This is a genomic window from Sediminicoccus sp. BL-A-41-H5 (assembly GCF_050632405.1).
Classification (GTDB): domain Bacteria; phylum Pseudomonadota; class Alphaproteobacteria; order Acetobacterales; family Acetobacteraceae; genus Roseococcus.
This window is the reverse complement of the sequence record NZ_CP192601.1, coordinates 1,872,168-2,277,500: the sequence shown is the minus strand read 5'-3', so window position 1 is coordinate 2,277,500 and position 405,333 is coordinate 1,872,168. Positions and strand designations below refer to the sequence as shown.

The window sequence follows — 405,333 nt, the reverse complement described above, 5'->3', positions numbered from 1 at the left end:
CTAAGGTAGCGAAATTCCTTGTCGGGTAAGTTCCGACCTGCACGAATGGCGTAACGACCTCCCCACTGTCTCCGGCATGGGCTCAGCGAAATTGAATTCCCCGTGAAGATGCGGGGTACCCGCAGTTAGACGGAAAGACCCTATGAACCTTTACTGCAACTTCGCAGTGGCGCCAGGAAGGGACTGTGTAGGATAGGTGGGAGGCTTTGAAGCATGGGCGCTAGCTTGTGTGGAGCCAACCTTGAAATACCACCCTGTGCCTTTTTGGCGTCTAACCGAGCCTGGTTATCCCGGGCCGGGACCCTGCGTGGTGGGCAGTTTGACTGGGGCGGTCGCCTCCCAAATTGTAACGGAGGCGCGCGATGGTGGGCTCAAGCCGGTCGGACATCGGCTGTTGAGTGCAAAGGCATAAGCCCGCCTGACTGTGAGCGTGACAGCGCGAACAGAGACGAAAGTCGGCCTTAGTGATCCGGTGGTCCCTCGTGGACGGGCCATCGCTCAACGGATAAAAGGTACTCTAGGGATAACAGGCTGATCTCCCCCAAGAGTCCACATCGACGGGGAGGTTTGGCACCTCGATGTCGGCTCATCGCATCCCGGGGCTGGAGCAGGTCCCAAGGGTTCGGCTGTTCGCCGATTAAAGCGGTACGTGAGCTGGGTTTAGAACGTCGTGAGACAGTTCGGTCCCTATCTGCTGTGGGTGTTGGAGACTTGAGAGGATCTGTCCCTAGTACGAGAGGACCGGGATGGACATACCTCTGGTGCACCAGTTGTCACGCCAGTGGCACAGCTGGGTAGCTAAGTGTGGACGGGATAACCGCTGAAAGCATCTAAGCGGGAAACCCACCTCAAAACCAGGTCTCCCCGAGGGCCGTGATAGACCATCACGTTGATAGGTCGCCTGTGGAAGCGCAGTAATGCGTGCAGCTAAGCGATCCTAATAGCCCGATAGGCTCACTACTCCCCAATGCGGTTCGGACCACGTCCGAACACCGCACGCAGCACCAAACCCCACTTCACACACTCATCCCATTCCAACCAATCCCCATCACCACACGAACAGGTTTTCGGTTCGGTGGCCTGGTGCCTATCGCGGAGTTGAAACACCCGATCCCATCCCGAACTCGGCCGTGAAACACTCCAGCGCCCATGGTACTGCCGCTCAAGCGGCGGGAGAGTCGGTCAGCGCCAGGCCACCCAACCGAAAACCTTTTTTTATACCACCGTCACGCGGGGTGGAGCAGCCCGGTAGCTCGTCAGGCTCATAACCTGAAGGTCACAGGTTCAAATCCTGTCCCCGCATCCACTTTGACTGGACTCTCGAACGTTGCAGGAACGTCAGCCCGTCCAGCACGCAACAGCGCGCCAAGGTGGCCGAGCAACTCGATCCTGGGACCGGTCCCGTCCTCCCCACCAGGGTGGACCTCCACACGAGACACCAATTCACGCAGCGCCTCCCGGACCTCCGGCGAGGCGCTTTTTTGCATCTCAGCCCGAAGAGACGTGACCTTGGACCGATAGACCTCCGCGAGGTTCGGATGCAGGGAAGGGGTGGCGGATGCAGCCTCAGCGTCGACCAGAAGGCGCTCCAGCTCGGCCTTGCGCCCCGTAAGCGTGTCCAACCGCCCCTGAAGACCCGGGGCGCGCAGCCCATCAGCGATCGCGTCGATCAGACCGGAAAGCTTCCGCTCCACCGCGCCCAGCTCACGCTGAAGATTGGGCCGCTCGGACGACCGATCGACAGCCAGTCGGTTCCACTCTTGCGTGAACTCCTCTGCGAAAACAGCCACCAGGTCAGGACGCATGAGCTCACTGCCGAGCGCATCCAGGATCCTCCCCTCGAGCGCTCCACGACGCACGCTGCGCCGGTTGGTGCAGGGACCATGGGCAATGGCGACCCTGCACGCCAGGTAGTCCTTGCCGGATGCCTGCATCAGCGCTCCGCAGCCGCCACAAAAGACCCGGCCGGTCAGCAGGTGGAGAGGTCGCTTCTGTTCCCAGAAGCGACGGCGTGTTTGACCGTCATCAGATTCCTCGACCGCGGCGCGTTGCTTGGCGAGTCGAGCCTGCACCTTGTCCCAAAGACCCTGTTCCACAATCCGGAGCTCGGGCACCGTTTCCGTCACAACGAAGTCCTTGGAATTTGCGCGCGCCACCCGTTGGCCCGTCCCGGGATCCTTGACCCAGCGGCGCTGGTTCCACACCAGCTCACCGATATAAAGACGGTTCCGCAAAATGCCGGTATCCCGCAGGGCCTGGCCACGGATGGTGCCAACCTGCCAGATGCCACCCCGCGGATCGGCGGTTCCCTCCCGGTTCAAGGCAGCGGCGATGGACGTCGGCCCCTCACCGGCGGCGAAGCTCTCGAAAATCCGAATCACCACCGCCGCCTGCGCCGGATCGATCTCACGCAGGCCGCGCTCCAGCTCACCGCGGCGGTCCATGGGACCCCGGATCACTCGATAGCCGTAGCACAGGCCACCGCCTGAACGGCCGTCGCGAACACGTCCCTCCAGGCCGCGTCGCGTCTTGTCGGCCAGGTCCTTGAGATACAGAGCTCCCATGGTGCCTTTGAGGCCAACGTGCAGCTCGGAAATCTCACCCTCCGAGAGCGTGATGATCCGAACTCCCGCGAACTGGGCCGCCTTGTGGAATCCTGCCACGTGCTCCTGGTCACGAGGGAGCCGATCCAAGCTCTCTGCCAGGACCACATCCACACGGCCCAAGCGCATCGCCGACATCAGAGCCTGATAACCAGGGCGGAGCGTCGTCGAGCCCGACACGGCATAATCCGTGAAGGTCTCTGCGATCACCCACCTCTCACGCTCGGCGCCCGCACAACAGATCCGAACCTGATCCTCAATCGAGGCATCACGCTGGTTGTCCGTAGAAAAACGGCCATAGACGGCGGCGCGAAGTGGTGCGGCGCCCAGGCGCCTGAAGCGGTGGTCAAAGTGCTGTCCGCGCACGCCGCGCACCTGCGTGAGGTCGGCGGGTACCTTATCGTCCCATCCTCGCTCGGCCGGCATCTCAGCTTTGGCCATTACTGTGACCTTCAGGACATCGCGCACGCCGATATTCCTGCCATCGAAGAGGGCAGGGCAGCGGGTCGGTCGGGAACTCGATCGGATCGCGGCGTTGCGTGGCGCGCCTGGCATGATCGTCAGCGACGATAGGACGGAGCTGACCTCCAACGCCATGCTGCGCTGGCAAGCCAGGGCTGGGGTGCTGTGGCACGACATCGCGCCCGGCAAGCCGCAGCAGAACGGGTTCATGGAACGCTTCAACGGGCGGTTTCGCGATGAATGCCTGAACGAACACCTGTTCGGCAGACTGTCTGCCGCACGCCGGATCATCGAAGCCTGGAGGATCGACTACAACACGCAACGCCCGCACACGAGCCTGAACGGGCTCACCCCCAACGCCTTTGCAGCCCGCCCGCGCAGGGGCATGTAGAGAACAGACCCTGCCCATAAACGAGAACAACTTGGGGGCGGGGTCATACGTCAATTCCTGACAAATGCGGGGCGGTTCACCCGCCCGGTCGAAATAAGGGCCGCTCCATCCCTCGCTACCACCACAAGTGCAGCCGGAGGAAATCGATCAACCTTCGGCTGGCGATCCACCATAGCGGCCGTGGACCTACATCGAGCTTTGCAATCCCACTCATCCCGGGGCGCCACCATTCCGCGCTCGCTTCGCTCTGCGCACGCACGGGAAGCGTGTTTTCCCCGTTCTGCAGACTTGCGAGCGGAACGATACGTGTCACCCGGACGTTGAATGTCATGTCCGGCCGCCCGACAAAGGCGATCTCGCCGGACATCGCCTCGGAGATGAAAGCTATATCGGCCTCATTGACGTTGATCTCCGCGTAAAGCCCTTGCAGGGCTGCCACACGAAAGCCGGCCTCGCCCCGCCGCAGCGGTGCGCCGATCTGCCGGGGCAAGTCGCCCTCGATTACCATGCCTTCCAATGGCGAGCGCACGCTCGCGCTGGCGATGCGATAATCCGTCTGTGCCAGCCTCGCCCTTGCCTGCTCAACCTGCGCGAGGGCAATGCGCATGTCGGCCGCGGCGCCGGCCGCCTGTGCCTTCTGCGCTTCGCGTTCGTGCTGCGCCATGTCAGCCAGAAGCCCCGCGCGTTCAAGCTGCAGGTCCCGGGTCTTCATGACAAACAGGACCTGGCCCGCGGAGACCGGGTCACCGACACGCACGGCCACGCTCTCGATGAAGCCGTCGAATGGTGCGCCCACCTGCGCAAGGCGATCCGTACGCAGCACGAAGGGCGCAGTGATCCGGTGCGGCAGCGGCATCAGGGCCAGGACCGTCAATGCGACTCCCGCAAGCCCGGCCAGGAGGCCACGTCGGCCCCAGCCGGGTCGCAAGATCCCCAGCCCGCGCCCCATCTCATGCAGTATACGGATTGGCAGAAGGCGTTCGGCCGCGTGAAGCTGGGACAAGGGAACGAAGACCTGATCGGCCAGAAGCCGCAACAGCCAAAGATCCGCCGCCGTGACCGGACGCTCAGCGGGATGGATCAGCAGCGCGCCCCCGAAGTCATCTGTCCGGCCAAGCGGGATGAGCACGAGGCTGGTCGCGCCGCGGGCCTCGGCATAGGCGCTTGCGGCTTTCGTGACCGCGCCATCGCCGGGCTCGCCTGGCCAAAGGATCTCCCTCCCTTGCAGCATCGCTTCCTGCGCAGCCTCTTCGATGAGCCGGCTCAGTTCGGTCGAGCGCCCGATGGAGTCCATATGGCTCATCGCTGCCAGCCTCGGCCGCCCGCGGCGCATCCATGAGAGCGACACTTCCTCCGCCTCCAGGCGCGCGCAAATGTCGTCGACCAGGAGCTGCGCCGCAGCGGCGAAGCGACGCGCCGCCAGAATCCGGTCGACGCTTTCAATCAATCCAGCAAGCCGTTCCCTCTCCGCCTCGGCTGTCAGGATGTCGCGCCGCAGGATCGAGGCCTCGGCAAGAAGCTGCACCAAGGGCCCAGCCGTCGAGATGCAACGTTGCAGGTCGGGTGCGTCCAGCAGCAGAAGGGCTGCCAACCTGACCGAACCATTTGATGTGCTGATGGTAAGGCAGGCCAGCGCCCGCCCCGCGCCGGCGGGCCCGCCGCGAAGCAGATGCACGCCGTGGAGAACAGCCTGGTTTGCCGAGGCTTCAAGCAGCCCGGCTGGGAGCGAGAGAATATCGGCTGTGCCATCCACGCCGCCCACCACCCGCCATTCGCCCTGGCCGGCCGGTCGCTCGACCATCAAGGCGGATTGCGCACCAAAGAGGCTCCTGACAGTCGCGATGATGTCAGACCCGATGCCCGTCTCCGGCGCGGGCTTGGCGGCCTGACGAAGCAAGGTGGCGCCGGAGGCGGCGAAGGTGTTGCCGGCGGCCGCGGTTGTCATGAGAATCCCAGTCCTTCGAATTGCAGGTCACTCGTGAGTACGTTCCGGCGCATGGCGGTCCCAAGGCGCGCGGCCTGGCGCTGGGCAAGCCAGAGGAGGAGCCTGCCGACAGGGCCGCATAGCCAAGGAGGGCGCCCCGCCGCCCATTGCAGGAGGCGCTGGCCGCGGGGCGACAGGATCCGGCGAAACACCACATCCGTGGGTGCCAGGAAGCAACGCACCGATCCAGGATCGCCTTGGCGGGCGGCGCGTCCGGCCATCTGGCGGTCTATGCGCCGCAGGTCGTTGGCTTCGGCGATGATCACATGCAGCCCCCCTATGGCTGCGATGCCCGGGTCGAGGGCAATATCCGTGCCTCTGCCAGCCATGTTCGTGGCGACCGTGACGGACTTGGCGGCACCGGCGTTGGCGATGATGTCCGCCTCCTCGGAGGCATCCAGGGCGGTCAGGAGACGCGGTGTCACGCCCTGCTCGCGCAGCAGACGCGCCAGCGCTTCGGCGCCGTCCACGCTGCGTGTGCCGATCAGAACGGGGCGCCCCTGTTGCGCGACCTCCGACGCCTCCCGCGCGATGGCGGCGAATTTCTGTGCTTCATCTGCCATGAGCCTGGTCGGCAGGACGCGCCGGCGTGGTGGCCGATGCGTCGGGATGCGCAGCACCTGGAGGCCGTAGATGGACCAAAACTCTCCCGCTGCTTCCGCGGCCGTGCCGGTCAGCCCGGCCAGATGCGGAAAGAGCCTGAAGAAGCGCTGAAAGCTCCGTCGGCCCACCACCTCCGTCAGGGGGGAGGGTTCAACACCCTCGACCAGCTCCAAGGCCTGATGCAGCCCGTCCGAGAGGCTGCGTCCGACGGCGCGCCGTCCTGTCTGCTCGTCCAGCAGCGTGATCTTGCCGTCATCCAGGACATAATGGCGGCCCCTCTGCAAAAGGAGGCGCGCCGTGAGCGCTTGGCTCACGAGGTGACCTGCCCGAGCCGGTTCCGACCAGGGCGGAGCGAAGCGGCCTAAATCGCGGGCCAGCCGCGCATGCCCCGCATCGGTCAGTTCGGCCCGGCGCAGGCCTTGTTCCAGTCGCAGTTCGGGGCCCGGTTCGAAGCTCGCGCTGATCTCGACCGCGACGCGCATCGCAGCATCGAAGCCGGGGACATGGCGCTCCTGCGCAATGATGAGGGGGGTGACTGCTTCGTCGATCAGGAGGCTGTCCGCCTCATCCACGATGGCGGTGCCCAGGCCGCGAAGGGTTGGCCCAGCCGCATGAGTGCCGCCCAGCATTCGGAGCCCAAGTCCGGCGCGGGCGGGGGTGCGGCCCATCGAGATGGCGTCCCGCAAGAGGTCGGCGAGCATTTCCTTTGCCGTGGTATAGACCACATCCGCTGCGTAGGCCGCGCTGCGTGCCGGCGGAGGATCGGTATCGCGCACCGCGGCTACGGTGAGGCCGCAGGCTCGATAGAAGGCCGAGAAACTGGCGGCGTCGCGATCGGCCAGATAGACGTTTGCGGTCAGCACGTGGCAGGGGCGCCCCGTCCAGGCGGCGAGCGCGGCGGCGACGGCGGCCGTCAGGCTCTTGCCCTCGCCGGTCTGCATCTCGATGAGGAAGCCCAGTTGCGTCGCCATCGCACCGCGTAGCTGCACGGGATACGGGCGCATCCCCGTCGTTCGCGCCGCAACTTCGGCGAGCAGGGCGAGGGCGTCTGGCATGCTGCTGAGCGGGACCGTGCCTGCCCGCCTTATCCCTGCCCGGGCGGCCGCGACGCGACCGTCGAGCTCCACCTGCGTGAGAGTGCCGTGTTGCAGGGCGCGCGCGTGAATGCGCCTGCTGAGCGGACCCAGGGTGAGGGCAAGAAGACGGCGTGGATCGACCAGGCGCTCCGCCTTCCAGATCAAGGCGGCCAAACCCTCGGGGCGCGGCGGTTCAGGCGGGATCAGCGCCGACAGGCGCTCCAGGGGAACACTCAAAGTCGGTAGCGCCGCTGCAGGAATTGCCGGAGACCCTCGATCCAGCCCGTGAGCAGCGGCCGGTCGGGCAGGGTGATCCGCAGGCGGCAGGCACGGCCGTGGTGCAGCCAATGCGCATCCGCGCCGGAGATCCGCCCTTCCAGCCGGAAGACCGGTTCGGCGGCGGCCGTTCCGCCGGGATCATGGCCTAGAACGGCAATGCCGCCGCCGCCGGCTGAACCCAGGGCGGCGTTGGGCAGCCGCTCCACCGCGTGCGGCACGAGCCTCAGTTCGGTCGCCTGGAGGCGGTGGCCTGCCGTGCCACCGCAGCGCAGGCCGGCTTCCGCCAGCGTCGCGCGTGCAATCCGCGCGCTCTCCGTCTGGGGCACCAAAGCCACGACACGGAAGCCATCCGGTGGCAGCATCATGCCAAGCTCGGTGCCGCGCTCGATCCAGCCATGCATCCGCCCATGAATCTCCGGCGCCGCCCAGATGCCACCGGTGGGCGCGCGAATGGTCAGCGCCGCGATATCCGTTTCCGTCTGGTGCAGGAGCGCCTCCAGAGAGCGGCGCCGCTCTCGGATCGGCTCCAGATCAGCGCCACCATCGGTCAAGGCGCGGCGCTCCATCAGGGCATTTCGCGTCAGCTGCTGCCGCAGGCTCTGGCGTTCCAGCAACAGTTCCGGATCGGCGAGGCGGAGCAGCGGCGTTCCCGCGGGATGCGAGATATTGGGCTCGGCCAGGATCGCCTCAAGGCGCCCTCCCGAGGCTGCTGTGACCTCGCTCACGCTCCTGCCTTCGATGCCGGCGGGCAGCGTGCTCCAATCCGGCAGAGGTAGTAGCGCGATGAGCGCCAGCAACCCCGCCGCGGAGCCGCCCAGCCACCAAAGGCGGGTTCCGGATCGGCTGATGCCGGCGGAATTCGCGCGCTCACGCTGCAAAAACGTCAAGAATGGCACTAGCAGGCCGCCAGTGGCGAGGATCACCGCCGCGATGAAGCCCGCCCCGTAATACAAGTCTGCCAGGAACATGGTGATGCCGCCTATGGCGAAGAGCCGATAGGCCAAGGCCGCCGCACCATAGCAAGCGATGCCGCCATGCAGGGGATCCGCCTCGTCGGCTGCGAGGCGGCGGTGCTGGCCCATGATGTGACGGCGGAAGAATTCGGCCAGCGCGGCCGAGCCACGTGCTGAGAGGTTGGGCGTCTCCAGCAGATCCGAAAGCATGTAGTAGCCATCGAAGCGCATCAGCGGGTTGGCGTTGAAAAGCAGGGTGTAGGTAGCCGAAGTCAACATCAGACTGAAGGCCGCGTCGTTGAATGCACCCGGCGGTGTCTCCGCCCAGGCGATCGTGGCCAGTGCGCCGATGAAAAGGTCCATCGCCATGCCGGCCGAGCCCACGGCGATGCGTTGCGCCCGGCTTGCGAAGGCCCAGGCGGAACTCACATCGACGTAGGGCAGGGGGGCGAAGACAATCATCATGACGCCAAGTGTGTGAACCGGCCCTCCGAACCTTCTGCACATGCCCGCATGAGCCAACTCGTGCAGCGCCTTGCCGAGCAGGAACGCCAGGAACAGTGCAATCGGGTCGGGTGCGGCAAAGACCGAGGCGGAGGCGTCCTGCACACGGCCCCATTGGGACACCAGTGTTGTGAGCCCCGCCATGAGGACAACCACCCACAGGGCGAGGCCGAAGGGGCCAAAGATCAACCGCAAGAGAGGGGCCGCCCGACGCAGGGCGCGGTCGGGGTCAAGCAGGGGGATGGGCAGAAAAAAGATGGACTGCAGACGCTGCACCAACGGTTTTGAGTTCCGCTTCCGGCCACGCTCCGCGAGGCGCACGCTGTCATTGGGCGCTGCGAAGGTCAGCAGATTGCGCTGGTACAGGGTCGAGATCAGCGAGACGATCCGGGGCTGCGTGAGGCTCGCAGCTTCCCCGGATCGGTAGGCCTCCTCCCACGCTTCGCCGACGCTTCGGTCCGGACCGAGCCTCTTGAGGAAGCGCCAGGCCTGGGCTGGAACCCTGGCGTGTTCGTTGGTGAGCGGGTCGGACACCAGGTACCAGAGCTCACCTGCGATCCGCCGCGGCGTCGCTTGCAGACGGCGGCGCAAGGTGAGGCGCAATCCGCTGACATAAAGCCAGCGCTCACTGAACATGCGTGCTGGCCACGATATCCGGTACGCGGCGGGGTGGCGCTGGGTTCGTCTCTGCCACGGAGTTTGCCTTACTGCCGACTGCAATCAGGGGCCGGCCCGCATGTTCCACCTGCAGGAGGAAAAGCCAGGCGGCATCACGCAAATCCCGTCGCGTGCCCAGCGCTACCATCTACAATGAAATGGGGGATATATTTGAATAGATTGGCGTATTTACGAGTATAAAAGATAACATTGGAGCCTTTGATGTGCTTTGATCGTGAAAATTGAGAAATAAATACTGCTCTATAGTGGCTTTTTTCGTGGTCTTTGCTAGTGATGGGTGAGGGTTCAGTGCGATGTCTGCCCCGGAAAACCCCAAGATGAAGCGTGATACCGACATGCCCGATGGACATCGCGAGTCACCTCGCCGTCGCCTGATCAGCAATCTGATCGAGGTGCTGGAGCCGCGGATCCTCCTGGCTGGCGATGCTGCGCTGCTGGGCGCAGGAAGTGGTCCTGGCGGTGCGCCCATCGTCGATCAGGCTCCCGTAAGTCCGGGCGGTGCGACTGTCGCGTCGGGTTCTCTGTCGGGTGACCTCTCCGTCCTGTCGGGCGAGTTGGTGGGGCCCATCGATCCCAATGCTTCTGTGGTCACTGTCGAAAAGGGACAAACCCTCGTTGGTACGGGTGAGTACGCCGGCAGCCTGATCAATGAAGGTAATGTTGCGCCAGGCCATTCGCCGGGTCTGAACACGGTTGCCAGCTATACGCAGGTATCTGGTGCCACCCTGTCTATCGAAATTGCAGGAGCAGTCACAGCCGGTACTGATTATGATCAGCTAAACGTAACAGGACTTGCTAAACTGGATGGTTCGCTTTCGATCAGTTTTTTAGACGGATTTACCCCGACGGCCGGCCAGGTCTTCAATGTTTTGAACTACGGATCACGCTCCGGAAGCTTCAGTTCGATCGTCGGCAATGAGTTGCCGGCTGGGATTTTCCTGGATCCGGTCTATGGCCCCAACGGGCTGACTTTGACCGCGACTGCCATTCAGCAGGTCAATGGCTTGGAGTTCCAGTTTGGGGCCAGCGCGTCCGGCGAGGCGGCCGCGAGCGAGTTGAAGCGCATCCTCTCTACCTCTGACAGCAGCGGCACGGTGCTTGGCTCGGGCTGGGTCAAGGCGGGTGGCGTGCGGGTTGCTGGTGACTTCAGCGTCTCCGTAACCTGGGAGGCCGGTCAGGCGGTCGCGGATTTCTCGGTCACCAGTGGCATCGCGTCGCTCGTCGCATCACCCGCGCGGCCCCTGTTGACGGGGGTGACTGGCGCCCTGCGTTCCAACGGTCTGGACGTTGCGGCGAGCCTGTCAGGCACCGCGGGCTCTTCCGTATTGGCCGCCGGGTCGACGCTTACTAGCGCCAGCAATGCCTTCCGCCTGGAGCTCAACACATCCACGGCAGCGGTCAGCCTCAGCAGTGGCGGCAGCGCACGCTCCTTGGCAGCCGGCCTCCTCCCTACGCTCAGCGGCTCGGGCACGCTTGCAACCGGCGGCGCCATGCTGCTGGGTCCGCTGACTCTTGCCTACTCCGCCGACACGTCGAGTTGGGCAGGGAGCTACACGGATTCCAGCGGCTCCATCACACTTCCCGCCGGGCTCTCCCTCCACAATCTGACGAACACAAGCCTGTCCACGCCGGGCTTGGGCAGCTTCACCCTGACCGAGGGCGGCGGCACCTTTGACCTGAAGGGCGCCGCATCCGTGAGTGGCGTTTCGGGCCTGGGCATCTCCGGCACGATGACCGTGTCGCGCAATTCTGTCTCAGGCCTGGTGGAGGTCGCAGGAGATGCGGTCATCACGGCTGACAATCTGCCCAGCTTGAGCGCGAGCATCATCGCGTGGTCGGACGGAGGTATCCTGCACCTCGCCGGAACCGGTGTGACTGGCGATCTTGTGGACATCGGCGGTACGGTGCGTGGCGGCTTCGCCGCGGGCACGCTGGCCCTGAACATCATGTCCACGGGCTATGCCCTGCGCTCGGTCGGCACCTACACGAGCCCGATCATCACGGGCACTACGCAGGTTGCCACACTGGAGGCGAATACGACCGGCGCGGTTGTCTCCTCCAGCCGCAATATGACGGTAGGCGGCAGCACGGTCAGCTTGGCCTTCGACAGCGCCTCCAGGATTTCCCGCATCGCATTGGCCAGCGCGGATGTGACCTTCGACGCGGCCTTCATCAGCGCATTGAACACGTCTGCCAAGAATCTCGAGGCCGTGGCGCTCGGCTCGGTCGCTGTTTACTCGCAGGATGCCAACGGCAATTCCATCACCAGCGGTTCCCTGGACGGCGATGGCGTCGCCGCAACGCTCAATGCCCTCTCCGAGACCATCGATGGCTTCGGCGTCAGCATGGAGGGCCTGCTCCAGGTGAGCGACCTGCTGGCGCTCGGAACCTATATCCAGCGCTATCTGCGGCCCGCACTCGGCTATGCCGCCATCGCTGGCGACACTATCCCGCTCGGCGACGTCACGCCCAGCATGAGCGAACTGGTCGCCTATCTGGAAGCCAACTGGAAGCCCAGCGTCACAGGGATCAACGCTGACGCCCTGCGCCTGACGGTGGATAGCCGCGGCTATGCCCTGGATGTCCAGAGTGCGATCACGCGCGCGCAGCCCATGACGCTTCCCATCACCGCGGGTCTGAAAGAGATCGGCGTTGTGCTGGACAGCACGCCCAGCGTCACACTCGACATTCGCAGCGATGTGCGGCTGGGCTTCGGCCTGGGTTGGGCGGGCACCTCGGCGGCGTTGCGCGTAGACCAGTTCGACTACGCGATTTCGGGCAGTGGCTCAGCGTTACAGGCGACGGGGACCTATGGTGCCTTGGGCATCAGCGTCACGGGCGCGGCCGCGAACCTCAACCTGACAGGCAGGATCGGCGTCGCGGTTTCGACGCCGACCATCACCCCGGCGACGGACGCGTTGAGTGTCACCCTGCCTGTCACGGCCACCCTCGGCGGCACGCTGCTGACGAGCGGCCATTCCACGGCCATCCTGCTGTCCGGCAATCCCGTGAGCGGCAATGCCGTGAGCGCGACGTCGCAGGACTTCACGCCGCTGGCCGGCTTCCGGACCTTGACCGTGGCAGATGCCATCTCGGCCCTGTCCGGTGTGAAGACCGGTCTGATTCAGGCCGCCTCGGCGTCGGCTCTCAAGACCGCACTGCCCTATATCGACGCAACGATCGGCTCGGACGTGAACCTGTCGAGCACCTGGCAGGAAGGTGTGCTCGACCAGATCGACTTCCAGATGCCGCGCGAGGACCTGGTCCAGGGCAGCGGCGGGGAACTTTCGATCGAAAGCGTCACCACGACTGACGCCGCCACCAACAAAACCACAACCACGTCGTATAACTATTTCACCGTCAGCAGCTACGGCGTCGCCTCCTCCGACGGCACCACCAGCACACCCTTCTATGCAGGTCTTAGTGGCAAGGCGATCAGCATCTATGCCACGGTAGACGGCGTCACCAGCCTGGTGGCCACCTACAACATCGACGATGTGGTGCTGACCGGGAGCTTCGCTGGAAAGCGCCTGATCCTTACGGGCGATGTCACCGCGGCGACGGGCCTGACCTATGTCGTCCATGAACAGCGGGAGACGGTCCGGACGCTGCAGGATTGGATTGCAGCTGTTCAGGCCTCCGGCCTCGTGAATGGCAGCATCAGCTATGATGCGGCGACCAAGCAGCTGAACGTCCCGTTGAACATCGCGGCCAGGACCACCAGCGCCGATACCGCGATGAACCTGAACCTTGGGACCACCGAGGTTTCACTCACCACAACCGCCAAGGCTCTCGTTTCCACAACGACGTCCGGCACCGCAACCCAGGTGCTGAGCCTGGTCAGCGAGGCCCTGACCGGCACGGGCAGCGTGACCGAAGGGAGCGCAATCCTCACGACGTCCTCGCCGATCCTGACCACCGCCATGCATGGCGCGATGAAGGTGACCGGCTCAGGCATCACCACCAGCTCCATCCTCGCCGATTCTCCGCTCTGGGAGGTCGCCATCGGCGGCGAGGTCTATGTGATGAAGAGCCTCGACTGGCCCTACAAATACAGCGGTGCCGCCTGGTCCGTGACCGAGGCCGGGCAGCTTGCCGGCGGCAAGGACCTCGCGCTGCGACTCGTCGTGGATCTCGGGAGCCACAGCATCGGCGCCGATGTGCTGATGACAAACAACGAGTCGACCTATTGCTCCTCCCGCGAGGACTTCGTCGGTTGGCTGCTGAGCAAGATCAATTCAGCCGACTGGACCGTCAAAGACAGCAGTGACCCCACGCGGGTGGTCGGCAGCACGTATGAATTCAACGCCAAGCTGCCGATGCTCACGGTGGGCATCGAGAATGGCGCGATCGTGCTCTGGGGGCCGAACAACTTCTCCGTGAAGGAGGCGCTCTATCCGAAGCTGACGATCGCAAGTCCAACGGACGCGCAAATCGAAGCGGAGGCCTTGGCACAGTTGAACGCCGTGAGCGCCAGCACTGCGGCGACATCCGTCACGAACCGCACGATCACGCTGGATCGTGCCGTTGTGGCCAGTGCCACAGACTCTTCCTTCACCATGCGCAAAGCGGGCTCTGGTCTGAGCGCACTCAACATGACGGCAACGACGACCGTCGCGGCAGGTGATTTCTCCGTCACGGGCAATATGGGCTTCCTCGGCATCACCGCTGGTGGAGCAAACACCGATACCTCGTTGGCCGGCTCGGCCACCCTGACCATGGCGCTTGACCGCGGCGCAGCCGCGACCATCAATCCCTCAAGCTTCGTCTACGATGCAGGCAGCGGCACGGTTAGCGGGCTGACCCTCGGCAGGACCGGCCAGGCGGAGCTGCGTATCGGTGGGGTGGCGCTGGCCAGCGGATTCAGCGGCGCGAAGCCTTTCGCCGGCCTGACCCAGTTCGTGGGCTTCGCCCCCAATCTGGACGACCTCACCCCCAGCATCATCCAGCACGACATGGCGGTCCGGCCGGAACTCACCACGCTGTTGGCCGCCGATGCGACCCGCAGCGGGCAAAGGCTGACCGTCTTGCCGTCACTGGCCTCCGGGGACTGGTGGTATTCGGCGCTGAGCTACGCCGACATCGCGGCGGCCGTCTCCGCCGGTGCCAAAGCGATTGCCGATGCCCTGGTGGCCCAGCCCTTCTACAGCCAGCAATTGCCCGGCATCCCCTATAGTGTCGCGGGCGCGAGCCAGTTCGACAAGGCCATTCGCACGGATGCGGCGGAGGCTGTCGCCGCTGGCGCCGGCCTGATCTCCAGCGGCAGGCACACCATCCAGAACGCCGCGGCGCAGATCGCGACCGCATTCGGTCTGAGCACGGATGCGGTCTCCTTCTCGGCGGACAGCAACAGCCTGCGCGTCACCCTGCATCTCGATCAGTCGAAGACGGGCACCTACCTCTTCAACCTCGATGTCGCCACGCTGAAGAAGCTCGCGCCGACCTCCAATTTCGACGGCATGCTTGGCGTCGAGACGATGGTGGACAAGAGCGGGCAGACACCCGTCATGGCGTTCACGTCGTCTCTCGGCACCACGATCGACGTCTCGGTCGAGAAGCTGACAAACCTCACTGGCGTCGAGACCTATCTGCCGACCAATCAGGCGATGACGGTCTCGACGATAACGCCGGGCAGCACCGCCATGGCCTTCGCGGCCAACAGCGCGGTGGTCACCACCGCGATGTACAACGCGCTGGTGACATCTCTGCGGGCAGCGCTGCCAGCCGCTCTTGCCGCCGACCAGCGCCTCAGCGCGACGGTGCGCGGCCTCAAGCTCTCCTCCGAAGCCTCATCCACCATCGCGAGCGAGCGTCAGGCGGCCCTTCTGGGCCTCGCGTCGCGTCTCTCCACGAGCCTCGGCGGCGTCAAGGTCGATCTGACCGCGGGTGACCTCGCTACCGTCGACAGCCTTTCCGGCACCGCGGCCTTCTCGACGCTCCAGTTGCGCACGCCGCTGCGCGACGTCTCCGTGCAGGAGGATGGCACCTCGCTCATGAAGGCGAGCAGCCTGACGGGGACGAGCACGATGGCCTTCGGCGCAGGCAGCGCCGTCGTCACGGACGCGATGTACGATAGCCTGCTGAGCCAGATCTCCACCGCCGTCGGCGGTGGCCGGCCGGCCACCTCCAAGTTCACCGCGACGGTGCTCGGGCTGCGAACCAGCTCCGAAAGCGTGGCGCTCGCCGGGGACCGCCAGGCGGCGATCGTCGCGCTCGCCTCGCGCCTGGCCACGTCACTTGGGATCCAGGTCGAGCTCTTCGCCGGAGGCTATAGCGCGGTTACCGATGTTTCAGCAGCCAACTCGCTGACAAATCTGCGCGTGCTGACCCCCACGACCGCCGGGACAAACGCCCATCTCACGGCTACGGTCCGTGGGGATGAACTGAAGCTGGTCTTCAAGGCCGGCGGCATGGATTTCCACACCACCACGGGCTGGCTGGTGATGGATGGTGACGGTGACGTCGCCACGACGACTGACAAGGCGACCTTGTCAGTGGGCATCAATGCGACCTCCGGTAGCGTGTACAAGCCAGCGACTGACACGCTTGCGAATTTCACCACCGCAAGTGTCACCGGCAAGATGGCATTGTCGCTGCCGCTGATTGTGGATCTGTTGAGTGCCGGGACCAGCGCCAGCACCGCCACCTTCACCGTCGCCACGAACACCGGAAAGCTTGGCGCCTACTTCGCCGAGAAGGCGGGTGCCGAAGTCACGCGCAGCGTGCTGGACATCAGCGCACCGAACCTTGTCGACACCTATGCCGATCTCGGCGGCGACACCACGATTCTGGGCATCCTGAAGGACACGCAGAACTTCAAGGACAGCCTGCAATTCGGCCTGGATGCCATCGGCCTGCAACTCGCCGATTCCATCCCGACCGATGTTCCAATCCTGGGAGATACGGCGCTGGAGGCAGCCAACTGGTTCACCCAGTTGACCGCGCAGTTGATGGGCAAGCTGAACGCCGTGACGCCCGAGGGCGACGTCGTCCTGGCGATTCGAAATGCGCTTTATGCCGCCTTCGGTCCAACCGCCGGCACCACCTGGAATTCTCTCCAGGACACGTACAACGCGTCTGGCGCGGCGACGAAGGACTCCGCGGTCAACACCGACGATATCCTCGTCACCTGGCGCAAGGCGGATGGTACGCAGCTCAGCCGTTGGACCCCCGGCATGGCGGAGCCGACCAGCACTGCGGACGCCATCCAGTTCAATATGATGCTGAAGGGCACGCTTTACGTCGTTGGCAGCAAGCTCGGGCTGTCGCTCACCTCGGGCGACTTCAGCATGGATTTCCCGGTTGGAAACTATGTCGAGAAGAACGCTGCACCGCTCTATGACGCCAACGGAAACACCGTATCCAGCCACGCCAATGGCGGCTTCGCCATTGCGGTGGATTGGGCCTTCAATTTCGGCTTCGGCCTGAGCAAGACCACCGGCTTTTACATCGCTACCGCGCCCAAGACCGAAACCACGACCGGCGGCGTGACCACGGCGGACTACGCCCCCGAGGTAACCGCGGTCCTGACGGCCTATCTGGATGGTGGCATCACGCCAAATGCTGCCAGCAAGGTCGCCTTTGCCAGCGGCAGCGCGGTCGTGACGGACGCAATGTACAATGCGTTGCTCGCGCAGTTGCAGGCGGCACTTGGCACCAGCCTCGGTCCGGCTTCCGAATTGAGCGCTAGCGTGCGCGGCCTGCGTACCGCTGGCGAGACAGCGGCCATCGCCGCCGAGCGCCAGGCCGCGCTGATCGCGCTCGCGAGCCGGCTCTCGGCTTCCCTCGGTATCCTCGTTGAACTGACGGCGGGCGATTCCAATGTGGTCGTCGCCGATGTGGCGAACGAGAACGCTTTCACGAATATCGCCCTGCTGCACTCCAATGCGAGCGGGACCGACTTCAGCGCCTATGGGCCCTTCAATATCTTCCAGGGCTACTTCACGGACAACCGTGCGAAGGGCAAGGCGACCGCCAGCCACATCAAGCTCAGTATCGATGTGGACCTGGTCAGCGCCTATACGGGGACCGGCGCAGCCGCGACATCGACCAACCGCCTGGCGATCGACGCCCTTTATGGCGCGAATGGCGCCGATGTGTTCGCCACAAAAATTTCAGCGGATGTCGACATCGATCTGAAGGCCACCTTCTACCTCTACATGGGCAAGTCCCCCAATGATGACGGGTTCACCAAGACCAAAAAGGGCGAGTGGTATTCGCCAATCAAATCCTACGGGGATCTGAAAATATATTGGAGTCTGAATGGGGATCATGACTATGCCAACGGTATGCTTTACGTTGACGTAGAGAATTTCAAGGTCAGCGTGGGCGATATCGCCAAGATGCTGGCCGTCATCACCCTGCCGATCATGCTGGCGCTCGCGCCCATCGACGCCCTGCTCGCGCCGTTTCTCACCCCGATCAAAGGCCTTGGCTACCTGACGGGTACGCCCGACCCCAATCTGCTCGACCTCCTGAACATCATGCTGGCCATGAAGGGGCTGGACGAGATTCCGGTCTGGGCGCTCAAGATCATCCATCAGGCCTATATGTTCTGCGCCAATATTACCAAGCAGGCCTTCAACGAGAACGCCTTCTTCGAACTTGGCGACATGAAGAACCTTGCCGCCACGCCCTACAAGCAGCCATCGGTGAACCAGGCCGTCCCGGAGGTAGCAGCGGGCGTGCAGGTCCTCTCAGAGATGACCATGGGTTCGGGTGCCGATAGCGGCGGCGCAAAGCACCAGACGGGCCTGCAATTCACCTATCTCACCACGCTCGATGCGTGGTTTGCCATGCTGACAGGCGGGGACTTTACCCTGGTCACGCTGGATCTGCCGCCCATCGGCTATCCGTATATGGATCCGGTCTATGGCAAGATCGCCAGGGGCAGCATGGAGAGCGTGACCAAGAAAAAGCCCAAGGCCGAGGTAGAGGTTGAGCTGGCGCGCATTGTGGTCGGCCCCGTCATGCTGGTTCCGAGCCTCTTTGCTTCATTTTCTCTCGCGTTGGATCTGAGCTTTGGCTTTGACACTTCGGGCATCAACAAGGCCCGCAAGACCGGCAATCCAGCCTGGTTCATGGATGGCTTCTATATCGGTGACGTGACGCCAACGCAGATCGATGGCGCTGGCTCGCTCGTTCCTGGCAGCGGTGGTGAGGAGAAGGCCGAACTCACCTTGACGGTCGATTTCGGTGCCCGCGGTGCCATCGACTACGCGTTTATCCGCGCCGGCGTGGAAGCGATCCTCGAATTCAAGATCAATCTTGACCTGCATGATATCGGTACGCCGAAATTGGAGCTGGACCCAGTCACCAATAAAGTGATCGGCCAGCAGAGTATGGCCGCCGACACAAATACGACTGTTGGCGGACTCAATCTTTACAATAATATACCTGCCTATGAGACTGATGGCCGGATACATATGTCCGAAATGGCGACGATGGTCGAGTATGTCGCTGAAAACAATGCTCCCATTGTTAGCATGATTGCGCCATTTCTGGCCCTGTTCGACCTGAGCATTACGGTAAACTTGCTGCTGAAGCTGTTCGCCGACATCAAGAATCCGCTGACGAATGACTGGAACCGGATCTTCGATCTGACGGTTCTCGACGTCGCGCTCCTGAACATCCCTGTCTACACGGCACCAACCGTCGTGCCGGTGCTCGGTTCGGTCTCGGGTGGCGTGTTGACGCTGAACTCTGGCTCACGCGCGGATGACCGCCGCTGGCTCGACAAGGCCGATGACGGCGAAAGCTTCGAGATCTGGCAGGACGGCAGCAAGACCTGGGTGCTGTTCAACAACACGTGGCTGCAGAGCTTCACCGGCGTCACCAGCATCAAGGCTGACCTGGGGAAGGGTGACGATACCTTCGATGCCTCGCGCCTCACCTCCGGCAGCATCAGCCTGAACATCACGGGCGGCAGCGGCAACGACACGATCACGACGGGCGTGGGTGGCGGCACCATCGATGGCGAGTCCGGCAACGATATCCTTGATGCCAGTCGGGCGACTGTGGCCGTTACGTTGCGCGGCGGCAGCGGCAAGGACAAGCTGCTCGGTGGCAGCGGGAATGATACGCTGGAAGGCGGCACGGGTGACGACCGCATCCTGGGTTACGCAGGTGATGACCGTATCGATTCCGGGAGCGGCAACAACACGTTGCAGGGCGGCGCGGGAACGGACACCTATGCTGTGCCTGACGATTTCGGCGCCACTCAGATCATCGATTTCGAGGAGCTGAGCCACCTCGACTTCTCTGCCATGAAGAACGGGCTGACGCTGCGCGTCAGCGCCAACGGCGTCAGCGGCGCCGCCACGCGGATGATGGGCGATCAGACCGTCATCGACACGCTGCGCAGTGCCGGCCTCCAGGTCAGCACGATCAAGGTCGGCAGTGGGGCGGATACGCTCGTCGTCAGCGTCTTCCCCAACCGGACCGTCTCGATCATCGATGCGGGTGGGGATGACAATTACTACTTCGTGCTCGGCCGGGCTTCGGGAACACTGGCCACCGGCACCTTTGACATCAGCGACCCGCAGGGCAGCTTCGACGAAGTTCAGGTCGAGCAGACCCGCTCGGCCGACGTCCTGAAGCTGGGCACTGGAAGTGTCGCCAATGGACGCGAGGTGATCACCTACAATGCGCTGGTCGAGCGGCTGACGCTGCTGGGCAAGGCGGGCATCTACGCCGCCACGGGCATCACTTCCTTCGGCGGCAATGTCTCCTTCGCCGCGACCACATCAGGCGGCACGATTGATCTTGGCTCAACCGGCCTGCGCGTGGTCGCCAACCAGATCTTCCAGGGCGCGGAGATCCTGGCGGCGCATGTGATCTTCCAGTCGATCAAGGCCATTGACATCACGTACGACGTGACGGCGTTGACCAATGGCTATATCGACCTGGCCACCTTCGGCGGCACCAGCAACACGCCCGATATCTATCTCGACGCCGATCTCTACGTGGCCTCCGGCGGAACCAAGGCTGCTGATGGGAGCGGCTGGGTGCGCATGGAGGCCGCGCAGGGCAAGATCTCGGTCACCAATTCCCACGCCATCAAGGCCGCCGGCAGCCATCTGACCGTGGCCGCGCTGGGCGATATCGGCAGCATCCTTCAGCCGCTGATGACCACGGTGGCCAGCGCTTCGATCTACACCGAAGCCGGCGGCACCGGCAGCCTCTACATGGAGGAAGGTGACGACCTCACCCTGCGCAACGATGCCGTACTGCCGACGGTCGAGAACGCGGGCATCGTCATCACGGCCGCACAGCCAGGGCATTGGGAGACGGCGAACACCTGGGCCGCCTCTGTCACGAGCACCTGGAAGGACATCCTCTCCAACGCCGTCTTGCCTGGCGCGGTCTCCCTTGCTGGCAGCATGAACCTCACCCTGCGTGGGTCCGACAAGCGCCTTGAGGCGACCGCCGAGATCCACGCGGCTGGCGATATCCTGATCTCAGCGGATGACGTGGACCTGCATGCTGGGGTGGGAAGCCTCTCGGGTCCTGGCAACCTGACCATCTACGCCACCAATGATGGCCAGACCTATCTGATCGGCTCCGCAGCCGAGGCTGTGTCCGGCGCTGAGATGAACCGCGACTACTGGGACGAGATCAGCGGCACTGGCCGCGTGGGGAGCATGGCCTTTTCCTCGCGGGATCTGTCGGCGATTGGCACAAGCTTCGCCACAGTCACGCTCGGTCGCCTGAAGAGCACCATGATCGTGGGTGACGTGAAGGATTCTTCCGTCTCCAAGATGACGGCCACCGCCCGCTCCGCGGACTCGCAGGTCGCTGGCTTGCACAACACGACCACGCTGCGCGCTGACATCCTGAACATCAAGGGCGATGTCGAGGCCAACAGCGATACCCTGACGCTCAACGCACGCGTGCTGCAGGTCAATGCCAAGAACGTCCATGATCCGATGGGGCTGCCAGATTCCGGCGCTTCGGCACAGGTTCTCAACGTCAATGTCATCGACCAGGCGATCGTCAGTGGTTGGCTGATCGGTGAGACCGGTCTTGCGGTGAATGTGACCGCCAGTACGGGCGTCGAGGTGATTGATTCCGTGGCCTATGGCATTCTCAGCCTGGCCATCGACAGCAGCGGACTGCTCCGGGTGACGGATGCGGGCGGCACGTTGGACGTGAACGTCAGTGATGGTCTTGAAATCCGCGGCCAGGTCACACTGGACGCCGATGGGGCGTCCATGGCGCTCGAGGCCGGCGGACCGCTGCTGGTGGACCGACTGGGAACAATCTACGCTGAGGGATCAGGAATCAGCATCGCCCTGAGTTCGGCTGATGTGATGCAGGTTGCGGCTGGCGCGTCGATCAGCGCCGGCATCGAATACCTGACTGTGAACGGCGCCCCTGTTGCCACCAAGACCAGTGATCTCGCGACGATCAGCCTGGTCAGTGCAGGCGCGATGCGGCTTGACGGGGCAATCATTGCCAGCAGCGGCCTGACGGTCGCTGCGGGCGATGCGGTGCGCGCCGACCCCAATGCCAGCTATGGCGAGACTGAGAATCTGGCTGACCACCCGGCCTATGGCGTGTTCAATCAGGACGCCTATTTCAGCAATCTCGGTACCGAGCGGCTGACGGCCAGCTCCTTGCCCACGACCAGCGCCATGGGTCGTCTCGACACGGACCTGACGCTCCAGCTTCAGGTCGCGGTCGCTGAGGGCACGATTGCCGCGACCGTCCAACTGGCTGCGGCAGCCACCAGCAGCAATACCACCGTCAGCCAATTGGCCGCTCAGCTGAATGCGGCCCTGCTGGACGCAACCTGGTCATTCGTCGGCACGAGCGGCACGCATACCCTGCTGAGCAGTGAACTGCAGATCACGGTTCAGTCGGATGGCTACTTGGTCTTCGTCGGGCATTCCGAGTTTTCTCTGCTTAGCACGAGCACCGAGACCGCCCAGCTTGGCTTTGTGACAACGTCCGATCTGAGTTCCGTGGGCAATAGCGATCACTATCTGGCGAATTACACCGGCGGTTATGGTCTGCTTGTCGCGGGGACCCTGGGCGTGCTGGCGAATGGCGCCACGCTCGATCTGCATGCCGAGCGCGCGGTGATCATCCGCGCCAATCTCTCCACACCCGGCAGCGATTCCGAGATTCATCTGCGTTCGGCCGACCTCCTGTTCGCGGAGGGATATTTCAACGCCACGCAGGCCATCACCATGAAGGGTGGCTATGACGCAACCGGCGCCAGGGTGGCAACTGATGGTGTGGACGCCAACGGCAAGAGCGTGGCCTTCGGTGAGAGCAGTCGTTTCTGGACCACGGAAGTCAATGGCGGGATCACCATTCTCGCCAAGGGCGACCTGCTGGTCTCCAGCGAACTCCTGGCCGGCGGCACGGTCGGAGAGACGGGCGCGGTATGGACGGGCAACAACGCCTCCATCGACATTGATGCGGGCGGCAGCGTGGAAATACGTTCCGTCGTGCAGGCGAGCGGTGATATCGCTGTCTATGCGGGCCACACGGGTGCTGATCCTGCGCTGTTGACGACCTCCACGGCGAGCATTGCTGCTGCCGGTCTGGGCGCAGGCACGACCGGCAGCACCGTGACACTTGTCGCGGCGGGAGACATCGAGCTTGCCGGCCGCGTTCTCTCGGGCGGCACGCGCCAGCTCGTCGGCGGTTCACCCACCACGGTGTGGACCACGACCCACAGCACGCTGAACGACTCCTCCATCGTGATCGAAGCGGGGGGCAGCGTCACTCTGGGCAGTGTCGCGCTGGCCGCCAGCGGCAATGAAGTCGAAGTCGGCGTGACGATGGAGGCGGCGAACTCTGTTGAGATCTCAGGTGGCACGGATAGCGCTGGCTTGGGCGTCCGCCATTACGCGGCATCTTCCATCGCGGTGAATAACGCGGCCGGAACCATCACCGTCTCCGGTGAAGGGGATGTCCGTATCTCCGGCCTGCTCGTAGCCGGCGGCAGCATTGCCAATGTACTGGATTCGACCGGCGAGTATCTCGGCCGGAGCATCACCTATGGCGCTGGCGCTTCCCAGATCTTCATCACCTCTGGCGCGCAGGTGCGCATTGCGCAATCGGTGCATGCCGGACAGACCATCCAGATCACCGGCGGTGTGGACGATGTGGATGTCGACGACGTCTGGAGCGGCCGCTCCATCCTGCTGGAGGGCTCGGCAGACCTCAGCACCTCGCTGGATGGCAGCAGCATCTCGCTTTTGGCTGCGGGCCAGATCGACGTGCTTGCGCCAGGCGCGACCTACGAGCTGGTCGGATCGGGTTGGCCGGCGGCGGCTGACGGCGTGCTGGCGCAGGATGTCACGCTCAAGATTCAGGTGGATCATGTCACCCATGTCACTGAGGCCACCATCACGCTGACAGCGGCGGAGACACAAGCGTTTACCGCCACTTCAAGTCTGGTTGCTCTGCTGACCACGAAGCTTGCAGCGGCAAGCTGGAAGGTGGTCGAGCCCCGGCAGAGCGGCCGTGCGCTGAACTCCCCCCATACCTTTGATGCGGCCACGCCTGAAGTCGCCGTTGATCTGATTGAGGGTCACATTCGCTTCCGCGGCCCCTATGTGATCGCACTGCTCACCACCAGCACGAACGCGTCCTTGTTGGGCTTTGTGACGACCTCCAAGCTCATCTCGGAGGAGGCCTTCAGCATCACGGCAGCGGGAACCGGCGCCAGCGTCACCCTCGATGCCAGCCTGGCGGGAGCCCCCCTCGGGCAGTCGCGCAAGGTCTATGTTTCCGGCAAGATTTTGTCGGATAGCGCGATCAACATCACTGCCGGTACGGGTGGGCTCGAGGTCGCTGCCGCCGGTTCGCTTGATGTGCTGGATGGCAGCCTCGTTGTGGATGCGGGGACGGGTGGTTCCATCAGCGGCCGCCTCTCCGCCTCCGGCACCGGCCATGACGTGACCGTCAACGGCACGGGCGAATTGTCGCTTACGGCCATCATCGCCGCCGATGGTGATGTCACGGTGCATCTTCTGGAGGGCAGCGGCGACGGCCTGACGCTGGGTCCAGCCGCGCATCTCTACACCACCAATGGCGGCGCCATCACCATCTCCGCCGTGGGTAACATCGCATTGAAGAGCGAGATCGGTCCCGACAGCACGAATCTGTCCCGACTGACCGTGACGTCCACCCAAGGCAATGTGGCGCTTGATGCGACGACAGGGATCATCGACACCCAGGCGCCCATCAGCATCTCCGGGGCGAGCGTCGACATCAATGGCGTGATCGATGCACAAGGCGTGGATGCGGGCGGCGACAAGGCGCTTTCCGTTACCGCGACCAATGGCGCTGTGAACGTCTATGGGCAGATTTCCGCTTCTGCCGGTACGGCGCGGTTTGCCGCCAATGCGACTGGACCGACGAGCCCGGCCAGCGCGGGCATGTTCACTGTTGCGGTCGGATCCATCACGGCGGAGAGCGTGGTCGTGACGGCGGATGACATCCGCATCGGGACCAGCACGGATTCCGGTGCGGTCGAGGGCGTCTCCAGCGTCTCCCTGACCGCGATCGGTGATTTGTTCGTGGCGGGCGGTACCAGCGCCGCCATAGGCCGTGTCATTGCCTCGGGGATTGGTTCCAGCATCACGCTGGATGCCGGCAGCGTCGACATGCGGGGCGTGGCCCATGCGGGCGCGACCATCATCAGCGGCAATGTTGCTGCCGCCGGCAGCAGCGCGACACTGACGGTGCTAGGGGCCAATCTCTCGCTGGGCTTGGCCGATGGTGGCGCCGCAGCCAATGCCATCGGCGCTCAGCTTCGAGCGACAGGTGCTGTCGCGATCAACATGACCGGGAGCATCAAGACCGGATCAAGCAGCGACATCACCGTGGCCAATCAGGCTGGCGGAACGGGTCGAATCGACATCGATGGCGGCGGCAATGCCGTGCTCGATGGTATCGTCCAGACCTCCCGCGCGGCGGGCGTCATCGAGGCCGACGTCGGTGGCTTGCTGACGATAGATGGCGTGCTGAACGCGGGCGCCAACGTCGATCTGGCGGGCGGTACGGATACGGCGGCCAGCAGCACCGGCTTGCTGCTGTCCGAAAGTGCGAGCCTGGACGTCGCGGAGGATGGCAGCATCACCCTGACCGCGGTCGGGGATCTGCGTGTCGAGGGCGGGATAGGCCCAATCTATGACGACAACGGCATCAGCCGCGTCAAGCCCGCCACGGTCAGCCTGCACAGCGATGCGGATGTCTACGTGTCGAGCGATGTGAATGCGCGTGACGCTGTCATCGTGAGCGGCGACGACATCAATATCCTCGCCGGTGCAACCATGCGCAGCCGTGAGGATGCCGGCACGCTGAAGCTCAAGGCTTCGGAGAACCTGCTCGTTCAGGCTGATGGTGTACTGGCCGCACCGGCGCTGGCGGTGTTGACCGGCCGCCAAGTGAACCTCGACGGCGATATCACTTCGCCGGGCGAAGTGGTCCTGAATGCCGTCAATCTGCTCAGCGTGACGGGCAGCGCCACGGCAACCGGCGGCGCCCTGTCTGCCCGCGCCGGCGTCAGCCTTGGCTGGTCGGAGGGCAAGTTGGCTGGCGTGCTGACGCAGGCCGAACTCACGGGCGGCAGCGTCGATGTCACCGGCGGTGGCACATTGGCCGCGGGGGGCGTGCTGACCATCCTTGCGGGCGACGATGCGAGCTTGGCATCGGCTTCCAATCTCAACGCTGGGACGCGTGATCGCGTCGTCTACAGCATGACGCCCACGACGCTCTATCGTGACATCGTCACGGGCAGCACACGCACGGCGATGGGCACCCAGACCGTCACGGAGATCGTCTGGACCGACACGGTCGAGACGGTGCAGACCGGCACGGATAGCGTCCCCATTGGAACCAGCTACTACACTTTCGATGTGACCTTGACGCAGAGCGCCTATTACAACGGGAAGTCGGTTCGCGAGTACTTCATCGAAGGTATCGACTACTCCAATACGAATGTGACCTGGAGTGGCACGGCGGTTACCGACCGCCGGACGTTTGGCGAATTGACGGATTCGCAGAAAACCAGCGTGCTGAGCTACCTCGGCTACAAGCGCCTCTACGAATTGAGCTACGCCAACTATAAAAAGAACAGCACGATCGACGGCGTGACCACCTCCGTTGCCGCGACGCCGGCCTGGGCCACGCAGCCCGTGACGAAGTCGCTCTCCAGCCTGTCCGGCTGGGAGGGCATCTACATCCAGGCACCGAGCGGCGCGATGGATGACCTGCTGCGCGTGATTTCGCAGGGCAGTGCGACCGTCACGAATGAGACGGTGGGCCGGTACCAGGATACGGCGAAGGTCCGCTACACGCAGGACAGGACGACCACCACCGACAGCACCATGGGTGCGAACGGCGTTGCAATCGATGACTGGGATAACAGCCCGGCGCGATGGGCCGTCAGTTACAACAGCAACGGCAGCCGCAAATTCGAGGTCTATGACGGGCGCGTCGCGGCCGCCGCTGTTTCGCAGGCCAACACGCCGGTCTGGGTCAGCGATTCTTCCTACCGGGACAGTGTGGCGGATATCAACGGCACGAATGTCCGGGCGCAGGCGAGTTATCTGGATACGACACTGACGGTGGCTTCCAGGGTCCAGGTCAGCACCAGCAGCGTTCAGGCGGCGACCGACCCGCGGCTAAGCGCAAACTACGCCTGGGGTGAGTGGCAATACGGAAACGAAGAGCAAATTGGTGGGCCGCGCTCGAATGGGTGGGATAACTATGACTGGAGGACTACCAGCCAAACTGCAAACGAGTGGAAGCAATACAAGACCCGGCAGACCAAAGGTGGTGGCGTCGAAGGTAAATATCGCCGTTATGGCCAGGAGCGCATCGCTAATTGGGATTTCCAAAGCTGGAACTCGGGTACAGTCAACAGTACAAACATAAACTATGATTATAACTGGACGTCAAAGTGGGTAAATATAACAGACACGCGCTCGACCATGTCCTTCGCGGCGGTCTCCCAGTCGTCCGACGTGATGGGGACGCGCCCGATTTATGCGACCGTCACCAAGAAGGCCGCGACCACACAGACACATAGCGAGACCATCTGGGCGGATGTCACCAACATCACCAATACGGCGGAGACGGTCTACACGCGCGTCCAGGATACCCCGCCGCTCAGGGTGGGCTATGGCGAGTTTGGTGGGACCGCGCTGACGGGTTCCAGCATCGTCATCAATGCCGGTGGCCGGGTGAACCTGCAGGGCATCGCCACTGCCTCCCTCGGTTCGATTGCTGTCACGGCGGGCGGCAACCTGACCGTTGAGGGCAAGCTGCCGGAAGGCCGCGTGGCTGCGAACACGGATGCGGCGGTTTCGGTGCTGACAGCTGTGACCGGCCTGACACTGACCTCCGGAGGCTTGCTGACTGCCGGCAATGCCAGTTCCCTCGTGACCACAGGTCTGACGGGGAATGTTACGCTCAATTCCGACAACGACCTTCTTCAGTACGGCGCCATCACCACCGTGGGCGGCAATATCCTGCTCAATGCTGGCCAGGATGGGACTGGCGGCATCACCGGCTCGGTCGCTGCCGAATTGGTCGCGGGCGGCGTCGCGGGTGGGATCAGCCTGACAGCTGGGACCTCCTCCGGCAGCATCAATACTTTCGGCACCTTGATGAGCGCGGCCGGCCAGCTGGCGCTCACGGCAAGTTCCGGCTCCATCAGCGCGACGGGTGAGGCGCTGACCGCTGGCTCCATCGCCGGCCTGGCCGCAACAGGTTTCACGGCCACGGGCAGCGCGGCCACCGCCGAAATCTCGGTGACGGGAACAGGCGATATCGCCCTGATCGGCATGACGGCGATGACCGTGACCTCCGCCACAGCCGCCAATGGTGCTGTGACGTTGCGTGGGCGCGCCGCACTGACCACGGGCAGTGTCAGCGCCACGGGCGCCGTCACGCTCGGGATGGAGTCCAGTTCCGCCACACTGACAACCGGCAATGTCTCTGGCAGCACGATCACTGCCACCTCCGCTGGCGCCTTCAGCCAGACCACGAGCACGGTCTTTACCGCGACCGGCGTGACCATGGTGGTCAATGGCGGTGTCAATCTGACGATGAACGCCAGAGATCTCGATCTCATGGCCGTCGCGGAAGGCGATGTCGTGATCGGGAACACGGGCACGGAGAGCCTGACCCTGACGCGGGTGAAGGCGGCAGACGGAACGGTAGCGGTCACGACCGCGGGCGACCTCGCTGTGACCTCCGTTGCTGGCAGCAGTGCGGTGGGCGCTATCAGCCTCACGTCGAGTGCGGGCGCCATTACCAAGTCCGGCTCGAATGCGGTGCAGGTGAGCGGTCTCTCCGTCGCGCTGAATGCTGCAACGGGCATTGGTTCAAGCGTCGCGGCGCTCACGCTGGAAACGGCCGACATTTCTGCCACGACGACGGCGGGCGATCTCTACCTGGTGGCCGCGCCTGCCACAGGCACCACTTCCTCCGTCCTGGTGCGGCGAGCTGACGCCGATGCCGGCTCGGTGGATGTGAGGTCTGGTTCCGGGGTGAATCTGTCTGTCCGCCACGCCAGTGCCAGCGGTGCTTCGAGCGACCTCACGCTGTATGCCGGTGGCAATCTGGAACTCGTCTATGGAACGGGTTCGAGCTACGGGATCACGGCGGGCCGGAGCGCAACCTTCCACGCAGGTTCCATGTTGCTGCTGGGCAGTGCGGCCAATCCAGTGGTGCCCGACGCGGTGGACACGCTGACCTTCCATTCAGGCAACGCCTTCAGCCTGCCCTCGCGCACCTATGCGGCGAAGAATATCGTCATCGAATCCGACACGAGCGTGAAGATCGACAGCGATGTGACGATGGGCGGCGACAGCTTCTCCATCACCTCGGGCGGCTACATCTCGGTCACTGGCAAGATCCGTGACGCCAGCGGCGCCATGGTGAAGCAGCTGAACCTGACCACCGCGGGCAGCGTGGCCCAGACGGTGGAGACGCGGGATGCGCTGACCGGCGATCTCGTCTATCGGGGCGCGAGCGGCACGCTCTACCGCTATGATGGCGCCTTCTATCAGATCCAGCGCGGCGGCCTGTATCTGCGCAGCGGCATCGAGTTCACCGGCACGGGGGGGGCGTCCAGCAAGACGTTCCTGACCGACACCGCCGACGAAAACTACACGCAGATCTGGGATGTGAGCGGCAGCAGCGTCGGCTCCCAGATCCTGAGCAGCGATGCCCGGTACAACAGGATCGCCATTGGTGGTCTGGTGCGTGACTATGTGAGCAACAGCGACACCGCGAGCGCTGTGGTTACAACCCATCTGGAGTATCTGGGGGATGTGACGCTCGGCCTCGGCAGTCTTGCGCATCAAGAGGTGAATATCTCGGCAACGCTGGCGGGCGCGAAGGTCGAAGTCTCGACCAGCGGCAGCCTCAATCTCGACCTCATGGGGATCACGGCCGCCGCCGCCACGATTCTGACGGCGGGTGGCAGTGTGACGAATGCGGCTACAGGCCGCCCCGAGAAGGATCTGATCACCGACACGCTGACGATCACGTCCGGAAGCGGCATTGACCTTCGGGGAATTGCCAACACGCTGAGCATGACTGTCACCGGGAACGGCAACGCCAAGTTCCGCGATCTCGATACGGATGAGAGCAAGACATTCACGCTGAACACGGCCATCAGGGCGGGCGATGTCTATCTGTCCACCTCAGCGACGCTGCTGGTGGAAAGCGTCGTCCTCTCGACCGATGTCAGCGGCAACTCCGTCACGCTGCGCGGCAATGCCGGCGTGCTCATCGACTGGATCAGCGCTGGCTACCTTTATGGCGCTGTCGAGATCCTGACATCCAACTACATGTATGAGACGGGCTACAACAACGCGACGGGTGGTGACCTCGGGATCGACGTGACGGCCTACAGCTTCAACGCCAGTTCGCTCAACGACAGCAACACTCAGCATATGCTGGAGTTCTACACCAAGACTGCGCCCGTCAGTGGCGGTAGTATCGACAAGATCTTGGTGCTGAGCGGCAATCAGAATTTCGCCGGGGGCGATTTTGCGGGCCTTGTCGACATCACCGTGACGGGAAACCTCACGCTGGATGATGCGATTTCCGCGGGCTCCACCATCACATTGCGGGTCAGCGGCACCCTCACCATCACCAAGGCGCTGGATGCCTATGATGTGATCAGCATTACGGCGGGTAGCATCGTCTTCGCGAATGCCCTCGCTTTGGAAAGCAACGGCTTCGATGTCAGCCTGACTAGCACGGCCGGTGGCATCACCATGGCCGCCAACAGCTCGATCAACAGCGGCGGCGCCAACATCGCCATCGTCTCTGCGGGAAGCGCACTCGTGACCGGCCTTACGGGGGGCACGGTCGACATCACGACGACCAGCGGGTCGGTGAATGTTGCAACCGGCACCACCAGCGCCGCCGTTGTCGCAGACAACGTGAACATCACCTCGGCCGGAGGTATCGGGACCACTGTCGCCTTCCTGATCTCGACGCCAAACCTCGACAGTGTCGTGTCCAACGGCACGACCAATATCCGCATCGAGGAAAGCAGCACGGTCGGCAGTGTGAGCACGAATGGTGGGACGTTCAGCCTGGTCAGCACGGGCACGCTCGACCTGACGGCAGCGGTAAGCGCCGGCGCCACGATGATCGAGGCGGAGGGCGCCGATCTGACCATGGCGGCCAGCAGTTCGATCAATGCAGGCAACGCTTCGGTCAACTTGAAAGCGGCCGCAAACCTCACCTTCTCCGAGCTGACGGGCGGGGTTGTGGCGCTGATTTCCACCTCCGGCGATATCCTGCGCGAGAGTGCCGATGCAACGGTCGTGGCAAGCACTTCGCTCGCGGTGACGGCAAGTGGTGATGGCGGCACCAGCTCCGCACCGATCCTTGCGACCACTCCCATCCTGACAGCCGATGTCGGTGGGGAGTTCGCCATCGAACTCTCCGGCGCCACTTCAGCCGGGGCGCTCAGCATCGATGGTGCTACCATGATCGTTGCCGGTGGCACCTTTACCATGACGGCGGCAGTGACGGCCGCATCGCTGGATCTCACCACCACCACAGGCAGTGTCACCATGGGGGCTGCCGGCTCCATCGCCGCTGGCAGTGGCACGGTGATCATCGACTCCGCTGGTTCTGCCACGTTGCGCGCCGTGACGGGTGGCGCGGTCAGCGTCACCGCCGACGGTGCCATTACCGCGACCGGGGCGACGCGCGCCATCAATGCGGCGAGCCTGATGTTGGATTCCGGTGCCGCAATTGGCTCTGCGGCCAACGCGCTGTCGGTCGCCGCCGATGTCATCACCTCGGTCGTTGCGGTCGGCGATGTCCGCCTTGCCCTGGCAAGCGCAACGAGCCTGGGTGCGACAGATGCGGGCGGGATCATCGACATCGATGCCGCAGACAGCCTGTCCCTGACCGGCAACATAGACGGCACCGCCGTGGACATCACCACGACTGCCGGCAGCCTCACCATGGGGGCGGCCATGACACTGGTGGCCAATGGTGGTGCCGTCACACTGGGCAGCGCCATAAATCTGGGCATCTCCGCCGTGTCTGGCGGCAGCATCACGCTGAACAGCTCAGGCAACATCTTCCGCACCGCAAGCGACAGCGTCGTGAACGTCACCGGCACGCAGCTGAGCGGGACCGCAGTCGACGAGATCGGCTCCGAGGGTCTGGAGTTGCGGGTGGCTGTCGGGACCATCAGCAGCCTGACCTCCACCTCCGCCGGCATGGCCATCCAGGCCACCACGGACACTTCCGTCGGAACACTGCAAGCGGCCGATGTCATCCAGCTCTTGGGCGATGCATCGGTGACCCTGACAGGCGGCATCAGCGGCGTTGGCGTGACGGTCGTGACGTCCGGCGCCGGCGCTGCCGGAGCCTTCACGATGGGTTCCGGCACGAGCATCGCGGGTGGCACGGGAACGGTCAGCCTCGGTATCGGCGGCAACGCGACGCTGGCGAATGTCAGCGGCGATGTCATCACCGTCACGGCGGCGGACAATGTCCTGAAGGCGGGACCTGGCGTGCTGACCGCGATCAGCAGCCTGAGCGTCACCGCGACGGCGGGCGATCTCGGCACATCCTCCGCCAGCCTCTCGATTGTAGCGCCGGCGATATCCAGCGTCCTGGCGGGGGGTGATGCGTATCTCTCGGTCACGGGCAGCGCGACCCTGGGCACCGTGGACACGGGCGATGAGTTCAGACTGATTGCGACGGCCAGCCTCAGCCTCTCCGATGTGGTCAATTCCGATGGTGCGCAGAACATCACCGCCGGCAGCATTCTCTTCACCTCGGCCGGCACGATTGGCCAGGTGACGACGTCCAACGACGCGGTGACATTGAGCGCAACCAGCGGCGGCATCACCATGCTCGCCGACAATTCCCTCGATGCCGGCACCGCGACCGTGACCTTCGATGCCATCGGGGCCGTGACGCTGGCTGGCATCACTGCCGGCACAGCCGATATCACCTCGGGTTCCACCATTGCCACAGCGACGGGTGAGACATCCGCCGTCATCATCGCAACGCATGTGGCCCTTGATGCCGGCAGCAGCATCGGCAGCATAGCGACGCCCTTGCTGCTCACCGCAAGCTATATCGACAGCATCGATGCCGTGGGGCGGGCAGTCATCACCACCACCGGGGCCGTCTCGGTGGGGGCCGTCACCGCGGCGGGCGGCCAACTGACCCTGACCACTGGCGGTGGGTTGACCATGACGGCCGACTCTGCCGTGGGCAGCGCGCTGGTCACGGTGAACAACGGTGATCTGACCATGGGCGCCGGTGTCACGCTGAACGCCGGGGCCGGCAACATCACCTTCGTCTCAGGTGGCGATATCACGATCGGCGATATCGTGGGCGGCACGGTCGTGGTTACCGCGGTCGGCGGGATCCAGGGCGACCCCACGGTGTATCCTTTGGCGGATATCGATGCCGCCGTCTCGCTCAGCATGGAAGCCGGGGCTGATGTGGGCATGGTTGCGGCGCCCCTGCGAATCAAGACGCCCAGCCTGATCAAGCTCGATGTGCGAGGCGCCGCCTATATCGACGGCGAGGGCGCCGCCACGGTGGCCGCCGTGACGACGGATGGCGCCCTGGTCATGCGCCAAAGCGGCACGCTGACCTTCACTGACGCGGTGTCGGCTGCCTCCGCCAGCTTGACGACGACCTCCGCGGGCAGCGTCAACATGACGTCGGCCGCGACCTTCTCGACCGGCGCGGGTGCCATTCATGTCAGTGCGGCCGGCGGTGTTGCACTCCACGGGATGACGGGCGGCGCCATCGACATCACGGCACTGGGGGGCGCGATCACCAAGGTCGGCACCGGCCTTTCCGTGACCGCGACGACGCTGGCCCTCGCAGCCAGCGGCGCCATTGGTGCGTTGGGCACGCCCTTGGCCGTGTCGGCCCCAACCGTCACGCAAGTGACCGCCGGGGGCGCAACGCGCATCAGCGTGACCGGCCCGACCAGCCTGGGCGTGACCAGCGTGGCGGGTCTGATCGACCTGGCGGTCACGGGCCGCCTAGATATCGCGGGCTCTGTGACCTCCTCGACGGCGCAGAACATCGGCATCGCCGTCACTTCGGGCGCCATCGTCATGGCGGCTGGTACCGCCATCGATGCGGGAGCGACAGGCGATGTCACGCTGACCACGACAGGCAGCGGCAACATCTCCGTGACACGCGTGACCGGCGATGATCTGCGCGTCACCGGGGCCGGATCGCTGCTCTCGGTCACCTCGGATGGTACCGCCAACTTCACCGGGACCACCTTCGGCGCAACCCTGGCGGCCAAGGTCGGCGCCACGTCGGCTGCGCCGGTCACCGTGGACGTGGGAACGATCACGGCCGTTACAGCCCTGGCGGGAGCCATTTCGCTCAACAGCAAGTCCGCGGTCAGCATCGGGACGCTCGACGCCTCCGAGGCGATTTCGCTGGTCGCGCAAAAGGCGGTCACCCTGACCGGCGGCATCACGGGCGCGGGCGTGACCGTACAGACCACCGGCATCGGGACGAATGGCGATTTCACCATGGGTGCCGGTGTCCTGCTCGATGCGCGGCCAGGCGCGGCAGCCCTGCCAGGAAATGCGGTCATCACCACGACTGGCACGGCCAAGCTCGCCAATATCAAGGGCGGCGTCATCAGCGTGACTTCGGGCGCGGATGTGCTCGAAACCGACGCTACTTCCCTGATGACGGCAACCGGTAGTCTCGCCATTTCGGCCACAGGGGTGATCGGGACTTCGTTGGCGACGGTCTCCATCGTCGCGCCCAGCATCACGGCGCTGCAATCCGGCGGCAGAATGTTCGTCGATGTGACGGGCAACACGACGCTCGGTCGCCTTGCCGCCGGACTGCATGCCCAATTCTATGTGACCGGCAATGCCGGGGTGACGGGCGCTGTCAGCGGCGGTTTCGTTGACATGAAGTCCAGCGGCGGATCGCTGACCTTGCAGGACGGGTCGAGCCTGGTGGCGAGCACCCGCGCCTTGCTCTCGGCCTACGGAGATCTTGGCCTGTCGTCGGTGACTGCGCCGCTGGTGGATCTCATCAGCACCACCGGCAAGCTGACCGACACGACGGTGGCCGAGACCGCCAACGTGACCTCACCGGGCACCATGACTGTCGCGGTCAACGGTGCCCTGGGTGAGACTGGTCTCGGCGACCTGAATATCGACGTGCGTTACTGGAGCGGCAGTACGGTGGGCGGCGCTGCCTATTTCCAGACCGTGAACCGCATCGACATCACGGACCTGACGGTGCAGGGCTCGGTGAATGCCGAGGCGCGCGGCTCCGTCGGCTTGCTGGGCAGCGTCAACCTCGGCTCCCTCACGCTCAACATCGTGGGCAGTGCGACATCGCTCGGTGACCTGGTGTTCAACGCTGCCGCCCTGCTGAAGACCACGGGCGCCGTAGCTGTTTCCAACACTGGCAGCATGCTCATTGGCCGCATCGAGAGTACCGATATTGTCCTGAACTCCGGCAGCTTCATCAGGGACGTGCGCGTCGGGACAACCGCCAATCTGGTGGCGACCGGTTCCATCGCGATGGATGCCAGGGGGGATATCGGCAGCTCCATCGCCGGGACCAGCCTGGTGGTCACTGCGCCCAAGATCTTGCGCTCCAACTCGGGCGGCATCACCGACATCAATTCCACCGGCACCATGCAGGTGGACGGGATGACCTCCAGCGCCGCCCTCACCCTGACAGGAGATGCGGCACTGACGTTGGCTGGTCCCGTGCGCGGCACCAACGCGACGATCCGCACATTGAGCGGCAATCTGACGATGCTGGCAGCCGGCTCCGTGGATGCCGGCGTGGGCGTCGCGACCGTGACCGCCTTTGGTGATCTCATCGTCAGTCGTGTCGGTGGGGTCGGTGTGGCGCTTGTCGCGGGGGGCGCCCTGACCATGTCCTCCACGGCCACCGCCACAACCGGAACCGGTTGGGTTTCGCTGACCAGTTCCGGCGACATGCTGCTTGGCAAGCTTTCAGGCGGGACGGTCACACTGCGGAGTACGGCCGGCTCGATCCTGGACGGTACCGCGGATGAACTGGCCAATGTGAGCGGCACTTCGCTCTCGATCATCGCGGCAGGCACGCTGGGCGTGACTGGCGCGGGTGACATCGATGTCGCGCTCACCGGCGCGGTGACGGGCAGTTCGGGTGGTGCGGCGTGGCTGGATTCCACATCCGCGCTTTCCATCGGAACCTTCACCGCCGTCGGCGCGATGAGCGCCAGCACGACGGGCGCGATGTCCCTCACCGGCGCACTCTCCGCCGCGGGCATCACGCTCGCGGCTGGCGGCGCGCTCACCATGTCGGCCACTGCAACCATCGCCGCAGGCGCCACTGCCCTGAGCATGACAGCTGGCGGCAATGTCGTCCTGGGCACCATCTCAGGCGGGGCGGTGACCTTGCGCAGCACGGGCGGCTCGATCCTGGAAGCCACCACGACGGAATCGGCCAATGTGACGGCCGCTTCACTCTCGGTCATCGCGGCTGGCACGCTGGGTGCGGCTGCGGCCGGCGATCTTGATATCGCGGTCAGCGGGTCGGTGACCGGCAGTTCGGGTGGTGCGGCGTGGCTGGACTCTACCGCCGCGCTCTCCCTTGGTGGGTTCACTGCGAGCGGCGCGCTGACTGCCAGCACGACGGGGGCCATGTCCGTGACAGGCGCGCTCTCCGGGGCGGGCGTGACACTGACGGCCGGCGGTGTGTTGACCATGTCCGGCACCGCGACCATTGCGGCTGGTGTTTCTGCGTTGAGCATGACGGGGGCCGGCAATGTGACGCTGGGCCGCGTCAGCGGTGGAGTGGTGACCCTGCGCAGCACCACGGGCTCGATCCTGGACGGCACGGCGGATGAGTTGGCCAATGTGACCGGCACTTCGCTCTCCGCCACTGCGGCGGGCACGCTCGGTGCGGCGGGGTTGGATGATCTTGATGTCACCGTCAGCGGTGCAGTGACCGGCAGTTCGGGCGGCGCGGCCTGGCTGGACTCCACATCGGCGCTTTCCATCGGCGCATTCACTGCCACTGGCGCGGTGAATGCCACTACGACGGGGGCCATGTTGCTCACCGGCGCCCTGCGTGCCGGAAGTGGCGCAACCCTCACAGCGGGCGGCGCCCTCACGATGTCTTCCGCGGCGAGCATTGCAGCGGGCAGTTCCGCGCTGAGCCTGACCAGCCTTGGCGACATGACATTGGGGCGGATCACGGGCGGCGCCACCACCCTGCGCAGCACGGCGGGTTCCATCCTCGATGGAACCACCGACGAGTTGGCGAATGTCACTGCCGCCTCGTTGTCGATGACCGCCGCGGCGGCCATTGGTGGAGCGGCCGCGGCCGACCTCGAGCTTACCGTGACGGGTGCTGTCAGCGGCGGTTCGGGCGGTGCGACATGGCTTGCCTCGATCGGCGCACTCAACCTGGATGGCTTCACCGCGTCGGGCGCGCTTGCCGCCTCCGCGACGGGCGCCATGTCGCTCACGGGCGCGCTGTCAGGTGCCGGGGTTACGCTTGCGGCGAGCGGGGTGCTGACCATGTCTTCCGCGGCGACGCTCACTGCTGGAGCCGCGGCAATGTCCCTGACGGCAGGCGGCAACATGACGCTGGGCCGAATCACGGGCGGCGCTGTCGCGTTGCGGACGACAACTGGCTCCATCCTGGATGGGACAGCCGATGAACTGGCGAATGTCACTGCCACGTCACTCTCTCTGACTGCGGTGGCAGGGCTGGGGAGCACAGGCGACGGCGATCTTGACCTTGCGGTGGGGGGGGCTGTGACCGGCAGCGCAGGTGCGGCCGCGTGGCTCGACTCTGCGGGCGCCCTCTCTGTCGGAGCCTTCGCGGTGACCGGAGCACTCAGCGTCTCGACGGCGGGTCTCCTCTCGTTGACGGGTGCTGTGTCTGGCCGGGGAGGCGTGGTCATGACGGCTGGAGGCGCGCTGACCATGTCGTCAACGGCAACGCTCACGGCGGCGACGGCCGCCGTGTCGCTGACGGGCGCGGGGGACGTGACCTTGGGCAAAGTCACTGGTGGTGCGGTCGCTATCCGCAGCACCGGTGGCTCCATCCTGGATGGTACAGCGGATGAATTGGCGAATGTGACAGCCACCTCGCTGTCGCTGATTGCGGATGGCGCGCTTGGCACCATCGGCGGCGCCGGTGTCGCGGATATCGATGTGGCGGCGACGGGCGTGCTGACCGCCAGCGCCAAGGGGGCCGCCTGGCTGCAATCGGCCGGCGCCTTGTCGCTGGGGGCCTTTGTCATCGGCGGTGGGCTGGCCGTCACCACCGGAACAGCGATGACGCTGACCGGCGCAATCCTGGCGGCGGACGCTGTTCTGACCTCCGGGGCAGCGCTGACGATGGCTCCCGCCGGGACGCTGAACGCCGGCGCGGTGACCATGACGGCTGTAGGGAACATTACGCTCGGTAGGGTCGTGGGCGGGGCGGTGACGATCCGCAGCACCGGCGGGTCGATTCTGGATGGGACAGCGGACGAGCAGGCCAATGTCACCGCAACCACTCTCTCCCTTCTCGCCGCAGGCTCCTTGGGGGCGATCGGTGCGGGCGACCTTCAAATCGCCGTGACGGGTGCCGTGGTCGAGACCTTCGGTGCCCGCCAGATGAAATACGTCACCCGGCTGACTGTGTGACGGATATGAAACCCTACTCAGGAGATCAAAATTGAACGACGATATGCGCAAGGATGGCGGCCCCGTGGATGTCATCACTCCTGCAGCGGCACCCGCACAGGAGGCCCCGGACGGAACTCAGGTGCGTGTGCGCTTCGATGACACGCAGATGGCCAGCACCTACGCCAATGTGGCCAGCATCGCGACGACGGCCGACGAGATCATGGTTCTTTTCGGCACAAATCGCGGTTGGAGTGTCGCGGGGGGTGAGATCACGGTCGGCCTGACCAACCGCATCATTATGACACCTTCCACGGCTCGTAGCCTGCTGGACACGCTGACGCGCGTCCTCGAAGCGCGCGCCAAGTAAACATTCGACTCATGACCAGATTTCCGTCCAGCCGGAATTGGCGCAAAGCGAGGCAAGTGGCAGGCTTTCTGCTGCTTGCCGGTGCCTGGTCCAGCACCGCCCTCGCCGAAGCGACCTTGTCCTTGCGGAGCTTTGCCGACTCTGTGCTGCAGACAGATGAAACATTGCTGATGCGGCGCAGTGACGTGGGAATCGCGGCGGCTGATAGCCGGGCAGCACGCGGAGCTTTTGAGCCGGTTGGGTTCATCCTGGGCAGGCGCGATCGCAACTACACACAGAACACCGCGCAACAGCGGGATCAGCGGGCTGGCACGACGGTGTTCAATAGCCGCGTTACGGATTTCAGCGCAGGCGTCGCGACGCGCACGCAAACCGGGGCGGACATTGAAGTCGCATATCGACTCGATCGGTATCGGAACAATCTGCAACCATCGAGCCTCTATGGGCGCGAATACCGGTCCGTCCTGGGTGTCGCCATCACCCAGCCGCTATTGCGCGGCGCGGGGCGCGCGGTCAACACCGCGCCGATCGACATTGCCGAGCATGATCTGCGGATTGCCAACGAGTCGATGCGGCAGGCGCTTCTGCAGCGTCTCATGGAGGCCGTGGTTGCTTATCTCCTGGTGCAGGAAGCAACAGAGCGGGTCCGCTTGCTGCAATCCGGAGTCGAGGTGGCCGAGTCACTTCTGCGTAGTGCCGAACGCATGACGGAGGGCGGCATGCGCGGTTCGGGTGCAGTCGTTGAGGCGCAAGCATTTCGTGATGTTCGCCGCGTCCAACTCGGCCAGGCGCGTCAGGATCTGCTTGACGCGCGCACGGCCATGCGCAGCCTTCTGCTCGGGGAAGGAATTACGGGGTCCGCGCTACCCGCCGCCACATCGATTGGCCCGCTTGAGCCGCTTGTCGATGTGACGCTCCGGGTACCTCCGCAGGACCAGTTGCGGGAGACGGCTTTCAATCTCAGGCCAGAGGTCCGGATCGCGGCCATGCGGATCGCACGCGAAAGCCTTCGGGTGACGATTGCGCAGAACCAGCTCTTGCCACAGCTGAACGTGACCGCCCGTTATGATCTGGATGGCCTTGCCGATTCGGCTGGCAACTCCCTCGATCAGGCGACGCGAGGCCCCTACCATGTCTGGGGGGCTGGCATTGAATTGCGTGTCCCGCTGCAGGGCAATCAGCGTGCCCGTGCTGAGTTGGATGCTGTCCGGCTGCGGCAGGAGCAAATGGAACTGGCTGGCGTTGCCTCCCGGCGGCGCATTGCGAACGAAGTGGAGGCGACCCGTGACGCGGCGTTGTTGTCCATCACGCAGTTGGATGCCCAGCGGCGCCTTCTGCGGAGCCAGCAGGAGTTGTTGCGTTTCGCCCAGGCCCAGTCCGAGGGGGGACGACTTTCGAGTATCGAGCTATTGCGCCGTCGCCTGGACTTGTTCCAGGCCGAGGAGCAGTTGCTGTTGCGCCGGACTGCGGTCATACGGGCCAAGTACGCGCTCGCCTTCACGACTGGGAGGTTGGCGGCGGAGCTCCAACTGGAATGACAATTTCTCGCCTCCGAGGCGCATGCCTCACGCTGCTCCTCCTTTTCGCGGGCCACGCCGCGGCCGAGGAGCTTTGGATTCCGGGCTATACCCGCGCGGCCCTAGACCTCAACCTCGCCCTGCCGGTCAGCGGCCGAGTGGAGGCTCTGGCCGTGCGGGATGGTGACCGCGTCGAAGCCGGCGCCCCTCTCCTGAACCTCGACAATCGGCTGGAGACCATCGAGATGGAGCGCCGCCGCGCGCTTTGGCAAAGCAACGCGGAACTGAATGCCGCGATCGCGCGCCTTCCCATCCTGACCATGCAGCTTCGTTCTGCACGCTCCATCTTTTCGGCGAACGCTTCCATCAGCCGCGAGGAGGTGCAGGCCAAGGAGTTGGCGGTCATCGCTGCGACGAGTGACATTGAATTGCGCCGTGCCGCGAAAGAAGTCGAACGGCTGGATTACGAGGCCGCGCGTGAGGCTCTGGAACGGCGGACGCTGCGCGCGCCCATGGCCGGGCGTGTCGTGCGCATTCTCCGCTACCCCGGCGAGAGCGTGCAGGCGAATGAAAGCATTCTTAGGCTGGTCGACCTGGATCGGCTCCTCTTTGTCGGCGGTGTCGAGGAGCGCGTTGCCGGCAGGCTGCGCGTTGGTGCGCCGGGGTTCGTCATGATGGAGACGGAGCAGGGCGAGGAACTTCTGCAGGGGAATGTCATTCTGATTGCACCTGTCACTGATCCCGCGAGTGGCCTGGCCGAGGTGCGGGTCGAGATACAGAACCCTGACGGCCGGCTGCGTGCGGGCGCCCGTGCGCGCCTGCGCGTCCCTGTGCCGTGAAGTGGCAATCCGCCGGCTTCGGCAGACTGAACATCGTTTCCTGATGTTTGGTCCCGGGATTTGGTGGTGCATTCTTCTCAGCCGAATGGAAGGATGCGCTATGGCCCAGGTTCTCCATGGGAGCGCCACAACGACAGAGGCGATCCGTCGAGCGATACAGCATCGTCAAGCGAGCCTGAGGGCGCTGGCCAGGCGCTCCGGCATCAATCCCCAGACTGTTGCCAAATGGCGCGCCAGGACTTCCGTCAGCGACCGGCCGACAGGGCCGACATCACCGGTCCTCACCATCGAGTACCAGGCCATCATCGTCGCCTTCCGGCGCCATGCCCTGCTGGCGCCCGATGACTGCCTTTATGCGCTGCAGGCTACCATTCCACATCTCACCCGCTCCTCGCTGCACCGCTACCTGCAACGCCACGGCATCTCCCGCCTGCCCGACGTCGCGGGCGAGCCTTCGCCCAACTTCGCAGCGCCGAGGGCAAGCTCTACCTCTTCGTCCCCATCGACCGCACCTCGAAGTTCGCCTTCGTCGAGTTGCACCGCCAAGCCAAGCAGCGCACCGCTCGGCATCGAACACCGCCTCACAAAGCCCAAGCATCCTTGGACCAACGGGCAGGTCGAGCGGATGAACCGCACCATCAAGGACGCCACCGTCCGACGCTACCATGACAGCCGCCACGACGAGCGTCGCGGACACCTCGCGTTGCTCCTCGACGCCCATAACCTTGCCAGGCGGCTGAAGACCTTGAAGGGCCTCACACCCTACCAAACCATCAGTCGGTGGTGGGCCGCAGAACCGCACAGGTTCATCGCAAATCCGCGCTACGAAATGCTGGGACCAAACAGTCTCGTTCAGGCAATCATCCCGCAGGCGTCCGTTGAAGCTCTCGACGAACGCGTTCTGCGTCGGCTTCCCGGGGGCGATATAGTGCCACTCCACCTGCCGCTCCTGCGACCGGCGCAGGATCGAGGTCGAAGTCAGCTCAGTGCCGTTGTCGCTGACCACCGCCAGGGGCTTGCCGCGGAGCGCCACGATCGCGTCGAGCTCACGCGCCACCCTGGCACCCGACAGCGAAGTGTCGGCCACCAGCGCCAGGCATTCGCGCGTGAAGTCATCCACCACGCAAAGGATACGGAACCGCCGACCACAGCCCAACGCGTCGGACACGAAATCCAGTGACCAGCGTTGGTTCGGCCCCCGCGGCAGCACGATCGGCGCCCGAGTGCCCAGTGCCTGTTTCCGGCCACCACGGCGGCGCACCTTGAGCCCTGCCTCACGGTAGAGCCGCAACAGCTTCTTGTGGCTTGGCGCAAGGCCCTCGCGCGCCAGCAAATAGCCCAGACGCCGATACCCGAACCGCCGACGCTCGGCCGCCAGCTCTCGCAAGCGCTGTCGCAGGCCAGCATCGTCCGCCCGGCTCGGCTGATACTGCGCCACCCGTCGGGCAATGCCGATCAGCTCACACGCCCGGCGCTCGCTCAGCCCGTGGCACTCCCGGGCATGGGCGACCGCGCTCCGCTTCGCGCCGGGCGTCACCATTTTTTTGTCGAGATGTCCTTCAGAACCGCGATGTCCAGCATCGCCTCCGCCAGCAGCTTCTTCGGCTTGGCGTTGTTCGTCCGCTACGCGGCCTGACCCTCAAGCGTCCGAAGCCGCTTGGCCTCGGTCACCTCAAGGCAGTCAAACCTGGCCTTCCACTTGTAGAAAGTCACCCCGCTGATGCCGTGTCGGTGGCACACATCCGCCGTCGCCGCGCCGGCTTCCTGCTGCTTCCAAAACCCCAATGATCTGCTCGTCGCTGAACCTGCTGCGCTTCATCCGTCCGTCCCTTGCTGGATCAGACCCAACCGAAAATTGGCGCCAATTCAGGGGAGCCCGTCATGCCCATGACGCTTCAAAGGGAACAGGTCCGTAGTCAGTGACGGGTCTCGTGCGCGGCGCCAAGCCACAAGCGCGCGAGGACTCCCCCAGCGGGCTGCGGTCTGATCTCCAGCTGCCCGCCATGCAATTCTGCGATCCGCCGCACAATGCGCAATCCGAGCCCCGGGCGATCGGCGGCGTTCTGATCCAGCAGCCCCGCACCGCCGCATGCGCGATCGCTCCCGCCGTCGTCGATGACGGCGAGTTGGGCGCCGGGCCCGACGACGACCTGAATGGCTGCCCCCGGCCCCGCGTGCCGGATGGCGTTCTCGACAAGGTTCCGCAGGGCGTTCTCGATCAGTGTCGGGTGCCCCTGGACCGAGCCGCTGCCCTCGGTTTGGAGCGCGAGCTTCTTGCCCTTGCCGAAGGCCAGCGGGGCGAGGGCACCGACGACGTCCCCCGCGAGCGCGGCAAGGTCAACGGCGCTGGGGGCGTCGGGCGTCGTCTCGAGCCGGGCCAGCGCCGTGAGCTGCTCCACCAGCCGGTTCAGTGCCTCGAGATCGGCCTCGACCCGGCGCGCGCGCGGATCGGCGATGTTCTCGAGCTCCAGGCGCGCGATTGTCAGCGGCGTCCTGACCTCGTGCGAGATCGCCGCAGCGAAGATCTTCTGGCTCCGCATCGCCTCGGTCTGTTTGGCAAAGGCGTCCCGGACGGCATGGATCAGCAGCGCAACCTCGCGCGGCAGGTCACGCGTGGAGATGCTGTCGGCGGCGGCCGGGCCCAGTCGGAGGATGCGGTCCCCGGCCTCCGTGACGGGCCAAAGCGCGCGCCTGATTGGCATGATCACCGCGAGAAAGATCAACACGGTTGCGCCGACCGGTATGACGAGATCATCGAGCAGCGCGTTCCGCAGCACGCGCCGGGCCACGCCCTCTGTATCGCCGAGGATCGCGAGGTCGACTTGCAGCGGCTGCGGACCATGTTCGGTGATCTTCCCGCCCACCAACCGGAATGATGAATCGGGAGACTGTCCTCCCAGCCAGAAGGTCGTGCGCGCGTCTTGCACCTGCGGGAACGTCCCGTCGCACTCCGATGAACAGCTCACGAACAGCGTCGCTCCGTCGAGAGTCCGCACGCGGGCGAGGTAGCCGCTGTTCGCGTCCCGGTAGCGCGACATCGCCAGAGGGAGATCATAGACCAGATCGCCATCCGACATCCGAACGCCCTGTCCGAGAGCCTCAGCCTCATGCTCGACGACCAGCCGCCCGACCATGTCAGTGTGCACTGCATGGTGGCGGATGGTGAGGAGACTGTCGGCCGCCGCCGCCAGCAAGGCAAAGACGACGATTCGGGTCCCTACAACATTGATGAGCGACTGCGCCCGCCGCGTCACGGCAAGCATTCGGTCAGCAGGTAGCCGACCCCGCGGACGGTCTCGAGGGACGTGCCCGTGTCACATCCCTCGAGCTTTCGGCGCAGGCGCGACACGGTCAGTTCAACAGCGTTGCTCGAGAACTCCTCGCCGAACTCTGAAAGGCTATGCTCGAGCCGGCGCTTCGCGACGACGCGCCCTGCCTCCCTCATCAACGCCTCCAGCACGCTCTTCTCACGGGTCGTCAGGCCGAGGTCCTGGCCGTCGCAGGTAACCCTGCCCTGTGCGCTGTCGAATGCGAGCCGGCCGAGGGTCATCACCGGCATCACCGCTAATGGCGAGCGGCGCAGGAGTGCCCGGCAGCGAGCGAGCAACTCGGCCGCGTTGAACGGCTTGACGAGATAGTCGTCGGCGCCGCTGTCCAGCCCGGCGACGCGGTCCTCCAGGGCGCCGCGCGCGGTCAGGACAAGGACGGGCGCCTTGGTCCCGAGAAGACTGATGCTCCGCACCAGGTCGAGGCCATCCCCATCCGGCAGCCCGAGATCGACGAGGTAAAGATCATAGGGCGTGGTTGCGATGACCTCGCGCGCGTCGGCAGCCGTGTCGACAGCGTCGATGTTCCACCCCGCCGCATGCACCGCATCCGACAAGAGTTGACGCAGACGGGCTGCATCCTCGACCAAAAGAAACCTCATGAAGCCAGTTTACGAGTGATCTGGCTCACGGGGTTAGCTGTCGTCGGCTCGAGATTTGGTGATTTTGTCGGCTATGCTGCCGGCCGAGGACGCCATGTGATGACCGCCAAGGATCCAGACGGCGACCAGTGCTTTATCATCGCGGCCCCGCCAAGCGCCTCGGAGTTTGTGTCGGTCGCCCGAACCAGAGATCGTGTGCGGCAACGGCCCGGGGAACCTGCACCGCGTGGTTGAACAGAGGCCCGCTCAAGAGCCGCGTGATACCAACTGCATCATCGCTCGACCTGCTGATCCAGCAGGCGACCTGCAGCGATCCGAAGCGTCCCGCTTCTTCGGAGGGGCGCTTCCTGGCCCCACAGCTGCCGGTGAAGTTGGCGAGCGTGCCTGTGGACTGCCGACCCGCGAGAGAGCGATCCTGCCGTTCTGCCGGACCCGCTCGACGACATTCAGTTCGGCGCTCTCAGGCAGGAGGTCCAGCAAGCTGACGCTCCGCAGCACGCCGGATCGCTGGCCGAGTGCCCGCGCACATGGAGTATGCGTGCAGGCGCCGCGCCAAGTTCCAAGCCGCCAACTCGATCGGCCACACCAAAGGCGAGACCAGGCACTTGATGTAGTGCCCTGTCAGGACATGCAGCGAGGATGCGTCGGATCAAGGCGCAGGCGGAGCCTGTATCATCGCCGCCTCCCGGGTCATCACCAACCCCTGTAGACGAGCAGGCGAGGTCGAGACCCTCTTGGCCCTATCTCACGGCGGTGACCACCCGTCATCCAGCGGACAACTCACGCATCCGGCGGCGGAATGCACCCTCGGACTGTCGCGACGACGCGGGGCGGACGCATGAGCGCGCGACGCCACTTCGGCCGGTCGGCATGGGGAACGTCGCCCGCTGGACGCACCGCATTCGGCCATACGGTTCGCCGCCGTCACCAGACTTGGCTCCACAGGGCGCACATCGACAATGGCCGGCGGGCGTGTGCTGGCCCGGATGTTACGGCCAATGGCCTCGTAGTTCTGAAAGGCTTGCTCGTCGCGCACCACAATCCACCCGGGCGCGCCATCGGACGGGCACTCGGCCCGCCGCCGCACCAGATCTGACACGGGTGCGCTGGGATCATGCAGCAGGCGCGCAATATGGGCGCAACCCACGCTCTGGCTCAGGCTCTCTGTCGAAGCGACGGGTTGTATGGTCTGCCCGCCTCCCCTGACAAAGACAGCACTGCGCTCACCCGGGCTGCAAGCGACAAGACCCGCGGCCAGGGCAAGCAGCATGATCCGCACCACTGTCCGTCTCCTTCGTCCGCCGGCCAGGGAAGCGGGAAGGGCTCGCCCTCCCCGCCCCGCCATCAGCAGACTCCGGGACGGGCGCGGCGCTCAGCCGCCGAGGCGGTGTCGCACCAATCGGGGCGCGCTCGCACGAACGTCGCCCCGGGAGCAGCGGAGACGTTGGAGGCAGGCGGCGCCGGCGGGTTTGGCATGATGGTGTTGGCCGGACGGTCCGCCGCGCAGGGCACGCCAGCCACGGCCATCGAGGCACGAATCTCGCTGTTGTGACAGAGCACTTCGGCGGCTGCGCGCGCCAGACCCATCTGCGCGAGCAAGGCGGCATTCGCACGCCGCGTGCAGTCGCGATCCTCGACGCCTGCGCCGAGCGCCATGCCGAAGCCCATCACGGACATCGCGCCGGAGACGGAGACGACGCAAGGGTTGGACGAGAAGATATTCGGCGCAGTGACAGGCGCCACCGTGGTCACGCGACTCACGGTGTCCTGTCGCTCCGGGTTCCCACTGAAGTAATAGGTCGGCGCCGCAATGGCAGCCGCCGAGGCGCCGGCTTCAGAGCCGGACTGCGTCCCCGATTGCACGGTCGTTTGCGCGGATGCGTTGGCGCCAAACCCCAAGGTCAGAACAGCACCGCAGAGATAGAGAGTAAGACGAGTCATCAGACTTTTTCCTGTACAGACGGGCATGTGAGGAGGGAGCCGCCTCCCTCGCTCACACCAACGGCGACGGCAGGCCTGGTTGAACGGGCCGCCGAACTACCGCCTAGCGGGTCCCAAACGGGGCAAGCTGGATCATGCCCGTGAGGCCCAGCGTGCCGGTCGTACCGGCCAGGCCGGCGCCAGTCGTGCCAGCGACGAAAGAGTTGAGCCCGCCGAGGTTCGACGAGCCAAAGCCACCCGAGCTGGCGGAGAACGACGTCTGAGCGTTGCCGCCAAACTGCATCGTGCCGGGGTTGATAAATCCGGTCACCGCCGAGGTGGCGTTGCCCAGGGTTTCGGAAGACACCTGAGACGCCGACATCGAGCCCATGCGGTCACCGATCGTCCCGCCAGCCACCAGCGAGGACCCGTTAACCCAGGCGCCACCGGCCTGGAACCCTTCAAAGCTGCCCCCCAACATGCCGGTCAGGCCGAGCAAACCCGCCGCGCCAAAATTCCCGTGGGAGCTGTTGTCGTCAGCTGAGGCCGGCGCGGCGCTCAGCGCCAGAAGCGGCAAAGTGGCCAGAAGCATTTTTTTCATCGTTTACAGCCTTTTCCGATTGCAGACCGCGCAATGAACACTTTCATCCACCGAGCCCGCGACGAAATAACGAATATTAATTTACCCTAAAATATTCAAGATACTTTCCTTCGAGTTTTGCCGCGTTCACTTCAGGCAAGGATATTTTTGGAGAGGGATTAATATAAAGGCGCTTTTGTGTGGTTTCGCCGTTCTAATTCCGGGTGACGCAAGCGGCTCGTCACCAGATATGGCCCCCGACCGCTTTCGCCGGAGGGATCAAGCCCGCACCATCAACGCTGGACACGGCTGAGTGCGCGCTCGCTCCCCCTTTCCTGCGCTCCGGTTGGAGTCGACCCGGTTTCGTGGACACCCCGAAGCTTGAGATGGAGGTGTTCGAGATGCCGAAGTTCAAAGTGCCTTACCCACCGGAGTTCCGGAGGCAGATGGTGGAGTTGGTCCGATCAGGACGAACACCCGAGGAGCTTTCCAGGGAGATCGAGCCGACGGCGCAGTCGATCTGGAACTGTGTTCGTCAGGCCCAGCGCGACGGTGGGGCTCGCAAGGAGGGCGGCGTGACCAGTCCCGAGCGGGAGGAACTGACGAAGCTCCGCCGTGAGAACCACCGCCTGCGTCAAGAGCGCGACATCTTGGTAAAGGTGGCGGCCGGCGGACATATACGTCCGACCGCGCGGGAGGAAGCCCTGAACGGGTCCTCGAATTCATGAACGCGCACCCAAGCCGAATTCCCCATTGCAACCATGGCGCGCGTGCTGGGCGTCTCGATCTCCGGCTTCTACGCGTGGCGCAGCCGCCCGGCTTCGGCCCCTGCCACGAGCGACGCGGCGCTGCTACGCCGGATCCGCACGATCCATGCCGCCTCGCACGGCACGTAAGGCGCGCTACGCGTGCATGCCGAGCTCTAGGCTGAGGGCACGGCCGTGGCCGGCAAGCGGGTGGCGCGGCTGATGCGCGGCGCCGGGCAGCGCGGCATCTCTCGGCGCCGCTTCCCGGCGACCACGCAGCGGGAGCCCAGCCATCGGCGTGCCAACGATCTCGTCGGCCGTGACTTTCGCGCGGTGGTGCCGAACCGGCCCTGGGTGGCCGACATCACCTGTGTGCTGACCGCGGCGAGATTCCTGTTCCTCGCCGTCGTTCTCGACGTCTGGTCGCGCCCTTCGGCGCGGCGCTCGGGCCGATGGCGCGCTCGCGCCTCAGCGTCGGTTGGGCGATGGCGACGGATCTGCGCACGCGCCTGATGCTCGATGCACTCGACATGGCCGTGACGACGAGGAAGCCACGTCGACGTGGTGCATCACTCTGGCCAGGCCAGCCAATACACGTCAGTTGCCTTCGGCTTGAGATGCAAAGAGGCGGGCGTGCGCCCCTCGACCGGCTCGGCTGGCGATGCGTAGGACAACGCCATGGCAGAGGCGTTCTTCGCCACCCTCGAGTGCGAACCGCTGGATCGGCGTGGCTTCCGCTCCCAGGCAGAGGCTCGAATGGCGGTGTTCGCCTTCACCGAGGGCTTCTACAATCCGACCAAGCGACACTCGGCCCTGGGCTATCTCTCACCCATCGAATACGAAGCCAGAGCCATGCCGGAAGGCAACTGATCCCTACACCCTCACCGTCAGCGGAAGCGGGGCAACTTGATCCGCGACCGGGAAACTGGGTCGCTTTCGGATGGACTTCTCTGCTGAGATTTCCCTGGCTGGGACGAGCGGAGAGCGGTGAAGGCATCGAGGTTTACGGAGGCGCAGAAGGCATTCGTGCTGAAGCAGGGCGCCGAGGGTCTTCCGGTGGCGGAGGTTTGCCGCAAGGTGGGCATCAGCCAGGCGACCTAATTCAACTGGAAGAAGAAGTAAGGCGGCCTGCTGCCGGCTTAGATGCGCCGGCTGAAGCAGCTTGAGGATGAGAACTCGAAACTGAAGAAGATCGTGGCCGATCTGACGCTGGATCGGGAGATGCTGCAGGACGTCATCCGCCGAAAAATCTGAGGCCTGTTCGCAAGCGCAAGCTGGTCGACGGCATGCGGGTGGGCTGGGGCATGTCGATCAGGCGGGCCTGCCGGGCACTGTCCTTCGATACGTCCATGTACCACGACAAGTCGCGTCGACACGGGCAGGCCGGTTTGGAGGAGCGGATCAATGCGATCTGCGAGACGCGTGTCCGATACGGCTATCGGCGCGTGCATCTGTTGCTGCGACGTGAGGGCTGGATGATCAACCAGAAGCGAACTCGCAGGATCACCAATGAGTTGGGCCTGCAACTGCGGCACAAGGCGCCGAAGCGCAGGGTGAAGGCGAAGCTGCGGGATGACCTTTGTGATGCTGTGGCGCCGAATGAAACCTGGGCGATGGACTTCGTGCACGATCAGCTGGCGACGGGAGCGCGGCTGCGCGTGCTGACGGTGGTCGATATCTTCTCGCGCTATGCGGCGGTGATCGACCCACGGTTCAGCTACAGGGGCGAGGATGTGGTGCAGACGCTGGAGCGTATCTGCGCGACGGTGGGCTATCCGAAGACGATCCGCGTGGATCAGGGAACGGAATTCGTGTCTCGTGATGGCGATCTATGGGCCTACGCGCACGAGGTCACGCTGGATTTCTCGCGGCCGGGCAAGCCAACGGACAATGCCGATATCGAGGCCTTCAACGGCCGGTTCCGTGCGGAGTGCCTGAGCACCCACTGGTTCCTGACTCTTGCCGATGCCCGCGAGAAGATGGAGGCTTGGCGTCGATACTACAACGAGGAGAGACCGCACGACGCGATCGGCGATAAGGTCCGCTGTGAGCAGCAAAATCCCGATGGCGCAACCAGCCCGCCGTCGTGACCAGGCCGGAAAACTCCAACTTCCGGCGGTCCAAACTTTGGTCGCGGATCAAACTTCAACTTCCAATGGCACGCGGAAACTCCACCCGGACCACTCGATGGAGGCGGGCCGATCGGAGATCATTAAGCCAATCAATCGACAAGAGTACGAAAAAGGACCTATAAATACGCAATAAATTATCTCGCTTTCCCGCTATCACGCAGATTGTGTGTTTTGTGACGGGAATATCTGGGAAATGCCTGCCGTAGCGTCAGTAAAAAGCCTATTAGCTTGTGATCAGTCTTCGAAAGATGAAAGCGCAATCCGCTTGATCCATGCTGAGGAAACGGCAATCGCCACCATGCCTCGCGGATCAATCGAGTATTTTGTGAATGACGATCCGATTGGCTATTCGATCAAACACTACGGTGGGTGGGCCGAGGCAGAAATTCGCCTGCTGAATGCCCTGGTCCGTGAAGGTGATGTTGTTGTCGATGCAGGTGCAAACATCGGCACCCACACGCTTGCCCTGGCCCGCCGAGTTGGCGTGACAGGCAGGGTCATCGCATTCGAACCGCAGGCAAAAGTATTTGAGCTGCTCAAGCGCAATTTGGCATCCAATGGCATACTTCACGGCGAGGCGATTCACGCCGCTCTCGGCAGCGAGCCGGGTGAAGTGGCTTTCGACGAGCCGTCCTACGGTGCTCACACCAACATCGGAGCAGTCTGCATGCGTGCCGCGACAGGCAGCGGAGAGGGCAGGCTGGTCCGGATGGAGACAATCGACGGCCGCGAACTCGAAGCTTGTCGACTTCTCAAGATCGACGCGGAGGGTATGGGCGCCGCGGTGATTGCTGGCGGAGTGGACACGATTAAACGGGCGCGCCCCGTGGTCTTCGTGGAATGTGATAGTGACGGGGAAGCGGCGGATATCCTCGCCGCCATGCCGCGTGATGGCTATGTCTTATTCGTCGTACGCACCGCGGCCTTCGATGAGCAGAATCACAAACGCAACCAGGATAATGTCTTCGGCCTCGCGCACGAGACCGGACTGCTCTTCCTTCCAGAGGTGGACGCGATGGCGCCACCGACAGATCTTCCTGGTGTCACCCTCATCCGCTGTCATACGCTTGACGATGTTGCGGAGGCGCTGCGCACCACACCGCGTTACGGCGACCGCACGAGCCACGATCGTGACCCTTTGGCCCTGCGGAAGGCGCTCGAAGACCTCGAGGCGCAGAACCGTGACGACATCGCCCGCCTGAGCTTCCGCATTGCCTCCCTTGAGTGGCAGCTGAGGCAAGCAGAATACGGAACCACACCGTCCGTCGCGTTGCTCGAGGAACGGATCCGGGCCATGGAGGGCTCTACGTCTTGGCGGATCACTGCGCCTGTCCGCGCTCTGAAACTGTTGCTGAACCGCAGGCGCCGATGACCGAAGCCATCACCGATAATGATATCGCGCTCGTTGCAGCGAGCGGCCTGTTTGACGCGAACTACTACACCACTCAGGTGGGTATGCTCTTCCATGGGCATGAGGCGGCCATTCGCCATTACCTCACTACAGGCTGGCTGGACTTCGCCGACCCTGGGCCGGCGTTCTCGACAAGTCATTACCTGGCAGATAACCGGGACGTCCTGGATGCGGCCACCAACCCGCTGTTGCACTTTATTCGCTCGGGGAAAGCTGAAGGGCGGCCTGGCACCCGCTGGAACCGTCGCCGCGCGTTGTCGCTACGCCGTTTGGCGGCTCCGCTAGCCCCGACGGAAGCGGAATGGGCAGCTCTGGGACGCCCTTCCACTGACGTGCCAGTCGTTGATGTCATCGTCCCCGTCTACAAGGGGTATGCTGAAACGCTTCGAACACTCCATTCCGTGCTCGCCGCGCCACAGCGGACTGCGTACCGGCTGGTTGTCATCGATGACTGCTCGCCTGAGCTTGCATTGTCCGAGGCGCTTGGAGCACTTGCTGAGCGAGGCTTGATCGAGCTTTACAAGAACGAGCAGAACCTGGGTTTTGTCGCCACCTGCAACCGTGGCATGTCTTTGCGCTCAGATCGGGATGTCGTGCTGCTCAACGCAGACACCGAGGTCCATAACGACTGGCTCGACCGACTTAGGGCCGCCGTACTCCGCGACCTCCGTATCGGTACGGCGACGCCGCTTTCGAATAACGCCGAGATCTGCAGCTATCCTCGCTTCGTGCGCGACAACTGGGCGCAGCTAGAACTGGACGGCGCCACGCTCGACCGCTTAGCTGCCCAAGCAAACGCTGGCTGGACCTGCGACGTACCAACAGGGGTGGGCTTCTGTATGTATGTCCGACGGTCCTGCCTCGATGACGTAGGTCTGCTGGACAGCGAGACCTTTGGTCGCGGTTATGGCGAAGAGAATGACTTTTGCTGCCGTGCATCTGCCCGCGGATGGCGCAATATCCTTGCTGCCGATATCTTCGTGCGCCATCACGGTGGCACTTCCTTTGGCGCGGAAAAGACGAATCGGATCCAGGATGCGATGCGGCAACTCGTCGAGATCCATCCCTGGTACCCCAGTGCCGTCGAGGAGTTTATCAAGGCCGACCCGGTCAAGCCTGCGCGTCGGGCTCTCGATGTGGCGCGGCTCAAGCGGCGCTCTGCCGGTGGCGCGATACTCTTCGTGCTACACGGCCTGGGCGGTGGAACAGAGCAACATGCGCTAGAGATGGCGGCACTGCTGGAAGCTGATGGCACCCCGGTATTCTTTTCGCGGCCAGACGACCGGACCGGCACGCTGTACATCGAAGATCCAGAGACCCTGGAGACACCCAACCTGACCGGCTTCCGCTTCGACGTTGATCTTGACGATTATGCAGCGACGATCAGTGCGCTTGGGGTACGCCTCCTTCACATACACAATATGGCCGCCATGCATCCAAATGCGGCAGACTTCTTTCGCCATGCAGCGCGCCTCGCCGGCATCCCATACGTTGTCACTCTGCACGACTACGGCGCGATCTGCCCGCGCGTTTCGCTTGTCGATCAAAGCGGTGTCTATTGCGGCGAGCCGGAGATCCATATTTGCCGGCGTTGTATTGAGCGCGACGGCTCGATCAACGGGAGGCCTGACATTGCCTCGTGGCGAGCGTCACATGACGCTCTCATCCGGGACGCGCGCCGCGTTTTCGTGCCTAACTCTGACGTAGCGCGGCGGATGCGGCGTCACATGCCTGGCATTCAGTACTTGGTGCGTCCGCACCCGGAAATGCAAGCGCCGTCAGTCGTTACCCGCGTAAACAGCCTCCAGGGGAAGGGAGGCTTGCGCCGGGTTGCCCTACTCGGCGCGATCGGTCCGCATAAGGGTTCGCACCTTTTGGAGCGCGCGGCGGAGTATGTGCGGGCCGAATGCCTGCCAATCCAGTTCGTCGTGGTGGGCTATACGGACCGGGACGCGGCACTGCGCGCCTGCGGTGTCGAGATCACCGGCCCTTATGTGCCTGAGGCCGCAGCGACCATGCTAGCCGATGCCAGCGCGGACTTAGCGTGGCTTCCGGCGGTCGTGCCCGAGACGTTTTCTTACACCCTCACGACGATATTGCGCCAGCGTGTCTTTCCGGTGGTGTTTGACTTTGGGGCGCCAGCTGAGCGGTTGCGTCGCCTTGGTTGGGGTGCGCGCTTGCCGATGGAGTTGATGCTCGATCCTGTAGCATGCGCGCGCGCGTTGCTTGGCGTATCGATCACTCCGCCCCCAATGCTAGAAGAGCCTTATATCGCCTATCCGCACCCACTTCGCAGCTACTACGAAATCGACTCACTCAATGACCATGAAGGTGTGGTCTCGGCAAGCGCTGGTGCGGGTTTGCGTTGAAACCCCTCAGTTCAGCCGCCCTGCGTCCCTTGTATCTTCGTTGACCTTGCTCCCGAATTCTGGGTCGCCCTGAGCTGGAGGGTTCCAGTTCAGGTTTGGTGCTGGGAGACGGAGGGCTTGCGATGAAGCAGTCGAAGTTCACGGATGCGCAGATCGCGTTCGGGTTGCGTCGGGCGGAGGAGGGGACGGCGATCGTGGAAGTCTGCCGCAAGAAGTACGGCGGGCTGAAGGCTTCTGAGATGCGGCGACTGAAGCGGTTCGAGGAGGAGAAGGGCAAGCTGAGGAAGCTTATGGCAGACCTCTGCTTGGATCTGGCGATGCTGCAGGATGTTCTGGCAAGAAAGCTCTGCAGCTTACGCGGCGACGCCGGTTGGTGGATGACGTCCGAAGCGGGTGGAAGGTCTCGACAGGTCGGGCCTGCGCGGTGATCCGGATGGAGCCACCGCCGTACTATTGCCGGTGGCACTGATCGGTCGGATCAAGGAGATCGCCGCGACGCGCGTGCGGTACGGCTGCCGCCGGATCCACGTACTGGTGCGGCGTGAGGGGTGGGCGGTGAACGCAAAGCGGATTTGCCGGCTGTACCGGGAGCTTGGCCTGCAGCTACGCAACAAGGTGCCGAAGCGGCGGGTCAAGGCGAAGCTTCGCGATGACCGGCGACCGCTGGAACGGGCCAATGAGACATGGGTGATGGACTTCGTGCACGACCAGTTGGCGACGGGGCGGAAGATCCGTGTGCTGACGATCGTGGACACCTTCACGCGCTAAGCGCCGGCGATGGAGCCGCGGTTCGGCTATCGGGCGGGAGACGTCGTCGACGTGGTCGAACGCGCCCGGCATGGGCATGCATACCCGCGGGCGATCCGCGTCGACCAGGGCAGCGAGTTCGTGTCACGCGAGTTGGATCTCTGGGCGTACCAGCACGGCGTGACGCTCGACTTTTCGCGACCAGGCAAGCCCACGGACAACGCGCTCATCGAGACGCTGAACGGGAAGTACCGGGCGGAGTGCCTGAACGGGCACTGGTTCATGAGCCTCGACGACGCGCGGGCGAAGTACGCGGCCTGGCGCAGAAACTACAATGAGGTTCGCCCGTACAGCGGGATCGGCAATAAGCCGCCGGCGAGCCTGGTCAAATCGGTCAGCGGTACACGGCCCACGCCGACCGAATAGCGCTGAAAGACGCCTGCCAGGGCGGTCCAAGGATGGGAGCAGGGGGGAAAGGAGGCGGCGAACCGACCAAGTGAAAGGCACCCACGACCGGCGCGAGGCGAGCTTGGGAGAATGGGAGCGGCGCGGTCTAACCGCCACCGGGACGACCCGAGAATAACGCCCGACCTGGGTGCTGGGCGGGGCAGATGCCGCGCGGTCGACATCAAACCAACACCGGCGTGGTGACCTTCAAGACGGCGCCGAACTTCGAGGCGCCCGCCGATGCCGGCGCCGACAATGTCTACAACATCACCGTCACCGCCTCCGATGGCACGCTCTCCAGCGCAGCCCAGCCTGTTGCCATCACCGTCACCAACGTAAAGGGACCGAGCGTCACCTCCGGCGCGACGGCGAGCTTCGCGGAAAACGCCAGCGGCACGGTCTATACCGCCACTGGGACCGACCCGGAGAATAACGCCCTGACCTGGGTGCTGGGCGGGGCAGATGCCGCGCGGTTCGACATCAATACCAACACCGGCGTGGTGACCTTCAAGACGGCGCCGAACTTCGAGGCGCCCGCCGATGCCGGCGCCGACAATGTCTACAACATCACCGTCACCGCCTCCGATGGCACGCTCTCCAGCGCAGCCCAGCCTGTTGCCATCACCGTCACCAACGTCAATGAGGGACCGAGCGTCACCTCCGGCGCGACGGCGAGCTTCGCGGAAAACGCCAGCGGCACGGTCTATACCGCCACTGGGACCGACCCGGAGAATAACGCCCTGACCTGGGTGCTGGGCGGGGCAGATGCCGCGCGGTTCGACATCAATACCAACACCGGCGTGGTGACCTTCAAGACGGCGCCGAACTTCGAGGCGCCCGCCGATGCCGGCGCCGACAATGTCTACAACATCACCGTCACCGCCTCCGATGGCACGCTCTCCAGCGCAGCCCAGCCTGTTGCCATCACCGTCACCAACGTCAATGAGGGACCGAGCGTCACCTCCGGCGCGACGGCGAGCTTCGCGGAGAATGGCAGCGGTACGGTCTACACCGCCACTGGCACCGACCCTGAGAACAGCGCCCTGACCTGGGCGCTGGGCGGAGCAGATGCCGCGCGGTTCGACATCAATACCAACACCGGCGTGGTGACCTTCAAGACGGCGCCAAACTTCGAGGCGCCCGCCGATGTCGGCGCCGACAATGTCTACAACATCACCGTCACCGCCTCGGATGGCACGCTTTCCAGCGCAGCCCAGCCTGTTGCCATCACCGTTACCAATGTGAATGAGGGACCGAGCGTCACCTCCGGCGCGACGGCGAGCTTCGCGGAGAATGGCAGCGGCACGGTCTACACCGCCACCGGGACCGACCCGGAGAACAGCGCCCTGACCTGGGCGCTGGGCGGAGCAGATGCCGCGCGGTTCGACATCAATACCAACACCGGCGTGGTGACCTTCAAGACGGCGCCGAACTTCGAGGCGCCCGCCGATGCCGGCGCCGACAATGTCTACAACATCACTGTCACCGCCTCCGATGGCAGCAACTCCAGCGCGGCGCAGGCCGTCGCCATCACCGTCACCAACGTCAATGAGGGACCCAGCGTCACCTCCGGCGCGACGGCGAGCTTCGCGGAAAACGCCAGCGGCACGGTCTACACCGCCACCGGGACAGACCCGGAGAACAGCGCCCTGACCTGGGTGCTGGGCGGGGCGGATGCCGCGCGGTTCGACATCAATACCAACACCGGCGTGGTGACCTTCAAGACGGCGCCGAACTTCGAGGCGCCCGCCGATGCCGGCGCTGACAATGTCTACAACATCACCGTCACCGCCTCCGACGGCACGCTTTCCAGCGCGGCCCAGCCTGTTGCCATCACCGTCACCAATGTGAATGAGGGGCCGAGCGTCACCTCCGGCGCGACGGCGAGCTTCGCGGAGAATGCCAGCGGCACGGTCTACACCGCCACCGGGACGGACCCTGAGAGCAACGCCCTGACCTGGGTGCTGGGCGGGGCAGATGCCGCGCGGTTCGACATCAATGCGAACACCGGCGTGGTGACCTTCAAGACGGCGCCGAACTTCGAAGCCCCGGCCGATGCCGGCGCTGACAATGTCTACAACATCACTGTCACCGCCTCCGATGGCAGCAACTCCAGCGCGGCCCAGCCTGTCGCGATCACCGTCACCAATGTGAATGAGGGACCGACCGTCACCTCCGGCGCGACGGCGAACTTCGCTGAGAATGGCTTGGGGATCGTCTACACCGCCACCGGCACGGATCCCGATGCCGGCACCAGCCTCACCTGGGCGCTCGGCGGCACAGACGCGGGCCTGTTCAACATCAACGCCGCGAGTGGTGCCGTGACCTTCAAGGCCGCACCGAACTTTGATGCGCCCGCCGATGCCGGCGCGAACAACGTCTATGACATCACCGTCACCGCCTCGGACGGCTCGCTGTTCAGCACCCCCCGGGCCGTCGCCATCACCGTTACCAACGCCAACGAGGACATATTCGTAGGTCCGATGGCCCTGCGTTCCGATGGTTTTGGTGCCGGCGGAAGCGCGGGTGGTTGGACGAGTGCAGATCGCTTCCCGCGCCAGCTTGCCGACGTGAACGGCGACGGTCGTGCCGACATCGTGGGGTTCGGCGACGCCGGCGTCTGGGTGGCGCTGGCAGACGGATCGGGCGGCTTCGGTCAGATGGCGCTGCGTTTCGATGGGTTTGGCGCTGGCGCAAGTGCGGGCGGCTGGGCGAGCGACGATCGCTTCCCACGCCAGCTCGCCGATGTGAACGGCGATGGTCGTGCCGACATCGTGGGGTTCGGCGACGCCGGCGTCTGGGTGGCGTTGGCTGACGGATCGGGCGGCTTCGATCCGATGGCGCTGCGTTTCAATGGGTTTGGCGCTGGCGCAAGTGCGGGCGGCTGGGCGAGCGATGATCGCTTCCCACGCCAGCTCGCCGATGTGAACGGCGATGGTCGTGCCGACATCGTGGGTTTCGGCGACGCGGGCGTCTGGGTGGCGCTGGCTGACGGGTCAGGCGGTTTCGATCCGATGGCGCTGCGTTTCAATGGGTTTGGCGCTGGCGCAAGTGCGGGCGGCTGGGCGAGCGACGATCGCTTCCCGCGCCAGCTCGCCGATGTGAACGGCGATGGTCGTGCCGACATCGTGGGCTTCGGCGACGCGGGCGTCTGGGTGGCGCTGGCTGACGGGTCAGGCGGTTTCGATCCGATGGCGCTGCGTTTCAATGGGTTTGGCGCTGGCGCAAGTGCCGGTGGCTGGACGAGCGACGACCGCTTTCCGCGCCAGCTTGCCGATATGAACGGCGATGGTCGTGCCGACATCGTGGGGTTCGGCGAAGCGGGCGTCTGGGTGGCGTTGGCAGACGGATCGGGCGGCTTCGATCCGATGGCGCTGCGGTCCGATGGGTTTGGTGCCGGCGGAAGCGCGGGTGGCTGGACAAGCGCCGATCGCTTCCCGCGCCAGCTTGCCGATGTGAACGGCGATGGTCGTGCCGACATCGTGGGGTTCGGCGAAGCGGGCGTCTGGGTGGCGCTCGTCGACAATATCTGGATCTGACAGCGCTCAGGCACCAGCGCTGCATCTTCGCCGGGTCGCGACGACCGGACCGCCTGCGCACAGCAGGCGGTCGGTGAAGGCGGTCATGGCATCGACCGGCATCCGAGCTCCGCCTGCTGAACCGGCTCGACGCCTGGCGCTGCATCTCGTTGGCCTGCCGAGTCTGGCAGTTCTCGCGCCCTGGCGCCTTTGACCTTGCTCCCGAATTCTGGGTCGCCCTGAGCTGGAGGGTTCCAGTTCAGGTTTGGTGCTGGGAGATGGAGGGCTTGCGATGAAGCAGTCGAAGTTCGCGGATGCGCAGATCGCGTTCGTGTTGCGTCGGGCGGAGGAGGGGACGGCGATCGTGGAAGTCTGCCGCAAGAAGTACGGCGGGCTGAAGGCTTCTGAGATGCTGCGACTGAAGCGGTTCGAGGAGGAGAAGGGCAAGCTGAGGAAGCTTATGGCAGACCTCTGCTTGGATCTGGCGATGCTGCAGGATGTTCTGGCAAGAAAGCTCTGAAGCCTACGCGGCGACGCCGGTTGGTGGATGACGTCCGAAGCGGGTGGAAGGTCTCGACAGGTCGGGCCTGCGCGGTGATCCGGATGGAGCCACCGCCGTACTATTGCCGGTGGCACTGATCGGTCGGATCAAGGAGATCGCCGCGACGCGCGTGCGGTACGGCTACCGCCGGATCCACGTACTGGTGCGGCGTGAGGGGTGGGCGGTGAACGCAAAGCGGATTTGCCGGCTGTACCGGGAGCTTGGCCTGCAGCTACGCAACAAGGTGCCGAAGCGGCGGGTCAAGGCGAAGCTTCGCGATGACCGGCGACCGCTGGAACGGGCCAATGAGACATGGGTGATGGACTTCGTGCACGACCAGTTGGCGACGGGGCGGAAGATCCGTGTGCTGACGATCGTGGACACCTTCACGCGCTAAGCGCCGGCGATGGAGCCGCGGTTCGGCTATCGGGCGGGAGACGTCGTCGACGTGGTCGAACGCGCCCGGCATGGGCATGCACGAGAACGGTTGGGGGCAGGGCCAACCGTGCCACCAATTCCATGGGCTGGACATTCAGCGCGAGACCGCTGGTGTCGTCGTGGCGACGGGGCGGGAGAAACGGGCAAAAGCTTCGGCGCGCGGACCGATGAACGCCACCTGGCCCTCCTTTAGGATCATGATCTTGTCGACATGATTCAGGATCGAGGGCTTGTGGGTGATGATGACAGCCGTGCGCTTCATCTCCCGCAGGTGCAGGAGTGCCTGGATGAGATGCCCTTCGCCCACCTCGTCCAGGTTGGAATTGGGCTCATCGAAGATGCAGAGCGCGGGCACGCGGTACAGCGCACGAGCAAGACCGACCCGCTGGCGCTGCCCTCCGCTGAGCCGGTTGCCGCTTTCGCCGATGGGTGTGTCATAGCCCTGCGGAAAGGAGAGGATGAGATCGTGAATTCCTGCCCGCTGCGCGGCCTCCACAACTGCCTGGGAGTCCACGACGCCCAGGCGCGCAATGTTCTCCGCCACGGTCCCGTCGAACAGATCCACGTCCTGCGGCAGGTAGCCGATATGGGGACCGAGGTCACTGCGCGACCACTGTGATAGCTCGGCGCCGTCAATCCTGACAGTACCGGCCTGCGTCTGCCAGACCCCGGTGATCACGCGTGCCAAGGTGCTCTTGCCCGAGCCGCTCGCGCCAAGGATGCCGAGCGCCTCCCCTGGTTGGAGATCAAATCCCACGCCCTTGAGCACGGGTGTCGTGCCTCCTGGCGGGGCAGCGACAATGCCTGCGAGGCTGAGTTGGCCCTTCGGAGCCGGAAGCGGCATGCGCTGCGGTTCCTCGCCCGCCTTGTCCAATAACGCGCTCAGCCGCCGCCAGGCGAGTTGCGAGGCGACGACCTGGCTCCAGCTGCCAATGAGCGCTTCAATCGGCGCGAGCGATTTGGCGCCGATGATCGAGGCCGCAATCATCAGGCCCGGCGAGATCTTGCCCTCGATGGCCAGCAAGGCGCCGGCCCCCAGCAAGAGCGACTGGAGGGCGATGCGTACGACCTTGGTCGCATTGCTCAGGATGCCGGCCCAGTCGCTGGCACCCGACTGCAGGCGCAGCGCCTCGTTGTGGCGCGTCATCCACCGCTGCTTGATGACCTCGAGCATTCCCATGGCGGTCATGGCATCGCCGTTGCGCAGGCTGGTCTCGGCGAAATTGGCGGCGGCCGAGCTGTAGCGGTTGGTCTCCGCAAGTCTGCGGCGGGAGGTCCACTCGCTTGCGACAGCGAGGCTCACGAGGATCACGCCGCCACTGAGCGCCAGCACACCCAGGAGCGGGTGCACCAGAAACAGCAGCAGCAGGAACACTGGCGACCAGGGCAGGTCGAAGAAGGCAAATAACCCAGGCCCCGCAACGAAATGGCGCAGCGTCGCCACGTCATTGAGCGGCTGCGTGCGCGCCCCGCCCTGGGAGCGCACATGGTCGCGAAACACGGCATCGAAGGTCACGGGACTCAACAAGCCATCAAGCCGCGCGCTGACCCTGACCAGGATTCGGGATCGCACCACCTCGAGCAGCCCCATCGCGGCGAAGGCTCCGAAGGCGATGCCCGTGAGGGCGGCCAGCGTCGCTTCGGAGCGGCTGTTCAAGACGCGGTCATACACCTGCATCATGTAAAGCGGCGGCACGAGCATGAGCAGGTTGATCGCCCCCGAGAACACGATGGCGAACAGCAGGGGCGGGCGGCAGCGCTTGAAGACGTCGCGCAGGAGGGGTGCGCCGCGGGCGGCACCAGGCGTGGAGGGGAGGGAGGCGGAAGTTGTCACAGGATGCCTCGGGAGAAATGAGTGCGTGCGCTGGCGTATCGGGCGCGACGGAAAGCAAAACGGGCCTGCATGGCGGCGCTAACGCTCGCGCATCGCGCGCCGAATGGCGTCGAGCAGCGGATCGAGCAGGTAGCGTCCGGCGGTGCGCTGGCCCGTGGCAATGCTGACCTCGGCCGGCATGCCCGCCACCAGGCGCCGCTCGGCAATCTTCTCGAGGCTCTGCTCGTCGGGGCGCAGACGCACCTTGAAGAAGGCCAGCCCGCTGCGCTCATCGATCAACCGGTCCGCCGAAACCTGGATGACGTGGCCGGTCAGCGTGGGGAGGGTGCGCTGCGGCAGGGCGGGAAAGCGGATCAGCGCCACCTGGCCCTCATGCACCACCTCGACGTCCTGCACCGCGATCTGCGCCTCGATCACCAGACTGTCCTCATGCGGGACGATCTGCATCAGCGTGCGCCCCGGCACGACCACGCCGCCCGGTGTGAAGACGGTGGAACCCACGACGACGCCGCTCGCCGGTGCGCGGATCTCAAGATGGCTGACAATGTCCTGGCTGGCGATCAGGCGCTCCTGCAACTCCCGCACCGTGTTCTGCGTATCTTGCAGGAGCTTCGCCACCTCCTCCTTGAAGCTGTATTCAAGCTGAAGAATCTGAAGCTCCGCCTCGCCGATCTGCTGCTGCGTGCGGGCTACGGTGGAGAGGTACTCGCCCTGCTCGCCCTGCAGTCGCGCGAGGTCGCGTGACAGCGCAAGCGCCCGCGTCCTCGGAGCATAACCCTGACGGAGGAGCGTATTCACACCGTTCAGCTCGTCCTGCAGGAAGTTGATCTGTCGAAGGCGAGCGCGCTCCTGCGCCGTGAAGCCCGTGATCTGCGAGCGAAGCTGCTGAATGCGCTGCCGAAGCACCGCCACCTGCCCGCGCAGGGAGGAGCGCCTGGCATGCAGGATGCCGGTCTGTCCGCGAATGAGATCCGCTATGGAGGCATCGGAGCGCGCGCGCTCGCGGATTTCCTCGTCCAGCTCCAGATCAGAGCTTTCCGTGAGTTCGGCCCGCAGGCGCGCCAGCAGGACCATGTGGGCGTCCAGCTGCCCGCGCACGATTTGCAGAGCCGCCACGGCGCGAACCGGATCGAGCGAGATCAGGACATCTCCCTCCGCAACTTCCGCACCGTCACGCACATGAATCTGGCGCACGATGCCGCCTTCAAGATGCGCCACATCGCGGCGGCTCGACTCGACGACGAGGACGCCGGCCCCCATGACGGCGCTGTTCAGCGGCGCGAAGGCGGCCCAGCCACCAAACCCGACCACCAGGATGGCAAGGGTCACGATCCCCACCAGGATGGGTCCCCGCGCATCTGTGGGCGCCATGGGGGGGAGGGGCGAGGCCGCTGCCCCCACCATCACGCCCGCTCGGGACTTAGCCACGGGGGATTGAACGCCCACCGCCATACTCATCGGATTTCCGTTCGCTTCACGCCAACACCTGATTGTGCCCGGCCCTCGTTGCCCGCATCCGGAGGCTCAGCGATCGGCCCACGCTGAACGCCGATCAAGCACCCCTAGGCGAAGCCCTGTGCACGAAGCGAATAAGATGAGGACTACGGAGGCGGCAACGGCCATGCGGCGAGATTTTATTTCATATTTGGCGAGTTTTACTTCGTCTCGCCGGCGAGGCAGGTGTTTGCTTGCGTGTACTGCCTGCAGCGGGCCGCTTTGCCGGGCGGGCGTTGGCCGGAACGGTGGGGCGGCATGAGGGTATCATTTCCCCGCATGCCGTCGAGTTCGCCCCGGCGTGCGGGGAAGCCAGTCGTGTCGTGCTCGACCGCCAGGCGACGACGTCGCAACTCGTCGGGGCGCACGGCGGCTCAACGTGATTTTCACCCCGCCCGCGTGACGGATCGTGCGGGCGTCCGGACGATCCTTGGCGCCATTCGCTTGTGCGGGGCCAGGCTGAAGCCCGTGTGTGGCGCGCGGGCTGCGACCTCACGAAACTGGTGAACAAGCCCGTCTTGCCTGGCGTGGTGGTTGGAATTGCTGGCCGCTCCGACAGGGCGGTGGGCATCGAGGCGATGGCCGGCGTCGCCAGTGGCGCGCTGCAGGGCGGTTCCATCGCGCTTCGGTGGCTCTCAAGGGGCCTCTGAACAGCCGAGGTGGCCCTCCCCGGGCTGCCATCAGGTGGCGTTGTCGAGGCGGCAAGAGGCTCGGCCTCACGCCAGGCAGGTGCCGCAAGCCTGATGTCGATCAGGGCGGAGCGCCTCGCGATCCCCGCATGGCCCGTGGACAGGCTTCACCGAGGCGTGTTCGTGCTGGCGTGGCGCGACGCTCCTCATCCTTCGCGATGGCGAAGGCTCGATCAGGACTGTGTTCGCGCGCGCAGAGACCGGATGGCGCCCGCCATTTGAGCCGGTCGAGCGGATTTCGGGCTTCACTGGCGCCCACCTGAGATCCGCCGCATCTCGCCAATAGCCTACCTTACGCCGATCTGAAGCAATATGGCGCGCCGATATCGTTCAAAATCTGACTTGATGGCCTTGAACCGCATTTAATATCGGCCAAACCTGATTGAAATGCAATTAAGCGATCAAACAAGCGCAAAGCTCGCATCAAAAGGCATATCGAATACATAACAGGACAAAATAATGCGATTTGCACGCCAATATTGAATTCCAAACTTCAATACTGTCGGCTACCTGTCAGCGATGATCGCGTTCTATATCGAGCGCGGAAGCCAAGAAGATTCGGAAAAGCAAAGCAATGCCGACACTCAGTCTCGCCGATATTCGGTTCCTTCTCGCCCGCTCCCGGGGCGAGTGGCTCCCTGAGGAGTTGAACGGGCTTGCGCCGCTTGGCCCGACGGGCATTCGCGATGTGCAGGGCGTCGGCAACAACACGCTGGATGCCGCTGCGCCGGGCTTCTGGTTCGGCGCTGCCGACACCCTGTTCACGCGCGATACCTTCAACCGGCTGGTTGAGCCTTCGACGAAGAACGACATCATCTCGGCGCCCTTCGCGAATTCCCCGCGCGGTGCGACCAGCGTCGTGACCATCGGCGACACGACCACCGTCGGTGGCAAAATCGCTGATGCGCTCAACCCGCGCAACATCAGCAACCTGATCGCGGACAGCAGCGCGCCGGTCGGCTTCCAGAGCCTCGACCCGGCTGACCCGAACTACGCCCTCAAGCTTGAACTGAGCCTGCAGGACAACCCGGTGGGGCGGATCTCGCCGGTCTCGGGCGCCATCAATCCGCTCGCCTACAGCAACTGGATGAGCCAGTTCGGGCAGTTCTTCGACCATGGCCTCGACTTCGTGTCGAAGGGCAAGGATGGCCGGGTCTCGATCGAACTCCTGCCGAGCGATGGCCTGTATACGGCTGGCCGGGCGACCACGATCGCCGCCTCGCGCAACAACACCACCAACGTCACCATCGGCGAGGGTTCGACCGACGCCTTGCTGAGCAAGCTGGGCATCCTGGCGGACCAGGGCAAGGCGAGCTGGGCGATCAAGTCGACACTGACCACGCCGGACGCTGGCGCTGTCGTCGATGGCCTCACCTACGCCTATGTCGGCACGCTCGTCCTGAACAACACCCTGATCGAGATCCAGGCCCTCGACGAGGCGGATCTGGTGGCCCAGATCAACGCCTTCACGCCGACGACGGGCGTGGTCGCATCGGCCGCGCCCTTCCCCGCGATCGGCAACCTGGTGCCGGCGGGCTCCTTCAACTTCATGCTGACGCCGGCGCGTGCGGAGAGCTTCAACCAGATCTCGCCGTTCATCGACCTCAGCCAGACCTACGGCTCCGATAAGAGCAAGACCTTCTTCCTGCGCGAATACCAGACGCTCAATGCCGGCCAGACGATCCACGACGTGACGACCGGCCGCCTGGTCAATGCGGGCGCCACCGTCAATGGTGAAGTTGCATCGGGCATTGCGAATTGGGCCCAGATCAAGGCGAACGCGGCCAAGGTCGGGATCACCCTGCATGACGCCGACATCACGGCCGTCCCCATGCTCGCGATCGACCAGTTCGGTCAGCTGATTCTCAGCGCCGATGGCCGGCCGCAGCTGGTGGCTCTGGACAAGGTCACGGGCGAGACCGTCTACGTCACCGACACCACGGTGGCCGAGGGCCTCGTGCTGATGACGACGCAGCATGCCTTCCTGAATGACATGGGAGTTCGGCTGCCTGCCCTCACGGATACGACGGTCTGGGCTGGGCGCGACCTGATCGGCCCCACCAAGGCCGCGCTGGAGGCGCATTACGTCGCGGGTGACGGGCGCCTCAACGAGAATATCGGCCTCACCGCCGTCCAGGAAATGTTCGCCAACGAACACAACCGCGTCCTGACCGATTTGAAGGCGGTGTACGGCTTCACGGGCGACCAGCCGGCCGGTGGCTGGGCCTGGACGGATCCCCTGACGGGCGTGGCCACCAAGGTCACCGCCGAGGAGCTGTTCCAGCAGGCGAAGCTGTTCAACGAGATGACCTACCAGCATCTCGTCTTCGATCAGTTCGTGCGGAAGCTGAGCCCGAACATCGCGGGTTTCGCCGGCGTGGACCCGCTGATCGACGCGCGCATCTCCTCTGAATTCGCCAATGCCGTGTACCGCCTGGGCCATTCGATGCTGCCCGAGACGGTCGGCATGCGGAAAGTCAGCGGTGCGGAAAACATCAGCACGGTCGCGAATTCCGACGTCGTCACCGTGACGATGACGAATCATGGCCTTGCGACGGGGGCCAGCATCACCCTGTCCAGCGTGGACAATAACATCGGGGGGCTCTCGGCAGGCCTGCTGAACGGGACCTTCACCAACATCACCAGGATCGATGCGAACCGGTTCAGCATCACCGTCAACGGGACAGCCACCGCTACCGCGACGGGCGTGACCACGGACAAGGTTCAGATCGACATCAACAAGGGGTTGATCGAGGCCTTCCTGAGCCCGACCTCCTACATCCCGGGCTCCAGCGCCGCCCTGATCACGGATGGCAGCACCGCCCAGGTCGGCAACCGGATCGACGAGAAGGTCACGGATGCCCTCCGTGACAATCTGCTCGGCCAGCCGCTGGATCTGGCCACGCTGAACATCGTGCGTGGCCGGGATGCGGGCCTGCCGACGCTGAATGAAATGCGCGCCTCGATCCAGACGGTGGCGCCGCTCGCGCTGCAGGCGACGCTGAACCCCTACACCAGCTGGACCGGCTTCCGGGACAACCTGAAGGGCAGCCCGCTCGACCAGGCGGCGACGGTCAAGAATTTCATGATGGCCTATGCCAGCGATGACATTCTGACGAAGTTCGCGAGCACCAAGACGCTCACCCAGTGGTACGCCCTCCGTGAGTCTGTCGATGCCGTCGACCAGGCCCTGTATATGGCCACGCTCAAGAACGCGACCGAGGCGGCCTATGCCGACACGGCCTGGATGAGCACCACCGGCAACCGCGACTTCAACCGCATCGACGCCTGGATGGGTGGCCTCGCCGAGCGGGAGGTCCTGGGCGGCATGCTCGGGTCCACCTTTGACGCGGTCTTCGCCATGCAGATGATGAAGCTGCAGAATGGCGACCACTTCTATTACCTGGGCCGCGTGCCGGCGACCGAGTTCTTCATCGAGAACATGGAAGGCGTGATGTTGGCCGACATTGTGATGCGCTCGACCGGCGCCACAAATGTCTATGCCGATATCTTCTCGGTGGCCGACAAGTATGTGCAGATGGCCGACGTCGCGGGGCAGCCCGGCTTCGCCAGCCTCGATGACCTGCAGGCCGCGGTCACCGAACAACAGGTCTTTGATGCCACTGGTGAGATCATCACGGCCTCGATCGGCCGCGCCGGTTACGTCAACGGGGTCTTCTATGGCAATCCCGGTGACTATGTGGATGCCCGCAATGTGCTGAACCCGAACGGCGTCGGCAATGCCAGCGAGCGGATCACCGGCACGGCTGGCAATGATACCGTCTTCGGCCTTGGCGGCAATGACGACATCCGCGGCGCGGGCGGGGCCGACTCGCTCGTTGGCGGCGCCGGCGTCGACTTCCTGTATGGCGATGGCGGCAACGATACGCTCGACGGCGGGATCGACAACGACTTCATGTATGGCGGCGCGGGTAACGACAGCATGCTGGGCGGCCTCGGCATCGATGTGATGTTCGGCAATGACGGCAATGACATCATGTTCGGCGGCGCCGAGGCCGATGTCATGCAGGGCGGCGCCGGCGACGATGTCATGTATGGCGGCGACGGCGTCGTCGACCTGAACGGTGTCCTCGATCCGGATGTGCCGCTCACCGCGGCCCTGCTGGATGATGGCCTGAATGGCGGCGCGGGTAACGACACCCTGTATGGTGGCGGCGGCTGGGATAATCTCGCAGGCGCCAGCGGCCATGACATGCTGGTTCCCGGCGCAGGTGGCCTGGTGATCGGTGGGCGCGAGGTGATGAATGGCGGCGAAGGCGATGATATCTACATCATCCAGGACAGCCTGGCCTTCGTTCACCATGACATCGCCGATAACGGCCTGACCCAGCTGCAACTGGTCAACAAGGGCGCTGGTTTCCGCGTGGGGAATGGCCTTGGCATCGACGAGGTCCGCTTCACCCAGACCGTCGCGGACTCCATCATCCTGGGCGGCACCAATGCGCTCGGCATCGTCTCGGCCTTCAGCGGCATCGAGCGTGTGGTGATCGGCACCGGGACGGCGAACGCGGCCGACCGCACCGGCACGGCGGCCATCAACATCGACGCCTCGCTGGCTGTTCCTGGCCTGAATGTCGGCCTGGAAATGCTCGGCAATGCCGGTGCCAACATCTTTGTCGGCACGGCCTTTAATGACACGCTCGATGGTGGCGCCGGTATCGACATCCTCGAGGGCGGCCTCGGCAACGACACATATATCATTGACGTGGCGACCGACACCGTGGTCGAGGGGCTGCTCGGGGCGGGCACGGACACCGTCATCGTGAACGGTGCCTTCAACTACACGCTCGCGGCCGATCTCGAGAACCTGACGCTGCGCAGCACGGCCCTTGAAGGGACCGGCAACGCCCAAAGCAACATCATTCTCGGCAATGCCAGCAACAACATTCTGCTCGGCCTTGGCGGCAATGACTCGATCGATGGTGGAGCCGGTGCCGATCGCATCAATGGCGGCGCTGGCGTCGATAGACTGACGGGCGGTGCCGGCAACGACACCTTCGTATTCGGAAGCGTCGCGGAGATCGGCAACAACGCCGCGTTCCGGGAAACCATCACCGACTTCGCCGCCGGGGATGTCCTCGACTTCACCGCGATCGACGCCAATACCGGGGTCGCGGGCACGCAGGGCTTTACGCTGGTGCAGGGCGCTGCGCTGGCGCAGACCGCGGCCGGGGCTGGTCAGCTCCGCTACGCCAATGGTGTGCTGCAGGGCTTCGTCAACGCCGACACGATTGCGGATTTCAGCATCAACCTGACGGGAGCGCCGACCCTGACCGGCAGCAGTTTCATTCAGAGAATGTCAGTTGCAGGGCCGGTGGCGCCAGTGGCCGAAGGCAGCACCGGTGTGTCGCAGCATGTGTTCACCGTTTCGGTTCCGACTGCGGTGGGGACCAACACCACCGTCAACTGGGCCGTGACCGGCAGTGGGGCCAATGCGGCCAACGCGGCCGACTTCCAGGGTGGGGTGTTGCCCACGGGGACGCTGACGATCCAGGCTGGCCAGAGCAGCGGCACCATTACCATCTCGGTGGTGGGTGACACGACCGTCGAGGCCAACGAGACCTTCACGCTCACCCTGTCCAACCCCTCGACCGGGATTGTGCTCGGAACCGCGACGGCGACTTCGACCATCCTGAATGATGATGTCGCTGGCTTGCTCCTGAACGGAACGGCCGCCGCCAACGCGCTGAGCGGTGGGGCAGGCAATGATACCATCAACGGCCTGGCCGGGAACGACTTGTTGTCCGGGCTTGGCGGTGCCGATCAGCTGTTCGGTGGCGATGGCAATGACAATCTGGATGGCGGCGCCGGCAATGATACGCTGGACGGCGGGGCCGGGGTCGACTTCCTGACCGGCGGCGCCGATGCCGACGTCTTCGCCTTTGGCGCTGCGATCGCGGAGATCGGCCTCGCGGCTGGTTCGCGTGACACCATCACCGACTTCGTGTCCGGCATCGGACAGGATCGACCTGAGCTTGATCGATGCCGACGCGAATGTTGCGGGGAACCAGGCGTTCACCTTTGTGAACGGTGCTTTCACCGGGCTCGGTCAGGTTCGCTTCGTGAACCAGAACGGCGTGCGGACGCTGGAAGGCAACACGACCGGAAACAACAATGCCGATTTCGCGATCTTGATCGGCAATGTGGCCACGGTCCTGGGCACCGACATCATCCTGTGACCCCCGTGAGGTCGGCCGGACGTTCCGGCCGACCTCAACGAATGGCAACGGCGGCGCGCACGCCGCCGTTGCGACTGCCCCGCCATGAATTCGGTAAACGGTTCTTCGCGATGTGACTGGCTTAACGTCCGGCCTTTGCTCCGGATGTGTTGACGTAGGCTGTGGGGGCCGCCCGGCGGCAGCTACCATCCCCCCCTATCCGCGTGGCTCTGGTCTCGCCTGAGTCCGCCGCGCCCTGGCGTGTCACGCCGATGTGGCGAATCAAGCACCAATGAGACTGCCCGCTATAGGGAAACACGCCCTGCGGCACTCCTTCCCGGCATCCGTCCGGTCTGACGGCAGGGACGATCGGCCGATGGTCTGACCGCGGCGAGTTCCGCCTGCTGCTTCTCCCGTCACCCGCGTGCCGCCGCACCAATTCTGGTTGGCCCGGGCCAGCCGTGACTCAAGCGCATGAGCGTCTTCGGCTTGGTGCGTATGGCGTCGCTCCCGGTGCAACCCCGCACCGGCTGACGCGCCGTCCGGGCACATGGGGACACTTGATCGCGTTCGCATCCCAGCGGCGCTGCGCCTCGAACGGCTTCGGGATCTTTGGCATGAATGGCAAGCCGCTGCGCGTTGCATCTTCCATGCACATCCAAGACCGCGAGATGATGGCCTGGGTCACTGGGTCATGCGCGACGATGAACAGCGCCGGTTGGGTGCCCCCCGGGCATCCCACCAGGCGCAGTGGCCAACTGACAATGCTTCGCCCGCCACCGCCGGTGACTGCATCGCGCCCCTGGAGCCGATAAAACCCGTTGCCACCGTTGCGCCAGCCAGGGGCCCCAACAGCGATGCCGTGGGCGAGGCCAAAGGGTGGGCCTGGATGTTTGGTCCTGGCATTTCGTGGTGCGGATTTGCGATGAACCTGTGCGCTTCGGTGGCCCAGCACCGACAGCTGGCTTCGTCGGGTGTGAGGCCCTTCAAGGTCTTCAGCCGCCTGGCGAAGTTATAGGCGTCGAGGAACAGCGCGAGGTGGCCGCGAAGCTCGTCGTGGCTGCTGCAGTGGTAGCGCCGGACGGTGGCGTCCTTGAGGGTCCGGTTCATCCGCTCGACCTGCCCATTTGTCCAGGGATGGTGGGGCTTGGTCAGCCGGTGCTCGATGCGGTGCTCGGCGCAGGCCAGTTCGAAGCCGTGCGCGCGGAAGATCTCACCCCGATCCATTGCCTCGCGGATGAGCGACGCGGCGGAGGCCTCGTTGCCGGGGGTGGTGAATTGCTGGCCGTTGTCCGCGAGCACGGTGTGGATCCGGTAGCGGACCGCGGCGAGAAGTGGTCGGAGTAAGTCGGAAGCGACGCGGACGGTGGCGCGCTCGTGCTACTGGGCGACGACGAACTTCGAGGTGCGGTCGATGGCGACGAAGAGATGGAGCTTGTCCTGTTCTGTCCGGACCTCGGCGATGTCGATGTGGAAGAAGCCGATCGGGTAGGCCTTGAAGCGTTTGCGGACGGGCTTGTCGCCGCCGGTCTCGGGCAGGCGCGAGATGCCGTGGCGCTGGAGGCAGTGGCTCAGAGACAGCGGTGCAGCGCTGAGCGCGTCAGTTGCGGGATGGTGGGCTGGTGGGCGTAGAGGCAGTCATCCAGCGGCAGCAGGGTGTGTCGGCGGAACGCGACGATGACAGCTTCCTGCTCGGCCGAGAGGGTTGTGGGGCGTGGCTCGGCGGGGCCGGTGCGCCGGTCAGCTACGTGCTGCCTGGCGCGCCACTTGGCGACGGTCTTGGGGTTCACGCCGTGGCGCCGAGCCAGTTGCCTCAGGCTCGCTTGACTATGCTGGATCGCGACGGACAGCCTCTGTCGTGCGGGCGCAGCCGTGAAGAACCTGGCCCATAGCGCATCCCTCCATGCCGGCGAGCAGACTGCATCATCAAAGCCTGGGACCAAACACCTAGGCCGCGGAAAGTCGCATGAAGACCAGAGGCGATATTTGAATACGAAAAAACATGAAACGACAAAAAAATAGCCGAAACAGACGATATGTCCGATAGATCGACAAGTGTCTACGGCCCATTCCTGTATGTGTCGCGCGGTCACGCCTAATCCTGTGCTCCTGGGATTCTGGAAGAGCGGTGGGTCTGATGCTTGCCAAATTGGTTACCATATTGCGTCCGCGCGATGAAATGACATTAATTATTTGCGGTTTTCTGTCTCTCGGGTGCATCGTGGCCGCTGCTGGCGGTGCTGTGGCCAATGAGCTTGGCGGGAACACATCGTGGCAATTTCGTACGCCAGCCGATCGCCAAGTGTCGCTTGGCACCGTGGATTTGATCAATCGGTACCGTGGCAATTATTTCCAGCAGTGGAATAACAGCTATACCTACAACACGTACAACTCGACCTCCTCAGTGGTGAATGGGGATCAGACCAATTGCAGCTTGAACTCAAGCGCGATCGGTAATTCCGGAAGCACGTCAGGTTACGCCTCGACTTCCTCGCCGAGCATTCTCAGCAACCCCTCCACTGGTGCGACGGCGGCAGGCAACCAGACGAGCGGCTCAAGTGCCGGTGGCCTCGGGACCATGACCGCTCCGCTGAATTCGGTTCAGGACAGTTATGGCAGCCCGGTCGGGGCCGCCGTGACGGGTACCGTATCGAGCGCCGGTGTCGGCCAGCTCAACTCAGGCAGTTCATCGAGTTCGCAAATCCTGAACTCCACCCAGAACGCGACGAGCAGCCCCTCGGTGTCGAATGTCTCCGGCAGCTCAGCCTGTGCCGGTGTTGGCGTGCGCCGCTCCAGCAGCAGGTCGCGGTGAAGACCTTAGCAATCCGATGATTCGCCAAAATGCGCGACTTGCCCGTGGCGCGGCCTTGTTCGCGCTCGGTCTTTCCCTGGCCGGTTGTGCCAGCCAGTCGCTGCGCATGCAGGGGCCTGAATCGGCCCCCATCGTTCGTGGCCCTGCCATTACCGACAACAGTACCCTGCTAGAGCCGATGTACGCCTGTTACCGCGACGCCTTGCGCGGGGCGCGCCGATTCCCGGGGGCTGATCCCGGGCCGATGTCCATCTCGGTGGGCGAAGTGCGCGACTACACCGGGAAGTCGAGCATCAATGAAGGCGCTGCCCTGACCCAGGGGGGCACCCTTATGGTCATGTCCGCGCTGGGCCGGTTGGCCCCTGCGGTTCGGATTCATGAACGCTTCGACCCTCGCGTAGGCGAGCTTGAGCTGATCTATGCCGATCGCCGTCAGTTGGGGGACGGGCGGGCCTATGGCGTCCCCGGTCCCGCAGGGCAGATGCAGCGCGTGCCGTGGCTGCCCTATGCGGGCGGCACCATCATGCGGTCGCGCTACTTCATCGTGGGCGGCATCACCGAGCTGAACTGGAATGTGCAGTCCGGCGGTGTCGAGGGCCTCGTCAACGGAGTGGGGCCCGCGGCGCGCGTCTTCACGGCCAGCATCGCGGCTGATCTGCGCATCGTCGATACCAGCAGCCTGGTCGTGCTGCGCACCGTTTCCCTGCAGAAGCAGGTGACAGGCCATGAAGTCGGGATCAACATCTTTCGCTTCTTCGGCAGCCGCTTGTTCGACATCAGCGCTGGCCTGCGCAACCAAGAGCCGATCCAGCTCGCGGTCCGCGCGACGCTGGAGATCGGCGTGCTCGAGCTCCTCGCCTCGGTCAGCGGCGTGTCCTTCCAGCCTTGCGCCGCTTCCGCCGTGGCGGCTGGCATCCTGAGCAGTGGCTACGATGTGGAGACGGTCCGGACGCACGAACCCTCGCCCCAACCGCCGTTTCGGCCGCAGCCCCTGCCGCTGGAAGTGCCCATGAGTGCGCCCCCGCCCAGCCCTCCGGCCGCTGCGCCCAGTGTTCCGCGCGTCGTCAACCGAGGCCGGGGCAATGGCCCCAGCCCCGCCCCGGGCGCGCGCCCGGATGCGGCGATGCGCCCGGCCATCCCTGGCTTCCTCCAGGGGCCGCAATTGCTGCCGCCTCCGGGGTCGCTCAGCCTGCAGCCGGGCGGCATTCGCCCGCCCACGGTCGCCCCCGCTGATGTCTTTCCCGACCCCCAGCGGCGATCCTGCGGCGGGGCTGCGGGACAGGGCGGGCCCGATTGCCCGCCGCCCACGCCACTTGGCGATGGGCCAGCCTCCAACACGAGCGACCCGCCGCCGCCTCCGCGGCCTGTCCGGACGCTCGGTGAAAACGCGGCTCCGCCGGGCGCTTCGCCCAGCGGGACCGCCAGCCTCGCCCCCTTGGGCGAGGCGCCCAATCCGCCCGGAAGCGCGTCACGTTTCAGACAGATGTTTGCGAACCTACCGATGCTCCCGGGATCAGCTTCCCCCCGATGAATGACTTGAGCCTGTCACCCACCACCAACCCATCCATGCGATCAAGGACTATCCGCCCCATGAGCTACAAGCATACGCTCCTCGCCGGGACCTCGATCCTGGCCCTGGTACTCGGCAGCACGGCGCCTGCTGGCGCCCAGAGCTTCGTCTTCGGCAACAGCAGCGCGACTGTCACCGCGACGATCGGTTCCGCCGCGACCGGCACCTCGGCGGGCCTTTCCTCGCAGGTCAACAACGACATCAGCTTGAGCAGCTCGCTGGACTCCAACCAGATCATCACGGGCACCGGTTCGACCACCGTTGGCGGCTCCTCGGCCATGTCGAGCAATGTGATGAGCGCGACGGCGATCGCGAATCAGTTGTCGAACAACACGGGCAACACCTATGTGATCGACCCGAGCTACACGCCCCCGGGCGGGGTCGCCACGCTCGGCACCTCGCAGCTGAACTACAACTCGAACGCGACCACCAACACGGCACGTCTGGGCAATCTCGGCGCGACGGGCAATGCCATCGCCTTCACCGCCAATGATGCCTATGGCGCGCCTGTCGCCCTGAACAGCAACAGCTTCGCGGCACGCGTGAACGGCAACCTTGCGCTCTCCAACCTCTCTGGCGCGGTTCCCCTTGGCGGCTTCTCGACCGGCACCGCCAGCGTCGTGGCATCCGGCGTCAGTGCGGCTCTGGCGCCTGTCGGCACGGATATCATCGTCACTGCACCGGTTTCGCTCTCGAATGTGCAGCAGAACATCGCGGATGCGGGTACGGCCACTCTCCTTGAGGCATCGACTGCCAACACGGCTGTCAGCGCTCTCTTCGCGGGGGCAGCGGGCTTCAACGGGGGGGCGGTGGCGGTGTCCTCCAATGCCGTGACCGCGGCCGCGGCTGGCAACAGCGCAACCGTGGGCCTTGACCTCTCCTCCGCGATCAACCCCGCACTGGGTGGCGGCGTTTCCGTGTTCAGTGCGCAGGGCAACAACGCGGCTTCGGCCAGCACGCTGACCGTCGAGGCGACGAACACCAATACGACGCTGCGCGTGATGGGTCAGGATAGCGCCGGGACGCTGACGCAGATCAGCGGCTCCACCGCCACCCTGGCCGGCAATACGGTCAGCAGCCGTGCGTCGCTGAACGACATCACCTCGCAGACGCTGAACACTTCGGCCACGCTGGCTGCCGGCGGCTCTGCGGGCGGCACGCTCGCTTCGCAGCTGTTCAGCCCGAGCAGCACGTTGCTCACTCCCGGTACCAGCGCTACGACGACAACGATCAACGTCGCCGCCGACTACCTCAATGTTGCCGCCCAGAACAACATCGGTGACACCGCAGGTTCGGTGATCGGCACGGCCACGGTGACCAATTCCGTCATCGGGTTCTTCGGGGGCGTCGCCAATGGCGCGGTGACGGTTCAGGGCAATGCCATCTCGGGCACGGTCCAGGGCAATGTCGCCGCCGTCTCCACGGTGATGCCGCTGGTCTCCGGTGCGGCCAGCAGCGTGACCGGCCTGATGCAGAGCAATGTCAATGCGGCGCTGACCTCCACGGTGGAAGGCGCGCAGATCCGTATCAGCGACAGCTCCGCCCTGTTGTTTGGCAGCAGCGGCACCAGCACGCAGAACCTGGATGTCAGTTCGGCGACCGGCTCTTTTGTAGCGACGGCCGCGGGCAGTGGTTCGACCTTCACCAGCGCCACGCTGAACATCGGCTCCGCGGATACGGCGGCGCTGGGCAACAGCATCCGTGCCACCGCCTTCGGCAACAGCGGCTCGGCCTCGGCCAATCTCGGGCAGACGACCGCGATCGGCAACATCCAGGTCACCGCGTTCGGCTCGACGGGCTCTTCCGCCAGCGCGCCCACCGGTACGCAAATCGAGTCGACGGCGCCCACCTCCGTCATCGTGGCCCAGCAAAATCTGAACGTCGCCGCGACCGCGCAGGTGACGCATTCGGCGGCCAGTGCCGCCAACGGGCTGTTCCAGATCGATGCCTACCAAGGCCTGACGGATGGCGCCGCGACGATTGGCAACAACGCGCTGCGTTCGACGGCGGTAGGCAATTTCGGCGAGGCTTCGGCCACGATCGCCGGCGCCAGCAGCAACACCCTCGCCGGCGGCGTCGCCGTCGGCACCTTCCAGGGGAATGCCGGCAGCTCTGTGAGTGCCTTCCTCGGTGCCAATGTCACCACCACCGTGTCGGGCTCGACCTCTACGACAAGCCTGTCCGGCCCTGTGGCCAGCATTGGCATCGCGGATGGTCTCGCCACATCGGGCTTGGTCAATTCGACGGCGCAGGTGGTGAACAACAGCTTCGCCGCCATCGCCGTGGGCAACTCCGCCATCGGCGCGCTGACCATCCCGGCGGGGACCGTCCTGGGAGGCACGGTTGACACGCTCACGCCGCAATACACCAACACTTCCGGTGCAACGGGCACGTTGACCGGCAGCTATGTCGTTGGCAATGCGCAGGTGAATACGGGCACGTCGGTTGTGGCGACCACCCTCGACGCCACGACCTACACCACGGCGATGGCCTCTACCTCTTCGATCCCGAGCTTCCCCTTGGCCGATGTGGCCTTGACCATGGCCACATCCGGCAACCTCTCCAGCCGCATGAATGTGGGCGCGACGAACTTCACCAACGCCAGCGGCCTGGTGACCGGCAACACCGTCTCCACCACGGGCGTCGCCAATGAGTACAGCGCATCGGTCTCCGGCCCGGTGACAGCGGCCGGTTCCGGCTCCGGCACCACGGCGTCCTATACGGCGCTTTCGCTGGGCAATACCCAGAGCAACACGGCCAATTCGACGGTGACCTCGGCCAATATCGGCAATGCCTTCGTCGTCTCCACCGCCGCCAACGCCACGGCCGCCACGGACGGCGTTTCCACCAATGCGGGTGGCATCAGTGTGAACAGCGTGCTCAGCGTGGCGGGCAATACCGCCTCTGCTGTTGCAACAGGCAACTCCTCACGCCTTGGCGTCACGGGGATTGCGACCTCCGGCTCCGGCACTGATACCTTCGCCGCGACCCTGACCGCAACGGCTGGCGCAACCCAGGCCAGCACGGCCCCGGTTGCGATCAGCAATAACCAGACCAACAGCTACGTTTCCACCGCGACCGATACCCCGGCCATTCTCGCAAGCTCCGTCATGCAGAATTTCGGGGTGAACTTCGGTAATATTTCGACGACCACAGGCAGCACGCTGCAGGTCAACACCAACGCCATGACGGCGACCGCGACGGCGAACACCGCCGATCTCACCGCCACCCTGGCGACCGGGCCGAGCTATCTGGGCGGCATTGGCCTGAACAACATGCAGGGCAATGTCGGCGCGGTGAACACCGTGACCAGTGGGTCCACCACCACGACTTCGAACACCTCCGTTCAGGCGGTTGCCGGCTTCGGCTTCTTCAATGTCGGAACCGGCGTGAGTTCGAGCAGCGGGACGAGCTCCACGATCAGCTATGTCAGCAGCAGCACGGTCTCCGTCTCTGGCAACCGCATGGTTGCCACCGCGACCCAGAACGCGGCCACGCTTTCGGTCACGGCGGCGGCCAGCACCTTGGTGCAGGGGCCGGGGCTGAGCGGCACGTCGCAGGCATCTGCCGGCGCAGCCGGAGCGGCGTCGGCTGACGCCGCCGCCGGTATCGCGGCCGTCAATGTCCAGACCATCGATACGATGGATAGCCGGGCGCTTGCGCGTTTTGGCTTCTTCACGGCCACGGCGGATGCCATCAACTCGACCGTGGCTGTGAACTCGAACGTGGTTGGCTCGATCGCGCGCGGCAATACGGCCGAGACGACGCTCAGCGTGCCGCGGAATGACGGAACGATCGAGGCGTTCAATGCGCAATCCGTATCGGCCGGCAATATCGTTGCGCAATCCTCTGACGTCTTCATGACTGCTTCGACCAATGGCCCGGCCGCGACGACGGTCAATACGCCGGTCTCGGTCAGTTCCAATCTGATCTCGGCGGCCAGCACGGTGAACAACTACGCCGCCACCATGTCCGGCCTTGGCCAGTCTGGTGCGCTTACGCCCACGCAGGCTGATGGCTCCGTCACCACTGCCGTCACGCGTAACGCAGGAACACTGACGCTGGGCAGTTCCCAGATGATCTCCGGCGGAAGGAATGAGGCTGCCGCCGGATCCGTTGACCTGGGGATCTACCTCGCCAATTCGGCGACGACCTCCAGCCCGCTCTCGGTGAATTCGAACACGGTCTCCGCGACGGCGAATGGCAACGTCTCGGCCCAGAGCATCCTGGCGAGTGGTGCCGGTGCGGGTGACAGCCAGGGCGGCATGGGCAACTACTCGGCCCAGGGCTTCGGTCTCTCCACTTCCACCGCGACCAACACCGCGGTTCTTGCCACGGTCAGCACCGTGAATATCGCGGCGCAGGTCACTTGGCAGACGAGCGACTCCACCGCGACCGGTACCATGACCGGCTCGCCCGTCTCGGTGAGCAGCAACTCCGTGTCGGCCACGGCCACGGCCAATACGGCGACGCTCTCCACCGCGTTCAACGGCTCGGTTCGCTCGGCGGGCACCGGTTCGGCCAGCACGGCCTCCAGCGCGAGCGGGAACGTGACGGCTGACTATGCGCTGGCCAGTGTCCAGTCGATGACGGGGAGCGGGGCTTTCGGCAGCTCGCCTACGACAACGCGCGCTGTTGCGGATGTCAGCAGCGTGTCTATTGGCGCGACCCTTGCCAACTCGTCGACCACCGCGAGCCCGCTGAACATCAGCAGCAACAACGTCACGGCCACGGCCAATGGCAATGTCTCGGCGCTGTCGATGATCGGCAATGTCGCGGGCGCCGCTGTCCCCGGCGGTAGCGCCATCCTTGGCAAGCAGGAGATGGACACCAGCCTGGTCTCAGCCACGAACACCGGCACCCTCGTCCGCGGTGTCATGGATGGCAGCGTTACGACAGCCGCCTACATGCTCACCAACTCGCCGGTCACGATCGGCGGCAACATGGTGGGCGCTTCGGCCACGGGCAACAGTGCCAGCCTGAACTCGGGCTTTGCATCCTCGGTGCGCTACAACGGGACCAGCACGGGCAGCGCGTCTTCGACGGCTATGGCCGGTGCTTCCACCGCCAATGGCGACTACGTGCTGCTCAACACGCAGCGCGCCAGCAACTCCACGGTGGCCGCTTCCACCATGGGCGCGACGATCAGCTACGCGGGTGCCGCGACCAACGGGCCCGTCAATGTGCAGGGCAATACCGTCTTCGCCACGGCCTTCGGGAACTCGGCGACGATGGCGCTCTCCGGCGCGCAGGCGGGTGGCTCGATGCAGTCGACCAATTACCAGCAGACCAACGGCACCACGGTGTCCGCGTCGATCTCGGGCACGACGATCGGGGCCAATATGGCCAGCGCCGCTTCGAGCAATGCCCCGGTTAACGTGAACGGCAACGTCCTCCGTGCGGTTGCGGTCGGAAACTCGGCGACCAACGCGATCGGTCGCTGATCCGGTACGGCTGAACGGCGGTGGCCCGGATGGGCCACCGCCAATCCTCCTTCTTTACGGCCTGCTTCTCCAGGCCTTGCCTCGCTGTCTCATTGTCACCGGAGACCTTGATCATGCTTCGTCCCCATCGTTCGGCCAAGCTTCTTGCTCTCGCCCTCTTGCTGGCAAATTCCGTCGGCATTGCTTCCGCGGCTGACCGCGCTGGCGAATATTCGGTTCGCGGTGCCGGTGCGCAGCGTTGCGAGGCGTATGTGCTCGCGGTCAATGAGAACAGGCCCGAACTCGGCGCCTATATCGGCTATATCGACGGCCATCTGACCGCAACGAGCCGACTGACAACGGGCGTCTTCGACGTCAGCCCATTCATTCTGCCTGGCCCCTTCGCGGCGATCGTGGCCAATATCTGCCGCCAGGCGCCAAGCCAGTTGTTTGAAGTCGCTGTGCGCGGGGGCATCGAGGCGCTGGTGCGCGTGCGTGTCGCCGCGGCATCGCCGATCGTCGAGATGACCGTCGACGACAACCGCATGAGCTTGCGCGTGGAAACGCTGCGCGCGGTGCAGGCGCGGTTGCGCGCCCTCAATCTGTTGCGCGAGCAGCCGGATGGACGTTTCGGCGCCTCCACGCAGGAGGCGCTGCGGCGCTATCAGACGGCCAATCGCCTGCCTGTCACGGGTCTGCCTGACCCCGACACGATCATCGCCCTTCTCGTGAGGCAGTAATGCTTCGCGCCAAGGTGCTGGCTTACGCAGCATTGATGTCGATTCTTTCGATGATGCCGGTCTCCGCCGCGGATGTTGCCCTGGGGGATCAGGCCTGGTCGCTCGGCTGTCCGGCCAGCGGCCTGGCGTCGGTGGCCCAGGTCGAAGGCCGGCCGGACGCGACCTTCAGCCGGGTCTATCGCGGTACGGCCAGTGCGGATGGCACCATCTGCCTGGTCGAGATGAACGGCCGCGCGGTGCGGATGGTTCGCCAGGTCATGCGGGAGGGCAGCAGCCTGGCGGACGTCATGCAGGACCGGTTGATCGGCATGTTTCCAGCGCGACCGGGCAGGGAGATCAGTGTGACTGCGTTCCTGCAGGTGGATGGTGTGTCTCCGCCTGTGCAGCAGCAGTTCATGAACAGCTACCGGTATGCCGGACAGCAGTTGCTCATGGTGGGCGGCCGCCAGCGGCGAGTGGCGCTGCTTGTTCACCGGGAGGAGGGCCGCACGAACAGTTATGCGGCGGAATCGCACTACTACTTCGATGTGGATTCGCATGAGTTGCTCCGCTTTGACTATCGCCCGGAGCGTGGCGCGCGGCGCCCGATTTTCAGTTGGCATGTGATGGGGTTGCGGCAATGATGGATTCAGCAATGCAGCGTCTTGCACTCGCCCCGCTGGCGATGGCCGTGTGCGTCACGCTGCCCCTTGGGCAGGCCCTGGCGCAGGCGCGGCCCCAGGGTCAATGGCCGGTTCATGGTGGGACAGCGCCCACGTCCTTCTTCGCAAACGGCTACGCGCAGCCCTTTACTGCCTCGTCGTCGATCGGCATGTCAGGTGTCTCAGTGACGGTCTCGCCGCAGGGGGGTGTCGGCGTGAACATCGTCAACCTCGGCGCATCGCAGAGCCTTGCGGGCTTCGGGCGGGGCTATGCCCCACCTGGCGTTATGGCCGGGCTTACGGGCGTGCCCGGGTTTTCCGGCGGCAGCCTGTTCAGTGCGCTGGGAATGAGTGGCTTGAGCGTGCAGGTCGGTGGTGGCGCTCCCGGTCCTGGCGGTGTGTCCATCAATATTGCGAATATCGCTTTGAACAACAGCTTCTTCTTCGGCGGCGCGCTAGCGCGCGGTCACTATCAGCCCCGTGGCCACTACCATGGTGCCCGGCCCCCGCGGCCGTCGCAGCCCGATGGCGGTAATGGTGGCGGAGGCGATGGCGGCGGCGGCGGCGGGGATGGCGGCGGCGATGGGGGCGGTGGCTACTGAACCTCGCACCCCATGGGACAAGGGTGAGTAGTGCCCCCGCTGCTGCGTCCCTGAGTCGCGGGCGCGCATGGCCTGGGGATGCCGAAGACGGAGCCCGCCATGATCGGCTTTTGTCGCATTCATACAGGGGCCCTGGCGCTCTGGCCCAAGGATGACCACCCATGCAACTGACGCTCCCCTATCTGCTGCAACGGGCCCGTGAACATCTCTCGGCCGGCCAGTCGCAGGCGGCCTCCGGCTATCTTGAGGCGGCGCTGATGCGCGATCCGCGGAACGTCCCCACCATGTTCGAGCTTGGTCGCATCGCGCTGATGCAGCAGCGGCCGGACCAAGCGTTGCAATTCGGCCGCCGCATCCTTGGCCTTGCGCGGGTGGATCGACCGGCGCTTGGCCATTTGCTGGTGGGCAATGCGCAGCGCGCACGAGGCGCGCACGCCGCTGCGGTAACTGCCTATCGCGAAACATTGAGATTTGAGCCGGAGCTGACGGAAGCCATCTGCAATCTGGGCGGGAGCCTGCTGGAAATGCAGTCTTGGCCGGAGGCGTTGTCCCTGTTGTCGGTCGGCGTGCAGAAGGCCCCGGCGGACGCGGCAATGCACGCTAATCTCGGCCTGGCCCTCCTGCAGGCGGGTCGGCGTGAGGACGCGATGGAAGCACTCCATCGTGCCGTGGTGCTTCAGCCCAACCTAGGCAAGGTCTGGCTTGTGCTTGGCGGCATCGTGCTGGAGCTTGGGCGAGTGCCAGAGGCCGTGCACGCCTTCCACCAGGCTGTGCACCTCCTCGATACGCCGGCCGCCGTGGGCGTTGCCCAGTACAATCTTGGGCTGGCCTTCATCCAGCTCGGCAAACGAGCCGAGGCGCTGCTTCTCTTCGCCCAGGCGCTCGAAAAGGCTCCGGACCTCGCTCTCGCAGAAGGGGCCTTGCTGTACCAGGCGCAGAGCCTTTGCCATTGGGACTTGGTGGATCATGTTGTCCCGCGCGTTTTGCAGCGCGTGCGCAGCCATCCGGAGATGGTGGTGGAGCCCTTCTCCGGCCTCGCCATGCCTCAGGCAACGATGCGTGACCACCACCTGATCAACGCTGCCTATGCGCGGCGCATCTTCCCGCCGACTGAGGTGCAGATCGTGCCGCGTGGGCATGTGTGGAACGATGGCCGGGAGCGTTTGCGCGTCGGCTTCCTATGCGGCGAGTTTCGCAATCATCCGATGGGCGTACTCATGGCGGGGCTTCTCGAAGCGCTCGACCATTCGCGGATTGAGGCTGTTGCCCTGACCTACGGCCCGGAAGCCATGGATATCTTCCGGCTTCGCTGTCTGCGCGCCTGTGAGTACCACGTGGAACTCAATCCGCTGCTGGCTGCCTCGATGGAGCAGGCGGCCCAGGCGATCGCGAGCCTGAAACTGGACGTCCTAATCGATCTCACCTGCTACACGAGCGGCACCAAGTCGGAGGTGCTGCGGTTTCGGCCGGCGCCGGTCATTGGGCACTATCTTGGTTTTTGCTCGACCGCCGGCTCAAGGATCTATGACTTCACCCTGCTCGATCCCGTGACCGTAAAGCCGGAGGAAGATGTCCACTTCGACGAGACGGTCATCCGCTTCGCGGAGAGCTATTATCCGGTGCTCCTCCCTCCTGCGGAGCGCCAACTGGTCAGCCGCGCGGATGAAGGCCTGCCGGAGAACGCATTCGTCTTCGTCTCGATGAACCAGAGCCATAAGCTGTCCCGCCTGACCTTCTTGAATTGGTGCAACATCCTGGCGCGCGTCCCCGGCTCGGTGCTGTGGTTGCTGGCGATGCCGGTCGAGGCTGAGGCAGCGTTGCGCGTGGCCATGCAGGCCAAGGGGATCGATCCCGCGCGCCTCGTCGTGGCGGCGCGCGTCGATCCTGAGCGGCATGCGGCCCGGCTGCGACTGGCCGATTTCGGACTGGATACGGAGCCATACGGATCCCACACCACCGCCATGGACTTGCTGTGTGCCCATGTGCCGATGGTGACCACTTTGGGTGAGACGGTTCCCGCGCGCGTGGCCAGCAGCATTCTGCGTGCGGCCGGGCTCGGCAACCTCGTGCTTGCAACGCCGGAGGAGGTGCTCGAGTTTGCGGTACGCTTCGCTACGGATGCGCAGTCCGGCAAGGAGGGCACATTCAGCGCCGCGATCCGCGCCCAGGTCGCGGCAGCTTTCGAGCCTGAGCGCTCGCGTGCGCGGTTGGTCGCACAGGGGCAGGAGTTCTCCGACCTGATCCGCCAGGCCCATCAGGCCGCCACGAGTGCGTGCTGACCGCCTTCATTCGCTTGGGCCCGCGGGTCCGATTGGCATGGTGTATGCCCGGCGCTGCGCGCGGATGGGGCGTCAAACGCAAAGAGCCCCGATGATTTGGCCCAATCCTTCAAGACCCTTGCGGAGCCTGCCTCGCCATGGTCTTGCATCACAGAAGGCGCGATCATGTTAGAAGTCACCATGCTGACCATCGGTGGGAAGGCGCAGAGGCCCTTCTTCCATCGCAACACCCCCGCCGATCGCGGCGTGATCCAGCAGGTGTTCGTCAACCAGGATTACGCGCTGGAGCGTCTGGCCCGCGCCACTGACATCCAGAACCTCTACAACGCTTGCGTGGCCTCCGGCAGGACGCCGCTGATCCTGGATGCCGGGGCCAATATCGGCGCGAGCGCGGTCTATTTCGCAGCCCGCTTTCCGCGGGCCCGGATCATCGCGTTCGAGCCGGAGCCGGGTAACTTCGCGTTGCTCCGTCGCAATACGGAAGGGTTGGAGGTTGCCTTGCGCTGTCAGGCGCTGGGCGGGGTTTCACAACGTGTGTCCATCGTTGATCCTGGCCGCGGGGAGTGGGGCTACATGACCACCTCCCAGGAGGGCGGCAACTGCGAGATGGTCGCTGCCTCGGCTGTCGTGCAGCAGGCCCTGGGTGAGGGGCTTTTCCCGCTCATCGCCAAGGTGGATATCGAAGGCGGGGAGAAGGGCCTGTTTGAACCACCAACCGAATGGGTCTCAACCTTCCCGGTGTTGATCGTGGAACTTCATGACTGGATGCTGCCGGGCGAAGGCGTAGCACTCCCCTTCCTGCGCTGCGTCTCCGCTCTCAACCGGGATTTCGTGCTTCATGGGGAGAATGTCTTCTCGGTCGCGCATGCCCTGGGCTTGCCCGCGGCGTGAGCGTGGGCCGGCACGGAGAGAGAGGACCACTCTCACGATCACGCGGGAGTGAAGCATGCTCCACATGGCCGTCAAATTTTCCCGTCTGAGTTGGGCCAGAGTGCCGTGACGCTTGCGTCTCGGTTCGATAAGGTGTTGAGCGTAGCCAGTGCCGCTCGAGGTGGTTCGATCCGTGTCTTTGGCCCTTGATGCAGCCACGCTCTACGCGGCCACCGCCATCCTCAGCGCGGCGATTGCGCTTGTTCTCTGGAACTCTTGGCGAGTTGAGCGCCCCGCCTTCTCCGCATACTGGACCGCCTGCCTGTTGTTGACTGGCGTGGGGCTGCTTGGCCTGAGCTTCCAGATGTCCGGCGCGCACAGCCCGTTCACCATGCTTGGACCTGTTTGGCTCCTGCTGGCCTTCTCTTGTCTTTGGGCGGGCGCGCGCGGTTTGCGCCAACGGAGCACCGCGCACTGGATCCTAGAGCTTAATCCCATCCATCTGGATCATACCCTGCTGCGGCGAACATGCGCTGACACTCGCGCGGGGTGACGCGGTCGAGAATGCGCCCGATGGCGTTCCACAGGGTGTCGATGGTCCGCGCAGCCTCGCGGCGCAGCAGCGCCTTCAGCTTGGCGAACAGGTTCTCGATTGGATTGAAGTCCGGGCTGTAGGGCGGCAGGTAGAGCAGATGCGCACCCTTGGCCTCGATGAGGGCCCGCACGGCCGGGCCTTTGTGGCTGCTGAGGTTGTCCATCACCACGATGTCGCCGGCCCGCAGTTCCGGCACGAGCGCTTGCTCCACCCAGGCTTCGAAGATGAGCCGGTTGACTGGGCTGTCGATCACGAAGGGCGCGACCACGCCGCTGCTGCGCATCCCGGCGATCAGCGTGGTGGTTTTCCAATGGCCGTGGGGGATTGCCATGCGCAGGCGCTCGCCACGCGGGCAGCGGCCATGGCGTCGGGCCATGTTGGTGCTGGCCCAGCTCTCGTCGACGAAGATCAGGCGCTCAGGATCGAGGTCGAGCTGCGCCTCGAACCAGGCTTCGCGCCGGCTCAGGACGTCGGGGCGTTGCTGCTCGGCTGCGTGCGCGGTCTTTTTTTGCGCGTGTAGCCGCGACGGTCGAAGAAGCGCCAAAGCGTGCCGTAGCCGAAGCGCAGGCCCCGTTCGGCAAGGGCTACGCGCAGTTCCAGCAGCGTCATGTCGCGCTGCGCGTGAAACACTTCGAGGATCGTCTCAGCCTCGGCCTCCACAACATGGCTGCGCCGATCACCACCAAGCGGACCGTGCATCGGCACCGCACCCTCGGCGGCAAGGGTACGCCAGCGGCTGACGCTGGCTGCGCTGACCTTGAACCGCTCGGCCGCCTGGCGGTGCGTGAGGCCTTCTTCCAACACCGCAGCCAGCGTGCGCTGCCGTAGATCCAGTGAGAGCGCCTTCGACATCCAGCCCGGCCTCCACGCTCCGGAAGACAGCGTGAATCAGAAAACAGCCGTTCCGGGAATCCCCACGATTCAGTCAGACCGGATGACGCTCTAGCCTTGCCTGCGGCCACGCTCATGGGCGCCCTGCTGACGGTGGGCGCTGTATCCGGCACGCCCTCGCTCGCCATCGTCATCACTTATTGCGTCATGGCGGGCGGCCTGATGTCCGGCGCGGCGTTCGAGTTGTGGCTGGTTTACCGCGAGCAGAAAATCACAGCCGCGCGTGACCTCGCGCTGGTGGTGGGCCTGGGCGGTGGCTTCTGGCACCTCATCCGCGCCGTGCAACTCGCCTCTGGCGAATACCCGCCCCTTTCCCCCATCTATGGCCTTCTGGCCATGATTCTCCTCACGGTCAGTGGCGGCATCATGGCCGCCCTGGTTCGGGAGCGCGCGGCGTCCAGGAAGCTTGTGTCGCTCCTGGGGACCCGCGCTGATATTGACCGCCTGCATTCCGGCCTTCCCGCCTTGATCTTCCTCCGTGAGGTCTCGGCTGACGGCGCCAGCCGGTTGATCTACCGCGGTGGCGATGTGGCGGCGGTCACCGGCTGGCCGGCTGAATACATCGCCCAGCTCAATGATCTGACGACACTGGCTGAACCTGGCTCCCCGGCGTCAAGCTGGCGCAACAATGTCGCGGATGCTGAGGGGCTGGCCTACGAGTTTCGGCTTCGCCAGCCGGATGGTGGGTGGCGTTGGATGAGCAGCAGCATCCGCATTCTGGAGCGACAGGCGAATGGGAGCGCGCTGGTCGTGGGCTATTGCGTCAGCATCGATGCGCTGCGCGCGGCGGATGCCCGGGCGGCGGCATCGGCCCGATTGACGTTGCTGGGCGACATGGGGATGGGGTTGGCCCATGAGTTGCAACAGCCGTTGCAGGCTTTGTCGCTCGCGGCCGAGATCGCGGCGCTCGGGCTCCGGGAAGGCCGCTCTGAAATGATCGAGCCGCAGCTCCAGGCCATCGTCGAGCAGGCCGCCCGGGCCGCCGCGATCATCACGCATCTGCGCCGCTTCGCCCGCGGTGGCGATGGCGAGGCGATCTTGAGGCCAGTCCGCCTGGCCGACGCCATCAACGGGACCCTGGAGATTGTTCGAGGTGCGCTGGAGCGGGAGCGAATCACCACGGAAGTCAGCCTCGATGGCGCGCCCGAGTTCATTCTTTGCGATGCCGTCCCGCTGGAGCAGGTTCTGGTGAACCTGCTGCTCAACGCGCGTGACGCGCTGGCCCAACTCCCGCCGGGCGCGCCGCGTCGCATTGGGGTGGCAGCCTCTGCCGGCGACTCGGATGAAGTCCGCATCAGCGTGGCCGATAGTGGAGGCGGCATACCCGATCACATCATGAGCCGGATCTTCGAGCCCTTTTTCACGACGAAAGGCCCTGATCGGGGCACCGGCCTGGGACTCTCGGTTTCGCATGGGCTGATGATGGGGATGGGCGGGCGGATCGAAGCCGCAAATGACGGTCCTGGTGCCGTTCTGACCCTGGTGCTGAAGGCCGCCAAGGCGCCGCAGGATGAGGCGCAACCGGCTTCGTGAGAGGCGAGGGGGCGGCGCGAGCCAAGCCGGCCCCCATGAGGCTGCAAGTGAATTCCGTGATCTCAACCCATGCGCGAGCGACAAAACGCCAAATAAATCTGCTTTAATTGTATCGATTGAAATCGCAAAACTGCTTCAAGCCGACAAGGTTACAATAATTCAGTAGTGTTATTGTGAGATTGCGGTGCTAAACAATTGTGACTGGCGTCACTAAAGCAGTATGGAAATAATCATGACGATGACATTTGAACAGCTGCTGTCTCCAATGGCGCAAGATGAATTTTTGGAAAAATACAACAACCAAAAGCCTATGCTGATCCGGGGGGCGGCCGACAAATTTTCGCAGGTCTTGTCGTGGTCCGAGATTCACCGACTTCTCAATATGGATCGGATCTGGACGCACCGCACCATGGTCTTGCTTCTGGATGGTGAAGCCATATCCCCGAAAGAGTATTGTACGGTGACTATAAATGACGGCGGGCGTGTCATCAGCCGGCCGCAGGCGCGGCTCGTGCGGCGGTTTGTACAGCAGGGAGCCAGTCTCGTCCTGAATGACATCGATACCCTCACGCCGGGCATGGCCGCCATTTCACAGGCGCTCCAGGCGGGGGGCCTCGGCGAGCCCTGGGCCAATGCCTATATCTCTTGGAAAGAACGCCGCGCTTTCAATGTCCACGCTGACACGCATGATGTGTGGGTTGTGCAGATCGAAGGCCGAAAGACCTGGAACATCTGGCAGGGCCGATCTCCCTGGCCGACATACCAGAACGACCAGCGGATCCCGTCCAGGGACGAGGATCCGGACAAGGGCGAATTGCTGCACGAATGGACGCTTAACCCGGGTGACCTGCTTTATCTCCCCTGGGGCTGGTTTCATGATGCCTTGGCCGCCAGCGATGCTTCAGTTCACATCACCTACGGTGTGAGACCGCTGAATGGCCTGGATTTGGCCGAGCAACTGATGGACCGCATGGTGAATGACCCGGATTTTCGGCAGCCCATGCCCGTACAGGATGGCAGCGAAACCGCCCGCGCCGCATTGGCGCTGCATGCCGCGAGACTGGGTGATAAACTGGCCGCAATGTGTCGTGCCGGCATAGTGCTGGACGGTTTGCAAGGTACGCTGGTTGGGAAGCACAAGACCTATGGCGGATTTGATCTGCTCCGGGCACGAGGCATCCAGTCAACCGATCGAGGCTGACCGCACCAGCACTGCCTGCCGGCTGCGGCCCTCCCTCATGGCGCGTTGGCGTCAAGTGGGCACGGAGAGAGATACAACCGTTCCGGCACCCATGCGCCGCGCGCGTGCACCAATGCCGGCTTTCCGCAAAGCGTCCATCCAGAAGCGCAGCATATCCGGCTGGGAATCGCCTCCCCTCAGCGTGATCTGAATACCCTTGCGGTATGTGGTGGCGTATGCACGACAGGAGTCGGGCGTCGGCCGCAGTGTCATGACGAGGCCCGCCATGGCAGCCTCGAAATAGTCGCGGTCCCCCAGAATCTCGCCGACGGACGCAAATTCCTTACCACCCAGGATCTGGTTCAGGATCTGCGCGGGATCGAACTTGCTCGCCCAAAGGCCGGGTTCGCGGCCGCAAGCCAACTTGAGGGCACGCATGATCATAAGGGCGCGCTTCAATTCGTCGGACGCCGCCTCTACGCGCTTAAGGGCCGCGGCTTCATGACCAGCGGGCAGAAGGATGAGCGCGGTGTCCACGCTCAACGCAGCCGCCAGCAGCGGCTGGGAGAGATCATGCAACAAATGCTGCATTCGCTCCGCCAGATCCACCGATGCTGACCTGCTCATGCCGGCAGGCTGGCTTCTGTCCTCGATTCCTCTGCGGCGGGGAAGCCGGTGAACACGTAGCCCATTGGCCGGACCGACCGGATGCAGGTGGAGCCTCCAGGGGTGTCAATCTTGAGGCGCAGCTTCTTGACAACCGTATCCACGGCGCGATCCGCGGGTTGGTAGGGGCGGCCAAAAACCCGTTGGCAGATTATGGCGCGAGAGACCGATATGCCAATGGATTCCACCAGCATGCGAAGCGTCTCAAACTCGGCCGTCGTCAGGTGGCACTGCGAGCCATCGGGCCGGCGCAATTCGCGCCTTGAAATGACAAACTGCCAAGGCGAGGCGGGCGCATCGTTCGCACGCTCAACGGACGGGCGGCGCTCACGCCGCAGCACAGCCCGAATTCGTGCCAGCAGCTCTCGAGGAGCCGTTGATTTGTCGATTTCGTCGTCAGCGCCGAGCTCAAGGTTGAGAATGCGGTCAAACGGATCAGATGCGCCCGTCACGACGATGCATGGCAGGTTGGAACGCGGTCGCATCTCGCGCAGCAACTGTGTTCCGGTCGTGTCGCCCAGACGTTGATCGAGCAGCAGCAAGTCCGGGTTATGCTTCAGGATCGCCGCCTCCAGCCCATCTGGTCTCTGGATGGCGGCGACTATGCATCCCTGCGCCTCGAGATATGCCGTGATGGCATCACAGAAGGCAGTGTCATCGTCCAGCAAAAGAATTCTTGGGCCCTGGGTCATGCCGGATTCACTCTACTTCCACTCGTTTCCGATTCGGTTTGAACAACTCTAGGGTCATCACCCGCCAGGAGCACCATGCAAAATTCGGCGCCGCCGGCAGGGTGGTTGCGTGCGCTGATGGAGCCACCGAGACCCTGCATGGTGGTGTGCGCGATCGATAGACCGAGCCCGGTCCCCTTGTCGAAGGATTTGGTCGTGAAAAAGGGCTCGAAGATACGCGGGAGAATCTCTGGCGCAAGGCCCGTCCCGTAGTCCCGGATGCTGATGCTCACGGTGCCTTGCCCTTCATCAGCCGCGGCGGACAGGTCCACTACGCGCGCAATACGGGGTTGATGCAGCAGCGCGTCCCGCGCGTTGATCAGCACATTGACCAGGACCTGTTCCAGGGGCACCCGCCGCGCACGCACGATCAGCGGATGATCGGGAAGGTAGACGCGCAAAGTCACGCCCGCGCCGGCCAGTATGCCGTCCGCGATGCGGCGTGCACCCGCGATCACCTCTTCGAGCCGCATGGACTGGAGCGGCAGTGCGTCCGTATCTGGCTTGCTGAAGTCGCGGAAATGCTTGATCACCTCACGGAGCCGGGCGGCCTGCTCGGCAATGTCTTCGAGGCCGCGCCGCAGGGTCTCGGGCGGCCCGCCCGGCAAGCGCTCGAGCTCCAGGACGGCGATGTCGGCGGCGAGTGCGATCGCTGCCGCGGGCTGATTGATTTCATGCGCGAGGCCCGTCGCCATCTCACCAAGATTGGCCATTTGGGCCGCGGCATGTGCCTTCGCCCTGAGGTTTTGCTCAGCCGTAATGTCGGTAAGTTGGCCGATGATGAGCCTTTCGTGGATCTCGTTGCCGGGCAGGATGCGAGCATGCTCCCGGATCCGGATGAGCGTCTTGTCCGGGCGAAAGCCATTGTATTCGACGACGGCCTCACCGCTGGCAATGATCTGGCGCAGGAAATCGGCCCGCAACGCCAGACCTTCCGAATCGGTCAGCGTGTCGAAGGGGTTGCGCGCATCCGTCTCGGAATATGTGCGACCGGTGATGGCGGCAACCGCCAACTGCGCCTCATGCCAGGCGGGCTCTCCCTCTTCGGGCAAGCTCACGCGATATGCCGCGCCAGGCAAGGCACGCAGCATTTCGCTGGTTTCCTTGCGCGCCAGTTCCGCATCGCGCGCGTGGCGGCGCGCAGTGCGCGCCGCATCCCAGGTCAAGGCAGCGGCGCCCAAGCCAAGATAAGCTGCGAGGCCGCCGGTCAGCGTCTTCCAATAGCCCGCGACATCAAGCTCGGCCCTTTCGCGTGCAATGCTGCGTGGGGCGCTGTGCACCAGGACGGCGGGCCATCCCGGCACTTGCTTCCATGCGACGATCCGCTGCGCCCCGGTCCGCGAGCCGAAGACCAGATCCACCCCTGTCAGTTGGGCCATGAAGCGATGAAGGTTGCCCTCGCCAACGCGTTGACCCGGCGAAAGGCCCCGCGCATCATTGGCTGACAGCACCAACCCGTCCGAGCGGATGAGCAGCACCCGGCTGTCTGGCCTCATGGGGGCCAGGCCCAGATCATTGGAGAGGCCGTTCGGGTCGAGCGATACGACGCTGACCCCAAGAAAGCTATCATCTGGCCCAAGTATGGGCCTGGTGAGCTGGAGGCTGTGACGAAGGCTGGCCCGCCCCCGAAGCGGCTCGCTGATGAAGGGGGTGCGAAGCCCTTCGGCATGCACTTTGAAATGCTCCCGGTCCCGCAGATCGACGGCTCGCCAGCCCGGGACGGTGGACCAAACCAACTGCCCATCGCGATCGATCGTCGCGATCTGGAAGATGCCCGCCCGCTCCTCCCGAGCGAGTTGCGCCAGGTGTTCATCTGCGGTCGGATACTGGCCTCCGGGGTGGAGCACACGCTTCCGATGCGAGGCGGCGGCCAGTTCATGCACCATGGTCACATGATCGAGGCTGCGCTCGAGCAATTGGCTGAACATCTCGACGTAAAGTACGCCCTCGCCACGCAGAACGGCCTCCTTCTCGGCCTGCCTCTCTTCGGTCGCTCGGGTGATGGCCAGGGTGCCGGCACCACCAAGCGCGACAAAGCCGGCGCCGATCCCCAATGAGCCCAGGAGCGTCCTCCGTCCAAATCGACGAGGACGCCCGTTCGCGTGAGCCCCGATCATGTGCCGTTGAGGAGGGGGATAGCGAGACGGATCGCCGCACTACCAGGCGTTCCCGTCCAGGAGGTGACCGTTCCACCGCAATGCGCAACCAAGCGGCGGGCGATGAAGAAGCGAAGCGATTCCTGCGTTCGTGACAGGAAGCTGGTGGTCTCCTCAAATGTGCTTCCGGCAGGGGGCGCCACATCCTGCCCGAGCGGTGAGACGATCACGGTGAAGCTGACGAAGCACCGGCCTTCTCCATCATGCTCCAACTTGGTCTCGTAGCGGAACTGCGACTTGGCCCCCCCCCATTCAGCCGCAGCGTCAAAGCACAAGGTGATCGCCCGGCGGATCCGCAGCGGCGATGCCATAACGATCATCGACACAGCTGCCGGTGGGGATGTGCAGGTGAGGACGGTGCCGTGCTCATGCGTGAAGGATGCCGCCAAGCCATCGACATAAGCGGCGACATCAAAGGCGTTCATCGCGACCGGTTCATCCACCTGAAGCCGGTTAAGTTCCTCGACCAGTTCAACAGCGACCACCGCGTCATTCACGCCATTACGCAACAACTCCAAGCTCTCGGCCTGGGCCTGGGCACTCCGATCATCCGATATCAAGGCCGTACCGCCGGCAATCAGGTTCAACGGAGTTCGCAGCGCATGGGACACGGCGAGGCGCGCCCGCTCCAGATCGGCCAACGGTCGCGATTGTGCCGTGGACAGATTGTGAAAGCGCTGCTCCGCATCCTGAATCTTCGCTTGCAGCATTTGGCGCTCATCGTCGAACCGAGACAGGGCCAATTGGCTTTCGGATGCTGCCCTAGCGTCCTTACGGCGTTTCAAGGCGCGATCTACCGCCCTTTGCACCGCATCGCGGGCCTCGGTCAGCCGAAAAGGCTTTGGCAGGAAGTCCGCCGCGCCGCATCGCAGGGCGGTGGTCGCGTCATCGAGCGTGGCATGGCCGGTGATGAGGATGACTTCCGTCGCTTCTGCCTCTCCGCGCTGATGCGATACGGCCTCGGCCAGCTCGAGGCCGCTGCCGCCAGGCATCCTGATGTCCGTCACCACCACACAAGTTTCGGGTGACTTGCCCAGCGCCTCCAATGCCTCGGTCATGGAATGCGTCACGACCACAGAGAAACCAACCGCCTCCAAACCCAAGCCGAGTTGCCGTGCCACCGCCTTGTCGTCGTCTACAACAAGCACTCGCGCCAAGGTCGCCGAGTCAGTGAGCATGCGTTCGAATTTCCCTTAACAATCATAGTTTGATTTGCTCAAATATCATCCGTATTTCATGAAACGGCTTGGATTTATTTTAGAAAAACGTCAATTAACCATGTCCTAGGATATTTAAGAAGAAATGAAGGAATAATTTTTCTGTACGGAATTGAGGAAGAGCCAGGAATATCGCTGCGGGAGAAAAGCTTCAAGGGGCGTATATGCTTCACAATCACATAAATAATGTCTATTTTTGTCGACATAATGTGTTGTTGCCAAAAATCGCCTAAAGTGCCCGATAATCGCATTATAGGATGCGGTTTATCTGAAAGGGTGGGCGGAATATTGTTTCGCGTAGCGCTAACTGCGAAAGATGTCAGTCAGCAGCAGGCAAGAGATTAATCGGCGCGCTATAGTCGGGCGCGGATGGAGCTTGCTTCTGGACGCGTCGCGTATTGCGGCGGGGCAATTTGCATCAGACGTCGGATGGACCAACTTCAAGCGCCGATTTCCGACTCAGCAAGGCCGGGTGGTGGATACCGGAAACTTGGGCATCTCGTACTCGGAAGGGCAGGCGGTTGGCATGTTCCTTGCTGTTCGCCATCCGGACGTTGAGGTGTTTGGTCGGATGTCGGAGTGGACGCAGCAGAACCTGGCAGTCAGGTCAGAATCGTTGCTTGCCTGGCGGTACCAGCCCGACGAGACCTCGTGACCCTGCCCCCCGGAATGTCCCCGCTTTGACTTGGGGTCCGTCAACAGGAGACGGACGATGAAGCGATCGAGGTTCACGCAGGAACGGACGATCGGGGTAGTCAAGGAGCATCAGGCTGGCGCCACGGCGGCGGAGTTGTGCCGCAAGCACGGCATCAGCGATGCGACGTTCTACACATGGCGCTCGAAATACGGCGGTATGGAAGTGTCGGACGCCCGCAAGCTGAAGGGGCAGGAGGACGATAACGCCCGGCTCACGGTGGAATGCCGTGAGCCGGGCGATCCGGGAGAAAGCCTATTCGCAACGTCGCGTCTGCGGCCTGGTGGGCATGGCGCCGCGGATCTACCGCTACGCGTCGCGGCGGCCCGATGATGAGGGGTCGCGCGAGCGGCTGCGGGCTCTGGCCGGAGAGCGGCGGCGGTTCGGCTATCGCCGCCTGCACATTCTGCTGGCGCGGGGGGGCATTGCGTGAACCACAAGAAGCTGTTTCGGCTGTATCGGGCGGAGCGGCTCGGCGTGCGCAGGCGAGGTGGCCGCAAGCGCGCCCTGGACACCCGCGTGCCGATGGCGTTGCCGCGGGGCGTGAACCAGCGCTGGTCGCTGGATTTCGTCTCCGACGCGCTGGACTGTGTGCGCCGGTTCCGGGTCCTGGGCGTGGTGGACGACTTCACGCGCGAGGGCCTGGCGCTTGTGGTGGACACGTCGCTGTCAGGGCAGCGGGTCGGTCGGGAACTCGATCGGATCGCGGCGTTGCGTGGCGCGCCTGCCATGATCGTCAGCGACGATGGGACGGAGCTGACCTCCAACGCCATGCTGCGCTGGCAAGCCAGGGCTGGGGGGCTGTGGCACGACATCGCGCCCGGCAAGCCGCAGCAGAACGGGTTCATGGAAAGCTTCAGCGGGCGGTTCCGCGATGAATGCCTGAACGAACACCTGTTCGGCAGACTGTCTGCCGCACGCCGGATCATCGAAGCCTGGAGGATCGACTACAACACGCAACGCCCGCACACGAGCCTGAACGGGCTCACCCCCAACGCCTTTGCAGCCCGCCCCGCGCAGGGGCGTGTAGAGAACAGACCCTGCCCATAAACGAGAACAACTTGGGGGCGGGGTCATCGCGCATCCCGGAGGCTACGCCGGCCTGACACCATCAACGCGTGGAAGCCGTCAATCCACCATCGACGACGAGTTCCGTTGCGGTCACGTATTTCGCTTCGTCAGAAGCAAGGAACAGCGCGGCATGGGCCACGTCCCAACCCTCGCCCATCTGGCCGATGGGAACGGCGGCGTTGCGCTTCGCCACGAACCCCTCCAGGTCGCCGCCGGCAAATTGTTCGGCGAGCTTGGCCACCAGCGGCGTGTAGATGAGGCCAGGAAGCACGCAGTTCATGCGGATGCCGCGCGGAGCATAGGTAATGGCGGTGGTCTTGCTGAAATGGATCAGCCCCGCCTTGGCCGCCGAATAGGCCGCCTGGGGCTTGCCCGTGTAGCGAATGCCAGCCGTGGAGGCGATGCTGACCACGGCTCCCTTTCCCTGCTTCTGCATGATCGGCAGCACCGCGTGGCAGCAGAGGAAAGCGCTTTTGAGGTTGATGGCGATCTGGCTGTCCCACAGCGCCTCGTCCATCTCACCGGGGGTAGCGGGTTCGGACTTCCCGACATTGTTCACCAGCACGTCGATACGGCCGAAGCGCGCCATGCAGGCCTCGACCAGCCGCGCCACCTCGGCGGAATCCGTGACGTCGCCCGTCGCGATCTCGCAGGTGCCGCCCTCGCCCTGGATGATCGCCTGCGTCTCGCGCGCCGCGGCTTCGTTGATGTCCACGCCGAAGATGCGCGCCCCCTGCCGGGCAAACAGCACCGCGATCGACTTGCCATTGCCCCAGCCCGGTCCGACCGAGCCGCAGCCGGTCAGGAACACCACCTTGTCCGTCAGCTTGAACATGCGCGCCTACTCGATCTCGATATTGGCGGCGCGAATGACGGGGCCCCACAGCGCCGCCTCCTCCGCGATGAAGCGCGTCGCGCTTTCCGGCGTGGAATCCGTCACCGGCACGAAGGCGATGGCCTCCAGCGCCCGGCCAATCTCGGGCGTGGACATCGCAACGCGAGCGGCAGCGGCCAGGCGCTCCAGCCGGTCCGGCGGCGTGCCGGGGGGGGCGGCCAGGTAGTTGGCGATGCGGGTCACGACGTCGAAGCCGCTCTCGCGCGCGGTCGGCACATCGGGCACCACCGCTGCGCGCTGCTCGCCGAAGACGGAGATGATCCGCAGCTTCCCCTCGCGGTGCTGCGGCAGCAGGGTCGTGAAGGCGTCTACGGCGAAGGAGATCGTCCCGGAGAGAAGATCCTGGGTCAGCGGCCCCGAGCCTCGGTAGGGCACGTGCACCACATCGAGGTTGCCGACCCGTATCCGCAGCAACTCTGTCGAGAGGTGCGGGGCGCCGCCGATGCCCGAGCTGCCATAGCTGAGCCGGCCCGGCTGGGCGCGGATGAGCGCAATCAACTCGGCCAGGCTGTTCACGCCAAGGCGCGGATTGACCGCGAGGGCGAGCGGCGTGATGCCGAGGATGGCGATATGCGAAAACCCCGTCACGGGATCGAACGGCGGCACGCGGCGTGTCAGCGGGCCGGTGATCCCGGCCGTCGGGCTTTGAAAGATCAACGTGTACCCATCCGGTCGGGCGCGATGCACCTCGCCCGAGCCGATGAGACCGCCCGCCCCGCCGCGATTGTCGACGACAACGGATTGGCCGAGCGCCCGCCCGAAGGGCTCGGCAAACATGCGCCCAAAAATGTCGGTGTTTCCGCCCGGCGGGAATGGCACGACCATGCGGATGCTGGAACTGGGGAAAGGCGCTTGCGCATAGGCGGGGGCGGCCAGCAATCCAAGGCCGGCTGCCGCGCGCAGGATCTGGCGCTTCTTCATGGCTTTTTCCTCATGACCCTCTCGCGGGGCAGATGATAGCCAACGCCGCGCGGCCCCGGGTGTCAATGTGAGGGTGAGGTCAGTGGCGTGCCTGATCCGCGACCAGGAAATTGGATCGCCTTTGGATGGAGTTCTCTGCTGAGATTTCCCTGGCTGGGAGGAGCGGAGGCGTGGAAGGCATTCCGCTTGACAAGGGCGCTTCGCGGGCAGCGCTGCGACGAAGAGAGCAGGAGAGGGAGTGGCATGCTGCGTGCAACATGCTGCGTGCAACATGCTGCGTGCAACATGCTGCGTGCAACATGCTGCGTGCAATCGGAGAGGGGGCCGCTGTCGGCTGTCGCCGCTTCGCCCAGCCCGAGGACTTCGCGGCCGATCTGCCTGGCGGGCAGTTCCAGTGTCTGCCTATCCCGGGCCAGTCTTTCTTGGGCACGCTTCGTGTCGTTCGTCTGGGCGATACGGTAATCCAACTCGCCGAGGACGGAGCCCACATCGCCCGCGCCGCCTTTGATCCCGGCATCGTTGGGCTGGTGTTTCTGCGCCGTGGCCATGGCGTTCCCCCCACCCTGAACGGCACGCCGCTCCAGCCCATGCAGGCGCTCCTCGCGCCCGGTGGCGCCGAGTTTCTCGCGCCGGCTCGCCGCGCCTTCTGACGCTCGATCCGGTCGCCGCCGAGGCCCTTGCCGCCCCCTATGCCGGTGCCGCGGCGCTGGTGGATGCCCTGCCCGAGATCCTGGGTCGCCCGGATTGTGCGCGGGTCCTGGCGCTGTCCATGCGCGAGCTGGTCGCGTCGGCCATGAGCAACGACGCCGTCGCGGGCCCGCCGGGACGCGCCACGCGCGAGGCCCTGCGCGTGGTGCACGGCGCCGAGGAGTTCCTGCGCGTTCACCTCGCCTGGCCGATCACCCGTGACGAGCTGTGCGTGGCGCTCGCCGTGTCGCGGCGCAAGCAGCAGGATGCCTTCGTGGCTGTCGTCGGGATGGGTCCCGCCGCCTACCTGAAGATGCGCCGCCTGGTGCTGGCCCCCCGCATCCCACGCTGGCGATCCATGCGGGCCGCGAGGCCGCGCCCGGCGCGACCAGCCAACCCAGGAACATGTCGCTCGCACCCTGCATCAGGCGCCGGCCGCGCACAACGCACTCGCCCGGATGTGCCACGGGGCTCGCGCCGGCATAGGGTTCCAGCACGGAGCGCCGCGCCTCCTTCACCTGGAGGATGAGCGGATCGCCCGAGCCCGACATCAGCAGCACCATGGCGCAGAGCTTGCCCACGCTGCCCACGCCCACCACCTTCATCGCGACATCCACCAGCCGGTAGCGGTCCAGAAGCGCGGCGACGGCGGGCTGCGCCGTCTCCTTGTAGCGGCGGAAGGACTCCGCCACGGAGTCGCGGAAATGGCGGCCGCGCTCATCGTCCAGATGGCAGATCAGGGTCTGCTGGTCGCGGATGCCCGGCTCCGGCCGGCTGCGGATGGCGAGCTTCTCGAACTCCAGCGCGTGGTTCGTGGCCTTGGCGGCCTGCTCCATCTTCGTCTTGTTCTTCTTTCGCCTTCCTCCCCCTCAGAACGCCCAGGACAACGCCAGCGTGCCGCCATGCGCGGTCAGGTTGTTGCTGAATTCGCCCTCGTATTGCAGGCGCAGCGCCAGGTTGCGCCCCGCATAGAGCTGGCCCCCCGCCGAGATGCGGCCGACCAGCCCGTCCATCCGCACCGCCGTCCTGAAGCCCGCTGCACCCGCGGGGGCGCCCAGGAGGCGTGCCTCCTGCGTCCAGCGGTCATTGCTCGCGAAGCCCAGGCCCGCACTGGCGAAGATCCGCAGCACGCGCTCAGGGGCGAGCGCGACGCGGCCGCCGATCTCGATCGCCGGCGTCAGCGTCGCGACCGTGGCCGATGCGCTTGCGACATCGAGGCCGAGGACTCCCGCGCCGCTCTCGCGATAGCCGCCGCTGCGCGCATGGACGACGCCGAGCGTGACCGAGGGACGGAGATAGATATCCTCGCCCCCCACCGTGAAGGAAGCGCGCAGCATCGCGCCCAGATTGGTCAGCCCAGGCCCGCCGCTTGCGACCGCGCTGAAACCGGGCAGCTGGATCGTGCGGCGCGTGTCGAAGGAGCCGCCGCCGCCAAAGGCAACGCCGGAGAAGAGCCACGGCCCCGTCTGGTACTTCAGCGTCACCGCGCCGTAGCCGGCCTGGCCCCGCCCGCTTTCCGTCTTGTCCGCGGTTGAGAGCCGCCCCGCCTCGTAGGCGAGCGAGCCGCCCAGGAACCAGCCCCCGCCCAGCTCGCGCTGGCCGCCCATCTGCCAGGTGCTGGTATCCATGCTGAAGCGCGAGATGCCGTCCGTCGCACCCTGCGTCGCGGTGCGGCCCATCACGCGCGCCCAGACGCATTGGCCCTCGACCAGCATCGCGGTCGTGCCCTCGAAGGCGGGACAGCTGAGTGCGGCATTGGCGAAGGCCTGGCCGCCGGCCACCTGCCGCGCGCCGGGCGCGAAGTTGGTGTCGGGCGAGAGTTGCTGCAGCTGGGTCGCATAAGGGCCGGGGCCACCCAGCGCCGCCGTGTTGCCGAACAGCGCGAAAAACGGCGCGAGCGCCAGGCTCCCGCCCGCATCCCAGGCGGATTGCAGGTGGCCGGCGACCGCCGCCTGGGCGCGGCTCAGCGGGAAGCCGGTCGGCGTGAAATCGGCTGAGGTCACCTTGACCGAGTAGGTGCGGTTGCTCTCGGTGATGCCGTAGCCGAAGACCGGCGTGGGCTCCCCGGTCAGCACGCCCGTGGCGGTGCCCGCCACTGTCAGGAAGGGCAGCGAGATGTCGGGCAGCGCCGTCACCAGCAGCGGGCGCACGCGCCCGTCAAGGATGGCCGCGCCCGCGACCTCGAGCTGGGCGGCGCGGCGCCCGGCGAAGTCGGCCTGGACCGCCATCACGCCGGTCGGCGTCTGGATGAACGCATCCGAAACGCGGGAGACGGCATAGGCAGAGTGCGCCGCGACGCGCAGCGTGCCGGCATTCAACAGGCTGGCCGCGACCAGCGAAGCGCCGGCGTTCAGCGTGCCATAATTGTTGAAGCCGTTCGGCGCGCGATAGGACCCGGTGACCGTCCCGTAGTTGAAGACCGTGCCATAGGTCATCCAGATCGCATTGCCGGACAGCGCGGACACGCTGCCGGGCGAACTGATGCTGATCAGGCTGGACTGGTCGAAGCTGTCCACCGCGATGCCGAGACCCCCGGCACCCGATCCACCCTGGATGGCGGCATTCACCGAAATGCTGACGATCGAGGACGGCAAGGTCGGGTTCGAGGAACTGCCCGAGCTCTGGGCGAAGATGCCGATGGAGTTGGCGCCCGTCGCGCTGATCGGTGCCGACTGGTTCACCGTGACCGTGCCGCCCGGCGCGATCGGGCCGCTGCCGGAGGCCAAGGCATAGCTGCTGGTGCCCGCGACAACCACCCCCAATGCGGCCACCACCAGCCCGCCGCCGCCGCCCACGCTTTGCGCGACAATGCCATGCGCGAAGTCGCCGGTGGTGGTGATGGGGGTCGAGGAGGTGATCGTCACGCTGCCGCCCGCGCCTCCCGGCTGAAAGGTCGAGGACGCGCCGAACTGGCCGGCGGTGACCATCTGAGGCAGGACCCCCGCGCCGGGCACTCCGGCGATGCCGCCGCCACCGCCGATGGATTGCGCCACGATCCCATGCGAGCCGAAGCCGCTGGTGCGGATCGAGCCGCCGGTCAGCGCCAGCGAGACGGTTCCACCATTGCCGACCGCCTGGCCGTAGCTGACATTCTGCGCGCCGATCGCACTCGTCGTCGTGGTCGTGATGTTGGAACCGAAGGCTAGGCCACCGCCGCCGCCGATGCTCTGCGCCACGATACCATAGGCATTGGCGCCGGAGGTCGCGATGGTCAGCGTCGTGTTCGTGGTCTCCACCTGGTTCCCATTGCCGCCGATGCCGTTCGATCCACCGACCGCGATGGAGATCGAGCCGTCGATCGGTCCGAGAAGCCCGGCGGTGAGGGACGATCCGTTGCCCCCGACGCCGCCGCCCCCGCCGATGGATTGCATCACGATCCCCGCGGCCACGTCGCCGAGCGTCGTCACGGTCGTGGTGCCGCTGAGATTGACGGGGCTGCCGTCTCCGCCGCCGCCGCCGCCGCCGGAGAGCGTCGCGCCCACCCGGATCGTGCCCTGGGAGGCGATGCTGCCGTCCACGCCGAGGCCGCCACTGCCGCCGATGCTCTGCGCCAGCACGCCGAAGGCGCCATAGCCCGAGGTCCCATTGGCGGTGTTCGCGCCCGTCGTGATGCTGCTGCCCGGCGCGAAGCTGAGGGTGACGAGACCGCCCGCGCCGCCAGCTCCGCCCGTGCCGCCGACGGAGAGCTCCGTCGACAGGCCGAGCCCGCTGCCCGACGAGGTCGCGACGCCGCCCTTGCCGCCGCCACCGCCGATGGATTGCAGCACCGCGCCGATGGACCAGTCGCCCTGCGTGGCGATGCTCCCCGACTGGTTGAACAGGACGGAGCCGCCATTGCCGCCGGCGCCGCCCGAACCGCCGACGGAAACGCTGGCGTTCAGGGCGAAGGTCGTGCCTTTGACATACACGTTGGTGGCCACGGTGCGGGCGAGGGCCGCCAGGCTGACCAGCAAGATCGGGTTGTCGGACGACGCCTCCGTGCCGGCCGCGCCGCCGATGCCGCCGCCGCCGCCAATGGATTGCAGCACCACGCCCGACGCGTCGCCGCCGCTGGTCCGGATATTGCCCCCGATCGTCGCGCTGACCTGCTGCCCGGCCCCTCCGTTGCCGCCGGTCGCGCCGACCTGCACGCCGAGCGAGCCGGACAGCTTGGGGAAGGTGCCCGGGCCGGCCGAGTAGACGCCGCCGATGCTGAAGCCGCCGCCCTGGCTGGTGCCGCCGCCGCCGCCCACGCTTTGCGCGACGATGCCGTGCGCGCCGGATCCATAGGTCTGCACCAGCGATCCCGCCTGCTGGGAGATGGTCACCACGCCGCCATCGCCGCCAGCGCCGCCCCTGCCACCCAGGCCCAGCGACATGTTGATGTCGCGCCAGCTGCCGGTGTTCTGCGTGTTGGACGAGCCGATCCCGCCATTGCCGCCGCCGCCGCCGATGCTCTGCGCCACGATGGCATTGGCGTAGTCGCCAAGGGTCGTGACGGTGGAGGGGGCGAGCGTGACGGTCACGTTTCCGCCATGGCCGCCATATTGGCTGTCGCCGCCGATCGAGATCGATGCCTGCATGGACCAGGTCTCGCCGCCGGGCGTGCCGCCGGCCTCACCGCTGCCCGGGGAGCCGGAGGTGAAGGCGGCGCGGCCATAGGATATGGTCGAGGCCAGCGTGGAGGAATCGCCACCCGCGCCGCCACCGCCGCCGATGGATTGCAGCAGCAGGCCGTGCGAGCCCTGCCCCTGTGTGATGACCGTGGCATTGTCCTGCAGCGTGGCGGACACCGGACCGCCGCTGCCGCCCGTCCCCCCGGAGCCGCCGATCGAAAGGGACAGCGAACCGGTGTAGCCGACCCCGCTCTCCGGGTTCGGCAGGCCCGCCGCGACAGCGCGCGCCATCGCGGACCCGCCCACGCCGCCGCCGCCGCCGATGGATTGCGCGACGATGCCGAAGGCGTCCACGGGATTCGTGTTGATGCCATAGGCGGTGGATTGGCCGGTGCTGATCGTGGTGCCCGAGAGGCCGACGCTGACGGCCCCCACCCCATCGCCGCCCGTGCCGCCGGAGGCGCCCATGGCCACCGCGACCGACAGCTGGACGCTGTCCGTGATCGAGTAGGCGGATCCGCCCGCGCCACCGCCCCCGCCGATGGACTGGACGACGATCCCCGCGGCGTTCGTGCCGAAGGTTCCGATGCTGCCGCCCGTGGCGTTCAGCGTGACCGGCCCGGCTGTGCCGCCATCGCCGCCCGTTCCACCATAGCTCATCGTGACCACCGTGCCGGCTGCGGTCGCGTTTCCGCCGGTGCCGCCGCCGCCGCCGATGCTCTGCGCGACAAAGCCATGCGCCAGGGCGCCCTGCGTCACGATCGTGCCGCCCGACAGCGTCCCCGTCACCGCCGCGCCGCTGCCGCCACCGCCGGCCGACCCGCCGAAGGAGCCGATCACCTCGTTCGAATCGCCGCCATTGCCGCCGCCGCCGCCGATGCTCTGCACCAGGATGCCCATGGAGGACTGGCCCGCGGTGCTGATGCTGCTGGAATGGATCACGCTCGCCGTGTTGCCGCTGGCGGCGTTGGGCGAGGAACCGCCGACGCCGAAGAAGCCGCCATTGGTGGCACCCGGCGTGCCGCTGCCCCCGCCGATGGACTGGGCCTGGATGCCGATGGCGTTCTGGCCCTGCGTCCTGATGCTGCCGCTGTTCGTGACACTGACCGGCCCGACCGTGCCGCTGGCGCCCGTTGATCCCCCGGGGCCGTAGATGATCCCGGCGCCGTTGCCGCCCGATCCGCTCGTGCCGCTGATGGACAGGGCCAGGATGCCATGCGCGCCCTGCCCGGCGGTGGAGATGGCCGCGCCGCTCTGGACCGTCACGGGGCCGCTGTTGCCGCTGGCACCGCCATCGCCCGGGTTGGTCCCCAGGCCGCCCGAGCTGTTGTTCTGGCTGCCCGCGCCACCCGCACCGCCGACGCTGCGCGCCGCGACGCCGATCGCGCCCGCTCCGCTGGTCGTCACGCTGACGTTGGGACCCAGCTGGATCGTGACCTCCGAGGCATTGCCGCCGGCACCGCCATTGCCGATGCTTCCGCCCAGGTCGACATTGATCGCGCCGCCCGTGCCGCCCGCCCCGCCCTGGGAGAGGGCGTTGATGCCGAAAGCCGAATCCCCATTCGACGCCGTACCGCCGCTGGTGGCGATCGTCACATCGCCCAGGATGCGCATGAAGACGGTGCCGGCCGCCCCGCCGGCGCCGCCCGCGCCGGAATCGCCCTCGGCGGCGGCCAGGTCGCCGCCATTCCCGCCGGTGCCGCCGCGCGACAGCCCGAGGATGGCGGGCGCGCCGCTGCCGGTGGTCGTGATGCCGCCGCCCAGCATCTCGACGCGGACCGGGCCACCCGGGCCACCCGCACCGCCCATGCCTGCCTGCGCGCCGGACTGGAGCGCCTGGGTGTAGTCCTGGCCGGTGCCGCCGGCGCCGCCCTGCGCGATCGCGGCGACGCCGGTCGCCAGGCTTCCGCTCGTGGTGATGCGCGTGTCGGCGAGGCGCGCGATGGTGACGCCCGGCGCCGAACTGGTCGTCGCGATGCTGGAGGCCCCGCCAGCCCCCGCACGGCTGTGATCCTGGCCGATGCCGCTATTGCCGCCGATGCCGCCCCGCGACAGCGCCAGCAGGCCGAGCACGCCATCGCCGCTGGTGGTGATGGTGGCAAAGCGCGCGCTGGCCTCGGCCGCGCCCGCATTGCCGCCTGAGCCACCGGTGGACGAGTCGTAGCCCGCACCACCACTGCCCCCAAGCGCCAGGGCCCCGACGGCGCCGGACAGGCTGCCCGTGGGCCGCGTGCCGGACGCGCTGGCCGAAATCGTGATCGGCCCGTCCTGGCTGCCGGTCACCGTGGTCAAGGCCGCGCCGGCCGAGCCGCCCGGGCCGCCATTATTGCCGCTGTTGACGGACATGGTCCCGTTGCCGCCCTGGCTCAGCGCCAGCACGCCGAAGATGCCGCCGGGCGTGCCGCGCGGCGCGGTGCCGGAGGGCGTCATCCAGGTGGCGGCGAGCGTGACCTTCGCGGTGGTCGTGACCTCGACCTGGCCGGCCGATCCGCCGGCCTGGCCATTGTTGCCGGTGCCGGCATCGCCGCCCAGGCTGCGCCCGGCCAGCGCCCAGTAGCCCTGCATGACATTCGGCGTGAAGACGCTGATGTCGCCGCTGTTGGTCAGCGTGACGGCCCCGGCACTGGCCCCGTTCGTGCCGGTCTGGGTGCCATAGGTCGGGTTGCCGTTCTGGTCGTTTCCGCCCGACGTTACGCTGCCGCCCTGGCCGCCCAGGCTTTCGGCCAGCAGCCCGGCCCCGCCGAACATCAGGCCCGCAGCGATGCCCCCGCCCGAAAAGCTGGTTGCGAACTGGATCGGCCCGCTATTGGTCACATTGACCGTCGATCCGGTTTGCGCGGCGCCCGCGCTGTGGTTGGTGTCGGTATTGGTGTAGTTGCCGCCATCGCCACCCTGCGAGGCGGAGCGGAGGACGTAGGCGGTGAACGGCGTATTGCTGCCGGTCAGCAGCGTCTGGGACAGGGAGCCGCTGTTGGTGAACAGCACCGGGCCGGCCGGACTACCATTCTGGCCATTGCCCGTCGAACTGCTCGTGCCGTTGATCGCGACCAGGCTGAATTCCAGCGCGCCGGCGAAGCCAGGATTCCCGCTTGGGGTCGAGATGACGAAGTTCCCGGTGCTGCTCCCGGAGTAGGTCAAGTTGCTGGCGATCTGCACCTGCAGCGGCGCGTTGAAGTTGCCGGGCGAGATGGTGCAGACATAGGTGTCGCTCTCCGTGGTGGATGCCGCGCAGGAATAGGTCGCGGTCTGCGACCAGGCGGGACCCACGGGCGCCAGCAGCTCCGCGACGGCGAAGGCCAAACCAAGGCCGGGCACGAGGCGATGACGCGGCATGACTTCAATCCCCCAGAGCCTCGGCGCACAAATTAATATATCTTCGCCTACATTAATTTGTAGATCGAGTTGGGGACGGTGTCAGCAGGGCATCTCCCCGGCCATTTTCACCGCGAGCGATAACCGGGTTGGCCCATCCAGGTGACGCTGGGATGCTTCGGTCGGGGGGCATGGCCGCCTGGTCGCGCGCTTTGGCTGACGTGAATCAGGCATGGGTCTGGCCCAGCAGGTGCCTGGTCATTCCACCACGGCGTTTGGGTGCGCCGCCGACATCAGCTGGAGCCCTGCCGGGCGCGCTGGCCGCTCTCGGTCAGGCCAGCACGGCATGTTGGATCCACTTGGCTCGCGGGCGCGGAGCGAGCCCGCCACCGGCAGCATCGACGTGGCCGACCGCGATGCGGGGCCGAGAGCATCAACCGCCTCTGCAAGGCCGAGGTCATTCGCCGGCGCGGCCCCTCGCGCTCGCTCGAACCCGTCGAATGCGCCACCCTCGAATAGGTGGACGCCTTCGAACATCGGCGGCTGCTGGAGCCGATCGGACACATCCCGCCGGCCGAGGCGGAGGCGCTCTGTCACGCCGCACAGGACAATCTGCCCCCGGCCGCATGACTTAAACCAAACCGCCTCCGGCGAGCCGAGGGCGGTTCAAGGCCAGCTCGCCATCCTGAGCATGGACGCGCGGCACGCGGGACGCTATGTTCAGATGGATACAGCGACCCGGAAATCCCGGGCAACCAGGAGCTCCAGCATGCGCCGCCGCACCATCTTCGCCCTGCTGGCTATCGCCCTGGCTGCCCCCATCGGCGCAGCGCGTGCGCAGGAGGCGGTGACGGTCTTCGCCGCCGCCAGCCTGACCGATGCGTTGCGCGAGTTGGGCGGGCAATGGGCGTCGCGCGGCCATCCGGCGCCGCGCTTCTCCTTCGCCGCCTCCTCGGCGCTGGCGCGACAGATCGAGCAGGGCGCGCCGGCCGATCTCTTCATGTCCGCCGATGAGGCCTGGGCGAATTACCTGCAGGAGCGCAACCTGCTGGCGAACGCCACGCGCTCCTCGCCGCTCGGCAATGCGCTGGTGCTGATCGCGCCGGCTGATGCGGCGCGGCCGCTCGCGCTCACGCGCGGCACCGACCTCGCCGCGCTGCTCGGCCCCGCCGGGCGCATCGCGACGGGCGATCCCGCGCATGTGCCGGTCGGGCGCTACGCGCAGGCCGCGCTGAGCTGGATGGGGCAATGGCAATCCCTCGCGCCGCGCCTCGCGCGCGCCGACAATGTGCGCGCCGCGCTGCTGCTGGTGGAGCGCGGCGAGGCACCACTCGGCATCGTCTATGCGACGGATGCGGCGGCGAGTGCGGGCGTTCGCGTCATCGCCACCTTCCCGGCCGAGAGCCATGCGCCCATCACCTATCCCTTCGCGGTCACGCGCCGGGCCGAGGGCAATGCCGAGGCACGCGCGCTGCTCGCCTTCCTCACCAGCGCGGAGGTGTCGCCCACCTGGCAGCGCTTCGGCTTCACCCTCGCCCGGTGACCGGCTGGCTCAGCCCCGAGGAATGGACCGCCGTCCGCCTCAGCCTGGAGGTCGCGACACGCTCCGTCGCCGTCTCGCTCGTGCCGGCGGTGGCGGTCGCCTGGCTCCTGGCGCGCGGCCGCTTTCCGGGGCGCATGCTGCTGGATGCGCTGGTGCACCTGCCGCTGGTGGTGCCGCCCGTGGTGGTGGGCTGGGGCCTGCTGATGCTCTTCGGCATCCGGGGGCCGATCGGCGCGCCGCTGCATGACTGGTTCGGCATCCGCCTCGTCTTCACCACCGAGGGTGCCGCGCTCGCCACCGCCGTGATGTCCTTCCCGCTGATCGTGCGCGCGGTGCGCCTCGGGCTGGAAGGCGTGGATGAGGGGCTGGAGGCGGCGGCGCGCACATTGGGCGCGGGGCCGGTGGACCGTTTCCTCACCGTCACGCTGCCGCTGATGTCACCGGGCATCCTGGCCGGGGCGGTCACGGCCTTCGCGGCGGGGCTGGGCGAATTCGGCGCGGTCATCACCTTCGCCTCCAACATCCCTGGCGAGACGCAGACCCTGCCGCTCGCGATCTACGCCGCCACGCAGACGCCGGGGGGCGAGGCGGTGGCGGCGCGGCTCGCCTTCGTCTCCTTCACGCTCGCCGTCTGCGGCCTGCTGCTGGCGGAGGTGATCGCGCGGCGCATGGGCCGGCTGCTGGGGCGGGCGGCGTGATCAGCGTCGCGCTGCGGCACCGCTTCGGGCGGGCGGGTTTCGCGCTGGATGTCGGCTTCGCGGCGCCGCCCGCTGGCGTGACGACGCTGTTCGGCCCATCGGGATGCGGCAAGAGCACCATCCTCGCCGCCGTGGCCGGGCTGCTGCGCCCGGATGCGGGGCGCGTCGCCATCGGCGAGGCCGTGCTGCTCGACACCGCGCGGCGCGTCTGCCTGGCGCCCGAGCAGCGGCGTTGCGGCGTGGTCTTCCAGGATGCGCGGCTGTTTCCGCATCTGAGCGTCGAGACCAACCTGCGCTACGGCCTGCGCCGGGCGCCGCCGGATGCGGCAGGCCCGGGCTTCGAGGAAGTGGTTGCGCTGCTCGGCATCGGCCATCTGCTCACCCGCCGCCCCGCCGGGCTTTCGGGCGGCGAGCGCCAGCGCGTGGCGCTGGGCCGCGCCCTGCTCGCCCGCCCGCGCCTGCTGCTGATGGACGAGCCGCTGGCCGCGCTGGATGCCGCGCGCCGGGCGGAGGTGCTGCCCTTCCTCGCGCGGCTGCGTGACGCGGCGGGGCTGCCCATCCTCTACGTCACCCACGCGCTGGAGGAGGTGGATGTTCTGGCCGATCACCTGGTGCTGCTGGAGGCCGGGCGCGTCGTCGCATCCGGGCCGGCCGAGGCGCTCTCCGCCCGCACCGACCTGCCGCAACTCGCCGGGCGCCGTGATGCGGGCGTGCTCTTGCCCTGCACGGTGCGGCGCGCGACAGGTGGGCTAACGGCGCTGAGCTTCGACGGCGGGGAGCTGCTGACCACCGCGCGCCCGGGGCCCGAGGGAACGCGGCTGCGCATCCGGCTCCGCGCGCGCGACATCGCCATCGCCACCGAGGAACCGCGCGGGCTGTCCACCCGCAACATCCTGCCGGCGCGCATCGCGGCCATCACCCCGGGCAACGAGCCTGGCGAGGCCTTCCTGCGCCTCGCCGTCGGGCCGACCACGCTGCTCGCGCGCGTCACGCAGGACAGCGTGGAGCAGCTGCAACTGCGGCCGGGCCTGCCGGTCTGGGCGTTGCTGAAGGCCGTCACTTTCGACCATCGCCTGGCCGCCTTGCCGCGGGGCGCGTCGTGAGCCGCGAAGCCATTCCGGCCGGGCAGCTCAGCCTGCGCATCGACCTGCCGAGTGGGCGGATCGGGCCGGGCAAGATCAACCTGCTGGAGGCGATCGAGCGCGAGGGCTCGATCTCCGCCGCGGGGCGTGCGCTGGGGATGAGCTACAAGCGCGCCTGGGACCTGGTGGATGCTCTGAACAAGCAGCTTGGCACGCCCGTGGTGGCGGCGAGCCCGGGCGGGGCGCGCGGTGGCGGCGCCACGCTGACCGAGGCCGGGCGCGGCCTGGTGGCCGATTATCGCGCCATCGAGCGTGCGGCGCGGCGCGCGGCGGTGCCGGGCCTCGCGGCGCTGATGCGGCGCGTCAGGGGCTGACGCTCTACCAGGCCGGGAAGGGCGGGCGCGTCCAGCCTGCATGCGCGGCGATGTCCCGTGCGAGCGTGAAGAGATCCGCCTCGCCGCCATAGCGCCCCACGAGCTGCACGCCGAGCGGCCGGCCATCCGCATGCGGGCGGCCGGGGATGTTCAGCCCCGGATGGCCCACCGCGTTCACCCAGGTGGCGAAGGTGTTCTGGGCCGCCGCATGCCCGGGCTGGCCACCGATCTCGGCCGGGAATTCATCGTCGATGGCCCAGGCGGGAGAGGCGGCGCTGGGGCAGAGATAGACGTCCACATCGCCCCAGTTTTCCGAAACCTGGGCACGAATGGCGGCGAGCCCGTCCAGCGCGCGGACATAGTCCACCGCGCTCATGGCGAGCCCGCGCGTCGCGGCGGCGGCGATGGCCGCGCTCGCCTCCGCGCGCCAGCGATCGGGGTGCATCTCGGCCGCGCGGGCGGCGCCGGCGGCGCTGATCGCACCCCAGACGCGGCGCACCAGCGCCACGTCATAGGGCGGTGGGCACGGCGTGACCTCGTAGCCGGCAGCCTCCAGCAGGCGCGCGCATTCGGTGACGGCGGCCTCGACCTCCGGGTGCACCAGCTCACCCTCATAGCGGGCGAACCAGCCGATGCGCGGGCGGCCGGCGGCGCGCGGCGCGGGCAGGCGCAGCGAGGCGGGGTCGCGCGCATCCGGTCCGGCGAGCAGGCCATAGGCGAGTTCCAGATCGGCCAGCTCGCGCGCGACGATGCCGACGGCCTGGAAATCGATCCCCATGGGCGGGAAGCCGTGCCGCCGCGCCAGCCGCCCATTGGAGGGGCGCAGCCCGTAGAGCCCGGTGTAGCTGGAGGGGATGCGCGTCGAGCCGCCCGCATCGGTGACGATGGAGACGGGCACCATGCCCGCCGCGACGGCGGCGACCGAGCCGCCGCTCGATCCGCCCGGCGTCAGCGTCACGTCCCAGGGGTTGCGGGACTTGCCGTGCAGCGGGCTGTCGGTGCGGCCGGAGAGCGCGAATTCCGGCGTGTTGGTCTTGCCGATGATGACGGCCCCCGCCGCGCGCAGCCGCTCCACCACGATGTCGTCGCAGGGCGGCGTGAAGTCGGACCACAGGCGGCTGCCCCAATGCGCGGGCATGCCCGCCACCCAGAGATTGTCCTTCACCGCGACGGGCACGCCATCAAGCGGGCTGAGGCGCTGGCCCGCCGTCTGGCGCGCGCCGGCCTCGGCGGCGGCTTTCGCGGCACCTTCCGGGTCGAGATGCACGAAGGCGCCGAGCGTGGCATCGGCGCGCCCCACACGGGCCAGCGCGTCCTCCAGCAAAGCGGAGGGCGTGGTGGTGCGGCGCTCCAGCGCCTCGGCCATCGCGGTCGCGCTCAGCGGGGCTTCGTTCGTCATGCGGCGGGGCTTTCCTTTCTGGCGGCGGGGGCGATGGCGAGCATCTCCCTGAGCGCCTGTTCTTCGCGGAGGAGGATGCGCGCCACCTGCTCGACCCGGCGCGGATCGAGCCGTTCGGCGATGGCGATGACGGAGAGCGAGGCGGGCACGCCACCGATGCCGTTGCCCACCGCGATGGCGACACCGCGATAGCGCGCGACGATGCGGCCCGAGGTGATGGCGAAGCCGCGCGCGCGCGTCGCTTCCACATAGACGCGGATGCGCTCGGCGGTGAGGCCATGGCGGCGGTAGCGGCGGGCATTGGCCTCGATCACCGCATCCGCCTCGCCGGGCGGCAGGCTGGCGAGGACCGCGAGCGCCCCGGCGCCGACGCCCAGGGGGCGGCGGTTGCCGATCTCGATGGGCAGGGCCTGGACCTCGAAGCTGCCCTCCCGCCGGTCGAGGCAGAGCGCGTCATTCCCGCTGCGGCTGTTGAGATAGGTGGCGTCGCCCACGGCACGGGTGATGCGGTCCAGCGTGCCGGCGCAGAGGCGGCGCGCATCCATGCGGGGCGCCACGGCCAGGCCGAATTCGTAGAGCAGGGGGCCGAGGCGATAGGCGCGGCTGGCGGCATCGCGCTCCAGCAGGCCTTCCTCCCGCAGCAGCTTGAGCAGGCGGTGCGCGGTGGGCTGCGGCAGGCCCGCGCTGTCGGCCAGCGTCTTCAGCGTCGCGCCATTGCCGCGCGCGGCCGAGACCTCGCGCAGGAGGGAGACGGCACGACGGACGACGCGTGCGCCATTGGCGGGCAAGGCGGGTTCGGTCTTCATCAGAGGCATGCCCCGAAATCCAGCGAAGCCTATCGGGCAGGAGCCACGCGAAAAAGCCGCCTTCGACATGCAATTCCCACAGAGAATTTCACGTGGTGGAAGTGCTCCACGAAATTCCTTGGCATCGGGCCGCCCGCTTCGGGATGCTCGCCCTGGCTTTGCCGCAACCCAGGGAGGACAGGATGACGAGCTTCGCACGCCGTACGCTGATGGCCACGGGCCTTGCCGGCCTCGCGGCCCACGGCGCGCAGGCGCAGGCCTTTCCCAACCGCTCCGTGCGCGTGATCGTGCCCTTCCCGCCGGCCGGCGCGGCCGACGTCATCACGCGACTGCTCTCCGAAGCGCTCTCGCGCGAATTGGGCCAGACGCTGGTGATCGAGAACCGCACGGGCAGCGGCGGGCGCATCGGCACCGAGGCCGCGGTGCGTTCGACGCCCGATGGCTACACCATGCTGATGGGCAGCCAGGCGACCAATTCCATCAATCCCGAGCTGTACCGGGATTCCAGCTTCGACCCCGCGCGCGATCTCGTCCCCGTCGCGCCGGTGGGCGGGGTCGGCTCCATCATCTATGTCCGCAACAGCCTGGAGGTGCGGACGCTGCAGGACCTTCTCGCGCTGGCGCGGCGCCGGCCGGGCGAGCTGACCTATGGCTCGGCGGGCAATGGCGGCGCCTCGCATCTCTCGATGGCGCTGCTGGAGTCCATGGCCGGCATCCGCATGACGCATGTGCCCTATCGCGGCACGGCGCCCGCGACCTCGGACCTGCTGGCCGGGCGCATCGATGCGATGAGCGACCCGATCACGACGGCGCTGCCGCATGTGATGGCGGGCGCGGTGCGCGCGCTGGCGCTGACGACGCCGCAGCGCTTCCCCGCCTTGCCGAACCTGCCGACCGTCGCCGAAGCCGGCGTGCCGGGCTACGAATCCGTGAGCTATTACGGCTTCTTCGCGCCGGCTGCCGTGCCTGCTGAGCCGCTGGCCCGGCTGCGCGCCGCCTGCGCGGCCGCCATCGCCGACCCTGCGGTCGCGCGCCAGCTGGAGGAGCAGGGGATCGTGCGCCTCGGCCTCAATCCCGAGCAATTCGCCGCCTATGTCGCGGCCGACCGCGCCCGCTGGGGCCGCGTGATCCGCGACGCCAACATCACCGTGAACTGAGCCGAAGGAGAGGCCCCATGGAAATCGTCGATCTGAGCCGCGAGATCTTTCACCGCACCCAGACGCACCCTTCGCATCCGCCGGTCATCATGACGGTGTGGAACGACCATTCCGAGAAGAAGGTTGCGGGTGACACGGTCTTCACCAGCAAGGCCATGTCCATCGCCTTCAGCGACCATGCGGGCACGCATGTGGACGCGCCGGTGCATTTCGACCCGCGCCCCGGCGCGCTGTCCATTGACCAGGTGCCGCTCACGAACTTCATCACCTCCGCCTTCTGCATCGACCTCTCCCATGTGCCGCTGAAGCACGCGGCGACGGTGGAGGAGGTGCAGGCCGCGGTGAAGGCCTCGGGCCAGACGATCCAGAAGGGTGACACGGTGCTCATCCTGATGGGCACCAATGCGCGGCTGCTGGGCAAGCCCGGCTATGGCCACGACTTCCCGGGGCTCTCCATCGAGGCGATCCATTGGCTGGCGGGGCAGGGCATCGGCATGTTCGGCGTGGAGGCGATCAGCCCCGCGCCGGAGGGCGAGCTGAACTTCAAGGCGCATATGGCCTGCGCGGAGCTCGGCATCACGCATATGGAATGCCTGGCCAATCTCGAGGCCGTGGTGGGGCGCGGGCGCTTTCGCTTCATCGGCCTGCCGCTGAAGATCCGCGGCGGCACGGCGAGCCCGATCCGCGCCGTGGCGCTGTTCGAATAGCCGGCTAGGGGCGCGCTGCCGGGTGGGGGCGCCCCGCCTCCATCTCGCGCTGGAGGAAGATGTTGAGGAAGGTGCGGATGGCCGCCACGGCGGCCAGCTTGCCGATCTGGTCCCAGCCTGGCGAGATCGCCGTTCCCACGATATCCGCCGCCAGCTGGAATTCGAGCGCCAGCGAGAGGCCGCGCGCCAGGCCCATGCGCACATCGGGCGCGGCGCGCCCCACCGCTTGGCCCAGCAGCCGGCCCAGCGCCAGCATCATGGCGACGAGGATGATGGCGATGCTCACCGCCTCGATGCCGAGCTTGAGCCAGGAGGCGAGCGCGATGACGGCGGCTTCCAGGGCCTCGGGATGGGCGGGGAGGGGCATGCGGCGGCTCCAGGCGGGGAAGCCGTCAGCCTAGGCGCTGATCCGCCGGGGTGGAATCACGGAAGGCGGGAAGCGGTCTCTCCATCCGGAGCGCTCGCGGCCCGGCGCCGATCCTCAAGCGCCCGGCATGGGTGCCATGCCGAGCGCGTGCATGACCTCACCCGTTGCCGCGTGCATCGTCCGGATGACAGGAGAGAACACGCCGCCATGACCGCCCTGCCCATCAGCCGCTTTCCCGTGCCCACGCTGGCGGAGATCCCCGAGGATATCCGCGCGCGCCTGCTCGCCGTGCAGGAGAAGGCGGGTTTCATCCCCAACGTGTTCCTCGTCCTGGCGCGGCGGCCGGAGGAGTTCCGCGCCTTCATGGCCTATCACGACGCGCTGATGGACAAGCCTGGCGAGATCACCAAGGCCGAGCGCGAGATGATCGTCGTCGCCACCAGCAACGCGAACCAGTGCCAGTATTGCGTCGTGGCGCATGGCGCGATCCTGCGCATCCGCGCGAAGGACCCGCTGATCGCGGACCAGGTGGCGATCAATTACCGCAAGGCGGACATCACGCCGCGCCAGCGCGCCATGCTCGACTTCGCGATGAAGGTCGCCTTCGAGGCGCAGGCGGTGGAGGAGGCGGATTTCGCGATGCTCGCCGAACATGGCCTGGGCCAGGAGGAGGCCTGGGACATCGCGGCGATCGCCGCCTTCTTCGGCATGTCCAACCGCATGGCGAATGTGACGAGCATGCGGCCCAATGCCGAGTTCTACACGATGGGGCGCTAACTCCGCGGCGGAAGGCGGTCGCGCACGATGCGCGTGAAGAATGCCACGCCATGCGGCAGCGCCGCATCGCTGAAGTCGTAGCCCGGATTGTGCAGCGGCTTCGAGGCCTCGCCATTGCCGATGAAGGCGAAGCAGCCCGGCGCGTGCTCCAGGAAGCGCGCGAAATCCTCCGAGCCGGTGTGCGGTTCGGCCTGCTCGGCCACGTTCTCCGTGCCCATCACCGAGCGCGCGGCGGCGAGCGCGGCGGCCGTCGCCTCGGCATCGTTGAGGGTGGGGATGAATTCGCGCGTGTAGGTCACCTCGCATTCCAGGCCGTAGCTGGCGGCCGTGCCGGCGGCGATGCGGCGCATCTCCTCCTCGATCACGGTGCTCACCTTCGGGTGGAAGCTGCGCGCGTCGCCCAGGATGCGCGCCAGGCCGGGCAGCGCGTTGCGCGTGCCGTCGGTCAGCAGCTCGGTCACCGAGACCACGGCCGTCTGCGTCGGCGCCACGCGGCGGGAGACGATGCTCTGCAGGTTCATGACCAGCGCGCAGGCGGCCACCAGCGCCTCGCGCCCCTCCTGCGGGCGTGAGGCATGGCCGCCCAGGCCGCGCAGGGTGATCTCGAAATTATCCTCGGCCGACATGATGGCGCCGGCGCGGGTGCGGAACTGGCCGAGCGGCAGGCCGGGCTGGTTGTGCAGGCCGTAGATCTCGTCGAAGGGGAAGCGCTCCATCAGGCCGTCCGCCAGCATGGCGAGGGCGCCGCGGCCCCATTCCTCGGCCGGCTGGAAGATGAAGCGCACCGTGCCGTCGAAGCCGCCCTCTTCGGCCAGCCGGCGCGCCGCGCCCAGCAGCATGGTGGTGTGGCCGTCATGGCCGCAGGCATGCATCACGCCAGGATTGGTGGAGCCATAGGGCAGGCCGGTCGCCTCGGGGATGCGCAGCGCGTCCATGTCCGCGCGCAGCGCGATCGAGCGGTTGCCGCTGCCGCGCGTCAGCGTCGCCACCACGCCGGTGCCGCCCAAGCCCTCCACCACCTCGGTGAAGCCGAACCCGCGCAGGCGCTCGGCGACGCGGCTGGCGGTGCGGCGTTCCTCGAAGCCGAATTCCGGATGGGCGTGGAAGTCGCGGCGCCAGTCGCGCAGCGTGGCCCAGAAGGCGTCATCGGTCGTCATGCTCCTTTCCTGCCATGGTCGTGCGCGCGGCGCCAAGCGGCGCCTGCAACCTTTCCGCCGCCCGGGATTTACGTCCGGGTTGAACGGAGGGATGCCGCCATGTCCGACGAATATCGCGAGGCCGAGGGCGATTACGGCCCGCAGGATGGCAAGCCCGGCTCGCCCGCCGACCGCAGCGCCAAGACGGCCGTGCCTGATAGCTTCCCCGCGAGCGACCCTGTCGCCACAACCCCCGCCGTCGGCGTGCGCGCGATGGAGCTGGGCGAGATGCTGGAGGAGGCGCCCCCGACCGAGCCGGTGGATGCGACGCCGCTCATCGTGCACTTCACCGATACGCTGACGGCCAAGCTGATGGTGGAGAAGCTGGTGCGCGAAGTGCCGCTGGACCGCCGCTGCACCGCGATCTCGGAGGAGGCGGGCGGCGCGGCCGTACTGGAGATCACGGCGGCGGGCGCCGATCTCGGCCGCATCCGGAAGATGCTGGACGCCGACCGCGATGCCGAGGCGATGCCTCCCGTCGGTTGAAGGCAACCGGGCGACGCGTCGCATGTTGCGCAGCCATGTCCCACCGCAGAGACCGCGTCAGCCGCAACACCGCCCCCGCCGTCACGCATCGGATCGAGCGTGCCACGGCGCGGCGCGTGCATGAACTCTCCTCTCCAGCGAACCCGGGCGCATCGCCGGTCGGCTTCGCGCGCTGGAGGAGGAATGGGATGTGGAGCGCGTGCTGGAGACGAATGCGGCCACGCTCGCGCTGGGCGGCTCGCTGCTCGCGATCCTGGTGGATCGCCGCTTCGTGGCGGTGCCGCTGGTGGTGACGGGCTTCCTGCTGCAGCACGCGCTGCAGGGCTGGTGCCCGCCACTGCCCATCCTGCGGCGGCTGGGCGTGCGCACCGCGCGCGAAATCGAGCGCGAACGCACGGCGCTGAAGGCGCTCAGGGGCGACTTCGACGAACTCGCCCGCCTGCGGGAGCGGATCGCACGCGTGAAGGCGGCGCTCTCCGCCGCCTGACGGCGCTCAGCGCGCCGGGCAGGTGTTCAGGCCGAGCAGGCTGTAGAGCGGACAATTGCCCATCAGCCCCGTGGCCAGCGGCACGATGCCGATCGCGCCCCACCAGCCGAGTGGCCCGAAGGCGCCCAGCCCCAGCAGGGCCAGCCCCGCCACGATCCTCAGGCCCTTGTCCAGGCCGCCGACATTCTTTGTCATCCCAACTCTCCGTCCTGATGCGACGCGGACCGCGCCCGTGCCATGGTGGAACTTCCCGGTCTTTTTGCCTTGATCGCGGTCAAGCTGTCGTGCCCGCCAGGGCGCGTCCGGCCCAGGCGACGATGTCGCGTGCGCGCATCGCTCCCGCATGCCGCGCCACCTCGCGCCCGCCCGCAAACAGGGCGAGCGTCGGGATGCTGCGGATCTGCAGTTCGGCGGCGAGCGCCTGGGCCTCCTCCGTCGAGACCTTCACGAGGCGGAGACGCGGTTCCAGCAGCTTTGCCGCCGCTTCGAACTCGGGTGCCATCACGCGGCAGGGGCCGCACCAGGAGGCCCAGAAATCCACCAGCAGCGGCACGCCGGAGAGGCGCAGGTGGCGGCGGAAGCCATCCTCGTCCAGCGCCAGCGGCTTGCCCTGGAAGAGCGGCGCCTTGCATTGCCCGCAACGCGGCCCCTCGGCGAGGCGGGCGGCGGGGACGCGGTTCACCGCGCCGCAGCCGGGGCAGATGACCTGCGGGGCGTCGCTCATCGTGGGGTCTCCGGGATCAGGCGGAACAGCCCCATGCCGCCCAGCATGGCCGCGACGAAGAGCCAGGCCTGCCAGCCGGCGAAGCCGAGGGAAGCGAGCGCCGGCCCGGGGCAGAATCCGGCCAGCCCCCAGCCCAGCCCGAAGAGCACCGCGCCGCCGATGAGGCGCGCGTCAACCAGCCCACGGGGGGGCTGCGCGAAGCCCTCGGCGCAGAGCGGCGCGGTGCGCTGGCGCCCGAGCGCGAAGCCGAGGGCCGCGACGGGAATTGCGCCGCCCATGACGAAGGCGAGGCTCGGGTCCCAGTCGCCCGCCACGTCGAGGAAGGCCAGCACCTTGGCCGGATTGGCCATGCCGGAGAGGATGAGGCCGGCGCCGAAGAGGGTGCCGGCCGCCAGCGCCGCGAGGATGCGTGCCATGGTCTCAGCCCCCCACGACATGGCGCGTGACGAAGACGGTGGCGGCCGCCACCGCCATGAAGATGCCGGTCGCCACCACGGAGCGCGGCGAGAGCCGCGCGAGGCCGCAGACGCCGTGCCCGCTGGTGCAGCCCGAGCCGAGCCGCGTGCCGAAGCCGACCAGCAGGCCGGCGGCCACCAGCGTCACAGGGCCGGCGGCGATGTGCAGCGCCGGCGCGCCGGCCAGCGCCACCCAGCCGAGCGGCGCGCCGATGAGCCCCACGAGGAAGGCGATGCGCCAGCCGCGATCGGCGCCGAGGCTGCCGGCCAGGATGCCGCTGATGCCCGCGATGCGGCCCAGCGTCAGCCAGAGCAGCAGCGCCGCCGCGCCGATCAGCGCGCCGCCGGCGAAGGAGGCGATGGGGGTGAAGCTCGTCATCACAGCACGTCCAGCGGCACCTTGAGGAAGCGCTTGCCATCGGCACCCGGCGGCGGGAGCTGGCCCGCATGCATGTTCACCTGGAGCGAGGGGATGATCAGGCGCGGCATGCCGAGCGTCGCGTCGCGCGCCTCGCGCATTGCGACGAAGGCCGCCTCCGTCACGCCGTCACGCAGATGGATGTTCTCCGCGCGCTCGGCCGCGACGGTCGTTTCCCAGCGGATCTCGCGGCCATTGGGGCCGTAGTCGTGGCACATGAAGAGCCGCGTGGCGGGCGGCAGCGCCAGCACGCGCTGGATGGAGCGATAGAGCGTCGCCGCGTCGCCGCCCGGGAAATCGGCCCGCGCCGTGCCGCCATCGGGCATGAAGAGCGTGTCGCCCACGAAGGCGGCCTCGCCCATCACATGCGTCATGCAGGCGGGCGTGTGGCCGGGCGTGTGCAGCGCCACGCAGGGCATGGTGCCGACATGGTAGGCCTCACCATCGGTGAAGAGGTGGTCGAACTCGCGCCCGTCGCGCCGCCATTCGGTGCCCTCGTTGAAGACCTTGCCGAAGGTGTGCTGCACCACGGTGATACGCTCGCCGATGCCGATCTTCCCGCCCAGCGCACGCTGGAGATAAGGCGCGGCGGAGAGGTGGTCGGCATGCACATGCGTCTCGATCAGCCACTCCACGGTGAGGCCGTGTTCGCGCACATGGGCGATGATGGCGTCGGCCGAGCGGGTGGCGATGCGGCCGGCGGCGTAGTCGAGGTCGAGCACGCTGTCCACGATGGCGCAGGCGCTGGAGCCGGGGTCCTTCACGACATAGCTGATCGTGTTGGTCTCGGCGTCGAAGAAGGGCGTGACGTCGGGGGCAAGGTGGTCGTCGGCGTGGGACATGGGAGGGCCTTTCACAGGGAGCGCCAGATGATGAAGCCGGCCACGACGAGGACGATGCCGGCGAAGATGCGGTTGAGGGTCTCGCGCCCCGCGGCGAGGTGGCGCGCGGCCTGGAGGCCGAGCGCGCCGCCCAGCACGCCGCCCGCGATGAACTCGCCGGCGACGGCCCAATCCACCAGGCCCGAAGCAGCGTAGTTCAACGCCGTCGCCAGTCCGAAGATGCCGACCGCGAGGAGCGAGGTGCCAACGGCGTGCAGCATGGGCATGCCGGTGGCCAGGATCAGGCCGGGCACGATCAGGAAGCCGCCCCCGATGCCGAAGAAGCCCGCGAGCAGCCCGACGCCGAGGCCGATGCCGCCGAGGCGCAGCGCCATCGCGCGCGTCAGCGGGCCCGGCGCCTCCGCCGCGCCGGCCCGGCGCGGGCGCAGCATGGCGAAGCCGATGACCAGCATCATCACGGCAAAGAGCAGGATGAGACGCTGCCCATCCATCATCTTGCCGAGGGTGGAGCCCGCCAGCGCGCCGGCGAGGCCGGTGGCGGCGAAGATGGCGGCCGCCGGCCAGCGCACATGGCCGGCGCGCGCATGCCCCGCGAAATTCACGAAAGCGTTGGCCGAGACGGCGAGCGCGCCGGTGCCGAGCGCCATGTGCGGCGAGAGGCCCACGGCATAGAGCAGCAGCGGCGTCGCCACGATGGAGCCGCCGGCGCCGATCAGGCCCAGCACGAAGCCGACCAGGCCGCCGGAGCCGAGGGCGAGGAAGGCCTCGATCATCGGGCCAGGTCCCATCCGGCCCGGGCGAAGAGCCCGGCCTCGCCCGTGGCGCGCGGGGCGGCGGGCGCGGCTTCGGGCGTGGGCGCCTTCTCGCGCGGGGCGGGCGCCGCGCCGCCGATGGCCGCGCGCAGCGCTTCCAGCACGGCGGCGACGCGATGGTCGGCCAGGCTGTAGATGATGGATTTCGACTCCCGCCGCGTGGTGACGAGGCCCGCCTCGCGCAGGGCGGCGAGTTGCTGGGAGAGGTTGGGCTGGCGCAGGCCGAGCTCGCTCTCGAAGCCGGCAACGGCCAGCTCGCCATCCAGCAGGCGGCAGAGGATGCGCAGGCGCATGGGGTGAGCCAGGGCGCGCAGGAAATCCGCCGCCATCTCGGGATCGCAGCCGAGCGCGCTCATGGCTTCACCGTCTTGCGGGCCCGCGGGGTGGGGGCGCTCTGGTGATACCAGGCGGGCGTGGCGCTGCGCGCGGCCTCCTCCATGGTTTGCGGCGGCGGGCGCAGGCCGGGCTCGCCCGGGCGCCAATCGGCCGGGGTGGAGAGGCCGGAGGCGTCGTTCTCCTGGAGCGCGGCGAGCGCACGCAGGAGCTCCTCCACGCTGCGGCCCGTGCTCATCGGGTAGTAGCTGAGCAGGCGGATGATGCCGGCGGGATCGATCAGGAAGCTGCCGCGCACCGTGGCGGTGCTGGAATCTCCCGGGTGGATCATGCCGTAGGCGCGGGCCATGGCCATGGAGATGTCCTCGGCCACGGGAAAGGGGATGGCCACGCCGAACTCGGCCTCGATGGCGCGCAGCCAGGCGAGATGGGCGAAGACGCTGTCCACCGAGAGGCCGAGCAGATCGCAGCCGAGCGCCTGGAAGCGCGGGAAGGCACGGGCGAGGGCGATGAACTCGCTGGTGCAGACGGGCGTGAAATCGGCCGGGTGGGAGAAGAGCAGCAGCCAGCGGCCGCGGTAATCGGCGAGGCTGCGCTCGCCCATGGTGGTGCGGACGCGGAAAGGGATGGCGGGCCCGCCGAGGCGGGGGGCGGGCGGGACATCCGTGTCGGGGGCTTCGGTGGTCATGGCGGGTCCTTCTGGTTCATTTGATAGATTATAGTTTTGTAGATTGTCAAGTGAAAGGCGGCGCGCTGTGCCGCATGCGTTGCCCCCGCCCGACCCTCCGGAGACCTCCCATGCATCGCCGCGCCGTGATGGCCCTTCCCCTCGCCCTGGCCGGCTCTCTCGCCGCCCTGGGCCTCACCCGAGCCGGTGCGCGCCTTCGGCTCCGGTGATCGAGGCGCGCATCCTGGCGACCGGTGGCGCGGGCCAGGTGGCGCTCTGGGAGGATGTCGCCGGGCGCACGGGGGATCTCGCCCTGCTCCGCGCCATGCGCGAGCGGATTGTCCAGGTGGCGCCCAACACCGGCGCCGCGCAGCAGGCATGGCGTGGCAGGCCGGACGCCTATGATGCCTGGCTGGTCTGGAACATCTGGCAGGTCGCCGCGCCCGAGCTCGCCGACATCGTCGAGATCGAGGAGCCCTTCCGCATCTGGCGCTCGACCGGCACGGTGCTCACGCGGCGCGCGAGGAGGTGCGCCGTTTCGCCGCCTTCCTCGAGGGCCCGGAGGGCGCGGCGATCTTCCGCCGCCTGGGCTGGAGCGGCTGAGGCGTCAGCTCAGCTCGGTCCAGGGGGCGGCGCAGCGCAGTGATGTCGCTTCGGGCTTGAGGGCCGCGTAAAGGCCGCGCGCCGCGCCCTCGACGGGGTGGGGCCGGTACAGGATGCGCGCGAAGCCGAGGTCGCGCAGCAGGGGCGCCATCAGCGGCGGGTTGGGCGCCCAGCCCGAGACCAGCGCGCCATAGGGCATGGCGCGCGTGGTGGCCGTCAGCATGGGCCGCGCCTCGTCCAGCGCCGCCTGCGCCGTTTCGATCAGCAGCACCTGCCCGGTCACCGCCGCCATGCCGCGCAGCGCGAGGATCGGGTTGAAGAGCTGTTCGAAGAAGGCGGTGCCCAGCACGAGGTCGAAGCGCCCGAACTCTGCCGTCAGCGCGCGCGGGTCCAGCACCATCGCTTGCGCCGCGGCACCCGTGGCCTGCAGCGCCAGCATCGTGGCGACGCCCGCCTGCGCGCCGGGCAGGCTCCAGGCGAGATGGTCCGTCACCACGGCGCTCGCCGCGCCCCGCCGCAGCGCGGCCAGGCTGAAGAAGCCGTTGCCGGCGCCGATTTCGAGCAGGGTCATGCCGCCGAGCGGGATCGGGCCGAACAGCGCCTCCGCTTCCGCCTCCAGCGCCGCCTCGGGCCGCGCGCCGGGGGTGACGAGGTCGGTCGTCAGGCGCAGGCTCTGCAGCCATGGCAGGGACGCCACCTGCGCGGCCAGCGTCGCCTCCGTCACGGCCGGAAGTCCCGCATCGCGCCCGCGGCGCCGAGGTCGCGCCACTCCGTCCCGAAATGGGCGTACATCGCGGGCTCCGCCTCCGGCAGGATGGCGGCGAAGATGCCGCGCGTGCGGCTGCCCTCGGCCGGCAGGTAGTGCGGGTGGTCGCGGTAGTAGATGCGCGCGAAGCCGATCTGCCGCAGCAGGTGCAGCATCAGCGGCGGGTTCGGCCCCCACCAGTTGGTGTCGTCATTGGCGAGTGTGCGGCCCGGATAGAAGACCATGGCGGGTTCCGCGCGCTCCAGCGCGTCCTGGTGCGTCTCCACCAGCAGCACCTGGCAGGTGACGGCGCGCATGCGCTGCAGCACGTCGATCGGGTCGAAGAGGTGGTAGAAGACGCCCAGGAAGAGCACGAGGTCGAAGCGGCCGAGCGTCTCGTCCATCCGCGTCGGGTCGATCTGCAGCGTCTCGACCTCGAGGCCGAGTTCGGCCTGGGCGAGGTCGAAGGCCTCGCGCCCCTTGTAGACCGGATGCGTCCAGGCGAATTCATCGGTGGCCAGCACGCGCGCCGCGCCGCGCCGCCTGGCGGCGAAGCTGAAGGCGCCGTTCCAGGCGCCGATGTCGAGGACGGAACGGCCACGCAGGTCGAAGGGGCCGAGCAGCGCCTCCTCCTCGCGCCGCAGGACCGCGAGGCTCTTCGCGCCGGGGGTGACGAGGCCCGGCCGCAGCTCCAGCGAATGGAACCATGTGATGCGGCCGATCCGCCCCAGCAATTCCTGGTCCGACAGGGTGGTCCGCGGCGTCATGCGGCGGGCGGCGGGGTCAGGCTGATCCAGGGCGTATGGAACCCCTCCAGCAGGCCATCCGGCGCCGCGGGGAGGAAGGCGGCGTAGAGCCCGCGCGCGGCGCCCAGCGTCGGGTGGTCGCGGTAGAGCACGCGGCTGAAGCCGAGATCCGTGAGCAGTTGCGTCATCACCGCCGGGTTGGGCGCCCAGCCGAAGACCCAGGAGCCCTCCGGCCCGCCGATCGGCAGCACCTGCCCATGACCCATCATGAGCGGGCGCGGGTCGGAGAGGCCCTCCTGCAGCGTCTCGATCAGCAGCACGCGCTCGGTCACGCTGCGCATGCCGCGCAGCGCCTGGATCGGGTTGAAGAGCTGGTCGAAGCAGGCGGTGGCCATGACGACGTGGAAATTGCCGAAGCGCGGCGTCAGCTCCCGCGGGTCGAGCGGGGCCATTTCCAGTTCGGCGCCGAGCGCATGCGCGGCCCATTGCGTGGCGGAGAGCGCGTCGCTGCCCGGCAGCGTCCAGGCGAGATGGTCGGTCGCCAGCACGCGGGTGGCGCCGCGGCGCAGGGCGGCGAAGCTGAAGGCGCCGTTGCCCGCGCCGATCTCGAGCACATGCGCGCCCTTGAGGTTCAGCGTGTCGAGCAGCGCGGCCTCCTCGGCCTGGAGCTGCGCCTCGGGCTTCAGGCCGGGTGTGACGAGATCGGCGCGCAGGCGCAGGCTTTGCAGCCAGCGGTGGCTGGCGACGGCGGTGCGGAGTTCGGCCTCGCTCACGGCGTCAGCAACCCTTCGATGGCGCCCGGCACGTCCAGGTCCAGCCAGTTGGAATCGAAGCCCCGCACCAGGCTGTCCTCCACCTCGGGCGTGAAGGCGGCGTAGATGCCGCGCGCGCGGCCCAGCGTCGGGTGGTCGCGGTAGAAGACGCGTGTGAAGCCGAGCTGCAGCAGCAGGCTGAGCATCAGCGCCGGGTTGGGGCCCCACCAGTTCGTCGCGTCCTGGTTCAGGATGTCGCTCGGATAGAAGACCATGCCGGGCCGCGCATCGCCCGTCAGGTCCTGGTGCGTCTCGACCAGGAGCATCTGGCGGGTGATCCGCCTGAGGCGCGCCATGACATCGAGCGGATCATAGAGGTGGTAGAAGACGCCCAGGAACATCACCACATCGAACAGGCCCAGCCGCTCGGTGATGTCGGGCGGATCGATCATCTTCGCCTCGACATCGAGGCCGAGTTCGGCGCGGGCCAGCTCGAAGGCCTCGCGCCCGCGCCAGACGGGGTGGTTCCAGGTGTAGCTGTCGGTCGCCAGCACGCGGGCCGCGCCGCGCCGCTTGGCGGCGAAGCTGAAGGCGCCGTTCCAGGCGCCGATATCCACCACGCTGCGCCCCGTGAGGTCGAAGGGGGCCAGCAGCGCCTCCTCCTCCTGCGCCATGATCGCCTCGGACTTGCCGCCCATCGTCGTCAGGCCCGGCCGCAGCGGGATCGAATGCCACCAGTGGAAGGACTGCATGCGCGTGAGCAGTTCGGCATCCGAGAGGCGGGCGGCGGGCAGGTTCATGGCCCGCAAATACCAGAGGCCCGGGGGTTTCGCCATTGACCCGTGGCACACCCCGCCGCACCAATGCGCCATGCATGTCCTGATCCTCGGCGCCGGCGTGACCGGCCTCGCCACTGCTCGCGCCCTGGCCGAGGAGGGCCACGCGGTCACGGTGCTGGATGCCGAGCCCCGCGTCGGCCAGGGGGCGAGCTTCGCCAATGGCGGCCAGCTCTCCTACAGCTATGTGGCGCCCTTCGCGGGCCCCGGCGTCATCGGCAAGGTGCCGCATTGGATGCTGGACCCGGACGGCCCGCTGCGCTTCCGCCCGCGCCTCGACCCCGGGCAGTGGAAGTGGCTCATCGCCTTCCTGCGGGCCTGCAACCCCGCGACCGCCGAGCTCACCACCCGCCGCCTGCTGCTGCTGAGCTACCTCTCGCGCGACCTGATGCGGGATCTGGCGGCGCGGGAGGGCTTCGACTTCGCCTTCGCCCCGGCCGGCAAGCTGGTGCTGCAGCCGGATGAGGGCGCCATGGCCGGCGCCCGCCGCCAGATGGAATTGCAGGCCAGATGGGGCACCGAGCAGCGGGCGCTGACGCGGGAGGAATGCCTGGCGCTGGAGCCGGCGCTGGCCCGCATCGCGCACCGCATCGCCGGCGGCATCCATACGGTGAGCGAGGATGCGGGCGATTGCCGCCTGTTCTGCGAGGGGCTGGCGGCGAGCCTCCAGCGCTCCAATGCCGGCGTCACCTTCCGGCTGGGCCTGCGCGCCACGCAGATCATCCGCGCCGAAGGGCGGGTGCGCGGGGTGGCCACCCCCCAGGGCGTGATCGAGGCGGATGCGGTGGTGTTGGCGCTGGGCGTGGGCGCGCGGGCGCTGGCCCGGCCGCTCGGGCTCGACCTGCCGATCTATCCGCTCAAGGGCTATTCGCTGAGCCTGCCGATCCTGAACGAGCATGCGGCGCCGCGGATCAGCGTGACCGACAGCGCGGCCAAGCTGGTCTATGCGCGGCTTGGCCGGCGCCTCCGGGTGGCGGGGATGGCCGATGTGGTGGGCTATTCCACCGCCTTCGAGGAGAAGCGCCTGAGCAGCCTGGTGCGCCAGGCCCGCGCCGCCTTCCCGGAGGCGACCGATTGGCGCGAATTGAACCCCTGGGCCGGGCTGCGGCCGGCGACGCCGACCGGCCTGCCCATCCTGGGCCGGGCGCCGGGGATGGAGGGGCTCTATCTCAACCTCGGCCCGGGCTCGCTGGGCTTCACGCTGGCCCTGGGAAGCGCCGCGGTGGTGGCGGCCGAGATCGCGGGCCGCGCGCCACCAATTCCCCTGGATGGGTTCCGGATGGGTCCGGTCCCTTGACCCATTGGGCATGCACTGCCAAACACCCCGCGCCCGCGTGAGGTGGGCCAGCCTGACCGGGGTGTCCGGTCGCCCACTGGGTGATTCCGCGGGCTGAATTCCGTTTCGGAACACTCATCCAGCGACAAGAGGCCGAACCAAGCCATGCGCGACAAGGGCGAATACCTGTTCACTTCGGAGAGCGTCTCCGAAGGCCACCCCGACAAGGTCGCGGATCGCATCAGCGACACCGTGCTCGACACCTTCCTCGAACAGGACCCGTATGCCCGCGTGGCGTGCGAAACCCTGGTCACCACCAACCGCGTCGTCATCGCGGGCGAGGTGCGCGGCCCGGCCTCGATCACGCCCGAGTTGCTGATGCACAAGGCGCGGCTGGCGATCCAGGATATCGGCTACGAGCAGGAAGGCTTCCACTGGCAGAATGCCAGCGTCGAGTGCCACCTGCACGCCCAGTCCGCGCATATCGCGCAGGGCGTGGATGCGGCCGGCAACAAGGATGAGGGCGCCGGCGACCAGGGCATCATGTTCGGCTATGCCTGCACCGAGACGCCCGACCTCATGCCCGCGCCGCTCTACTACGCGCACCTGATCCTGCGCCGCATCAGCGAGATGCGCCGCAATGGCGACGTGGCCGTGAAGGGCCTGCTGCCCGACGCGAAGAGCCAGGTCACGCTGCGCTATGTGGACGGCAAGCCGGTCGGCGCCACTTCGGTCGTGGTCTCCACGCAGCATGAGGAAGGCCTGGACCAGGCGCAGATCAAGGCGATGCTGAAGCCCCTGATCGCCAGCAGCCTGCCCGCCGGCTGGATGTGCCCGGACAACGAGCTCTACATCAACCCGACCGGCACCTTCATCATCGGCGGCCCGGACGGCGATTGCGGCCTGACGGGGCGCAAGATCATCGTGGACACCTATGGCGGCGCGGCCCCGCATGGCGGCGGTGCGTTCTCCGGCAAGGACCCCACGAAGGTGGACCGCTCGGCGGCTTACGCCGCGCGCTATGTGGCGAAGAACGTGGTGGCCGCCGGCCTCGCGGAGAAGTGCACCATCCAGGTCAGCTACGCGATTGGTGTCGCGAAGCCGCTCTCGGTGTATTTCGACCTGCACGGCACGGGCAAGGATGTGGACGAGGTGAAGCTCGCCAAGGTCGTCCAGGACTTGGTGAACCTCTCGCCGCGCGGCATCCGCGAGCACCTGCACCTGAACCGCGCCATCTACGTGCCGACCTCCAGCTACGGCCATTTCGGCCGCACGCCGGATGAGGAGAAGGGCACCTTCACCTGGGAAAAGACCGACCTGGTCCCCGCGCTGAAGAGTGCGTTTGGTCGGTAAGGCTCTCCCCACGAAAGCGCGAAGCGCTTTCGTGGGGGCCCCGGATTGGTTTCCGCCTTGCTTGGGCGGTTCATCCTCGCGTGGCAAAGCCACGCGAGGGCCCCAGGGGGCGGAATGGCCCCGTAGGCACGGCCCTCATGACCTCTGACGATCCTGGCGCGACGGGCGATTGGCCCGAGGGGATTCCGCATCGCCTCTATGGGCGGCGGCGCGGCAAGAAGCTGCGCACCCGGCAGGAGAAGCTGCTGGCCGAGGCGCTGCCACGGCTGCGCTACACCGATCTCGGCTTCGCGGCGGGTGCGGATGCGCTGTGGTTCGAGGTGGGCTTCGGCGGCGGCGAGCACACGCTGGCCCAGATGCAGGCCAACCCGAACACCGCCATCATCGCGAGCGAGGTCTATGAGCACGGCCTCTGCTCCATCCTCAGCGAACTCATCCCCGAGGGGGCGGAAGCCACCGCCCCGGCGCCACAGCGCCTGCGTCTCTGGCCCGAGGATGCGCGCGAATTGCTGATGGCGCTGCCGGAGGCGAGCCTCGACCGCCTCTTCCTCATGTTCCCCGACCCCTGGCCCAAGGCGCGGCACGCCAAGCGGCGCTTCGTGCATCCGGAGATGCTGCCCATCGTGGCCCGCGCGCTGAAGCCGGGCGGCATCTGGCGCGTGGCGAGCGACGACCCGACCTACCAGGCCTGGGTGACGGAGGTCTTCGCCGCACAATCCGTCTTCACCGGCGCGGCGCCCGCGACGCAGCGCCCCGAAGGCTGGCCGCCCACGCGCTATGAGGCCAAGGCGCTCGCCGCCGGGCGGCAGCCGCTCTACTGGGAATGGAGCCGCGCCGGCTGAGGCGCGCCCTGCCGGATCGCGCCATGGCCCTTCCAGCGGGGCGAAGCCTGGGCGTAGCATCAGGCATGACCGCCAAGACGCCCCTCCGCCTTCTCGGCCTCGCGCTGTTCCCGCTGTTGCTGGGCGCCTGCGAGGCGGTGGCCCAGGGTGGCGCCCCCGCTGGGGCGAAAGGCGCGGCCACGGCGCCGGCTGGTTGCGACGCCAAGCAGATGATCCTCATCCAGCACGCGGTCTCCGTGGCCGAGCGCCGCACCGCGGCCGCCGTCGCCTTCATTGATGCCGAGCCCTACCACGCGCATGTGCGCGAGTGGTTCGGCACCACGCCCGCGCCCAAGATCCGCGTGCGCCTGGCCCGCACGCTGGACCTGCTGCGCCCGGAGCGCCGCCCCCCCCTGATCTGCGGCACGGCCGAGGCCTGCGGCAACCGCCCCGTCTTCGCCATCGCCAATCTGACGCGGCGGACGGTGATGCTCTGCCCCATGTTCTTCCAGGCGCGGAACGAGGGCGCGGATTCCCGGCCCGGCGTGATCGTGCATGAGATGACGCATCTCGCCGCCGGCACGGGGGACATGGCCTATGGCCGCAGCGCCGCCTTGGCGCTGGCCCGCAAGGAGCCGGACCGGGCGGCGCTGAACGCCGACAACTACGAGTACTTCGTGGAGTTCCTGCCCGACCGCACCGCGGCGCGGCCCGCAACGCGATAAACTGTTGGCGCGGCGCGCCACGGTTCGTGGTTGGCGCGGCGCGCCACGGTTGGTGGTTGGCGCGGCGCGCTACGGTTGATGGTTGGCGCGGGGCGCCATTGCTGGCTAGGCTCCCGGGCAAAGACGTCCAGGGAGAAACACCGCATGCAACGACGCAATCTGCTGGCGCTCGCCGCCGCCGCGCCGCTCGCCGGACCCGCCGCTGCCCAGGCGCCCTGGCAGCCCGACCGGCCGATCCGCATCATCGTCCCCTTCCCGGCGGGTGGCGCCACCGATGTCTGGGCGCGGCTGGTGGCCGAGCCGATGAGCGAGATGCTGCGCGTGCCCGTGCTGATCGAGAACCGCTCGGGTGCCGCCGGCATGATCGGCGCCGACGCCGTGGCGAAGGCGGCGCCGGATGGCCACACGCTGCTCTTCACCATCACGCCGCTGGTGCAGTCGCCCATCGTGCTGGGCAACGCGCCCTATGACGCGGTGCGTGACTTCGCGCCGATCGGCCAGATGGGCACGACGACGCTGATCTTCATGATCCGCAGCGAGTTGCCGCCGAAGACGCTGCAGGAGTTCATCGCCTTCGCCCGCGCGCAGGCCCGCGCGGGACGCGGCCTGACGCTCGGCTCCTGGGCCGCGGGTTCGAGCGCGCATGTCTTCGCGCTGGCCATGAACAACAAGCTCGACCTCGGGATGACGCATGTGGCCTATCGCGGCGAGGCGCCGATGGTCGTGGCCTATCTCTCGCGCGAGGTGGATGCGGGCATCAACAGCCTGACCAGCACGCGCGAGCACATCGCCAGCGGCCGCCTGCGCCCGCTGGCCGCGCTGGGCGACACGCGCGCCGCCAGCATGAACGATGTGCCGACCTTCATCGAGCAGGGGGTGGATGTGGGCCGCGGCTGGTCGGGCTTCGCGGGGCTGCTGGGCCCGGCCAACATGCCCGCGCCGGTGCATGCGCGGCTGGTGCAGGTGTTCCGCGACACGATGCACCGCGAGAGCATCCGCCAGCGCCTGCTGGCCATGGACACCGACCCCGCCTGGCTCGGCCCCGAGGATTTCGGCGCGGCCATCATCCGCGTGCGCGACATCTGGACCGAACTCACGCGCGGGATGGATCTGCAGTTGCGCTGACCGCGCTGGGGCGCCTTCGGCCCTACCGCAGCTTCTCGAAGGTGAAGGTGTTGGAGAGCGCCGACCCCGGCCTGCCGACGAGGAAGCTGTCCTCGCGCAGGTCCCGCAGCACCAGGCCCTGCCAATCGGCCAGCTCGAGGATGGCGCGCTGCGGGATGGCGTGCATCTCCATCTCGGCGCCCGGCGTGCCGGCGAGGTAGGATGCGACCTCGAAATGGTAGCCCTGGATCCAGACGGGCACCTGGAACATGGCGACGCCGCCGGTCCTGAGCGCGCGGAAGGCGTGGCGCAGAATGTTCATCGCCACCGGCGGCGGGCTGTGCTGCAGCACGATGCGCGAATACCAGAAGTCGCAGCTCTCCACCGGCATCAGCCGCTCCGGCGTCACCTGCGTCAGCGTCACATGGGCGAGGCTCGCGGCGCGGAATGTCTCGCGCGCCAGATGCAGGTGCGGGGCCGAGATGTCGAGGCCCGTGACCTCGGGGAAGCGGCGCGCCAGTTGCAGCGTGACGCGGCCGACGCCGCAGCCGTAATCCACGCAATGCCTGAACTGCCCGGCATCGCGCCCGATGCGGCCGAGCGTCGCATCCACCACCTGCGCGTCCCAGGCGCCGGCGCCGTAGAAGGCCTCGAGGTTGTCCGCGATGTTGTGCGGGAGGAAGCGCTCCTCGGTCAGCACGGACCAATGCGGCGCCGTCTCGCCGGCGCGGGTCCAGTAGCCGCCGACCTTCTGCGCCATCAGCGCCAGCGTCGCGGCATCGGCCTCGGTCTCGACATGGTTGGACGGCGCGTCGAGCGAGGGCAGGGCATGCAGGTTGGGGCCCTGGCGCAGGCCGAACTCCGCGCAGCCCGCCAGCGCCTTGCCGAAGGCCTGGAGGTCGGGCCAGGCGGCGATGGCATTGGCGATGATGTCCTCGTCCTCCGGGTCGCGGCCGAGCAGCATCCGGTAGCCGAGGATGACCGCCTCGCGCGTCAGCGGCTCACCCGGCAAGTGCGGCCTCCACGGCGGCGGAGAAGCGGTCGAGGATCATGCCCACCTCGGCCTGCGTCACGTTGTAGGGCGGTGCCAGGATGACGTGATCGCCCCGCAGGCCGTCGATCGTGCCGCCCATCGGGTAGCAGCCGAGGCCGCGCGCATAGGCCTCGCGCTTCACGCGGTCATTCATCTTGAGCGCGGGGTCGAAGACGGATTTGCTGGCGCGGTCCTGCACCAGTTCCACCGCCCAGAAGAGGCCGCGGCCGCGGATGTCGCCCACATGGCGGTGATTGCCCAGGCGCTCGGTCAGGCCCTGTTCCAGCAGCGCGCCCATGGCGTTCACGTTGGCGAGCAGGTTCTCCTCCTCGATCACCTCCTGCACCGCGAGCGCGGCGGCGCAGGCCATGGGGTGCGCCTGGTAGGTGTGGCCATGCATGAAGCCGCCCGAGCCGTCGCGGATCGCGGCGATCACGCGCTCCTGCACCAGGATGCCGCCGATGGGCTGGTAGCCGCCGCCGAGACCTTTCGCGATCACCTGGATGTCGGGCGCGACACCTTCCTGCTCCCAGGCGTGCATGGTGCCGACGCGGCCCATGCCGCTCATCACCTCGTCCAGGATGAGCAGCGCGCCGTGGCGGTCGCAGATCTCGCGCACCTTCTGGAAATAGCCGGGCAGGGCGGTGACGCAGCCGAGCGTGGCACCCACCACGGTCTCGGCGCAGAAGGCGATGACATTCTGCGGGCCCAGGCGCTGGAACTCGGCCTCCAGCTCGTCAGCGAGGCGCTGCACGTAGTCGGCGTCGCTCTCGTCATCGCGCCGGTCACGATAGGCATAGCAGGGCGAGACGTGGCTGAAGGCCTGGCTCAGGATGGGCGCATAGGGCGCGCGGCGCATGGCATTGCCGCCGGCGGCCAGCGCTCCCAGCGTATTGCCGTGATAGCTCTGGCGGCGAGCGATGTAGCGCGTGCGCTGCTTCTCGCCCTTCTCCACGAAATACTGGCGCGCCATCTTGAGCGCCGCCTCCATCCCCTCACTGCCCGAGGAGACGAAATAGGCATGCGTCAGGCCGCCCGGCGCATGGCCCACGAGCCTGTCGGCGAGACGTTCCGCGCTCTCGCAGGAGAAGAGGGCGGTGTGCGCGTAGGTGAGCTGGCCGAGCTGCGCCTGCATCGCGGCCAGCACATGCGGATGGCCATGGCCGAGGCAGGCGACCGCCGCCCCCCCGCTGCCGTCGATGACCGCATGGCCGGTGGATTCCGTGAGCCAGATGCCCTGGCCGGAGACGGCGACGGGCGGCGCCGTCTTGAGGTTGCGATGGACGAGATGGGACGTGCTCATGCGCGAAGCCTAACCCGGCCTCAGGGCGGTGTCAGCACGCCGACCGCGGCGCCCGCCATGCAGCAGGCCAGCGTGGCGGCGAGGAGCGAGGGCAGGCCGAGGGCGACGATGTCGGCCCGGCGCTCGGGGCACATGGCGCACATGCCGCCCAGCATGATCCCGAGCGAGCCGAAATTGGTGAAGCCGCAGAGCGCATAGGTGAGGATGAGGCGCGAGCGGTCCGAGAGCGCGGCCGCGCCGCCGCGCGCCATGTCGAGATAGGCCACGAACTCGTTCACGACGAGCTTCACGCCGAGGAACTGAGCGACCGTGCCGGCCTCGGCCGCGGGGATGCCCATGGCCCAGGCCAGCGGCCAGAACAGCACGCCGGCCACCTGCTGCAACGTGATGCCGAGGAGGGGCAGCAGGACCTCATTGCCCAGCGCCACCAGCGCCACGAAGACGATGAGGCTCGCCATGATGCCAAGCAGGAGCTGCAACCCATCCGTCGTGCCCTGGACCAGGGCCTCCATGGTGCTGGAATAGAGGGGGGGCGCTTCCGCCTCGCCCTCCGTGACCGTGCTGCCCGGGATCATCAGCAGGGCGACCAGCACGGCGGCCGGCGCGCTGATGAGCGAGGCGGTGAGCAACTGCCCCGCCGCATCGGGCACGACGGGGGAGATGATCAGCGCATAGACCACCAGCATGTTGCCCGAGATGGTGGCCAGCCCCGCGACCATGACGACGAAGAGCTCGGAGCGGGTCAGCTTCGCGAGCCAGGGGCGGATGAGCAGCGGCGCCTCCACCATGCCGACGAAGACATTGGCCGCGACGGAAAAGCCCGCCGCGCCGCCCAGGCCAAAGAGGCGGCGCAGCCCATGCGCCAGGCCGCGCACCACGAAGGGCAGCACGCGCCAGTGGTAGAGCACGGCGGAGAGCGCGCCCACCAGCAGCACCAGCGGCAGGGCCTGGAAGAAGAGGATGAAGGAGGCGCCGGGCGAGGTTTCGGCGAAGGGCAGCGGCGCACCTCCCAGATAGCCGAAGACCAGCGAGGTGCCGGCCTGGGTCGCGCGCGCCAGCGCCTCCACCGCGCGGCCGATGAGGGCGAAGCCGGCGCGCAGCGCCGGGATGTGCAGCAGAAGGGCGGCGGCGCCGATCAGGCCGATCAGCCCGCCGGCCACGACGCGCCACGAAGCCTCCCGCCGGAAGCCGCCGAGCGCCCAGGCGAGCAGGCAGAGCAGGGCGAGACCCGCGGCGGATTGGAATTGCAGCGACGTCACGGCAGGGCCTCGTCATCTTGGGGCGCGTCCAAGCCCAGCAGTTCGGCGGATTCCTCGTCGGGCAGGGCCTCGACGGTCCTGAGCTTGCGGGCGATCTGCCGCGTGCGGGTCTGCGCCTCGCCGATCGTGCGCGTCATCGTGCCGGCCTGCTTGCCGAGCTTGTCCAGCACCTCGGCCATCTTGCCCATCTCGCCTTTGGTGGCGGCCAGCAGTTCCCGCACGGACTCCGCGTTCTTCGACAGCGCCAGCGTGACATGGCCGAGCTGGATGGTGCGCAGCAGCGCCGGCAGCAGCGAGGGGCCGAGGATGAGCACGCGATGCGTGCGGCCGATGTCGTCAATCAGGCCGGGGATGCGCGCGACCTCGGCATAGAGGCCCTCGGTGGGCAGATACATCACGGCGAATTCCACCGTGCGCGGCGGGATGATGTATTTCTCCGCGATCTTCTTCGCCTCGCCGCGGATGCGCACTTCGAGCGCCTTGCGCGCCGCGGCTTCGGCGGCGGCATCGGCGGCTTCCCAGGCGTCGAGCAGCCGGGCGTAGTCCTCGACGGGGAATTTCGCGTCCACCGGCAGCAGCACGCGCGTGGCGCCCGTGCTGGGCATCACCACGGCGAATTCCACGACATCGGCGCTGTCCTCGCGCAGGCGGACATTGGCCTCGTAGCCGCCCTCGGGGAGGATGTCGTCCAGCAGGGCGCGCACCTGCGTCTCGCCCCAGCCGCCGCGCGTCTTCACATTGCCGAAGAGGCGCTTGATGTCGCCGATCTGGCCGGTGACGGCCTGGATCTCGCCCATCGCCTTCTGCACGGCGGTGAACTGGTCGATGACGCGTGCGAAGCTTTCATTCATCTGCTTCTCGACCGCGCCGGCGAGCTGTTCGTTGACGCTCTTCTGGATCTCGGCGAGGCGCTTCTCATTCGTCTCGCGCATCTCGGTGAGCTTCTGGTCGAGCAGGTCGCGCGAGCGGTTGGCCTCGGTGGCGAGGCGGTCCAGCAGGGATTTTTCCAGCGCGGCCAGCGCCGTGGTCTGTCGGTGCTGCGCTTCGTTCAGGAGCTTCGCCTGCTCGATGGCGAAGCCCGAGACGGCCGAGCCGAGCGCCGCTTCGCTGGCGGCGAGCGCGGCCTTCACCTCACCGGTAAGGGCACCGAGCCGTTCGCCCTGCCGCTCCTGCGCGGCCTGCAGCAGGGGCAGGGCGGGATCGGAGCTTGGCTTGCGCGCGAGCAGCACGCCCAGCACCGCGAGCAGCAGCACCACGACCAGAACGAGCAACGCCGCTTCAACCGTCACGCCATCCCCCGCGCCGAATCGCGCGAATCATGCCGATTTCCACGAATGCCGGCCAGCCCGAGCGAAAGCGGACCCGCGCCAGCCCTTCCGCCCCCCGTGGCCCTCCGGTGGCTTCGCCACCGGAGGATGAGCCGGCCTCAATGAATCAGCGCCAATCCGGGGCCCCCGCAAAAATGCCGAAGGCGTTTTTGTGGGGATTAATGTCGGAAGTGTCGCATCCCGGTGAAGACCATGGCGAGGCCGGCGGCATCGGCGGCGGCGATCACCTCGGCATCGCGCATGGAGCCGCCGGGCTGGATCACGGCGGTCACACCCGCGGCGGCGGCGGTCTCCAGGCCATCGGCGAAGGGGAAGAAGGCGTCCGACGCCACGACGCTGCCCTTGGCCAGCGGCTCGGGCAGGCCGGCGGCGCGGGCGGCGGCCTCGGACTTCCAGGCGGCGATGCGGCTGCTCTCCACACGGTTCATCTGCCCAGCGCCAATGCCGACGGTGGCGAGGTTCTTCGCGTAGATGATGGCGTTGGACTTCACATGCTTGCAGACGCGGAAGGCGAAGAGCAGGTCCGCCATCTCGGCCGCCGTCGGCGCGCGCTTCGTGACGACGCGCAGATCGGCCTCGGTCACGCGGCCGGCGTCACGCGATTGCGCGAGGAAGCCGCCGGCGACGCTGCGGAACACCATGCCGGGCTCCACGGGGTCGGGCATGCCGCCGGTCAGCAGCAGGCGGAGATTCTTCTTGCGGGCGAAGATGGCGCGCGCGGCTTCATCGGCGTCGGGCGCGATCACCACCTCGGTGAAGATCGCGGTGATCTTCTCGGCCGCCGCCGCGTCCAGCGTGCGGTTGGCGGCGACGATGCCGCCGAAGGCCGAGACGGGGTCGCAGAGCAGCGCGCGGTCCCAGGCCGTCGCCAGGTCATCTGCGATGGCGATGCCGCAGGGATTGGCGTGCTTGACGATGACGATGGCCGGCGGCTCGAACTCGGCGCAGGCCTCATAGGCCGCGTCCGTGTCGTTCAGGTTGTTGTAGGAGAGCTCCTTGCCCTGGATCTGCTTGGCGGTGGCGATGCCCGGGCGGTTGCTGCCATCGAGGTAGAAGCCCGCCTTCTGGTGCGGGTTCTCGCCATAGCGCAGCGTCTGCGCGAGCTGGCCGGCGAAAGCCAGGCGCGGCGGGAAATCCTGGCCGAGCTGGCCGGCGAACCAGGTGGAGATGGCCGCGTCATAGGCGGCGGTGCGGGCATAGGCGGCGGCGGCCAGCTCGCGGCGGAGTTCCGCACTGGTGCCGCCCGTGGCCTCGATCTCTGCGGTGACGCGGGCGAGATGCGCGGGCTCGGTGACGACGACGACATGCGCGTGGTTCTTGGCCGCGCTGCGGATCATGGCCGGGCCGCCGATGTCGATGTTCTCGATGCAGTCCTCGAAGGCGGCACCCTTCGCGACCGTCGCCTCGAAGGGGTAGAGGTTCACGGCGACGAGGTCGATCGGCGCGATGGCGTGCTCGGCCATCTGGGCCACATGCGCGGCCTCGTCGCGCCGGCCGAGGATGCCGCCATGCACCTGCGGCACCAGCGTCTTCACGCGGCCATCCAGGATCTCGGGGAAGCCCGTGTGCTCGCTGACATCCTTCACCAGGATGCCGGCGGCGCGGATCGCCTGGGCGGTGCCGCCGGTGGAGAGGATCTCCGCGCCGCGATCGGCCAGGAAGCGGGCGAATTCCACGATGCCCGTCTTGTCGGAGACGGAGAGCAGGGCGCGGCGGATAGGGAGGCTCATGGTCACAATCCCAACAGGTCGAGCGTGCGGCCCACCACCGCGCTCTCGGTGAATTTCTCGCGGGCACGGGCCAAGCCCGCGACGCCCATCCTCTGCCTGAGCGGCGCATCCGCCGCCAGCCGCGCCAGCGCAGCCCCGAGTGGCGCCACCTGCATGGGCGGGGCCAGCAGGCCGGTCTGCCCATCCACCACCAGCTCGCGGCAGCCGCGGATGTCGGTGCTGACGATGGGCAGGCCGGTCAGCATCGCCTCGATGATGCTCATGGGCAGGCCCTCGAAATGGCTGGGCAGGGCGAAGATGTCGGCGGCCTGGAGCAGGCTGGCGACGTCATGCCGGTAGCCCAGCATCCGCAGGCGCGGGCCGAGGCTGGCGGCGGCGCGGGCGAAATGGGGCGTCAGGTCCTCGCCATGGTCGGAAGCGAGCCGCTCGCCCACCACCCAGAGATGGGCGTTGGGCACGGATTCCATGGCCTCAAGCAGCTCGGGCCAGCCCTTGTGGCGGACCAGGCGCGAGATGCCGATGATGACGCAGTCGCGCTCCGCCACGCCCATTTCGGCGCGCAAGGCGGCGCGCGTCGCGGCGTCGGGGTGGAAGATCGCGGGGTCGCGGCCATTGCCCGTCGCGGTGGCGTCGCGATGGATCCAGAGGCGGCGGGCGTCCCGCGCCTCCTCCTCGCTCACGGTGAGGAAGGTGTCGGTCATGCACCCACCCAGCCATTCGACGCCGAGCGAGAGGCCGCGCCGCCAGAGGGGGCCGGGTTGGTTGAAGAGAAAGCCGTGGCAGGTATAGGCGATGCGCGGCACGCCCTCGAGCTTCGCCGCCGCCCGCGCCAGGAAGCCCGAGATGGGCATATGCGCATGCACCAGGTCGAAGCGTTCCTCCCGCATGATCTGGCGGAGTTGGCTCAGGGCGGGCAGATGTGCGCGCGGGTTCAGGCTGCGCTGCAGGGGCACGGGAATGATGCGGAAGCCCTCGTCGCGCGCCACGTCCAGCAGCGGGCCCTCGGCCGAGATGCCCACCACCTCATGCCCGCGCGCGCGGGCCCCGCGCATTACAGGCAGCAGGAAGTGCCGGAGCGAGAAATCCACATTGGCGAGTTCGAGGATCTTCACGGCGGGCCTGTGATCGGCCCTAGTTTTCGCCGCCTGGAACGACGCGGCTGATGGCCCATTGCACCGTCTCCGCCTCGCCATCCAAGGTGAGGACGATCTGGCTGGAGCGGCGCGGCTCGGCGGCCAGATAGACGCTCTCCTCCAGCTCCACGCGGGCGCCGCGGGCGCGGAAGCGCCAGCCCTGGCCGCCGGAGAGGCGCATCAGCACGCCGCCCTCCTCCTCCTGCAGCACGGCCGTGACGGCGGGGTGCAGGTGGAAGCGGATGGCCCAGGCGGTCCCGGGGCCGGGGAAGGGCTCCAGCACATCCTCGCCGCGCAGGTCGTCGCCGCTCTCGGAGAGGTAGAGGCGGCGGCGATGCACGACGCCATGGGTGCGGCGATAGCCGTCATGGCTGATGTCGAGCCATTGCGCGCCATTGGCCTCCTGCCGCTCGATCTCGACGCGCTCGGGGCGGCGGCCCAGGCCCTCATCGCGGAGTTCGGCGCTGTTCGTGTCGGCCACGGTGAGGGTGGAATGGGCAGCGGTGCCGCGCAAAGCGTCACGCCAGGCGGCATCGGCGGCCGGGGCGGCGCCGCAATTCACGATCAGCCGGTCGCGGCCGATGGACATCTCGAAAGAGAGCGTCCCGGCATGGGCCGAGCGATCCGCGCCGCGCGGCAGGCCGGAGGCGGGGTCGGCCGGGCGGCCGGGCGGGGGCGCGCCGCAATCGGCGATGACCAGCGTGCGGCCGGCGGCCATGCGGTGGAAGCCCGTCTCCTCCAGCAGCATGGGCGCGCGGCCCTTGGCGAGGCCCTGGGCCAGGACGACGTCCACCAGCGCCGGCGCTTCCTCCCGCGTGCTGTTGAAGAGGGCCAGCGACATGTCGCCATGGCGGAAGAGGCGCAGCGCCTGGCCCGCGCGCTCCAGCGCCAGCGAGAGCTGCGGCGGCGAGGCGATGCCCACCCCGTTCAGCAGATTGCGGATCTCGATGAGGTCCTGCAGGGCGAGCAGCTGCACCGCCGGGCTGCGTTCGACATGGCCGCCATCGGGGTGGAATTGCCGCTCCAGCTCGGGGCCGAGGAAGCGCAGGGCGCGCGTCATCCAGGCCTCTTCCTCCAGCGCCACGGCGGCGGCGATGCAGCCCTTGAGCGCGACGAGCCCGCCACGATGCGCTGCCTCGGCCGGCAGGCTGGCGGAAAGGGCACGGCCGTCGAGGGCGAGGCGCTGCAGCAGGGGCTTGCGGAAGGCCTCCTCAGCGGTCGCGGCCAGGAAATCCCAATGGCCGAGCCAGGCGGAGATGCGCGCGGCGGCGACTTCCGGCGCCTGGGCCATGGGCTCGGCGGCGCCACGGGCCAGCCAATCCTCGGTCAGGTCGCGCGCCATGACGCGGGCGGCATCGGTGCCCAGCATGCGCAGGTCACGCAGCCAGGCGAAGCTGTGGGCGGCCTGGCGCCAGAGCACGGGGCCGGCGGCGGGCGTCCAGTCGTTCAGCAGGCGGACGGAGCCCAGCACCTCGAACTCGCCACGCAGAAGGCGGGCGCCGCGGGCGGCATCGCCGGGCCAGAGGTCGCGGAAGGAGCGGGCCGGCGCGTCTGGCACGCGCATCGGCTTGAGGCGCGTGAAGAGGCCGCGGACGTTGCGGAACACATCGGCCATCAGGCGCCCCCCCGGAGCCCGGCGATGGCCTGGGCGTAGTCGGCCGCGCCGAAGACGGCGGTGCCGGCCACCAGCACATCGGCGCCGGCGGCGATGCAGTCGGGCGCCGTCTTCAGCGTCACGCCGCCATCCACCTGGAGCGCGATGTCGCGGCCGGATTCGGTGATCATGCGGCGAAGGGCCGCGATCTTCGGCAATTGGCTCGCCAGGAAGGATTGCCCGCCAAAGCCCGGATTGACCGACATGACGAGGATGAGGTCCGTCAGGTCCAGCACATGGGCCAGGCACTCGATGGGCGTGGCCGGGTTCAGCACCACGCCCGCCTTCTTGCCCAGCGCGCGGATGGTCTGGAGGCTGCGATGGAGATGTGGCCCGGCCTCGGGGTGCAGGCTGATGAGGTCAGCGCCCGCTTCCGCGAAGGCGGCGAGATAGGGATCGGCCGGCGCGATCATCAGGTGGACATCGAAGGGCATGGCGCTGTGCTTGCGCAGCGCCTTCACCAGCCCGGGGCCGAAGCTGATGTTCGGCACGAAATGCCCGTCCATGATGTCGAGGTGCAGCCAATCGGCGCCCGCGGCTTCGATGGCACGGACTTCCTCGCCCAGGCGGGCGAAGTCGGCGGCGAGCAGCGAGGGGGCGATGCGGATGGCGGACATGGGACCCGGAGAGAAAAACGCCCTTCCGGTTAGCCCATTCATCCCCGCCTGCAAACCTTCGCAGGCAGGGATTCGAGGGCAAAATCAGCCCTCGAGGATGCCGCCGCGCGAGCCGCCGATGATCGAGAGGAATTCGCGGCGCGTCGCGTCATTGGTGCGGAACTCGCCCAGCATGCGCGAGGTGACCATGGAGACGCCCGGCTTGTGGATGCCGCGCGTGGTCATGCACTGGTGAGCGGCCTCGATGACGACGGCCACGCCCTTGGGCTTCAGCACGCTCTCGATCGTGTTGGCGATCTGCGCCGTCAACTTTTCCTGGATCTGCAGGCGCTTGGCGTAGGTCTCGATGACCCGGGCGAGCTTGGAGATGCCGACCACCCGGCCATTCGGCAGATAGGCGATATGCGCCTTGCCGATGATGGGAACCATGTGGTGTTCGCAATGGCTCTCCAGGCGGATGTCGCGGAGCACCACCATCTCGTCATAGCCGTCCGTCTCCTCGAAGGAGCGGGCGAGCATCTCGACGGGGTCATGACCGTAGCCGGCGAAGAATTCCTCATAGGCGCGCGCGACGCGGGCGGGGGTGTCCACCAGGCCCTCGCGGTCCGGATCGTCACCGGCCCAGAGAAGGAGGGTGCGCACCGCGGCCTCGGCTTCGGCGCGGCTCGGGCGCTCGATGGCGCTCTGCGTGTCGTCGGCCTTGGCGCTGGCGGGCAACTGGATGTTCATGGCTTCGATCATTCCTGGAGGGGCTGCATCAGCCCCGAGATGGGGCCGCGTCAGTCCTTCGACTTCGCCAGATGGGGCGGCGGCGTGACTCCGCAAGACGTGGGCCTTGCGGAGTTCAGTGCACCCCCCCCTGCTGGTGCGGGCTGTCGAGCGAGAAGGCGGGGACGGCGGCGTCGAATTCCTCGCCCGTTGCGCTCACGATCATGTGGTAGGTGCCGCGCATGAAGCCGGATGGCGTGGGCAGCGGCGTGCCGGATGTATAGTCGAAGCTCTCGCCCGGTTCGAGGATGGGCTGCTCGCCCACCACGCCCTCGCCATGGACGCGCATCTCGCGGCCCAGGGCGTCGGTGATGATCCAGCTGCGCTTGAGGAGCTGGACCGTGACGGAGCTGAGATTCTCGATCTGCACCTTGTAGGCCCAGACATAGCGCCCGGCCTCGCTGTCCGACTGGTCGGCCAGGAAGAAGGGGCGGATGGTGACGCGCACGCCGCGCGTGACGGTGGTGTAGGGCTTCATGCGCGGCGCATCGCGGCGGTGGCGAGGCCGGCGCCGATCAGCATGCCGCCGCCGAGACGGTTGAAGCCGCGGCGGATGGCGGGCCGCTTCACGGCATCCGAGAGCTTGCCCGCCAGCAGGGCGTAGCCCAGCGCGTTCAGCGCACCGAGCCCCACGAAGGTGACGAGGACGATGGCCGCCTGCGGCAGGAAGGCGCTGGCCGGGTTCAGGAATTGCGGCACGAAGGCCACGAAGAAGGCGATGCTCTTGGGATTCAGCACGGTGACCAGGAAGGCGTCGCGGAAGGCGTGGCGGCCGGGCAGTGCCACGGCCTCGCCCACCGGCGCCCGCCAGAGCTTGATGCCAAGCCAGATGAGATAGGCCGCCCCCAGCCATTTCGCCACGGTGAAGGCGGTCGCACTCGCCGCCAGCAGCGCGCCGAGGCCGGCGAGCGATGCGGTGAGCGCCACCGCATCGCCCAGCGCCACGCCACCCACGGTGGGCAGCGCCGCGCGCCACCCGCCGCCGAGCGAGCGGCCCAGGATGAAGACCACGACCGGCCCCGGGATCATCACGGCGATGAGCGAGGCGGCCGCGAAGGCAAGCCAGGTTTCGAGCGTCATGAGCGCATCATGCCACGCCCGGGGCGCGCGGGGCTACTCCGCCGCGCGCAGGCCGGGCGCGCTCACCGCGTCCAGCGCCTCCGCCAGGTCCTCGATCAGGTCGGCCACATCCTCCAGGCCGACCGAGAGGCGCACCGTGCCGTCGGTGATGCCGAGCTTGGCGCGCTCTTCCGGGCCGATCCGCATGTGTGTGGTGGTGGCGGGATGCGTGGCGAGCGACTTGGAATCACCCAGGTTGTTGGAGATGTCCACCACCTGCAGCGCGTTCATGAAGCGGAAGCAGGCGTCCTTCCCACCCTTGATGTCGAAGGTGACGAGCGTGCCGCCGGCCGACATCTGCCGCACCGCCAGCGCATGCTGCGGGTGGTCGGCGCGGAAGGGGTAGAGCACGCGGGCGATCTCGGCGCGCTCGCTCAGGAAATCGGCGACCGCGGCGGCGTTGCGGCACATCTGGTCCACGCGCAGCTTGAGCGTCTCCAGCCCCTTGAGGATGACCCAGGCGTTGAAGGGGGACATGGCGGGGCCGGTGTTGCGGATGAAGGGCATCAGCACCTCCTCCACCCATTTCTTGCGACCCAGCACGGCGCCGCCCAGCACGCGGCCCTGGCCGTCCATGTGCTTGGTGCAGGAATAGACGACGACATCGGCACCCTGCTCCAGCGGCTTCTGCAGGAGCGGCGTGGCGAAGACATTGTCCACCACGACCAGCGCGCCGGCCTCATGCGCCAGTTTGCAGACGGCCGGCACGTCCACGAGTTCCAGCATCGGGTTGGAGGGGCTTTCCAGCAGCACCATGGTGGCCGGCCTGCTGAGTGCCAGCTTCCACTGCGCCATGTCCCCGCCATCCACGAATTCGGCCTGGATGCCGTAGCGCGGCAGCAGCGTGCTCACGATCCAATGGCAGGAACCGAAGAGCGCGCGGGAGGCGACGAGGCGATCACCCGTCTTGAGGTGGGAGAGAAGGGCGGAATGCACCGCCGCCATGCCGGTCGCCATCAGGCGGCAGGCTTCCGCGCCCTCGATGGCGCAGAGGCGGTCCTCCAGCATGGTCGTCGTCGGGTTGGCGAAGCGGCTGTACTGGTAGTGCTCGATCTCGTTCTTGAAGGTCGCTTCCGCCTGCTCGGCATTGTCGTAGACGAAGCCCGAGGTGAGGAACATCGCCTCGGCGGTTTCGCCGTGGTTGGAGCGGTTGAGGCCACCGCGGACGAGTTGCGTGGCGGGACGAAGCTTGCGGGACATGATGAACACCCTCATCCGAAACAAAGACGTCCGGCACCCTGGGCGGGGTGGGGATCACGCCCGCGCATCGCGGGGCGCTCCCTGGGCCGTTTAGCGCGCTTGTTTTCCGCCTGGATCAGGGTGAACCTGAGACAGACGACCCGGTTGGGACCTCGCCGCAAGCTGGCCGGACAAATCGCGAGGGCATGTTGAGGCTTAGACCTGGGGGAGGGGAGCGTCAATCGCCAAGTCATTGACGTGAACGGTTGGGAAATGCGAAGAGTCTCAGGAATGAGCGCGCTCGATCCGGAAGTGGCCACTCAATTGGCCGAAGACCTGCCGCCTGACGTGTTCCGCACGATCATCTCGACCTTCGAGGAGGATCTCACGCGGCTCGCGCAGGAATTGGCCGCGGCCGCGCAGGCGGGGAACCAGGAGGCCTATGAGCGGGCGGCCCACAGTCTGGCGGGTGCGGCGGCCGCGGTGGGCGCCGTGGGGCTGGAGCGCGAGGCGAGGATCGCCATGGACCATCGCCAGCCGGTGCCGCCGCAGGAGGTCCTGCCGCGGCTGCTGACCGAGGCGAAGGCCGCCCTGCAGGCGCTGCACGCCCTGATCCATTGAGCGGCGCGGCCCGATGACCGCGCGCGTCCTGCTGGTCGAGGATACGCCGACCCAGGCCGAGATCGCGAAGATCATGCTGCGCGATTTCGGGCATGACATGCGCCACGCCGAGACCGGCGCGCAGGCGCTTTCCATGGCGCAGGAGTGGCAGCCGGACGCCATCCTGGTGGACCTGATGCTGCCCGACTTTTCCGGCATCGAGCTGATGCGGCGCCTCAAGGCCGCGAAGGTGGACGCGACCTGCATCGTCCTCACCGCGCATGGCTCGGTGAACACCGCGGTCGAGGCGATGCGCGAGGGCGCCACCGACTTCCTGCTCAAGCCCTATGCCGCGGCGCGGCTGCGGGTCACGCTCGACAACGCGCTGGAGAAGCGCGCGCTCCGCAAGGAGCTGGACACGGCGCGGACCGAGCTGGGGCGCGAGAGCTTCGGCGGCTTCATCGGCGCCTCGCCCGCCATGCAGGCGGTGTATCGCACGCTGGAAAGTGTGGCCGCCTCCAAGGCCACGGTCTTCATCACGGGCGAGAGCGGCACGGGCAAGGAGGTGGCAGCCGAGACGCTGCACCAGGCCTCGCCGCGCAGAAACAAGCCCTTCGTCGCGCTCAACTGCGGCGCCATCCCGCGCGACCTGCTGGAGAGCGAGATCTTCGGCCATGTGAAGGGCGCCTTCACGGGGGCCACCGAGAACCGTGCGGGGGCCGCGCGCAGCGCCGATGGCGGCACGCTCTTCCTGGATGAGATCGGCGAGATGCCGATGGAGATGCAGGTGAAGCTGCTGCGCTTCGTGCAGAGCGGCACCGTGACACCGGTGGGCGGCACGCGGGCGGAGGCGGTTGATGTGCGCCTGGTCTGCGCCACCAACCGCGATATCCTGGCCGAGGTGCAGGCCGGGCGCTTCCGCGAGGATCTGTATTACCGCCTCTATGTGGTGCCGGTCTCGCTGCCGCCGCTGCGGATGCGCGGCGAGGATGTGCTGCTGATCGCGCGCCACCTGCTGCGCAACTTCGCGCGCGAGGAGGGCAAGCAGTTCCAGCGCTTCGATGATGAGGCCGAGGCCGCGATCCGCGCCTATCCCTGGCCGGGCAATGTGCGGCAGTTGCAGAATGTGCTGCGCAACGCGGTGGTGCTGCATGAGGGCGAGGTGGTGACGCGCGCCATGCTGCCCGGGCTTCTGTTGCATGGGGCGCAGGCCGGTGCGCCCGTCTCCGCGCCCGTCGCTGTGGCGCCCGCCTTTGCCGCGCCGCTCATCGAGCCGCTGGCCGTCTCGGAGAAGAAGCTGATCCTGGCCGCGCTGGAACACACCGGCCAGGACGTGCCGCGCGCGGCGGCGCTGCTGGAGGTGAACCCCAGCACCATCTACCGTAAGCTGACGGCGTGGAAGAAGGAGGCCTGACGCTGAGGCGTCAGACCATCAGCATGCCGCCATTCACATGGATGGTGGTGCCGGTGACCCAGGCCGCTTCGTCCGAGGCGAGGTAGGTGACGGCCGAGGCCACGTCCTTGGCACTCCCCATCTTGGCGAGCGGGATGCGCGAAAGCAGCGCGGTCTTCTGCGCCTCGTTCAGCTTGTCGGTCATCGGCGTCGCGATGAAGCCCGGCGCCACGACGTTGATGGTGACGCCGCGCGGCGCCACTTCCTGCGCCAGCGCCTTGCTCATGCCGATCAGCCCGGCCTTGGCCGCGGCGTAGTTCGCCTGGCCGGCATTGCCCGTCACGCCCACGATGGAGGCGATGGAGATGATGCGGCCCGCGCGGCGCTTCATCATGCCGCGAAGGGCCGCGCGCGCCAGGCGGAAGGGGGCGTTGAGGTCCACTTCGAGGACGGCGTTCCAATCCTCGTCGCCCATGCGCAGTGCCAGCATGTCCCGCGTGAAGCCGGCATTGTTCACCAGGATGTCGAGGCGGCCATGCGCGGCCTCGATGCCGTCCACCAGGGCGGCGGGGGCGGCGGGGTCGTTCAGGTCGGCGGGCATGACGCTGGCGCGCTCGCCGAGCTGTGCGGCCACGGCATTCAGCTCCGCTTCGCGCCGGCCGGTGAGGACGACATGGGCGCCCTGGGCATGCAGCGCCTCGGCGATGCCGATGCCAATGCCCGAGCTGGCGCCGGTGACGAGCGCGATCTTGCCGGTCAGGTCAAACATGGGGGTCATTCCTTCGTCTCGCGCGCGAAGCGCTTCATCATGAAATAGCGGTGATGGCCGGGTGGGCTGTCCGGCAGCGTGCCGAAGAGGGTGTAGCCGCGCTTCTCATAGAAGGGGCGCGCCTGCCAGCTCAGCGTGTCGAGATAGGCGCCGACGCAGCCGCGCGCCTGGGCCTCCGCCTCGATCCGGTCGAAGAGCCGGGTGCCGAGGCCGCCGCGGCGCAGATCCTCCGGCAGGTAGACCATGAGCACATGCAGCCAGGCGGCGTAGCAATGGGCGTGGATGCCGCCGGCTGGCGCGTCCTCGCCGTCGCGGAAGACCATGAGGCGCAGCGGCTTGTAGCCGTGCTCGCCCACGAAGGGGCCGTTGAAGGCTTCGAAGCCCTTCGCCAGCACCCCTGCCAGCGGCGTCTCATCCGCTTCGGAAAGGACGATGCGCGTCACAGGCTCTTCAGGAAGGCTTCGATGTCGGCCGGGTTGTTGATGGCGAGTGCCGTGGCCTCGGGCGCGTTGCGCTTCATCAGGCCGGTGAGCACCTTGCCCGCGCCGATCTCGGCGAAGCGGGTGCAGCCGGCGGCGACCATGGCGGCCACGCATTCGCGCCACCGCACCGTGCCGGTGACCTGCTGCACCAGCAGGCCGCGGATCACGTCCGGGTCCGAGACGGGGGTGGCGGTGACGTTGGCAACGACGGGCACGGCGGGGTGGGACATGCTGGCCTTGGCCAGCGCCTCCTCCATCACGCGGGCGGCGGGGGCCATCATCGCGCAGTGGAAGGGGGCGGAGACGGGCAGGATCATGGCGCGCTTGATGCCGGCGGCCCTGGCGGCCTCGACGGCGCGTTCCACCGCGGCCTTGGCGCCGGAGACGACGACCTGGCCGCCGCCATTGTCATTGGCGACTTCGAGGACTTCACCTTGCGCGGCCTCGGCGCACATGGCGGCGGCCTGGGCGGCCTCGGCGCCGAGCAGGGCGGCCATGGCGCCCTCGCCCGGGGGGACGGCGGCCTGCATGGAATCGCCGCGCAGGCGCAGCAGGCGGGCGGCGGTCGCGAGGTCGAAGGCGCCGGCGGCGGTCAGCGCGCTGTATTCGCCGAGGCTGTGGCCCGCGACGAGCGAGACCTGGCGGGACATGTCGAAGCCGCCCTCCTTGGCCAGCACGCGGCTGACGGCGACGGAGACGGCCATGAGCGCGGGCTGGGCATTGGCGGTGAGGGTGAGTTCCTCGGCCGGGCCCTCGAACATGAGGCGCGAGAGCTTCTGGCCCAGCGCGTCATCCACCTCCTCGAAGGTCTCCCGGGCGAGGGGGAAGGCGTCGGCGAGGTCGCGGCCCATGCCGGGGGCCTGGCTGCCCTGGCCGGGGAAGACGAAAGCGAGTGACATGGCGGTTCCATGATGGACGTGTGACGGACGCCCCTTCGCGCCCAAGGGGACGGGAGTCAACCTGGGCGCAAGCGGGATGCAACGCGGGGGGCGGGCGGAGGAACGCGGCCCCTCCCAAACCGATCCGGCCGCGCGCTGGGACGGAGAGTGGCTGGACCTCCCAAACCTATCCGGCCGCACAGCGGCCGGCGCCGCCCAACCGACCGAAGGGCCGGGCGGACCCGCGGCGCGGCGAAGCCAAGCCGCCGGAGGCGGCGCCCGGCGCTTGAGGGCGGAAAAAAACCATCGTTCGCGCCGGGCGCTGGTCCCGCTTATTCTGGCGTGAACCCCGAGGCGCGAACGATGGGCCCCCACTCGTCCCGTTCCTGGCGGATGCGGGCCGCGAAGGCGGCCGGGCTCGCCGAGGTGCCGACGTTGAAGTCCAGCCGCTCCAGCGCCGCGCGCATCTCGGGCGTGTTGCCGACCTGGGTGATGGCGTTGAACAGCCCCTGCACGATCGGCGCGGGGGTGCCGGCCGGCAGCAGGGCGCCGAACCACTCATCCTTCGTCAGCGCGGTGAAGCCCAGCTCCTGGAAGGTGGGCACGTCGGGGAAGCGCGGGTTCCGCTGGGCCGAGGAGACGGCGAGCATGCGCAGGCCCACGCCATTCTGCGGCGAGACATCGCCCAGCACGCCCATGAAGGCATTCAGGCGCCCGGCGATCAGGTCCTGCACGGCGGGCACGGCGCCGCGATAGGGCACATGCGTCATGCGGATGTTCAGCGCCTGGGCCAGCATCAGGCCCATGAAGTGCGGGCTGGCGCCGGCGGCGGGGGAGGCGAAGGGGATCTCGTTGGGCTGGGTGCGCGCCCAGGCGCCGAATTCGGCCAGCGTCCGGGCCGGATGGCTCATCGGAACACAAAAGGCAAAGGGGAAGGTGCAGACGGTGCTGACGGGGATGAAGTCGGTCAGCGCGTCATAGCGCACGTCGCGCGGGAAGATGTGCGGCTGCAGCGTCAGCATGGAGGCGGGCGTCTGCAGATAGGTCGTGCCGTCCTTGTCCGTGTCCTTCACGAATTCGACGGCGATGCGGCCGGCCGCGCCCACGCGGCCTTCCACGATCACGTTGGGGGCGTAGACGCCGCGCAGGCGATCGGCATAGAGGCGGGCCACGATGTCCGAACTGCCGCCGGCCGGGAAGCCGATGATGATGCGGGCGTTGCGGGCGACCGTCTGGGCGGCGGCCGGCAGCGCGAGGGCGGGCGTGGCGAGGGCGGCGCCCAGCAGGGCACGGCGGTGCATCGGGATCACGGGCGTTTCTCCATCGAATTTTTGTGGAGAAGCGTTTAACCAATCCCCCGCCGGGAGGCGAGAGCTTGTCAGCCCGCCTCGGCTGGAGCGCGCAGGGTGAGCGCCAGCGCGTGCAGGCCGCCGGCGAATTCGGTGGCCAGGGCCTCGTGCACGGCCCGCGACCGTGCCACGCGGTTCATCCCGGTAAAGGCCTCGCTGACCAGCAGAACGCTGTAATGCGTCTCGCCCCCCGGGGCGGCGCCCGCATGGCCGGCGTGGCGGTGGCTGTCATCCACCACCTCCAGGCGAAGGGGCGCGAAGCGCTGGTTGAGGGCGGCATGGATGCGGTCGGCGCGAGGGGACATGCACGCAAAATCCCAGACCGCGGCCCGCTTGCCAAGTTGTTGCCAATCCGGGGGGGCACACCCATAACGGTCCGATGGCACGCCGTGCGAGCTTCCAACCCCAGACCGACCCGAAGGCGCCCAAGCGGCCCTGCGCCGCGCCGGATTGCCCGGCGGCCGGGGAATATCGCGCGCCGAAGGACCGCGCGCTCCGCGAATATCTCTGGTTCTGCCTGGAGCATGTGCGCCAGTACAATGCCGGCTGGGATTTCTACCGCGGCATGGCGCCGTCGGACATCGAGAGCGCCATCCGGCTCGACACGGTGGGCGGGCGGCCGACCTGGCCGCTGGGGCGTCTGGGCGGCGTGCGGCTCGACCCCGAGCGCATGGCGGACCCCTTGGGCATCCTGCGCGACGCGGCCCCGCGCGAGAGGCGGCGCGCCCCGCCACGGGCCGAGGCTCCGCCCGAATTGCGCGCGGCGCTGGGCTTGCTGGAGCTGGAATGGCCGCTCGACCCGGCCACGCTGAAATCGCGCTACAAGGAACTGGCGAAGCGCTACCACCCCGATGCGAATGGCGGGGATCGCAGCGCGGAAGAGCGGCTGAAGGACATCAATCGCGCCTATTCCCTGCTGCGCCAGAAGATCGGCCGCGCCGAGCCGGCGCATGCGGGCTGACCCCCGCCCCGGCGATGCCCGGGTAGCCCAATCGCATCGGCTGCCCTAACATCATCCGGACCTGCATATGCCCACCCCATCCAACGAAGCGGAAGCGTGATGACCAAGCTGGCCCAGAGCGGCGATGTGAGCCCCACCTCAGCCATCAATATGCCCGACACCACCGTCAATGCGCGCGACGTCTTCGGCGTGGACATCGACATGCAGGTGCCCGCCTATTCGGTCCGCACCGAGCATGTGCCCGAGCTCGACCCCTCCTACCGCTTCGACCGCGAGACGACGCTTGCGATCCTGGCCGGCTTCGCGCACAACCGCCGCGTGATGATCCAGGGCTACCACGGCACCGGCAAATCCACCCACATCGAGCAGGTGGCGGCGCGCCTCAACTGGCCCTGCATCCGCGTGAACCTGGACAGCCACATCAGCCGCATCGACCTGATCGGCAAGGACGCCATCGTCCTGAAGGACGGCAAGCAGATCACCGAATTCCGCGAGGGCATCCTGCCCTGGGCGCTGCAGCATCCCTGCGCGCTGGTGTTCGACGAGTATGACGCGGGCCGCCCGGACGTGATGTTCGTGATCCAGCGCGTGCTGGAGGTCGAGGGCAAGCTCACGCTGCTCGACCAGAACCGCGTGATCCGCCCGCACCCGATGTTCCGCCTCTTCGCGACCGCGAACACGGTGGGCCTCGGCGACACGACCGGCCTCTATCACGGCACGCAGCAGATCAACCAGGGCCAGATGGACCGCTGGAACATCGTGGCGACGCTGAACTACCTGCCGCATGCGCAGGAGACCGAGATCGTCATGGCGAAGCTGGGTTCGACCGACGCCAAGATGAAGAAGCAGGTGGAGGCGATGGTGGCCCTGGCCGACCTGACGCGCGCCGGCTTCATCGCGGGCGACATCAGCACCGTCATGTCGCCGCGCACGGTCATCACCTGGGCGGACAACACGCGCATCTTCGGCGATGTGGGCTTCGCCTTCCGCCTGACCTTCCTGAACAAGTGCGACGAGGCCGAGCGCTCGACGGTGGCGGAATACTACCAGCGCTGCTTCAACGCCGAGATCGCGACGGGGCTCTACAAGAAGGCGGGGTGATGTGACCAAGCAGGACCTCACCCGCCAGGAAGAGTTCAAGCGCGCGACGGCCGGCGTGGTCCGTGCCATCGCGCAGCAGACCGAAGTGCAGGTCGCCTTCCAGCCCGGCCCGGCCGGTGTCTCGGGCAAGCGCGCGCGGCTGCCGCTGCCCACGCGCTCGCTGCCGCCCAATGAAATGGCGAAGCTGCGCGGTGCCGCCGATGCGGTGGCGCTGAAGCTGCGCCATCACGACGAGGCGACGCACGCCGCCCGCGCGCCCGCCCGCAAGGAGGCGCGCGAGGTCTTCGACGCGCTGGAGGATGTGCGCGTCCAGGCCGTGGGCAGCCGCCACATGGCCGGCGTGGCCGCCAATCTGCGCGCCCGGCTCTCGGAGGAATGCGAGGCCGAGGGCTATGACCGGATGACGCGGAAGGACCAGCTTCCGCTGCACACCGCGCTCTCGCTCATGGCGCGCGAGCGCATCTCGGGCGAGCCCGCGCCGGCCGCCGCCACCCGCATCCTCGAGATGTGGCGCGGCAGCCTGGACGAGAAGGCCAGCGCCGCGATGGAGGAGCTGGTCTCCTCCACCGAGGATCAGGAGGCCTTCGCCCGGGCGGCCCGCAAGCTGCTGACGGCACTCGACCTCGCCGAGGCCGAGACGGAGAGCGAGGCCGACCAGGACGAGGAAGGCGACGAGGGCGGCGACCAGTCCACCCAGCAGGACCAGGCCAGCGCCGGCGAGGCGCAGAGCCAGGAGCAGGAATCCATGCAGGGCGCCGAGCCCGAGAGCATGGAGGGCGAGGCCGCCGACGAGGAGGCGCAGGACAGCGAGGAAGAGGGCGCGGCCGCCGAGGGCGACGAGAAGCCCGGTGGCCCGCAGGCCCGCAAGGAAGTCCCGCAGACCGACGACACCACGCGCTACCGCGCCTTCTCGACGCAGTTCGACGAGGTGGTGGAGGCCGATGACCTCTGCGATCCGGATGAGCTGACGCGGCTGCGCCAGCAGCTCGACCAGCAGCTGCAGCACCTGCAGGGCGTGGTCTCGAAGCTCGCCAACCGTCTGCAGCGGCGCCTCATGGCGCAGCAGCAGCGCGCCTGGGATTTCGACCTGGAGGAGGGCATCCTCGACGTGGCGCGTCTTGCCCGCGTCGTCGCCAACCCGACGCTCGCGCTTTCCTACAAGCATGAGCGCGAGGCGGATTTCCGCGATACGGTGGTCACGCTGCTCATCGACAATTCCGGATCGATGCGCGGGCGGCCCATCACGGTTGCGGCGATGTGCGCCGACATCCTGGCCCGCACGCTGGAGCGCTGCGGCGTGAAGGTCGAGATCCTCGGCTTCACCACGCGCGCCTGGAAGGGCGGGCAGGCGCGGGAGCGCTGGGTGCAGGAGGGCAAGCCGCGCAATCCCGGCCGCCTGAATGACCTGCGCCACATCATCTACAAGGGTGCCGACGCGCCCTGGCGCCGCTCGCGCCGCGCCATCGGCCTGATGCTGCGCGAGGGGCTGCTCAAGGAGAACATCGACGGCGAGGCGCTGCACTGGGCCTATAAGCGCATCCTCGCGCGCACCGAGCATCGCCGCATCCTGATGGTGATCAGCGATGGCGCGCCGGTGGATGACAGCACGCTCTCGGTGAACCCCGGCAATTACCTCGAGCGCCATCTGCGTGAGGTGATCAAGGACATCGAGACGCGCAACGCGGTGGAGCTCATCGCCATCGGCATCGGGCATGACGTGACGCGCTACTACCGCCGCGCGGTGACGATCGTGGATGCCGAGGAGCTGGGCGGCACCATGATGAAGAAGCTGACCGAGCTCTTCGACGAGGACGCAGCCGAGGCCTGGCATCGGGCATCGGCCGAGCGTGCGCCGGCCATCCTCTGACCGGCATGGCGCGGGGCGTTGCCGCCCCGCGCGCATCGCCTCCCTGTGACATGACCCCATCGCTCCACCGCCGCGCGCTCCTCGCGGGTCTCGCCCTGCTGCCCGGCTGCGCGCGGGCCAGCGCGCCCGTGCTCGGCCCGCCCGCGCGGCCCTTCCTGGAGCCGCTTGGCGCGCTGGCGCTCGACACGTCGCCCTGGGGTTTCGGCGGGCTTTCGGCGCTGCATCTGGCGCCCGATCTGACGCTGACGGCGATCAGCGATCTCGGCCGATGGTGGCGCGCGCCGCTGGTGCTGCGCGAGGGGCGGCTCTCGGGCATCGGCGAGGTGCGGCACGGGCCCTTGCGTGATGCCGCGGGCCAGCCGCTGCGGCGTGGCTCGAATGGCGATGCGGAGAGCCTGGCGCGCCTGCCGGATGGCGATTGGCTGGTCGGCTTCGAGCGGCGCCACCGCATCCTGCGCTTCCGCGACCTCGCGGGGCCCGGCCAGCCGATCGAGACGCCACCGGGGCTGGAGGAAGCGCCCGGCAATGGGGGGCTGGAGGGCCTCGCCATCCTCGCCGATGGGCGCTTGCTGGCGCTGGCCGAGTCGCTGCCCGGTGCGGCGGGGCCCGAGAGCCGTGCGGCCTGGTTCGGCACGCTGAACGGCGGGCGCGTCACCTGGCGGCGGACGAGCTACATCCCCGCAGCCGGCATGGACCCGACCGATGCGGCGGGCCTGCCGGATGGCGGGGCGCTGGTGCTGGAACGGCGATTTTCCATCTTCGGCGGCTTCACCGGGCGGCTCGCGCATCTGCCGGCCGCGGCGCCGCGGGGGGTGGAGCCCCTGCGCGGCGAGACCTGGCTCGACCTGCCGCCCGACGCCCCGGCCGAGAACTGGGAAGGTGTCGCCGTCGCACGGCATGGCGGGCGGACGCTGGTTGTGCTGGTCTCGGACGACAACCAGAGCCCGTTCCAGGAGACGCTTCTGCTGCTCTACGCGCTCCGCTGAAGAGGGGGGCGCTGAGCGATTTCCTCCGGCGTCGCGGCCCAGCCGCGCGTGGTGAGGAAGCGCGCCAGGGCCGGCGAGGACGTGGCGACGCAGAAGGGAATCGCGAGCAGCAGCCCGCCCGCCCAGGGCAGCGCGAACCAGATGGCCCAGGGCGCGGTGAGCGCGAGGAAGGCAAAGGCCAGCACGCCCACCAGCGTATGGAAGCCCAGCAGCCGGGCCGCATCGCCCCAGCCGACATCGCGCGCCGCGCGGTTCTGCGTGGCCCAGCCCATGCGGGCGCCGAAGGGCAGGGCGGCCAGGAAGCGCGCCTTGTTCACGCAGGAGATGGGCGAGAGGATCGTCGTGAAGAGGATCTCCGCCAGCGCGCCGGCCGCGAAGCGGGCGCGGCCGCCATAGCGCGCGGCCTCCCGTCCCTGGAGGAGCACCTGGGCGTAGCCCATGAGCTTGGGCGCATGCTGCGTGACCCAGAACAGCGCCATCAGCGCGGCGAGGTGCGAGGCGCCGACCTCATTGAAGCGGCCCAGCGCGGCAAGGAGGGCGGCGAGCGCGAAGGCCAGCACCCAGAGCGGCGCGCAGAGGAACAGCAGGATCGCCTGGATCAGCTGGAAGCGCGCCATGGCGGAAAGGCCCGGGCGGCGCAGCAGGGGCAGGTATTGCATGTTGCCCGCGGCCCAGCGCAGGTCGCGGGCCATGAATTCCGGCAGGGCGGGTGGGTTGCCCTCCAGGCTGCCGGCCTCCTCCGGCAGGCACCAGACCTCCCAGCCCGCGCCATGCAGGCGGATGGCCTCCACCTGGTCATGGCTGAGGATGGTGGAGCCGTCGGGCAGGGTGTCGAGCTTGCCATGCGCGCGGAAGGGGGCGATGCGGATCAGCGCGTTGTGGCCCCAATAGGGTCCCTTCGGCCCCTGCCACCAGCCTTGGCCGGTGGCCCAGGCGCGCATGCCCGCCCGCATGCCGAACTGGAAGAGGCGCGGGAAGGCCGCCGCGACCGGCCGGCCGACGATGAGCTGCTGCAGGATGGCGATGCGCGGCGCGGCGTCGAGGGCGAGCGCCAGCTTCATCACGGCCGCCGGCGTCATCTCGGAATCGGCGTCGAGACAGAGGAGATAGTCATAGGCGGCCCCCTCATTCTCCAGGAACTCCATGACATTGCCGGCCTTGAAGCCGGTGTTCACGTCGCGGCGGCGGAGATGGATGCGCGCGGCATCCTCCGGGCGCCAGGCGGCCAGCGCGGCGTCCTCGGCGGCGCGGAGGGCGGGGTCCTGCGTATCGGAGAGGAACCAGAGGTGGAAATGGCTGGCTGGCAGCCCATCCAGCAGCGGGCCGAGGGCGGCAAGGATCGGGCCCATCTCCTCGTTGCGGAGGCAGAGGGCGATGGCGGTACGGCCCTCGGGCCTTGGGCGCGAGAGGTCGAGGTCACGCAGCGCGGGCACCACATGGGCCGGCGGATCGCGGGTGAAGAGCAGGATGGCGCCGCCCAGCAGCGCATTCATCGTGGAGAGCGCGATCCAGGGCGTGAGCAAGGCGAGGCAGGCGAGGAAGAGCGCCTCGGGGACGAGAAGGGCCTCCACCGATGGGGGGGTGGGGATGGTGGAGGCCAGGAGCAGGGCGCCGCAAATCAGGGCGCCGAGCCCGAGTGTGGCAATCGGTCGGATGCGCATGCCGCGTGCCTTAGCGGATAATCCGCGCGGGATCACGGCAGGTTTCAGCCTGGAATTCGGCCGCTGCTGCCCCGGGCGGCGTGGGCCTGGGGCGAATAAAAGGGGCCTCCGCTGCGGGAAAAGGGGGGGGATGCGGCGGAGGCCAGGATCAAGGAACCCTGGGTGGGGCGCCTGATCCGAAACCGGGTCGGTCGGGCGAGGCGGTCATGCGGCGGCGCGGGAGGAGGGGCCGCGGCGCCGCAGGACCGTGTGGCCGTCTCGCCGCGGACGGAGGCCTCCGTCGGGCGAGGTGGCGAAACGGGTCAGGCGGCGATGATCTTCCAGGCGACATGACCCAGCACGCCGACCAGGGCGGCGGAGGCGGCGAGGAGGGAGAAGCGCAGCGCCATCAGAACGACCTCACCGCGATTGATCTCAGTACGGTCAGACATTCTCAAATTCCTTACAATAGGAGGTTGCACCTGCCATTCTTATACACGATCCATTAACGAATGAAACCGGAAATTGTGGTTCAGGCGCATTTTGTTTATTTAAAAGACTAATACTCTATTTTTGAGACGTTTTTACTCACCCGCGACTCTCGCCTATGATCGGCATGCAACCCCGCGGGAGCGCGCCATGGACCAGAACCCCCCTCCCAATGCCGCCGCCCTGGGTCGGCTCTATGCCGAGATGGCCCCGCGCCACCTCTACCCGCTCTGGGAGGTGCTGCACGGCCTGGTCACGCCCGTGCCGCGCTCCGCCGCCCAGCCCGTGCTGTGGCACTATGCCGAGGCGCGCGATTTCCTGATGCGCGCGGGTGGCCTGATCAGCGCGGAGCAGGCGGAACGCCGCGTGCTGATCATGGAAAACCCGAGCCTGCCGGGCTCCTCCTGCGCCACGCCCTCGCTCTATGCCGGCCTGCAGCTCATTCTCCCCGGCGAGGTCGCCCCCTGCCATCGCCACACCCAATGCGCGCTGCGCTTCGTGATGGAGGGCGACGGCGCCTTCACTGCGCTGGATGGCGAGAAGGCGATGATGCGGCCCTTCGACCTCGTGCTCACGCCCAATTGGCAATGGCATGACCATGGCAACACCAGCGCCGCGCCGATGATCTGGCTCGACGGGCTCGACATCCCCATGGTGCGCTTCTTCGAGACGAGCTTCGCCGAGCGCCTGCCGGACTCCGCCCATCCCGAGACGGCGCCGGCGGGGGATACGCTCGCGCGCTATGGCCGCAATCTGCGGCCCTTCGCGGGCACCGCTGCCGCGCGACGGCCGGCGCGATTGCCGCTGTTCCACTACACCTTCATCGAATGGCGCGCGGCGCTCGGCGCCATCGCGGCGCATGACGCGCCCGATCCGCATCTCGGCCACGCGCTGGAATTCACCAATCCGGCGGATGGCGGGCCGATCATGCCCACCATCGCGGCGCATGTGCGGCTGCTGCCGGCGGGCTTCACCACGCGGCCGCGGCAGGCGACCGATGGCACGATCTTCGTCGTCGTCTCCGGGCGTGGCACCGCGCGCATCGGCGGGCAGGACTTCGCGTTGATGGAGCGGGACTGCTTCGTCGTGCCCTCCTGGCAGGCGCTGGAGCTGGAGGCGGCGAGCGAGCTGGTGCTCTTCGGCTATTCCGACCGCGCGGCGCAGGAGAAACTTGGGCTTTGGCGCGAAGCCAGGGCATAAGGGCCGCCCGCTCAAAGAGGAACTTCGCGCGGCTGCTGCGCCGCCTTCCGCCATGCTCCGTCTCACGCGCCTCCGCCTTACGCGCTACCGCTCCTACGCCGCGGCGGAGCTGCGCTTCGACGCGCCCATGCTGGTCTTCACCGGGCCCAATGGCGCCGGCAAGACCAACCTGCTGGAGGCGATCAGCCTGCTTGGCCCCGGGCGCGGGCTGCGCGGCGCCCGCATCGGCGAGGTGGGCATGCAGGGCGGTGGAAGCTGGAGCGTCTCCGGTCATTTCGACGATGGGCTGGGCGGCTTCGAGATCGGCACCGGCAGCCTGGAGGAGGGCAGCGCCGACCGCCGCGCCTTCCGCCTGGATGGCGAGAAGATCCGCGCCCAGGCGGAGCTGGCCGAGCGCGTGGCGGCCGTCTGGATCACGCCGCAGATGGACCGCCTCTTCCAGGAGAGTGCTGGCGGGCGCCGGCGCTTCCTCGACCGTCTGGCGATGGCGCTGGAGCCGCATCTGGCGCGCGAGGCGACGGCCTATGAGGCCGCGATGGCCGGCCGCAACCGCCTGCTGCAGAAGGGCCGCGCCGAGCCCGCCTGGCTGGCCGCGCTGGAGGATGCGATGGCGCGGCACGGCATCGCCATCGCAGCCTCCCGCCGGGCCCTGGTGGCGCGGCTGAACGTGGCCCAAGGCGCCGTGGCCGAGAGCGCCTTTCCTGCCGCGATCCTGGCGCTGCAATGCCCGGCGGCGGCGCTGCTGGAGGAGATGCCCGCACTGGCCGCCGAGGACGCCCTGCGCGCGGCCTGGGCCGCCTCCCGCCCGCGGGATGCGGCGGCCGGGGCGACCCTCAGCGGCCCGCACCGGGCGGACCTGCTCTTCACCCATGCGGCCAAGGCCATGCCGGCCGGGCTCTGCTCGACGGGCGAGCAGAAGGCGCTGCTGATCTCGACCGTGCTGGCCCATGCCGGGCTGATCGCGGCCGCGCGCGGCTTCGCGCCGCTTCTGCTGCTGGACGAGGTGGCCGCCCATCTGGACGAGGCGCGGCGCGGGGCGCTGTTCGCGGCGCTCGCGGCACTCCCCGCGCAATGCTTCCTGACGGGCACGGATGCGGATGTGTTCGCCCCCCTCGCGGGTCGTGCCGGGCATTGGCGGATCGCGCCCGGGGAGGCCCATCCTTCGCCCCTGTCCCTGCCCGCGTAAATCGGGCATAAACCCTAGGTTCTGCCAAAGGTTTTCCGATTCCCGATGACCAGCGATTCCCCGACCGGTGGTGACACGCCGAATCAGGTTTCCGACGCCGACTACACCGGCGCCTCGATCACCGTCCTGCGCGGCCTGGAGGCGGTGCGCAAACGCCCGGGCATGTATATCGGCGACACGGATGACGGCTCGGGCCTGCACCACATGGCCTTCGAGATCATCGACAATTCGGTGGATGAGGCGCAGGCCGGTTATGCCAGCCGCGTGGATGTCGTGCTGAACGGAGATGGCAGCGTCTCCGTCACCGATGACGGGCGCGGCATCCCGGTGGACATGCACCCGGAGGAAGGTGTCTCCGCGGCCGAGGTGGTGCTGACGCGGCTGCATGCGGGCGGCAAGTTCAACCAGAATTCCTACAAGGTCTCGGGCGGGCTGCACGGCGTGGGGGCCGCCGTGGTGAACGCGCTCAGCGAATGGATGGAAGTCCGCATCTGGCGCGGCGGCATCGAGCATTTCATCCGCTTCGAGCAGGGCGATACGGTGCAGCCGCTGAAGGTGATCGGTCCGTCGGATCATCCGCAGGGCACGCAGGTGACGTTCAAGCCCTCGGCCGCGACCTTCACGCAGGTGGAGTATGATTTCCACATCCTGGAGCGGCGCCTGCGCGAACTCGCCTTCCTCAATTCCGGCCTCGCCATCACGCTGCGCGATGACCGCCACGTGCCGGCGCAGAGCGCCGAGTTCAAGTTCGATGGCGGCCTCGTCGCCTTCGTCGAATGGCTCGACAAGGGCAAGGAGCCCCTCTTCAAGCCACCGATCAGCGTGATCGCGAAGGAAGGCGACGGCATCCGCGTCGAGCTCGCGATGTGGTGGACCAATTCGCCGCGCGAGGTGATGCTCTGCTTCACCAACAACATCCCGCAGCGCGATGGCGGCTCGCACCAGGCGGGCTTCCGCCAGGCGCTGACGCGCATCGTCTCCAAATACGCGGAAGACCTGGCGAAGAAGGAGAAGATCGAGCTCGCCGGCGATGACATGCGCGAGGGGCTGACCTGCGTGCTCTCGGTGAAGGTGCCGGACCCGAAGTTCAGCAGCCAGACCAAGGACAAGCTGGTCTCCTCCGAGGTGCAGCCGGTGGTGCACATGGCCGTCGCCGATGCGCTCTCGCACTGGTTCGAGACGCATCCGAAGGAGGCGAAGCTCGTCCTCGACCAGGTCGTGCTGAGCGCCGTCGCCCGCAAGGCGGCGCAGCTGGCGCGCGAGAAGGTAGGGCGGAAGAACGCGCTCGACATCTCCACGCTGCCCGGCAAGCTCGCCGACTGCCAGGAGAAGGACCCGACGAAGAGCGAGCTCTTCCTCGTCGAGGGTGACAGCGCGGGCGGTTCGGCCAAGCAGGGGCGCAACCGCGCGAACCAGGCGATCCTGCCGCTGAAGGGCAAGATCCTGAACGTGGAACGCGCCCGCGTGGACAAGATGCTGGCGAGTGCGGAAATCGGCACGCTCATCACCGCACTCGGCACCGGCATCGGCACCGGCGATCCGGCGAAGGGCGGCTTCTCGGCCGACAAGCTGCGCTACCACAAGATCATCATCATGACGGACGCGGATGTGGATGGCTCGCACATCCGCACGCTGCTGCTGACCTTCTTCTTCCGCCAGATGCCGGAGCTGATCGAGCGCGGCCATCTCTACATCGCGCAGCCGCCGCTCTATCGCGCGAAGCGCGGCCAGGAGGAGCGGTACCTGAAGGATGACCGCGCGCTGGAGGACTACCTGATCGAGAAGGCGACGGGGGGCGCCCGCATGACGCTGGCCGATGGCCGCGTGGTGACGGGCCAGGAACTGGCCGAGATCGTCGAGGGTCTGCGGCAGACGACGTCGCGCATCCGGCGCCTCGCGGCGCAGGTGCCCGTCGAGATCGTCGAGCAGGCGGCAATGGCCGGGATTCTCACGCCCGACGTGCAGCGCGCGCTGGAAGGCGCACCGGATTTCGTGACGCGCCTCGATGCCATGGCGCCGCCGGCCGAGCGCGGCTGGAAGGCCTCGGTGGATGAGGCCGGCATCCACATCCATCGCATGGTGCGCGGCGTGGCCGAGCGCCACACGCTGACGGCGGCCGCCCTTCGCAGCAGCGAGGCGCGCTGGCTGGATGACCGCCGCGCCAAGCTCGCCGCCGAATTCGCGGCGGGTGCGACGCTCGCCTTCGAGGGGAGCGAGGCCGCGGTGCGCGGCCCGCTCGCCGCCTTCGACCGCATCCTGGCGCAAGGCCGCCGCGGCCTCTCCTTCCAGCGCTTCAAGGGCCTGGGCGAGATGAACCCCGACCAGCTCTGGAAGACCACGCTGGACCCCGCCGTGCGCACGCTGCTGCAGGTGCGCGTGGATGACGCGGAGGATGCGGAGAGCGTCTTCTCCACCCTCATGGGCGACGTGGTGGAACCGCGCCGCGACTTCATCGTGGGCAATGCGCTGAAGGTGGCGAACCTGGATGTATGATAGACTTGGCCGATTGATATGATTGGCATTGCGTAGTTCTATCTATCGGTGGCCGAGGGCATCGTGTCGCTCGTGGAGGATGATCTCCACATGGACAGGAGACGAGGCCATGACCCTGATCGCCAGGACCACCGCCTGCGCCGCCGCCCAGGGCCTCCCGACCTATTGCAACAACACGCTCTACACCAACTCGCTCTAGGCTCGAGACTCATTCAGCACCAGCAGATGATTGCGGCTGCGATGGCGACGGCCGAGGCGCAGTTGTTGGCGAGCTTGTCGTATCTGGTGTGGATGCGGCGCCAGTCCTTCAGCCGGCTAAAGGTTCGCTCGATGGCGTTTCGCGCTCGGTAGGCAGTCTTGTCGAAGGGATGGAACCGCCTGCGGGTGGGGTTGTTCGGGATGACCGGCAGGGTGCCCCGCTCGGCGAGAAACGCACGCAGGCCGTTGCTGTCATAGGCCGCGTCGGCCAGGAGCTTGGCTGACGGGGGCAGGCGGGCGAGTAGGTCGTGAGCGGGGCGCATGTCGCCCATCTGGCCGGGCGTCACGACGAAGGTGAGAACGCGGCCCGTGCCATCGGTTACGAGGTGGATCTTGGTCCCGCGACCGCCGCGGGAGCGGCCAATGGCCTGGAACTCGGCCCCCCTTTTCCGCCCGCCGCCGCGCGCTGTGCCTTGGCTGTCGTGCTGTCGATCAACTGCAGACCACCTGGCGTCGCCTGTACCAGCGCGGTCAACATCTGCGTCCAGATGCCGCGCTGCGACCAGCGGTGATAGCGATTGTAGATCGTGGTGGGCGGGCCATAGATCCGAGGGCAATCCTGCCAGCGGCCGCCATGCTTGAGCATGTGCACGATCCCGCTGAGCACACGCCGGTCGTCCACCCGACGTGCCCCGGGCTGGTTCTGCGGCAGGAGCGGCGCGATCGCTTCCCACTGCCGATCCGTCAGCCAAAACCCATGCGCCATCCGCGTCGCCCCCCTGAACGAAGGCAGCGAATCACATCGCAACGTGTCGAAGCCAGACCTGATTGGGTTTGGAGCCTAGGTGTTTAGTCCCGGCATTTGGTGGTGCGGATTTTTGTTGAATCGTTCGGGCGTTTCTGCCCACGTCCTGCAGATGAACTCGTAGGGTGTGAGGCCGCGGAGGCGCTTAAGGCGGCGGGCGAAGTTGTAGGCGGCGACGAAGTCGTCGAGGTGTCGTCGCAACTGCTCGTGGTTGTCGTAGTGGAAGCGCTTGACTGTGGCGTCCTTGATGGTGCGGTTCATCCGCTCGACCTGACCATTCGTCCAAGGATGATTGATCTTGGTGAAGCGGTGCTCGATGCCGTTTTCCTGGCACCGCATGGCGAACATGTGGGTCATGTAGCGCGCCGTCGGGCCGTCGGCGTAGCGCGGGGCAAAGCGGAATTGGATTCCGTTGTCGGTGAGTACCGTATGGATGCGGTAGGGCACGGCGGCGATGAGGGCCTCTAGGAAGGCGGATGCCGTGACGCGCGTGGCGCTCTCGACTAGTTGGACGAAGGCGAACTTGCTGGTGCGGTCGATGGCCACAAACAGATAGAGCTTGCCTTCTTCGGTCTGCACCTCGGCGATGTCGATGTGGAAGAAGCCGATGGCGTAAGTCTTGAACTTGGCCTTGGACTTCTTGTCGCCCTCGACCTCGGGCAGGCGCGAGATGCCGTGACGCTGCAGGCAGCGGTGCAGGGCGGAGCGGGTGAGCTGCGGGATAGTGGCCTGCAGGGCGTAGAGGCAGTCGTCCAGCGGCAGCAGGGTGTGACGGCGGAAGGCGACGACGATGGCCTCCTGCTCGGGTGACAGCGTGGAGGAGCGGGCGTCTCGCGGCCCGGTGGGCAGATCGGTGACCGAGGTGCGCTTGCGCCACTTGGCGATGGTCTTGGGGTTCACGCCGTAACGCCTGGCGAGTTCTCTCAGGCTCGCTTGACTATGCTGGATCGCGCGACGGACCGCCTCTGTCGTTGTGGCGCACCCATGGAGAATTTGACCCATAGCGCATCCTTCCATTCCTTGGAGAAGACTGCACCATCAAAACCCGGGATCAAACACCTAGGCCAATCTGCACTCCGATGGGCGCACGGCGCAGGTGCGGTATCATGGCCAGTTCCAGAACCGCAGCGCCCGCGCGATGACGGCGAACATGCTGGCCGTCCGCGAGATCATCATCAACAACATCCGCTTCCCGGTCGTGCGCCACATCGCGACGCTTGACCTGAACGCCTGGGAGCAGAAGGACGTGCCGTTCCTGATGATCCGCGTGAACAACCCGGCCGGCACGGGCGCGCCGAGCGCGGTGGATGTGGGCCGCGCGATCCGCTTCACCTGCACCATGCGATGAGCCCATGCGGCGGAACCACAAAAGGGCCGGCCGCGTGACGGCCGCCCTTTTTTCGTGCGCGGCTCCGCCCACGACATCCCTTGCGCGGCTCCGCCCACGACATCCCTTGCGCATCATCCCACGACGAAGCGCGCGCTGCTGCCCCTGAGGCCGGGCGTCACCTCCAGCCGCGCCGCGATGCGCGTCTTCAGCTCCGTCACATGGCTGATGATGCCGACCAGGCGTGAGCCGCCCTGCAGGCCGGCCAGCACCTCCATGGCCTTGTCCAGCGCCTCCTCGTCCAGGCTGCCGAAGCCCTCGTCGATCAGCAGCGTGTCCACCGGGCGCGCGCCGGCATGGGCCTGCACCGTCTCGGCGAGGCCGAGCGCCAGGGCCAGCGCCGCGCAGAAGCCCTCGCCGCCCGAGAGCGTGCCGGCGGGGCGTGACTGGCCGGTGTGTTCGTCGAAGACTTCGATCTCCAGGCCGACGGCGATGTTGCCCCGGCTCGGTTCGTCCCGCCGGGCCAGGTGATAGCGGCCGGCCATCATGCGGTGCAGGTGGGCATTTGCCGCGGCCAGCGCCTCGTCCAGCAGGCTGGCCAGGACGAAGCCCTCGAAATCCAGCTTGCGCGCATTGTCGCCCCTGGTCTGCCGGCGCAGGGTATCGAGCATCGCGTGGCGCTCGCGCGCGGTGGCGAAGGCGGCGTCGGCCTCCTGGATGCGTTGCAGCAGGCCCGCCGATTGCCCCGCGCGCTCGCGCGCCTCGCCTTCCAGGACGGTTGCGGCGCGGGCGGCTTCCTGGGCGGCCTGCCCCGCGGATTCCAGCGTGGCGAGATCGGGGGCGGCCAGGCCCGCCACATCCTGCGCGGTGCGTGCGGCCGTCGCGCGCGCCAGTTCGAGCTGAAGGCGGAATGCCTCGAGGCGCTGGGCCAGTTCCTCCATCGCGGCGGGGGCGAGGCGCGCATCGGCATAGGCCTGGAGCGTCGCGAAGCCCGCGGCCTCGCAGGTCGCGCGCATGCGCGCCTTGCCGGCCTCCAGCGCGGCCTGCGCGGCCTCGGCCTGGGTCACCGCCGTGGCGGCGGCGGCCTCGGCGGCGTGCCATGCGGCGCCGGCGGCCGCCTGTTCCTTGCGGTCGCGGTCGAGGGCGGTGGCGAGAGCGCTGAGCGTCGCCCGCGCGGCGGCGAGGGCGCTGGCCAGCGCCCTCTCGTCGCGCGCCTCGGGCGGCAGGTCCGCAAGGCGCGCCGCATGCGTGGCCTGGGCGGTGGTTGCGGTCTCCAGCGCCGTCGCGCGGGCCATCTCCGTCTCGTTCAGCGCGGCCTCGGCGGCGCGTCGTGCGTCCTCGGCCTGTGCGAGGGCGGCGTCGAGCGCGGGCATGCGCTGCGCGGCTTGCTCGGCGGCCTGCAGGGCGGCCTGCGCGGCGGCGAGGGCGCCCTCCGGCAGCGGTGCGACGAGGCGGCGCGCGAGGTCCTCGCGACGTGCGGCGGCGGCCTGCACCTCGCCCTCGGCACGGGTGTGGCGGGTGCTGGCCTCGAGATGCGCGGCGCGGGCCGCTTCCGCCCGCCGCGCGGCCGCCGCGCGGTCCTCGCCATCCGGCGCGGCGGGCGTGGCGGGGTGCGGGTGATGCGTGCTGCCGCAGACGGCGCAGGCTTCCCCCTGCCGCAGTTGCAGCGCGAGTTCGCCGGCCGCGGCGGCCCAGGCGGCCGCATCTGCGGTGGCGCGGGCCGCCTCGGCCTCCTCCAGCGCCGCGGCCGCTTGCGCCGCCTTGGCCTGGGCCAGGGCCAGCGCCTTCTGCGCGGCGAGCCACGCGGCCTCGGCCTGTTGCAGCGCCGCCGCGTCCTCGGCCTGCTGCGCGGCCTGGTTCATGGCGGCGCGGCGCGGTTCGAGCTGGGCGGCGAACATCGCCGCCTCCTGCCGGGCGGTCGCGGCGGCCTCGGCCTGACCGCGCGCGGCCTCCAGCCTCGCGCGGGCCGCATCGCGCGCGGTGGTGGCCCGGGTCAGTTCCGCGTCGGCCTCCCGCATGAGGCGCGCGAAAGCACCAAGCGACGCGGCGCGGTCGCGCAGCGTGTCCAGTTCATGCTGGCGGCGCGTGGCGGCGTCTTGTTCCGCCGCGCGCGCCGCTTCGTCGCCCAGCGCGCGTTCTGCGGTGTCGCGGCGCGCGCGGGCCTGTTCCGCCGCCGCCCGTGCGGCCTCAGCGCGCGATGCGGCTTCCTGCGCGGCGTCGCGCGTGGCGCGCAGCGTGGCTTCCTCGCCCGCCAGCCCTTGCGCGCGGCGGGCGGCGTCGAGGCGTTCGCGCTCGGCGTCCATGGCGGGCGCCTCGGCCTCGCGTTGGGCGAGCGTGGCCTCGGCCTCGGCGGCAGCCTTCAGCCGCTCCGCGCTGCGGCGGCCCTCGGCGAGGGCGGAGGTGGCGGCCTGGGCCAGCGCATGGGCGGCGGCGGCGGCGCGCCTTGCCTCTTCCAGCGCGGTCACGTGCTCGGCGGCCTGCGCGGCGGCGGCCTCGGGCGTCTCGGCCTTCGCCTCGGCCAGCAGCGTCTCGCGCTGGGTCTTCGCCTCGCCCGCCGCGATGCGCGCCTCGCGCTCCATCGTCTCGAAACCCGCCTGGATCCGCTGGTAGAGCGCGGTGTGGAACAGCGTGGCGAGGATGTCCTGGCGCTTGTTGGGTGCCGCCGTGAGCAATTCCCGGAAGCGGCCCTGCGGCAGCAGCACTACCTGGCGGAACTCGTCGGCCTCGTAGCCCAGGATATCCTTGATGCGGTCGGCCACGGGTGTCGTCTTTTCGGCCAGGACGGCGAGCGTGCCATCCGCGCCGCGCTGCCAGAGCGTGACCTGCGGCGCGCGCTGCACCGGCTTGCCGCGCGTGCCGGTGATGCTCTGCGCGGGCGTGCGGCGGATGCGGTAGCGCCGCGCGCCCAGCGTGAAGTCGAGCTCGACGAAGGTCTCGGTCGCGGGGGTGGCGTGGTGGCTGCGCAGGTCGCTCGCGCCACGCTCCTCGCCGCTGCTCTGGCCGAAGAGCGCGAAGCAGATCGCATCCAGCAGCGTGGTCTTGCCCGCGCCGGTGGGGCCATGGATCAGGAAGAGGCGGTGCGGGCCGAGCTCGGAGAGGTCGAACGCCTGCTCGGCCGCATAGGCGCCGAAGGCGGCGAGGCGGAGGATCTCGGGGCGCATCTCAGCGCTCCCCGGCCAGGGCGGCCTGGATGGCCTGGATCGCGGCGGCGCGCTCCTCCTCGGCCAGTTGGCCCGCGCCGATGGCGGCGCGGAAGGCCATCAGCGCCTCCAGCGGGTCCTGCGGCATGCGGGCGCCGGTCGTGCCGCCGGCCTCGCCCGTCGTGAGCGGGGATTCGAAGCGGAGCTCCAGCACGGAGGGGTAGCGCTCCTGCAGCAGCGCCTTGGCGCCCAGTTGCCGGTCGGTGAGGATGACCTGCAGCCAATCCTCGCGGCCCGGGCCGTCCGCGGCGGCCAGCACATCGGCCAGCGTGCCGCGGATCACGCGGAGAGGGTGGCGCGGCGTCAGCGCGATCTCCTCGGCGGTGACGTGGCCGGTGGCGTCCAGCTCCACCAGCGTCACGGATTTCGCGCTGCCCGCTTCGGAGAAGGAGTAGGCGAGCGGCGAGCCGGAATAGGCGATGCGGCCCTCCGCCATGCTCTGGCGGCGATGCAGGTGGCCGAGGGCGGTGTAGTGGAAGCCCGCCAGATGCGCCGCCGAGACGGCGCCGCTGCCGCCCACCTGGAGCATCCGCTCGCTCTCGCTGGTCAGGCCGCCGGAGACGAAGGCGTGCGCGACGACGACGCTTCGCGCGCTGCGCGGCGCGAGGCCGCGCAGATGCGCCGTGACGGCGGCGAAGCCCGCATCATGCGTGGTGATGCCCGCCTCCGCGCCGAAGAGCTGGGCGAGGAGCGCCGGCGTGCCGTAGCCGGCGGCGAGGATGGAGACCGGGCCATGCGCGTCCTCGAAGGGGAAGGCGCAGCCCATCGCGCTGTCGCAGATATGCAGGCCCGCATCGCGCAGCAGGCGGGAGCCGAAGGCGAGGCGTCGCTCGTCATCGTGATTGCCCGCGATCATCACCACGGGGATGCCGAGGCCGCGCACGATGCGTTGCAGCACCTCGTCCAGCAGTTCCACGGAATCGGCTGGCGGCAGGGCGCGGTCATAGATATCGCCCGCCAGCAGCACGGCGTCGGGCTTCGTCTCGCGCAGGATGTCGAGGAAGGCGCCGGTGAGCAGGCGCTCCTGCTCGGCGTGGAAGGATTGTCCGCAGAGCGCGCGGCCCAGATGCCAGTCCGCGGTGTGAAGAAGGCGCATGGTGGAACACTCTTGCTGAGGGGGCAGGATACCAGAGGCGCGCGACGCTGGTCAGTCGCGCCGCAGCAGGGCTTCGGCCAGGGCGGGCAGGTCATCGGGCCAGTAGCGCGGCGGGCGGGGCTGCAGCGCGCCCAGTTCCTCGATCGGACGGCAGGACTGGATCGCCATGCGCCAGCGCATCGGAACAGCGGTGCTGCCCTGCGCCGCGCCGAGCAGCGCGCCGCAGATGGCGGCATTGGTGTCGGTGTCGCCGCCCTCGGCGACGGTCCGCACCAGCGCTTCCTCGAGCGGCGTGCCCTGCGCCAGGTGCCGGAACGCGTTCTGGAAGGCGATCCGCACATAGCCCTGCTGGTGCGTGAAGCTGGCGGGCCCCTCGCCCTGCCGTGCCAGGTTGAGCGTCAAGCGCAGCTCGTCCGGCGCATCATGCTCCAGCTCGGCCTCGGCCGCCTCGAGCATCGCGGCGGCGTCGCCCCCGGCGAGGGCGGTGGCGATGGCGGCGACGAAGCCGGCGGAAGCGGCCTCGCACATGACGTTGGGGTGGGTCAGGGCGGCTTCGTCCCGCGCCGCTTCGGCCGCCGCCACCGGATCAACGGCCCAGAGTCCCATGGGCGCGCAGCGCATCAGCGCGCCATTGGCGCGGCTGAACATGTTGCCAGCGCGACGGGCGGCTTCAGCCACCTGGCCCTCCGGTGCGCGGGCCGCGGCGGAGAGCGCCTGGGCCGTGGTGCCGCCGATGTCGAAGGGGTGGGAGGCGTACCAGCCGGCATAGGCGATGGCCACCGCCTCGGCCGACCACGTGGCCCGGCCGGCCAGCGTGCGCGCGAGGTCGAGCGCCAATTCGCTGTCATCCGTGGGTTGGCCGGCCATGGTGCTCCAGGTGCCGCCATCGGCGAGGTCACGCAGACCCTGGGGGTGGCGGCGGGCGATCTCGGCCGGCGTCTTGAACTCGACGAGGGAGCCGAGCGAGTCACCGGCCACCTGGCCGAAGAGGCAGCCCAGCGAACGGTCCAGCGCCGCATCCCAGCCGCGGCGCGGCCAGCCGGGGCTGGTGCGGGGCGGCAGGGGGCTCGCGGCGCCGATGGCGCCCCAGTCGCGGCCGGAGAGCTCGCGCGCCACGCCTGGCGCCGCCCCGAAGCAGCGATGCGCCTGGCTTTCACCGCCCTCGCCGTAGGTCACGGGGCGGCCGGCCTCGTCCAGCAGCACGCCGCCCGCGCCGCGGAGCAGGGCGTGGCCGGCCGCGTAGTCCCAGCCGCTGGTCGGGATGACGGAGGCCGCGGCGGTCGCATCCCCGGCGGCCACGCGCGCCAGTCGATAGGCGATGGAGGGGTGGGCCACGAAGCGCGCCGGATACAGTGCGCGGCCATTGCCGAGCGGGAAGCGCGCGGCGGCGGGTGCCATCAGCACCACGTCGCCGGCCGAGAGGCGCGTGCCCGCCAGGCGATGCCGGCAGGGCGCGCCGTCGCGCAGCAGGTGCTCCAGGCCTCCCGCCCAGGCGATGGTGTCGGGTCCGCGATCGGGCGGCAGGGGTGCGTGCACCACGCCCAGCACGGGCCGCCCCTCTTGCAGCAGCGCGATGGAGACGGCGCTGCCCCGCTGCCCGGCGAGGAAGGCGCTGGTGCCGTCCTGCGGATCCACCAGCCAGCAGAAACCATTCCCGGGACCGGGGGCGACGCCCGTCTCCTCGCCGCGCCAGGCGGCGGGGAGCAGGGTGAGCAGGGCGGGGCGGAGCATGGCCTCGATCGCGTCATCCACGGGCGCATGGCCGCCCGCGCCGCGCGGGCCCAGGGCGCGGGTGAATTCGGCGGCAAGCATGCGCCCGGCCTGCTCGGCGAGGGCGATGACGGCGGGCAGGAAGCGGGGCAGCTGGATCATCGGTTCTCTGGCGACAAAGGGGGGAGGGGCCGTCAGGCCGGATGCGGATGACGAGGCGGGGTGCGTTCAGCCGTGCCGGCGCCTCGGCACGCGCGCCGGGGCCACGGCTCCGTGTCCACGGCGCTCACGCCGCGCCGCCTTCCATGTCCAGCAGCGTGGCGCGCATGCCTGCGGCGAGCAGGGCAAGCGCGGCGGTTGCGCCCTCGCCCGTGCAGCGCGGGGCGTTGGGCGTCGCGTTCCGATACACCGTCGCGCTGCCGGCGCTGCCGCTGATCCATTGCCAACCATGCGGCCGCGTGGTGGCCGCGTCGTCGGTCAGGGCGGTGTAGCGCGGGATCGCCACCCACTCCTCCTCCCAGCCGTCGGGGCCGAAGAGGCGGTAGTGCCAGCCGTCACCCTGGCGCGTGATGTATTCCGCGCCCGCGGGCAGGTAGAAGCGCGCGATCTCGGCATCCAATTGCCGGTTCGGGCCGATCTCGGCCTCGACGCGGGCGAGCAGCGCGCGGAGGGCGGCCTTGCGCTCCTCGGTCATGCGGCTTCCCTTCGGGCCTCGGTCGTGCCCGGGAGGGCGCGCTGCGGGGCCGCCGCCGGGGGCGCGCTCACGCTGTGGCCGATCAGGCGGATGATCCTTGTCTTGGCTGGAAGACCGCGATCCGGATCGGCCCGGCGATGATCGATGCGCTGGCCCTGATCGGCCGACAGCGCGCGCCGGCGCGGCAGCCGCAGGCCCGTCTCTGCGACGCCTCGGGGCAGGAGGGCGGGAAGCGGGTGCATGGGGGTGGCTCAGGCCCCCACGCGGGTGACGAGGCGCAGCGCATTCAGCCGGGCCAGTTCCTCGTCCCGCTCGCGGGAGAGGGCCTGCATGCGCTCGTTGCAGGCGGCGCGCTCGCCGGGGCCGCAGCCGGTGTCCACGGCGCGGATGCGCTCGTCGAAGATGCGCCGCGTCTCGGCCTGGCGCTGGGTGAAGAAGCTTTCGCGGCTCTGTTCGGTCGCGAAGGTCTCGGGGGGCAGCGCGAGGGTGAGGCTCGCCGGGTAATAGGAGAGCGCGCCCGAGGCGGCATCGATGCCGAAGCCGATCAGCCCGCCGAGCAGGACATTGCCCACGGTCATGCCCTGGAACTGTGCCGTGTGGCTGGCCACGCCGGGCAGGTGGCCGGGGCGGCTGCAATTCACCGCGATGTCGCGGGTGGACTTGCTCACGGTGACCGTCCCCGGCGTCGGATTCACGACGGCGATGACGCCGCCATCGCGCGAGAGGGTGCAGCTGGCGCCGGGGGGCTCCGTCATCACCGCGATGCTCTGGCTGGTGCCGGTCGTGATGGTGGCGCAGGCCGGCAGCAGGGCGACGAGCAGCAGCGCGGGAAGCAGGCGTTTCAAGGGGTTGAGCATGGGCAAATCTCCTCCTCTCGCTTCCGGAGGGTCCGAAAGCGTTGCGTCGTGACGAGTCTGGGCCGGTTGATTGGTCCGCGTATTTTTTATTCGTATTGTGCAAACCACGTCAACATAGTTTCTATGCGCATGATCGGCAGCGAATCGGTTCCGTCCCGCCCGCCCGACCTCCGCTGGAGCCAGGAGGCGCGGCTGCGCGCCATTGACCTCGCCGCCTTCTGGGAGGGGCGGGTGAACCGAGCCGCGCTCATCCGCCGCTTTGGGATTTCGGTGCCGCAGGCGACGAACGACCTGCGCGACTACCAGGCGCGGGCGCCCGGCAATCTGCGCTACGACACGCGGGAGAAGACCTATCTGGCGGGGCCGGATTTCCGCCCCCTGTTCGGCGAGCCGAGCGCAGAGGCCTGGCTGCGCGATGCCGAGGCGCGACATGGCCTTCCCGTGGAGATCATGCCGCTGCCGGCGCGCCGGCTGGACCCCTGGCTGCTGCGGCGCCTGGCCGAGGCGCAGCGCGAGGGGCAGGCGCTGCATGTGCTCTACCAGCCGATGAACCTGCCGGAGCCCGCCTGGCGCTGGATCTCGCCGGTGGCCTTCGCGAGCGACGGGCTGCGCTGGCACCTGCGCGCCTGGAACCATGGTGCGGGGCGGCACGAGCACCTGCTCTTCCCGCGCATGCTGGAACTGGGCGAGGCGCGCGCGGCAGGGCCGCTGCCGGAAGATCCGGATTGGGAGCGGCGCTTCGCGGTGCGGCTGCGGCCGGCCTCACGCCTCAACGCGGCGCAGCAGCGCGTGGTGGCGGCGGATTACGGGATGGAGGGCGGCGAGGCGGTGGTGGAGGTGCGCGTGGCGCTGCTCTTCCTGTTCCGCCGGCGCCTGGGCCTCGATCGCGGCGATGGGCTGGTGGAGGTGGCGAATGCGGCCGAGATGGCGGCGGTGATGGCCGGGGCCGATGCGCGCTTCAATGGCGGGGGCGAAGGCTGATCGCGCTCATCGGCGCCACCGATTGGACCGGGAGGAAGGGGGCTGGCCATGCCGCGACGGCAAAGAGGATGCTCCGATGCCGGAACCCCGATTCCCCACCGGCTCCGCCGCCACGGTCGGCGCGCAGCAGGGGTTCACGCTGCTGCGCACCATCGTTGGCATCCCGCCCGGCGGCCACGGCACGGTGGCGTGCGTGACCCCGGGGGGGACGCGGCGCTTCGGCAGGGCGTTGGGCCGACCACAGGCCCGGCGACGGTCAGCAACGGCCATGTGAGCCAGGTAGCCGCGATTTTTCCCTGCCCCACGTGATGGAGCCGGGCCGCGTAGAGGTTCAGGAGGGAGGTTGGTAGCGGCGAGCGGACTTGAACCGCTGACCCCGGCATTATGAGTGCCGTGCTCTAACCAGCTGAGCTACGCCGCCAACGCGGGGGGTCGTAATCGTCCCCCCGGAAACTGTCAACCGAAGCGATGCGGTTCACCCGCGAAGAGCGGCTCCGGTCGCCTTCACGACGGCGGCCACGATCTTGGCCGCCACGGCCTCGATCTCCGCATCGGTCAGCGTGCGCTCGCGCGGCTGGAGCGTCACCTGGATGGCCAGGCTGACCTTGCCTTCCGGCAGGCGATCGCCCGCGTAGCGGTCGAAGAGCGTGACGTCGGTGATCAGCGCGCGCTCGGCGCCCGCGGCCGCGCGGGTGAGCTTTTCCGCGGGCACATTCGCATCCACCAGGAAGGCGAAGTCGCGCCGGACCGGCTGGAAGGCTGAGAGATCGGGCGCGGATTTCCTGCGGCGCTTGGGCTCGGGGATCGCGTCGAGGAAGACCTCGAAGGCGACGCTGCCGGCCGGCAGGTCGAGCGCCGCGCAAAGGCGCGGATGGAGCTGGCCGAAATGGGCCAGCACCACCTTCGGCCCCTGGCGCAGCACGCCGGAGCGGCCGGGATGGTAGTAGCCCGGCGCATCGGTCGTGACCTGGAGCGCGGCCATGGGGACGGCGAGCGCCTCCAGCACCGCCAGCGCATCGCCCTTGGCGTCCAGCGCTTCCACTGGCCGCGCAGGGGCAGCCCAATTGGCGGGCGTCGCGCCCGCGCGCAGGCCGCAGGCCATGGCGAGCTGGCCGTTGGGCGTCGTGTCGCGATAGCCGCCGCCCAGCTCGCAGAGCGCCACATCGGCGAAGCCGCGCGCGGCGTTTTCCGCCGCCGCCAGCGCCAGCGAGGCGATCGGCGTGGGGCGCATCTGGTCGAGGTCGGACGCGATCGGATTCTCGAGGCGCAGGCTCTCGGGTGTTTCGCCGAACATCGCGGCCACGCGCTGCTCGATGAAGCCGTAGGTCACCGCCTCCTGCATCCCGCGCGCGGCCATGACGCGGCGGGCCAGCGCGGCGCGCACCTGCTTCGCGTCGAGCGCGGGCAGCGGCACGGGCGAGGCGACGGGCAGCGAGACGGAGGGCACGGCGTCCAAACCGCCCAGGCGCAGCACTTCCTCCACCAGGTCGCATTCCGCCTCCACGGCGGCGCAGCCCTCGGCGGCGATGCGCGCGCGTTCGGCCTCCAGCGTCGGGTCCTGGTCGAGATGGATGGCGGCCGCGATATCGTTGCGCCAGGGCGGCACGGCGACCGTCACCTGCGTCTCATCGCGCTCGGTCGCGGTGAAGCCCAGCGCTTCCAGCCGTTCCACCGCGAGGTCGGGCGCGATGGCCAGGCCACCGAGGCCGGCGAGGCGCTCGAAGCGCAGTGTGGCGGTGCGCCGCCAGGCGGGGGCGTGGCCGGCCTCGCTGACCGTGCTCGCCTCGCCGCCGCAGAGCTCGATGATCATCGCTGTGGCGGCATCGAGCGCGGCGGGCGGCAGGGACTGGTCCAGGCCGCGCTCGAAGCGGGCGCGGGCATCGGTGAAGACATTGTGGCGCCGGCCGCTGAGCGCCACGCGCACCGGGTCGAAGAGGGCGCACTCGATGAAGCATTCGGTGGTGCTCTCATCACAGCCGGAATGCTCGCCGCCGATGATGCCGCCCAGCGCCTCGGGGCCCGCGGCATCGGCGATGATGCCGTCCTCCTCGGTCAGCGCGTAGGTCTTGCCGTTCAGCGCGGCCAGTTCCTCGCCCGGGCGGGCCATGCGCATGGCGAGGGTGTTGCCCTTCACCTTGGCCACGTCGAAGACATGCAGCGGGCGGCCGAGGGCGAAGGTGAACCAGTTGGTCACATCCACCAGGGCCGAGATGGGGCGCAGGCCGATGGCCGTCAGGCGGTCCTGCAGCCAGGCGGGAGAGGGGCCGTTCGTCACGCCCCGCACGGCGCGGCCGAGCACCCAGGTGCAGGCGCGTGGGTCCTCGATGCGCCACTGCAGCGGCGTCTCATAGGCGGGCGTGATGGCAGGCGCGGCCCAGGGCTTGAGGCGGCCGAGGCCGGCGGCGGCGAGGTCGCGCGCCACGCCGCGCACGCTGAGGGCGTCGCCGCGATTGGGCGTCACCTTGATCTCGATGATCGGGTCGTCGAGGCCCGCATAATCCACGTAGCGCGCGCCGAGCGGCGCGTCCTCGGGCAGGTCCACGATGCCGGAATGGTCGTCGCCCAGGCCCATCTCGCGGGCGGAGAGCATCATCGCCTCGCTCTTCACGCCGCGGATCTCGCCGGCCTTGAGCGTGATGCCGGTGCCCGGGATGAAGGCGCCGGGCAGCGCGGCCACGCCCAGCATGCCGGTGCGCGCATTGGGCGCGCCGCAGACGACGGAAAGCTCGCGCCCATCGCCCACATCCACGCGCAGCGCGCGCAGGCGGTCGGCATTGGGGTGCTGCACCGCCTCGATCACGCGGGCGATGCGGAAATGGGCCAGCGCGGCGGCGCGATCCTCAATGCCTTCGACCTCGATGCCGATGGCGGAGAGGGTGGTGCTGAGCTGATCGAGCGTGGCCTCGGTCTCGAGATGCTCACGCAGCCAAGAGAGCGGAAACTTCATTTTCTAGGCCCTCAAACGCGTCGTGCGGAGGCACGCCGTTGGCGTGACGCGGCCGCGTCCGCGGCCTTGGCTTCGCCGCGCGACGGGCGCGCAGATTGGGAGGTCGGTTGGGCGGCGGCGGTCGCTGTGCGAGCGCATTCGATGTGGGCTGTGCTCGCCATCTCACACGCCCTCATGGAGCGAGGCTGGCGCCAGCGGGTTGGTTCCGTAATGCGAGAGCCAGCGCGCGTCGCCCTCGAAGAAGGGCCGCAGATCAGCCATGCCGTGCTTCAGCATGGTGATGCGCTCGATGCCCATGCCAAAGGCGAAGCCCTGCCACTCGCGCGCATCCAGGCCGCAATTGGCGAGCACGCGGGGATGCACCATGCCGCTGCCCAGGATCTCCAGCCAGTCGGTGCCGGCGCCGAGTTCGCCCGTCTTGCGGTTCCAGCCGATATCCACCTCCATCGAGGGCTCGGTGAAGGGAAAGTAGCTGCTGCGGAACCGCACCGGCAGGTCCGCGATGCCGAAGAAGCTGCGCAGGAAATCCGTGAGGCAGCCCTTGAGATGGCCGAGCGTGATGCCGCGATCGATCACCAGCCCCTCGACCTGGTGGAACATGGGCGAATGCGTCGCGTCATGATCGGCGCGATAGGTGCGGCCAGGGGCGATCACGCGGATGGGCGGGGCCTGGCCGATCATGGTGCGGATCTGCAGCGGCGAGGTCTGCGTGCGGAGCACGGTGCGGCGGCCGTCGATCAGGCCGGGCAGGTAGAAGGTGTCCTGGTCCTGCCGGGCAGGGTGGTGGTCGGGAATGTTGAGCGCCGCGAAATTGTACCAGTCGCCCTCGATGTCCGGGCCTTCCACCACCTTGAAGCCCATGGCGCCGAAGATTGCCGTCAGCTCCTCGATGGTGCGGGAGATGGGGTGGATGCCGCCGGTCCCGCCGGGTGCGAATGGGCGCGGGGGCAGGGACATGTCCTGCGTCTCGGCGGCGAGCTTCGCATCCAGCGCGGCAGCTTCCAGCACGGATTTCCGCGCCTCGATGGCGGCTTCGAGCTGGAGCTTCAGCGCGTTCACGGCGGCGCCGCGCTCCTTGCGCTGCTCGGCCGGGATGGCGCCCAGGCCCTTGAGGAGGGCGGTCAGCGCGCCGGACTTGCCAAGGACCGCGACGCGCACGGCATCGAGTGCGCGCAGGTCGCCGGCGGCGGCGAGGTCGGCTTCGGTGCTGGCGGCCAGCGCCGCGAGATCATCCGACATGGAGAAACCCTTGTTTGAACGAAAAAGGGGCCGCGAACGCTCGCGCGCCGCGGCCCCTGGAACCTCGTCGTCCGACCGCGATCAGGCGGTGGGGCGGGCGGCCTTGGCCTTCTCGACGATGGCGGCAAACGCCGCCGGCTCGTCGAAGGCGAGGGCCGCGAGCACCTTGCGGTCCATCTCGATGCCGGCGGCCTTGATGCCCGCGATGAACTGGGAATAGGTCATCCCATGCTCACGCGTGGCGGCGTTGATGCGCTGGATCCACAGGCCGCGGAAATCGCGCTTCTTGTTGCGGCGGTCGCGATAGGCGTACTGGAGCGCCTTCTCGACGCGCTGCAGGGCCGCGCGATAGGTGGTGGAGCTGCGCCCCACATAGCCCTTGGCGAGGTCCAGGACCTTCTTGTGACGGGCATGGGCGGTCACGCCGCGCTTGACACGAGCCATATCTGTTCTCCTTTCCGCGCTTTACCGGGGCAGCCCGTAGGGCAGCCAGGTCATCACCGTCTTGGCATCCTGCGGTTCGAGAACCTGGGAGCCGCGGTTCTGCCGCTTGGCCTTCTGGCTGCGGGCGGAAAGGCAGTGGCGCTTCTTGCCGGGGCCGGCCATGACCTTGCCGGTGGCCGTGATCTTGAAGCGCTTCTTCGCGCTCGAGGTCGTCTTCATCTTGGACATTCGGGCCCTCCTGTCGGTGGGTTGGGCTGCCCCTGGCTCTCGCACCATGCGAGGGAGGCAAGCATTCCCGCTCGCCGGGCTGTCCAACGGCCGCGGCAAGGGAGGCGGGTCTTTAGCGGGGCCGGGGTTGGAAGTCCAGGGGGCGGGGCGGGATCGTCGTCAGGAGCTTTGGCCCCGAACCTCTGGGGCGCCGCGATCCAGCGCCAGCATGCAACATGCGGTGACCAGAGAGCCCGCCGCCATCACCCCCAGCGTGATCCGCCAGGCGATCAGCGAGCTGGCTCCGCCCAGCAATTGCAGCACCACGCCACAGGCGATGATGGCCAGGCAGGCGGCCAGATTGGCGGAGGCGGCCAGCAGCGCCAGTGCCGCCCCCCGCTCGGCCGGGCTGACGCGCGCGAGCAACGCCGGCGGCAGCGAACCGGCATCCGAGAAGATGAAGCAGGCATAGAGCACGCTCAGCGCGAAGACCATCCAGAACGGCGCCGTGAGCAGCACGGCCAGCCCCATGCCGATCACCACGGAGAGCCCGGCTGCGATGGCGATCACCCGATGCCGCCGCCCCGCTTCCGCGCGCCGCGCCACCCAGGTGCTCAAGGGCATGGCCAGCAATCCGGTGAAGGCCGTCGCGAGTGCCAGGTTCAGCCATGTCAGGCCTTCATTCCCGGGCTGCAGCACCGCAAAGCCCAGCAACGCGACCCACCAGGTGCGGAACGCCATCCCTTCCCAGGAGTTTCCCGCGACGGAGGCGAGGACCAGCACGACGCCGCGGGTCCGGTACACCTTCCCCAGCCGCGCCAGCAGTGCGCCTTCGGAACGGGCGGGGCGCGGCGAGGGCATGCCCATGCCGACCACCAGCATGGCGAGCCCCGCCGCCACGGCCGCGCCGAGAAAGGCCGCCTGCCAGCCCAGCGCCCATTGCAGCGCGCCCGAGACGGCGAAGGAGGCCGAGAGGCCCAGGGTCAAGGTGGAGACATGCACGCTCGATCCACGGGATTGCTGCTCCGGCGGCAGTGTCTCGAGCAGCAGGCGCAGCCCCGGCATGTAGATGCCCGCCATTCCCAGGCCCGAAAGCGCACGCGACAGGACCAGCGCCGGATAGCCCGCATCCAGGAAGGGAAAGAGCAGCCCGCCCGCAATCCCGAGCATGCCGCCCAGCATGTAGAGTTGTCGCGGCCGGCGACTGTCGGTCAGGGCGGCGAAGATGGGCGAGCCGATGGCATAGGCCAGGAAGAAGGCGCCGCCCGCCACCCCGGCCTCGGCTTCCGAGAAGCCCGTGCCGGCCATCAGGGCCGGCAGCACCGCAGCGTAATTGGCAAAGCCGATGACGTTCAGCACCAGCGCCGCATTCATCAGGAGAACCGGCGAGAAGAAACCGGGCGAAGACCGGGCGCTCATGCCGGCACAAGAACCACGCCCATGCCAACGCGGCCGAAGGCGCCGTCGAGGTCCAGCAGATCGCCATAGCCGATGCCAAGCCCCTGGCGCCGCCAGCGGGTGAAGGGTCGCACGCCGATCCAGTCCCCGCGCGGGGCGCGGTCGAACTGGACGGAGAGGTCGGCATTCGGAAAGGCCGGCACAGGCGAAGGGCCGGGCTGTCCGGGCCGGGCCAGGCCATGGGCGAAATCCGCCGGCCCCAGCGCCGCGACGAAGGGCGAGACGCCGCCCGGCAGCAAGGGCACGGACCAGCGGAACCAGACCGCGCCATCTGGCGCGCGCCGGCCTTGCAGCACATCCATGATCCAGGGGCCGCCATGGGCCGCCGTCCCCGGGCGGAGCGGCAGGCTCTCCGGATCGGGCGCCGGGGGCGGCGTCTCGGTGCAGAAATCCTCGGCGAGGGCGGTCACCTCCATCTCCGTGGCCAGCGTCATGCTGCATCGCGCGGTGAGCCGGCCCTCGGCCGTCACCGTGGCATCCAGCAGCGACAGCCGTCGCCCGGCCTGCACGGGCGTGACGGTGACCAGGAGCGGCACGCCAATGGGCGTGGGCCGCAGGAAGTCCGCGCGGAAAGAGAGGGCGCGTGCTCCGGATGCGGCGCCGGCGGAGGCCTCGATGGCGGCCGCCATCAGCCCGGCGACGCTGCCGCCATGCACCCCGGCGAAGGGGCCGCGGGCGAGGGGAGTGGCGCGCCAGATCCCTGGTTCCAGGGCCTCGAAGATCGGGACGGTGCTCATCGCGTCATTCAGACGGCTGGGCGCCCAGCCGACAAACGAATAGATTGCCGTTGAGATGAATGAGGCTCATGTCAAACTCGCCAATCTGCCGCTCGCCGCGCTGCGGGCCTTCGAGGCGGCGTCCCGGCTCGGCAGCTTTCGCGACGCGGCGGCGGAAGTGGGGCTGACGCCCTCGGCCGTCAGCCATCATATCCGCCAACTCGAAGCGAGCCTGGGCACGACGCTTTTCCTGCGCCAGCACCGCAAGGTCGTCGTGACGCCGGCCGGGGCGGAGTTGGGCGCGGGGCTGGGGCGGGGCTTCGCCGTTATTGCCGCCGCCTACGCCAGCGCCCAGGCCCCGCGCGGGCCGCTAGTGGTCTCGGCCGCGCCGGATTTCGCGGTGCGCTGGCTGATGCCGGCGGCGAAGGCCCTGGAGGCGGAAGGAATCACGCTCCGCATTGAAGCCAGCACGCGCCTGGCGGATATCGCCGCCGGCGAGTGCGACGTGGCGATCCGCCTCGGTCCCCGCCCCGCTTCGCCGCTGGTGAGTGAGCGTCTCGCCAGTTCGCCCGTGGTGCTGCTGGGTGCGCCGGCCCGGCTGGCGGACGGGCCCGGCCTGGCGCCGGAAGAGATTGCCGCGGGGCCGCTGCTGGGCCTGAGCATGCGCCCGAAATTCTGGACGGAGGTTCTGGCACGGCTGGGGCAGCCCCCTCCGCCCCGGGCCGAAGCCGTATTCGACAGCCTGGATGCCGCGCTACGTGCGGCGGAGGCGGGCCACGGCTTCACCTATGCGCCGGAGATGCTCGTCGCGGAGCACATCGCGTCCGGTCGGCTCGCGCTGGTGCATCCGCGGCGCTTCGGTACGCGAACGGCGTGGAGCTACTGGTTCACCACTCGGCCCCAGAGCTTCGACCAGCGGGCCATCCGCCGCCTGCGCGACTGGCTGCGCACCGCCCTGTCCGGCAAGGCTGCGGTTGCCCCGGGGAGCGCCGGAGCGGAAGCCCGCCGCGGCAAAAGCATCATTCAGGCCGCCTGACGGCCGGCCCGGCGATGTTCGGCAGGAGTTGCGTCGCCGGACCTGGCGTCGCGTCTGACGGCGCCGCAACAGCGGGCGTGGCGACGGGCGCGGGATCCGGTGCCGGTGCCAGGGCGGGCACGGCTGGAGGCAGGGGCTCGGCCACCGGCGCGGGGGGCGGCGTGGCCGGTTGCGGGCTCGGCCCCTGCCCGCCGATCGGCGTCATGGGCGCATCCGGCGCGCGGGGGCTGGCGGGCCGGCGCTGGCCCGCGCGCGCCGGCGGCTCGGCCTGGCTCGCGATATAGTCCGGCACCACGCGCGCCTGGTTGCCCGCGATCACCAGCACGGCCGTGCCGAGCGGGATGGGCACGGGGTCGCGCTGCGTGACGGAGATGAGTTCGCCGTCGCTGTTCTTGCGGATGATGTACTCCACGGCATCGGTGTTGGCGGTGGTGCGCTCGGCCGCAGTGCCAACCAGGCTGCCCAGCAGCGCGCCGCCGACGGCGCCCAGCGCCGTGCTGACCGAATTGCCCGCTGCCGCCGCGCCGCCGATGGCGCCGCCCGCCGCCGCGCCGGCGGTGGCCCCGGTCTCCCCGCCCGCCGCGATGGCGACGCGGCGTGAGCCGACGACCGTGCCCTGCTGCACGGGATTGGCCTGCTGTACGGCGCGCGCCGCATACTCATTGGCCGAGTAGCTGCTGCCGCAGGCGGTGAGTGCGCCCAGCGCCAGCAGGGCGGCCAGGCGGGGAAGGGGGGAGGCGGTCATGCGGCCAGGACATAGGCCCCCCCACCCCTTCGCGCCAAGTCTTTAGCATGTTGCGGATCGTGACCAACCGCGGTTGGTCACGATCCGGACTTCGCCGAGAGGCTGATTCGCGTCCCGGGTGATTTCACCCGGGACGATCAGACTCTATATGCCTTCCATGCAAGTCCCCTTCCTCAAGATGCATGGCCTGGGCAATGACTTCGTCGTCCTCGACGGGCGTCAGGAAGCGCGTGCCCTGCCGCCCGAGACCATCCGCTGGGTGGGGGACCGGCATCGCGGCGTGGGCTTCGACCAGCTGATCACGCTGGAGCCCGCAAGTGGCGATGCGGATGTCTTCTTCCGCTTCCACAATTCCGACGGCACCGAGGCCGGCGCCTGCGGCAATGGCACGCGCTGCGCGGCCTCGCTGGTGCTGGCGGAGACGGGGCGCGAGCGCATCGCCATCCGCACCATCGCCGGGCTGCTGGGGGCGGAACGCCTGGCCGACGGCACGGTGCGCGTGGACATGGGCCCGCCGCGCCTGGGCTGGGCCGATGTGCCGCTGGCACGCGAGATGGACACGCTGCATGTGCCGATGGAAGCCGATGGCGTGAGCGATGCCGCCTGCTGCTCCATGGGCAATCCGCATGCGAATTTCTTCGTGCCCGACCTCGATGCGCTGGATGTGTTCCGCATCGGGCCGGAGCTGGAACACCACCCGCTGCTGCCCGAGCGCGCCAATATCGGCTTCGTGCAGGTGCTGGCGCGGCATCACCTCCGGCTCGTCGTCTGGGAGCGGGGCGCGGGCTATACGCTGGCCTGCGGCTCGGGCGCCTGTGCCGCGCTGGTGAATGCGCGGCGGCGCGGGCTGGTGGATGCGCGCTGCACGGTGACGCTGCCGGGCGGCGACCTCATCATCGAGCAGCGCGAGGATGGCCATGTGCTGATGAGCGGCCCCGTCGCCACCTCCTTCAAGGGTGAGCTCACCCTTGCCGTCTGATCGCTGGAGCGCCGAAGCGCGCGGAAGCGTGGATCAGCCGGCCAAAGCGGCTGAAGCGCTCACCTTCGGCTGCCGGCTGAACCTGGCCGAGAGCGAGACCATGCGCGGTCTCGCCGCGCGGGCCGGCTATGCCGATGCGCTGATCGTCAACACCTGCGCCGTGACGGGCGAGGCGGAATCCCAGGCGAGGCAAGCCATCCGCCGCGCGGCGCGGGAGCATCCCGGCCGGCCCATCCTGGTGACGGGCTGCGCCGCGCAGATCGCGCCCGAGCGCTGGGCTTCGCTGCCCGGCGTGGTCCGCGTCATCGGCAATGGCGCGAAGCTCGACCCCTCGGCCTGGGCCGCGCCGGTGGCGGCGATCGAACGCGCGGCGCCGATGGGCATCGCGGCGGGCGGTGGGACGCGCGGCTTCCTCGCCGTGCAGCAGGGCTGCGACCATGCCTGCACCTTCTGCATCATCCCGCAGGGCCGCGGGCCCGCGCGGGCACTCTCCATCGCCGAGGCGGTGGCGGCGGCGCGGCGCCTCGCGGAGCGGCATGCGGAGATCGTGCTCACCGGCGTGGACCTCGCGAGCCACCCCGAACTGCCCGCGCTGATCCGCGCCATTCTGCGCGAGGTGCCGGAATTGCCGCGGCTGCGCCTCTCCTCCCTCGATCCCGCCGCGCTGGATGAGGCGTTCTGGCGCGCCTTCGCCGAGGAGGCGCGGCTGATGCCGCATCTGCATCTCTCGGCGCAGCATGGGCATGACCTGATCCTGAAGCGCATGAAGCGGCGGCACAGCCGCGCCGACCTGCTGCAACTTTCCGCCCGCGCCCGCGCTCTGCGTCCGGATGCGGCGTTGGGGGCCGACCTCATCGCCGGCTTCCCGACCGAGACGGAGGAGCAGCTGTGCGCGATGCTGGAGCTGGTGGCGGAGGCGCATCTCGCCTTCCTGCACGTCTTTCCCTATTCGGCCCGCGCCGGCACGCCCGCCGCGCGCATGCCGCAGATTCCGATGGCGCTGCGGCGCGAACGCGCGGCGCGGCTGCGCGCGGCGGGCGAGCAGGAGCGCGCGCGCTTCCTCGCGGGCCGGGTGGGCCGCATCGAGCACAGCCTGATGGAGGCCGATGGCATGGGCCATACGGAGCATTTCGCGCCGATCCGCGTGGCAGGCGCCGCGCGCGGCAGCCTGATCCGCGCGCGCGTCACGGGCCAGGATGGCCGCATGCTGCTGGCGGAGGCGGCCTGATGGCGCTGCGTGATCTCTGGGGCAAGCTGACCGGCAAGGCGCCCGCCCCCGCCGAACAAAGCGGGGTGCCGCAGCCGCCCGCGCCGCCCGAGCCGGTGCAGCCGCCCACGCCGCCCGAGACGCCGCCCGCTGCGCCCGAGCCGGTCCGCGAGCCGCCACCGCCTGAAGCGCCGCCGCCCAGCCTGCCGCCGGCCGAGATCCCGCCGCCCATCGAGGCGCGCGCGCCCGAGCCGGAACCGGCGCCCGAACCCGCGCCCACGCTCGGCTTTTTCGGCCGCCTCAAGGCGGGCCTCGCGCGGTCCACCGCCAAGCTCACCGATGCCATCGGCAGCGTCTTCACCAAGCGCAAGCTGGATGACGCCGCACTCGAGGAACTGGAGGAGACGCTGATCGCGGCCGACCTTGGCGTCAGCGCCTCGGGCCGCATCGTCGAGAGCTTCCGCCGCACGCGCTTCGGCCGCGAGGTGACGCCGGAGGAGGTGAAGGCCGCACTCGCCGAGGAGATCGCGACCATCCTCGCCCCCGTCGCGCAGCCGCTGGTGGTCACACGCGGCCACAGGCCGCATGTGGTCCTGGTGGTGGGCGTGAACGGCACCGGCAAGACGACGACCATCGCCAAGCTGGCCGAGCAGTATCGCGCCCAGGGGCTGAAGGTCTGGATGGTGGCGGGCGACACCTTCCGCGCCGCCGCCGTCGAGCAATTGCAGATCTGGGGCGAGCGTACGGGCGCGCATGTGGTGGCGCCCGCCAAGCCCGGCGCCGATGCCGCCGGCCTCGCCTTCGATGCGCTGCGCGATGCGCGCGCGGCGGGTGCGGATGTGCTGCTGGTGGATACGGCCGGGCGGCTGCACAACAAGTCGGCGCTGATGGAGGAGCTGCGCAAGGTGGTGCGCGTCCTCAAGCGCGACGATGCGACCATCCCGCATGACACGCTGCTCGTGCTCGATGCCACCACCGGCCAGAACGCGGTGAGCCAGGTGCGCGTCTTCAAGGAGATGGTGGATGTGACGGGCCTCGTCGTCACCAAGCTCGACGGCTCGGCCAAGGGCGGTGTGGTGGTGGCGCTCGCGCAGGAATTCGCGCTGCCGGTGCATGCGGTGGGCGTGGGCGAGAAGGCGGCCGATCTGCGCCCCTTCGAAGCGCGGGATTTCGCGCGCTCCCTGGTGGGGCTGGACGAGTAGGCGCGCCCTGACCAAGCTTGCCGCCAGACCCAAATCCTTGGGAATGGGGGAGGCAAGCATGCTCGAAATCGAAACGCCCGCCGACATGGCGAACTGGGTCGGCAAGAAGCTCGGCACCAGCGAGTGGTACACGGTGGACCAGCGCACCATCGACCTCTTCGCCGAGGCGACGGGCGACCACCAGTGGATCCATATCGACACCGAGCGCGCGGCGCGCGAACTGCCGGGCGGCAAGACCATCGCGCATGGGTTCCTCACGCTCTCGCTGCTGCCGCGGCTTTCGCCGCTGGTCTATCGCATCAAGCATCGCTCGCGGGCGCTGAACTACGGCAGCAACAAGGTGCGCTTCACGGCGATGGTGCCCTCCGGCTCGCGCGTGCGGCTGCACCTGACGCTGAAGGCCTGCGAGCCGATCCCGGGCGGCGTGCGGCTGACGATGGAGAACGAGATGGAGGTGGAGGGGAACACCCGCCCCTGCCTCGTCGCGGAGACGCTCAGCCAGGTCTACGACTGAGCGCGCGGGCGCTCAGCGGAAGCCCCCCTTAGCGGAAGCCTTGCGTGAAGCTCGTGGTCCCCGTCGGGAAGCCGGAGGCCGGCCCGGCGGGGAAGCTCGGCGTGCGCGCCGGGCCGGCGATGGGCGGCAGCGAACTGGGCGCGCCGGGCAGCGGGTTGGGGCTGGGCACGACGAGGCCATAGCCGGGCAGGGGCTGGCTGGCGGTGATGACCGGCAGCGCCGGGCTGGGGGCGGCGGCCTGGACGGGCGCTGGGCCGCTCGGAAGCTCCTGCCGGGTGATGACGGGCAGTCCCGGCGCGGCCGCGGGTTCGGCCGGCGCGGCCTGGGGCGCAACCGGCGGCTCGACCGCGCCGCTTTCCAGCCGCGGCAGCAGCACCATCGGCGAATCATCCGGCGCCGGCATGCGGCGCGCGGCCGGCGCCGCGGCCACCAGGGATTGCCCGGGCGGCGGCGCGAAGAGCGGCCGCGTGGTCATGACCGGGGTCGGCGGCAGGATGTTCGCATCGGCGGCCTGCCAGGAGGCGGCGGCGGGCTTGTCCTTGTCGATCGGCGGCAGGGCGGCGGCGAAGCCGAGGGCGGAGCCGGTGCTGCCGGCCTCGCCCGGCGCTGCGCCCCGGCGGTTGCGCGCGGTGCGGGCGGGGGGTGGTGGCGGCGGCGCGCTGGCTGCGGCCAGCGGCGGCACGTTGTTCGGCGCGATGCAGCGGAATTCCAGGCGGTAGTCGCTGGAGCCCACCTGGCTGTTGGTCATCAGGAAGAGGCGCCCATGCTCACCGCAGAAGCTCTGCGCCTGGGCCAGGCCGTCCGCCACCGCGGCCACGCCGCTGACATTGGCGCGCGCCAGCACGAAGGCATCCCCGCCCGTGGGTTCGATCCCGGCATTCTGGCCGGCGCAGGCGGCCAGCAGGGCGGCGGGCAGGCTCAGGAAAAGGGGCCGTCTCATCGCATCATCCCGATCCATTCCGTGGCGTCTTAACCCGGCCGCGCGGCTTGCGCCAATTTGTCCCGCCCAGGAAGCCGTGCGGGGCCCCGCGCGCCCGGCGGATTCCCGACGCCGCCTGGCATGCTATAGCGGACGCAACTGGAGGACCAAGACCATGCGCCGCCGCAGCCTTCTCGCCGCCCCGCTTCTCGCCGCCCCCGCATTCGCGCGCGCACAGGAGGCCTGGCCCACGCGCCCCGTGACCATGATCGTCCCCTGGGCGCCGGGCGGCTCGAACGACGTGGTCGCGCGCCTCTTCTCGCCGCAATTCGAGGGGCGGATGGGCCAGCCCTTCCTGGTGGAAAACCGCCCGGGCGGCGGCGGCTCGGTCGGCATGGGGGCGGCGATGCGCGCCAGGCCGGACGGCCAGACGCTCTTCGTCTCCTCCGCCTCCAACCATGTGTTCCACCCGCTCATCTCGGGCGAACTCGGCTATGACGTGCGCGAGGCCTTCCACGGCATGGCGATGTGGGTGGACGTGCCCAATGTGATCGCGGTCCATCCCTCGCTGCCGGTGCGCAACGTGCCGGAGCTGATCGCGCATATCCGCGGCATGCGGGGGGGCATGAGCTTCGGCTCCTCCGGCGTGGGCTCCTCCAACCACCTGGCGGGCGAGCTGTTCCGGATGCGCACGGGCCTCGACATGACGCATGTGCCCTATCGCGGCGGCGGCCCGGTGCTGAGCGACCTGATCGCGGGCACCATCCAGCTCGGCTTCATGAACCTGCCCACCGTGATCCCGCCGGCCGAGGCCGGGCGCATCCGCATCATCGCCGTCTGCACGGCCGAGCGCGTGGCGCTGCGTCCCGACCTGCCCACGGTGAGCGAGGGCGGCGTGCCCGATTACGCCGTGCGCTCCTGGACCGGGCTTTTCGCACCGCGCGGCACGGCCCCGCACATCATCGCGCGCATGTCCGCCGCCTCGAAGGAGGTGATGGAGGTGCCGCAGATGCAGGCCCGCCTGCGCGACCTGGGGAGCGAGTCCATCTGGATGGACGCGCCGGCGACGGACCTCTTCGTGCGTGAGGAATATGCCCGCTGGGCGCCGATCATCCGCGCCGCCGGCATCAAGATCGAGTAGGCCCGTTCCCCAATGCCGCGAGCAGGTGGTCCGTGAAGAGGGCCGGGTTCTCGGCGAAGGGAAAATGGCCGATGCCGGGCATCATGGCGAAGCGCGCGCCCTGGATCTTCGCCGCCGTCTCGGCCGAGTGCTCGGCCGTGCAGGAATAATCATATTCGCCGGTGAGCATGGTGAGCGGGCAGCGCGACGTATCGATCCGGTGCACGCGGTCCCGCGCGTCCCAGTCGCCCGAGTAGAAATGGATGTCGCCGGGGAAGGTGCCGCAGCCGCCCTGGCTGTAGTGCCACCAGATCTCGGCGGCGCATTCGGCCGGGGATTGCGGCGCCATGAGGCCCTCGATCCATTCCGGCGTGAAGATCGCGGCATTCACGCGCGGGTGGTCCGGGAAGGGGGTGCGGCGGCCCTCGATATGCTCGGAGGATTCGCAGGCCACGATATGCGCGAAGCGCTCCGGTGCGCGCAGTGCGATCTCGAGGCAGATCTCGCCGGACATGGAGGCGCCGAGCAGCACGGGGTTCCCGGTGAAGCCCCAGGCCTCGCGGAAACCCAGGATGAGTTCGGCATAGAGATCGGTGGTGAGGCGCCAGGCGCCGGGCTCCACGATGGCGGGCGAGCGGCCATGGCCCGGCAGGTCGAAGGTGGTCAGCGCATAGCCGGCCTCGGCGAGGCGCTGCTCGCTCATCAGCCGGTGGAACTGGCGTGAATCCGAGCCCGCCGTGTGCATGCCGAGGATGGGGCGGCCCGTGCCGCTGCTCTCGCCGTAGAGGACGTAGTCGCGCCCCTGCGCGCGGACGGTGACGTAGCGGCCTTGCGCGGGCGGGCAGGGCTTGGGCGTGCCCAGGCGCGGGCGGAGCGAGGCGGGAGCGGGACCGCGCTCGCCCCGCGCGAGCCAGCGGCCGATGTCGAGCACGCGGCGGATGAGGTGCACATGCTGCGCCCAGGCGAGCTGGTCGCCCTCGGCCGAGAAGTCCGCCACGCGCATGCGCATGGCCAGCAGGTTCTGGTGATGGCGCGCGGGGATGGGCTGCAGGAAGCGGCCCCAGCTTGCGGCGCTGGCCGCGAAGCGGGTGGGGGCGTCCTCGCCCTCGCTGAGCGTCACCTGGCCGTCGCGGAGGTCGAGGGTGATCGCGCGGCCGGGCTGCACCACGGCGAAGCGGCCCTCGGCGCCGGGCAGGCGGTGGCGCAGCGTGCCGTCGATGTCGCAAGCCGCCTGCCAGGCCGCGAGCGCGCCCTCGGTGCCGAGCCAGTCCCAACCGTGATCCATGCCGTCCTCCCTGATCCTTCCGGCATGTTCGGCGGCGAGGCGCGCGGCGGCAACACCCCCGCTTGAAAGGGCGGGCGGGGCGCGCGAGCATCCGCGCCATGAAACTCCCTGCCCACAACCGCTACGCGCACAGCGCGATCCCCTCCCGCCCGGTCTATGACTGGCCTGGCGGCAAGCGCCTCGCGCTGCTCGTCGTGAACAACATCGAGCATTTCGCCTTCCGCGCCGGCCTCGGTTCGGACAGCACGAGCCTCTCGCCGGTGCAGAACCAGCGCAGCTATGCCTGGCGCGACTACGGCAACCGCGTGGGCCTGTGGAACATGCTGGATGCGCTGGATGAGCTGGGCATTCCGGCCGCGCACAACATCAATTCCGCCGCGCTGGAAGCCTGCCCCGAGATCGGCCCCGCGTTGCGGGCGCGGGGAGATGAGTTCATCGGCCATGGCCGCAGCAATTCGGAGCGGCAGGACATCCTCTGGGAGGAGGATGAGCGCCGGCTGATCGAGGAAAGCCGCGACGTGCTGGCGCGCCATGCCGGCGTGGCGCCCAAGGGCTGGCTCGGCCCCTATATCGCGCAGAGCGGCGTGACGCCGGACCTGCTGCAGGAGGCGGGCTTCACCTACGTCATGGACTGGCCGGCGGATGACCAGCCCTTCTGGATGAGGACGCGCGGCGGGCGCATCCTCTCCGTGCCCTATTCGGTGGAGCTGAATGACAGCCCGGCGCTGATCGCCCGCCAGCACAGCGCGCGCGAATTCGCCGAGATGATCACGGACCAGTTCGACGAGATGCTGCGCCTTTCCGAGAAGCGGCCGCTGGTGTGCAGCATCGTGCTGCATCCCTTCATCCTCGGCCAGCCGCACCGCCTGCGGCCACTGCGCCAGGCGCTTCGGCACGTGATGGCGCATCGGGACCAGCTCTGGGTGACGCGGCCGGGCGAACTGGCCGAGTATGTGGCGGGCTTGCCGGCGGGTGTGGTGCCGGGATCGGAGGCGTGATGCGCGATTTCGAAGGATATGGCCGCAATCCGCCCGACCCGCGCTGGCCGAATGGCGCGAAGCTGGCGCTCAACTTCGTCATCAACCATGAGGAGGGCGGGGAGGAGAGCTTCCCGGATGGCGACCCCCGCAGCGAGAACGCGCTGACAGAGGGCAGCACGGCGCCGGTGAAGGGCCGGGACCTCGCCGCCGAGAGCATGTTCCAGTACGGCAGCCGCGTCGGCTTCTGGCGGCTGCATCGCCTGTTCACCGAGCGCGGCCTGCCCTGCACCGTCTTCGCCGTGGCCCGCGCCCTGGAGCGCACGCCGCAGGCCGCCGCCGCCATGCGCGAGGCCGGCTGGGACGTGGATGGCCACGGCCTGCGCTGGGAGATGCATATCGGGATGGAGGAGGCGGAGGAGCGCCAGCGCATCGCGGACGCCACCGCCCTCATCACCCGCATGATCGGCACGCCGCCGCTCGGCTGGTACACGCGCTACGCGCCGAGCCTGAACACGCGCCGCCTGCTGGCCGAGGCCGGCTACCTCTATGACAGCGATGCCTATGACGACGAGCTGCCCTATTGGCGCGACCTGCGCGGCACGCCGCGCCTCGTCGTGCCCTACAACCTCGCGCACAACGACGTCCGCTTCCAGCGCACGGCGCTGACCACGGGCGAGGAGTTTTTTCACTACATCAAGGGCGCCGTCGAACTGCTCCTGTCGGAGCCCAACGGGCGGATGCTGAGCGTGGGGCTGCACAACCGCATCATCGCGCATCCGGGCCGCGCGACGGGGCTGGCGAAGCTGCTGGACTGGGTGGCGACGCAGCCGCAGGTCTGGGTGTGCCGGCGGGGCGACATCGCGCGGCACTGGATCGCCGAGCACCCGCCTGGAAGGTGACCGGCCCGGCGCCGGTCACCCCTTCCTTGCCGCGCCCCCCGGCCCCTGGGCAACCGGATGGCCGCCGCACCGTTGACCCGCGTGAATCGTCCCGCTCGCCCTAGCGGCGGGGGCGGTGAACCATCGGGCCAGGGCGCCGGGTGCGAATGCCGCATGCCCTGGCGATCAGGAGATCGCGGCCATGGACGCCATCGCGCCTCCAGCTTCCGCTGCAATGCGCGGCGATGTCCCGGGCGGTGCCAGGGCCATCCCCGATGTTCGCTGAGGCGACCGGCCGGCTCAGTGAACTGGGGGCCGCGACGCTTGAGGTGCTGCCGCGGCTCATCATCGCGCTGATCGTCTTCGGGCTCGGCTACATGCTCCCGCGCGGGGTTCGGGTCGGTGTGGGCAGGGCGCTCGCGCTTCGCCAGGCTTCGGCCGATGTCGCGGGGGTGCTCGGCCGCATCGCCGGTGGCGTCTGCGCCTTTCTGGGTTTCCTGGTCGCCGCCTCGGTCGCCTTTCCCTCGGTCTCGGCGGCGGATCTCTTCAACCTCCTGGGCATCGGCGGTGTCGCCATCGGCTTCGCCTTCCGGGACGTCCTGCAAAATCTCCTCGCCGGAATCCTGATCCTGCTGACGCGCCCCTTCCGCATCGGCGACCAGATCCGGCAGGGCGGTGTCGAGGGGACGGTGGAGGATATCCGGGTGCGCGCGACCGTGCTGCGGACCTACGACAACCGCCGCATCCTCATCCCCAACGCCGCGCTCTTCACCAACCAGATCGAGGTCATCACCGCCTATGAGCGCCGCCGGCTCTCCTTCGCGATCCTCCGCGAAGAGCGCCAGGCCCGCGAGCGGGACGGCCGGGATCCAACCCCGCCGCGGGGTGCGCAATGAGCCATCATCTCCGGGAGAGGCTGGAGGCGCTGGGCGATGCCTTCTGGCTGCGTCCCGCGCTGCTGGTCCTGGCCTGCGTCCTGCTCGGCGAGACCTCGGTCTGGGTGGAACGCGAGGGCGGGGGCGGCCTCGTCATTCCCGACGCCTGGCTCTACGCCGGGGGTGAGGCGGGCGCGCGCTCCCTGCTGGGGGCGGTGGCGGCCTCCACCATCGGCGTTGCGGGAACGACCTTCTCCATCACCATCGCGGCCCTCTCGCTGGCTTCCGCGCAGATGGGGCCGCGCCTGCTGCGCAACTTCGTGCGGGATGCGGGCAACCAGATGGCGCTGGGCGTCTTCCTCGGCACCTTCGCCTATTCGCTGGTCGTGCTGCGGACCGTGCGGTCGCTGGAGGAGGGGGCCTTCGTCCCGCATCTGGGCGTCACCGGTGCGCTGATCCTGGCGCTGCTCTGCGTGGGCACGCTGGTCTGGTTCGTCCATCATGTCGCGACCGGCATCAATGTCGAGACGGTGATCGCGGTCGTCCATGACGATCTCATGGCCGCGATGTCGCGTCTCACCCTGGCAGAACCGGCGGACGCCGCCGCGGCGCCACCGGCCGGGGGCCGGCCTGTGACGCTGGAGGCGACAGGCTACCTCCGGAGCCTCGACGAGGAGGGACTGGCCGACTGGGCCGCGGGCGCCGGCGTGACCCTCACGCTTCTCGCGCGGCCCGGCGACTATCTCTTCCCCGGCGTGCCGATCGCCCGGGTCATGTCGGCGGGGCCGCAGGGCGACGTGGAGGCGGCGGAGCGACTGCGCGCCGCGCTGACGACCGGCCCAAGGCAGGCGGCGGCGCAGGATGTGGAATTCGCGGTGCGGCAACTGGTCGAGATCGCCATCCGCGGGCTCTCCCCGGGCGTCAACGACCCCTTCACCGCGGTGGCGGTGCTGAATCACCTGGGCGCCGCGCTCTGCACCTGCCGGGACCGCCACTTTCCCGGGCCGGCCCTCCACCGGGATGGCCGCATCGTCCTGTTCCGCCGCGTGACCGATTATGACGGGCTGACGGATGCCATGTTCCACCTGATCCGCCTGAACGCCGCCGGCTCCGCCGCCGTGCTGATCCGCCTGCTCGAGGTGCTGGCCGCCGTGCTCGAGGTCGAGCGCGACGCGGGGCGCCGGGCCGCGCTGCTGCGCCATGCCGGCCTCGCCCATGCGCTGGGTCGTGACACGCTGCGCGATGCCGCCGCCCTGGACGACCTGGATGCGCGGCGCGACGCGACGCTGGCCGTCCCATGCCCGGCCGCGTGACCCGGAGCCGGAGCGCATCTGGCGCAAAACCCGCGAAGCGTTACAAATTCGCGCCATGAGCACCCGCATCGCCCAGCGCGCCCTTTGCCTCGATGACTTCGAGACCATGTCCCGCCGCCATCTGCCACGCCCGATCTTCGGCTATGTGGCGGGCGCCACCGAGCGCAACGCGGCGCTGGCCGACAGTGCCAGGGCCTTCACCGAATACGGCTTCGTGCCGCGCGTGCTGCGCGACGTGTCGAAGCGCAGCACCAGGGCCACCATCTTCAACCGGGAATGGGCGGCGCCCTTCGGGATCGCGCCCATGGGGCTCTCGGCGCTGGCCGCCTATCGCGGCGACATCGTGCTGACCGAGGCCGCGAAGGCCGCGAACATCCCGATGATCCTCTCCGGCTCCTCGCTGATCCGTATGGAGGAGGTGATCGCGGCCAACCCGGACACCTGGTTCCAGGCCTATCTGCCCGGCGATGCCACGCGCGTCGAGGCGCTGGTGGACCGCGTGGCGGCGGCGGGCTTCGGCACGCTGCTGCTGACCGTGGACACCGCCGTGCTGCCCAACCGCGAGAACAACGTCCGCAACGGCTTCTCCACGCCGCTGCGGCCTTCGCTGCGCCTCGCCTTGGACGGCATCACCCATCCGATGTGGTCCATCAACACCTTCCTCAAGACGTGGCGCCTGCATGGCATGCCGCATTTCGAGAACAGCTTCGCCGAGCGCGGCGCGCCCATCCTGGCCAGCAATGTGCTGCGCGACTTCACCGCGCGGGACCATCTGAACTGGGAGCACCTGGCGCTGATCCGCCGGCGCTGGCCGGGCTGGCTGATCGTGAAGGGCGTGATGCACCCCGAGGATGCGGCGCGCGCCGCGGCCGAGGGCGCGGATGGCGTCATCGTCAGCAACCATGGCGGGCGGCAGCTGGATGGGACGTCCGGCCCGCTGCGCGTGCTGCCGGAGATCAAGGCGGCGGCGCCGAACATCACGGTGATGCTGGATGGCGGCATCCGCCGCGGCACCGACGTGATGAAGGCGCTGGCGCTGGGCGCGGATTTCGTCTTCGTCGGCCGTCCCATGCTGCATGCGGCGGCCGTGGCGGGGCGCCCGGGCGTGGACCGTGCCATCGCGCTGCTGCTGGGCGAGCTGGAGCGCAACATGGCGCTGCTCGGCGTGAACACGCTGGCCGAGCTCACGCCCGAATGCCTGGTCCGCGTGGCCGGCCCCTGAGCGCGGCCGCGCCGCGAGGCTGATTCACATCCTTGGTGATTCCACCAAGGATGATCAGGCTCTACGCCGCCTTCACCTCGGCGAGGAAGCGGCCCAGCTCGGCCTGGGTGGAGCCGGCGTAGCACGAAAGCTCGCCCGCCGCCTCGTGCACCTGGCCCGCCGCCCGGCCGGTGGCATCGGCCAGGCCGTGCACATTGCCGATGCTGTCGGTCACCATCCGGGTGGCCTCGGCCACGCCCTGCACATGCTCGCTGATGGCGCGCGTGGCGCCTTCCTGCCGTTCGACCGACCCGGCGATGGCGGCGGTGATCTCGCTCACCTCGCCCACGGTGGCGGCGATGCCGCGGATGGCCGAGACCGCATCGGTCGTCGCGGTCTGGATCTGGCCGATCTGCGAGGCGATCTCCTCGGTGGCCTTGGCGGTCTGCTCGGCCAGCGTCTTCACCTCGCCGGCGACGACGGCGAAGCCCTTGCCGGCTTCGCCCGCGCGGGCGGCCTCGATCGTGGCGTTCAGCGCGAGCAGGTTGGTCTGCGCCGCGATCTGGCGGATCAGCGTCACCACCTCCGTGATGCGGCTGGCGCCGGCGGCAAGGTCGCGCACCACGCCATCGGTGCGGTGGCTTTCGGCCACGGCGGCGTCCACCACGCTGCGCGACTGGCCGACCTGCCGCGTGATCTCGGCGATGGAGGCCGCCAGTTCCTCGGCCCCGGCGGCGACGCTCTCGATGCTGGCGCGGCTCTCCTCCGCGGTGCGGGCGATGGCGCCTGCCTCCGCCTGGCCCTGCTCGGCCGTGCCGGTCATGGCCGCGGCATTGGCTTCCAGCTCGGTCGCGGCGGCGGCGAGGGCGCCGACCAGTTCGCCGACCCGCGCCTCGAAGCCGTCGGTGGCACGGCTCAGCGTCTCGGCGCGGGCGAGGCGGGCGGCCTGGGCCGCCGCCTGCTCGGCCGCGAGGCGCTCGCCCTCGATCAGGCCGTCCTTGAAGTTCTGCACGGCGCGGGCGATGGCGCCGATCTCGTTCGCGCGCTCCCGGTCGGGGATCTCGACGGTGAGGTCGCGCGCGGCGAGGCGATCCATCGCCGCGGTGGCGCGGGCGAGCGGGCGCAGGACGAGGCGCTGTGTGGCGAGGAGGCCGCCGGCCGCCAGCAGCAGCGCGAATGCCAGCAGGGCGAGGCCGCCGAAGAGGCCCCAGGCGGCGCGGGCATCGGCCGCGCGGGCATGCGTCACCATGGACTCGAAGGCGGCGTTGGGCAGGGTGTTCACGCTGGCCAGCCCGGCCACCTGCGGGTCGCGGAAGGCGGCCTGCTCGACCTCGGCGCGCTGTCCGCGCAGCAGGACCAGCATGAGGGGCTCGCGCTGGGCGGCGAGCGGGCCGGTGACCATGGGGGTCGCGGCGGCCATGGCCTCGCGCAGGGGGGGCGGCAGGAAGGTGTCGGCCTGCTGAAGCTGGGCCCAGCCGGCATCCACCTGGCCCTGGGCGCGCAGCGCGGCCCGCGCCTCCTCCGGCGTCCAGCCGCGGCCCGCGCTGATGGCGGAGGACATGGCCAGCGCGACATCGCCCACCGCGCTGCGCACCATCCAGCCGGCGCGGCGGATGCCGATCAACCGATCCACGACGGGATCCTTCCCGAGGGCGAGGTCCTCCACCGCCTGGGTGATGGCGAGCAGCCCGTTCACGTGACCGAGGCTCGTCTCCGCCCAGCGGCGCGAGAGATCCTGCGGCCGCTGGTCGCGCGGCAGGCGGAGCGCGGCGTCCACGGCCTGTCGGAGCTCCTGCACGGAGGCGCGGCTGCGCTCCAGCCGCTCCGCCTCCTGGCCGAGACCGGAGGCGCGCAGCGCGGCGATGGCGATGGTCGTCGCCGCTTCCGCCTCGGTACGGCGCGGGCGGATGCGGGTGCCCTCCGGGTCGGGGGCGGGGCCGGCCAGCGCGGTCAATGTCTCGCCCCGCTCCAGCCGCATGGCGGCCGCGGCGCGGAAGAGGTCCCGCCCCGCCTCGGCCATCTGGACGATGCGGGCCGCCTCGGTGTGGCGGTTCCAGGCACGCCAGCTCAGTTCGGTGGCGAAGCCGAGGGTGAGAAGGGCCAGAAGGCCAATCACCGCGCCCAGCAGGGTCCGGATGGAAAGGCCTTCAAGGGCGCGGCGGATCATGGGGCGGGCTCCGGTCGAAGTCACGGCGCCCGATGCTAGGCGGGTGGGGTTACCCGGCGGTGAACGCCCTCACTCCCGCCAGGGGTGCTGGTCCCAGAGCGCCTGGTAGTTGCGGCGGAGCGCGGTGAGCTCGGCCAGGTATTCGGGCGGCGCCAGGAAGCGCAGCGGCAGGTTCTGCTGCGCGGCGGCCGCCTGGAAATCGCTGTCCGCCACGGTGCGCTGGACGGAGAGGGCCAGGCGCGCCTGCACCTCGGGCGGCAGGCCGGCGGGTGCGGCCATGCCGCGCATCGAGCCCTCCACCACGTCGAAGCCGAGTTCCCTCAGCGTCGGCACCTCGGCGAGCGGGGCCCAGCGGGTCGCGCCCATCTGGGCCAGCGGCTTGAGCACGCCCTGGCGCATTTCGGCGATGCCCTCGGCCACGTTCATCACCGCCACCGGAATGGCGCGGGACATGAGGTTCTGCTTCACCTGGGCGGAGCCGCCGAAGGGCACGTGCAGGAAGCGCGCGCCGGATTTGCGCTCCAGCGCCAGCATGGCCAGGTGGTCATCCGAGCCGACGCCGGTGGTGCCATAGCCGATGGTCTCGGGCTGGGCGCGGGCGGCGGCCAGCAGGGCGGCGAAGTCGTTGATCGGCGAGTCGGCGCGGACCCAGATGCCGCCCGGATCATCCACGATGTTGCCGATCAGCGAGAAATCCTCGAGCCGGAAGCGCGTGCGGCGCTCGATCGGCAGGGTGACGATATGCGGCGTGTTGATGAAGCCGATGGTGAGGCCATCGGGCCGCGCACGCGCGAGTTCGGTGAAGCCGATCTCCCCGCCGGCGCCCGGGCGGTTCATCACCACGACGGATTGCCCGAGGTCGCGCTCCATGAAGCGGGCGATGGTGCGGGCCGCGAGGTCGGTGCCGCCGCCGGCCGCGAAGGCGACGATCATGGTGAGCGGTCGGTCCGGCCGCCACTCCTGGGCCTGCGCGGGCAGGGTGAGCAAAGCGGGGGCGGCGAGGAGGGCGCGGCGGGTCGTCATGGCGGAGATCCGGTCAAGAAAAAGCCGGCCGCCGCGGGTGCGGGGCCGGCTGGAAGGGTGACAAGCAATATCTCGGGGCCAGGGCCTCAGTCGGCGGCGAGCGCCATCCGGCTGCGGTTCAGCACGGAGAGGACGTGGTCCTCGGCCATGCCGCTGATGGTCTCGACCTGCTCCGGCGTGAAGACATGGCCGGCGCCGGGGATGGTGCGGTAGTCGATGGCGACACCCTTCTGGGTGTTCAGCTTGTCCACCAGCTTCTGCACCGTGTTGACCGGCACCAGCTCATCCTCCTCGCCATGCAGGATCATGCCCGAGCAGGGGCAGGGGGCGAGGAAGCCGAAATCATAGTGGCTGGCCGGCGCGCTGATGGAGATGAAGCCGCCCATCTCCGGGCGGCGCATCAGCAGCTGCATGCCGACATAGGAACCGAAGGAATAGCCGGCGGCCCAGAGCATCGAGGCGTTGGGATTCACCGTCTGGAGGAAATCGAGCGCGGCCGCGGCATCGCTGATCTCACCGATGCCGCCGTCATAGCGGCCCTGGCTCTTGCCGACGCCACGGAAGTTGAAGCGCAGGACGGAGAAGCCCATGGCCTGGAACTTGCCGTAGAGGCTGTGGACGACGCGGTTGTTCATCGTCCCGCCATGCAGCGGGTGGGGGTGGAGCAGGAGTGCCACGGGGGCATTGGGGCGCTTGGCGTGGTGATAGCGGCCTTCGAGGCGGCCATCGGGCCCGGCGAACATGACTTCAGGCATCGTGTCCTTGTGTCCGTTTCTTCGGTTGGGCAACGCGATGGGGCTGGGGGAGCCCCGCCGCGCTGCCGAATCTGCGGCCAATGCCCGGCGTCTGACCGGTCCGCTGCCTGTCTGCCCGCCCTGGCCCCGTGGGTGGGGAGGGCGAGGCAGACGGGCAGCAGCCGGCCCGCATGGGCGATCCCGACGCGAAGTCCTGCCACGGCATGCACGCTTGACGTGCGCCGTCGCTGCCGGCACCCTCTTGCCCTTCCGGAAAGCGCCCGGTTCGGCAGGGAACGCGCGGATCCGCCCGAAAAAAAGCAATTTCGGTCGGAAAAACAATCGCTTCAAGAATTATCCCGGCTCACTCCGGGACAACGCGCGCATCATACGCATTCACGGTTGCGTTTCATAATGGATTCACACAGCGAATTGCATGGCTGGGTCCGTCTCATTGCATGGCGCGCCAATTCGCATGCGGAATCTTTCCCGCGCCCCGGTTTTTTGATGCAGACTGTCGGCTGACATCGGGTCATCCCGTGAAAATCGCGACCGCGAAGCGGCGCTTCGCCTCAGGCGCCCCTCCGCGACTCTGGTCGTGGACGGCGCCCGATGCGGTTTGAGGAAGGAGTGCAGGCCATGCGCCTGTCAACGCGCGGCCGATACGCCGTGATGGCGATGGTGGAGCTGGCGGCCCGGCAGGACCGCACGGCCAAGCCGCCCACCGCCAAATCCACCCCGCCCGTCAGCCTGGCGGAGATCGCGGCGGCGCAAATGCTCTCCCTGGCCTATCTGGAACAGCTCTTCGGCCCGCTGCGCCGGGCGGGACTCGTGGCCTCCGCCCGCGGGCCGGGTGGCGGGTATCGCCTGGCGCGGCCGGCGGAGCAGATCAGCATCTCCGCCATCGTGGATGCGGTGGACGAACCCATCCGCGCCACGCGGTGCGAGGATGGGGCGCCGGGCTGCATCGCCGGCCGGCGCTGCATCACCCATGATCTCTGGGCCGAACTGGGCGAACAGATCCGCCTCTTCCTCGATGGGCTCACGCTCCAGGACGTGGTGCAGGGCCGCGTTCTGGGCCGCGCCGTCGCGCCCCAGCCGGTGGGCGCGGAATTGACGCGCGTCTGATCCGGCGGGAAAGGGCAGGGCGATGACCCTGCCCCTCGACCTCGACGCCAATGCCACCGAACCGCTGCGCCCTGGTGCGCGGGCCGCGCTGCTGGCCGCGCTGGAGGGAGGCGGCAATCCCTCCTCCGTGCATGGCGGCGGGCGGGCGGCGCGGCGCGTGATCGAAGTCGCGCGCCGTGCGGTGGCGGCGCGCTTCGCCGTGGCGCCGGGCGATGTGGTGTTCACCTCGGGCGGCACCGAGGCCAATGCGCTCGCCGTTCATGGGCTGGGAGCGGGCCGCCGCATCCTGGTGGGGGCGACCGAGCATCCGGCGGTGATGGCTACCGCGCCGGCCGCGGAAATCCTGCCCGTGCTGCCCGATGGGACGCTGGACCTGCCCGCGCTGGAGGGCGCGTTGGCTGTGGGCGGGCCGGCGCTCGTCTGCGTCATGGCCGCGAACAACGAGACGGGCGTGCTGCACCCGCTGGCCGAGATCGCGCCGCTGTGCCGCGCCCATGGCGCTCTCCTGCATGTGGATGCGGTGCAGGCGGCGGGGCGCATGGCGCTGGACCTCGCCGGCTGGGGGGCGGCGAGCGTGGCACTCTCCGGCCACAAGCTGGGCGGCGTGCCGGGGGCGGGGGCGCTGATCCTCGCGCCGGGGCTGCATCTCCCGGCCCTGATCGCGGGTGGCGGGCAGGAGCGCGGGCGGCGCGGCGGGACGGAGCCCCTGCCGGCCATCGCATCGCTCGGTGGCGCGCTGGAGGAGGGCTATGATGCGCCGCGCATCGCGGCCCTGCGCGATGCGATCGAGGCTGGGCTGCGCGCACTCGATCCGGGCATCGTGATCGCCGGCGCCGGGGCGCCACGCCTGCCCAACACCACGCTCGCGGTGCTGCCCCGCGTGCCGGCGGAGACGCAGGTCATCGCGCTCGACCTCGCCGGTGTGCGGGTTTCGGCCGGGGCGGCCTGCTCCTCGGGGAAGGTCACCGCCTCGCCCGTGCTGCGGGCGATGGGGTTCGGCGCCCAGGCAGGAAGCGGCATCCGGATCTCCTTGCCCTGGAACGCGCCGGAAGAGGCGCCGTCGCGCTTCCTGGCGGCCTATGGCGCGATGCTGGCGCGACTCGGCCGCGCGCGCTGAAGCCTCAGACCGGGAGGCGGAGGCTGCCCAGCAGGGTTGCGAGCGGGCCGCCGGATGCCTCGGTCCCGGCGGTCGAACCTGCCCGTTCGGGCGCAGGCGGGCGTTCGCCGCGCAGGGCGGCGGCGGAAGGCGCGGGCGAAGGCGCTGGCATCATGGAAGCCGAAGCCCTCGGCGATGCGCGCGATGGAGCTGTCGCCGTTCGCCGCTTCGGCCAGCGCGGCATGCACGAGGCCAAGCCGGATCCGCTGCACGTGATGCGCGACGCCGCCCTCCGGCTCCATGATGCGGTAGAGCGCCGAGCGGCCGAGCCGATGGCGTGCATCTTCCGCGGCCTCTGCACCTATCCGCATCTTGCGGCGGCGGGCATCGCCGGCAGCCCGGATGATGCGAGTGACCATGCGCTGGCGGCCGCGGCGGGCGAGGTGCTCCAGCGGTGCGAGGCCGAGGGGCGCGCCACGACCGACCTCGCCCGCGCGGCGCGGGCGGCGGCCCATGGCGCGGTGGATACGCTCCTGGTGGAGCTGGAGGCGGAGGTTCCCGGCATGATGGGCGAGAATGGCGCCATCAGCTTCGGTGGGACGGAGGGCGGCCTGACGGAGGAGATCGCGCGCCGGGCGCTGGAGACGGGTGCGCATGTGGTGGTGACGCAGGCGGTGCGGATTCCGGGCGGCGGCCACCTCGCTGCGATCCTGCGCTATCCGGTCTGAGGAACAGGAAAAGGGGGGCCGAAGCCCCCCGATCCGGTTCAGCGCGTGGGGACCGGCGGGTCCTGGCTGTAGTCGTAGAAGCCGCGGCCCGTCTTGCGGCCATACCAGCCGGCCTCGACGTATTTCACCAGCAGCGGGCAGGGGCGGTACTTGCTGTCCGACAGCCCGTCATAGAGCACCTGCATGATGGAAAGGCAGGTGTCGAGGCCGATGAAATCCGCCAGTTCCAGCGGGCCCATCGGGTGGTTGGCGCCGAGGCGCATGGCCGTATCGATGGAGCGGATGTCGCCCACGCCCTCATAGAGCGCGTAGACCGCCTCGTTGATCATCGGCACCAGGATGCGGTTCACGATGAAGGCGGGGAAGTCCTCGCTCGTCGCGGTCTGCTTGCCCAGGCGCTTGGCCAGCGCATCCACCGCGCGGAAGGTCGGCTCATCCGTGGCGATGCCGCGGATGATCTCGACCAGCTTCATGATCGGCACGGGATTCATGAAGTGCATGCCGATGAATTTTTCCGGCCGGTCCGTCCCCGCGCCCAGGCGGGTGATCGAGATCGAGCTGGTATTCGAGGCGACCATCGCCGAGGGCTTCAGATGCGGCACCAGGGCCTTGAAGACCTCGCGCTTGATCGCCTCCTTCTCGGTCGCCGCCTCGATCACGAAATCCGTGCCGCTGAAGCTGGCGTAGTCCGTGCTGGTGGTGATCAGCGCCAAGGCCGCGTCGCGCTGCTCGGGCGTGATCAGCTTGCGGCCGATCTGGCGCTCCATGTTGCGCGCGATCGTGGCGACCGCCTTGTCGAGAGCCACCGGCGCGATGTCCACCATCGCGACCGGAATGCCCGCCAGCGCGCAGACATGGGCGATGCCATTGCCCATCTGCCCCGCCCCGATGATGCCGACCGAGGCGATCTCGGGGATGTCGAGCAGCGCGTCCGGCATGTCGGCGCTGCTGGCGATGCGGACCGACATCAGGCGGGCTTGCCGAGTTCGGCTTCGAGCTCCGGCAGGGCCTTGAACAGGTCACCCACGAAGCCGTAGTCGGCCACCTGGAAGATCGGCGCCTCCTCGTCCTTGTTGATGGCGACGATGATCTTGCTGTCCTTCATGCCGGCGAGATGCTGGATCGCGCCCGAGATGCCGACGGCGATGTAGAGGTCCGGCGCCACGATCTTGCCGGTCTGGCCGACCTGGTGGTCGTTCGGCGCATAGCCCGCATCCACCGCGGCGCGCGAGGCGCCGACGGCGGCGCCCAGGAGGTCCGCCACCTTCTCGATGAGGTGGAAGTTCTCGGAGCTGCCCATGGCGCGGCCACCGGAGACCACCACCTTCGCGGCGGTCAGTTCGGGGCGCTCGCTCTTGCTCACCTCGGCGCCGACGAAGCTCGACGTGCCGGGGTTGGCGGCGGCGGCGACGGCCTCGACGGCGGCGCTGCCGCCCGTGGCGGGCACCGGGTCGAAGCTCGCGGCGCGGATGGTCATGACCTTCTTCGCGTCGCTGCTCTTCACCGTGGCCAGCGCGTTGCCGGCATAGATGGGGCGCACGAAGGTGTCGGCGTCCACCACGCCCGAGACGTCGCTGATCGGCTGCACGTCGAGCAGGGCGGCCACGCGCGGCATCACGTTCTTGCCGGCGGCGGAAGCCGGCGCGACCAGGTGGTCATAGGAGGGGGCGAGCTGCACCAGCAGGGCGGCCAGCGGCTCGGCCAGGCGGTTGGCGAGCGAGGCGTCCTCGCAGAGGAGGACCTTCGTCACACCCGGCATGGCGGCGGCGGCCGGGGCGGCGCCGGCGGCACCTTCGCCCAGCACCAGCACATGGACTTCGCCCAGGCTGGCGCAGGCGGCGACGGCGCTGCGCGTGGGCTGCGAGACGGCGCGGCCGTCGTGGTCGGCGAGAAGGAGGACGGCCATCTCAGATCACCTTCGCTTCGTTGCGGAGCTTCTGCACCAGCTCCTGGATCGAGCCCACCTTGGCGCCGGCCTGGCGCTTGCCCGGCTCCTCCACGCGCAGCACCGTCAGGCGCGGCGTCGGGTCCACGCCGAGATCGGCGGGCTTCACGGTATCAATGGTCTTCTTGCGCGCCTTCATGATGTTGGGAAGCGACGCATAGCGCGGCTCGTTCAGGCGGAGGTCGGCCGTCACGATGGCGGGAAGGGTCAGCTTCACCGTCTCCAGGCCGCCATCCACCTCGCGCGTCACGGTGGCGGAGCCGTCGGCGATCTCGACCTTGCTGGCGAAGGTACCCTGGGGCCAGCCCATGAGGGCCGCCAGCATCTGGCCGGTGGCGTTCATGTCGTCATCAATGGCCTGCTTGCCGAGGATGACGAGGTCGGGCGATTCCTTGGCGATGATCGCCTTCAGGATCTTGGCGACGGCGATGGGCTCGAGCGTGCCGTCATGCTCGACCAGGATGCCGCGATCGGCACCCATGGCCAGCGCCGTGCGGATCTGCTCGGCCGCCGCGGCGGGGCCGGCGGAGACCGCGATGATCTCGGTGGCGATGCCCTTTTCCTTGAGGCGGACCGCTTCCTCGACGGCGATCTCGTCGAAGGGGTTCATGGACATCTTCACGTTGGCCGTCTCAACGCCCGTGTTGTCCGCCTTCACGCGGACCTTGACGTTGTAATCAACCACCCGCTTGACCGGGACGAGGAGCTTCATGGCCGGTTGCGCCTTCTTTCCTGACTGGCTTTGCTGCACTGCCGAATGACGGGCGACCCTAGCCACGCCTTGGGGGGAGGGCAAGGGAGCACCCCTTAATCTGGAGGGCTTTCCAGAAGGGCAAGGAGGGCGGCCACGCGCGCCTCCGGCAGGTCCCGGATGCTGCGGGCGAGGCGATTGGCCAGTTCCGTGGCGAGCGGCGAAAGCCCGGCCGTGTCCACCACCACGCGGGGATGGGAGAGGCGCGCGAGGCGCACCAGTTCCTCGGCATCGTCCCAGATCAGGCCGAAATGCTCGTTCACCTGATGGATCAGCCCGGCCGAGGGGCGGCCGCGCTTGCCGTGCTCCAGCGCCGAGAGATAGGCGGGGGAGACATGCAGCGCGGTGGCCAGCTCGGTGAGGGAGATGCCGTGCTGCTCGCGCAATTCGCGGAGGCGTTTGCCGAAGGGGGTCACTTTGCCGCCCTCAAGCGCCGGGCGCTCCCTCCGGTCGCTTGGCTGCGCGCCTCAGGCATGCCGCGCGGGCGGGCAGGGTGGTCGCCGCGCGCCGGCCGCCTTGCGGCCGGATTCGTGGGGCATGGTTTCCCGCCTCCGGGGCTCACTTCACCCTCCGCAGCAGGAGATGCACGGCGCCCGCATTGGATTTGTGCGGATGCGCGGCGCCGAGGATCAGCGGGCGCAGATGCGGCGCGTTCAGCCAATGCGGGAGCTCGCGGCGCAGCACGCCGCCCTCCGTGCTGCTGCCCTTGCCGGTGACGATGCAGACCACGCGCGTGCCATCCGCGTGGCACATGCGGAGAAAATTCTCGACCGCCTGATGGGCGCGGGCGGCCGTCATGCCGTGCAGGTCGAGCTTGCGCTCGGGCCGCATGGTGCCACGGCGCAGATCGCGCCAGCGCCGCGCATCCAGGCCGGAGGGCTGGGCGCCGACGCTGATCTCGGGCGGCGGCAGGCGGGGCTTGGGCGGTGGCGGCGCGGGCTCGGCGGCGCGGGGCGGGGGCGTGATGGTGATGCTGGGCGGCGCCTCGGGCATGGCGCGTCCGGGCAGGGGGCGGATGGTGCGGGCGACGGCGGCCCAGACGGCCTTGTCCTCGGCCGTGAGGCCGCGGCGGCGCTTCACGCTTTCGCCGAGGGGTCGTCATCCACCAGGATGATGTGCAGCGCCCTCGGCCCATGTGCGCCGAGCTCCAGCGTCTGCTCGATATCGGCGCTGCGCGAGGGGCCGGTGACCCACATGATGTTGCGGGGCATGAAGCCGCCGGTCTGCTTGTCCTTGCGTTCCTCGCGCAGCAGGTCCCAGGCCTCCTCATAGGCGCCGACGACGCGGCTCGCGCGCAGCACCACCATCTCGGTGTCGGGCAGCAGGTTCAGCGTGGTGGGGCGATGCGGGTCGGAGGGGAGCATGAGCGTCCCGGTCTCGGCCACGCCGGCGTAGCCGTGCTGCAGGCTGACGAGGTCGCTGGGCTGGCCCTGGCGCGTCTCGATCTCGAGCATCGGGTGATCGGCCCATTTGATGCGCTTGAGCTCGGGGTGCGGCGCCATGGCGAAGCGGGCGGGCAGGTTTTGCGCGGCGAGATAATCGGCCACCGCCTGCGGCACGGCGGTGAAGCCCGGCACGCGGGCGACGGTGCCGAATTCCTTCTCCACGTTGCGGATGAAGAGCGCGATCTGCTCGGGCCGCGAGACGCGGGAGCGCGCGGGGATGAGGTGGCGCGGATGGGTGGCAAGCCGCCCTTCCAGCATGGCGCGCTGGTCTTCCGGCAGGGGGCCGCGCTTCAGGCCGCGCCGGATGGCGCCGAGGATGGCCTCCTTGCTCATCGGGAGCCTCCCGCGCGCTGGCGCTTCGCGTATTCATCCATGAAGGTCCGGCCCTGCGGCACGGGCAGGTCCCGCCCCGCGGTCCAGCCTTGGGCCAAGGGCAGCGACTTGAAGGCGCCCTTCTTGCGGCCGAGCCAACCGAGGGCCCCGATGCCGAGGCGCGAGGCGAGGCGATACATTCCCGGCCGTTTCGCGAACCAGGCCCAGATGCCAAGCCCGGTGCGGACGCCGCCAGGCTGGAGGTGCCGCTCGAACTCGCGCTCGCGCCAGTGGCGCATGAGCTTGGGCAGCGGGATCTTCACCGGGCAGACGCTCTCGCAGCGGCCGCAGAAGGTGCTGGCATTGGGCAGGTGGCCCGCCTCCTTCACGCCGATCAGGCTGGGTGTGAGCACGGAGCCCATGGGGCCGGGATAGACCCAGCCATAGGCATGGCCGCCCGTGGTGCCATAGACCGGGCAGTGGTTCATGCAGGCGGCGCAGCGGATGCAGCGCAGCATCTCCTGGAACTCGGTGCCCATCATGTTGGAACGGCCATTGTCCAGCAGCACCACATGGTATTCCTCCGGCCCGTCCAGATCGCCCTTGCGGCGGCCGCCGGTGGAGAAGGTGGTGTAGACCGAGAAATCCTGCCCGGTGGCGGAGCGCGCGAGCACGCGCAGCAGGCTCGTCGCATCCTCCAGCGTGGGCACCACCTTCTCGATGGAGGCCAGCGCGATGTGCACGCGGGGCAGCGTCTGCGTCAGGTCGCCATTGCCCTCATTGGTGACGATGACGCTGCTGCCCGTCTCGGCGATCAGGAAATTGGCGCCGGTGATGCCGACATCGGCGGCGAGGAATTTCTGGCGCAGGCGGGTGCGCGCCTCGGTGAGGATGTCGCGGCGCTCGTGGAAGACGCGGTCGGGGTCTAGGTCGGTATGGGCGCGGCGGAAATCCGCCTCCCAATCCTCGCGGTTCAGGTGGAAGGCGGGCGCGATGATGTGCGACGGGATCTCGCCGCGCAGCTGGATGATATATTCGCCGAGGTCGGTCTCGACCGGCGTGATGCCGTGCTCTTCCAGGTGATGGTTGATGCCCATCTCCTCGGAGATGATGGACTTGCCCTTGGTGACGGTCCTGGCATTGGCCTTGCGGCAGATCTCGAGCACAGCGGCGCGGGCTTCCTCGGCCGTGCTGCACCAATGCACATGGCCGCCGGCGCGCTCCACATTCTCGGCGAATTTTTCCAGGTAGAAGTCGAGATGGGCCAGCGTGTGGTTCTTGATGTCCCGCGCCGTGTTCCGGAGCTGCTCGAATTCCGGCAGGCCGGCGACGGCGGCGGCGCGGCGTTGCAGGAAGGCGCCCTTGGCGGTGCCCAGCGCCTTTTGCAGCCCGGCATCGGCCATCGCCTTGCGGGCGTTTTCCTTGAATTGCGGGGAGGTGCTGTTCATGCGCGCCATCATGCCTGTGGGCGCCCGAGGGGAATGCTTCGGGCCGGAGGCAGCTTAACAGGAACCACGCCATTGCGGGAGGCTTCCCCCGTGCCGCGCGGCGGGCCAAGCTTCACGCCGAAGCCGGGCCAACCGGCGCCGACACGGGAGACGACCATGCAACGCCGCCAGCTGCTGACCGCCGCCACGCTTCTCGCCACGCCGGGCCTTGCCCGGGCCCAAGCCGGATGGCGGCCGGACCGGCCGATCCGCGTCGTCGTGCCCTTCGCGCCGGGCGGTACCACGGATGTGGTGGCGCGCATCATGGCAGAGCCCGTCTCGCAGATCATCGGCCAGCCCTTGGTGGTGGAGAACCGGCCAGGTGGGGCAGCGGGGCTGGTGGGGACGGATTTCGTGGCGAAATCCACGCCCGACGGGCACACCATCATCGTGCACAGCAATGGCCACGCCATCGCGCCCGCCCTGGTGGCGCGCATGCCGTTTGACCCGGTGGCGGATTTCGCGGGCGTCAGCATGTGCGGGCGGGTGCCGCAGGTGCTCTGCGTCAATCCGCGCCTGCCGGCGCAGAACCTGGCGGAGCTTCTGGCGCTGATCCGCGCCAATCCGGGGCGGTATCACTTCGCCTCGGCGGGCATCGGCACGGCGGTGCATCTCGGCGGCGAGATGTTCCGCGCGGTCAACCGGCTCGACATCGCGCCGGTGCATTATCGCGGTGGCGGGCCGGCCATGCAGGGGGTGATCACGGGCGAGGCGCTCTTCACGGTGGACCCGATCGCCTCCGCGCTCGGGCATATCCGCGGCGGCAATGTGCGGGCGCTGGTGGTAGCGGGTGCGGAGCGCGCCCCGACGCTGCCCGACGTGCCCTCGGCGAGCGAGCTGGGCATGCCGGAATTCGCGGTGGATGCCTGGATCATCGCCATGGCGCCGGCGCGGACGCCCGCGCCCGTGGTGGCGGCGCTGAACGCGGCCTTCGCCCAGGCGCAGCGCCAGGCGGCGCAGCGTCTGGCCGAGCAGGCGGTGATGCCCATGCCCGACCTGAACACGCCCGAGCAGATCATGGGCTTCGTGCGCAGCGACATGGCGCGGTATGCGGCCGTCATGCGGGGCGCTGGCATTCGGCCGGAATGACATCCAGGACCAGGGCGCCCTGCTTGCGCCCGGAATCCACCAGGGCGTGCGCGGCGGTGATCTCGGCGAGCGGCATGCGGTGGCCGATCACGGGGCGGAGCGCGCCCTGCGCGGCCAGGTCGCGGATGGTGAGCAGGTCGGCCTGGCGGCCGGGGGCGTAGCCGCAAAGCACGCGCGGGCCGGGGCGCAGGCGCGTGGCCAGCATCGCGCCCAGTTCGCGCGTTGCGAAATTCACGAAGACGTGGCGGCCCTGTGGCGTGAGGATGCGACGCACCGCGCGGAGGGATGTGCCGCCGACCGTGTCAAGCACGATGTCGTATCTGGCGCCTTGCGTGGTGAAGTCCCCGGTCTCGCGGTCCAGCACCTGCTGCGCGCCCAGATCGCGCAGCCGTGTGGCGTGTCGCGCGGAGGCGACGGCGGTGACGGCGAGGCCGAAATGCCGTGCGAGCTGCACCAGATAAACGCCCACCGCGCCACCCGCGCCATGGACCAGCACGCGCTCGCCGCTGCGGGCCTCTGCCACGTCGCGCAGGAAGACCAGCGCGGTCAGCGCGCCGAAGGGCAGGGCGGCGGCTTCGGCGTGGCTGAGGCCGGCGGGCTGGCGGGCGACGCAGCCGGTTTCGGGCATGGTCAGGTATTCCGCATGCGCGCCGCGCGGGGCCAGGCCGAAGGCGCGATCGCCGATGGCGAAGCCGGTGACGCCTGGGCCGAGTGCCTCCACCACGCCCGCGAATTCCATGCCTGGAATGGGGTGGCGCGGCCGTGTCAGGCCGTAGATCAGGCGCAGCGGCAGCCAGAAGATCCCCGCCCCGCGGCAGCCGCGCAGCCGGGCATCGCCGGAGGTGACGGTGCTGGCATGGACGCGGATGCGGATCTCGCCCGGGCCGGGCGTGGGCATCGGCGCTTCGCCGAGGGTGAGGCTTTCGGGCGGGCCATAGCGGCGCCAGAGGGCGGCTTGCATGGCCCAGCTCTAGGCCCCGCCCATGCATGCGGAAATTGCGAAAATCCGTATTTCCTTTATGCGTTTTCGCATGGATTGGCGCAGCGCCCGCTTCGACTGGAACCACGCAAGGGCCTTCCTCGCGACGGCGGAGGAGGGCTCGCTGTCCGCCGCGGCGCGCACGCTCGGCATCACGCAGCCCACGCTGGGACGGCAGGTGGCGGCGCTGGAGCGGGAACTGGGCGCGGTTCTGTTCGAGCGTGTGGGGCGCGGGCTCAGGCTGACGCCGGGGGGCGAGGCGCTGCTCACGCATCTGCGCGCGATGGGGGAGGCGGCGGCGCGCTTCTCGCTGGCCGTGGCCGGGCAGTCGGAGCGCATCGAGGGGCGCATCCGCATCACCACCACGCATGTCTATGCGGCGCATCTGCTGCCGCCCGTCATCCTCGCGCTGCGCGCGCGGCATCCGGGCATCGAGGTGGAGATCGTCGCCGAGAACAGGCCGACCGACCTGCTGCGGCGCGAGGCGGACATCGCCATCCGCAACTATGCCTCGACGCAGCCCGACCTCGTCGTCCGCAAGCTGCGCGATGATGCGGGGCATTTCTACGCGACGCCCAGCTATCTGCGCTCGATCGGCGAGCCGCGCGATGCGGCGGCGATGGCGCGCGGCGTCTTCATCGGCTTCCCGACGCCCGAGACCATGGCGGCGGCTTTGCAGGCGCGGGGCTATGCGCTGACGCCCGCGCATTTCCCCCTCACCTGCGAGAACCATCTGGTGCAGTGGGAGTACGTGAAGCAGGGCGCCGGCATCGGCCTGATGACCGAGGCGGTGGGCGATGCCGAGCCCCTGGTGCGCCGCGTGCTGCCGCGGGCGCCGGCCATCCGCTTCCCCATGTATCTGGCCGCGCACCGAGAGCTGCATGCGAGCCGGCGCATGCGCGTGGTGTTCGACGCGCTCGTGGCTGCCCTGGCGCGGACCCCCATGGACGATGCCTTGCGGTGACGCCACACTCGCGCCCTTCCCAGGGAGCGACGCGCATGGCCCATCTCAACATCGGCAGCCTGATCTTCGATGACCTTGATCAGGTGGACCTCACCGGCCCGCATGAGGTGCTCTCGCGCCTGCCGGATTCGACCTGGAAGATCTACGCCAAGACCATGGCGCCCGCGCGCGACATGAAGGGCCTGCGCATCCTTCCCGACGCCCTGCTGGAGGAGGCGCCGCAGCTCGACGTGCTGCATGTGCCGGGCGGCTTCGGCGTGGATGCGGCGATGGCGGACCCCGTGATTCTCGAATGGGTGCGGCGCCAGGCGCTGGGCGCGCAGGCGGTCTTCACCGTCTGCACCGGCGCGCTGTTGCTGGGCGCCACCGGCCTCTTGCGCGGCAAGCGCGCGACGACGCATTGGGCGAGCCACCACATGCTGCCGATCTTCGGCGCCACCGCGGTGAATGAGCGCGTGGTGGAGGACGGCAAGTTCGTGACGGCCGCCGGCGTCACCTCGGGCTTCGACGGCGCGCTGCATCTCGCGGCCAAGCTGCGGGGCCCCGAGGTGGCGCAGGGCATCCAGCTCTACATGCAGTATGACCCCCGCCCGCCCTTCGATTCCGGCACGCCGGAGACGGCGCCGGCCGCTCTCGTCGCTTCCACCCGCGCCGCGATGTCGGCAGTGCTGGAGCGGCGCGAGAAGGCGGTGCGCGCGGTGGCGGCGGCCTTCCCCTGAATCATTCCAGGGAAGGATTGCGAGGCGGTAATCCTTCCCCCATCTGGGGTGGCATGATCCGCCGCCTTACCCTTTTCGCCCTGATCTTCCTCGGGATGGACATGCCGGCCGCGAGGGCCGAGCCCGGGCTCCTCGCCGCTCTGCGCGAAGGGGGGCTCGTCATCTTCCTGCGCCACACGGAAACCGGCAGCACCGCGCCCGACAACCTGACCGCCGTGATGGGCGACTGCGCCACGCAGCGCAACCTGGACGAGACCGGCCGGGCGCAGGCGGTGGCGATCGGCACGGCCTTTCGCGAGCTGGGCATTCCGGTGAGCCGGGTGCTCTCCAGCCCCTTCTGCCGCACGCTGGAAACGGCGGCGCTGGCCTTTGGCGGCGCCGAGACGGAGAACGCCCTCTCCCTGCCGCGCCACCTGGATGAGGCGGCGCATCGCGAGATGGGCGAGGCGCTGCGCGGCCTGCTGCCCGAGCCGGGCTTCGGGGGCAACTGGGTGCTGGTCGGCCATTCCTACCACATGATGCGCGCCGGCGGCCCGGCGCCGCAGCCGCAGGGGGCCGCCGTGGTGATGCGGCCCGAGGGGCAGGGGCGCTTCACCGTGCTCGCCATCCTGCCGCCCGATGGCTGGACCCGGCTCGCACGCCAGCGTTTCGCCGAGGCCCGCTGATGCCCGCGACCGCCCCCTATGCGGCGCTGCTGCTGCGCGTGACCATGGGCGTGCTCTTCCTTGCGCACGCCTTTGTCTGGAAGATCTGGACGGCGGGGATGGTGCATGTCGTCCCCTGGTTCGTCAGCCAGGGCTATCCGGCCTGGTTCGCCTGGTTCGTGACGGGGCTTGAGGCGCTGGGCGGCATCCTCCTCATCCTGGGCTGGCAGACGCGCTGGGTGGCGCTGGTGCTGGCCGGGCTGATGGCGGGCATCGTGCGCCAGCAATTCGGCAATGGGTGGATCTACAGCTCGACCCATGGCGGCTGGGAATATCCGGCCTTCTGGACCATGGCGCTGATCTCGCTGGCGCTGCTGGGGCCGGGGGCTTTTGCATGGCGGGGGGGGGGGCCGCCAGGGCGTAGCCGTCAGCCGAGGGCCAGCGGCAGAAGGCTGAGCACCAGCAGCACCGCCATCACGATGTTGAAGGCGCGCAGGCGGGCGCCCTGGCCCAGAACATGCCCCGCCGCGCGGCCGATCCAGGCCCAGAAGAGCAGGCAGGGCATGGAGACCAGCGCGAAGACCGCCGCGATCACCAGCGCCTGCGGCAGGATGGGCTGGCCGGGCACGGTGAAGGCCGGCAGGGCGGCGAGGGCGATCATCCAGGCCTTGGGATTCACCCATTGGAAGGCGGCGGCGCCGAGGAAGCCCAGCGGCGGCCGGGCCGGCGCATCCGGCGTGGCGCCCACCGGCGCGCTCGCGATCTTCCAGGCGAGCCAGAGGAGCCAGGCGGCACCCAACGCCTGCATCGCCCGGTGCAGGCCGGGAAGCTGGGCGAAGGGCAGGCCGAGGCCGAGTGCCACGGCCACGATCATCGCCGGGAAGCCGAGCGTGATGCCCAGCATGTGCGGCATGACGCGCGCGATGCCGAAGCGCGCGGCGCTGGCCGTCACCATCACCGTGTTGGGGCCGGGCGTGCCGGAGGTGGCGAGCGCGAAGCCGATGAGGGCGAGGGCCTGATCCATGCCCCGAGCCTCGCTGGCGGCGGGCCGATATGTCAAATGCACTGACGTAATGGTGCTGCCCAAGAAAAAGGGGGCCTCGCGGCCCCCTTTCCCATCTCTTCGCCGTGGCGAAGGGATTACTCGCGCGTGGCGGCGCCCAGCTCGGCGACCAGCTCGTCCTCGAGGGTGATCTCCTCCTCGCGGGCGATCTCCTCGCCACGGGCCTGCTTCTCGGCCTCTTCCGGCGAGCGGGCGACGTTCACGACGACGGGGAGCATCACCTCGGGGTGCAGCTCGACGCGGACCGTGGTCAGGCCCAGCAGCTTGATCGGCGCATCCACCAGCACCTGCGAGCGGTGCACGGTCAGGCCGGCGGCGGTGCAGCCATCGGCGATGTCGCGCGCGGAGACGGAGCCATAGAGGTTGCCGCTCTCGCCGGCGGAGCGGATGAGGACGATGGAGAGGCCCTCCATGCGCTCGGCCACGCGCTCGGCCTCTTCGCGGCGCTTGAGGTTCTGGGCCTCGAGCTGCGCGCGGTCGGCCTCGAAGCGGGCGAGGTTCGCCTTGGTGGCGCGCACGGCCTTGCCGCCGGGCAGCAGGAAGTTGCGCGCGTAGCCGGGCTTCACCTTCACCAGCTCGCCCATCTGGCCGAGCTTGTCCACACGCTGCATCAGGATGAGTTCAATCATGGCACGCCTCAGATCAGGTTTGGGGCGGCATCGCGCGCCGCCGAATTTGGTCATAGAGACCCACGCCGACCATCAGCGGGGCCATAATCTGGAGAAAGAGCAGCATCAGCAGGTAGAAGCCGATGAGGAAGGCGAAGCGCCCGGGGCGCCCGCGCAGCAGCCGGTGGATGCTGGCGACGCCGAGCAGGAAGACCGGAACCAGCAGCAGCAGCATGGCGGAGAGGGCCACGGCACCCCCCACCAGCGCCCAGAGGACCAGGCCCACCAGCGGCAGCGGCAGATACCAGCTCGGCAGGCGAAGATCCTCGGCCGGCGGGGTGGCGTGAAGCGCCAGGCCCTGCCGGGTGAGAAGGTTCTGCGCCGCCGCGCCATTGCCGACCATCAGCAGCGACATCCAGAAGCCGGCGGCCGCCGCCTTCACCTGCGCGATCTGCCCCACCATGCCCTCGGGCATCGCGATGCCCATGCGGCGCACGCCCATCTCCACCGCGGCCCGCATCTCGCCCTCCAGGTCGGAGACGGAAGCCGCGAGCAGCCCCAGCACCACCACCGGCCAGATGCCGAGGATGGCGAGCGGGAGGGAGAGGTCCATGCGCCCCGCCTGCACGGAGGTGGCGGTGATCAAGGCCACCGGCACGCCGAAGACGGCGAGGAAGACCGCGAGCCCCAGCAGGGAACTGCCGAAGAGCACGGCGATGGCCGCGATGCCGATGGCGAAGATCGCCGTCCGCGCGCCGAAGGCGAAGCCCGCCGCGAAGAGCGGCAGCGGCGTCACCCAGAGCAGCATGCCCCCCAGCGGCATCCCGCGCATCGCCCAGAGGGCGAGCACGGCCGCGCACAGCCCCGCCGCACCCGCCGCGAGGGCGCCGGGCTGGCCGAAGACCCCGCCTGGAGTTGCGCTCTGTGCCACCGGGCCGCCTCGGTGTCAGTCGTTGATCACGTAGGGCAGCAGGGCCAGGAAGCGGGCGCGCTTGATGGCGTTCGCCAGCTCACGCTGCTTCTTGCCGCTGACGGCGGTGATGCGGCTGGGCACGATCTTGCCGCGCTCGCTCAGGAAGCGGGACAGGAGGCGCACATCCTTGTGGTCGATCTTCGGCGCCTGCGGGCCCGAGAAGGGGCACGACTTGCGGCGGCGATAGAAGGGGCGGCGCGCGCCGACGGCGGCGCGGCGATTGGCGATGTTGGGTTCGGCGGTTTCGCTCATCGGCTCACATCTCGTCGTTCAGGTTGAGGTCCATCTCGTCGCGCGGACGAGCCCGGAATTCCTCACGATCGTCACGGCCACCGGCGGCACGGCCCGAGCCGAAGCGGCCGGCGGGCTTGGGCCCACGGAAGCCGCGCTCGCGGTCACGGTCATCGGCGCGCTTGGCGAGGATGGCGGAGGGCGCCTCGGGGTCGATCTCCTCGACGCGGATGGTCAGCTCGCGCAGCACATCCTCGTTCAGGCCGAGCTGGCGGACGACTTCCTGCATGGCGGCGGCGGGGGCGTTGATGCCGAGGAGCATGTAGTGCCCCTTGCGGTTCTTCTTCACCTTGTAGGCGAGGCCGCGCAGGCCCCAATACTCGCGCTTGACGACGGCGCCGCCGTGCTCGCCGAGGGTCGTGCCGATATTGTCGGCGATCGCCTCGACCTGCTGCTGGGTCACGTCATTGCGCGCGATGAACACGCATTCGTAGAGTGGCATGATCTCTCCCTATGGCTGCTCAGCCCTGGCGGCCGACGGGGATCGTGGCGCGCAAGCGGGCATAGCCGCGGGCGTGCCAACGCCGGCGGCAGGGTGGCGCGCATAAAACACGCCAAGGCCGGCGAGTCCATGGGGGAAATTCGCCCCGCAAGCCTGCCATGCGCGGGCGCTTAGCGGCGGCGCGCCTTCCGGCCGGCATCCACATAGGTGCAGCCATGCGGCGGCAGGTCGCCGGGAAGCACCTCGATCTCCGGCGCCTTCTCGGGCCATTCGGCGCGGGGAATCTCAAGGCGGGCGGCGGGCGGGATCCGCATCCAGACCCAGCCATCCATGGGCTCGCCCGCGCGCCAGGTGAGCTTCAGCGGGCGGCGGCCGCGCCGAGGGATGATGATGTGGCTCTCGGGCTGCTGCTGGAGCCCGTGCAGTTCGGTCCGGGGCATGTTCGTCTCCTGTGCGCCGTCCTTGTGGCATGGGGCCGCCCGCCGCGCGTTGAGGCGCTGCAAACCGGGCGCCTTCAGCGTGCCTCCAGCATCTTGCCTTCAGCGTGCCTCCAGCATCTTGCCTTCAGCGTGCCTCCAGCACGCGGCCCATGAAGCGGGTGATGCCGCGCTGCCAGCCCCAGGCGATGGCGGCGGGGCTGTCGGCCCCGGTCAGGATCACGCTGTCGCGCCGGGCGGGCAGGGCGGCGTCCAGCCGGGCGCGGGCGGCGGCGTCGCCGGCCAGCAGCGCGGGCGTGAAGCGCAGGCGGAGCTGCAGCCCGTCCAGCGCCGCCGGCCGTAGCAGGCGCAGCAGATCCGGTTCCGCCTCATCCAGGGCGAGGGCCCAGCCGCGTGCCCCGGCCAGGCGGCGCAGCAGGGCGAAGCCGGCCGGATCGGCCAGGACATCCGCCGCGGGGATGCCGAGCAGCACCCGGCCGCGCCCGGCCGGGCCGAGCAGTGCCTCCAGCCGCAGGAACTCCGTCTCCAGCACGCTGGCGAGGCTGAGCGGCAGGCAGGCGTCGCCCAGCGCCCGTGCCTCCTGCGGGCGGGCCAGCTCGGCCAGCATGCGGCGCTCGGCGGCGATGCGGAAGCGGCGGGCCAGCGGGGGGGCGGCGGTGATGTCCCGCCCCGGCAGCACGGCGGCGGCGAGGTCGGGCAGGAAGGGGCGCAGCTCGGTGAAGAGGGGCAGGGGCTCGGCATCGCCGGGGGCGAGGCGCCAGATGGCCTGGCGGCGCAGATAGGCGGCGAGGTTGGCGGTGGCGAGCGCGCGGGCCGCCGCATCCATCTCGGCCGCGCCGGGTGGCGGCAGGCCGCTGGGCGGGGGCGGGGCGGGCTCCTGGCCCGGGTCATCCAGGCCGAGGGCGGCCTCGACCACGGTCAGCAGCCGTGCCGCCTCGGCCGGCAAACGCATCACCGGCAGCAGAGTCTCGGCCGGGATCTCGGGCAGCAGCCGGGCCAGGCCGCGCCGCGTCTCCTCCAGATGGTCGCCCGGCGGGGGGGAGAGGGCGACGAGGTCGCCGCCCGGCAGCTCATAGAGGCGGGCGCGGGTGGGCCGCAGCAGCGGCTCCAGCGCCTCGCGCACCAGGCGGTCGTGCCGCGGCTCGCGCAGGCGGGCCGGGATGAGGGAGAGGCGGACATGCAGCACGCGCCGCTCCACGCCGGAATTGACGCAGTCCCGGGCCAGGGCGGCGAGCGCCATGGCATCGCGCGAGGTGGCGGCGAGCTCCGGGGCGGCCAAGGGCGGCGGCAGGGGGGAGAGCGCGTTCATGCCACGCCCTCATGGAGAATCCCCGGCATGCGGCACCAGGCGGGCACCGGCCGGCCGAGGGCGATGAGGCGGGCCGGCAGCAGGGGCGGCGGCGCGGCGGCGGCGGGGATCACCCAGGTGATCTCCGACAGGTCCATCAGGGCGGGAGCGGCGGCGTCATTCGCCAGCAGGCCGATCGCCCAGCCCGCCGCGCGGAGCCCCTCGGTGGTGCGGGCGAAGGCGGCCGGGGCGGCGAGGGCGGAGAGGGGCAGCAGCGCGAGCGGCCCGTCCGGGTCGCCGGGCCGGCCGGCCCGCAGCGCTCCGCCGGAGAGCCCCGCCAGCGGCAGGTCCAGGATCAGGCGCAGGCCGGGGCGCAGCGGCGGAAGCTGGCCGCGCGCCGCGGGGTCGGTCAGGGCGGAGAGCAGGCGGCGGCAGAGCGCCTCCCGCGCCATGGCCTCCAGCTCGGGATCGTCGAGGCCGAGCGGGGCGGGGCCGAGGCGCTGGGCCACCGGCGCGCCACCCGCGCCGGTGGCGAGCAGGGTGAGGCGCGCGGCCTCGCCGATCGGCAGCCGCGCGACATGCGCCTCCAGCGCCGCGAGGCTCCAGGCGGGGGCGGGCGGGGCGAGGGCGGCAGCCTCGGCGCGGGTGGCGAGGGGCTGTTCGGCCTCGGGCAGGGGGAAGGTTTCGGGCGGCAGGCCGGTGAGATCCGCGATGGCCTGGGCGGCGCGCCGGGCGGGGGCGGGGGTGGGGGTCAGCAGCAGGTCCGCGCCCGGCAGCGCCAGGACCTGGCCGCCGCCCAGCACCGCCGCCTCCTCCAGCAGGGCGCGGGCCACGCGGCGGGCGCCGCGCGGGCCCCGGGCGGGCTGCAGCACCGCGAGCGCGCCGGCCGGCAGGCCAGCGACGGCGCTGCGCCAGGCGGGATTCTGCGGGGGCGGGTTGGTCATGCGGGCGGCACCTCCTGCGCCAGAACAGGGGGATACCGGCCCAAGGCTTAATCAATCTTTAGGCGCCCCCGATCACCATGATCGTCACAATCTGTTGCGGTCGCCGCCCCGCCTGGGCTACCCAAAGGCGACATGCCAGCCAGGTTGCCCCCCGCCTCGACCGGACGAGACGCCGTGACGCCCGCCCAACTGGCGGATGCGGTGCGCGCCATGGCGCGCGGCGCCGTCCTCGTCGTCGGTGATGCCATGGTGGACCGCTACGTCCATGGCCATGTCAGCCGCATCAGCCCCGAGGCGCCCGTCCCTGTCCTCACCGTGGAACGCGAGGTCGTGCTGCCGGGCGGCGCGGGCAATGTGGTCCGCAACCTCACCGCGCTGGGCGCGGCCGTCGCCTTCGTCTCGGTGGTGGGGGACGACAATGCCGGCAGCGACCTGACGGGCCTGATCGGCGGTCAGCCGCGGGTCGAGCCCTGGCTGCTGGTGCAGGGCGGGCGGACGACGACGACCAAGACGCGCTTCGTCTCCGGCGGGCAGCACCTGCTGCGGACCGACCGCGAGCAGGCGGCGCCGATCCATCCGCGCCTCGCGGACCGGCTGGTGAAGATCGCCTCCGACGCGGTGGCCGCGACGACCACGCTGGTGCTGTCCGACTACCGGAAGGGCGTGCTGGCGGGGGATATCCCCGCGCGGCTCATCGCCTCGGCGCGCGCGGCCAATCGCCGCGTGGTGGTGGACCCCAAGGGCGGCGACCATGGCCGCTTCGCCGGCGCCGACCTGATCATCCCCGAGCCCGAGGAACTGGCCGGTGCCACCGGCATGCCGGTGCATGACGAGGCGTCCGTCGCGCTGGCGGCGAGCCACCTGCTGCGCGCCCATAATTTCCGCGCGGTGCTCGTGCCGCGCGCGCCGGACGGCCTGACGCTGGTGGAGCGCGAGGCGGATGGCAGCGAGACGGTGCGCCATTTCCGCGCCGAGGCGTCCGAGGTGCATGACCCGGCGGGCGGCGGCGATGCCGTGGTGGCCGTGGTCGCGGCCGGCCTCGCCACCGGGCTTTCGCTCGCCGCCGTGGCGCGGCTGGCGGCACTCGCGCTGGGCATCGTCAGCCGCAAGTCCGGCATCGCGCCCGTGCGGTCGGAGGAATTGCTGGAAGGCCTCGCGCCGGGCCGCAGCGCCATGCGCAAGCTGGTCTCCCTGCCGCTGGCGGCCGAGGTGATCGAGCGCTGGCGGCATCGCGGCTGGCGGATCGGGCTGCTCCAGGTGAATGGCGCGCCCTGCCCCGAGGCGATGACCGAGCAGGCGCGCCGCTGGTGCGACCGCCTGCTGGTGGGCGTGCAGGATGAAGGCGAGATGGCCGGGCTGATGGCCGCGCGCCCCGAGGTGGACCTGGTCGCGATCGGCGCCGACCATGGCGGCGAGGACCTGCTGCGCCTGCTGCGGCCCGACGTGCTGGTGGCGCCCACGCCCAATGAGGCGCTGGCGGCGCTGCTCAATGAATGGGGCGGCGAAGTCCGGGCGGTCTGAACCGGGGCCGCCGGATCACGGCCGCCGGACCGCCTCCATCCCCGTGACCAGCATCACCTGCTGCGAGCGCCGGCAATCGGGTTTGCCCTGGCAGGTGGGGTGCGGCACGCGGCCCGGCTTCCAGCTCAGCGCCACCCGCTGGCCGAGGAGCGGGCCGGCCTTCTCGCACATCTCGAACTCCGCCATCCAGCTGCGGCTTCGATTGGCGTCGTCCCGGATGCGGAGGTAGCAGGCGACGTCGCCGGCTTCGGCGCCTTGCAGCAGGCCCTGCGCGGGGGGCGGCACCTCCTGCGCCGCCAAGGGCCGCGCCATGGCGGTGCCGGCGAGAAGAAGCAGGGCGAGCCCCGCCGCCTTGATGGGATGCATGCGAAAATCCCCCTCGTGGTCGAGGCCGCCAGCGCAGCGCGAAACGCGGGTTCGCGCAACCTGTTGCGCGACCCGGCGTTGCCCCCGCATGACCCCCGAGGACAAGCCGCGCACCATCACCACCGACGAGGCGCGCCAGGGCCAGACGGTCCGCATGACGCGCTACGTGCTCGGCTTCGGGCTGGTGCTTGTGGTGATCGCCTTCGTGGCCGCCTGGGTGTTCACGCCGGGATGACCGCCCTCAATCCAGCACGAGGCTGAGCGAGCGGACGACCGCGCCATAGGCCTCGCGCTCCCCGCGCTGCAGGGCCAGCAGCGCGGCCGGGCTGGTGGGTTCGGGTTTCGCGCCCTGGGTCCGCATCACCTCGATGAAGGAGGGGGCCCGCATCGCCTCATGCGTGGCGGCGACGAGGCGGGCCAGCACCGGCTCGGGCGTGCGGGCGGGGGCATAGAGCGCCTGCCAGAGGCCCATGGGCATGTCGAAGCCCTGCTCCTTCAGCGTCGGCACCTGGGGCAGGAGTTCGAGGCGCTCGGGCGCCACGGTGGCGATGACGCGGATGCGGGCGTCGCGCGCGAAGGATTCGGCATTGCCGGCCCCCAGCATCATCACGTCCACCTGGCCATTCATCATCGAGAGCACGGCGGCAGGCGGGCCGCCGAAGGGCACGTGCAGCATCTCGATCCCCTCGCGCTGGGCGAGGCGGAGGAAGGCGAGATGCGGCGTGCTGCCCACCCCCCAGCTCGCATAGGTGAGCTGGCCGGGGGCGGCCTTGGCCGAGGCGATCAGGCTCGCCATGTCGGTCACCTGCGGGCGGGCGGGGCCGGCGATCATGGCGAAGGGCACGCTGGTGACGAGGCTGATCGGCGCGAAGTCGCGCTCCGGATCATAGGCGAGGCGGCGATAGGTGAGCGGGTTGATGGATTGCGTGTCCACGATGCCGAGATAGAGCGTGTGGCCGTCTGGCGCCGCGCGTGCCACGGCGGCCGCCCCCACGCCACCGCCGGCGCCGGGCCGGTTCTCCACCACCACCGGCTGGCCGAGCACGGTGGCGAGCGGGGCGGCCAGCGCGCGGGCCACGATGTCATTCGTGCCGCCGGGCGGGAAGCCGGAGACGATGCGGACGGAGCGGTCGGGGAAGGCCAGGGCCGGGCGGGCGGCGAGAAGCGCCGGGGCCGCGAGCAGGACGCGGCGGGTGGTCATCGTCATGCGGTGCATCCCTTCGAGGGTGCGACCGGCGTCTCCGGGCCTGAGGGTCGCTTGGCGCCGCGCCCTGGGTCAAGTCCGCGGCCCGGGATTTCCGGGCGCGCGCATCCGCGTTAGGCTCGGCCCATGCTCATGATTCCCGCCAGCCGCGCCAATGTTTACACCGGCAGCCCGCTCGACCGCTGCTCCGGCCAGCGGGACGATGAGGGCTTCATCACCGCCGCGCTGGCCGATGAGGCGGCGCTCTTCGTGCCCGTCTGGCGCTCGCGGAGCCTGATGCTCGGCGTGGAGCAGGGCCGGCCCGAGGCGGTGCTGCTGAGCCGCGGCGGGGCCGAGGCGGTGCGCATGGCCGGCGGGCCCTGGGCCTTTCTCGGCCTGTGGGACCAGCGGCCGGTCTTCGCCGTGGATTGCTCGCACGCCGATGACCCGCTGCCGCTGCTGCCCGAGGGGATGGGCGGCTTCTCCGACCTGCGCGGCGTGGCCGGCCTGCTGCCGGAGGGCGAGGCGAGCGTGCTGGCCCATGCGCGCGGCCTGATGCATTGGCGGGTGAAGAACCGCTATTGCGGCGTGTGCGGCTCCGTGACCGAGCCGCGCAGCGCGGGCAACGCCCTGCAATGCACGGGCTGCGGCGCGCAGCATTTCCCGCGCACCGACCCCGCCGTGATCATGCTGGTGGTGCGCGGCGATGCCTGCCTGCTCGGCCATTCGCATCGCTTCCCGAACGTGACCATGTATTCGACGCTGGCCGGCTTCGTGGAGCCGGGCGAGAGCTTCGAGGAGGCGGTCCGGCGCGAGGTGATGGAGGAGGCTGGCATCCTGGTCGGCCATGTGAGCTATCATTCCTCGCAGCCCTGGCCCTTCCCGGCCTCGATCATGATCGGCTTCCACGCCGAGGGGCTGAGCGAGCAGATCACCATCGACCCCGACGAGCTGAAGGATGCGCGCTGGTTCACGCGGGACGAGCTGCGCCGCCACCAGGAGCTTGGTTTTTCCCTGCCGCGCGCGGATTCCATCGCGCGGCGCCTGATCGAGGATTGGCTTTCGGCATGAAGATCCTGCCCCGCCTTGCCGCTCTGCCGCTGCTGGCCGCCTGTGGCGGGCTTGAGCCCGTGGCGGCGCCCCCCATCATGAATGACCCGGCCTGCCGCGCCGAGGCGACGCGCGGGCCGGAGCGCGATGCGGCGCGGGCGTCGAACTTCACCAACCAGACGCAGGTGCGCTTCCTGCAGAACCAGGAGAACGAGGCGGAGCGCCGCCTCTATAATGACTGCCTCCGCCGCCGCGGCCTGCCGACGCCGGGCGGGGTGGAAGCCGTGCAGCGGAGCTGATGGCGCGGGGCACCCGAGCGGCCCTGCGAATGGAAAGACCGCGCTACGAGGATCCGCGCCGGATAGGCGCGGCGGAATGCTTCAGCATTCCGAAGCCAAGCGCGCGGAGCGCGCGCCCGGCGCTTGAGGGCGCTAATAGTATCTCAATTCCCGCGCCTTGCCGCCGAAGATGCGCCAGATGAAGAAGGTGTAGAGCCCGATCATCGGCAGCACGGCGAGCGCGCCGACCAGGATGATCATCAGCGATTCCGGCGCGCTGGCGGCGGCGAAGATGGTGAGCCGCTCCGGCACCACATAGGGCCAGAAGCTGTAGGCGAGCCCCTGGAAGCAGAGCACGAAGATTGCGGCCGTGGCCGCGAAGGGCACCCAGTCCAGGCTGTGGTCGGCCCGCGGGAAGCGGCGCAGGAAGATGTGCAGCAGCAGGAAGAGCGCGCCGGTGGCCAGCGGGATGGGGGCGAGCGCCAGCGTGTCCGGCATGGTGAACCAGCGCTCGAAGATGCGCGGGCTGGCGATGGGCGTGGCCGCGCTCACCGCCAGCACGCCGGCCCAGCTGACATAGAGGGCGCGGCGCGCCCAGCGGGCGGCGAGCAGCTGCATGTCCCCCTCGCCACGCCAGACCAGCCAGCAGGCGCCGATCAGCGCATAGGCGGCCACGGTGAAGAGGCCGGTGAGCATGGCGAAGCCGAAGGCCAGCCAGCCCTCGGCGAAGCCCAGGATGTAGCTGCCGAGCATCCAGCCCTGGCTGAAGGCGGCCAGGATGGAGCCGCCCTGGAAGGCGATGTCCCAGCGCGGCTTCTGCGCGACGGGCGCCTTGGCGCGGAACTCGAAGGCCACGCCGCGCAGGATGAGGCCCATCAGCATCAGCGCCACGGGCACGTAGAGCGCGGTGAGGATGATGCCGTGCGCGGCCGGGAAGGCCACGAGCAGCAGGCCCACGCCCAGCACCAGCCAGGTCTCGTTCGCGTCCCAGAAGGGGCCGATGCTGGCCACCATGCGGTCCCGCATGGCCTCGTCGGTCGTGCCGCGCAGCAGGATGCCGACGCCGAGGTCGAAGCCGTCCAGCACGGCATAGAGCAGCATGGCGACCGCCATCAGCACCGCGAAGGTGATGGGCAGCCAGGCGCCGGGAGGGAGGGTTTCCATCGCGCCTTACTCCGCCGGCAGGGGCTTGAGGGGGTCGTTGCCGCCGAGCTGCTCGGGCTCGGGCGCGGCGGGGCGGCGGGCCAGGTGCATCAGCGTCAGGATATAGGCCAGCAGCAGCGCGGCGTAGAGCGCGAGATACATGATGAGCGAGCCGAGGATGGTGGTGGCCGCGACCGGGCCGGCCGCCTCGCCCGTGCGGAGTATGCCGGTGACGAGCCAGGGCTGGCGGCCGATTTCCGTCACATACCAGCCGGCGAGGGTCGCAACCCAGCCGGAGAAGGTCATCACCACCAGCGCGCGGGCCAGGGTGGGCGTGATGCCGCGCTTGCGCAGCGTCCAGACCCCCCACCAGGAGACGAGCAGCATGAGCACGCCGACGCCGACCATGATGCGGAAGGCGAAGAAGACGGGCGCGACCGGCGGGTGGTCATTGCCGAATTCGCTGATGCCCTTCACCTCGCCATCCAGCGAATGCGTCAGGATGAGGCTGCCGAGCAGGGGGATCTTGATCTCGTACTTGTTGGTCTGGGTCTCGGCATCCGGCACGGCGAAGAGCACGAGGCCGGGGCCGCGCTCGGTGTGCCAGATGCCCTCCATGGCCGCGATCTTCTGCGGCTGGTGCTTCAGCGTGTTCAGGCCGTGCATGTCGCCCGCGAACATCTGCACGGGGATGAGGATGGCGCCCAGCACAACGCCCGTCTTCAGCGCGCGCACCACGCCCGGCGAATGGTCGCCGCGCAGCCAGCGCCAGGCGGAAAGGCCGGCCATGAGGAAGGCGACGGTAAGGCCCGAGGCCAGCATCATGTGCGCCAGGCGATAGGGCATGGAGGGGTTGAAGATGATCGCCATCCAGTCCGTCGCGTGGACCACGCCCTCGCGGATCTCGTAGCCCGTGGGCGTGTGCATCCAGGAGTTCAGCACGATGATCCAGAAGGCCGAGGCGCTGGTGCCGCCGGCCACCAGCAGCGTGGCCAGCGTGTGGATGCGGTTCGGAACACGCCCGTAACCGAAGAGCATGACGGCGAGGAAGGAGGCTTCCAGGAAGAAGGCGGTCAGCACCTCATAGGCGAGCAGCGGGCCCGCGATATTGCCCACGCGCTCCATGAAGCCCGGCCAGTTGGTGCCGAACTGGAAGGACATGGTGACGCCCGAGACGACGCCGAGCGCGAAGCTCAGCGCGAAGACCTTCACCCAGAACTTGTAGGCGTCCATCCAGGCGGCATCGCCCGTCTTGTCGAAGCGCAGCTTGAGGAAAAGCAGCACCCAGCCCAGCGCGATGGTGATCGTCGGGAACAGGATGTGGAAGGAGATGTTGGCCGCGAACTGGATCCGGGCGAGGAGGATGGGGTCCATCGTGTTCAGGCCTTCTTCGAAGGGCGGTTGCGGCGGGTGACGATGTCCTGGAAGCGTTCGGTCGCCTCCAGCACGCGGGCGACACGGCCGCCCAGCTTGAGAAGTGCGATCAGTCTTTCATCCGGCAAGGATTTCACATCATCCATCCAGCCGGTGAGAAGCGAAATCACCTCCAGCAGGTTCTCCATGCGCCCCTGGGCGTGCTCATCGGCGCGGGTCGCGGGCTTCTGCATGAGCACGTCGCGCAGCAGGGAGAGCGTGGGGTCGATCTCCCGCTTGCGGCGTTCTTCCGCGAGGATGCGGACGATCTGCCAGACGTCGTCGGGGGTGGTGAAATGCTCGCGCCGGTCCCCGGGCAGGTGCTGGAGCTTCACGAGGCGCCAGGTCTCCAGCTCCTTCAGGCCCATGGAGACGTTGGAGCGGGAGAAACCCAGCTGCGCCACGATGTCATCGGCGCAGAGGGGGCGGTCCGAGAGGAAGAGCAGGGCGTAGATCTGCCCCACGGTGCGGTTGATGCCCCAGCGCGAGCCCATCTCGCCGAAATGGAGGACGAAGGCGGCGGTGGCGGGGGGCAGGTCCATGAACGTCAGTATGTTCAGGAATTTCTGAAAATCAAGGTAAGACGGTCGGACATTCCGCAGGCGGTCCGGCCGGGTTGGATCAGCTTTTCCGGGGGAAAGCGCCGGGGCGGGCCGGGGCCCGCCCGCGCGGGGCGTCAGAGGTTGGGGAGGTCTTCGGCGAGGATCGAGATGGTGACGTGATAGGTCACTTCGCCATCCTCGGCGTCGCGGTCCACGGTGCCGATGGTCTCGGCGCCGGCGAGGACCTCGACCGGGCCGTTGCGCGTGGCGGCGGCGCGGATCATCAGGTTGGAGCTGCCGAGCAGCTTGCGGAGATGGGCCTGGACGGCCTGGATTTCAGCGGGCTTCATGCGGTGCGGCTTAGACCCGTGCGCGGGTGTTGGCAAACCATTCAGCCCGCCCGTTCAGGCAGGTTTCATGGGGCGGCAGGCGCCGGGCAGGCGGGCGGCCTCAGCCATCACGCCACCGGCCAGCACCACGCCTTCGCTCCGCACCGGCAGGCCCGCCGCGGCCAGCATCTCCGCCGTCCAGCTGTTGCAGGTATAGGCCAGGCTGTAGCCCCGCGCGGCTGCGTGGAAGCGGCGGTTCGGACGTGACTCGATGAGGGGCAGGCCGGGCGCGAAGCTCGCCAGCAGGGCGGGGCCGAGCGCCTCGGGCGCGGCGGGCAGGCGCAGCGCGCGGGCGGGCGGGGCGGGCCAGGCGCTCACCTGGATCGCGGCCGGGCCGGGGATGGGGCCGGTGAGCCACTCGGCGGGGCCCGGCCGCTCCGCCAGCACGAAGTCGCGCTTGCCGAAGCCGAAGAAGACCAGCGCGGCCTCGGGGAAGATGGCGGCGAGGGGGAGCGGGAGCGCCTGCGGCGGCAGGCCGATCTCGGTGTGCCAGCCGGCATCGAGCAGCCAGAGCGCGGGGCCGGGGGCGCCGGTGCAGCCGGGCGGCGGTTCGGGCGCGGTGGCGCAGGCGGGCAGCGCCAGCGCCGCCAGCAGCAGCCCGCGCCGCGCCGGTTCAGGTGACGCGGTCCAGCTCCGCATCGCTCATGCTGCCGGGCACGATGGTCATGGGCACCGTCATGCGCCCGGCGAGCTTGCCGGTCAGCGCCGTCACCAGGGGCCCTGGGCCCTTGGCGTTGGCGGCGGTGGCCAGAACCAGGATGGAGATTCGCGGGTCCTCCTCCAGCAGGGCGAGCAGCTCCTCCGCCACCTTGCCCTCGCGCGTGATCAGGACGGGCAGGCCGCCGGTGATGTCGCGCACCTGGGCGGCGAGGCCGGCCAGCGTCGCCTCGGCCTCGTCGCGGCGTTCCTCGGCCATCATGGCGCCGATGCCGGCCCATTCGCTCTGCTCGACCGGCTCGACCACGCGCAGCAGCGCCACGCGCCCGCCGGATTTGGCGGCGCGCAGCGCGGCGTAGCGCAGGGCCACGGCGCGCTCGGGGCTGTCATCCACGACGACGAGGAAGACGCGGTCCCGGCGCGCGGTTTCGGCGGAAGCCTCGGTCATCAATTCCTCCGGAAGAGCACGCTGCCGAGCCACCCGGCAAGGGCCGCCAGGATGATGCAGATGAGAGCGTAGATCACCGGCTGCCCGCGCGCGACCCTTTCGATCTCGGCGGCCGTGCCCACGCGCTCGACGATGAAGCCCAGCTGCTCGGTCGCCACCACGCGCCGGGCGCGCACCAGCATGACCTCGACGCGGTAGGAGCCGGGCTGGACGGTGGAGGGCAGCGGCAGGCGCAGGTTGAACAGGCGCGAGCCCGCGATCTCGATGGGCTGCGCATCCTCCTGCCAGAGGTTCGCGGATTGCTTGAGCGAGACCAGGGCCCGGCGGAAGCCCGGCGCGCGGGCGCCGGTGGAGACGAGCGGGATGGTGGCCAGCCCGATGCCGCGCGCCTGGCGCACATCCTCGGGCAGGAGGAGGGAGGCGGGGCGCGTGCCGGCGACGGCGTAGAAGCCGGGCACGTCCTCGAAGCGGGCGGAGGGGCCGTTGAACCAGAGGCCCAGCACCTCGACCTTGCGGCGGACCACGAAGGGGCCGGAGGGGCCGCGGGCGAGGACGATGACCTCATCGCCGCCGGGGCCGAGCGGTTCCTCGGTGCTGCCGAAGACGAGGATGCTCTCACCCACGAAGGCGGTGGTGATGGCGACGCGCTCGGTGGAGAGGCGGGCGACGAGGGGGGAGGGCTGGGCGAGGGCGAGAGTGGGCAGGAGGAGGAGGAGCAGCGCCACAAGCGCGGCCAAACCGGCGCCACCCCACAAGCCGATCGCCGCTGACGAAGGATCCGGCCGAAAGGCGGCCGGCGCCGCCCAACCGGGCGCATGGCCCGGAGCAACAGCCGCGCGGCGAAGCCAAGCCGCCGGAGGCGGCGCCCGGCGCTTGAGGGCATAAAAAAATCTCTGGCGGGTGCCCATCACCAAGCTGGCCCGACGGAGAACAGATTGGCCGGCACCCGCCACAGATCCCAGAGCAGCGAGCCGGCGACGCCCAGCACCAGCAGGCCGAGCAGCGCGCGCGTCTCCTCGCCGCGCAGCTTGCCGCCCATGGCGGCGCCGAATTGCGCGCCGGCCACGCCGCCCAGCAGCAGCAGCAGGGTGAGGACGATGTCCACGCCGCCCACCTGGATGGCCTGCAGGAAGGTGACCGAGGCGGTGACGCAGACCACCTGGAAGAGCGAGGTGCCGATGACGACGGCCGTCGGCATGCCGAGGATGTAGATCATCGCCGGCACCAGCATGAAGCCGCCGCCGACACCCATGATCGCCGAGAGGATGCCGATGACGAAACCCACCGCGAGCGGCGGGATGATGGAGATGTAGAGGCGGCTCTTGCGGAAGCGGATCTTGAGCGGCAGGCCATGCGCCCAGGAATGGTTGTGCAGCCGGGCCTGCTGCTTGCGGGAGCGGCGGAAGATGGCGCGCACGCTCTCCATCACCATCAGCGTGCCGACGGCGCCCAGCACCACCACGTAGAAGATGGCGACGGCCGCATCGACCTGGCCCGCGCGGCGCAGCAGGGCGAAGATCTGCACGCCCACGACGGAACCGACCAGGCCGCCCGCGACCAGCACGCCGCCCATCTGCCAGTCCACGTTCTGCCGCCGCGCCTGCGCGATGAGGCCGGAGACGGAGGCGCCCAGCGTCTGGTTGGCGCCCGAGGCGACGGCGACGGTGGAGGGAATGCCGATCAGCATCAGCACGGGCGTCAGCAGGAAGCCCCCGCCCACGCCGAACAGGCCCGAAAGCCAGCCCACGACGAAGCCGATGCCCACCAGCATGAGGGCATCCACGCTCATTTCGGCAATGGGCAGGTAGATCTGCAAGCGACGCGAACCGGTGGAAGAGAAGCGCCAGACTTCACCCGCAATGATGGCATGGCAAGGGCAGAAGGCGCTTCATGCGGGATCGGCTTGCGGGGAGCGGCGTTTCCGCCACAGAAGGAAGGGTGATGTTCGCCCGCCGCACACTGCCCGCCCTTCTGGCCGCCCCCGCGCTTCGCCCCGCCGCCGCGCAGGTGGCCACGCGCATGGCGCTGCTGCACCTGAACGACTTCCACAGCCGGCATGAGCCCATCGCGGCGACAGCGGCGGCGTGCCGTGCCGGGGAGACCTGCTTCGGCGGCTCCGCCCGCATGGCGACCGCGATCACCGAGGGGCGGGAGGCGGCGCGGGCCGATGGCCGCGCGGCGCTGCTGCTGGAGGCGGGCGATGCCTTCCTCGGCAGCCTCTTCTTCACGCAGCATGAGGGCCAGGCCGAGGCGCAGGTGCAGCGCGCCTGGGGCGTGCAGGGTTTCGCGCTGGGCAATCACGAATTCGACCTGGGGCCGGAGGTGCTGGCCCGCTACATCGCCGCCGTGCCCTTCCCGGTGCTCTCGGCCAATCTGGACGCGACGGCCGAGCCCGCGCTGGCCGGCAAGGTCTGGCCCACCATCGCCTTCCGGCGCGAGGCCATGCGCGTGGTGGTGGTGGGGCTGACCACGCCGGACACGCCGGGCATCTCCTCCTCCGGCCCGAATCTGCGTTTCACCGACCCGATGGAGGCGGCCAACCGCGCGGTGTGGGAAGCGCGGCGCGAGGGGCCGGCCACGGTGGTGCTGCTCTCGCATCTGGGCCTCGCCCTGGACCGGCGGGTCGCGGCCGAGGTGTCGGGGGTGGACGTGATCCTGGGCGGCCATTCGCACACGCTGGTGGCGCCGCCCCTGGTGGTGGAAGGGCCGGACCGGCCGGTGACGATCGTGCAGGCGGGCGCGCATGGGCGCTGGCTGGGGCGGCTCGACCTCGATCTCGCCGCCGATGGGCGCGTCGCGCTCGCGCAGCAGCAGATGCGCGAGTTGACCGCGGACATCGCCGAGGATGCGACGGTCGCGGCGCTGGTGGCGCAGCTCGGCGCGCCGCTGGAGGCGCTGCGGCGGCGCGTGGTGGGGCGGCTGCCGGCGGCGCTCAGCAACGCCGCCTGCGGTTCGGCGCCCTGCGAGATCGGCATGCTCGTGGCTGAGGCGATGCGCGAGGCGGCGGGGGCCGAAATCGGCTGGCAGAATGGCGGCGGCGTGCGGGCCGGGCTGCCGGGCGGCGAGGTCACGATGAATGACGTGCTGGGCGCGCTGCCCTTCGGCAACACGACGGCGCGGATGGTGCTGCGCGGGGCCACGCTGCTGGAGGCGCTGGAGAACGGGCTCTCCCGCCTGCCGGGCTCCTCGGGGCGTTTTCCGCAGACGGCCGGGCTGCGCTTCACGGTGGATGCGGCGCGGCCGGTGGGCCACCGCGTGGTGGCGGCCGAGGTGCGCGAGGCGGATGGCAGCTGGCGCGCGCTGGAGCCGGGGCGGGCCTACAGTGTCGCCACCAACAACTTCCTCCGCCGCGGCGGCGATGGCTATGCGGTCTTCGCCAATGCCGCGCTGGAGGCGCGGGATGACGGGCCGGCGCTGGATGACCTGCTGGCGCGGGCGCTGGGGCGCTCACCGTCCTGAACATGCAATTCCGGCGTGACATCGGGCGCGCGCCAGGGCCAGGATGCATGCCACGGCGCGTAAAGTCGCCGCGAGGAAGGCATCCATGATCATCACCCGACGCTCGACGCTCGCCCTCCCGCTGGCCGGCCTGGCCGCGCCCGCCCTCGCGCAGAACCGGGGCGACCCGAACGTGCTCCGGGTGAAGCTGTTCGGGGACCTGCGCGCGCTCGACCCCTTCATCTCGCCCGAATACATGGCCCGCAACCATGGCTACATGGTCTATGACACGCTCTTCGCGCTGGACTCGAAGCTGCGCCCGCAGCCGCAGATGGTGGAGAGCCACAGCGTCAGCGCCGACCGGCTGACCTGGGAGTTTTCCCTGCGCGAAGGCCTGCGCTTCCATGACGGCGCGCCCGTCACCAGCGAGGATGTGGTGGCGTCCCTGCGCCGCTGGGCGATCCGCGACGGGCATGGCGCGCAGATGCTGGCCGATGGCAACACGCTGGTCGCCCTGGATGCGCGGCGCTTCCGCCTGACCTTGCAGCGGCCCTGGGCGCTGGTGCTGGACGCGCTGGCCAAGCCCTCGGGCCTGCCGGCCTTCATCATGCCCGCGCGTGTGGCCGCCACGCCGATCACGACGCCGATCACCGACCCGACCGGCAGCGGGCCCTACATGCTCCGCCGCGAGGATTGGCGGCTGGGCGACCGCACCACCTATCGCCGCAACCCGGATTACCGCCCGCGCGTCGAGGCGCCGGACGGGCTGGCCGGCGCCAAGCTCGCACGGATCGAGCGGGTGGAATGGGTGGTGCTGCCGGATTCCAGCAACGCGCTGAACGCGCTGCAGACGGGCGAGCTCGACATCTTCGAGGAACTCCCGCCGGACCTCTTCCCGGTGGTCGCGCGCAACCGCAACCTCCGGCTGGCGGCGCAGGATGCGGCCGGCGTGCAGCCCATCTTCCGCATGAACCAGGTGGTCCCGCCCTTCGACAATCCGCGGCTGCGCCAGGCGATGCGGCTGCTGGTGGACCCGTCGGAGATGATGCCGGCCTATATGACCGACCGCGAGCGGTGGCGGGATTGCCGGAGCTTCTTCCCCTGCGCCTCGCCCTTCCACACGAATGAGGGCTGGGTGACGCCGAACCTCGATCTGGCGCGCACGGCCGTGCAGCAATCGGGCTATGACGGCACGCCAGTGGTGGTGCTGGATGCGCAGGACAGCACGATCAGCAGCACCTTCGCCCGTGTCTCGGCCGACCGGATGCGCCGGGCGGGGATGAATGTGGACCTCCAGGCGATGGACTGGGCGACGCTGGTGACGCGGCGCCTCTCGAAGAACCCGGTGAACCAGGGCGGCTGGAGCCTCTTCTGCTCGGCGCCGGCCGCGGTGGATCTGATGGACCCGGTGAGCCATATCGCGCTGCGTTCGGCCGGCGCCCGGACGGCGCTGCCCGGCTGGCCCGATGACCCGGAACTGGAGCGGCTGCGCGACGCCTTCGCCTTCGCCGCGACCGAGGAGGAGCGGCGCGCCATCGCGGTGCAGACCCAGCGCCGCGCGGTGGAGAGCGTGCCCTATCTGCCCTTGGGGATGATGAGCCTGGTGCGCGGCCACAGTGCGAGGCTGGCCGGGATCCTGGAGGCCGCGATCCCGGTTTACTGGAACATCACCAAGGCGGGCTGATTGACCGGAGATGCAGGAACCTCAGGTTCTTGCCGGGGTCGAGGGGCAGAGCCCCTCGTCTACTCCGCCTGGATCCGCAGCGAGGCGACGACCGGCCGGAGTGCGGCCACCTGCGCATGCACCATGGCCGTGAAGTCGGCCGTGGAATTGCCGCCCGGATCGGCGCCGAGTTCATCAATCCGCGCGGCCAGCGGCGGGTGGCGCGCGGCGGCGGCGATCTCGGCCTGCAGGCGCACCAGCACGGCCTCGGGCGTGCGGGCGGGCGCGAAGAAGCCGTTCCAGCCGAGGATCTCGGCGTTCGGGAAGCCCTGCTCGCGCACCGTGGAGATCTCCGGCAGCAGGCGGTTGCGGCTGGTGGAACGGATGGCGATGGGGCGCAGGGCACCGCTGCGGATATGCGGGATGCCGGTGGAAAGCTGGTCGCCGCCGAACTGGATGCGGCCCACCATCAGGTCCTGGACAAGGAGCGAGGCGCCGCGGAAGGGCACGTGCTCCATCTCGAAATTGCCGTCGCGCTTCAGCACCTCGCCCACCAGGTGGCCGGCGCTGCCGGGGCCGGTGGAGCCGTAGAAGGGCGGGCGGGGCTGCGTGCGCGCCCAGGCGATGAATTCCGGCACGGTGGTGGCGGGAACGGAGGGGTGGACCATCACCACCGTCGGCACCAGGGCGCCCAGGCTGATGGGGGCGAAGTCGCGCTCGATGGAGTGAAGGGCGCGGTTCTGGAACTCCATCACCGCCGAGGTGGAGGAGAAGGTAGAGTTGTGGAACAGCAGCACCTGGCCGTCGGGCGTGGCCTTGGCGACGAGGTCGGCGCCGATGGAGCCGCCGCCACCGCCCCGGTTTTCCACCAGCACGGGCACGCCGAGCGTCTCGCTCAGGCGGTTGCCGTAGAGCCGGGCCAGGATGTCCGTCGTGCCGCCGGCGGCGAAGGGAACGACGACGCGGATCGGGCCGGTGGGCGTCCAGCTCTGGGCTCGGGCGACGAGCGGTGCGGCGAGGATCGGGGCGGCGAGGAGCGAACGGCGCTGCATCATTCGACGCGCATCTGCAAGGACTGCACCAGCGGCCGCATGGCGGCGATCTGCGCATGCACGGCCTGGCCGAATTCCGCGCTGGAATTGCCGCCGGGCTCGGCGCCCAGCTCCTGGATGCGGGCGGCGAGCGGCGGGTGGCGCGCGGCGGCGGCGATCTCGGCCTGGAGGCGGACCAGCACCGCCTCGGGCGTGCGGGCGGGGGCGAAGAAGCCGTTCCAGCCCAGCATCTCGGCATTGGGGAAGCCCTGTTCCCGCACCGTGGCCACATCCGGCAGGGCGGAGGCGCGGGTGGCGGAGAGCGTGCCGATCGGGCGCAGCGCGCCGCCGCGGATATGCGTGAGCGAGGAGGAGAGCTGGTCCCCGCCGAACTGGATGCGCCCGGCCAGCATGTCCTGCACCAGGGGGGCCGCGCCGCGGAAGGGGACATGGTCCATCGGGAAGCGGCCATCGCGCTTCAGCACCTCGCCGATCAGGTTCATGGTGCTGCCGGGCCCGGTGGAGCCGTAGAAGGGGGCGGTGGGCTGGGCACGGGCCCAGGCGGCGAATTCCGTGAGGTTGTTGGCCGGCACGTCGCGATGCACCAGCAGCATCATCGGCACATTGGCGCCGAGGCTGATGGGGGCGAAGTCGCGCTCGATGGAATGCGGCGCGCGGTTCGCGAATTCCAGCGCGGCCGTCGTCGTGCTGAAGGTGAGGTTGTGGAAGAGCAGCGTCTGCCCGTCCGGCGCGGCCTTGGCCACGACGTCGGCGCCGATGGAGCCGCCCGCGCCGCCGCGATTTTCGACCACGACGGAGACGCCCATCGTCTCGGTCAGGCGCTGGGCGTAGAGGCGGGCCAGGATGTCCGTCGTGCCGCCGGCCGGGAAGGGCACGATGATCCGGACGGTGCCGGTGGGCGTCCAGGCTTGCGCGTGCGCGATCGCGGGCGCTGCGAGCAGGGCGAGGCTCAGGCTACGGCGGGACAACATGGATCCGGCATCCTCCCAGATGGCGCCGGCTTCATGATTCGTCCGGCTGCGAAGGGGGAGCTTGGATGCGGGAGGCGGCGGGCGTCAACCGGTGCCGGAGAGGACCCAGGCGGTGAGGACGATGGCGCCGGAGACGGCGGCGGCTTCCAGGCTGAAGCGCAGAAGGTCGGCCGCCTCGCGCCAGCGGCTGGCGCGCGGGACCCTGCTGTCGTGCCTGGGATCACCCTGCATGTCCGACCTCGCCGGTTGGAGAACCGGCATATAAGTCGGATGACGGGGGCGCAACAAGTCGCAAATGATGCGACGTGGTGAAAAAACCGGCCGGCGGATCACCCGCCGGCCGGGCTTGCCTCAATGGCCGGCATTCTCGCCCGAGAAATCGGGCGCTTCGAGGCCCGAGGCCTCGAGCTGGCGGACCAGCTGGGCCTTCAGCCGCTCCAGCCCGGCCTCGGTCTTTGCCTCGCAGCGCGCGACCAGCACGGCCTGGGTGTTGGAGGCGCGCAGCAGCCACCAGCCATCCTCGCTCAGCACGCGCACGCCATCCACCGCCTGGACCTGCGCGCCCTCGGTGGCGAGGCGGCCGCGGACCTCCTCGATCACCTCGAATTTGCGGGTCTCGTCGCAGTTGAAGCGGAGTTCGGGGGTGTTCAGCACCACGGGCAGGGCGGCGCGCATCTGGGCCAGGCTTTCCGGGCTGCGGGCCAGGATGTCGAGCAGGCGGACGCCGGAGTAGAGCGCGTCATCGAAGCCATACCACTTGTCGGCGAAGAAGGTGTGGCCGGACATCTCGCCGGCGAGCGGGCAGCCGGTCTCGGCCATCTTCTGCTTGATGAGGCTGTGGCCGGTCTTCCACATGAGCGGCTGGCCGCCGGCCTTCGCCACCTCGTCGAAGAGCACCTGGCTCGCCTTCACATCGGCGATGATGGTGGCCCCGGGATGCGCCTTCAGCACATCGCGGGCGAGGACGACCAGAAGCTGGTCGCCGAAGAGCATGTGCCCCTCGCCATCCACCACGCCGATGCGGTCCGCATCGCCGTCGAAGGCGATGCCGAGATCGGCGCCCTCGGCCTTCACGCGCGCGATGATCTGCTCGAGGTTCTTGAGCACCGTGGGGTCGGGGTGGTGGTTCGGGAAATTGCCGTCGATCTCGCCATTGATCACGACATGCTTGCCCGGCAGCTGCTTCACCAGCCGCTCCGTGATGGCGCCGCCCGAGCCATTGCCGGGGTCCCAGACCACGTTCAGGGTCTTGGAGCCGCCCGCGTAGTCCTGGACCATGCGGGCGATATAGGCCTCGCTCACATCCACGTCGCGCGCCGTGCCGGGCTTCTCGGGCACCACGTCACCGGCAGCCGCCATGGCGCCCAGCGTCTGGATGTCCTTCCCGAAGAACGGCTTCTTGCCGATCATCATCTTGAAGCCGTTGTAGTTCGGCGGGTTGTGGCTGCCGGTCAGCATCACCGCGCCATCCGCCTTCTGGTCGTAGCTCGCGAAATAGAGCATGGGCGTGGGCCCGCAGCCGATGCGGATCACCTCCATGCCCGAGGCGAAGAGGCCGTTGACCAGGTGCATCTGCAATTCGGGCGAGGAGAGGCGGCCATCCCAGCCCACCGCGACGCGATGCCCGCCCGAGCGGGCGATGATGCTGCCGAAGACGCGGCCGATGGCGAAGGCATCGGCCGGGTTCAGCGTCTGTCCCACGATGCCGCGAATGTCGTATTCGCGCAGTGAGGTCTTGTCGAAATGGTGTTGGAAGGCGGCCATCAGGGTCGTCCGATCGAGGAATAGGTGAAGCCGGCCTCGCGCAGGGCGGCGGGGTCGTAGATGTTGCGCAGATCGAGCACGACGCGGCCCTTCATCTGGCCGGCGAGCTTCTCGGGCGCGATGTTGCGGAATTCGTTCCACTCGGTGATGACCACCAGCGCCTCGGCTCCGTTCAGCGCGTCCAGCGCGCTGCTCGCGTAGTGCACGCCGGCCGGCAGCAGCGGTTTGGCGAACTCCATCCCCTGCGGATCGAAGGCGCGGATGACCGCGCCGGCGGCGGCGAGCTTGGGCACGATCTCGAGCGAGGGCGCGTCGCGCATGTCGTCCGTCTCGGGCTTGAAGGTCAGGCCCAGCACGGCGATGGTCTTGCCCGCGACGCTGCCGCCGCAGGCTGCGATCACGCGGTCCGCCATCGCGATCTTGCGGTCGTCATTCACCGCGATGGTGGCTTCGACCAGCCGCAGCGGCGTGCCGAGATCCTGGCCGGTGCGCGCAAAGGCCAGCGTGTCCTTGGGGAAGCAGGAGCCGCCATAGCCGGGGCCCGCATGCAGGAACTTGCGGCCGATGCGGCCATCGAGGCCGATGCCGCGGGCCACCTGCTGCACATCGGCGCCGGCCTTCTCGCAGAGATCGGCGACCTCGTTGATGAAGCTGATCTTCATGGCGAGGAAGGCGTTGGCGGCGTATTTGATGATCTCGGCCGTCTCGAGGCCGGTCGCCACGATCGGCGTCTCGATCAGGTAGAGCGGGCGGTAGAGGCGCTTGAGCACGGCCTCGGCGCGTTGGCCGGCCTCACCTTCCTCGATGCCGATGACGACGCGGTCGGGGCGCATGAAGTCGCCGATGGCGGCGCCCTCGCGCAGGAATTCCGGGTTGGAGGCGACGGCGATGTCGAGATCGGGGCGGGCGGCCTTGACGCGGCGCTTGACCTCGCGCCCGGTGCCGACGGGGACGGTGGATTTGGTGACGAGGACGAGCGGGCCGCGGGCGGCGCGGGCCACCTGCTCGGCGGCGGCGAAGACGTAGCTGAGGTCGGCATGGCCGTCGCCGCGGCGCGTCGGCGTGCCGACGGCGAGGAAGACGGCCTCGGCGCCGACCATGGCCTCGTCCAGGTTGGTGGTGAAGGTGAGGCGGCCTTCGCGGGCGTTGTCGGCGACGAGATGGTCGAGGCGCGGCTCGTAGATGGGGATGCGGCCGGCCTTGAGCGCCTCGATCTTGGCGGGATCGGTGTCCACCACCGCCACATCCACCCCGAACTCGGCAAAGCAGGCGCCCGAGACAAGGCCAACATAGCCCGCGCCGATCATCACTATCTTCATGCTCTCAGCCTCTTCCGAGAATACGCGCCAGAATCACCGATCGCGATTAACGATAGCTGTCGAGGAAGCGCCGCACGGCGGGCGCGATCTCGGGCCGGGCGAGCGCGAAGGCGATCTGCGCCTCCAGGAAGCCCACCTTGTCGCCGCAATCGAAGCGCCGGCCTTCGTAGCGCAGCCCATGAAAGGGCTGGGAGCCGATGAGCTTGGCCATGCTGTCGGTGAGCTGGATCTCGCCGCCCGCGCCCTTCTCCATCTTGGAGAGATGGCCGATCACCTCCGGCATCAGCACGTAGCGGCCGATGATGGTGAGGTTGGAGGGCGCCTTGTCCACCGGCGGCTTCTCGACCAGGCCCTTCACGGAAACGAGGCGCCCCATGTCCTTCTCGATGTCGAGCACGCCGTATTTGTTGACGCGCTCCATCGGCACTTCCTCGATGGCGACGACATTGCCGCCGGTCTCGGCATAGGCCTCGGCGAGCTGGCCGATGCAGGGCTTGTCGCACTGCATGAGGTCATCGGGGAGGAGGATGGCGAAGGGGTCGTCGCCGATGAAGGCGCGGGCGCACCAGATGGCGTGGCCGAGGCCGAGCGGCACCTGCTGGCGGACGGTGAGCAGGCTGCCGGGCGTGATGGCCAGCCCGCGCAGCTCCTCCAGGATCTCGGTCTTGGCGCGCTCCTCCAGGGTTTTTTCCAACTCATAGGCCACGTCGAAATGCTCGACGATGCTGGTCTTGCCGCGGCCGGTGACGAAGCAGAACTGCTCGATGCCGGCGGCGCGCGCCTCATCCACCGCGTACTGGATCAGCGGCCGGTCCACGACGGGCAGCATCTCCTTGGCCAGGGCCTTGGTGGCGGGCAGGAAGCGCGTCCCCATGCCTGCAACGGGCATGACGGCCTTCTTCAGCGGCTTGGGCATCGGATCTTATCCCTAAATGTCGACAAACGACGTGTTGCCACGCCCAAGCCCGTGGCGACAAGCCACGCCCTTCGTCGCCGCGCCACGCCCGGCTTCAGTTTCCGTTGCGGGCCACCTGTTGGGCGCGCGGCGCGGCGGGGGGTTGGGTGGTGCGCACCGGCGTGCGGGGCGCCGCCGCCGGGCGGCTCTGGGTCGCGGGCTGCGACGCGGGGCGGCGGGCGCGGTCGGGCTGGCTGGCGGCCGGGCGCGGGGCGGTTGCGGGGCGCGTCGCGACCGGCCGGGTGGTGGAGACGTTCTGCACGCGCGGCTGGCCCTGCGTGGCAGGGCGCGTGGCGGTCTGCACGCGGACGCGGCGCGGGCCGGGGCCGACGGTCGGGTCGCGCCCGGCGACGACGCGCGGCGCGGCCGAGGCCATGACCGGCACCGAGCGAACGCCCATGCGCTGGAAGCCGTCATCCAGCAGCTCCGCCATGTGGTTGTTGCGCTGCGGCCATGAGGAGCCGCCGAAGACCACGCCCACGAGGCGCACGCCCTCACGTTGGGCGGAGGTGACGATGTTGAAGCCCGAGGCGTTGATGAAGCCGGTCTTGATGCCGTCCGTGCCCGGATAGTCGCGCAGCATGCCGTTGTGGTTGCGGATCATGCGGTTGCCATGGGCAAAGTACTGGACCGAGAAATAGTGGTAGTGGTCCGGGAAATCCGCGATGAGGCGGCGGCCAAGCAGCGCCATGTCGCGCGCCGTCGTCACCTGCTCGGGGTCGGGCAGGCCGGAGGCGTTGCGGAAGGTGGTGCGCGTCATGCCGAGCGAGCGCGCGCGCATCGTCATGGCGCGGGCGAAGGCGTCCTCGTCGCCGGCCAGGGCCTCGCCCACGGCGGCGGCGATGTCATTGGCCGAGCGCGTGACGAGCGCGAGGATGGCGGTCTCGGTGGAGATGCTGCCGCCGGCCGGCACGCCGAGCTTGGAGGGCGGGCGGGAGGCGGCCTCGGCGCTGACGCGGATGGGCGTGCCGAGGTTGAGCCGGCCGTCGCGCATCGCCTCGAACAGCATGTAGAGCGTCATCATCTTGGTCAGCGAGGCGGGGTGGCGCGTCTCGTCCGCGTTGGCGGCGCTCAGCACCTGGCCGTTCCGCGCCTCGACGACGAGGGAGGCGTAGCGGTCGCGCGTGGTGATCTGGGCGGAAGCGCCGCTGGTCCAGCTCACGCAGAGGGCGAGGGTGACCGCCAGGGTGGCGCGAGAGAATAAAGAGATGATCATTCGGTTCCCCAGCCGCGTGCCGGTGTCGCCTCCCCCAAGGCTCAGTCGGCACGCTCACGCTCTGTCCTCAAAGAAACAGCCAAGCGGCCATTTGTCCATCCGTTTCGCGCATGGCCGGGCCGCGACGGGCTTTTGTGCACCGCACAAAAAGTTCTTGCATTGGTCCGGGCGCGGTCCTAGATAGGCACCATGCTGCATTGCAGCAAAACACGGGCTTCCAGCTTTCCTTCCCGGATTGGCTGACCGGCCCAATCGAGAAGGAAGATGACCATGGCCACCCAGGCTGACATGAAGAAGGCGATGAGCCAGGCCGCGCAGACCGGCGCCGCCACCGCGAAGAAGCTGGTCGAGGACACCACCGTCCAGGCCCGCGCCGCCGTCGAGAAGACGATGGAGACCGCGAACAAGACCGCGGGCGACATGCTGAAGGCCGCCGAGGAAGCCGCCGAGTTCGGCCGTGGCAACCTCGAGGCGCTTACCAAGGCCTCGCAGCTCTATGTGACCGGCGTGCAGGACCTGTCCCGCCAGACGATGGCGATGTTCCAGGCCTTCTCCGAGCACACGATCGAGGGCGTGAAGGCGCTGTCGAGCGTGAAGAGCATGAAGGAAGCCGCCGATTTCCAGGCCTCCTTCACCAAGACGGCCTTCGAGCGCGCCGTGAACGACACCACGAAGATCTCGGAGGCCGCGATGAAGCTGGCCGAGGCTTCGATGGAGCCGATCTCGGCCCGCATGACGCTCGCCATGGAGAAGATGGCGAAGCCGATCGCGGCGTAATTTTCGCCCTCAAGCGTCATGCCGCAGGCATGCCTTCGCATGACGGGCGCGCGCTCCGCGCGCTTGGCTTCGGATCGCTGAAGCGATCCGGCTCGGCTAGTCGCCTCGCATTCTCGTGGGGCGGTGGCCGGGTTTGCCGGGCCTGGCCTGAGGGTGATCACCTGATCCTGGGGGCTTCGGCTCCCTTGCTGGAACCCGGCCGCTCGTGCGGCCGGGTTTTTCGTTTCGGCGCGAATCGCCGCGGGCTAGAGCCGGGCCGCCGCCGCACCCTCGTTTTTCGCGCGCCAGGGCCGCTTTCCGCATTTCGTTGCGGTTATTCCGCCACCGGATGCGCCAAACCCCTTTCCGTGGGGCCGCCGCAACCGATATTCTGCCCCGCGTACACCCGCGCCAGACTGTGATGGATGGGACCACCGGAACGTTATGATGCAGCCGATCACCATGTCCGATCCGGATAAGCGCGATGGCGATGGCGGGCCCGCCACCGGCGTCGTCGTCAAGCCGCGCCCGAAGACCAAGAAGCCGGCGATGTACAAGGTGCTGATGCTGAACGACGACTACACGCCGATGGAGTTCGTCGTTCACGTCCTGGAACGCTTCTTCCAGAAGAACCGCGATGAAGCCACGCGCATCATGATGCATGTGCATCGCCGCGGCGTCGGCGTCTGCGGGGTCTATACCTATGAGGTCGCGGAGACCAAGGTGACGCAGGTGATGGATCTGGCCCGCCAGAACCAGCACCCGCTGCAATGCACGATTGAGAAAGAGTGAGACGAGAGACTATCACCGTGGGTCATGAAAATTTTGACATGACCTCCGGGGTGTGACGGCAAGGGAGCGCCACCACATCATCATCAATCCGCCATGTTCCGATCCTCGGATCTGGCTTTCTCCAGTGGGAGCGTTGATCCATGCTGTCCCGCAACCTTGAGCAGACGCTCCATCGCGCGCTTGGCCTCGCCAATGACCGCCGCCATGAATATGCCACCCTCGAACACCTGCTGCTCGCCCTCGGCGACGACGCGGATGCCACCACCGTGCTGCGCGCCTGCGGCGTGGATGTGGACCGGCTGAAGCGGGAACTCACCGAATTCCTCGACAAGGACCTGGCCGGCCTGGTCAGCGACCGCACGGGCGACCCCAAGCCGACCGCGGGCTTCCAGCGTGTCGTGCAGCGGGCCGCCATCCACGTGCAGTCCTCCGGCCGGGATGAGGTGACGGGCGCCAATGTGCTGGTCGCGCTCTTCAGCGAGCGCGAGAGCCACGCCGTCTATTTCCTGCAACTGCAGGATATGACGCGCCTCGATGCCGTGAACTTCATCAGCCATGGCATCGCCAAGGCCCCCGGCCGCTCGCAGCCGCGCCCCGTCCAGGGCCAGGCGCCGACGCCGGAGGAGAACGCCGGCAAGGAGGAGCGCGAGGAGAAGCCGCGCGGCGGCAACCGCAACCAGGATGCGCTCAGCACCTATTGCGTGAACCTCAACAAGCGCGCCCAGGCCGGCAAGATCGACCCGCTGATCGGCCGTGACCATGAGATCGAGCGCACGATCCAGATCCTCTGCCGCCGCACCAAGAACAACCCGCTCTATGTGGGCGATCCGGGCGTGGGCAAGACGGCCATCGCCGAGGGCCTGGCCAAGCGCATCGTGGAAGGCGACGTGCCGGAGGTTCTGGCCAAGTCCACCATCTATTCGCTGGACATGGGCAGCCTGCTGGCCGGCACGCGCTATCGCGGCGATTTCGAGGAGCGACTGAAGGCCGTGGTGAATGAGCTGGAGGCCCAGCCGGGTTCCATCCTCTTCATCGACGAGATCCACACGGTGATCGGCGCGGGCGCCACCTCGGGTGGTGCGATGGATGCGTCGAACCTGCTCAAGCCCGCCTTGGCGCAGGGCACGCTGCGCTGCGTGGGCTCCACCACCTACAAGGAATACCGCAACCACTTCGAGAAGGACCGCGCGCTGGTGCGGCGCTTCCAGAAGATCGACGTGAACGAGCCCACGGTCGAGGATGCGGTGAAGATCCTGCAGGGTCTGAAGACCAATTACGAGAAGCACCACAAGGTGAAGTACACGCCGGAGGCGATCCGCGCCGCGGTGGAGCTCTCGGCCCGCTACATCCATGACCGCAAGCTGCCGGACAAGGCGATCGACGTGATCGACGAAGTCGGCGCCTCGCGCATGCTGGTGCCCGAAGGCAAGCGCAAGAAGACCGTGACGCTGAAGGATGTGGAGGAGGTGGTGGCGAAGATCGCCCGCATCCCGCCCAAATCCGTCTCGGCCGACGACAAGGAGACGCTGCGCACCCTGGAGCGCGACCTCAAGGGCATGGTCTTCGGCCAGGATCGCGCGATCGAGGCGCTGGCGGCGGCCATCAAGCTCAGCCGCGCCGGCCTGCGCGACCCCGAGAAGCCGATCGGCAACTACCTCTTCTCCGGCCCCACCGGCGTCGGCAAGACGGAGGTGGCGAAGCAGCTTTCGAAGACGCTCGGTATCGAGCTGCTGCGCTTCGACATGTCCGAATACATGGAGCGGCACAGCGTCAGCCGCCTGATCGGCGCGCCGCCGGGCTATGTGGGCTTCGACCAGGGCGGCCTGCTGACCGACGGCATCGACCAGCATCCGCATTGCGTGCTGCTGCTGGACGAGATCGAGAAGGCGCACCCGGATCTCTACGCCATCCTGCTGCAAGTGATGGATCACGGGAAGCTGACCGACCACAACGGCAAGACGGTGGATTTCCGCAACGTCATCCTGATCATGACGACCAATGCGGGGGCCGCCGACATGCAGAAGGCGGCCATCGGCTTCGGCAGCGATGTCCGCAAGGGCGAGGACGAGGAGGCGGTGAAGCGCATGTTCACCCCCGAATTCCGCAACCGCCTGGACGCGGTGATCCCCTTCGCCGGCCTCTCGGCCGAGATCGTGGCGCAGGTGGTCGAGAAGTTCGTGATGCAGCTGGAGGCGCAGCTCGCCGACCGCAACGTCACGATCGAGCTCAGCTCCGCCGCCAAGGAATGGCTGGCCGAGCGCGGCTACGACCCGCTCTATGGCGCGCGGCCGCTGGCCCGCGTGATCCAGGAGCACGTGAAGAAGCCGCTGGCCGAGGAGCTGCTCTTCGGCAAGCTGGTGAAGGGCGGCGCGGTCAAGGTGAACCTGGTGGATGGCGCGCTCAGCTTCGACATCGCCGAGCCGCCGCCGGCCGCCCTGCCCAAGCCCGAGGGCGATGGCGAGGCGGAGAAGGAACCGGAGGCGACGGCCGAATAAGCGCCACGCTTCGGCTTGCCTCCAGGGCCCCGGTGGGAAACCATCGGGGCCTTCTGCATTTCAAGGGACGCTACGCCAATGACCGAAGACACCCGGATCGAGGATTGGGACAGCTACAGCGCCGGGCTGCGCGCGCGCGGGAAGGAGCTTTCAGCGATCCATCCCGAGCTGATGAAGGGCTTCGGGGCGCTCTCGCGCGGGGCTTCCACCACGAAGCACCTGGATGCGAAGACGCGGGAGATGATCGCGCTCGCGGTCGCCGTCACCACGCGCTGCGAGGGCTGCATTGACGCCCATGTGCGAAAGGCGCGCGCCGCCGGCGCGAGCAAGGAGGAGGTGGCGGAGGCGCTGGGTGTGGCCATCGCGCTGAATGCGGGGGCGGCGCTGACCTATTCGCTCCATGTGCTGGATGCGATGGATGGGGCGACGGGGTAAGAAAAAGGGCCTCCGGTGGCTGGGGCCTCAGGCCCCAGACGCCATCAGAAACCGGGTCACCGCAGACCTGACCCCAGTATCCGCCAGGCCGGGCCAGCGGGCAGGCGTCGCGAGCGCCACCACGGGGCCCAGATGGCCCATGCCGGGGATCACAACATGGCGCACCGCACGCCAGCCGCCACGGCGCTCTCGGTCAGGATGCGCGAGTGATAGGGGCCAACGATGGGGGCGGCCGCGCCATGCACCAGCAGCCGGGGTGGCGCCTCGCCCGCCCGCAGGGGCCGAGGCGCCGCCTGGATGCGCGCCTTGGGGAAGATCTCGGGCGGCGAGACCTCGTCCCGCCGGAAATCATTGGGGCTGGCCCAGCCGATGAAGCCGCCGACCAGGCTCTGCACGCCCCAGGCCGGGTCCAGCGCCACGCAGCCCGCGTTGAAGGCGCCGGCCGAATGGCCCATCGGCACGAGGGGGCGCTGCGGCTCGCGCGCCGCCAGGGCGCGGATGGCGAGCGCCGGATCCTCGACGAAACCCGGGAACGCCACCTCCGGCCAGGGCCGGTAGTCGGGGATGGCGACAAGGCAGCCCATCGCGGCGAGCGGAAAGCCGAGGAAGCGGTCATCGCCGCGACTCCCGGCCCGCCGGGCGGTAGGGCAGGCCCGCCTCGCGCGTGACGTCGCCGGCGGGTGTCCGGGCATTGGCGAGATCGGTCGCGGAGCAGCCGGTGAGCGACAGGCCGGCGAAGGCAAGCAGCGCGCGGCCGGGCAGCATGGCATCCATACGCCCCGCGCCACGCCCTGGATGCGGAAGCCCTACCGCCCGATCGCCTGGTAGGCGGCCAAGGTCGCCATATCCAGCAGCTGGTTCACGCCCGCGCCGGTGGGGACGATCTGCGCGGGGCGGGAGAGGCCCATCAGCACGGGGCCGATGGTCGTGGCGCTCGTCAGATGCGGCACGGCCTTCGTCAGGATGTGCGCGGCATGCAGGCCGGGCATGACCAGCACATTGGCCGGCCCCGTCAGGCGGCAGAAGGGGTAGAGGCTGGCGCGGAGATTGGAGTCCAGCGCCACCTCGGCGCTCATCTCGCCATCATACTCGAAATCCACGCCCTGCTGGTCGAGCAGTTTCACCGCATCGCGCAGGCTGCCCGGGATGCTGCCCTTGGGGTCTCCAAACGTCGAGAAGGAGAGGAAGGCGACCCGCGGCGTGAGACCCAGGCGCCGCGCGGTGGCCGCGCTGCGCGTCGCGATGGCGGCGAGTGTGGCCGCATCCGGGCGCTCATGGATGGCCGTGTCGGCCACCAGCACCGTGCCCGAGCGGCGGGCGATCATCATGGTGAGGCCGAAGAGAACGCCCTCGGCGTCGAGCGCCATGCGCACGCCTTCCAGCGCCACGGAATAGCTGCGCGTCTCGCCGGTCAGCAGCGCGTCCGCATCGCCCTGCGCCACCATGCAGGCGGCGAAGACGTTGCGGTCATTGTTCACGAGGCGCAGGCAGTCGCGATACAGGAAGCCGTCGCGCTGCTTGCGGGCATAGAGCCATTCCGCATAGCGCGTGTTGTCGGAGGAGACGCGGGCATTGTGGATCTCGATCCCCTCCGGCAGGCGCACGCCCAGCGACGCCACGGTGGCGTTGATCCGCTCCTCCCGCCCCACCAGCACGGGCGTGCCATAGCCCGCGTTCCGGAAGGCGATGGCGGCGCGGATCACGCTCTCCTCCTCGCCCTCGGCGAAGACGACGCGGCGCGGATTCTCGCGGACGCGCTCATGGATGGCTTCCAGCGCATTGGCGGCGGCATCCAGGCGGTTCGTCAGCTCGCGGGCGTAGCGCTGCGGGTCCACCAGCGGCTTGCGCGCGACACCCGAGCGCACGGCGGCTTCGGCGACGGCGACGGGCACGCGGCTGATCAGGCGCGGGTCGAAGGCGTTGGGGATGATGTATTCGGGGCCGAAGACCAGGCGCTTGCCGGCGCCGGAGCGGGCCACCTCCTCCGGCACCGCTTCGCGCGCGAGTTCGGCGAGCGAGCGGGCGGCGGCGATCTTCATCGCGTCGTTGATCGTGCTGGCGCGCACGTCGAGCGCGCCGCGGAAGATGAAGGGAAAGCCGAGGACGTTATTCACCTGGTTCGGATAGTCCGAGCGGCCGGTGGCGATGATGCAGTCGGGCCGCGCGGCGCGGGCCTCTTCCGGCGTGATCTCGGGGTCGGGATTGGCCATGGCGAAGATGATGGGCTTCTCCGCCATCGCGCGGATCATGTCCTGCGTGAGGGCACCCTTCACGGAGAGGCCGAAGAAGACGTCGGCGCCCTCCAGCGCCTGGGACAGCGTGCGGGCCGAGGTCTCGACCGCATGGGCCGATTTCCACTGGTTCATGCCCTCGGTGCGGCCGCGATAGAGCACGCCCTTGGTGTCGCACATGGTGATGTTTTCGGGCCGCATGCCCATGGCGCGCAGCAATTCCGCGCAGGCGATGGAGGCGGCCCCCGCGCCGTTGATGACGAGCTTGGTGGTCGCGAGGTCGCGCCCCGTGAGATAGGCCGCGTTGATCAGGCCGGCGGCGGCGACGATGGCGGTGCCGTGCTGGTCATCATGGAAGACCGGGATGTCCATCAGCTCGCGCAGGCGCTGCTCGATGACGAAGCACTCGGGCGCCTTGATGTCCTCGAGGTTGATGCCGCCGAAGCTGGGGCCGAGGAACTTCACGCAGTTCACGAATTCGTCGGCATCCTCGGTGTTGAGGCAGAGGTCCATGCCGTCCACATCCGCGAAGCGCTTGAAGAGCGCGACCTTGCCCTCCATCACGGGCTTCGACGCCAGGGCGCCGAGGTTGCCGAGGCCCAGTACGGCCGTGCCGTTGGAGATCACGGCCACGAAATTGCCCTTGCTCGTGTAGTCATAGGCCAGGGCCGGGTCGCGGTGGATGTGCAGGCAGGGCTCGGCCACGCCGGGGGAATAGGCCAGGCTGAGGTCGCGCGCGGTGACGAGCGGCTTGGTGAGGCGGGTTTCCAGCTTGCCGGGGCGGCCCTCGGCATGCATGGCCAGCGCCTCCTCGCCCGTCACCCGCGCGGTGCGCGTATCGGGGGTCGCGTCTTGGCGCTTGTCACTCATTGGGTTCGCTTCCTCATCCCGGGCATTGGAAGCTTTCATTTAACCCCCGGCGGGGAGGAAGCGAAAGCCGCCCCTTCGCGGGGCGTCCGGCCTCGGCTATGCCGGAGGCGTGTCCAGTCCTCGTTCCGCCGATGGTGCGACGCCCGCGATGGCGCAATGGTTCGCGGCCAAGGCCACGGCCGGGGCCGCGCTCGTCTTCTTCCGGATGGGCGATTTCTACGAGCTCTTCCACGAGGATGCCGAAGCCGCGAGCGAGGCCTTGGGCATCGCGCTGACCCATCGGGGCGAGCACCAGGGCCGCCCGATTCCCATGTGCGGCGTGCCGGTGCACAGCCATGAGGCCTATCTGGCGCGGCTCATTCGCCGCGGCTTCCGGGTCGCCATCTGCGAGCAGACCGAAACCCCGGAGGAGGCGAAGGCCCGCCGCGCCGCCACGCTGAACCGCGAGATCATCCGCGTCGTCACCCCCGGCACGGCGACGGAGGAGGCGCTGCTGGACGCGGCGCGCCCGGCCTGGCTGCTGGCCCTCGTCCCTGGGGGCGCCGCCTGGCTCGATGTGACGACCGGATTGTTCCACACGCAGAAGGGGGCGGAGCCGGCGGCGCTGATCGCCCGCCTGGCGCCGGCCGAGATCCTGGCCGAGGAGGCGCTGGGGATCGAGGGCGCCATCCCCGCGCTCCCGCCCCGCGATGCGGAAGGCCGGCTCGCCGCCGCGCTGGAAGCGGGCTCGCTGGATGGGTTCGGGCAGTTCAGCGCGGAGGAGGTCGCGGCCGCCGCCATGGCCGTCGAGTACGTCCGGGCGGTGAACAATGGCAGCCTGCCGCGCCTCTCGCCGCCCGTGCCGGAGGGGGCGCGCGGCGTGCTGCTGCTGGATGCGGCGACGCGGCGCAGCCTCGACATCCTGGAGGGGCCGCGCGGGGCCTCGCTGCTCGCGGCCGTGGACCGCACGCTGACCGGGCCGGGGGCGCGGGAATTGGCGGCGCGGCTGGCGGCCCCGCTGGATGACCTGCCCGCGATCCGCGCGCGGCATGACGCGGTGGCCGCACTCCGCGACGACAAGGCGCTGCGGGCGAAGCTGCGCGCCGCGCTGAAGGGCGCGCCCGACATGGCGCGCGCGCTGGCCCGCATCAGCCTGGAACGCTTCTCGCCCCGCGACCTCGGCGCCATCCGGGACGGGCTGCAACGCGCGGCGCAGCTCGCCGCCGCGCTGGCAGGGGACACGCCCGCCCTGCTGGCCGAGGCCGTGGCACCACTGGGCGCGGCGCCGGCCACCGCCGCCGAACTCGCCCGCGCGCTCGCCGCCGACCTGCCCGCGCGGCTGGATGACGGGGGTGTGGCCGCCCCCGGCTATGATGGCGAGCTGGATGCGCTGCGCCGCCTGCGGGACGATGCGCGCGGCGCCATCGCCGCCATGCAGGTGGAGCTGGCGCAGGCCTGGGGCATCGCCGCGCTCAAGATCCGGCATCACCAGCAACTGGGCTACCTCGCCGAGGTGCCCTCCGCCGCCGGCGAGAAGCTGTTGCGCGCGGCCCCCGCCACCGCCACGGGCGATCTGGCGCCGATCCATCGCCAATCCATGGCCAATGCGCATCGCTTCACCTGCGCGGCGCTGGCGGCGCTCGACCGCAGGTTGTCGGAAGCGGGCGAGCAGGCGGCGAAGCGCGAGCGGCTGGTCATCGCGCATCTCCGGCGGATGATCCTGGCCGATGCGGAAGCGATCGCCGCCGCCGCGCGGGAGATGGCGGCCCTCGACGTGCTGGCCGCGAGCGCGGAACTGGCGACCGAGGGCGCCTGGTGCCGGCCGGAACTCACCGAGCGGCCGGATTTCGCCATCGAGGCCGGGCGGCACCCGGTGGTGGAGGCGGCGCTGCGCCGCGCCCGTGGGCCGGCCTTCGTGCCCAATGACTGCGACCTCTCGCCCGGGCGCCGGCTCTGCCTGCTGACGGGGCCGAACATGGCCGGCAAGTCCACCTGGCTGCGACAGAACGCGCTGATGGTGATCCTGGCGCAGGCGGGGCTGTTCCTGCCGGCCGCCGCCGCGCGCGTGGGGCTGGTGGATCGCCTCTTCAGCCGGGTGGGTGCCGCGGATGACCTGGCCGGCGGGCGCTCCACCTTCATGGTGGAGATGACGGAGACGGCCGCCATCCTCAACCAGGCCGGGCCGCGCAGTCTCGTGGTGCTGGACGAGGTGGGGCGCGGGACCGCCACCTGGGACGGGCTGGCCATCGCCACCGCCGTGCTGGAGGCGCTGCATGACCGCATCCGCTGCCGCACCCTCTTCGCCACGCATTTCCATGAATTGACCGCGCTCGCCGAGAAGCTGCCGGAGCTGCGGCTTGCCGCCATGCAGGTGCGCGAATGGCGGGGCGAGGTGGTGTTCCAGCACGCCGTCGCGGCGGGGGCGGCCGAGAAGAGCTGGGGCGTGCATGTGGCCAAGCTGGCGGGCGTGCCCGCCCCGGTGCTGCGGCGCGCGGCCGCCGTGCTGGCCCAGCTGGAGGCGCGGGCGGCGGCGGGGGCGGACCCGCTGGCGGGCGAGATGCCGCTCTTCGCGCGAGCGCCCGCCGCACCCACGGACCCGCTGCGGGCGGCGCTGGCGGGGCTCGACATGGACAGCTTGTCACCCCGCGAAGCGCTGGAAGCGCTTTACAACCTGAAGGCCCTCGCGGAGGGCAAGGAAGCTCTGTAGTGTGACGGTCATGAAGACCGCGATGGCCGAAATGGCCGAGCAGAGCCTGCAGGACCAGCTGCTTCCCGGCGGCGCGCCGATCGCGCGCGACCTGGCGCTGGGCCTGTTGCGCCGGGAGCTCGGCCGCATGCAGGGCCAGGTGCAGCGCGCCTTCGAATCCCACGAGATCCAAGGGTTGGCCGCCGCCCGTCGCCTGGGCCATCACATGGACGCGATGATGCTGGTGATCCAGGATTACGCGGCGGCGATGGTGCCGAGCAAGGTGGGCGCGCGCGCCGTGGATTACGCGCTGCTGGCGACCGGCGGCTATGGGCGCGGCGTGCTGGCGCCCCATTCCGACATCGACCTGTTGTTCCTGACCGATCGCGAGCCCGGGCCGCGCACCCGGCGCATGATCGAATTCATGCTCTACCTGCTCTGGGATCTCGGGCTGAAGGTGGGGCACGCGACGCGCAGCCCGAGGGAATGCATCACCGAGGGGCTCAGGGACGCCACCATCCTGACCGCGCTGGTGGATGCCCGCTTCCTGGCCGGCGATGACCTGCTCTTCGCGGAGTTCCTGGGCGAATTCGCCCGGTTGCGGGAGGAGGGTGGCCTCGCGCCCTTTCTCGCCGCCAAGCGGGCCGAGCGCGCCACGCGCCATGCGCGCTACGGCGAGAGCCCCTTCCTGGTCGAGCCGCATGTGAAGGAAGGCCGCGGCGGCCTGCGTGACCTGCAGACGCTCTACTGGCTCGCGCGCTACGCCTTCGGCGTTTCCCGCATGCCGGAGCTGGTGGGGCCGGACAGCCCGGGCGGCGGCCTGCTGACCGAGGGCGAGGCGCGGGCCGTGAAGCGCGCCTGGGACTTCCTCTGGACGCTGCGTTTCCACCTGCACTACGTCACCGGCCGCGCCGAGGAACGCCTGACCTTCGATCTGCAGCCGGTGGTGGCCGCCCGCATGGGCTATACCCGCCACGGCACGCAGGACGGCGCCGAGCGGCTGATGAAGCACCTCTTCCTCACGGCGCGCGAGGTGGTCCGTCTCTCCCGCGTGCTGGAGCCGGCGATCGAGCGCGCCGCACTCGGCCCGCCGGCGACCCGGCGCGGCGGCGATGAGGGGCTGGCGGAACTGGGCCTCGCCTTCGCCGACGGCAAGCTGGTGGCGGCCCCGCCGGACCGCGATTTCGGGCGAGAGCCCGTCCTGATGCTGCGCATCGTCAAGGCGGCGCGGGACCGCGGCCTCGACATCCATCCACTCGCCATCCGCGCCCTGATCCGCCATTCCCGCCGGGCCGACCGGCTGCGCGGCGACCCGGAAGCGAGTGCGATCTTCATTGACCTGCTGATGGGCAAGGACGCCGCGAAATGGCTGCGCCTGCTGAACGAGGCGGGCTTCCTCAGCCGCTTCGTGCCCGAATGGGCGCGCATCGTCGGCCTGATGCAGTTCGACACCTACCACGTCTTCACCGTGGATGAGCACACGATCGAGGCGATCGGCGTGCTGAAGCAGGTGGAGCAGGGCGACCTGCACGAGATCGCGCCTGTCGCGACCGAGCTGATGGGGCAGTTGCAGTCGCGCCGCGCGTTGTTCGTGGCCACGCTCCTGCACGACATCGCCAAGGGACGCGGCGGCGACCACAGCGAGATCGGTGCGCGCCTCGCGCAGGAGATCTGCCCGCGCCTGGGCATGAGCGCCGAGGAGACGGAGACCGTCTCCTGGCTCGTGCTGCATCATTTGCTGGTGAGCCAGACCGCGTTCAAGCGCGACATCGAGGACCCCAAGACCATCCTCGACATCGCGGACCAGGTGCAGTCGCCCGAACGCCTTCGCCTGCTGCTGGTGCTGACGGTGGCGGATATGCGCGCCGTGGGGCCGCGCGTCTGGAACGCCTGGAAGGCGACGCTGCTGCGCGAGGTCTATTGGCGCGTGAGCGAGGTTCTGGCCGGCGGCATGACGGTGCCCGAGCGCGATGTGCGCGTGGCCCGCGCCAAGGAGGCGGCGGCGGCGATGCTGCCCGGCTTCAGCAAGGCCGAGGCCGAGATGTTCATGGGCCTCGGCTATCCCGGCTACTGGCTCTCCTTCGACGCCGAGACGCATGCGCGCCATGCCGCCATGATCCGCGAGGCGGAGGCCGAGCAGGCGCCGCTCACCGTCCGCACCCGCGTGCTCGCCGATCGCGGGGTCACGGAAGTCACCGTCTATTGCAGCGACCATCCGGGGCTGTTCAGCCGCATATCCGGCGCGCTGGCCGTGGCGGGCGCTTCCATCGTGGATGCGCGCATCCACACGCTGACCAACGGCATGGCGCTCGACACCTTCTGGGTGCAGGACAGCGCGGGCGGGCTGTTCGATGCGCCGCATCGCCTGGCACGCCTCGCCGTCCTGATCGAGCAGGCGCTGTCCGGGCGGCTGAAGCTCGCCGCCGAGATCCGCAAGGTGCGGCGGGAGCCGGCGCGGCTGGCCGCGGTTACGGTGCCGCCGCGTGTGGTGGTGGATAACTTCGCCTCCAACACCCACACGCTGATCGAGGTGAATGGTCGCGACCGTCCCGGCCTGCTGCATGACGTGACGGCCGCGATCAGCGAGCAGGGGCTGCAGATCGCCAGCGCCCACATCACCACCTATGGCGTGCGCGCGGTGGACGTCTTCTACGTGAAGGATGTCTTCGGGCTGAAGGTGGAAAACGAGCGCAAGCTTGGCCCGTTGCGCGCCGCGCTCCTGGAGGCGCTGACGCCGCCCGATGCGCCGGGGGGTGGCCCCTCGCCTTATCGCGAAGCGGCCGCGCCGAGCTGATGATGCCAGGCCCAGACCAGGGCCCCGTCCCCAGGAGAGGGAATGCAAGGGACGTGTCCTTTGCCGGGGTTCAGGGGCGGAGCCCCTGATGTTCCGCGCCATCGCCACCGTCGGCGGCTGGACCATGGTGAGCCGCGTGCTCGGCTTCCTGCGCGACATGCTGATCGCGGCGAAGCTGGGTGCGGGGCCGATGGCCGATGCCTTCTTCGTGGCGCTGAAGCTGCCCAATCTGTTCCGACGCCTCTTCGGCGAGGGCGCCTTCAACGCGGCCTTCGTGCCGGCCTTCGCGCAATTGCTGACGCAGCGCGGGCCGGCGGCGGCGCAGGCGCTGGCCGAGCGCATGGCGACGCTGATGGTGCTCTGGCTCGCGCTGCTGACGGGGCTCGGGCTCATCTTCATGCCGCAGCTGATGCAGGTGCTGGCACCGGGCTTCGTCGAGCGGCCGGAGAAATTCGCGCTGGCCGTGGAGCTGACGCGGATCACCTTCCCCTACCTGCTGCTGATCTGCCTGACGGCGCTGGTGAGCGGCGTGCTGAACGCGCTGGGCAAGTTCGCGGCGGCCGCGGCGGCGCCGATCTTCTTCAACCTGCTCTCCATGCTGGCGCTCTTCGCCCTCGCCCCCTTCGTGGCGACGCCCGCGCATGCGCTGGCCTGGGGGGTGACGCTTTCGGGCGTCGTGCAGCTCGCTTTCGTCTGGTGGGCGTGCAAGCAGGCGGGCATGGCGCTGAACCCGGTGCAGAGCCCATCCCTGGCGCCCGAGGTGCGGCAGGTGCTGCGGCGCATGGGGCCGGGGCTGGTGGGGGCGGGGGTGACGCAGCTCAACCTCGCGATCGACGTGATCATCGCCTCCTTCCTGCCGGCGGGGGCGGTGTCCTTCCTGTATTATGCGGATCGCGTGGCGCAGCTGCCGCTGGGGGTGATCGGGGCTGCGGTGGCGACCGCGCTGCTGCCGCTGCTGGCGAAGCAGATCCATGCGGGCCAGCCGCTCTCGGCGCATCGGAGCCTGAACCGCGCGCTTGAGATCTCGCTGGTGCTGGCGGTGCCGGCGGCGGTGGCGCTGGCGGCACTCGCCCTGCCCATCCTGGCCGCCCTGTTCCAGCGCGGCGCCTTCGGGCCGGCGGAGGCGGCGGCGACGTCGCGCGCGCTGATGGCCTATGCGCTGGGGCTGCCCGCCTTCGTGCTGGTGAAGGTCTTCGTCCCGGGCTTCTTCGCGCGCGGCGATACGGCGACGCCGGTGAAGATCGGCCTCGCTTGCGTCGGGCTGAACCTGGCGTTGAACCTGGTGCTGATGGGGCCCCTGCAGCATGTGGGGGTGGCGCTTTCCACCACGCTGGCCGCCTGGGCCAATGCGGGGCTGCTGGCCTTCGTGCTGCACCGCCGGCGGCATTGGGTGGCGGACCGGCGGCTCAGGCGCGCGGCCCCGCGGCTGCTGGGATCGGCGCTCGTCATGGGGGCGGTGCTGCTGGCGCTGGCGGCCTGGCTGGCGCCGGGGGCGGGGCTATGGGGCGTGGTGCTGCTGGGCGTGATCTGCGTGCTGGGGGCGGCGGCCTATTTCGGGGCGGCGCAGCTCTCCGGGGGGCTGGATTTGCGCGACATCCGCCGCCTGATGCGCCGCAAGGCTTGACCGGCGCGCCCAGCCGGGCAAACCCTCAGGCCGTCATTCACACAGGTTTCGTTTCATGCAGCGCGTGTTTTCCGGCATCCAGCCTTCCGGCGTTCCCACCCTCGGCAACTACCTCGGCGCCATCCGCAACTGGGTGCCGATGCAGGACCAGCATGAGAGCCTGTTCTGCATCGTGGATCTGCACGCCATCACCGTCTTCCAGGAGCCGGCGCAGCTCCTCGCCCAGACGCGCGAGATGGCGGCGACGCTGCTGGCCTGCGGCCTCTCCCCCGAGAAGTGCATCCTCTTCGTCCAGAGCCATGTGCCGGCCCATGCCGAGCTCGGCTGGATCTTCAACTGCGTGGCACGCCTGGGCTGGCTGAACCGGATGACGCAGTTCAAGGACAAGGCCGGCAAGGACCGCGAGGCGGCGAGTGCGGGCCTCTATGTCTATCCGAACCTCATGGCGGCCGACATCCTGGCCTACAAGGCGACGAGCGTGCCGGTGGGCGATGACCAGCGCCAGCACCTGGAACTGGCCAACGACATCGCGGAGAAGTTCAACCACGATTACGGCGTGCAGCTGTTTCCGCGCATCGAGCCGCACATCATGGGCGTCGCCGCCCGCGTGATGAGCCTGCGCGACGGCACGAAGAAGATGTCCAAATCCGATGCCTCGGACCAGTCGCGCATCAACCTCAATGACGACAATGACGCGATCGCGCTGAAGATCCGCCGCGCAAAGACGGATGCGGAGCCCATCCCCGGCCATATGCAGCAGCTCGAAGCGCGGCCCGAGGCGCGGAACCTGGTCGGCATCCTCGCCGCCATCACCGGCACCCTGCCCGAGAACGTGCTGCGCGAGCATGAGGGCCAGGGCTTCGGCCGCTTCAAGGAGGTGCTGACCGAGGCGCTGGTGGCGCATCTCTCGCCCATCCGCGCCGAGATGCTGCGCCTGCTGGAGGACACGGCCTCGCTCGACGCCGCGCTGCGGCGCGGGGCGGAGAAGGCCGAGGCCATCGCCAACCCGATCCTCGCCGAGGTGAAGCAGGCGATGGGCTTCCTGCCGCGGCGGTAGGGCGCCTTCCGCATGCGCCGAAACCGCCCTCCTCATGGTGTGACGCTCCGCTTCACGTCGTGGCCGCTGCCGGCCACGGACGATCGGAGCTAGGCGATGGCGCTGCTGCCCGGCGATCCCGTTCCAAACTGGTTCGCGGCCTCCGACACCAATCCGCGCTACAGCCTGCAGGCGACGGGCGGGCGCTGGGTGCTGCTGGGGGTGCTGGGGAGCGCGGCGTCGCCCGAGGCCATGGCGGCGCTGCGCGATTTCACGGCGGGCGCGCTGGAGGTGCTGGATGCCAACCACCGCGCCGCCCTGCTGATCAGCGCCGATGCGGAGGATCGCGCAGGCGCGCGCGTGCCGCAGAACCTGCCGCATTACCGCGCCATCTGGGACGCGACCGGCGGGGTGACGGCGGCGCTGGAGGGCCCGGGCTGGCTGTTGCTGGACCCCACGCAGCGCCTCTTCGCGCGCTGGCCGCTGAGCGAGACGGCGGCCATGCTGGCGCTGGTCGCCCGCCTGCCGCCGCCTGCGCTGCATGCCGGCGTGGTCGCGCCGGCCCCCGTGCTCGTCGTGCCGCGCATCTTCGAGCCGGAGCTGTGCCGCCTGCTCATCGCGCGCTACCGGGAGGCCGGGGGGGAGCGCTCGGGCTTCATGCGCGATGTGAATGGCCGCACGGTCGGCGCGCATGACCCGAGCTTCAAGGTCCGGCGCGATCATCTGATCGAGGATGACGCGCTGCGGGCCACGCTGCGCGGGCGCCTCGCGCAGCGGCTGGCGCCCGAGATCCAGAAGGCCTTCCAGTTCCGTGTCACGCGGCTGGAGCGCTACCTCATCGCCTGCTACCGCGCGGATGAGGGAGGGCATTTCTCCGCGCATCGCGACAATACGACGAAGGGCACGGCGCATCGCCGCTTCGCCGTCACCGTCAATCTCAACGCCGAAGAGTTCGAGGGCGGAGACCTCGTCTTTCCCGAATTCGGCACGACCGCCTATCGCGCGCCGACCGGGGGCGCGGTGGTGTTTTCCTGCTCGCTGCTGCACCAGGCGTTGCCGGTGACCAAGGGCGAGCGCTTCGCCTTCCTGCCCTTCCTCTATGACGACGCAGCGGCGAAGATCCGCGAGGAGAACCTGAAGTTCCTGGGCGAGGCGTCAGGCGGCGGCTGATTCCCCGCTCAGCCAGGCGCCGGCGATGGTGCCGGCGAAGCGGCTGTGACAGGCCTCGCCCGCGAAGCGCAGCCGGCCATCGCCGAGCGGGGTCGCGAGCGTGTCGCGGGAGGCGTGATGGCCCGGCCGGGCATGGGTGTAGCTGCCGCGGAAGAGCGGGTTCTCGCCCCAGTCGGTCACCAGGCACTCGCCGAGCACGGCGTCCACGCGCGGGCCGAACATGGCGGCGAGGTCGGCGCGGGCGGCGGCTTCCGTCGCGACGGGGCCCTGGCGGGACAAGTCCCAGGCGCGGGCGCCGCCGACGAAGCCGAAGATGTGATCCGCGCCGAAGGGCCAGAAGATCCAGCTCATCGGCGGTTCGGCGCCCGGCGTCACCGCGCGGCGGGCGGTGTGGAAGGGCGCGATGCCCAGGCGATCGGCGCCCTTCGCGCGAAAGGCGATCTTGGTCAGCAGCCCCATGGGCAGGCCGGCGATGGCGGCGCGCGTCGCCGCCGGCAATTCGGGCGTGAAGGCGATGGAACCCGCCGCCAGCACGCCGTTGGAGACGGTGACGATGGCGCGGCCGGCGCGCATCTCGCCCCAGGCGCCGCGCGCGACCACGCCCCCCTGTCCCTTGCGGCCGGACCAGTCGAGCTGCGTCACCGCATGGTTCAGCCGGATCGGCAGGCCCTCGGCCAGGCGCGGGACGAGGCCGCCCACGCCCTCGCGCGGGAGGAGGTTCGGGCCGTCGAGGTCGGTCTTCACATAGTCTTCCAGCGAGATGCCGGTGAGTTCCATCGCGTTGATCTGCGAGCCCAGCCAATGCGCGATGGTGGCATCCCAGGGGCCGGCTTCGGGCGCCGCGCCCATCACGCTGCGATCGGGCGTGAGGGGGGCGGCTTCCAGCGCATCCTCGAAGGCGCGGTGGGCGCGCCAGTATTCGGCGAATTCGGCGCGGGTGGCGAAGCGGTCGCCCAGATGCAGGTGCCGCTCGCGCACCGTGTCGTGGTCCAGGTGCTCGCCCACGAAGGCCGTCAGCGGATTGTCGTGCGCCTGGTGCAGCCAGGTGGCGCCGAGGTCGAGCGGCGCGCCCAGGGCGCGGGTGGTGAAGGCGCGGCCGCCGACGCGCGCGCCAGCCTCCAGCACCACGCAGCTTTGGCCCCTGGCGATCAGCGCGCGCGCGGCGGCGATGCCGGCGCAGCCCGCGCCGATGATGAGGACGTCTGGATCAAGGCCGTGCATGGCGGCATCATAGGGCAAAGCCGCGCGTGCGGCTCCCTGAAGGAAGGCGCCCATGCTGCAAGCCCCACCCGCCGAACCCGGCATGCGCGAGGAGGAGGTGGACACCCCCGCCCTTCTGCTCGATCTCGACGCCTTCGAGCACAACCTCGACACCATGGCGGGTTTCCTGGCGCCGACGGGGGCGAAGCTCAGGGCGCATGCGAAGACCCACAAGTCGCCGGTGGTGGCCAGGCTGCAGATGGCGCGCGGCGCCATCGGGCAATGCGTGCAGAAGGTGGGCGAGGCGGAAGCCCTGGCCTGGGGCGGCATTCCGGACATCATGGTGACGAACCAGGTGGTCGGCGCGCGCAAGCTGAACCGGCTGGTGGCGCTGGCGCGCATCGCGCAGGTCTCGGTCTGCGTGGATGATCCGGCGCAGGTGGCGGCGATCGAGGAAGCCGCGGCGGCGGCGGGCGTGCGGATTCCGGTGCTGGTCGAGATCGACGTGGGGGGTGCCCGCTGCGGCGTGCAGGCGGGCCCGCCGGCCGTGGCGCTGGCGGAGGTGATCGCGGCGTCGAAACACCTGAGTTTCGGCGGCATCCAGGCCTATCACGGCAGCGCGCAGCATATCCGCGAGCCCGAGCGCCGCGCGGCCGCCATCGCCGGCGCCGTCGAGGCCTCGCGCCGCACGGTGGAGCAGCTGCGCCAGCGCGGCCTGGATTGCCCGGTGGTGGGGGGTGCCGGCAGCGGCAGCTTCCAGCATGAGGTGGCGAGCGGCGTCTACACCGAGATCCAGGCCGGCTCCTACGCCTTCATGGACGCCGACTACGCCCGCAACATCGATGCGCCGCCCTTCCGCCATGCGCTGTTCGTGCTGGCGACGGTGATGAGTGCCGCCACGCCGCACATCGCGGTGGTGGATGCCGGCCACAAGGCGGTACCGACCGACAGCGGCTATCCGCTCATCGCCGGGCGGCCCGGCGTGAATTATGTCGGCGCCTCGGACGAGCATGGGAAACTCACCGTCGAAGATCCCGCGCTGCGGCCGCGCCTCGGCGAGAAGCTGCGCCTCATCCCCGGCCATTGCGACCCGACGGTGGACCGCTACGACTGGTATGTCGGCGTGCGGAAGGGCCGCGTGGAATGCCTCTGGCCCGTCGCGGCGCGGGGTGCGATGGCCTGATGGCGGCACCCCCTCCCTTCGGCGTGGGCCGCGCCAGGCCGCAGGACCGGATGGACCACTGGATCGCGGCGGTGGCGCCCGGGCGGACCTTCCTCGATCTCGGCGGCATCCGCGAGCGCAGCGGCAATGAGCGCGCGAGCTGGGCGCAGCGTTGCGGCGCCGCCGATGTCGCGATGGCGGATCTGCTGCCGCTGGACCATGAGCTCTGGGAGCATTTCCGCGAGCAGACCCGGCTGCACGGCGTGCGCGACATCGACTTCCGGCCGGAGGTGGATGTGGACGCGGCGGGCTTCGGGGCGAAGCTCGGCCGCTATGACATCGTGAGCGCGCCGCTGCTGCTCTATCACGCGCCCAATCCGGTCCATACGCTGCTGAACCTGCGGCGCGTGGTGGGGGAATACCTGATCGCGGGCACGGTGGTGGTGCCGGATGAGGTGGAGAATGCCGAGGGGCGCGTGGCCTTCCCGGAATCCTCCGCGCTGTTCCTGCCGGCGCTGCGCGGGCGGGAGCGCGCGGTGATGCGGCGCTACTACCTCGACCGCTTCGGCCTCGACCTCGACACCCATGCGCCGGAGAGCGATGGCGCCACCATGCCCTATGTGACGAAGGGCGCGCCGAGCCCCTGGCCCTATTGGTGGTTCTTCACGAAATCCGCCTTCGAGCGCGCGCTGGAACTGCTCGAGATGCGCATCCTGGACCGCCACACCTGGCAGGACCACGCGCATTTCGTCTTTCTCCGCCGCAAATAGCGATGCGCGCGCGCCGCTGGCTCCGGCCCCTGGCGCTGGTGGTGGCGCTGCCGCTCGTGCTGCTGGAGGTGACGCTCTGGGCGTGGCTGACCGCGCTCGGGCGGTTGCTGGGCCGTCTGCCGCTGTTCGCGTGGCTGGAGGCTCTGGTGGCGCGGCTGAGCCCGAACGCGGTGGTCGCGGTTTTCGTCGTGCCGTTCATCCCGGCCATTCCCCTGCTGAAGTTCGGCGAGCTGTGGCTGCTGCGGGAGGGGCATTTCATCTGGGCCGCGGTGGTGATCATCGGCGCCAAGGTGGTGGGGGCGGCATTCTCCACGCGGGTGTTTGCGATCGCCAGGCCCAAGATGCTGCAGGTGGCGTGGTTCGCGCGCGCCTATGGCGTGGTGATGGGGCTGGTGGAACTGGGGCACCGCATGCTGGAGGCGTTGCCCGGCTGGGTGGCGGCGCGGGCGGCGGTGCGGGGATGGACCGCGCGGGCGCGCGCCTGGATGCGGCGGGCGCGGGGGCCGCTGGGGCGCGGCGTGGCGGCGGCGCGGCGGTGGTTCAGGAGGAAGTGGGGGTAGGGGCTCATGGGGCCGCACGGCGGCCGGCGCCGCCCCACCGGACGAACGGCCCGGCGCAACAGTGGCACGGTGAAGCCAAGCGCGCGCAGCGCGCGCCCGGCGCCTGAGGGCGCTTCCAAACTCATCCGGCCGCACGGCGGCCGGCGCCGCCCCACCTGACGAATGGCCCGGCGCAACAGTGGCGCGGCGAAGCCAAGCGCGCGCAGCGCACGCCCGGCGCCTGAGGGCGGCAAACTAAGCCAGCGCCACCCGCCGCGCCTTGCGCATCTCCTGCCAGAGCGCGGTCGCCACGGCGAGGCCGAGGCAGGAGGCGGCGGCGACGAAGACGAAGTCGGGCTGGCCATGGTCCAGCAGCCAGCCACAGGCGATGGGGCCGACCATGCCGCCGATGTTGAAGCCCGTGCTGACCACGCCGAAGACCGCACCCGCCTGGCCCGGGGGTGCCGCGGCGCGCACCAGCATGTCGCGCGAGGGCATGATCATGCCCGAGAGGAAGCCCGAGACGCCCATGACCAGCATGAGCGGCAGCGGCGCCCAGGCGATGAGGCCGGCGACGAGGAAGAGCACGGCGGCGCAGCCGAGGCCCGCGGCCGCGACCAGCCCGTGGCGCTTGGTGCGGTCCGCCACATGGCCGCCGACGAGGACGCCGATGGCGCTCATGGCGAGCCATGCGGTGAGCGCGATATTGCCCGCGGTGAGCGAGGTGCCATGCGCCGCGTTCCAGGCGGAGACGGCGAAGCCCTGGATGCTGGAGTTGGAGAGCGCCAGCACCACGAAGAATCCGAGCAGCGTGAGCACGGCCGGGCTCAGCACGCGCGGCGCGCCGGCGGCGGGCCTGGGGCGGGCGGGCTGGATGCGCTCGGAGAAGGCCTCGCGCAGCAGGGGCAGGGCGGCGAGCGGGCCGAGGAGGCCCGCCACGATCAGCGCGAAGCTGACGCCGCCGAGGCTGGCCGCACCCAGCATCAGCGCGGGGGCCACGGCGCTGCCGGCATAGCCCGCGAAGGTGTGGAAGGAGAAGGCCCGGCCCACATGCGCCTCGCCGATCGAGGAGCCGAGGATGGCGTAGTCGGCCGGGTGATAGACGGCGTTGGCGAGGCCGGCCATGGCCATCGCCACCAGCAGCCAGGCATAGCTGCCGCCGAGGGCGGCGAGCGCGAAGGCCGCGCCGCCCAGCAGCAACCCGGCGACGAGGGCGCGGCGTGGGCCCACGCGGTCCACGAGGAAGCCCATGGGTGCCTGCGTGAGGGCGGAGACGATGTTGAACAGCGTCAGCGCGAAGCCGAGCTCAAGGAAGGAGATGCCCATGCCGTCGCGCAGCAGCGGAAAAAGCGGCGGCAGGACGAGGATATGGACGTGGCTCACGAAATGCGCGCCGGAGACGGAGGCTAGGATGCGGCGCTCCTCGCGGGTGAAGGCGGACATGCTCAGTGCGCCTCGGCCCAGGAGCTGCCATGGCCGACCTCGACCAGCAGCGGCACGCGGAGTTCGGCCACATCCTCCATCACGCGGCGCAGGATGGCGCCGGCCGGCTCGATCTCGGCCTCGGGGACTTCCAGCACGAGTTCGTCATGCACCTGGAGCAGCATGCGGGACTTCAGGCCGGCTTCGCGCAGCGCCGTCGGGACACGCACCATGGCGCGCTTGATGATCTCGGCGGCCCCGCCCTGGAAGGGCGCGTTGATGGCCTGGCGCTCCGCGCCCGCGCGCAGCATGGGGTCCTTCGCCTTGATGTTCTGGATCCAGAGGCGGCGGCCGAAGGGCGAGAGGACATAGCCATGCATCCGCGCCTCCTCCTTCAGCCGTTCCATCTCGGCGCGGATGCCGGGGTATTGCGCAAAATAGGCGTCGATGATGCCGCGCGCCTCGCCGGCCGGGATGCCCAGGCGCGCGCCGAGGCCGAAGGCGCTCATGCCGTAGATGATGCCGAAATTGATCGTTTTCGCCCGGCGTCGCGCTTCCTTGTCCACATTCGCGGGATCGAGGTGGAAGATTTCCGCGGCCGTGCGGCTGTGGATGTCCTCGCCCTTCGCGAAGGCCTCGCGCAGGGTGGGGACTTCCGCGAGGTGGGCGAGGAGGCGCAGTTCGATCTGGCTGTAGTCGGCGCTCATCAGCACATGGCCGGGCTCGGCCACGAAGGCGCGGCGGATGCGCATCCCCTCCTCGGTGCGGATGGGGATGTTCTGCAGATTGGGCTCGGTCGAGGAGAGGCGGCCGGTGCTGGTGACGGCCATGGCGTAGTCGGTGTGGACGCGGCCATCGGGCGCGATCTGCGCGGCGAGGCCCTCGACATAGGTGGATTTCAGCTTGGCGAGCTGGCGCCATTCCAGCACGACGCGCGGGAGTTCGGCGCCTTGCGCGGCGAGGTCCTCCAGCACCGCGGCATCGGTGGAATAGGCGCCGGTCTTGCCCTTCTTGCCGCCCTTGAGGCCCATCTCGTCGAAGAGGATCTCGCCCAGCTGCTTGGGGCTGCCGACATTGAAGGCGCGGCCGGCGAGCCGGTGGCACTCGGCCTCCAGCACGACCAGTCGCTCGGCGAAATCCTGGCCGATGCGGGCGAGTTCGGCGCCATCCACGCGCACGCCGGCCTGCTCCATGCCGGCCAGCACGGTGATCATGCGGCGCTCCACCTGCTCATAGAGAGCGAGGGCGCGCTCGGGGCGCAGGCGGGGGCGGAGGTGGTGCCAGAGGCGGAGCGTGACGTCGGCATCCTCGGCCGCATAGGCGGTGGCGCGGTCGAGCGGCACATGCGCAAAGCTGATGCGCGCCTTGCCGGTGCCGGTCACCTCGTCGAAGGAGATGGGCTTGTGGCCGAGATGGAGCTGCGAGAGCTCATCCATGCCATGCCCATGCGCGCCCGCTTCCAGCGCGCAGGAGATGAGCATGGTGTCGTCCACGGGGGTGACGGCGATGCCGCCGTTCTGGGCCTGGGCCAGCACTTCGAGGTCGTATTTCGCGTTGTGCAGCACCTTGAGCACCGCCGGGTCTTCCAGCAGCGGACGGAGCGCGGCCATCGCTTCCTCGAAGGGGATCTGCGTGGGCGTCTCGGTGAGCATGTCCGCGCCGGCATGGCGCAGCGGAATGTAGCAGGCGCGGCCCGGGGCCACGGCGAGGCAGACGCCGACCAGGCGCGCGGCGAGCGCATCCAGGCTGTCCGTCTCGGTGTCGAGCGCCACCACGCCCGCCTCGCGCGCCAGCGCCACCCAGCGCTGCAGCGCCTCGGCCTCCGTCACGCAGTCATAGGGGCCGAAGCTGGCGGTGGTGGGCTCGGGCGCGGCGGTGCTTTCGACGGGGCGCGCGCGTTGCGGCGCGCCGCCATCGCCGAGGCCGAGGCGCGCGGCGAGGGACCGAAAGTTGTTCTCGGCGAGGAAGGCGCCGAGGCGGGCGGGCTCGGGGGCTTTCGCGCGGAGGTCCTCGATGGGGCAGGGCAGCGGCGCGTTGTCGTCCAGGCTGACCAGGCGCAGCGAGATGCGCGCCATCTCGGCATGCGTCTGCAGCAATTCGCGCCGCTTGGGCTGCTTGATCTCGCCCGCGCGGGCCAGGAGGGTTTCAAGATCGCCATATTCGGCGAGCAGCGTGGCGGCCGTCTTCACGCCGATCCCCGGAACGCCCGGCACATTGTCCGTCGCATCGCCAGCCAGCGCCTGGACCTCGGCCACCTTGTTGGGCGGCACGCCGAATTTCTCCAGCACCTCCGGCTCGCGGATCGGCTTCTGCTTGATCGGGTCCAGCATGATCACGCGCTCGCGGATCAGCTGCATCAGATCCTTGTCGGAGGAGACGATGGTGACGCGGCCGCCTTGCGCTTCAAACGCCTTGGCGTAGGCGGCGATGAGGTCATCCGCCTCGAAGCCGGGCAGCTCGACCTTGGCGACGCCGAAGGCCTCCGTCGCCTCGCGGATCAGGGCGAATTGCGGGACGAGTTCCTCGGGCGGCTCCGGGCGGTGCGCTTTGTATTGCGGAAAAATCTCGTTGCGGAAGGTGGTGCGCGCCGTGTCGAAGACGACGGCGATATGCGTGGACACATTCTGGCTGAGGAAGCGCTCCAGGATCTGCGCGAAGCCGAAGACGGCGTTCACCGGCGTGCCGTCCGGGCGCGTCATCGGCGGCAGGGCATGGAAGGCGCGGAAGATGTAGCCGCTGCCGTCGATCAGGATCAGGTGCGGGTCCGCACCCGGCGCGCCTTCAGTGGTGGCCGTCATCGCCCGCACCATCCTTCAGGCGATAGGTGCGCGAGCAATAGGGGCAGGTGACCTCGTTGTGCTCGATCCGCATCCAGATCAGGGGATGGCCCCCTGAAAAAGAATTGGGCGCGTCCTTGCCGCCGTCGCAGCTCACGGAGCGGCTCTCCACCAGGGTCACATCCTCGGGGGTCACGCCCTCGACGGGGTGGGGGGCATAGCCGGTCATCTGCGGGTCGCGCATCAGCGTGTTCATCCTTGGCCGCGTGGTCGCCATGAGCATAAACCGCTGGCCAGGGATGGGCCAGCGGGCCATATCCGAGGGGCATGAAATTGCTGGCAGCCCTGTTCCTCGCGCTGATCTCCCTGGCCGGTTGCTCGCCCGTGGTCGTGCCCGCCGGGCCGCCGGTGCGCGAGGCGGGGATCGAGCCCTTCGTGGCGCCGCCCTTGCCCTGGATGCCGGTGCCGGCCTGGGCCTTCGCGCCCTCACCCCCGCCGCCCGAGCCCTCGGGCCCGCGGCCGGAATCCTTCCTGGTGATGCCCGACGGCGCGCGCCTGCCGCTGCGCGTCTGGCGGCCGGAAGGCCCGCCGCGATTCGTGGTGCTGGCGATCCATGGCCTGGCGGATCACGGCGGCAACATGCTGCTGGAGGGCGGGCCGATGCTCGCGGCGGGGGGCGCGCTCGTCTACGCCTATGACCAGCGCGGCTTCGGCTGGACCAGCCCGCGCGGCTATTGGGCCGGGGCGGAGACCATGGTGAGCGACGCCAATACCGCGCTCGACCTGATCCGCGCGCGGCATCCGGGCGTGCCGCTCTTCCTGCTGGGCGAAAGCATGGGCGGCGCCGTGGTGCTGGCCATGCGGCGCACCGATGTGGCGGGGATCATCCTCTCCTCGCCCGCGCTCTGGGGGCGCGCCTATATGCCGAGCCTGCTGCGCGGGCTGCTCTGGACGGCGGGGCATGTGCTGGGGCCGGTCGCGCTGCCGCCGAGCGCGCCCAACATCTCGGCCAGCGACAATCGCGAGGCGCTGCTCCGCTTCGGGCGCGATCCGCTGACGCTGCGCGATGTGCGCTTCGACATGGTGAAGGGGCTGGTGGACCTGATGGACCAGGCCATCGCCGCGCTGCCCGAGTGCTGCCGCGCCGTGCCCACGCTGGTGATGGTGGGCGGCAATGACCAGGTGGTGCCGACACCGATCGCCCGGCGCGCGCTGCGCGATGCGCGGGTGCCGCGCGTGGCGCTCTATCGGGAGGGCTGGCACCTGCTGCTGCGCGATGGCGTGCGCGAGCAGGTGGCGCGGGATGTGCTGGCCTTCCTGAACGCGCCCGACCGGCCCACGCCGCGTGAGGCGGATGGGGCGGCCTGGATCGCGCGGACGCCGGATTGAGGCAGGTTACGTCTCCGCGCCGCCATTCACCGCCAGCATCTGGCCATTGATGAAGGCGCCCTCGTCGGAGGCGAGCAGGCGCACCATCGCCGCCACTTCGGAGGGCTGGCCGAGGCGGCCCACGGGCACGCGCACCACCATCTCCTGCCGGTGCGCATCGGGCGCAACATCCTCGTCATCCGAGGCGATGGGGCCGGGCGAGATGGCGTTCACGGTCACGCCCTTCGGGCCGAATTCCTTGGCGAGCGACTTGGTGAGGCCCCAGACGCCGTGCTTCGCGACGGAGACGGGCGCGCGGCCGGCATAGCCATGGATGGCGTTCATGCCGGCGAAGTTCACGATGCGGCCCCAGCCCGCCTCCAGCATGCCCGGCAGGCAGGCCTGGGCGAGCCAGACCGCGGCGTCCAGGTCCACCGACATCACGCGGCGATAATCGTCCTCGGTGAGGTCGAGGAACCTGTTGCTGGGGCGGAGGGCCGCGTTGTTCACCAGCACATCCACCCGGCCGAAGCGGGCGATGGCTGCCTCGGCCAGGCGGCGGCAGGTGGCGCGGTCGCCCACATCGCCCATGGCGACATGCGCCTCGACGCCGAGCGCACGGGCTTCCTCCGCCACGCGCTCGCAGGCGGCCTGGTCGCGCGAGCCGTTGATGACGACGTTCATCCCCTGCTTCGCGAGCGCGAGCGCGACCGCGCGGCCGATGTTGCGGCCGGCGCCGGTGATGAGGGCGGTACGTGTCATGGGCGTCTTCCTTCCGGTGGAGCAGTCGCGAGGGCCGGATTCTCCGGCCAGTCATGCTTGGGGTAGCGGCCGCGCATGTCCTTGCGCGCATCCGCCCAGCCGCCCTGCCAGAAGCCGGCGAGATCGGCCGTGATGGCGATGGGGCGGCCCGCGGGCGAGAGCAGGGCCACCTGCAAGGGGACGCGGCCTTGGGCCAGCGGTGGCATGCTGCTCAGGCCGTAGAGGTGCTGGGCGCGGGCTTCGAGCGTCGGGATCTCGGCGGTGTAGTCCACCGCGGCGCTGCGCCCTTGCGGCAGGGCGATGCGCGGCGGGAGCGCGGAGTCCAGCGCGCGGCGCAGCTCGTGCGGGAGGAGCATGGCGTGCAGGTCGAGCGACTTCAGCTCGGCGAGCTTCGTCATCCCATTGCAATAGGGGGCCAGCCATTCCTTCGCCGTGGCGGTCAGCGTGGCGTCGCTCACATCCGGCCAGGCTGCGCCTTCCAGGGCGTGCATGCGGGCGATGCGGGCGCGGAACTGCCTGGCACTCTCACTCCAGTCGAGGTCGCGCAGGCCGCGTTCGGCGGCGGCTTCGGCCAGCGCCTCGGCCATCGCCGCCGGGTCGGCGCCCGCGAGCGGGGTTTCCTCGAGGATGAGCGGGCCGAACATCAGGCGGCGGCGGGCAAGGACGGCGCCGGCGCGGGCGTCGAAGCTGGCGCCCTCCACCGTCACGAAGCGTTCGGGGAAGCGGGCTTCCAGCACGGCGCGCGCAAGGGGCGCGGCCATGCGGATGCGCGCCTCGGTGCCCTTGAGTTCCAGGTCGGCCACGGCGAGCAGGCTCTGCTTGGCCAGCGGATCGGCGCTGGAGAGCCGCGCGCCCTGGCCGGAGGCGAGGCGGAAGGCGCCATCCATGGTGCCGCGCTTCAGCGCGATACGGTCGGGGAAGCCGGCGGCGAGCAGCGCGCCAGCATCGCCCTCGGGCGGCGTATTGCCATGCACGCCGAGGCGCCGGCGATGCAGCGCCGCCGCACGGCGGATGGCGCGGAGCGCGATGCCGTCGCTCTCCGCATGGGCATGGCCGTGCAGCACGTCGAGGCGCAGCGTGATGTCGGCGGGCGGTTCGCGGCCGCGCAGCGGATCGCGCTCCTCCAGCAGGGCGGCGAGATCGGCGGCCAATGCGGCTTCGCCCTCGTTCTCGACGGCGCACATCATGCGGGCGAGGCGTGGATGCGTGCCCATGCGCGCCATGCGCTGGCCCGTTGTGGTGATGCGGCCCTCAGCGTCCAGCGCGTCCAGGTTGCGCAGCAAGGCGCGCGCGGCGGCGATCTGGCCGGTGGGCGGCGGGTCGAGGAAGGCGAGCGTCGTCGGATCGGCGCCCCAGGCGGCGCAGTCGAGCACCAATCCGGAGAGTTCCGCTTCCAGCATCTCGGGCCGGTCCTGCAGCGCCATTCCGCGCTGCGTCGCCTCGCTCCAGAGGCGGACGGCCACGCCGGGCTCGGTGCGGCCGGCGCGGCCGGCGCGCTGCTCGGCGGCGGCGCGGCTGATGCGGACCGTGACCAGGCGCGTGAGGCCGGTCGCGCCATCCAGGCGCGGCGCGCGGCGGAAGCCGCCATCCACGACGATGCGCACGCCGGGCACGGTGAGCGACGTCTCGGCGATGCTGGTCGCCAGCACCACGCGGCGGCGCGGGCCTTGGGTGAGCGCCTTGTCCTGCTCGGCGGGCGAAAGCTCGCCATGCAGGGGCAGCACATCGGCGTCGAGGCCCGAGAGGCGTTCAGCGGTGCGGCGGATCTCGCCCCAGCCGGGGAGGAAGGCCAGCACATCGCCCGGCTCGCGCGCCATGATGCCGCGGATGGCCACCGCCATGGCTTCCGGCAGGTCGCGCGGCTCGGTGATGTCGCGCTTCACATGCTCGATGCGGACGGGGTGGGCGCGGCCGGCGCTTTCGATCAGCGGCGCGTTGAGCAGGCGGGTGAAGGCGCCGCCATCGAGCGTCGCGGACATTGCCAGCAGGCGGAGCTCGGGGCGGAGGCCGGCCTGCAGGTCGAGGCAGAGGGCGAGGCCGAGATCGGTGTCGAGATGGCGTTCATGCGCCTCGTCGAAGATGACGGCGGCGACCCCTTCAAGGCCGGGGTCGGATTGCAGGCGGCGGACGAGAAGCCCCTCGGTGATGACCTCGATGCGGGTGGCGGCGGAGATGGCGCGGTCGAGCCGGGTGGAGAGGCCGACGATGCCGCCCGGCTGCTCGCCCAGCAGGGAGGCCATGCGGCGCGCGGCGGCGCGGGCGGCGACGCGACGGGGTTCGAGGACCAGCAGTTTCTGCCCGCGCGCCCAGGGCTCGTCGCGCAGGGCGAGGGGGACGAGCGTGGTCTTGCCGGCACCCGGTGGGGCGACGAGCACGGCGTTGCTGCCTTCGCGAAGCGCATCGCGCAGCGCGGGCAGCGCCTCTTCGACGGGGAGCGTCATGGCGGCGCCAGTCATGCCCAATAAAACAGGCCGCAGAGAGATCGAACCGCGCTTGGAGGATGCGAAGGCGAACAGCCGAGCCGGAAAGCTTCAGCTTTTCGAAGTCCAGCCGGCGCCCCGGCGTCTGAGGGCGGAAAAAATCTTCATTCCCAGCCTTCGGCGACCGCCTTGCCGATCATGGTGCCGCTCTCCACGAGCTGGTGGCCGGTGGCGAGATTGGCGGCGTTGATGCGGCCCAGATGCCGCGTCATCGTGTGCCGCATCCTGCCCTGCTCGATCAGCGTCGCGACCTCGTTCAGCAGCAGGTGCTGCTTCGCCATGTCGGGCGTCTTGTAGATGGCGCGGGCGAACATCCCCTCCCAATGGAAGCTCGCGGCCTTCGACTTGAGGCGGCCGATCTCGATGGTGTTCAGGTCGTCAATGGCGCAGAGCGCGCCTTGCGGGGCGATGATCTCGCAGAGCGCGCGCCAGTGCCTGGCCGTCTGCGTGGTGGAGAAGATCCAGGGGATCTCGTGGCCGAGCGCGCGGGCCTGGGCCACGAGGTCGGCGCTGTGGTCCAGCACCTCATGCGCGCCGAGCGCGTGGCACCAGTCGCGCGTCTCGGGGCGGGAGGCGGTGGTGACCACGGTGAGGTTCGTCAGCTGGCGGGCGAGCTGCACCGCCATGGAGCCCACGCCGCCCGCGCCGCCGATGATCAGCACCGCGCCCTTGCTCTCGCGCGTGATCTTCAGGCGATCGAACAGCGCCTCGTAGGCGGTGATGGTGGTGAGCGGCAGGGCGGCCGCCTCGGCGATGGAGAGGGTCTTGGGCTTGCGGCCGACGATCCGCTCATCCACCAGATGGAATTGCGCATTGCTGCCCGGGCGGTTCACGGCGCCGGCGTAATAGACCTCGTCCCCCTCCTGGAAGAGCTGCGCCTTGTCGCCCCTAGCGCGCACCACGCCGCAGCAGTCGAAGCCCAGGATGCGCGGTTCGCCCGCCGGATCGGCCGCCGAACGCAGCTTGGCGTCCACCGGGTTCACCGAGACGGCGCGGACCTCCACCAGCAGGTCATGGCCGCGGGGCGGGGCCGGGTCGGGCAGGATGAGGTCGAGCAGGGCGTCCTCATGCGTGGCGGGGTGGCAATGGGTGTAGGCGACGGCCTTCATGGCGGGCATTCCCTGGACGGATTTCTTTCGCCAGTCATACGCGAAGGGCTGACAGGGCGCGAGCGCACCCCTAATCATGGATGCCCCGTCATCAAGGAGCCATGTGATGCAGGATCTCGCCTTCGCGCGCCGCGCCGCCATGCTGGGCACGGCCGCGGCCGCCACGCTTGCCGCCACGCCCATCCCCGCCGCCGCGACCGGCGTGCCGCCGCAGCAGGGCGCGAACCCGCCGCGCTTCCAGCGCCTCAAGGTGGGCGATGTGGAGGTGACGACGCTGCTGGATGGCGCCATGCAGGGCCAGGCGTCGAACATCCCGAACTTCTTCCCCGACAGCACGCCCGAGGCGATCGCACCGCTGCGGGCGCGGGCCTTCGCCATCGAGGCCGGGCTGCACCAGCCGGTCGGCGCCTATCTGCTGAACACGGGCCGCAACCTCGCCATGATCGATTGCGGCGGGCATTCGAGCTTCATCCCCACCACCGGGCAGACGCTCGCCGCGCTCCGAGCCAGCGGCTACACGCCCGAGCAGGTGGACACGGTGGTGCTGACGCATATCCACCCCGAGCATGCGCTGGGGCTGAGCTATGACGGTGTCACGCGCAACTTCCCCAATGCCGAGATCGTCGTCACGCAGATCGACCACCAGTTCTGGACCGACCCGGCGATGGAAAGCCGCGTGCCCCAGGGGCAGCGCTTCATCGAGGCGGCGCGGCGTGCCATCCGCCCCTATCAGGGCCGCATCCGCACCACCGAGATGCGCGCGGGGCTGGAGGTGATCCCGGGCGTGTTCATGGACCCCGCCCCCGGCCACACGCCCGGCCATGTGAGCTACCGCGTGACGAGCCAGAACCAGTCCATCTTCATCTGGGGCGACATCGCGCATCAGATGGTGATCCAGCTCGCCCGGCCGCGCTGGCGCGTGGGCGTGGATGTGGACAGCGCGATGGGTGTCGAGAGCCGCGTCCGCACGCTGGACATGCTCGCGGCGGAGGGGATGCTGATGGGCGGCGTGCATGTGCCCTGGCCGGGCTTCGGCCGCATCATCCGCGATGGCGAGGGCTTTCTGTATGTGCCACGGCCGGCGCAGTTCACCTGAGGTGATCTCCACCTGACGTGATCTTCACCTGACGCGGGTCATTTCGCGGTTGGCGCGGGCCCGGGGAATGTGCGGAGAATGCATCTTCCCCCGGAGCCCGCCCGATGAAACCTGCGACCCTCGCCTTCGGCTTCCTCTGCGCCGCGCTCGCCGTGTTCTTTTTCCACCAGGCGGTGATCGGCTTCTACCACGGCATGGGCTGGGGCCCGAACCCGCCCTTCCGGCAGACGCCCATCCCGCCGCTGGGCGTGCCCCAGATCTGGAATGCCTGCTTCTGGGGCGGCATGTGGGGCATCCTGTTTGCCGTGCTGGAGCCGAAGCGCCCGGCCGCCATGCCGCTCTGGCTCTTCGCCGTGCTCTTCTGCCTCGTTCTGCCGCTGGTGGTCGGCGCGTGGGTGCTCGTGCCGCTGATCAAGGGCACGGCGATGTTCGCCAATGGCAACACGACGGCGATGCTGCGGAGTGTCGGCATCTACTCGGTCTGGGGTGTCGGGCTCGCGATCTTCTGGCGCGGGCTGCCGGCCGTGTTCCGGAAGGCCTGATCAGGCGACGGGCGTCAGCACCGGCCGGCCCGCGAAATGCGCCTGGAGATTGGCGACGACGAGCGATGCGGTCGCCAGGATGGACTCCGGTGAGCGGCCGGCGATGTGCGGCGTGATGATGAGGTTGGGCAGCGCGCGCATGGCCTCCGGCACCTCGGGCTCGCCATCCACCACGTCGATCGCCGCACCCGCGATGCGGTTCTCGCGCAGGGCTTCGATCAGCGCCGCCTGGTCCACCACGCTGCCGCGGCCGATGTTGACGAGGTAGCCCTGCGCGCCCAAGGCATCGAGCGCCGCCGCATCCACGAGATGCCGCGTGGCCGCGCCACCGGGGGCTGCGATCAGCAGCACCTCCGCCCAATCGGCCAGCGCCTGGGCGGAGGGCAGCCACCGATGGGCCACCCCCTCGCGCGGGCGGCGGTTGTGATAGGCGATCTCCATGCCGAAGCCGCCCTGCGCGCGGGCCGCGATCATGGCGCCGATCTCGCCCAGTCCCAGGATGCCGAGGCGCCGCCCGCTCACCATCGGGCGGGGCCAGCGCACGCCCATCCATTCGCCGGCCTTCACCGCGGCATCGAGGCGCGGGATGTCGCGCAGCAGCGCCAGCATCAGCGCCATGGCGTGATCGGCGACGGAGGGCGCGTTGGTGCCCGGCCCATGCGTCACCACGATGCCACGGGCGCGGGCGGCGGCGACATCGATGGTCTCGGTGCCGACGGCGATGGCGCAGATGATCTCAAGCCTGGGCAGCGCGTCCATCTCGGCCGCGGTGAAGCCGGTCGCGCCATTGGTCAGCACGCAGCGCAGATCGGGCATTTCGGCGATGGCCTTCGCGCGGGCCTCGGGGCCCAGGGCCACATGCGGTGCGAAGCCGCCCTCGGCGATGCGGGCGAGCCGTTCGGCGTCGAGCGGGTTGAGGACGAGGAGCGGGATCGGGGACATGCCCCTTTCTCCGGCGCGAGGGCTGGCCTGTCGAGAGGTTGCGCTGGATCATGGTCATGGCCGAGGCTGCGCGGCCAGGCTGGGGTCAGGAAGGACACGCATGCGCATCGCCCTGCTCGCGGACATCCATGGCAACCTGGAAGCGTTGGAGGCCTGCCTCGCCCATGCGGCGGCGCGCGGGGCGGGGCGCCTGGTCTTCCTCGGCGACCTGGTGGGCTATGGGGCGGACCCGGAGGCCGTGACCGCGCGGGTGCGCGCGCTGGATGCGGTGACGCTGCGCGGCAATCATGACGAGGCGGCGCTGCATGGGCCGGTCGGCTTCAGCACGCTTGCCGCCGAGGCGATGCGCTGGACGCAGGGGCGCCTCGATGCGGCGGACAAGCAGTATCTGGCGGGCCTGCCCTACACGCATGAGGAGGAGGACCGCCTCTACACCCATGCCGACGGATCCGATCCGGGCGACTGGCGCTATGTGACCGATGCGCGGGAGGCGCGGCGCAGCCTGGAGGCGACGACGGCGCGGCTCACCTTCTGTGGCCATACGCATGTGCCCGCGCTGTTCGGCCTGACGGCGACGGAGAAGCTGCTGCACCACCGCCCGATGGATGACCTGATGCTCCCCCTGCTGCAGCCGCGCCGCTGGCTCGGCGTGATCGGCGCGGTGGGCCAGCCGCGCGACGGCAATCCGGCCGCCTGCTACGGGCTGTTCGACACGGCGCGCGCCGAATGCGGCTGGATGCGCGTGCCTTATGACATCGAGGGCGCGGCGCGGAAGATCCGCGCGGCGGGCCTCCCCGAGGCGCTGGCCGCGCGCCTCTTCGAGGGGCGCTGAGCATGCCGCGCCAGGCCGGGGCGTTCATTCTGGGCGAGGTGGTGCACAAGGGCGGCATGGCCGTGCTGCGCGAGGCGACGCATCCGGCGCATGACATGCCGATCCTGGTCAAGCTGCCGCTTGTGGCGGAGGGCGAGGACCCGGCGGCGATCGTCAGCTTCGAGATGGAGCAGATGATCCTGCCGCGCCTGGAAGGCCCGCATGTGCCGCGCTGCCTGGGCGTGGGCCATGAGCCACTGCCCTGGATCGCGATGGAGCGCATCCGGGGCGAGACGCTGCTGCCGCTGCTGGACCGGCTGCCGCTGCCCATCGCCGAGGTGGCGGAGGTGGGGGCCATGGTTGCCGAGGCGCTCTGCGCGCTGCATCGGCAGGGTGTCGTCCATCTCGATGTGAAGCCGGGCAACCTGATGCAGGCGGATGGCCGCATCGTCCTGCTGGATTTCGGCCTGTCGCACCACGCGCACCTGCCTGACCTGATGAGCGAGGAATTCCGCCTGCCCTATGGCTCGGCGCCCTACATGGCGCCGGAGCAGGTGATGGGCATCCGTGGCGACCCGGCGTCGGACCTGTTTGCGCTGGGGGCGCTGCTCTACGCGCTCACCACCGGGCGCAACCCCTTCGGCGATCCGCAGCACATGGCGCATATGAAGCGCCGCCTCTGGTGGGACCCGCCGCCGCCGCGCGCGCTGAGGCCCGACTGCCCGCCCTGGCTGCAGGAGATCATCCTGCGGAACCTGGAGGTGGAGCCGGCGCGCCGCCACCCGACGGCGGCGCAACTCGCCTTCGACCTGCGCCACCCCGAGCAGGTGAGCCAGACGGCGCGGGCGGCCAGGCTGAAGCGCGACCCCTGGACGGCCCGCGTGCGCCGCCGCTTCCACCCGGACCACCAGCCGCGGCTGAAGCGCGACGCCATCGCCATGGCGCAATCGGGGGCGCCCATCATCATGGTGGCGGTGGACCTGGGCGGCATGACGGCGGAGCTGGCGGGCGCGATGCAGGGCATGATCACGCAGATCATGGCGACGCTGCCTGGCGCGCGCGTCGCCTGCGTGAACGTGCTGGGCCTGAACCGCCTGCGGCCCGACATGACGCTGGACGAGGAGGGCCGCAACAAGCATCTGCAGCGCCTGCTGGAACTGCGGCACTGGTCGGCGCCGCTGAAACTGCCCGAGGCGCGGCTGACGCATCACGTGCTGGAGGCGACGAGCCCCGCCGCCCCGCTGCTGGACTACGCGCAGCAGAACCGCGTGGATCACATCATCCTCGGCGCCCGCGCCCAGAGCCTCGGGCGGCGCGTGCTGGGCAGCGTCGCGGCCGAGGTGGCGCGGGACGCGCCTTGCTCGGTGACGGTCGTGCGGCTGCGCGCGGTGTAGGTCATGCGGCTGCGCGGCATCTGCAACCGGGCGTAAGCGGCGGCGTTCCTTCCCCGACTCACACAGGGGAGAGCCCGTGATGCGCAAGATGTTCCGATGGAGCTTCGTCATCGTCCTGGCCGGCGGGCTTGCCGCCTGCGGGCAGACGACGGGCGACCGCGCCCTTTCCGGTGCGGGGCTCGGCGCCGCGGCCGGCGCCGGCGTCGGCGCGCTGACCGGCACGAGCGTCGTCGGCGGCGCCGCGCTGGGTGCCGCCGCGGGCGGTGCCACCGGCGCATTGACCTCGCCCAACACCGTCAATCTCGGCCGCCCGGCCTGGCGCTGAGCCCACCTCTTCGAAAGGAATTCCCATGTCCTACAAGCAGATTTCCGAGACCGTCGAATCCCATGGCCAGGATGCCGCCGAGGAGCTGGCGCGCCTGCGCTCCCAGGTGGAGACGCTGATGAATGAGCGCGTGACGCCCATGCTCAGCTCCGTCGCCAGCTCGGCGGAGCACGCCGCCAAGGTCGCGACCGATGAGGTGCGTCACCAGACCGAGCGGCTGACGGATGCGGTGCAGGACAAGCCCCTGGCCGCCATCGGCGTGGCCGCGCTGGCGGGCTTTGTGCTGGCTGCCCTGTTGCGGCGCTGAGGATGCGCGCCCTCCGTCTGCTCTCCACCGCGGCGCAGGCGGAGGGCCTGCTGCTGCGCCGCCAGGGCGCCCAGCTCGGCCGCGCGGCCGTCCTGGGCGCCGGTGCGGCCGGGTTCGGCATCGCCATGCTCATCCTGCTGCACATGGCGGGCTGGCTCTGGCTCGCGGATCGCTACGACGCCGTGCAGGCCTGCCTGCTGGTGGCGCTCGCCGATGGCATCCTGGCGGTGATCCTGCTGCTGATGGCGCGCGGCGGGCGGGACCATGTGGCCGAGGAGGCGCGCGAACTGCGCCAGCAATCCGTGGCCCTGCTCACACAGCCCAGCGTCATCCGCCCCGATTGGCAGCGGCTGGCCTTCACGGTCGGCGGTTTTCTGCTCGAACGTGCCCTGCGCCGCCGGCGCTAGGGCATGATGCGTTGAGGCGGAATCGCCGAAACGCTGAATCATCCTCTCAGCAAAGGCTGGACCGCTCGGCGTGAACGCAGCGTGGTCTAGCCGGCGAGCTCGCGCGAGCGGGCGGTCGCGGCCTCGATGGCCTCCAGCATCAGCGCGGGCCAGGCTTCCTCGCGCATCAGCACGGCGAGCGCGCGTTCCGTCGTGCCCTTGGGGCTGGTCACGTTGCGGCGGAGCTGCGCCGCATCCTCCTGGCTTGCGCCCAGCAGCGCGCCTGAGCCCGCGACGGTGGCGCGCGCCATGCGGCGGGCGAGGTCCGGCGGCAGGCCCTGGGCGAGGGCAGCCTGCTCCATCACTTCGGCCAGGAGGAAGACATAGGCCGGGCCGCCGCCGGAGACGGCGGTGACGGGGTCGATCAGACCCTCCTCCACCACCCAGGCGGCCTCGCCGATGGCGCCCAGCAGGCGGTCGCTCAGCGCGCGCTGCTCGGCGGTCACGCCCGGTCCGGCGCACGCCACGGTGAATCCCAGGCGCAAAGCGGCCGGCGTGTTCGGCATGGCGCGGATGATGCGCGCATCGCCGCCCAGCATGGCGTTCATGCCGCCGATGGTGCGGCCCGCCATGATCGAGAGGAAGACCACGCCGGGCCCCGCCAGATGCGCCAGCGCGGGGAGCGCATTCGGCGCCTCCTGCGGCTTGGTGGCGAGGATGATGGCCGCCGGCGCGAAGCCCGCCGGGATTTCCGCGATGCTCGCCACATGGCGCACGCGGCCGGCGAAGGCGGCGACGGCGGCGGCGTTCGGTTCCACCACCACCGTCTCCGGCGGCAGTCCCAGTTCGAGCCAGCCGGCCAGCATGGCGCCGCCCATCTTGCCGCAGCCGATGAGCAGGAGAGGGGGAAGGGCGGTTTGGGTCATGGGCGGGTTCCTGGCGATCTGGCGCGAGTGTAGCGGCTCGGGCGCGGCTCCGGGAGGGCGGGCTGACCTGGATCAATATGGCCGCGCATCCTTCGGCGGATGGTGCGGCAGGCGGCACGGGAAACGCTCTTCATGCATACCGGCGGCGGCTCGCGCAAAGACGCGCGCTTGCCTGATGCTCCCTTCCGCCGGCGCGTGCCGTCGGCCGGCGCGGCGGCCCTCGCCGCCCCATTCCTGGTGCGCGCGGCCCAGGCGCAGCGCCCGCTGGGCGCCTTGCCCTGGCAGGAGGGGCTGACGCCCGTCCTCGTCGAGGAAGGCGTGCGCTTCGACCTTCCCGGTGTCGCGATCGGCACGGCGGAATACGCCGAGGGGCCGACCGGTTGCAACGTCTTCCACTTCCCCGAGGGCGCGATCTGCGAGGTGGATGCGCGGGGCGGCTCGCCCTACGGGCTCGAGGTCGGCACCGGCGTCGCGCGGGAGTTGTTCGCCGAGCGGCGGCGCGCGGTGGTGGGGGCGATCGGCCTCGTGAGCGGCGCCACCATCTTCGATCATGTGCGGCGGGACACGCTGGTCTTCCCTGGCCAGCGGCTGGGGGCCGCGGCCTTTCGCGCGGCGCGGCCGGGCCGTTTCCCGGTGGGGGCGCGGGGCGCCGGCAGTCCGGCCTCCATCGGGCAGATCGGCAGCCGGCGCTTCCGGCCCGAGCAGGGCGGGCAGGGCTGCGCGGTGGGGAAGATCGGCGCTGCGACCATCGGCGTCTTCACCGTGCTCAATCGGCTGGGCGGCATCTTCGACCGGCAGGGGCAATTGCTGCGCGGCTTCATGGTTCGCGAGACGGGCCAGCGCCGCCCGCTGGAGCACATCATGCGCCATCACCCGGAGGAGCTGGGCCTGGTGCAAGGCACGGCGGGCAGCGACACCACCATCACGGCGGTGATCATCGACGGCGCCGTGCCGGCCTGGGACCTGCGGCAGCGGGGCCGGCAGATCCACGCGGCGATGGCGCAGGCCATCCGCCCCTTCCACACGCCGCTGGATGGCGACGCGCTCTTCGCCCTCTCGACGGGGCGGGAGCGGCTGGCGCTGCCGGCCGCCGAGGTGGGATCGCAGCTCGCGCTCGATGCGGTCTACAGCGCGATCCCGGGCTGATCAGCAGGTCACGCGAAGATTCAGCACCGCGACATTGGCGGACCAGGCGGGCAGCGCCGACATCTCGGTGGGGATGATGACGTAGGCGATCTCCTGGCTCTGGCCGGGCGCGAAGCTGTAGCGCTGGTTCGGTGCCGGGGGTGCGCCGGCCGGCTGCGGGTAGCTGATGATGGGCGCGATGGCCGGGCCGTTGTTCTGGATGACGACGTTCAGGCTGACCCAGCGGGGGTCGTTCGTGCGCGCGCCATAGACCCGGGTCGCCACCAGCTGGCCGTTGCACCAGCTGGGCATGCCCTGCGCGGCGGCGGGCAGCGCGCCGGCGGGTGTGGTGGCGAGGAGGGTGGCGGCCATCAGGGCAGCGGCGCGAAGGGGGCGGAGCATGGTGGGCTCCATTCCGGTTGGCGGCTGGCGGTTCATCGGAGGGGTGCGCAAGCCACCGAGATCTGCGCCCAGGACACATTGGAGCCGATCTGGTTGGGTGCCGTGAAGCTCAGGCTCTGCCCCGCCGCCAGTTCCACGATCACGGCCGCCTGATTGGCGACACCGGCGACGCTGGACACGATCGGGCCGCCCCGGTTCAGGAGCATCACATGCAGGTCGCTTCATGGTCCCGGCATGTTGGGTGGCGGGTTCACGGCCGGCGTGTAGGAAACCTGCGTCGCGACGATCTGCCCGCCGCAGAAGGTGGTGCCGACACGCACGAAGGTGAGGCCCTGCGCGGCCGCCGGCTGGCTGGCGAAGGCGGCGAGGGCCAGGGCTGCGGCGAGAAGTGGGCGGTACACGGGATGTCTCCTTCCGGGCCTGGCGGAGGGTGCGCGACGCGCGGCGCGGCGTCCAATCGGCGGCGCCGATGCGCGGCATAGGCCGCTCGGCGGCTTAAGTTTCCCTTCATGGCGGCGTTGTAACCGAGGGGCGACTCAGAAAGGTGCCTTCGCCATGTCGCTCTCCCGTCGTCTCTCCCTGATGCTCGGCGCGCTGCTGCTGCTGTCGTTGATCGGCGCGGCGGCCACGCATCTCCTGCTCGGCCGTGCCGGCGCTGATTTCGGCCGCAGCCAGGGCGCGGCGGACCGGCTTTCGCGCGTGCTGCAGCTGGAGATCGACCTCACCTCGGCGCGGAACCAGATCAACATCTGGCTGCAGCGGGCGAACCCGGCGCAGGTGCGGGCGGCGGATGAGTTCCTGGCGCGGCTGGACAGCGGCGCAGCCGGCCTCGCGCAGGAACCGGCCTTGAGCGAGGCGCAGCGCCAGCAGCTCACGGCCTTCCAGGCGGCGCGGGCGGGCTACCTCAATTCCTGGCGGCAGATGCAGGAGATCGTGGCGCGCCGCGTGGCGGCCGAGGGCGAGATGATGCGCGCGGGCGATACGCTGTTCCAGGGCCTGGGCGGGCTGGCGGCGAATGAGGCGGAGGCGGTGGAGCGGCCGGCCATGGCGGCGCGGGTGGCCGCGCTGCGCTACCGCCTGGACCCCCAGCCCGAGCAGCGCGACGCGGCGCTCCGCGCGGCCGAGGCGGCGGCGCTGGCGCTGCGCCGCGCCGCCATCCCGCCCGCCTCGCCCGTGGGGCAGAGCTTCAACACCTGGCTGGGGGCGACGCAGACCATCATCAACCAGTCGCAGCGCTTCGCGGAGGTGCTGGTGGATTTCCGCGCGCAGGGCAATGCCATGTCCGCCGCCATCGCCGAGCTGCGGCGGATGGAGGGTGAGGCCGCGCAGACCGCGAAGGCGGCGGCCGCGGCGGGCCTGAGCTCGACCGAGCGGGTGGCGCTGCTGGCCTCGGTGCTCGTCATCCTGGGCGGGATCATCTGCATCATCGCGCTGATCCGGGCCATCGTGCCGCCGCTGCGCGGCATCAACGCCGCGATGGCTCAGGTGGCGGGCGGCGATTTCAACGCGAGCATCCCCTTCCTGCAGCGGAAGGATGAGCTGGGCTCGATGGCGCGCGCGCTGGCCGTGTTCCGCGACGCCCAGGCTGAGAATGCGGCGCTGCGCGCGACGCAGGAGCGTGAGCGGGCCGAGGCCGAGGCGGCGCGGCTGGCCGCGCTGGTCGAGATGGCCGAGCGTGTGGAGCGCGAGGCGGGCGCGGCGGTGGAGGAGGTGCAGGCCCGTGCGGGCGGCATGTCCGAGACGGCCGAGGCGATGGCGGGCCGCATGCGCGAGGCGGCGCAGGCGAGCGAAGTCGCGACGCAGGCCGCCGGCCGCTCGCTCGACAATGCCCAGGCCGTGGCCGCCGCGACGGAGGAGCTCTCGGCCAGCGTGCGCGAAATCTCGGAGCGGCTGGCGGGTGCGAATGCGCTGACGCGGCAGCTGAGCGAGCGGGGCGATGCGAGCCGCGCGGTGATCGCGGGGCTCTCGGAGGGCGTGGGCCGCATCGGCGAGGTGGTGCGGATGATCTCGGCGATCGCGGGCCGCACCAATCTGCTGGCGCTGAACGCGACGATCGAATCCGCGCGCGCGGGCGAGGCGGGCAAGGGCTTCGCCGTGGTGGCGAGCGAGGTGAAGGACCTGGCCGCGCAGACCGCGCGCGCGACGGAGGAGGTGGGCCGGCAGGTGCAGGAGATCGGCCAGGCGACGGAGGGCGCGGTGCGCGCCGTAAGCGAGATGGCGGAATCCGTGGGCGAGATGGACCGCATGGCGACCTCCATCGCCGCCGCCGTGGAGCAGCAGGCCGCCGCCACGCGCGAGATCGCGGCGCGCGTCTCGGATGCGGCGCAGGATGTGCGGGCGGTGTCCGACAGCCTCGGGGAACTCAGCCGCACCACGGTGGAGACGGCGGCAAAGACGGAGGCGATGCAGGACAGCGCACGGCAGACGCGGGAATCGGTGGAGGGCTTCCGCGGCTCGCTGGTGCGGATCGTGCGGAGTGCGACAGGCTGAAGCGCCGTCGCAACCGCCGGATGGCGCGGCGCGCGATTTCGCGCTTGGGTGCGCGCGTGGCGATGCTGGGGCGGATGCGTGACGGCGATAAACGGGCCCCGGATGGGCGGGCGGGAATGGGCCATGCTGATCGCCCTCTCGGTGCTGTGGGGCGGTTCCTTCTTCTTCGTCGGGGTCGCGGTGCGCGAGGTGCCGCCGCTGAGCCTGGTGCTGGCGCGGGTCGGCATCGCGGCGCTGGCCCTGTGGGTGATGCTGGCGTTGACCGGAATGCGCATGCCTCGGCAGCCGGGCCTTTGGGCGGCGTTCCTTGGCATGGGGCTGCTGAACAATGCGCTGCCCTTCGCGCTGATCGTCTGGGGGCAGCAGCATATCGCGAGCGGGCTGGCCGCAATCCTGAACGCGACGACGCCGCTCTTCACCGTGCTGGTCGCGCATCTGCTCACGGCGGATGAGCGGCTGACGCCGGCCAAGGCGGCGGGGGTCGTGATGGGCCTGCTGGGTGTGGCGGTGATGCTGGGCGCGGAGCTGCTCGGCGGGCTTGGCGCAGGGCTGGCGGCGCAATTGGCCTGCCTTGGTGCGGCGCTGAGCTATGCGTTCGCCGGCGTCTTCGGCCGGCGCTTCCGCCGGATGGGCGTGCCGCCGCTGGCGAGTGCGGCGGGGCAGGTGACGGCGTCGAGCCTGATCCTGCTGCCGCTGGCGCTGCTGGTGGACCAACCCTGGGCGCTGGCCATGCCGGGCCCGGCGAGCTGGGCCGCGCTGCTGGGGCTGGGGCTGCTCTCCACCGCGCTGGCCTATGTGCTGTATTTCCGCATCCTCGCCGTGGCGGGGGCGACGAACCTGTTGCTGGTGACCTTCCTGGTGCCGGTGAGCGCGATCTGGCTGGGCGCGCTGGTGCTGGGCGAGCGGCTGGAGGCACGGCATTTCGCCGGCATGGCGCTGATCGGCGCGGGGCTGGCGCTGATCGATGGGCGGCTGCTGCGCCGCCGCTAGCCGATCTGCTTGTGGAAGAACAGCGTGTCCCAGGCGCGGCCCTCGGCATCCAGCGCATAGCCCGGCACGCGGCCGGATTCCTGCCAGCCCAGGCGGCGGTAGAGCGGTGCGGCCAGGTCATCCGCGCGGGTGTCGAGCGTGAGGAGGCGGCGGCCCAGGCGCTGCGCGGCCTGTTCGGCGCGGCGCATCAGGGCCTCGCCCAGGCCCTGGCGGCGGAATGCGGGGTCCACCAGGAGCTTCGCGACTTCGGCGCGGTGCGGCTGGTTCTCGGGGGTCGCGAGGTCGAGCTGCACGGTGCCGGCGAGCTGGCCTTCGACCCAGGCGGCCAGCAGCACGCGGTGGCCCTGCGCGACATCGGTGGAGACGCGCTTCCAAAAGGCGCGGGCCTTGGCCGGCGCGAGTGGCGGCAGGTAGGAGACGCTGGCGCCATCCGCCACGCAGGCGATGAGGATCTGCGCGAGGCGGCGTTCGGCGCTCGCGGCGGCCGCGGCGTCGAGCATTTCCACCACCAGGCCGCGGCAGGGCTTGGCGTAGCGGAATTCGAGGGATTTCGAGAGGTCGTCCAGGATGCGGATGGCGCCCTGGCGGACATAGCCGGCCTTCTCATAGAAGGCGTGGGCGGCCTCGAAGCGGGTGTCGGTCCAGAGGACCATGCGCTCGGCCCCTTGCGCGCGGGCATGGGCTTCGGCGGTGGTGAGCAAAGCCTGGGCGAGGCCGGTGCCGCGCGCCGACTTCGCCACATACATGCGGCCGATCTCCCAGGCCTGGTCCTCGCGCAGCGGGCGCGTGGCCACCATGCCTTGCCGGTCTTCGGCGAGCCAGAGGCGGCCGCCGAGGGCGGCGAAGTGGCTGGCGAGGGCACGGAGCTCGGGCAGCTCGCCATCCACGTCGAAGATGACGCCGGGGAATTCGGCCCAGGCGTCGCCGATCAGGCGGATATAGGCGTCCGCGTCCTGGTCGGTTCCGTCACGGAGCATCACGTCAGCCCGCGGCAGAACTCCTGGATGCGGCCGCAGGCCTCGCGCAGGCTCGCCATGTCGGTGGCGTAGCTGATGCGGATATAGGGCGACATGCCATAGGCGGCGCCCTGGACCACGGCCACGTGGGCCTCGGTCAGCAGCGCCATGGCGAAGTCGCTGTCGGTCTCGATCTTCGTGCCGCCCTTGCTGGTCTTGCCCAGGCAGCCGGCGATGTTGGGGAAGACGTAGAAGGCGCCCTCAGGCTTGTGGCAGGCGATGCCGGGGGCCTGGTTCAGCATGTCCACCACCAGGTTACGGCGCTCGCGGTATTCGGCCGCGCGCTCGCGCACCAGGTCCTGCGGGCCGTCCAGCGCGGCGGCCGCGGCGGCCTGGCCGATGGAGGAGACGCCGGAGGTCGCCTGGCCCTGCATGTTGAACATGGCGGCGATCAGCTCCTTCGGCCCCCCGCAGAAGCCGATGCGCCAGCCGGTCATCGCATAGGTCTTGGACGCGCCGTTCACCGTCAGCGTGCGGGACTTCAGGCGGGGCTCCACCTCGGCGATGGTGCAGAACTCGAAGCCGTCATAGACGAGGTGCTCATACATGTCGTCCGTCATCACCCAGACATGCGGGTGGCGCATCAGGACCTCGGCCAGGGCCTGCATCTCGGCGCGGGAGCAGGCGGCACCGGTCGGGTTGTTCGGGAAGTTCAGCATCACCCACTTGGTCCTGGGCGTGATGGCGGCTTCCAGATCCTCGGGGCGGAGCTTGAAGCCGTTGTTCTGCGGGCAGGAGATGGTCACGGGCACGCCGCCGGCGACCTTCGCCATGTCGCCATAGCTGATCCAGTAGGGGGCGGGGATCACGACCTCGTCGCCCGGGTCCACCGTCGCCATCAGGGCGTTGAAGATGGATTGCTTGCCGCCATTGGTGATGAGGATCTCGTCCAGCGCGTAGTCCAGGCCGTTGTCGCGCTTGAACTTGCGCTGCACGGCCTGTTTCATGGCGGTGGTGCCGCCCTGGGGCGGGTATTTCGTGTCGCCCTTCAGCGCCGCCTGATGCGCGGCCTCGATGGCATGGGCGGGGGTGTCGAAATCGGGCTCGCCGGTGGTGAGGCTGATCACCTTGTGGCCCTGCGCGGCCAGTTCGCGCGCCTTGGCCCCCATGGCGACGGAGGCGGAAACCTTCACATTGGCAAGGCGTTGGGCGAGGGCGGGCATTCGGGCAGTCCTGATGTTGCAAGAGGGGCGCGAGCTTAGGCCCGGCACCCGGGCGCGCCAACCCGGCACCCCTGTTTTCAACCCCTGTTTTCCAGGGCACGGGTTTCCGCTAGACGCGCTCCCCATGCGTCACTTCCTCGACTTCGAAAAACCCATCGCCGAGCTGGAAGGCAAGGTGGAAGAGCTGCGCCGGGCGACCGATGCGGGCGGGATCGACGTGGCCGAAGAGGTCTCGAAGCTGCGGGACAAGGCCGAGAAGCTGCTGGCGGCCACCTATGCCAAGCTCACGCCCTGGCAGAAGGCCCAGGTGGCCCGCCACCCGGAGCGCCCCAAATGCCTGGATTATGTGGGCGCGCTGATCGAGGAATGGACGCCCTTGGCGGGTGACCGCGCCTTCGCCGACGACGCCGCCGTGATCGGCGGGCTGGGCCGGTTCCGCGGCCGCGCCGTGGCGGTGCTGGGCACCGAGAAGGGGCGCGACACCGAGACCCGCGTGAAGCACAATTTCGGCATGGCCAAGCCCGAGGGCTACCGCAAGGCGCGCCGCATCATGGAGCTGGCCGGGCGCTTCGGCATGCCCATCATCTCCTTCGTGGACACGTCCGGCGCCTTTCCAGGCATCGAGGCCGAGGCGCGCGGCCAGGCGGAGGCCATCGCGCGCTCCATCGAGGCGGGGCTCTCCGCCCCCGTGCCCTTCGTGGCCACCATCATCGGCGAGGGCGGTTCGGGGGGCGCGATCGCGCTGGCCGCCGCCGACCGGGTGCTGATGCTGGAACATGCCATCTATTCGGTGATCAGCCCCGAGGGCTGCGCCTCCATCCTCTGGCGCGACGCGGCGCAGGCGGCCACCGCGGCCGAGGCGCTGAAACTCACCGCCGAAGACCTGAAGCGGCTCGCGCTGATTGATGCGGTGGTGAACGAGCCGCTGGGCGGCGCGCATCGCGACCCGGGCGGCACGATGGAGACGGTGGGCGAGGCGGTCTGGGCCGCGCTGGAGCCGCTGCTCAGCCTGGACGGCGCCACGCTCAAGGCCCGCCGGCGCGAGAAGTTCCTGGAGATGGGCCGCAGCGCGGTGGCCTGATGGACCCGCTCGAAGCGCGAAGGGCGTTCTTCCGGGCCTTTCCCACGATCGCCATCGCGATCTTCGTCACCGCCATTGACCAGACGATCACGGCCACCGCGCTGCCGGCCATGGCGGCGCAGTTCGGCGTGGTGGAGCGGATTTCCTGGGTCGTCGTCGCCTATCTGATCGCGGCGACCATCGCGGCCCCCATCTTCGGGCGGCTGGGGGATGCCTATGGGCGGCGGCCCATGCTGTTCATCGCCTTCGCCTTGCAGGGCCTCGGCATGCTGGCGGCCGGGCTGGCGCCGAGCTTCGAGGCGCTGCTGGCCGGGCGCGCGCTGCATGGCTTCGGGGGCGGCGCGCTGCTGACGCTGGCCATGGCGCTGATCGGCGAGTCCGTGCCCGCGCGGGAGCGGGGGCGCTACCAGGCCTATCTGGTGGCCTGCTTCATGGGCGCCTCGGCCGCCGGGCCGCTGGCGGGCGGGTGGCTCACGCAGAGCTTCGGCTGGCGCTGGGTGTTCCTGGCCGGCTTGCCGCTGATCGCGGTGGGGTTCGCCATGGCCTGGCGGCTGCCGAAGCGCGGGCTGGCCGGGGGCAGCTTCCGCTTCGATGCGGCGGGGACGGCGCTGTTCACGCTGTTCGTGGCACTTCTGCTGCTGATGCTGGACCGGGCGCAGCGGATGAACGGGGCGGATACCCTGATCGCGCTGGGGTTCGGCGTGGCGGGGGCGGTGGCGCTCTGGGCGCTGCTGCGCATCGAGCGCGTGGTGCCGGACCCGCTGCTGCCCCTGCCGGTGCTGACGGACCCGGTGATCTGGCGGACCAACCTGCTGGCGGCCTGCGTCTCGGGCACCATGGTTTCGCTGATCTCCTTCCTGCCGCTCTATCTGAGCGTGGTGCGGGGTGTGCCGATCGCGACCGTGGGCGCCATGCTGCTGCCGATGAGTCTGGGCGGCGGGACGGGGGCGCTGATCTCGGGCACCTTCCTGGCGCGGACGGGGCGGAACATGCTGCTGCCCTCGCTCGGCCTTGTTCTGGCGACGGTGGTGCTCTGCGTGATGGCCTTCGGCGCGGGGCGGATTTCGCTGACCTGGTTCCCCTGGCTGCTGGCGCTGTCCAGCCTTGGCTTCGGCTGCACCTTCCCGGCGGTGCAGACCACGGTGCAGGTGGCGGCGGGCGCGGCCCGGCTGGGGGTGGCCACGGCGAGCGTGCAGTTCATGCGGAACCTGGGCGCCGCGGCCGGGACGGCGGTGCTGGGGGCGCTGATCTTCGTGGCCTTCGCGCTGGCGGACCCGCTGGTGGCGGAACGCTTCGCGGCGGCGATGCGTGGGGGGCGGGAGGCGCTGGGGAACCTGCCCGCCGCCGAGCGCGCGGTGATGGCGGAGGGGCTGGCCATCGGGTTCCGGGCGATGTTCGCGGGGGCGGCGGTGATGACCGGGGTGGCGGCGGTGCTGGCGTTTCGGGTGCCGCTCAGGAGGGTTTAGATGATGCCGCTTTGTCGCTACATTTCGGAAGCAAGTTGGCGCTACTATATCGCTTCACCGATAAGGTGAACCGAGCTTGCTCTCTTATCGTAACGTCTTCAGGGCGGCTGGCATACAGGAGTTTGACTGCATGACGGACGAACGAAAGCGGAAACCTCCTCCAGCGCCAGGCAAATCATTCGGCGAGGCGATTGGGCTTCTTCAGACTGACGTGAATGAAATTTCTGAAGCCCACCAGAGCCTCAAACAAACGAGAAAGGAAACGCAAAAGTATGTCGAGGAGCGCAAAAGCAGCATCCGAAGCGGAGCTCGGCGATCCACCGTCAGATTTTGTCCTTGATTTTCTTTACCACGATGCTCGGCGCGTCGCATCGTTCCTTGCGCAATTCGATACTTCTGGCCATTTGATCGGCCTAAAGCAATCTGAGACCGTCTCCGAGAGCGAAGGGGAGGAAGGGACCATACAAGCCACCGCGAACGCGTTGGTAGCCCGAGCCGCGGGGACATTTATCCAGCGTCGCAACTCTTCGGGTGGAGAAGCCTCAGAACGAACTTATGATCCGTTTTGGGTTAATGCTCTAACATTTTTGGATTTTTTGACCGAACGCAATCTAATTAATCGCGATATTACTAAGGCCAGAATTGGTCAATTTGTATTGGGGACTGGCCCACTTCTAGTGGCAGACCTTTCTTTATTGAAAATTATTTGGAATAATCCCACCTTAAAAGCACAAAATCTCGAAACTGAATTGAAAGCGATTGTATTTCCAGAAAATTGCACTGAAGAAATGCAGAAGACAATGCAGCGAGAGGTAGAGCTTGGTCACGAACTCATTCCAGGTTTGCCTCATAATCTGCAAGCAAGACTAATTGACAAATTCGCAAACATTTGGTGTGGACTATCAGAGGACTCTCTTGTTGGAAGTGCCGCAGACATCGCCTTGAAGCACGGCGCGGTAGTAGGAGGCGCATGGAACATTCTCGGCATTCTTGATGCAGTGCCGTACAATCCGAATGCTACTACCGAAGACGGGCGGCCATTTATGGAATTTGTTTCTGATTTGGCGGGGCCAGGCGGCGGTCGACAAGCGCTTAACCTCGCACAGATAGCCCGGAACTCGATGGGACGGCCAGAACGCTATTATGGTGTCACGCCACTGTTGATCTACCGTCAGATAGAGGGCGCCCCTTCATCTCAAGCAGGTCCATCGGCGCCAGAAAAATAGCCCGGTATCATCTTGGGGCGGGGGATGATCGGCATTCGTCGGATCCAACGCCTCCGCGAACGGTGCGCCAGTAAATCACCTAAAGATCTTTTGTTCTTGTTTTGTTCCCTGCTTCGCGCTACAATCTCCCATGCGCGACGAACTCGACCTCCTCCTCCCCGCCATCTTCCGTGAGCCCAGGGTCTATCCCCGTGGCCCGCGCCCCCGGCGGCCGTCCTGGATTCTCGTGCCTTATGACAAGCTGACGGATGAGCAGTGGACCGTGCTCTCCATCTACCTGCCCATGCCGACGCGCGGGCGGCCCTGTGACCAGCGGGCGCGGATGGATGCGATCTTCCGGGTGGCGGCGACGGAGGGGCCCTGGCGGGATCTGCCGAGGGCTTATGGCCAGGGTGCCTCGGTCGCGCGGCATTTCCGGCGGCTGACGCATTCGGGCGTGTGGGAGCGGCTGCTGGTGGCGCTGGCGGCCGCGCGGCCGGGTTCGGTGTTGCGGCAGCTGGAGGGGTTGATCTGCCGGGCGGCGCGGCGGGCCATTCGCCTCCGGGGCATTGCGCTGATCGCGCTGGTGCGGCGGTTGGGGCTGTTCCGCGCCTTGCCGGGGCCGCCCTTCATGATGCCGGACCCGGATTTGTCCGAAATCATCCGTCGCATGCCCATCGCCGCGCAATTCGCGAAGTGGCGGGAGGATCTGGCCGGCATGCTGCGCATGATCAAGGCGCTGAAGGCCCTTCACAGCCTCGCCGGGGGCCGAAGATACATCCCCCGGGAGGTCCGCGAGGCCTGGTTATGACGAAGGTGCAGGAAACTGAGTTTCCTGCCGGGGGTCGAGGGGGCAGAGCCCCCTCGGTCACTTGCGCGCCCGTATCAGCACGCCCCGCACATCCGCGCCCTTTTCCTGCCTCAGCACGGCGTCCTCCCTGCGTTCCACCGTCAGTCCCGCCTGGGTGGCGAGGTGGGTCGCGTGGTCCGGGTTGTGGCGGAAGCGCATCCCTTCGCCGAGCGCCACGGGGTCCGTGCCCGTCTCCAGGCTGAAGAGGGCGGTGCCGCCGGGCTTCAGCGCGGTGGCGATGGCGGTGAAGGCGGGCGTCAGGTCGCCCAGATAGTTCAGCACATCGGCGGCGGCGATGAGGTCGTAGCGGGCCGGGTGTTTCGGCAGGAAGTCGAGCAGGTCGGCCTCGTGCAGGGTGGCGTAGAGGTTGCGGGTTCGGGCCTCGGCCAGCATGCGGGGCGAGAGGTCCAGGCCCTCCAGGCGGCTGGCGTGGGGCTTCAGCGCCAGGCCGGAAAGGCCGGTGCCGCAGCCGAGGTCGAGCACGCGGCCCAAGGGGGGATTCTGCGGCAGGCCCTCGATCAGCGCGGCGAGGAGGGCGGGGGTGCGGTAGCCCAGCGCGCCCTCCAGCTCGGCATCGAAGCGCGGGGCGAAGGCGTCGAAGAGGTCCCGGACGTAGGCCGCGGGGGCGCGGTCGGGCAGGGGGGCGGCGCCGAGGGCGGCGAGGAGGAAGCCCGCCTGCTCGGCGAGGCGGCCGGTCACGCGCAGCGCTGCGGCGCGGGCGAGGTCGGGTTTGTTCGCCTCGCGGGCGGCGTGGGCGAGGGCGAGCCAGGGCTCGGGGGCGTCCGGGTGCAGGCGGGTGGCGGCGTCGAGCGGGGCGAGGGCGGCCTCGGGCTGGCCGGCGGCGGTCAGCGCCTGGCCCAGGTTGCGGAGGCTGATCGTGTCCTGCGGGTTGAGGCTGGCGGCGCGGGAGAGGGCCGTGATGGCCTCGGCGAGGCGCCCGGCCTCGGCCAGCGCGGCGCCCTGGTTGGCGAGGAAGAGGGGGCTGTCGGGGACGCTGGCCACGGCGCGGGCGGCATGGGCCAGGGCGGCGGGGAGGTCGCCCTTCTGGCGGGCGGCCACGCCCAGCAGGTTCTCGGCATCCGGGTGATGGGGGGCGAGGCGCAGCGCGCGGCGGTAGAGGCTGACCGCCTCGTCCAGGCGGCCTTCGCGGTGGCGGGCGATGCCGCGTTGCAGCAGGTCCTCGGCGGTGGTCATGGCGTCACGGGTGGGGGCTGCGTTCCATGCATGGCGGATAGACAATCCGGCGGCGGGGGACCAGTCGGTTTCCGATTGCAAAAAAGTTGAACATGACGAAGAAGCCATCACTTCACGGCCACCCCAAAAAACTCCTGAGGAGGATCGCATGACCCGTCTGACCCGGCGCCAGCTGCCGGCCCTTGTCGCCGCCGGAATGGCGGCGCCGGCCCTCGCTTCGGCGCAGAGCTATCCCACCCGCCCCATCACGATCATCGTTCCCTTCGCGGCCGGCGGCCCGACCGACACGGTGGCCCGCCTGCTGGGCGAGGCGATGGGGCGTGACCTCGGGCAATCCGTGGTGGTGGAGAATGTCGGCGGCGCGGGCGGCACGCTCGGCGCGCAGCGCACGGCGCAGGCGCGGCCGGATGGCTACACGCTGCTGGTGCACCACATCGGCATGAGCACGATCCCGACGCTGTATCGGCGGCTTGCGTACGACCCGATCAACGGCTTCGAGACGGTGGGCATGATCACCGAGGTGCCGATGACGATCGTGGCCAAGCGCAACATCGCGGCCAATAACCTGGCGGAGCTGGTGGCGCTGGTGCGGCGCGAGCGGGACAAGATCAACCTGGCCAATGCGGGCGTGGGTGCGGCGTCGCACCTGTGCGGGCTGCTGTTCCAGCAGGCGATGAACGTGCCGCTGACGACGGTGCCGTATCGCGGCACGGGCCCGGCGATGAACGATCTGGTGGCCGGCACGGTGGACCTGATGTGCGATCAGACGACCAACACGACGGAGCACATCCGCGCCGGCACCATCAAGGCCTTCGCGGTGACGACGAACAACCGCGTCGCCTCGCTGCCCGATGTTCCGACGGCGATCGAGGCCGGCATGCCCGGCTTCGAGGTGAGCGTGTGGCATGGGCTCTACGCGCCGCGCGGCACGAACCCCGAGCTGGTGACGCGCCTGTCGCGCTCGCTGCAGGTGGCGCTGCGGGACCCCGGGCTGGTGCGGCGCTTCGCGGACCTGGGCACCGAGCCGGTGCCACAGGAGAAGGCGACGCCGGCGGCGCACCGCGCCTTCTGGACGGCCGATGTGGCGCGCTGGCGCCCGGTCATCCAGGCGGCCGGTCAGTTCGCCGACTGATGGGCGCGGCCGGGGCCTCGATGAGGCGGAACCCGGCCGGCACCTGGAACAGCGCGGGGTCCGCCGAAATCATGCGGATCCCGCTCTGGCGGGTTTCGAGAATCACCGGCCCCTCGGGGCCGGGCTGCAGCTGGCGCGCCTCCAACAGCACGCCGTCCCGGCGGCAGAGATGGCGTGCCACCTCATGCCATTGCCCGCTCTCGCCCTGCATTTCCTGGATGAGGAGGATGCCGGCGCGCTGCGGCTCCTGCCGCTCGCGCCGCGCGGTCGGGGCGGGGGGCGGCGGCATGCGGAGCGCCACGGGCGGCGCGGCATTGGTGGTGAAGACGGCGTTGAGGCCGGGCGTCATGAGCGTGACGAGGCGGGCCTCGCCCGGGGCGGGGGTTTCGAGGCGCAGCTTCGGCCCGGACTGGAACATCTGCGCGGTGACGGGGGGCGCGGAGCCCCAGCTGGTGACCCGTGTCGCGGTGTAGCTCGGCTGCCCGAAGCGCGCGCAGCGCGGATCGGCCATCGCGAGGCCCGGCCAGAGCAGCAGGGCGAGGCAGGGAAGGGCGCGCATCAATAGGGGATCGGGAAGCTGGTGAGCGGCATGACCATGCCCTGGATGGCGCGGGCGGTGGTGGTCTCCACCGAGACGCCGTCGCGCACCGCCTGGAGGGGGGAGGTGTTGGGCAGCCCCTCGCCCCGGCGCCAGACGGCGAGCACGGCGCCGGTGAATTCGCGGCGGAACTCGTCATCCAGCATGGTGACCTGGCCGCGGATCGGGTCGGCCAGGTAGTGGAACCCCTGCTGCGAGGCGCGGAGCACGGAGAAATGCTCCCACTCGCCCTTGTTGAGATGGATGATGACGGGGCCGGCGATGCGGGGCAGCTCACGCGGCTGGATGCGGGCGGCCTGGGCCGCGAAGCCGAGCTGGCCGGCGGCGAAGATCAGGTCCTCCAGGGAGAAGCCCGTCTCCTGCTTGCGCTGCCATTCGGCCTCGGTCGGGTAGCGGCGCATGAGCATCCCGATGACCTCGGCCTCGCTGGTGGGGCGGCCGAGGTATTGGGTGAGCAGCGTGGCGAGCGAGGCGCTGCCGCAGGAGAATTCCAGCACCTGACGGACGACGTTGCGGAAGCGCAGGGCCTGCCAGGGTTGCGGCCGGCGCATCAGCGGCTCCTGCGCGAGGGCCGGGAAGGGCGCCAGGGCGGCGAGGGCGAGGAGGGTGCGGCGTGAGGGGCGCATCGTCAGAACCTGTAGCGAAGGCCGAGACCGACCTGGACATTGGGGCTTTCGGACACGAGGCCCATGCCGAGCGAGGGCTCGATCCAGAGGCCGGGCGCCAGGCGCTGCACGAGGGAGAGGCGGAAGACTGCGGCCTCGCTCGCGGTGGCGCGGTATTGGATGGAATTGGCCTGCAGCGCGGCCGTGTAGTTCCCGATGAAGGTGAAGCCGAGGGTGGAGCGGTCGCTGAGCGCGAAGCTCACGCCCGCATTGTAGCTGATGCGCCAGCCCGGCCTGAAGGTGATGCCCGACTGCTCCACCGGAAAGGCGTATTCATAGGCGACGCCTCCGAAGAGCACGAGCGGGTCCATGGTCTTGAACATCTGCACGCCGCCGCGCAGCGCCCAGGCCGCGCGGGTGGAGATGAACTGCGTGATGTCCACCGGCACCTGCTGCGGCGTGATGCCCTGGGCCGGGTTCACGAAGGGCGAGGGGCCGGTGGGTGTGACGAGGGCCGCGGTGAAGACGGCGCCGGGGCGGTATTCGCGCTCGCCCCAGCCGCGGATGTTCACCTGGGCGGTCACGTCACCCATGGCGCGTGTCTCGCGATCGGTCACGAAGGTGGGCGAGAGCTCGAAGGAGCGGGTGGCGATGAAGAAGGGGAGGGTGATCGCCGCCTCCACGCCGTCAAGCAGGCCGACGCGGCCGGTGAGCACGGCGGAGCCGCTGCGGTCGGTGGAGACGGTGCGCCGGTCGCGCAGATAGCCGAGGTCGAGCGAAAGCTCGGCCTTGCCGGGGCGGAGTGTCACGGCCTGGTCGCGGAAGACGAAGGCCTCCTGCGGGATGTCCTCCTCGCGCGGGTCGCGCAGGCGCGCGGCGGGCTCGGCGGGGGCGGATGGCGGCGGGGCTGGCGCGGTGGCGACGGGCGCAGCCGGTGCCGGCGCTGCCACGGGACGGCCGGGCGCGGGGCGGCTCGCGCGCTGCGGCGCGCGCTCCAGCTGCTCCAGCCGCTGCTCCAGCAGGCGGATGCGCTCCATGAGGGCGGCGCGGTCGCCGTCGGACTGGGCGATGGCGGGAAAGGCCGCGCTCCCGAGGAGGAGCGCGGCGGGAAGGATTGCCCTCTTGGCGATGCGGGGCCGGACATCCTGTCGGCGCGATGGCATGAGGCGGCTACATGCCGGCCGCGGAATAGGCCGCAGCCCAGGCGCTGTAGAGATGCGCGTAATAGGCATACCAGGCGGCTGCGCTGTACCAGGACTGCTCCTGCCACGAGCCGCTCGCCGAATAGTAGCGGGCGTAGAACGCGAAGACATAGGCGCTGTAGGAGAACGACACGGCGAGGCCGCCAAAGTAGTTGGCAAGGTCGCCGCGCGCCGTGATGTCCCGCGCCGCCTCCTGCGAAATGGCCTCGATGGTCGCCCCCCCGAAGATCGGGCTGCGATCGGCCCAGGCGGGGGTCTGGAAGAGGGCGGCGAGCGTGAGGCTGGCCGCGAGCCAAAGTCGGGAGAACCGGGTGAGCATCATGAGGGACCGTCCTTTTTTGGGGGTCCCTCACGCTATCGAGGCCGGCTTAAGACAAGGTGAAGCGGGGGCTTCAGCCCGGCGGATAGAGATCCGCCCGCGTCAGCGGCAGGCCCGAGGGGCCGCGCGTGCGCTTGGTGGCCACGGTCTGGAAGATGCAGACCGTGCCGCGCTCGAAGGCCAGCGCGCAGCCGGCGAGGTAGAGCAGCCAGATGCGGGTCTTGGCCGCTCCCACCTCGGCCTCGGCCGCCTTGCGGTTGGCGTAGAGGCGCTCGGTCCAGATGCGGCAGGTGCGGCCGTAATGCTCGCGCCAGTTCTCCGTATCGTGGATCTCGAAGCCGTTGCGCTCCATCGAATCCGTGCTGCCTCCGATGTGGTCCAGCTCGCCGCCCGGGAAGATATAGTTCACCAGCGCCGCGAATTCCGGGCGCTTCTTCCTGAACTCCCGCTCGTTCTTCTTCATCGGCCGCGCGATGGCGTGGTGCAGGTAGATCCCGCGTGGGCGCAGAAGGTTGCGGATCTGGCGGAAATAGCCCTCGCGGTTGTCGAGGCCGATCGCCTCATACATCCCGATGGAGGCGATCTTGTCGAACTCCATCCCTTCCAGGCTGCGGAAATCGCGCAGCTCGATCGTGACACGGTCTTCCAGACCCAGGCGCTTCACCTTCGCCACGGCGAAATCATACTGCGCCTGGCTCAGCGTCACGCCATGGGCCTTGGCGCCATAGTGCTGCGCCGCGTGGCAGACGAGGCCGCCCCAGCCGCAGCCGATGTCCAGCATGCGGTCGCCCGGCTGCAGGCGCAGCTTGCGGCAGATCATGTCGAGCTTGGCCTGCTGCGCCTCGGCGATGGTGTCATTGCCGTTCGGGAAGTAGGCGCAGGTGTAGACCATCTCGGGGTCGAGGAAGAGCGAATAGAACTCGTTCGAGAGGTCGTAGTGGAACTGGATCAGCGCCGTGTCGTCGCGGCCTTCCTCGAAGCGCGCGGTCTGCGCGCCGGCATAGGCGTGGCTCGGGTTCGGCGTGCCCGGCCCGAAGAAGAAGGGCAGCAGCGCGCGGAAGGCGGCGAACTTGTCGATCTGCTTCAGCAGGCCCCGCGTGCGCCGGTTGCCGATGCGGTCCGAGAAGGCGAGCAGGCTGCCGCCCTCCAGATCGATCTTCCCCTCGGCCATCAGGTCGAAGAGCGTCGGCGTCTTCGGCTTGCGCAGCAGCCGCGTGATGGCGGACGGGTCGTTGATGGCCAGCGCCAGGTCGCCGCTCCAGCGCGAGCCGAGCGGCACGGCCTCGCCATCCCAGAGGCGCACCGCGAGGTCGAGCTCGAGCTTGCTGCCGAGATCGGCGATCAGCCGGCGCAGCGCCGCGATCCGGCGATCCGGCGTGGCAAGGGGAGAGGAGGGGGGTTCGGGCGCCATGGTGGCGCCCTCTTAAGCGCAAGCCCCGCCGCGCGAAAGGGTGCGGCGGAATACCCCCTCAGCCGACCTTGCGCATCACGAAATCGGCCTTGGCCGCCCCGCAATCCGGGCAGGACCAGCTCTCCGGCACGTCCCGCCAGCGGGTGCCGGGGGGCAGGCCATCCTCCGGCGCGCCCTTGGCCTCGTCATAGACATAGCTGCACAGCTCGCATTCCCAGACGTGGAACGGTTCCTCGGCGCCCATGCGGCCCTCCCTTGATCGGGGGTGAGCATCGGAAGCAGGTCGCGCTTCCGTCAAGCCCGGGCGGCATGGCAGGCTCGATCCATGCCGCTCGACCACATCGCCCTGCTCCGCCACAGCCTCGCCGTCGCCCGCCGCGCGCGGCAGAACGGCAAGCACCCCTTCGGCGCCATCCTGGTCGATGCGGAGGGCCGCGTGCTGATGGAGCAGGAGAACGCCTTCGACACCGAGGGCCGCACCGGCCATGCGGAGACGGTGCTGAGCCGCCGCGCCTGCGCTGCCTATACGGCGGAAGAGCTGGCGCGGACCACGATGTATGTGAGCGCCGAGCCCTGCGCCATGTGCGCCGGCAGCCTCTACTGGGCCGGTATCGGCCGTCTGGTCTATGCGATGAGCGAGCACAAGCTCGGCCGCATCATCGGCCCGCACCCGGACAATCTGACGCTGGACCTGCCCTGCCGCACCGTCCTGGCCGCCGGCCAACGGACGGTCGAGGTCATCGGCCCGCTGCTGGAGGAGGACCCGGAGGCGGTCGCGCTGCACGACGGCGCCTGGGATCATTAGCGGGGAAGCTCATACCCCATCACCGCCTCCTCCCGCAGCACGCGCTGCACGGCGGCGCGCTGCATCACGCGGTCGTGATGGGCGATGAGTTCGAGGGAACTCCCCCGGCTCCAGCGACGCGCCGCCCCGGAAGCGCCAGAACAGGCGGAACAGGTGGATATCCGCGATGGAATAGGCCGCGCCCAGCGCATAGGGCGCGCTCCCGAGCCGCGCCTCGGCCTGCGCCCAGATCCCCCGGGCATGCTCCAGCCCCTGCCGTCGCGCCGGATGCACCGTGGCCGCCAGGAAGCTCATCCAGGAGATGGCCCGCGCCTCGGCCATCAGCCCCTCCGGCAGCAGCTCCGCCTCCGGGTGCCGGCGCGCCAGCCAGAAGAGGATGGCCGCCACCTCCGTCAGCGGCCCCTCGGGCGTGAGCAGCAGTGGCACCTGGCCGGCCGGGTTCAGGGCCAGGAACTCCGGCGCCCGCGTCTCCCGCCCCGCCAGCGAGACCTGCCTCGTCGTGAAATCCGCCCCCACCTCATGCAGCGCGATATGCGCGGCCATGGAGCTGGAGCCGGGCGCCAGGAACAGCGTCAGCACATCCAAGCCCTCCCCATCCGGACCGTCATGGGATAGAAGCCGCGCATCCCCCTCCTTCCCTGCAGGACCGAGCCATGCCCGCCTACCAGTATGTCTATGTGATGAAGGATCTGACGAAGTCCTATCCGGGCGGCCGCGAGGTCTTCAAGGGCATCACGCTCTCCTTCCTGCCCGATGCCAAGATCGGCGTGCTCGGCCCCAACGGCGCCGGCAAGTCCACGCTGATGAAGATCATGGCCGGCATGGACAAGGATTTCGGCGGCGAGGCCTGGGCGGCCGACGGCGCCCGCGTGGGCTACCTGGCGCAGGAGCCGCAGCTCGATCCCACCAAGACCGTGGGCGAGAACGTCCGCGCCGCCTTCGCCACGCTCGAAGCCCAGCTGAAGCGCTTCAACGAGATCAGCGAGCGCTTCATGGAGGAGATGAGCGAGGAGGAGATGAACGAACTCCTCGCCGAGCAGGGCACGCTGCAGGAGGCGATCGACGCCGCCGATGGCTGGGAGCTGGACCGCCGCGTCGAGATCGCGCTCGACGCGCTGCGCTGCCCGCCGGCGGAAGCCTCCGTCGAGAAGCTCTCCGGCGGTGAGCGCCGCCGCGTGGCGCTCTGCCGCCTGCTGCTGGAAAAGCCCGACCTGCTGCTGCTGGACGAGCCGACCAACCACCTGGATGCCGAGAGCGTCTCCTGGCTCGAGCACACGCTGCGCGACTATCCGGGTGCGGTGCTGGTCGTCACCCATGACCGCTACTTCCTGGACAATGTGACCAACTGGATCCTGGAAGTGGATCGCGGCCGCGGCTTCCCCTACCAGGGCAACTACTCCTCCTACCTCGAGGCCAAGCGCAAGCGCCTGGAGCAGGAGAACCGCGAGGACACGGCGCGCATCCGCACCCTGGCCGCCGAGCAGGAGTGGATCGGCCGCAGCCCCTCGGCCCGCCAGGCCAAGAGCAAGGCGCGTATCGCCCGCTATGAGGAGCTGCTGGAGAAGAGCCAGGAGAAGGGGCCGGGCGAGGTCGAGATCCTCATCTCCCCGCCGCCGCGCCTCGGCAACACCGTCATCGAGGCGGAGGGGCTGCGCAAGGCCTATGGCAATCGCCTGCTGATCGACGATCTCAGCTTCAAGCTGCCGCCGGGCGGCATCGTGGGCGTCATCGGCCCGAACGGCGCGGGCAAGACCACGCTGTTCCGCATGATCACGGGCCAGGAGACGCCCGATGCCGGCACGCTGCGCATCGGCGACACGGTGAACCTCGGCTACGTGGACCAGTCGCGCGACAGCCTGGATGACAAGAAGACGGTCTGGGAGGAGATCTCGGGCGGCGACGACACGATCAACATCGGCAAGCGCTCCATCGCGTCCCGCGCCTACACCGCCGCCTTCAACTTCAAGGGCGCGGACCAGCAGAAGCGCCTGGGCGTGCTCTCGGGCGGTGAGCGCAACCGCGTGCACCTCGCCAAGATGCTGCGCGTTCCGCACAACGTCCTGCTGCTCGACGAGCCGACCAACGACCTCGACGTGGACACGCTGCGCGCGCTGGAAGAGGCGCTGATGGAATTCGCCGGCTGCGTGGTGGTGATCAGCCACGACCGCTGGTTCCTCGACCGACTGGCGACGCACATCCTGGCCTTCGAGGGCGACAGCCATGTCGAGTGGTTCGAGGGCAACTTCCAGGCCTATGAGGAAGACAAGCGCCGCCGCCTGGGGGCCGCCGCCGACCAGCCACACCGCATCAAGTATCGTCCGCTGGTCCGGTAGGCGATGCTGGAGACGGCCCATGCGCCCGGCGTGCTCGTCGTCGGGCCGGACGAGGTGGGGATCGCCTGCCGCTACAAGGCGGGGCCCTTCGCGCGCAGCACGGATGAGGGCGGCCATGCCGATGCCATCCTGCCGCGCGGCGTGCCCGTGGGCTATTACGCGCGCACGAAGCGCGACCGGCGCCTCGCGCTGATCGCCCCGGGCATGGTGCGCGACGCGGCGGCCCTGCTGCGCGACCGGCCGGAATACATGCGAGCCACCGAGGCGCGGGCGCGCATCTGCCCTACCACCTTCTGCATCCTGCGCGTGGGCGAGTCCCGCGCGGCGGACTTCGTCACCGTCTGGCAGGAGATCGCGGCGAGGCCGCCGCTCTTCCTGGCCGTCGGCGGCAATTGCGCGCAGGTGATCGCGGGGGCGCTGATCCGCATCGGCGCCATGCCGCGCGGATGGGTGCGGCCCGGCAGCCCGGACGGATTGTTCCGCGCGCTGCACGCGGCGGCGCCCCTGGCGCGCATCGCCACCGGCTATGCCGAGTTCGAGCCGGATGAGGCCGGCGGCTACCTGATCCGGCTGGAAGGCTGAGGCCGTGTCCCAGGTGCTCGGCCAGCGGCGCAGCATCACCACGCCGCGCCTCTCCTTGCTGCCGCCCGGCCCCGAGCACCTGCCGGACCTCATCCGCCTCAAGGCGGATGAGGCGGTGTTCGGCTACATGCTGCATGGCACCCGCACGCCGGAGCGCACGCGCGAGGAGCTCGAGGATGACATGGATTTCTGGCAGGTGCGCGGCTATGGCACCTGGAGCGTGTTTCTCCGCGAGACGGGCGAGTTCCTCGGTATCGCGGGGCTGATGGAGCGGCCGGACGGGCGCGGGATCGCCGTGCGTTTCGCGCTTTGGCCCGAATGCCGCGGTAAGGGCTATGCGCGCGAGGCGGCCCGCGCCGCGCTGGAATTCGGCCATGCGGTGGGATTGACGCGCATCATCGGCGTGGCGCGGGAGACGAACCTCGCCTCCCGTGCCGTGCTGGCCGATTGCGGCATGCGCGAATGCGGCGAGTTCCAGCATCGCGGCCATCGCATGGTGGTGTTCGAGAGCCTGGCGAAGGGCTAGCCCGGCTTCGACGCCTCGAAGGGAAGGATGGTCGCACCCTCCTGCGGGACGAGGGGGAGGACGGTCTCGCCCGGCGCGGCCCGCGCCGCCTCTGCGATCTGGCGCGCGTGCCGGTCGAATTCCGAGAGCATGATGAGCGTGTTGCTCCGCGCGCGCCGCACATAGGGCGCCCAGAGCAGGGCGGCGCTGCCGCGCTCCTCCGGCGCGAAGGCGGCGAGGCCGTCGAGATCGGCGTGCAGCGTGCGCATGGCCTGGGCCGTGCTGCTGCCGGCGGCATAGCCCTGCAGGCGCAAGCGAAGCCGGAGCGCCTGGGCGCGATGCAGCAAGGGCGGGCCCTCGCGCCGCAGCAGCGCGATGACGTGGGCGACCGTTTCCTGCGTGCCGGAGAGCAGGGCGTGATGTTCGGCTTCGTGCGTTTCCAGCGCTTCCATGCGCTCGAAGACGCTTTCCAGGGCCTCCAGGCTGCGGGCCATGGCGTGCAGCGCCTGGCAGGTGCGCTGGATGAGCGGCTGGAGCGCGGCCGGCTCCGCCGCCTGCGTGGCGGCGGCGGGTGGTGCTTCGGCGCCCTCGGGGGCGGGCGGGTCGGCGGGGAGGCTGTGCGGCATGGGCTTTTCCCGATCTCTCACCACGGGTCCAGGCTGGCCCACGGCGCCGTCCTTCGCGGCAGTCGCCCGGGGTATGCGCGGGAAAAGGTAAAGCCTTCGTGAAGGCAAGTCAGAGGAGGCGCAGCGGTTCGGCGCTGGGCTCCGGGGCCAGGGCGCGCGCGCCGCAGGCGTGGAGGAAGGCGGCGATCGCGTCCATCTCGGCGGCGGGGCGCGTCACGTCGTGGAAGGGGTCCTCGGCAGGGCTGCCGGGCGGCACCCAGATCACCGTCTCGTAGCGCGCGCGGGTGAGCAGCACGCGGTAGGTGTTGCGGATGAATTCCTGTTCCGCCGCGCCGTTCACCTGCTGCCAGCCGCGCCCGGCGAAGCGCCGGCAGCGCCAGCCCTCCGGGCCGCGCATCAGGTCACCACCCCAGGCGAGGCCCACCGCGTCCAGTTCCAGCCCCTGGCAGGCATATTCGGTGGCCGCGACCTCGAGTGCGTCGGAGGCGCGGATGTCCGGCCAGCGCTCCAGGAACCAGGCAACCGGTTCCTCGGTTCCGATCAACTGCGCGTCGAAGCCTTCGGCACGCAGGCGCCGCGCGCCGGAGGAACGCACGAAGCCCGCGCGGCGCAGCCCCGGCGTCCAGCCGCGCAGCGCGGTCCGGGCGGCATCGAGCGAGCGCGTCACGAAATAGGGCACGCCGCCCTCCCGCTCCGCCACGGCCTGTGCGCGCGACGCGTCTCCGCGCAGCACGGCATCCACCCAGGCGGCGCCCGCTTCGCTGCGCACGCTGCGGATGGGCACGGTGAGATCGAGCGCGTCATCCAGCGTGAGCCACGGGCCGGGGATGAGCCGTTGCGCCGCCTCGGGCGCCGCCAGGCTGCGCGGCGCGGCAACGGCGCGCCAACCTGGCGTGGCGGCGATGACGCGCCCCCATTCGGCGAGCCCGGCCTCGCCCGTGTTGATCTCCTGCCCATGGCCGATGAGGGCCACGATGGCGGCGAAGCCCTCATGCCGGCCCATGATGGCGAGCGCGTGCGCGGGCTCGCTCATCGTCAGCACGCTCTTGCGGCGCTGCGTGTCGCGCCCGGCCTGGGCCTCATCCCAGGCGCGCTGCGCTTCGTCGAAGATGATGACGCGCTCGGCCGGGGGCGTCGTGGCATGGGCGTTGTCCGCCAGGAAGCGGTGCACGTTCTGCAAGGCCTGCGCCGTCTCGTGCCGCGCCTGACGCAGCTTGCCGGCACGCTGTCGGCGCGTCGGGTCATGGCTCGGGCCCAGCGCCAGGTCGAGCCCCGCACGGTCGCAGGCCAGCGCCTCGCGCAGCACGGCCACCAGCGGCGCATTGCCGGTGAGGAAGGCGGTGCCCTCGCGCCGGTTTTCGCCGAAGACGACATTCAGGCCGCACAGCGTCTTGCCCGCCCCGGGCACGCCGGTGACGAAGACGACCACGCGCTCCTGCCGCGCACGGGCCTGCTCCAGCGCGCGGAGGATGGCCTGCGTCGTGCGGGTCAGGTTGTCGGTGTCGGCACGGGCGGTGGCGATGTCGGCCACGCTGTTGCGCGCGAAGAGGCGCGCCGCCGCTTCCACGATGGTGGGCACGGGCCGGTAGGGGGCTTCGATCCATGCGGCGGGGTCGAGCGCCGCGGCGCCCTGCGGGATGGCGTCATGCAGGGCTGCCAGGCGCTCGCCGAGTGCCGCGCCGTTGCAGTCGGCGACGGGCGCGACGCCGGGTGTGGGCAGGCCGAACTGCAGCGGCGGCAGGCGCCGCGCCTCGGTCGAGACCAGCACCGGCAGGATCGGATGCGCGCGGCTTTCCCCGTGGAAGTCCCACAGGTCCTGCGCGTAATCCTCCACCTGCGCGCGGTCCGCCGGCGAGAAGGCGGTGGCGCCCACCTTGAACTCCAGCACGAAGATCGCGCGCGGCGTGACCAGCACGGCATCAATGCGCTTTTCCAGCCGCAGCATGTCGTACTCGAAGGCGATCCGCGCGTCCGCCCAGCGCGGCCCGGCGAGCGCCGCCTGCAGCAGCTCGACCTGCGTCACCCAGGCCCGAAGCTGCGCCGGTTCCCCGCTCAGCCGCCGCGCCATCTGCGCCGCGGCCAGCGCGGCCGCGATGCCCTCCGCCGCGCTGCGGAGCAACTCAGGGACGGTCAGGGCGATCCAGGGGCGCATGCCGGGGCATGGTGGCAGCTTTCCCCCGTCCCGGCCAGGTTGCCAGCAGCAGGCTTGTCATCATCAGCGCGAAGCCGGCCACATGGATCAGTCCGAAACCCTCGCCGAGGAAGAGCACCGCGGTCACCGCCGCACTCGCCGGCAGGAAGGCCGTGAAGACGCCCGCCGTCGCCGCCGGCACGCGCTTCATCCCGGCATACCAGAGCAGCAGGCACAGCACGCTCGCGGTCAGCGAATGGAACAGCAGCAACGCGAGCAGATGCGCGTCCGTCAGCGCCGCGATGGCGGCATAGCCGGGTGCGGCGAAGGGCAGCAGGAACAGCGCGGAAAACGCCTGCATCCAGAGCGACGCCGTGATCACGGGCACGGCCCCCGCCACGCGCCGCGCCAGCAGCACATAGATCGCCTCGCCGCAGACGCCCAGGAACACCAGCAGGTTGCCCAGCGCGGACCCGCCGCCGCCGCCGCCGAGCCGCGCCAGCGTGATCGCCGCCATGCCGAAGCCGGCCAGCCCCGCCGCCAGCCATTGCCGGGGCGAGAGCCGCTCGCGCAGCCAGAGGAAGCTGCCCAGCGCGACCACCGCCGGCAGCGTCGCCAGAACCAGGCCGCCTTCGAGTGCGGAGGTGAAGCGCAGGCCCGCCAGCAGCCCCGCATTGTAGAGCGCGGTGCCGAACACCGCCTGGAGGAAGAGGTTGCGCTTCACCGCGCCCGGCACGGCCACCCGCCCCTCGATAAACCGCGCCAGTGGCCAGAGCACCACCACCGCCAGCGCGCAGCGCAGGCAGGCGATCATCGCGATGGGCAGCGCCTCGGCCAGCAGCTTGGCCACGCCCACATTGGCGCCGACCAGGATCATCGCCAGCGCCAGTTGCCCGTAGGCGAGGATCATCTGCGCGAGACGGGCGCGTTGGCCCGCCGGGTCTGCCGCGGCACGCCATGCGGCAGCGCGGCCACATCCAGCGCGCGCTCGGCCTTCGCCACGACGCGCCCGGCCGGGAAGGCGGCGCGCTCGTCGTCATCCCGCATCTTGAGGATATAGGCGACGTGCCGCGGCATCACGTCGAGATGCGCGCCGATGTCCCGGAAGGTCACCACGCCGCCCTCCGGGATGCTGGCCATGATCGTCAGCACATCCGCCTTGATCCGCGCGAAGAAGGGCGACTTCGCCATCAGGCCTCGCCCTCGCGGCGATAGGGCGAGAGTTCCGCCAGCTCCGCCATGCGCTCCTCGATGGCGGGCCGCTCATGCTCCAGGAAGCGCGCCACCGCATCCGAGAGGCCGCGATGCGCGATCAGGTGCGCGGAATAGGTGGTCGCCGGCAGGTAGCCGCGCTGGATCTTGTGCTCGCCCTGCGCGCCGGCCTCGACGCGGCCGATCCCGTGCTCGATCGCGAAGTCGATGGCGCGCAGGTAGCAGAGCTCGAAATGCAGAAAGGGCACTTCCTCGTCGCACCCCCAGTTGCGCCCGTACAGCGCCTCGCCGCCCAGCAGGTTCAGGGCGCCCGCCACCGGCGTGCCGTCGCGCTCCGCCCACATCAGCACCACGCGCTCGCCCAGCTTCTCCCCCAGCAGCGGCCAGAAGGATTTCGTCAGGTAGGCGCTGCCCCAGCGCGCATCCACGGTGTTGCGATAGAAGCGATGGAAGGCCGCCCAATGCGCGGGTGTGATCTCCGCGCCGCGCAGCGTCCTGAGCGTCAGCCCGCTTTCGGCCACCGCGCGCCGCTCGCGCTTCAGCGTCTTGCGCTTGCGGCTGGAGAGTGCGCCGAGGAAGTCGTCGAAGTCGGAAAAACCCTGGTTCTGCCAATGGAACTGCACGCCGATGCGCTGCAGCCAGCCGGCCTCGCCCAGCGCCTCCCATTCCTCCCGCGTGCAGAAGGTGATGTGCGTGGAGGAGAACTTCAGCGCCGCCATGGCCTGCGCCAGCCCCTGGGCGAGGGCCGCCACCGGAACGCCCGGCCGCCGCAGCAGGCGCGGCCCGGGCACGGGGCTGAAGGGCACCGCCACCTGCAGCTTGGGGTAATAGCGCCCGCCCGCCTGCTCATAGGCCTGGGCCCAGCCATGGTCGAAGACGTATTCGCCGTAGGAGTGCGACTTCGCATAGGCCGGCGCGCAGGCCACCAACTCACCCCCTGCATCCCGGAGCGCGAGATGCTGCGGCAGCCATCCGGTCTTGGCCGAGGCGCTGCCGCTTTCCTCCAGCGCCGCCAGGAAGGCGTGGCTCACGAAGGGATTGTCGCCCGCGCAGGCATCCCACTCGGCCGCCGGGATCTCGGCGATGGCGGGATGCAGGGAGAGGCGCAACTCGGGAGAATCCATCGCCCCATAATGGGGCGAAACCCGGATTAGGCCAGTTCGAGAATCGCCTCGACCTCGACCGCGGCCCCGCCCGGCAGCGCCGCGACACCCACCGCGCTGCGCGCATGCCGGCCCGCATCGCCGAACACCGCCACCGCGCAGTCGGACGCGCCGTTGATCACCGTCGGCTGGTCGCCGAAATTCGGCGTGGAATTCACATAGCCGGTGATGCGCAGCACGCGCGCGATGCGATCGAGGTCCCCGCCCGCGGCCACCTTCGCGTGCGCCAGCACCGAGAGGAAGCATTGCTGCGCCGCCGCCTTCGCCTCCTCGATGGAGACGCCCGCCCCCAGATGCCCCACCGGATGGATCGCCCCATCCTTCCGCGGCACCTGGCCCGAGACGTAGATGATCTTCCCCGAGACGGTGAAGGGCACGTAGTTGGCGATGGGCGCGCCGGCCTCGGGCAAGGTCAGGCCAAGCTCAGCCAGGCGCGCTTCGATCTTCGACATCAGGCGACAACCCTCAGATTGCGTTTCGGACGTTCGGCCACCGTCGGCAGGTCGAGCGGCAGCAGCGGCGATTGCTCCGCCGCGCGGGAGAGGCTGCCCGGCGCCACATCCTCGGCCTCGGGCTGCGGCAACGCGCCGCCGAGATAGTCCATGGCCAGCCGCCGGAAGGCCCAGTCGAGCACGGAGGTCGCGCGGGGAATATCCGGGTCGCCCTCCACCGCGCCGGCCGGGCCGAAGCGCGTATAGGCGAAGGCGTCCACGTAATCCGCCAGCGGCACCCCGCGCGCGAGGCCGGCCGAGACCGCCTGGGCGAAGGCATCCATCAGGCTGCGATAGGCGGCCCCCTCCTTGGACAGGCTGAAGGCGATCTCGCGCAGCGCGCCACCCTCCTCGGCGGTGCGCAGCGCCACGCGATGCCCGCCCACCGTCACATGGAGCGTCTGGCCCGACTGGCGCCGCAGCGCCGGCTTCGGGGCGGGGGCGGGGCGGGGGGCGGCGGGCAGCGCCACCGGCCCGGGCGGGGCCGCGTGCAGGAAGGGCGCGACGGCGGCCTGCATCGCCCGGCGCGAGGCCTGGCTGACGGGGCCGAGCAGCGCGGCGACGCGCGACTGCGGCGCGCGCATCGCGGCGCGGGTCGGCACATCCACCACGCCGGTCGGCGTCTCGACGGCGCGGGTGGCGCCCGGCGCGGGCGCGATCCCGGCGGTCTCGGCCCCCAGCAGCGCCTCGGCCGCATCGGCGGGGGCGAGGGCCACCAGCGCCTGGTGGCGCAGCCCGGGCGAGGCCATGGCGGCATCAAGCGCCGCGCGGGCGGCGGCGGCGAGGCCGGGAACCGGCGTCTGCATCGGCGGCTCGGGCCAGATCAGCGCGATGGGCTCGCGCGCGCCCAGGCGCTCGGCCATGCGGCCGCTCTGCGCCTCGGCCGCGCCCCGCGTCAGCGCCGCGATGCCGGCAGCCACCTCACGCGCCTCGGCGCTGTCATAGGGAAGGCCGAGGCCGGCCAGCAGGCCAGCAAGGTCGGCGAAGCCCAGGCGCAGCCTGGTCGCCTTGCCGCCCGTCACGGCGTCCAGGAAGACCACGGCCAGCGCGCAGGCCTCGGCATAGCCCTCGAGATCCAGGCCCCCCTCGGGCTCCAGGAAGGCGGGCAGGTTCAGCACGAAGCGCGGCTCGGCCTTGGCGTCGCCGCGCCAGCATTCCGCGCCCGGCGCGCCGCGCCGCGTCAGCAGCAGGGCACGCCAGCCCTCGGCCAGCTGCGGCGCCTCGGCGGGCGTGATCAGGCCGGCCCTCTCGCCGGATTTGAGCGCGCGGGCGATCCAGGACTCGGCGATGCGGGGTAGGGCGATGGGCCGCTCCCCCGGGATCAGCGCGGCCAGCGCGGCGGCGGCGTCATCCTCCCAGGAATCGGGCAGGGCGACGGCGCGGCGCGGCGCGTCGGGGTCCGCGCCGATGCGGGTGCGCCTGAGCGCGACCCCTTCCCACAAGCTTCCAGCGATGCGTGCCATGGGCGGCAGCCTAGCCCGCGGCCCTTCCCCCGGGAAGCCGCATGATGTGGCCAGAACGGGAACGGCCCACAACATCTTGTGGAAAACTCCCATGCCCCCGAACGGCCCCGGATGCTTTGCCGCGCCGCGGAATTGTGGGAAGATGCGGCATGTCCACGATCGATCTTTTCCTCACCCGCATGACCAGCCGCAAGGTCGGCCGGGATGAGGCCGGCAACACCTATTACGAATCGCGCCGGCCGGATCCGGTCTATGGCCGCACGCGCCGCACCGTCGCGCTGGCCCGGGGCCTGGACTCCTCCATCGTGCCGCCCGAGTGGCACGCTTGGCTGCACCACACGACGGATGCGCCGCTGCCGGCGGCGAAATACCCCTGGCAGAAGCCGCACCAGCCCAACCTGACCGGCACGCCGGGCGCCTGGCGGCCCAAGGGCCATGACTATGCGGGCGGGCAGCGCCGCGTCACCGGCGGCGATTATGAGGCCTGGACGCCGGGCGGCTGACAGTCCATCTGTCCCCGCATGGAAAAGCTGATCGCATGAAGTCCCGCAGCCTCGCCGAGGTGTTGACGGGCGCCGTGGTCCTGGTCTGCGCCGGGGCCTTCCTGGCCTATGCCATCCTGCATGGTGGCCGCGCGCCCCAGGCGGACGGAATCGCGCTCACCGCCGAGTTCGACCGCGTGGACGGGCTGAACCAGGGCGCCGATGTGAAGATCGGCGGCGTGAAGGTCGGCTCCGTCAGTGACCTGCGGATTGATCCGCGCAGCTTCCAGGCGGTGGTGACGCTGCGCGTCCGCCGAGACCTCGGCCTGCCCATCGATTCCTCGGCCGAGGTCACCTCGGAAGGGCTGCTTGGCGGCAAATACGTCTCGATCGTGCCCGGCGGCGCCGACCGGCTGCTGGCCGATGGCGGCCGCATCACTGAGACGCAGGGCTCGGTGAGCCTGGAGAGCCTGCTCGGCCGCTTCATCTTCTCCGTCACGCAGATGAATGCCGGCAATGGCGCCACCGCCGCCGAGGCCGCGCCGGCCACGCCGCGATGAGCGCGCCGCCCGTCCTCTGGCCGGGCAGCGACGGCCAGCCCATCTCCTGCCGGGAGAAGGTCAAGCTCTTGCTGGAGAACCACGCCGAGGCCACGCAGGTGCTGCGCGACGCCTTCGAGGACGCCGTGCTGATGGGCGTGGATGAGGCCGCGATGCGCGCCATCCTCACCGACATCATCGCCACCCTGCCGAGCCCCCGCCGCAAATGAGCGCGCCCCGAATGGCCGTGTGGCGCCCCGCCCTGCTGGCGCTGCTGCTCGCCGCGCCGCTGCCGGCTGCCGCGCAAGAGTGGGTGCCGCGCCGCGTGGGCGAGATCCAGGCGCTCGACAAGGTGAATGCGCGTGTCGCCACGTTGCGCGCGACGGTGGGCGAACCCACCCGCTTCGGCACGCTCACCATCACGCTGCGCGCCTGCCATGCCCGTCCGCCCGATGAAGTGCCCGACGCCGCCGCCTTCCTCGATGTGACGGATGAGCAGCGCGGCGGCGGCAACCCGCAGGTCTTCCGCGGCTGGCTCTTCGCCGATGCGCCGGCCGTGAACATGTTCGAGCACCCGGTCTACGACCTGCGGATCCTCAGCTGCCGCTGAGCCCGCCCTCACCGGCGAGCAACCGCGCCTCCAGGGCACGGATGCGGCGCAGTAGCGGCGTCTGGGCGCCCTCCACCAGCTCATTCACATAGTCGAGCGAGACGGCGGGCGAGAGCGCGGGCGCCGGCGGCACCGTGCCGGCCAGCCGGGCCTCCAGCGCCGCGATGCGCTCCGTCAGCTCCGCCCGCAGCCCCGCCAGCGTGGCGCCGAGCGCCATGATCTCGCCGGCCAGCGCCGATTGCTCCGCGGCGGCGGCCGCCTCGCGCGGCGCGGCGATGGCGGCGCGCAAGATCTCGGTGCGCAGGCGCAACTGTGCGGCCAGCGCCTGTTCGGGCGGCACGGGGCCCGGCGCGTCCATCCGGATGCCGGGCGGCCGCTGCCGCGCCTCCTCGGAATTGAGGAAGCCCTGGACCAGTTCCGCCCGGAGCTGCGGCCGGCCGGCGATGAGCCCGAGGTGATGGGCGAAGCCCGCCTCGTCCGGCCAGCGACCCAGCGCCGCCAGATAGAGGTTGACGAGGAAATCCTCATCCGTGCCGTGCAGCAATTCGCCGAGGGCGATCATGCCGCGGCCTCGCCCGCCGGCAGGACGCCCAGTCGCGCATAGAGCGCGCCCAGGCGCTCGGCATAGCGTTCGGGGCTGAAATACGCGGCCCGCTTCGGGCCCGCCGCCTCCAGCCCCCGGCGCAGCTCGTCATTGCCGTCCAGCGCTTGCAGGGCCTCGGCCAGGGCGCGGGTGTCGGTGGGGGAGACGGTCAGCGCCGCGCCTCCCACCACCTCGGGCATGCAGGAGGTGTTGGAGGTAAGCACCGCCGTGCCCGCCTGCATCGCCTCCACCGCCGGCAGGCCGAAGCCCTCGTAGAGCGAGGCGAAGCAGAGCGCGCGGGCGTGCCGCACCAGGATCTCGACGTCGAGCTGCGGGACGTAGCCGATGTAGCGGATGCGCCCATCGGCCGAGCGCGTGCCGCCCGCCTCGGTCAGCAGGCGCAGCTCCTGCTTGCCCTGATGCGCCATGCCGCCCACGATGATGAAAGGCAGCTGCGAGCCGGAGGCGATATAGGCATCCAGCATGCGGGCCAGGTTCTTGCGCGGCTCGATGCGCGAGAGAAAGAGGAAATAGCCGCGGGGCTCCAGCTGGTGGGCGCGGCGGAGCCGCGCCACCGACATCTCCTCCGCCATGGCGAACATGGGCGGGAAGACGGCCTGGTAGGTGTTGGTCACGCGCTCCTCCGGGATGCCGATCTGCTCGATCAGGTCCCGCCTGGCATGCTCGGAGACGGTGACGATGTGCTCCGCCCGCTGGCCGAGGCGGCGGACGGTGTTCAGCCAGTTCGCCTTGAAGTCCAGCGTGGCCCAGGGCAGGCGCAGCGGGATCAGGTCATGTACGGTGTAGATGTTCCGCGTGCCGGCCAGGCGGATGGGGTGGATGTGCGTCCAGTGCATCAGCGCGGGGGGGCTCGGCGCCCGGACGGTCATGAGGTTGCGGCGCACGGCGAAATGGAGCTGCGCGCGGCCGAAGGCGTCGTCCACGTTCCACAGCTCATCCACCTCGGGCAGGTTCGCGGTCGCGAAGGTCTCGTAGGTGATGGCGGACATGGCCGCCGTGTCCACCATGCGCGAGAGCGGGATGGGCTGCGCCATCGGCCCGCGCGGCTCGCGCAGCAGGCCGATGAAGCGCTGGTGCAGCGGGCGCCCGGGCAGGACGCGCGCGTCGAAGAAGCGCACCTCGCGCTCCGCCGGGTCGGCGATGGAGGGCAGGGGGCGGCCATAGAGCATGCCGAGCGAGACGCCCATGCGCCGCAATGTCGCGGCATGGCTGCGGGCGTAGGTGGTGATGCCGGTGCCGTGGGAGAGGGTCAGGGGGAACCCGTCTGTCCAGACCCTGGGATGCTGTTCCGACATCTTCGCAACTTGCCTTTCGCGGCTTGTCGGGACAAGGGTGATTGGGCCTTGGTGTGCCATGAAATCACCGGGATTGTGAGGGAAGGCGTTGGGGAGGTTCTGAGAGGTCGGTGATGAGCGTTCCTGACATTGTTCCCGTGATCCTTTCCGGCGGCACGGGCAGCCGCTTGTGGCCGCTGTCGCGCGAGTCCAACCCCAAGCAGTTCTGGCCGCTGCTCTCCGATCAGAGCATGGTGCAGGAGACGGCGCGCCGCGCGGCCGGCCCGGGCTTCGCGCCGCCGGTGGTGGTGGTGGGCGAGGCGCATCGCTTCCTGGTGGCGGAGCAGCTGCGCGACGCGGGCATCGCCAACCCGCAGATCGTGCTGGAGCCCGAGGGGCGCAACAGCGCGCCCGCCATCGCGGTCGCCGCGCTGCTGGTGGCCGAGGCGCAGCCTGACGCGGTGCTCTGGATCATGGCGGCCGATGCCGCGATCGGCGATGTGGCGGCGCTGCATGCGGCGTTGGAGCGCGCGGCCGTGGCGGCGCGCGGCGGGCGCATCGTCACCTTCGGCATGCGCCCGACCGAGGCGCATACCGGCTTCGGCTACATCGAGCTGGGCGAGGCGCTGGCCGAGGTGCCGGGCGTGCAGGCGGTGCAGAGCTTCACCGAGAAGCCCGAGCGCGCGACGGCCGAGCGGCTGGTGGCGGGCGGGCGGCATGTCTGGAACAGCGGCATGTTCGTGGCGACGGCGGGCACCCTGATCGCCGAGCTGCGCGAGCATGCGCCGGCCGTGCTGGCGGCGGCGCGCGCGGCGCTGGACGGCGCGATGCGGGACCTGGACTTCATCCGGCTGGGCGCGGAGGCGTTCCGCGAGGCGCCGGCGATCTCGATCGACTATGCGGTGATGGAGCGCACGCGGCATGCCGCGGTGGTTCCGGCGGATCTGGGCTGGAGCGATGTGGGCAGCTGGGACGCGCTATGGGAGGCGACGGCGAAGGATGCGGCGGGCAATGCGGCCAAGGGCCCGGTGGAGCTGCTGGACGCGGAGGGCTGCTACGTGCGCTCGGAGGGCATCCTGACGGCGGTGCTGGGCTTGAAGGATGTGGTGGTTGTCACGACAGACGACGCGGTGCTGGCCTTGCCGCGTTCGCGCGCGCAGGATGTGAAGCGGATGGTGGAGCGCCTGAAGGCGCGCGGCCTGAAGCAGGCGAGCGAGCACCGGCGGATGTACCGCCCCTGGGGCCATTACGAGGGGCTGATCATGGGCGACCGCTTCCAGGTGAAGCAGATCGTGGTGCGCCCGGGCGGGCGGCTTTCGCTGCAGAAGCACCATCACCGGGCCGAGCACTGGGTGGTGGTGAAGGGCACGGCGCGGGTGCATCGGGATGCGGAGAGCCTGCTGCTGTCGGAGAACCAGTCGGTCTACCTGCCGCTGGGCTGCGTGCACCGGCTGGAGAACCCGGGGATGATCCCGCTGGCGCTCATCGAGGTGCAGGTCGGGTCCTATCTCGGCGAGAACGATATCGTCCGGCTCGAAGACAATTACGGGCGAAGCTGACGCGCGGCGCCAAGCTCGCGCTGCCCCCGGAGAAGACCCCGAGAGAAGAGACGGATGGCCGAAACTCGCTTCGTGGTGGACCTGACCGACCTCCTGGAGTTCCTGACGCATTTCCGCACGCCCATGGGCGTGGCGCGCGTGCAGATGGCGCTGCTTGAGGCCGGCCTGGCCCTCGATGAGGATCCGCTCTTCGAACTGACCGCCTTCTCGGCGGAGCAGGGGCGCTTCGTGCAGTTCCCCGCCGCCCTGCTGCTGGCGCTGATCCAGGGCGGGCGGCAGGGCGGCGGGCTGGACGAACCCGCCTGGCTCACCCTGCAGGAGGCGCGCGCCACGGCCTGCCGTGAGGGGGCGGCCTTCGCCTTCCACCCGGGGGACCGGCTGCTCGCCCTTGGCCTCACCGGCCGCAACCCGGTCCAGCTCCGCCGCCTGCGCGAGGTGCGCCAGGCGCATCGCGTGCTGGTCTGCGTGCTGTTCTACGATGCCATCCCGCTCGCGACGCCCGAGCATTGCGAGGCCAGCCTGTCGCGCAGCTTCGCGGAGCATTTCCTGGGCCTCTGCCTGCAGATGGACCGCGCCGTGGCCATCAGCGACTGCGCGGCGCGGGATTTCCGCCTCTGGCAGCGCCGCATGCTGCCGCATCTGGACATCCCGGTCGGCGTCATGCCGCTCGATGCCCGCTTCCCGGCGCTTTCCGCGCCCGAGCCGCCCGAATGGCCCGAACGACTGGCCGATGGCCGGCCTTTCGTGCTCTGCGTGGCCACCATCGAATCCCGCAAGAACCACGCGTTGCTGCTGCATGCGTGGCTCACCCTGCTGCGCCGCCATGGCGATGCGGTGATCCCCGACCTCGTGCTCGTCGGCCGCCCGGGCTTCCTGGCGGAGCCCGTGCTGCACCTGCTGCAATCGGCGCCCGAGCTGCGTCGCCGGGTGATCCACCTGCAGGATGTCGGCGACGCGCTGCTCGGCCAACTCTACGAACGCTGCCTCTTCACCGTCTTCAACAGCTTCTACGAGGGCTGGGGCCTGCCCGTCACCGAGGCGCTGGCCCATGGCAAGATCCCGCTGACGCCCGACCACACCAGCCTGCGCGAGGCGGGCGGCGCCGCCGCGCAGTATTTCTCGCCGCAGAGCGAACCCGAGCTGGCCGACCTCGCCTGGAACCTGATCCGGGACCCCGCGCACCGCCAGCACCTGGAATCCAAGATCGCCGAACGCGTCCGCATCCGCAGCTGGCGCGAGGTTGCCGAGGGCCTGATCGCGACCCTCTCGGCCGAGGCGCCCGCGCTGCCGGATCCGGTGCGCCGCCTCTGGTTTCCGATCGGCGAGCGAATCGTCTTCGAAGAACCGGCGGTGCCCGATCTCCCCGCGCTCATGCGCCCCTTCAGCCTGCTGCACCAGCTCCTCTGCGAGGGCGAGGGCTGGGCCGAGCAGGAGCGCTGGGCCATCGGCGCCGGCAGCGGCCCCGTCCTGCTTCGCCTCCCCCTCGGCGCGCCGGCGCCGGATGGCCTCGTCCTCACGCTCGAGATCGCGGCTTCCGTCACCGTGCCGGCCCAGTTCCGCCTGCGCGTCCGCCGGCCGGAAGAGGCGCCAGGGCCCTGGCTCATGGAGGAGATCCCGACCGGCCAGCTGCAGCTCGTCCGGCTCGACATCGCGGCCTGCCAGGCGGGCGATCTCCTCATCGAGTTCGACACCGGCCCGCCCGTGCCCGGGGAGGGCCGCCGGCCGCGGATCTTCTTCACCGGCCTGATGCTCTGCGCCGCCACCGACCACGCGGCGCAGCTGCGCTACCTCTCCGCCCGCTCCGGCATCCGCAGCCCGCGCCCCGCCTGAGCCCGCTGGACCTCGGCGCGCGCCGGATGGATCATCCCGCCGCACGCGAGAGGGGAATGCGCATGAGCCGACACATCATCGAGGCGGTCCAGGCCTGGCAGCCGGAGCTGGCGGCGATCCGCCAGGACATCCACGCCCATCCCGAACTCGGCATGGAGGAGGTGCGGACCGCTGGCCTCGTCGCGCGCCACCTGCGCGAATGGGGCGTGGAGGTGACGGAAGGCGTGGGCCAGCTCGGCGTCGTCGGCACCATCCGGGGCACGCGGCCGGGCAACCGCACCATCGGCCTGCGCGCGGACATGGACGCGCTGCCCATCCCCGAGCAGACCGGGCTGCCCTATGCGTCGAAGAACCCTGGCATCATGCATGCCTGCGGCCATGATGGGCACACGACGATGCTGCTGGGCGCGGCGCGCTGGCTCTCCGGGAATCGCGACTTCGCCGGCACCGTCCACCTGATCTTCCAGCCGGCCGAGGAAGGCCGCGGCGGGGCCCGCGCCATGCTGGCCGACGGCCTGTTCGAGCGCTTCCCCTGCGATGCGGTCTACGGCCTGCACAATGCGCCGCGCCGCCCCGCCGGCCATTTCGCGATCCGCCCCGGCCCGACCATGGCGGCGGCGGACCGCTTCACCGTGATCTTCCGCGGCACCGGCGGGCATGGCGGATCCACGCCGCATCTCGCCACCGACATCACCATCGTGCAGGCGCATTTCGTCCTCGCCCTGCAGACCATCATCGGCCGCAACGTGGCCGCCAAGGATGCGGCGGTGCTGAGCGTGGGCGCCATCAGCGCGGGCAACCACATCGGCGCCAACGTCATGCCGGCCGAACTCACCATCAGCGGCACCGCGCGAAGCTATACGCCGGCGGTGCGGGACCTGCTGGAGCGCCGCATCGGCGAACTCGCGCACGGCCTCGCCGCCGCGCATGGCTGCACGGCCGAGGTCGAGTATCGCCGCGGCGTGCCGGCCACGGTGAACCACCCGGAGCAGACCAAGGTGGCCTATGCCGCTGCGGCCGCCGTGGTGGGCGAGGCCGCGGTGGACCCCAACCCCGACCCCAGCACCGGCGCGGAGGATTTCGCGCTCATGCTGGAGCAGCGCCCCGGCGCCTTCATGTCCATCGGCGGCGGCGCGCCGGATGGTTCCTCGCCCGCGCTGCACACGCCGCTGTTTGACTTCAACGACGCGACGATCCCGCTGGGTGTCGCCTATTGGGCGAGCCTGGTCGCGCAGGAATTGGGCAGTCCCGAGGGCTGAGCGCGATCTGCCGGGTGCGGGCCGCGCGGCAGGACTCGCATTGCCACGCAACCCTGCTATGTGTCCGGGTAATGGTGGGTTGAGAACTGAACACCGCTTCGATGCGCTGGGAGAATGGCAATGGGTGAAGACGATCTGCGCCAGATGATCGGGCGCGTGAAGAACGGCAGCCTCTCGCGCCGCGGCTTCATTCGCCGCATGGCGGCGGTGGGCCTGACGGCGCCGATGGCGACGCAGTTGCTGGCGATCGCGGGCGCCGGTTCCGCCCAGGCCCAGGGCAGCATGCCCGCCTATCGCCCCACGCGGCGCGGCGGCGGCGGCCAGCTCAAGGTGCTGTACTGGCAGGCCTCCACCCTGCTGAACCCGCATTTCGCGGTCGGCACCACCAACCAGGATGCGAGCCGCGTCTTCTACGAGCCGCTGGCCGGCTGGGCGGCCGATGGCACGCTGCACCCGGTCCTCGCGGCCGAGATCCCCTCGCTGGAGAATGGCGGGCTTTCCGCCGATGGCCGCTCGGTCACCTGGAAGCTGAAGCGTGGCGTGAAGTGGCATGACGGCCAGGATTTCTCGGCCGATGACGTGATCTTCAACTGGGAATACTCGCGCAACGCCGCCGTCGCCGCCGTCACTTCCGGCAGCTATCGCGACGTGAACGCGGTGAAGGTGGATGACCACACCGTCCGCGTCGAATTCGCGCAGCCCACGCCCTTCTGGGCCGATGCCTTCGTGGCTGCAACCGGCCAGCTGATTCCGAAGCACCTGTTCCAGGCCTTCAACGGTCCGAACTCGCGCGACGCGCCCACCAACCTGCGCCCCGTGGGTACCGGCGCCTACAAGTTCGTCAGCTTCCTGCCGGGCGACACGCTGCGGGCCGAGCTGAACCCCAACTACCACATGAACAACCGCCCCTTCTTCGACACGCTGGAGGTGAAGGGCGGCGGCGACGCGGTCTCGGCCGCGCGCGCCGTGCTGCAGACGGGCGATTTCGACTATGCCTGGAACCTGCAGGTCGAGGATGACCTGCTGAAGCGGCTGGAAGCCGCCAATCGCGGCCGCGTGAACATCGTGGAGAGCGGCGGCATCGAGTTCGTGCAGCTCAACGTCACCGACCCGAACCGGGAGATCGACGGCGAGCGCTCGCATGCCAGCACGCAGCACCCGGCCTTCTCGGACCCCGCGGTGCGCCAGGCCATGGCGCTGCTGATCGACCGCAACGCGCTGGAGCAGTTCATCTATGGCCGCGGCGGCCCGGCGACCGCCAACTTCCTGAACAACCCGCCGCGCTTCACCTCGCGCAACATGCGCTGGGAGTTCAACATCGCCCGCGCGAACGAGATCCTGGACGCGGCCGGCTGGGTGCGCGGGCGGGACGGCATCCGCGCCAAGAACAATGTCCGGCTGCGCTTCATCTACCAGACCTCGGTCAATGCGCCGCGCCAGCGCACCCAGGCGGTGTACAAGCAGGCGGCGCAGCGCGCGGGCATCGATCTCGAGCTGAAGTCGGTCACCGCCTCGGTGTTCTTCTCGTCGGATGTCGCGAACCCGGACACCTTCACGAAGTTCTACGCCGACATGCAGATGTACACGACCACGATGCCGCAGGCGGATCCGCAGCGCTTCATGAACCAGTACGTCTCGTGGGAGCTGTCCACCCGCGCCAATTCCTGGCAGGGCCGCAACATCGTGCGCTGGCGCAACGACGAATACGACGCCGCCTTCCGTGCCGCGGAAAGCGAGATCGATCCGGTGAAGCGCGCCGCCCTCTTCATCCGCATGAACGACCTGATCGTGGGCAGCAACCACATCATCCCGCTGGTGAAGCGCCCGCTTGTCAGCGGCAGCGTGAACAATCTCCGCCATGTGCTGAGCGGCTGGGACGGCACCTTCTGGGCGCTGCAGGACTGGTGGCGCGAGACCTGATCGCCCCGTGGCCCAGTATCTTCTCCGCCGCCTGCTGATCGCGATCCCGAGCCTGCTCGGGATCAGCGTCATCCTCTTCACCGTGCTGGCGCTGGCGCCGGGCGACCCCTTCGAGGAACTGGCCACCAACCCGGCCATCCCGCCTGAGGTTCGGCTCGCGCTGCGCGCCAGCCTCGGCATCGATGACCCGGTGCATATCCGCTATTTCCGCTGGCTCACCTCGATGCTGCAGGGCGAATGGGGCTTCTCCTTCGTCAGCCGCGTGGATGTGGACCAGCTGATCCTCCAGCGCCTGCCGGTGACGCTGGTGGTGATCGGGCTGTCGCAGGTGCTGGCGCTCGCCATTGCGCTGCCGGTCGGCATCATGGCGGCAACCAGGCCCTATTCGATCTTCGACCAGGTGGCGAACACGCTCGCCTTCGTCGGCTTCTCGCTGCCCACCTTCTTCACCGGGCTGCTGCTGATCATGCTGTTTTCCATCCACCTGGACTGGCTGCCCTTCGTCTATCGCGCGCAGATCGACGCGACGGGCTGGCAATGGTGGTGGGAGCACATCAAGCAATCCATCATGCCCATCGCGGTGCTGGGCCTGTTCCAGGGCGCGGCCTGGACGCGCTTCGTGCGCTCGGCCGTGCTCGACGTGGTGCGCCTCGACTATGTGACGACGGCGCGCGCCAAGGGCATCCCGGAGCGGCGCGTCATCAACCGCCATGTGGTGCGCAACGCGCTGATCCCCGTGGTGACGCTGGTGGCGCTGCAGATGCCGGCGGTCTTCGGCGGCGCCATCGTGACGGAGCAGATCTTCCGCGTCCCCGGCATCGGCTCGCTGCTGATCTCGGCGGTGCTGGCCAATGACACGCCGGTGATCATGGCGGTGACCTTCGTCTTCGCCTGCCTCGTCATCTTCTTCAACCTGCTCGCGGACGTGATCTATGGCTGGCTCGACCCCCGCATCAGCTACAGCTAGCGCCGGGTCCGCCGGGACCGTTCGTCGCGCTCCGGTGACCCCGGCGGGCGAGGCTTGGCGCCGCTTCCGCAAGCACAAGCTCGCGGTGGGCAGCGCCGTGGTGCTCGGCCTGATGATCCTGGCCGTGCTCTTCGGCCCCTTCTTCTGGACCGTGCCGATCGACGAGATCGACTTCACGGCACGCCTTCAGGGCCCCTCGCTGGAGCACCCCTTCGGCACGGATGACCTGGGGCAGGACCTGCTGGCGCGTGTGCTCTATGGCGGGCGCATCTCACTCGCTGTGGGCTTCGCCGCGATGGGTGTCGCCGTCACTGTCGGCGTGCTGGTCGGCGCCATCGCCGGCATGTCCAAGGGCCCGGTGGATGTGGCGCTGATGTGGGTGACGGATCTCTTCCTCTCGCTCCCGCAGCTGCCGCTGCTGCTGCTCATCATCTACCTGTTTCGTGACGCGCTGGCCGAGGTGGTGGGGCAGGAGCTGGGCGTCTTCATCATGATCGTGGCCGTGATCGGCCTGTTCAACTGGATGCAGGTGGCACGCCTGGTGCGCGCGCAGTTCTTCTCGCTGCGCGAGAAGGAATTCGTGGAAGCCGCCCGCGCGCTCGGCGCCTCGCGCGTGCGGATCGTGGTGCAGCACATCCTGCCCAATGCGCTGGGCCCCGTGATCGTCGCCGCCTCGATCGACGTGGCGGGCGCGATCCTCGCGGAATCCACGCTCTCCTTCCTCGGCCTCGGCTTCCCGCCGGATACGCCGACCTGGGGGCGCCTGCTCTTTGACGCGAAGGACAACCTGGATTTCGCCCCGCATTGGGCGATCTTCCCTGGCCTCGCCATCTTCCTGACCGTGCTGACCATCAATTTCGTGGGCGATGGCCTGCGGGATGCGCTGGACCCGAGGCGCGTGCAGTGAGCGCCTCGGCCCCTCTGCTCGACATCTCGGGCCTGAAGGTTCACTTCAAGACGGATGACGGCATGGTCCGCGCCGTGGATGGCGTGGATATCTCGGTCAACCGCGGCGAGACCGTCTCCATCGTCGGTGAATCCGGCTGCGGCAAGACCGTCACCGCGATGACGGTGTTGAAGCTCATCGCCATGCCGCCCGGCCGCATCATGGCCGGAAAGATCCTGTTCGAGGGACGGGACCTGGTGCCCATGGCGCCGGATGAGATGCGCGCCATCCGCTCCAAGCAGATCGGCATCGTCTTCCAGGAGCCGATGACCTCGCTGAACCCGGTCTATACCGTGGGCCAGCAGATCGCCGAGACGGTGCGCCACCACGAGGGCCTGTCCAAGCGCGCCGCCTTCGACCGCGCGGCGGAGATGCTCTCGCTCGTGCAGATTCCGAACCCGCAGAAGCGGGTGCATGACTATCCGCACCAGTTCTCGGGCGGCATGCGCCAGCGCGTGATGATCGCCATGGCGCTCTCCTGCAACCCGAAGCTGCTCATCGCCGACGAACCGACCACGGCGCTCGACGTCACCATCCAGGCGCAGATCCTGGAATTGATGAACGAGATGAAGCAGCGCCTCGGCATGTCCATCCTGCTCATCACGCATGCGATGGGCGTGGTGGCCGAGACCTCGCAGCGCGTCATCGTCATGTATGCCGGCAAGGTGGTGGAGGATGCGACGGTGGAGAACCTCTTCGCCAATCCGCGCCACCCCTATACCCAGGGGCTGATCCGCTCGATCCCGCGCATCGACCTCGCCGCCACGACGCACACGAGGCTGGAAGCGATCCCCGGCACGGTGCCGAGCCTGCTCAACCCGCCCGTGGGTTGCCGCTTCGCCGCGCGCTGCCGCTTCGCGACCAAGGCCTGCACCCTGGCCGAACCGCCGCTGCGTGAGGTCGCCCCCGGGCACAAGGTGGCCTGCATCCTATGACCCAGCCGCTCCTCAGCGTGAAGAAACTGGTGAAGCGCTTCCCCGTGAAGGGGGGGCTGCTGCGCCGCACGGTGGATCACGTGCATGCCGTGAGCGGCGTCAGCTTCGACCTTCAGGCCGGCGAGACGTTGGGCCTGGTGGGGGAATCCGGCTGCGGCAAATCCACCACCGGCCGCCTCATCCTGCGTCTCATCGAGCCGACCTCGGGCGAGGTGAATTTCGAAGGCCGCGACGTCACGGCACTCGATCATGAGAAGCTGGGCGATCTGCGCCGCGACATGCAGATCATCTTCCAGGACCCCTTCGCCTCGCTCAATCCGCGCATGACGGTGGGCAGCATCATCGCCGAGGCGCTGATCATCCATAAGCTCGCGAGGACGGCGCGCGAGCGCGAGGACCGCGTGGTGGAGCTGCTGGAGACGGTGGGCCTGAACGCCGACCACATGCGCCGCTTCCCGCATGAATTCTCGGGCGGCCAGCGCCAGCGCATCGGCATCGCACGCGCGCTCGCCGTGAAGCCCAAGCTCGTCATCTGCGACGAACCGGTGAGCGCGCTCGACGTCTCCATCCAGGCGCAGGTGGTGAACCTGCTGGAGGATCTGCAGGAGAAGTTCGGCCTCACCTTCCTCTTCATCGCGCATGACCTCTCGGTGGTGGAGCACATCAGCGACCGCGTGGCGGTGATGTATCTCGGCCGCATCGTCGAGATCGCGAGCGCGCGCGACCTCTACACCAACCCGCTGCACCCCTACACCGAGGCGCTGCTCTCCGCCGTGCCCATCCCGGACCCCACGGTGAAGCGCCAGCGCATCATGCTGAAGGGCGATGTGCCGAGCCCGCTGCGCCCGCCCTCGGGCTGCCATTTCCACACGCGCTGCCCCATCGCCAATGCCGGTCAGTGCCGGTCCGAGGTGCCGGAGCTGCGTGAGGTCTCGCCCGGCCACTGGGTCTCCTGCCACTTGCGCGGCTGACCGCACGGCCCGACATGAGCGGCAGCACAGGAGCCCCTCGCATGACCGACGCCCCCGAATACACGCCCCCCAAGGTCTGGACCTGGGTGAAGGCCAATGGCGGCCGCTTCGCCAACATCAACCGCCCCATCGCGGGCCCGACGCATGAGAAGGAGCTGCCCATCGGCAAGCATCCGCTCCAGCTCTATTCGCTCGGCACGCCCAATGGCGTGAAGGTGACGGTGATGCTGGAGGAGCTGCTGGCCCGCGGCCACGCCGATGCCGAATACGACGCCTGGCTGATCCGCATCGGCGAGGGCGACCAGTTCGGCTCCGGCTTCGTCGCCGTGAACCCCAACTCCAAGATCCCCGCGCTGATGGACCGAAGCGGCCCCAAGCCCATCCGCGTCTTCGAATCCGGTGCCATCCTCATGCACCTCGCGGAAAAGTTTGGCGAATTCCTGCCGACCGAGACGGCGGCCCGCGCCGAGACGCTCTCCTGGCTCTTCTGGCAGATGGGCAGCGCGCCCTATCTCGGCGGCGGTTTCGGTCATTTCTACGCCTATGCGCCGACCAAGCAGGAATACCCGATCGACCGCTTCGCCATGGAGGTGAAGCGCCAGCTCGACGTGCTGGACCGCCGCCTGGCCGAGAGCGAGTACCTGGCCGGCTCCGACTACACCATCGCCGACATCGCCGTCTGGCCCTGGTATGGCGGGCTGGTGAAGGGCTGGTCCTACGGCGCGGCCGAGTTCCTCTCGGTGCATGAATACAAGAACGTGCTCCGCTGGGCCGACCAGATTCACGCCCGCCCCGCCGTGAAGCGCGGCCGCATGGTGAACCGCATGGTGGGCGAGCCCGAGGGCCAGCTGCGCGAACGCCACGACGCGAGCGACTTCGACACCAAGACGCAGGACAAGATCGAGGCGACGGGAGGCTAGACCGCGCTACGTTCACATGCGTTCACGCCGCGCGGTCTCGCCTCTGCTGACAGGATGATTCGGCGTCTCGGCGATTCCGCCTCAACGCATCATGCTCTGGCTTCCCAAAGCCGGCGCGGCGCGGCAAGGATGGGCCTCCCCTGACAGCGAGTCCCGCCCTTGCCCGCGCTGCGCATCGCCACCTGGAACATCAACTCCGTCCGACTCCGCCTGCCCCTGCTGGCGGATCTCGACGCCGCACTTCGGCCCGACGTCCTCTGCCTCCAGGAAACGAAATGCCCGGATGAGCTCTTCCCGCATGACGGCATCAGGGCACTGGGCTTCGAGCACGTCATCGCGCGGGGCATGAAGGGCTATAACGGCGTCGCCATCCTCTCCCGCATTCCGTTCACGGCGCGCGCGGGCGATCCGGATTGGTGCATGAAGGGCGATTGCCGCCATGTCGGCGTGACGCTGGCACTCCCTTCCGGCCCGCTCGACCTGCACAATTTCTATGTCCCCGCCGGCGGCGACATTCCGGACCGAGAGGCCAATCCGAAATTCGCCCACAAGCTCGACCTCATCGCCGAGGCCACCGCCTGGTTTGCCACGCATGCGCCGCTGCGTCGCTCCGTCCTGGTGGGCGATCTCAACATCGCGCCGCTCGAGCATGATGTCTGGTCGCACAAGCAGCTGCTCGACGTCGTCTCCCACACGCCGATCGAGGTGGAGGCGCTTGCCGGCTGGATGCGCGCGGGCGATTGGCATGATGCGCTGCGCCATTTCGTGCCGGCCGAGCAGAAGCTCTACACATGGTGGTCCTACCGCGCGAAGGACTGGGAGGCGGCGGATCGCGGCCGGCGCCTCGATCACGTCTGGGTCAGCCAGGATTTGCGCGGGAGCCTCGCCAGCCATCAGATCCTGAAGCCCGCGCGCGGCTGGGAGAAGGCCAGCGACCACGTGCCCGTGATGGTGGAGATGACGCTGTGACCGCCTGGGATTTCGTGACGCTGGACGTCTTCACCGACACGCGCTTCGGCGGGAACCAGCTCGCCGTCTTTCCCGATGCGCGCGGCCTGACCGATGCGCAGATGCAGTCGCTGGCCGCCGAGCTGAACCTGAGCGAGACCACCTTCGTGCTGCCGCCGGAGAAGCCCGGCAACACGGCGCGCGTGCGCATCTTCAACCGGGTCGCGGAGATGCCGTTTGCCGGCCACCCCAATGTCGGCACCGGCTTCGTGCTGGCCGACCGCGCGACGGATGGCCTGCTCCGCTTCGAGGAGATCGCGGGCCTGGTCGAGGTGACGGTGCAGCGTGACGCGGCGGGTGTCGTCATCGGCGCAGAGATCGGCGCCCCGCAGCCGCTCACGACCGGGCCCGAGATGCCCCCCGCGCTGGTCGCGGGCTGTGTCGGCCTGGCGGAGTCGGATGTGGTGACGGCGGCGCATCGCCCCGTCATGGCCTCGGTCGGCAATTCCTTCGTGCTGGCGGAAGTCACGCCCGAGGCGCTGGGGCGCGCCAAGCCCGACCTCGCGCGCTTCGCGGCGGCGGCGCTGGAATTCCCGCATCTCGGCCCGCGCCGCCTCCCGCTCTATCTCTACGCGCATGCGGGGCAGGGGCGGCTGCGCGCGCGCATGTTCTCGCCGCTTTCGGGCACTGTGGAGGATGCGGCGACCGGCAGCGCGGCCACGCCGCTGGTGGCACTTCTGCTCTCGCTCGGCAGCGCGCCGTCGCTGCGCCTGGAAATCACGCAGGGCGTCGAGATGGGCCGGCCCAGTCTTCTCAGTGCCACCGCGTATCGTGCGGCCGATGGCGTCCGCGCCCGCGTCGCCGGCCGCTGCGTCCCCGTCTTCGAGGGCCGCTTCAGGCTCTGATCGAAGGTCCAGGAAACTGAGTTTCCTGGCGGGAGAGCACGAGAGGGCAGCGCCCTCTCGTCCGTCTACCTCGCCGCGCTCCGGGCCAACCCCAGCACCACCTGCCGCGCCACCGTCTCATCCGGCAGGCCCGTGGTCTTCGCCTGCCGCTCCGCCCGCAGCAGCGCCGCGCCCAGCGCCTCCAGCCGCGCCACGGACCAGCGCGAGAGGGCCCGCGTCATCGCGGGCTTGGCCTTCCAGAAGACCGGCGGCCTGAGCGCGCCCACCGCTTCATCGGCCGAGGCCCCGCCTTCCATCGCCAGCCGCGCCATGTGCAGCCGCTGCGTGTGCCGCAGCGCGGCCCGCAGCACCTGCACCGGATTCGCGCCCTCGCCGAAGGCCTTGGCGATGGCGCGGTCCGCCACCGCCACCTCGCCCAGCGAGGCCGCCATCAGCGCCTCGTCCAGGTCCAGCATGCTGCCTTCGCCGAGCAGTTCCATCGCATCCTCGACGGTGATCCGCTGACCCGGCTCTGCATGCAGCGCCAGCACCTCCAGCGCGCGCCGCATGGCCATGCGGTCCTCGCCCGCGCGCTCCGTCAGCCAGTCCAGCGCCGCCGGCTCGGCCGCCGCGCCCAGCTCGCCCAGGATGCGCGTGATGGAGGCGGTGAGGTCCCGCCCGCGCTCGGCATAGCATTCGATCACCTGGCCGCGCGGATCGGCCGCCACCAGCGCCTTCAGCTTGGATTTGCCGGTGAGCCCTGCGCCCTCGATGATGACCAGGCCCGGCCCCGGCCCGGCCAGCGCGGCCTTGACGGCCTCGGCCCAGGCATCGCGCGGGTCGCGGATGCGGATCGCCATCCGCCCGCCCATCAGCGGCACGGCGGCCGCCTCACCGGCCAGCGAGCCAGGGTCACGCGCCGCCTCGCGCGGCGGTTCCACGATGCAGATCGGGTCATCGCCCGCCACCGCGCGCACCAGCGCTGCGGCGCGTTCATTTACCAGCCCGGCATCATCGCCGATCAGCAGCACCACCCGGCATTCGCCCGGCGGGTCAGCCAGGAAGCCAGCAAGCCGTCGCGGATCGAGCTTCGAGACCATGGGTCAGGTCGCGGCGGGGGCCGACATCCGGCGGCGCAGCGCCACGGCGACGCCAACGGTGACACGCTCGCTCAGCTCCGCCACCAGGCGGCGCTCCATGTCCTCGCGCGAGGCGTCGGAGGCGAAGAACTGCAGGTTGGGCAGGTTATAGGCATCCACCGTGCGGGCCGAGCCGCGATCCACCACCTCGCGCGGCACGGATTGCGTGGCCAGCACCCAGCTGGCGGTGGCGACGACGCGCACGCGGGTGGCCAGGCCATCCGTCTGGTAGCCCAGAACCTCGGTCGCGTAGATGAGCCGCACCTCCAGGTCATAGCGCGCCTGTATGCCGGGCCGGCTGCCTTCGAGCTGCCGCTGCAACGCGCGGCGCATCAGCTGCCCGTTGCGCTCGGGGATGAGGCCCACACGCACCGCGGCCAGGGCTTCGGCCAGGCTCGGCTCATTCGCCGCGATCGCAGCACCCGTGCCGCCCTCGCCATTCGGCCCATAGAGCGGACGGAAGCCGCAGGCGCCCAAGGCCACCAGGGGGGCCAGCAGCGGGGCGGTGAGGAGGGCGCGTCTAGATGACAAGGTTGACCACCCGGCCTTTCACATGGATGCGCTTCTTGACCGGCTTGCCGTCCAGTGCGCGGATCACGTTGGGCTCGGCCTCGGCGAGAGCAAAAACCTCCTCGTCGCTCGCGTCCACCGAAACCTCGATGGTGCCGCGCAGCTTGCCCAGCACCTGCACGGCGAGCGTCGCGGTCTCGGCGCGCAGCAGGGCCGGGTCGGCCTCCAGCCAGGGCAGTTGCGCGACCAGCCCGCGGCCCGGATTGAGCAGCGCCCAGATCTCCTCGGCCAGGTGCGGCATCATCGGCGCGCTGAGGCGCACCAGCGCCTCCATCGCCTCGCGCCGCGCGGCGAGCGGGGCGGCCGCGCTGTCACCGATGGAATTGGCGAGTTCGTGGATCTTGGCGACGGCCACGTTGAAGGTGAAGGCCTCGAGCGCCTCGGTCACGGCGGCGATGGCGCGATGCGTCGCCTGCCGCAGCTTCTTGCCCACGGCTTCGTCAGGCTTGTCCGCTTCCACCATGTTCTGCGCGAGGCGCCAGATGCGCCCGATGAAGCGGCTGGCGCCGGCCACACCGGATTCCGACCACTCCATGTCGCGCTCGGGCGGGTTGTCGCTCAGGATGAACCACCGCGCCGTGTCCGCGCCGTAGCGGTTGATGATGGCGCCCGGATCCACCGTGTTCCGCTTCGACTTGGACATGCTTTCGATGCGGCCGATCGTCACGGGTTCTTCCGTGCCCTTCACCACCGCGGTGCCGTCGGCCCGCTTCTCCACCTCTTCCGGGTAGAGCCAGCGGCCATCGGCGCCCTTGTAGCTCTCATGCGTGACCATGCCCTGGGTGAAGAGGCCGGCGAAGGGCTCGTCCAGCTTCACATGGCCGGTCGCCTTCATGGCGCGGGTGAAGAAGCGGCTGTAGAGCAGGTGCAGGATCGCGTGCTCGATGCCGCCGATATACTGGTCCACCGGCAGCCAGGCATCCACGGCCGCGTTCGTGACCGGCTGCGTGGCGCGCGGCGAGCAGAAGCGCGCGAAATACCAGGAACTGTCCACGAAGGTGTCGAAGGTGTCCGTCTCGCGGCGCGCCGTCTTGCCGCAGGAGGGGCAGTTCACATGCCGCCAGGTCGGGTGGTGGTCCAGCGGATTGCCCGGCTTCGAGAAATCCACATCCTCGGGCAGCACGACGGGCAGCTGGTCCGCCGGCACCGGCACCACGCCGCAATCATCGCAATGGATTACGGGGATGGGGCAGCCCCAGTAGCGCTGGCGGCTGACACCCCAGTCGCGCAGGCGCCAGTTCGTGACACCCTGACCCTGGCCCAGCTCCTCGATGCGCGCGATGGCGGCGCGCTTGGCGCCGGCCACGTCCAGCCCGTTCAGGAAGTCCGAGTTGAAGCTGACGCCATCCTCGGTGAAGGCCTCGTTGCCCACGGTGAAGCTCGCCGCGTCCGCGAAACCAAGCCTTGCCAGCTCCGCTGGGGGCGGCAGCACGACGGGCGTCACCGAGAGGTCGTATTTGCGCGCGAAATCCAGGTCACGCTGGTCATGCGCGGGGCAGCCGAAGATGGCGCCCGTGCCGTATTCCATCAGCACGAAATTCGCGATCCAGACGGGGTATTCGCGGCCGTTGAAGGGGTGCTTCACGGTGAAGCCCGTGTTGAAGCCCTTCTTCTCGCCCTGCTCGATCGCCACTTCGCTCGTGCCCATGGCGCGGCATTCGGCGATGAAGGCGGCGGCCTCGGCCGAGTGCTGCGCGGCGGCGGCGGCCAGCGGATGTTCGGCGGCGACGGCGAGGAAGCTCATGCCGAACAGCGTGTCCGGCCGGGTGGTGAAGACCTCCACCTCCTCCTGGCCGTCAACGGGCGCGGCCAGCTTGAAGCGCACCCTGGCGCCCTCGCTGCGGCCGATCCAGTTGGCCTGCATCAGCCGCACACGCTCGGGCCAGCGGTCCAGCCCGTCCAGCGCCTCCAGCAGCTCGGGCGCGAACTTGGTGATGGCGAAGAACCACTGGCTGAGCTTCTTCTTCTCGACCGGCGCGCCGGAGCGCCAGCCCTTGCCGTCGATCACCTGTTCGTTGGCCAGAACGGTGCCGTCCACCGGGTCCCAGTTGACCCAGCTCTCCTTGCGCTCGACCAGGCCCGCCTGCAGGCAGTCGAGGAAGAGCTTCTGCTGCTGGCCGTAATACTCGGGATCGCAGGTGGCGAATTCGCGCTCCCACTCCAGCGAGAGGCCCATGCGCTTCAACTCGGCGCGCATGTTGGCGATATTGGCGTAGGTCCATTTCGCCGGGTGCGTGCCACGCTCGCGCGCCGCATTCTCGGCCGGCAGGCCGAAGGCGTCCCAGCCCATCGGGTGCATCACCAGATGGCCCTGCGCCCGCTTGTAGCGCGCCACCACGTCGCCCAGCGTGTAGTTCCGCACATGCCCCATGTGGATCTTGCCCGAGGGGTAGGGGAACATCTCCAGCACGTAGTATTTCTTGGCGCCGGCCGGCGGGACGTCGGGCACGGAGAAGCAGCGCGCCGCCTCCCAGGCCTGCTGCCAGCGGGGCTCGGCGGCGGCGAAATCGTAGCGGGTGTCGGTCTGGATGGGCTGGGGCGTATCGGGCATGATGGAAGGTGAATAGAGCCCTCGGCCGGGCATCTCAAGGCGGCGGGCGGTCTTGCCGCGCGGCTATTTGTGGCAAACTTCATCCCATGCGCTGGCTGTTGATCCCCCTGCTGCTGTTGAGCACCCTCCCGGCCCGCGCGGATGAGGCGGCGCACGCCCGTTTCTTCTCGGCCCGCAGCATCCCGGTGGCGCTGCCCTCCACCGGCCTCTCCATCTCCTTCACGCAGCACTACCGGGGCGCGGTGCCCCATGCGGCCTTCGCCTTCGCGCAAGGCACGGATGGCCGCGCCGCCTGGTCCCTCGTGTCCGGCCATGACAGCCCGGAGGAGGCCGAGCGCGCCGCGATGGGCAATTGCAACCGCCAACTCAGCCGCATGCGGGGCGAGGGGGTGGGCAGTCCCTGCCGCATCCTCGCCGTGGATGGCGACCTCCGCGGCCCCGATGGCCGCCCCCAGCCCGGCGCGCCGAGTGTCAGCCCCGAGCGCGGCGGCCTCGGCCCCTTCACGCGCAGCCCCTTCCATCTGCATCGTGGCCCGCGCTCCGCGGAGGGCGCCGTGATCTGGGCGCATGGCTATGGCGGCGCCGAGGAAGACCAGCGCGGCCATGCGCTGCCGGGCATCGTCACCCCGCTGAACGAAGCGGGCTTCGATGTCTTCCGCTTCGACCGCCACCCCGGCGACGACAACCTCTTCGTGACCCTCCCGCGCCTGGTCCGCGCCCTGCCGGCGCTGCGCGAGGCGGGCTACCGGCGGATCATCCTGGGCGGGCAGTCGCGCGGCGCCTGGCAGGCCATCCAGGCCGCGGCCGAGCGGCCGGACCTGGTGGATGCGGTGCTGGCCGCCGCCCCGGCGGCGCATGGGGAGCGGCCGGAGCAACGCGCCCTGGCACTCGAGGATTTTCGCCGCGTCGTCGCGGGGCTGGATGAGCGGCGGACGCGCCTCGCCGTCATGCTCTTCGACCGTGACGAGTTCGACCCCTCGCCGGAAGAGCGCGGCCAGATCGTGGCGGCGCTGGCGCAACGGCGGAGCGTGCCGACGCTGGCCCTCTGGGCCACCGGACCCGCGCGCGGCCACTCCGGGGTCTCGGACTGGCGTTTCACCCGCGATTACGCCGGCTGCGTGGTGACGCTGGTGCAGGCGCCGCCCCCGGCCGCCCCGCGCGGCTTGCGGCGTGAAGGCTGCGGCGGCGGCTGAGGGACTTGCTCCCCATGCGTTCATTGTCTGACAAAAACTGAAGAGCAGGTCATGACCGCCCCGCCCGGGGCGGCAAAGAGCGCATCTCGCAAGGAAGGTTTTTTCCTAAAAACCGGACAATCTTTTCCACGCATGGCCCGATGACGAGCGAGAGTCACGAGCGGAGAACGAGGAAATATCGTTGATTCCAAGGCTTCAAGGTTGACCTTGGGAGCCGGCCTTAGCGTGTCGCAAAAAAAATGTCTCATGGATTGTTACCTCGTTGGGAAGCTTGACCATAAGTCTCAAAAAATGTAAAAATCGCCTTAACGGGAGTTTAGCGCCGCCCCCGCGGCAGTCCCGTCCGGAGACAAAAACATGTCTGCTCGCCCGATCGTCTCGTTCCTCGCCGGCTCCACGGTAAATGCCCCGATCGGTGGGCAGCAGACCCTGACGGTCCGCTTTGACAACGTCCCGGACAGCGCGCCCGGCTCCAATGTCGGCTACTCGCCCTACATCAACCTCGTCCTGCCCACGAACGGCGCGGATGGCGCGGGCTTCGGCAGCGCGGGGGCGACCTCCAATGACGGCGTGATCTTCCAGGGCGCCACCTATCTCGGCGCCGCGCTCGAGCAATGGGTGATCGAGTTCCCGGCGAGCGGCACCGTCACCCACCCCTTCAGCAAGGATGCAGCCGGCAACCCGCTCACCGTCACCGGCACGCCGGGTGAGACGCTGGTCGTGCTGCGCCTGCCCTTCGGCAGCTTCACGCCCGACCAGACGGCCGCCGATGTGCAGGTGAAGCTGCAGGTGTCGAGCTCGGCCGACCTCGGCACCCCGCTGAATCTCCAGGCCAGCGGCGGCTTCGCCTACGGCCTCGATCCGCTGGTGAACCCGGCGACCGATTCGCCGGTCTTCGGTCCGAGCGCCAGCCTCGCCATCAACCCCACCGTGATCGCGGTGGATGTGGATTATGTCGGCCCCGAGCAGGAAACGGCCACCGGCCCCTCCTATCCGCGCGAGTGGCTGGTGAAGGCGCTGATCGCCGATGGCCAGACCATGACCGGCCTGACGCTGCGCGACACCATGCCGGACGGCACCTTCATCAAATCCGTCTCCATCGTGAACGGCACGGGCACCACCAGCTTCGACAATGCGACCGGCGAGGTCACCGCCAACTTCACCGGCAGCTACACCGGCGGCGTCGGCGGCGTGCCCACGCTCAAGATCGAGTTCTACGTCCCCGAATTCCTGCGCGATGGCGTGACCCCCGTGCTCGATCCTGTGACGGGCGCCTTCCGCGTGCTGGAGAACAACGCCCGCCTGGATGCGACCTGGGACCCGACCGATGCGCGGGACCCCATCCAGGTCTTCGCCCTCAACCCCGTGGGCCCCGAGGATGTGATCACGGCGAAGTCCATCGCCGTGCAGAAGTCGGTCGTGCCCGTCACCACGCTCAAGGCCGGCGAGAACCTGGAATGGACGCTGGACGGCCAGGTTTCCAACTACTTCAACATGGACGACCTGGTCCTCATCGACAAACTCGGTGACGGGCAGGTCTTCGACGCCTCCAGGCCCGTCACCATCACCATGCGTGAGGGCGGCGCCACGCTGTTCAGCGGTGTCATCGCCGCGGCCAACATCAATGTGGTGCGCGACGCCGCGACCGGCATCTCCACCATCACCTTCAATGTCTCGCAGGAAATGCGGGACCGAGGCATTGACGACGTGCTGAACGGCCGCCCCGGCGGCGTGGAGAACCAGGCGACCGTCCTGGTCAAGTTCCAGAGCACGATCGAGCAGAGCTACATCTCGACCAGCCCGGCGCCGTCGAACGAGCCGCTCGTGGACCAGGGCGACCCGCTCGCCAACGGCATTGATTTCGGCGGCGTGGTGGATGAGCACGATAACTACAAGGCCGACCAGAGCGGCGCCGGCGTCACGCTGCCGGTGAGCAACGTCTCCAAGGCCATCTACGCCATCAACGGCAACACCGCCTTCACGCCGGGCCCCGTCTCCGCCGGCGATGCCATCACCTTCCGCCTGAAGCTCGACATGCCGCTGACCGGCGCGCATGACGTGCAGCTGCGCGACTACCTGCCGCTGCCCGTGCTCAAGGCCATCTCGGGCATGACCTTCGCCGATCTGGTGAACGGCGCGACGCCCGGCGTGAACCAGGCCAAGTGGGGCCCGGGTGCCACCTATGACAGCTCGGGCGATCCCACCACGCTGCCCAGCATCAGCTATGACAGCGCCAGCAATTCGCTGACCTTCGATTTTGGCGACGCGGTGGCGCCGGGCAACCCCTCCTCGACCATCGACCTGCTCTTCACCGTGGTGGTGGGTGATGAGGAATTCGGCGACGGCCTGCTGCTGACCAACCAGGTGACGAGCACCGAGACCAACAGCTTCGGCAAGGAATTCCAGGACAACGCCATCGTCCAGTTCGTGCTCGGCGAACCCGAGCTGAACATCAAGAAGGGCGTCATCGCCGACACCAACGCGGCGGCGGCAACGACGGGCACGGTCGGCCCCGTCGCCTTCACCGCGCCCGGCAGCGCGGGCAACCGCTTCAGCGGCACCATCAACAGCACCAACCTCGACCTCACGCCGATCGACGCCAACCTGAACGGCGCCGATGCGGGCGACCGCGTCTCCTTCGCCATCGTTGTCGAGAACACAGGCTCCTCGCTCAAGGGCGCCTTCGACGTCCTGATCCATGACACGCTGCCGCCCGGCTTCGAGATTCCGGCGGGAGGGCTGAACCTGCGCGTCACGGACGGCGCGGGCAATGTGCTGACCTATACGCTGGTCGGCGGCGGGCTGTTCGACACGGCGGGCGGCCTGCGCCTGGACGACGCGACGAACAGCGGCAGCATCGGCGCCTTCCACGCGACGAGTGGCGACAACATCGTCGTCATCACCTACGACCTCGAACTGGTGGACAATGTCGCGGCCTTTGGCGCCACCCTGACCAACACCGCCACCATCGAGCACTTCGCCGCCATGGAGGGCGGCATTGACCGTACGCCTTATGCGCCCGGCGGCACGCTGACCGACACGGCCGTCGTCACGACGCAGATGCCCACCATCGTGAAGGCCGTCTTCTCCACCAGCGAAAGCCACACGGGCAAGCTGGCCGGCAATGACAGCCTGGACGACGTGACGATCGGCGAGACGGTCACCTACCGCATCACCGTCACGGTGCCGGAAGGCCGGATGGCCGATTTCCGCGTGGAGGACTTCCTGCCCACCTCCGACACCTCCGGCGGAGGCGTGATGGAAATGCTGGCGGCGCGCTTCGTGGGCGTCACCGGGCTCGGCGCCGGCAGCGTCTTCGACGACACGCCCGTCATCACCCTCTCCGACACCGATGGCGTCAACGGCAACGATCGTGCGACCTTCGCCTTCGGCGACGTGCTGAACGCCGCCGACACGCTGGGAACCCAGCCCGCCACCGTGACCCTGGAGGTGGATGCGCGCGTCAAGGACAGCGGCCAGAACCAGCGCGGCGACGTGCTGTCCAACCTCGCCGTCGTCAGCGCCGCCAATCCCAACAGCGCCGGCGGCCGCATCCTCGCCAGCGCCTCCGCGGATATCGAGGTGGTGGGGCCCAACGTCGTCACGACCAAGTTCGCCTCCGTCTCGTCGGCCGATGCCTTCGACACCATCAACTACACCGTCCGCGTCACCAATTCCGGTGTTCCCGCCGCCGGCGCCGGGAACGCCGATTTCACCGCCCGCGCCTGGGATGTCAGCATCAGGGACATCCTGACGGATGTGCTGGCCGATGCGACGATGACGGGCAATGTCACCATCGGCGGCCTGGCGGCGGGCCGCATCACCGATCTGACCGCGGGCAACCTCCAGGATGTGGACTACCTGGTGGATTACCTGGACCCGGGCGAGACCGTCACCATCACCTACAGCGTGCGGGTGGATGGCGATGCTGATGCGGGCGAGACGCTGGTCAACACCGCCACCGGCGTCGGGAGTTCGATGGACGGGGTCGCCCCGGATGACCGCGAGAGCACGAGCAGTGCGACCCGGACGGTCACCATCGCTTCGCCCGTCGTCACCAAGACGGTCATCGCGACGTCGAACGCGGACACCGGGACGGCCCGCTTCGGCGGCACGCGGCAGGATGTCGCGATCGGCGAGGAGATCACCTATGAGATCACCGTCCGGCTGCCCGAGGGCGACAGTCCGAACCTGCGCATCACCGACCTGCTGGAAGACCTGACCTCCAGCGGCAACGGCACGCTCTCCTATGTGGCGGATTCCCTTGAGGTCGTCTCGGTCGGGACGGGCCTCACCACCTTCGCCGGCGGCGTTGTCCCGGTCCCCACGCTCACCACCTCCTCGCCCGGCATGACGGCGGGCCTCGACCAGTTCGTCCTGAACTTCGGCGATGTCCGCAACACGGTGGTGAATGCGACGACGGCGGATGAGGTCATCACGCTGCGCATCAAGGCCGTGGTGAACGACGTCGCGCAGAACAATGACGGCGACAATCTCCGGAACACGGCCAGCGTCAACACCGGCACCTCCGGCAGCGCCTCCACCGCGGTCAGCGGCTTCGTGGAGATTGATGTCGTCGAGCCGCTGCTGATCATCGACAAGTCCTCGACGCTCGCCGCCCCCGGCCAGCCGCTCGATGCCGGCGCGCTGGTGAACTACAGCATCACCATCCGCCACGACGCGAATTCCGACGCGCCCGCCTATGACCTGGCGCTGACCGACCTCGTGCCCACCGGCATGCAGCTCGTGGCCGGCACGCTCGCCGCCTCCGTCGGCACCATCAGCCATGTGGGCAACGCGATTTCCTGGAGCACGGATCGCTACCTGCTGGGTGCGCCCACCGTCACCATCACCTACCAGGCCCGCGCGCTGGATACGGTGACGCCCGGCCAGGTGCTGGCGAACACCGCCCGCCTGACCTACGACACCAACCCGGCCGACCCGGTGAACCCGCTGAACCCGACGGCCGCCGAGGATCTCGCCAGCCGCAGCTACAACATCCAGGATACCGAGAGCCGCACCGTCGTCCTCGCGCCCACCATCGACAAGTCGGTGATCGCGACCGGCGATGCCAATACCGGCTCGGGCTTCGGCAATGCCGCCAATCCCGATGCGGCGCCGGGCGAGACCGTCACCTATCGCCTCACGGTCACGGTGGGCGAGGGGACGCAGCGGCTGATCATTTCCGACACGCTGCCCAACGGCCTGATCTTCGAGAGCGCCTCGGTCGAGAGCATCGGCGCCAGCATCAGCGACTCCGCCCTGGCCGTGGGTTCGGGCCCGATCACCTTCCCGGGTGGGGCCTATGCCTTCGACTTCGGCACCATCGTCAATGCCGCCGACAATGACCGTGATGCGGGCGACACCATCACCATCCTGGTCAATGCACGCGTCGCGACGACGGCGACGGCCGGCAGCACGCTGACCAACACCGGCGTCGCGCAGACCTTCGGGCCGGCTGTCGGCAATCCCGGCCTCGCCACCGCCAGCGATCCCGCGGCGATCGACATCGTCCGCCCCGACCTCGTCATCGCGAAGGACGTCATCGCGGGGCAGGGCGGCGATGCCGGCGACCTCGTCACCTACCAGATCAGGCTCAGCCATGCCCCGGGCAGCACCTCGCCCGCCTATCTGGTCAATCTCTCCGACATCATCCCGGCCGGCGTCACGCTGGTGGCGGGGACGGCCACCTCCACGGCCGGCACGGTGACGGAGACGGGCGGGAATATCGGCTTCACGCTCAGCCAGTTCCTGCTGAACGCGGCGCCCGTCGTCATCACCTACCAGGCACGGCTGGCCGGCAACATCGTGGATGGCCAGGCCATCACGAATACGGCGAGCGTCACCTACAGTTCCGCCCCCGTGCTCGGCGTCTCGGTGACCGAGACCGATCCGGCGGTGCTGACGACCGATATCGTGAACACGGTGGTGAAGACGCTGGTCTCCACCTCGCTCGGCGCCACGGTCGGCAATGCGGTGGGCATCGGCGAGGAGGCGACCTTCCTCGTCACCGCCACGCTGGGCGAGGGCTCGCAGCGCATCATCCTGCGCGACGTGCTGCCCACGGGGCTGGACCTCGTCAGCAGCGAGCTGGTGTCGCTCGGCGGGATCACCGGCTCGTCGCTGAGCGTGGGCGCTTCCGGCACCTATGATGCCGCGACGCGCACCCTCTCCTTCAACCTGGGCGACATCAACAACGCCTTCGACAATCTCGTCACCGTGAATGACCAAGTGGTGTTCAAGGTGGTGGCGAAGGTGGCCGACATCGCGGGCAACACGGCCGGCAAGCTGCTGGACAATTCCGGCCAGGTGGTTTCCGCCGCTCCGGTGAACCCCTATGCGGTGGCGCCTGGCTCCTCGCTCACCACGGTCAGCGAGAACGAGGCGGTGCAGGTGGTCCGCGCCTCGCTGGGCGGTATCGCCTTCACCGACTTGAACGGCAATGGCCAGCGCGGCGTGGGCGACACGGCGCTGGCGGGCATTACCGTGACGCTGCTGAACGGCGACGGCACGGCGACCGGCCGCACGGCCGTGACCGGTCCGGATGGCTCCTACCTCTTCGACGGTCTGATCCCTGGCAGCTACCGCGTCCGCTTCGACGAGGGCGGCGGCTTCAAGCGCACGCTGGACAATGTCAACCCGGACGCGACGGACAGCGACGCGGTGCAGGCCACCGGCATCACGCCCGTCTACACGCTGGCCAATGGCGACAATGTCCGCAACGTGGATGGCGGCTTCTACAAGCTCGCCACCATCGGCGACCGCGTCTGGGAGGACATGAACGCCGACGGACTGCAGAATGACGGTGCCACGGGCATCGTCGGCGCCACAGTGCAGCTGCTGAATTCGAGCAACGCCGTCATCGCCACCACCACGACCGGGGCGGATGGCTTCTACCAGTTCACCGGCCTCATCCCCGGCAGCTACTCCGTGCAGGTGCTGCCCCCGGGCTTCACCGCCTCGACGCAGAATGCGGGCGCCAATGCCAATGAGGCGACGGACAGCGACGTGAACGCCACCGGCCGCAGCGACGCCTTCACCCTGGTGAGCGACCAGAGTGAGGCGCGGCTGGATGCCGGCTTCTACAAGGGTGCGAAGCTCGGCGGGACGCTCTTCGAGGATGTGAACGGCGATGGCCTGCAGGGCGGCCCCGGCGAGGGCGGCATCGCTGGCCGCGTCGTCACGCTGCTTGACGCGTCGGGAAATTCGACCGGACGCACCGCCGTCACGGATGCGAACGGCAACTACCTCTTCGACGATCTGCGCCCGGGCACCTATTCGGTGCAGTTCGCGCCGAGCGCGGCGATGCCCTTCACCAAGGCGAATGTCGGCGGCAACAACGCGGTGGACAGCGACGCCAATGTCACCACCGGCAAGACCGAGACGGTGACGTTGGCCTCGGGCGGTGATGACCGGACGCTTGATGCGGGCGTCTATCGCCCGGCCTCGATCGGTGACCGCGTCTTCGAGGACATGAACGGCAACGGCCAGCAGGATGGGGGCGAGCCCGGCCTCGCCGGCGCCACCATCCGCCTGCTGAACGCCGATGGCACGCCCGTCGCCGGCGTCTCGCCCATCATCACCGATGCGACCGGCGGCTATAATTTCACGCAACTCGCGCCTGGCGATTATCGCGTCGAGATCACCCGCCCCGGCTACCTGCCGACGTTGAAGGACAGCGGCGCGGATGGCTCCGACAGCGACATCGCCGCCAATGGCCGTACCGATGTGGTGAACCTCGTCTCCGGCGAGGTGGAAAACACGGTGGATGGGGGCCTCTACCGCGTGGGCTCCATCGGCAATTTCGTCTGGCTGGATGCGAACAACGACGGTGACCAGGACCCGGGCGAGCTCGGCGTCGCCAATGTCACGGTGCGGCTGCTGCGCGCCGATGGCACGCCGACGGGCCTCACCACCACGACCGACGCGGCGGGCGCCTACAGCTTCACCAACCTCGCCCCCGGCGAGTACCGGGTGGAATTCGTGGCGCCGCTCAACCGCGCCCTCGGCAAGCAGGACCTGGGCGGCAACGACGCCCGCGACAGCGATGCCAATCCCGCCACCGGCCGCACCGGCATCATCAGCCTCGAATCCGGCGAGAATGATGACAGCGTCGATGCCGCGATCGTCGAGCTCGGCGCGCTGACCGGACGCGTCTGGGTGGATCGCGACGGCGACGGCGTGGAAGAGGCGGGCGAGGCCTCGCGCGCCGGCATCACCGTCAACCTGCTCAACGCCGATGGCACGCCGACCGGCCGCACCACCACCACCAATGCGGGCGGCGAATACCTCTTCGACGAGGTGGTGGCTGGCAATTACCGCGTGCAGTTCGTCCTGCCCCCGGGTCTCAAGCTCACCCTGCAGGACCAGGGCGGCAACGACACGGTGGACAGCGACCCGAACGCCACCAGCGGCGTGACCGGCCTGGTCTCCGTCGTGCCGGCGACGACGACGCGCGACGTGGATGCGGGCGTCTATGTCCCCGCCAGCCTGGGCGACCGCGTCTGGCATGACCTGAACGCCAATGGCGTACAGGATTCGGGCGAGGCCGGCCTCTCCGGCGTCACGGTCCGGCTGCTCGCGGCGGATGGCGTGACGGTGATCGCCAGCACCACGACCAATGGCAGCGGCCTCTACAGCTTCGGCGACCTCGCCCCCGGCCAGTACGGCGTGCGTGTGGTGGCGCCCTCGGGCTACGAGACCTCGCCCCTCGACCAGGGCGGCAATGACGCGACGGACAGCGACGCGAACGCCACGGGCGTCATCGCGCCCACCATGATCTTCTCGGGCGATGCCCGGACGGATCTGGATGCCGGCCTGTTCCAGCGCGTGGCCATCGGCGACCGCGTCTGGATGGACAGCAACGGCAACGGCCTGCAGGATCCGGGTGAGGCCAATGCGCGCGGCGTGACCGTGCGGCTGCTGGATGCGGGCGGCACCGTCATCGCCACCACCGCGACGGACGCGAACGGGGCCTATAGCTTCGCCAACCTGTTGCCCGGCACCTACAGCGTCACCTTCGTGCCGCCGGCCGGAACGGTGCTGACGACGCGCGACGCCGGCAACGACACGCTGGACAGCGACGCCCATGCCAGCACGGGCCGGACGAGCCAGATCACGCTCACCTCCGGCCAGGTCAACAACACACGCGATGCGGGCCTGCTGCTGGCCGCCTCCATCGGAGACCGCGTCTGGTCCGACCTCGATCGCGACGGTCAGCAGGACGCGGAGGAGCCGGGCATCGGCAATGTCACCGTCCGCCTCATCTCCTCGACCGGCACGGTGCTCGCCACGACCACCACGGATGCGGGCGGCTTCTACAATTTCGGCAATCTGCGCCCCGGCAGCTACAGCGTGGAGTTCGTGACACCCGCGGGCTTCACGCCCACGACGCGGGACACCGGCAATGACGCGAGCGACAGCGATGCCGGGACGGGCGGCCGCACCGGAAGCTACACCCTGGTGCAGGACCAGGACCTGACGACGGTGGATGCCGGCTTCGTCCCTGATGTGGTCGGCGCCTGCGAACTGCCGACCACGCTGCTGACGCCGGGCGCCGACAACACGGTCGGCACCGCGGGCGCGGACCACATCGACGGCCTGGCCGGCAACGACGCCATCCAGGGCCTCGACGGAGACGACTGCCTCCAGGGCAATGACGGCGATGACGCGGTCTTCGGCGGCAACGGCAATGACAAGGTGCAGGGCGGCCGCGGCAACGACAATGTCCACGGCAATCGCGGCAATGACGTCCTCTTCGGCGGCGATGGCGATGACGTGATCGAGGGCGGCGACGACAACGATTGGGAGGATGGCGGCGCCGGCAACGACAACATGCAGGGCGAGCTGGGCGACGACACCATGTTCGGCGGCTCGGGCAATGACAGCATGACCGGCAACGAGGGCGATGACATCGTCATCGGCGGCGCCGGGAATGACGACATCCGCGGCTCCATCGGCCGCGACACCATGGCGGGCGGCACCGACACCGGCACCATCCGCCTGGTCTCGGGCGCCTTCACCAACGTCGTCATCGGCGACAGCGTGCAGGGCGATGCGGGGCCTGACAGCTACATCTACCAGCGCGGCGACGGCGTGGACATCCTCTACGCCTTCAACGCGGCCGAGGGCGACACGCTGACCATCTACGGGCACAGCGCGCCGACCGCGATCGGCACGTGGAACACCATGCCGGTGCTCTATTTCGGCGAGAACAGCGCGATCATCCTGCACAGCTACCAGGGCCCGCCGCTCACCATGGGCGGGCCGCTGCCGGGCATCACCTTCGTGCCCGGCACGCCGGAGGCGCCCCTCCCGGCCGCGCGTGCGCCGATCCAGGGCGGCGTGGGCGACGACAACCTGACCGGCACCGCGGGCCATGACCTGCTCGAGGGCCTGCAGGGCAATGACACGCTCGTGGGCGATGCCGGCGACGACACGCTGGAAGGCCAGCTCGGCGATGACCTGCTGCTGGGCGGCGCCGGCGCGGACCTGCTGGATGGCGGCGCCGGCACCGACACGGTGAGCTTCGCCGGCACCAATGCCGCGGTCACGGCCAACCTCACGACCGGCCTCGGCACCCAGGGCTTCGCCAGCGGCGATGTCTATGTGGGCATCGAGAACCTGATCGGCGGCGGCGGCAGGGACAGGCTTACCGGCGATGGCGGGGCGAACCGCCTGGAGGGTGCCGGCGGCAACGACACGCTGGCCGGCGGCGGCGGCGATGACACGCTGGTCGGCGGCGCCGGGCAGGACAGCCTGACCGGCGGCGGCGGGGCCGACCGCTTCGTCTGGACCGCGCTGACCGAAACCGCGGCGGCGACGCCGGACCGCGTGGTGGATTTCGCCTGGGCGGAAGGCGACGTGCTCGACCTCTCGGCCATTGACGCCAACCTCTCGCTGGCGGGCGACCAGGCCTTCACCCTGGTGGCGGGCAATGCCTTCCTTGGCGGCGGCCAAGGCTCCATCCGCCAGTCGCAATCCGGTACCGATACGCGCATCGAGATCGACCAGGGCGATGGCGGCGCGGCGGAGGCGGTGATCCTGCTGACCGGCCTGCATGTGCTGGTGAATACGGACTTCGTGCTGTGAGTTCGGCCCGGCGCGGGGCAGTCATGCCCCGCGCCGGGGCCGTCCCGCCGGAATTCATGGAGTTTTCCCGGCCGGGATGACTGGCCCGGGCGCGCCCATTGGCGCAGTATGGCGGCATCCGATCCGCTCCAGGAGCCCGCCGCCATGAATGAGATCAGCGTCCCGCGTCCCAACAACCTCGACGCCTTCTGGATGCCCTATTCGGACAACAAGTACTTCAAGGATCAGCCGCGCCTGCTCGCCCGGGCCGAGGGCATGCTCTACTTCACGCCCGAGGGCCGCGAGATCCTGGACGGCACGGCCGGCCTCTGGTGCTGCAATGCTGGCCATGGCCGCCGCGAGATCACCGAGGCGATCCAGAAGCAGGCTGCCATCCTCGACTTCGCGCCCACCTTCCAGCTTGGCCACCCCATCGCCTTCGAAGCCGCCGCCCGCGTGGCGGAACTGGCGCCCGAGGGGCTGGACCGCGTCTTCTTCACCAATTCCGGCAGCGAGAGCGCCGACACCGCGCTGAAGATCGCGCTTGCCTATCAGCGCGCGCGCGGCCAGGCGCAGCGTGTGCGCCTGGTGGGGCGTGAGCGCGGCTATCACGGCGTGGGCTTCGGCGGGATGTCGGTGGGCGGCATCGGCCCGAACCGCAAGCAGTTCGGCGCCATGCTGCCCTATGTGGACCACCTGCCGCACACCCACCTGCCGGAGCAGAACGCCTTCTCGAAGGGCCTCCCTTCCCATGGCGCGCATCTGGCCGATGAGCTGGAGCGCCTGGTGACCCTGCATGGCGACACCATCGCCGCCGTGATGGTCGAGCCGCTGGCCGGCTCCACCGGCGTCCTGGTGCCGCCCGTGGGCTATCTGAAGCGCCTGCGCGAGCTTTGCGACAAGCACGGCATCCTGCTCATCTTCGACGAGGTGATCACGGGCTTCGGCCGCATCGGCACGCATTTCGGCTCCGAGCGCCTGGGTGTCACGCCCGACATCCTGACCATGGCCAAGGGCCTGACCAATGCCGCCGTGCCCATGGGCGCCGTCGCGGTCAAGAACGAGATCTACGAGACGATCGTGGGCGGCACCGCCGCCGGCATCGAGTTCTTCCACGGCTACACCTATTCCGGCCACCCGCTGGCCGCCGCCGCCGCCCTCGCCGCCATCGACATCCATGTGCGCGAGGACCTGCCAGGCCGTGTCCGCGCCATCGAGGATTACTGGCAGGAGGCGGCGCATTCCATGCGCTCCGCCCCCAACGTGATCGACATCCGCAACCACGGGCTGATCGCGGGCATCGAACTGGCGCCGCTCCCCGGCAAGCCCACCGAGCGCGCCAACCGCGTCTTCCGCCGCTGCTTCGATGACGGGCTGCTGGTGCGCGTGACGGGCGACATCGTGGCCCTCAGCCCGCCGCTCATCATCGAGAAGAGCCATGTGGACCGCATCTTCACCACCCTGGCGGATGCGATTCACAAGGAAGCCGCCTAACCCTTCCCCACCTGATCCCGAAGCGCGCCCTCGACCTCCCCGGAGGCCGGGGGCGTCTTCGTCTTGGGCTTCCTGTCGCGACTCGCGCGCTCGCTGTGGGAGGCCACCTCGTCGGCGCCCTGGCCCGAAAGGTCGCTGCTGCGCGTGTCATGCGGGCCGACCTTGGCGCTGCCCGGCACATGCTTGGCGGGGCGCCGGGTCACTTGCGCCGCCTCATGCCCGAGCCACCGCGCTTGCCGCCGCCATCCTGGGCGTTGACCGTGGCCCAGGCCCGCCGTTCGGCCTCCGGCTCCGGCATGCCGCGCGCCTTGTAGCCCTCCTCGATGTGTTCCGCCTTTCGTTTCTGTTTGTCGGTGTATTTCGCCTTGGAACCCCTGGCCATGTCCGCCTCTCCCGCCGAGGTCTTGCAACGCGGGGCTGCCCTGCGGGTTACAGGCCCCCCTTGGCCTTCCCCGCCGGGCCAGCCCATATAGGCGCCAGAACAGTCGCCCCCCTTCGCGGAGCCCGAGCCCCATGTCCGACCAGATTCCCGTCACCGTCCTCACCGGCTATCTCGGCGCCGGCAAGACCACGCTGCTGAACCGCATCCTCACCGAGCAGCACGGCAAGAAATTCGCCGTCGTCATCAACGAATTCGGTGAGCTGGGCGTGGACAATGACCTCGTGGTGGATGCCGACGAGGAAGTCTTCGAGATGAACAATGGCTGCATCTGCTGCACCGTGCGCGGGGACCTGATCCGCATCCTCTCCAACCTCATGAAGCGGCGCGAGAAATTCGACGGCATCATCGTCGAGACCACGGGCCTGGCCGACCCCGCGCCCGTCGCGCAGACCTTCTTCGTGGATGAGGATGTGAAGCGCGCCACCAAATTGGATGCGATCGTGACGGTGGTGGACGCCAAGCACCTGCTGGCCCGCCTGGAGGACAGCAAGGAGGCCGAGGAGCAGATCGCCTTCGCCGACCTCATCCTGCTCAACAAGATGGACCTCGTCAGCGAGGCGGAGGCCACCGAGGTCGAGCGCCGCATCCGCGCCATCAACCCGATGGTGGAACTGATCCGCAGCACCAAGTCCGACGCGCCGATCGAAAGCGTGATCGGCCGCGACGCCTTCAACCTCGAGCGCATCCTGGTGCGCGAGCCCGATTTCCTCTCGGGCGAGGATCACCATGAGCATGACAGCGAGGTGAACTCGGTCTCCTTCGAGGTCAGCCGCCCCATCGACCCCGAGAAATTCAACACCTGGATGACCGACCTGCTGGCCGCCAAGGGCCAGGACCTGCTGCGCACCAAGGGCATCCTCGCCTATCCCGGCGAGGACCGCCGCTTCGCCTTCCAGGCTGTCCACATGGTCGCCGATGGCGACTATATCGGCCCCTGGAAGGAGGGCGATCCGCGCAAGTCCAAGATCGTCTTCATCGGCCGCGACCTGAACCGCCCGCAGCTCCGCCGCGGCTTCGAGTCCTGCCAGGTGGAAGCCTCGGCGTGAGCGACGCGGCGGATATCGAGTTCCTCCTCGGCCAGCGCGGCACCTCGCAGGAATTCGGCGCCTGGGTGATCGGCCTCGCCTTCGGGCGGGAGGGGCGCTCCCTCCATGCCGGCCTCGGCGACGGCACGGTTCGGGTGGCGCAGGTCGCCGCCCCCACGGAGTGGCTGACGGTCGAGGCGCACAAGGGCGCCGTCATGTCGCTCTGCGCCGATGCGAAGGATGGCGCGCTGACCGGCGGCGATGACGGCCGCGTGATGCGGATCGCGCCCGACGGCACCGCGACCGAGCTCGCCAAGTTCGGCAGCAAATGGGTGGAGCATGTCGCCGCGCATGAGAGCGGCGTGCGCGCCGCGGCCGTCGCCAAGGCCGTGCATGTGCTGGACGCCAAGGGTGAGGTGGTGAAGTCCCTCGCGCATCCCTCCACCGTCGGCGGCATCACCTTCGACGCCAAGGGCAAGCGGATCGCGGCCAGCCACTATAACGGCGCTTCGCTCTGGTTCGTGAACGCGAAGGAGGACAAGCCGCGCGCGCTGGAATGGAAGGGCAGCCACGCCGCCATCGCCATGCACCCCGAGGGCGGGCATGTCGTCACCGCCATGCAGGAGATGTCGCTGCATGGCTGGCGGCTTGCCGATGGCCAGCACATGCGCATGTCGGGCTATCCGGCCAAGACGCACAGCCTCTCCTTCAGCAACAAGGGCAAGTGGCTCGCCACCAGCGGGGCCGAGGCGGTGGTGCTCTGGCCCTTCTTCGGCGGCGGGCCCATGGGCAAGGCGCCGACCGAGCTCGCGGGCGGCGATGGCGTGATGTGCACGCGCGTGCTCTGCCACCCGCAGCATGAGATGGTCGCCGCCGGCTTCGAGGATGGACTGGTGCTGCTGGCCGACATCAACACGGGCCGCGTGCTGCCGGTGGCGCCGCCGGGGCAGGGGGGTGTCTCGGCGCTGGCCTGGAACCCCTCCGGCTCCCACCTCGCCTTCGGGACCGAGAGCGGTTTCGTGGGCCTGCTGGACCTCTCCGCCCGATGAGCGCGCCGCTTCTCGTCACGCCGCGCCTCACCATGCCGGCGCTGGGCCTCGGCACCTGGCCCATGAAGGGCGCGGAATGCCAGGTGGCGGTGGAGAGCGCGCTCGCCCTCGGCTACCGCCACATCGACACCGCCGAGATGTACGGCAATGAGGAGGCGGTGGGCGCGGGCATCGCGGCGAGCGGCGTCGCGCGCGGCGAAGTCTTCCTCACCACCAAGATCTGGCATGACAAGCCCGATGGCGCTTCCTTCCGCGCCGCCTTCGCCGCCTCGCTCGAGCGGCTGCAGCAGCCCTATGTGGACCTGCTGCTGGTCCATTGGCCTTCGCCCGCGCTGAACCTACCCTCGGTGCTGACGGCGCTCGCGCACATCCATGCCGAGGGACTGGCGCGCGCCGTCGGCGTCTCGAACTTCCCTTCCGCCCTGCTGCGGGAGGCCCTGGCGCTCGACATCGCGCCCATCGCCTGCCTCCAGGTGGAGCAGCACGCGATGCTGGGGCAGCAGACCCTGCTCGACATCACCCAGCCCGCCGGCATCGTGATGACGAGCTACACCCCCCTCGGCAAGGGCGAGGTGCTGGAGCACCCGGTGCTGACGGGCATCGCGGCCCGCCATGGCGCGACGCCGGCCCAGGTGGCGCTGGCCTGGCTGCTCTCCAAGAGGCTGGTCGCGGCCGTCCCCAAGGCGGCCAGCGCCACCCGCCAGGCCGAGAATCTGGCCGCGGCGAAGCTCAAGCTGAGCGAGGCGGACCTCGCCGCCATCGCCGCCCTGCCCAAGAATCGCCGCTTTGTGAACCCCGCCTTCGCGCCGGCCTGGGATTCGCCGGACGCGTGATCCAGATGTCGCGCGCCCCGCGCTGCGGCATTATGCTGGCCTGAAGGCAGGAGGGAGGCCCCAACGATGTCGCAATCCGAGGAAGAGGGCGAGGAATTCGATCTCGGCATCAGCCTGGAGATCGTCGCCACCGTCGTGGACCTTGCCAATGCCGTGCAGGACGCCGAGGAGGGCCTGCTGAGCGGCGAGGATGACGAGGAAGAGGACGACGAGGAGGATGAAGAGATCAGCGAGGAGATGCTGACCGACTTCATCGACGAGTTGAACGAGGAGCAGCAGGTGGCGCTCATCGCGCTCGCCTGGATCGGCCGCGGCGACTACGAGCCCGAGGATTGGGAGGAGGCGCTGAAGATGGCCGCCGAGCGCAATGCCCGCGGCGATGCCAGCACCTACCTGGCCGGGATGGAAGGCCTGGGCGACCTGCTCAGCGAAGGTGTCGGCGCCTTCGGCCTCGCCATCGAGGAAGTGGAGCGCTGAAGCCTTAGGCCACGCTGCGTTCACATGCGTTCACGCCGCGCGGTCCAGCCTTTGCTGAGAGGATGATTCAGCGTTTCGGCGATGCCGCCTCAACGCATCATGCTCTAGCTTCCGCGCGGAAACATCTCCGCCTCGATCATGGCGCAGATGGCATGGCCCAGCACCTCATGCCCCTCCTGGATCGAGGGGGTCACGCTGCTGGGCACGCGGATCGCGATCTCCGACACGGCGGCGAGGTCCGCGGCACCCGGCCCATGGCCGGTGAAGCCGATGGTGACCATCCCGCGCTCCCGCGCCGCGCGCATCGCGGCCAGGACATTGGGCGAGCGGCCGGAGGTGGTGAGGCCCATCAGCACGTCGCCCGCCTGGCCCAGCGCCTCAACCTGGCGGGCGAAGACGCGCTCATAGCCATAATCATTGCCGATGGCGGTCAGGATGGAGCTGTCCGTCGTCAGCGCGATGGCCGGCAGCCCGGGGCGGTCGTAGTAGAAGCGGCTGACCAGTTCCCCCGCCCAGTGCTGCGCATCGGCCGCGCTGCCGCCATTGCCGCAGATCAGGATCTTGCCCCCGGCGCGCAGGGCCGCGACGCAGGCGCGCGCGGCGTCCGTCGCGGCGGCCTGCAGTGGGGCATCCGCCTCCATGCGCGCGAGCAGGGCGGCCGCGGCGCGCAGCGCGCCAAGGATGCTGGGTGTTTCGGCCATGGGGATCAGCCCTCCGGACGGCGTCTCACGGCGCCTCGTAGCGCGGCAGCCAGTCGAGATCCGCGCAGAACAGGAATTCATCGGCCCGGTCCGGCCGCATCAGCGCGCGGTGCAGCGCGGCGTTCAGCCCCACCTCGTCCAGGATGGGCTGCGGCTCATGCGCCGCGTCGAAGGCCACGCCATGCGGGAAGGCGGCGAGGCATTCGGCCAGCAGCTCGCGCGGGCCGGGTCCGGCTTCGGCCAGCAATTCGGGGAGGTCGAAGCGGACCAGCGCCATCGTCCCGCGTTCGCGCAGCCAGGGGGCGATGACCGGCGCCTGGCGCGCCGCGCCAGGCTCGTTCAGCCGGAGCAGGTCAAGCCGTGCGGGCTTCTCGCGCTCCATCATGGCGGCGACGGAGCCCATGGCGGTGGCCCGCATCGCCACGCGATCGAGGCCATTGTCGGTGAGGTTCTCGGAGAGGGAGGCGGCGCGACGGAGCGAGCCCTCATGCGCGATGATCATCGCATGGCCAGGCGCCCCGGCGGCGAGGCCGAGCGTGGTGACGCCGATGCCAGCCCCGGCCTCGACGATGACGCGGCCCTCACCCTCTTCGGCCCAGGCGGCGCGCAGCAGGGCCGCGAGGCGGGGAGCGGTGCCGGGGGCTGCGATGAATTCCGGCTCGCGGCTGTCGCCCTTCAGGCTGAACTCGCGCCCCAGCAGCCGGATGCCGCGTTGGCGCGGCCCTTCCGGGCGCGGCAGGCGGGACTCGATGGCGGGGCAGGCCAGCAGGAAACGGCGCAGGCTGCGCAGGCTCGGGTGGAGCAGCAGCAGCGCCTCGATCTCGGCCGCATCCGCCACACGGTCCGTGCCGAGGAGGAGGCAGGCCGCGGCGGCCTCTTCGGTCGCGCGGGTTTCCGCCCAATGGCCGCGCTCGACGAAGCCCGACATGGCGACCGCCGCCATTTCCGGGCTGGTCAGGATGCCGTCGCGCAGCCCGCTGAGATTGGTGGCGCCACACCAGCCCTGGACGACCGTCTCGTTCTCCGGGTCGCGCCCCAGCAGGAAGCGATAGGCCCAGCGCACCACAGCGGGCGTGAGTTCCGCCGTCATGCCGCTCATCCCCAGCGCTCCAGCCAGCCGAGATCGTCGCAGAGGATCAGGTCATCCACACAGTGGCGCTCGGTCAGCACGGTATGGAGCACCCAGAGCAGTCCGTCATGATCCCGGATCGGCAGGGGGCGCCCATCCGGGCCGAAGGCGACCATGTGCCGGAAGGCGGCGTGCCATTCCTCCAGCACCTCCATGGGGTTGCGCGCGCCCGCCGTCATCTGCGTCCAGGTGTTGAACTCGGTGAAGATGATCGGGCGGTGGCGGGCGATGTTTTCGCTCGCCCCCAGGATCGCCGGGGTTTCGCCGCCCTCGACATCCAGCTTGAGGAAGTCCAGCCGCTCGACGCCGAGCTCGGCCAGCACGCTGTCGAGCCGGCGGACCGGGACCTGCTTGAACACCGCCCCCGCGGTCTGGGTGCGGCTATGCGCCTCGGCCAGCGCGCTGGTGGCCGCGTTGCGCGCCCCGCAGCGCAGGCGGGCGAAGCCGTCCCGCTCGGCCAGCGCGCAGGTCAGCACCCGCGCCTGCGGGAAGTCGTTGGCACCGAGATTGTGCCGCAGCAGCGGCTGGCTGCGCTCGTCCGGCTCGAAACACAGGAGCTCGGCGTGATAGGGCGCCGCCGCGCCCATGACGAGGCTGGTCACGCCGATATTCGCGCCGACATCCGCCAGCACGCGCCCGGCGCCGCCATCGGGGAAGGCGGCCTGGATCAGCCGCGCCAGCCGCTCGAGGCTCGGGTCCACCGGGCCGGCGACCAGGTCGTTCCAGTAGCCCTCCGGCCCGTCGCCGCGCAGGACGAAGCTGCGGTCGAGCACGGTCAACCGGTGATCCTGCAGGGCGACCGCGGCAGGCGCGGCGGGCGCTGCCTGCGTGGCGAGCGGCTCCGGCTGGCCCCAGGGCGTCTGCTCCGCCAGTTCGCGCAGTTCGGGGGCCGCGAGGAAGGCGCGGCGGAAGCTCAGCAGGTCAGGGTGGGCGGCGAGTTCCGCCTGGATGTCGGCCTCCGTCGGCGTCGTGTCGAAGCGCAGCAGCCAGGCGGCACGGATGGCGGCGGCGCCGAGCGGCGAGACCGCCCAGGGGCCATAGGCTGGCGCGCCCGCCCGCAGATGCGCCTCGGCCTCGGGCGCGCGGACGAAATAGTTGAGGATCAGCCGCCCGTCCCGCAGCGAGGCCCAGTGATGCAGGACGGCATCGTTCTCGGCCTCGCGCCCCAACAGGAAGCGATAGGCCCAGCGTACGGCCTCGACGTAGGAAGTCGGCGTCCCGGAACGATCCATCCCGTTCTTTTCCGCGCAGGCCCCCGTGGCGTCAAGCGATCTCCCGGATCAGCTTGCGCCGCACGGCGGTGCCGAAGGCGTCGAAATCCTCGGCCACGATCATGAAGGCGCCGGTGCCGCCGATGACGCTCTGCTGGAAATACTGGTCGAGCGGAACTTGCGGCATGCGGCCGAAGGTCGGCCGGTCGTTGATGATGGGCAGGCCGTTGATGACGATGCCCTGGGCCACCGCCTCGTCCCGCGCCAGCTCCGCCGGCCGCCCCGAATTGTTCACGCCGTCGCCAGAGACATCGATCACCCTCCGCGTCCCCTCGAAGGGTGCCTCGGCCAGCACGCGGCGCGAAAAGTCGATGCCGCCCGAGATGGAGGTCCAGGAGAGGGAGGCGCGCGGCGCCTCGGCGAGCGCCGAGGCCCAGGCTTCAGCGTCCGCCTGGTTCGCGATGCGCGTCCAGGGCAGCACCAGGCGCTGGTACTCGAAGCCCGCCCATTCGACATAGGCGAGGCCGATGGCGCCGATCATCCCGCGGCGGATCACCTCCACCACGCGCGGGTCGCTCACCGCGTTGCGGTAGCCCTCGCGTTGGAGGCGGGCCTCGTCCTCGTCAATCGAGCGGCTGACATCCACGGCCAGCACCAGCAGCACGTCCACCGGTTCCGGCGGCTGGGCGCGAGCGCTGAGCGGCAGGGCGGCCGAAGCGGCCAGAAGGGAGCGACGACGCATGGCGTTCGACCTCGCGCGCGGGAACGCCCGTATCAAAGCCTCCCGGACGGGAAAAACGCAATGCCTGGTTGCATGCCCCCGCCAGGTTTCACCCGAGCCCGCGCAGCACGGCCGTGCAGACGCGCTCCACCTCGCCCTCCTCCAGATAGGGGTGCATGGGGAGCGACATGACCTGGTGGCACAGCGCCTCGCTCACCGCGAGCGGCGGGGCGGCGGAGAGGGCGGCCGCATGGCTGGCCGCATAGGCCGGCTGATGATGCAGCGGCTTCGGGTAATAGACGCCGAAGGGGATGCCGTCCGCCTTCAGCGAGTCCTGCACGCGGCTGCGCTCGGCCGCATCGTGGCAGCGGATGGTGTAGAGGCCCCATGCCGACTGCGCCTCGTTCGACACGCGCTGCAGCGCGACGCGGCCGGCCAGACGCTGCCCGTACCAGCCAGCGATCTTGGCGCGGTCCGTCAGCTCCTGCGCGAAGAGGTCCATCTTGCAGAGCAGGATCGCGGCCTGGATCGTGTCCAGCCGGCCATTCATGCCGATGCGCAGCACCTCGTAGCGCCCGCCGCCCTCGCCATGGGTGCGCAGCGAGCGATACAGCGCCGCCCGCTCCTCGGAGGGCGTCAGGATCGCGCCGCCATCACCGTAGCAGCCCAGCGTCTTGGTCGGATAGAAGCTCAGCGTCGTCGCGTCCGAATGCTGGCCGAGCGATTTCCCGTGCAGCGTGGCGCCGAAGGCCTGGGCCGCGTCATCCAGCGTGAACATCCCATGCTTCGCCGCGATGGCGCGGATGCCGTCCCAATCCGCCGGTAGGCCGAAGAGATCCACGCCGACGATGGCGCGCGGCCGGAGCTTGCCCTCGGCCAGCACGAGGCCGATGCGGCGCTCGAGATCGGCCAGGTCCATGTTGAAGCTCTCGGGGTCCACATCCACGAAGACCGGCGTGGCGCCCAGCACCAGCGGCACCTCCGCCGTCGCGGTATAGGTGAAGGCGGGCAGGAACACCGCGTCGCCACGGCCGATCCCCTCGGCCATCATCGCGATCTGCAGCGCATCCGTGCCGGAGGAGACGCCGACAGCATGAACGCCGGAGAAGGCGGTGAGGCGGGCTTCCAGCTCGGCCACTTCCGGGCCGTTGATGAAGCGGCCGGAGGAGATGACATGCGCCACGCGGCGGTCCAGCTCGGCGCGGATCAGCGCCTGCTGCGCCTGCATGTCGAAAAGGGCGATGGGCTTCTGCGTCTGGGTCATGCGCGCTTCGTGAGCCACCGGCCGCCGGGGATCAACCCCCCGGCGATTCAAGCCGTGTGACGGAAGGTGTCAGGCGGGGATCAGAGGCCGCTCTTCTGGACCGCCTTGCCGTCCTGGTGATCGAATTCCGGCACGAGGCGCGCGAGCTGCGCCAGCGCCATGCGCCCATGCCCGCCGCGCGCGGCCGCCGCGATCTCGTCCAGCGCGCGGCCGACCAGCGCGGCATCGGCGGTGCGCGGAGTCGCCACCAGCAGGCCGTCGAACTGCGTGGGGCGCGGCGGCTCCTGCCCGTGGAACATTTCCTCGAAGAGCTTCTCGCCGGGGCGAAGGCCGGTGAAGCGGATCTCCACATCCTCATCCGGGCGCAGGCCGGCGAGGCGGATCATGCGGCGGGCGAGGTCCACGATCTTCACCGGGCTGCCCATGTCGAGCACGAAGATGCCGCCCTCGCGCAGTTCGGGCGGCGCGTCGTCGCGGTCCACGGCGCCGACCACGGCGGCCTGCAGCACCAGGCCCACCGCCTCGCGCACCGTCATGAAGTAGCGGCGCATGTCGGGATGCGTCACCGTCAGCGGCCCGCCGCGCTCCAATTGGCGCCGGAACAACGGCACGACCGAGCCGGTGGAGCCCAGCACATTGCCGAAGCGCACGGTGATGCAGCGCATGCCCTGGCTGCTGGCGCGCGCCTCGCGGTCCAGCGCCTGGCAATACATCTCGGCCAGGCGCTTGGAGGCGCCCATCACGCTGGTCGGGTTCACGGCCTTGTCGGTGGAGATGAAGACCATGAGCGTGCAGCCCACGGCGCGGGCCGTATCGGCCACGATGCGCGTGCCATGCGCGTTGGTCAGCAGCCCCTCCAGCGGGTCGTTCTCCACCATCGGCACGTGCTTCAGCGCGGCGGCGTGGAAGACCAGCTCGGGCTTGATCTCCTCCATCAGGCGCCGCATCCGCGCCTCGTCCCGCACATCGGCCAGCATGGCGCGGCGCGGCACGGCGGGATGGCGCTCCGACAGCTCGAGGTCAATCTCGTAGAGCACGTATTCGCCGTGATCGAGCAAGGTGAGCATGGAGGGGCCAAGGGCCGCCACCTGGCGCGCCAGCTCGCCGCCGATGGTGCCGCCGGCACCCGTCACCAGCACGCGCCTGCCCTGGACGAGGCGCGCCATGCCCTCGCGGTCGAGCGGTACCTGCGGGCGGTCCAGCAATTCCTCGATGGAGACGGGGCGCAGATCGATCCGCGCCGCCTCATCCGCGCTGCGCGCCGCATGGCCGAGCGAGGTGGGCTGCGGCGCACGGCGGATGGGCACGCCGTGGCGATCGGCGGCGTCTAGCACCACCTCCAGCGCCGTTCCGTTCAGGTCGGGCGAGGCAAGGACGAGCAGGGCGGGCAGGCGCTGCTCGGCGCGCAGGCGCTCCAGCACCGCATCCGTCTCCTCCAGTGTGCCGAGGATGGGATGGCCCTGGATGCGCCGGCCCGCCTGCCGCGAACGACGCGCAAGAATCCCCTGCACGCGATAGGCCGGCTGGCGCTGCTGCGCGAGCGCGCGGATGAAGAGGTCCGCCTGGTCCACCCCGCCCACCACCAGCACGGGCTGGGTGGCGCCTTCCTCCGCCGTGCGCCGGATGGTTCGCAGCCGGCCGATCAGCCGGGGCACGCCGAGCAGGCCGGTCAGCGCCACCGCATGCAGCGCGGGAAAGGCCAGGTTGGGTGAGTGCCAGAGGCCCGTGAGCCAGAGCGTGCCGGTAAACAGAAGGGCGGCGGCGGTGCAGGCGCCCAAAACGGCCAGCAGGTCCTGCACACCGGAATAGCGCCAATACTGTTGTGGCAGGCCGAGCGCCCAGCCCGGCGGCACCAGCGCCAGCACCGCCAGCGGCAGGGCCGCCGCCCACCAGCCGGCGGGCGGCACGCTCCCTGGTCCGGCCAGCGCCAGGGCAAGCGGCAGCGCCAGGAGCGCGAGCGCCGCGTCCAGCGAAAGGTTGAGCAAAATCCGCGTGGGGGCCCTGGCCATGGGGCGCTTATAGGCCGTTCCGGCCCCACTCTCAAAGGTCACGGCTTGGCCGGCGCGGCTTGCCGCATGAAATTCCTCGCCTATCCTGCCCGTCTCGCAACAGGGGTGCAGCATGGCGCAGGTGGATACGGACCGTTTCCTTCGGGATCTCAACGAGCTTCGGAAGATCGGCGCATACAAGACCGGCGTGCACCGCCCGACCTTCTCGCCCGAGGACATGGAAAGCCGCCATTGGCTGATGGAGCGGATGCGCGAATGCGGCCTGGAGGCCTCGATCGACGGCATCGGCAATGTCTTCGGCCGCCACAAAGGTCCCGGGCCGCACCTCCTCGTCGGCAGCCATATCGAGAGCCAGAACCAGGCCGGCTGGCTGGATGGCGCGCTCGGCGTCATGGCCGGCGTGGCCCTGGCCCGCGCCGGCCTGCCGGTGGATGTCGTGGCCTTCGCCGATGAGGAGGGCCATTACGGCAGCTTCATCGGCAGCCGTTCGCTCATCGGCCTGCTGGAGGAGAGCGAGATCGACACGCTCACCAACCGCTACCACGGCAAGCCATTGCGCCAGGCGCTGAAGGAAGCGGGCCTGGAGGGCCTGCCCCGCCCGCGCCTCGACCCCGCCCGCTACAAGGGCTTCTTCGAGATGCATATCGAGCAGGGCACGCAGCTCGAATCACAAAATCTCCGCAGCGGCGTGGTCACCGGCATCGTCGCCATCTGGCAGTTCCGCATCGTGATCGAGGGCATGCAGGACCATGCCGGCGGCACCACCATGGCCGAGCGCAAGGACGCCGGCCTGACCGCCGTGCGCATGCTGGCCCGCATCGACCGCGAATTCCCGATGATCTGCGGCCCCCGCACCGTCTGGACCTGCGGGCGCATCGCGCTGGACCCCGGCGCGCCCTCCATCATCCCCGGCCGCGCCGAGGTGCTCTTCCAGTTCCGCGACATCGACACCGAGGTGCTGGAGCGGCTGGAGCGCTGCATGCGCTCTGTCGTGCAGGAGATGAACCGCACCGAGCGCACCGTCAGCACCGTGGAGGTGATGAGCCGCAGCAAGCCCGCCCCCTGCGACCCCGCGATGCAGGCCGCCCTCGCGGACGCCGCGACGAAGCACGCCAATGGCCAATGGCAGCACATGCCGAGCGGCGCGGGGCATGACGCGCAATACATGGCCCGCGTGATGCCGGCCGCCATGCTCTTCACCCCCTCCATCGCCGGCATCAGCCATCATTGGGCCGAGGACACGAAGGAGGAGGATCTGGCGCTCAACATCCGCATCATGGCCGACGCGGCGGAGGCTTTCCTCCGTGGCTGACGTGGACACCGCCCGCTTCCTCGCGGACCTGCACGAGCTGCGCCAGATCGGCAAGTTCAAGACCGGCGTGCATCGCCCGACCTACACGAAGGAGGACATGCAAAGCCGCCACTGGCTCATGGACCGCCTGCGCGAGGTGGGGCTGACGCCGAGCATGGACGGCATCGGCAATGTCATCGGGCGCCATCCCGGCCCGGGTCCGCATCTCCTCGTCGGCTCTCACCTCGAAACCCAGAACGAGGCGGGCTGGCTGGACGGCGCGCTCGGCGTCCTCGCTGGCCTGGCGCTGGCCCGCGCCGGCCTGCCCGTGGATGTCGTCGCCTTCGCCGATGAGGAAGGCCATTACGGCACCTTCCTCGGCAGCCGCAGCCTGATCGGCGACGTGACCGAAGCGCAGATGGACGCCGCGAAGCACAACATGACCGGCAAGCCGCTGCGCGAGGCGCTGCGCGAAGCCGGCCTCGAAGGCCTCCCGCGCGAGCGCCTGGATCCGTCCCGCTACAAGGGCTTCTTCGAGCTGCATATCGAGCAGGGCACGCAGCTCGAGAATGCCGGCCTGCGCAGCGGCGTCGTCACCGGCATCGTCGGCATCCGCTACTTCAAGATCACCATCATCGGCCAGCAGGACCACACCGGCGGCACCACCATGGCCGAGCGCAAGGATGCCGCCGTCGCCGCCATGCGCGTGCTGAGCCTGATCGATGAGCGCTTCCCGATGCATATCGGCGAGCGCACCGTCTGGACCTGTGGCCGCATCACCCTCGAGCCCAACGCGCCGCACATCATCCCCGGCAAGGCGGAACTCGTCTTCCAGTTCCGCGACATCTCGGAGGAGGTGATGGACCGGCTGGAGAACCTGCTCCACCGCATCGTGCAGGAGGTCGGCCGCCGCGACCGCTGCACCCTCAGCGTGGAATGTCTGAACCGCTCGCCCCCGGCGCTTGCCCACCCCGCCATGCATGAGGCGCTGCGCCAGGCGGCGACCAAGCACGCCAACGGCCAGTGGCAGCCCATGCCGAGCGGCGCCATCCACGATGCGCAACTCATGGCGAAGATCCTGCCCACCGCGATGCTCTTCACGCCCTCCATCGGCGGCATCAGCCACCATTGGGCGGAGGATACGAAGGAAGAGGATCTGACGCTGGCGTTGCGCATCCTGGCAGACGCCGCGGAAAGCTATTTGAGGCAGTAAAGAAAGGGCTTCCGGCGGCTGGGGCCGAGAGGCCCCAGCCGCCACGACTAGGCCCAGGCCGGCAGGGACGCGCCCAAGGGTTCAGCCGGGCGCGACCACACCGCGGGTGTCAAAGACATGCGCGCCGAATGGGGCAGGTGACGCACCACGCCGAAAGGACCCTCTTCCGCCACCAACGAGGGCGCATGCGGCACGGCACCGAAGCCCTCGATCCGCCCCAGGCTCCGCAACCACAACCCCGTCCGCGCCAGCGTCACCCGCACGCGCCAAGACCCACCCTCGACCGCCCGGCGATGCCACGCGGCCACAACGCCCAGCGCCAGCAAATACCCCGAGGCGTGATCCAAGGGCTGGCATGGCAACACCTTCGGCGCCGCAACACCCGCCGCCTCGGCCTCCGCGACATTGAAGCCCGTCGAGGTCTGCACCAGGCTGTCAAAGCCCCGCTTGTTCGCCCAGGGCCCGCCCCAGCCATAGGCGCACAACTCGCCCACCACGATCCCGGGATGCCGCGCGGCCAGCGCCTCGGCCGAAAATCCCTTCGCCGCCAGCGCGCCCGCGCGATAGGACTGCACGAAGGCATCGGCCCCCGCCGCCAGCCCATCCAGCCGCGCCGCATCCCCCGCATCGCGCAGATCCAGCGTCGCGCAACGCTTCCCGCGCCCGGTATCCACCACCAGAGTCGGGATGCTTGGCAGATGCGGCCCCGTGATGTGCAGCACCTCGGCCCCATGCACCGCCAAGCCCCGCGCCGCGACCGGCCCCGCGATCACGCGCGTCAAATCCAACACGCGGAACCCCTCCAGCGGCCGGTTCGCCACGGCGGGCAGCGGCCGCGGCGACGCATCGCCGATGCGCTCGATGGTCAGCAGCGGCGTCGTCGCCAAGTGCTGTGCCTGGGGATGCGCATCCCATTCCGCGAAGCTGCGCATGGCCGAGACGCAAAGCCCTGCCGCCGTCGCCTCCGTCTCGAAGGCGATGGCCTTGCGCCGCGCAAGCGCCTCGGTCACCGCCGCACGGTCATAGGCGCAGCCGAGCAGCTTCAGGATGCCGTCACGGTGATGCGGGAAATTCGTGTGCAGCCGCACCACGCCGCCATCCGCCGTCCCATAGGCGCCCGCGATCGCATCCCAGGGGTCGGCCGGCGGCGTGTCGCCGATCCGCAGATACCGTTCGGAATGGAACTCCGCCGCCGCATCGTCCATCGCAACCGCGACGCGCTGCATCGCCCCACCCCGCGCCGCATGCAGTGAAGCCACCGCAAGGCCGAGAGCGGCGATGGAGGCCTGCGCCGCCTCGCCGATGCGGAAGGAGGAGGGCAGGGCGGGGTCCGCCCCGGTGAGGTCCGCCTGCGCGGTGAGGCCGGGCTCCAGCCCCGCGCCCGCCAGCAGGTCAGAGAGCGTGCTCACTTCGCCGCCAGATGCGCGCGCCAGCCACCACGCGCCGTGATCTCGGGCGCGTTCGCCACGCCCTCGCTCTCCGCCTGGAAGCCCAGCACCGTGCTGCCATCCTCGAGCGTCACCCGTCCGAAGCCGAGCGGCGGCGGGATGGCCGCGAGGAAGGGCCCGATGGAGGCCGCCGGCAGCGCCCAGATCTCGCCCAGGATTGAGGCGCCGCCGGTCGCCGCCCGCACCATGCCGGGCCGGTTGCCGAGGTCGAACAGACGGTAGGTCGGCGCCGTCCGCGCCGCGCGCAGGAACCGCCCGCCGAAGCCCAGCACCTGCCCGTTCAGCGGCAGGCCCGACATATGCGCGCCGATGCAGAACAGCCCGATCTCATCCGCCGCCATCTCGGCCGGTGCGGGCGGCTTCGGCCCCAGCCCCGCCGCGTGATGCATGGCGGCCCCGATGCCCGCGAGCCGCCCTTCGCTGAAGGCGGGCCCCACCAGCGTGATGCCCGCCGGCACGCCATCCGCACGGAAGCCCGCCGGAATGGCCAGCGCCGAGAGATCGCAGAGATTCACGAAATTCGTGTAGGTGCCGAGGCGGCTATTCGCCGCGATCGGCTCCGCCGCCAGCGTGGCGAGCGCCGGCACGCCCGGGCAGGTCGGCAGCAGCAGCGCGTCGCATGTCGCGAAGAGTTGGCGCGCCAGCAGCCGCGCCTCGGCCGCCGCATGGAAGTCATCGAAGGCATCCACGGTGAGCCGCCCAAGGCCGCCCTCCAGGATGCTCCGCGTTACCGGATGCAGTGCGTCCGGTCGCTGCGTCACCCAGTCGCGCAGAGCCGAGGTCCGCTCGGCCACCCAGGCGCCGTCGTAAAGGCGGCGTGCCACATCCAGGAAGGGCGCGATGTCCACGCGCGTGATGGCGGCACCCATGGCTTCCGCGCGCGCGACCGCGCCGGCGAAGAGCGCGGCGTCATCCGGTGTGTCGAAGACGAGTTGCGCCTGTTCCGGCACGGCGATGCGCAGCACCGGCGGCGCCGCCTCCATCGTGCGCCATCCCGCGGGGGCGGCGCGGCTGTAAGGATCCGCCGCATCCGGCCCGGCGGCGACGGCGAGCACCGCCGCCGCATCCGCCACGCTCTGCGCGAAGATGGAAATGCAATCGAGCGAGCGGCAGGCGGGCACCGCCCCACGTGTCGGGATCAGCCCCAGGCTCGGCTTCAATCCCACGATGTTCTGCGCCGCCGCCGGCACGCGGCCCGAGCCGGCCGTGTCCGTGCCATAGCTGAAGGCAGCGATGCCCGCCGCCACCGCCGTCGCCGAACCGCTGGAAGACCCACCGGGAATCAGATCGGCCCGCACCGCATTGCGCGGCGTGCCATAGGGGCTGCGCGTGCCGTTCAGCCCTGTGGCGAACTGGTCGAGATTGACCTTGCCCAACAGCAGTGCGCCGGCCGCCAGAAGCCGCGCCACGGCGGGTGCGTCCTCCGCCGGCATGCGGAAGAAATCCGGGCAGGCGGCCGTCGTCGGCAGCCCGGCGGCGTCGATATTGTCCTTCACCACGAAAGGCACGCCATGCAGCGGGCCCGGCGGCAAAGCCGCCGCCCGCGCCAGCAACTCCTCGTCCGGCACGGTCGCCAGGAACAGCGCCGGATCGTTGAAGGCCCTGATGCGGGCCAGCGCCTCGCGCGCCACCTCCACCGCCGAGCCACCGGCGGCGTAGTAGGCCGCCAGCGCCTCCAGCGTGAAGGCGGCGGGCGGCCTCATCGCAGCAGCTCGGCCGCGAGGCGCAGCAGCGCCCCATCCGGCCGGCGCAGCGCCTCGAGCACACGGAAGTGATCGGCGCCGGGCACCGGCCAGAGCGGCCCTGGCGCCTGCGCCTCGCTGCGCAGCCGGTGGAAGTCGCGCGACTGGCGGCACAGCTCCGGCAGCTCCGACGCGCCATAGGCGATGGCGATGGGCTTCTGCACCACCGGTCGGCGCATGGGCGAGAGCTCGACCAGCTCCTCATCCGTCAGCTTCAGCGCGGCGTTCAGGTAGGTGTCGCGGATCGGCCCCAGCTCGAAGATGCCGGAAATGGCAATCGCCGCGGTCACGGCCGGATGCTCGGCCCCCAGCGCCGTCAGGTGCCCGCCCGCGCTCCAGCCCGTCAGCACGATCGGCCCCGCCAGCCCATGCTCCGCGCCATGGGCCGCGAGCCAGTCGAGGGCCGCATGGATCTGGTAGACGATGCGCGTCAGCGTCACTTCGGGGCAGAGGCTGTAGCCGCAGATCGCGACATTCCAGCCCATGGCCAGCGCGCCTTCCGCCATGGCCGCGAAATCCTCGCGGCGGTTGCGCTGCCAATAGCCGCCATGGATGAAGGCCAGCGTCGGCGCCTGCGGATCCGTCCCCGCGTAAAGGTCCCATTGCTCGCGCTCGCTCTCGCCATAGGCGAGGTCCAGCGCCTTGGCATGCGCGCTGCGGAAGGCGGCGGAAGCCTGGTTGCGCTCCTCGATCAGGCTCGGCGCATCGGGCACCGCCTCGTTGTTGTTGTAGGCGGAATCACGTTCGCGCTGGGTCAGGCTGAACCAGTTCGACTTGGTCATATCGGCACTCATGCGGCTTCCCACCAATCCAGGATCTCGGCCCCCTGAGCGAACACCGCCCCGGGCCGGCTGGCAATGGCATCGAGTGTCGCTTCCAGCACGCCGATCCGGTGCGGCACGCCGGAGATATAGGGATGGACGGCGAGGCCCATCACCTTGCAGCCCTCGGTCTCCGCCTCGGCCAGCAGGCGGTCGAGCTGCGCTAGCGTCCGCACCTGCAATTCCTCCGCCTGGTGGTGCTGCACCATGATCATCGGAATGTCGTTCAGCTCGACGGAATAGGGCATGGACCAGATGGGGCCATGGCGCGTCTGCACCGGCACCGGCACGTCATCCACCACCCAGTCGGCGCAATAGCGGATGCCGTGTTCGGCCAGGATGTCGGTGGTGTCGAGCGTCTGCGTCAGGCCGGGGCCGAGCCAGCCCACCGGCGGCTTGCCGGTGAAGGCGCGGATGGTCTCCACCGCCTCGCGCACCATCTCGCGCTGGTCGAGGATCTGGTGCGTCGGGATCTGCTTGAAGCCGTGCCCCATGAACTCCCAGCCCGCATCGCGCGCCGCACCCGCCACGCGCGGATAGGCGTTGCAGACATTGGCGTTGATCGAGAGCGTGGGCCTGATGCCGCGCTTCTCGCAGGCCTTGAACATGCGCCAGAAGCCCACGCGCATGCCGTATTCATGCCAGGCCCAGTTGGCGACGTCGGGGACCACCGCCACACCTGTCGGCGCCGGCAGCACCTGGCGCGGCATGGGGCGCTCGATGCCCCATTCCTCGATGTTGATCACGAAATAGACCAGCACCTTGGCGCCGTTCGGGCCCGGCCGCGGCGCGCGATCCTGCGGGGCGGCATAGGCGATGCGATCGGTGGGCTTCAATGATGGCCTCCCAGCATGGCGGCGAAGTGGCGGCGCAGCATGTTGAAATCCGGATCCGTCGGGTCGCGCGGGCGGGGCAGGTTCACCCGCTCATCCGCGACGATGCGCCCCGGCCCGGACGACATGACCACGATGCGGTCCGCCATCAGGATGGCCTCCTCGATCGCGTGCGTGACGAAGATGACGGTGAGCTTCGTGCGCTCCCAGATCTCCAGCAACTCCTGCTGCAGGTTCTCGCGCGTCATCGCGTCCAGCGCGCCGAAGGGCTCGTCCATCAGCACGACCTCCGCCTCATTCGCCAGCACGCGCGCGATGGCGACGCGCTGCTTCATGCCGCCCGAGAGCTGGTGCGGATAGGCCTCTGCGAAGCGCGTCAGCCCCACCATGTCCACGAAGCGCTTCGTCGTCTCGGCCACTTCCTTGGCCGGCCGCCCGCGCGCTGCGGGGCCGAAGCCCACATTCTTGGCCACGGTCAGCCAGGGGAAGAGGCCGTAATCCTGGAAGACCATGCCGCGATCCGGCCCCGGCTCGCCGATCGGCTTCCCCCACATGTCGAGCTTGCCTTCGCTCGGCGTCTCGAAGCCGCCGATCATGCGCAGCAGTGTGGATTTCCCGCAGCCCGAGGGCCCGATCAGGCAGACGAACTCGCCCTTGCGGATGGAGAGCGTCGCGTCCTGCAACGCCACGATCTCCTGGCCCTGGAAGTCGAAGCGCTTCGTGACATGCGTGATGTCGAGGATGTTGAGCGGATCAGCCGCCATGTTGGGGGCTCCAGCGCAGCAGGCGCTTGCCGAGGAGTTGAACGGCGTAGTCCGAGAGGTAGCCGAGCAGCCCGATGGTGATCATGCCGCTGATGACGATCTCGGTGCGGGAGAGCTGCCGCGCCTCCATGATGATCGCCCCCAGGCCCGTCTGCACACCCGTCATCTCGCCCACCACGATCACGACCCAGGCGAAGCCGAGGCCCAGGCGCAGCCCGGTGAAGATGGAAGGCAGCGAGGCCGGCAGCACCACCTTCCAGAACAGCGCGGAGGGGGAGGTGCCCAGCATCCTCGCCGCCTCGAAAAGCCGCGGCTCGACATTGCGGACGCCGAAGATGGTGTTCACCAGGATCGGGTAGAAGGCCCCCAGGAAGACCAGGAAAAAGGCCGAGCGCGGCCCGATGCCGAAGACGATCATGGCGAGCGGCAGCCAGGCCGTCACCGGGATGGGCCGCATCAATTGCAGCGTCGGGTCCAGCAGCGCGCGCACCAGCCAGATGCGCCCGATCATCATGCCGAGCGGCAAGGCAAGGGCCGCCGCCAGCGCGAAGCCGCCATAGACGCGGCTGATGCTGGCCAGCGCGTGCTCGGCCAGTGTGCGCGAGTAGAGATCGTCCCAGACCCCGCCGAAGGCGAGGTCCCAGAGCTGCACGCCGACATCCATCGGCGGCGGGATGAGGCTGAAGGGCCGCCCCGCCGTCGAGAAATGCCAGAAGGCGAGGAAGAGCAGCGGCGCGCAGAGGGCGAGCAACAGCCCGCGCGCGCCGCCCAGACCCGATTGCGTGCTCACGCCGTGCGCGCCAGCTCGTCCGAGAAGCGGGTGTTGAAGAAGGTGTTGAAGTCGGGGATGGCGCGGATCTGCTGCAGCTCCAGCATGTGCTGCGCGTAGGTCCGGCTGCGCTCGACCATCTGCGGCGTCATCCGCCAGTTGAGCTCCACATTCTCGATGCTGATCTCCAGCGCGGGGCGCTGCATGCCCAGGCGTTGCACCGCCATCTCGATCGCCGCCGCGCGGTTGGAGGAGGCGAATTCGGACGCCCGGCGATGCACGCCCAGCATGGTGGCGCAGAGCGCCGCATTGCGCTGCGTCGTCTCGAAATGGGTCGCGAAGATCATGTTCAGCGTGCCCATCGGCGTGGAGTAGGGGAATTCCACCACCTTGCCGATGCCCGTCACCTGGCTGATGCCCGGGCCGGGCTCCGCGCCCACATAGGCGTCGATGTCGCCGCGGGCCAGCGCCGCATGCATCTCGCTGAAGCTGACGCGAACGCTCGTGATGTCACGGATGCTCATCCCCTCCATCCGCAGGCGCTCGCGGATGAAGACCTCCTGCGTCGAGCCGGGCCAGATGCCCACGCGGCGGCCGCGCAGGTCGGTCAGCGTGTTGATCGGCCCATCCTTGCGGGCGACCACGGCCATGCCCTTGTCGCAGCAGGAGCCGATGACGGTGACGGGCTCGCGCGCCGCGGCCCCCAGGATGCCGGCGGCGATGCCGAAGGCGCCGAAATCCACGGAGCGGGTCACCACCGCGTTCTTGCCCTCGGTCGGGCTCTCGAAGGGGATGACCTCGATGGTCATGCCCTCGGGCATGAAGCGGTCATAGAAGAAGGGGGTGATGGAGTGGATCAGCCGCAGCGCGCCCATCCGCACCCGCGTGCCCTGGGCGGCGACGATGGCCGGCGTGGCGAGAGTGGCCGCGGAGGCGGCCAGCAGCGTGCGGCGGTGAAGGCTCATGGTCGGGCGCTCCCATCTATGGTTCGTGCCAAGTGGCGTTCGATGGGGGCGGTTTTTGGCCGCGGGAGGGAGGCCGGCAAGGCCGATTCGGGGGCTCACACGCCCCCGCGATCCGCGATCTGCCTCCCGCACGGGCAGCGCGCCCATGCGGGAGGCAATGCCTCAGCCCGTGATGACCCGGATGGGTGCGCCCGCCTGGAAGGCCTCGATGGCCTCCACCGCGCCCTGGAAATAGGCGCGGTAATTCTCCTCCGTGACGTAGCCCAGATGCGGCGTCAGCACCGTGTTGGGCGCCTTCAGCAGCGGGTGATCGGCGGGCAGCGGCTCGATGTCATAGACGTCAATGCCCGCGCGGATTCGCCCGGCATGCAGCGCCTCCAGCAGTGCCGGCTGGTCCACCAGCGGCCCGCGCGAGGTGTTCACCAGCATCGCCCCCGGCTTCATCGCGGCGAGTTCGGCCGCCCCCACGATGCCGCGCGAACGGTCCGAGAGGATCAGATGCAGCGTGACCACATCCGCCTGGGCGAACAGCTCCTGCTTCTCCACGCGCGTGGCGCCCACGGCGGCGGCCGCTTCGGCGGTGAGGTTCGTGCTCCAGGCGATGACCTTCATGCCCAGCGCCTGTCCCACCTTGGCGACCCGTGTGCCAAGCTTGCCGAGGCCCACCACGCCCAGCGTGCGGCCCTCCAGCCCCTGGCCCAGGGCCGTCTGCCACTTCCCCGCATGCAGCGCGCCCACCTGCTCCGGGATGCGCCGTGCCAGCGAGAGGATCAGGCCCCAGGTGAGGTCCACCGTCGGCGCGCCGAAGCTGGGCGTGCCGGAGAAGACGATGCCGCGCTCGGCGCAGGCCTCGGCGTCGATGCCGCGGTTGCGCTCGCCCGTCGTGATCAGCAGCTTGAGATTGGGCAGGCGCTCGATCAGCGCGCGCGGGAAGGGCGTGCGCTCGCGCATGGCGAGGATGGCGTCGAAGGGCATCAGGCGCTGCACCAGTGCCTCGCGGTCGGCGATCGTGTCGCGGAAGACGGTCTTCTCGATGCCCGGCAGCCGGTCCCAGGGGCCCATCGAGAGAGTGACGTCCTGGTAGTCGTCGAGAATGGCGAGGCGCTTCAGTTCGGGCATGTCGTGCTCCCTGGGGGTCAGTCGGTCAGGGCGCGAAGGGCATTGAGAATCACCGCCACGTCAATGGCCTCCTGGATCAGGGCGCCCTGCACGGGCGTCAGATACCCGAAGGCCGCCAGCACCATGCCGAGGCTGGAAAGCCCGATGCCGATGGTGACGGATTGCAGCGCGATCGCGCGCGCGCGCCGTGCCGCGGCCAGCGTTCCGGCCAGGCGCGAAAGGCCGTCCACCAGCAGCACCGCATCCGCCGCCTCGGCCGCCGCCGCCCCCTTGGTGGCGACGGCGACGCCGACATCCGCCGCCGCCAGGGCCGGCGCGTCGTTCAAGCCATCGCCCAGCATCAGCACCGGGCCGTCGGCGCGCGCGGCCGTGATCAGCGCGACCTTGTCGGCCGGGCTTTGCCTGGCATGCGACGAATCGGCCCCGATGGCGGCCCCCGCCGCCCGCACGGGCGTGCCGGCATCGCCCGAGGCCAGAATGATGCGGCGGATGCCGGCCGCGCGCAGCGTGGCGATGGTTGCCACCGCATCGGGCCGAAGCTGGTCGGCGAAGACGAGCGTCGCCACCTGCGCCCCGTCCACCGCGATCGCGCAGCGCATGGCGCCCTCCGGCCCCTGGCCCACGGGCAGGGCGGGGGCGCCGGCCAGCGACTCCACCCAATGCGCCCCGCCCACCGCGACGCGCCGGTCTTCCACCAGGCCGGTCAGCCCCTCGCCCGGCACCTCGCTCACCTCCTCCGGCACGCTGAGCGGGAGCCCGCGCGCGCGGGCGGCGGCGACCAGCGCGCGCGCGATGGGATGCTCGGACGCCTGGTCGAGCGAAGCGGCGAGGCGCAGTGCCTCATCATCGCCGGTCATCGCCACCAGCGCCGGCGCGCCCGCCGTGATGGTCCCGGTCTTGTCCAGCACCAGCACGCGAATCCGCGCCATCGCCTCCAGCACCGCCGCCGATTTCACCAGCACGCCGAGCTTGGCCGTACGCGACAGCCCCGCCAGCAGCGCCACCGGCACGGCGAGGATGAGCGGGCAGGGGGTGGCGATGACCAGCACGGCCAGCGCGCGCTGCGCCTCACCCGTCAGCGCCCAGGCGCCGCCCGCCATGGCGAGCGTGAGCAGCAGGAAGCCGACCGACCATTGGTCGGCGAGGCGCGCCATCGGCGCCCGGCTGTCGGCCGCCGCCCGAACCATGCGGACAATGCCGGCATAGGTGCTGGCCGCCGCATCCGTCGTGGCCCGCAGGTCGAAGGCGTCGCCCGCATTGGCGCAGCCGGAGAGCATCGCCTCGCCCTCGCTCACGCGAACCGGCATGGGCTCGCCGGTCAGTGCCGCCGTGTCGAGCATGGCCATGGGCGAGGCCAGCACCCCATCCACGGGCAGCACCGCGCCGCGGCGGATCAGCAGCACATCCCCCACCGCGATCTCCTCGATGGGGATCTCGGTCAGGGCGCCATCATCATGGCGCAGCGCGGTGCGGGGCTGGCGCGCCAGCAGCGCCGTCATCTCGGCGCCGGCACGCCTGTGGGCGTAATCCTCGAGATACTGCCCGCCCGCATACATCAGCGCGACGATGCAGGCGGCCAGCGGCTCGCCCATCGCGAGGCCGGCGGCCATGGCCAGGGCCGCGATGAGGTCGAGCCCGAAGGCGCCCTGGCGCAGGCTGCGGATCATCTCCGCCACCAGCAGCACCAGCACGGGCAGGGTGCCCATGGCGAAGGCGATCTCGGCGCGTCCGCCCAAGCTCCAGAGCAGCCCGCCCGTCAGCAATCCCAGCAGCGGACAGGCGACGAGCAGGCGCCGGTCCGCGAGCGGGTTCACACCCGCACCGCCTCCCCGGCGGCGCGCAGCGCGGCCGGCAGCGGCACCGTTTCGGATTGCGCGGCGCGCTTCACATAGACATGGGTGAAATGCCCCTCCGCCGCCGCCACATCCTCGCCATTGCGGAACAGCGCCAGCGCATAGGTGATGGAGGAGGTGCCGAGGCGGCTGACGCGCAGCCCGCCCGTGATCTCATCCGGGAAGGCGAGCGGCGCGTGGTAGCGGCAGCCGGTTTCGACGACGAGGCCGACATGCTCGCTGCTTTTCAAATCCAGCACGCCATGCGCCAGCAGGAAGCGCGCCACCAGCGTGTCGAAGAAGCTGTAGTGCTGGACGTTGTTCATGTGCCCGTAGATGTCATTGTCCATCCAGCGGGTCGGCATGGGCAGGAACCAGCGGTAATCGGCGCGCGTGCCGGGGGGCGCCCTCATGCGAGGGCCTCCGTCACCACCGCTTCGTCCACGCAGAGGTCGAAATCCGGGATGTGCGGCAGGGCGCCCGCGCGGATCATCGCCTCGCCCAGCGCCTGGAAGGCCGCGCGCGGCATGTGCGGCCCATCGGTCCAGAGGCCCGAGGCCTGATACCGCGCCACGGCACGTTCGCGAGTCGCGAGCGGCAGGTCCGGGAAGCGGGCCTCCAGCAGGGTGGCGATCTCGGCCGGGCTCGCCGTCTCCATCCAGCGCAGCGTCTCGGCCAGCGCCCGCACCATGCCGCGCATCGCCTCGCGTCGGGAGGCCAGCGTCGCGCTCGTGCTGTAGAGCGAGCTATAGGCCATCGGCCCCGTGCTGGCCTGGCTGAACCAGACGGCGCCGCCCGCCTCCTCCACCTGGGAGGCGAAGGGCTCGAAGACCTGGATGGCGTCGAGCTTGCCCTCCAGCAGCGCCGCCACGTTCTCGGCCATGGTGCCACCCGCGCGGTCCTTGACCTTCCGCCCGCCCGCGCGGGCCACCGCATCGGCCAGGCACCAGACGGGGGTAGGAACCTCGGTCACGAGTCCCAGCCGGAACCCGTTCAGCTCGGCCAGGTGCAGCCCCTCCCGAGCCGAGCGTCCGGCGATCAGGAAGGGGTCGCGCATGATGACGGCGCAGAAGGCCGTGAGCGGCGAGGCAGCGTCCGCCGCGCGGTGCTGCATCACGCGCATCGGCCCGCTCCAGGCCAGGTCGGCACGGCCGGCCAGCACGGCCTCGGCGGCGAGGGTGGGCGTGCCGGCGGTCTCCATCCTGAGGTCCAGCCCGTTCCGGGTGAAGGCGCCGCGCGCCTCCGCCAGGTAGTAGGGGGCGTAGAACAGGGCGCGGAAGGGCTCGGCAAGGATCAATGTCTCGGGCATGTGGGCAGCATGCGGCGGATTCGGCACGGATTCCACTCCCGCACCCGCAGTTGGGGCTTCGCTGCCGGCGCGCGGGCGGCTATCAAACCCCCTCACCAGTTTACCCGGGAAGCCCTTGGACCCCATGACCGCCGACGCCAGGCCCACCTCTGGCCTGCCCACCGAAACCTTCCGGCTGCGCGGCAGCAACTACAGCCTGCTGACCCTCCGCCTGCTGACGGGTGACGTCGCGGCGGTGCTGCCGGCGCTCGGCGACCAGTTCCGCAAGGCCCCCGGCTTCCTGCGCTACGCCCCCATCGCCATCAGCCTGGATGATCTGGGCGGCGAGCAGGTGGATTTCCCCGCCCTTGTCGCCGGGCTGCGCGCGCTGGAGATCCTGCCGATCGGCGTGGTGGGCGGGCCGCAGCTGCTGCGCGCCGCCGCCGCCGGCGCCGGCCTGCCCACGCTGCGCCCCGCCGGCCAGCGCGAGACGGAGGTGGAGGCGCCCTCGCCCGTGGCAGCCCCCGCCGTCGCCATCCCGGCGCCCGAGCCCGCGCGGCCCGCGCCCGCCGCGCGCACCATGGTGGTGAACCAGGCGGTCCGCGCCGGCCAGCGCGTCTATGCCGAGGGCAGCGACCTCGTCATCGTCGGCCCCGTCAATGCGGGCGCCGAGGTGATCGCGGACGGCAATATCCACATCTATGGCGCGCTGCGCGGCCGCGCGGTCGCGGGTGCCAGCGAGGACAGCGAGGCGCGGATCTTCGCGCAGAGCTTCGACCCGGAGCTGGTCGCCATCTCCGGTCTCTATGCGGTGCGCGACGGGGTGCCCCCCGCCGTCATCGGCCGCGGCGTGCAGGTGCGCCTCGACGGCGAGCAATTGCGGTTCGACCTCTTTGGCTGAACCCAGGATCCATTCACGAGGGAAGACAACATGGCGCAGGTGATCGTCGTCACATCGGGCAAGGGGGGCGTGGGCAAGACCACCAGCTCCGCCGCCTTCGCCACCGGCCTCGCGCAGCGGGGCAAGAAGACCGTCGTCATCGATTTCGACGTGGGGCTGCGCAACCTCGACCTCATCATGGGCGTCGAGCGCCGTGTCGTCTTCGACATCGTGAACGTGGTGCAGGGCGAGGCGAAGCTCTCCCAGGCGCTGATCAAGGACAAGCGCGTGGAGGGCCTCTCCATCCTCCCCGCCTCCCAGACGCGCGACAAGGACGCGCTGACCAAGGAAGGCGTGCAGGGGATCATCGAGGAGCTGAGCAAGGACTTCGACTACATCCTCTGCGACAGCCCCGCCGGCATCGAGAAGGGCGCGCTGCTCGCGCTCTATTTCGCCGACCAGGCCATCGTGGTGACGAACCCCGAGGTCAGCTCGGTGCGCGACAGCGACCGCATCCTGGGCGTGCTGCAATCCCGCACCCGCCGCTCGGAGCAGGGCAAGGACCCGGTGAAGCAGCATCTGCTGCTGACCCGCTACGATCCCGCCCGCGTCGAGCGCGGCGAGATGCTGAAGCTGGATGACGTGCTCGAGATCCTGGCCATCCCGCTGCTCGGCGTGATCCCGGAGAGCGAGAGCGTGCTCAAGGCGTCCAACTCCGGCAACCCGGTGATCATGGATGCCGAGAGCCAGGCCGGCCAGGCCTATGCCGATGCGGTGGCGCGCTTCCTGGGCGAGGAAAAGCCGCACCGCTTCCTCGAACCCGAGAAGAAGAAGGGCTTCTTCGGCAAGCTCTTCGGCGGGAGGGCGGCATGAGCTGGCTGAACTTCTTCCGCAAGGAGCGCGAGACCAAGGGCACCGCCGCCGCCGCCAAGGACCGGCTGCAGGTCATCATCAGCCATGAGCGCGTCAGCCGCGGCCAGGCGGACTTCCTGCCCAAGCTGCAGCAGGAGCTGGTGGCCGTCGTCGCGCGCTACGTCGCGATCGACCCCGCGAAGGTCCAGGTGAACCTGGAGCGCGGCGGCGATTTCTCCACGCTCGCCATCGATATCGAGCTGCCGGGCCCGGCCGCCGTGCCGGGTGGCCGCGCGGCGTGACCCCTGAACTGACGGCCGCGACGGAGTTCGCCGCGGCGCATGAGACCCCCTGGCCGCGCGACATCCTCGCGCATCTCGAAGGCGGCTATTTCGAAGGCCCGCCCGACAATGCCGTGATCGGCCCCACCGCCCCGCGCGGCGGGCCGAACGGCGTGATCTACCAGCACGGTCAGCGCGTTGCCGAATGGGGCGACCCCAGCCGCGCCGACATGACCTTCAGCGTGGCCAAGAGCTACCTCGCCATGCTCGCCGGCCTCGCCGTACAGGACGGGCTGCTGCCCGATCTCGATGCGCGCGTGAGCGAGCGCGTGCCGCATGAGACCTTCGCCACGGCGCAGAACGCGCCCATCACCTGGCGGCATCTGCTGACCAACACCTCCGAATTCGAGGGCACGCTCTTCGGCAAGAGCGACCTGATCGACCGCGGCCGGAACCTGGGCGTGGAAGGGCAGGGGAAGAAGCGCAGCCCGCGCCCCATGCAGCCGCCGGGCAGCTATTGGGAGTACAACGACGTCCGCGTGAACGCGCTGGGCCTCGCGCTGCTGCACCTCTTCCGCCGGCCGCTGCCCGAGGTCTGGGCCGAGCGGATCATGGCGCCCATCGGCGCCTCCTCCAACTGGCAATGGCGCGGCTATTCCACCTCCCAGGTCGAGATCGACGGCCGGATGATCGAGAGCGTCTCGGGCGGCGGGCATTGGGGCGGCGGCATCATCATCAGCGCGGAGGACCAGGCGAAGATCGGCCTGCTCGTCGCGGCCGATGGCGAATGGAACGGCAAGCGCATCCTGTCCAAGGAATGGCTCGATCTCTGCCGCACGCCCTGCGCGCTCAACCCGCATTACGGCTTCCTCTTCTGGCTCAACACCGGCGGCACGAAATGGCCGGCGGCGAGCGAGCGGGCGGTCTGCTTTTCGGGCGCCGGCGGCAACACCACATGGATGGAGCCGGCCGAGGGCATCGTCGCCGTCTCGCGCTGGCTCGATCCGGCGCATCTGAACGGCTTCATGGGGATGGTCCGCGCGGCGCTCCGGAAATAGGGCTTGCGCGCGGCCCGTGCCGGTGAAGACACTGCGGGCGCATGAGCCTCGCCCGCATCGCCACCTTCGCCTTCGCCGGCATCAACGCCGTCCCGGTGGAAGTGCAGGTGCAATTGGCACCGGGCCTGCCCGCCTTTTTGCTGGTGGGCCTGGCCGATAAGGCGGTGGGCGAATCGCGCGAGCGGGTGCGCGCCGCGCTCACCGGCCTCGGCCTCGCGCTCCCGCCCAAGCGGGTGCTGGTGAACCTGGCCCCCGCCGACCTCGCGAAGGAGGGCAGCCATTACGACCTGCCCATCGCGCTCGCGCTCCTCGCCGCCATGGAGGTGCTGCCGCGCGAGGAACTGGCCGGTTTCGCCGCGCTCGGTGAACTCTCGCTCGACGGCGCGATCCTGCCCGTGGCCGGCGTGCTGCCCGCGGCCCTTGGCGCCTCCCAACGCGGCCTTGGCCTGATCTGCCCGGCCGCGCAGGGTGGCGAGGCCGCCTGGGCCGGGCGCGGCGAGGTGCTGGCCCCGCCCGACCTGCCATCCATCCTCAACCATTTCCGTGGCGTGCAGGTGATGACCCCGCCCGAGCCGCCGCGCCTGGAGCGCGAGGCCTGGCGCGGCCCCTGCCTCTCCGAGGTGAAGGGCCAGGAAAGTGCCAAGCGCGCGCTCGAGATCGCCGCCGCCGGTGGGCACAACCTGTTGATGATCGGCCCGCCCGGTGCCGGCAAATCCATGCTCGCCGCCCGCCTGCCCGGCCTGCTGCCTGACCTCACGCCGGGCGAGGCGCTGGAGCTTTCCATGGTGCATTCCGTGGCCGGCCTGCTGCGCGACGGCAGGCTGATCACGCGCCCGCCCTTCCGCGAGCCGCATCACTCGGCGAGCCAGGCGGCGCTGATCGGCGGCGGCGCGCGGGCCCGGCCGGGCGAGATCAGCCTCGCGCATCATGGCGTGCTCTTCCTTGACGAATGGCCGGAATTCCCGCGCCCCGCGCTGGAGGCGCTGCGCCAGCCCATGGAGACGGGCCGCGCCGTCATCGCCCGCGCCAACGCCCATGTGGAATATCCCGCGCGCTTCCAATGCATCGCGGCGATGAACCCCTGCCGCTGCGGGCATCTGGGCGAGGCGGGGCGCGAATGCTCCCGTGCGCCGCGCTGCGGCGAGGAATATGCCGAGCGCCTGAGCGGCCCGCTGCTGGACCGGATGGACATCACGCTCCAGGTCCAGGCCGTGCCACCGGCCGAACTCTCCCGTGCGCCGGCCGGCGAGACCACGGAGCGCATCGCCGCCCGCGTGCAGGCGGCGCGCGACGTGCAGCGCGCGCGCTGGGGCGAGGATGGTCCGCGCCACAACGCCGCGGCCGATGGCGCGCTGCTGGAGGAACGCGGCGGCCTGCTCCCCGAGGCTCGGCAATTGCTGGAACAGGCGGCCGAGCGGCTGGGGCTTTCCGCGCGCGGTTTCATCCGCAGCATCCGGCTCGCGCGCACCATCGCCGATCTCGCCGGCAGCGCCGCCATCCAGCGCGCCCATGTGGCCGAGGCGCTGGCTTATCGGGGCCGCCGCCGAGGCAGCTGACACTTGTCCTGACAGGTCGGCGTGACGCGACCGCCCAAATGGGGCTACACCCCCGGGCGTGATTCGCGTGCCCCTCCTTGCCCTGCTTCTGCTGATGGCCGCCCCGGCGGCCGCGCAGCCCGTGGTGGCGCAGAACCACATGGTCGTCGCCTCCCACCCGCTGGCGGCCGAAGCCGGCCAGGTCATGCTGCGCGCCGGCGGTTCGGCCGTGGATGCCGCCATCGCGGTCCAGGCCGTGCTGACGCTGGTGGAGCCGCAATCCTCCGGCATCGGCGGCGGCGCCTTCCTGCTGCATTGGGACCCCGCCAGGCGCGAGCTCGCGGCCTGGGACGGACGGGAGACGGCGCCCGCTGCCGCCCGAAGCGACCTTTTCCTCCGCGACGGCCGGCCGATGGATTTCTTTGACGCCGTGGTGGGCGGCCGCGCCGTCGGCGTGCCCGGCGTGGTCCGCATGCTGGAGGAAGCGCATCGCGCCCATGGTCGCCTGCCCTGGGCCGATCTCTTCGCCCCCGCCATCCGCCTCGCGGAGGAGGGGTTCGACATCTCCCCCCGCCTGGCGCAGTTGCTGAGCGCCTTCGGCGGCTCGCTGCGGCGTGATCCGGGCGCGCGCGCCATCTACTTCACGGCCGAGGGCGCGCCGCTGGCCGAAGGGGCGCGGCTGCGCAACCCAGCGCTGGCCGCGACGCTGCGCGCCATCGCGGAGGAGGGGGCCTCCGCCCTGCATCGCGGCCCCATCGCGCAGGACATCGTCCGCGCCGTACGCGGCCACGCCAATCCGGGGCTGATCACGGCGGATGACCTGGCCGGCTACGCGCCGGTCCGCCGCGCGGCGCTGTGCCTGCCGTATCGCGCCTATACGCTGTGCGGCCCGCCGCCGCCTTCGGGCGCCGCTGTGGTGCTGCAGATCCTGGGCTTGCTCGGCCATTTCGAGGTGCCGGCGCTCGACCCCAACGGCCTCGACGCCGCCATGCTGCTGGGCGAGGCCGGGCGCCTCGCCTTCGCTGATCGGAATCGCTTCATGGCCGACCCGGGCTTCGTGCCGGTGCCGGTCAGCGGGCTGCTGGACGGCGCCTACCTGACCGGCCGTGCGCAGATGCTCTCGCCCGACCGCGCCATCGGCGCGCCGCAGCCCGGCAATCCCCGCCGCTTCGGCCCGCCGCTGGCCAGCCAGCCGCCGCAGCCCGAAGGCGGCACGGCGCATATGTCCATCCTGGATGCCGAGGGCCGCGCCGTCTCCATGACCACCACGGTGGAGAGCGCCTTCGGCTCCCATGTCGTGGTGCGCGGCTTCTTCCTGAACAACCAGCTCACCGATTTCTCCTTCCTGCCGGAGCTGGACGGCCGGCCGGTGGCGAATCGCGTGGAGGGCGGCAAGCGGCCGCGCTCCTCCATGTCGCCCATGCTGGTCTTCCAGCAGGGGCAGCTGGAGGCGGTCGCGGGCTCGCCCGGCGGGGCGCGCATCATCGGCTATGTGGCGCAGGCCCTGGTCGCCATGCTGGACTGGAACCTCGACCCGCAGGCGGCCGCCAGCCTGCCGCATGTTGGCGCGCTCAACGCCATGACCGAGGTGGAGCGCGGGACCGCCGCCGCCGGCCTCGCGCCTGGGCTCATCGCGCGCGGCGCGCCGGCCGAGGCGCGGGAGATGAATTCCGGCCTCAACCTCATTCGCATCCAGCGCCAGGGCGAGGCGCGGCGCCTGCTGGGCGGCGCCGATCCGCGCCGCGAGGGGATGGTCGCCGGTGACTGAACACGCATGAGCCGCCGCATCGCACGCTTCCTCTCGGGCCTGGTCGAGACCGCCACCCGCCCCATGCGCCCGCGCCGCGCCGAGGCGACGCGCGCCCTGGTTGCCGAGATGCTGCTCCAGCGCCTGACGGTGCCGACCGCGGCCGGCCCGCTGCGGGTGGAATGCCCCTCCGCCCGCGCGCTGCATGATCCGCAGGGCTTCGGCCAGGACGAGCCGGAGACGGTGGCCTGGATCATGGGCCTCCCGGCGGGCTGCGTGCTCTGGGACATCGGCGCCAATATCGGCCTCTACAGCCTCTTTGCCGCCAAGCGTGGCCTGCGGGTGCTGGCCTTCGAACCCTCCGCCTCCAGCTTCGCCGCCATGGTCCGGAACATCGAGATCAACCGCTTCGATGACCGCATCAGCGCCTATTGCCTGGCCTTCGCCGAGCACATGTCGCTCGTCACGCTGAACATGGCGAACACGGCGGCCGGCCACTCCATGCACAGCATCGAGGCGCGGGAGGGCGGCTTCCGTCAGGCCGTGCCGGGGTTCTCGGTGGATGAGTTCATGGCCCGATTCGCGCCCCCGCCGCCGGACGCCATCAAGCTCGACGTGGACGGAATCGAGCCCCTGATCCTGCGCGGCGCGATGGCGACGCTCAGCCAGCATGTGCGCGAGGTGCTCGTGGAAATCGACGGCGCCAATGCGGCGGCCGGCGGCAATGGCATTCCCGAATTGCTGGCCGCGGCCGGCTTCAGCGAGGCGCCAATGGATGGCGCCGCGCGCAACCGCCGCTTCGTGAGAGCCTAACCCGCGAGCGTCGCCGCCAGCGCCTCCGACAGGCCCACGCTGGGCGCGATGCTGCTCAACTGCCGCGCCGCCGTTGCCGTCTCGGCCGCCTCGATCGCGCAGCGCAGCCCGTCCAGCACCGGCACCGTCACCTGCGGCGCCACCAGCGCATCAAGTCCGACCAGCCCCGCGCCGCCCAGCAGGATGACGCCCGCGCCGCGCGCCACCTCGCCGCGCGCGGTTTCCGCCAGCAGCCCGGCCGCCTTGGCCGGCTCGCGGGCGATCATGTCGCCAGTGGGTGGAATGGCGGCGACGCGCACCTTGTCCGGCCCCAGGCCGCGCAGCAGGAAGAATTCCTCCAGCATCGGCACCCAGGCGGCGCCGCCGGTCAGCACGCCCACGCGTGGCGCGATCCGAAGGGCCGCGAAGATCGCCGCATCCGCCATGCCGAGGATGGGGATCGGAAAGCACTCCCGCGCCGCCTCCAGCCCCGGATCGCCGAAACAGCCGATGATGGCGGCGTCATAGCCTTTGGGATTGTCGCGCCCGATCTCGCTCGCCAGCGAATCGAGCACCGCATGGGCCGCGACGGCCGAGGCGGCGCGCGAGGCGATGTAGCGCGCGCCGAAGCGCGCGGTCATCGGCACGATCTCATGCTCACACATGAGCCGCGCCCCTTGCGCCATGCGCTCGGTGATGGCGGGATCAGTGTTGCCGTTGAGGAGGAGAAGCTTCATCGGCGGGCAGTTGTGCCCGGGCCTTGGGCAAAGGCAAGGGGGGCGGGTGCGATGACCCGGCTCAGGACGCTTGCCCCACCGGGCTGCTTCGGCGCTAAGTAGGCCGGTGAGGAAACCCCAGACAGGGATCAACGACATGCGTTTGCGTCACGTCATCATGGCGGCCTTGCTGCCGCTCAGCCTTGCCGCCACAGGCCCCGCCGCCGCGCAGGGCACGCTGCGCATCGGCATGACCGCGGCCGACATCCCGCTGACCCATGGCCAGCCCGACCAGGGCTTCGAGGGCAATCGCTTCACCGGCATTCCGCTCTATGACGGCCTGACCGCATGGGACCTGAGCCGGGCCGATCGCCCCTCCACCGTGATCCCGGCGCTCGCCACCGAATGGACGAGCGACCCGAACGACCGCACGCGCTGGATCTTCCGCCTGCGCCCCGGCGTCACCTTCCATGATGGCAGCCCCTTCAACGCCGATGCGGTGGTCTGGAACGTCCGCAAGGTGCTGGATCGTGAGGCGCCGCATTTCGACCCGCGCCAGGTCGGCGTGACGGCGACGCGCATGCCCACGCTTCGCCGCGCCGAGAAGATCGACGACATGACGGTCGCGCTCTTCACGAGCGAGCCGGACAGCCTGCTGCCGATCAATCTCACCAACCTCTTCATGGCGAGCCCGACGCATTGGCAGGCGCTGCGCACGCAGCACCCGACCGCCGAGGCCACCTGGAACGCCTTCGCCGCCAACCCCTCCGGCACCGGCCCCTTCCGCCTGACCCGCCTCGTGCCGCGTGAGCGGGCCGAGATGGCGCGCAACGACAATTACTGGGGCACCAAGGCGAAGCTGGACCGCGTGGTCCTGCTGCCCATCCCCGAAGCCTCCGCCCGCACCGCGGCCCTGCTCTCGGGCCAGGTGGACTGGATCGAGGCGCCGTCCCCCGATGCCGTGCCGCAACTGCGCTCGCGCCAGATGCAGATCGCGTCCAACCCGCAGCCGCATGTCTGGCCCTGGCAGCCCTGCTTCCTCCCCTCCTCCCCGCTGTCCGATGTGCGGGTCCGGCGCGCGCTGAACCTCGCCATTGACCGCGAAGGCCTTCGCACGCTGCTCGGCGGCATGATGCAGCCCGCACTCGGCACCTATCCGGCCGGCCACCCCTGGGCGGGCAATCCGAGCTTCCAGATCCGCACGGACAAGGCCGAGGCGCGCCGCCTGCTGGCCGAGGCCGGCTACGGCCCGCAACGCCCGCTGAACCTGCGCGTGCAGATCAGCGCGAGCGGCTCGGGCCAGATGCAGCCGCTCTCGATGAACGAGTTCCTGCAGCAGGACCTGCGCACGGTCGGCGTCAATGTCGAGTTCGACGTGATCGAGTGGAACGCGCTGTTCACCAACTGGCGCAATGGCTGCGGCCATGCCTCGGCGCGCGGCGCGCATGCCACGAATGTCAGCTTCTCGGCGATGGACCCGTTCTTCTCGCTGGTGCGCTTCTACGACAGCAAGATGGCGCCGCCCGTCTCCAACAACTGGGGCATGTTCAACGATCCGCGCTTCGACCAGATGGTCGCGGCCGCCCGCACCTCCTTCGACCCGGCTGAGCGCGACGCGGCGCTGGCCCGCCTGCATGCGGCCGGCGTGGATGAGGCGCTCTTCATCTGGATCGCGCATGATGTGGGCCCGCGCGCCATGAGCCCGCGGGTGCGCGGCCATGTCCAGCCGCAGAGCTGGTTCGTGGATCTGCGCCTGCCGCATATCCAATGATCCCCACGAAATCGCTTCGCGCTTCCGCGGGGGCCCCATTCGGGCGCCCGCCTTCCACGCCGGGCTCCTCCTGGCGAGGCCAAGCCTCGCCAGGGTTCCGGGGGGCGGAAGAGATTTCGCATGACTTGCTGACCGGAGGGTGGGCCTGATGTTTTTCTACCTGATCAAACGGCTCATCTACGCGATCCCCATCGCGCTCGCGGTGGGCTTCGTGTGCTTCATGCTCGTGCAGATCGCGCCGGGCGATCCGATCAACGCGATCGTGCCGCCCGACGCGCCGCAGGAGGTGGTCGAGCAGGTGCGGCGCGACTACGGCCTGGACAAGCCGCTGCCCGTGCAGTTCGGCCTCTGGCTGATGAAGGTGGTGCAGGGCGATCTCGGCCGATCGCTCGCCACCGGCCGTCCGGTCTGGAGCGACCTGCAATCGGCCATCGGCAACACGCTGACGCTCGCTTTCGCCGCCTCGCTCATCGGCTTCGTGCTGGGCTGCATCCTCGGTGGCCTCGCCGGCACCTTCCGTGGATCGCTGCTGGATCGCATGGCCGTGACCACCGCCGTCGCCGGCGTCTCGGTGCCGCATTACTGGCTCGGCATGGTGCTCGTCGTCATCTTCTCGGTGCAGCTCAACTGGCTGCCGGCCATGGGCGCCGGCCCCGGCGGTAGCGCCGACTGGGCCTGGGACTGGGAGCACATGCAGCACCTGATCCTGCCCGCCGTGACCCTCTCCGTGATCCCGATGGGCATCGTGACGCGCACCGTGCGCGGCATCGTGGCCGAGATCATGAACCAGGAATTCGTCGTGGCGCTCCGCGGCAAGGGCCTCACCTCCTGGAACGTCTTCGTCCATGTCGTGAAGAATGCGGCGCCGAACGCGCTGGCCGTCATCGGCCTGCAGCTTGGCTACCTGATGGGCGGCTCGATCCTGGTGGAGACAGTGTTCTCCTGGCCCGGCACCGGCCTTCTGCTGAACAGCGCCATCTTCCAGCGGGACCTGCCCGTGCTGCAGGGCACCATCCTCGTGCTGGCGATGTTCTTCGTGGCGCTGAACCTTTGCGTGGACCTGATCCAGACCGCCCTTGACCCCCGGATTAAGCGAGCCTGAGCATGAGCACCTCCGCCGCCACCGCCGAGCTCGCCATCCAGGCGAAGACCGCCGTCCTCCGATCCGAAGGCTATTGGGCGGGCGTCTGGAAGCGCCTGAAGCGCGACCCCGTGACGATCTTCTGCGCCAGCGTGCTCTTCGTCATGCTGATGATCATCGTCTTCGCGCCCTACATCGCGCCGCATGACCCCTTCCAGGGCAGCATGATCCGCCGCCTGCGTCCCATCGGCACCGAGAACCATCCGCTCGGCACCGATGAGCTGGGCCGCGACATGCTGACGCGCCTGATCTATGGCGGGCGCCTCTCCTGGTTCATGGGCATCGTGCCCGTGGCGCTGGCCTTCCTGATCGGCACCTTCCTCGGCGTCATCGCGGGCTTCGTCGGCGGGCGCACGAACATGCTCATCATGCGCGTGACGGACGTGTTCTACGCCTTCCCCTCCGTGCTGCTGGCCGTTGCCATCTCCGGCGCGTTGGGGGCGGGCATCATGAACGCCATCCTCTCGCTTACGCTCGTTTTCGTGCCGCCCATCATCCGCGTGGCGGAGAGTGTGACCACCGGCGTGCGCAATCTCGATTTCGTGGATGCGGCGCGCGCTTCCGGCGCCTCGGCCGTGACGATCGTGCGCGTGCATGTGCTGGGCAATGTGCTGGGGCCGATCTTCGTCTATTCGACCTCGCTCATCTCGGTCTGCATGATCCTGGCCTCGGGCCTCTCCTTCCTCGGCCTCGGCACCCGGCCGCCGGAAGCCGAGTGGGGCCTGATGCTCAACACGCTCCGCACGGCGATCTATGTGCAGCCCTGGGTCGCGGTGCTGCCCGGCGTGTGCATCTTCGTGACCTCCATCTGCTTCAACCTCGTCTCCGACGGGCTGCGCCAGGCGATGGATGTGAAGGGCTGAGACTTGCGGCGCGGCTGCGGCCGCGCCAGCTTCCGGAATGGGCGCGGCAACCCTCCGGCGGGTCGCCGCGTTCCATACGGTCGCAGCAAGGAGTCCCAACGTGAACCGTCGCCGCCTGATCGCCCATCTCCCAGCCCTGGCCGCCCTTCCTCTGCTGCCCCACGCCGCCGAGGCCGCCAGCCGGCGCGAGATCGACGCCGAGGTGGCGATCGCGCTTGAGACGCTGCGGGGCATGGATCACGTCCGCCCGCTCTTCCAGGCCGCGCATGCCATCCTGGTCTTTCCGCGCATCATCAGCGGCGGCTTCATCGTGGGTGGCCAGTATGGCGAGGGCGCGCTGATCCGCGGCCGCACGACCGAGGGCCATTACCGCATTGCCGGCGCCAGCTTCGGCCTGCTGGCCGGCGCGCAGACCGCGGGCATCGCCATGTTCTTCATGAACGAGGCGGCGCTCCGGGCGCTGATGAACGCCGATGGCTGGGAGATCGGCACCGGCCCCAGCGTGGTGGCGCTCGACCAAGGCTTGCAGGCCAATGTCAGCATCACGACCCTGCGTGAGCCGGTCTATTCCATCACCTTCGGACAGCGCGGGCTGATGGCGGCTCTTGCGCTCAACGGCACGAAGATCACGCGCTTCCGGCCTGAGTAGAGCGCCCGCTCAGAACAGCTTCGGCGCGACCCATTTGCGGAAGCCCTCGCGCTCGCCGAGGCGGGCATACCAGGCGGCGAGGCGCGGGAAGTCGGGCATGCCCTTCACCCGCACCTCGGGCCCGAACCAGCGGCGCGCGTAACAGCCGAGCACGATGTCGGCCAACGTGAAGGCCGCGCCCTCGATGTAGTCCCGCCCGTCGCCCAGGCGGCCTTCCAGCATCGCCCAGCAGCGCGCGCTGTTCTGCACCGCGGCCTCGACGGCCTTCATGTCCCGCTTCGCCTCGGGCGTGCGGACCATGTTCCAGAAGAGGTCGCGTTCGGCCGGTGAGAGGGTGGAGAGCTGCCAGTCCAGCCAGCGGTCCACGCTGGCGCGCGGGCCCGCCTCTTCCGGATAGAGGCCGCGCGCATCGCCGCCCACCATCATGCAGAGATAGCGGCAGATGCTGTTGCTCTCCCACAGCTCGACGCCATTGTGCCGCAGCGAGGGGATGCGGCCATTGGGGTTGAGCGCGCGGTATTCCGGCGTGTCCACCACGCCATGCTCCATGCCCGCATCCCGACGCTCATAGGGCTGACCCAGTTCCTCCAGGACCCAGAGGGGCTTCCAGACATTCACGCTGTTCACGCGGCCAAAGAGCTCGATCACGATGCGGGGTCTCCTGAACCTTGCGAAGGGGGCAACGTCACCTTGCCGCCTTCTCCCTCGTTCCGCCAGGGATACGAGCCGCGCCGGGAGGTGAGGAATATTCCATGAAACCGCCTCAGCTGCACCGGGTTGCGCCCCTTGGCTGCCGCTCCTTGCATTACGCCGCCTTTCCATTCCGCCCTGCCGCTATACGCGCGAGCCGGGCCGGTGGATGCAGCGCTCGTCCGCGATCCGCGCTCAGCCGCGCGGCGCTGGCTTGGCCTTCGCCTCGAAGCGCCAGGGCGAGCCGCCGTCATCATTCGCATCCAGCCTCAGCCGGTGTTCCAACGGCGGGAAGGCGCGGCTGCGGCAATCCGCCCGGTCGCAAAGCCGGCAGGAGAGGCCGATGCCCACGCGCGCCGTCGTCAGGTCCAGCCCATCGGCATAGACCAGCTCCGACGCGCGGGAGATGTCGCAGCCGATGGCCACGACATGCGTGGGCGAGGGTTCGCCCCAGCGTGGCGTCGGGCCATGCACGGCCTTGGAGATGCAGAGGAAGGCCGCGCCATCCGGCAATTCCGCCGCCTGCACGCGCACCTGCTCGGGCGTGCCGAAGGCGTGGTGCACCACCCATTTCGGGCAGCTGCCGCCAAAGCGCGCGAAGGGAAAGCCCGCCGCCGCGAAGCGCTTCGTGACGTTGCCCGCGGTGTCCACGCGCAGGAAGAAGAAGGGCACGCCCCGATGCCCCTCGCGCTGCAGTGTGGAAAGCCGCTGCGCCGCCTGCTCGTAGGAGACGCCGAAGCGCGCGGCGAGCTTCTCCACATCGTGCCTGAGCTCGCGCGCCGCATGCAGGAAAGGCAGATAGGGCATGAGCAGCACGGCCGCCGCATAGTTCAGCAGCCCGATGCGGATGAGCTGCGTCGCCTCCGTGCTGGAGGGCGGTTCCTCGCCCAGCGTCGCGTCCACAACCTCGCGCGCTTCCAGCAGCATGAGCTGGAAGGCCATGCGGAAGCCGCGGGATTCGCGTGGCAGCGATTCCGCGAGCCAGAGGTCCCGCGTGCGCGGGTCGAACCGGCGGTCGCTCTCGGGCATGGGCGCCACCGTCACGCGCACGCCATGCGCGTTGCGCAGCCGCTCGGCGATGGCGTGGTTCATCTCGGCGGGTGCGGCGCGCAATTCCGCGCCCAGCTTCTCGCCGAAACGTTCGAGTTCGGGGAAGTGGTTGCCGCGCTCGTGGAAGAAGTCGCGCGCCTCCTCCGTCGGCAGCAGCATGCGCCGGCCGGAGGGCAGCGCAATGCCAGAGCTGTCCTCGCGCGCCACGCGCCAGGCGCGATAGAGGGCCAGCACGCCGCGCGAGGCATTGGGGGCTGCCGCCGCCATCGCCTGCAACTCGCCCTCCGGCACGGAATCCAGGCCCAGCACCGGATCGCCGAGCACCTCGCGCAGCCCCGCTTCGAGCTGCCGTTCCGTGTGACCGGAGAGGGCCGCGAGATCCACGCCTAGCGCCTCGGTCAGCTTGAACAGCACGGCGGCGGTGACCGAGCGCTGATCATGCTCGATCAGGTTCAGATAGCTGGCCGAGATGCCGAGGCGCACGGCGAGCGCCTGCTGCGTCATGCCGCGCTCGGTACGGATGCGACGAACGGTGCGGCCGATCAGCGGGCGGGCCATGGCGCTCTCCTTTTACACGATTGACTAAATCGGGCTCTGAAATGTCGCCGGATGGACAGTCTTGCCGTGTTCCAGCCAGTTTCGCGCGTGACTTCGCGCGGTGCAATGTCAATCTTTCACAGGTCGCCAAGACCTGAGGAGATTTTCCGATGCGCCCCGAAACCACCAAGCTGACCGCGCCCGACGGCATGCCTCCCGGCTCGGGCGGCGACCCCGGCCGCTTCGACGGCATCCGGCGGGACTATGCGCCGGGCGACGTCGCCCGCCTCGCCGGCAGCTTCCGCACCCAGCACACGCTCGCCGAGATGGGCGCCCGCCGCCTCTGGCACCTGCTCCGCACCGAACCGCAGGTGACGACGCTGGGTGCCATGACCGGCATGCAGGCGCTGCAGCAGGTGAAGGCGGGGCTGAAGGCGATCTATCTCTCGGGCTGGCAGGTCGCGGCCGACGCCAATTCGGCCAACACCATGTATCCGGACCAGTCGCTCTATCCGGTGGACAGCGTGCCCAACGTCATACGCCGCATCAACAACGCGCTGAAGCGCGCCGACCAGATCGCCACCATGGAGCGGCATGACGGGACCGGCGATGACCGCACGCATTACATGGCGCCGATCATCGCCGATGCGGAAGCCGGTTTCGGCGGCGCGCTGAACGCCTATGAGCTGATGCGCGCGATGATCGAGGCGGGCGCGGCCGGCGTGCATTTCGAGGACCAGCTCGCCAGCGAGAAGAAATGCGGCCATCTCGGCGGCAAGGTGCTGGTGCCGATCAGCCAGCATATCCGCACGCTGAACGCGGCGCGCCTCGCCGCCGATGTCGAGGGTGTGAGCACCGTCCTGCTTTGCCGCACCGATGCGGAATCCGCGCAACTGCTCACCAGCGACGTGGATGAGCGCGACCGCCCCTTCCTGAGCGGCGAGCGCACGCCCGAGGGCTTCTTCCGCATCAAGGCCGGCATGGGCAAAGCCTACGCCATCGCGCGCAGCCTGGCCTACGCGCCCTATGCCGACCTGCTCTGGTGGGAGACCTCGGACCCCGACCTCGACGATGCGCGGGAGTTCGCGGAGGCGATCCACGACCAATTCCCCGGCAAGATGCTGGCCTACAACTGCTCGCCCAGCTTCAACTGGCAGCGGAAGATGGGCATCGAGGCGGCGGCCCGGTTCCAGCGCGAGCTGGGCGCCATGGGCTACAAGTTCCAGTTCGTGACGCTGGCCGGCTTCCACAGCCTGAACCTCTCCATGTTCAGGCTGGCCCGCGGCTACGCCGAGCGCGGCATGGGCGCGTACAGCGAATTGCAGCAGGCCGAATTCGCCGAGGAGGTGAACGGCTTCACCGCGGTGCGTCACCAGCGCGAGGTGGGTGTGGGCTACTTCGACGCCATCGCGAATGCCGCGAGCGGCGGGAAGGCCAGCACGACGGCGCTCAAGGACAGCACCGAGGCTGCGCAATTTGTTTAGTGCCCTCAGGCGCCGGGCGCGCGCGTCCGCGCGCTTGGCTTCGGAACGCTGAAGCGTTCCGCCGGGCCTGTTCGGCCCGGATTCCCGGAACGCACTGCTTGTGACTGCCAAGGTTCAACCATCTGCCCAAGGAGACACCACGATGAACGACAACCATGATGACGGCCTGGTCCATTCCCACAACTACGCCTGCAGCGAGCGCGGCCGCATGGCGCATCGCCCGCTGACGACGCGACCCGAGGAATTCGACGACGGCCTCGTCCATTCGCACAACTATGCGTGCGGCGAGCGCGGCCAGCCTGCGCATCGCTGAGGCCCGCGCTACCCCTCCAGGGAGCGCCGCAACAGCCAAGCATGGGCGCCCGGCGCGTAGTAGTCGCGCCGGCGCCCGGCCTGCTCGAAGCCGGCCTTGGCATAAAGCGCCATGGCCGGCTGATTGTCCTCGGCCACCTCCAGGAACATCACCCGCGCCCCCGCCGCCGCCGTCACCACCGCGGCCGTTTCCACCAACGCCTCGCCCAGGCCCTGGCGGCGATGATCGGGATGCACGGCGAGCGTTAGGATCTCCGCCTCGTCCAGCACGCGCCGCGCGAGGATGAAGCCGCCCGGTGCTGTCAGGCCGACCACGCCTTCCATGCCAAGCAGGGTCGCGATCGTCTCCGCATTCCAGGCCGCGCCGGGCGGGAAGGCGGCCGCGTGCAGCGCGGCGAGCGCAGGCGCATCCGTGGCGCTGGCGGTGCGGAGCTTCACGTCGTGGCCGGCGGCTCGACGTAGAGCGGCTCCAGCGCCAGTGCCGGCCGCTCGCCCCCAAGGCGCTGCAACGCCACGCGCGCCAGCGCCGCCGCCTCGATCCGCCGCGCATCGCCAAGCCCGGCCGGCCAGCCGCGCGCCAGCATGCGCGCGACCGCGCGTGGCGCGCCATCCCCCATGATCCAGGTCATCGCCTCGGGCCGGGGCAGGGCGGCTTCCGCCACCACGCAAGGCGGCGCGTCCGGTCGCTCCAGGAAGAGATCGCCGCGCCGGTTCTCCGTCACCGCCCAGGCGGGGTGGTCGCTCATCGCGGTCAGGGCCTCGCCCGTCGTCACCGGCACCACGGGGATGCCGCGGGCGAGCCCGATGCCCTGCGCCAGCGCAATGGCCGTGCGCAGCCCGGTGAAGCTGCCCGGTCCGACGCCGACGGCGACGGCCTCCACCTCGCCCTGCAGCACGGCCTCCACCAGCGGCGGCAGCGCGGCGGCCTGGCCATGCGCGCCGTCATGGACGCGCTCCATCAGCACGTGCTCCGCCTCCACCAGGGCGGCCAGGCAACGGGAGAGGGCGGCGTCGAGAACGAGAAGGCGCATGCCCCCGCTTGGCACCAAGCGGGCGGTCAGGGCAAGCGGCGCAGCCAGGCCCGCAGCGTGATGAGCGCCGTCAGCCAGCCGATCACGGCGGCCGCCGGCGGCACCAGCGCGAGCAGCGGCCAGGGCAGGTCGGAGGGCAGGGCGTCGCGCGCCAGCACCACGGGCAGCGCCTGCATTGCCAGGAACCAGAGCGCCGGCAGCGCGATGCCAAGGCCCCCCAGCGCGCCCAGGAAGCAGAGCCAGCCCAGCCGCCGCGCGAAGCGCCCCGCGATGTCGGCGTCGCGTGCGCCCAATTCGTGCAGGATGACGATGGTCTCCCGCCGCGCCGCGATTCCCGCCCGCGTCGCAACCGCCACCAGCGCCGCGCCGACCAGCCCGATCAGCCCCAGCATGGCGAGCGACAGAGCCCGCAACCCATCGGCCAGCCGCATGGCCAGCCGCACCGCCTCGCTCCGCAATTCGAGCTGCGCGCCGGCAATCCCCTGCACCGCCTCCAGCAGCGGCTGGTGATCGGCCCCGGCCGGCAGGGTGATGGCGAGCATGCGCGGCAGCGGCAGGCTCGGCACCTCGCCGAGCCAGGGGGCGAGCAATTGCCGCAGCCGTTCATCCGGCACGGGCGTGACGGAGGTGACGGAAGGCAGCGCCTCCAGCCGCGCGATCACCGGCTCGGGCGCCGTCTCGCGCGGCAATTGCAGCAGGAGCTGCCCGGCCTCGCCCTGCTGCCAGCGCTCGGCCAGCCGTCCCGCGCCATCGGCGCCGGCGATGGCGAGTGCGGCCAGCAGCGCCATGGCCGCGACCAGCGCGGGCAGCAGCCGGTCGGCCAGCGCCCGGCGCAGCCCGAGCGGATCGCGCCCCTTGAGGCGCCGGCCCTCAGCCATGGCTCACCAGCCGCCCGGCCTCGAGCCGGAGCGTGGGAGCGGGGTATTCCTCGGGCAGTTCCTCGCTATGGGTGGCGACGATCACCGTCGTGCCCATGCGGTGCATCTCCCGCAGCAGGCTGATGACGCGCCGCGCCTGGGCGGCGTCCAGATTGCCGGTCGGCTCATCGGCCACGAGCAAGGCGGGGCGCGCCACCACCGCGCGGGCCAGCGCCAGGCGCTGCTGTTCGCCGCCCGAGAGGGTCGCGGGCGGTGCCTCGGCGCGGTCCAGCAGGCCGACCCAGCGCAGGATTTCGCGCACATCGGCGGCCAGCCGCGCCTCGGTCAGCCCCTGGATGCGCAGCGGCAGTGCGGCGTTCTCATAGACCGAGAGATGCGGGAGCAGCCGGTAATCCTGGAAGACCACGCCGATGCGCCGGCGCAGCGCCGGGAAGGCGCGGCGTGGCAGGCGGCGAATGCGCGAGCCCAGCACCTCCACCTCGCCCTCGGTCGCGCGGAGCGAGAGGCTGATCAGGCCCAGCAGGCTCGACTTTCCCGCGCCCGAGGGGCCGAGCAGCCACGTATAGCTGCCCGGCGCCAGCGCGAAGCTGACATCCGACAGCGTCCAGTAGCCGTCGCCCTCCGGATAGCGCAGCCCGACCTGGGAGAATCGCACCATGGCCCGAGTTTCGCAGCGGCGTTCAGGATAAAGCAAACCGGCGGTTGCAGGATGCGGCCTGCCTTGGCACATGCGACACTGAGATGGATATTGCCTGCCCGAATTGCGCCGCGACCTATCGCGTTCCCGAGGCGCTGGTCGCCCAGGGCAAGCCGCTGCGCTGCGCCGCCTGCGGCGAGACCTGGGTGCCCGAGATGCCGCCCATCGAGGACGCGGCGCACCAGGAAGCGCCTCCCACCGAGATCCACGCGCCGGAACCGGCGCCGGCCGAAGCCGCAGCCGCCGAGGCCCCGGAGGCGCAGCCCGAGCCGGCGCAGCCCACGCCAGAGATACCCCCGAGCCCGCCCGCGCCGGCGCGCCCCGCCCCGCCGCTTGCCCCGCCGCCGCTTCATCCGCCCGTCCTGAGCGGCCGCGCCCCGGGGCTCCGGTCGGGCGTTCCGCTGCGCCTGGCCTGGGCGGCGAGCATCGCCACGCTGCTGATCGCCCTGGCGGGCCTTGCCTTCTATGGCGATGCGATCGCCGCCGCCTGGCCGCCCTTCGCACGCGTCACCGCCCTGCTGGGCGGCTGAGACGGCCTCAGGCCGGGACCGCCTCGGGCAGGGTGACGCCCGTGCGGTAGCTGCCCTCGCTCGCCGGGGCGTAGGGCAGCACCAGCGAGAGAAGACGGTCATCCTCGCGGATCACCAGATCCTCCGCTTCCAGCGCCGCCAATGTCCCGGCGATGGCCGTGGCGGGATGCGCCGCACCCAGCGCCTCGATCAGCGCCGCCTCCGTCACCGGACGGTCCGTCGCCTCCAGCACCGCCCGGGAGAGTGCGTCGAGCGCGTGTTCGCGCCGGCGCCCGCCGCGGCTGTCCAGCACCACCACGCCGCCACCCTCCAGCGGCCGCAGCACGTGCAGATGCGCGAAGAGGTCGTTCTGCGGGATGCCCCAGGCCTTCACCGTGTCATGGATGCGGCCGTAGCTCTGTTGCAGGTGCAGGGAATTCTCCCAGCCGCGCTCGAAATAGTAGCAGAAATCCCCGTAGCGAAAGCCGGTGCGCTCGGCGTAGTCGCGCGAGAAGATCAGCTCATAGGTCGGCCCATGCGCGGCGGGCGGGATGCCGAAGCGCTCGGGTGTGGCCTGCAGTGGCGCATAGCGCGTGACCTGCACCGGCACGCAGGAAACGGGCGGGTCGAAATGCGCAAGCTTGGGCAGCAGCGCCTCCATCCGCCGGTATTCGGGCAGCGTGTCGTCCGGGAAGCCGTAGAGGATGTTGTAGAGGATGCGGATGCCATATTTACGGCCGAGCTTCAGCGTGAAGACGTTCTGGATGGCGGTCACGCCCTTGTCGATCCGGCGCAGCACCTCGCTGCTGAAGCTCTCGATGCCGGGCTGCACCTCATGGAACCCCGCATCGGCCAGCAGGCGGAAATGCTCCTCCGTCACGTTGGACTTCATCTCGCAGCTCAGGATGAACTTCGGCTGCTCGGCCGCCAGCATCGGCAGCAGCGTCTTGTAGAAGCCGTGCGGCAGGATGTAGTCCGAGAAGCGGAAGCTTGAGGTTCCGTGCCGCGCGCGCAGCGTGCGCAACCCCTCCAGCACCGTCTCCGCCGCGCGATGGCGATAGGCGAGGTCCGGCTTGTCGATGCCGCAGAAGACGCAATGGTGCTTCGCCCCCCACCAGCAGCCGCGCGAATTCTCGACCGGGATGGAGGCGGGTGTCAGGTCCACCTGGCATTCGGCCGAGAGCCGTGCCGTGTCGGCGAAGAAATCGCTGTAGTCCGGGATCGGATTGGCATCGAGATCGGCCTTGGGCGCGGCCGGCGTGGCCAGGATCGCGCCATCGGCGCCGCGATGCAGGATGCCGCGCACCGCGGCGAGCGGTCGCGCGCCGCGCGCGGCCTCGGCGAGGTCGAGGATCGTGGTCTCGCCCTCGCCGGTGCAGATCGCATCCACCCATGGGTGGCTCTGCATCACCATGCTCCCCGTCGGGTCGCGCACGGCATAGCCGCCCAGCGCCACCAGCTTCTCCGGCGCGCGCTGCTTCACCAGCTTCGACAGCGCCAGCGAGGCGATGGTCTGGTCGAACATGCAGGTGAAGCCGATGAGCCGCGCGGGCGAGGCCGCGATCTCCTCCGCCCAGCGTTCCAGCCAGCGCGGAATCGCCTGGGCCCGCAGATGCAGCAGGCGCTCGATCACCTGGTCCACCGAGCCCACGCGCTCGGGGTCGAGCGCGCCGGCGAAGGCCAGGTCCTCGGCCTTCACGCGCAGGTGCCGGCGCTGCGTGTCCGTCACCACGGGGTCGAGCGTGTGGCTGAACAGGAAGTCGTTCAGCGCATAGACGACGCTGATGCCGTCATAGGTGCTGGCCTTCAGGAATTCGAGGGCGAAGAGGTTCAGGTGCATCACCCGCGCCTCGACGCCCTGCCGCGCCAGGATCGCCTTGAGCAGGGCGAGGCCGAGCCCCGGCTCGATCACATTGGTCCAAGGCATGCTGACCAGCAGGATCTCCGGCTCAGGGCGGTCCTGCCAGGGCTGGGGCAACAGCGCATCCATGGCGCGGCTAGAACTTCTCGAGGCCCGAACGGTCGCGGATGAGATTGTCGATCGGGTTCATCTGGCCGACGAAGAGCGTGCCGACGGCGATGCAGACGCCGGCCCAGATCACGCCCGCCGCGATGGCCGTGCCGCCATCCGAAAGCCGGTCGGCGAGCGACCCGCGGCCGCCGACGGCGATGATCTTCTCGATCGCCGCCTCGCTGATCTTCACCTTCAGCATGTCCGCCACCGCCTGCGGCCGGTCGAACCAGTCGGTGGTGAAGCGGCCATCCTTGAGGACGGCGTGGAACATCTTCATCACCTCCTGGTCCACCGGGTCCTTGATGCGGGCCAGGTTGGAGGGGGCGAGCAGTTGCAGCGCCTCGGCATTCTTGGCGCTGAGCTTGATGCCGAGTTCCTTCGCGACGGCGGCCGGCTTCTCGAAGAGCTGGGTGAGGTCCCGCCCCCCGGCCTTGGCGGTGCGGATCAGCTCCAGCACATCGGCCTCGATCACGCCCTGGCGGACAAGGTCCTGCGGCTCCTTGATGGGGCGCGGCGGCCAGGGGAAGGGGATGGGCGGCTTGCCGGTGCTGCCGCAGGTGAACCCGCCATCATCGCTCTGGTAGATGATGGCGCGGTCGGGATTGAGCGCCCCGTACTGCCCCTCGGCGATCTCGACCGCCAGGTTGGCGGCGCCGATCGCCATCTTGGAAAGCTTGGATTGCAGGGCGCGCTCCGGCGCGGCGGCCAGGGCATGGACGAGGCGGCCGGCCGCCTTGATCGAGGAGAGCAACTCCGGCTTGAGGGGGGGGATGGGCAGGACCCGCTCCGCCGTGAGGAGCAGGGCCCCTTGGGTGCCGCCACCGAAGATCATGAGTGTTTTCATCTTGCCGCCCTCCAAGCGCGTTCGGGATGATTCCCTCTCGATGCAATGTCGAGTTGTATGGTTGGAACGAATGCAATCATGAATATTGCGATCGTTACAACCTAAAATTGTATCTCGCTTTCGATCGGACCTGGCCCCTCATGCGAAAAAGGCGGCCTCCAGTCGCCTGGAGGCCGCCCTTGTGACCGGTCGGGCCGGTTGGTCCGCCTGGGTCAGGCCGTCCGGGCGGCCTGCGCCCGGCCGAGCAGGCGGGAGACGTCCAGCGCATGGGCGCCGGCGCCGAGGCCCGCCTGGACCAGCATCGCCGCCGTCAAGAAGGCCGGGAATTCCCAGCCGCCTTGCGGCGCCGAGAAGAGCCAGCCATTGCCGGCATGCATCGCCGTGGCGCCGATCAGGATGGGCAGGCTCAACAGCGCCGCCGGGCGCACCAGCACGCCGGTGATGAGCGCGATGCCCGCCGCCGTCTCGCCGAAGGCGACCACGGCGCCGAGGATGGGCGGGAAGCCGATCGAGCCGAAGAAGCCCATGGTGCCGGCCAGGCCGAAGACGCCGAGCTTCAGCCAGGCGCCGTGCGCCAGCATGATCGCGCCGAGGGAGAGCCGCAGCAGCAGGGCGGCATAGGGGGTGGTGACCTGGGTGGAAGGCATCGCTGAAATCTCCTTGGGAAAGCCGGGTTCCGATGGCCGCAAGCTGCGCCTTCGAAGCGTGGCCTTCCAATCGCGGCTTGGAACGGAGATCATCACGCCGGTGAATGACGGGGGCGCCCGATGACCGAACTCTCCCAGCTCGACCTCAACCTCCTGCGCGTCTTCGACGCGGTGGCGCGGGAGCGGCACGTGACGCGCGCCGCGCACCGGCTGAACCTCTCGCAGCCGGCGGTCTCCAACGCGTTGGCGCGGCTTCGCGCGGCGCTGGGCGATGAACTCTTCCTGCGCCGGCCGGGTGGCGTGGAGCCCACTGCGCTCGCCACCGCGCTCGCCGTGCCGGTGGCCGAGGCGCTGGACCGGCTGGCCGATGCGCTGGCCGTGCAGGCGCCCTTCGAGCCGGCCACGGCGCGCCGCGTCTTCACCGTCGCCTTCTCGGAATATGCCGAGGCCGCGCTGGCGCCGCGCGTGCTGGAGCGCATGGCGCGCGAGGCGCCCGGTTGCCTGCTGGCGATCCGCCACGCCGACCGCACCAATGCCGAGGCGCTGCTGGAGCGTGGCGAGGCGCAGCTCGCGATCGCCGTCCTGCCCGAGCCCGGCGCGCTCTACACGCGGCTGCGCCTGCTGCCCGAGGCATTCCTCACGCTGATGCGCGCCGACCATCCGCTGGCGGAAGGTGAGCTCACGCTGGAGCGATTCACCTCCGTGCCCCACCTGCTGCATTCGCCCAATGGCTCACGCGATGGCGCGGTGGATGTCATCCTGGCGGCGCAGGGGCTCTCGCGCCGGCTGGGCGCCGTCGTCGCGCATCTCTCGGCCGTACCGGAGATCCTGGAGCGGACGGAGATGATCATGACGCTCTCGGCCCGCCTCGCGGCGCAGATGGCGACGGGCGGCCACCTCATCACGCGCGAGCCACCGATCAATGTGCGGCACACGCGGCTTTCCATGATCTTCCACCGCCGCTTCGAGGGCGACCCGGGCCATGCCTGGCTCAGGCGCCTCCTGCTGGCGGAAGCGCGAGAGGCCTAATCCAGCCTGAGTCCCAGCCGCTGGATGATGGGCTGCCATGTCGCCGTCTCCTCGCGGATCAGGCGGCCCATGGTCGCGCGGTCCTGGTAGCGCGGGATGATGCCCTGCGCGCTGAAGATGCCCTGCACGCCCGGGTCGTTCACCGCGTCCCGGATCGCGTTCTGCAGCGCGATCAGGATGGGCTCCGGCGTGCCCGCACGACCCACGAAGCCCTGCCAGCCGCGCACGACAAGGTTGGGCATGCCCTGCTCGGAGGCGGTGGGCACATCGGGCATCAGCGGGTGGCGCTCGGTGCCGCCCAGGAAGGCGATCGCGCGCACGCGGCCCGAATCCACCTGCGGCTTGGCCAGATTGATGCCGTCGATCATGAACTGCACGCGCCCGCCCAGCATGTCCTGCAGCGCGGGCGCGCTGCCGCGGTAATGCACCACCTCGATCTGCGTGCCGGATTGCGCGGCGAAGAGCTCGAAGGCCAGCTGCGTGATCGAGCCCTGGCCGGCCGAGCCGAAATTGAGCTGGCCGGGGCGCGAGCGGGCGAGGGCGATGAATTCCGGCAGCGTCCGCACATTCAGCTCGGCCGGGACCATGAAGAAGAGGCCGCCCACGGTGGCGAGCGCGATGGGTGTCAGGTCCCGCGCGGAATCGAAGGGCAGGTTGCGGTAGAGCAGCGGGTTCACCGCGATCACCGCATTGTTCACATGGCCGAAGGTGTATCCGTCGGGCGCGCTTTTCGCCACGGCATCGAGGCCGAGATTGCCGTTCGCGCCGCCGCGATTTTCCACCAGCACCGGCTGGCCCAGGCTCTCGCTTATGCGCTGTGCGATGGGGCGCGCGACGAGGTCCGAGCCGCCGCCCGGCGGAAATCCGACGACGAGGCGAATGGGCCGCGTCGGGAAGGCCTGGGCGATGGCGGGGGCCGCCAGGACCGGGGTGGCGAGCAGGGCGCGGCGCGGGATGTTCATGCGTTCCTCCGGGAATTTTCCCGGGAGGCTCGCACGAATCCCCGCCCCGTCAAATCACGGCTTTCGCAGCACGCAGCGCACGACCTCGGCCAGGCCCTGGTGGCGCGGGCCTTCATCCAGCCGCACCGCGCCCTCGGTGAGTTCCATCACCTCCAGCCCCGAGAATTCGCGCTCGACGATGGCGCGGTTCCAAAGCAGGGCCGGGATCTTCGGCCCGCCCGAGCGGCGCCCCTCCTGCGCCGGCGAGAAGCATTCCAGCACGAGCAGGCCGCCCGGCTTGAGCGCGCGCAAGCAGCCCGCGGCGGCAAGCGCGCGATCCTCGGGCGGGAGATGCAGGTAGATCCAGGCGATCAGGTCGAACTTCGCCTCCGGCCAATCCCAGCGGGCGACATCGGCCTGCCGCGCATCGAGCTCGACGCCGCGTTTCGCGGCGAAATCCCGCGCCTTGGCGACGGCCACGGCGGACCAGTCGAGGCTGGTGACGGCAAGCCCGAGCTTGGCGAGCCAGACGCCGTTGCGCCCCTCGCCATCGCCCACGGCCAGCGTCGCCATGCCCGGCCGGAAGCGCCAGGCCTGGGCGCGGAGGTAGTCATTCGGCGCGGTGCCGAACTGGAACTCGCCGCCCGTGTAGCGTTCATCCCAGGCGAGCGACGTGCTCATGCTTCGCCGCCCTTCCGATTCAGACCTTCGCGCTCTTCGGCGCTGCGGTCATCGGAAGGGGGTTCCCAATCCGGCGGTGCCAGTTCGAACCCGTCGAAGGTGAAGGCAGGGGCAACCGTACAGCCGCAGAGCACCCAGCCGTCGCGCGGCGCGGCCGCCTGCCACATCCCGCGCGGGACCATGGCGAAGGGCCGCTGCCCGGCCGCGAGATCGGGGCCGAGGAGAATGGTCTTCACGCCCTTTCCGTCGGAAAGCCGAAGCTCCAGCGCGCCCCCGCCGTACCAGTGCCAGCCCTCATCGGCATCCACGCGGTGCCAATGGCTGCGATCCCCCGGCGTCAGCAGGTAGTAGATCGCCGTGCTGTGGCCCCGGCTGCCATCGGCCGGGCTGTGGCGGAAGATCTCGGCGAAATACCCACCCTCCGGATGCGGGCGCATGCCAAGCTGCGTGATCAGCCCGCGCGGGTCGAGATCGCGGTCGGTCAGCCTCATCCGGCCGGCACCGTCTGGGCGAAGATCGGGTTCGCCATGTGCGCGTCGTAGAAGGCGAGCAGCTTCGGCCGCCCTGGGCGCCAATCCTCCTCGCCGAAGCGGAAGTCGAGATAGCCCAGCGCGCAGACCAGCGTGAGTGTCCCGATGTTCAGCGCGGCCGGCACGCCCTCCGCCTCCAGCAGGTCGAGCGTGCGGAACACCGCGGCCTTCTGCCGCGCGATGGTGCCCGCGCGCGCCTCTTCCGCCGGCAGCAGGGACTGCCCGCGGCGCAGGACGGCGGCGGTGAGGATGCCATCGGCGAGTGCGGCCAGCCGCAGCGCCGGCCAGCGCGCCTCGCCCGTCGGGTAGAGCTTGGTGGCACCCCCGATGCTGTCGAGGTATTCGCAGATGAGCGGGCTGTCGGGCAGCGTCATCCCCGCATCCGTCACCAGCGCCGGCACCTTGGAGAGCGGGTTGTCCGCCAGCAGATCGGCCCCGCTCGCATGCGGGTTGGTGGCCACGCGCTCGAGCGCGATGCCGTGATGCATGGCGGTCGCCACCACCTTGCGGACGAAGGGGCTGGCGGCGGAGTAGTGGAGTTTCATCGGAAGCTGTCCTTTCCGGCGCGCCGCGCCGCGAGTTCGGCCACATCCTTCGCGCGCACGAAGGGGTTCACCGCGCGCTCCAGGCCGAGGGTGGTGGGAATGGTGGGCTGCCCCGCCTCGCGCTGCGCCTTGGCTTGCACCGAATAGGCCATCAGCGCCAAGTTGTCCGGCTCGACCGTCAACGCGTAGCGGATGTTGGAGAGGGTGTATTCATGCCCGCAATAGACGCGCGTCGCATCCGGCAGCGGCGCGAAGGCGGCGAGGGAGGCGAACATCTCGGCCGGCGTCCCTTCCAGAAGCCGCCCGCAGCCGACGGCGAAGAGCGTGTCCCCGCAGAACAGCGCATGGTCCGCGGCGAAGCTCCAGGCGATATGGCCGCGTGTGTGGCCGGGGCTGTCCAGGATGGCGGCCTGGCTTTCGCCGAGCGCGAAGCTGTCGCCCGGCTTCACCGCGACATCGAGCGGCGGCAGCCGCGCCGCGTCATTCGCGTTGCCCGCCACCTTGGCGCCGAAGCGCTGGGCCAGTTCGGGAATGCCCGCGATGTGGTCGCCATGGTGGTGGGTGATCAGCAGCCAGTCGAGCCGACCGCCTTCCGCCATGACGAAATCCGCGATGGGCGCCACCACGGCCGCATCCATGACCGCCGTCATTCCCGTCGCCTCGTCGCGCAGGAACCAGGCGTAGTTGTCCTCCAGGATCGGAATGGGCTTCACGATGAGGGTCATGGGTACTCCCTTGGGGCATTTTCATGCCCTATATCCTCCGCATGAGCGGTGAGGTCCACGGTCTGGCGGAGTTCTATCGCGCGCCGCTCGGGCGGGTTGCCGCGCGGCTCCTGCGCGGCCGCCTCACGGCGATCTGGCCCGACCTGGCAGGGCTCGACCTGCTCGGCCTGGGCTGGGCCGAGCCCTACATGGCGCTCTGGCCCGGCCGGCCAGGCCGGCGTCTCGCCTTCGCCCCCGAGGGCCTTGGCCCCTTGCCCGGCTCGGCGCAGGTCCAGGACCGCCACCTGCCGCTGCCCGACCGCTGCGTGGACCGCATCCTTCTGGTGCATGCGCTGGAGGCGAGCGAAGGCGCCTACGCGTTGCTGCGCGAATGCTGGCGCGTCCTGCGCGACGATGGCCGGGTGCTGGTGATCGTGCCCAACCGCCTGGGCAGCTGGGCGCTCTTCGACCACACGCCCCTCGGCCAGGGGCGGCCCTACTCGCGTGGCCAGCTTGAAGGGCAGCTCCGGCGCCAGATGTTCGCGGTGACGCGCCGCGATTCGGCGCTCTTCGTGCCGCCGCTGCCCTGGGCCTTCGCACTGCGTGGCGCCCGTGTCTGGGACCGCATGGGCCGCGCCGTGCTGCCGCGCCTCGGCGGCGTGACCCTGATCGAGGCCGAGAAGGACCTCTTCGCCGCCATGCCGGCGGGCGCGCCGGCGATCGGTCGGCGCGTCGTGGCGGAGCTGCCGGCCGGCTATGCGAGGGTTACAGGAAGCGCCCAGGATCGGTGATCCATTCCTCCCGCTCCCAGGCGAGGAATCCGCGCGTGACCCTTGCGGCCATATAGAGCCAGGTGAGGGCCAGCAGCGGCTCCATGAAGCCGATGCCCGCCGTGGCCAGCGCGCCCGCCACGCCCATCACCCCCATCCAGAAGGTCCGCACCGCATAGGCATGCTGCGAGGACCAGGCCGTGCCCCGCGCGCGCCCCCAGAGATGCGCGAGCAGCCCCGCCGCCAGCCAGGGCAGGCCCAGCGCCAGCCCCGCACCGAAGAGGATGTTGATCCAGAGCACGCGGCGGCCGGGGTTCATGCGCCCTCGGCCAGCTCCAGCGCGCGGGCATAGACGCGCTTGCGCGGCAGGCCGGTGGCGGCGGCCACATGCGCCGCCGCGTCGCGCAGCGTCATCCGTGCCATGGCGGCCTTGAGCGCCGCATCGAGCGTGTCGGCGCTGGGCTCGGCCGGCGCCGGCGCGGGCCCGACGCAGAGCACCACCTCGCCCCGTGCCTCATGGGCCGCGTAATGGGCGGCGAGGTCGGCGAGCGACCCGCGCCGCACCTCCTCGAAGCGCTTCGTCAACTCGCGCGCCACGGCGGCCGGGCGGTCCGCGCCCAGCCCTTCGGCCAGGGCGGCCAGCGCCTCCGCCACGCGGTGCGGCGCCTCGTAGAAGATCAGCGTGGCCGAGAGGCCGGCCGCCTCCATCGCCGCGATGCGGGCGATCTCGGCCGCGCGGGCCGCGGATTTCGGCGGGAGGAAGCCGTGGAACAGGAAAGGGTGCGGCGGCAGGCCCGAGAGGGTGAGCGCCATCACCGCCGCATTCGGACCCGGGATGGCCGAGACCGGCACGCCCGCCGCGATCGCCGCCCGGACCAGCCGGAAGCCGGGGTCCGAGACCAGGGGCGTGCCGGCATCGCTCACCAGGGCCAGGTTCTCGCCCGCGAGCAGGCGCGCAACCAGCCGGGGGGCCTCGCTTTCCTCGTTGTGGTCGTGCAAAGCGAGAAGCGGCGCGGAAATGCTGTGCCGGGCGAGCAGACGGGCGGTGACTCTGGTATCCTCGCACAGGATGGCGCGGGCCTCGGCCAACGCCTGCTGCGCGCGGGGGGAGAAATCCGCCAGATTGCCGATCGGCGTGGCCACGAGCGTGAGGCCCGGGCCGGGCTTGGCCGGGGCGGAAGGAGGGGGTTCGGATGGGTCGTCGGTTTCCATGGGGGGTCGCCCTGGCCTCCCTCTGTCTTGTGCTCATCGGCTGCGCCCCGCAACCCCCGCAGCGGGATTTCCGCCGGCCGCAAGCCGCCGTGCAGCCCTGGACCGCGCCCAATGCCACGCCCGCGGGCGGCACCCTGCCCGTCGGCCTGCTGCTGCCGCTGACGGGCGGCAATGCGCCGCTTGGCCAGGCCATGCTGAACGCGGCGCAACTCGCGCTTTTCGACCAGGGCGACCGGCGGGTGGAGATCCTGCCACGCGACACGCGGGGCACGCCCTCGGGTGCGGCCCAGGCCGCCCAGGCGGCGCTGGCCGAGGGCGCGGTGGCGCTGGCCGGGCCGCTCACGCTCACCGAGACCGCGCAGGCGGTCGGCGCCGCGGGCGGGCGCGTGCCGGTCTTCGCCTTCACCTCGGATGAGACCCAGGCCGGCGCCAATGTCTGGGTGCTGGGCATCACGCCTTCGCAGCAGGTGCGGCGCATCGTGGGCGCGGCCGCCGAGGCGGGGGCGCGCCGATTCGCACTGCTGGCGCCCGATGACGCCTTCGGCCAGCGCCTCGCCGTGGCACTCCGCGCCGCCGCGCAGAGCCTGGGGGCGCCCGCGCCCACCGTCATCCTCGTCTCCAACCGGGGCGATATGACCGCGACCGCGCAGCAATTGGCCGGCAACCCGCCCGATGCGGTGCTGATCGGCTTTGGCGGCCCCGGCGCGAGGGCCGCGGCCCATGCCATCGCGGCGGCCTTCCCGGGCAACCCGCCCCGCCTGCTGGGCACCAGCCTCTGGGCGACCGATTCGACCTTGGGGCAGGAGCCCGCCTTGGCCGGCGCCTGGTTCCCCGGCCCCGATCCCGTGGGCCGCGCCCGCTTCGATTCGCAATATGACGCGGCTTTCAACGAGCGCGCGCCGCGCCTCGCGGGGGCAGCCTATGACGCGGTGGCGCTGGCCGCCCGCTCCGCGCGGGAGGGCGCGCCGCCGGTCGGCGCCGCCTTCATGGGCGCGGATGGCCCGATCCGCCTGCTCGAGGCAGGCAGCCTGAGCCGCGGCCTCGCCGTCTTCGCGGTCCGTCCGGGCGGCGAGCCAGAGATGGTGAAGCCCGCGCCGTTGCCCGGAGGCCCCGGCAGCTGAAGCCCCGCCGGCTTCTCCTCACCACCGCGCTCATCGCCGGCGTACCTGTCCTGGTGCTGGGCGGACTGATGGTGACCGGCCATCTGGCAGCCGGGCCCGCGCTGCTCGGCACGGCGCTCTGCCTGGCGGCGGGCTTCGCCCTGGCCTGGTCCTGGCTGGCCGGGGTGGCGCGGCTCAACGCCGCGCTGCGCCGCGCCGCCGAGGAGCAGGGCCCCTTCAGCGCGCCCTTGCCCGCCCCCCGCCTGCCGGCCCTGGGCGAAATCGAGGAGGGGCTTGCGCGCCTCACCCGCTCGCTTCAGGCGCGTGCCGAACTGGTGGGCCAGTTGCGCGCGGCCGACCAGCAGATCGTCGAGGCGCTGCCCGACCCGCTGATCGTCCTCGCCGCCGACCGCGCGCCGTTGCGCGCCAACCAGGCCGCGCGCCGCCTCTTTGGCCTGGTGGGGGAGGGGCTCTCACGCGGTGACCTCGGTGCGCTGCTGCGCCATCCCATCCTCGCGGCGGCGCTGGACCGCTGCCTGGCCGATGGCGGACCCCAGGCGGTGGAACTCGCGCTGCCCGGCGCCGTCACGCGCGACCTCTCGGGCCAGGTCATGCTGATGCAGCCGCCGCTGGCCGATGGCGGCCGCCTCGTCATCATGCTGGCCGACCGCACGGCGGCGCGCGCGGTGGAACGCATGCGGGCCGACTTCATCACCAATGCGAGCCACGAACTCCGCACGCCGCTCGCCAGCGTCATGGGCTTCATCGAGACGCTGCGCGGCCCGGCGCGCGACGACCCGGAGGCGCAGCAGCGCTTCCTCGCCATCATGGCCGAGCAGTCGGAGCGCATGCGCCGCCTGATTGATGACCTGCTCGGCCTCTCCCGCGTCGAGATGAGCGAGCACCAGCCGCCCTCCGAGACGGCCGACCTCGGCGACCTGCTGCGCGCCGAGGCGGCGGCGATGGAGCCGCTCTACGCGGCGCGCGGCGTGCGCCTTGTTGTCGCGCTGCCGGAGGGCCCGCTCACGGCGAGCCCGGCCGATGCCGATCAACTGGGCCAGGTGGCGCGCAACCTGCTGGACAACGCGTTGCGGCACGCCCGCGCCGAGGTGCGGCTTGCGGCCGAGCCGGCTCTGTTCGGGGGGCGCGAGGGCGTGGCCTTCAGCGTGCAGGATGACGGGCCGGGTGTCGCGCGCGAGCACATCCCGCGCCTGACCGAGCGCTTCTACCGCGTGGACAAGGCCCGCGCGCGCGGGGCGGGCAATACGGGCCTTGGCCTCGCCATCGTGAAGCACATCCTGACCCGCCATCGCGGGCAGCTCGCCATCGAGAGCGAGTTGGGCGCGGGGGCGACCTTCCGCGTTTGGGTGCCCGGCGGATGAGCCTGACCGTCGCGGTGGAAACGCCGCGCCAAACCGCGGTGGCGGCGCTGCTGCGTCTTTCGGACGAGATCGCCGCGGCGCTCTACCCGGGTGAGCCCCGCCGTGCGCTGAACCCGGCGACGCTGGATGCGCCGGGCATCCATCTCCTGCTGGCCCGGCGGGATGGCTTCGCCGCCGGCTGCTGCGCGCTCATGGAGCAGGCGGACGGCACGGCCGAACTGAAGCGCATGGTGGTGGACCCCGCACATCAGCGGCAAGGCGTGGGTGAGGCGCTGCTGAGGGCCGCCGAGGCGGTGGCCCGGGCCCAGGGCGTCACGCTGCTGCGGCTCGAGGTCGGCACCCGCAACGGCGCGGCGGAGGCGCTGTATCGCAGCGCGGGCTTCACCGACTGCGCGCCCTTCGGCGGCTATCGTGCCTCGTCCATCAGCCGCTTCCTCGAGAAGCGGCTGTAGCCGTCACTCCGCTGGCACGCCCTCCAGCGTATGGCTGCCCGCGCGGTAGCGATGGGTGGAGGCGCCGAAGGCGATCAGGTCGCCGGCCGCGTCCCGCACCTCGCCGCGCGCGAAGAAGATGTTGCGCCCGGCACTGACCAGCCGCCCCTCCGCGATCAGCACGGCACCCAGCTTGCCCTGCCCGGTGAACCGCGTGTCGAGGTCGAGCGTCACGGCATGCCGCTTGCGCCCCGGCGTCGGGCAATAGAGGCCGGCGAAGGCGTTCACCTGGTCCAGCAGCGCCAGCATCACGCCGCCATGTACGATCCCGGAGCGATTCGCGTGCTGCGGCCCGGGCGTGCAGACGAGGCGGGCCAGGCCCTCCTCCCAATGCTGCATCTCGATGCCGAGCAGGCCGTGGAAGGGGGAGAGCGCCTGGGCGCGGATGTGGTCTGGCAAGCTGTCCATGGCGCCGACCATGCCCGCGCCCTCAGGTGATGGAAAGCTCCTGCAGCGCAGCCTCGGTCTCGGCGAAGCTCGGCATGAGGAAGGAGGGCGCGACCTTGCGGCCCGTCTCGACGGAGACCTGCGGCGCATTGCCGTGCAGATGGGCCACGAGCACGGCGCGGATCACCTCGTAATAGGCGGCCTCCTCCTCGACGATGCCCTTCAGCCGGGAGGCGAAGGGCCCCATCATGCCATAGGCCAGGAAGATCCCGAGGAAGGTTCCCACCAGCGCGCCGCCGATCATCCCGCCCAGCACCGAGGGTGGGCTGTCGATCGAGGCCATGGTCTTGATCACGCCCAGCACGGCGGCGACGATACCGAGCGCTGGCAGCGCATCGGCGGTGCTCTGCATGGCGTGGGAGGGGTGCATCTCCTCCTCCTTCAGCTTCTTCAGCTCGCGCGCCATCGTGTCCTCGATCTGGTGCGGGTCATCGGCGTTCATGCCGATCATGCGCAGGTAGTCGCAGATCAGGTCGGTCGCGTGGTGGTCCTTCTGGATCTTGGGGAACTTGCTGAAGGCGGGGCTCTCGTCCGGCCGCTCGATATGCGGCTCCAGCGCCATGGCGCCCTTGGTCTGCGCGAGCCGCACGAAATAATAGAGCAGCGAGAGGATTTCGGTGTAGTCCTCCTTCTTGAAGCGCGGCCCCTTCAGGATTTTGCCAAATCCGCCCAGCGTGTGTTTCACGTCATGCATGGAATTGGCCATGAGGAAGGTGCCCAGCGCGGCGCCGCCGATCATCATCATCTCGAAGGGCAGGGCCTTGATGATGATGCCGAACTTGCCGCCGGCGAGCATGTAGCCGCCGAACACCATGATGAACACGACGACCAGGCCGAGGATCGTGGTCATCGGGCGGGCTCCGCTTGGCGCAACAAGGTGATGGCGACGCGGCGATTGCCGGCGGCCTGGGGTTGTTCGGGCAGCAGCGGCGCGCGGTCGGCCATGCCGGTGACGCCCTGGATGCGCGATTCGGCGACGCCCGCCTCGCTCAGCAGGCGGCGGGTGGCATTGGCGCGCTCGGCGGAGAGGTCCCAGTTGCTGCGGGCGCCGCCGCCGCGGAAGGGCGTGCTGTCCGTGTGGCCGGTGACCTGGATGGGGTTGGGCAGGCGGGCGGCGGCCTGGGCGACGCGCTGGATCATCTGCCGCGCGCGTTCGGTGGGTTGGGCGCCGCCGGTCGCGAACATGGGCTGGCCGTCGGCCTCCAGCAGCTGCACCCGCAGTCCCTCGGGCGTGATCTCGACCAGGACCTGGCGGGCAAGCTCGGCCAGCGCCGGGTCCGCCAGGAAGGTCTGGCGGAGCGCGTCGGCCATGTCCTCGAAGCGCTCCTGTTCGGCGCGCGCGGCCTCCAGCCGGCGGGCGGCCTCGCCGGTCAGCGGTGGGGCGGGCGGGGCGGGGGGCGTGGGCTCGGCGCTCGCCTCATGCATCGAATCGGGGCGCGGGTCGCTCACCGAATCCACGCGGGCCGCGCGGCTGTCCTCTTCGCCGGGCGGGCCTGGGATGCGGCGGGTCGGCTCGGCGGGGCGGTCGCTTTCGTCCTCCTCCAGCTCCTGCTCGGTGGGGCGGGGGCCCCGCTCCAGCCGGATGGCGCCGGTGTCGGAGGCCATGTTGCCCGCGCTGTGCGGCGTCATGCCGCCGAAGGGCTGCCCGGTGCCCGAGGCGCCGGTGGCGAGCGCGTTGGAGGGGTTGAAGAAATCGGCGATGCCGCGGCGCTGTTCCTCGGTGGTCGCGTTGAGCAGCCACATCAGCAGGAAGAAGGCCATCATGGCGGTTACGAAATCGGCATAGGCGACCTTCCAGGCGCCGCCATGATGCCCATGGCCGCCCTCCTCGATCCGCTTGATGACGGTGATCCCGCCATCCCCCTTGCCACGCTTGGCCAAGCCACACCCCATCAGCGGCGTCCTGCCGCGCGGGCAGTTTGCCGGCGGGGGGGTTAACCGAGGGCTAAGGCCCGGAAGAGATGGCCGTAATCTGGTGAAGCTTGAAGTGAACGGCCGAACTGCTGCAACGCGGGGCAGAAATTCCAAGTTGCGGGCTTGCCACGGCGCGCGCGGCAGCCTAGTCCGCCCCGCACGATCATGGTAACCGGCCCTGCGGAGCCTGACCGATGGCTCCAGGGGGGAATCCCGGCTGGACCCATGGGAAGCTTCCTAGGGACCGCTGGCAGCAGGAGAACAGAGTAATGAGCGAGACCGCCGAAAAGGTTAAGAAGATCGTTGTCGAGCATCTGGGCGTCGAAGAGGCCAAGGTGACGGCCGAGGCTTCGTTCATTGACGATCTCGGCGCGGACAGCCTCGACACGGTCGAGCTGGTCATGGCCTTCGAGGAGGCCTTCGGCGTGGAGATCCCGGACGACGCGGCGGAGAAGATCCAGACCGTGAAGGACGCGATCGAGTTCATCGAGAAGCAGCAGGCCTCGGCCTGACCTGCCGCGCCTGACGCCTCGACAGGGATAGGAACGCCACGTGTTCGCGCAGGGTCATGCGCCGCGCCGCGTCGTCGTCACCGGCATGGGGATCGCGAGCCCGCTTGGGCTCGGGATCGACAATGTCTGGAAGCGGCTGATCAACGGCGAAAGCGGCATCTCCAACATCCAGTCCTTCGACGTGAAGGACCTCCCGGCGCGGATCGCCGGGCAGGTTCCGGCCGGCGTGAAGGCGGACGGCCGGCTTGACCTCGCCGAGTGGATCCCCGTCAAGGATCAGAAGAAGATGGATCGCTTCATCCAGCTTGCCCTTGTGGCGGCTGTGGAGGCGATCGAGACCTCGGGCTGGATGCCGGAGGATGAGGCCGGGCGTTGCGCCACGGGCGTGATGATCGGCTCGGGCATCGGTGGTCTGGAGACGATCCAGGAGGCGGCGACGCTGGTGGCCGCCGGCCGCACGCGGCGCCTTTCGCCTTTCTTCATTCCCTCCGCCCTGGTCAACCTCGCCTCGGGCCATGTTTCCATCCGCTACGGCTTCAAGGGCCCGAACCATTCGGCCGTGACCGCCTGCGCGACCGGCGTGCACGCCATTGGCGATGCCGCGCGCCTGATCGCGCTGGGCGACGCCGATGTGATGGTGGCCGGCGGGGCCGAGGCCGCGATCTGCGAACTCGGCATCGGCGGCTTCTGTGCGGCGCGTGCCCTGTCCACCAAGTTCAACGACACGCCGACCGCCGCCTCCCGGCCCTGGGATGCCGACCGCGACGGCTTCGTGATGGGCGAGGGCGCCGGCGTCCTGGTCCTCGAGGAATACGAGCACGCCAAGGCGCGCGGTGCGACCATCCATGCCGAGGTCATCGGCTATGGAATGAGCGGCGACGCCTATCACATCACCTCGCCCGCCGAGGATGGCGATGGCGGCTTCCGCGCCATGAAGGCCGCGCTGCGCGATGCCGGCCTGACGCCGGCGGACGTGCACTATGTGAACGCCCACGGCACCAGCACGCCGCTCGGCGACGACATCGAGCTCTCCGCCGTCGAGCGCCTCTTCGGCGATGACGCGAAGGGCCTCGCCATGTCCTCGACCAAGTCGGCGACGGGCCACCTGCTGGGTGCGGCCGGTGCGGTGGAGGCGATCTTCTCCATCCTGGCCGTCCGCGACAATGTGGCGCCGCCCACCCTGAACCTGGAAAACCCCTCGCGCGAGAGCCCGATCGACCGCGTGGCCAAGGTGGCGCAGGAGCGCAAGATCGACGTGGCGCTCTCCAACAGCTTCGGCTTCGGCGGCACCAACGCCTCGGTCATCTTCCGGGGCGCGCCCTAGTCTCCCATGCCCCGCCTGTTGAAGCTGGCCGGCGCCGGGCTCCTGGCCCTGGCCGTGCTGGCCGGCGGGGCTTTCTGGATGGCGGTGCAGCGCATCGCCGCCCCCGGGCCCTTGGCGGAAGCCACCAACCTCGTCATCCCGCGCGGCGGCACCGAGAGCATCGCATCCGTGCTGCTCCAGGCCGGCGTCATCACCGATCCGCGCCTCTTCGCCTTCGCCGCCTGGCGCAGCCGTGACGACGGGCCGCTGCGCGCGGCCGAGTTCACCTTCCCTGCCCGCGCCTCGATCGCGCAGGTGCTGGCCGTTCTCCGCGAGGGCCGGCCCGTGCAACGCCGGGTGACCATCCCCGAGGGCCTGACCGCACGGCAGATCATGGCCCTGCTGGAGCGCACGGAGGGCCTGACGGGCGACGTCCCGCCATTGGCCGAGGGCGCCGCCCTGCCCGAGACCTATGCCTTCACCTGGGGCGACAGCCGCGCCTCCGTGGCGCGCCGCGCCGTGGCCGCCATGGACGCGGCCCTGGCCGAGGCCTGGGCCGCGCGCGCGCCCAACCTGCCGCTGGCGAACCCGCGCGAGGCACTCATCCTCGCCTCCATCATCGAGCGTGAGACGGGCGTGGCGGGCGAGCGCGCGCTCGTGGGTGGTGTGTTCGTGAACCGGCTGCGGCGCGGGATGATGCTGCAATCCGACCCCACGGTCGCCTATGTGCCGGGGCAGGGGATGCCACTCGACCGGCCGCTGACGCGGGCGGATCTGGAGCAGCCGCACCCCTTCAACACCTACCGCATCCGCGGGCTTCCGCCCGGCCCCATTGCCTCGCCAGGGCGGGAGGCGCTGCGGGCCGCGACCCGCCCGGCCGAGACGGAGTTCCTCTATTTCGTCGCCGATGGCACGGGCGGGCATGCCTTCGCGCGGACGCTGGAGGAGCACAACCGGAACGTCGCGCGCTGGCGCGCGCTGAGGTGACGCGTGCGCTGGCGCGCGCTGGGGTGGTCCGCCCTACCGCACCCGGTCCCGCCAGGCGCCCGCCGCCGCGCCGATGATGGCGCCCGCCAGCACCGGCCAGGGCTGGCCGAGGCCCAGGACGTGCGAGGTGGTGACTGCCGCCACCGCTGCGACGGCCCATGGGAAGATCTCGCCCGCGCCGCGCCAGAGGGGCACCATCAGCGCCACCAGCGTGGCGACGCTCGCAAAGAAGATCGGGTGGCCCGGCGGCAGGGCGATCAGGGCGGAGAAGGCATGGCCTAGGCCGGTCATGCTCATCCAGAAGATCCAGAAGGTCAGGCCCACGCCCAGCAGCAGCGCCGCATCGCGCCCGCCTGCCCGCTGATCGGCGATGGAGATCGCGAAGCTGTTGTCCACCAGCGTCGCCAGCGTGCCCCAGAGCTTCAACCCGCGGAGCTTGTCGAGCCAAGGGGCCAGCGCGGCCCCCATGGGGGCCAGGCGCAGGTTGATGACGAAGGCGGCGAGCGTGGCACCCAGGATGGGCGCGGGGTCGGCCCAGAGTTCCAGGGCCACGAGCTGGCTGGTGCCGGCGAAGACCAGGGCCGACATGAGCATGGTCTCCAGCAGGGAGAGGCCGCGCGCATCCGCCAGCACGCCGACGATCAGGCCGAACGGCGCCATGGCCGGCACCATCGGGAGAGAGATCCGCACGCCGCGCCAGAAGCCCTGGCGGGTGAAGACGATGCGGCTGCCGCTCATCGGGCCGCGTCCAGCATGCGCTCGGCCTCGGGCCGGGAAAGCGCCAGGGCGCGGCGCGCCACCTCGCCGCTGAAGCCGGCACGGGCCAGGCTCGCGAGCCATTTGCGGCGCGTCTCTGGCTCGGGCGCCTCGGCCGCGAAGGGGCCGAAGCGGCGCTTGCGGCAGAGGATCAGTGCGGCCGCGAACTCGCCGGGCATGTCCTCCTGCGCCAGTGCGGCGCGCGCCGTCTTGGCGGCGACACCCTTGGCCGCGAGGTGCGCGAGGGTTGCCCGCGCCGAGCGGCCCGAGCCCTGCAGTCGCCGTGCACGGGCCTGGGCAAAGAGGGCGTCATCCACCGCGCCGGCCTGCACCAGCCGGGCGGCGATGGCCGCCGCCTGGGCCTTCGCCGCGGCGGCGGTGGCGGCGATGGCCTCCGGCTCCTGCCCCTCGGCCGCGGCTTCTCGCGCCCAGCGGCGGATCCGGTTGCCCAGCACGCGCCGCAGCCCGGCCTCGGTGGTGGCGAAGCGGGCCAGATGGGCGAGCGCGGCCTCGCGCAGCGCGGTTTCGGTGATCTTGGGCATGCGTGACTTAGGCGTGGCAGCGCAGTGCGAAGAAATCCAGCCCTGCCATGCGAGAATCCGGTCGCGCAGCGGCGGGCGCCGCTCAACCGGTCTCTTGGCCCCAGCGCAACCGCGGCGCGGCGAAGCCGGGCGCGCGGAGCGCGCGCCCGGCGCATGAGGGAATCAAATCACGAAATGCAAAGGCTCGGTCACCGGCCGCCGCAGCCCGGCCGCCGCCGCGCGCTTCAGCAGGTCCTCCAGCGTCAGCCCCTTGAGGCGCTTCGCGGTCGCGGACTCCAACTCCTGCCAGAGAGGGGCGGTGACCAGCGCGGCCAGCTTGCCGGGGGGATCGGCCGGAGGTTCATCCTCCGTGACCGCGGCGATGATCTCGATCAGCGGCACCTCGCGTGGGGCGCGGGCCATGCGGTAGCCGCCGCGCGGGCCACGCAGCGAATCGAGCAGACCGGCCCGCACCAGGGATTGCAGCAGCGGCTCGATCCCGCGTCGCGCGGCCCCCAGGCGCTCGGCGATCTCGGCGGCACCCGTCACCTCGCCCCCACGCCCGGCGTGGAAGGCGATGTCGAGCGCGATGTCGAGGGCGAGGAGCCCGCGATCCTGGCGCAGCAGCATGTCCTGAAATTCTCCCGCTTTCTCGCGTAGAATAGCGCAAAATGGCCGACGATCCAGCCATTGGCGGGTCATGGGCAGGGATTTTTGTGGTATCCGGCACGCATGGACGCCGAATCGCCCCCTACCCGCCATCGCCTGCGCGCCAGCATCCTCGACACGGTCGGTGAGACGCCGGCTGTCCTGCTGCCCCGACTGATGGCGGCCGAGGGGCTGAAGGCCCGGCTCGCGCTCAAGCTGGAATTCTTCAACCCGGCCGGCTCGGTGAAAGACCGCATCGGGCTGGCCATGATCGAGGCGGCGGAAGCGGCGGGCGAGATCACGCCCGAGCGGTCCGTCATCATCGAGCCCACTTCCGGGAACACCGGCATCGCGCTCGCCTTCGTGGCTGCCGCCAAGGGCTACCGGATCGTCGTGGTCATGCCCGACGGCGCCTCAATCGAGCGGCGCAAGATGCTGAAGCTGCTGGGGGCCGAGCTGGAACTCACGCCGGCCAAGCGCGGCATGGCCGGCGCCATCTCCCGCGCCGAGGAGATCGTGGCCAAGACCAAGGGCGCCTGGATGGCCCGGCAATTCGACAATGGCGCGAACCCCGACATCCATGCCCGCACCACGGCGGAGGAGATCTGGCGCGACACGGCCGGTGAGGTGGACGTGGTCATGGGCGGCATCGGCACCGGCGGCACGCTGACCGGCATCGCCCGCGTGCTGAAGCCCCGCAAGCCCGGGCTGCGCGTCATCGGCATCGAGCCCGCGGAAAGCGCCGTGCTGAACGGGGATGAGCCGGGGCCGCACCGCATCCAGGGGATCGGCGCCGGCTTCTGTCCCGGTGTTCTCGACCTCGCCAGCCTCGACGGCGTGGAGCGCGTGGCCGAGCGCGAGGCCTTTGCCGCCGCCCGGCAGGTGGCGCGGCTGGACGGCGTGCCGGTCGGCATCTCGTCCGGCGCGGTGCTGCACGCCATGATCCGCTTGGCCCGGGAGCCAGGGATGGAGGGCAAGCTCATCCTGGGCATCGCCGCCTCCTTCGCCGAGCGCTACCTCTCGACGGAACTGTTCGAAGGTCTTTAGTCGGTGGCGAAACACCCCCGGCGCTGCTATCTTCCCGCTACCCCCCGGCTTCCCCCGTGCCTGCCCCCGAAGGCCCGGTCCCTGTTGCGCGTCCCTTTGCCGAGGCTCCGATGAGTGATTCGACCGCCGGCTTCAGCCGTTTCGCCTCGCCCGCCGTCAAGCAGGCGATCGGACGGCGGGTGAATGAGATCCTGGGCATCCTGCTGGGCTTCGCGGGCCTTGCGCTGCTGGTCGCCGTCGGCACCTATCACCCGGGCGATGCCTCCCTCTCCACCGCGACGAGCGGGCCCACGCGCAACCTGGCCGGCCCGCTGGGCGCCCTGGTCTCCGATGTGCTGTGGCAGGCCTTCGGCTGGGCCGCCTATCTGCCGGGCGCCGTCCTGCTGGGCTGGGCGCTGCGCATGATCACGCAGCTCGGCGTCAGCCTGCTGCCGGCGCGCATCGTGGCCCTG

Annotated in this window: 337 protein-coding genes, 2 tRNA genes, 2 rRNA genes and 13 pseudogenes (2 of these 354 running past the window's edge); 164 read left to right on the top strand and 190 right to left on the bottom strand. The window is 69.4% G+C overall.

The genetic code is table 11. The annotated features are described in order from the left end of the window. From ACQ860_RS11170 to ACQ860_RS11160, 3 genes are all read left to right on the top strand, one after another. Positions 1-962, top strand: a 23S ribosomal RNA gene (locus ACQ860_RS11170); it begins 1,775 nt to the left of the window's first position. A gap of 117 nt (positions 963-1,079) precedes the next feature. Next, positions 1,080-1,194: ribosomal RNA gene (rrf, locus tag ACQ860_RS11165) — 5S ribosomal RNA — on the top strand. A 35-nt stretch (positions 1,195-1,229) separates the two neighbouring features. Next, positions 1,230-1,306, top strand: a tRNA-Met gene (locus tag ACQ860_RS11160). Here the strand turns inward: ACQ860_RS11160 and ACQ860_RS11155 are convergent. Beyond that, positions 1,263-3,029 (bottom strand): recombinase family protein, encoded by a 1,767-nt coding sequence (locus ACQ860_RS11155; protein WP_431305748.1) that lies wholly within the window; start codon positions 3,027-3,029, stop codon positions 1,263-1,265. The genes ACQ860_RS11160 and ACQ860_RS11155 overlap by 44 nt on opposite strands. 67 nt (positions 3,030-3,096) lie before the next feature. On the opposite strand from ACQ860_RS11155, the pseudogene ACQ860_RS11150 reads away from it, so the two are divergent. Beyond that, positions 3,097-3,456: pseudogene (locus tag ACQ860_RS11150) on the top strand (integrase core domain-containing protein); the annotation flags it as partial. A gap of 115 nt (positions 3,457-3,571) precedes the next feature. On the opposite strand, the gene ACQ860_RS11145 reads toward ACQ860_RS11150, so the two are convergent. From ACQ860_RS11145 to ACQ860_RS11135, 3 genes are read right to left on the bottom strand one after another with little or no spacing between them, the layout of a single operon-like run. Next, the gene (locus tag ACQ860_RS11145) at positions 3,572-5,401 is read right to left on the bottom strand and encodes an efflux RND transporter periplasmic adaptor subunit (RefSeq protein ID WP_431303438.1); all 1,830 of its coding nucleotides are present in this window, start codon (positions 5,399-5,401) and stop codon (positions 3,572-3,574) included. Beyond that, positions 5,398-7,356 carry a hypothetical protein gene (locus ACQ860_RS11140; RefSeq protein WP_431303437.1) on the bottom strand — a complete coding sequence of 653 codons (1,959 nt, stop codon included), beginning with the start codon at positions 7,354-7,356 and terminating at the stop codon, positions 5,398-5,400. The genes ACQ860_RS11145 and ACQ860_RS11140 overlap by 4 nt, the downstream gene beginning before the upstream one ends. Further along, on the bottom strand, positions 7,353-9,491 hold the full coding sequence (locus tag ACQ860_RS11135; RefSeq protein WP_431303436.1) for a hypothetical protein: 2,139 nt from the start codon (positions 9,489-9,491) through the stop codon (positions 7,353-7,355). The genes ACQ860_RS11140 and ACQ860_RS11135 overlap by 4 nt, the downstream gene beginning before the upstream one ends. Positions 9,492-9,850: 359 nt before the next feature. Here ACQ860_RS11135 and ACQ860_RS11130 point away from each other — a divergent pair, with 359 nt between their 5' ends. The 5 genes and pseudogenes from ACQ860_RS11130 to ACQ860_RS11110 form a co-directional block, all read left to right on the top strand. Next, positions 9,851-38,701, top strand: a complete 28,851-nt coding sequence (locus ACQ860_RS11130; protein ID WP_431303435.1) for a beta strand repeat-containing protein — start codon at positions 9,851-9,853, stop codon at positions 38,699-38,701. A gap of 31 nt (positions 38,702-38,732) precedes the next feature. Continuing rightward, the gene (locus ACQ860_RS11125; protein ID WP_431303434.1) at positions 38,733-39,050 is read left to right on the top strand and encodes a DUF3467 domain-containing protein; all 318 of its coding nucleotides are present in this window, start codon (positions 38,733-38,735) and stop codon (positions 39,048-39,050) included. A gap of 11 nt (positions 39,051-39,061) precedes the next feature. Continuing rightward, complete coding sequence (locus ACQ860_RS11120) at positions 39,062-40,588, top strand: TolC family protein (protein WP_431303433.1); 1,527 nt, start codon at positions 39,062-39,064, stop codon at positions 40,586-40,588. Further along, positions 40,585-41,406, top strand: coding sequence for an efflux RND transporter periplasmic adaptor subunit (locus ACQ860_RS11115; protein ID WP_431303432.1), 822 nt, complete (start codon positions 40,585-40,587; stop codon positions 41,404-41,406). The genes ACQ860_RS11120 and ACQ860_RS11115 overlap by 4 nt, the downstream gene beginning before the upstream one ends. Before the next feature lie 100 nt (positions 41,407-41,506). Further along, positions 41,507-42,253, top strand: a pseudogene (locus ACQ860_RS11110) (integrase core domain-containing protein); the annotation flags it as partial. Here the strand turns inward: ACQ860_RS11110 and ACQ860_RS11105 are convergent. The 5 genes and pseudogenes from ACQ860_RS11105 to ACQ860_RS11085 all read right to left on the bottom strand — a co-directional run. Continuing rightward, positions 42,224-43,225 (bottom strand): annotated as a pseudogene (locus tag ACQ860_RS11105) (IS3 family transposase); the annotation flags it as partial. The pseudogenes ACQ860_RS11110 and ACQ860_RS11105 sit on opposite strands and share 30 nt — an antisense overlap. Positions 43,226-43,322: 97 nt before the next feature. Continuing rightward, positions 43,323-44,669, bottom strand: a complete 1,347-nt coding sequence (locus ACQ860_RS11100) for a sensor histidine kinase (protein ID WP_431303431.1) — start codon at positions 44,667-44,669, stop codon at positions 43,323-43,325. Beyond that, a complete protein-coding gene (locus ACQ860_RS11095) occupies positions 44,657-45,334 on the bottom strand; it encodes a response regulator (RefSeq protein ID WP_431303430.1) in 678 nt (225 codons plus the stop codon). The genes ACQ860_RS11100 and ACQ860_RS11095 overlap by 13 nt, the downstream gene beginning before the upstream one ends. A gap of 1,344 nt (positions 45,335-46,678) precedes the next feature. Then, positions 46,679-47,275: a hypothetical protein gene (locus ACQ860_RS11090; RefSeq protein WP_431303429.1), complete on the bottom strand. Its 597-nt coding sequence runs from the start codon at positions 47,273-47,275 to the stop codon at positions 46,679-46,681. Positions 47,276-47,378: 103 nt separating this feature from the next. Then, positions 47,379-47,855 (bottom strand): hypothetical protein, encoded by a 477-nt coding sequence (locus ACQ860_RS11085; protein ID WP_431303428.1) that lies wholly within the window; start codon positions 47,853-47,855, stop codon positions 47,379-47,381. 380 nt (positions 47,856-48,235) lie between these two features. Between ACQ860_RS11085 and ACQ860_RS11080 the strand changes: the two are divergent. The 7 genes and pseudogenes from ACQ860_RS11080 to ACQ860_RS11050 all read left to right on the top strand — a co-directional run. Next, positions 48,236-49,450: pseudogene (locus ACQ860_RS11080) on the top strand (IS3 family transposase). A gap of 117 nt (positions 49,451-49,567) precedes the next feature. Continuing rightward, a pseudogene (locus ACQ860_RS11075) lies at positions 49,568-50,670 on the top strand (IS3 family transposase). 307 nt (positions 50,671-50,977) lie between these two features. Next, on the top strand, positions 50,978-52,084 hold the full coding sequence (locus ACQ860_RS11070; RefSeq protein WP_431303427.1) for an FkbM family methyltransferase: 1,107 nt from the start codon (positions 50,978-50,980) through the stop codon (positions 52,082-52,084). Further along, a complete protein-coding gene (locus tag ACQ860_RS11065; protein WP_431303426.1) occupies positions 52,081-54,492 on the top strand; it encodes a glycosyltransferase in 2,412 nt (803 codons plus the stop codon). The genes ACQ860_RS11070 and ACQ860_RS11065 overlap by 4 nt, the downstream gene beginning before the upstream one ends. Before the next feature lie 122 nt (positions 54,493-54,614). Next, positions 54,615-55,665: pseudogene (locus tag ACQ860_RS11060) on the top strand (IS3 family transposase). A gap of 221 nt (positions 55,666-55,886) precedes the next feature. After that, positions 55,887-59,225 carry a VCBS domain-containing protein gene (locus ACQ860_RS11055; RefSeq protein ID WP_431303425.1) on the top strand — a complete coding sequence of 1,113 codons (3,339 nt, stop codon included), beginning with the start codon at positions 55,887-55,889 and terminating at the stop codon, positions 59,223-59,225. Between the two features lie 271 nt (positions 59,226-59,496). Next, positions 59,497-60,205, top strand: a pseudogene (locus tag ACQ860_RS11050) (IS3 family transposase); the annotation flags it as partial. Between the two features lie 72 nt (positions 60,206-60,277). Here ACQ860_RS11050 and ACQ860_RS11045 read toward each other — a convergent pair. Both ACQ860_RS11045 and ACQ860_RS11040 read right to left on the bottom strand, forming a co-directional pair. Continuing rightward, positions 60,278-62,017, bottom strand: coding sequence for a type I secretion system permease/ATPase (locus ACQ860_RS11045; RefSeq protein ID WP_431303424.1), 1,740 nt, complete (start codon positions 62,015-62,017; stop codon positions 60,278-60,280). A 78-nt stretch (positions 62,018-62,095) separates the two neighbouring features. Continuing rightward, entirely contained in the window at positions 62,096-63,388 is a 1,293-nt protein-coding gene (locus ACQ860_RS11040; RefSeq protein WP_431303423.1) for an HlyD family type I secretion periplasmic adaptor subunit, read from the bottom strand. A 626-nt stretch (positions 63,389-64,014) separates the two neighbouring features. Here ACQ860_RS11040 and ACQ860_RS11035 point away from each other — a divergent pair. Beyond that, positions 64,015-64,161, top strand: a complete 147-nt coding sequence (locus tag ACQ860_RS11035) for a hypothetical protein (protein ID WP_431303422.1) — start codon at positions 64,015-64,017, stop codon at positions 64,159-64,161. 613 nt (positions 64,162-64,774) lie between these two features. Continuing rightward, the gene (locus ACQ860_RS11030; RefSeq protein WP_431303421.1) at positions 64,775-70,516 is read left to right on the top strand and encodes a peroxidase family protein; all 5,742 of its coding nucleotides are present in this window, start codon (positions 64,775-64,777) and stop codon (positions 70,514-70,516) included. A gap of 754 nt (positions 70,517-71,270) precedes the next feature. Here ACQ860_RS11030 and ACQ860_RS11025 read toward each other — a convergent pair. Beyond that, a pseudogene (locus ACQ860_RS11025) lies at positions 71,271-72,269 on the bottom strand (IS481 family transposase); the annotation flags it as partial. Between the two features lie 247 nt (positions 72,270-72,516). On the opposite strand from ACQ860_RS11025, the gene ACQ860_RS11020 reads away from it, so the two are divergent. The 8 genes from ACQ860_RS11020 (at position 72,517) to ACQ860_RS10985 (ending at position 85,337) form a co-directional block, all read left to right on the top strand. Continuing rightward, positions 72,517-73,191 (top strand): hypothetical protein, encoded by a 675-nt coding sequence (locus ACQ860_RS11020; protein WP_431303420.1) that lies wholly within the window; start codon positions 72,517-72,519, stop codon positions 73,189-73,191. Between the two features lie 16 nt (positions 73,192-73,207). Further along, positions 73,208-74,722 (top strand): CsgG/HfaB family protein, encoded by a 1,515-nt coding sequence (locus ACQ860_RS11015; protein ID WP_431303419.1) that lies wholly within the window; start codon positions 73,208-73,210, stop codon positions 74,720-74,722. 59 nt (positions 74,723-74,781) lie between these two features. Beyond that, on the top strand, positions 74,782-80,205 hold the full coding sequence (locus ACQ860_RS11010) for a beta strand repeat-containing protein (RefSeq protein ID WP_431303418.1): 5,424 nt from the start codon (positions 74,782-74,784) through the stop codon (positions 80,203-80,205). Between the two features lie 113 nt (positions 80,206-80,318). Then, positions 80,319-80,924 carry a peptidoglycan-binding domain-containing protein gene (locus ACQ860_RS11005; protein ID WP_431303417.1) on the top strand — a complete coding sequence of 202 codons (606 nt, stop codon included), beginning with the start codon at positions 80,319-80,321 and terminating at the stop codon, positions 80,922-80,924. Next, on the top strand, positions 80,924-81,547 hold the full coding sequence (locus ACQ860_RS11000) for a hypothetical protein (RefSeq protein ID WP_431303416.1): 624 nt from the start codon (positions 80,924-80,926) through the stop codon (positions 81,545-81,547). Before ACQ860_RS11005 ends, ACQ860_RS11000 begins: the two co-directional genes overlap by 1 nt. A gap of 11 nt (positions 81,548-81,558) precedes the next feature. Next, on the top strand, positions 81,559-82,167 hold the full coding sequence (locus tag ACQ860_RS10995) for a hypothetical protein (RefSeq protein WP_431303415.1): 609 nt from the start codon (positions 81,559-81,561) through the stop codon (positions 82,165-82,167). 161 nt (positions 82,168-82,328) lie between these two features. Continuing rightward, complete coding sequence (locus tag ACQ860_RS10990; RefSeq protein ID WP_431303414.1) at positions 82,329-84,446, top strand: tetratricopeptide repeat protein; 2,118 nt, start codon at positions 82,329-82,331, stop codon at positions 84,444-84,446. A gap of 165 nt (positions 84,447-84,611) precedes the next feature. Continuing rightward, positions 84,612-85,337, top strand: a complete 726-nt coding sequence (locus tag ACQ860_RS10985) for an FkbM family methyltransferase (RefSeq protein ID WP_431303413.1) — start codon at positions 84,612-84,614, stop codon at positions 85,335-85,337. 467 nt (positions 85,338-85,804) lie between these two features. Here ACQ860_RS10985 and ACQ860_RS10980 read toward each other — a convergent pair. Next, positions 85,805-86,763 (bottom strand): IS630 family transposase gene (locus ACQ860_RS10980; protein ID WP_431302838.1). Its coding sequence is split into 2 segments (ribosomal slippage): positions 85,805-86,412 and positions 86,412-86,763, totalling 960 coding nucleotides; the frame shifts between segments, so codons are not numbered across the junction. A gap of 114 nt (positions 86,764-86,877) precedes the next feature. Between ACQ860_RS10980 and ACQ860_RS10975 the strand changes: the two genes are divergently transcribed. Next, the gene (locus ACQ860_RS10975; RefSeq protein WP_431303412.1) at positions 86,878-88,335 is read left to right on the top strand and encodes a PAS domain-containing sensor histidine kinase; all 1,458 of its coding nucleotides are present in this window, start codon (positions 86,878-86,880) and stop codon (positions 88,333-88,335) included. Between the two features lie 232 nt (positions 88,336-88,567). Next, on the top strand, positions 88,568-89,536 hold the full coding sequence (locus ACQ860_RS10970) for a cupin domain-containing protein (RefSeq protein WP_431303411.1): 969 nt from the start codon (positions 88,568-88,570) through the stop codon (positions 89,534-89,536). Between the two features lie 51 nt (positions 89,537-89,587). Here the strand turns inward: ACQ860_RS10970 and ACQ860_RS10965 are convergent, their stop codons facing one another. From ACQ860_RS10965 to ACQ860_RS10955, 3 genes are read right to left on the bottom strand one after another with little or no spacing between them, the layout of a single operon-like run. After that, a complete protein-coding gene (locus ACQ860_RS10965; protein WP_431303410.1) occupies positions 89,588-90,142 on the bottom strand; it encodes a hypothetical protein in 555 nt (184 codons plus the stop codon). Beyond that, the gene (locus tag ACQ860_RS10960) at positions 90,139-90,873 is read right to left on the bottom strand and encodes a response regulator transcription factor (RefSeq protein WP_431303409.1); all 735 of its coding nucleotides are present in this window, start codon (positions 90,871-90,873) and stop codon (positions 90,139-90,141) included. Before ACQ860_RS10960 ends, ACQ860_RS10965 begins: the two co-directional genes overlap by 4 nt. Further along, the gene (locus tag ACQ860_RS10955; protein ID WP_431303408.1) at positions 90,870-92,798 is read right to left on the bottom strand and encodes an ATP-binding protein; all 1,929 of its coding nucleotides are present in this window, start codon (positions 92,796-92,798) and stop codon (positions 90,870-90,872) included. Before ACQ860_RS10955 ends, ACQ860_RS10960 begins: the two co-directional genes overlap by 4 nt. 6 nt (positions 92,799-92,804) lie before the next feature. Here ACQ860_RS10955 and ACQ860_RS10950 point away from each other — a divergent pair, with 6 nt between their 5' ends. After that, a complete protein-coding gene (locus ACQ860_RS10950) occupies positions 92,805-92,969 on the top strand; it encodes a hypothetical protein (protein ID WP_431303407.1) in 165 nt (54 codons plus the stop codon). Between the two features lie 56 nt (positions 92,970-93,025). Here the strand turns inward: ACQ860_RS10950 and ACQ860_RS10945 are convergent, their stop codons facing one another. Then, entirely contained in the window at positions 93,026-94,246 is a 1,221-nt protein-coding gene (locus tag ACQ860_RS10945) for a response regulator (protein WP_431303406.1), read from the bottom strand. 415 nt (positions 94,247-94,661) lie between these two features. Here ACQ860_RS10945 and ACQ860_RS10940 point away from each other — a divergent pair, with 415 nt between their 5' ends. Both ACQ860_RS10940 and ACQ860_RS10935 read left to right on the top strand, forming a co-directional pair. Beyond that, a complete protein-coding gene (locus tag ACQ860_RS10940) occupies positions 94,662-94,940 on the top strand; it encodes a glycosyl hydrolase family 8 (RefSeq protein WP_431303405.1) in 279 nt (92 codons plus the stop codon). A 57-nt stretch (positions 94,941-94,997) separates the two neighbouring features. After that, a pseudogene (locus tag ACQ860_RS10935) lies at positions 94,998-96,029 on the top strand (IS3 family transposase). A gap of 61 nt (positions 96,030-96,090) precedes the next feature. On the opposite strand, the gene ACQ860_RS10930 reads toward ACQ860_RS10935, so the two are convergent. Together ACQ860_RS10930 and ACQ860_RS10925 are read right to left on the bottom strand one after the other, a co-directional pair. Next, entirely contained in the window at positions 96,091-96,885 is a 795-nt protein-coding gene (locus tag ACQ860_RS10930; protein ID WP_431303404.1) for an SDR family NAD(P)-dependent oxidoreductase, read from the bottom strand. Between the two features lie 6 nt (positions 96,886-96,891). Beyond that, positions 96,892-97,866 (bottom strand): Bug family tripartite tricarboxylate transporter substrate binding protein, encoded by a 975-nt coding sequence (locus tag ACQ860_RS10925; protein ID WP_431303403.1) that lies wholly within the window; start codon positions 97,864-97,866, stop codon positions 96,892-96,894. Between the two features lie 299 nt (positions 97,867-98,165). Between ACQ860_RS10925 and ACQ860_RS10920 the strand changes: the two genes are divergently transcribed. Next, positions 98,166-98,516 carry a hypothetical protein gene (locus ACQ860_RS10920; RefSeq protein WP_431303402.1) on the top strand — a complete coding sequence of 117 codons (351 nt, stop codon included), beginning with the start codon at positions 98,166-98,168 and terminating at the stop codon, positions 98,514-98,516. A 249-nt stretch (positions 98,517-98,765) separates the two neighbouring features. Here the strand turns inward: ACQ860_RS10920 and ACQ860_RS10915 are convergent, their stop codons facing one another. Then, entirely contained in the window at positions 98,766-99,389 is a 624-nt protein-coding gene (locus ACQ860_RS10915; protein WP_431303401.1) for a DUF2252 family protein, read from the bottom strand. A 33-nt stretch (positions 99,390-99,422) separates the two neighbouring features. Continuing rightward, positions 99,423-106,481, bottom strand: coding sequence for a hypothetical protein (locus ACQ860_RS10910; RefSeq protein ID WP_431303400.1), 7,059 nt, complete (start codon positions 106,479-106,481; stop codon positions 99,423-99,425). A 402-nt stretch (positions 106,482-106,883) separates the two neighbouring features. Between ACQ860_RS10910 and ACQ860_RS10905 the strand changes: the two are divergent. The 5 genes and pseudogenes from ACQ860_RS10905 to ACQ860_RS10885 all read left to right on the top strand — a co-directional run. Next, a pseudogene (locus tag ACQ860_RS10905) lies at positions 106,884-107,090 on the top strand (IS3 family transposase); the annotation flags it as partial. 139 nt (positions 107,091-107,229) lie between these two features. After that, positions 107,230-108,003 carry a molybdate ABC transporter substrate-binding protein gene (gene modA / locus ACQ860_RS10900; RefSeq protein ID WP_431303399.1) on the top strand — a complete coding sequence of 258 codons (774 nt, stop codon included), beginning with the start codon at positions 107,230-107,232 and terminating at the stop codon, positions 108,001-108,003. Continuing rightward, complete coding sequence (modB, locus tag ACQ860_RS10895; protein ID WP_431303398.1) at positions 108,000-108,701, top strand: molybdate ABC transporter permease subunit; 702 nt, start codon at positions 108,000-108,002, stop codon at positions 108,699-108,701. The genes modA and modB overlap by 4 nt, the downstream gene beginning before the upstream one ends. Beyond that, positions 108,698-109,804, top strand: a complete 1,107-nt coding sequence (modC, locus tag ACQ860_RS10890; protein WP_431303397.1) for a molybdenum ABC transporter ATP-binding protein — start codon at positions 108,698-108,700, stop codon at positions 109,802-109,804. The genes modB and modC overlap by 4 nt, the downstream gene beginning before the upstream one ends. Beyond that, positions 109,801-110,157 (top strand): winged helix-turn-helix domain-containing protein, encoded by a 357-nt coding sequence (locus tag ACQ860_RS10885; protein ID WP_431303396.1) that lies wholly within the window; start codon positions 109,801-109,803, stop codon positions 110,155-110,157. The genes modC and ACQ860_RS10885 overlap by 4 nt, the downstream gene beginning before the upstream one ends. 4 nt (positions 110,158-110,161) lie before the next feature. Here ACQ860_RS10885 and ACQ860_RS10880 read toward each other — a convergent pair whose 3' ends face one another. Together ACQ860_RS10880 and ACQ860_RS10875 are read right to left on the bottom strand one after the other, a co-directional pair. Beyond that, a complete protein-coding gene (locus ACQ860_RS10880; protein WP_431303395.1) occupies positions 110,162-111,556 on the bottom strand; it encodes an amidase in 1,395 nt (464 codons plus the stop codon). Then, on the bottom strand, positions 111,553-112,362 hold the full coding sequence (locus ACQ860_RS10875) for an IclR family transcriptional regulator (RefSeq protein ID WP_431303394.1): 810 nt from the start codon (positions 112,360-112,362) through the stop codon (positions 111,553-111,555). The genes ACQ860_RS10880 and ACQ860_RS10875 overlap by 4 nt, the downstream gene beginning before the upstream one ends. Before the next feature lie 182 nt (positions 112,363-112,544). Here ACQ860_RS10875 and ACQ860_RS10870 point away from each other — a divergent pair, with 182 nt between their 5' ends. Further along, on the top strand, positions 112,545-113,519 hold the full coding sequence (locus ACQ860_RS10870; protein ID WP_431303393.1) for a Bug family tripartite tricarboxylate transporter substrate binding protein: 975 nt from the start codon (positions 112,545-112,547) through the stop codon (positions 113,517-113,519). A 17-nt stretch (positions 113,520-113,536) separates the two neighbouring features. After that, a complete protein-coding gene (locus ACQ860_RS10865; RefSeq protein ID WP_431303392.1) occupies positions 113,537-114,226 on the top strand; it encodes a cyclase family protein in 690 nt (229 codons plus the stop codon). A gap of 4 nt (positions 114,227-114,230) precedes the next feature. Here the strand turns inward: ACQ860_RS10865 and ACQ860_RS10860 are convergent, their stop codons facing one another. After that, positions 114,231-114,593, bottom strand: coding sequence for a DUF1622 domain-containing protein (locus tag ACQ860_RS10860; RefSeq protein ID WP_431303391.1), 363 nt, complete (start codon positions 114,591-114,593; stop codon positions 114,231-114,233). A 207-nt stretch (positions 114,594-114,800) separates the two neighbouring features. Between ACQ860_RS10860 and ACQ860_RS10855 the strand changes: the two genes are divergently transcribed. Next, positions 114,801-115,370, top strand: coding sequence for a peroxidase-related enzyme (locus ACQ860_RS10855; RefSeq protein WP_431303390.1), 570 nt, complete (start codon positions 114,801-114,803; stop codon positions 115,368-115,370). Here ACQ860_RS10855 and ACQ860_RS10850 read toward each other — a convergent pair. Next, positions 115,367-116,527 (bottom strand): M20 aminoacylase family protein, encoded by a 1,161-nt coding sequence (locus ACQ860_RS10850; protein ID WP_431303389.1) that lies wholly within the window; start codon positions 116,525-116,527, stop codon positions 115,367-115,369. The two genes, ACQ860_RS10855 and ACQ860_RS10850, sit on opposite strands and share 4 nt — an antisense overlap. Before the next feature lie 99 nt (positions 116,528-116,626). Between ACQ860_RS10850 and ACQ860_RS10845 the strand changes: the two genes are divergently transcribed. Continuing rightward, positions 116,627-117,052, top strand: coding sequence for a hypothetical protein (locus ACQ860_RS10845; RefSeq protein WP_431303388.1), 426 nt, complete (start codon positions 116,627-116,629; stop codon positions 117,050-117,052). A gap of 190 nt (positions 117,053-117,242) precedes the next feature. Beyond that, positions 117,243-117,539 carry a hypothetical protein gene (locus ACQ860_RS10840; protein WP_431303387.1) on the top strand — a complete coding sequence of 99 codons (297 nt, stop codon included), beginning with the start codon at positions 117,243-117,245 and terminating at the stop codon, positions 117,537-117,539. A 6-nt stretch (positions 117,540-117,545) separates the two neighbouring features. Here the strand turns inward: ACQ860_RS10840 and ACQ860_RS10835 are convergent, their stop codons facing one another. From ACQ860_RS10835 to ACQ860_RS10800, 8 genes are all read right to left on the bottom strand, one after another. Next, positions 117,546-117,734: a YgaP family membrane protein gene (locus tag ACQ860_RS10835; protein WP_431303386.1), complete on the bottom strand. Its 189-nt coding sequence runs from the start codon at positions 117,732-117,734 to the stop codon at positions 117,546-117,548. Positions 117,735-117,813: 79 nt separating this feature from the next. Then, complete coding sequence (gene trxC, locus ACQ860_RS10830; protein ID WP_431303385.1) at positions 117,814-118,263, bottom strand: thioredoxin TrxC; 450 nt, start codon at positions 118,261-118,263, stop codon at positions 117,814-117,816. Continuing rightward, a complete protein-coding gene (locus tag ACQ860_RS10825; RefSeq protein ID WP_431303384.1) occupies positions 118,260-118,679 on the bottom strand; it encodes a DUF6691 family protein in 420 nt (139 codons plus the stop codon). The genes trxC and ACQ860_RS10825 overlap by 4 nt, the downstream gene beginning before the upstream one ends. 4 nt (positions 118,680-118,683) lie before the next feature. After that, the gene (locus ACQ860_RS10820) at positions 118,684-119,097 is read right to left on the bottom strand and encodes a YeeE/YedE family protein (protein ID WP_431303383.1); all 414 of its coding nucleotides are present in this window, start codon (positions 119,095-119,097) and stop codon (positions 118,684-118,686) included. Continuing rightward, complete coding sequence (locus tag ACQ860_RS10815; protein ID WP_431303382.1) at positions 119,097-119,978, bottom strand: MBL fold metallo-hydrolase; 882 nt, start codon at positions 119,976-119,978, stop codon at positions 119,097-119,099. The genes ACQ860_RS10820 and ACQ860_RS10815 overlap by 1 nt, the downstream gene beginning before the upstream one ends. Positions 119,979-119,989: 11 nt before the next feature. Beyond that, the gene (locus tag ACQ860_RS10810; protein ID WP_431303381.1) at positions 119,990-120,751 is read right to left on the bottom strand and encodes a sulfite exporter TauE/SafE family protein; all 762 of its coding nucleotides are present in this window, start codon (positions 120,749-120,751) and stop codon (positions 119,990-119,992) included. Then, positions 120,748-121,146, bottom strand: a complete 399-nt coding sequence (locus ACQ860_RS10805) for an ArsR/SmtB family transcription factor (protein ID WP_431303380.1) — start codon at positions 121,144-121,146, stop codon at positions 120,748-120,750. Before ACQ860_RS10805 ends, ACQ860_RS10810 begins: the two co-directional genes overlap by 4 nt. Then, the gene (locus ACQ860_RS10800; protein ID WP_431303379.1) at positions 121,143-121,811 is read right to left on the bottom strand and encodes a peroxiredoxin; all 669 of its coding nucleotides are present in this window, start codon (positions 121,809-121,811) and stop codon (positions 121,143-121,145) included. Before ACQ860_RS10800 ends, ACQ860_RS10805 begins: the two co-directional genes overlap by 4 nt. A gap of 205 nt (positions 121,812-122,016) precedes the next feature. Between ACQ860_RS10800 and ACQ860_RS10795 the strand changes: the two genes are divergently transcribed. Continuing rightward, positions 122,017-122,436, top strand: coding sequence for a hypothetical protein (locus tag ACQ860_RS10795; protein WP_431303378.1), 420 nt, complete (start codon positions 122,017-122,019; stop codon positions 122,434-122,436). Here the strand turns inward: ACQ860_RS10795 and ACQ860_RS10790 are convergent. The 4 genes from ACQ860_RS10790 to ACQ860_RS10775 are packed head-to-tail and all read right to left on the bottom strand — an operon-like array spanning position 122,398 to position 125,436. Then, entirely contained in the window at positions 122,398-123,117 is a 720-nt protein-coding gene (locus tag ACQ860_RS10790; RefSeq protein ID WP_431303377.1) for a hypothetical protein, read from the bottom strand. The two genes, ACQ860_RS10795 and ACQ860_RS10790, sit on opposite strands and share 39 nt — an antisense overlap. Continuing rightward, positions 123,114-123,905: a class I SAM-dependent methyltransferase gene (locus ACQ860_RS10785; protein ID WP_431303376.1), complete on the bottom strand. Its 792-nt coding sequence runs from the start codon at positions 123,903-123,905 to the stop codon at positions 123,114-123,116. Before ACQ860_RS10785 ends, ACQ860_RS10790 begins: the two co-directional genes overlap by 4 nt. Then, complete coding sequence (locus ACQ860_RS10780; protein ID WP_431303375.1) at positions 123,902-124,657, bottom strand: class I SAM-dependent methyltransferase; 756 nt, start codon at positions 124,655-124,657, stop codon at positions 123,902-123,904. The genes ACQ860_RS10785 and ACQ860_RS10780 overlap by 4 nt, the downstream gene beginning before the upstream one ends. After that, positions 124,654-125,436, bottom strand: a complete 783-nt coding sequence (locus tag ACQ860_RS10775) for a class I SAM-dependent methyltransferase (RefSeq protein ID WP_431303374.1) — start codon at positions 125,434-125,436, stop codon at positions 124,654-124,656. The genes ACQ860_RS10780 and ACQ860_RS10775 overlap by 4 nt, the downstream gene beginning before the upstream one ends. 70 nt (positions 125,437-125,506) lie before the next feature. On the opposite strand from ACQ860_RS10775, the gene ACQ860_RS10770 reads away from it, so the two are divergent. The 5 genes from ACQ860_RS10770 (at position 125,507) to ACQ860_RS10750 (ending at position 130,772) form a co-directional block, all read left to right on the top strand. Beyond that, on the top strand, positions 125,507-126,769 hold the full coding sequence (locus tag ACQ860_RS10770) for a D-amino acid dehydrogenase (RefSeq protein ID WP_431303373.1): 1,263 nt from the start codon (positions 125,507-125,509) through the stop codon (positions 126,767-126,769). 144 nt (positions 126,770-126,913) lie between these two features. After that, entirely contained in the window at positions 126,914-128,101 is a 1,188-nt protein-coding gene (metK, locus tag ACQ860_RS10765) for a methionine adenosyltransferase (RefSeq protein ID WP_431303372.1), read from the top strand. Positions 128,102-128,238: 137 nt separating this feature from the next. Further along, complete coding sequence (gene trmB, locus ACQ860_RS10760; RefSeq protein WP_431303371.1) at positions 128,239-128,943, top strand: tRNA (guanine(46)-N(7))-methyltransferase TrmB; 705 nt, start codon at positions 128,239-128,241, stop codon at positions 128,941-128,943. A gap of 65 nt (positions 128,944-129,008) precedes the next feature. Then, positions 129,009-129,647: a M35 family metallopeptidase gene (locus tag ACQ860_RS10755; RefSeq protein ID WP_431303370.1), complete on the top strand. Its 639-nt coding sequence runs from the start codon at positions 129,009-129,011 to the stop codon at positions 129,645-129,647. 144 nt (positions 129,648-129,791) lie between these two features. Continuing rightward, entirely contained in the window at positions 129,792-130,772 is a 981-nt protein-coding gene (locus ACQ860_RS10750) for a tripartite tricarboxylate transporter substrate binding protein (RefSeq protein WP_431303369.1), read from the top strand. 22 nt (positions 130,773-130,794) lie between these two features. Here ACQ860_RS10750 and ACQ860_RS10745 read toward each other — a convergent pair whose 3' ends face one another. The 12 genes from ACQ860_RS10745 to metZ form a co-directional block, all read right to left on the bottom strand. Next, positions 130,795-131,763, bottom strand: coding sequence for a class I SAM-dependent methyltransferase (locus tag ACQ860_RS10745; protein ID WP_431303368.1), 969 nt, complete (start codon positions 131,761-131,763; stop codon positions 130,795-130,797). Next, positions 131,753-133,087 (bottom strand): aspartate aminotransferase family protein, encoded by a 1,335-nt coding sequence (locus ACQ860_RS10740; RefSeq protein WP_431303367.1) that lies wholly within the window; start codon positions 133,085-133,087, stop codon positions 131,753-131,755. The genes ACQ860_RS10745 and ACQ860_RS10740 overlap by 11 nt, the downstream gene beginning before the upstream one ends. A 20-nt stretch (positions 133,088-133,107) precedes the next feature. After that, positions 133,108-134,346, bottom strand: coding sequence for a NupC/NupG family nucleoside CNT transporter (locus tag ACQ860_RS10735; RefSeq protein ID WP_431303366.1), 1,239 nt, complete (start codon positions 134,344-134,346; stop codon positions 133,108-133,110). Further along, the gene (locus ACQ860_RS10730; RefSeq protein WP_431303365.1) at positions 134,343-135,635 is read right to left on the bottom strand and encodes a DNA recombination protein RmuC; all 1,293 of its coding nucleotides are present in this window, start codon (positions 135,633-135,635) and stop codon (positions 134,343-134,345) included. The genes ACQ860_RS10735 and ACQ860_RS10730 overlap by 4 nt, the downstream gene beginning before the upstream one ends. A gap of 197 nt (positions 135,636-135,832) precedes the next feature. Next, positions 135,833-137,404 (bottom strand): bifunctional phosphoribosylaminoimidazolecarboxamide formyltransferase/IMP cyclohydrolase, encoded by a 1,572-nt coding sequence (purH, locus tag ACQ860_RS10725; protein WP_431303364.1) that lies wholly within the window; start codon positions 137,402-137,404, stop codon positions 135,833-135,835. A 2-nt stretch (positions 137,405-137,406) separates the two neighbouring features. Beyond that, positions 137,407-138,516 (bottom strand): glycosyltransferase family 4 protein, encoded by a 1,110-nt coding sequence (locus tag ACQ860_RS10720; protein ID WP_431303363.1) that lies wholly within the window; start codon positions 138,514-138,516, stop codon positions 137,407-137,409. A 19-nt stretch (positions 138,517-138,535) separates the two neighbouring features. Further along, on the bottom strand, positions 138,536-140,152 hold the full coding sequence (locus tag ACQ860_RS10715) for a heparinase II/III family protein (protein WP_431303362.1): 1,617 nt from the start codon (positions 140,150-140,152) through the stop codon (positions 138,536-138,538). After that, positions 140,152-140,808 (bottom strand): ribulose-phosphate 3-epimerase, encoded by a 657-nt coding sequence (gene rpe, locus ACQ860_RS10710; protein WP_431303361.1) that lies wholly within the window; start codon positions 140,806-140,808, stop codon positions 140,152-140,154. The genes ACQ860_RS10715 and rpe overlap by 1 nt, the downstream gene beginning before the upstream one ends. An 84-nt stretch (positions 140,809-140,892) precedes the next feature. Further along, on the bottom strand, positions 140,893-141,537 hold the full coding sequence (gene folE, locus ACQ860_RS10705; protein ID WP_431303360.1) for a GTP cyclohydrolase I FolE: 645 nt from the start codon (positions 141,535-141,537) through the stop codon (positions 140,893-140,895). Positions 141,538-141,652: 115 nt separating this feature from the next. Beyond that, complete coding sequence (gene apaG, locus ACQ860_RS10700) at positions 141,653-142,054, bottom strand: Co2+/Mg2+ efflux protein ApaG (RefSeq protein ID WP_431303359.1); 402 nt, start codon at positions 142,052-142,054, stop codon at positions 141,653-141,655. Beyond that, a complete protein-coding gene (locus tag ACQ860_RS10695) occupies positions 142,051-142,656 on the bottom strand; it encodes a LysE family translocator (protein ID WP_431303358.1) in 606 nt (201 codons plus the stop codon). Before ACQ860_RS10695 ends, apaG begins: the two co-directional genes overlap by 4 nt. A gap of 33 nt (positions 142,657-142,689) precedes the next feature. Further along, a complete protein-coding gene (metZ, locus tag ACQ860_RS10690) occupies positions 142,690-143,895 on the bottom strand; it encodes an O-succinylhomoserine sulfhydrylase (protein WP_431303357.1) in 1,206 nt (401 codons plus the stop codon). A 270-nt stretch (positions 143,896-144,165) separates the two neighbouring features. Here metZ and ACQ860_RS10685 point away from each other — a divergent pair, with 270 nt between their 5' ends. Beyond that, positions 144,166-144,495 carry an Hpt domain-containing protein gene (locus ACQ860_RS10685; RefSeq protein ID WP_431303356.1) on the top strand — a complete coding sequence of 110 codons (330 nt, stop codon included), beginning with the start codon at positions 144,166-144,168 and terminating at the stop codon, positions 144,493-144,495. A gap of 13 nt (positions 144,496-144,508) precedes the next feature. Next, entirely contained in the window at positions 144,509-145,888 is a 1,380-nt protein-coding gene (locus ACQ860_RS10680) for a sigma-54-dependent transcriptional regulator (RefSeq protein WP_431303355.1), read from the top strand. A gap of 10 nt (positions 145,889-145,898) precedes the next feature. Here ACQ860_RS10680 and fabG read toward each other — a convergent pair whose 3' ends face one another. The 5 genes from fabG to ACQ860_RS10655 all read right to left on the bottom strand — a co-directional run bounded on the left by fabG (position 145,899) and on the right by ACQ860_RS10655 (position 149,650). Then, positions 145,899-146,636, bottom strand: a complete 738-nt coding sequence (fabG, locus tag ACQ860_RS10675; protein WP_431303354.1) for a 3-oxoacyl-[acyl-carrier-protein] reductase — start codon at positions 146,634-146,636, stop codon at positions 145,899-145,901. Positions 146,637-146,641: 5 nt separating this feature from the next. Further along, the gene (locus ACQ860_RS10670; protein ID WP_431303353.1) at positions 146,642-147,079 is read right to left on the bottom strand and encodes a GNAT family N-acetyltransferase; all 438 of its coding nucleotides are present in this window, start codon (positions 147,077-147,079) and stop codon (positions 146,642-146,644) included. Beyond that, a complete protein-coding gene (gene fabD, locus ACQ860_RS10665; RefSeq protein WP_431303352.1) occupies positions 147,076-148,017 on the bottom strand; it encodes an ACP S-malonyltransferase in 942 nt (313 codons plus the stop codon). Before fabD ends, ACQ860_RS10670 begins: the two co-directional genes overlap by 4 nt. 311 nt (positions 148,018-148,328) lie before the next feature. Continuing rightward, on the bottom strand, positions 148,329-149,297 hold the full coding sequence (locus tag ACQ860_RS10660) for a tripartite tricarboxylate transporter substrate-binding protein (protein WP_431305747.1): 969 nt from the start codon (positions 149,295-149,297) through the stop codon (positions 148,329-148,331). Positions 149,298-149,374: 77 nt separating this feature from the next. Next, positions 149,375-149,650 carry a BolA family protein gene (locus tag ACQ860_RS10655; protein WP_431303351.1) on the bottom strand — a complete coding sequence of 92 codons (276 nt, stop codon included), beginning with the start codon at positions 149,648-149,650 and terminating at the stop codon, positions 149,375-149,377. A 74-nt stretch (positions 149,651-149,724) separates the two neighbouring features. Here ACQ860_RS10655 and ACQ860_RS10650 point away from each other — a divergent pair, with 74 nt between their 5' ends. The 4 genes from ACQ860_RS10650 (at position 149,725) to ACQ860_RS10635 (ending at position 154,260) form a co-directional block, all read left to right on the top strand. Further along, positions 149,725-150,306 (top strand): J domain-containing protein, encoded by a 582-nt coding sequence (locus tag ACQ860_RS10650; RefSeq protein WP_431303350.1) that lies wholly within the window; start codon positions 149,725-149,727, stop codon positions 150,304-150,306. Positions 150,307-150,405: 99 nt separating this feature from the next. Beyond that, entirely contained in the window at positions 150,406-151,407 is a 1,002-nt protein-coding gene (gene cobS, locus ACQ860_RS10645; RefSeq protein WP_213616818.1) for a cobaltochelatase subunit CobS, read from the top strand. A 1-nt stretch (position 151,408) separates the two neighbouring features. Further along, on the top strand, positions 151,409-153,274 hold the full coding sequence (gene cobT, locus ACQ860_RS10640; RefSeq protein WP_431303349.1) for a cobaltochelatase subunit CobT: 1,866 nt from the start codon (positions 151,409-151,411) through the stop codon (positions 153,272-153,274). 50 nt (positions 153,275-153,324) lie between these two features. Continuing rightward, entirely contained in the window at positions 153,325-154,260 is a 936-nt protein-coding gene (locus ACQ860_RS10635; protein WP_431303348.1) for an esterase-like activity of phytase family protein, read from the top strand. Here ACQ860_RS10635 and mdoH read toward each other — a convergent pair. Both mdoH and ACQ860_RS10625 read right to left on the bottom strand, forming a co-directional pair. Further along, complete coding sequence (gene mdoH, locus ACQ860_RS10630) at positions 154,245-155,921, bottom strand: glucans biosynthesis glucosyltransferase MdoH (RefSeq protein ID WP_431303347.1); 1,677 nt, start codon at positions 155,919-155,921, stop codon at positions 154,245-154,247. The genes ACQ860_RS10635 and mdoH overlap by 16 nt on opposite strands. Before the next feature lie 302 nt (positions 155,922-156,223). Continuing rightward, complete coding sequence (locus ACQ860_RS10625) at positions 156,224-156,352, bottom strand: hypothetical protein (RefSeq protein WP_431303346.1); 129 nt, start codon at positions 156,350-156,352, stop codon at positions 156,224-156,226. A gap of 187 nt (positions 156,353-156,539) precedes the next feature. Between ACQ860_RS10625 and gtdA the strand changes: the two genes are divergently transcribed. Genes gtdA through gyrB form a run of 3 tightly spaced genes read left to right on the top strand, consistent with a single transcriptional unit; the run spans position 156,540 to position 161,268 of the window. Beyond that, entirely contained in the window at positions 156,540-157,589 is a 1,050-nt protein-coding gene (gtdA, locus tag ACQ860_RS10620; protein ID WP_431303345.1) for a gentisate 1,2-dioxygenase, read from the top strand. 52 nt (positions 157,590-157,641) lie between these two features. Next, positions 157,642-158,775 (top strand): DNA replication/repair protein RecF, encoded by a 1,134-nt coding sequence (recF, locus tag ACQ860_RS10615; protein ID WP_431303344.1) that lies wholly within the window; start codon positions 157,642-157,644, stop codon positions 158,773-158,775. Between the two features lie 45 nt (positions 158,776-158,820). After that, the gene (gene gyrB, locus ACQ860_RS10610) at positions 158,821-161,268 is read left to right on the top strand and encodes a DNA topoisomerase (ATP-hydrolyzing) subunit B (RefSeq protein WP_431303343.1); all 2,448 of its coding nucleotides are present in this window, start codon (positions 158,821-158,823) and stop codon (positions 161,266-161,268) included. A 212-nt stretch (positions 161,269-161,480) separates the two neighbouring features. On the opposite strand, the gene ACQ860_RS10605 is transcribed toward gyrB, so the two are convergent. The 3 genes and pseudogenes from ACQ860_RS10605 to ACQ860_RS10595 form a co-directional block, all read right to left on the bottom strand. Next, entirely contained in the window at positions 161,481-162,083 is a 603-nt protein-coding gene (locus ACQ860_RS10605) for an IS5 family transposase (protein ID WP_431303342.1), read from the bottom strand. Continuing rightward, positions 162,062-162,232, bottom strand: a pseudogene (locus ACQ860_RS10600) (transposase); the annotation flags it as partial. The pseudogene ACQ860_RS10600 and the gene ACQ860_RS10605, both read right to left, overlap by 22 nt. A 75-nt stretch (positions 162,233-162,307) precedes the next feature. Continuing rightward, positions 162,308-163,273, bottom strand: coding sequence for an IS481 family transposase (locus ACQ860_RS10595; RefSeq protein WP_431301893.1), 966 nt, complete (start codon positions 163,271-163,273; stop codon positions 162,308-162,310). Positions 163,274-163,367: 94 nt separating this feature from the next. Here ACQ860_RS10595 and ACQ860_RS10590 point away from each other — a divergent pair, with 94 nt between their 5' ends. Further along, entirely contained in the window at positions 163,368-163,619 is a 252-nt protein-coding gene (locus ACQ860_RS10590) for a hypothetical protein (protein WP_431303341.1), read from the top strand. A 113-nt stretch (positions 163,620-163,732) separates the two neighbouring features. Here ACQ860_RS10590 and ACQ860_RS10585 read toward each other — a convergent pair whose 3' ends face one another. From ACQ860_RS10585 to ACQ860_RS10560, 6 genes are all read right to left on the bottom strand, one after another. Further along, positions 163,733-166,759 (bottom strand): AAA family ATPase, encoded by a 3,027-nt coding sequence (locus ACQ860_RS10585; protein WP_431303340.1) that lies wholly within the window; start codon positions 166,757-166,759, stop codon positions 163,733-163,735. Between the two features lies 1 nt (position 166,760). Further along, the gene (locus tag ACQ860_RS10580) at positions 166,761-167,894 is read right to left on the bottom strand and encodes an exonuclease SbcCD subunit D (RefSeq protein ID WP_431303339.1); all 1,134 of its coding nucleotides are present in this window, start codon (positions 167,892-167,894) and stop codon (positions 166,761-166,763) included. A 51-nt stretch (positions 167,895-167,945) separates the two neighbouring features. After that, positions 167,946-169,766 carry an inositol monophosphatase family protein gene (locus tag ACQ860_RS10575; protein WP_431303338.1) on the bottom strand — a complete coding sequence of 607 codons (1,821 nt, stop codon included), beginning with the start codon at positions 169,764-169,766 and terminating at the stop codon, positions 167,946-167,948. 124 nt (positions 169,767-169,890) lie between these two features. Further along, positions 169,891-170,298, bottom strand: a complete 408-nt coding sequence (locus ACQ860_RS10570; RefSeq protein ID WP_431303337.1) for a hypothetical protein — start codon at positions 170,296-170,298, stop codon at positions 169,891-169,893. Further along, on the bottom strand, positions 170,295-170,540 hold the full coding sequence (locus ACQ860_RS10565; protein WP_431303336.1) for a hypothetical protein: 246 nt from the start codon (positions 170,538-170,540) through the stop codon (positions 170,295-170,297). The genes ACQ860_RS10570 and ACQ860_RS10565 overlap by 4 nt, the downstream gene beginning before the upstream one ends. A 9-nt stretch (positions 170,541-170,549) precedes the next feature. Continuing rightward, the gene (locus ACQ860_RS10560) at positions 170,550-171,143 is read right to left on the bottom strand and encodes a hypothetical protein (RefSeq protein ID WP_431303335.1); all 594 of its coding nucleotides are present in this window, start codon (positions 171,141-171,143) and stop codon (positions 170,550-170,552) included. A 141-nt stretch (positions 171,144-171,284) separates the two neighbouring features. Here ACQ860_RS10560 and ACQ860_RS10555 point away from each other — a divergent pair, with 141 nt between their 5' ends. Then, positions 171,285-172,136 carry a WYL domain-containing protein gene (locus ACQ860_RS10555; RefSeq protein ID WP_431303334.1) on the top strand — a complete coding sequence of 284 codons (852 nt, stop codon included), beginning with the start codon at positions 171,285-171,287 and terminating at the stop codon, positions 172,134-172,136. Positions 172,137-172,480: 344 nt separating this feature from the next. Here ACQ860_RS10555 and ACQ860_RS10550 read toward each other — a convergent pair. From ACQ860_RS10550 to ACQ860_RS10520, 7 genes are all read right to left on the bottom strand, one after another. Next, positions 172,481-172,557: transfer RNA gene (locus tag ACQ860_RS10550), tRNA-Met, on the bottom strand. Between the two features lie 54 nt (positions 172,558-172,611). Further along, positions 172,612-175,083 (bottom strand): phenylalanine--tRNA ligase subunit beta, encoded by a 2,472-nt coding sequence (pheT, locus tag ACQ860_RS10545; protein ID WP_431303333.1) that lies wholly within the window; start codon positions 175,081-175,083, stop codon positions 172,612-172,614. A gap of 162 nt (positions 175,084-175,245) precedes the next feature. After that, positions 175,246-176,322: a phenylalanine--tRNA ligase subunit alpha gene (gene pheS, locus ACQ860_RS10540; protein WP_431303332.1), complete on the bottom strand. Its 1,077-nt coding sequence runs from the start codon at positions 176,320-176,322 to the stop codon at positions 175,246-175,248. Positions 176,323-176,403: 81 nt separating this feature from the next. Continuing rightward, the gene (gene rplT / locus ACQ860_RS10535) at positions 176,404-176,766 is read right to left on the bottom strand and encodes a 50S ribosomal protein L20 (protein WP_431303331.1); all 363 of its coding nucleotides are present in this window, start codon (positions 176,764-176,766) and stop codon (positions 176,404-176,406) included. A gap of 21 nt (positions 176,767-176,787) precedes the next feature. Continuing rightward, positions 176,788-176,994 (bottom strand): 50S ribosomal protein L35, encoded by a 207-nt coding sequence (rpmI, locus tag ACQ860_RS10530; protein WP_213615555.1) that lies wholly within the window; start codon positions 176,992-176,994, stop codon positions 176,788-176,790. Between the two features lie 159 nt (positions 176,995-177,153). After that, on the bottom strand, positions 177,154-178,392 hold the full coding sequence (locus tag ACQ860_RS10525) for an MFS transporter (protein ID WP_431303330.1): 1,239 nt from the start codon (positions 178,390-178,392) through the stop codon (positions 177,154-177,156). Then, positions 178,389-179,168 carry an acyl-CoA thioesterase domain-containing protein gene (locus ACQ860_RS10520; protein WP_431303329.1) on the bottom strand — a complete coding sequence of 260 codons (780 nt, stop codon included), beginning with the start codon at positions 179,166-179,168 and terminating at the stop codon, positions 178,389-178,391. The genes ACQ860_RS10525 and ACQ860_RS10520 overlap by 4 nt, the downstream gene beginning before the upstream one ends. Positions 179,169-179,223: 55 nt before the next feature. Between ACQ860_RS10520 and ACQ860_RS10515 the strand changes: the two genes are divergently transcribed. Continuing rightward, a complete protein-coding gene (locus tag ACQ860_RS10515; RefSeq protein ID WP_431303328.1) occupies positions 179,224-180,183 on the top strand; it encodes a LysR family transcriptional regulator in 960 nt (319 codons plus the stop codon). On the opposite strand, the gene ACQ860_RS10510 is transcribed toward ACQ860_RS10515, so the two are convergent. Further along, positions 180,167-180,928, bottom strand: a complete 762-nt coding sequence (locus tag ACQ860_RS10510; RefSeq protein WP_431303327.1) for a hypothetical protein — start codon at positions 180,926-180,928, stop codon at positions 180,167-180,169. The genes ACQ860_RS10515 and ACQ860_RS10510 overlap by 17 nt on opposite strands. A 157-nt stretch (positions 180,929-181,085) precedes the next feature. Here ACQ860_RS10510 and dapF point away from each other — a divergent pair, with 157 nt between their 5' ends. The 4 genes from dapF to ACQ860_RS10490 all read left to right on the top strand — a co-directional run bounded on the left by dapF (position 181,086) and on the right by ACQ860_RS10490 (position 184,830). Then, positions 181,086-181,907 carry a diaminopimelate epimerase gene (gene dapF / locus ACQ860_RS10505; RefSeq protein WP_431303326.1) on the top strand — a complete coding sequence of 274 codons (822 nt, stop codon included), beginning with the start codon at positions 181,086-181,088 and terminating at the stop codon, positions 181,905-181,907. Positions 181,908-181,935: 28 nt separating this feature from the next. Further along, positions 181,936-183,135, top strand: coding sequence for a MiaB/RimO family radical SAM methylthiotransferase (locus ACQ860_RS10500; RefSeq protein ID WP_431303325.1), 1,200 nt, complete (start codon positions 181,936-181,938; stop codon positions 183,133-183,135). Positions 183,136-183,344: 209 nt separating this feature from the next. Beyond that, a complete protein-coding gene (ftsY, locus tag ACQ860_RS10495) occupies positions 183,345-184,316 on the top strand; it encodes a signal recognition particle-docking protein FtsY (protein WP_431305746.1) in 972 nt (323 codons plus the stop codon). Positions 184,317-184,374: 58 nt separating this feature from the next. Beyond that, positions 184,375-184,830, top strand: a complete 456-nt coding sequence (locus tag ACQ860_RS10490; RefSeq protein WP_431303324.1) for a MaoC family dehydratase — start codon at positions 184,375-184,377, stop codon at positions 184,828-184,830. A gap of 28 nt (positions 184,831-184,858) precedes the next feature. Here ACQ860_RS10490 and ACQ860_RS10485 read toward each other — a convergent pair whose 3' ends face one another. Next, positions 184,859-185,770, bottom strand: a complete 912-nt coding sequence (locus tag ACQ860_RS10485; protein ID WP_431303323.1) for a hypothetical protein — start codon at positions 185,768-185,770, stop codon at positions 184,859-184,861. A gap of 154 nt (positions 185,771-185,924) precedes the next feature. Here ACQ860_RS10485 and ACQ860_RS10480 point away from each other — a divergent pair, with 154 nt between their 5' ends. Continuing rightward, a complete protein-coding gene (locus tag ACQ860_RS10480) occupies positions 185,925-186,890 on the top strand; it encodes a Bug family tripartite tricarboxylate transporter substrate binding protein (protein ID WP_431303322.1) in 966 nt (321 codons plus the stop codon). Here ACQ860_RS10480 and ACQ860_RS10475 read toward each other — a convergent pair. Beyond that, positions 186,877-188,154 carry an alpha/beta fold hydrolase gene (locus ACQ860_RS10475; RefSeq protein ID WP_431303321.1) on the bottom strand — a complete coding sequence of 426 codons (1,278 nt, stop codon included), beginning with the start codon at positions 188,152-188,154 and terminating at the stop codon, positions 186,877-186,879. The genes ACQ860_RS10480 and ACQ860_RS10475 overlap by 14 nt on opposite strands. Before the next feature lie 98 nt (positions 188,155-188,252). Between ACQ860_RS10475 and ACQ860_RS10470 the strand changes: the two genes are divergently transcribed. From ACQ860_RS10470 to ACQ860_RS10450, 5 genes are all read left to right on the top strand, one after another. Then, positions 188,253-189,152, top strand: a complete 900-nt coding sequence (locus ACQ860_RS10470; protein ID WP_431303320.1) for a polysaccharide deacetylase family protein — start codon at positions 188,253-188,255, stop codon at positions 189,150-189,152. After that, positions 189,152-190,033, top strand: a complete 882-nt coding sequence (locus tag ACQ860_RS10465; protein WP_431303319.1) for a polysaccharide deacetylase family protein — start codon at positions 189,152-189,154, stop codon at positions 190,031-190,033. Before ACQ860_RS10470 ends, ACQ860_RS10465 begins: the two co-directional genes overlap by 1 nt. A gap of 254 nt (positions 190,034-190,287) precedes the next feature. Beyond that, positions 190,288-190,908: a mechanosensitive ion channel family protein gene (locus ACQ860_RS10460; protein WP_431303318.1), complete on the top strand. Its 621-nt coding sequence runs from the start codon at positions 190,288-190,290 to the stop codon at positions 190,906-190,908. Next, positions 190,905-192,200, top strand: a complete 1,296-nt coding sequence (locus tag ACQ860_RS10455; RefSeq protein WP_431303317.1) for a DUF2254 domain-containing protein — start codon at positions 190,905-190,907, stop codon at positions 192,198-192,200. Before ACQ860_RS10460 ends, ACQ860_RS10455 begins: the two co-directional genes overlap by 4 nt. Before the next feature lie 55 nt (positions 192,201-192,255). Beyond that, positions 192,256-193,422: an alpha-hydroxy acid oxidase gene (locus ACQ860_RS10450; RefSeq protein ID WP_431303316.1), complete on the top strand. Its 1,167-nt coding sequence runs from the start codon at positions 192,256-192,258 to the stop codon at positions 193,420-193,422. A 61-nt stretch (positions 193,423-193,483) separates the two neighbouring features. Here ACQ860_RS10450 and ACQ860_RS10445 read toward each other — a convergent pair whose 3' ends face one another. From ACQ860_RS10445 to ACQ860_RS10435, 3 genes are all read right to left on the bottom strand, one after another. Next, complete coding sequence (locus ACQ860_RS10445; RefSeq protein WP_431303315.1) at positions 193,484-195,568, bottom strand: methyl-accepting chemotaxis protein; 2,085 nt, start codon at positions 195,566-195,568, stop codon at positions 193,484-193,486. 69 nt (positions 195,569-195,637) lie between these two features. Next, positions 195,638-196,591, bottom strand: a complete 954-nt coding sequence (locus ACQ860_RS10440; protein ID WP_431303314.1) for a tripartite tricarboxylate transporter substrate binding protein — start codon at positions 196,589-196,591, stop codon at positions 195,638-195,640. A gap of 86 nt (positions 196,592-196,677) precedes the next feature. After that, positions 196,678-197,346: an alpha/beta hydrolase gene (locus ACQ860_RS10435; protein WP_431303313.1), complete on the bottom strand. Its 669-nt coding sequence runs from the start codon at positions 197,344-197,346 to the stop codon at positions 196,678-196,680. A gap of 618 nt (positions 197,347-197,964) precedes the next feature. On the opposite strand from ACQ860_RS10435, the gene ACQ860_RS10430 reads away from it, so the two are divergent. The 3 genes from ACQ860_RS10430 to ACQ860_RS10420 all read left to right on the top strand — a co-directional run bounded on the left by ACQ860_RS10430 (position 197,965) and on the right by ACQ860_RS10420 (position 200,277). Further along, positions 197,965-198,453 carry an Rrf2 family transcriptional regulator gene (locus ACQ860_RS10430; protein WP_431303312.1) on the top strand — a complete coding sequence of 163 codons (489 nt, stop codon included), beginning with the start codon at positions 197,965-197,967 and terminating at the stop codon, positions 198,451-198,453. 22 nt (positions 198,454-198,475) lie between these two features. After that, positions 198,476-199,570, top strand: coding sequence for a cysteine desulfurase family protein (locus ACQ860_RS10425; RefSeq protein WP_431303311.1), 1,095 nt, complete (start codon positions 198,476-198,478; stop codon positions 199,568-199,570). A gap of 152 nt (positions 199,571-199,722) precedes the next feature. Further along, positions 199,723-200,277, top strand: a complete 555-nt coding sequence (locus tag ACQ860_RS10420) for a hypothetical protein (protein WP_431303310.1) — start codon at positions 199,723-199,725, stop codon at positions 200,275-200,277. A gap of 38 nt (positions 200,278-200,315) precedes the next feature. Here the strand turns inward: ACQ860_RS10420 and ACQ860_RS10415 are convergent, their stop codons facing one another. From ACQ860_RS10415 to ACQ860_RS10385, 7 genes are all read right to left on the bottom strand, one after another. Next, complete coding sequence (locus ACQ860_RS10415) at positions 200,316-201,245, bottom strand: 3-hydroxybutyryl-CoA dehydrogenase (RefSeq protein ID WP_431303309.1); 930 nt, start codon at positions 201,243-201,245, stop codon at positions 200,316-200,318. Continuing rightward, positions 201,245-202,183, bottom strand: a complete 939-nt coding sequence (locus ACQ860_RS10410; protein WP_431303308.1) for an electron transfer flavoprotein subunit alpha/FixB family protein — start codon at positions 202,181-202,183, stop codon at positions 201,245-201,247. The genes ACQ860_RS10415 and ACQ860_RS10410 overlap by 1 nt, the downstream gene beginning before the upstream one ends. Before the next feature lies 1 nt (position 202,184). Beyond that, the gene (locus ACQ860_RS10405) at positions 202,185-202,934 is read right to left on the bottom strand and encodes an electron transfer flavoprotein subunit beta/FixA family protein (protein WP_431303307.1); all 750 of its coding nucleotides are present in this window, start codon (positions 202,932-202,934) and stop codon (positions 202,185-202,187) included. 95 nt (positions 202,935-203,029) lie between these two features. Beyond that, a complete protein-coding gene (locus ACQ860_RS10400; RefSeq protein WP_431303306.1) occupies positions 203,030-203,389 on the bottom strand; it encodes a helix-turn-helix domain-containing protein in 360 nt (119 codons plus the stop codon). Between the two features lie 142 nt (positions 203,390-203,531). Next, entirely contained in the window at positions 203,532-204,053 is a 522-nt protein-coding gene (locus ACQ860_RS10395) for a Smr/MutS family protein (protein WP_431303305.1), read from the bottom strand. After that, complete coding sequence (locus ACQ860_RS10390; protein ID WP_431303304.1) at positions 204,050-204,751, bottom strand: LutC/YkgG family protein; 702 nt, start codon at positions 204,749-204,751, stop codon at positions 204,050-204,052. Before ACQ860_RS10390 ends, ACQ860_RS10395 begins: the two co-directional genes overlap by 4 nt. Continuing rightward, complete coding sequence (locus tag ACQ860_RS10385) at positions 204,748-206,178, bottom strand: LutB/LldF family L-lactate oxidation iron-sulfur protein (RefSeq protein ID WP_431303303.1); 1,431 nt, start codon at positions 206,176-206,178, stop codon at positions 204,748-204,750. The genes ACQ860_RS10390 and ACQ860_RS10385 overlap by 4 nt, the downstream gene beginning before the upstream one ends. Positions 206,179-206,334: 156 nt before the next feature. On the opposite strand from ACQ860_RS10385, the gene ACQ860_RS10380 reads away from it, so the two are divergent. After that, the gene (locus ACQ860_RS10380; RefSeq protein ID WP_431303302.1) at positions 206,335-207,306 is read left to right on the top strand and encodes a tripartite tricarboxylate transporter substrate-binding protein; all 972 of its coding nucleotides are present in this window, start codon (positions 206,335-206,337) and stop codon (positions 207,304-207,306) included. On the opposite strand, the gene ACQ860_RS10375 is transcribed toward ACQ860_RS10380, so the two are convergent. After that, positions 207,275-208,267, bottom strand: coding sequence for an NAD(P)-dependent alcohol dehydrogenase (locus ACQ860_RS10375; protein WP_431303301.1), 993 nt, complete (start codon positions 208,265-208,267; stop codon positions 207,275-207,277). The genes ACQ860_RS10380 and ACQ860_RS10375 overlap by 32 nt on opposite strands. A 70-nt stretch (positions 208,268-208,337) precedes the next feature. Here ACQ860_RS10375 and ACQ860_RS10370 point away from each other — a divergent pair, with 70 nt between their 5' ends. The 4 genes and pseudogenes from ACQ860_RS10370 to ACQ860_RS10355 form a co-directional block, all read left to right on the top strand. After that, positions 208,338-209,249 (top strand): LysR family transcriptional regulator, encoded by a 912-nt coding sequence (locus tag ACQ860_RS10370; RefSeq protein WP_431303300.1) that lies wholly within the window; start codon positions 208,338-208,340, stop codon positions 209,247-209,249. Positions 209,250-209,284: 35 nt separating this feature from the next. Then, positions 209,285-209,968, top strand: coding sequence for a DJ-1/PfpI family protein (locus ACQ860_RS10365; RefSeq protein WP_431303299.1), 684 nt, complete (start codon positions 209,285-209,287; stop codon positions 209,966-209,968). Positions 209,969-210,021: 53 nt separating this feature from the next. After that, entirely contained in the window at positions 210,022-210,633 is a 612-nt protein-coding gene (locus tag ACQ860_RS10360) for a histidine phosphatase family protein (protein WP_431303298.1), read from the top strand. After that, positions 210,633-210,875, top strand: a pseudogene (locus ACQ860_RS10355) (DoxX family protein); the annotation flags it as partial. The gene ACQ860_RS10360 and the pseudogene ACQ860_RS10355, both read left to right, overlap by 1 nt. Before the next feature lie 164 nt (positions 210,876-211,039). On the opposite strand, the gene ACQ860_RS10350 reads toward ACQ860_RS10355, so the two are convergent. The 8 genes from ACQ860_RS10350 to ACQ860_RS10315 all read right to left on the bottom strand — a co-directional run bounded on the left by ACQ860_RS10350 (position 211,040) and on the right by ACQ860_RS10315 (position 216,658). Further along, the gene (locus tag ACQ860_RS10350; protein ID WP_431303297.1) at positions 211,040-211,636 is read right to left on the bottom strand and encodes a LysE family translocator; all 597 of its coding nucleotides are present in this window, start codon (positions 211,634-211,636) and stop codon (positions 211,040-211,042) included. Between the two features lie 116 nt (positions 211,637-211,752). After that, positions 211,753-212,304, bottom strand: coding sequence for a 50S ribosomal protein L9 (rplI, locus tag ACQ860_RS10345; RefSeq protein WP_431303296.1), 552 nt, complete (start codon positions 212,302-212,304; stop codon positions 211,753-211,755). A gap of 13 nt (positions 212,305-212,317) precedes the next feature. After that, on the bottom strand, positions 212,318-213,214 hold the full coding sequence (locus ACQ860_RS10340; protein WP_431303295.1) for a hypothetical protein: 897 nt from the start codon (positions 213,212-213,214) through the stop codon (positions 212,318-212,320). Between the two features lie 15 nt (positions 213,215-213,229). Beyond that, positions 213,230-213,508 (bottom strand): 30S ribosomal protein S18, encoded by a 279-nt coding sequence (gene rpsR, locus ACQ860_RS10335; RefSeq protein WP_431303294.1) that lies wholly within the window; start codon positions 213,506-213,508, stop codon positions 213,230-213,232. A gap of 4 nt (positions 213,509-213,512) precedes the next feature. Further along, the gene (gene rpsF, locus ACQ860_RS10330) at positions 213,513-213,989 is read right to left on the bottom strand and encodes a 30S ribosomal protein S6 (protein ID WP_431303293.1); all 477 of its coding nucleotides are present in this window, start codon (positions 213,987-213,989) and stop codon (positions 213,513-213,515) included. A gap of 170 nt (positions 213,990-214,159) precedes the next feature. Then, the gene (locus ACQ860_RS10325; RefSeq protein ID WP_431303292.1) at positions 214,160-214,429 is read right to left on the bottom strand and encodes a hypothetical protein; all 270 of its coding nucleotides are present in this window, start codon (positions 214,427-214,429) and stop codon (positions 214,160-214,162) included. Between the two features lie 124 nt (positions 214,430-214,553). Then, a complete protein-coding gene (locus tag ACQ860_RS10320; RefSeq protein ID WP_431303291.1) occupies positions 214,554-215,735 on the bottom strand; it encodes a hypothetical protein in 1,182 nt (393 codons plus the stop codon). Continuing rightward, positions 215,732-216,658: a hypothetical protein gene (locus ACQ860_RS10315; protein ID WP_431303290.1), complete on the bottom strand. Its 927-nt coding sequence runs from the start codon at positions 216,656-216,658 to the stop codon at positions 215,732-215,734. Before ACQ860_RS10315 ends, ACQ860_RS10320 begins: the two co-directional genes overlap by 4 nt. Positions 216,659-216,832: 174 nt before the next feature. Here ACQ860_RS10315 and ACQ860_RS10310 point away from each other — a divergent pair, with 174 nt between their 5' ends. Then, positions 216,833-218,179: a bifunctional heptose 7-phosphate kinase/heptose 1-phosphate adenyltransferase gene (locus ACQ860_RS10310; protein ID WP_431303289.1), complete on the top strand. Its 1,347-nt coding sequence runs from the start codon at positions 216,833-216,835 to the stop codon at positions 218,177-218,179. A 15-nt stretch (positions 218,180-218,194) separates the two neighbouring features. Here the strand turns inward: ACQ860_RS10310 and ACQ860_RS10305 are convergent, their stop codons facing one another. Further along, the gene (locus tag ACQ860_RS10305) at positions 218,195-218,545 is read right to left on the bottom strand and encodes a hypothetical protein (protein ID WP_431303288.1); all 351 of its coding nucleotides are present in this window, start codon (positions 218,543-218,545) and stop codon (positions 218,195-218,197) included. A gap of 88 nt (positions 218,546-218,633) precedes the next feature. On the opposite strand from ACQ860_RS10305, the gene ACQ860_RS10300 reads away from it, so the two are divergent. Next, entirely contained in the window at positions 218,634-218,780 is a 147-nt protein-coding gene (locus ACQ860_RS10300; protein WP_431303287.1) for a hypothetical protein, read from the top strand. A gap of 6 nt (positions 218,781-218,786) precedes the next feature. Here ACQ860_RS10300 and ACQ860_RS10295 read toward each other — a convergent pair whose 3' ends face one another. Continuing rightward, positions 218,787-219,752, bottom strand: coding sequence for a Bug family tripartite tricarboxylate transporter substrate binding protein (locus ACQ860_RS10295; protein ID WP_431303286.1), 966 nt, complete (start codon positions 219,750-219,752; stop codon positions 218,787-218,789). A 123-nt stretch (positions 219,753-219,875) separates the two neighbouring features. Here ACQ860_RS10295 and nudC point away from each other — a divergent pair, with 123 nt between their 5' ends. Then, the gene (gene nudC / locus ACQ860_RS10290) at positions 219,876-220,799 is read left to right on the top strand and encodes an NAD(+) diphosphatase (protein WP_431303285.1); all 924 of its coding nucleotides are present in this window, start codon (positions 219,876-219,878) and stop codon (positions 220,797-220,799) included. Next, a complete protein-coding gene (locus tag ACQ860_RS10285) occupies positions 220,796-221,077 on the top strand; it encodes a phosphoribosylamine--glycine ligase (RefSeq protein ID WP_431303284.1) in 282 nt (93 codons plus the stop codon). Before nudC ends, ACQ860_RS10285 begins: the two co-directional genes overlap by 4 nt. Positions 221,078-221,209: 132 nt before the next feature. Here the strand turns inward: ACQ860_RS10285 and ACQ860_RS10280 are convergent, their stop codons facing one another. The 8 genes from ACQ860_RS10280 to ACQ860_RS10245 form a co-directional block, all read right to left on the bottom strand. Further along, positions 221,210-222,220: a cytochrome d ubiquinol oxidase subunit II gene (locus tag ACQ860_RS10280; RefSeq protein ID WP_431303283.1), complete on the bottom strand. Its 1,011-nt coding sequence runs from the start codon at positions 222,218-222,220 to the stop codon at positions 221,210-221,212. A gap of 6 nt (positions 222,221-222,226) precedes the next feature. Next, positions 222,227-223,573 carry a cytochrome ubiquinol oxidase subunit I gene (locus tag ACQ860_RS10275; protein ID WP_431303282.1) on the bottom strand — a complete coding sequence of 449 codons (1,347 nt, stop codon included), beginning with the start codon at positions 223,571-223,573 and terminating at the stop codon, positions 222,227-222,229. A gap of 5 nt (positions 223,574-223,578) precedes the next feature. Next, positions 223,579-224,154 (bottom strand): GbsR/MarR family transcriptional regulator, encoded by a 576-nt coding sequence (locus tag ACQ860_RS10270; protein ID WP_213615648.1) that lies wholly within the window; start codon positions 224,152-224,154, stop codon positions 223,579-223,581. Between the two features lie 134 nt (positions 224,155-224,288). After that, on the bottom strand, positions 224,289-224,504 hold the full coding sequence (locus tag ACQ860_RS10265) for a DUF3126 family protein (RefSeq protein WP_296736503.1): 216 nt from the start codon (positions 224,502-224,504) through the stop codon (positions 224,289-224,291). A gap of 54 nt (positions 224,505-224,558) precedes the next feature. Continuing rightward, positions 224,559-225,182, bottom strand: a complete 624-nt coding sequence (locus ACQ860_RS10260; protein WP_431303281.1) for a DUF2459 domain-containing protein — start codon at positions 225,180-225,182, stop codon at positions 224,559-224,561. Then, positions 225,157-225,648, bottom strand: coding sequence for a universal stress protein (locus ACQ860_RS10255; RefSeq protein ID WP_431303280.1), 492 nt, complete (start codon positions 225,646-225,648; stop codon positions 225,157-225,159). Before ACQ860_RS10255 ends, ACQ860_RS10260 begins: the two co-directional genes overlap by 26 nt. Continuing rightward, the gene (locus ACQ860_RS10250) at positions 225,648-226,385 is read right to left on the bottom strand and encodes a TIGR02186 family protein (RefSeq protein ID WP_431303279.1); all 738 of its coding nucleotides are present in this window, start codon (positions 226,383-226,385) and stop codon (positions 225,648-225,650) included. Before ACQ860_RS10250 ends, ACQ860_RS10255 begins: the two co-directional genes overlap by 1 nt. 170 nt (positions 226,386-226,555) lie before the next feature. Further along, positions 226,556-227,437 (bottom strand): sulfite exporter TauE/SafE family protein, encoded by an 882-nt coding sequence (locus ACQ860_RS10245; RefSeq protein WP_431303278.1) that lies wholly within the window; start codon positions 227,435-227,437, stop codon positions 226,556-226,558. Positions 227,438-227,589: 152 nt separating this feature from the next. Between ACQ860_RS10245 and ACQ860_RS10240 the strand changes: the two genes are divergently transcribed. Both ACQ860_RS10240 and ACQ860_RS10235 read left to right on the top strand, forming a co-directional pair. Next, a complete protein-coding gene (locus tag ACQ860_RS10240; RefSeq protein WP_431303277.1) occupies positions 227,590-229,107 on the top strand; it encodes a bifunctional metallophosphatase/5'-nucleotidase in 1,518 nt (505 codons plus the stop codon). 85 nt (positions 229,108-229,192) lie between these two features. Further along, positions 229,193-230,770: an ABC transporter substrate-binding protein gene (locus tag ACQ860_RS10235; protein ID WP_431303276.1), complete on the top strand. Its 1,578-nt coding sequence runs from the start codon at positions 229,193-229,195 to the stop codon at positions 230,768-230,770. A 59-nt stretch (positions 230,771-230,829) separates the two neighbouring features. Here ACQ860_RS10235 and ACQ860_RS10230 read toward each other — a convergent pair whose 3' ends face one another. The 7 genes from ACQ860_RS10230 to ACQ860_RS10200 all read right to left on the bottom strand — a co-directional run bounded on the left by ACQ860_RS10230 (position 230,830) and on the right by ACQ860_RS10200 (position 238,026). Then, positions 230,830-231,804, bottom strand: coding sequence for a Bug family tripartite tricarboxylate transporter substrate binding protein (locus ACQ860_RS10230; RefSeq protein WP_431303275.1), 975 nt, complete (start codon positions 231,802-231,804; stop codon positions 230,830-230,832). Then, positions 231,801-232,772, bottom strand: a complete 972-nt coding sequence (locus ACQ860_RS10225; RefSeq protein WP_431303274.1) for a Bug family tripartite tricarboxylate transporter substrate binding protein — start codon at positions 232,770-232,772, stop codon at positions 231,801-231,803. The genes ACQ860_RS10230 and ACQ860_RS10225 overlap by 4 nt, the downstream gene beginning before the upstream one ends. 84 nt (positions 232,773-232,856) lie before the next feature. Continuing rightward, complete coding sequence (locus ACQ860_RS10220; RefSeq protein ID WP_431303273.1) at positions 232,857-233,003, bottom strand: hypothetical protein; 147 nt, start codon at positions 233,001-233,003, stop codon at positions 232,857-232,859. A gap of 120 nt (positions 233,004-233,123) precedes the next feature. Continuing rightward, the gene (pgmG, locus tag ACQ860_RS10215) at positions 233,124-234,536 is read right to left on the bottom strand and encodes a phosphoglucomutase/phosphomannomutase PgmG (protein ID WP_431303272.1); all 1,413 of its coding nucleotides are present in this window, start codon (positions 234,534-234,536) and stop codon (positions 233,124-233,126) included. Continuing rightward, positions 234,536-235,855, bottom strand: a complete 1,320-nt coding sequence (locus ACQ860_RS10210; protein ID WP_431303271.1) for a UDP-glucose dehydrogenase family protein — start codon at positions 235,853-235,855, stop codon at positions 234,536-234,538. The genes pgmG and ACQ860_RS10210 overlap by 1 nt, the downstream gene beginning before the upstream one ends. 46 nt (positions 235,856-235,901) lie before the next feature. After that, positions 235,902-236,771 (bottom strand): UTP--glucose-1-phosphate uridylyltransferase GalU, encoded by an 870-nt coding sequence (galU, locus tag ACQ860_RS10205; RefSeq protein WP_431303270.1) that lies wholly within the window; start codon positions 236,769-236,771, stop codon positions 235,902-235,904. A 94-nt stretch (positions 236,772-236,865) separates the two neighbouring features. Then, entirely contained in the window at positions 236,866-238,026 is a 1,161-nt protein-coding gene (locus ACQ860_RS10200; protein WP_431303269.1) for a serine hydrolase, read from the bottom strand. Positions 238,027-238,296: 270 nt separating this feature from the next. Between ACQ860_RS10200 and ACQ860_RS10195 the strand changes: the two genes are divergently transcribed. From ACQ860_RS10195 to ACQ860_RS10180, 4 genes are all read left to right on the top strand, one after another. Then, positions 238,297-238,803, top strand: a complete 507-nt coding sequence (locus ACQ860_RS10195; RefSeq protein ID WP_431303268.1) for a phasin family protein — start codon at positions 238,297-238,299, stop codon at positions 238,801-238,803. A 441-nt stretch (positions 238,804-239,244) separates the two neighbouring features. Then, positions 239,245-239,574, top strand: a complete 330-nt coding sequence (gene clpS / locus ACQ860_RS10190; RefSeq protein WP_213617118.1) for an ATP-dependent Clp protease adapter ClpS — start codon at positions 239,245-239,247, stop codon at positions 239,572-239,574. 140 nt (positions 239,575-239,714) lie between these two features. Continuing rightward, entirely contained in the window at positions 239,715-242,069 is a 2,355-nt protein-coding gene (gene clpA, locus ACQ860_RS10185) for an ATP-dependent Clp protease ATP-binding subunit ClpA (protein WP_431303267.1), read from the top strand. Positions 242,070-242,147: 78 nt separating this feature from the next. Then, a complete protein-coding gene (locus ACQ860_RS10180) occupies positions 242,148-242,504 on the top strand; it encodes a carboxymuconolactone decarboxylase family protein (protein WP_431303266.1) in 357 nt (118 codons plus the stop codon). A gap of 149 nt (positions 242,505-242,653) precedes the next feature. Here the strand turns inward: ACQ860_RS10180 and ACQ860_RS10175 are convergent, their stop codons facing one another. From ACQ860_RS10175 to ACQ860_RS10165, 3 genes are read right to left on the bottom strand one after another with little or no spacing between them, the layout of a single operon-like run. Continuing rightward, complete coding sequence (locus ACQ860_RS10175; RefSeq protein WP_431303265.1) at positions 242,654-243,088, bottom strand: hypothetical protein; 435 nt, start codon at positions 243,086-243,088, stop codon at positions 242,654-242,656. Positions 243,089-243,116: 28 nt separating this feature from the next. Continuing rightward, the gene (locus ACQ860_RS10170) at positions 243,117-243,278 is read right to left on the bottom strand and encodes a hypothetical protein (protein WP_431303264.1); all 162 of its coding nucleotides are present in this window, start codon (positions 243,276-243,278) and stop codon (positions 243,117-243,119) included. A gap of 32 nt (positions 243,279-243,310) precedes the next feature. Continuing rightward, positions 243,311-245,605 carry an NADP-dependent malic enzyme gene (locus ACQ860_RS10165; protein ID WP_431303263.1) on the bottom strand — a complete coding sequence of 765 codons (2,295 nt, stop codon included), beginning with the start codon at positions 245,603-245,605 and terminating at the stop codon, positions 243,311-243,313. Positions 245,606-245,753: 148 nt separating this feature from the next. On the opposite strand from ACQ860_RS10165, the gene mutS reads away from it, so the two are divergent. The 5 genes from mutS to ACQ860_RS10140 all read left to right on the top strand — a co-directional run bounded on the left by mutS (position 245,754) and on the right by ACQ860_RS10140 (position 254,894). Beyond that, positions 245,754-248,291 (top strand): DNA mismatch repair protein MutS, encoded by a 2,538-nt coding sequence (gene mutS, locus ACQ860_RS10160; protein ID WP_431305745.1) that lies wholly within the window; start codon positions 245,754-245,756, stop codon positions 248,289-248,291. A 10-nt stretch (positions 248,292-248,301) separates the two neighbouring features. After that, positions 248,302-251,064: a [protein-PII] uridylyltransferase gene (locus tag ACQ860_RS10155; RefSeq protein WP_431305744.1), complete on the top strand. Its 2,763-nt coding sequence runs from the start codon at positions 248,302-248,304 to the stop codon at positions 251,062-251,064. A gap of 88 nt (positions 251,065-251,152) precedes the next feature. Beyond that, a complete protein-coding gene (gene murJ / locus ACQ860_RS10150; protein WP_431303262.1) occupies positions 251,153-252,688 on the top strand; it encodes a murein biosynthesis integral membrane protein MurJ in 1,536 nt (511 codons plus the stop codon). Between the two features lie 55 nt (positions 252,689-252,743). Continuing rightward, a complete protein-coding gene (gene trpS, locus ACQ860_RS10145) occupies positions 252,744-253,745 on the top strand; it encodes a tryptophan--tRNA ligase (protein ID WP_431303261.1) in 1,002 nt (333 codons plus the stop codon). A 96-nt stretch (positions 253,746-253,841) separates the two neighbouring features. Then, positions 253,842-254,894, top strand: a complete 1,053-nt coding sequence (locus ACQ860_RS10140; protein WP_431303260.1) for a 2OG-Fe(II) oxygenase — start codon at positions 253,842-253,844, stop codon at positions 254,892-254,894. Here ACQ860_RS10140 and ACQ860_RS10135 read toward each other — a convergent pair. Then, positions 254,880-256,115: a flavin monoamine oxidase family protein gene (locus ACQ860_RS10135; protein WP_431303259.1), complete on the bottom strand. Its 1,236-nt coding sequence runs from the start codon at positions 256,113-256,115 to the stop codon at positions 254,880-254,882. The two genes, ACQ860_RS10140 and ACQ860_RS10135, sit on opposite strands and share 15 nt — an antisense overlap. A 52-nt stretch (positions 256,116-256,167) precedes the next feature. On the opposite strand from ACQ860_RS10135, the gene ACQ860_RS10130 reads away from it, so the two are divergent. From ACQ860_RS10130 to ACQ860_RS10120, 3 genes are read left to right on the top strand one after another with little or no spacing between them, the layout of a single operon-like run. Further along, positions 256,168-257,277, top strand: coding sequence for a DSD1 family PLP-dependent enzyme (locus ACQ860_RS10130; protein ID WP_431303258.1), 1,110 nt, complete (start codon positions 256,168-256,170; stop codon positions 257,275-257,277). Beyond that, positions 257,277-258,026: a hypothetical protein gene (locus tag ACQ860_RS10125; protein WP_431303257.1), complete on the top strand. Its 750-nt coding sequence runs from the start codon at positions 257,277-257,279 to the stop codon at positions 258,024-258,026. Before ACQ860_RS10130 ends, ACQ860_RS10125 begins: the two co-directional genes overlap by 1 nt. Positions 258,027-258,028: 2 nt before the next feature. Next, positions 258,029-258,586: a hypothetical protein gene (locus tag ACQ860_RS10120; protein WP_431303256.1), complete on the top strand. Its 558-nt coding sequence runs from the start codon at positions 258,029-258,031 to the stop codon at positions 258,584-258,586. Between the two features lie 234 nt (positions 258,587-258,820). Here ACQ860_RS10120 and ACQ860_RS10115 read toward each other — a convergent pair whose 3' ends face one another. The 3 genes from ACQ860_RS10115 to ACQ860_RS10105 are packed head-to-tail and all read right to left on the bottom strand — an operon-like array spanning position 258,821 to position 263,020. Continuing rightward, a complete protein-coding gene (locus ACQ860_RS10115) occupies positions 258,821-260,008 on the bottom strand; it encodes an MFS transporter (RefSeq protein ID WP_431303255.1) in 1,188 nt (395 codons plus the stop codon). 2 nt (positions 260,009-260,010) lie between these two features. Further along, the gene (gene polA, locus ACQ860_RS10110; RefSeq protein WP_431303254.1) at positions 260,011-262,785 is read right to left on the bottom strand and encodes a DNA polymerase I; all 2,775 of its coding nucleotides are present in this window, start codon (positions 262,783-262,785) and stop codon (positions 260,011-260,013) included. After that, positions 262,769-263,020, bottom strand: coding sequence for a zinc-finger domain-containing protein (locus ACQ860_RS10105; RefSeq protein ID WP_431303253.1), 252 nt, complete (start codon positions 263,018-263,020; stop codon positions 262,769-262,771). Before ACQ860_RS10105 ends, polA begins: the two co-directional genes overlap by 17 nt. A 71-nt stretch (positions 263,021-263,091) precedes the next feature. Here ACQ860_RS10105 and ACQ860_RS10100 point away from each other — a divergent pair, with 71 nt between their 5' ends. After that, positions 263,092-264,153: an alpha/beta fold hydrolase gene (locus ACQ860_RS10100; protein WP_431303252.1), complete on the top strand. Its 1,062-nt coding sequence runs from the start codon at positions 263,092-263,094 to the stop codon at positions 264,151-264,153. A gap of 6 nt (positions 264,154-264,159) precedes the next feature. Here the strand turns inward: ACQ860_RS10100 and ACQ860_RS10095 are convergent, their stop codons facing one another. From ACQ860_RS10095 to ACQ860_RS10085, 3 genes are all read right to left on the bottom strand, one after another. After that, positions 264,160-264,894, bottom strand: coding sequence for an SDR family NAD(P)-dependent oxidoreductase (locus tag ACQ860_RS10095; RefSeq protein WP_431303251.1), 735 nt, complete (start codon positions 264,892-264,894; stop codon positions 264,160-264,162). After that, positions 264,891-267,335 carry an ATP-dependent helicase HrpB gene (hrpB, locus tag ACQ860_RS10090; RefSeq protein WP_431303250.1) on the bottom strand — a complete coding sequence of 815 codons (2,445 nt, stop codon included), beginning with the start codon at positions 267,333-267,335 and terminating at the stop codon, positions 264,891-264,893. The genes ACQ860_RS10095 and hrpB overlap by 4 nt, the downstream gene beginning before the upstream one ends. Positions 267,336-267,478: 143 nt before the next feature. After that, positions 267,479-268,483, bottom strand: coding sequence for a zinc-binding alcohol dehydrogenase family protein (locus ACQ860_RS10085; protein ID WP_431303249.1), 1,005 nt, complete (start codon positions 268,481-268,483; stop codon positions 267,479-267,481). 106 nt (positions 268,484-268,589) lie between these two features. On the opposite strand from ACQ860_RS10085, the gene ACQ860_RS10080 reads away from it, so the two are divergent. Together ACQ860_RS10080 and ACQ860_RS10075 are read left to right on the top strand one after the other, a co-directional pair. Further along, on the top strand, positions 268,590-269,579 hold the full coding sequence (locus ACQ860_RS10080) for an MBL fold metallo-hydrolase (protein WP_431303248.1): 990 nt from the start codon (positions 268,590-268,592) through the stop codon (positions 269,577-269,579). Between the two features lie 104 nt (positions 269,580-269,683). Further along, a complete protein-coding gene (locus ACQ860_RS10075; RefSeq protein ID WP_431303247.1) occupies positions 269,684-270,121 on the top strand; it encodes a hypothetical protein in 438 nt (145 codons plus the stop codon). Here ACQ860_RS10075 and ACQ860_RS10070 read toward each other — a convergent pair whose 3' ends face one another. Continuing rightward, complete coding sequence (locus ACQ860_RS10070; RefSeq protein WP_431303246.1) at positions 270,122-271,063, bottom strand: 2-hydroxyacid dehydrogenase; 942 nt, start codon at positions 271,061-271,063, stop codon at positions 270,122-270,124. 100 nt (positions 271,064-271,163) lie between these two features. Between ACQ860_RS10070 and ACQ860_RS10065 the strand changes: the two genes are divergently transcribed. From ACQ860_RS10065 to ACQ860_RS10045, 5 genes are all read left to right on the top strand, one after another. Beyond that, a complete protein-coding gene (locus ACQ860_RS10065) occupies positions 271,164-271,895 on the top strand; it encodes a metallophosphoesterase family protein (protein ID WP_431303245.1) in 732 nt (243 codons plus the stop codon). Positions 271,896-271,897: 2 nt separating this feature from the next. Further along, positions 271,898-273,268 (top strand): serine/threonine protein kinase, encoded by a 1,371-nt coding sequence (locus tag ACQ860_RS10060; RefSeq protein ID WP_431303244.1) that lies wholly within the window; start codon positions 271,898-271,900, stop codon positions 273,266-273,268. A gap of 79 nt (positions 273,269-273,347) precedes the next feature. Continuing rightward, positions 273,348-273,593: an LptM family lipoprotein gene (locus ACQ860_RS10055; RefSeq protein ID WP_431303243.1), complete on the top strand. Its 246-nt coding sequence runs from the start codon at positions 273,348-273,350 to the stop codon at positions 273,591-273,593. Positions 273,594-273,618: 25 nt separating this feature from the next. Continuing rightward, entirely contained in the window at positions 273,619-273,900 is a 282-nt protein-coding gene (locus tag ACQ860_RS10050; protein WP_431303242.1) for a glycine zipper domain-containing protein, read from the top strand. 2 nt (positions 273,901-273,902) lie between these two features. After that, positions 273,903-274,307 carry a hypothetical protein gene (locus ACQ860_RS10045; protein ID WP_431303241.1) on the top strand — a complete coding sequence of 135 codons (405 nt, stop codon included), beginning with the start codon at positions 273,903-273,905 and terminating at the stop codon, positions 274,305-274,307. A gap of 86 nt (positions 274,308-274,393) precedes the next feature. On the opposite strand, the gene proC is transcribed toward ACQ860_RS10045, so the two are convergent. Next, the gene (gene proC, locus ACQ860_RS10040; protein WP_431303240.1) at positions 274,394-275,212 is read right to left on the bottom strand and encodes a pyrroline-5-carboxylate reductase; all 819 of its coding nucleotides are present in this window, start codon (positions 275,210-275,212) and stop codon (positions 274,394-274,396) included. Positions 275,213-275,380: 168 nt separating this feature from the next. Between proC and ACQ860_RS10035 the strand changes: the two genes are divergently transcribed. Next, the gene (locus tag ACQ860_RS10035) at positions 275,381-276,358 is read left to right on the top strand and encodes a P1 family peptidase (protein ID WP_431303239.1); all 978 of its coding nucleotides are present in this window, start codon (positions 275,381-275,383) and stop codon (positions 276,356-276,358) included. Here the strand turns inward: ACQ860_RS10035 and ACQ860_RS10030 are convergent, their stop codons facing one another. Genes ACQ860_RS10030 through ACQ860_RS10020 form a run of 3 tightly spaced genes read right to left on the bottom strand, consistent with a single transcriptional unit; the run spans position 276,359 to position 277,140 of the window. Beyond that, positions 276,359-276,739, bottom strand: a complete 381-nt coding sequence (locus tag ACQ860_RS10030) for a hypothetical protein (protein WP_431303238.1) — start codon at positions 276,737-276,739, stop codon at positions 276,359-276,361. It abuts the gene before it with no gap. 32 nt (positions 276,740-276,771) lie between these two features. After that, positions 276,772-276,945 carry a hypothetical protein gene (locus ACQ860_RS10025; protein ID WP_431303237.1) on the bottom strand — a complete coding sequence of 58 codons (174 nt, stop codon included), beginning with the start codon at positions 276,943-276,945 and terminating at the stop codon, positions 276,772-276,774. A 15-nt stretch (positions 276,946-276,960) separates the two neighbouring features. Further along, on the bottom strand, positions 276,961-277,140 hold the full coding sequence (locus tag ACQ860_RS10020) for a hypothetical protein (protein WP_431303236.1): 180 nt from the start codon (positions 277,138-277,140) through the stop codon (positions 276,961-276,963). Between the two features lie 154 nt (positions 277,141-277,294). Between ACQ860_RS10020 and ACQ860_RS10015 the strand changes: the two genes are divergently transcribed. Both ACQ860_RS10015 and ACQ860_RS10010 read left to right on the top strand, forming a co-directional pair. Beyond that, entirely contained in the window at positions 277,295-279,229 is a 1,935-nt protein-coding gene (locus tag ACQ860_RS10015) for a methyl-accepting chemotaxis protein (protein ID WP_431303235.1), read from the top strand. Positions 279,230-279,352: 123 nt separating this feature from the next. Next, positions 279,353-280,219, top strand: a complete 867-nt coding sequence (locus ACQ860_RS10010) for a DMT family transporter (protein ID WP_431303234.1) — start codon at positions 279,353-279,355, stop codon at positions 280,217-280,219. On the opposite strand, the gene ACQ860_RS10005 is transcribed toward ACQ860_RS10010, so the two are convergent. Continuing rightward, positions 280,216-281,196 (bottom strand): GNAT family N-acetyltransferase, encoded by a 981-nt coding sequence (locus ACQ860_RS10005; RefSeq protein ID WP_431303233.1) that lies wholly within the window; start codon positions 281,194-281,196, stop codon positions 280,216-280,218. The two genes, ACQ860_RS10010 and ACQ860_RS10005, sit on opposite strands and share 4 nt — an antisense overlap. Next, positions 281,196-282,398: a pyridoxal phosphate-dependent aminotransferase gene (locus ACQ860_RS10000; protein WP_431303232.1), complete on the bottom strand. Its 1,203-nt coding sequence runs from the start codon at positions 282,396-282,398 to the stop codon at positions 281,196-281,198. The genes ACQ860_RS10005 and ACQ860_RS10000 overlap by 1 nt, the downstream gene beginning before the upstream one ends. Before the next feature lie 124 nt (positions 282,399-282,522). Here ACQ860_RS10000 and ACQ860_RS09995 point away from each other — a divergent pair, with 124 nt between their 5' ends. The 4 genes from ACQ860_RS09995 (at position 282,523) to ACQ860_RS09980 (ending at position 286,961) form a co-directional block, all read left to right on the top strand. After that, positions 282,523-283,479: an acetyl-CoA carboxylase carboxyltransferase subunit alpha gene (locus ACQ860_RS09995; RefSeq protein WP_431303231.1), complete on the top strand. Its 957-nt coding sequence runs from the start codon at positions 282,523-282,525 to the stop codon at positions 283,477-283,479. Continuing rightward, positions 283,479-284,945 (top strand): MFS transporter, encoded by a 1,467-nt coding sequence (locus tag ACQ860_RS09990; RefSeq protein WP_431303230.1) that lies wholly within the window; start codon positions 283,479-283,481, stop codon positions 284,943-284,945. Before ACQ860_RS09995 ends, ACQ860_RS09990 begins: the two co-directional genes overlap by 1 nt. A gap of 215 nt (positions 284,946-285,160) precedes the next feature. Then, on the top strand, positions 285,161-286,171 hold the full coding sequence (locus ACQ860_RS09985; protein WP_431303229.1) for a hypothetical protein: 1,011 nt from the start codon (positions 285,161-285,163) through the stop codon (positions 286,169-286,171). A gap of 130 nt (positions 286,172-286,301) precedes the next feature. Further along, entirely contained in the window at positions 286,302-286,961 is a 660-nt protein-coding gene (locus ACQ860_RS09980; protein ID WP_431303228.1) for a transposase, read from the top strand. Positions 286,962-287,018: 57 nt separating this feature from the next. Here the strand turns inward: ACQ860_RS09980 and ACQ860_RS09975 are convergent, their stop codons facing one another. Beyond that, entirely contained in the window at positions 287,019-288,194 is a 1,176-nt protein-coding gene (locus ACQ860_RS09975) for a tetratricopeptide repeat protein (RefSeq protein ID WP_431303227.1), read from the bottom strand. Positions 288,195-288,342: 148 nt separating this feature from the next. Here ACQ860_RS09975 and ACQ860_RS09970 point away from each other — a divergent pair, with 148 nt between their 5' ends. Continuing rightward, positions 288,343-289,326 (top strand): tripartite tricarboxylate transporter substrate binding protein BugD, encoded by a 984-nt coding sequence (locus tag ACQ860_RS09970; RefSeq protein ID WP_431303226.1) that lies wholly within the window; start codon positions 288,343-288,345, stop codon positions 289,324-289,326. Here ACQ860_RS09970 and ACQ860_RS09965 read toward each other — a convergent pair. From ACQ860_RS09965 to ACQ860_RS09940, 6 genes are all read right to left on the bottom strand, one after another. After that, positions 289,295-289,885, bottom strand: a complete 591-nt coding sequence (locus tag ACQ860_RS09965) for a hypothetical protein (RefSeq protein WP_431303225.1) — start codon at positions 289,883-289,885, stop codon at positions 289,295-289,297. The two genes, ACQ860_RS09970 and ACQ860_RS09965, sit on opposite strands and share 32 nt — an antisense overlap. Further along, the gene (locus ACQ860_RS09960) at positions 289,885-290,550 is read right to left on the bottom strand and encodes a C39 family peptidase (protein ID WP_431303224.1); all 666 of its coding nucleotides are present in this window, start codon (positions 290,548-290,550) and stop codon (positions 289,885-289,887) included. Before ACQ860_RS09960 ends, ACQ860_RS09965 begins: the two co-directional genes overlap by 1 nt. A 2-nt stretch (positions 290,551-290,552) precedes the next feature. Further along, positions 290,553-291,692 (bottom strand): hypothetical protein, encoded by a 1,140-nt coding sequence (locus ACQ860_RS09955; RefSeq protein ID WP_431303223.1) that lies wholly within the window; start codon positions 291,690-291,692, stop codon positions 290,553-290,555. 7 nt (positions 291,693-291,699) lie between these two features. Further along, positions 291,700-292,053 carry a hypothetical protein gene (locus ACQ860_RS09950; RefSeq protein WP_431303222.1) on the bottom strand — a complete coding sequence of 118 codons (354 nt, stop codon included), beginning with the start codon at positions 292,051-292,053 and terminating at the stop codon, positions 291,700-291,702. A gap of 70 nt (positions 292,054-292,123) precedes the next feature. After that, on the bottom strand, positions 292,124-293,461 hold the full coding sequence (locus tag ACQ860_RS09945) for a class I SAM-dependent methyltransferase (protein WP_431303221.1): 1,338 nt from the start codon (positions 293,459-293,461) through the stop codon (positions 292,124-292,126). Between the two features lie 58 nt (positions 293,462-293,519). Then, complete coding sequence (locus ACQ860_RS09940) at positions 293,520-293,705, bottom strand: rubredoxin (protein WP_431303220.1); 186 nt, start codon at positions 293,703-293,705, stop codon at positions 293,520-293,522. Between the two features lie 81 nt (positions 293,706-293,786). Here ACQ860_RS09940 and ACQ860_RS09935 point away from each other — a divergent pair, with 81 nt between their 5' ends. Further along, positions 293,787-294,266, top strand: a complete 480-nt coding sequence (locus ACQ860_RS09935; protein ID WP_431303219.1) for a nucleoside deaminase — start codon at positions 293,787-293,789, stop codon at positions 294,264-294,266. A 9-nt stretch (positions 294,267-294,275) separates the two neighbouring features. Here the strand turns inward: ACQ860_RS09935 and ACQ860_RS09930 are convergent, their stop codons facing one another. Further along, positions 294,276-294,845, bottom strand: coding sequence for a glutathione S-transferase family protein (locus ACQ860_RS09930; protein ID WP_431303218.1), 570 nt, complete (start codon positions 294,843-294,845; stop codon positions 294,276-294,278). Between the two features lie 74 nt (positions 294,846-294,919). Here ACQ860_RS09930 and ettA point away from each other — a divergent pair, with 74 nt between their 5' ends. The 3 genes from ettA to ACQ860_RS09915 are packed head-to-tail and all read left to right on the top strand — an operon-like array spanning position 294,920 to position 297,707. Continuing rightward, positions 294,920-296,599: an energy-dependent translational throttle protein EttA gene (gene ettA, locus ACQ860_RS09925; protein ID WP_431303217.1), complete on the top strand. Its 1,680-nt coding sequence runs from the start codon at positions 294,920-294,922 to the stop codon at positions 296,597-296,599. A gap of 3 nt (positions 296,600-296,602) precedes the next feature. Continuing rightward, the gene (locus tag ACQ860_RS09920; RefSeq protein ID WP_431303216.1) at positions 296,603-297,181 is read left to right on the top strand and encodes a hypothetical protein; all 579 of its coding nucleotides are present in this window, start codon (positions 296,603-296,605) and stop codon (positions 297,179-297,181) included. 4 nt (positions 297,182-297,185) lie between these two features. Further along, the gene (locus ACQ860_RS09915; RefSeq protein WP_431303215.1) at positions 297,186-297,707 is read left to right on the top strand and encodes a GNAT family N-acetyltransferase; all 522 of its coding nucleotides are present in this window, start codon (positions 297,186-297,188) and stop codon (positions 297,705-297,707) included. Here the strand turns inward: ACQ860_RS09915 and ACQ860_RS09910 are convergent. The 7 genes from ACQ860_RS09910 to ACQ860_RS09880 form a co-directional block, all read right to left on the bottom strand. Continuing rightward, positions 297,704-298,312, bottom strand: coding sequence for a hypothetical protein (locus ACQ860_RS09910; protein ID WP_431303214.1), 609 nt, complete (start codon positions 298,310-298,312; stop codon positions 297,704-297,706). The genes ACQ860_RS09915 and ACQ860_RS09910 overlap by 4 nt on opposite strands. Positions 298,313-298,421: 109 nt before the next feature. Next, on the bottom strand, positions 298,422-300,464 hold the full coding sequence (locus tag ACQ860_RS09905) for a DNA/RNA helicase domain-containing protein (RefSeq protein WP_431303213.1): 2,043 nt from the start codon (positions 300,462-300,464) through the stop codon (positions 298,422-298,424). Beyond that, positions 300,433-301,353, bottom strand: coding sequence for a DMT family transporter (locus ACQ860_RS09900; protein ID WP_431303212.1), 921 nt, complete (start codon positions 301,351-301,353; stop codon positions 300,433-300,435). The genes ACQ860_RS09905 and ACQ860_RS09900 overlap by 32 nt, the downstream gene beginning before the upstream one ends. After that, the gene (locus ACQ860_RS09895; RefSeq protein WP_431303211.1) at positions 301,350-301,634 is read right to left on the bottom strand and encodes a hypothetical protein; all 285 of its coding nucleotides are present in this window, start codon (positions 301,632-301,634) and stop codon (positions 301,350-301,352) included. The genes ACQ860_RS09900 and ACQ860_RS09895 overlap by 4 nt, the downstream gene beginning before the upstream one ends. Beyond that, positions 301,634-302,779: a GNAT family N-acetyltransferase gene (locus ACQ860_RS09890; RefSeq protein ID WP_431303210.1), complete on the bottom strand. Its 1,146-nt coding sequence runs from the start codon at positions 302,777-302,779 to the stop codon at positions 301,634-301,636. Before ACQ860_RS09890 ends, ACQ860_RS09895 begins: the two co-directional genes overlap by 1 nt. Positions 302,780-302,805: 26 nt before the next feature. Continuing rightward, positions 302,806-303,270 (bottom strand): RidA family protein, encoded by a 465-nt coding sequence (locus ACQ860_RS09885; protein WP_431303209.1) that lies wholly within the window; start codon positions 303,268-303,270, stop codon positions 302,806-302,808. Next, positions 303,270-304,772 carry a TSCPD domain-containing protein gene (locus ACQ860_RS09880; RefSeq protein ID WP_431303208.1) on the bottom strand — a complete coding sequence of 501 codons (1,503 nt, stop codon included), beginning with the start codon at positions 304,770-304,772 and terminating at the stop codon, positions 303,270-303,272. Before ACQ860_RS09880 ends, ACQ860_RS09885 begins: the two co-directional genes overlap by 1 nt. A gap of 149 nt (positions 304,773-304,921) precedes the next feature. Here ACQ860_RS09880 and ACQ860_RS09875 point away from each other — a divergent pair, with 149 nt between their 5' ends. The 4 genes from ACQ860_RS09875 to ACQ860_RS09860 are packed head-to-tail and all read left to right on the top strand — an operon-like array spanning position 304,922 to position 306,403. Further along, positions 304,922-305,275 (top strand): NADH-ubiquinone oxidoreductase subunit NDUFA12 family protein, encoded by a 354-nt coding sequence (locus ACQ860_RS09875; protein ID WP_431303207.1) that lies wholly within the window; start codon positions 304,922-304,924, stop codon positions 305,273-305,275. A gap of 35 nt (positions 305,276-305,310) precedes the next feature. Next, complete coding sequence (gene mlaD, locus ACQ860_RS09870) at positions 305,311-305,814, top strand: outer membrane lipid asymmetry maintenance protein MlaD (RefSeq protein WP_431303206.1); 504 nt, start codon at positions 305,311-305,313, stop codon at positions 305,812-305,814. Continuing rightward, complete coding sequence (locus tag ACQ860_RS09865) at positions 305,811-306,023, top strand: hypothetical protein (protein WP_431303205.1); 213 nt, start codon at positions 305,811-305,813, stop codon at positions 306,021-306,023. Before mlaD ends, ACQ860_RS09865 begins: the two co-directional genes overlap by 4 nt. Positions 306,024-306,034: 11 nt before the next feature. Further along, a complete protein-coding gene (locus tag ACQ860_RS09860) occupies positions 306,035-306,403 on the top strand; it encodes a DUF2155 domain-containing protein (protein WP_431303204.1) in 369 nt (122 codons plus the stop codon). On the opposite strand, the gene ACQ860_RS09855 is transcribed toward ACQ860_RS09860, so the two are convergent. Both ACQ860_RS09855 and ACQ860_RS09850 read right to left on the bottom strand, forming a co-directional pair. After that, complete coding sequence (locus ACQ860_RS09855) at positions 306,390-306,965, bottom strand: DUF4214 domain-containing protein (protein ID WP_431303203.1); 576 nt, start codon at positions 306,963-306,965, stop codon at positions 306,390-306,392. The genes ACQ860_RS09860 and ACQ860_RS09855 overlap by 14 nt on opposite strands. Next, positions 306,962-308,302, bottom strand: a complete 1,341-nt coding sequence (locus ACQ860_RS09850) for a glycosyltransferase family 4 protein (protein WP_431303202.1) — start codon at positions 308,300-308,302, stop codon at positions 306,962-306,964. The genes ACQ860_RS09855 and ACQ860_RS09850 overlap by 4 nt, the downstream gene beginning before the upstream one ends. Before the next feature lie 113 nt (positions 308,303-308,415). Between ACQ860_RS09850 and ACQ860_RS09845 the strand changes: the two genes are divergently transcribed. The 11 genes from ACQ860_RS09845 to ACQ860_RS09795 all read left to right on the top strand — a co-directional run bounded on the left by ACQ860_RS09845 (position 308,416) and on the right by ACQ860_RS09795 (position 321,441). Next, positions 308,416-309,840: a mannose-1-phosphate guanylyltransferase/mannose-6-phosphate isomerase gene (locus ACQ860_RS09845; RefSeq protein WP_431303201.1), complete on the top strand. Its 1,425-nt coding sequence runs from the start codon at positions 308,416-308,418 to the stop codon at positions 309,838-309,840. Between the two features lie 54 nt (positions 309,841-309,894). Continuing rightward, the gene (locus ACQ860_RS09840; protein ID WP_431303200.1) at positions 309,895-311,670 is read left to right on the top strand and encodes a glycosyltransferase; all 1,776 of its coding nucleotides are present in this window, start codon (positions 309,895-309,897) and stop codon (positions 311,668-311,670) included. Positions 311,671-311,732: 62 nt separating this feature from the next. Then, positions 311,733-312,929 (top strand): M20 aminoacylase family protein, encoded by a 1,197-nt coding sequence (locus tag ACQ860_RS09835; protein WP_431303199.1) that lies wholly within the window; start codon positions 311,733-311,735, stop codon positions 312,927-312,929. A gap of 120 nt (positions 312,930-313,049) precedes the next feature. Then, entirely contained in the window at positions 313,050-314,849 is a 1,800-nt protein-coding gene (locus ACQ860_RS09830) for a peptide ABC transporter substrate-binding protein (RefSeq protein WP_431303198.1), read from the top strand. Between the two features lie 7 nt (positions 314,850-314,856). Further along, entirely contained in the window at positions 314,857-315,816 is a 960-nt protein-coding gene (locus ACQ860_RS09825; protein ID WP_431303197.1) for an ABC transporter permease, read from the top strand. Between the two features lie 34 nt (positions 315,817-315,850). Next, positions 315,851-316,723, top strand: coding sequence for an ABC transporter permease (locus ACQ860_RS09820; RefSeq protein WP_431303196.1), 873 nt, complete (start codon positions 315,851-315,853; stop codon positions 316,721-316,723). A gap of 62 nt (positions 316,724-316,785) precedes the next feature. Further along, positions 316,786-317,697 (top strand): ABC transporter ATP-binding protein, encoded by a 912-nt coding sequence (locus tag ACQ860_RS09815; protein ID WP_431305743.1) that lies wholly within the window; start codon positions 316,786-316,788, stop codon positions 317,695-317,697. Beyond that, positions 317,694-318,668: an ABC transporter ATP-binding protein gene (locus ACQ860_RS09810; protein ID WP_431303195.1), complete on the top strand. Its 975-nt coding sequence runs from the start codon at positions 317,694-317,696 to the stop codon at positions 318,666-318,668. The genes ACQ860_RS09815 and ACQ860_RS09810 overlap by 4 nt, the downstream gene beginning before the upstream one ends. A gap of 41 nt (positions 318,669-318,709) precedes the next feature. Further along, the gene (gene yghU, locus ACQ860_RS09805; protein ID WP_431303194.1) at positions 318,710-319,588 is read left to right on the top strand and encodes a glutathione-dependent disulfide-bond oxidoreductase; all 879 of its coding nucleotides are present in this window, start codon (positions 318,710-318,712) and stop codon (positions 319,586-319,588) included. A gap of 159 nt (positions 319,589-319,747) precedes the next feature. Beyond that, a complete protein-coding gene (locus ACQ860_RS09800) occupies positions 319,748-320,557 on the top strand; it encodes an exodeoxyribonuclease III (protein WP_431303193.1) in 810 nt (269 codons plus the stop codon). Next, the gene (locus ACQ860_RS09795) at positions 320,554-321,441 is read left to right on the top strand and encodes a PhzF family phenazine biosynthesis protein (RefSeq protein WP_431303192.1); all 888 of its coding nucleotides are present in this window, start codon (positions 320,554-320,556) and stop codon (positions 321,439-321,441) included. Before ACQ860_RS09800 ends, ACQ860_RS09795 begins: the two co-directional genes overlap by 4 nt. Positions 321,442-321,506: 65 nt before the next feature. Here ACQ860_RS09795 and holA read toward each other — a convergent pair whose 3' ends face one another. From holA to leuS, 3 genes are read right to left on the bottom strand one after another with little or no spacing between them, the layout of a single operon-like run. Then, positions 321,507-322,520: a DNA polymerase III subunit delta gene (holA, locus tag ACQ860_RS09790; RefSeq protein WP_431303191.1), complete on the bottom strand. Its 1,014-nt coding sequence runs from the start codon at positions 322,518-322,520 to the stop codon at positions 321,507-321,509. 3 nt (positions 322,521-322,523) lie between these two features. Beyond that, the gene (gene lptE / locus ACQ860_RS09785) at positions 322,524-323,090 is read right to left on the bottom strand and encodes an LPS assembly lipoprotein LptE (protein ID WP_431303190.1); all 567 of its coding nucleotides are present in this window, start codon (positions 323,088-323,090) and stop codon (positions 322,524-322,526) included. Next, positions 323,080-325,680: a leucine--tRNA ligase gene (gene leuS, locus ACQ860_RS09780; RefSeq protein ID WP_431303189.1), complete on the bottom strand. Its 2,601-nt coding sequence runs from the start codon at positions 325,678-325,680 to the stop codon at positions 323,080-323,082. The genes lptE and leuS overlap by 11 nt, the downstream gene beginning before the upstream one ends. An 86-nt stretch (positions 325,681-325,766) precedes the next feature. Between leuS and ACQ860_RS09775 the strand changes: the two genes are divergently transcribed. From ACQ860_RS09775 to ACQ860_RS09765, 3 genes are all read left to right on the top strand, one after another. Next, positions 325,767-326,873, top strand: a complete 1,107-nt coding sequence (locus ACQ860_RS09775) for an alpha/beta hydrolase (RefSeq protein ID WP_431303188.1) — start codon at positions 325,767-325,769, stop codon at positions 326,871-326,873. 357 nt (positions 326,874-327,230) lie between these two features. Beyond that, positions 327,231-337,964 carry an SdrD B-like domain-containing protein gene (locus tag ACQ860_RS09770; protein WP_431303187.1) on the top strand — a complete coding sequence of 3,578 codons (10,734 nt, stop codon included), beginning with the start codon at positions 327,231-327,233 and terminating at the stop codon, positions 337,962-337,964. Positions 337,965-338,108: 144 nt separating this feature from the next. Further along, the gene (locus ACQ860_RS09765; protein WP_431303186.1) at positions 338,109-339,437 is read left to right on the top strand and encodes an aspartate aminotransferase family protein; all 1,329 of its coding nucleotides are present in this window, start codon (positions 338,109-338,111) and stop codon (positions 339,435-339,437) included. On the opposite strand, the gene ACQ860_RS09760 is transcribed toward ACQ860_RS09765, so the two are convergent. Both ACQ860_RS09760 and ACQ860_RS09755 read right to left on the bottom strand, forming a co-directional pair. Further along, positions 339,434-339,640 carry a hypothetical protein gene (locus tag ACQ860_RS09760; RefSeq protein ID WP_431303185.1) on the bottom strand — a complete coding sequence of 69 codons (207 nt, stop codon included), beginning with the start codon at positions 339,638-339,640 and terminating at the stop codon, positions 339,434-339,436. The genes ACQ860_RS09765 and ACQ860_RS09760 overlap by 4 nt on opposite strands. Positions 339,641-339,654: 14 nt before the next feature. Continuing rightward, a pseudogene (locus ACQ860_RS09755) lies at positions 339,655-339,819 on the bottom strand (plasmid stabilization protein); the annotation flags it as partial. Positions 339,820-339,950: 131 nt separating this feature from the next. On the opposite strand from ACQ860_RS09755, the gene ACQ860_RS09750 reads away from it, so the two are divergent. From ACQ860_RS09750 to ACQ860_RS09735, 4 genes are all read left to right on the top strand, one after another. Next, the gene (locus tag ACQ860_RS09750; RefSeq protein WP_431303184.1) at positions 339,951-340,925 is read left to right on the top strand and encodes a CobW family GTP-binding protein; all 975 of its coding nucleotides are present in this window, start codon (positions 339,951-339,953) and stop codon (positions 340,923-340,925) included. Beyond that, positions 340,922-341,953: a WD40 repeat domain-containing protein gene (locus tag ACQ860_RS09745; RefSeq protein WP_431303183.1), complete on the top strand. Its 1,032-nt coding sequence runs from the start codon at positions 340,922-340,924 to the stop codon at positions 341,951-341,953. The genes ACQ860_RS09750 and ACQ860_RS09745 overlap by 4 nt, the downstream gene beginning before the upstream one ends. Beyond that, positions 341,950-342,786 carry an aldo/keto reductase gene (locus ACQ860_RS09740; RefSeq protein ID WP_431303182.1) on the top strand — a complete coding sequence of 279 codons (837 nt, stop codon included), beginning with the start codon at positions 341,950-341,952 and terminating at the stop codon, positions 342,784-342,786. Before ACQ860_RS09745 ends, ACQ860_RS09740 begins: the two co-directional genes overlap by 4 nt. A 66-nt stretch (positions 342,787-342,852) precedes the next feature. Further along, positions 342,853-343,263, top strand: coding sequence for a DUF3775 domain-containing protein (locus ACQ860_RS09735; protein WP_431303181.1), 411 nt, complete (start codon positions 342,853-342,855; stop codon positions 343,261-343,263). A 104-nt stretch (positions 343,264-343,367) separates the two neighbouring features. On the opposite strand, the gene ACQ860_RS09730 is transcribed toward ACQ860_RS09735, so the two are convergent. From ACQ860_RS09730 to ACQ860_RS09705, 6 genes are all read right to left on the bottom strand, one after another. Further along, complete coding sequence (locus ACQ860_RS09730; protein WP_431303180.1) at positions 343,368-343,964, bottom strand: D-sedoheptulose-7-phosphate isomerase; 597 nt, start codon at positions 343,962-343,964, stop codon at positions 343,368-343,370. Between the two features lie 25 nt (positions 343,965-343,989). Further along, positions 343,990-345,063 carry a hypothetical protein gene (locus ACQ860_RS09725; RefSeq protein ID WP_431303179.1) on the bottom strand — a complete coding sequence of 358 codons (1,074 nt, stop codon included), beginning with the start codon at positions 345,061-345,063 and terminating at the stop codon, positions 343,990-343,992. Continuing rightward, a complete protein-coding gene (locus tag ACQ860_RS09720; RefSeq protein ID WP_431303178.1) occupies positions 345,060-346,325 on the bottom strand; it encodes an FkbM family methyltransferase in 1,266 nt (421 codons plus the stop codon). The genes ACQ860_RS09725 and ACQ860_RS09720 overlap by 4 nt, the downstream gene beginning before the upstream one ends. 31 nt (positions 346,326-346,356) lie before the next feature. Next, positions 346,357-347,046, bottom strand: a complete 690-nt coding sequence (locus ACQ860_RS09715; protein WP_431303177.1) for a DUF1194 domain-containing protein — start codon at positions 347,044-347,046, stop codon at positions 346,357-346,359. An 88-nt stretch (positions 347,047-347,134) separates the two neighbouring features. Further along, positions 347,135-348,289 (bottom strand): DegT/DnrJ/EryC1/StrS family aminotransferase, encoded by a 1,155-nt coding sequence (locus ACQ860_RS09710; protein ID WP_431303176.1) that lies wholly within the window; start codon positions 348,287-348,289, stop codon positions 347,135-347,137. A gap of 80 nt (positions 348,290-348,369) precedes the next feature. Next, positions 348,370-350,298: a polysaccharide biosynthesis protein gene (locus ACQ860_RS09705; RefSeq protein ID WP_431303175.1), complete on the bottom strand. Its 1,929-nt coding sequence runs from the start codon at positions 350,296-350,298 to the stop codon at positions 348,370-348,372. A 112-nt stretch (positions 350,299-350,410) separates the two neighbouring features. Here ACQ860_RS09705 and ACQ860_RS09700 point away from each other — a divergent pair, with 112 nt between their 5' ends. Together ACQ860_RS09700 and ACQ860_RS09695 are read left to right on the top strand one after the other, a co-directional pair. Then, positions 350,411-351,610: a Zn-dependent hydrolase gene (locus ACQ860_RS09700; protein ID WP_431303174.1), complete on the top strand. Its 1,200-nt coding sequence runs from the start codon at positions 350,411-350,413 to the stop codon at positions 351,608-351,610. Beyond that, entirely contained in the window at positions 351,603-352,802 is a 1,200-nt protein-coding gene (locus tag ACQ860_RS09695) for a Zn-dependent hydrolase (RefSeq protein ID WP_431303173.1), read from the top strand. The genes ACQ860_RS09700 and ACQ860_RS09695 overlap by 8 nt, the downstream gene beginning before the upstream one ends. A gap of 47 nt (positions 352,803-352,849) precedes the next feature. On the opposite strand, the gene ACQ860_RS09690 is transcribed toward ACQ860_RS09695, so the two are convergent. The 11 genes from ACQ860_RS09690 to ACQ860_RS09640 form a co-directional block, all read right to left on the bottom strand. Beyond that, on the bottom strand, positions 352,850-354,211 hold the full coding sequence (locus ACQ860_RS09690; protein WP_431303172.1) for a CoA transferase: 1,362 nt from the start codon (positions 354,209-354,211) through the stop codon (positions 352,850-352,852). Beyond that, the gene (gene atzF, locus ACQ860_RS09685; RefSeq protein ID WP_431303171.1) at positions 354,208-355,953 is read right to left on the bottom strand and encodes an allophanate hydrolase; all 1,746 of its coding nucleotides are present in this window, start codon (positions 355,951-355,953) and stop codon (positions 354,208-354,210) included. The genes ACQ860_RS09690 and atzF overlap by 4 nt, the downstream gene beginning before the upstream one ends. Then, positions 355,950-356,786 carry an alpha/beta hydrolase gene (locus tag ACQ860_RS09680; RefSeq protein ID WP_431303170.1) on the bottom strand — a complete coding sequence of 279 codons (837 nt, stop codon included), beginning with the start codon at positions 356,784-356,786 and terminating at the stop codon, positions 355,950-355,952. The genes atzF and ACQ860_RS09680 overlap by 4 nt, the downstream gene beginning before the upstream one ends. Further along, positions 356,783-357,649 carry a polysaccharide deacetylase family protein gene (locus ACQ860_RS09675; RefSeq protein ID WP_431303169.1) on the bottom strand — a complete coding sequence of 289 codons (867 nt, stop codon included), beginning with the start codon at positions 357,647-357,649 and terminating at the stop codon, positions 356,783-356,785. The genes ACQ860_RS09680 and ACQ860_RS09675 overlap by 4 nt, the downstream gene beginning before the upstream one ends. After that, the gene (locus tag ACQ860_RS09670; protein ID WP_431303168.1) at positions 357,646-358,410 is read right to left on the bottom strand and encodes an ABC transporter ATP-binding protein; all 765 of its coding nucleotides are present in this window, start codon (positions 358,408-358,410) and stop codon (positions 357,646-357,648) included. The genes ACQ860_RS09675 and ACQ860_RS09670 overlap by 4 nt, the downstream gene beginning before the upstream one ends. Next, on the bottom strand, positions 358,400-359,200 hold the full coding sequence (locus ACQ860_RS09665) for an ABC transporter permease (RefSeq protein WP_431303167.1): 801 nt from the start codon (positions 359,198-359,200) through the stop codon (positions 358,400-358,402). The genes ACQ860_RS09670 and ACQ860_RS09665 overlap by 11 nt, the downstream gene beginning before the upstream one ends. Then, positions 359,197-360,144 carry an ABC transporter substrate-binding protein gene (locus ACQ860_RS09660; RefSeq protein WP_431303166.1) on the bottom strand — a complete coding sequence of 316 codons (948 nt, stop codon included), beginning with the start codon at positions 360,142-360,144 and terminating at the stop codon, positions 359,197-359,199. Before ACQ860_RS09660 ends, ACQ860_RS09665 begins: the two co-directional genes overlap by 4 nt. A gap of 162 nt (positions 360,145-360,306) precedes the next feature. Beyond that, on the bottom strand, positions 360,307-361,263 hold the full coding sequence (locus tag ACQ860_RS09655; RefSeq protein WP_431303165.1) for a D-2-hydroxyacid dehydrogenase family protein: 957 nt from the start codon (positions 361,261-361,263) through the stop codon (positions 360,307-360,309). Positions 361,264-361,280: 17 nt separating this feature from the next. Further along, a complete protein-coding gene (locus ACQ860_RS09650; RefSeq protein ID WP_431303164.1) occupies positions 361,281-363,077 on the bottom strand; it encodes a heavy metal translocating P-type ATPase in 1,797 nt (598 codons plus the stop codon). Next, positions 363,074-363,508, bottom strand: a complete 435-nt coding sequence (locus ACQ860_RS09645; RefSeq protein WP_431303163.1) for an acyl-CoA thioesterase — start codon at positions 363,506-363,508, stop codon at positions 363,074-363,076. The genes ACQ860_RS09650 and ACQ860_RS09645 overlap by 4 nt, the downstream gene beginning before the upstream one ends. After that, positions 363,505-364,404 carry an ABC transporter substrate-binding protein gene (locus ACQ860_RS09640; protein WP_431303162.1) on the bottom strand — a complete coding sequence of 300 codons (900 nt, stop codon included), beginning with the start codon at positions 364,402-364,404 and terminating at the stop codon, positions 363,505-363,507. The genes ACQ860_RS09645 and ACQ860_RS09640 overlap by 4 nt, the downstream gene beginning before the upstream one ends. Positions 364,405-364,528: 124 nt before the next feature. Here ACQ860_RS09640 and minC point away from each other — a divergent pair, with 124 nt between their 5' ends. The 7 genes from minC to ACQ860_RS09605 all read left to right on the top strand — a co-directional run bounded on the left by minC (position 364,529) and on the right by ACQ860_RS09605 (position 371,549). Beyond that, positions 364,529-365,284: a septum site-determining protein MinC gene (gene minC, locus ACQ860_RS09635; protein WP_431303161.1), complete on the top strand. Its 756-nt coding sequence runs from the start codon at positions 364,529-364,531 to the stop codon at positions 365,282-365,284. A 30-nt stretch (positions 365,285-365,314) separates the two neighbouring features. Beyond that, on the top strand, positions 365,315-366,136 hold the full coding sequence (gene minD, locus ACQ860_RS09630; RefSeq protein WP_431303160.1) for a septum site-determining protein MinD: 822 nt from the start codon (positions 365,315-365,317) through the stop codon (positions 366,134-366,136). Further along, entirely contained in the window at positions 366,133-366,417 is a 285-nt protein-coding gene (gene minE, locus ACQ860_RS09625) for a cell division topological specificity factor MinE (RefSeq protein ID WP_431303159.1), read from the top strand. Before minD ends, minE begins: the two co-directional genes overlap by 4 nt. Then, entirely contained in the window at positions 366,414-367,454 is a 1,041-nt protein-coding gene (locus tag ACQ860_RS09620; RefSeq protein ID WP_431303158.1) for a serine hydrolase domain-containing protein, read from the top strand. Before minE ends, ACQ860_RS09620 begins: the two co-directional genes overlap by 4 nt. 41 nt (positions 367,455-367,495) lie before the next feature. Continuing rightward, positions 367,496-369,010 (top strand): YifB family Mg chelatase-like AAA ATPase, encoded by a 1,515-nt coding sequence (locus ACQ860_RS09615; protein WP_431303157.1) that lies wholly within the window; start codon positions 367,496-367,498, stop codon positions 369,008-369,010. 67 nt (positions 369,011-369,077) lie between these two features. Next, positions 369,078-370,757 (top strand): gamma-glutamyltransferase, encoded by a 1,680-nt coding sequence (gene ggt / locus ACQ860_RS09610; protein ID WP_431303156.1) that lies wholly within the window; start codon positions 369,078-369,080, stop codon positions 370,755-370,757. Positions 370,758-370,763: 6 nt separating this feature from the next. Further along, positions 370,764-371,549: an FkbM family methyltransferase gene (locus ACQ860_RS09605; RefSeq protein WP_431303155.1), complete on the top strand. Its 786-nt coding sequence runs from the start codon at positions 370,764-370,766 to the stop codon at positions 371,547-371,549. On the opposite strand, the gene ACQ860_RS09600 is transcribed toward ACQ860_RS09605, so the two are convergent. Further along, on the bottom strand, positions 371,546-372,265 hold the full coding sequence (locus ACQ860_RS09600; RefSeq protein ID WP_431303154.1) for an aspartate/glutamate racemase family protein: 720 nt from the start codon (positions 372,263-372,265) through the stop codon (positions 371,546-371,548). The genes ACQ860_RS09605 and ACQ860_RS09600 overlap by 4 nt on opposite strands. A 136-nt stretch (positions 372,266-372,401) precedes the next feature. Here ACQ860_RS09600 and ACQ860_RS09595 point away from each other — a divergent pair, with 136 nt between their 5' ends. From ACQ860_RS09595 to ACQ860_RS09580, 4 genes are all read left to right on the top strand, one after another. Then, entirely contained in the window at positions 372,402-374,015 is a 1,614-nt protein-coding gene (locus ACQ860_RS09595) for an ABC transporter substrate-binding protein (RefSeq protein ID WP_431303153.1), read from the top strand. Positions 374,016-374,163: 148 nt separating this feature from the next. Next, a complete protein-coding gene (locus tag ACQ860_RS09590) occupies positions 374,164-375,117 on the top strand; it encodes an ABC transporter permease (protein ID WP_431303152.1) in 954 nt (317 codons plus the stop codon). A 2-nt stretch (positions 375,118-375,119) separates the two neighbouring features. Then, a complete protein-coding gene (locus tag ACQ860_RS09585; RefSeq protein WP_431303151.1) occupies positions 375,120-376,019 on the top strand; it encodes an ABC transporter permease in 900 nt (299 codons plus the stop codon). Between the two features lie 100 nt (positions 376,020-376,119). Next, a complete protein-coding gene (locus tag ACQ860_RS09580) occupies positions 376,120-376,668 on the top strand; it encodes a YSC84-related protein (RefSeq protein ID WP_431303150.1) in 549 nt (182 codons plus the stop codon). Between the two features lie 9 nt (positions 376,669-376,677). Here the strand turns inward: ACQ860_RS09580 and ACQ860_RS09575 are convergent, their stop codons facing one another. Then, positions 376,678-377,316, bottom strand: coding sequence for a glutathione S-transferase family protein (locus ACQ860_RS09575; RefSeq protein ID WP_431303149.1), 639 nt, complete (start codon positions 377,314-377,316; stop codon positions 376,678-376,680). 237 nt (positions 377,317-377,553) lie between these two features. After that, positions 377,554-378,966 (bottom strand): helix-turn-helix domain-containing protein, encoded by a 1,413-nt coding sequence (locus ACQ860_RS09570; protein ID WP_431303148.1) that lies wholly within the window; start codon positions 378,964-378,966, stop codon positions 377,554-377,556. A gap of 149 nt (positions 378,967-379,115) precedes the next feature. On the opposite strand from ACQ860_RS09570, the gene aceA reads away from it, so the two are divergent. Continuing rightward, positions 379,116-380,429: an isocitrate lyase gene (gene aceA / locus ACQ860_RS09565; protein ID WP_431303147.1), complete on the top strand. Its 1,314-nt coding sequence runs from the start codon at positions 379,116-379,118 to the stop codon at positions 380,427-380,429. A gap of 142 nt (positions 380,430-380,571) precedes the next feature. Then, on the top strand, positions 380,572-380,742 hold the full coding sequence (locus ACQ860_RS09560; RefSeq protein WP_318650267.1) for a hypothetical protein: 171 nt from the start codon (positions 380,572-380,574) through the stop codon (positions 380,740-380,742). Positions 380,743-380,750: 8 nt separating this feature from the next. On the opposite strand, the gene ACQ860_RS09555 is transcribed toward ACQ860_RS09560, so the two are convergent. Genes ACQ860_RS09555 through ACQ860_RS09540 form a run of 4 tightly spaced genes read right to left on the bottom strand, consistent with a single transcriptional unit; the run spans position 380,751 to position 383,308 of the window. Further along, a complete protein-coding gene (locus tag ACQ860_RS09555) occupies positions 380,751-381,179 on the bottom strand; it encodes a GNAT family N-acetyltransferase (RefSeq protein WP_431303146.1) in 429 nt (142 codons plus the stop codon). After that, positions 381,176-381,772 (bottom strand): tRNA (adenosine(37)-N6)-threonylcarbamoyltransferase complex dimerization subunit type 1 TsaB, encoded by a 597-nt coding sequence (gene tsaB / locus ACQ860_RS09550; RefSeq protein ID WP_431303145.1) that lies wholly within the window; start codon positions 381,770-381,772, stop codon positions 381,176-381,178. Before tsaB ends, ACQ860_RS09555 begins: the two co-directional genes overlap by 4 nt. Before the next feature lie 26 nt (positions 381,773-381,798). Then, positions 381,799-382,650, bottom strand: coding sequence for a cell division protein FtsX (locus tag ACQ860_RS09545; protein ID WP_431303144.1), 852 nt, complete (start codon positions 382,648-382,650; stop codon positions 381,799-381,801). Continuing rightward, positions 382,643-383,308, bottom strand: coding sequence for a cell division ATP-binding protein FtsE (locus tag ACQ860_RS09540; protein ID WP_431303143.1), 666 nt, complete (start codon positions 383,306-383,308; stop codon positions 382,643-382,645). The genes ACQ860_RS09545 and ACQ860_RS09540 overlap by 8 nt, the downstream gene beginning before the upstream one ends. 83 nt (positions 383,309-383,391) lie before the next feature. On the opposite strand from ACQ860_RS09540, the gene ACQ860_RS09535 reads away from it, so the two are divergent. Then, complete coding sequence (locus ACQ860_RS09535; protein ID WP_431303142.1) at positions 383,392-383,877, top strand: zinc-ribbon domain-containing protein; 486 nt, start codon at positions 383,392-383,394, stop codon at positions 383,875-383,877. A gap of 7 nt (positions 383,878-383,884) precedes the next feature. Here the strand turns inward: ACQ860_RS09535 and ACQ860_RS09530 are convergent, their stop codons facing one another. From ACQ860_RS09530 to ACQ860_RS09520, 3 genes are all read right to left on the bottom strand, one after another. Next, complete coding sequence (locus ACQ860_RS09530; RefSeq protein ID WP_431303141.1) at positions 383,885-385,846, bottom strand: RiPP maturation radical SAM C-methyltransferase; 1,962 nt, start codon at positions 385,844-385,846, stop codon at positions 383,885-383,887. A 7-nt stretch (positions 385,847-385,853) separates the two neighbouring features. Then, positions 385,854-386,714: a hypothetical protein gene (locus tag ACQ860_RS09525; protein ID WP_431303140.1), complete on the bottom strand. Its 861-nt coding sequence runs from the start codon at positions 386,712-386,714 to the stop codon at positions 385,854-385,856. A 212-nt stretch (positions 386,715-386,926) separates the two neighbouring features. After that, positions 386,927-387,361 carry a DoxX family protein gene (locus ACQ860_RS09520; RefSeq protein WP_431303139.1) on the bottom strand — a complete coding sequence of 145 codons (435 nt, stop codon included), beginning with the start codon at positions 387,359-387,361 and terminating at the stop codon, positions 386,927-386,929. Between the two features lie 120 nt (positions 387,362-387,481). Between ACQ860_RS09520 and ACQ860_RS09515 the strand changes: the two genes are divergently transcribed. Continuing rightward, positions 387,482-388,390, top strand: a complete 909-nt coding sequence (locus ACQ860_RS09515; RefSeq protein WP_431303138.1) for a LysR family transcriptional regulator — start codon at positions 387,482-387,484, stop codon at positions 388,388-388,390. Here ACQ860_RS09515 and ACQ860_RS09510 read toward each other — a convergent pair. The 5 genes from ACQ860_RS09510 to gloB are packed head-to-tail and all read right to left on the bottom strand — an operon-like array spanning position 388,387 to position 391,812. Continuing rightward, positions 388,387-389,352 carry a Bug family tripartite tricarboxylate transporter substrate binding protein gene (locus tag ACQ860_RS09510; protein WP_431303137.1) on the bottom strand — a complete coding sequence of 322 codons (966 nt, stop codon included), beginning with the start codon at positions 389,350-389,352 and terminating at the stop codon, positions 388,387-388,389. The two genes, ACQ860_RS09515 and ACQ860_RS09510, sit on opposite strands and share 4 nt — an antisense overlap. Positions 389,353-389,406: 54 nt before the next feature. Continuing rightward, positions 389,407-390,012, bottom strand: coding sequence for a class I SAM-dependent methyltransferase (locus ACQ860_RS09505; protein ID WP_431303136.1), 606 nt, complete (start codon positions 390,010-390,012; stop codon positions 389,407-389,409). After that, a complete protein-coding gene (locus tag ACQ860_RS09500) occupies positions 390,009-390,503 on the bottom strand; it encodes a cupin domain-containing protein (RefSeq protein WP_431303135.1) in 495 nt (164 codons plus the stop codon). Before ACQ860_RS09500 ends, ACQ860_RS09505 begins: the two co-directional genes overlap by 4 nt. Next, positions 390,500-391,087 (bottom strand): glutathione S-transferase N-terminal domain-containing protein, encoded by a 588-nt coding sequence (locus ACQ860_RS09495; RefSeq protein ID WP_431303134.1) that lies wholly within the window; start codon positions 391,085-391,087, stop codon positions 390,500-390,502. The genes ACQ860_RS09500 and ACQ860_RS09495 overlap by 4 nt, the downstream gene beginning before the upstream one ends. Then, positions 391,084-391,812 carry a hydroxyacylglutathione hydrolase gene (gene gloB, locus ACQ860_RS09490; RefSeq protein ID WP_431303133.1) on the bottom strand — a complete coding sequence of 243 codons (729 nt, stop codon included), beginning with the start codon at positions 391,810-391,812 and terminating at the stop codon, positions 391,084-391,086. The genes ACQ860_RS09495 and gloB overlap by 4 nt, the downstream gene beginning before the upstream one ends. A 41-nt stretch (positions 391,813-391,853) precedes the next feature. Between gloB and ACQ860_RS09485 the strand changes: the two genes are divergently transcribed. Then, positions 391,854-392,582, top strand: a complete 729-nt coding sequence (locus ACQ860_RS09485) for a methyltransferase domain-containing protein (protein WP_431303132.1) — start codon at positions 391,854-391,856, stop codon at positions 392,580-392,582. Here ACQ860_RS09485 and ACQ860_RS09480 read toward each other — a convergent pair. Both ACQ860_RS09480 and rsmI read right to left on the bottom strand, forming a co-directional pair. After that, complete coding sequence (locus ACQ860_RS09480) at positions 392,557-392,880, bottom strand: hypothetical protein (RefSeq protein ID WP_431303131.1); 324 nt, start codon at positions 392,878-392,880, stop codon at positions 392,557-392,559. The two genes, ACQ860_RS09485 and ACQ860_RS09480, sit on opposite strands and share 26 nt — an antisense overlap. Then, positions 392,877-393,773 carry a 16S rRNA (cytidine(1402)-2'-O)-methyltransferase gene (rsmI, locus tag ACQ860_RS09475; protein WP_431303130.1) on the bottom strand — a complete coding sequence of 299 codons (897 nt, stop codon included), beginning with the start codon at positions 393,771-393,773 and terminating at the stop codon, positions 392,877-392,879. The genes ACQ860_RS09480 and rsmI overlap by 4 nt, the downstream gene beginning before the upstream one ends. On the opposite strand from rsmI, the gene ACQ860_RS09470 reads away from it, so the two are divergent. The 3 genes from ACQ860_RS09470 to ACQ860_RS09460 are packed head-to-tail and all read left to right on the top strand — an operon-like array spanning position 393,755 to position 396,707. Next, positions 393,755-394,894 carry a penicillin-binding protein activator gene (locus ACQ860_RS09470; RefSeq protein ID WP_431303129.1) on the top strand — a complete coding sequence of 380 codons (1,140 nt, stop codon included), beginning with the start codon at positions 393,755-393,757 and terminating at the stop codon, positions 394,892-394,894. The genes rsmI and ACQ860_RS09470 overlap by 19 nt on opposite strands. Positions 394,895-394,947: 53 nt before the next feature. Next, positions 394,948-396,255, top strand: a complete 1,308-nt coding sequence (locus tag ACQ860_RS09465) for an ATP-binding protein (RefSeq protein WP_431303128.1) — start codon at positions 394,948-394,950, stop codon at positions 396,253-396,255. Continuing rightward, positions 396,252-396,707 carry a GNAT family N-acetyltransferase gene (locus tag ACQ860_RS09460; protein WP_431303127.1) on the top strand — a complete coding sequence of 152 codons (456 nt, stop codon included), beginning with the start codon at positions 396,252-396,254 and terminating at the stop codon, positions 396,705-396,707. The genes ACQ860_RS09465 and ACQ860_RS09460 overlap by 4 nt, the downstream gene beginning before the upstream one ends. Positions 396,708-396,710: 3 nt before the next feature. Here ACQ860_RS09460 and ACQ860_RS09455 read toward each other — a convergent pair whose 3' ends face one another. From ACQ860_RS09455 to ACQ860_RS09445, 3 genes are read right to left on the bottom strand one after another with little or no spacing between them, the layout of a single operon-like run. Then, on the bottom strand, positions 396,711-397,154 hold the full coding sequence (locus tag ACQ860_RS09455; protein WP_431303126.1) for a PaaI family thioesterase: 444 nt from the start codon (positions 397,152-397,154) through the stop codon (positions 396,711-396,713). A gap of 22 nt (positions 397,155-397,176) precedes the next feature. Next, positions 397,177-398,043: a flagellar motor stator protein MotA gene (gene motA, locus ACQ860_RS09450; protein ID WP_431303125.1), complete on the bottom strand. Its 867-nt coding sequence runs from the start codon at positions 398,041-398,043 to the stop codon at positions 397,177-397,179. Next, on the bottom strand, positions 398,040-399,074 hold the full coding sequence (locus ACQ860_RS09445) for a flagellar motor protein MotB (RefSeq protein WP_431303124.1): 1,035 nt from the start codon (positions 399,072-399,074) through the stop codon (positions 398,040-398,042). The genes motA and ACQ860_RS09445 overlap by 4 nt, the downstream gene beginning before the upstream one ends. A gap of 302 nt (positions 399,075-399,376) precedes the next feature. Between ACQ860_RS09445 and ACQ860_RS09440 the strand changes: the two genes are divergently transcribed. Genes ACQ860_RS09440 through mltG form a run of 3 tightly spaced genes read left to right on the top strand, consistent with a single transcriptional unit; the run spans position 399,377 to position 401,909 of the window. After that, complete coding sequence (locus ACQ860_RS09440; protein WP_213613217.1) at positions 399,377-399,619, top strand: acyl carrier protein; 243 nt, start codon at positions 399,377-399,379, stop codon at positions 399,617-399,619. A 40-nt stretch (positions 399,620-399,659) separates the two neighbouring features. Then, positions 399,660-400,943, top strand: a complete 1,284-nt coding sequence (gene fabF, locus ACQ860_RS09435; protein ID WP_431303123.1) for a beta-ketoacyl-ACP synthase II — start codon at positions 399,660-399,662, stop codon at positions 400,941-400,943. 6 nt (positions 400,944-400,949) lie between these two features. Then, complete coding sequence (mltG, locus tag ACQ860_RS09430; protein WP_431303122.1) at positions 400,950-401,909, top strand: endolytic transglycosylase MltG; 960 nt, start codon at positions 400,950-400,952, stop codon at positions 401,907-401,909. A 33-nt stretch (positions 401,910-401,942) separates the two neighbouring features. Here mltG and ACQ860_RS09425 read toward each other — a convergent pair whose 3' ends face one another. The 3 genes from ACQ860_RS09425 to ACQ860_RS09415 form a co-directional block, all read right to left on the bottom strand. Then, on the bottom strand, positions 401,943-402,647 hold the full coding sequence (locus ACQ860_RS09425; RefSeq protein WP_431303121.1) for an AzlC family ABC transporter permease: 705 nt from the start codon (positions 402,645-402,647) through the stop codon (positions 401,943-401,945). Then, positions 402,644-403,207, bottom strand: coding sequence for a regulatory protein RecX (locus ACQ860_RS09420; RefSeq protein WP_431303120.1), 564 nt, complete (start codon positions 403,205-403,207; stop codon positions 402,644-402,646). The genes ACQ860_RS09425 and ACQ860_RS09420 overlap by 4 nt, the downstream gene beginning before the upstream one ends. Positions 403,208-403,369: 162 nt before the next feature. Further along, positions 403,370-403,816 (bottom strand): RrF2 family transcriptional regulator, encoded by a 447-nt coding sequence (locus ACQ860_RS09415; RefSeq protein WP_431303119.1) that lies wholly within the window; start codon positions 403,814-403,816, stop codon positions 403,370-403,372. Between the two features lie 102 nt (positions 403,817-403,918). On the opposite strand from ACQ860_RS09415, the gene cysK reads away from it, so the two are divergent. Both cysK and ACQ860_RS09405 read left to right on the top strand, forming a co-directional pair. After that, positions 403,919-404,881 carry a cysteine synthase A gene (cysK, locus tag ACQ860_RS09410; RefSeq protein ID WP_431303118.1) on the top strand — a complete coding sequence of 321 codons (963 nt, stop codon included), beginning with the start codon at positions 403,919-403,921 and terminating at the stop codon, positions 404,879-404,881. 110 nt (positions 404,882-404,991) lie between these two features. After that, on the top strand, positions 404,992-405,333 hold the start of the coding sequence (locus tag ACQ860_RS09405) for a DNA translocase FtsK (protein WP_431303117.1). 2,103 nt of this gene lie beyond the right edge of the window; only the first 342 of its 2,445 coding nucleotides appear in the window; it begins with the start codon at positions 404,992-404,994; its stop codon lies beyond the right edge, outside the window.

Excerpts from the sequence above, each read along its gene's own strand:
- ACQ860_RS11155 (WP_431305748.1), bottom strand. The coding sequence starts at position 3,029 with ATGCCGGCCGAGCGAGGATGGGACGATAAGGTACCCGCCGACCTCACG.
- ACQ860_RS11145 (WP_431303438.1), bottom strand. The coding sequence starts at position 5,401 with ATGACAACCGCGGCCGCCGGCAACACCTTCGCCGCCTCCGGCGCCACC.
- ACQ860_RS11135 (WP_431303436.1), bottom strand. The coding sequence starts at position 9,491 with ATGTTCAGTGAGCGCTGGCTTTATGTCAGCGGATTGCGCCTCACCTTG.
- ACQ860_RS11130 (WP_431303435.1), top strand. The coding sequence starts at position 9,851 with ATGAAGCGTGATACCGACATGCCCGATGGACATCGCGAGTCACCTCGC.
- ACQ860_RS11120 (WP_431303433.1), top strand. The coding sequence starts at position 39,062 with ATGACCAGATTTCCGTCCAGCCGGAATTGGCGCAAAGCGAGGCAAGTG.
- ACQ860_RS11115 (WP_431303432.1), top strand. The coding sequence starts at position 40,585 with ATGACAATTTCTCGCCTCCGAGGCGCATGCCTCACGCTGCTCCTCCTT.
- ACQ860_RS11100 (WP_431303431.1), bottom strand. The coding sequence starts at position 44,669 with ATGCTTGCCGTGACGCGGCGGGCGCAGTCGCTCATCAATGTTGTAGGG.
- ACQ860_RS11095 (WP_431303430.1), bottom strand. The coding sequence starts at position 45,334 with ATGAGGTTTCTTTTGGTCGAGGATGCAGCCCGTCTGCGTCAACTCTTG.
- ACQ860_RS11090 (WP_431303429.1), bottom strand. The coding sequence starts at position 47,275 with ATGACTCGTCTTACTCTCTATCTCTGCGGTGCTGTTCTGACCTTGGGG.
- ACQ860_RS11085 (WP_431303428.1), bottom strand. The coding sequence starts at position 47,855 with ATGAAAAAAATGCTTCTGGCCACTTTGCCGCTTCTGGCGCTGAGCGCC.
- ACQ860_RS11065 (WP_431303426.1), top strand. The coding sequence starts at position 52,081 with ATGACCGAAGCCATCACCGATAATGATATCGCGCTCGTTGCAGCGAGC.
- ACQ860_RS11040 (WP_431303423.1), bottom strand. The coding sequence starts at position 63,388 with ATGGCGCCCACAGATGCGCGGGGACCCATCCTGGTGGGGATCGTGACC.
- ACQ860_RS11030 (WP_431303421.1), top strand. The coding sequence starts at position 64,775 with ATGCCGACACTCAGTCTCGCCGATATTCGGTTCCTTCTCGCCCGCTCC.
- ACQ860_RS11020 (WP_431303420.1), top strand. The coding sequence starts at position 72,517 with ATGCTTGCCAAATTGGTTACCATATTGCGTCCGCGCGATGAAATGACA.
- ACQ860_RS11015 (WP_431303419.1), top strand. The coding sequence starts at position 73,208 with ATGATTCGCCAAAATGCGCGACTTGCCCGTGGCGCGGCCTTGTTCGCG.
- ACQ860_RS11010 (WP_431303418.1), top strand. The coding sequence starts at position 74,782 with ATGAGCTACAAGCATACGCTCCTCGCCGGGACCTCGATCCTGGCCCTG.
- ACQ860_RS11005 (WP_431303417.1), top strand. The coding sequence starts at position 80,319 with ATGCTTCGTCCCCATCGTTCGGCCAAGCTTCTTGCTCTCGCCCTCTTG.
- ACQ860_RS11000 (WP_431303416.1), top strand. The coding sequence starts at position 80,924 with ATGCTTCGCGCCAAGGTGCTGGCTTACGCAGCATTGATGTCGATTCTT.
- ACQ860_RS10995 (WP_431303415.1), top strand. The coding sequence starts at position 81,559 with ATGCAGCGTCTTGCACTCGCCCCGCTGGCGATGGCCGTGTGCGTCACG.
- ACQ860_RS10990 (WP_431303414.1), top strand. The coding sequence starts at position 82,329 with ATGCAACTGACGCTCCCCTATCTGCTGCAACGGGCCCGTGAACATCTC.
- ACQ860_RS10985 (WP_431303413.1), top strand. The coding sequence starts at position 84,612 with ATGTTAGAAGTCACCATGCTGACCATCGGTGGGAAGGCGCAGAGGCCC.
- ACQ860_RS10975 (WP_431303412.1), top strand. The coding sequence starts at position 86,878 with ATGGGCGCCCTGCTGACGGTGGGCGCTGTATCCGGCACGCCCTCGCTC.
- ACQ860_RS10970 (WP_431303411.1), top strand. The coding sequence starts at position 88,568 with ATGACGATGACATTTGAACAGCTGCTGTCTCCAATGGCGCAAGATGAA.
- ACQ860_RS10965 (WP_431303410.1), bottom strand. The coding sequence starts at position 90,142 with ATGAGCAGGTCAGCATCGGTGGATCTGGCGGAGCGAATGCAGCATTTG.
- ACQ860_RS10960 (WP_431303409.1), bottom strand. The coding sequence starts at position 90,873 with ATGACCCAGGGCCCAAGAATTCTTTTGCTGGACGATGACACTGCCTTC.
- ACQ860_RS10955 (WP_431303408.1), bottom strand. The coding sequence starts at position 92,798 with ATGGTGCATGAACTGGCCGCCGCCTCGCATCGGAAGCGTGTGCTCCAC.
- ACQ860_RS10950 (WP_431303407.1), top strand. The coding sequence starts at position 92,805 with ATGATCGAGGCTGCGCTCGAGCAATTGGCTGAACATCTCGACGTAAAG.
- ACQ860_RS10945 (WP_431303406.1), bottom strand. The coding sequence starts at position 94,246 with ATGCTCACTGACTCGGCGACCTTGGCGCGAGTGCTTGTTGTAGACGAC.
- ACQ860_RS10930 (WP_431303404.1), bottom strand. The coding sequence starts at position 96,885 with ATGTTCAAGCTGACGGACAAGGTGGTGTTCCTGACCGGCTGCGGCTCG.
- ACQ860_RS10925 (WP_431303403.1), bottom strand. The coding sequence starts at position 97,866 with ATGAAGAAGCGCCAGATCCTGCGCGCGGCAGCCGGCCTTGGATTGCTG.
- ACQ860_RS10920 (WP_431303402.1), top strand. The coding sequence starts at position 98,166 with ATGCTGCGTGCAATCGGAGAGGGGGCCGCTGTCGGCTGTCGCCGCTTC.
- ACQ860_RS10915 (WP_431303401.1), bottom strand. The coding sequence starts at position 99,389 with ATGGAGCAGGCCGCCAAGGCCACGAACCACGCGCTGGAGTTCGAGAAG.
- ACQ860_RS10910 (WP_431303400.1), bottom strand. The coding sequence starts at position 106,481 with ATGCCGCGTCATCGCCTCGTGCCCGGCCTTGGTTTGGCCTTCGCCGTC.
- modA (WP_431303399.1), top strand. The coding sequence starts at position 107,230 with ATGCGCCGCCGCACCATCTTCGCCCTGCTGGCTATCGCCCTGGCTGCC.
- ACQ860_RS10880 (WP_431303395.1), bottom strand. The coding sequence starts at position 111,556 with ATGACGAACGAAGCCCCGCTGAGCGCGACCGCGATGGCCGAGGCGCTG.
- ACQ860_RS10875 (WP_431303394.1), bottom strand. The coding sequence starts at position 112,362 with ATGAAGACCGAACCCGCCTTGCCCGCCAATGGCGCACGCGTCGTCCGT.
- ACQ860_RS10870 (WP_431303393.1), top strand. The coding sequence starts at position 112,545 with ATGACGAGCTTCGCACGCCGTACGCTGATGGCCACGGGCCTTGCCGGC.
- ACQ860_RS10865 (WP_431303392.1), top strand. The coding sequence starts at position 113,537 with ATGGAAATCGTCGATCTGAGCCGCGAGATCTTTCACCGCACCCAGACG.
- ACQ860_RS10860 (WP_431303391.1), bottom strand. The coding sequence starts at position 114,593 with ATGCCCCTCCCCGCCCATCCCGAGGCCCTGGAAGCCGCCGTCATCGCG.
- ACQ860_RS10855 (WP_431303390.1), top strand. The coding sequence starts at position 114,801 with ATGACCGCCCTGCCCATCAGCCGCTTTCCCGTGCCCACGCTGGCGGAG.
- ACQ860_RS10850 (WP_431303389.1), bottom strand. The coding sequence starts at position 116,527 with ATGACGACCGATGACGCCTTCTGGGCCACGCTGCGCGACTGGCGCCGC.
- ACQ860_RS10845 (WP_431303388.1), top strand. The coding sequence starts at position 116,627 with ATGTCCGACGAATATCGCGAGGCCGAGGGCGATTACGGCCCGCAGGAT.
- ACQ860_RS10835 (WP_431303386.1), bottom strand. The coding sequence starts at position 117,734 with ATGACAAAGAATGTCGGCGGCCTGGACAAGGGCCTGAGGATCGTGGCG.
- trxC (WP_431303385.1), bottom strand. The coding sequence starts at position 118,263 with ATGAGCGACGCCCCGCAGGTCATCTGCCCCGGCTGCGGCGCGGTGAAC.
- ACQ860_RS10825 (WP_431303384.1), bottom strand. The coding sequence starts at position 118,679 with ATGGCACGCATCCTCGCGGCGCTGGCGGCCGGCACCCTCTTCGGCGCC.
- ACQ860_RS10820 (WP_431303383.1), bottom strand. The coding sequence starts at position 119,097 with ATGACGAGCTTCACCCCCATCGCCTCCTTCGCCGGCGGCGCGCTGATC.
- ACQ860_RS10815 (WP_431303382.1), bottom strand. The coding sequence starts at position 119,978 with ATGTCCCACGCCGACGACCACCTTGCCCCCGACGTCACGCCCTTCTTC.
- ACQ860_RS10810 (WP_431303381.1), bottom strand. The coding sequence starts at position 120,751 with ATGATCGAGGCCTTCCTCGCCCTCGGCTCCGGCGGCCTGGTCGGCTTC.
- ACQ860_RS10805 (WP_431303380.1), bottom strand. The coding sequence starts at position 121,146 with ATGAGCGCGCTCGGCTGCGATCCCGAGATGGCGGCGGATTTCCTGCGC.
- ACQ860_RS10800 (WP_431303379.1), bottom strand. The coding sequence starts at position 121,811 with ATGACCACCGAAGCCCCCGACACGGATGTCCCGCCCGCCCCCCGCCTC.
- ACQ860_RS10785 (WP_431303376.1), bottom strand. The coding sequence starts at position 123,905 with ATGACGCCGCGGACCACCCTGTCGGACCAGGAATTGCTGGGGCGGATC.
- ACQ860_RS10775 (WP_431303374.1), bottom strand. The coding sequence starts at position 125,436 with ATGAACCTGCCCGCCGCCCGCCTCTCGGATGCCGAACTGCTCACGCGC.
- ACQ860_RS10770 (WP_431303373.1), top strand. The coding sequence starts at position 125,507 with ATGCATGTCCTGATCCTCGGCGCCGGCGTGACCGGCCTCGCCACTGCT.
- metK (WP_431303372.1), top strand. The coding sequence starts at position 126,914 with ATGCGCGACAAGGGCGAATACCTGTTCACTTCGGAGAGCGTCTCCGAA.
- trmB (WP_431303371.1), top strand. The coding sequence starts at position 128,239 with ATGACCTCTGACGATCCTGGCGCGACGGGCGATTGGCCCGAGGGGATT.
- ACQ860_RS10755 (WP_431303370.1), top strand. The coding sequence starts at position 129,009 with ATGACCGCCAAGACGCCCCTCCGCCTTCTCGGCCTCGCGCTGTTCCCG.
- ACQ860_RS10750 (WP_431303369.1), top strand. The coding sequence starts at position 129,792 with ATGCAACGACGCAATCTGCTGGCGCTCGCCGCCGCCGCGCCGCTCGCC.
- ACQ860_RS10740 (WP_431303367.1), bottom strand. The coding sequence starts at position 133,087 with ATGAGCACGTCCCATCTCGTCCATCGCAACCTCAAGACGGCGCCGCCC.
- purH (WP_431303364.1), bottom strand. The coding sequence starts at position 137,404 with ATGAGCCTCCCTATCCGCCGCGCCCTGCTCTCCGTCTCCGACAAGACG.
- ACQ860_RS10715 (WP_431303362.1), bottom strand. The coding sequence starts at position 140,152 with ATGGCCGATGTGTTCCGCAACGTCCGCGGCCTCTTCACGCGCCTCAAG.
- rpe (WP_431303361.1), bottom strand. The coding sequence starts at position 140,808 with ATGTCCGCCATCCGCATCGCCCCCTCGCTGCTCGCCGCCGACTTCGCC.
- folE (WP_431303360.1), bottom strand. The coding sequence starts at position 141,537 with ATGAACATCCAGTTGCCCGCCAGCGCCAAGGCCGACGACACGCAGAGC.
- apaG (WP_431303359.1), bottom strand. The coding sequence starts at position 142,054 with ATGAAGCCCTACACCACCGTCACGCGCGGCGTGCGCGTCACCATCCGC.
- ACQ860_RS10695 (WP_431303358.1), bottom strand. The coding sequence starts at position 142,656 with ATGACGCTCGAAACCTGGCTTGCCTTCGCGGCCGCCTCGCTCATCGCC.
- metZ (WP_431303357.1), bottom strand. The coding sequence starts at position 143,895 with ATGTCCCGCAAGCTTCGTCCCGCCACGCAACTCGTCCGCGGTGGCCTC.
- ACQ860_RS10685 (WP_431303356.1), top strand. The coding sequence starts at position 144,166 with ATGAGCGCGCTCGATCCGGAAGTGGCCACTCAATTGGCCGAAGACCTG.
- ACQ860_RS10680 (WP_431303355.1), top strand. The coding sequence starts at position 144,509 with ATGACCGCGCGCGTCCTGCTGGTCGAGGATACGCCGACCCAGGCCGAG.
- fabG (WP_431303354.1), bottom strand. The coding sequence starts at position 146,636 with ATGTTTGACCTGACCGGCAAGATCGCGCTCGTCACCGGCGCCAGCTCG.
- fabD (WP_431303352.1), bottom strand. The coding sequence starts at position 148,017 with ATGTCACTCGCTTTCGTCTTCCCCGGCCAGGGCAGCCAGGCCCCCGGC.
- ACQ860_RS10660 (WP_431305747.1), bottom strand. The coding sequence starts at position 149,297 with ATGCACCGCCGTGCCCTGCTGGGCGCCGCCCTCGCCACGCCCGCCCTC.
- ACQ860_RS10655 (WP_431303351.1), bottom strand. The coding sequence starts at position 149,650 with ATGTCCCCTCGCGCCGACCGCATCCATGCCGCCCTCAACCAGCGCTTC.
- ACQ860_RS10650 (WP_431303350.1), top strand. The coding sequence starts at position 149,725 with ATGGCACGCCGTGCGAGCTTCCAACCCCAGACCGACCCGAAGGCGCCC.
- cobS (WP_213616818.1), top strand. The coding sequence starts at position 150,406 with ATGACCAAGCTGGCCCAGAGCGGCGATGTGAGCCCCACCTCAGCCATC.
- ACQ860_RS10635 (WP_431303348.1), top strand. The coding sequence starts at position 153,325 with ATGACCCCATCGCTCCACCGCCGCGCGCTCCTCGCGGGTCTCGCCCTG.
- mdoH (WP_431303347.1), bottom strand. The coding sequence starts at position 155,921 with ATGCGCATCCGACCGATTGCCACACTCGGGCTCGGCGCCCTGATTTGC.
- ACQ860_RS10625 (WP_431303346.1), bottom strand. The coding sequence starts at position 156,352 with ATGTCTGACCGTACTGAGATCAATCGCGGTGAGGTCGTTCTGATGGCG.
- gtdA (WP_431303345.1), top strand. The coding sequence starts at position 156,540 with ATGGACCAGAACCCCCCTCCCAATGCCGCCGCCCTGGGTCGGCTCTAT.
- recF (WP_431303344.1), top strand. The coding sequence starts at position 157,642 with ATGCTCCGTCTCACGCGCCTCCGCCTTACGCGCTACCGCTCCTACGCC.
- gyrB (WP_431303343.1), top strand. The coding sequence starts at position 158,821 with ATGACCAGCGATTCCCCGACCGGTGGTGACACGCCGAATCAGGTTTCC.
- ACQ860_RS10595 (WP_431301893.1), bottom strand. The coding sequence starts at position 163,273 with ATGGGTCAAATTCTCCATGGGTGCGCCACAACGACAGAGGCGGTCCGT.
- ACQ860_RS10585 (WP_431303340.1), bottom strand. The coding sequence starts at position 166,759 with ATGCGCCCCGAGATCCTCCGCCTCGCCGCCTTCGGCGCCTATGCGGCC.
- ACQ860_RS10580 (WP_431303339.1), bottom strand. The coding sequence starts at position 167,894 with ATGCGCCTTCTTCACACCGCGGACTGGCATCTGGGCCGCGCGCTCTGC.
- ACQ860_RS10575 (WP_431303338.1), bottom strand. The coding sequence starts at position 169,766 with ATGATCCAGCTGCCCCGCTTCCTGCCCGCCGTCATCGCCCTCGCCGAG.
- ACQ860_RS10570 (WP_431303337.1), bottom strand. The coding sequence starts at position 170,298 with ATGACCGAGGAGCGCAAGGCCGCCCTCCGCGCGCTGCTCGCCCGCGTC.
- ACQ860_RS10565 (WP_431303336.1), bottom strand. The coding sequence starts at position 170,540 with ATGCACCCGCTTCCCGCCCTCCTGCCCCGAGGCGTCGCAGAGACGGGC.
- ACQ860_RS10555 (WP_431303334.1), top strand. The coding sequence starts at position 171,285 with ATGATCGGCAGCGAATCGGTTCCGTCCCGCCCGCCCGACCTCCGCTGG.
- pheT (WP_431303333.1), bottom strand. The coding sequence starts at position 175,083 with ATGAAGTTTCCGCTCTCTTGGCTGCGTGAGCATCTCGAGACCGAGGCC.
- pheS (WP_431303332.1), bottom strand. The coding sequence starts at position 176,322 with ATGTCGGATGATCTCGCGGCGCTGGCCGCCAGCACCGAAGCCGACCTC.
- rplT (WP_431303331.1), bottom strand. The coding sequence starts at position 176,766 with ATGGCTCGTGTCAAGCGCGGCGTGACCGCCCATGCCCGTCACAAGAAG.
- rpmI (WP_213615555.1), bottom strand. The coding sequence starts at position 176,994 with ATGTCCAAGATGAAGACGACCTCGAGCGCGAAGAAGCGCTTCAAGATC.
- ACQ860_RS10525 (WP_431303330.1), bottom strand. The coding sequence starts at position 178,392 with ATGAGCGCCCGGTCTTCGCCCGGTTTCTTCTCGCCGGTTCTCCTGATG.
- ACQ860_RS10520 (WP_431303329.1), bottom strand. The coding sequence starts at position 179,168 with ATGAGCACCGTCCCGATCTTCGAGGCCCTGGAACCAGGGATCTGGCGC.
- ACQ860_RS10515 (WP_431303328.1), top strand. The coding sequence starts at position 179,224 with ATGAATGAGGCTCATGTCAAACTCGCCAATCTGCCGCTCGCCGCGCTG.
- ACQ860_RS10510 (WP_431303327.1), bottom strand. The coding sequence starts at position 180,928 with ATGACCGCCTCCCCCCTTCCCCGCCTGGCCGCCCTGCTGGCGCTGGGC.
- dapF (WP_431303326.1), top strand. The coding sequence starts at position 181,086 with ATGCAAGTCCCCTTCCTCAAGATGCATGGCCTGGGCAATGACTTCGTC.
- ACQ860_RS10490 (WP_431303324.1), top strand. The coding sequence starts at position 184,375 with ATGCTCGAAATCGAAACGCCCGCCGACATGGCGAACTGGGTCGGCAAG.
- ACQ860_RS10485 (WP_431303323.1), bottom strand. The coding sequence starts at position 185,770 with ATGAGACGGCCCCTTTTCCTGAGCCTGCCCGCCGCCCTGCTGGCCGCC.
- ACQ860_RS10480 (WP_431303322.1), top strand. The coding sequence starts at position 185,925 with ATGCGCCGCCGCAGCCTTCTCGCCGCCCCGCTTCTCGCCGCCCCCGCA.
- ACQ860_RS10475 (WP_431303321.1), bottom strand. The coding sequence starts at position 188,154 with ATGGATCACGGTTGGGACTGGCTCGGCACCGAGGGCGCGCTCGCGGCC.
- ACQ860_RS10470 (WP_431303320.1), top strand. The coding sequence starts at position 188,253 with ATGAAACTCCCTGCCCACAACCGCTACGCGCACAGCGCGATCCCCTCC.
- ACQ860_RS10465 (WP_431303319.1), top strand. The coding sequence starts at position 189,152 with ATGCGCGATTTCGAAGGATATGGCCGCAATCCGCCCGACCCGCGCTGG.
- ACQ860_RS10460 (WP_431303318.1), top strand. The coding sequence starts at position 190,288 with ATGTTCGCTGAGGCGACCGGCCGGCTCAGTGAACTGGGGGCCGCGACG.
- ACQ860_RS10455 (WP_431303317.1), top strand. The coding sequence starts at position 190,905 with ATGAGCCATCATCTCCGGGAGAGGCTGGAGGCGCTGGGCGATGCCTTC.
- ACQ860_RS10450 (WP_431303316.1), top strand. The coding sequence starts at position 192,256 with ATGAGCACCCGCATCGCCCAGCGCGCCCTTTGCCTCGATGACTTCGAG.
- ACQ860_RS10445 (WP_431303315.1), bottom strand. The coding sequence starts at position 195,568 with ATGATCCGCCGCGCCCTTGAAGGCCTTTCCATCCGGACCCTGCTGGGC.
- ACQ860_RS10440 (WP_431303314.1), bottom strand. The coding sequence starts at position 196,591 with ATGACGACCCGCCGCGCCCTCCTCGCCGCCCCCGCTTTGCTCACCCTG.
- ACQ860_RS10435 (WP_431303313.1), bottom strand. The coding sequence starts at position 197,346 with ATGCCTGAAGTCATGTTCGCCGGGCCCGATGGCCGCCTCGAAGGCCGC.
- ACQ860_RS10430 (WP_431303312.1), top strand. The coding sequence starts at position 197,965 with ATGCGCCTGTCAACGCGCGGCCGATACGCCGTGATGGCGATGGTGGAG.
- ACQ860_RS10425 (WP_431303311.1), top strand. The coding sequence starts at position 198,476 with ATGACCCTGCCCCTCGACCTCGACGCCAATGCCACCGAACCGCTGCGC.
- ACQ860_RS10420 (WP_431303310.1), top strand. The coding sequence starts at position 199,723 with ATGGAAGCCGAAGCCCTCGGCGATGCGCGCGATGGAGCTGTCGCCGTT.
- ACQ860_RS10415 (WP_431303309.1), bottom strand. The coding sequence starts at position 201,245 with ATGTCGGTCCGCATCGCCAGCAGCGCCGACATGCCGGACGCGCTGCTC.
- ACQ860_RS10410 (WP_431303308.1), bottom strand. The coding sequence starts at position 202,183 with ATGGCCGTCCTCCTTCTCGCCGACCACGACGGCCGCGCCGTCTCGCAG.
- ACQ860_RS10405 (WP_431303307.1), bottom strand. The coding sequence starts at position 202,934 with ATGAAGCTCCTCGTCCCGGTCAAGCGGGTGGTTGATTACAACGTCAAG.
- ACQ860_RS10390 (WP_431303304.1), bottom strand. The coding sequence starts at position 204,751 with ATGAGCAAGGAGGCCATCCTCGGCGCCATCCGGCGCGGCCTGAAGCGC.
- ACQ860_RS10385 (WP_431303303.1), bottom strand. The coding sequence starts at position 206,178 with ATGAACAGCACCTCCCCGCAATTCAAGGAAAACGCCCGCAAGGCGATG.
- ACQ860_RS10380 (WP_431303302.1), top strand. The coding sequence starts at position 206,335 with ATGCAACGCCGCCAGCTGCTGACCGCCGCCACGCTTCTCGCCACGCCG.
- ACQ860_RS10375 (WP_431303301.1), bottom strand. The coding sequence starts at position 208,267 with ATGCAAGCCGCCCTCTGGCGCCGCTATGGCCCGCCCGAAAGCCTCACC.
- ACQ860_RS10370 (WP_431303300.1), top strand. The coding sequence starts at position 208,338 with ATGGATTGGCGCAGCGCCCGCTTCGACTGGAACCACGCAAGGGCCTTC.
- ACQ860_RS10365 (WP_431303299.1), top strand. The coding sequence starts at position 209,285 with ATGGCCCATCTCAACATCGGCAGCCTGATCTTCGATGACCTTGATCAG.
- ACQ860_RS10360 (WP_431303298.1), top strand. The coding sequence starts at position 210,022 with ATGATCCGCCGCCTTACCCTTTTCGCCCTGATCTTCCTCGGGATGGAC.
- ACQ860_RS10350 (WP_431303297.1), bottom strand. The coding sequence starts at position 211,636 with ATGGATCAGGCCCTCGCCCTCATCGGCTTCGCGCTCGCCACCTCCGGC.
- rplI (WP_431303296.1), bottom strand. The coding sequence starts at position 212,304 with ATGATTGAACTCATCCTGATGCAGCGTGTGGACAAGCTCGGCCAGATG.
- rpsR (WP_431303294.1), bottom strand. The coding sequence starts at position 213,508 with ATGAGCGAAACCGCCGAACCCAACATCGCCAATCGCCGCGCCGCCGTC.
- rpsF (WP_431303293.1), bottom strand. The coding sequence starts at position 213,989 with ATGCCACTCTACGAATGCGTGTTCATCGCGCGCAATGACGTGACCCAG.
- ACQ860_RS10325 (WP_431303292.1), bottom strand. The coding sequence starts at position 214,429 with ATGCCCCGGACCGAACTGCACGGGCTCCAGCAGCAGCCCGAGAGCCAC.
- ACQ860_RS10320 (WP_431303291.1), bottom strand. The coding sequence starts at position 215,735 with ATGAACGCGCTCTCCCCCCTGCCGCCGCCCTTGGCCGCCCCGGAGCTC.
- ACQ860_RS10315 (WP_431303290.1), bottom strand. The coding sequence starts at position 216,658 with ATGACCAACCCGCCCCCGCAGAATCCCGCCTGGCGCAGCGCCGTCGCT.
- ACQ860_RS10305 (WP_431303288.1), bottom strand. The coding sequence starts at position 218,545 with ATGCATCCCATCAAGGCGGCGGGGCTCGCCCTGCTTCTTCTCGCCGGC.
- ACQ860_RS10300 (WP_431303287.1), top strand. The coding sequence starts at position 218,634 with ATGACCCCCGAGGACAAGCCGCGCACCATCACCACCGACGAGGCGCGC.
- ACQ860_RS10295 (WP_431303286.1), bottom strand. The coding sequence starts at position 219,752 with ATGACGATGACCACCCGCCGCGTCCTGCTCGCGGCCCCGGCGCTTCTC.
- nudC (WP_431303285.1), top strand. The coding sequence starts at position 219,876 with ATGCTCATGATTCCCGCCAGCCGCGCCAATGTTTACACCGGCAGCCCG.
- ACQ860_RS10285 (WP_431303284.1), top strand. The coding sequence starts at position 220,796 with ATGAAGATCCTGCCCCGCCTTGCCGCTCTGCCGCTGCTGGCCGCCTGT.
- ACQ860_RS10280 (WP_431303283.1), bottom strand. The coding sequence starts at position 222,220 with ATGGAAACCCTCCCTCCCGGCGCCTGGCTGCCCATCACCTTCGCGGTG.
- ACQ860_RS10275 (WP_431303282.1), bottom strand. The coding sequence starts at position 223,573 with ATGGACCCCATCCTCCTCGCCCGGATCCAGTTCGCGGCCAACATCTCC.
- ACQ860_RS10270 (WP_213615648.1), bottom strand. The coding sequence starts at position 224,154 with ATGGACCTGCCCCCCGCCACCGCCGCCTTCGTCCTCCATTTCGGCGAG.
- ACQ860_RS10265 (WP_296736503.1), bottom strand. The coding sequence starts at position 224,504 with ATGAAGCCCGCTGAAATCCAGGCCGTCCAGGCCCATCTCCGCAAGCTG.
- ACQ860_RS10260 (WP_431303281.1), bottom strand. The coding sequence starts at position 225,182 with ATGCGGAGCTGGACCGCGTCACCTGAACCGGCGCGGCGCGGGCTGCTG.
- ACQ860_RS10255 (WP_431303280.1), bottom strand. The coding sequence starts at position 225,648 with ATGACCGAGGCTTCCGCCGAAACCGCGCGCCGGGACCGCGTCTTCCTC.
- ACQ860_RS10245 (WP_431303278.1), bottom strand. The coding sequence starts at position 227,437 with ATGAGCGTGGATGCCCTCATGCTGGTGGGCATCGGCTTCGTCGTGGGC.
- ACQ860_RS10240 (WP_431303277.1), top strand. The coding sequence starts at position 227,590 with ATGTTCGCCCGCCGCACACTGCCCGCCCTTCTGGCCGCCCCCGCGCTT.
- ACQ860_RS10235 (WP_431303276.1), top strand. The coding sequence starts at position 229,193 with ATGATCATCACCCGACGCTCGACGCTCGCCCTCCCGCTGGCCGGCCTG.
- ACQ860_RS10230 (WP_431303275.1), bottom strand. The coding sequence starts at position 231,804 with ATGATGCAGCGCCGTTCGCTCCTCGCCGCCCCGATCCTCGCCGCACCG.
- ACQ860_RS10225 (WP_431303274.1), bottom strand. The coding sequence starts at position 232,772 with ATGTTGTCCCGCCGTAGCCTGAGCCTCGCCCTGCTCGCAGCGCCCGCG.
- ACQ860_RS10220 (WP_431303273.1), bottom strand. The coding sequence starts at position 233,003 with ATGCAGGGTGATCCCAGGCACGACAGCAGGGTCCCGCGCGCCAGCCGC.
- pgmG (WP_431303272.1), bottom strand. The coding sequence starts at position 234,536 with ATGGCCGCCTTCCAACACCATTTCGACAAGACCTCACTGCGCGAATAC.
- ACQ860_RS10210 (WP_431303271.1), bottom strand. The coding sequence starts at position 235,855 with ATGAAGATAGTGATGATCGGCGCGGGCTATGTTGGCCTTGTCTCGGGC.
- galU (WP_431303270.1), bottom strand. The coding sequence starts at position 236,771 with ATGCCCAAGCCGCTGAAGAAGGCCGTCATGCCCGTTGCAGGCATGGGG.
- ACQ860_RS10200 (WP_431303269.1), bottom strand. The coding sequence starts at position 238,026 with ATGATCATCTCTTTATTCTCTCGCGCCACCCTGGCGGTCACCCTCGCC.
- ACQ860_RS10195 (WP_431303268.1), top strand. The coding sequence starts at position 238,297 with ATGGCCACCCAGGCTGACATGAAGAAGGCGATGAGCCAGGCCGCGCAG.
- clpS (WP_213617118.1), top strand. The coding sequence starts at position 239,245 with ATGTCCGATCCGGATAAGCGCGATGGCGATGGCGGGCCCGCCACCGGC.
- clpA (WP_431303267.1), top strand. The coding sequence starts at position 239,715 with ATGCTGTCCCGCAACCTTGAGCAGACGCTCCATCGCGCGCTTGGCCTC.
- ACQ860_RS10180 (WP_431303266.1), top strand. The coding sequence starts at position 242,148 with ATGACCGAAGACACCCGGATCGAGGATTGGGACAGCTACAGCGCCGGG.
- ACQ860_RS10175 (WP_431303265.1), bottom strand. The coding sequence starts at position 243,088 with ATGGGCTGCCTTGTCGCCATCCCCGACTACCGGCCCTGGCCGGAGGTG.
- ACQ860_RS10170 (WP_431303264.1), bottom strand. The coding sequence starts at position 243,278 with ATGGATGCCATGCTGCCCGGCCGCGCGCTGCTTGCCTTCGCCGGCCTG.
- ACQ860_RS10165 (WP_431303263.1), bottom strand. The coding sequence starts at position 245,605 with ATGAGTGACAAGCGCCAAGACGCGACCCCCGATACGCGCACCGCGCGG.
- mutS (WP_431305745.1), top strand. The coding sequence starts at position 245,754 with ATGGCGCAATGGTTCGCGGCCAAGGCCACGGCCGGGGCCGCGCTCGTC.
- ACQ860_RS10155 (WP_431305744.1), top strand. The coding sequence starts at position 248,302 with ATGAAGACCGCGATGGCCGAAATGGCCGAGCAGAGCCTGCAGGACCAG.
- murJ (WP_431303262.1), top strand. The coding sequence starts at position 251,153 with ATGTTCCGCGCCATCGCCACCGTCGGCGGCTGGACCATGGTGAGCCGC.
- trpS (WP_431303261.1), top strand. The coding sequence starts at position 252,744 with ATGCAGCGCGTGTTTTCCGGCATCCAGCCTTCCGGCGTTCCCACCCTC.
- ACQ860_RS10140 (WP_431303260.1), top strand. The coding sequence starts at position 253,842 with ATGGCGCTGCTGCCCGGCGATCCCGTTCCAAACTGGTTCGCGGCCTCC.
- ACQ860_RS10135 (WP_431303259.1), bottom strand. The coding sequence starts at position 256,115 with ATGCACGGCCTTGATCCAGACGTCCTCATCATCGGCGCGGGCTGCGCC.
- ACQ860_RS10130 (WP_431303258.1), top strand. The coding sequence starts at position 256,168 with ATGCTGCAAGCCCCACCCGCCGAACCCGGCATGCGCGAGGAGGAGGTG.
- ACQ860_RS10125 (WP_431303257.1), top strand. The coding sequence starts at position 257,277 with ATGGCGGCACCCCCTCCCTTCGGCGTGGGCCGCGCCAGGCCGCAGGAC.
- ACQ860_RS10120 (WP_431303256.1), top strand. The coding sequence starts at position 258,029 with ATGCGCGCGCGCCGCTGGCTCCGGCCCCTGGCGCTGGTGGTGGCGCTG.
- ACQ860_RS10115 (WP_431303255.1), bottom strand. The coding sequence starts at position 260,008 with ATGTCCGCCTTCACCCGCGAGGAGCGCCGCATCCTAGCCTCCGTCTCC.
- polA (WP_431303254.1), bottom strand. The coding sequence starts at position 262,785 with ATGACGGCCACCACTGAAGGCGCGCCGGGTGCGGACCCGCACCTGATC.
- ACQ860_RS10105 (WP_431303253.1), bottom strand. The coding sequence starts at position 263,020 with ATGAACACGCTGATGCGCGACCCGCAGATGACCGGCTATGCCCCCCAC.
- ACQ860_RS10100 (WP_431303252.1), top strand. The coding sequence starts at position 263,092 with ATGAAATTGCTGGCAGCCCTGTTCCTCGCGCTGATCTCCCTGGCCGGT.
- ACQ860_RS10095 (WP_431303251.1), bottom strand. The coding sequence starts at position 264,894 with ATGACACGTACCGCCCTCATCACCGGCGCCGGCCGCAACATCGGCCGC.
- hrpB (WP_431303250.1), bottom strand. The coding sequence starts at position 267,335 with ATGACGCTCCCCGTCGAAGAGGCGCTGCCCGCGCTGCGCGATGCGCTT.
- ACQ860_RS10085 (WP_431303249.1), bottom strand. The coding sequence starts at position 268,483 with ATGAAGGCCGTCGCCTACACCCATTGCCACCCCGCCACGCATGAGGAC.
- ACQ860_RS10080 (WP_431303248.1), top strand. The coding sequence starts at position 268,590 with ATGCAGGATCTCGCCTTCGCGCGCCGCGCCGCCATGCTGGGCACGGCC.
- ACQ860_RS10075 (WP_431303247.1), top strand. The coding sequence starts at position 269,684 with ATGAAACCTGCGACCCTCGCCTTCGGCTTCCTCTGCGCCGCGCTCGCC.
- ACQ860_RS10070 (WP_431303246.1), bottom strand. The coding sequence starts at position 271,063 with ATGTCCCCGATCCCGCTCCTCGTCCTCAACCCGCTCGACGCCGAACGG.
- ACQ860_RS10065 (WP_431303245.1), top strand. The coding sequence starts at position 271,164 with ATGCGCATCGCCCTGCTCGCGGACATCCATGGCAACCTGGAAGCGTTG.
- ACQ860_RS10060 (WP_431303244.1), top strand. The coding sequence starts at position 271,898 with ATGCCGCGCCAGGCCGGGGCGTTCATTCTGGGCGAGGTGGTGCACAAG.
- ACQ860_RS10055 (WP_431303243.1), top strand. The coding sequence starts at position 273,348 with ATGCGCAAGATGTTCCGATGGAGCTTCGTCATCGTCCTGGCCGGCGGG.
- ACQ860_RS10050 (WP_431303242.1), top strand. The coding sequence starts at position 273,619 with ATGTCCTACAAGCAGATTTCCGAGACCGTCGAATCCCATGGCCAGGAT.
- ACQ860_RS10045 (WP_431303241.1), top strand. The coding sequence starts at position 273,903 with ATGCGCGCCCTCCGTCTGCTCTCCACCGCGGCGCAGGCGGAGGGCCTG.
- proC (WP_431303240.1), bottom strand. The coding sequence starts at position 275,212 with ATGACCCAAACCGCCCTTCCCCCTCTCCTGCTCATCGGCTGCGGCAAG.
- ACQ860_RS10030 (WP_431303238.1), bottom strand. The coding sequence starts at position 276,739 with ATGCTCCGCCCCCTTCGCGCCGCTGCCCTGATGGCCGCCACCCTCCTC.
- ACQ860_RS10025 (WP_431303237.1), bottom strand. The coding sequence starts at position 276,945 with ATGCTCCTGAACCGGGGCGGCCCGATCGTGTCCAGCGTCGCCGGTGTC.
- ACQ860_RS10015 (WP_431303235.1), top strand. The coding sequence starts at position 277,295 with ATGTCGCTCTCCCGTCGTCTCTCCCTGATGCTCGGCGCGCTGCTGCTG.
- ACQ860_RS10010 (WP_431303234.1), top strand. The coding sequence starts at position 279,353 with ATGCTGATCGCCCTCTCGGTGCTGTGGGGCGGTTCCTTCTTCTTCGTC.
- ACQ860_RS10005 (WP_431303233.1), bottom strand. The coding sequence starts at position 281,196 with ATGCTCCGTGACGGAACCGACCAGGACGCGGACGCCTATATCCGCCTG.
- ACQ860_RS10000 (WP_431303232.1), bottom strand. The coding sequence starts at position 282,398 with ATGCCCGCCCTCGCCCAACGCCTTGCCAATGTGAAGGTTTCCGCCTCC.
- ACQ860_RS09995 (WP_431303231.1), top strand. The coding sequence starts at position 282,523 with ATGCGTCACTTCCTCGACTTCGAAAAACCCATCGCCGAGCTGGAAGGC.
- ACQ860_RS09990 (WP_431303230.1), top strand. The coding sequence starts at position 283,479 with ATGGACCCGCTCGAAGCGCGAAGGGCGTTCTTCCGGGCCTTTCCCACG.
- ACQ860_RS09985 (WP_431303229.1), top strand. The coding sequence starts at position 285,161 with ATGAAATTTCTGAAGCCCACCAGAGCCTCAAACAAACGAGAAAGGAAA.
- ACQ860_RS09980 (WP_431303228.1), top strand. The coding sequence starts at position 286,302 with ATGCGCGACGAACTCGACCTCCTCCTCCCCGCCATCTTCCGTGAGCCC.
- ACQ860_RS09975 (WP_431303227.1), bottom strand. The coding sequence starts at position 288,194 with ATGACCACCGCCGAGGACCTGCTGCAACGCGGCATCGCCCGCCACCGC.
- ACQ860_RS09970 (WP_431303226.1), top strand. The coding sequence starts at position 288,343 with ATGACCCGTCTGACCCGGCGCCAGCTGCCGGCCCTTGTCGCCGCCGGA.
- ACQ860_RS09965 (WP_431303225.1), bottom strand. The coding sequence starts at position 289,885 with ATGCGCGCCCTTCCCTGCCTCGCCCTGCTGCTCTGGCCGGGCCTCGCG.
- ACQ860_RS09960 (WP_431303224.1), bottom strand. The coding sequence starts at position 290,550 with ATGCGCCCCTCACGCCGCACCCTCCTCGCCCTCGCCGCCCTGGCGCCC.
- ACQ860_RS09955 (WP_431303223.1), bottom strand. The coding sequence starts at position 291,692 with ATGCCATCGCGCCGACAGGATGTCCGGCCCCGCATCGCCAAGAGGGCA.
- ACQ860_RS09950 (WP_431303222.1), bottom strand. The coding sequence starts at position 292,053 with ATGATGCTCACCCGGTTCTCCCGACTTTGGCTCGCGGCCAGCCTCACG.
- ACQ860_RS09945 (WP_431303221.1), bottom strand. The coding sequence starts at position 293,461 with ATGGCGCCCGAACCCCCCTCCTCTCCCCTTGCCACGCCGGATCGCCGG.
- ACQ860_RS09940 (WP_431303220.1), bottom strand. The coding sequence starts at position 293,705 with ATGGGCGCCGAGGAACCGTTCCACGTCTGGGAATGCGAGCTGTGCAGC.
- ACQ860_RS09935 (WP_431303219.1), top strand. The coding sequence starts at position 293,787 with ATGCCGCTCGACCACATCGCCCTGCTCCGCCACAGCCTCGCCGTCGCC.
- ettA (WP_431303217.1), top strand. The coding sequence starts at position 294,920 with ATGCCCGCCTACCAGTATGTCTATGTGATGAAGGATCTGACGAAGTCC.
- ACQ860_RS09920 (WP_431303216.1), top strand. The coding sequence starts at position 296,603 with ATGCTGGAGACGGCCCATGCGCCCGGCGTGCTCGTCGTCGGGCCGGAC.
- ACQ860_RS09910 (WP_431303214.1), bottom strand. The coding sequence starts at position 298,312 with ATGCCGCACAGCCTCCCCGCCGACCCGCCCGCCCCCGAGGGCGCCGAA.
- ACQ860_RS09905 (WP_431303213.1), bottom strand. The coding sequence starts at position 300,464 with ATGCGCCCCTGGATCGCCCTGACCGTCCCTGAGTTGCTCCGCAGCGCG.
- ACQ860_RS09900 (WP_431303212.1), bottom strand. The coding sequence starts at position 301,353 with ATGATCCTCGCCTACGGGCAACTGGCGCTGGCGATGATCCTGGTCGGC.
- ACQ860_RS09895 (WP_431303211.1), bottom strand. The coding sequence starts at position 301,634 with ATGGCGAAGTCGCCCTTCTTCGCGCGGATCAAGGCGGATGTGCTGACG.
- ACQ860_RS09890 (WP_431303210.1), bottom strand. The coding sequence starts at position 302,779 with ATGGATTCTCCCGAGTTGCGCCTCTCCCTGCATCCCGCCATCGCCGAG.
- ACQ860_RS09885 (WP_431303209.1), bottom strand. The coding sequence starts at position 303,270 with ATGTCGAAGATCGAAGCGCGCCTGGCTGAGCTTGGCCTGACCTTGCCC.
- ACQ860_RS09880 (WP_431303208.1), bottom strand. The coding sequence starts at position 304,772 with ATGGCACGCATCGCTGGAAGCTTGTGGGAAGGGGTCGCGCTCAGGCGC.
- ACQ860_RS09875 (WP_431303207.1), top strand. The coding sequence starts at position 304,922 with ATGTCCACGATCGATCTTTTCCTCACCCGCATGACCAGCCGCAAGGTC.
- mlaD (WP_431303206.1), top strand. The coding sequence starts at position 305,311 with ATGAAGTCCCGCAGCCTCGCCGAGGTGTTGACGGGCGCCGTGGTCCTG.
- ACQ860_RS09865 (WP_431303205.1), top strand. The coding sequence starts at position 305,811 with ATGAGCGCGCCGCCCGTCCTCTGGCCGGGCAGCGACGGCCAGCCCATC.
- ACQ860_RS09860 (WP_431303204.1), top strand. The coding sequence starts at position 306,035 with ATGGCCGTGTGGCGCCCCGCCCTGCTGGCGCTGCTGCTCGCCGCGCCG.
- ACQ860_RS09855 (WP_431303203.1), bottom strand. The coding sequence starts at position 306,965 with ATGATCGCCCTCGGCGAATTGCTGCACGGCACGGATGAGGATTTCCTC.
- ACQ860_RS09850 (WP_431303202.1), bottom strand. The coding sequence starts at position 308,302 with ATGTCGGAACAGCATCCCAGGGTCTGGACAGACGGGTTCCCCCTGACC.
- ACQ860_RS09845 (WP_431303201.1), top strand. The coding sequence starts at position 308,416 with ATGAGCGTTCCTGACATTGTTCCCGTGATCCTTTCCGGCGGCACGGGC.
- ACQ860_RS09840 (WP_431303200.1), top strand. The coding sequence starts at position 309,895 with ATGGCCGAAACTCGCTTCGTGGTGGACCTGACCGACCTCCTGGAGTTC.
- ACQ860_RS09835 (WP_431303199.1), top strand. The coding sequence starts at position 311,733 with ATGAGCCGACACATCATCGAGGCGGTCCAGGCCTGGCAGCCGGAGCTG.
- ACQ860_RS09830 (WP_431303198.1), top strand. The coding sequence starts at position 313,050 with ATGGGTGAAGACGATCTGCGCCAGATGATCGGGCGCGTGAAGAACGGC.
- ACQ860_RS09815 (WP_431305743.1), top strand. The coding sequence starts at position 316,786 with ATGGTCCGCGCCGTGGATGGCGTGGATATCTCGGTCAACCGCGGCGAG.
- ACQ860_RS09810 (WP_431303195.1), top strand. The coding sequence starts at position 317,694 with ATGACCCAGCCGCTCCTCAGCGTGAAGAAACTGGTGAAGCGCTTCCCC.
- yghU (WP_431303194.1), top strand. The coding sequence starts at position 318,710 with ATGACCGACGCCCCCGAATACACGCCCCCCAAGGTCTGGACCTGGGTG.
- holA (WP_431303191.1), bottom strand. The coding sequence starts at position 322,520 with ATGGTCTCGAAGCTCGATCCGCGACGGCTTGCTGGCTTCCTGGCTGAC.
- leuS (WP_431303189.1), bottom strand. The coding sequence starts at position 325,680 with ATGCCCGATACGCCCCAGCCCATCCAGACCGACACCCGCTACGATTTC.
- ACQ860_RS09775 (WP_431303188.1), top strand. The coding sequence starts at position 325,767 with ATGCGCTGGCTGTTGATCCCCCTGCTGCTGTTGAGCACCCTCCCGGCC.
- ACQ860_RS09770 (WP_431303187.1), top strand. The coding sequence starts at position 327,231 with ATGTCTGCTCGCCCGATCGTCTCGTTCCTCGCCGGCTCCACGGTAAAT.
- ACQ860_RS09765 (WP_431303186.1), top strand. The coding sequence starts at position 338,109 with ATGAATGAGATCAGCGTCCCGCGTCCCAACAACCTCGACGCCTTCTGG.
- ACQ860_RS09750 (WP_431303184.1), top strand. The coding sequence starts at position 339,951 with ATGTCCGACCAGATTCCCGTCACCGTCCTCACCGGCTATCTCGGCGCC.
- ACQ860_RS09740 (WP_431303182.1), top strand. The coding sequence starts at position 341,950 with ATGAGCGCGCCGCTTCTCGTCACGCCGCGCCTCACCATGCCGGCGCTG.
- ACQ860_RS09735 (WP_431303181.1), top strand. The coding sequence starts at position 342,853 with ATGTCGCAATCCGAGGAAGAGGGCGAGGAATTCGATCTCGGCATCAGC.
- ACQ860_RS09730 (WP_431303180.1), bottom strand. The coding sequence starts at position 343,964 with ATGGCCGAAACACCCAGCATCCTTGGCGCGCTGCGCGCCGCGGCCGCC.
- ACQ860_RS09725 (WP_431303179.1), bottom strand. The coding sequence starts at position 345,063 with ATGAGCGGCATGACGGCGGAACTCACGCCCGCTGTGGTGCGCTGGGCC.
- ACQ860_RS09720 (WP_431303178.1), bottom strand. The coding sequence starts at position 346,325 with ATGGATCGTTCCGGGACGCCGACTTCCTACGTCGAGGCCGTACGCTGG.
- ACQ860_RS09715 (WP_431303177.1), bottom strand. The coding sequence starts at position 347,046 with ATGCGTCGTCGCTCCCTTCTGGCCGCTTCGGCCGCCCTGCCGCTCAGC.
- ACQ860_RS09710 (WP_431303176.1), bottom strand. The coding sequence starts at position 348,289 with ATGACCCAGACGCAGAAGCCCATCGCCCTTTTCGACATGCAGGCGCAG.
- ACQ860_RS09705 (WP_431303175.1), bottom strand. The coding sequence starts at position 350,298 with ATGGCCAGGGCCCCCACGCGGATTTTGCTCAACCTTTCGCTGGACGCG.
- ACQ860_RS09700 (WP_431303174.1), top strand. The coding sequence starts at position 350,411 with ATGGCGCAGGTGGATACGGACCGTTTCCTTCGGGATCTCAACGAGCTT.
- atzF (WP_431303171.1), bottom strand. The coding sequence starts at position 355,953 with ATGAGGCCGCCCGCCGCCTTCACGCTGGAGGCGCTGGCGGCCTACTAC.
- ACQ860_RS09680 (WP_431303170.1), bottom strand. The coding sequence starts at position 356,786 with ATGAGTGCCGATATGACCAAGTCGAACTGGTTCAGCCTGACCCAGCGC.
- ACQ860_RS09670 (WP_431303168.1), bottom strand. The coding sequence starts at position 358,410 with ATGGCGGCTGATCCGCTCAACATCCTCGACATCACGCATGTCACGAAG.
- ACQ860_RS09660 (WP_431303166.1), bottom strand. The coding sequence starts at position 360,144 with ATGAGCCTTCACCGCCGCACGCTGCTGGCCGCCTCCGCGGCCACTCTC.
- ACQ860_RS09655 (WP_431303165.1), bottom strand. The coding sequence starts at position 361,263 with ATGCCCGAACTGAAGCGCCTCGCCATTCTCGACGACTACCAGGACGTC.
- ACQ860_RS09645 (WP_431303163.1), bottom strand. The coding sequence starts at position 363,508 with ATGAGGGCGCCCCCCGGCACGCGCGCCGATTACCGCTGGTTCCTGCCC.
- ACQ860_RS09640 (WP_431303162.1), bottom strand. The coding sequence starts at position 364,404 with ATGCCCGAGACATTGATCCTTGCCGAGCCCTTCCGCGCCCTGTTCTAC.
- minC (WP_431303161.1), top strand. The coding sequence starts at position 364,529 with ATGACCGCCGACGCCAGGCCCACCTCTGGCCTGCCCACCGAAACCTTC.
- minD (WP_431303160.1), top strand. The coding sequence starts at position 365,315 with ATGGCGCAGGTGATCGTCGTCACATCGGGCAAGGGGGGCGTGGGCAAG.
- minE (WP_431303159.1), top strand. The coding sequence starts at position 366,133 with ATGAGCTGGCTGAACTTCTTCCGCAAGGAGCGCGAGACCAAGGGCACC.
- ACQ860_RS09615 (WP_431303157.1), top strand. The coding sequence starts at position 367,496 with ATGAGCCTCGCCCGCATCGCCACCTTCGCCTTCGCCGGCATCAACGCC.
- ACQ860_RS09605 (WP_431303155.1), top strand. The coding sequence starts at position 370,764 with ATGAGCCGCCGCATCGCACGCTTCCTCTCGGGCCTGGTCGAGACCGCC.
- ACQ860_RS09600 (WP_431303154.1), bottom strand. The coding sequence starts at position 372,265 with ATGAAGCTTCTCCTCCTCAACGGCAACACTGATCCCGCCATCACCGAG.
- ACQ860_RS09595 (WP_431303153.1), top strand. The coding sequence starts at position 372,402 with ATGCGTTTGCGTCACGTCATCATGGCGGCCTTGCTGCCGCTCAGCCTT.
- ACQ860_RS09590 (WP_431303152.1), top strand. The coding sequence starts at position 374,164 with ATGTTTTTCTACCTGATCAAACGGCTCATCTACGCGATCCCCATCGCG.
- ACQ860_RS09585 (WP_431303151.1), top strand. The coding sequence starts at position 375,120 with ATGAGCACCTCCGCCGCCACCGCCGAGCTCGCCATCCAGGCGAAGACC.
- ACQ860_RS09570 (WP_431303148.1), bottom strand. The coding sequence starts at position 378,966 with ATGGCCCGCCCGCTGATCGGCCGCACCGTTCGTCGCATCCGTACCGAG.
- aceA (WP_431303147.1), top strand. The coding sequence starts at position 379,116 with ATGCGCCCCGAAACCACCAAGCTGACCGCGCCCGACGGCATGCCTCCC.
- ACQ860_RS09560 (WP_318650267.1), top strand. The coding sequence starts at position 380,572 with ATGAACGACAACCATGATGACGGCCTGGTCCATTCCCACAACTACGCC.
- tsaB (WP_431303145.1), bottom strand. The coding sequence starts at position 381,772 with ATGCGCCTTCTCGTTCTCGACGCCGCCCTCTCCCGTTGCCTGGCCGCC.
- ACQ860_RS09545 (WP_431303144.1), bottom strand. The coding sequence starts at position 382,650 with ATGGCTGAGGGCCGGCGCCTCAAGGGGCGCGATCCGCTCGGGCTGCGC.
- ACQ860_RS09540 (WP_431303143.1), bottom strand. The coding sequence starts at position 383,308 with ATGGTGCGATTCTCCCAGGTCGGGCTGCGCTATCCGGAGGGCGACGGC.
- ACQ860_RS09535 (WP_431303142.1), top strand. The coding sequence starts at position 383,392 with ATGGATATTGCCTGCCCGAATTGCGCCGCGACCTATCGCGTTCCCGAG.
- ACQ860_RS09530 (WP_431303141.1), bottom strand. The coding sequence starts at position 385,846 with ATGGATGCGCTGTTGCCCCAGCCCTGGCAGGACCGCCCTGAGCCGGAG.
- ACQ860_RS09525 (WP_431303140.1), bottom strand. The coding sequence starts at position 386,714 with ATGAAAACACTCATGATCTTCGGTGGCGGCACCCAAGGGGCCCTGCTC.
- ACQ860_RS09520 (WP_431303139.1), bottom strand. The coding sequence starts at position 387,361 with ATGCCTTCCACCCAGGTCACCACCCCCTATGCCGCCCTGCTGCTGCGG.
- ACQ860_RS09515 (WP_431303138.1), top strand. The coding sequence starts at position 387,482 with ATGACCGAACTCTCCCAGCTCGACCTCAACCTCCTGCGCGTCTTCGAC.
- ACQ860_RS09510 (WP_431303137.1), bottom strand. The coding sequence starts at position 389,352 with ATGAACATCCCGCGCCGCGCCCTGCTCGCCACCCCGGTCCTGGCGGCC.
- ACQ860_RS09505 (WP_431303136.1), bottom strand. The coding sequence starts at position 390,012 with ATGAGCACGTCGCTCGCCTGGGATGAACGCTACACGGGCGGCGAGTTC.
- ACQ860_RS09500 (WP_431303135.1), bottom strand. The coding sequence starts at position 390,503 with ATGAGGCTGACCGACCGCGATCTCGACCCGCGCGGGCTGATCACGCAG.
- ACQ860_RS09495 (WP_431303134.1), bottom strand. The coding sequence starts at position 391,087 with ATGAAACTCCACTACTCCGCCGCCAGCCCCTTCGTCCGCAAGGTGGTG.
- gloB (WP_431303133.1), bottom strand. The coding sequence starts at position 391,812 with ATGACCCTCATCGTGAAGCCCATTCCGATCCTGGAGGACAACTACGCC.
- ACQ860_RS09485 (WP_431303132.1), top strand. The coding sequence starts at position 391,854 with ATGAGCGGTGAGGTCCACGGTCTGGCGGAGTTCTATCGCGCGCCGCTC.
- ACQ860_RS09480 (WP_431303131.1), bottom strand. The coding sequence starts at position 392,880 with ATGAACCCCGGCCGCCGCGTGCTCTGGATCAACATCCTCTTCGGTGCG.
- ACQ860_RS09470 (WP_431303129.1), top strand. The coding sequence starts at position 393,755 with ATGGGTCGTCGGTTTCCATGGGGGGTCGCCCTGGCCTCCCTCTGTCTT.
- rsmI (WP_431303130.1), bottom strand. The coding sequence starts at position 393,773 with ATGGAAACCGACGACCCATCCGAACCCCCTCCTTCCGCCCCGGCCAAG.
- ACQ860_RS09460 (WP_431303127.1), top strand. The coding sequence starts at position 396,252 with ATGAGCCTGACCGTCGCGGTGGAAACGCCGCGCCAAACCGCGGTGGCG.
- ACQ860_RS09455 (WP_431303126.1), bottom strand. The coding sequence starts at position 397,154 with ATGGACAGCTTGCCAGACCACATCCGCGCCCAGGCGCTCTCCCCCTTC.
- motA (WP_431303125.1), bottom strand. The coding sequence starts at position 398,043 with ATGACCACGATCCTCGGCCTGGTCGTCGTGTTCATCATGGTGTTCGGC.
- ACQ860_RS09440 (WP_213613217.1), top strand. The coding sequence starts at position 399,377 with ATGAGCGAGACCGCCGAAAAGGTTAAGAAGATCGTTGTCGAGCATCTG.
- mltG (WP_431303122.1), top strand. The coding sequence starts at position 400,950 with ATGCCCCGCCTGTTGAAGCTGGCCGGCGCCGGGCTCCTGGCCCTGGCC.
- ACQ860_RS09425 (WP_431303121.1), bottom strand. The coding sequence starts at position 402,647 with ATGAGCGGCAGCCGCATCGTCTTCACCCGCCAGGGCTTCTGGCGCGGC.
- ACQ860_RS09420 (WP_431303120.1), bottom strand. The coding sequence starts at position 403,207 with ATGCCCAAGATCACCGAAACCGCGCTGCGCGAGGCCGCGCTCGCCCAT.
- ACQ860_RS09415 (WP_431303119.1), bottom strand. The coding sequence starts at position 403,816 with ATGCTGCTGCGCCAGGATCGCGGGCTCCTCGCCCTCGACATCGCGCTC.
- cysK (WP_431303118.1), top strand. The coding sequence starts at position 403,919 with ATGGACGCCGAATCGCCCCCTACCCGCCATCGCCTGCGCGCCAGCATC.